Genomic DNA, 453,847 nt, shown 5'->3' with positions numbered 1-453,847 from the left:
CTGGCCGGGCGCCGGGTAGTCATCACCGCCGGCCCAACCCGGGAGCCTATTGACCCGGTTCGTTACATCAGCAACCACAGTTCCGGCAAGATGGGATATGCCATCGCAGAAGCCGCCCATGCCGCTGGTGCGACGGTGACGTTGGTCAGCGGCCCGGTAAGCTTGCCGGAACCATCAGGTGTGGAAGTGGTGCCGGTTCAGACCGCCGAAGACATGTTGCGGGCGAGCAGTGCAGAAGTGGACAAGGGTGCGGATATCTTTATCGCCACCGCCGCCGTGGCGGATTACCGGCCATCCGCTATGGCAGACCAGAAAATGAAGAAGTCTTCAGAGACCCTGTCCCTGGAGTTGGTGCGTAATCCGGATACCCTCGCCACCATTGCCGCCCGGAGCGATGCGCCGTTTACCGTAGGGTTTGCGGCAGAGACCAATGACGTCGCTGCCTACGCCACGGACAAGATGAAACGCAAAAAGCTGGCCATGATAGTGGCCAACGATGTGTCTGCGCCGGGTATCGGGTTCAACAGCGACCAGAATGCTGTCACGGTATTCTGGTCCGGGGGGCAGCGTGCCATCGGCCCCGCCCCGAAGAGTGAGGTCGCCAGGGAGCTGGTTGCCCTGATAGCCGAGCGGATGCCCGCCCAACCCTGAAACTGCCCTGAGGAATAGAAGTATGAGTCATCAGCCCGTGCAGATGCGCATCCTGGATGAGCGTATCGGCCAGGATATCCCCATGCCTACGTACGCCACCGACGGTTCCGCCGGACTGGACCTGAGGGCCTGCCTGGAAGGGCCGGTGACCCTGGCGCCGGGGGAGTCAATGCTCATTCCCACCGGGCTTTCCATCTATATCGAGGATAACACCCTCGCCGCCATGATCCTGCCTCGCAGTGGATTGGGTCACAAACACGGTATCGTGCTGGGCAACCTGGTCGGACTGATCGATTCAGACTACCAGGGTGAACTGATGGTTTCCTGCTGGAACCGCGGCAGTACTGCGTTCACCGTGAATGTCGGTGAGCGTATCGCACAGTTGGTGCTGGTGCCGGTCGTGCAGGCGCAGTTCGATATTGTAGACGAGTTCCATGCCAGCGGACGCGGCGAAGGCGGCTTCGGCTCCACCGGACGACACTGATAAAGTTTCCAATACGCCAAATGTGTCATTAACGAATTCATGTAACCATCTATACTGACAGCCATTCACCCTTTGAAGGTCACGTATTGTTGTAACAGCCGTCGAGACGGAGCCGACTATGAAATTTGGCAAGAAAAAGGAAGCGGCCGGAACTGCTGACTCGTCGCCCGAGGCCACTTCCGATAACAACAAAGCCACCAGAAAAACTGCTCGGGGCAAGGCACCGAAAGAGTCCGGGGGCAGCAAGGTCCGCAAGCTTTCGTCGGTGGCCCTGGGCCAGGCCCTCGCCGTGGTTATCACCGGCCTGGTGGTGGCTGCCGTGATGTACCTGGTTGTGCTGCAACCGGCCGAGCAGCAAGGGCAGCAGTTGGCGGCCGAGCGCGGCGCTGAGCAGGCGGTGGACCGGCTGGAACAACGTATCGGATTCCTGCAGTCGTTGACTGAAGGGCTTGGTACCCAGGCCTCGGTGCGTGAGGCCCTCGGAGAAATCGGTGGGGCCAGGGAGTTGGCTGGCGAACTGCAGTCCATGATGCCTGGTATCGAGCGGGTATTCCTGTTCCCCTATGGCTCTATCCCCCGGCGGGCTGATGAGCAGGCTGGCCTTGGCTTTGCCACACTTGACCTGGCCCGGCGCGCGGAAACCGGTCGTCCGGTCACCCCGGATGCATTCCCGGCCGACGGCGGCTGGCGGGTCCAGATGGCAACCCGGGTTCGTAATCCCTCTACCGAAGTGGCGGAAGGTACCCTGGTGATCCAGTTCGATGCCGGCGTACTGGCAGACGTACTTTCAGGTGTTGAGGGTCAGGCGACCCTGGTCCAGACCGTAGGTGGGCAGTCTCGCAACGTCGTCAGTCGCGGTCAGGGCGCGGGGCCGGAAGTGACTCGATCACTTTCGGTGCCTGACTGGAGCCTCCGGTATCAGTCGCAGCGGGCCGCGGCCACCTCGGTGCCGGTGCTTTTGCTGGGGTTGGTGGTGGCAGGGTTCCTGGTCGCAGCCGTGATCGTGTGGTTGATGCTGTCGTCCGCCCAGTCCGGCTTGCGCAAGGAAACCACCGGCCTGGTCCAGTGGGCCAACAAGGCGTTCTCAGGTGATCGTTCGGCGCCCCCTCAGTTCCGTTGGGAGTTGCCCTCAGTACTGGCGGATGTCCTGCACCGACTGAGCAAGGCGGTGGAGAAGCGAATTGAAGGCACTACCCGCAAGGCTCCGGAACCGAAAGCGGCGCAGCCAGCGGACCCGGATATGGGTGAGCCCCTGTTCCAGGAGCGGGATATGCCGGACATCGACATGCTTGATGGCGATGAGGACGTGCTGGGCTTTGGGGAGAGTCCTGCCGGCGCTACGCCGGAAGTCACGGAAGCACCGGCCCCCCGGGCCGAGCTGTCCCCCTCCATCTTCCGGGCCTATGACATTCGCGGTATTGTCGGTGAAACGCTGACACCGGAGATTGTTCGCCTGATCGGTCAGTCGATTGGCTCGGAAGCACTGGACAGAAGCCAGGATACGCTTTGTATTGGCTACGACGGCCGCCACTCCAGCCCGGAGTTGGCGGATGCGCTGGCCCGCGGAGTGATGGAAGCTGGCTGTAATGTCATCCGGATAGGGGCGGTGCCAACACCGGTGCTGTACTTTGCCACCCATCACCTGGGTACCGGTTCCGGCGTCATGGTGACCGGCAGTCACAACCCGTCCAACTATAACGGCCTGAAAATCATGCTGGGGGGCGAAACCCTGGCGGAAGAGGGCATCCAGAAACTGCTGCAGCGAGTACAGATGGGCGACCTGCACCGGGGGCAGGGTGGTGCATCCGACCAGGATGTGCGGCGGGATTACCTGGATCGTATTACCGGCGACATCGCCGTAGCTGCGCCCCTGAGGGTTGTCGTTGACGCGGGCAACGGTATAGCCGGCGAGCTTGGCCCCCTGCTGCTGGAAGAGCTCGGTTGCGAAGTGATTCCATTGTACTGCGAGGTGGATGGCAGTTTCCCGAACCATCACCCGGATCCCGGCAAGCCGGAGAACCTGCAGGACCTGATAGAGCGCGTACAACAGGAGGGTGCTGACCTGGGCATCGCGTTTGATGGCGACGGGGATCGCCTGGGTGTAGTTACCAACGAAGGCAAGATTATCTGGCCCGATCGCCTGATGATGCTCTTTGCCCGAGACGTGGTCTCCCGCAACCCGGGCGCCGACGTCCTCTTCGACGTCAAGTGCAGCCGCCGTCTCAGTGGCGTGATTTCCTCCTCGGGAGGTCGCCCGGTGATGTGGAAGACCGGCCACTCCCTGATGAAGGCAAAGATGAAGGAAACCGGTGCCCTGCTGGCTGGGGAGATGAGCGGCCACATTTTCTTCGGTGAGCGCTGGTATGGCTTTGATGACGGACTGTATTCCGCGGCCCGGTTGCTGGAGATCCTCGGCATTGAGGACCGCCAGGCCAGTGAGGTCTTTGCCGAGTTCCCGGAGGATATCAGCACACCTGAGCTGAACCTGGAGGTGACGGACGAAGGCAAGTTCCGCATTATTGAACGCCTCAAGGACCTGGCCGACTTCAGCGAAGCGAACATCACCACCATCGACGGTGTACGGGTGGATTACCCCGACGGGTGGGGCCTGTGCCGGGCCTCCAATACGACCCCGGTACTGGTATTGCGATTCGAGGCCGAGAACGAAGCGGCGCTCGAGCGTATCAAGCAGATTTTCCGGGGGCAGCTCAAGGCCCTGGCCCCGGACGTACACATAACCTTCTGAACCCGGTTTTATGACCTGTGCCCGGCACGTGCCGGGCAGAACTCTCGATAAGGCAAGATTAATGGCACTGGATCGTGATACGGCAATGCAGGTGGCAGACGTCCTGAGTAAGGGCCTGCCCTATATCCAGCGATTTACCGGCAAGACGGTAGTGATCAAGTACGGCGGCAACGCCATGGAAAACGAGGAGCTCAAGAGCAGCTTCGCCCGGGATATGGTGCTGATGAAACTGGTGGGTATCAATCCCATCGTGGTGCACGGTGGCGGCCCCCAGATCGGCGATCTGCTGAACCGGCTCAACATCAAGTCCCACTTCGTCAACGGGATGCGGGTTACCGACTCGGAGACCATGGATGTGGTAGAGATGGTTCTTGGTGGCCAGGTGAACAAGGAAATAGTCTCCCTGATCAATGCCCACGGTGGCACCGCCGTTGGTCTGACCGGCAAGGATGGCAACCTGATCCGCGCCCGCAAACTGGAAGTGGTGGGCAAGTCCGACGAGGTCAGCCGTCCTGAAATCATCGACATCGGCCACGTGGGAGAGGTGGCCCAGGTGAACACCAAGGTCATCGACATGCTCACCCACAGCGATGTGATACCGGTCATTGCGCCCATCGGGGTCGGGCCCGACGGCGCCTCCTACAACATCAATGCTGACCTGGTGGCTGGCAAGGTGGCCGAGGCAGTGAAGGCGGAAAAGCTGATCCTGCTAACCAACGTGTCCGGCCTCAAGAGCAAGGACGACCAGGTGCTTACAGGCCTGACCGCAGCCCAGGTCAATGACCTGATCGAGGATGGCACCATCCACGGTGGCATGTTACCCAAGATCCGCTGCGCACTGAGTGCCGTGGAGAACGGGGTAAAGACGGCCCATATCATCGACGGCCGGGTGGCACATGCCACCCTGCTGGAAATCTTTACCGACGAAGGTGTGGGTACGCTGATTTCCCGGAATTGATTCCCCGCTATCGCCTGAAACGGCCCGGGTAGCTGCTGCAGCGTGTGTCCCCGCAGGGAGAGGAAGCCTTGAGAAAACTGTTGTCGCTGATTGTTATCCTGGTCCTCGCAGGCTGGGGTGCGTACAAAGGTGCGGTCTGGTGGTACGCGGACCAGACCATGGCGGAGTTGCGCCGATCCCTGTCAGACCATGGGGCGCTGGAGCGGGGCAGTATCAGCTCAGGGGTGAGTGGTGAGCTTGTCCTGGAGAACACCCGCTTTCAGTCGTTCCGTCTGACCCAGCCCCTGACGATTGAACGGCTGCACCTGCAGGCAGGGTCGCCACTGGCGCTGCTGAAAGGCCTTCACAGCGCCCATGACCTGCCGCGTAGTTGGCGGCTGGAAGCCTCCGGCTGGCGGTTGCCCCTGGACGCCGCCATGCTGCGTAACTGGGTGACGGATACCGATGAGTTGGCGCCACGCCCCCTGTTCATGCCCGTATGTGGCCCGGATGCCAGGCAGCAACTCGGTAGTGGCGACCTGGTTCGTATGGGTATTAATGAACTGGCGGGCGATGCCCAGGTGCGCCAGACGTCCGGTGGGGTCAGGCTGGAGATACACTCCCGGGAGTCCGGGGGCGTCGAGGTTTTCTGGCAGGGGGCACGGGTAAGGCTGGATCCGGATGGTGTCAACCTTACCCCCTCGGCCGAGACCGTCCAGGTAGTGCTGCGAGACGGGGGCATGATGCGCCGCGTTACCGCGTATTGCGCCAGGGAGACGGGCCTGCCTGCAGCTGCCTGGGCGGACCTGGTCATGACATCCTTCCGGGAAGGGCTGGAAAGCCGTGGCCTGCAGGCGTCCCCCCAACTACTGGCCCTCTACCGGCAATGGCTGACGGAAGGCGGTGAGCTGGTGGTATCGCTGGACCCGAAAGCGGCCTGGGCGGGTATTCCGTTGCGGGATGCTAACGACTCCGGGACTGAAGGAGGTGAGGCTGCGCCTGCCCTGGCAGTCTCCTACAACGGGGCTGTGGTGCCCGATGTCTATCTCTCCGCGATAGAACCGGTGACGCCGACAGTACCCGAGCAGGCGCTGGAGCCTGTGGTTGACCCGGAAAAGAGTCCGATGGTCGCAGGCTGGCAGGTTGTTGCCACAGAACATGCGGGTGACTGGCTTGGTTACACCGTCCGGGTTACCCTGAGCAACGGGCGTACCGTTGAAGGCCGGCTTATACGTGTTGACGAGCGACAGGTGGAAGTGGCGCGCCCGGTGGACGGTGGTGAAGTGGCCTACCCCATGGCGAGTCGTGCCATAGATCAGCTGGCCGTCTGGCGCCGGGGCCAGACGGCAGAAGACTGACAATCGCCACTCCGCGCCCTGACTGACCCTGCAGGAGCCTGGCAAGATGACCGATCAGACCCATCGTAATTCGTCCGGACAGAACCCCGGGCCGCCGGATGTACACACCATGCTGCAGCGCCTGGTGGGTATCCCGTCTATCAGCAGCGCATCCGCCGAGTGGGATCACAGTAACGAAGCAGTGGTCAACCAGCTGGCGGAGTGGTTGGGTGCGCTCGGGTTCCGTAACGAGATCCTGCCAGTCCCGGGCATGCCGGGGAAATACAACCTGGTGGCCACACTCGGCTCAGGCCCTGGCGGGCTGGTGCTGTCTGGCCATACCGACACAGTTCCCTTTGATGACAAGCGCTGGAAAAGTGACCCGTTTACCCTGACCGAGCGCGACAACCGCCTGTACGGCCTGGGCACCTGTGACATGAAGGGATTCTTTGCCCTGGCTATCGAGGCCGCCAGGGAGGCGGCCCGGCAACCGCTGAAACAGCCGCTGATCCTGCTGGCCACCGCCGACGAGGAAAGTTCCATGAATGGCGCCCGGGCCCTGGCGGAGGCAGGTTATCCCAGGGCCCGTTACGCGGTGATCGGTGAGCCCACCGAGCTGAGACCCATCCGGATGCACAAGGGCATCATGATGGAGCGGCTGGTGTTTGAAGGCCAGTCAGGGCACTCCTCGGACCCTTCCCTTGGTCGCAATGCGCTGGAAGGCATGAACGAGGCCATGAATGAACTACTGGTCCTGCGAGGGCAGTGGCAGGAACGCCATCGCAATCCCCATTTCCGGGTGCAGTATCCCACCATGAATCTGGGATGTATCCACGGTGGCGATAACCCCAACCGGATCTGTGCCCGTTGCGAATTGCATTTTGATCTGCGTCCCCTGCCGGGCATGGACATGAGCGAGTTGCGCCAGGCCATTCTCACCCGGCTTGGGCCCCTGGCCCGCCGTCGGGAGCTGTCACTGACCTTCGAACCCCTGTTCGACGGTGTACCCCCGTTTGAAACCCCGGCGGAAGCCGAGTTGGTCAAGGTGTGTGAGAGGCTGACCGGTCACCAGGCTGAGGCCGTGGCCTTTGCCACCGAGGCCCCCTGGCTGCAGAAACTGGGCCTGGAAACCCTGGTTCTGGGCCCCGGTTCCATCGACCAGGCCCATCAGCCGGATGAATACCTGGACCTGGCCCAGGTCAACCCCACTATTTCGCTGCTGAAACAACTGATCAGGCACTTCTGTCTATGAGCGTATCCGACTGGCTGCACAGCTTTCGTCACTCCTCTCCCTATATCAACGCCCACCGCGGCAGCACTGTCGTACTGGTATTGGGGGGCGAGGCCCTGGCCAGTGATAACCTGCTGAACATCATCCATGACATCACCTTGCTCAGCAGCCTGGGTATCCGCCTGGTTGTGACCTTTGGCGCCCGCCCCCAGATCCAGCAGCGTCTGGAGCAGGCCGGGCACCAGTCAGAGTTTGTCGGAGGCCTTCGGGTCACGCCGGAACAGGACCTGCCCCTGGTCATGGAAGCTGTGGGCGGTCTGCGCTCCTGGCTGGAGAGCCGGCTGTCCATGGGGCTTGTGAATTCGCCCATGCACGGCGCGAAGATTCGCGTTTGTAGTGGCAATTTTGTCGCCGCCCGACCGGTGGGCGTGCTGGATGGCGTGGACCATGGCTACACCGGCCGGGTGCGCCGGGTGGACACGGCCGGTATCGAGCGGCTGCTGGAGTCGGGTCACATCGTGCTGATGCCGCCCCAGGGATACTCTCCCACCGGGGAAATCTTCAATCTCTCCTATGAGGATGTGGGCAGCCAGGTAGCCTCGGCCCTGAGGGCGGACAAGCTGATCGTGTTCACCGATGACCAGGGAGTGCTGGACGAAGACGGTTCGCTGATACGGGAGCTTACCGTACGCCAGGCCTTGCAGAAGGTAGCCGAACGTGTGGTTTCCGGCCATGATGCGGACCTGCTGCGGGCAGCCTGCGATGCCTGTACTCGCGGTGTGCGCCGGGCTCACATTATCAGCTACCTGCGCGACGGTGCCGTGCTGGAGGAACTGTTCACCCGGGATGGCTCCGGTACCCTGGTCACCGACGATAACTATGAACAGATCCGCCGTGCCCGGGTAGAGGATATCGGCGGTATCCTTGAACTGATCCAGCCGCTGGAGGAGCAGGGCGTGCTGGTGCGTCGTTCCCGTGAGATGCTGGAAACCGAGATCGACCAATACGTGGTGGCCGAGAGGGATGGCATGATCATCGGCTGCGCGGCTCTCTATGCCTATCCGCAAGAGCAGTCCGGCGAACTGTCCTGCTTTGCGGTGGATCCAGCCTACCGCCGGGGTGGCCGGGGCGATGAAATCCTCGCGCTGATCGAGCGCATGGCTCGGGGCGAGGGCCTGGCCCGTCTGTTTGTACTGACCACCCAAACCGAACACTGGTTCCGGGAACGGGGCTTCGAGCCGTCGACGATCCAGTCACTGCCGGGTCCGAAACTGGCGACTTACAATACACGGCGCAATTCCAAGGTGTTCGTCAAAACACTGGGCTGAGGGTTGGCTGCCCGGTGAAGGCGTGGAAGCCTCACTCAGGAGCGAGCATTTGCTCGAAATTTTCCGGGAACTCTCTTGACGAACCGTCGTTAAAGTAGTCACATTAACAATTGGAAACAAAAGGTTCCGGTCCATGCCCCGGGCCAGTCTCCAGCGACCTTGTTTCCTGGCCATCATGGCTATACTGACCTCAGAGCCCCGTCCCGTTCGGAGGGGCTTGCCGGGCATGTGTTCCGGTTTGCTGAGGTAGCGTTGCGGGTGTCCGTTATCACTCGCTTAAAGGGAATCGCCCCGGCTGGCGCCAAGGTGCTGCCGGGCTATACCATCGATCAGGTAGTCAATGGATCCGAAGGAACGACGCTCCAGTCCCCGCCGTCCCATCAAGCTGGCAGCCCAGGTTGACCTGGGGGAGTCCGGGATGTGGCCATGCCAGATTGCCGACTTTTGTGCAGAGGGATTGTTCGTGCGATATTCAGGCGATACCTCCGCCAGAATTCGCGCCTACCTCCAGAAATACCCCGGCGCAGACCTCGGCCTCCATTTCCGCACCGGGGATGGGCGTGAGCGTCACCAGCTGGAGGCCCGGCCGGTGCGCCTGATTGACGGTGCCATGGGGGTCGAGTTTACCCGCTCCAGCCCTAAGGCTGTCGAAGCCATGCTCAGCCAGTGCGGCGCCGATGGAGCCTTCCAGGAACGAGCCTCGCTCAAGCCTCCCAGTGAAAGGGTCCAGTTTGTCCTGCGGCAGTGTGCCCGGAGTGTGTCACAGCACATCGAACCACTGATGACTGAATGCTTCGGGGCCATGGCGGAAAACCTGCGCCAGGCTGCCCTGAAGGCTGCCAACGATCAGCAGGCGAATGAGTACATGGATGCGGCTGCACAGGTGGAAAGCCGACAGCGCTCCATGTGGCTGCTGATGTCGCGGTATCTGGAGTCCCCGCTGAAACCGCAGCGTGAGGGCCAGTCCCCGTCCAGCCTGTCCCTGGTGGACAAGGGGGAGTTTGAAGACTGGCTGGCGATCAAGGTAATGGTGACCAAGGCTGATACCCTGTATCGAGCCGAGCTTCTCCAGTTGCGCATGCGGCTGGATCGCCTTGGTGTTACCAATGCCACCGGCCATCAGAACCCGCTGGGACCCTCCCTGGTCTGCGAAGCCTTTCATACCGGGCTGGAAAGTCTGCGTACCAGCCGGGCGGTGGAAAAAATCTGCCTGAAAACCTTTGAAACCCTGGTCCTGCAGAAAATCGGTCCGCTTTACGAAGAACTCAACCAGATCCTGGTTCGCCACGGCATCCTGCCGGATCTGGACCTTAGCCGGTATCTCAGTGAGCGCAGACCCCGCAGCGAGGCCCCGAAACCGGCACCTCGACCAGAGCCTGTCCCGGAGGCGGTCAGTGGTCAGCCCGAGGATGCGCCCGCGTCGTCGGGGGGAAAGTCTGCGCAGCCGGCCCTGGCACCCCTGACAGGAACTCGCAGCCAGGGTTTCCAGGAACAGATGACGCTGGCCCGTTCGGCGTTTGCCACGGTTCGTAACCTCATTGGAACGCTCAAGGCCGGGCGGGAGGCCGGAGACACGCCGGCCCCGTTCGCCGAAAATGCCCGCCCGCTGTCCCAGGGCGAATTCCAGTCCCAGCTCCATACCCTGCAGAAAGCGGCGAAGCCTCAAGAGCATGCAGCGCCTCTCAAGGAGCGTGTGATCGAACAGGTCAAAAGCTCTGGCGACCATGCCCTGGACGAGGAACAGCAGACCGCCCTGGATGTGGTGGACCGGTTCTTTCGTAGCGTGGTGGAGAGCCCCAGGCTGACGGACCATACCCGCGAGCAGATGCGTCAGCTTGAGGTTCCTGTGCTCAAGGTGGTGCTGCGGGATCCTGACTTCTTTGACGATATCGAAAGTCCGGTCCGGGGAGTGATGAATCGACTGGCACAACTGGGGATGCGTGGTGGCCGTACCAACCCGGCGGTACAGCGCCGGGTAGACGACCTTGTTGGTCGCATCGCGGCCGAATTCGAGCAGGATACCCGGGTCTTTGAGGGGGCCATGGGCGAGCTCGATACGCTGATAGACCGGCAGAACCTGATTTATCGCCGCAATGTGGAACGGGTCACCGCCGCTGCCGAAGGCGCCCAGAAAGTCAGTGATTCCAAGGCAGCTGTCAGCCAGGCACTGGATAAGCGGCTGGGTGGCCGTGAGGTGCCCCGGGCGGTGGTCAGTCTGCTGAATGCCGGTTGGCGGGATCTGTTATCGCTGACCTGGATTCGCCAGGGGCCGGACAGTCAGCTTTGGCAGGACTATCTGTCCGTAGTTGACACGCTGATGGCCTTTGCCGACGACCCGGAGATGAACATCAACCTGTCGGAGTTGCTGCGACTGATCCAGGAAGGCCTGGGCTCTATCTCCAGTAACCACCTGCCGGCGACCCAGGTGCGGGAAGAGCTCAAGCAGTTCCTGGTACGCTCGCCGGATACACCGGTGGAGCGGGTCCCCATGCCCGTTACCGAACCCGGGGAGGACGCGGATCGCAAACAGCAGGACCGCCTGCAGAAGCGTCTTCAACGCTGGATTGCCCGGGCCCAGAAGTTGCGTACCGGTGACTGGCTTAAAGATCAGACCAATGCCGATCAGGTCCAGTACATCCGCCTGGTATGGATTGCCCGGGGTTTCAACCGGTTCGTGTTTGTTAACCACCAGGGCATGCGGGTGGTGGAGCTGGAACTGGCTGACCTGGCAGAGCGCATGCAGAAAGGGCTGATTGTTCCTGACAGTCAGTATGAGCGGCCGCTGGTGGATGAGAGCATCGACCGGATGGTACGCAAGGTCTACGACCAGCTGTCGTGGGCATCCACCCATGACGAGCTGACCGGACTGCTGGAGCGCCGCGAGTTTGAACGGGTGCTGGAGCAGCAGCTGAGCCGCCATGAGGACGAGCGAACCCTGGTACGGCTGGATCTGCGTCAGTTCCGGCTTCTCAACGATACTGCCGGCCTCGCGGCCGGTGACGAGGCCCTTCGGCAAGTGGCTGGCATTCTTCGGGACCAGGTAGTGGACGGTATGCCGCTGGCAAGGCTGGATGGGGACGAATTTGGCTTCCTGCTACCATCGGAAGAAGCCGGCCCCATGGTGTCGGGTATCATCCATGCCATCGAGAATCTTGAGCTAAGCTGGCAGGGGCGCCAATACCGACTGTCGGCCAGCGCCGGCCTGGCGCCCCAGTTGCCGGTGCTGACCACCGCCGGACGCTGGTTGCGGGCTACCGAAGAGGCCTGCAAGCTGGCCAAGACCCGTGGATCCGGAAAATACGAAGTCTACCAGCTCGAACCGGAAAACTTTGAAAAGCAGGAGCAGATTGCGGCCAAGGTAGCCAGCCTGGGAGACCTCGACGAAGAGCGGATGCTGCTGAGATGTCAGAAAATCATCCCGCTGCACAAGGAAACCCGCCTGACCACCCAGTATGAAGTGCTGATCAGCATGTACGATGACCAGGGCGAGCTGATTACCGCTGCAGACTTTGTGCGTATGGCCGAGCGCTACAACCGCATGCAGTTCGTGGATCGCTGGGTGGTGGGTTACATGCTTGACTGGTTACGGACCCGGAGTGGCCGCCAGGGGGGCAGCGGAGGTGAGCGTCAGCCGGGTTACTGCATTAACCTGTCAGGCTATTCCCTCAACGACGAGGGTTTGCTGGAATTTATCTACAGCAAGCTCAGCGAAGCCGATGCGCCCATCGAGCGGTTGTGGTTCGAGATTACCGAGGTCGCTGCCATCCGGGATGTGCATTCGGTGGCGGAGTTCATCGGCGAGATGCAGGAGCTCGGTTGCCGGTTCTGTCTGGGCAACTTTGGCGCAGGCCCTACGTCCTATCAGTATATGCGCAGTCTGCCGGTGGACATGATCAAGCTCGACGGCGCGTTTGTCGGTCAGATTGCCGACAGCGAAACCGACCAGGCCATGGTCCGCTCCATGGTGGAAATGGCCCATTATCTGAACCGGGAGGTCATCGCTACCCACATCGAAAGCCGGGAATCCCTGGACATGCTGCGCAAGCTGGGTGTGGACTATGGTCAGGGTTATGTCATTGAAAAGCCGGGGCTGCTGGAGCGCCTGGGGACTGTCTGACCCTCCTCCAGCCCGGGCTTCCTGTCAGGCGGTCAGCCGGCCGCTCTGGTAGTCCCGCAGGGTTTGTTCGATTTCCTCGCGGCTGTTCATCACGAACGGGCCATACTGCACCACGGGTTCGCCAATGGGGCGGCCGCCGATCAGGAGCAGCTGTGCACCCTGCGGGCCTGCCTCCAGCACCAGCCGGTCTCCTGCCTCCAGTACCGTAGCGGCGGAGCGGGTCAGTTCGTGCCCACAAATGCTGGCGCTGCCTTCGTAAAGGTACACCATGGCATTGAGGTGTGCCGCCACCGGCAAGGCAAGGGTGCCGCCAGCCCCGAGGTGCAGGTCAGCGTAGAGAGGCTCGGTGGAGCCTCCGCTGACAGCTCCCTGCCGCAGTTGGCCGTCCAGGCAAAGTTCGCCGGCGATCAGGCGGACTTCGCCCCCGTCCAGTGCGATGCGGGGGATGTCTTCTGGCTGGATATCCCGGTAGCCGGCCGCTTTCATTTTTTCTGCCGCGGGCAGGTTCAGCCAGAGCTGGAAGCCCCGCATCATGCCCTCTTCCTGTTGCGGCATTTCAGAATGCACGATGCCCCGGCCAGCCGTCATCCACTGGACGCCACCATTGCGCAGATTGCCGCGGTTGCCCAGGTGGTCTTCATGGAGCATATGGCCCTCAATCATATAGGTGACCGTCTCGAACCCCCGGTGAGGATGGGCGGGGAAGCCGGCAATATAATCCTGTGGCTGGTCTGAGCCGAACTCGTCAAGCATCAGGAATGGGTCCATTCGCACCAGTTGGGTCTGCCCGAGGGAGCGGCGGATACGCACGCCGGCACCGTCCGAGGTTTCCAGGGCGGGGATAACGCGTTTGATAGTACGTTCGGTCATGATGGCCTCCGTTCAACAGTCTTGGTTGCCATCATTAGAGAACGATCAGGGGTAGGATAAAACCGGAAAATTCCGGCCCCGGTGTTCAGGAAAACTGAACAAGGCCTCCTGGCAAGTAATGGATGCCAGAAGGCCGGGAACGGGTGATCAGTCAGTGATGATTTACTGGACGTTGCGGGAGTAAAAGATTTCCAGCATTTCCCGCTTGAGGCGCTCCTCGATGGAGGCGGCTTCTTCGGCTCCCAGGTCCCTGGCATTGACGCCGAACACGTAGTTATCCAGGTCGAAGTTCTTGAGCATCATCTTGGTGTGGAAAAGGTTTTCCTGGTACACATTGACGTCGATCATCTGGTACGCGTTCTGGGTATCCTCGGTCAGGTAGTTCTGGATCGAGTTGATGTCATGGTCGATATAGTGCTTGGTGCCATCAACGTCACGGGTAAAGCCCCGTACCCGGTAGTCCACCGTGACCACATCCGAATCAAAGCTGTGGATCAGGTAGTTGAGCACCTTCAGCGGCGAGATCAGGCCGCAGGTGGAAACATCAATATCCGCCCGGAACGTGCTGATGCCCTCATGGGGGTGGCTCTCCGGATAGGTATGAACGGTCACATGGCTCTTGTCCAGGTGTGCCACGATGGTATCGGGCAGGGGACCTGGTGATTCCTCGTTGTCCGGCTCACCGCCGGTCAGCTCGTGTTCGGCGATCAGCATGGTGACCGAGGCGCCGTGGGGCTCGTAGTCCTGGCGGGCGATATTGAGGATATTGGCGCCGATGATCTTCACTACGTCGGTGAGGATCTGGGTCAGGCGCTCGGCGTTGTACATCTCGTCGATGTAATCGATATAGGCTTCACGCTGCTCTTCGGTCTGCGCATAACAGATATCGTAGATGTTGAAGCTCAGGGATTTGGTCAGGTTGTTGAACCCGTGCAGCTGGAGTTTGGATTCCATGTTCAGCCCCTCCGGAAAATGGAGATGTATAGGTACAGACTCGTCCATCGATCACGGATGGTCCGGTCTGCAGAGGCCGCCACCGATAACTGACCATTTTATGTGCGCAGACCGGCGGAGAAGGGTGCGTATTATGCACACCACCTATGCGGTTGAATAGCCTTTCGAACCACATTTTAGCATCGCGTCCGGCCGTGTCAGATCACAGGAATCCGGGGCATTGAGGCGAAGACAGCGGGCCAGGCTGGCCTGTAGTCTCAGTTGGCCCGGAGCTCGTAGCTGTGAGTGATCTCGACCCCCGCCTTTTCCAGCATGATGGAGGCGGAGCAATACTTTTCCGCTGACAGGCTGACCGCCCGTTTCACCATGTTTTCCTTGAGGTTGTTGCCGGTGACCACGAAATGCAGGTGGATCTTGGTGAATACGGCCGGTACCGCATCGGCCCGCTCCGCTTCCAGCTCGGCGTGACAGGCGGTGACGTCCTGGCGACTCTTCTGCAGTATGCTCATTACATCAAAGGAGGAGCATCCTCCGAGGCCCATCAGTAGCATCTCCATGGGGCGTGGTCCCAGGTTCTCGCCGCCATGGTCCGGCGGACCGTCCATCTGGATTTCATGGCCGGTGCCACTGGTTGCCTTGAAGCCGGCATTACCGGTCCAGTCGATGGTTGCTTTCATGGAATCTATCCTTTGGTCTGAATCTGGCCCGAAATGCTAGCACAAAGCCACAAAAACCTGTGAAATGGTTCGCTATTGAGAAGTGCGTTATGGACGAGTTTGTGACTCCGGCTTACCATCATGAGTCGTAGTACTGTTTCGTCTATAAAAGCGACATACCAAATCGGATTTGGGCGGAGTACCCTCCACGGAGGTTCCCCCGTGCACAAAAAAAAACAGTCGCAGGAGAGCGGCTTCATAAACGACAAACGTCCACGGACGGCGACACTTGAGGAGGCACGACACTTACCATGGCTACCATCGTCCGGCCTGTTGAGCAGAAAACCAAGCACCTGGACTATTTCCTGTCCCAGTGCCATCGCCGTCGCTATCCGGCCAAGAGCACCATTATCTACGCTGGTGACAAGAGCGACTCCCTCTTTTTCATCGTTAAAGGCTCTGTAACCGTCATCATAGAAGATGAAGACGGTCGCGAAATGATCATGGCCTACCTGAACTCCGGGGATTTCTTCGGGGAGATGGGGCTGTTCGACAATATGGATTCCCGCAGCGCCTGGGTGAAGGCCAAGACGGAATGCGAGGTGGCGGAAATCAGCTACACCAAGTTCCGGGAAATCGCCCAGCAGGATCCCCGTGTGCTGTACTTTATTGGCGAGCAGATGGCGACCCGGCTGCGTCAGACCACCCGCAAGGTGGGCGACCTGGCTTTCCTGGATGTCACAGGCCGGGTGGCGCGGACCCTGCTTGACCTCTGTAAGGAGCCCGACGCCATGACCCATCCTGACGGTATGCAGATCAAGATTACCCGTCAGGAAATTGGTCGTATTGTTGGCTGCTCCCGTGAGATGGTGGGAAGGGTACTCAAAACCCTGGAAGAGCAGGGCCTGGTTCAGGTCAAGGGCAAGACCATGGTGGTCTACGGCACCCGCTGACCGGGCTGACACATTCCCTGACTGGTTTCCGGTCAGGAATGCGCCAGCTTGCCAGGCGGACCGGACAATACGAGGATGGTATGAAACGCAGCCGGCTGGCATGGCTGGCGGCACTGCTGGGAGCAGTGCTGCTGACCGGATGTTCCCGTTATGATCTCTACGATTGGCTGATCGCTGAGGAGCGTGAAGAGGCTGGTCTGCAACTGGCGGAAGCTACCCTGGGGGAACTCTCCGTAACCTATCTCAGCCGGCGCGGGCCATCTGACGCCAGGGCCCTGGTAATGGTCCATGGGTTCGCAGCCAACAAGGACAACTGGGTGCGCATGGCGGCCCACCTTCCCGATGACTACCACCTGGTGATCCCGGATTTGCCCGGCCACGGCGATAGCAGCGTCGCCGGCCCAGACGCATACACGGTCGAGGCCCAGGCCGCCACTCTCATCCGGCTGCTGGACCGCCTTGGCATTGAGCAGGTGGATATGGCTGGCAACTCAATGGGTGGCGGTATCACGGCCTATTTTGCCAGCCGCTACCCGGATCGTGTGCGGACCATAGCCCTGTTTGATCCTGCCGGCTCTACCCGCTATCCGTCCGAACTGGACGAAGCCCTGGCAGAGGGGCACAACCCGCTGGTGGTTCGTGAACCTGGTGATTTCGACAAGCTGATGGATTTCGTGATGGAGCAGCGACCGTTTGCGCCCTGGCCTATTACTTCGGTCATGGAGGAGCAGGCCATGGCTCGGCAATCCGTCAATGACCAGATTTTCGATGCCATCCTTTCATCCGGGGAGCAGCTGGACCTCTCCGGTATCCTGCCAGCCATTGAAGCGCCCACCCTGATCGTGTGGGGAAAGCGGGACCGGGTACTGGCGCCGGAAAACGCTGAGGTGTTTGCTGCAGGCATCGAGGACAGCACGGTGGTCCTGCTCGAAGGCGTGGGCCATGTGCCCATGCTGGAGGTGCCGGAGAAATCCGCACAGTTGTGGCATCGGTTCCTCCAGCGTCATCCCGAGCCCTGACTCACTTCCCGTGTGGCCATACCAAAGTGGCGTTGCCGTATCAGCGGTGCTTCCGGTAGCAATTGGCAACGGGCTCCAGCAGGGAACCCTTCTGCTGGTGCCATTCTCGCAGTCCCGGAGGCAGCCGCCCGGGCCTTGGCCAGGGCACAGGGTACTGCGATGGCATGAACAGCGGTGCAAACAGGGCCCCGGCAGTCATATCCGCCCGGCTGAAACCTGGGCCTGCCAGGTACCGGCCCTCCTGGTAGACAGCATTGATCTCTTCCAGCAGGCTTTCGATCACGGTCTGCGCCCGGGCGGCAGTTTTCTCGTTGATGTTCATCAGCTCCCGCATGGTTTCATCCACGCGACTGAAGCCCAGCCGCAGCAGGTACTGGTTCCAGAACGCCGTTTTTGCCGTCAACAGTGGCGCCACTACCTTCGGGCGCTGCAGCAGGTGATGGTAGGCAAAGGTACGAACCGCCGGGCCGGCCTCTTCATCCAGCCGTTTCTCCCACGCCAGGGCCGAGGCCCGCTCATCAGGCGCTTCCGGAAGCAGGGCGTTATCCGCAAATGCGCTGTCGAGGTGGTCCAGTATCTCGACCGAACCCTGGATGGCCTTGCCACTGTCCAGGAGTACGGGCACTGACGTGGCCTTTCCTCCGGTCAGCCCACGAATTACCTTGCCGTGCATGCCGGGTAACAGGTACTCCGGTTCATAGCCGATGCCCTTGAAGTCCAGTGCCCAACGGACCTTTTCCGAATAGTGGGAGATGGCAAACTGGTAGAGTTTCAGAGGCATGTCCAGGTTACTCCTTGGTGACGTGGGCCTGACCGTGTCTGATCATAGCAGACTCTCCCCAGCCGAATGCCCCGGCGACCCTGAGGAATGCATCCGGTGGTGGGGCCGAGAGGGCAATAGGTGCCCCGGTTACCGGGTGGTTCAACCAAAGGTCACTGGCGTGCAGATAGAGACGACTCTCGCCAAACGCCTCTGCAAACGCACGGTTATGGGGGCCCTTGCCGTAGCTGCTGTCGCCGATAATGGGGTGGCTGATGTGCTTGAGGTGGCGGCGTAGCTGGTGCCGACGGCCAGTGGCAGGGCGGCAGCGCACCAGGGCGTAGCGGCTGGTGGAATAGCGTTTGTCCGCAGCCCAGTCCGCGGTGGCATGGGCCAGGCGATGGTAAAGGGTCAGTGCCGGTTGTGGTTCGGCGTCAGTATTACGGCGGGAACCCATGTCATCCTTCACCGTCAGGGCATGACGGATAATGCCGCCCAGGGGCGGATGGCCACGAACGATCGCCAGGTATTCCTTGCGCACCCGGTGCTCCTGGAAGGCCATCGCCAGTTCACGGGCGCAGTCCCGGTCCAGGGCAAATACCAGCAATCCGGAAGTGGGGCGGTCCAGGCGGTGTGCCGGCCACACCCATTGTCCCAGCTGGTCCCGCAGGATCATCATGGCAGAGCGGGTTTCCCTGCGATCAATCTCGCTGGGGTGGACCAGCAGGTTGGCGGGTTTGTCCACAACGACCATGTGGTCATCCCGATAGATCAGCGGCAGGGTTTCCTGGGGCATGGGGACAGCGATTCTCAGGGTCATGGCGTGTGTCGCCATGATACCGCTTTCACTGCCTGCGACCTATCAATCCGTTTGCCGGCTGGCGCTGCTTTGGGTATGGTTCTGCTTTCTTTCTGACCACTGATTTCACCCCATCCGAAATAGCGCGATCATCATGAGCAAGACACGAGTACTGACGGGTATTACCACCACGGGCATCCCCCACCTGGGCAACTACGCCGGCGCCATTCGACCAGCTATCCGCGCCAGCGAAGAGGGACAGAGTGAGTCCTTCCTGTTCCTGGCGGACTACCACGCCCTGATCAAATGCCAGGAGCCGGCCCGGGTTCAGGAATCGGTACGCGCTATCGCCGCCACCTGGTTGGCCTGTGGCCTGGATCCGGAAAAAGTAACCTTCTACCGTCAGACCGATGTGCCGGAAATCACCGAACTTAACTGGGTACTAACCACCGTCACCGCGAAGGGACTGATGAACCGGGCCCATGCCTACAAGGCGGCGGTGCAGGAGAACGAGGAGAACGAGGGCGCTGATCCTGATCGCGGCATCACCATGGGGCTGTTCTGCTACCCGATTTTGATGGCGGCGGACATTCTTATGTTCAACGGCGAGAAAATCCCCGTGGGCCGTGACCAGACCCAGCATATCGAGATGGCCCGGGATATTGCTCAGCGCTTTAACTACCTGTTTGGTGAGACCTTTACACTGCCCGAGGCGGTCATTGAAGAGTCTTCCATGGTGTTGCCGGGCCTGGACGGTCGCAAGATGTCCAAGAGCTACAACAACACCATTCCGCTGTTCGAGGGTGAGAAAAAGCTGCGCAAGGCCATCAACAAGATCAAGACCAACCTGCTCGAACCCGGTGAACCCAAGGACCCGGATACCAGTGCGGTTTTCTCCATCTATTCCGCGTTCGCCAGCCAGGAGCAAACGGCCGCCATGCGCCAGGAGTTCGCCAACGGTATTGCCTGGGGTGAAGCCAAGAAACAGCTGTTCGAGCTGATCAATGACGAACTGGCGCCCATGCGGGAGACCTACAACACCCTGATGGACGACCCGGCCCAGCTGGATCGTATCCTGCAGCAGGGTGCAGAAAAGGCTCGCGACTATGCGACACCGCTGATGGCAGATGTGCGCCGCAAGGTGGGTATCGGGCCCATCGCGGGGTGAGATATTTGCCGGTGATTGGCCAGGGGCATGAGGGCACAGGTGTAAGTCCGTAGTCCCGGTGTCACAGAAGTGACTTGGTGGCCGGTCATGATAGGGGGTCTGTTCCAACCCGGGAGGCCCGCCGTGACTGAACTGAAGCAGCTGACCCGCCATCGGGCTGTCGCTGCGGAAAAACAACGGCGCAGCAATCACCAGCGGCGGGCCATTCGTACCTTCCTGCCGGAACTGGTCCAGCTGGAGCGTCTATTGGCGGAAGCCCCGGAGGACATCCAGAGCCAGGTACTGACCCGGATAGAGGTCCGGGACCTGGTGCTGCCGGTTTACCGCATCGATATTGGAAGCCTGGCCGAGGACGCACCGGTTGTTTTGCTGGTGGGCGGCGTACACGGACTGGAACGCATCGGCACGCAGGTCGTTATCGCCTGGCTGGCCAGCCTGCTGGCCCGCTTGCGCTGGGATGATCATCTCAGGGAACTGCTGGGCCGGGTGCGGATTGTCGCGCTGCCGATCCTCAACCCGGGAGGAATGTTCCTGAACCAGCGGGCGAACCCTGCCGGCGTGGACCTGATGCGCAATGCGCCGATCATTGCCCAGGGCGAGAGCACCTTCCTCCTTGGGGGGCAGCGGCTTTCGCCAAGGCTTCCCTGGTACACCGGCGAGCCTGAACAGGGTATGGAGCCGGAAAGTGAAGCCCTGAAATCGGTGATTGACGAGTTGCTCCCCGGCAGGCCATTCAGTCTGGCCCTCGATTGTCACTCCGGCTTCGGATGGCAGGACCAGATCTGGTTCCCCTATGCCTACCGCCGCCGCCCGATGCGCCGCATTGATTCGGTGATGGCCCTGAAGCTGCTCTGGGAGCAGGCCTACCCCAACCACCGCTATGTGTTCGAGCCCCAGTCGGCCCATTACCTGACCCACGGCGATCTCTGGGATTACTTCTACAAGCAGGTGAATCGCCAGGGCACCGGTACCTTCATTCCCCTGACCCTGGAAATGGGCTCCTGGCGCTGGTTGCGGAAACGTCCCCGGCAACTGTTCCAAATGGAGGGCTTCTTCAATCCGCTGGTGCCCCACCGCCATCAGCGGGTGCTTCGTAGCCACCTTTTGTTGATGGACTTCCTCGTTCATGCCGCAGTCAGCCACGGAAACTGGCTGCCAACAGGAGATCAGGCCCGGATGCTGCGGGAGGCAGCGTTGACCCACTGGTACCGGGAAGCCTGAGGCCATGCCCGCAGGAGGCAACACCTTGGACTGGATCCTGTTGCGGGGCCTGACCCGTGAGAAGGCGCATTGGGGTGACTTCCGGGAGCGGTTAGAGACGGCGTTTCCCCGGCATCGGTTCCACGTCATCGACCTGCCCGGCACCGGAGAGCATTTCCGCGAGGTGTCTCCTGCTACTATCGCCGATATTCGCCAGAAGGTGCAGGCGTGCGCTGTACCGATCGAGGGCCCCATCGGCCTGCTGGGGCTTTCCATGGGAGGGATGGTGGCCCTGGATTGGGCCCAGGCCGAACCGAAGCGAGTAGGCCAGCTGGTGCTGATCAATACCAGTACCGGCTTCAGTCCACCGTGGCAGCGTATGAGGCCCGGCGCCCTCGGTAAAGCGCTGGGGTTGATGGCCAGGCGAACTCCGACTGTGCGGGAGCGGGGTATACTCGCGTTGACCTCCAATCGGCCAGTGACACCGGAGGTTCATCATCGCTGGCTCCATATTCAGCAACGCCGGCCAGTGACCTTCCGTAACGCCGTCGCCCAGCTCCGGGCTGCCGTCAGCTACCGTCCCTGCTCTGCGGCGCCAGCGGCCCGAGCCCTCCTGCTTGCCAGTGCCGGCGACCGCATTGTGCATTGGCACTGCAGCCGTACCCTCGCCCGACGCTGGCAATGGCCCTTGATGGTCCACCCGGATGCGGGGCACGACCTGGTGCTGGATGATCCGCAGTGGATCATCCAGCAACTCATGGCGTTCATCGAGCAATGCCCGGGCTAGAGCTATACCTCGACTGTCGGGTCATCCTCCTCACAATCCAGCACCTGCCATTCCTTGTTCACCGTGTACTCCGATGGAGGGAACAGGGAGAGGGGGGACTGGCCTTCCGCTTCCGGATCATGGCTATACACCAGGCATTCGTCCACATAGAGCTCATAGGCCGGGAAACCGTCGTGGGTGCCGGTCAGGCGATAGTAGAGCTTGCCGTTATACTCCTTGAGCTGTAGCCAGAGATCGGCGTTGATGGCCGGCGCGCTGTCTACCAGCGGGTTGGGTGCGTCCACCCGCAGGTATACCTTGGCGGCCAGCGGCCCCTGGGACCAATGGCTCTCGGCGGTCTGGGCGTAGTCGTACGAGGCAACCGCATGCAGGTTGTCGTCGGTACGGCCCAGTGTTGCTGTGTCAGAAGGAGCCGCCCCGTCCTTGAGCCGCTTCCACCACCAGGGCTTGCCGGCCACGTTTTCGGTGTCACCCTGGCTGTAGGCCTTCGTCTCACCAAAGCTGAAACCACCGCCGGGGGCGCCGGGCGCTGCCTCCACCCTGGGCCAGGGGTGGCTTGTACCGAAGGTCAGACGCTGATGCACCTGGACCCGGTGGCTGCCCTGGTCGTAGGAGAAGCTGCGGTTGTCGCCGCCGTAGTCGTCGGTGAGCGGTACCTGAAGCGAAACGGCCTGTGAGGGGATAAAGCACCTCAGTTTGACGTCCACGGTGCGTGTGGTGGTACCCAGGGGCTCTGATTCGATCCCACCGGGGCTATAGCTGGCCAGCATGATGCCGCTCTGGTCGTCCACCTGGCCGTACAGGTAGCGGCCGAGGGACTGGCCCTGCTCGGGGGTGAACTGGCCCCGCTCCACGGCTCGCTGGATCGTTTGCAGGTGATCGCTGAGCTGGGCCGGCGAGCTTTGCCGCACCCGGTCGCTGGTCAGGCTCTGCAGGGCCGGGTTGTTGCTGGAGGTGGTTATCGGTGCTGTCAGTGTCTTGCCGCTGCCGCCGGAACCGCTGGAGGTCGGGGTAACGTTACCAGGCCCTGACGACTGGCCGGACTTTCCGGAAGAGCCGCTACCGGAGGGGATGGGCACACCGGTATAGGCAGAGACCAGCCCGCGTACCACATCACCGGCAATGGCGTCCATGGCGGCGCGGTGCTGGCGGGTGCTGGTGAAGGCTTCCTTGGTGGCGCTTTCGATAAACTGCAGCAGCTCCGCGCCCCGGGTCAGGTCCCGGAAGATGTCCGGGGTGCTCAGCACACTGAGTGCCGAGGACATGGCAGAAGGATCCGGAGCCGCCGGCGGTTCTGGATGTTAACCATGGGAGCCGGGAAGTCCGTGGGCCGGGTGTCACTGCGACTGGCCCGGGATCCCGGAGAGACGCCGGTGATCTCGGGTGCGGTGATCTGGCAGGACTGATCCGGGTCGATAAACCGCTCCACGTCCCGTTTCTCGGTGGCATTGCAGCAGGACAGGAACACCTCGGCAAATACCCCGCGGGTAGGCACGCTGACCACGCGGCGGGAGACCAGGTGGTCGGGCATTTCCACCGGCACCAGCTTGTGGCCCTGGAGAAGCTCGAAGGCCACGTAGTTACCCAGCACGCCCACCGGCCGGTTCACGATGCGGTCCAGCAGCGAATCCCCTTCAAAGCGGAAGCGGTCAAACCGCATGGCCCGCCGGTCGGGATCCTCACTCATCCAGATGGCGCGGATGTAGCGCATGGGCTGGCTCTGGATATGGGCAATCAGTTCCTTGAGCGCGCAGTAATCCTGGTGCTCCCGGCCCCGGTAACGGCTGAAATCGGGCTCAGGTTCTTCAATGGCAATAAAGATCGAGGGGTTAGAGGTGTCCAGCCGGGCGTCAACGGCATCAACCCCCAGACGGAACCTCTGTGGGTGCGGCAGGAAGCGGGAACGGTCAGTGACCACCGATACCTGTACATCATCCAGCTGGTGCGCCTGGAGCTGCTCAAGCAGGTCGCCGAAGGCATCGCCGAAAAGGCCCGGCAGGTCCCGTGACATACCCTCCGCTGCCGCCACCGGGTCGAAGGTAATGGTCAGCCCGCGGATATCATCGTGGCGCACGGGCGAGGACTGGAAATATACCGGCTCGCGGCTGTTGCCAGAGGGGTAGAGTTGCACGGTCTGGCCGCTGTCGGTCTCAATGTAGAGTCGCAGGCCTGGCCGGTATGCCTTGCTCAGCCGGATTTCCCAGCGGGACAAGGTGGCGTAGGGCGTCTCGATGTCATAGACATCCCGGCAATGCAGCAGCCGTGACAGGGACTCGAAGGCCCGGCGATAGTTACCGGGGGCAAGGCGGCGGATCAGGCGCGAATGCCGGTCCAGGAAACGGGTGATGGGCCGTGATGGCGCTGCCACAAACTTGTCGAAGCTGGGGATGGTGTCGAAAAGGGCAGGGTCCACCTGGTAGGGCACCATCACCACCGGCTTTTCTTCCACCAGCTCGGTCTTGATGGCGTAGTGGGAAAGTACCTGGAAGTATTGCACCGTCATGGCATGGTTGCGGTTGTGGTTATGCACCGTGCGGGTCTGGATGCGTTCCGACTCCCGCTGGGTTGAGGTGGTCACTACCGTTGCCCGCTGTGATCGCAAGGCAGAGCTTCGCTGGGAGATACTGTCGGAAATATTCTGGATGGTGGAGGCCTGCAGGTTACGGCGTCCGGAAGCCGAGCTACTGGTAGAGCCCCCGCCGCCACCGATACTGAAGATGCCCAGGTCCAGGCTGGCGCCGCCACCGCCACTGGACGACGATCCACTCTGGTTTTCTTCCAGAACCGAGTCCACCAGCTCTTCAATGGACCGGTCCCGGTCCATGTCGTGGTCCAGCTGTTCGGATGCCGTGCGGGATTCCTGGCGGGTGTCCCGTTCCTGCCGGCTCCAGTCGATAAACGCCAGGTTCACGTGCTCACAGGGTGCCAGTGACAGGGAGTACAGTAGCTCGCCCAGCCCCCTGCCGATGGGGTACCAGCCCTGGCGGTACAGGCTAACTGTGCCCAGGATAAGGTTGCCGCCGGTAATGGCGTAGGTGGAGGCGGTGTCGTCGCCAAAGGGGACCGGCGCGCGGACGTCCTCCCGCTCTATCACGCGACTGGAGGCCATCAGGTGTGGCTCCTGCACCCGTATAAGCTGTCGGAAATAGTACTGCCGGGAGGCAAACTCGGTGCGGGGCCGGAGGCAGCAGTTGCCGTCGTTTTCCTCATGGTTCAGGCCAAAGGAATCCGGCGAGATTTCATAGTCTATGTCATCCGGGTCTTCGATGGTTCCCTCTGTCTCCACCTCGCCACTTTCGGGTAGCCGAAGTCGGTCCAGGATTTCCGGGCGTATCCGGATATCATGGGCAATGCCCAGATCCCGGTGGGTAGCAATGCTGTCCTTATCGATGACATGGCGGATGGGCTCACCGGCACCGTCGATTTCGATGGCAAGCTCACTCACGGACTCCACCGCGAGGCTGCGCAGGTCTACCGCTGCGTAGCCCTGCCGGTTGGTGGTGCCCCGTTTGAGTACCATGGGTTTGCCGCCGTCGGCGGGGGTGGCGGACACGCTAAAGGGTACAGCGGCAACGACTTGAGAGGGCTTGGCCTCGTTATGGACGGTGAGACGAACCTTGCCGACCATGGTCTTGGTGATCAGCTTGTTGTTACGGATCACCTGGCCGGAACGGGGCCAGCCTTCAGCCAGCGGCGTCAGGAAGGTGCCTTCAGCGGGCTCTATCTCAAGGTCCGAGCTCTTGAACTGCGTAGCCTTGACCACCTTGCCGGTTTCGATCGGCTCCGGGTCAGGGCGGGGGGAGAGGCCCAAGGCATCGGCAACATCCGGCAGGGACTCTGCCTCGGCGATGATCTCCTGCAATTCGCCCTTGAGGCTGGCAAGGTGTTTACGAACCTCGGCACTGGATTCCCTGGGGAGAGTCTCTTTACCGGCGGTTTTTTCAAGCTTTGCAATGGTACCCTCAAACTGGTGGATACGATGCTTGAATTGCTTGATCAGTGACTGGGTGTTTTTGGTGTCCATCCGAACGCCCTCCATTTCTTGTATTGAAAAATGTCGTTGAATGCGACACCTGTCCTTTGGAAAGGACGGGACTGCAGCGCAGTCAGACTGGAGGCATACCCGGTGCCAGATTCACAAAACAGGTAGCGAATCAGGCATCCTCGGGCCATCCGTTGCCCGTGGTGTCTCCTGTCGGAGACAATGTCGTAAAACTGGTGGACATGGCGTCTGGGACGGCACTTAGCGCGGCCGGTGCCTTGACGGGTTCCCCGGAACAGGCCAACCTGTGGCAGATTCCTGACCCTGCGCTGGCGGAAGGGAAACCGGCCAGTCACAACGATTCATAACAACAGTCGAGGTGTACTCACCCATGAAGATTTTCGAGACGAAAACGGCCCCCAATCCCCGTCGTGTACGCATGTTCCTGGCTGAAAAGGGCCTGCTGGACAAGGTGGAATTTGTGGAACTGGACCTGCAGAAAGGGGAGAACCTGACCCCGGAATTCCAGGCCATGAATCCCATGAAGAAGGTGCCGGTGATGCAGCTGGATGACGGCAACTGCATTGCCGAAACCATGTCCATCTGCCTCTATTTCGAGGAGCAGTACCCGGACACCACGCCCCTGATGGGGACCACGCCGCTGGAGAAGGCGCAGCTGGACCAGTGGCAGCGGTGGCTGGACTACTACTTCTTCGTGCCTACCGGTATGTGTTTCCAGCACAGCACCGGCTACTTCAAGGACCGGATGAATCCGATTCCGGAGTGGGGCGAGGAGGCGGGCAAGCAGGCTGCCAGCTTTATGGACTTCCTGGACCGGCACCTGGAAGGGCGCAAGTTCATCTATGGTGACAGCATTACTGCCGCCGACATCACCGCCCTGTGCGTGCTGGATTTCGCGAAGGTGGTCAAGATCCGTATCAGCCCGGAGCAGAAGAACCTGCAGGCCTGGTACGACCACATGAAGGAACGTCCCTCTGCAAAGGTCTGATGGCATGACAAAGGATACTGGCCTGGCCTGTGCCCTCGATGCCATCGACCGGGCCAACCGCCAGGACCCGAACATGGAACGTGTGGACGGCCAGACGTTGCCCCGGGAATACGCCTACAGCCTGCACATGACCCGCTGGCTGTTCGCCCTGGAGGCACAGCCGTCCGAACGCATGCAGATCGCCTGCCGGGCCCAGCACATCGAACGCTGGACCCGGCCCCGGGCGGATTTTCCAGAAGGGCGCAAGGGGTATTACCAGTGGCGACAGGACTGTGGCCGCTTCCATGGCGAGCGGGCTGCACAAATCATGGCGCAGTGCGGTTATCCCGAAGCGGAGTGCGAGCGGGTTGCTACCATCCTCACCAAGCGGGAACTGCGTAATGACCCCGATACGCAGCTACTGGAGGACGTAGCCTGCATGGTGTTCCTGGAGCGCTATTTTGCGGACTTCTACGAGGATAACCCGGACTTCGACAAGGAGAAGTGGCTGCGAATCGTACGCCGCACCTGGGAGAAGATGACGCCCCGGGCCCATGAGGCAGCGCTGCAGCTGGCTGGCACCATGCCAGCCCACTTGCAGGCGGTTTTGAAGGAAGCGCTTGAGGGGGGCTGACGGCCCCCTCGGTGCCTTCCGGAACGATCAGTCGAACAGTTCCCTCAGTTTTTCCCCGGGATCAGGTGCCCGCATGAACGATTCACCCACCAGGAAACCGTAGATTTCCCGCCCGGTCATGGCGGTAACATCGTCACGGGTCAGGATGCCGCTTTCGGTGATGGTCAGGCGGTCTGACGGAACGCGCTGGTGCAGGTCGAAGGTGGTGTCCAGTGACACCCCGAAGGTGTGCAGGTTGCGATTGTTGATGCCCACCAGCGGTGTGCCCAGGGTGAGGGCGTCGTCCATCTCCTCACCGTCATGGACTTCCACCAGCACGTCCAGGCCGATGTCGTGGGCAATGCCCTCAAGTTCCTGCATCTGGTCTTTGGTCAGACAGGCAGCGATCAGCAGGATGCAATCGGCGCCGATGGCCCGGCTTTCGTACACCTGGTAGGGCGCCACCATGAAGTCCTTGCGGATCACCGGCAGGCTGCAGGCGGCCCGGGCCGCTTTCAGGTAGTCCTCGTGACCCTGGAAGAAGTCATGGTCGGTGAGAATCGACAGGCATGTGGCGCCACCTTCTTCATAGCTTTCGGCGATGGCTGGCGGATCAAACGGGTCCCGCAGGACGCCCTTGCTGGGGGAGGCCTTCTTGATCTCGGCGATCACGGCGGGCTTACGCTGGCCTATCCGGTCGGCCATCGCCCGGGCAAAACCCCGTGCATCTGGCTGATCGCCCGCCATGGCCCTGAGGTCGGCCAGGGAACTGGTGCGTTTGCGCTCGTCAATTTCTTCCCACTTGCGGTCCACGATCTTGCGGAGGATGGTGGGAGTCCGGTCGTTGTGTCGGTCAGTCATGGCGTCAGGCTGCTCAGTCAAAACAGTGTGAAAAGTCAGCCAGCTCGGACATCTTGCCGCCGGCCAGTCCGCTTCCCATGGCATCCAGTGCCATGTCCACACCCATCTTCGGGGTCGCCGCCAGTCCGGCGACATAGATGGCAGCGCCGGCATTGAGGGCGATCATGTCCCGGGCTTTCTCGGCCATTTCGTCATGGCCCAGGCCAAACGCTGCACGGATAAGCTGGAGCGAGTCGTCGGCGGTATCGACGGTGAGGCCGACCAGGGACTGGCTCTTTACGCCCAGCTCCTCCGGGGTAATGTCATACTCGGTAATTTCGCCATCCTTGAGCTCGGCCACGTGGGTGGATGTGGCAAGGCTGATTTCGTCGAGGCCATCCTTTGAGCAGACCACCATGATGTGTTCGCTGCCCAGTTTCTGGAGCACTTCCGCCATGGGGCGGCACAGGGCGGGGGTGAACACACCCAGCAGTTGACGCTTGACGCCTGCGGGGTTGGTCATGGGTCCAAGGATGTTGAAAATGGTCCGGCATCCCAGTTCCTTGCGGGGGCCGATGGCGTGTTTCATGGCGCCGTGGTGGCTGGGGGCGAACATGAAGCCGACACCGATCTGTTCCACGCAGCGGGCGACTTGTTCCGGGGTCATGTTGAGGTTGATGCCGGCCTTTTCGATGAGGTCGGCACTGCCGCTTTTGGACGATACGGCCCGGTTGCCGTGCTTGGCGACGTAACCGCCAGCGGCGGCCACCACGAAGGCGGATGCCGAGGAGACGTTAAACAGGTTAGCACCATCGCCGCCGGTGCCGACGATGTCGACCAGTGGTTCGGCGTTGATCTGGACGCTGGTGGCCAGTTCACGCATGACTTCGGTGGCGCCTGTGATTTCGTCGATGGTTTCGCTCTTGATGCGCAGGCCCATCAGGAAGGCGCCGATCTGGGCGTCGGTGGCCTCACCGTTCATGACAATGCGCATGACCGCTTTCATTTCTTCCCGGCTCAGGTCCAGGTTGGAGGCGATTCGGTTCAGGGCTTCTTTCATGTCCATGGTCTGGTGGGCCTCGTTTTGGTTTTCTCTTTGAACTTGGGCTGCTTTGAGTTTGCGTACCTGGCCAGCCTACGCGGCTTTCATTCTTTTGGGACTGCCCGCTCAGTGCTATTGATGTGCTTGCTGACTTCGGTGCCGGGCCGGTGGGTGCAGGGGGCATTTTCTCCGCCGCAATTCAGGGGCCATCCATGGCGCCCGCCTTGCTCCGCGCCATCCATGGCGCTGCTGCGAAAATGCCCCCTGCACCCACCGTCCTGTGAGCAACTGTGATAACGCTACTTTTACCATTATTTACGGTCAGGGGGCTCGACCTGCGTACCTTTTTGCGGCTTGCACAGAGGACGGGGTGGGGGATTATTTTTCAGGACCGTCGGCAGCCATGGATGGCTGCCGTCGAGCCTCACATGGACGTGCTCGTGGGCGTGTCCGGAAAAATGATACCGCTCCCCGGCCGGTACCTGAACCATGGCACCTACCCAGACAGCTACAAAACTTCAGTACCGCAAAAAGTTCCGCAAAAGCTCATGCCCTTCCTCAGTCATAATCGACTCAGGGTGGAACTGCACTCCCTCAATGGGCAGCGTTTTGTGTCGAATTCCCATGATCTCCTCAACGGAGCCGTCCTCGTTGCGGGTCCAGGCGGTTACCTCCAGGCAGTCTGGCAGGGTTTCTTTCTCGATGACCAGGCTGTGATACCGCGTTGCCTGTAACGGATTACTCAATCCGCGAAACACACCGATGTCAGAGTGGTAAACCGGCGACACCTTACCGTGCATCACCTGGCCGGCGCGCACAATATTCCCGCCATAGACCTGCCCGATGGCCTGGTGCCCCAGGCAGATGCCCAGAATCGGCAGTTTGCCCGCAAAGTGGCGGATCGCTGCCATGGAAATACCGGCTTCGTTGGGCGTACAGGGGCCAGGTGAAATCACCAGGCGCTCCGGGTTGAGGGCCTCGATTTCCTCCACCGTAATCTCGTCATTGCGGTGAACCTGGACGTCCGCTCCCAACTCTGCCAGATACTGCACCACGTTGTAGGTAAAGGAGTCGTAGTTATCGATCATCAGCAGCATGATTGTCTCCCCCGCCTCAGTGGTCGTAGTCGTTGTAGGTCATGGCAACGGCCCGGAAAATCGCGCGGCCCTTGTTCATGGTTTCTTTCCACTCCAGGCGAGGAACCGAGTCTGCCACGATTCCGGCGCCAGCCTGGATATGCAGGGTCTTGTCCCGGATCACCGCGGTGCGGATGGCGATCGCGGTATCCATGTTGCCATTGAACGACAGGTAACCGACGGCACCGCCGTACACGCCCCGTTTGACCGGCTCCAGCTCATCGATAATCTCCATGGCCCGGATCTTGGGGGCGCCGCTGAGGGTGCCAGCGGGCAGGGTGGCCCGCAGTACGTCCAGGCAGGAGGTGTCCTTCTTCAGGCGCCCGGTGACGTTGGAGACGATGTGCATCACGTGGGAGTAGCGCTCGACAATCATCTTGTCGGTCAGCTTCACTGTGCCCGTTTCGGAGACGCGGCCGGCGTCATTGCGGCCCAGGTCGATGAGCATGAGGTGCTCGGCGATCTCTTTCGGGTCTGCCAGCAGTTCCTTCTCCAGTGCCCTGTCCTCGGCGTCGGTGGCGCCGCGCTTGCGGGTGCCGGCGATGGGCCGGACTGTGACTTCGTCGTCTTCCACCCGGGCCAGGATTTCCGGGGATGAGCCCACGATGTGGAAGTCATCCAGGTCGAGGAAGTACATGTAGGGCGACGGATTGAGCACCCGCAGCGACCGGTACAGGTTCAGGGGTGGCGCCTCGAAGGGGATGGTCATGCGCTGGGAAATCACCGTCTGCATGACGTCGCCGTCCAGTACGTAGCCCTTGATGCGATCTACCGCTTCCTCGAACCGGTCCTGGGTGAAGCCGGAAATGAAGTCGCTCTCGTCCACCGTCTTGCCCCGCAGGTGCTCCGGCGTGCGCGGGGCATTGGCGGTCTGACGGTGCAGGCGGGCTTCCAGTTCGTCGATCCGGGCCAGGGCCTGGTCATAGGCGCCGGGGTCCGCCGGGTTTACGTGGACAATGAGGTGTAGCTTGCCGCGGAGGTTGTCAAACACCACGATTTCATCGGACACCATCAACAGGATATCCGGCGTGCCGATCTTGTCCGGCGGGCAGGTGTTGCGCAGGCGCTTTTCGATATAGCGCACGGTATCGTAACCGAAATAGCCCACCAGGCCCCCGTTGAAGCGGGGCAGGTCGTCCAGGTCCGGGGCGTTGAAGCGTGCCTGGTACTCTTCCACGAAGGTGAGAGGGTCCTCCCGCTCGTCTTCCTCGATCACCTGGCCGTCGCGGGTGACGGAGATTTTATCTCCGTGCACTTTAAGCACCTCCCGGCAGGGCAGTCCGATGATGGAGTAACGACCCCATTTCTCCCCCCCCTGAACCGACTCAAACAGGTAGGAGTAGGGCCCACTGGCCAGCTTGAGATAGGTGCTCAGGGGGGTGTCCAGGTCTGCGAGTACTTCGCGGTAGACAGGAATACGGTTGAATCCGGCGTCGGCCAGCCGGTCGAACTGTTCGGGTGTCATGGTATTGTCCTGAAATCTGATCTGCGGTTGCCGTCCGGCGTGTGCGGGCGGCAGCGTTATTATTGTGGCGCACAGGTCGCTTGCGTCGCCTGGCCTGTCAGCCGGTACGCCATCGCCACCATCGTGTTGCGCGAGTGGTCAGTACACCGCGCGATGCAGTCAGATTCAGTCCCTGCACGGCAGGAATCCCCCGAAAGAAGAGTTGGGTGTTGTCAAACCTCTGAGAGGTTACAAAAGCTCCGCCAGCGAATCAACAACTACCTCGGCGCCGAGTTCATCCACCGGCGGCCCATAGTTGTAGCCATAGCGGACCAGAACGGCAGGAAGGCCAGCGTTGCGGGCGGCTTCGGCGTCGGCGCGGGAGTCCCCGATCATTACCGTCGTGCCCGGGGTGCCGCCAAGGGTGCGCATGGCCAGCAGCAGGGGTTCGGCGTCGGGCTTCTTTACTGGCAGGGTGTCACCGCCGATGATCATCTCGAACCAGTGTTCCAGTCCCATCCGTTCCAGCAGGGGGCGCACGAACCGTTCCGGCTTGTTGGTGATGACTGCCATTCGGCAGTCCATTTCCTGCAGCCTTTGCAGGCAGGTTTCGACGCCGTCGAATACCGTTGAGCAACTGCCGTTGAGGGTATCGTAGGACTGATAGAACTGCTCACTGGCATCCCGGAACAGGGCGTCGTCAACAGGTTCGGCGTTTTCCCAGTCTGCCCGCCCTGTCAGCGCGCGGCGCACCAGTATCTGGGCTCCGTTACCTACCCACTGGCGAACCTTTTCCTGGCCGGCCGGCGGCTTGCCCAGGGCGGTCAGCATGTCGTCAATAGCCGCGGCCAGGTCCGGTGCGCTGTCTACCAGGGTGCCATCCAGGTCGAACAGGGCCACGCCGGGCCAAAGGGAAGTGAAGCGTCGTCTGGGTTCCACGGTAATCGTTATCCCGCTCTCTCGATCTCGGCGCGCATGGCGTCAATGGTGGCCTTGTAATCGTCGGTGTTGAAGATGGCCGAGCCGGCTACGAAGGTGTCGGCGCCGGCCTGGGCAATTTCGCCGATATTATCGGCGTTTACGCCACCGTCGATTTCCAGGCGGATCTCGCGACCACTGTCGTCAATGCGCTTGCGGGCCTCCCGCAGCTTATCGAGGGTGCCGGGAATGAACTTCTGGCCCCCGAAGCCCGGGTTGACGGACATCAGCAGCACCATGTCCACCTTGTCCATCACATAGTCCAGGTAACTCAGGGGCGTGGCCGGGTTGAACACCAGGCCGGCCTTGCAGCCGCCGTCACGAATCAGTTGCAGGGACCGGTCAATGTGGTTGCTGGCTTCCGGGTGGAAGGTGATATAGCTGGCGCCGGCATCGATAAACATGCGGATCAGGTCGTCCACCGGGGAAACCATCAGGTGAACATCGATGGGAGCCGTTACGCCGTGCTTGCGCAGGGCCTCGCAGACCATGGGGCCAATGGTGAGGTTGGGCACGTAGTGATTGTCCATCACATCAAAGTGAACAACGTCGGCACCGGCGGCCAGTACGTTGTCGACTTCTTCTCCAAGGCGGGCGAAGTCAGCGGACAGAATGGACGGTGCAATCAGAGCGGGCTGTTTCATGATGGTCTCGTCAAACGGCTGTATCGGACGTGGAAGAGCTGCCGGTCTCCCTATGGTAAAATTTCCTGACACTCTGGCGTCTGCCCGGCGGGCACTGGGGAGTCCGGTTGAAATCGGGCTTTATTCTAACAGCTCTGAACGGGGAATGTCCGTGGCCTCTGCCGAAATGCATTATCTCAGTACGGCCCGCTGGCTTTCTGTCCTGCTGGTGACCGCCTTGTCTCTGCTTACCCCTGTTTCCGCCCAGGAAGGGGTGCCAGCCGACGGCGCTGTGCAGGGTGGTGGTAGTGATGAAGAAAGCTCCCAGGGGGAGGCTTCCACTGATCCGGCCGAGCGTTTTTTTATTCGTACCACCGGCGACTCAGGCATGCTGGCCCAGCTCTATCCCCACCTTGCGGTCTGGCTCGAACCGGAGGGTGCTCCCCGGGTGCTGGCCCTTGTTGAGCGGGAGGCAACCAGCGCTCCGAAAGGCGCCGTGGTGGTCCTGGCCGATGAGGGACAGACGGCCAATGAGCCTTTGCTGGAAGGTATACGAAGGCGCCTCACCAAGGCAGGCTGGGCCACCATGACCCTGGGCAATGACCAGGTAGGCCCGTCCCTGCAGCTGGCCCGGCAACGCATGGCTGGCGTGGATGCGGCTGCAGCGGGGGACAGTTCCGGCCAGGATGAACCAGTCATGATCGACGTGAATGACCAGGCCGCCGAGGATCTGCTGCAGGCTCACCGCGAAGAGATGAATGCCCGGCTGGCTTCTGCGGTAGCCTGGTTTCTGGAGAGGGACTATTCACAGGTCATACTGGTAGGTACCGGGCGGGGTGCCGTGGTAGTGAATGAATACCTGCCAGCGGCGCCGGAAAAGGTGACCAGGGTCGCCTGGATTGCGCCGGAATTCGAGGGCCTGGCCCCTGGCGAGCTGGCCGCCAGCCTCGGCGGGCTTCCGGTCGAGTTTCTGGACCTGTATCCGTCCCGGTCATCGGGTGGTGCTGAGCGCGGGGCGGCTTTCCGGCGGGCCGGGATAACCGGTTACAAGGCTTTGGGCATTCCCCTGACAGGTGGGCCCAGGGCCCTGCACAGCAGGGCCATTGCCAGCCGCCTGGCCGGGTGGGCTTCCGGAGACTGATTTGTCAGCTGCGCCGAGACCCTGGCCGTGAGCCGGACGAAATTCAGTATCTGTGCGTTATGTTCTGTGACAGATGGAATACCGCTTCAGCGGGTCAGGCGCTCCCGCCGTTTGACCACCTCCCAGGCCTGTTGCAGGCGTAGCAGTTGATCCCGGGCGTGGGCTTTTTCTGCCGCGGAAAGGTTGTCGCCGAGTTTGTCCGGGTGGTAGCGGGATACTTCCTGCCGGTACCGGCGCTTGATGTGCGTGAAACTGGCCCCGGGCTGAACACCCAGGATGTGCCAGGCATCCTGGAGGGTTTCTGGTTTCGGGGCCGGCGCGCTGATCCAGACCTCCTGTCGGTAAAGCCGGAAAACGCGATCCATGGCCGCCAGCGGTAAGCCCAGATGGTAGAACGCGTCTTCGCAGCGGTAGCGGCGTGGTTTTTCCGGTGCGCCGAAAAGCCCGGCGCTGTGGCACAGGCACAGGCCGATCAACAGGCTGGTGCGTTGCGGCCAGGGGCCCTGCAGTCGAAAGCCGGTCAGCTTCAGCGCGGAAAGCTGGGCGCTGTCGCGGCCATGGTGGAAACGCCGGATAGCCTTGCGCCGCTGTCGCGGTGACAGGCCGAGCCCGGTCATCAGGTGTTCTGCAAAGCGAATGTCGTTTTCGGTTACGCGTCCGTCAGCCTTCGCCAGGTAGCCGAGGCAATAGAACAGCGCATTGCGTGCGCCGAGCCCGATGCGATAGCGACTGATCAGCTCGCTGGGACGGTGACGACAGGCGATAAAGTCGGACAGCAGCTCTTCCAGCAGGGCCTGGGTGCGTGGGTGCAGGTGTTGAGAGTCGCGTCCGCTCATGGTGCGTTCATGCCTGCCGGGGCGGTGTCAGCAGTTGATCGAGTTCTGCCAGGCGTTCGGGTGTGCCAATATCCATCCAGTTTCCGCGGTGGTGCAGGCCGTAGACCTCGCCCTCTGCCATGGCTTCGCGGAGAACCGGCGCCAGTTTGCGGGTGCCCGGGGCCAGGCCCTCGAACAGGGAGGTGTGCAGAAGGCTGATGCCTGTGAAGGTCAGGCGATCATTACCGGTGGCCTGCACCTGGCCACCAGCATCCAGGGAAAAGTCGCCTTCCGGATGGTGGCGGGGGTTGTCGGTCAGAACCAGCAGGGCGCGGCCCTGCTCCGGCGGAACCAGCAAACCCAGGTCCAGGTCGTGCCAGATGTCCCCGTTAATGACGGCAAACCAGCCCCCGTCCGGGGCCAGCAAAGGCAGGGCCTGTATGATGCCGCCCGCGGTCTCCAGGGGTTCGCCTTCCGGTGACCATGTTATGGCGACACCGTATTCTTCGCCATCACCGAGAGCCTGCTCCAGTCGTTCGCCGAGCCAGGCGTGGTTGATGACGAGTTCCCGGAAGCCCGCCGCCCTCAGTTTGCGGATATGGTGAACAATCAATGGCTCGCCCCCTGCCATGAGCAGAGGCTTGGGCGTATGCAGTGTCAGGGGACGCATGCGCTCCCCCTTGCCAGCCGCCAGGATCATCGCCTTCACGGGCGCGGGCCTCCGTTCAGGCTATCCGGCGAGGTGCCGAGTTTGTGGTGAACGGCTGGTACCACGTCGTCCGTCAGCCATTGATGGAAGTGGCGCAAGGCCGGCAGTGGCCGGCTGGCCTCTACCAGGTAATTGACGGTACGGGGAATATCAGCGAGGTAACCGCTCTTGCCATCCCGCAGGTAGAGTCGTGCAAAGATGCCTGAAGCCTTCAGGTGCCGCTGCATGCCCATCAGTTCAAACCACTGATGGAAGGTGTCACTGTCGGCCTTGTGGAGGCCGGCTTCCTTGCCAAGGATTCGGAAGTCTTCCAGCCAGGTGTTGCGTCGTGCCGCCGGCCATTCGATGTAGCAATCCTTGAGCAGGGAAACAATGTCGTAGGTGATGGGGCCCTCCACTGCATCCTGAAAGTCGATGACGCCAGGTACCGGGCTGTCCGGACGCACCAGAAGGTTGCGGGAGTGGTAGTCCCGGTGCACCGTCACCCGGGGCTGGGCGAGGGCGCTTTCCTTCAGGAAGGCAAAGGTGGTTTCCAGCATGCAGCGTTCGCCATCGGCCAGCTCCATTTGCAGCAGGCCTTCCAGCAGCCAATCCGGGAACAGGCTCATCTCCCGGTCCAGCAGGGCTTCATCGTAAGGTGGCAGGGTGTAGTCGCCGCCAGGGGGCACCCGCTGTATACGGATCAGCTCCGCCATGGCCTCACTGTACAGTTCGTCCGCAGTGACACCGTTAAGCCGGCCAAGCATCAGCCGGTCGCCAAAGTCTTCCAGCAGCAGGAAGCCCAGCTCAAGGTCGTCCGCGAACACCTCCGGCACCGAGATGCCGTGCTGGCACCAGTGACGGGCGAGGGCAACGAACGGGTGGCAGTTTTCATGTTCCGGGGGGGCATCCATAACGATCGCAGTTATCGCCTTGCCAGTGCCGGACTTGCCGTTGGCGCGGAAATAGCGACGGAAACTGGCATCGCCACTCACCGGCGTCAGGTGGGCGCGTTCGAAGCCCGGGTGCTGGTGGACCCAGGTGGTGAGTTTTTCCAGGCGCGTATCCATGTTTTCAGGGCCTTCTGGTCAGGTTGAACGGTGTCCGGCCGGGCAGGTGTGGACCACCGAGGTACACCCGGGCCCGTGCAAGCCAGAGTATACCTTTGCAATAAGACTATGGAACCATCGCCCCGGCGCGTTAACAAGCCTCTCTGAGGCGTGTAAACTAGCCACCATTTGCCGGGCATGCTGCCTGGCCACGCCGATCATCAACAGGATCCCGATCCGGTGCCACAATATCAAAACGCCAGGGTCACTGGCTCGACACAGCCCTTTGTTGCGGCACGATGCATGCCGTTGACTGCCTTGCTGGCCGGTTTGGGCCTGCTGTCCCTCGCCATGCCGGTGCCAGCCCAGCAGCCCAGTGCCGCTGCAATGGACTGGCGCCCCCGGGCGGAACTGCCCCCGGAAGTTCGTGACCGGTTGCCCCGGTTCTGTGAGGGCGGTTACCTGCAACCGCCGGTTGCCTCGGTGGAAGGCTCGCCGGAGGCCGGTGCGCCGGTAAATGCCAGCGCCCTGTCAGCCCGCTATGAGATGGATACCCGGCTGTTGCTCCAGGGCGATGTACAGCTTAGTCAGTCCGGTATGGCCATGACCGGGCACGAAGCGGTGTATGACCAGGTGACAGGGCAGGTGGATATCGCCGGCCCGATGACCACTCGCAGTTCGGGCATGCTATTGACCGGGCAACAGGCCCGTTACGATGTGAACTCGGGCTTTTTCGCCATTGAGGACGCCACCTTCCTGTTCCACCAATCGGAAATGCGAGGCCAGGCTTCGCAGATTCGTCGGCCGGAAAACCAGATTATCGAAATTGACCAGGGCTATCTGACCACCTGCGCCCCGGATCGTAATGACTGGTCACTGGTGGCTTCGGACATCCGCCTGAACCAGGCTGAGGGCTTTGGGACCGCCAGCAATATCAGGCTGCAGGTCAAGGATGTGCCAGTGTTCTACTGGCCCTGGGCGAGTTTTCCCATCGATGACCGCCGCAAGACTGGCTTCCTGTATCCGACTTTCGGTACCTCCAACGCCGGTAGCGGGCTCTTTCTTTCCACACCGTACTACCTGAACCTGGCGCCCCATTACGACGCTACGCTCACTCCTCAGTACATCCATGGACGGGGCCTGTTCAATGAAGTGGAGGGTCGTTATCTGAGTGAGCTTGGCGAGTCCGTTCTCAGGGTGGGCTTTATCGATGATGATTCCGAGTATGAAAAGGAGTTCCCCGGGGAATCCGGCAAGCGTTGGGGGCTCGATATCGAATCGCGGGCCAGTTTCGGCGGCGGCTGGACCGGCAACGTGGATTATGCAGCGGTATCCGACAACGATTATCTCAGTGACCTGAACCAGACCCTGGATATCGGTAGTGCTACCCACCTGCTCCGTCGTGGAGGTATCCGTTACCAGGACGAGTGGCAGTTTTTCGAGGCTTACCTGTCCGGTTATCAAACCATTGCCGATGATATCGCTGACAGGAGCAAGCCCTATGATCAGTTGCCGGAAATTATCTACGGGGCGGTTGCGCCTGTCGGGCCCTTTGAACTTGGAATTGACAGTCAGTACAGCTGGTTTGACCGGGACAACGCTGACCTGACCGGACTGGACAAGGCCGTCGGGCAACGGACCCGGGCCGTGCCGGAGGTGGCGTTGCCGCTAAGGTCAATCTGGGGCTATATCCGGCCTTCCGTCAGTGTCGACCAGACCTGGTATGAGCTGGATGACTATGAGTTGGGTGACGGGTCCTTCGACCGTACCGTACCCGTTGCTGAGTGGGACAGTGGTATCTACCTGGACCGCGAGACCAGCCTGTTTGGCCGGAACTATAATCAGTCACTGGAGCCGCGCCTCTACCACGCCTGGTCAGACCCTGAAGAGGACCAGAACTACATACCCAACTTTGATGCCGGCCTGCGCTCCTTCCGCTTCGATAACCTGTTCCAGCCGAACCGGTTTGTTGGCGGTGACCGCATCGGAGATGCCAACCAGACCGTGGTTGCGCTGACCAGCCGCTTCAACGATATGGTAACCGGGGTAGAAACTGCCCGTTTCAGTGTCGGACAGGTGTATTACCATGATGACCGGGAGGTGACGCTGTTCGGGCGCGGCGCGGAAACCCGAAGCGAATCCCCCTACGCGGGTGAGGCAGTCCTCCGTCCGCTTGATACCCTGGATATCCGGGTGTCCGGGTTGTGGGACCCGCGGGAGAACCATACCCAGGAAGGCCGCAGTGTACTGGCATACCATTCACCGGACTATCGCTACCTGGTCAGCGCAGGGCATACCTATTCCCGGGGAGACAATCCCGATAACCGTTTTGAGCAAATGGACGTGGGCGCAATTTTCCCGGTGACCGACAACATCAGCCTGATTGGCCGGTGGGTCTATGATTCACAGCTGGATCAGACCGTAGGTACACTGGCAGGCTTTGAATACAACAGCTGTTGCTGGAGCTTTCAGCTGATCAATCAGACATACCTGACTGGCGATACACTCGAAGACGAAGGAGAAATGGACAACCGCATCGTATTCCAGATACAGCTCAAGGGGCTGGGCGGCTCCGGGGGAACCAGCAGTACCCTGTCCGATGTCTTCATTGGTTACAACGAGCGGGAACGCCGGCGTTTCGGCACACAGAACATCAATCCATGAACGAGGTACATATGCAGGCAAACCGTGGCCTGACAGGATTCAAGACATGGCTGGTGGCGGCAATGCTGCTGTTGGCGACCACTGCCCAGGCTGAAAGGCAACTGCTGGACCGGGTCATCGCGATTGTTGATGACGGGGTTATCCTCCAGTCCGAGCTGGATGCCCGGGTCAATACCATTCGCTCCAGGCTTCAGGCCCAGGGCACGGGGCTGCCCCCGCGCCAGGTGCTGGAGGAGCGGGTACTGGACCAGTTGATTACCGAGAACGTCCAGCTGCAGATGGCCGACAACATGGGCATGCGGGTCAGCGACAACGAGCTGAACGAAACGATCAACCGCATCGCCCAGAGCAATAACATGACAGTGCAGGAGTTCGAGGACCAGCTTGCGGCCGAAGGCGTTACCTACCAGGAAGCCCGTGAGCAGATCCGTCGGGAAATGCTGGTCAGCCGGGTTCAGCAACGCCGGGTCGACAGCCGGGTCCGGGTAACAGACCGTGAGGTGGACAACCTGTTGCAGCAGGCCGGTGGCCAGGCTGACACCACCACGGAATACCTGCTGGCTCATATCCTGGTATCGGTGAACAATTTCTCCGATGACCAGGAAGTGGCCCGTGCCCGTGAGAAAGCCGAGCGGCTGCGGGAAGAAATCGCCAATGGCCGTGACTTTCAGTCCGCCGCGGTGGCCGAATCCGACGCCAGTAATGCCCTGGAAGGCGGGGTGATGGGCTGGCGCAGCCGTTCGGACCTGCCCTCCCTGGTGACGGACGTGGTTCCGGACCTGCCAGTAAATCAGCCCTCCGAGGTGCTGCAGAGTGGCAGTGGTTTCCACATCGTGCAGGTGCTGGATCGCCGCGGTGGCGAGGCTCGTAATGTGATCGAGCAGGCCAGGGTCCGCCACATCCTGGTTCGGCCCACTGAGGTGGTATCGGATGCCAGGGCTGAACAGCAGATTAACGAGCTCTACCAGCAACTTCAAAACGGTGCGGATTTTGCGGCGCTGGCCAGGGAGTTCTCCGACGACCCGGGGTCCGGTTCTGACGGGGGCAACCTGGGCTGGGTCAGCCCTGGCCAGATGGTGCCAGCTTTCGAAGAGACGATGCTGAACGCGCCGGTGGGTGAGGTAACCCGCCCGTTCCGCTCCCGGTTCGGCTGGCATATCCTGGAAGTGCAGGAGCGCCGTCGCCAGGACATCAGCGACCAGGTACGCCGGTCCGAGGCACAGCAAGCGCTGTATCGTCGCAAGTACGAGACGGAGCTGCAGAACTGGCTGCGGGAAATCCGCGACGAGGCCTATGTGGAGATCAAGAACTCATGACCGCACCGGTCACCCTGGCACTGACAGCGGGTGAGCCTGGCGGAATCGGCCCTGAGCTTTGCCTGCAGCTGGCCACTGAAACCCGCTCTCAGCAGGTGGTTGTGGTGGCCAGCATGGCGCTGCTGGAAGACCGGAAAGCCCTGCTGGGTCTCGACGTGACCTTGCATGCCTGGCAGCCGGGGGCCCGGGTCCAGACCGCGGCAGGCCAGCTGTCGGTACTGGATGTGGCTGGCATCGCGGATACCACCGCAGGCAGGCTGGATCCGGGTAACAGTCAGTATGTACTGGACACCCTGACCATTGCCGCCCGGGGCTGCCTGGATGGCACCTTTGATGGCATGGTAACGGCCCCGGTTCACAAGGGTGTGATCAACGAGGCCGGTATTGCCTTCAGCGGCCATACCGAGTTCCTGCAGGAACTCTGCGGTGTGGAGAGGGTCGTCATGATGCTGGCCACGGAAGAGCTGCGGGTTGCCCTGGTGACGACGCACCTGCCCCTGAAGGATGTACCGGCGGCGATTACCGCAGGGCGTATCACCCAGGTGGCGCGCATCTTGAACCAGGACCTGAAAACCTTCTTTGGTATTGCCCGGCCGCGCATCCTGGTTGCGGGCCTCAATCCCCATGCCGGGGAGGGTGGTCACCTCGGCCGGGAGGAGATTGAGGTGATCGAACCAACCCTGGACAGCCTGCGCCGTGAAGGTATGGACCTGACCGGGCCGTTACCGGCCGATACCCTGTTCACGCCCCACTGGCTGGATGATGCCGACGCGGTGCTGGCCATGTACCATGACCAGGGCCTGCCGGTACTGAAGTTCCAGGGCTTTGGCCGGGCGGTGAATATCACCCTCGGGCTGCCTATCGTGCGAACATCGGTGGACCATGGCACAGCGCTGGACCTGGCGGGCACCGGCAAGGCCGACGCAGGTAGCCTGCATACGGCGATCCGGGTGGGCGAACAGATGGCCCGTTATCGTCGTGAGCACCAGTCAGCCAGAGGAGCGGGTCAGTGAGTAACAAAGCCGGCCACCAGGCCCGTAAGCGTTTCGGGCAGAATTTCCTTCATGATCCAGGTGTAATCGAGCGCATTGTCCGGTCGATAAACCCGAAGCCGGATGACCAGATGGTAGAAATAGGGCCGGGGCTGGGGGCGTTGACAGAGGAGCTGCTGGCGGTCAATCCACGGCTTCAGGTTGTGGAGCTGGACCGGGACCTTATTCCGGTGCTGCGTACCAAGTTCTTCAACTATCCTGATTTCCGTATCCATGAGGCAGATGCCCTCAAGTTTGATTTCAGCGAACTGGCGCAGGACGGGCCTCTGCGCATTGTGGGCAACCTGCCCTATAACATCTCCACACCGCTGATCTTCCATCTGCTGGAGCAGTCGGGCGTGGTGAAAGACATGCACTTCATGCTGCAGAAGGAAGTGGTGCAGCGCCTTGCCGCTGGTCCGGGTGATAATCACTACGGGCGTCTCGGCATAATGGCCCAGTATTTCTGCAAGGTTCAGCCACTGTTTGAGGTAGGCCCCGGAGCATTCCGGCCGGCACCGAAAGTGGACTCGGCCATTGTGCGCCTGGTTCCCCATGAACAGTTGCCGCATCCGGCCCGGGACCTGGCCACCCTGCAGATGGTGGTGCGTACCGCATTCAACGCCCGGCGCAAGACCCTGCGCAAGTCGCTGGGTAACCTTGTCAGTGTCGAGGAATTGCAGGCGCTTGGCATTAATGATGGGCTGCGACCCGAGAACCTGAGCCTGGCCGAGTTCGTCGCTATTGCTGACTTCCTGGTGGAGAATCGGCCACAGGCCGACACCGTGCATGAGGCAGACCATGACTGACTACGCCATTGGTGACATCCAGGGATGTTATGAACGGCTGCTGGACGTACTGGACAAGGTGGATTTCTCGCCCTCCAGGGACCGGCTCTGGGTGGCAGGGGATATCATCAATCGGGGCCCTTCATCCCTGGAAAGCCTGCGCTACATCCGTAACCTCGGCAGTTCCGCCGTGGTGGTACTCGGCAACCATGACCTGCACCTGCTGGCCGTGGCCCTGGGGGGCCACAACGTAAAGAAGAAGGACACCCTGCACGATATCCTCGACGCGCCTGACCACGACGACCTGCTCGGCTGGCTATTGCAGCAGAATATCTGCGTTCACGACAGCCAGCGAAATTTCATCATGGCCCATGCCGGGCTGCCCCATATCTGGAGCGTCGAACAGGGTGTTGCCCTGGCCCGGGAGCTGGAAGCTGTCCTGCGCGGACCGGATGTCGAGGACTACTTCCGTGAAATGTACGGTAACTATCCAGAGTGCTGGCAGGATGACCTGCAGGGCATGGATCGCTGGCGCATGATCACCAACTATTTTACCCGTATGCGTTTTATTGCCGAGGACGGCACCCTCGAGCTGGCCACCAAGGAGTCGGCCGGCAATTCCCCGGCGGGTTACGCGCCCTGGTTCAGTTATCCGCGCAGTGATGATGTCCGGGTGATCTTCGGCCATTGGGCCGCCCTCGAAGGGGAAACTGGCAGTGATCGCTACATAGGGCTCGACACTGGCTGTGTCTGGGGTGGCAAACTGACGGTCATGAACCTGGATACCGGTGAGAGGATTCACTGTGACTGCTGACGGCCGGTTTCCCGCACCCATGCAGCGGACCTGGCTTGGTGCCGGCGCGCTGCTGGCCATGCTTGCTGTCATGGCGGGGGCTTTTGGCGCCCACGGCCTGCGAGGTATGGTGAGTGAGCGGGGCCTTGAAGTCTTCCAGACGGCTGTCACCTATCAGATGTACCATGCCATTGCATTGGTGCTGGTAGCGCTGCTCTCGGTGACCGGACTGTCCCGTCGCCTGTTGGGTGCGGCGGCCGGTTTCTTCCTGGCGGGCACCCTGCTGTTCAGCGGCAGCCTTTATCTGCTGGTGCTGACCGAGATCCGCTGGGTAGGCCCGGTTACCCCCCTGGGTGGCGTCTGTTTTATGGTGGGCTGGGGCCTGTTGGTGGCAGCCGCAACGCGTCGATCCATCCGCGAGTGAGTCCGTAATGAATATCATGCTAAACGGGGAACCCCGGGATCTTCCCGATCCGTATACCCTGCAAACCCTGATTGAAGAACTCGGCCTGACCGGCAGGAGACTGGCGGTGGAGGTAAACGAAGACATCGTACCCCGCAGTCAGCACAGCGAATGTCGGCTGCATGAGGGCGACCGGGTCGAGATTGTCCACGCTATCGGTGGCGGCTGAGGCCTGAAGCCGCGTCGTGCCCGTTTGAAAGCTGTCTTACCAGACCTCCAAGGATTCCAATGACTGATCAGAACAACCAGATTCAACTGCCGGAAGACAAACCCCTGGAAATTGCCGGCCGGGTTTACCGGTCCCGGCTGCTGGTGGGCACCGGTAAATACCGGGACCTGATGGAAACCGGCCATGCCATCGAAGCCAGTGGCGCAGAAATCGTAACCGTGGCGGTACGCCGCACCAACCTGGGCCAGAACCCGGACGAGCCCAACCTGCTGGATGTGATTTCGCCGGCGAGTTACACCATCCTGCCGAACACTGCCGGCTGCTTTAACGCAAAAGACGCCGTGCGCACCTGCAAGCTGGCCCGGGAGCTGCTCGATGGCCACGACCTGGTGAAGCTGGAAGTCCTGGGCGAGGAGAAAACGCTCTATCCCAACATGACCGAAACCCTGGTGGCCGCTGAGGAACTGATCAACGACGGTTTCCAGGTCATGGTCTATTGTTCGGACGATCCCCTGCTGGCAAAGCGCCTGGAAGAGATGGGCTGCATCGCCATCATGCCCCTGGGGGCACCCATCGGCTCCGGCCTGGGTATCCAGAACCGCTACAATATCCGTCAGATTGTCGAGAACGCCCGTGTGCCGGTGCTGGTGGACGCGGGTGTAGGCACGGCTTCCGACGCCACCATCGCCATGGAACTGGGCTGCGACGGTGTGCTGATGAACACCGCCATCGCCCAGGCCCAGGACCCTATCCGCATGGCCAGGGCCATGAAACTGGCTATCGAGTCCGGCCGCGAAGCCTACCTGGCGGGTCGCATGCCGAAGAAGGCCTACGCCAGTGCGTCATCGCCCATTGATGGCACGTTTTTCTGAGGAAAGGGCCGCCCCGAACCCATTACCCCTTAACAGAGCAGTGCAGTCCTGTCATGACCAATCCGAAGCCCAGTCGCAAGGAAGCCATCCTCCAGGCCCTGGTTGAGATCCTGGAAACGGAGCCGGGTGCCCGTATCACCACCGCCGGCCTCGCCAGGGCGGTGGGCGTTACCGAAGCCGCCCTGTACCGGCATTTTCCCAGCAAGCGCAAGATGTTCGAGGCACTGGTGGACTTTGCCGAGGACACGGTGTTCTCTCGCTGCCAGTTGATCCTCCAGGAGCAGGAGGATGTCCAGGTGCGCCTGAAGCAATTGCTCCGGCTGGTGCTGGTATTCGCTGAACGCAATCCGGGGCTTTGCCGGGTGCTGACCGGCGAGGCCCTCAGTGGCGAAAACGAAGCCCTGCGCAAACGGGCGAGCCAGTTCTTCGAGCGCCTCGAAACCCAGGCCCGCCAGATCCTCAAGGAAGGGGAGATCCGCCAGGGCTTGCGACCCTATCCCAGCGCGCCCCGCGCTGCCGACTGGCTCATGACTTTCCTTGAGGGTCGAATCCAGCGCTTCGTCCGGTCTGGCTTCAGCCGTGCCCCATCGGCTGAATTTGAAGAGCAATGGCCAATGCTGGCAAAAAACCTCTGGCCCGGGGATTGAAGACGGAGTAGCCACCTCACACAAGACTTGTGGTAACGGGTGGACTAGCGTGGCAGGTATACCCATACTCCGGAGACCCTGCCATGTCTGAGCAACACCCCATTTCCCGCTTCCCGATTCCTGATGTTTCAACCCTGCCGGATGACCTGCGCACGCGTATTGAAACCCTCCAGGAAAAGATGGGCTTCATCCCCAATGTGTTCCTTGGCCATGCCCACCGCCCCAATCAGCTGCGGGCTTTCCTGGCCATGCACGATGATCTGATGGAATCCGATGAAGGCCTGAGCCGTGCCGAGCGGGAGATGATCGTCGTGGCCACCAGTAGTGCCAACCAATGCCTGTATTGCCTGGTCTCCCACGGTGCCTTCCTGCGCATCCGCTCGAAGCAACCCTGGCTGTCAGACCAGGTGGCCGCCAATTACCGGGATGCTGAAATCAGCGACCGACAGCGCGCTATGCTGGACTATGCCGTCAAGCTTGCGCAGACGCCCTGGCTGGTGGGGGAGGACGATATCCACACCCTGGAGCAGGCGGGGTTCTCCCAGGATGAAATCTGGGACATTGGCGCCATCACCGGCCTGTTCGCCATGTCCAACCGCCTTGCAGCCCACACTGCCATGCGACCCAATGCCGAGTTCTATGGCATGGCTCGCTGAGGCCATCCGGCAAGTCTGCCGAATCATTGCCCGGACCGGGTGAAGATCATGAGGAGCAAATAATGAAAACAAGAAACCGCACCGGAATCCTTTCAATGGCCACGCTGGCGTCGGCAGTGCTGATGTCCTCTGCCGCTGACGCCCGTGAGCTCAACTATGCACTGGGTGCGCCCCCGGGGACACCGGCCCATGAAGCCCTTGAGTTCTATGCTGACAAGGTGGGGGAGCTCTCCGGCGGCGACCTTACGGTAAAGGTCTTTCCATTGTCCCTGCTGAGTTTTGCTGAGATGTCATCCGGAATCCGGGACGGCATTGCTGATATGGGGCTGATTCTGACTCCATACCACGCCGGTGAGTTTCCCCCCATTAACCTGCTGGCGGAGTCTTCCATGCTGTTGACGCTGGAGGAAGAGTTGGAGGCCGGGAAAGAGGGCGTTGCGTTCGGAGCGGCCCTGTCAGAATTCATGATGTTTCACTGCCCGGAGTGTATCGACCGGTTTGAACAGCAGAACCAGGTCTATCTGGGACATGCGGCAGGCACGGCCTATGGCCTGATGTGTGATGAGCCTGTTATGTCGCTGGAGGATGTCGGTGGCAAGCGCGTCCGGGTTGGAGCGGGTAACTTCGCACGCTGGTCGGAGGCTATGGGCGCTACGCCTGTCACGATGTCTGCCAACGAAATGCGGGAAGCTATCTCTCAGGGCATCGTGGACTGTATTGCCCTCTCCAGTCCTGAAATTCAAAACTATGGATTGGTTGGCCTGGTAACAGACCTGACCATGGCCGTTCCCGGCGGGGTTTTCCCTTTCGCCTCGTTCCAGACCAATCAGGATCTCTGGCGATCGCTTTCTGATAAGGAACGGGAGACCTTGCTACGTGGTGCTGCGGAAGGTAATGCGGCCATCTCGTGGACCTATGTCGAAGCCGCTGAGGAAAGCTTCGAGCTGGTCCGAGAGGAAGGCGCACGCTTTCATGAGGCTGACGAATCGCTGGTGAAAGCAACGAGTGACTTTATCGCCACAGATATGGAAACCCTGGCGAAACAGTATGAAGAACGCTACGGGCTCGACAATGCAGAAGCGATGCTGGACGCGTTTCGTCCGATCCTGTCGGACTGGGCAGCCAGGGTAGCTCAGGTGGATAGTCAGGAGGAACTGGCAAACCTCTACTGGGAGTATATTTTTTCGAAGGTTGATCCCGCCTCCCATGGTCTTTGAAGGCTCCGGGTACCATTTGATCAATTAAGGGCTGATTTATGTTGTTTTCAAGTTCTGAAAGGGCCTCCGACCTGCTGGACCGAGTCCGGCAGTTCATGGCCGAGGAAGTCTGCCCGGTGGAGCATCTCTACCGTGAGCAGGCCAGCGGAGAGAATCGCTATCGTACGCCAGCCATCGTCCAGGAACTGAAGGCCAGGGCGAAGGCTGCCGGTCTGTGGAACCTGTTCCTCCCCGGTGATCATGGTGCCGGACTGAGCAACCTTGAGTATGCACCCCTGGCTGAGGAAATGGGCCGGGTGCTGTGGGCGTCAGAAGTGTTCAACTGCTCGGCACCTGACACCGGCAATATGGAAATCCTCTCCATGTTCGGCACCCCGGAGCAGAAGAAGCAATGGCTGGAACCGCTGCTGGCGGGCGAAATCCGGTCGGCTTTCTCCATGACGGAACCGGCGGTCGCGTCCAGTGATGCCACCAATATCCAGTGCGAGATCCGTCGTGAGGGTGACGAGTACGTCATCAATGGCCGCAAATGGTTTACTTCCGGGGCCATGAACGAGGCCTGCAAGCTGCTGATCGTGATGGGCAAGACGGACCCGGACAACGCCGACCGTCACCGCCAGCAGTCCATGATACTGGTGCCGAAGGACACGCCAGGCGTGCGTATCGTCCGGGATATGACGGTGTTCGGCTATGACGAGGCACCGGTTGGCCATCCGGAAGTCGTGTACGAAAACGTGCGTGTGCCTGCGTCAAATATGCTGCTGGGCGAAGGGCGTGGCTTCGAGATTGCCCAGGGGCGACTGGGCCCTGGCCGGATCCACCATTGCATGCGGCTTATCGGTTGTGCCCAGCGGGCCCTGGAAATGCTGTGCCAGCGGGCAGAGCAGAGGGAAGCGTTTGGACGAAAGCTGTCACAGTTTGATTCGGTGCGTGAGGAGATTGCCGAATCCTTCTGCGAAATCGAACAGGCCCGCCTGCTAACGCTTAAAGCGGCGGACAAGATGGACCGGGAAGGTAACAAGGTAGCGAAGGACCTGATCGCCGCCGCCAAGATCGTGGTACCGGCCATGGCCGCCAGGGTCATCGACCGGGCCATCCAGGTCTATGGCGGGGCCGGCGTCTGCCAGGACACCTTCCTGCCGGAAGCCTGGATGTATGCCCGTTACATTCGCATTGGCGACGGTCCGGACCAGGTACACCGGGCGGCGTTGTCGCGGCAGTTGCTCAAGGCTTATAACGTCTGATCAAGGCACTTTGCCTGATAATTCGTACTTTCAGGCGCCTGTGAGGTTTGGGTCGCCACGAGTTGAGAAGGCTTTCCGGAACCGTCGAAAACAGGGATGTTTTCGTCGAGCGTACATGGACGTATTTACCGCGTGTTCCGGAAAGCCTTATCGACTTGTGGGGGCCTGCAGCCAGACTGGCAGGCCAGATCGTAGTCCTTCACTGGAAATAGCTGACAAGGCTGTCTGGCAGCCTTAATCCGAAAAGTAACCTTCCATATCCTTGCGAATCATGTGCTTCTGGATCTTGCCAGTGCCGGTGCGTGGGAACTCCTCAACCACCACAATGGCCTTGGGCACCTTGAAGCCCGCGAGGTGCTCCCGGCAGTACTCGATCAGCTCGTCCTCGGTCACCTCTTCATCCGGCATCAGGATGACATTGGCGGTGATGGCCTCCCCCCAGCGCTCATGGGGAAGCCCGATGACCGCGGCTTCTGCCACCTTGGGATGGCCGATCAGGCAGCGCTCCACTTCCAGGGATGCCACGTTCTCGCCGCCGGTCTTGATCACATCCTTTTTGCGGTCGGTAAACCAGATCGCGCCATCCTCATCGATAGACGCGATATCACCACTGTGGAACCAGCCGTACTTGAAGGACTCTTCCGTCTTGTCGGGCTGGTTCAGGTACTCGGTCATCACCTGGGGGCCGCGATAGACGATTTCCCCGGGTTCGCCCGGCGGCAGCAGGCGGCCGTGGTCGTCCATGATGGCTACCCGGGTCATCGGGGTGGCAGTCCCCCAGGAGCCGGCCTTGCTCCACTGGTGTTCTGGCCGTATCAGGCAGGTGGCCGGGGTGAATTCGGTCTGACCGGAGCCCAGCACGACATCCGCGTTGGGGAAGGCGTCATGAATGGCCTGGAGCTTTGACTCTGCCATCGGTGCCATGGCGTAAAGTGCCCGGCGTACTGATGAGAAATCCCGCTGGCTCGCTTCCGGGTCGGTGAGTATCTCGTTGTACATCATTGGCAGGCCCACCCACATGTAGACCTTGTGTTCCTCCATCAGCCTTGCGCACTCCCGGGCATCGAAGCCCTTCGCAAGAACCAGCTTGCCGCCCATCATCCAGGTGGGTACGGCCAGGCAGTTCACTGCGGTACAGTGGAACAGCGGCAGCTGGCACAGCATGGAGGCTTCAGGGGGTAACTGGTTGGCGATGATATTGGCCATCGCAGCCATGGTGACGGCCAGGTGGCTGGTTACCACACCCTTGGGGTTGGCGGTGGTACCGGACGTATAAAGGAGCTGTACCGGGTCCCGGTCGCCTACTGCCACCTCAACGGGGGTGCTGTCACCGCTGTCAATGAGCTGTTGCAACGGCAGCCAGGTATGTCCTGCCGCGGAGTGGGTGCTGGCGCCGGTCCAGTAAAGGAACTCCAGGTCCGGCAGTTGTTCCGGAAGGGCTTGCCCGGCCTCGATAAGAGCGTCCTCGACGATGAGGATCCGGGCGCCGCAGTCTTTCAGGCAATAGGCGATCTCATGGGGTTTCAGCCCCAGGTTGACCGGCGCAAACACCAGGTTGGCCTTGGCGCAGGCCATGTAGCTCACCATCAGCTCCAGACAGTTGCGGGCCAGGATGCCCACGGGTTCGCCGGCCCTGAGGCCAAGCCCGAGCAGGCTGTGAGCCAGGCGGTTCGACTGGTCTTCAAACTCGCGGTATGTGAGGGTTCGGCCATCATCTACCATGGCCACATTGTCGGGGTAGAGGTCGGCTGCCCGGGTTAGAATATCGCCGGTGCATACCCGGTCGATCATGTTCATGGTGGGATCAGTCTCGTGCTGTGGTTGCCTGGCCATAATAAGCCTCCGCATGTCGGGGGTGCGTTGTTGTTGTTCCGACAAATTTAGCGGACAGCACGAATTTGAGCAAGCGTTTGGTCTACAATGTGGGTAAGGCCTCCCAACAGCCCCGGTAGCTTGTCTGGTGGCCGGCGATATCGGGTTTGCTATAGAATGCAGCCCGTTTCTAACCGTTTCCCAACCCTGTCGAGAGAGAGCCGGAACCTTGGAATTCAGCGAAGAGATCCGCAAAGAACTGATTGAGAGCGGGAAAATCACCGACCCCAAGAGCCCCGCGGGGTGGTGCTCAATACGGCTGCCCGCCTGTTCCGCCGCAAGGGTTATCTGCAGACAACGGTACGTGATATCGGTCGTGAGACGGGTATCCTCCCGGGCAGTATCTTTCACCATTACCGCAGCAAGGATGAAATCCTGCGCACGGTGATGGAAGAGAGCATCGTTCTCAACCTGGGCCGCCTGAAGCGGGCCCTGGAAAGTCGTCCGGCACTGGAGGACCGACTACGCACCCTGATTTCTGTCGAGTTGTACGCCATGAATGGTGAAACCGGCGAAGCCTGGAGTGTCATGGTAGACGAGTGGCGCAATCTGTCTGAGGAGGGTAAGGCAACCATTCTCCGGCTGCGGGAAGAGTACGAAGGTATCTGGCTGGACGTGCTGCGGGAGGCTCACCAGGCAGGCGTCGTCACCATGGAGCCGGACATTCTTCGTAAGTTGCTGGCGGGTTCCCTGCACTGGACGCCGACCTGGTTCCGCCATGGCGGAGGCCTTTCCCTGGAGGATCTCACCGACCGGGTCTGGCAACTGGCCACGGGTCATCGTCCCTGACGACCCGGAGTCTGTAACCCCGGTTTACTGGCCGCCGGGGTGGGTTCCCATGAACTTGGACAGAATGCCCAGCATGACTTCGTCGGCACCGCCGCCGATGGAAACCAGGCGCAGGTCCCGGTAGAAGCGGGTAATCAGGGTTTCGTTCATGAAGCCCATGCCACCGTAGTACTGCAGACAACTGTCAGTCACTTCCCGTGCAAGTCGTCCCGCTTTCAGCTTGGCCATGGAGGCCAGTCGGGTCATGTCCTCTCCGTTAATGTACCCTTCAGTGCACCGGTAAACCAGCGACCGCAGCAACTCCACTTCCGTCTGCAGTTCCGCCAGGCGGAAATGAATGCTCTGGTTGTGCAGTAGCGGCTTGCCGAAGGCGACGCGCTGGCGGGTATATTCAGCAACGTCTTCAATGCACTTCTCCAGGGAGCGAATGAGGCTGGCGGAACCCCACAGGCGTTCTTCCTGGAACTGCTGCATCTGGTAGATGAACCCCATACCTTCTTCACCGATGCGATAACGCTGGGGCACCCGCACGTCTTCAAAGAAGATCTGGGCAGTGTCGGAGCTGCGCATACCCAGCTTGTCCAGCTTGCGGGCTACGGTGACGCCCGGCGTATCCATGGGCAGAACGATCAGCGACTTGTTCTTGTGCACCGGGCCGTCGCCGGTGTTGGCCAGCAGGCACATGAAGTCGGCCTGGGTGCCGTTGGTGATCCACAGCTTGCCGCCATTGATGATGTAATCGTCACCGTCCTTGCGGGCGGTGGTCTTGATGGAGGCAACGTCAGAGCCGGCTCCCGGTTCGGATACGCCGATACAGGCGACGTAGTCACCGGAGATCGCGGGCGCCAGGAATTCCTTGCGCAGTTCATCGGAGCCTATCTTGGCCAGGGCGGGGGTGGCCATGTTGGTCTGAACCCCGACGGCCATGGGTATGGAGCCGCAGTTGGTTTCACCCATGGCTTCGCAAAAGGCCAGGTCATAACTCCAGTCGAGTCCCATGCCGCCAAAGGCCTCGGGCTTGGTGATGCCGAGGAAGCCCTTGGCACCCATCTTCCGGAAAAGTTCGCGGGCCGGGAAGATGCCTTCTTTCTCCCACTCGTCCACGTAAGGGTTGATTTCCTCTGCAACGAATTTGCTGACGGAGTCGTAGAGGCTCTTGTGCTCGGTGGTGTAACGCATGCTGCTCTCCATTGGTCAAAGGCGGTGTATGGCCTTCTTTTCAGTTATTGTTACTGACACGGCTCGCTTGCGGATCAGGTTTCCGTGTGGGCAGGGAGCGGTGCCAGTTGATCGGTGGACAGGGTTATTCAGACATGAGACCAATCACTCGGTCAAATTATTCTAGTCCCAATCTTGAATTTGACCAAGTGTTAGGTCTAACCTTGGGGTGATGATAACCGAGAGGGTAACGCAATGAGTTTTACCCCCAGCCAAGAACAAGAAAACAGTCGGCTGATGTTGATTGGCCCGCACCGGGTTTTTTACTACGGTCTGCTGGGCAGACCCGGCGTCCGGAACTTCGGGTGTGCGACGCTGTATGTTTCCGACCTGGAACCTTTGCAGGTCAATATTGGCAATGGCTGGAGTACTCGACACCTGGCGTGGGTGCCCCCCTATACCCCCCACCGTGTTCGCACGGCAGACCGGCACCTGGCTGTTGTCATGCTTGAGCCTGAGTACACGGATACGGTGATGGCCGGTGCCTGCATTCAACGGAAGTTGCAGGAGAACGCTTCGGCGGTAAGGGCGAGGATCCTCGAGGGTGTTATGCGCCTGCAGCAGGTAACTACCAGCGCCCGGCTTTCGGATGCGGAGTTTGATGACCTGCTGTTCGGCCAGCCCTTGCCGAGAAGGCTGCTAGACCCGAGGGTAAGCCATGTGGTGGACCGCATCTGTGAAAATACGGCCGACCCCTGCAGTGCCTCGTGCCTTGCCGACAGCGAAGGATTGTCCCTCTCCAGGTTCCTCCACCTTTTCAAGGCGGAAACCGGGGTGTGCCTGCGGAAATACCGCGCCTGGCGCCGTGCGCGGACGTTGCTGTACCACGTGCGTTCTCCGTCTACGCTTACGGATATTGCGCTGGAAACCGGGTACCCCGATTCCACGCATTTCAGTCATTCCATACGGCGCATCTATGGCCTTCCACCCAGGGATATTGTCAGCGGTTCCCGGCGCTTGAGGGTGCGGCTGCAGGTTTCCGGCGCAGGTCAGGCAAAGAACCTGACGGCAGCCAGTTCACGCAAGTTGCCCTCCAGGACGGCTGTTATGGTTCAGGGCTCTGCGTTCGCATGAGCAACACGATGATCAGAGGTGCATCATGACCCAAGAACAAATACAACAGAATGACCCCGGCCTCAGCTCCCACTACATCGGCGGTATCGGTGACTGGCTGCGTTACCATGCCTGGTACCGTCCGGACACTGAAGCCCTTGTCTATAACGATGACCGGGTCACCTACGCGGAGCTGGATCACCGAGTAAACCTCGCAGCTAACGTGCTTGCCAGCAAAGGTGTTACCAAGGGCAGCCGTGTCTGTCTGTTGATGATCAACAGCACCGCCTTCCTCGAAACCTTCTTTGCCTGTGCCAAGCTGGGGGCCATCGCTGTGCCCCTGAACTTCCGGCTCAGTGCGAAGGAGCTGGAGTTCATCATCAACGACGCGGAAGCGTCGGTGGTCGTCTACCATGCCCGTTTCCTGCCATTGCTGGAACCCATTCGCGGCGACACCACCCTGCAGCATGCCATCGTGGTAAACGGTGAGTGCGGCGAGGGCGTCAAGGGTGCCGACGGGGACCCGGATTACCGGGAGTGCCTCGCTGGTGCCGATGCCACCGACCGTAATGTGCTGGTTGGGCAGGACGACCCGCTGATGATGATGTACACGTCGGGCACCACCGGCAAGCCCAAGGGCGCCTTGCTGACCCACGCTAACCCCACCTGGGTGGCGATTAACACCCAGATGAGCCCGCTCGCCTTCAATACTTCGGACAGCACACTGACGGTCGCGCCACTGTTTCACATCGGGGGGCTCGCTATCTACACGCTGCCTATGCTCTATTGCGGCGCCCGCATTGTGCTGCAGCCCCAGTTCGAGCCGGAAAACCTGCTGAAAACCCTTGAGAAAGAACGCATCTCGACGCTGTTCGTGTTGCCGGCCATGTGGTTGATGCTCAGCCAGCGACCGGATTTCGACGACTATGACCTGTCATCCCTCAAGGTGCTTCTGTCCGGTGGGGCACCGTGCCCGATCACGGTGATCGAGTTCTTCCAGAAGCGGGGCTTCCAGTTCCTGGAAGGTTTTGGCATGACCGAAACCTGTGCCTCTGCCTGTGTGCTCAATAACGAAAACGCGGTACGCAAGAACGGGTCGGTGGGCAAGCCGCTGATCCACGTGCAGATGCGTGTTGTGGACGAGAACGATAACGACGTGGCGCCCGGTGAAACCGGCGAGCTGGTGCTGCGTGGCCCCAGCATGTTCCGGGAGTACTGGAATCGTCCCGACGCCACGGCCGAGGAATGGCGTAACGGCTGGTTTCACAGTGGCGACCTGGCCCGACAGGATGACGAAGGCTTCTATTACATCGTCGATCGCAAGAAAGACATGCTGATTTCCGGTGGTGAGAACGTCTATCCCACCCAGGTGGAGCAGGTGCTCTACCGTCACCCGAAAGTGCGGGATGTGGCGGTGATCGGTGTGCCCGACGACAAATGGGGCGAAGTGCCCATGGCGCTGGTGGTGCCGGAAGAGGGCGAAGAGCCCACCCTGGAGGACATCCAGACTTACTGCAGCGAACACCTGGCCCGTTTCAAGGTGCCCAAGCACCTGGCAGTGGTGGAAGAGCTGCCTCGCACCGCCACCGGCAAGGTACTCAAGCGCGAGCTGCGGAAGCAATACCAGTAATTCGCCTGAACTGACATAACCGAGGAAGATTCATGACCACCAGTAGTCCGTTCTACACCGCCGAACACGAGGCCTTCCGGGATTCGGTCCGTGCCTTTGTCCGCAAGGAAATCGAGCCCTTCGTCACCGAATGGGACGAGGCTGGCACCTTTCCCAGGGAGCTCTACAAGAAAGCGGCCGACATTGGCCTGATTCCCCTTGGCTATCCGGAAGAGTACGGCGGTATCGAGGCGGACCTGTTCTACATGATCATTGCCGCCCAGGAACTGGCCATGGCCGGCTGCGGTGGTCTTTCTGCCAGCCTGATGAGCCACGGTATCGGCTCGCCGCCCATCGTCAAGTATGGCTCGGAGGCGCTGAAGCAGCGTGTACTGCCGCCCATCTACGCCGGTGAAGCGATCAGTGCCCTTGCGATCACCGAGCCCGGTGGTGGTTCGGACGTGGCGGCACTGAAAACCACGGCGAAACGGGATGGTGACCATTACATTGTTAACGGCTCAAAGACCTTCATTACTTCCGGCATGCGGGCAGACACCTACACCGTCGCTGTACGCACCGGTGAAGCGGGTCACAAGGGCATTTCCCTGCTGGTGATCGACCGGGACACCCCGGGTTTCACTCGCACCCCGCTGGACCGAAAGATGGGCTGGTGGTGTTCTGACACCGCGACCCTGTACTTCGACGATTGCCGCGTGCCCGCTGGCAACCTGCTGGGGGAGGAAAACCAGGGCTCGAAGATGATCATGAATAACTTCAACTTCGAACGCATCTTCATGGCAGCCGGCTGTATCGGCTTTGCCCGGGCCTGCTACGAGGAGGTGGTTGACTATGCCCGCCAACGCCAGACCTTTGGCAAGTCGCTGATCGAGCACCAGGTGGTTCGCCACAAGCTCGCGGATATGTACATGAAGATCGAGGCCAGCCAGGCCTACCTGGAAAAACTCGCCTGGCGTATCGATCACGGGGACAACCCGGTAGCCGATGTATGCCTGCTCAAGAACCAGAGCACCCTGACCATGGAGTATTGCGCCCGGGAAGCGGTGCAGACCCTGGGTGGTGCCGGGTATCTGCGCGGACCCAAGTCGGAGCGTATCTATCGGGAAGTTCGGGTTAACGCCATCGGTGGCGGTGCCGAGGAAATCATGCGGGACCTGGCGTCCCGGCAGCTGGGCCTGTAAGGGGCCGGCAGTTTCATCAAGTCATTCGAGGTTGAGATGTCAGACAAGGTTATCAAAATCGGTGGTGCCTCCGGGTACTGGGGCGACACAGCACTGGGGCCGAAACAGCTGATCAGCTACGGTGGCGTGGATTACCTGATCCTGGACTACCTGGCGGAAATCACCATGTCGATTCTCGCCAAGGCACGCTCACGTGACCCGGAAGCAGGCTACGCTACGGACTTTATCGAGCGGGTCATGAAACCCTGGGTCAGGGACATTGCCGACAAGCGCATCAAGGTCATCGCCAACGCCGGTGGTGTCAACCTGGAAGCCTGCCGCCGGGCGCTGGAAGCGGTGGCAGAGGAGGCCGGTGTCACCCTGAAGATTGGTACGGTAGAAGGGGACAACCTGCTGGAACGGGCTGATGAGCTCCGGGGCAAGGACCTGCGGGAGATGGAAACCGGTGCGCCCATGCCAGACAAGGTCATGAGCGTGAACGCCTATCTGGGTGCCTTCCCCATTGCTGCGGCCCTGGATGCCGGAGCCGATATCGTGGTGACCGGTCGGTGTGTTGACAGCGCCCTCGCCGTGGGGCCCCTGATCCATGAATTTGGCTGGAAGCCCGAGGATTACGACCGCCTTGCCGCCGGTGGGCTAGTGGGTCACCTGATCGAGTGTGGTGCACAGACCAGTGGTGGCAACTTCACTGACTGGGAAGATACCCAGGCTGGCTGGGAAAACACCGGTTTCCCCATTGCCGAGGTGTCCGCCGATGGCAGCTTTGTGCTGACCAAGCCGCCGGAGACGGGTGGCCTGGTATCGGTATTGACTGCCGGTGAGCAGATGCTGTACGAGATCGGCGATGCCCACAGCTATGTGCTGCCGGATGTGATCTGTGACTTCACCCGGGTCACCATGGAGCAGGTGGGCGAGGACCGGGTTCTGATCAAGGGTGCCCGGGGCCGTGAGCCTACCCCCACCTACAAGGTCAGCGCCACCTATATGGGCGGCTTCACCTGTATCGGTAGTTTCGTGATTGTCGGCCGGGATGCAGCTGCCAAGGCTCGTCGTATGGGCGAGGCAATCCGCAATCGGACCTCCGCCATGCTGGAGGAAGAGGGCCTGCAGGCATTTACCAAGAGCGATCTGCAGGTGATTGGGGCCGAGGCCATGTTCGGCGACCAGGCCAGGCCGGAAGCGCGTCAGGCCCGTGAAGTCGTTCTGCGCCTGGGTGTCCATCACCCACGCAAGGAAGGTGTGGAGCTTTTCTCCAAGGAGTTCGTAGGCGCTGCGTTATCCATGTCGCCAGCGGTAACCGGCGTCACCCCCGGGCGGCCGCGGCCCAGCCCGGTCGTCAGTCTGTTCTCGGGACTGATAGACAAGGACCAGGTGCCGGTAACCGTGAAGGTCGGCGGCGAGCCCGTTGCCCTGAAGGTGGCCAGTCTGCGAGGCCAGGGCCAGCCGCAACCGGCCGCGCCGGTGGCGTCGCCCCGGTTGTCGGAGGGCCGCACAACCGCCTTGCCACTGATGGACCTTGCCGTCGCCCGCAGTGGCGACAAGGGCAACTACGCCAATATTGGCGTGATCGCTCGCGACTCCCGTTATTTCGATGTGATTCGCGCTGCCCTGACCCCTGAGCGTGTCAAGGCCTGTTTCAGCGGGCTGACACGGGGCGAGGTGACAGCGTATCCGTTGCCGGGTATTCACGGCATCAACTTCCTGTTGGCGGAGTCCCTGGATGGTGGGGGTGTCAGCTCCCTCCATCTCGATCCACAGGGGAAAACCTACTCCCAGGTTTTGCTGGAACTGGAGATTCCGGTGCCGGAACAGGATGCCCGCAACTGGGGTTTGATCTGACTTCCCGGGCGACATCGATTGCCGGGGCTGAAAATAACAATGAGGTATGGATCATGAAAATGAAAACACTGGCCCGGACTACCCTGGCAACTGTCCTGTCTGCCGGCCTGCTTATGGCCGGCCAGGCGCAGGCCCGTCAGCTGACCTACGCGATGGGGTTTCCGCCCAATTCGGACTCCGACATTGCCGGGCAGCACTTTGCTGAAACGGTATCGGAACTGACTGACGGTGACTTGACCGTCAAGGTGTTCGCCCTGTCGCTGCTCAATTTTGCAGAGACCCCCGGCGGCGTCCGGGACGGCATGGCGGACATGGGTTACGTGCTGACACCCTATTTCCCGAACCAGTTCCCCCATATGAACCTGGTGGCGGAAGCCTCCATGCTGATCAACCTGATGGATGAGTCCCTTCGCGGGCGCGAGGGTTACGCCTATGTGGGTGCCATGGCGGAGTATGTCCTGCTGAACTGTCCGGAATGCCTGGCGGATATGGAAAAGGAAAACCAGGTCATGACCAGCAACGCTGGCAGCTCGCCGTATGGACTGACCTGTACCAAGCCCGTGACCAACCGTGAACAGCTGGAAGGTGCCCGTCTGCGGGTGGCCGGCTCTCACTGGTCGCGCTGGGCCCAGGCGTTTGGTGCCACACCGGTAACCCTGTCGTCCAACGAGGCGGCTGAAGCGCTGAGTCAGGGCGTAGTGGACTGCGTGGTGATTTCGGCGCCAGAGCTGACCAACCTGGGTCTGTTCGAGCATGTAACCGACATTACCATGTCGATTCCCGGCGGTATCTTTGCGGGTACGGCGACCACCAATATGAACCGGGATACCTGGCAATCGCTGAGTGAGAGTGAGCGCCAGGCCATTCTGAAGGCAGGAAGCCGCCTCGCCGCCGAGATTCCCTATGTCTACCATGATCGTGAGCAGAAAGTACTGGCGCGAATCCGGGACGAGCGGGGCGCCAAGCTGCACGAGGCGGACCCGGAACTGCTGGCCGAGATCCGGGATTTTGTCCGTACCGACCTGGAACGGATGGCTGAGTTCTATCGAACCGAGCGCGGCGTAGAGAACAGTGCCGAAATGCTGGCTCGCTTCCAGGAGATCCTGGAAAAATGGTCTGGCCTGGTGACCGAGGTGGACTCCCACGACGAGCTGGCCCAGCTTTACTGGGACGAGGTCTACTCGAAGATCGATGTGACCACTCACGGGATGTAAGGGCCCTGACCTTCATTCAGTAACCGTAATGCCAGATAGTTGCAAAACTATCTGGCATTTTTGATGGTAATTGAGGCATCATCATTACTTTGATAGCAAGCGCTCGATAAGCTTGCAGTGATGATTGATACCCTGCCGTGTCACAGGTGGGGTCGTAACACCGGAGAAAATCTATGGAACGCATCTACCTGAACGGCGCAGCGGGACTCAAGCTTGCCGCTGATGTTGCCGGCCACCCGGAAGATCAGCCTGTGGTCATGCTTCATGGTGGCGGCCAGACCCGGCACTCCTGGGGCGAGCTGACCCGCACCCTGGCGGGAAACGGCTACCGGGCCATGACCGTGGATATGCGTGGCCATGGTGAAAGCGACTGGTGTCCTGAGGGTGACTACAGCCTCGATCGCTTCGTAGAGGATGTACACGGCATTCTGTCCGACCTGGAGCGCCCTCCGGTACTGATTGGTGCATCCCTGGGGGGCATCAGCTCCCTGCTGGCTGTCGGGGAGGCGACACACCTGCCGATTGATGGGCTGGTGCTGGTTGATATTGTGCCCAGGATGGAACCGGAAGGGGTGCAGCGCATCCGTCAGTTCATGTCGGCGCACATTGGCGGTTTTGATTCGTATGACGAAGTGGTGGAGGCTGTTAATGCCTATATGCCACACCGGAAGGCCAAGCCTCGCTCCAGCGAGGGTCTGCGCAAGAACCTGAGGGTAGGGGAAGACGATCGCCTTTACTGGCACTGGGATCCGGCCTTCATCAGTGGTGACCGCACACCGGGGTCTGTCCGTAACGTGGAGCGGTTGCGGGATGCTGCGAGGCGCATCGATGTTCCCACCCTGCTGGTACGGGGCAAGATGAGTGACGTGGTCAGCGAGGAAGGGGTAAAGGACTTCCTGCAACTGATTCCTGGTGCCCGTGCGGTTGATGTGAGCGGGGCAGGGCACATGGTGTCCGGTGACCAGAATGATGTCTTCAACGATGCCATCCTTGAGTTCCTGGCGGAAGTCCAGGATGCCGGCCGCTGCGGCACCACAGCCTGATTCTCTCCGTTACCTCGTTGACTGACAGGAAGACTATCAGGGAGGGCTTTCGACCCTCCCTGTCCTGAATGGGGTTCAGGAAATACCCTGGGCTGTGGCCGCCTCTTGCTGGCTCTCCAGTGCCCTTTTGAAGGCGTCACGCTGCTGGACCCTCTCCCAGTAGGCGCGGGTGTTGGGGCCAAACTCGTTTTCCATGTTCAGGTTCTCTGCCAGCATCAGTGCGTAGGCTACAGAGATATCTGCTGCGGTGAAGGTGTCACCCAGGATCCACGGCGAGGTTTTCTCCAGTGAGGCTTCCAGGCCCCGCAGCCTTCCGAGGAACCACTTCTTATAGTCTTCCGCGACCTGGGAGACCCGCCGTTCTTCCGGCTCCAGGCGGGTGTAGCGCAGCACCAGGGTCTGGGGGAAGGTCAGGGTGGCCTCACCGAAGTGCAGCCAGTTCAGGTAAGCACCGTAACGGGCATCGTCCACCGGGATGTTCAGCTTGCCCTGTCCGTAGCGCTCCGCCAGGTACTGGGCAATGGCGGATGACTCCGTCATGAAGGTGTCACCGTCAAAGAAGGCCGGGATGGTACCCAGGGGGTTGATGCCCAGGTACTCCTTTTTGAACATCCGGGGCGGGAACGGCAGCATCATCAGTTCGTAGTCCAGGCCCAATTCTTCCAGTGCCCATAACGCCCGGAACGAACGGGCACTCATGCAGTGGTACAGCTTGATCATAGGTTTCTTTCCGTTTGTTGGTTTTTTGTGATTCTAGTATTGACCAATCGCTTGATCAAATTTATGTTGAAGAAAAGGGCAGCTCCGGAATCGCGCCAGCCAGTTCACACAAGACGGGCGCAAAGGATTCTTTCAGCATAGCCCCATAAAAAGCGCTGGTGTTCAACGCCAGTGAGGAATTCACGAACCTGGAATAGCAAGTATGGCAGTCATCGAGTCCAAACTATCCGTTGGCAGCGACACCTTCAGGGAAAACCAGCAGGGCATGCTGTCTCTGCTGGAGCGCATCCGCGAACTGGAAAACCGCACCCGAACCAAGTCCGAAGCCTCCAAGGAGCGGTTCGAGAAACGCGGCCAGCTATTGCCACGAGAGCGTATTGCCCTGGTACTGGACCCTGGCGCTCCCTTCCTGGAACTGTCTACCCTGGCCGGTTATGGCCTTGATACCCCGGACCCGGACCAGAGTGTGCCTGGCGGTGGCGTGGTTGCCGGTATTGGCTACGTTTCCGGTGTAAGGGTGATGATTGCCGCCAACGACTCGGGCATTGATGCCGGCGCCCTCCAGGCCATGGGCCTGGAAAAACAGCTGAGGGTCCAGGAACTGGCCCTCAAAAACAAACTGCCATACGTCCAGCTGGTGGAGAGTGCCGGCGCTAACCTTCTGAAATACAAGGTGGACCAGTTTATCCACGGCGGCACCCTGTTTGCCAACCTGACCCGCCTGTCAGCGGCCGGGCTGCCGGTGGTCACCGTCACCCACGGGTCGTCCACCGCAGGCGGTGCCTACCAGACCGGTCTGTCGGATTACATCATCATGGTTCGTGATCGCTCCAGGGCGTTCCTGGCCGGGCCTCCCCTGCTCAAGGCGGCGACGGGCGAGATCGCCACTGAAGAAGAACTGGGTGGCGCCGAGATGCACACCAGCATCTCCGGGCTGGGAGACTACCTGGCAGAAGATGACCGCGACGCCCTGCGCATGGTACGCGAGATTGTCGCCCAGCTGGACTGGGATGGCGAACTGCCGGAAGACAAGCCACGCGCCTTCCAGGCACCCCGCTATGACCGGGAAGAACTGCTGGGCGTCATGCCTATGGACTACAAGCGTCCGGTGGATATGAAAGAGGTGATTGCCCGTATCGTAGATGACTCTTATTTCCTGGAGTTTGGCGCGAACTATGGCTCATCCACGGTTTGTGGCCATGCCAAGGTGGAGGGCCTGCCGGTGGGCATTATCACCAATAACGGCCCCATTGACCCGGCGGGGGCCACCAAGGCCACCCACTTTATCCAGGCTTGCTGCCAGTCCCAGACCCCGATTCTTTACTTGAACAACACCACCGGCTTCATGGTGGGCAAGGAATACGAGCAGGCTGGCATCATCAAGCACGGCTCCAAGATGATCCAGGCTGTGACCAACGCCACCGTACCCCAGATCACCATATACTGCGGTGCCTCCTTCGGGGCGGGTAACTACGGTATGTGCGGACGAGGCTTCGCGCCCCGGTTCTGTTTCTCCTGGCCCAACGCCAAGACCGCTGTCATGGGCGCCGAACAGGCCGCCAAGACCATGACCAACGTCACCGAAGCGGCCATGAAGCGCAAGACCGGCGAAGTGGATCACGACAAGCTCGCCGCCATGGAAAAGAAAATCGTAGACACCTTCGAGAGCCAGATGGATGTGTTCACTACCAGTGCCAGGCTCCTGGATGATGGTGTCATCGACCCTCGTGAGACCCGCTCGGTACTGTCCTACGTGCTGTCGGTCTGTCGTGACGCAGAGCGGCGTGAGCCCCACAAGATGCAGTTTGGTGTGGCGCGCCCCTGACCCTGATGGAATCCCGGAACCCGGCCGGTATTGCCGGCCGCCCAAAGAATGAGAACGGTGTCTGACTATCATGACCACGACAACAGCAATCAAACCGACCCCCTTTACCAAGGTGCTGGTCGCTAACCGGGGCGAAATCGCGCTCCGAGTTATCCGCTCCGCCCGTGAACTGGGTTACCGGACCGTAGCGGTCTATTCATCCGCAGACAGAAATGCCCGCCACGTTCGGGCTGCTGACCAGGCCGTAGCCATAGGCGGCGACCTGCCAGCGGACTCCTATCTGCGTATTGACCGGATTATCGAGGCGGCAAAGCTCAGCGGCGCCGATGCGATCCATCCCGGATATGGTTTCCTGGCGGAAAACCCGGGCCTGCCGAAAGCCTGTAAGGAGGCGGGTATTATCTTTGTGGGCCCGTCTGCCGAATCCATTGTCTCCATGGGTCACAAGGCGGGTGCCAAGCAACTGATGATGGACGCGGGCGTTCCCTGTGTGCCCGGTTACCAGGGTGAAGACCAGGACGAAGGGCGCCTCATCAGGGAAGCGGACAACGTCGGCTTCCCCATCATGATCAAGGCCACCGCCGGCGGCGGCGGACGGGGTATGCGACTGGTCGAGAAAGCGGAGGACTTTCCTGCCGCCCTGCGTAGCGCGCGGTCCGAGGCGGAAAGTGCCTTCGGCGACCCCGAGGTGATCCTGGAGCGGGCGATTATCAACCCGCGCCATATTGAAATACAGATCATGGCGGACCGCTACGGCAACGCCGTTTACATCGGAGAGCGGGATTGTTCCATCCAGCGCCGTCACCAGAAGGTGGTGGAAGAAGCACCGTCACCGGCGGTGTCGCCGGAGTTGCGGGCACGGATGGGCGAGACCGCCGTTACCGCAGTCAAGGCCATCCATTACGAGGGGGCCGGCACCCTGGAATTCCTGCTGGACCAGGATGGCAATTTCTATTTCATGGAGATGAACACCCGCCTGCAGGTGGAGCACCCGGTAACCGAGTCCATCACCGGACTGGACCTGGTAGAGCTGCAGCTGCGGGTCGCCGCCGGTCAGCCGCTGCCCCTGAGCCAGGACGATATCGTGCTGAAGGGTCACTCCATTGAAGTGCGTCTGTGCGCAGAAAGCCCCAGCGAAGGGTTTATGCCCCAGAGTGGCACCATGGCGCTGTGGCACATGCCTGACACCCTGCGGGTAGAAGATGCGGTGGAGTCCGGTTCCGAGATCCCGCCTTTCTACGATTCCATGATCGCCAAGCTGATCAGCACCGGGGCGGACCGGGAAGAGGCCCGCCGTCGCCTGGTCAGCGGATTGAAGGACGCTACGGCACTGGGCGTGGAAACCAACCAGGCTTTTCTGAGCGCCTGCCTGGAGCACCCCACCTTTATCCAGGGGGAGGCGACCACGGCCTTCGTTGATAACCACCAGGATGAACTGCTGGCAAGGGACCAGGGCGCCGATGACCGGGCCCGGTTACTGGCCGCCGTGCTGCTCTATACCACCGACGCACAGGGTAGCTACGGTGGCTCGATCAGCACCATTACCCATCGCCTGCCGATCATCTTCCGCTTCAGTGTTGGCGGGGAAGCCGCTGACGCGCGGGTGAGCAATCAGGGTAATGGCACCTTCCGGATTCAGCTGGACGACGCCGCCGCTGAATTGACGCTGGATGCCGTGGACGGTGCCCGGGTGCGGTTCACCTGCGAGGGCTTGTCAGAAACCGCCGAGATGATTCGTGCCGGTTCCCGCCTCTACCTGCGCTACCGCGGTCACTCCTACCGTGTGGATGACCATACCCATGAGGCTGCCGTTGCCGGGGATGAAGCCGGTGATGGCGTCATCCGCGCCTCCATGAACGGACGGGTGGTAGCCCTGCATGCCGGTGAGGGCGATACGGTCGAGGCTGGCCAGCCGGTGGTTGTGCTGGAAGCCATGAAGATGGAACACGTCCACGTGGCGGCAGTGGCAGGAACGATTGTGTCGCTCACGGTCAGCGAAGGTGAACAGGTCACCGCTGGCAAGGTGATTGCCGAGGTTATCCCGGCCGAAACAGCTACCCCTGCTGAAAGCAACTGATCAACCAGGAGAGCCATGATGTCTGAACAAGAAGCGGTCTTGCTGGAACAGAAGGGGCCGGCCCTGTGGATCACCATCAACCGGCCCGAAAAACGCAATGCTATCAACAATGACGTGATTGCCCGGATTCGTGAGGGCTATCTGAAAGCAGAATCGGATCCCGAGATCCGGGTGATCGTACTCACAGCCGCTGGTGAAAAGGCGTTCTGTGCTGGCGGTGACCTGCAGCCGGGCCAGGGTTTCGCCTTCGATTATTCAAAACCCAATGCAGAGTACGCGGACCTGTTCCGGCTGGCGGTGAATACCACCACGCCCTGTATCGTACGGGTCAATGGCGTCTGTATGGCGGGCGGCATGGGCCTGCTCTGCATGGGTGATATGGCAGTAGCCCACAGCAACGTGAAATTTGGCCTGCCGGAGGTGAAAGTCGGTCTGTTTCCCATGCAGGTACTTAGCCTGATGCAGCGCCTGGTACCGCGGCGCGTGCTGCGGGAATGGACCCTCACCGGAGAGCCGTTCACTGCCGACGAAGCCCGTCAGCATGGCTTGCTGAACCATGTAGTGGCGCCGGAGGAACTGGATGCCAAGGTGGACTGGCTGATCAGTCGCCTGACGGACAAGTCTCCCACCGCCATTCGCCGAGGCAAGTACGCCATGAAGGCCATTGAGGATATGAGCTTCGAACAGGCCATTGCCTATACCGAAACCCAGCTCGCTACCATGACCCTGACCGAGGATGCAAAGGAGGGTATGGCAGCGTTTAACGAAAAGCGTGCCCCCCGCTGGCCCGGGCGCTGATAGAAGACGATAGTCATTCAGGTTGTTGGATGTTCTCTTGAGCGACTCTTACCCCACCTCTGCGTGGGGTTTTTTATTTTCGTCCTGCGTAGCCAGTCAGCACAAGAACCCCACCCCATAGCGGCCTAGAGTCGAAAGCTACTATCCAAAACGTGCAACAGGGACAATCACAACATGAAAGCGGTTCTATGCAAGCAATACGGTCCGCCCGAAGCGCTGACCCTGGAAGATGTGCCATCCCTTGAGCCGTCCGAAGGTGAGGTGATTATCTCGGTACACTCCTGTGCCGCCAATTTTCCCGACACCCTGATCATCGAGGGCAAGTACCAGTTCAAGAGGCCGTTTCCCTTTGTTCCCGGGGGAGAGGTGGCCGGAACCATCAAATCCGTCGGAGCCGGTGTTGAAGGCTTTGCTCCCGGCGACCGGGTTATCGGTATCCCGGGCTGGGGCGGATTTGCCGAGGAGGCACCTGTGGCAGCCAGCAAGGTCGTGCGACTTCCGGATGGCGTCAGCATGGACGCTGGTGCAGCGCTGGTTATCACCTATGGTACGACCCACTATGCTCTCAAGGACCGGGCCCACCTGCAGCCCGGTGAAACCCTGCTGGTGCTGGGGGCCGCGGGTGGTACCGGCCTGTCGGCCATCGAACTGGGCAAGGTGATGGGTGCCCGTGTCATCGCTGCTGCCTCCACCGACGAAAAGCTGGAAATTTGCCGCAACCACGGCGCCGACGAAACCATTAATTACAGCAGCGAAGATCTTCGGGATCGCATCCGGGAGCTGACAGACGGACGTGGTGTGGATGTGGTCTACGATCCGGTGGGTGGTGAATACAGTGAGCCAGCCTTGCGGGGTATGGCCTGGAACGGTCGCTTCCTGGTGATCGGCTTTACCACCGGGGACATCCCGAAACTACCCCTGAATCTGACCCTGCTCAAGGGCTGCTCACTGGTGGGCGTCTTCTATGGCGCCTTCCAGGACAGGGAGCCCGCACGGTTCCGTGAACTGATGGACGAACTGACCGGCTGGCTTGCCGACGGCCGTATCAACCCTCGGATCACCGCACGCTATCCACTGGAGGATACCGCAAGGGCGCTGATCGACCTGAAGGAGCGCAGGGCTACCGGCAAGCTGATTGTCTATACCGAACGCGGGCGCGATGGAGGCTGAGCCATGGAGCTGAACGGTAAGGTCGTCGTTGTAACCGGTGGGGCCAGTGGTATCGGAGCGGCAATGGCTCGTCGATTTGCGGCGGAAGGTGCCAGGGGCGTGGTGGTTGCCGACCGGGACATCGAAGCAGCAAGCCAGGTTGCGAAGGAGATCGCCGGCTTGGCGGTGCAGGTGGATGTCAGCGTTGCTGCCGATATTGAGCGGGTTGTGGATGTGGCCACAGCTCAGTATGGCCCGGTTGACCTGTTCTGCTCCAATGCGGGCATCGCGGTTCCGGGCGGTATCGAACTGCCGGACGAAGTCTGGAACCAGACCTGGGACGTCAACCTGATGGCCCATGTGCATGCTGCGCGTACGCTGGTACCCCGCATGCTGGAACGGGGCAGCGGATACTTGCTGAACACCGCATCCGCTGCCGGTCTGCTGTCCCAGTTTGACGCACCCTATGCGGTCACCAAGCATGCTGCCGTCAGCTTCGCGGAATGGCTTGCCATCACCTATGGCGCGCGGGGTATCGGTGTCAGCTGCCTGTGCCCGGGCGCTGTCGACACCCCGATGTTTCGCAGCGCTTCCGAGGTACGGCAGGAGCTGATGTCCGGCGGGCATGAACTGACCGCTGACGATGTTGCCCAGACCGTCGTGGATGGTCTCCGAGACGAGCGTTTCCTGATCCTGCCCCACGAGGAAGTGCTGACCTACTACCAGTCCAAGGCAGAGGATATTGACCGCTGGCTGCGGGGTATGCAGAAGCTGCATGCGAGGGCAGATTGATCAACCTTCGTCCCATGACAAAGAGGAGGCATTCATACCAACAGTTACCTGAATAAGCATTCGATAAAACAAAAAGAAAGAAGTAGCGAGTGTCCTGAAAGGTCCCCGGCTGAGTCCGGAACAATAACGATAATGCCCAAACCTTAGGAGCACGTGATGAACAAGCTGTTGAAATCAGTGATCGGCCTGACTGCTATCCCGTTGATCGGTGGGGTGCTTGCCGGACCTGCGGTCTCGGAAACCCGGGAGCTGCGTTATGCGATGGGACACCCGCCTGGGTCGTTCGTGGTGGATGCCGGGCAGGCCTATGCCGATGCGGTCGGAGAATATTCGAACGGAGAGCTGTCAGTGAAGGTGTATGCCATGTCTCTGCTGAACATGGCCGAGACCTCGGCTGGCCTAAGGGATGGTATCGCCGATATTGGGTTTGTGCTTACCCCCTATTTCCCCGCGGAATACCCCCACACCAACCTGCTCTCTGAGTCTTCAATGTTGTTACGGTTGTATGGCGACAAGATCGTTGGAAAAGAGGGACTAGGAGTCTGCGCGGCAGGAGCCACCTTCTGGCATAATACGTAAAAATTCTTCAGCACCGGAGAATCCGATGGGAACCACCTTCCGCCCCTATTCACCTGATCAGGAACTGCTTCTTCCCCCGAGCCTGAACGAGTGGCTGCCCGAAGGGCATCTGGCCTATTTCATCAGTGACGTGGTCGAGGAACTGGATCTGAGTGCCTTCTACGCCCGGTATGAAGGGAGCGGTCGGCGCAACTCGCCTTTCGATCCGCGGATGATGTTGAAGGTGTTGATCTATGCGTACGCGACCGGCGTGTTTTCATCACGAAAGATCGCCCGGAAGTTGGAAGAAGATGTCGCCCTTCGGGTCCTGGCGGCTGGCAATTTCCCCAGACACCGCACTATCTGCGATTTTCGCAAGCAACACCTGGCTGCGTTCAAGGCCGTATTTATTCAGGTGGTCCGGATCGCCCAGGAAGCGGAATTGGTTACTCTCGGTACGCTGGCGATTGATGGCACCAAGGTCCGGGCCAACGCCAGTAAGCACAAGGCCATGAGCTATGACCGCATGCGGGAGGAAGAAGCCCGTCTGTCAAAAGAGGTTGATGAGCTTTGTGGCCAGGCTCGCCGTGTGGATGAATCGGAAGACCAACAGTTTGGCCCGGATCAGCGGGGCGACGAGTTACCCGAAGAGCTTCAGCACCGTCAGGGGCGGCTGGACAAGATCCGGGCAGCGAAGGAGAAACTGGAAGCGGATCAAAAAACGCAAGATGAGGCCAAAGGCCGGCATCCAGACGATGATCGCCGCTCACCCAAGGGTGGCCGGAACTTCAAGAGAGATTATGGAGTTCCGGAGGACAAGGCTCAGAGTAACTTTACCGACCCCCAAAGCCGGATCATGAAAACGAATGATGGGTTCCAGCAATGCTATAACGGCCAACTGGCCGTGGATGGCGAGTTCCAGATCATCGTGGGCAACCGCCAGGGTAACAACCCCAGTGATAACGGCTGTCTGGTGCCGCTGCTGGGCGAGGTAAAAGAAACTCTGGGAAGTTACCCGGGCCAATGTCTGGCTGATGCGGGTTATCGCAAAGAGGAAGACTTGCAGGCATTGGAGACAAAAGGCATAGATGGCTACGTCTCGCTGCGCCGGGAAGGCAAAAAACCGGAGATATAAACGCGAGCCGGTACCCGGCGACGGCCCGCATGGAGGAGAAGCTTACCACGGCGGAGGGGCGAGCAGTCTACGCTCAGCGCAAGCACATGGTTGAGGCGGTGAATGGCTGGATCAAGAATGTCCTGGGCTTCCGGCAGTTCGGCTTGCGGGGCCTTCAGGCGGTGCAGGGTGAATGGGATCTTGTCTGTCTGTCGCTCAATCTCAGGCGCATGAGTTCACTGATGAGGCTGGCATAAGTCGCTGAGGCAGCCTTTGGCTCACGGTAGGTACAGCTGGGGCCCTGCGATGCCCCTTTAACCGGTTAACTGGCTGGATCGAAAGCGATGATGGAGCCGATCCGATATCGCGAACACTCCTTCCGGCCAGACAATGATCCGGTCTGGCGGAAACGAGGGCTCAAAACGTTTCTGCCGCGCAGACTCCTAGCCTACATTGGCGCCATGTCAGAGTTCGTTTTCAACCATTGCCCTGAGTGTAACGAAGAGTTTGCCGAACAGAACCAGGTCTACACCGGACAGACCGGAGGCTCCTCCTATGGCCTGGTGTGTCGGACCCCCGTTAAAAGTCTCGATGACCTCAAGGGCAAGCGTATGCGGGTCGGAGCTGGCAATTGGTCGCGCTGGGTGGAGTCTGTGGGTGGAGTTGGTATAACCATGTCGGCCAATGAAATGAATGAAGCGCTGAGCCAGGGTGTGGTGGATTGCATAGTATTGTCGGCTCCGGAGATTCATAATTTCGGTCTGACAGAAGCCGTTACTGATATCACAATGGCCGTACCCGGTGGTATTTTCACGACGGCCGGAACCAATGTTAACGCCGATGTATGGCGTAGTCTGACCGAGGATCAGCGCCGGGCCATGCTGCATGCCGCAACCGTAGAGGCTGCTCAGATTCCGTTTGTCTATCACCAGCGGGAAGACGAAGTGCTCGATGGACTTCGGGAGCGTGGTGTGGGTTTTCACGACGCGGATGACGAACTGGTAGAGGTAACCCAGACCTTTATCGAACAGGATATGGATACCCTGGCCACACATTACTCTGAAAAGTACGGTGTTGAGCGCAGTGCGGAGATGCTCTCCGACTTCAGGCCAATACTCGATAAGTGGGTTGAGCTGGTCCAGGAAATTGACAGTGTTGATTCACTTGCGGATCTGTACTGGGAGGAAGTGTTTTCCAAGGTGGACGTGAGTAGTCACGGCCTGTAAAAAAACGCCCCCTGTTCCGGCTCGTACAGGAACTGGAACAGGGGATGTTACTTACTGGCCGTAGGTCTCGACATCAACCTTTGAGAGAATCTCCTCCCAGTAAATAGCCGCCAGGTCCTCGGCGTCTTCCAGTTTGGCCTCGTCCATCAGTTTGACCCACTTCTCCACAATGGGACGAAGTGTTTCGATCTTGGCATCGGCATTGGTCATGCCATATTGCTCGGTGTAATTGCTGGCGATCCGCGGGATGTCTTCCCTGACGAAATCGCGGGAAGCCTCAACCAGCGCTTCGGAGGGCTGGTGGATATTGACCCCGCTCTCCCTCGCTTCCTTGAAATCCCGGTCGCCATAGGTCTGGTAGCGCCAGGTCATGTCGGCCATCAGGTGGCTGACTGCCTTGAGCAAATCCTCGCGATGTTCGGCAGAGAGATCCTGCCACGGGGAAAGGCCGACACTGACCGATCCGCCGGAAAAAACACCACCAGGTATGCCCACGGTGATGTCAGTCACCACATCCTTGAGTCCGAAGTTGCCAAGTTCCGGGTTGGACTGAACCGTACAGTCCACCACGCCCTGTTCCAGTGCCTCGTAGACCTCATTACCGGACAGGGAAACGCTGGTTGCCCCAAAGTGGGAAGCCCATCGTGACCACTGGGCCCCGGCAACCCGCAGCCGTTTGCCTTTCAGGTCTTCGGGTGTCTCGATGGGGCTGGTACAGAGCAACTGGTACTCCGGTGTTGCCCCCATGGGCAGGTAGATCTGGCCCTGGTTGATAAAGTCCTGTACGCAGTCCGCGCAGTTCAGCAGCAGAAACTCACCCATGACACCGGCATAGGCCATGCCCTGGCGCCCCTTTGCCCGGGAGTCCAGTGCCAGCAGCATGGTCAGCTCGGCAGCCATGTTGGCGTGGGGGTACTGCCTCGGGAAATAGGGTGTCAGCACGTTACCGATATCGGCGATGCCGTCCCGGACGCCGTCGGACATCTCGGCGAGGTTCAGCAGTGACATGGCGTAGTTCTTGGCGGTTACCTCGCCACCGGTTTCCTCTGCCAGCTTGTTGGCGAAAGTGGTCGCCGCATCATCTGCGGCAGAGTTGGGCGGGAAGCCCAGTGCATAGCTGAGTTCCTTCGCCTGGCCGGTCATGGTGACAGCAAGGCCGCTGGCCAGGGCGATCGGGAGAAGGGCTTTTCGGAATCGGGGGGATACAGGCATGGTTTGCCTCCGTTATTGTCGTTGTTGTACCGCAGGTCAGGTTTTCCCTGGTCAGGATTTCAGGGCTTTACGGCTCCCCAGAACTACGGTGTTCAGTGCAGCGCCGCCATCGATCAGAATGTCGACGCCGTTGATATAGCCGGCCAGGTCCGAACACAGGAAGGCAATCAGGTTTGCCACTTCTTCAGGTTCACCAACACGGCCGGTGGGAACCAGGCGGACGGCCTGGTCAAAGATTTCCTGTGGCATGGCCATGACATTCTCGGTGCCGATGACGCCGGGAAGAATGGCGTTGCAGGTAACGCCCTTGCCCGCAAACTCAAGGGTGACGTTCTGGGTCAGTCCCAGCACGCCGGCCTTGGAAGCGGCGTACCCGGCCTGGTTAAACAGGCCACCGCGGGCCGCTGCCGAGGAGATATTCACAATACGGCCCCATCCTCGCTCGGCCATGCCGGGGGCAATGGCCTGGATCAGGTTGAAGGGGCCGCTGAGGTTTACTCCCAGTTCCCTCTGCCAGGCTTCCGGTGCCATACGGCTGATAGGAGCAATGTTCTTCACGATACCGGCGTTATTGACCAGGATGTCAATGTGGCCGAGTTCTCCCTCAACGGATGCCACGGCCTCCCGCACTGCCTCGTTGCTGGACACGTCGGTCTTGCGATAGGTTGCCCTGCGTCCCAGCAAGCGCACTTCCTCTACCGTGGCGGCGGCCTGGTCATCAATGTCCAGGATGGCAATATTGGCACCCAGTTCGGCCAGCCGGTTTGCAGCGGCCCGTCCCAGTCCCCTTGATCCACCGGTGATCAGGGCGGTCTTTCCTGCCATTGATATCATCACTTGTTCTCCAGGTTGCGAGCGGGTATCGCCCGGTCGGCGGATGTCCAGTCCAGACCGATCTGCGCCGGCAGCGCAGGGTCCATGGCGGCCCGGTCGGCGTTTTTCTTGTAGCTGAACTGGCGGCAGGCCTGGCCAGGTCTCTGCTGGGCGTGTCCGTCGATAACGAAGAATCTGGGGTTGGAGCCTTCAGGTCCGTCCTTGAGCTGGGCACGGTTCGAGGCTGCACAGTGGGTGCAGTAGGTCGGCGCCTGGTGACGGTTGAAGTTGATGTTGTGGGGTTCGGCCATGGTCGGCGAAAGCGGCTCCCCATAGTGGAACATGTCCCGCCACATCTCACCCCGGAACAGTCGCCCGCCACTGCCACAGGGGTCGAGCCGGAATACGAAACGGTCATCTTCTTCCGTTACCGAAAAATCCGCGCAGTGGTAGTTCCAGGTCTTGGCAACTTCTTCAAGCAGCTCCTGGTCGCTCAAGGCACTGTAACGGGGGAATCCGGCGTCAAAGGCCGGTTCGTAAGTCTGGGCCAGCATTTCGTCCAGGTAGTCAGCGCCGCCCTTATCGAGTGCCGTGGCGTAGAAATACTCCAGCCAGACCACACCGAAGTCATGCCATGGCTGCCATTCCTTGCGCTGTCCCCTGAGCAGCGGTTCAATGTCGGTCTCGCCGGCGTCCAGCTTTTCCCGGGCCAGCTGGACCCGGGTTTTCGGCAGGGTCTCAAGCTCCTGGTCCGTGAACAGGCGGCTTCCCTGGCTGCTACGCTTGCGGAAGCGCATGCGGCAATGGCCATCCTCGCCCTTTTCGGTGGTCCAGACGTCCTCGCCAAGGGACTCGTTAAGGGCCCGCTGGCAGGCCTTGCAGCCCTGGCAGAAGGTGCTGATGCCATCGCTCCAGCGTCCGTACCAGTCAGGATGGCGGTCGGGCAGCCCCTGCCGGTCGAGCTTGCCGCCGCTGCCGCAGGGTGCCAGGTCCAGGGTCACCTCGTCGTCGGTTTCCTGTAATGCATTTAAGTGGGCGTCGCCCTGGTATCGATAGATGCTGACCAGGTCAGCGAAAGCACCTTTCTCGTCACCTTCGCGCAACTGGGCATGCCAGGTTTTCATCAGTTGCCGGCCGATGACTTCCAGTAGCCGACGGGCCTCGGCTTCGCCAAAGTCTTGTCTGAGCTTGCCCATTTTCCGGGCCAGGGCATGGGCCGAGAGGGCATCAAGCCCGGCGTGGCCCTGGGCCATCCGGTCAAGCCAGCTCCGGACAGAATCCAGGTCGTCCGCCAATAGCGCGTCCAGCGCATGCTCTTCAAAGGGAAGGGTCAGGTCGTCGATCTGCTGCTGGGTAAATTGTCTGGACATGGTCAGAGCCTCCCCGGAGGTATTCAGACGGTTCAAATGGAGGACAAGTGAAGGTGGAAGGGAATGCCTTCCACCCACTGTGTGGTCAAGGTGTCTCGAGGGCCCCGGACTGACGAATCCAGATGCCGTCCTTTACCTGGAACAGGCTGGCGGTGGCGGCACCGTTGCGGGTGTCCTCGTCGAAGTAGTAGTCCGCGCCGAACAGGTCCGGTGCCTCAAGCTGTTTCAGTTGGGCGACCAGGCTGTCCACGGTCAGATCCTCTCCGGCTGCTGCGGCGGCCCGGTTGAACAGTTCCACCATGGTGTAACCCAGCACCGAGAATCCGTCCGGTTCGGCACCGAACTTTTCTTCGTAGGCGATTGCCCATTCACGCAGTTGCTCAGATTCACTGCTCGCTGCGTAGGGAATTTCGACCCCGGACATGGCGTAGTAGCCCTCGACCGCCTCACCCCCGAGTTTGGGCAGTTCGGTAGTGTAGGAGGCTGCACTACCGAAGAACGCGGGGCTCCAGCCACGGGTCCGGGCTTCGTTCATGATGCCCACGGGCTCCCGCAGGGCGGCCCCGATAACCACCAGGTCACAGTCGGCGGCCATGAGCTTGGCAACACCGGAGGAGAAGTCTGTGGAGCCCCGCTGGAAGGAGGTGGTTTCGACCATTTCCTTGCCGAGTTTCTCGAGACCTGCTTCCGCCCCCTTGAGAACCTCTGTACCGAACTCGTCATCCTGGTAGATGGCGCAGGGGCGCTCGAAGGCTTTCTCTTCCATCATGTGCTGGATGCCGGCTTCCATTTGCCCGTCATAGGTGGCCACTGACGCCCACTGCAGATCGTTGATCGGGGTATAGGTCTGGCGGGCAGCACTGAAGGGAAACAGGCTGGGTACGTTGTTCTTGGTCAGTTCCGGAATGGTCGCCATGGCGGTGGCGGACCCCATCACGCCCATCATGGCGAAGATGCGGTCCCGCTGAATCATGCGCTGGGCAGCGAGCAGGGCGCGCCTGGGCTGATAGCCGTGATCGTCAACGACGAGGCGGATCTCCCGGCCGTTTATGCCCCCCTCGGCATTGATCTCGTCGACACGCATGGTCATGCCGTCGAGGGATTTTTTACTGAGGGCAGCCAGTGGGCCGCTCAGGTCCTGGATGGTGCCAATGGTGATCTGGTCATCGGTGACACCCTGGGTCCTGGCACCGGCCGGCAGGCTGACCAGTGTGGTCAGGCCTACGGTGAGTGCACAGGCGAGCTTGATACCGTTTGTTGTTGTCATGGTTCAGTACTCCTGCCACGTCAGTGGCGGTTGCTCGGTGGAAGACCCGGTGGTCTTGCCGGGTCAGTACATGCTGTTGATCAGGTCTTTGTATTTCTCGCTGATCACCTTTCGTTTCAGTTTCATGGTCGGGGTCAGTTCTTCGTCCTCGGCGGTCAGGGCCTTGTCGATAATGCGGAATTTCTTGACCTGCTCGACCCGGGCAAAACGCTGGTTCACCCTGTCAACTTCTTCTGAAATCAGGGTTACGATCTCCTCGGCCCGGCACAGGCTGCCGTAGCTGGAGAAAGGTATGGCGTTTTCCTGGGCGTAGTGTTCGGCGTTGTCCTGGTCCAGCATGACCAGGCAGGTCAGGTAGGGGCGCGCGTCCCCGATGATCACCGCATCGGTGATGTAAGGGCTGAACTTGAGCTCGTTCTCGATCTCCGTGGGCGTGACGTTCTTGCCCCCGGCGGTGATGATGATGTCTTTCATCCGGTCCGTGATTTTCAGGAAGCCGTCTTCATCCAGTTCGCCCACGTCGCCGGTGTGGAGCCAGCCATCCCTGATGGTTTCGGCGGTCTTTTCCGGCAGGTTAAGGTAACCCTTGAAGACAATGTCTCCCCTGACCAGGATTTCCCCCTCGTCGGAGATGCGGATCTCCACTCCCGGCATGGGTTTGCCGACGGTGCCCGGGCGGGACTGGCCTGGTGTGTTGGCCGTGGCAAAGCCGGAGGTTTCGGTCTGGCCCCAGCCTTCCACCAGGTCGACGCCCAGCGCCAGGTACCATCGAATCAGTTCCGGGGAAATTGGCGCCGCACCGGTTACCAGTACCCGTGCCCGGCCGATGCCGATCATGCGCTTGACGTTGCCCAGGACCAGCCAGTCCAGTAGCCGGAACCACAGGACCTGCCCAAGGCCGGGTTTCCGTTTTTCCAGCCGGCAGGCGGCCATCCGGTGACCGGCGTCGATGGCAATCCGGTAGCAGAAGCGTTGCAGGGCCGTGGCTTCAGCCAGTTGAACGCGGATGGCCGAATAGAACTTCTCCCATACCCGGGGCACGGCCCCGACCATGGTGGGCGATATCTCCCGCACGTTTTCCGGCACCGTCTCGAAGTTTTCCACGAAGTTCAGGCGAACCCCCGCATGCATGGAGGTATAGCAGCCGGCGATGCGTTCGCCCACATGGCACATGGGCAGGAATGCCATGCGTTCATCACCCTCGAACATGGGCACCGCCGTCAGCCAGGCCCGGACATTGGCGAGGATATTGTGATGGCTGATCTCGGCACCCTTGGGCTTGCCGGTGGTGCCGGAGGTGTAGACCAGTATCGCGGTGTCGTCCGGCTGGATATCCCGTTGCCGGCTCCACCATAGCTCACGGATGTCAGGAGACTGCTGCTGTCCCAGGGTCTGCAGGGCTTCCAGGCTCATCACCTGGGGGTCATCAAGGTCATGGAGCCCCTTCATTTCGAAGACAATGACCTTTTCCAGCAGGGGCAGGGCATGGCGCACCTGGAATACCTTGTCCAGCTGCTCTTCGTCTTCCACGAAAATGAAGCGGGAGGCGGAGTCCTGCATCAGGAATTCCACCTGGCTGGCTGCGTCTGTGGGGTAAATGCCGGAACAGATTCCGCCGGCGCCGAGTATGGCGAGGTCAGCGTAAAGCCACTCGCGCACGGTATTGGCCAGTATGGACGCCCGGTCCCCCGGGCCGAGGCCCAGGGCGATCAGTCCGAGGCCGAGGTCCGTGACGAATTTTTCGGCGTCGTGCCAGGTGACTTCCTGCCAGATGCCGAATTCCTTCTGGCGTAGCAGGATATCGGCTCCCCGTTTTGCACAGGCAGCCTGGAACATTTCCGGAACGGTTCGGGTGTTCCCTATCGTCATGGCTTGGGTATCCGGCATGCCGGCTTCACCTCTTGGCTGGCCAGAAGCCTGGACCGCCCGGTCCATCCCCTGGCTGTCGGTTTTCATGCCCATTTGCGTGTCTTCTTCCAGCGGCGGCGTTCAACACCGGTTTCTTCTTTCTGGCCCAGGTAGAACTCCTGTACCCCCTCATCCTGGAACAGCTTTTCGCAGGGGCCCTCCATCACGATCCTCCCGGACTCAAGAACGTAGCCATGGGAGGCCGTTTGCAGGGCAATGCTGGCGTTTTGCTCAACCAGGAGAATCGTCGTACCCCAGTCCCGGTTGATGCGTCGGATGATGGTGAAGATTTCTTCGGTCAGCTTCGGAGAAAGGCCCAGGCTGGGCTCATCCATCAACAGTACCGAGGGACGGGCCATCATGGCGCGCCCTATCGCAAGCATCTGCTGCTGACCGCCGGAGAGCTTGCCGGCCTCCTGTTTTTCCCGGTCCTTGAGTATGGGGAAGTAGCGGTAAACCGCTTCCAGATCCTCCAGGGCCTCGACCCGACTGGTACGGGTATAGGCCCCGAGCCAGAGGTTCTCGCGAACGGACAGCAGTGGGAAGACCTGGCGTCCCTCCGGCACGTGCGCAATACCCATGCGGACGATCAGGTCGGCGCGCTTGCCACCAATGGCTCTTCCCAGGTAGTGGATACTGCCTTTGCGGGGGTCAACGATGCCGGAAATACACTTGAGAATGGTGGTCTTGCCGGCGCCATTGGCACCAAGGATGGTCGCTATGGTGCCCTCCTGGATACTGAGGGAGACGCCCCGAAGGGCCTGCACCGAACCATAGGACGCTTCCAGGTTCTTGATCTCGAGCACGGTATCAGTCATTACGCCACGTCCTCCCGGGTTCCCAGATAGGCTTCCGCAACGGCCGGGTTTTCCTGGATTTCCCGGGCGGTGCCTTCTGCCAGTACACGACCGTTGCTGACCGCAAGGACCCGGTCTGACACCTGGCTGACCAGGCGCATATCGTGCTCGATCATCACCACGGTAATCCCCAGCAGGTTACGGATGTCTTCGATCCAGAAGCTCAGGTCGTCGGTTTCCTCCACGTTGAGCCCGGAAGAGGGCTCATCCAGCAACAGGATGCGAGGCCGGGCGCACAATGCCCGTCCCAGTTCAATAAGCTTCTGGACACCATAGGGCAGGTTGCCCACGACGCTGTCGCGGTAATGCTGCAGATTGAGCAGGTCGATCACCTGTTCCACCGCTTCCCGGTGCTCGATCTCGGCCCGCCGTGTCGCCGGTGTGAACAGCATCTGCTGCCAGAGACGGGTGCGGGAGTGGCAGTGACGTCCCACCAGCAGGTTCTGGAGGACGGTTTCGTGTTCGAACAGTTCGATGTTCTGAAAGGTCCGCGCCAGCCCAAGGTGGGTGAGATCCTGGGGTTTCCTGGCAGACAGGTCGTTACCATCGAACCAGATGCGGCCGGAAGAACTGCGATAGATCAGGCTGATCATGTTGAAAATAGTGGTCTTGCCCGCTCCGTTAGGGCCGATGATGGTATAGATCTCACCTTCCCCGACCCGGAAACTCACATCGTCCACGGCCCGGATGCCGCCAAACTCCATGGACAGGTTCTCAACCGTCAGTAAGGCCATGGTGTCCTCCTAGCTCAGCCGGTCCGATTTGACGTAACTTTTTTCGCGCTTCATCAGGCCCTTGCGATAGAGCGGGAAGAGCTGGAACCAGGTGCGTATCTTCACCCAGCGCCCATAGAGCCCGGCAGGTTCGAGCAGTACGAACAGAATCAGGATAGCCCCGAAGATGGTGGGCTGCAGGCCTGGTTGATAGGCCAGGCTGGAGGGCAGGTACTCCCTCAAAATGGCGATGAACTCCGGCAACATGGTCATGAAAAGTGCGCCGAGAAAGGCACCGTGCAGCGAACCCATGCCTCCGATCACAATGATCATCAGCAGCTCAATGGAAACGAAGACGCCGAACTGCTCCGGAGAGATGAACTGGAGCTTGTGGGCGTACAGGGCGCCGGCCAGGCCGGTTATGGCCGCCGAGATGACGAACGCCAGGGTCTTGTAGCGGGCCAGCCCGATACCCATGCTGCGGGCCGAGATTTCCGAGTCACGAATTGCCACGAAGGCCCTGCCGGTGGGGCTCCTCAGCAGGTTTTTCAGGATCAGCAGGGTCAGGCCGGTCAGACCCAGTGCCAGGTAATAGAAACCGGATTCCGAGTCCAGGGTAACGCCAAGAAGTGTCACTGGCTCGAGAAGCAGGCCCATGGAGCCACCCGTCACACTTTCCCATTGCTGGAGGGTAACCTCGACAATGAAGCCGAAAGCGAGGGTCGCAATGGCCAGGTAGATACCCTTGAGGCGCAGTGCTGGTAGCCCCACGACGAATCCGGCCGCAGCAGACACGGCCATGGCCATGGGCAGCGAGACCACGAAAGGAACGCCGCGGGCTGACAATACGGCTTCGGTGTAGGCGCCCACCGCGAGGAACGCCGCATGCCCCAGCGAAATCTGCCCGGTAAAGCCGGACAAGAGCATCAGCCCCAGCCCCACAATGGCGTAGATGAGGACAAAGCTGGCCTGCGAGAGGTAGTACTCGCCCAGCAGCAGGGGCAGGACAAGCAATACCACTCCCAGGGCCAGGTACCAGCCCATGGTGATCCGGTCCTTGAACAGGCGGATGTCCTGGTTGTATGACGTCTTGAAAAGGAATCGCATCAGTCGGCCCGCCTAGACTTTCTTGGTCAGTTTTTCACCAAACAGACCGTTTGGTCGGATAATCAGAACCGCCAGCAGCACCACGTAGGCTGAGACATCCTTGATGCCGTCCGGCAGGTAACGCCCGGAAAGCGCCTCCACAATGCCGATGATCAGGCCGCCAACGATCGCTCCGGGAATGCTGCCAAACCCTCCGATGACCGCAGCGGGAAAGGCCTTGAGGCCGATCAGTCCCATGTTGGCGTGAACAAAGGTGATGGGCGCCAGCAGAATACCGGCAATGGCGGCGACGGCAGCGCTGATACACCAGATCAGGGTATTGACCCTGGCGACCGGAATGCCCATGTAGTGGGCCGCAAGCTGGTTCTGCGAAATGGCCTGCATGGCCACACCCATGCGGGTATAGCGGAAGAAGGCGAACAGCAGTATACAAAGCACAATCGTCACCAGGATGATCATCAGGTGACCGGCGGACAGCACCAGCTCACCGAAGGCAACGGTCTGGTCTGCATAGGGGGTGGGCAGGCGGTGGGTCAGGGTGCCCCAGCCGGGGATGAGGCTGGCAAGCCCCCGGGCAAAGAACCCGAGGCCAATGGTGATCATCACGATGGAGAAAATAGGCTGTCCGAGAACCGGGCGTATCACGGCCCGCTCGACCGCACCACCAATCAGGGCCATCGCCAGGACGGCGAGCACTACGCTCAGCCAGAAGGGCATGAACTGCAGTCCGCCCATGGTCAGGGCAATGAAGGCGCCGAACATCATCAGCTCGCCCTGGGCAAAGTTCACCACTTCCGTGGCCTTGTAGATTAACACAAAGCCCAGTGCCACGAGGCCGTACACGCAGCCAATGGCGATACCACTGAGTATCAGTTGCAGGAATTCATTGAGCACAGTTTGTCCCCCGTCTTGGCTCTGTTATGCGTTCCCTCCGGGCACTTGGGTGCCGGGGGTTCAGGAACCGGATTCGCTCAGAGCGGGGTTGCCACCGCGCTCAGGGAGCCGGTGGGGACGCCTGTGACTTTAGGGACGATCGGGTCTTGATGGGTTGTTGTCATTATTGTTCTCACGCCAGTCGGTTATGGGTTGTTATTGTTGTGTTGTTATTTTCAGTTCCCGTTGCCTATGAATTCCCTTTCTTCCGAAATCCACAGGGGCGACCGGGCCAGATCGATGAAGCGGGCCTCATCTTCAATCAGTGCCTTGCCAGCCGCCCTGCCTTCGGGCGACGCGCCTTTCTCTGCCATTTCATTCAAGTCCGAAAACCACAATTCTGCAACGCCATCGAACGCCTCCGGTGCACCACGGGCTTCGGCAATCTTGGAGAACTGGGGGGCGGAAAGGGTGTAGCTCTGGACATAGCGCTGGATGCCAAGGGCCTGGGCATGTTTCTGCACCAGGGGTGCATGTTGGTTGGCCCAGTAATCCCGGAATGCTTCCAGGGACATCCCCGGCTTTCTTCGCAGGCAGAAAATCAGCTTTACCATCGACAATCTCCTTCAGCTGTTGGGCCAGAATAGGGAGGTTGATCTGCCTGTGACTTGCGTCAGGTGGCTATGGGTCGTTCAGCTTCCAAATGTTTTTGTTTTGAACACGGGCGGGCCTCTCAGGCAGCCAGTAGGCACAAGTGTGGCTGTCTCCCGGCTGTTAACTTGAAGGCCGGGAATGGTGAGGAACAGTTGCAACGCATCCATGTGGCCTTCCCTTGATCCCCCCATCGACCTGGTAACGGAGTGCCCATGACACTCGCGGAGAGATCCCTTCACAACCGCTGGTACGACAACACAACCCAGGCGCTGTTTGCCGAAGTCTGTGCCGCTCAGCCGGACAAGGTTGCCATCGTTTTCGAGGGCGAGGAGATCACCTATCGAGTCCTGCAGGAACGGGTTAACCAGTTGTCCCAGGGTTTGATCAGCCTTGGCGTAGGCAAGGGGGATGTGGTCTCCGTATTGCCCAGCCCGACGCCGGAGTTTGCGTGCCTGTACTTTGCGACGCTTCAGCTCGGAGCCATCATCAATCCGCTGAACCTGCTGTGGGGCGTCCTTGAATTCCAGGGTGTGTTGCCCCGTAACAATCCCAGGGTGATCGTCACGGTCGATCACTATGCTGACCGGGATTATATCCGCACACTGAAAGAGTCAATTCCTGACTTACAGGTTGAAGGGGCGCGGGTTTCCTCTGAGGCAATTCCTGCACTTACTCACATGGTGTGCCTGAGCCGCCAGCGGCTGCGTCATGACGGTTTCCTGGATTTCAGTGACCTGGAACAGCGTGGTGCGGACTGGGACCAGGCGACATTCGACCGGCTGATCACAGAGGGTCGTCCCACCGATATCCAGTTCATGTGCCAGACCTCGGGTACCACCGGGCTCTCCAAGAGCGCCCTCTGGGACCATCGGCCCCCGTTGGCGACGGCCCATTTCGGTGCCAGGAACCTTTGTTACCAGGAAGGCGATTCCTACATCAATCTCAGCCCCTTCTATCACAACAGCGGTTTGTTCGGACTCAATCTCAGTCTGACCCTGGCTGGTAGCACACTGCATCTGATGGAACAGTTCCGGCCGGAACAGGCGCTGAAAATCATAGACAAGTACAAGGTAACCGCGACCTTCGGCTTCGATTCCCACTGGCAGGGGCTTTTCAGGGCACCGGGGTTTTCCGGGTATGACTTTACGATCTGCAAGGCAGTGCTTGCCGGTGAGCCCCGTAGTTACGACCTGGTCAAGGAGATGTGCCCGGAAGGCGCGACCATCAACAACCTCTATGCCCAGACCGAGAATGGCCCGCTGGTTTCGCTGGCGGAGCATGACTGCATGGATTACCGCATCAAGAAATACACCCATGGCCGGCCTCTGTCCGGGGTGGAAGTAGTGATCAAGGACCTGGAAACCGGTGACCGGGTTGTTCAGGGCCAGCCAGGGGAAATCTGCTACCGGAGCCCCTTCCTGTTCCGGGGCTACCATCGCCAGGAGGAAGAGACCCGGCAGTCCTTTGACGAGGAAGGCTACTTCCACAGTGGTGATTACGGCACCTTCGATAACGGCTATATCACCTTCCTGGGGCGGCTCGGTGGCGTGCTGAAAACCGGTGGGGAAAATGTCTCAACCGTGCGGGTAACCAACCTCTTGCTCGAGGTGTTCCAGGACGCCTTTGACGACGTCAAGACCATTGGTGTTCCGGACGATTACTGGGGCTCGAAGATCGTTGCCTTTGTCAGGCCACGGGCCGGACACGCCCTTGGTTCAACCCGGGACATCCGGGAGGCTTGTAAGGGCGTTATGGCGATTTACGAGATACCACAGGAATTTCTCGAGTGGGAGGGCGCCTGGCCGGTGACGCCTGAGGGCAAGATCGATTTTCGTAAACTGGATGCAGAAGCCAGATCCCGTCTCGGGCTGGACCATTGAGGAGTTTAACCATGGCGTTGCTGACACCGGAACTCAATGCGGCGGTCGGGCGCCAATTACCCCCCGTCAGTGCAGAAGTGACCCGCCGCGAAATCTGCAAATACTCGGCCGCTACCGGCCAGCGCCTGCAGCGGTTTATCGATGGGGATGAGGCGCCCCCCATGTTTCTGTTTGGACTTTTCCTGCCCATATTGCCGCGGGAGCAGTTGGGCCATGATGGCCTGCCACCGGACACGGGGCTGGTGCCGGAACTGCCCCTAAAGCGGGTGATGGCCGGGGGCACACAGCAGACCTGGTTCCGGGGCATCTATCCCGGTGATGTTCTGGTTTCCCGCCAGACACTGGTGGACCTGTTCGAAAAGGAAGGGGCGCAGGGGCCGCTGATCTTTGCGGTGGTTGAGAACCGTGTTGAAACCGAAGCGGGGGAGCCGGTCATGACGGAGCACTCCACCCGCATTGCGAGGTAACCATGAAGCTATCCCGGGTTCATGTCGGCGACCCATTACCGGAGCGGGCGTTCAAGCCGGATGAGGTGCAGTTGTTCATGTACAACGCCGCCATCTGGAACCACCACCGGATCCATTATGACCACCCCTACACCACTGGTGAGGAGGGCCACCCTGGCATCGTGATTGACGGCCCGCTGCAGGGGGATTTCCTGACCCAGCTGGTGCTGGAGTGGGTGGGCACAGATGGCGTCCTGTCGGGCTTTGAATACAGCAACCGGAAGGCGGCCTATATCGGAGAAACGCTGCGCGCCCGTGGGCGCATAACGGAAGTCCGGGAGGCCGACGGGGAGGTCGACGTCGAGCTCGCCATTGTGAACGAGGCCGGAGAAGTCATAACGCCGGGGAAGGCGAGCGTGAGGCTCCACCAGTGAGCCAGCAGGCCGCCCACATCATCCCGACAACAACAAACTGCGTTCATCAAAGGGGGAAACCATGACCGCACAGCTACCACCGGAACTGACATCGGCCTTCAGCCTGGAGGGTAAGGTGGCCCTGGTTACCGGGTCGACCATGGGGATTGGCGAAGCGACCGCCCGTGTGCTTGCCCAGGCAGGTGCCCATGTGATCATCAGTAGCCGCAAGCAGGATGAGTGCGATGCCATTGCTGCCGGCTTTCGTGAGCAGGGGCTGAGTGCTGAAGGGCGTGCCTGCCATATTGGCCGTATGGAGGATATCGAAGCCATGTCTGCCTGGCTGAAAGAGGAACATGGCGGCCTGGATATCCTGGTCAACAACGCAGTGCTCAGCCCCTGGCGAACCATTGAGGACACGGAGGTGGGCCTGTTCACCAAGACCGTCGAGGTGGACCTGAGAGGCTACTGGTTTATGTCGGTGGAAGCGGTAAAGTTGATGCGCCTGAAAGGCGGCGGCAGCATCGTCAACCTGGCCTCCGTCGCTGCCCTGCATCCGGACCGGATGCTGAGCCTTTATTCCACCCTCAAGACTGCCCTGATCGGTATGAGCCGTTCGTTCGCCCTTGAGTTCGGTGGAGAAGGCATCCGGGTCAATACCGTTCTGCCCGGCGTCATCCAGACCAAGCTGGCGGATGCCTTTGACGCCGATACCAAGAAACGCATTGTTGAGAAGACTACCGTCAAGCGTCTGGGTGAGCCTGAGGATATCGGGTACTCGGTGCTTTATCTGTGTAGCAACGCCGGCGCCTATGTCAGCGGCACCAACCTGGTGGTCGATGGCGGGTTTTCGGTTGCGTTGATGTAGGGGAAAGATCGTCGGTTTGACCGAGGCGCGGTAGTTCACGACGTGATGAGATATCAGTCCCCATCAATAACAAGAGAAACAAACATGAGCGTGATCGAACTGAAAGTCGAAGATGGCGTTGCCATCATTACCCTGAACCGTCCGGAGGCAAAGAACGCCATCAACCAGGCGGTTGCCGAGACCATGGACAAGACCCTGGATGAGCTTGAAGCCAGGGACGACGTGCGAGTGCTGATCCTGACCGGTGCCGGCGGCTCCTTCTGCGCCGGTATGGACCTGAAGGCCTTTGTGGCCGGTGAGAAGGTCGTCACTGATGAAAAAGGCTTCGCCGGTTTCGTGCAGGCAAAACTGAGCAAGCCGGTTATCGCTGCTATCGAGGGCTATGCCCTGGCCGGTGGCTGCGAGCTGGCCCTCAGTTGCGACCTGATTGTCGCGGCTAACAATGCCAAGTTCGGCCTGCCGGAAGTGAAGCGTGGCCTGGCAGCGGGTGCTGGTGGTCTGCTGCGACTGCCCCGTCAGCTGCCGTACCGGGTGGCCATGGAGCTCGCCCTGACCGGTGATATGGCGGACGCCCAGCGGATGTATGACCTGGGGCTGATCAACCGGCTGGTCAATGCGGGTGAGGCCATGTCTGGCGCCCTGGAACTGGCCCGCGCCATCGCTGTCAATGCGCCCATGTCACTGAAGGCGACCAAGAATGTGATCGCACAGCAGCAGGACTGGTCCCTGGACGAGATGTTCGATCGCCAGGCTGAGCTGATTGCCCCGGTGATGAAGTCGGAGGATGCCATCGAGGGTTCGCGCGCGTTTGCGGAGAAACGTGCCCCGGTGTGGAAGAATCGCTGAGTCTCAGTGAGTTGTGAAAAGGCCCGCTAAACCGCGGGCCTTTTTCTTGGGCGTGATTTCTAGGGGCTGGTAACGGGGTGTTTCTTCAGCTCCAGCCGGCCCAGCTGGTTGCGGTGGACCTCGTCAGGGCCATCCGCAATCCGCAGGAATCGCGCTACCGCGTAGGCGGCGGCAATGCCGTGGTCATTGATTACCCCGGCACCACCGTGGGACTGCATCACCCAGTCGATGACCTTGCAGGCCATGTTGGGCGCGGCAATCTTGATCATGGCAATTTCAGCCTTTGCGACCTTGTTGCCCACGGTATCCATCATGTACGCCGCTTTCAGGGTCAACAGGCGGGCCTGCTCGATGGCGATGCGGGACTCGGCGATCCGCTCCAGGGTGACGGTCTGGGTGGACACCGGCTGGCCAAAGGTTACCCGCTGCTGGGTGCGCTGGCACATCTGCCCGAGCATCCGCTCTGCCAGGCCGATCAGGCGCATGCAGTGGTGGATGCGCCCCGGCCCCAGGCGGCCCTGGGCGATCTCGAACCCGCGACCTTCACCCAGCAGCATGTTGCCGGCGGGTACCCGCACATTGTTGAATTTCACCTCGGTGACCCGGTCCAGGGTGTCGTAGCCGAATACCGGTAGCGGCCGCACAATCTCCACGCCTTCGGCATCCCGGGGCACGATGATCATGGACTGCTGCTTGTGCCGGTCCGGGTTGTTCGGGTCGGTCTTGCCCATGAAGATGAACAGGGCGCAGCGGGGATCGGTGGCACCGGAGCTGAACCATTTGTGGCCATTGATGACGTACTCGTCGCCATCCCGGGTAATGGACGACTGGATATTGGTGGCATCGCTTGAAGCCACTGCCGGCTCGGTCATGGCAAAGCAGGAGCGGGTCTTGCCCTCCAGCAGCGGTTCCAGCCAGGTTTTCTTCTGCTCATCGGTGCCGTAGCGGGCCAGCACTTCCATATTGCCGGTGTCCGGTGCGCTGCAGTTGAAGACTTCCGGTGCAAAGGCCACCCGGCCCATGATCTCGCACAGGGGAGCGTATTCCAGGTTGGTAAGCCCGGCACCGTGCTCGGACTCCGGCAGGAACAGGTTCCACAGGCCTGACTCCCGGCCAAGGACCTTGAGCTCTTCCAGTTTCGGGGACACCTTGTAGGGCCCAAGCGAGCGGATTTCTTCGATAATGGCGGTTTCGTTGGGATAGATATGCTCGTCCATAAAGGCCTGCAGCTTTTCCTGCAGACCCCGGACCTTGTCGGTGTAATCAAAGTTCATGGGGGTTCCTCGTGATGGTCATGTCACGAGGCTGACACCGGGGCCCTGGCTTGTCTTGTGTCAGGAGGCTATGGACACTAGTCCTGCCAGAGCGGTGGCCACTTTCCGTAGCGTTTGATAAAGGCTTCGATCGATTCGCTGCGGTAACCGCTCTCATAACGGTTTTTCACGCTTCCATGGACGCAGGTCGGAATGGTCTCCGGCGCCGGTATTTCCCTGATCAGCCTGCCCAGCAGTTTGTACTTGCCCTTGTATTCATTGTGCTGGTCTGCCGAGTGCTGAAGGGTTTTCGGGAGAGTGTCATGGAACATCAGCTGGTGCTTTTCTGCTTCCCGCGCCATCCACAGCAGGGGGATGTCTGCCAGTGTGTGGCCTTTCTTGTCTGGGCCATAGCCGCCACCCACATCCGAATGGACGCCGGCAAACCAGACCTGCTCAAGGTCTGCGCCGGACCCGGGTTCCCAGAGTGTGGGTTCGAAATCCTCGCGCTGTTCATCCAGTGACAGGGCATGGCGGGCCGCCCTGATGTTGCTGCCGATTTCACGGTCATAGAACAGGTCCTTGTCCTTGATCATGCCAAAGAACGTGAAGGGCAGCCCGAGGGCGCCGACGGTGTCCCACACGCCGATGAAGCGGACAGGTGTGCGCTCCTCCACCGAGTATTGTCGTTTCCAGTCCATGGAATGCCCGCCATTGGGCTTGTACTTGCGGGTCTTGTAGAGCTTGAAGGCTTCGGGGATCCGGTTGGCGTGGCGCTTTTGCAGGATGCTGCAGTTGTTGATCATGCCCGCCAGGCTACGGGCGGTATAGGCGCCACGGCTGAATCCGAACAGGTAGATCTCGTCGCCGGGCTGGTAGTTATGGACCAGGAACCGGTAGCCATCCATGACATTTTTTTCCAGGCCGTACCCGGTACTGCCGGCCAGCAGTTCATCGTGGTAGGAGCCAATGCCCCAGTCATAGAACACCACCTGTTCCCTGCCGTTGTCGTCCCGTGGGCGAATGGCCCGGGCGAAGTGCAGCACGTTGGTGGGGAAGTCCTCACCGAGGGTCTCCTCCGGCCGGTTCCAGGTGCCGTCGAAACAGATAGCGATGCGTTTCATTATCCAGGTCCCTCTGAATGGTACCCATCGGGGCTGCCGTGTCCCTGGCCACCCTGTGTATCGGGCGGCCAGCCGGCACGTTCAGCTTTCCATCAAGTAAAGTCAGCTGCGTGCCGGTTGGCAAGTGCCGGACAGTCAGAGGGCTTTGGGGTAGTGAGGTCAGACCTCCAGGCAGATCTTGCCGAAGTGCCTGCCTGCTTCTTCGTGTCGGAAGGCCTCTCCAATTTCTTCCAGCGGGAAGGAGCGGTCAAGCACCGGGTGCAGGTCATTGGCCTCAATGGCGCGGACCATGTCCTGCTGTTGGGCCCGGCTGCCGACAATCAGCCCCTCCAGCCGGGCCTGCTTTGCCATCAGCTTTGCCGTTGGCACGTCCCCGGCACGGCCGGTGAGCACGCCGATCAGTGAGATGTGGCCGCCGATACAGACCGCATCAATGGACTGGGGCAGGGTGCCCGGGCCGCCTACTTCGATGACATGCTCCACGCCCTGGCCACCGGTCAGCTCCAGCACGCGCTGGCCCCACTCGGGCGTCGACTTGTAGTTGATAGTGTGGTCGGCTCCCATCCCGGCAAGCCGCTCCAGCTTTTCATCGGACGAGGAGGTTGAAATGACATTCGCCCCCATCATCTTTGCGAACTGCAGCGCAAAGATTGAAACGCCGCCGGTACCGAGCGTGAGCACGGTATCCCCGGCTTTCAGCCCGCCGTTGACCACCAGCGCACGCCAGGCGGTCAGGCCGGCGGTGGTCAGGGTGGCAGCTTCGGCGTGGCTGTAGCCTTTCGGGGCGAGGGTAAAGGCGCTTTCCGGCGCAACGACGAGCTCCCGGGCGTAGCCGTCGACTCCGTCGCCCGGGGTTGTGCTGAAGTTGGCGATGGGTGCAGGACCGGTCAGCCACTGCGGGAAGAAGGTCGAAACGACATGGTCACCCACCTGAAAGTCACTGACCCCGGGGCCGACAGCTTCCACCACACCGGCACCGTCCGACATGGGAATGCGGCCGTCCTCGGTGGGAATGCGACCGGTCACCACCGAGTAATCGTGGTAGTTCAGGGAACTGGCGTATATCCGAACCCGTATTTCGCCGGGGCCAGGGTCACCGGGTTCAGCGCCTGTGGTGACGCCTAGCTTATCCAGTCCGCCGGGTTTGGCCAGGGTAGCGAGTTTCATAGCACCTCCGGTTGAGGGTTGATCAGTTGTCGGGATTTTCAAGGGCGTAGGTCAGCATAGGGTAAGGGCGAGGGAGCAACAAGGCGCGCCGGCTGGAGTCGGGCCAGCCAGCGGCTTTCTATGCGCCTGGTTCGTCAGTGGGCAGGGGCAGCCCGGCGCCAGGCACCAAGGCGAAGGGCGCTGGCCGTTATGGCGCCGAACAGCAACATGCCGGCTGCGATACAGGCGTAGACCGCATCCAGTCCCAACCCGAATCCGTAAGCCGCCAGCGAGGCACCACCAATGGCGACGACAAACCGGACCAGGGCAGCAAAGACCGGCCACTGGATAAAGCCCGCTCCCTGGGAGCCGAAGTAGAGGGCAAGCCCCAGCCCCTGGAACAGGAATACCGGCCCCACGATCTGCAGGAACCTGGCACCGGCGCTGAACGTTTCCGGATCATCGGTAAACAGGCCAACCCAGAGACCCGGTGCGACTGCCAACAACAGGCCGATACTGCCAGTGAGCCCCGCCGCAAGCGCGCCACCGGTCCAGCCCACCTGCTCCGCCCTCGCCACCCGGCCAGCGCCCACATTGGTGCCAACGATGGCGGTCATGGCGGCGCCAATACCGAACACCATCGGAATCAACAGGAACTCCAGCCGGGCGGCAATACCATAGCCGGCGAGGGCAGACGCGCCGAAGCCGCTGACAATCACGTTCACCGCAGCAATGGCCAGTACGGTCAGTACCGGGGAGAGCGAGGCCAGTGCCCCGACCCGAAAGATATCGGCGAACAGCGCCCCCTGCAGGGCAAACCTGGACAGGTGCAGTCGCAACAGCTGGCTGCTGCCCGTCAGCCGGCCCAGGAGCACCGCTGCCATAAGGCCCATGGTCACCACCACGGAAACCGCCGCGCCTGCCACACCAAGCTGCGGTAGCCCGGCCCAGCCCAGGATCAGCGCGCCGGACAGGGGGATCTGGATAAAGGCACCCAGTACCATCACCACGGCAGGAAAGCGCATCTCCCCCATGCCCCGGTAAACCGCGGCGATAATACCCATCAGCCAGAGAGCGACACTGCCACCAAAAGGATATGGCCATAGAGAAGCGCGTCGTCGATCACTGCCGGGGTGACGTCGAGTTTATGGAGGAGAGCCGCGCCGCCAAGCCACCACAGCAGCCAGAACAGACCGCCCGCAGCCACCGCTATCACGATGCCATGCCAGATCAGCGCCTCGGCCTGGTCCTTGCGGCCCCGGCCCAGTGCCCGGGCCACTGAACTGCTCAATGCGCCACCGATGGCGCCGTTGGCGAGCATCTGCATCAGCATCAGTCCCGGGAACATCAGGGCAATGGCCGCCAGCGCAGCGGTGCCGAGGTGACCGATGAACCAGACTTCAGTCATGCTCACTGTGCCCTGCACCAGGAAGGCGATGGCATTGGGGGCGGCCATGGCAAGGATCAGGGGCAGCGCCGGCCGACTGAGCATCTGTTCGGTACGTGTCATGGTGGCTGGCCGGGCGGTTCCCGGCGCGGAAGCCGTCATGAATCCGCCCCGGTCGGCTCGTGGGGTGCGAGCAGGTCGAGCGACTCGTCGATCAGGCTGTGCAACGTCATGACCCGGTCTTCGCCGAGCATGCCGTTGATGCGCTGCTGGGCCCGCTTCCAGTGTGCCCTGGCCTGGTGCCACTTGTCCCGGCCGGCGTCGGTGATGGAAATGCTCCGGCTGCGACGATCCGGGCCGGGGGACTGGGAGAGCCAGCCTGCGTCCAGTAGTGGTTTCAGGTTGCGGGTAAGGGTGGAAGCGTCCATTTTCATGGCCTTTGCGAGATCTCCCGGGCGCACCGGGCCCAACTGGATGACGTGGGCCATCAAGGCATACTGGGTGCCCTTGAGCCCTGCCTGCGCCAGTTCGGCATCGTAGAACTGCGACACCTGCCGCATCAGCTGGCGAATGCGGTAATTGGTGCAGCCCTGTGGCCGGGCCTTGTCGGATACCGGGGATTTGACGGTCATGGGAAGCTCCGGATAGTATTTGTAGCTGCAAGTATTGTATATGCAATTATCGCCGTCAAGATCCGGCTCCCGGGTCAACCATTTATCTGCGTACGAGGCCACCATGACTGACAAAAATACCCCCGTTCACCCCCTCGACCAGGCCGTTGCCCTGACACCGACCGATAGCGGGCGCTGGCAGGGTGCCACCAGCCCGGCCTACGCCAATATGGTCGGGCCCTTCGGCGGCACCACCGGCGCAACGTTGCTCAATGGTGTGCTCTGCCACGAGCAGCTGCTGGGTGAGCCGCTGTCGCTGACCGTCAACTTCGCCGCACCCGTGGCGGATGGCGACTTTGAGGTTGTCGCCCGGCCGGTGCGGACCAACCGCAATAGTCAGCACTGGTGGATAGAAATGCTGCAGGGTGGTGAGACCGTGGCCTTCGCCACTGCTGTGACGGCGCGCCGGCGTGAGACCTGGGCCAGCACCGAGAGCAGCTTCCCGGAGGTGTCGCCTGCCTCGGAGCTGAGCGATGCCTCCAAGGAAGGCCGCCCGAGATGGACCCGGAACTACGACATGCGGTTCGTGGAGGGGGCGCTGATGGGGGAGCCACACCCGCACCCGGACTACCCGTCACGGAGCCGGGTATGGATGAAGGACCAGCCAGCAAGGCCGCTGGATTTTCTGTCCCTGTCGGCGCTGTGCGATGCCTTCTTTCCCCGAATCTACGTCCGGCGGCCAAAGCTGGTGCCTATCGGGACGGTCTCCCTGACCACCTACTTCCATGCTACTGGCGAGCAGTTGGCATCCGTCGGCACTGAGCCGGTGCTGGGTGTTGCCAGCGCCAACCATTTTGGCCAGGGTTTCTTCGACCAGAGTGCGGAAGTATGGAGCCCGGGCGGCGAGCTCCTTGCGACCACCCACCAGGTGGTTTACTTCAAGGAATAAGGACGCCGGGGGTCAAACCACCCGAACCAGTGCGCCTTTTTCCCAGCCAAGCCGCCCGGTCTCCACCACCTGTCGACGCATTCCGGGCACCGGGCGGATCATGAACAGGTCGCCGTTGCGGCCGAGCAGGGCCCTGGGTACGCCACACTCCCGCGCCAGGCCGGCGTGGGCCTCCATGTGTTCGGCTTCGCCGTGTACGGGGATGGCGATAGTTGGCTGAACCCATTGGTACATGGCGCGCAACTCGTCCCGGGCCGGGTGACCGGAGGCGTGTATGGGCAGGTCGGCGTCCTCGGCGGTGATGACCTCGACGCCCCGCTCCTTCAGGCTGGTAATCAGCGCTTCGATGGCGTCCTCGTTGCCGGGGATGGCACGGGCACTGAAAATCACCCGGTCGCCAGGCTCCAGCTCCACATCAGGGTGCGAGCCCATGGCCATGCGACGCAGGGCCGTACGCGGTTCCCCCTGACTGCCGGTGGCCACCGCCAGCACCTCCTCCCGTGGCAGGTAGCCCAGGTGGGCGGGAGGAATAAGGTGATCGTCCGCGTTCCAGACCCCGGCCGCCTTGGCAGCCCCACACATGTTGACCAGCGAACGCCCCAGCAGGCCCATGTAACGGCCAGTGGCCCGGGCCACGTTGGCCAGGGTATGGAGCCGGGCGATGTTACTGCCAAAACAGGCGACGATAACCCGCCCCGGCGCGTCTTCGGTGGCTGCGAGCAGACCCTTCTCCAGCGCCGACTCGGACATGGAATGCCCCGCTACCGTGGCGTTGGTGGAATCACACACCATGGCTGTCACGCCTTCCTCCGCCAGAGCCTTGAACGTACCCGGTGTATAGCCGTGGCCAACCAGTGGTTCTTCGTCCAGCTTCCAGTCGCCACTGTGGAAGATCCGGCCCGCCGGGGCACGGATCATCAGGGCGTTGGGGTCGGGAATGGAGTGGGTCAGCGCCAGCCACTGCACTTCGAAGGGGCCAATGGTGCGGCGTTCATCCACGTCCACCACGTGGATCGGCACCCGGTGCAACAGGTCGAACTCCGCCAGCTTGCGGCGCAGGATCTCGGCGGTGAAGCGGCTGGTGTACACCGGGCATTGCAGCAGCGGCCACAGGTAGGGCACGGCGCCAATATGATCCTCATGGGCATGGGTGATGATCAGCCCGGCCAGCTGCTCGCGGCGATCCGCAATAAAGGCCGGATCGGCCATTTGTACCGGCGGCTCACCGCGTCCGTGCACGGTGCCGTCAGCAATCACCCGACCGGGCCGGGGAAAGGTCACGCCACAATCCACCATCAGCCACTGGCCGTCGTGACCGTAAAGGTTGAGGTTCATACCGATTTCGCCGGTACCGCCGAGGGGCAGGAACCAGAGGTCGTTGTGGTCGGGTGTCATAAAGATCTTGTCGTGTTCGGGAAATAGGACAGAGCGGCAGTGTAACCCGGAATGCAGGGCGGTGTTTGCCAGGACTGTGGCCGGGGTTTAGTCAATACCGGGTCAGGTGGTACGCGGTGCAAACATGATAATAGCCATACCCGCCAACGCGACGGCCGAACCAACCAGGTCCCACATCGTTGGCCGAATACCGTCGACGGCCCAGAGCCAGATAATCGCCATGAAGATATACACGCCACCATACGCCGCATAGACTCTGCCAGCGGCGGTGGGGTGCAGTGACAGTAACCACGCAAATGCGGCAAGACTCAGAGCGCCTGGCACCAGAAGCCAGATGGTCTTGCCCTCACGAAGCCAGAGATAAGGTAAGTAACAACCAACGATCTCTGCCAATGCGGTGACGAGGAACAGGCCGACAGTTTTAAGTTCAGGCAATGAGCTTGACCTCTTGTTAGTGGCATCCAGTTCCTGGATAGCGGGCGCCCGTTCACCACCGGGCTATTTGTTGATGTCCAGTGTCAAAGGTACGTTATCATTGCTTGAAACCCAGTTGTCATACCGGTCGGTCAGCCAGCTTATGGGCCTGATCAAGCCTCAGCCAGCAAAGCCCGGATTTCGTCATAAATCCCCGGCGCCGTAATCAGGTTATCCCGCCCCCAAAGATCCTCCGGATACCCCTCCGGCACCTCACTGAAGTGCCCGGCGCTGGCGCCGGCTTCGCGGGCGATGAGCTTGGCCGCCGCGAAGTCCCAGGGGCTCACGGTTTCGTAGTAGGCGTCGAGCCGGCCGCAGGCAACCCAGCAGATGTCCAGGGCGGCGGAGCCGATGCGGCGCAGGTCGCGGCAGTGGTGGATCATCACGTTCAGCCGGCGTACCAGGGGTTCCAGGTTGTCCTTGGTGTAGGGGAAGCCGGTGGCAAACAGGGACTGGCGCAGGTCGGTGGCACCGCTGTGCTGGATGGGCTGACCGTTGAGGGTGGCGCCTTTGCCTTTTTCCGCGCGGAAGGTCTCCTCCGAGAAGGGCGCATGTACGACGCCCACCTGTACCCGGCCTTTTTCGGCCCAGGCGATGGAGACGGCTACCTGGGGATGGCCGTAGGCGTAGTTCACGGTGCCGTCGATGGGGTCGACGATCCACAGGGGCGTTTCCAGCTCCTCCGCCTGGGACAGGTCCGGCATGGTCTCTTCAGACAGGATGCGGTGGTCCGGCCAGGCCTGGCGGATGGCGCTGGTGATGAACTCGTCTGCCATGACGTCCGCGTGGGTGACCAGCTCGGTCTGGTGTTTGTAGTCGGTGCGAAGGGTGTTCTGGTCCCGCTCCCGGCGGATCAGCTCTCCCGCTTCCCGGGCAATGCGTTCGGCAAAGTCGGCGATGTCAGACATGGGGGCTCCGTGCAATGGATGTTGCCGATACCATTGCAGGAAGCGCCCCGGGAATCAATCTGCCGTGCTGGAAGCGATGGAGACCACCACCATCATGCCGGGGCTGAGCAGGTTGCGGTCGCCTTCCTCCACTGAGATACGCACCGGAATGCGCTGGGTGATCTTGGTGAAGTTGCCGGACGGGTTGGAGCTGGGGATCAGCGCAAACTGGCTGGTGGCAGACCGGCCAATGACTTCGATGCGGCCGGAGAAGTCCCGGTCAGGCCAGGCGTCCACTCGTATCTTCACCTCCTGGCCGGCGGCCAGTTTGCGGACATCCGTTTCCTTGACCCGGGCTTCGATCCAGATGTTGTCGGGCTCGTACATCATCAGTATGGGCTGGCCGGCGGACAGGTACTCGCCGTTTTCCACAAAGGTGCGGGCGACAACGCCGCTGGCGGGGCTGGTTACCGTCATGTCTGCGAGCAGCGATTCCTGTTTGCGGACATCCGCCCGGGCTTCTTCCAGTTCTTCCAGGGTAATGGCGTTCTGGGCTTCCAGCAGTTCCGGGGTCGGCAGGGTCATCGGGCTTCCGGTAAACAGGCCCATCTCGGCGTTGTCCAGTTCCGACTGTCTCAGGGCAACCTGCTGGCGTGCGGTTTCGACCCGTGCCCGGGCAGACATCAGGTCATAGTAGTTGCGGTCCCGTTGCTGTTTCGACAGGGAGCCGGACTGGTAGAGTGGTTCCGCCCGCTGCCAGGTCTGTTCTGCATCTTCGAGCGTTACTTCGGCGACTTTAAGGTCCGCCTCGGCGGTTTTCAGTTGTTGCCTGGCGTTGGCGATACCGCCGGTAAGTTGTTTTTGGGACTGCTGGATCTGCCGTTGTTCAAACGCGAGCCGGGCTTCCATGCGGGCGACCCGCGCCCGGCGCTGGGCCAGCTCGAGCTCTTCCGGCTGGCTGTAAAGGCGGGCCACTGTCTGGCCTTGCTCAAGCGGGTCACCGTTCTCCAGGCTGAACGATTCCAGCCGGCCCGGCAGGCGCGACGACACCGTTACCAGGTCGGTGGTGACGCTGGCGTAGTCTTCCACCACATGGGTGTGGCGATACCATAGCCACTGGCCGACCCAGGCAATGCCGGCGACAACCAGCAGCACCAGTAACAGGAGTCTTCCCATTTTCCAGGGGCCCGGTGCGGGCCCGGCCTGGTTCGGGGTGGAGCCGTCGTTGTTATTGTCATTAGCCATGAAGTAGTCCGAAGTCAGTATCTGTCTTAAGCGTGTTGTGGCGTCCTGGTCCACCGGCTGAGCAGCCAGGCGGGGATGACGACAAACGTGAGTGAGACCATCACCAGCCAGAAACCGTCCTGGTAGGCCATAACGGTGGCCCAGAACTGTTCCGTGGCTCCGAGTTTCTGCAGGGCTGCCGCCTGCTGCCAGGCTTCCGGCACCCCAAGTCCGGCAAGCCACTCCTGCCAGCGGCCGACCGTGGCCATGGCGACCTCATTGCCCGGGGTCAGGGTGGTGCTGATATGCTCGCCGTGCCAGCTTATGCGACGGTCCATCATCAGTACCAGTGCCGCCGTACCGAAGGCGCCACCCATCTGAAGGGTGAAGTTGATGACGCCGGAGCCGTAACCGGTCAGGTGTACGGGCAGGGATCCAATGGCCCTGGACAGGGTCGGGGGCGGGAACGACGCCATGCCCGCACTCATCAGGGTCAGTGCCAGCGCCAGGTAGCCAAAGGAGGTGTAGGCGTCGGCCCGGGAGAACAGGTACACCGCGAAGATGGCAAAGGCCAGCCCCGGCAGGGTCATGTAATGGGCCGGGTAACGGTCGCTCAGCTTGCCGATCACCGGGACCAGCAGTGCCAGCACCAGGGTGGATGGCAGGAACAGCAGGCCGGCCGTCACCGGCCGGTAATGGAGAATGGTCTGGGAGAACAGCGGCAGCAGGTACATGATGGCGTAGAAGGCGCCGCCAAAGACGAAGATGGCCAGGCAGCCGGCGAGGAAGGCCCGGTGCCGGAAAATGCCCAGGTCCAGCAGCGGCTGTTTTACCCGCCGTTCCCACCATACGAACCCAACACCCAGGACCAGTGACAGGGCGAACAGGCCCAGTACAGCGCTGCTGTCCCAGCCCCAGCGCTGACCGTTGGAGAGCGCTGCCAGCAGGGCAAAGATGCAGACAAACAGGCTGATGGCGCCGGTCCAGTCGAAGGGCATGCGTGGCCCGGACTCCTCCCGGGTTGGCAGGAACAGGTAGCCCATGGCCATGGCGGCGATACACATGGGCGGGGTCACGAAGAACACATAGCGCCAGGTGAAGGTTTCCACCAGCCAGCCACCGATGACCGTGGCCAGGGTCAGGGGCAGGCCGAGGCACATACCGTAGATGGCCGTGGCCATGCCTCGTTCATTGGCCGGGAACACCGAGAACATGGCTTCCAGTGCCAGCGGGCGGATAAGGCCTGTCATGGCCCCCTGTATCACCCGGGCCGCCACGATGGCAGCCATGCTGGTGGCCAGTCCGCCGATTATCGAGGCCACGACGAAGGTGCCCAGCAAGCCGATAAAGGTAGCCCGCTGACCGAAGGACCTGACCAGCCAGGGGGCAATCAGCAGGGCAACGGTGGTGGCCGCCAGGAAGCCGGTGGAAATCCATTGAACCTGCACATCGCTCAGTCCAAGGGAGCCCTTGATGTAGGGAGTGGCAACATTGACGATGGTAATGGACATACCCAGCGCCACCAGCCCGAGCAGCATGGTGAGGGTGACGAGCCACTTGTATTTGGGCCCGTAACGCTGGAACATCATCTCCACTTGCGACATGTGACTTCCGGACGTGCATGGGACTGGCGGATCAGGCAGGGGCACGGCCCCAGAAAACAGGTTAGGGACCAGCGGGTCTTATGCCTTCGTCGGTTCCGACGATTTAGCAAGCTGACGATTGGGCTGAACAGGGGCAGGTGTTTGAAAAACCAGGAACTGACACTGCTGTACGTCTTTGACGCCATCATGACGGAAGGGTCCATCACCCGGGCCGCAGAACGGCTGAACATGACCCAGCCGGCGGTATCCAATGCAGTGTCCCGCATGCGCCATGCCTGGAAGGACCCGGTGTTCGTCAAGAAGGGGCGGCAGATTGAGCCCACATCCTACGCGCTCAGCCTTTGGGACCAGGTGCGAGGCCCCATGCATGAGCTGTCACGAGCAGTGACCACCACGGGGTTCGATCCCGCTACCTCCCGCCGCAAGTTCCGTATTGCCCTGGCGGACATGATGCTGGACCTTCTGTGGCCACCGCTGGTGAGCAAGCTTGAACGGGATGCCCCTGGCATCGACCTGCATGCGGTGCCCTACACCCTCGGCGGCGCCCATATGCAGTTGCGTGAAGCCCATGTGGACCTGGCCATCGGAATGCTTACCGAGCATGATCACAGCCTCCGCAGTACCTGGCTGGCGGAGAGCGGCTATGTACTGGCCATGCGGGAAGACCATCCCCTGGCGGGGCGGCCCATCACCCTGGAAGAGTTCCTGGATGCCCGACACCTGCTCATCTCCCTGTCCGGGGACACCCACGGGCCGGTGGACTCGGCGCTGGATCGCATGGGATTGAGTCGGCGGGTGGCAGTGACGGTAAACCACTTTCCCGCCATTCCAGCCCTGTTGCAGACATCCGACCTGATCACAGCCCTGCCGGACGGCATGATGCAGGATGAACAATTGCGCAAGGGACTATGGCTGACCCGTCTGCCCATCGAGGTGGATCCGATCAGCGTGTACCTGATCTGGCACGCTCGCCATGACCGTGAGCCGGGGCTTGTCTGGATGCGCTCGCTGGTAGAATACCTGATCCGTGAGCGGTGGCAGGACCTGGTGAAAGAGATGGAGCCGTAATCCGTCCAGGTGCACTCAATACATCATTGAAATGATGTGTCAGATACCGTTAAACAATTTTTTTGTGTTGACCAACTCCCGGATACTGCACCCATCGAGATCAGCGAAGCCCAACGGGCGTTGATCTCAGAGGTGTTCAAACCAACTGTATTCGAGGAATTATTTATGTTCGGTATCAATGCAAACCTGAAGAAAACCGTTGCCATCGCCACCATTGCTGTCGTCGGTATCATGGGCGCCGCTAACGCCAGTGCTCAGCAAATCGTAGCGGAAGAGATGCTGGAAAAGCAGTTGCAGGAGAGGGCTGCCAAGGCAGAGCAGCAGAAGCAGGCTTCTGAAACTGCCGACACCAAGGCAGACGAAAAAGCAGACAGCAACGCGTCATGATTTGCTGAACGGGCCCTGTAAGCCGAGCTTCAGGGCCCGACCATTTTCGCTGTTGAAGGTCGCCCTTTAAAGGGCCTTCAACCACCCTTCAATCCTGTCCATGGCCGTTACCATCTTGGGACTGGCCGAAGCGACAAACTCATCCCCCAGCTCCTGGTCGGCAAACTCTCCCGCCGCCAGTTCCAGAGCCTTGCTCCCATCGAAGTCCACAAATGCCAGCCGTGCCCCCATATGATCCGGCACAAAGCCGAAATCACTGGCCGGCAGCATGGCCACACCGGTGTCCTCCAGCAGTCGCTTGCAGAAGGCCGCGCTGGTCTTGATGTCTTTCCTGTCGAGGGCTTCCTTGTACGCCGAGAAGTTCGGGAACAGATAGAAAGCACCCTCGGGTTTGCGAACATCTGCCTTCATGTCCGTCAGCCGGCGATGCACGTACTCGCCGATGGCTTTGAGTACTCGGCGGGAGTGCTTCAGGTAGTCGTCGATGTCCTCGCCTCCATCGAAAGCCGTGATGCCGGCATACTGGATAGGCGCGCTGGTGGAGGTGAAGGTTTCGCTGGCAATGATGGCCATGGCGTCCTGCAAAGGGCGCAGCTCGGGCGGGAAGATAAAGGCCCCCAGGCGCCAGCCACCGGCCCCCAGCCACTTGCTCATGCCGGTGCTGATGATGGTGCCTTCCGGATAGTAGCGGGCGATGGACTTGTGCTTGCCGTCGAACTGAACCTCACCGTAGATCTCGTCAGACAGGAGGATGATCCGGTACTTGCGGGCCACGTTGGCAATGGCCAATAGCTGGTCATCGTTATAGGTGCAACCGGTGGGGTTGGACGGATAGTTGAGGATCAGGATGCGCGGACGGGTAGGGTCATCGCGGCAGATAATATCCAGCTCGTCGGCCGTCAACTGCCAGTTATTCTCGGCATGGGTCGGCAGCCAATGCACCGAGCGGCCGATGATCCGCGCCTGGGGCGCGTAGGATACCCAGCTGGGCCGGGGAATCAGCAGGTCACCGTAATAGGCTAGCTGAAGGATGAACAGCAGCTCCTTGGAGCCGGGGCCGATCAGCACGTCCTCCCAGCTGCAGCGCTGGCGCTCCGCCCGGTTGATGTAGCCGGCGATGGCTTCCCGCAGGCCTTTCAGGCCCTTGACCGGCAGGTAGTCTTTCTCGTGGGCATGCTCCTGCAGGGCCTGCACCACCCGCTCCGGTACCGGAAAGGGCGACTGACCAAGACCCAGCTTGATGATATCCCGGCCCTCGGCCCGAAGCTGGTTGCTCAGTTCGTTGATGCGCAGGGTCGCCGAGGGCTGGATGCCCCGGACGTTGAGGTTGATGGCATAGCGGTGTTCGTTCTGGATTTCCATGGGCCTGTTTTCACCGTGGGTTTGAGCATGGATAACACCCGCAGTATAGGCAGAACCCGATGATGTGTGAGGGAAATACCGGTAGGGGATTGCCGAAGCCCGGGCGGCACCCGGGCTATGACAGGCGGGCCAGTTGGTTCAGCCGGTGGCGGTATCAGCAGTTGGCGTTCAGGTCGCGGGTCAGTTCCGCCAGCTCTCGGTTGAACACCCGGTCGTTCTCCCTGTAGTCCACCGGCACGTCCACCAGGTGCACGCCGCCGGCCTTCATGGCCTTCTCTAGGGTGGGTTCCAGCTGTGCGGTTTCGGTGACGCGATGGCCCGTGGCGCCGTAGGACTCCGCATAGCGCACGAAATCCGGGTTGCCATAGTCCAGGCCGAAGTTGGCGAAGCCTTCCTGGGCCTGCTTCCACTTGATCATGCCGTAGGCGCTGTCGTTGATGATCAGGATCACCAGGTTCAGCTTCAGGCGTACGGCGGTTTCCAGCTCCTGGCTGTTCATCATGAAGCCGCCATCGCCACAGATGGCCATCACCCGCTGCTTCGGGTACAGCATCGCCGCCATCATGGCGCTGGGCAGGCCGGCACCCATGGAGGCCAGGGCGTTGTCCAGCAAAACCGTGTTGTTGTCGTACGCCTTGTAGTTGCGGGCGAACCAGAGTTTATACATGCCGTTGTCCAGGGCGATGATGCCATCGTCCGGCATCACCTTGCGCACGTCGTGCACGATGCGCTGGGGAATCACCGGGAAGCCGTCATCTTCGCAGCGATCTTCCAGGTGCGCCTCCAGCGCCGCCTTTACCCGCATGAACTCCGTAAAGTCATGGCTGGCGCAGCGCCCGCAATTGTCCGCCAGCCATTCGACGGAATTGGCGATGTCGCCCACCACCTCGTGCTGGGGGAAATAGACCGGGTCCACATCCGCGCCGCTGAAGTTCACGTGGATGACCTGTTTGCCACCCGGCTGCATGAAGAACGGCGGCTTTTCCACTACGTCGTGGCCCACGTTGATCACCAGGTCGGCATGGTCAATGGCGCAGTGGACAAAGTCACCGCTGGACAATGCGGCATTGCCGATATAACGGGGGTGACGTTCATCGACCACGCCCTTGCCCATCTGGGTGGTAAAAAACGGAATGTCCGTGGTGTTGACCAGGTGGATCAGGGCCTGGGACACCCGTTTACGATTGGCGCCTGCGCCGATCATGATCAGCGGGTGCCGGGCAGAGCGGATCATCTCCGCCGCTTTCTGCAGGCTCTTCTCGCTGGCGGTGGGGCGGCGGGCGTCACTGGGATCGAAGATGTGGGTATCCGGCGCGGCCAGCTCGGCGGCGATGTCTTCCGGCAGTTCCAGGTGGACGGCCCCGGGCCGTTCTTCCGCTGCCAGCCGGAAGGCCTCCCGCAGCTTGGCGGGAATGGTGTTGGCGTTGCTGATCTGGCGGGTGTACTTGGTCAGTGGCCGCATCAGGTCTACCACGTCCAGGATCTGGAACAGCCCCTGCTTGGATGACTTGATGGGCTTCTGGCCGGAAATCATCATCATCGGCATGGCGCCGAGCTGGGCATAGGCGGCAGCCGTAACCAGGTTGGTGGCGCCGGGCCCGAGTGTAGAGAGGCAGACCCCGACCTTGCCAGTCAGGCGGCCGTAAGTGGCGGCCATAAATCCCGCTGCCTGTTCATGGCGATTGAGCACCAGTTGGATGGACGATTCTCGAAGAGCTTCCAGCAGGTCCAGGTTCTCTTCCCCGGGAACCCCGAAAATGTAGCGTACGCCTTCGTTCTCCAGGGCTTTCACAAACAACTGGCCGCCTGTCAGGGCGCCGTCAGTGCGGGATTGATCGGTCATGGGTTCAGCCTCGCCTTGATAACGGGTATTCCGTTTTCGGGGTTGGTGACAAACTGCCTGGGCCGTCGGGTGCCTTACTGGAACCGGTGTGCCTCCAGTTCAATATGCTCCACTTGCTGGCCCAGCATGATGACCCGGCCCAGGTAGCGCTCCTCGCCGGTGGTCGTAAAGTCAAACAGGAACCGGCGCCAGACCCGCAGCCGGCCCTGGCGGTCCCGTTTGAACCACAGGCCCCGGAGATATACGGCGTCGTCCAGCAAAAGGACGTCCATGCGCCGGCAATAATCACGGGCCGCAGCCAGTACGTAGTCTTTTATAGCCTTTGCCCGCCACCAGTACCAGGTGGCAAAACCGGCAGCAAAGAGCCAGGTCAGGGTAGAGAGTGTCACGATGGCAATTCCGGATTATCAGCTGGCTCAAGGCTACACAGAAACCCTGGTCAATACGAGTGTGGACCGGGTGCTGGCCGTGTCGCAGTCAGATGGTTGGATTATCCGGAAAGTGCAAATAGCGCTCAACTCGTATGCTTTGGCGACAGTTTTGCAGTATCCGGATAGGGGATTCCTGAACTTGACTTATGATCAGGGCAGCAATGTCTTAATGAACAGATAAAGGAAAGGTCGCAATGGAGACCCCGGTTACAGACCACTTCAGAACCCTGGTGGAAAGCCACCCCCGGGCCATGATGCTGGCGACGGATGAGCCAAGGATTATCTACGTCAACCGGATGTTCGAGAGTATTACCGGTTACCGGGAAGCTGAGGTTATTGGTGAGAAACCGGCAGTGCTCAGTGCGGGGTTCCATGGCCCGGCGTTCTACCGTGATATGTGGGCCACGCTGGCGGAAGAAGGCCGTTGGGAAGGTGTCATCTGGAATCGCCGCAAGAACGGTGAAACCTACCCCCAATGGCTGATGATCCACCGGGTCCCCCACCCGGAGCAAACGTTCTACGCCGGCATGTTCATGGATATTGGCGCCCTGACCTCTTTCGAGGAACGCCTGACCTCTATGGCCTACTACGATGCACTGACTGAGCTCCCCAACCGCGCGCTTTTCCTGGAACTGCTGGAAATGCGGGTTTCCCGTAGCCGTGACCATGACAACCCGTTTGGCCTGCTGTTCTTTGATCTGGATTACTTCAAGGATATCAATGACCTGTTTGGTCACTCAGTCGGGGACGAGTTGTTATTGGAGGTTTCCCGCTGTATTCGCAGTGTGGTCAGGAGGGAGGATGTCGTTGCCCGGCTTGCGGGCGATGAATTTGCGGCTATTGTCGAACTGGCACCGGATGGCACGCAAGAGTCCCAGCTTGAGCAGTTGGCCGTTCGCCTGGTTAATGCCTTTCGTGCGCCTTTCCTCGCTGGCGGCAATGAGCATTTCATTTCGGTGTCAATTGGGGGCGTTCTCTATCCGGGGGATGGCACCTCGGCGCTGGAGTTACTGCAAAAGGCAGACAAGGCGATGTACCTCGCCAAGCAGGAGGGGCGCGGGCGTTATTGTCACTACCGGGCAGATCTGTTGAATGACCAGGATGAAGGGCAGCGCCTGACCAAGGCACTGGTTACCTCCCTGAAAACCGCTCCCGGGGAGTTCAGCGTCGTGTACCAGCCCCAGTTTGAGTTGGCTACCGGGCGCGTGGACGGGCTCGAGGCACTGATTCGCTGGACGCATCCGGAATTTGGACCGATATCGCCGGCTCGCTTTGTTGCCATGGCAGAATCCAGGGGCATGATCCACCAACTGACCGAGCACCTTGTCCGGTGCATTCTCCGGGACCTCTGGTCAATGGAAAAGCCACCGGAGCCCGGGCTTCGGTTTGCCATCAACGTTTCCGCGAGGCAAATCACCGACGCAAGGCTGGATGGTTTGCTCAACCCGCTTTTCGAGCAGATAAGGCGGCTGGGCTGGCACCCGGAACTGGAGATTACCGAAACCCATCTGATGAACCTGTCGGAAGACGCACTGGAACGCCTCAGAACCTTCCGGGATGAAGGGATAAGGGTCGCCATCGACGATTTCGGTACCGGCTACTCGTCACTGGCCTACCTGCATTCACTTCCGGTCCATACCATCAAGATCGACCGCCACTTTGTGTCATGCCTGGAAGACACCCTGCCAGTCGAGGACCGGGACCGGGTAATAGCTGCCATACTGGCGCTTGCGGAGGTATTCGGCCTGGAGGCCATCGCTGAGGGTATTGAAACGTCCCAGCAACAAAGTGCCCTGCTGGCGCTGGCCTGCAAGCGTGGGCAAGGGTACTTCCTTGCCCGCCCGCAACCCTGGAGTTCCGGGCTTTTGGCGCCAAAAAGCTGTAATAGTGGCAGTCAATTGACGCCCGGGAAGGTTTGCAGGAATTGGCTATTAACTTATTCCTGAAAGGTTTATAAAGCCCCTATTAAAAAGGGGGTTATTTTGGTCGTCGGCAATCTTCAGTATCCGGGTCTCGGACATTATCTGCGTCTCGTCAGTGCCACGCCGCAGGAATGGCTGGCCGAGATGGCTTATTTTGCTGGTGGCCGACAACTCACCCTGTGTGTGCGTCCACAGGGCTTCAATGGTGCCATTTCCTGGCTGGCCAGGCCCGGTGTAAGCATTGGTGTTATTGGAACCGGGGTGGAAACAACCCTGCGTGGAACCAACACGGCTGATCCTGCGGTTATAGGGGTGCTTACCGGGAGTCTTTCCCTGACCAGCGCAAATGGCTATGTCGAGGCGACTGCTGCCAGTGGTTTTTTGCTTCCTCCCCATGCCCGGGTGGAATTTAACGGGAGTCCCGGCCTGACACTGGCTGTCGCAAGGTTGCATGGACGTGGCGGGGCGTCCTGGGGTGACGAGGCCAGGCCGATATCCCAGTCACTGGTTGCTCAAATAATCGGTTACCTGCAGCGTGCGTATTTCTTTCGCAGCTACCACCATGCCGTCGCTGAGACGGACCGTCTGGGGAATGTGCTTTGGCATTGCCTGCATGATCCCCGGGCTGAGCTCCCGGTGACACCCCCCTCGGTCATGCCTGGGTTCGATCAACGTGTAACCCGGATGATCGAACTGATCGCCTCCAGTACGGAGCGAGAGTTTGATATCGGCCGGGTTTCGGCGATGGCGGGCGTGAGCACCCGCAACCTTTACTACCTGATGAAGAAGCACACTGGGATGAGCCCCTACCAGTTCTTTGTTTCCCGTCGGTTGGTGCGGGTTCGAAGAGCGCTGCTTGACTGTCAGTGTGACGTGCCAACCGTATCATGGCATGCGCTCAGTGAAGGTTTTTCACACCTCGGGCGTTTTTCCGCCCTGTACCGGAACCATTTTGGTGAGTACCCCCGCCAGACGCTGGAGTGGCGGAGTGATGCGCAGGCGAGAGCGGCCGCAATCCAGCCTGCCGACTGTTCGGCCACCCCCCGGATGCTTTGCCTGACAACCGGTTAAGCGCCGGATCGTGAAAGACTGTCATTTTCCGACAGACCAGCACGTGTAAAATCAGGGGAGGTTTTCTCGGAGTGCTTGCAGATGCAATGGATACTTGGGCTGGGTCTGGCGGCATTGCTGTTCTACCTCCTGAAACAGTGGGGGGCGCTGGACCCGAAACAGAAAAAGGCCGCTACCTGGAAAATCGTCCTGGGCGTCGCCGGTGCGCTGCTGGTATTCATGGTGCTTACTGGTCGTGTCCATGTACTGACTGCGGCCGTGGCGGCTTTCATTCCTCTAATACGCAAGTTACCGGCATTGCTGAAGTTTATGCCCCATGCCCAGCGTCTTTTCGGAGAGCGCGACGGTGCGGACACCCATCGGGCGGACCAGGGGGCAGGGCAGAAGCGCTCGGCTACCGCCTCCAGCCAGATGTCGGAACAGGAAGCCTGCGAGATCCTCAACGTGTCGCCTGGCTGCAGTCGTGAGGAAATCGTGACGGCCCATCGTCGGTTGATGCAGAAGCTGCACCCGGACCGTGGCGGCAACGACTATCTCGCGGCCAAGGTCAACGAAGCCAAGTTTGTGTTGTTGGGCAAGCGCGGCGCCTGACGTATTAAACCCCCTCCACATTTTCCTGTTCAGTGGCGACCCCTCCGAGGCTTGTCTAGGTTTAGATGACATGCTCGGAATCAGGGATGGTCGCCATGGTGATATTTTCCATAATTTTCATTCTGTTGGGCCTCGCCTTCCTGGTGGGTGGCATCTGGCTGCTGACACTGGGAGGCTCTTTTTACTACCTGGCGGCAGGACTTGTACTGGTAACCGTCGGTGGTCTGTTACCGGTTCGGCGGGTAGCGGCCCAGGCGCTCTACGCCGTCTTTCTGGTTGCCACGCTGCTTTGGGGTTTATGGGAGTCCGGCTATGACTGGTGGCCGCTGGCGACCCGTATTGGCTGGTTTCTGTTGCTGGCCATCCCGCTGCTGATACCGGCGTCGAAACAGCGGCGCGGGGCGGCCATCACCTTCGGTGGCGTGTGGGCCCTGTGTGGCCTGGCGCTTCTTGGCAGTTTGCTCAACAGCCCCCATACCATCGAGGGTCGCCTGGGTGAACAGGTGGTGAATGAACAGCCAGACCTGGGAGAAAGCCCCGAAGCCGACTGGCTGGCCTGGGGGCGAAGCAACCTGGGGCAGCGCTATTCGCCCCTTGGCCAGATTACCCCGGATAACGTGGGCCAGCTCGAAGAAGCCTGGCGCTATCAGACCGGTGATACCAAGCAGCCGGACGACACCGGCGAGACCACCTACGAAGCCACGCCGCTGAAGGTCGGCAACACCCTGTACCTGTGCACCCCCCATAACTGGCTGGTGGCCCTGAATGCGGACACCGGTCAGGAGCGCTGGGTGTACAAGGCCGGAGTGGGTCCCAACAGCCAGCGGCAGCACCAGACCTGCCGTGGTGTTTCCTACCTGCCACCGGAAGGTGGTGTCGAGGGTGCTCCGGAAGTGCAGAATATCGGCCGCCCGGCCGAAGACCAGCCGCCGGTCAGCTGCGATGCACACCTCTACCTGCCCACTGCCGATGCCCGCCTGCTGGCGCTGGACCCGGAAACCGGCGCCCGCTGCGAAGGGTTTGCGCAACAGGGTGAGCTGGACCTGATGCATAACATGCCCTACACCCAGTCCGGCTTTTACTACTCTACGTCACCCCCGGTGGTGGCCAACGGGCTGGTAGTGGTCGCCGGCGCGGTGAACGACAACTATGACATCAACTCCCCTTCCGGTGTTATCCGGGCCTATGACGCCCGCACTGGCGGACTGCGGTGGAACTGGGACCCGGCCAGTCCCGAGCAGACCGATCCCATTGCCGAAGGGGAAGTCTATTCGACAAGCTCCCCCAACAGCTGGTCGGTCGCCAGTGCCGATGAAGCATTGGGGCTGATCTACTTCCCCATGGGTAACCGTACGCCGGATCAGCTGGGGATGTACCGCACCGAGAACGAGGAACGGTTCGCCAGTTCAGTGGTTGCGCTGGAGCTGGATACCGGGCAGGTGGCCTGGGTGCAGCAGTTCGTCCACCACGACCTGTGGGATATGGACACCCCGGCCCAGCCCAGCCTGCTCGACCTGGACACCGACCAGGGCCGGCAACCGGCGCTGGTGATTCCCACCAAGCAGGGGGATGTGTACGTGCTCAACCGGGAGACGGGTAAGCCGATCCTCCCGGTTGAGGAAGTGCCGGCACCAGAGGGCGCCATCAAGGGCGACTACACAGCGTCTACCCAGCCGGTTTCCAGCCTGAACTTCAATCCCGACCCGTTGCGGGAGGCTGACATGTGGGGTGCCACGCCCCTGGATCAGATGGCCTGCCGTATCCGCTTCCAGTCCCTGCAATATGAGGGACGCTACACGCCGCCAAGCGAGCAGGGCACCATTGTCTACCCCGGCAATTTCGGGGTATTCAACTGGGGCAGTATTGCGGTGGACCCGCAGCGCCAGGTGATGTTCGGCATGCCGCTGTACATGGCCTTTGTTTCCCGACTGGTACCCAATGAGGAGGGCAGTGAACCGAGCGGCCCGGTTAACCAGGGCGAGCAGGGCCTTAACAGCAATGCAGGTGCGCCATATTCCGTCGAGCTGAAACCGCTGATGTCGCCACTGGATATTCCCTGCCAGCAACCGCCCTGGGGCTACGTGGCGGGAGCCGATCTGCGCACTGGTGAGGTGATCTGGAAGCGCAGGAACGGCACGGTGGAAGATATGAGTCCGATCCCGGTTCCCCTGCGGCTGGGCGTGCCCGGCATCGGCGGACCTGTGATCACCGCCAGCGGGGTGGTGTTCCTGGCAGCCACAGTAGACGACTACATCCGGGCCTATGACCTCACCACCGGTGAGCAGCTGTGGCAGGCAAGGTTACCGGCTGGCGGGCAGGCAACACCGATGACCTACCTGAACAGCAAGGGTGAGCAGATGGTGGTGCAGGTGGCCGGCGGTCATGGCTCCATCGGCACCACCCTGGGGGACTATGTGGTGGCATGGAAGCTGTCTGATGAGGCGGGCCAGTGAACGATGGCGGCCAACAATGAAGGCCATGGCTAACACCGCTTCTGGCGAGGGCGATGAATCCGGTATGATGCGGGGTTCCATGCCAATCAGAACAATACCCAGGGAGGATATGCACCCATGGCCCAGCCGGATTCCGTTCACCGCCTCTACGGCGTTCCCCATTCGCTGTATACGGGCATCGCCCGCTGCTATCTGAGAACGCAGGGCATCGAGTACGTGGAGCTGCCCACCTCTCACCCGGACTTTGCCGGCCGCATCATGCCCGTGATCCAGCGCAGTATCATCCCGGTGCTGGAAACAACGGGCGGGGAGGTCGTGCAGGATAGCCTGGACATCATCGATCATTTTGAACGCCAGGGCGTACGCTATTCCGCCTACCCTCAGGGCCTGTTGCAAAGCGTGCTGGGCGTCATTATCACGTACTACGGTACCCAGGCCCTGCTGCCCCACGCCATGCACTACCGCTGGACCTACCGGGACCGGCAGGAAGGTTTTCTCAGGGACCAGTTTGCTGCCGGTATTGGGCCGGAGATGGCCGACAAGGTCATGTCGCGGATGAATTCCTACCTGCCGCAGCTGGGTGTTACTGACCACACCATCCCCGAGATCGAGGCGTCTTTCGAGCAGCTGCTGGAGACCCTGAATGCCCACTTTGCGGAGCACCCCTACCTGTTCGGTGGCCGGCCCTCCCTGGCCGATTATGGTTTGATCGGCCCCATGTTTGCCCACCTGGGCCGTGATCCGGTGCCCGAAAACCTGATGAAAACCCGCGCGCCCAAGGTGTTCCGCTGGGTAGAGCGGATGACAGCACCCGGCCTGGATACACCGGAATTCCCGGATTACGGTGATGACTTCCTGCCCAGTGATGCCATCCCGGAAACCCTCGAACCCCTGTTGCGGCAGGTTGCGGATGAAATCTTCCCAATGCTGACCGACAAGCTTGCGTTTTTGGATACCCTGGTTGCGGAGCATCAGCCGGAAGATGGTCAGCCCGTGTCAGCCAAGCCTCATCAGCGCTATGTGGGGGCAGTGGAAACCGCTTTCCGGGGTGTGCCGGTACAGGCGGGCGTGCAGCCCTACCTGCTGTATGTGCTTCGCAAGGCCGACGAGATGCTGGCGGAAAGCCCTGCCGAGGAACAGGCGCGGGTACGGGAAGCCCTGACTGTCAGGGGCCTGGTGGAAGCATTGCCCGGAGACCGTGGTTACACGGTCGACCGTCGCAACCATATCGAGGTGTGGCAGCGCGGCTGACCGGAAAGTCAGTTCAGAGGATATCCACCTTCACGGTGAAGCTCTGGTTATCCTGGCGCTCGCCCCCGACCCGGTAGGTAATGCCGGACTGCTCGCCAGTCCGGCTTTCGCTGGTGCCACCTATCTCGACCCACTCCCCGGGTGCAACCCGGCGCTGGGTAACCACGGCATCCGTTTCGTAGCCTGCCATGCCGGAATCCGGCGTGTTCTCGAAAGCGGTAATGCTGAGCTCGATCTGCTGGTCGGAGATGCGTTGGGGCGTGACGATAAAGCCGCTGCGGATGTCCACCTGCTGGTAAATGGCCGCCGGGTTGCGGCCACCGCGAATGGCCACCGGCAGGGTACGAACCTGGCCGCCACTGATATGGGCGGACTGGCCGTCCTGTACCACGATATGCCGTTGCTGACGACTTTGGGTGGTCGTCGTGCGACTCTGGCCACCGATGGTGACAACATTGCCATGGCCGCTGCTGACACCACCACCCTGCCGCTTGCCCATGCTCACGTCACTGCTGCGTACCGTGATGCGCAACTGGACCGGGGCGACGTCCATGGTTTCGATAAGCTGGCTGATCTCATCGAGCACAGCGGGCTCGCCACGGGTAATCAGTCTGTTGCCCTGGGCAGCAATGGTCAGCTCGCTTTCGGGATACAGGGCACGAAGCTGATCCGCCACCTGTTGCGCCGCCCGATTCTCCAGGATGAAAGTACGATTGCCGGGGGCACCCATGACCAGTGTCGGTACCAGCAAAAGGGTCAGTAAAAGCAGGCGAACGGGGGCAGGGACCATGGAACACTCCGCAGAAAGTTGGCAGTGGCGGTTGCAAACCGGGAAAGCCCAAGAGTATATTGAAAAGCATGAAGTCGATTAACGCACCCTGTCAATTGAACGTTATGACACGCCTCGCAAATGCGGCGGTGGGTGCTGCTGTGTATTTCTGGTGGTTTTTTGGTTATGGCTTTTATTTTAGCCAGAGCCGAGGCCGCCTGTAGCACACGCAAGAAAGATTCAGGAAAAGGCAGCCCGGCACCACCCCCAGGCTGCCACCGGACAAGAAAAAGCCCCGACTGGTAGCCTCCCAGCCGGGGCTTTTTCGTTTCAACAGGCAGAAAACAGAAGGATTGTGAACAATGAACATGCCGCTGGATGTCCGGACCACTCAGGAGGCCCAACCCGTGGACACCGTTTCTGAACCGGAGCCATCACGGTCCGCCGCCACCGCGTTGCCCACGCCCGCGAAGCTGCGGTCAGATATTCCGCTACCGGCCTACCTGTCCACGCAGATTGCCCGGTACCGCCAGCAAATCCGCGATATCCTCAATGGTGACGACGACCGTCTGCTGGTCGTTGTCGGCCCCTGTTCCATCCACGATGAGGTTGCTGCCCTGGAATATGGTGAGAAGCTTGCTGCGCTGGCTGATGAGGTCAGTGACCGCGTGCTGATTGTCATGCGTGCGTACCTGGAAAAGCCCCGCACGACCGTCGGCTGGAAGGGGCTGCTGTACGATCCGGAGCGCACTGGCGAGGGCAACCTGGGAGAAGGGCTGGTTCGTTCCCGCCGGCTGCTGGTCAACCTGGCTCACCTGGGCCTGCCATTGGCCACTGAAGCATTAAGTCCGCTCGCCATGGACTACCTGGATGACCTGGTCAGCTGGACTGCCATCGGCGCCCGTACCACTGAATCCCAGATCCACCGGGAGTTGGTCAGTGGCCTGCCCATGCCCACAGGGTTCAAGAACGGTACAGACGGGTCGGTCGGCGTGGCGGTGAATGCCATGAAATCCGCGGCCCACGGTCATCACCGACTGGGCTTCAACGCCGAAGGCCAGCCGGCCATGATCACCACGGCGGGCAACCCGGACACACACCTGGTGCTGCGGGGCGGACGGGGTATTACCAACTACGATGCGGACAGCATCAACGCCGCGGTCCAGGCCCTTGATGCCGCCGGCGTCAGCAGCGCCGTCATGGTCGATTGCAGCCACGACAACGCCTGCAAACAACCGGAACGCCAGCCGGAAATCGCCCGTGAGGTACTGGCCCAGCGCCAGGCAGGGAACCGTGCCATCCGCGGGCTGATGATTGAGAGCTTCCTTGAGCAGGGGCGCCAGGATGATAGCGAAGAGCTGACCTACGGCCTGTCTATCACCGACCCGTGCCTGGGATGGGCGGAAACGGAAACCCTGCTGCGCTCGTTCTGAGCGCTGCGGGTTAATCCGTATGGTCCTATTCAGTTGACCGGGGAGCCTCACCGGACAGGGTCGAAAACAGCAATCGTCCGGCCAGCAGCAACAGCACTCCGCCCATCAGCCGGTCCAGCCAGTGCCCGAACCGGCCGAAAACCCTGCGAACCTGGGGCAGCGTGAAGAACAGGGCAACCCCGCAAAACCAGAGGCCGGTTATCAACGCCATATAGAGGCCATAGCCCACCTGGACCACCACCGGGGTGGCAGGGCTGATCACCACAGAGAACAGCGAAACAAAGAACAGGGTCGCCTTCGGATTGAGGGCGTTGGTCAGGAATCCAAGACGAAATGCCGCCAGGCCGGTCTGCGCTTTAACGCCGTGTGTCTCTACATGAACTCGCCCCGCCTTTGACCTGAGACACTGGATGGCAATCCAGGTCAGGTACAGTGCGCCAACCACCTTCAGCAACGTAAACAACGTCAGGGATTGCTGGATCAACAGGCCGATACCCAGCAGCGAATAGGTGACGTGTACCAGTATGCCAAGACCTACGCCGGCGGCGCTGAGCAAGGCATTGCGTCGGCTTTGCGTCAGGGCCTGGCGCAACATGACGGCAAAATCCGGCCCCGGGCTGGCGACGGCCAGCAGGTGGACCAGGGCGACGGTGGCGAATTCGGCCCAGAGTGTAGTCAAAGCGCACCCCTGTGTATTTGAAGATCAGCGAGTGAGGCAGCATAGAAAAGAATCAGGGGCTTGGCCAGCGGTGGGGAGGCACCGGGCCAGTGAACCGTCTAACCTTATATCCGTTCATTCTCTGGAAAAGGAGTGCACCTGTGGAACAGCGCAAGGTGGATGTTGCGATTCTCGGCGCCGGTACCGCCGGTATGGGGGCCTACCGGGCCGCCCGTAAACATACGGATAACCTGGTGATGATCGAGGCGTCCCACTATGGGACCACGTGTGCCCGGGTTGGCTGCATGCCCAGCAAGTTGCTGATTGCCGCAGCTGACGCCGCCCATGGTGCCCGGCATGCGGACCTGTTCGGTGTTCGTCCCGGAGAAGTGGTCGTGGATGGCCCGGCGGTGATGCAGCGGGTGCGGGACGAGCGCGACCGGTTCGTCAGTTTCGTTCTTGAGGCAGTGGAGAACTTTCCCGAAGAGCACCGGGTACAGGGCCATGCCCGGTTTCTTTCCCCACATCGGTTACGGGTGGGTGATGACCTGGAGATTGAGGCAGGCCGGGTAGTGATCGCTACCGGCTCACGGCCCAATATCCCGGGTTTCCTGAAAGCAGCCGGCGACCGGCTGGTGGTCAATGATGACCTGTTCGAGTGGGAAGACCTGCCTGAATCGGTAGCGGTGTTTGGTCCTGGTGTTATCGGACTGGAACTGGGGCAGGCGCTCAATCGGCTGGGTGTCCGGGTGCGGATGTTCGGGGTAGGTGGCGCGGTCGGCCCCATCCAGGACGACGAAATCCGTGAGTGCGCCCTGAAAACCTTCAATGATGAGTTCCCCCTCGACCCGGATGCGGATACCCGGAAGATCGAGCGCACGGATGACGGGGTAGCCATCACCTTTGTTGACGCAGACCGGGGCGAGGTGACCGAAACCTTCGACTACGTGCTGGCGGCAACCGGCCGCAAGCCGAATGTTGACGGCCTCGATATCCAGAATACCGACCTGGAGCTGGATGATCGGGGTACCCCCGTATTCGATTCCTACACCATGCGCTGCGGCGACAGCCACATTTTCATCGCGGGTGATGTGAACGCCGCACTGCCGCTGCTTCACGAGGCGGCGGACGAAGGGCGGATTGCAGGTAATAATGCGGGGCAGTATCCGGAGGTCCGGGCCGGCTTACGTCGTGTCCCTTTGTCAGTGGTGTTTACCGATCCCCAGATCGCCACGGTGGGCAAGACCATCCAGCAGGTGAATGAGGACTGCCGGGGGTGTTTCGCGGTGGGCTCGGTTTCCTTCGAGGGGCAGGGTCGAAGCCGTGTGATCGGCAAGAACCGCGGCCTGTTGCGGGTCTACGGTGAGCACGGTAGCGGGCTGTTCATGGGCGCAGAGATGTTCGGGCCGGCTGCGGAGCATATCGGCCACCTGCTGGCCTGGGCCGCCCAGCAGAGGCTGACCGTCTCCCAGATGCTGGCTATGCCTTTTTATCATCCGGTCATCGAGGAAGGGCTGAGAACGGCGCTGCGGGACCTGAGCCACCAGCTCAGCCTCGGCCCGAAGGAAGAAACTCACTGCCTGGATTGTGGGCCGGGTGGCTGACCATTAGCTGCCAGAGGAGTCGGCCGGGGTTTGAGCCTGGTCAACCCACCGGCCGGAAACTGGTGGCACTCTTCAGGTGGCTGGTATTTGCCAGTTGACTGGACCTTGCCACCAGGTTGGCTGAGGCTTGCCGGCGTTTCTGCCGGCGGGCCCAAAATTTTTCGTGGAAAAAGTAGGCCACGGTGTTGATTGCGGGTTCCACCATGGCGATCAGGCTACCGATCAGGATGTCACCGGTCAGCAGGTAAGCCACGGTAAAGGCCACGGTGAAGTGGGTCATGGCAAAGGTCACTGTCTTGACCAGCGAATCATCACCTTCGTTATGGTTGTGGACAAACAGTTTCAGGGCACTCATGGCCAACTCCTGAATACCAGTGGCTATGAATTCATTTAAACGCAAGTGAGAAAGATTTTTAAGTAAATTACATCTCTGGAATCGATAGTCACGGGTTATTAACTGTGGCTGACGGGAGTGGCTTCAAGGTTTCAGGTTGGCGAGGCCTGTAAGGTGGTGTTTATTGCATCGCCAGAATGTCATTTACTAAGGCTATTGCTGGCATTGCCTGCCCTTGCTTTCCCGGGGGCGCCCTCACGTTATATTGGCAGATAGTTGTGAAATCGATCACATTCAAATCAAGGAGTTATTTTATGGGTACCAATTTTATCGGCCTCGACACTGCCAAGACAGAAGAGCTGGCGTCGTCACTCAACGAGTTGCTGGCAAATTACCAGATCTTCTATATGAATGTGCGCGGGTACCACTGGAACATCAAGGGTGAGAACTTCTTCGAACTGCACGCCAAGTTTGAGGAACTCTATGACGACCTGCTGCTGAAAATCGATGAGATTGCCGAGCGGGTGCTGACCCTGGGCCATCGTCCTGCCCATGCCTACAGCACCTATATCGAGCTCTCCAGCGTACCTGAGCGCAAGGATGTTGCCGATGGCAAGGAAGCGGTAGGCCATATCGTAGACAGCTTCGCCAAGCTGATCGGCAAGCAGCGCAACCTGCTGGCACTGGCCGGCGAAGCGGACGATGAGGGTACCGTGGCACTGATGAGTGACTATATTTCCCAGCAGGAAAAGACCGTCTGGATGTATCGTAGTTACCTCGGCCAGTAACCTTTCTTCTGCATTTTTCGCAACACCCCCTCGATGGCGGCCCTCCGGCCGCCTTTTTTGTTTTTGGGGCGCTGACATGATTTCGCCCCGAAACTGTCACATGCCTCCCCTATTGTTCCGTGTCATACGTCGTAATCAACGAGGGTTTTATGACTTCACGGAAAGCACCGCTCGCAGCCGCCATCCTGGCGGCCACACTGGGTATCGCCGGGTGTTCCGGCACTGGTTCGTCCAAGGCTGTTTCCGACAGCGCCAGCCACGGCACCGCGATTGAGCTGAAAGTCCTGGGAAGCTGGCAGTCCGAAGGGGACGTCTTCGACCAGTCTGCCGCCGAGATCGTGGCCCATGACGCCGGGAATCAGCGCCTGTTTGTGGTCAACGCCAACAACAAGACCCTGGATGTACTTGATATTCGCAACCCGGCCGATATCCAGCGGGTTCAGACAATCGACGCGACCCGCGAGGGCGGCGCTGCCAACAGTGTTGCGGTACACGGCGAACTGGTGGCCGTGGCTATCGAGGCGGCCAACAAGCAACGCAACGGCAAGGTTGTGTTCTACAGCGCTTCGTCCCTGGAAAAGCTGGCCGAAGTCCCGGTCGGTGCCCTGCCGGATATGGTGACGTTTACGCCTGACGGAAAGCACGTGCTGGTTGCCAACGAAGGTGAGCCGGATGGTGCCTATAAGGTGGATCCGGAGGGCTCGGTCAGTGTCATTGATGTGTCCCGGGGAGTGGAAAAGGCGACAGTACGAACAGCGGACTTCAGGGCCTGGAGCGGGAAAGAGGCAGAGCTTCGTCAACAGGGCATTCGGATCTTCGGCCCGGGCGCCACTGCGGCACAGGACTTCGAGCCGGAATACATAGCGGTTTCAGAGAATGGCTCAACGGCCTGGGTGGCGCTACAGGAAAACAATGCGGTGGCAGTCCTGGACATCGTCGGGGCTGAAATTACCGAAATCATTCCCCTGGGCTTCAAGGATCATATGGCTGCCGGAAATGAGCTGGACGCCAGTAACAAGGATGGCGGCATCCATCTGCGTAACTGGCCGGTCAAGGGCATGTACCTGCCCGACGCCATTACCAGCTACGGCACCGACGGCCAGACCTGGTACATCACCGCGAACGAGGGTGATTCACGGGACTATGATGCGTTTAGCGAAGAGGCCAGGGTCGCCGACCTGCGCCTGGCCGAGGGTGTCTTCCCGGCCGACATTCAGGAGAAAGCCAACCTGGGCCGCCTGAAAGTGACCACAACCCTGGGTATCAGCAATGGCTGCGACCCCACGGATCCGTCCACGGATGTCGAGGCCGATTGCGAGTATGACGCTCTCTACTCCTACGGGGGCCGCTCGTTCTCCATCTGGTCAGAAGACGGCCAGCAGGTCTACGACAGCGGCAGTGACTTCGAACGAATCACTGCGCAACAGTTGCCGGAGTATTCCAACAGCAGTAACGATGAAAACGCCTTCGATGATCGCTCGGACGACAAGGGCCCGGAGCCTGAAGCGGTTGTGACCGGTGAGATTAATGGCCAGGTCTACGCCTTTATCGGTCTCGAGCGGGTAGGGGGCATCATGGTGTACAACGTGACCGATCCCCGGAGCCCGACCTTCTTGCAGTACCTGAACAACCGGGACTTCTCAGCCTCTGAAGAAGAGCTGAGGGCCGGTCGTGGCGGCGACCTGGGACCGGAAGGGCTGGCCTTCATTGCCGCTGAAGACAGCCCCACTGGAGGACCGGTGCTGGCGGTTGGCAACGAAGTCAGCGGCACCACCACCCTGTACGGTATAGAACTGACACCTGCCAGCAAGTAACCCTTCCGGTTGGCCTGGAGCGGATATACCCTCCGGGCCTTTTTTTGTACTGAACCCTGGCAGGACATTTTATCGGTGACTTCCGGTGCACGCCGATTTTGACTGTATGTGGATTTATTGACACCGGGATGCCTGGTTAAAAATAAATCAGCTCGACTGTTTTTTGATCATATTTAAAGCTGATTCCTCCGTTATTATTTCAGTTGTATTGCAATAATATTGCAGTTTATTTTTTGTGAATTGTGAAGCTACTTTTCTGGTCTTTGAAATATTTCCTTAACAAATCCCTTTTAGGATCGGTGTCAGTTAAAACATGATCCTGAACAAAGGGTAATTTAGTGAAGCAATTCTCCATATCAATGATTGCCGCATCCATGCTGGTTATTGCCCCTGTCCATGCGGATGTGAGTTTGCAGTTGGGAGATGGCGTTAACCTTCATGCGCTCAATGGCGAGGCCTGGTCTGGCCAGGGTGTTCTCGACAGCAGGTCCCCGATCACGCTGGAAAACGGCACTCACCAGATTGTGGTGGATCTCACGGCTGAGCTGGGAAGAAGCCGTGATGACAGCGTCATCGAAAGCTCTGACAGCTTTGTTCTTCTGTTCCAGGCGAGCGACCGGCAACTGGTTCTCTCGGCCCCGGGTGTCGAATCCCGAAGCGAGCTGGAAGATTTCAATAATGAACCAGTGTGGCAATTAAATGACCAGGAAGGAAATAGCGTTTCATTCAGGATGGATGTTCTCAAGAAAACCGGATTTCAACTGGTTCGTGATTATGAGGAGGAGGTCGCAGACTTTAACAGGGATGGTACTTCCGAGGCCGCTTTAATGCCTCACCAGAATAATCGCGAATCTTTTTCAGTGTCCCCCCGATCAATGCCAGCCAGCGATGTGGCCGAAGACCAGGAAGTGGTCGGCCAGATGCTTCGCTACTGGTATTTGAAGGCCGATGACAAAACCAAAAGTGAAATGAAACGCTGGATTAATTCCGGCGAATAAACAAACCGACGTACCACTCAATGGAGTATTAATAAATGAAAAAGCTTCTTCTGGCTGCTGCTGTATCCGTCGCCGCTGGTTCTGCCAACGCCGCTACTGTTTACGAGAATGGTGGCCTCAGCTACAAGGTCAACGGTGATTTCCAGATCCAGTTCCGTCAGGCAACGAGGCTGTAGAAAAACTCGATTTCGAGCCGTCCCCAACGCCTGCTTCCTAAAATTTTTGTAGCGGCCATCAGCTAGCTGATTATCGAGATACCAATGTTCAGCCGTCAGTTTCGGCCCTTTGACGGTCTCAGCACCGGTATTACTGACATTCAGCGGCCACACTCCTAGCCTTCCACACTCAGCATTACGCCGCTAACCGCCCGTAATTCGTCAGCTTTTCAATATTGTGCACCAGGCAGTATAGCTGCCACTGGCCCTGCACCTTTTTCCGGCTCCGCAGACTGAAGCGATTCAGGCGCTTGTTCGTACCGATGTTGCCGAACACCGGTTCCACCACCGACATCCGGTGGCTGTAAATCTCTTTACCCTGCGGGCTGTCTACCCGATGCTTCATCCAATCGGTGTAGTTGGGCAGGCGCTTATTCTCGATGGTGAACGAGACCTGCCTTCCGGACCCTTTGCGATGATTGGCGGACGCCGGGTTCTGCATGCACTGATGCTTCTTCGAGCAGTGTCGACATTGCAACAAACGGCCTTCGAAATGCACCCGCATTTTGCCGTTCTCGGCTTCGCGTGTGGCTTGGTAGCTGATGGCATTGCCTGCCGGGCAGATGCACGTCAGGTTCACCGGATCGAACTGGAATTCACTGGCTGGGATGATTTTCTTCCAGCCAGTGTCCGGCAAGTTCTGATGACGCTTGCCGTACTTGTCTTTCTGGTTCTGGAACTTCGGGTCGCGACTGCGGAATTTGTTGTCCGGCACGTAGCCGTTGATCTGCCGTTCGTGCAGGTACCTCATGTTGGCTTCGTTGGCGAAGCCGGTATCAGCGGTAACGATGGTACCTTGCTGATAAATGTTGTCGGCGATACCCAGTTTCTTGAAGCGGGCTTCTACGCTCTCCAGTACCGGTTGTAAGGTGTGGTGTTCCTGGCCTTCGCCAAAGGCCTGGGCATCGATAATGATCTGGTGTTTCCTGTCCACCGTGGCCACGCCGTTATAGCCCTGGATCGTGCCCTTGCTGGTGGTCATCTTGGCGCTTTCGTTATCGGTGATGTTGCTCTTCACTTCCTTGCTCCGTTTCCCCCGGCCCATCCTTGGGCGGTTCGTCTTTAGGAAGCGGTCGACTTTCTTCGCGGCCTCATCCAGGGACAGGATGGTTTTCGCTCGTCGGATATCCCGGTCCAGTTCGGCCTCGGTTTCCGCCTCGTCCCGCTCGTAATGGGCCTTGAGATGATGACGAACCAGGCGTCGCAGCTTGGTGCGTTTCTCTTCCAGTTCCTTAAAGGTGCCGGACCATTCTTTGGCCGCATTCGACGACATCTTGCAGCCGTCGATGGCGAAGAGCTCGTTGCCCAGCAGGCCTTGGTCGTGGCAGACCAACAATACCTGCTCGAACAGCTCTTCGATCTCATCCGAGTGACTGCTAACGAACTTGGCCAACGTAGTGAAGTGCGGAACGGTGTCGCAGGACAGGGCCTTGAAGATGATGTTGGTCTCGCAGCACCACTGCATCTCGCGGCTGGAGGTGATCCCCTTGGAGTAGGCGAACAGGATGATCTTGAGCAGGATGGCCGGATCGTAGGCCAGCCGGCCGGTGTCTTCGTTGCGGTACTTGGGGTGGAACACCGACAGATCCAGCTTGTGCTCAATCAGGTAGTGCACCGCATGTTCAAAGGTGCCGGGCTGGAGCTGTTCCTGGTAGTTGATCACGACCATGGCGTCCTGGTCGTAGTTGTAATGCTTGAAGCGGGGCATATGACCACTCCTTGTCCGTTTGCCTGATCCTATCAAAACCGAGGGGGATATCGGGGTTTTTCTACAGCCTCAACGGGTCATGAGGATGATAATCGTGCCGAAATCGAGTATGACGACCTGGAGCTGAAAAACTTCATCAGCTACGACCTGGGTAATGATCTGGCCGCGTTTGGTCGCCTGGACTTTGGTTTCAAGGACGCTGCAGAAGACGATGAAAACGGCAGCAACCTGGAAGAAGCCTTTGTAGGCCTTAAGTACGGCGTGGCCTCCGTTTCTTTTGGTAAGCAGAACTTCGCCACCGACGAGTTTGGTATCGAAGAAGCGATCGAAGTTGAGACCATTGACGAAGATCGTTTTGACGACACCGGAACCGACGGCGATGACACCATCCGTGTCGACGTTGAACTGGACAAGGTCTACTTCGCTGCCTCCCATGAAATGGATGCCAGTGACGATGACGACGGCATTGATGGCGAGTTCTATGACCTGTTTGTCGCCACTGACCTGGCAGGCCTGGAGCTTGCTGCCGCCTACCAGGTTTGGAACCCGGTTGACCTGGACGACTCCGTGGGTACCTGGGGTCTGAGTGCTTCCTATGACTTCGGTTTCATGAACCTGGCCGCCGACTACAGCGTGTCTGACTGGAGCGATGTGGGTACCTGGGAAGAGGAAGACATGACCCAGTACAACGTCGCCGCGGTTTTCCCGGTTGCCAGCACCACCGACGTGGCACTGGGTATGGGTAACAAGGACTCTGATGCCTGGGAAGAGGACATCACTGAGTGGTATGCGAACGTAACCTACAAGTTCCCGGCCCAGAAGAACGTCAGCGTATTCGCAGAGATCGCCCAGAGCGATGAGGAATACGACGATGGTGATGACGCCGAGCTGGGCTTCCTGGCCGGTATGCGGGTGAAGTTCTGATTCGGGAGCTTCAACCGGTTTGTGCCTTTTGCATTTGACTTGAGTTGACGACGCTTCGCCGGCCCCCTGGGCCGGCTTTTTTGTTTCAGGCGGGGCGCCAGTAAGCGGTCTCGCGGCCGACGGGGGCTGGCGTTGGCAGGTCCAGGGGCGGCACCTGCTGGTGCAGGAACCAGCGCTCGGCGACCACCCTGCGGGTAAACCAGTGAGATTTCATCAGGCTGGCGGCCAGGGGGACCTTTACCCAGTCAGGCACCAGTACGCCATTATCCTGGTTCATGGAGCGAGTACCAAAGCGACGGGCGATGGCTTCTCCGTAGGGCTGCAGGCTGCGGGCGGTCAGGTCCGGTTCCGAGCGGATGACATTGGCTGCGATGAGGGCAGACTCCACTGCCGGACGAATGCCCTCGCCACTTTGCCCGAAGGCCAGGCCGGCTGCGTCTCCAATCAGAATCAGGCCATCGTCTACCAGTGGGCGTTCGGCATGGTCGTATAGCAGGTAGGCATGCCCCTTGAAGCGTCCGGGCAGGTCAGCCGGAATCCGGCCCTGCTGCTGCATATGCGCAATGAATTTTTCCAGGTGCCTCGACAGGCGGCGCGGGTCTTCCCGTCCCAGGCCCACGTTCAGGTGATTGGCCTTGCGGAAAATCCAGGCATAGCCTCGCAGGTCACGGCAGAACCAGAGCTCTGGACGGTCGCCCCGGGCCCGGCAGTCGGCGGCCTGCGAGGGGGTCATCTCGAACTCCATTTCCTTGGCGGTTACGACGCTTTCCCGGCTACCGGGGCCGGCGCAAATATACTGGGCAACCGGGCAGAAGTGGCCTCCGGCACCAACCAGCAAAGGAGTTTCCCAGCGGTGGTTGATCACCCAGTTGCCATTGGCCTGGTATATGGATTCTATGGGTGTGTTCAGCGCCTGGTCCGTGCGGGTGCGGCTGAGCAGGTAATGGTCGAACTCGGAGCGACGTACGCCATAGCTGACGGTTTCGCCATGGTCGTTCTCAACGGCCCGGTTGCCGATCATGCCAATGCGGAAGCCACGGATAGGTTCCAGCACATGGTCCCGGCCATAGTCTCCAGGTGTGATCTGAAGTGCATCGAAAACGGCCGGAGTTACCCAGCCGGCACAACTCTTTTCCCGTGGAAAGCGGGCCTTGTCGATCAACAGGATCCGTTTGCCGGTATTCTGCAGGGCCCAGGCCAGTGTCGAACCGGCAGGACCACCCCCGACGATAATCAGGTCGTAGTAGTCCATCTCAACGGGCCCCGTGGCATGGCAGACGCAATGTCAGCATGTGGCTGGCTCCAGCTTTATTGTTATTGGCACATCTGGTGATGTCTTAACTTTCGTTAACGCACACAGTATAGAAAATGATCGGAATTTGTCACCTGATTGTTCAGAACAGGCTCCACGCCACTGCCAGTCCGGCAGTCAGTGATATCGCCATGGGTAGCCCCACCAGAAATCCCAGGCGCACGGTGCCGATAAAGGCAGCCATCATGGATTTCACCAGGTTATTGACGGAGGCGGCGATCACAATGCCCAGCACTGCCGTGGCCCCGGCAATGCTTGCCAGTGACATCCGGGTCAGGGACAGGGTGATGGCGTCTACATCGGTAATGCCGGATGTGGCCGCCAGCACGTAGATACCCAGATCCCCCAGCCACTCACTGAGCCATTCCCCCAGCAACAGGATCACTGTGAGCAATACTCCGAATACCAGTGCGGACTTCAGGTCCAGCGGGTTCTGGCTCAGCTCGGGCTGATTCACTCGGATGTTGTGCCGGTGGCTGGCCCAGATCAGTCCCGCAGCCAGGTAAAGTACGGCCGCCATGGTCAGCACAGGCCCCGTCAGCGCAGGCAAAAGCTCGCGATTGATGATGGCGCCGTAAATCAGGATGCGGGGGAACATGGTACCGCAGGCAATCAGTATGCCCGCTGCGTAGATGGGGCTAAGCTCCCCGTTGCGACGTGACTGACGGGCAAAGTGCAAGGTCAGGGCCGTGGACGAGCTCAGTCCGGCAAACAGGCTGGTAAACAGGATTCCCTTTTCAGTCCCGCCGACCCGGATGGCGAAATAGCCGACGAACGACACCGATGCGATCAGCACCACCATCCACCAGATCTCGTAGGGATTGAGGACGTTACCCGGCCCCATACCCCGATCCGGCAGCAGGGGCAGCATGACAACGCTAATCAGGAGCAGTTTCAGGGCCGCGTCCAGTTCGTGTGCCTGGAGTTTATTCAGGGCCCCGTGTATTTCTTCCTTGTTATCGAGAATCAACGCCGTGATAACCGCTGCCGCCGCCGCCAGGGCCATATCCACCGCTACCACCATGGCGCCGAAGCAGAAGGTGAGCAGCAGGCCGATAATGCCGGTAATGCTGTAGTCGCCGGTTTCCGGGGTGCGGGCCCGGTAAGACACCAGGGTGGCGCCAATAAGACCCAGCAACATGACCGGGAAGGCCCAGGGCGTAAGGGTCTGGCTGAGCAGCGCTGCAATAGCCCCCAGCAGGCCGGTGAGGGCATGGGTACGGATACCGGCGATTCGCTTGCCAGGCTCCCTGGCCCTGGCCTCCCAGCCCCTTTCAAGACCGATCAACGCCCCCAGCAGCAGGGCGACAGCTAGCTGGATCGCGATCTGGTTGTTATCCAGGAAGGTGCTTGCAACATCATCCACAGCGCGTCAGATCCGGTCTGGTAAAATTGCTTATCGGGTATCCGGGCGGGGCATGGTAATCTCGGATAAAACGGTCTGGTGCTAATTGCCCGGGCCACCCGGCCCTGAATCCTGGACAAGCATAACGGATGAGGCCGTGTTCCGTGAAACCAGGCAGCTGCCTGTTGTTCCGTTTTGTTGCTGGCCCGGCCGGCAACCTGTTGTCCGGAGAGTGCTGTGACTGCCATGACCTCCCGCGTAGCCGAAGCGCTGCGCCGTGTCCCTCGCCAGGCCTTCGTTTCATCCGCTGACCTGGAGCCGCAACTTTCCGGGCACAGCATTCCCGGCCGTGCGACGGTCAGGCATGTGCTGGAATCCCTTCCGCCGTTGCCCGCTGATAGCCGGGTTCTCCATGTAGGGGCTGGTTCCGGCTATGTTGCGGCGGTGCTGGCCAGGCTGTTCCGCCAGGTGGTGGCAGTTGACCGGGACCCCGTCATGGTTGAACTGGCCTCCCACAATGTCCATGGACTTTCCCTGGACAATCTGGGCTTCCGTCAGGGCGATGCCGAAGAGGACCTGGCCCTGGAGCAACACAGTTTCGATGTCATCCTTGTGACGACCTTTCTTGGGTCCACCGATGCCCTTGTTCCCCTGCTCGGCGAGGGCGGCTCACTGTTCTGCCTGGAAGCCGTGCCGGAGAGTGCTCCGGGGCTGGTTCACTACCAGCTTCGCTCCGGAGTCCTGCAGCGGCAGGGCCAGCTGTGCCGTGTGGATTTCCGGCGAACTACGGAAGAGGCACTGATTGACCTCGGCCTGTTGCAGGAAGGGGCAGCCGGACTTCAGGTTCCGCCAGGAACCACGCCACTGGGCCAGGCGTTGAAGAACCCGGCGGTGAGTGAGCGGGAAGTCTACCGCAAGCTGGCGGCCACCCGCCGTGGCCTGACCCTGATTGAGCTGGACACACTGTTGCCGGAAGTCGACCCGGGCCTGTTTGCGCGCTTCTCCCGGTCATTCCTTGAGCATCACCGCCTGATTCCGGTGTACAAACGGGACCGGCAGTTGTTTGTGGCCAGTGATAATCCCGACGCCCACCTGGACGCGATTGCGCATCTCACTGATGTCGAGATTTCCCCGCTCCTGGTCACACCAACAGACTTCCGTCGGTTATGGTCCCATCTGTCCATTTCCGAGCGGGGTAACGAGGTATCGGCTGCAGCCCAGGCCCAGGCTGACCGCAGCACGGGGGAGTCCTTCGAGGCTGGCCGGGAAGGTGAGGTTACCCCCTACCTGGTCTCGCTCTACGAAGGCATTCTGCTGGAAGCCGTGAGCCAGCAGGCCAGTGACATACACATCGAACGCTATGGAAGTCGGGTACGGGTAAGGTTACGGATTGACGGCGAACTTCACGACCTGGACCACTACCGGCTGACACCGGCACAGCTGCTGGGCGTGGTCAATGTGATCAAGCTGCGGGCGGAGCTGAATATCGCAGAGCGTCGATTGCCCCAGGGCGGGCGTTCGCGGCTCAGGTTTGGCGACGTCAGCTTTGATCTGCGGGTGCAGACCCAGCCCTCTTTGCATGGCGAACACGTGGTGATCCGGCTGCTCCGTCAGACAGGCCGGGCCATGACCATGCAGGAGCTGGGTATGTCCTCCAAGCTCGCCCGCAAGTACCAGCGGTTGCTGGACAATCCCGCGGGGCTGGTGCTGGTAGTGGGGCCCACCGGTTCGGGCAAGTCCACCACGTTGTATGCCGGGCTGCAGGAGCTGGCGGATGATGGTCGCCGCAAGGTCATCACTGTCGAAGATCCCATTGAGTATTCCATCGACAATATCCAGCAGACCCGGGTGCGGCCGGAAATCGGCTTCAGTTTTGCCGACGCCATGCGCTCGTTTGTGCGCCAGGACCCGGATGTGATCCTGGTGGGGGAGATCCGCGACCAGGAGACCGCGCTGGAGGCAATTCGCGCGTCCCAGACCGGCCATGTCGTGCTCTCCACCCTGCACTGTAATGACAGCGTCGATGCCCTTCAGCGACTCTACGACCTGGGCATTCACCCCAACTCCATTGCCAGTGAATTACTGGCCGTTATTGCCCAGCGCCTGGCCAAGCGGATCTGCCCCGATTGCCGCCGGCCGGCTACCGCGGACCCCACCGTGATGGCGGAGCTGTTCCCGGAAGGCGCGCCGGCGGATTTCCGCTGCTTCGAGGGCGCTGGCTGCCCCCAGTGCAAGGGCCGTGGTACCCGGGGACGCATCGCGGTGGTGGAATTCCTGCAAGTAAACCGGGATATCCGCAATGGTATTTCCCTGCAGCCGCCTGTGGGCGAGATGCGCAGCCTGGCCCTGGACGCCGGGCTTATTACCATGCGTGACAGCGCCCTGGACCATGTTATTCAGGGCAACATTCCATTGTCCGAGCTTCCCCGCATTCTGCCGGAAGACCGGATGAGCCCGGAGAAGCGGGGAGGCCGTCGTTGACATGAGCAACAAGCGCAAACAGAAACTGCCGGTGGAGCTGGAATTCCACGAGGAGCTGGAGCGCCTGCGCCAGCAGGACCAGCACCCGGTGCCGCCGGGTTGGCGGATGTCACCGGTGGCGGTGGAAACCTTCATCCAGGGTAATGAAGCCCTTGGCGTAGCCCGCAAGTTCGTGTGCCCGCCGGGGGTCATCAAGCGCATTGTGGTAGCCCTGTGCACCAACCGGGGCGCGCTGCTGGTGGGGGAGCCCGGCACGGCCAAGTCCTGGTTGTCGGAGCTGATTACGGCCGCTGTCAGTGGCGATTCCTCGCTGATTATCCAGGGCGGTGCGGTGAGCAACATCAATCAGTTGCTGTACACCTGGAATGAGGCCATCGTCCGTGACCGCGGCCCCTGCGTGGAGGCGCTGGTGCCGAGCCCGATGCTGCGGGGCATGCAGCAGGGCCGGTTCGTACGGTTTGAGGAGATCGCCCGCTGCCCGCAGCCCCTGCAGGATTCAGTGCTTGCGCTGCTGTCCGACCGGGTCATTACGATTCCCGAGCTGGAGGGTGAGGGAGGGGTCATCTACGCCAACGAAGGTTTTAATGTCATCGCAACCTCCAACAGTGTCGACGAAGGTGTGAACCGGATGAGCGCTGCCCTCAAGCGGCGTATGAACTTTGAGACCATCCAGCCCATTAACCGCATCGAGGACGAGCTGGACGTGGTGGTTCGGGAAACGGACAAACTCAACCGCAAGGGCGGCGTAGACGTGCGCCTGCCGCCGGAGATCACCGAAATGCTGGTAACGGTCTTCCACGAGCTTCGTACCGGGCAGTCCCTCAGTGGCCGTAGCACCGACAGGCTCGCCGGCGCGGCAATGTCTACGGCGGAAGCGGTCAACGTAGCCCACGCCGTCTGTGTCAATGCCTTCTACTACAGCGACGGCGTAGTTACCCCTGAGAGCCTGATGCACTTCATCCTTGGTTCCGCTCTCAAGGATCACCCGGAAGACCGGCGCCGGCTGCAGCACTATTTTGATACCGAGATAGCCGAACGCCCTGGAAGTCACTGGCGGGCGCTCTATGCCCATCGAGACCTGATCTGATTGTGGTGGGTCGGCACCGGGAGGGAACCCGGGGCGCCGGATCCGGTCAGAGCCGCCTCATTGCGAACAAATCCGACCAGAGGCGCGTATGTCCATTCTGTCCCAGACGGTATCCCTTGGCCCCCTCGGCTTTACCCTTTCCCAGCTGTTGATGGTGTTCGCCCTGATGGTGGCACTGGTGGTGGGCGCGCTGCTGGGCCGGCGCCACCGGGTGGTTGTGAGTGATGCCCTGTTCACCCTGATCCTGGTGGGTTTTGTGGCTGCCCGGGTGGTGTTCGTTCTGCGGTACCGCGAAAGCTACGATAGCCTGCTCGCCATGATCGATATCCGGGACGGTGGCTTTGATATCACCGCGGGTGTGATTGCTGCATTGCTGTGGCTGTGCTGGCGTAGCTGGCGGAGCCAGACCCTGCGAAGGCCGCTGGCGGCTGCGGTGCTGTCCGCTGTCGTGGCCTGGGGTGGCCTGAGTGGGCTGATCCTGCTGATGGATAACCAGGCCAGGCCGGTGCCCGGGCTGGAGCTGGCCTCCATGGAAGCCGGACAGGTCAATCTGCGGGCGTTCCAGGAGGATGCGGGGCGTCCAATGGTGGTGAATCTCTGGGCCACCTGGTGCCCACCCTGTCGCCGGGAAATGCCGGTGCTGGCCGAGGCCCAGACAGAGCGGGATGATATCGACTTTGTCTTCGTGAATGTGGGCGAAGAGCCGGAAACCATCAATGACTTCCTCGGATCGGAAACCCTCGAACTGCAGAACATCCTGCTCGACCGTAACAACCGTCTGGGCTCAATGACCGGCGCCCATGTCCTGCCAACCACCCTGTTCTACAACGCTGACGGTATGCTGGTGGACAGCCACACCGGTGAGTTGTCCCGGGCAACCCTGCGCCAGGGGCTGGAGAAGCTGGGCTCCCGGTAATGGCTCAGGTGGGGGCCGGGGTCAGGGCTGCGATTCCGGGGCCCTTGCTGTCATCAGCGGCATCGGCGCGGCGGGTTTTGCCTCCCGGCCCTTACGCATCTTCCGGAACCAGCGCAGCGCCGGTTTTTCGATGCCGTAATGGATTATCGCTGCCAGGCTGAAGGCCATCAGCAGGGCCAGTCCGACACCGGCCCATCCCGGTAACGCCAGCCCGTAACTCCAGCCGATCACACCATAGCCGACATTCTGGTGCACCAGGTAGACTGCGTAGGACAGGCTGCCCAGCCACAGCAATGGGCGGACGGCCAGCCGGTCCAGGTAGCCATTCACCGCAAGGGCAAATACCCCGTGGCAGCCCAGCACAAAGTAGCTGAACGGTGCCTTGTAGGCCACCAGGCAATGGCCGATGCTCAGGGCCAGTAACAGCCCGTCTGCCAGTGACAGGTGATGATAACGATGCCAGCGGTAGAGCAACATTCCGGTCACGAACAGCGGAGCATACCGGACGAACAGCAGGTCCTTGACCAGGAATTCCATGGCAGCTGGAATCTCCTTCCACCACAGGACTCCGATGTAGCTCACTGCGACCCAGGCCCACAGCAGTGGCCGGATCCGGGACCACTGTCGCAGGGTGTAAAACATCAGGCCGATCCAGACGTAGAAGGTCGCCTCGATGACCAGGCTCCAGTAGGCGCCATCCACATGGGGAAAGCCCAGGTACTCGTGCAGCAGCGTGGTATTGAGCAAGGCACTTCCCAACCCTACCGCCCGATCGTCGGGGCCTAGGGCGGCGACGAACAGCCAGGTAATGACAATGCCGGCCCAGAGGCCGGGTAACAGCCGCATGGAGCGGGCCATGGCGAACCAGCCCGCGGAGCGGGTGCGCTCAAGGGTCATGAAAATGACGAAACCGCTGAGGATAAAGAACAGGTGCACGCCGTAGCGGCCGAACTCCAGCCATGCCCAGGGTGTAAAGCTGTGGCCGTAGAGCTCATGGTAGTAGGGCAGGTAATGGAAGAGCACGACGGCGAGGGCAGCGATGCCGCGCAGTGCGTCCAGGGCCTGTAACCGTTGCTGAGAGTCACCCATGATCGTTATCCTCCCTTTGATTGAAGCAGTATATCGGAGGCTTGGCGGGCGCCGAACGGCCTGGCTATACGATCCGGTTGCCTGCGGCTTACGCTGGCGTAAGGTCCGTAACGGCTGAACAACCACCATGAACCGGGGATGCGCGGATGGTTCCAGATCTTGGAATAATGGAAGGGTTCTATGGGCCCATGTGGCAATGGGCGGACCGGCGGGAACTGATGGCGCTGTTGCAGCCCCATGGCTATAACTTCTACTGGTACGCCCCCAAGGCCGATCGCTATCTGCGCCGGGCCTGGCAGGAGCCTCACCCGCCGGAAGCCGCTGAGGCAATCGACGGGTTTGCCCGCTGGTGTGATAACAAGGGGATCGCCTTCGGTGTCGGGCTTAGCCCCTGGGAGGTTTTCAATCAGTTCGACGGGGTGGCAAGGCGTGCCCTGTCGGACAAACTGTCGTTCCTGGAGTCCGTGGGCGTCAGTCGCCTCGCCATCCTGTTCGACGACATGAAGGCGGATACGCCGGACCTGGCCTTGCGGCAGGGGGAAATTATCGACTGGATCAGCCAGCGCACCGGCTTCCGGCAACTGGCCGTATGCCCTTCCTACTATTCCGATGACTCGGTACTGGACCGGGTGTTCGGCCAGCGTCCGTCTGGTTACCTGGAAGATCTGGGCCGGGCCCTTGATCCAGACGTGGATATCTTCTGGACCGGGGAGGAAGTCTGTTCCCGGGAAATCTCCCCGGGCCACCTGCGCCGGGTGGCCGGCCAGTTGGGGCGCAAGCCGACGCTTTGGGACAACTATCCGGTGAACGACGGCGATCGCATGTCCCGCCACCTTCACCTCAGGGGCTTTACCGGCCGTCCGGCCGCCAATGCCGGCCTGGTCAGCGGCCACGCCATCAACCCGGCCCTGCAGCCGCAGCTGACCGCCATTCCGGCCCTCACCCTTGCTCTGAGCTATCAGCGGGGCGAGGACTATTGTTACGGAGAAGCCTTCCGGGAAGCCGCCCGGACCGTGGTGGGAGAGGCCATGGCGCAGCAACTACTGGCGGATTTACTGGTTCTCCAGGACACCGGATTGCACCGGATTGGCCCCGAACGGCTGACATTCCTGAACGAGGCTTACAGGAGCTATGACCAGCCCGCCGCCCGGGAAATTCTGCGGTGGTTGGCAGGTGAGTACCAGGTAACTGACGAGATGGTTCAGACCCAGTAACCTGCGTGCCGCCACCCCCCGTCAGCTGCAGTCGGGGGTAGGGCGGTTGCGGAATTGTTCCATCATCTGTTGTCGCTCACGGTTCTCGTCCCGGTACCTGGGTGGTAATGGCCACAGTTGGTACCAGTAGTCCCCTTGCACGACGGCAGGCTGGCCTTCTCCTTCCCCCATGAACGGCGTCAGCACCCGAACCTCGAGCCCCGGGGCCCGCTGCTCCAGGATGGCTACCAGCCCCTGACGTTGCTCACTGTGGAAGGTGCCGGTGATCATCAGCACCTGGTGGTCCGGAAAATCCTGCCGAGCCTTCAGGATCTGTGCGGCCATGGTGCTGTCCCGCAATAACTGGGCAAGGTAGGTGTTTTCCAGCCTTTCACGGTTTTCGGCGGAGTGATCGCCATGGCCGCCACCGAGGGTTTCGAAGAAGCGTTCGCGGTAACCGGGAACCTGTGGGAACGGCTCAGATGGCAGTGCCTGGCGGCGGTCCTCGGGCAGAGACTCCACGTAGGCGGCGCCCTCGCGGCCTGTGCACCGGACCAACTCCGACGGAGCGTTGGCCGCAATCACCGGTATCCTGTGCTGACGGGCGTACTCCATCAGCGGCCGGTAAGACCCCCGATAGTTGTCCCAGGCGCTGGCATCCTCGATCAGTTCATCTTCGCCGAGTTTATCTCCCAGGTAACGGTCGATAGCCGCCTGTACGTCGGTGTTGAACGCTTCCATGGCCAGCACCTGCCCTGGGCGGCGTTGATGGAGGCTGGCCTGTAAACGGGCCTGCAGCAGGTGGGCGCCCTGGTGGCCATGGAACTCGCCAATGACGACCACGTCGGCGGTGGCCAGGTCGTCGACAAGGCGACTCAGGGGGACAGGTTGTTGCTGGTGGTCCCTGACGGTGGTGTCGTAGAAGGTGACTGGCGCGCCAGGGTCCTCGGCGGGTGGCATTGCGGTACAACCCTGCAGGAGCAGGCCGAGGAAGGCGGTGGTTATCAGGCCGGTAATCTTCATGGTCGCATCGTGCTCCCGTACAGGTGGTCTTCGCCTTTGTCTCGAGGCAGCAGGCGCTAACTGCGTTATTCTATAGGGCATTGTTCACCAGGCAGAGATTCTATGCTTCCCTTTCGTATTGTCGATCGCGTCAAGTTCCTTGTTGAACGCCAGCTGGTCAAGGGCGCTGGCTTCCAGTTGCTGGTGGTGGCTGCTTTTATCGCCATTATCTCGTTCATCGGGGGTATCCTGGTGGTGCCCCTGGACGGCGACTTCGACCACATCGGCAATGCCATCTGGTGGGCCTTCCTGCGACTTACCGACCCTGGCTACCTGGGCGACGACGTTGGCGCCTGGCAGCGGATTGTTTCCACCCTGCTGACCATCAGCGGCTACGTGGTGTTCATGGGCACCCTGGTGGCTATCCTGACCCGCTGGTTGATTGCCCGCATGGACGAGCTGGAGCGGGGCCTGACACCGGTTACCCTGAAAAACCATATTGTTGTCCTGGGATGGAGCAGCCAGACCCTGCCGCTTCTGTCTGAACTGCTCGGCTCAACCGGTCGCATGCGGAGGTTCCTGGAGAAACACGAGGCGTCGCGGCTCAACCTCGTCGTGCTGGCCGAAGAGGCCAGCGCTGAACAGGTACATGAATTACGAATGGAACCGGGTATCGGGTCAAGGGCGCGGCAGGTCATCCTCCGCTCGGGCCTTGCCATCCAGCCGGACGCCCTGCACCGGGTGGCCTGCCTGGATGCGGCGGCGGTGATTGTGCCCAGCTCGGTCCATGAGGCGGGCAGCCTGGTCACCTCCGATGTGGAGACGGTCAAGGCGTTGTTATCCATTGCCGCCCAGGCCCGGCACTTCCAGTCGCCATTACCCTTTGTGGTGGCAGAGCTGCAGGACGTCCGCAAGCTGCCGGTGATCGAGCGCGCCTATCCGGGGGCAGTGGAGGTGGTAGCCGGTGATGTCACCATCAGCCGGTTGATGGTCCAGAATATCCTCCACCCGGGCCTGTCCGAGGTGTACAACGAGCTACTGGCGGGTGAGGGCGGCAATGAGCTCTATGTTCGCAGCGGCGAACCCGTTGCCGGTATGACCCTTGGCGAACTCTCAGCCCAGCGGCCGGAGGCCATTGTGCTGGGTTTGTTACAGCCGGCCGGCCAAGGCTGGCAGGTACGCCTGGTGGCTCCATCCGACACCCGGATCGAAGCCGTGGACCGGGTCGTGCTGATGGCCCGGTCCTATGACGCTACCGAAGCCGATAGCCACAAGGCAGCGCTGCCTGAGATCCGTCGCAATCCGGCCAGGATGCCCCCGGTGCCGGCAAAGAGTCGCCACAGGGTCCTGGTGCTGGGATGGAACCGCCGTGTACCCAGCCTGGTGGCCGAGATGGCCAGTTATGGACACAGTGACTTTGAAGTGGATGTCGTGTCAGTTGTGCCGGCCAGCGAACGGGAACGGGCGATCAGCCGGTATCCCGGTGTGAATGGCGGCGTCGGTTGCCGTCACCTGGAGGCGGATTACATGGTTGAGGAGGAGCTGCGCCAGGTGGCGCCGGCGGACTATGACGCCATCCTGCTGGTGAGCAGCGACCGGCTGGCGTCTGGGGAAGAGGCGGACGCCCGTGCCATGGTGGGGTACCTGCAGCTCGAAGACCTCCTGTCGGAGGGAAGTCGCCGACCACAGCTGATCATGGAGCTGAGCGACCCGGATAACCGTCAGCTACTTTACGGCCATCAGAGCGAGATGATGATCAGCTCCATGATACTCAGCCATGTATTGGCACAGGTTGCCCTGCGCCGGGAGCTGCGAGTGGTACTGGATGAACTGTTCACCGTTGGTGGCCCGGAGATCCAGTTCCGCGACCCGTCCGATTACCCCCTGCCGGCCAGTGCTGATTTCCTGCTGCTGGAGAAAACCCTGGCGGCGGAAGGGGAGGTGGCCCTGGGTATCTACCGCAAACAGGCCGATGAAAGAGGTCATCGCCTGCAGCTCAACCCGCCCCGGCGGGATTATCTGGAGCTGACGCCGGGAGACCGCCTGGTAGTGCTGGCCGTCAGCGTTGATACACCGGACCCCGGTATCTTGTAAATCAGCGTGTTATGAAAGCACTCCTGCATTCATAAGAAAAATGCCGGAAATAGATAATATAAATTTCAATTATGCTTCGTTAGTGACTAAAGTAGGCCCACTCTTCGGTGATCTGCTCAAATTTTGAGCGGGATGCTGGTTCACTGCAAGACCATCAACCCTCAACTGCAAGGACTGAGACCATGCCTTACGCAAAAGACGTTGACCAGATTGCTTCTATCCTGAAGCAGAATCCGACCTGGAACGCTATCAACCCGAAGCATGCCGCTCGCATGCGCGCCCAGAACAAGTTCAAGACCGGTCTGGATATCGCCAAGTACACCGCCAAGATCATGCGCGAAGACATGGCGAACTACGACAAGGACACTTCTCAGTACACCCAGTCCCTGGGTTGCTGGCATGGCTTCATTGGCCAGCAGAAGATGCTGTCCATCAAGAAGCATTTCGGTAGCACCAAGCGCCGTTACCTGTACCTGTCCGGCTGGATGGTTGCTGCCCTGCGTTCCGAGTTTGGTCCGCTGCCTGACCAGTCCATGCACGAGAAGACTGCCGTATCCGGCCTGATCGAAGAACTGTACACCTTCCTGCGCCAGGCGGATGCCTGGGAACTGAACCACCTGTTCCGCGCCCTGGAAGAAGCCGAAAACGCTGGCGACAACGCCAAGGCTGAAGAGCTGATCAAGCAGATCGACAACCACGAAACCCACGTTGTGCCGATCATTGCCGACATCGATGCCGGTTTCGGTAACGCAGAAGCCACCTACCTGCTGGCCAAGAAGATGATCGAAGCCGGTGCCTGCTGCATCCAGATCGAGAACCAGGTATCTGACGAGAAGCAGTGTGGCCACCAGGACGGTAAGGTAACTGTTCCGCACGCTGACTTCCTGTCCAAGATCAACGCCGTTCGTCTGGCGTTCCTGGAGCTGGGTGTTGATGACGGTGTGATCGTTGCCCGTACCGACTCCCTGGGTGCTGGCCTGACCCAGAAGCTGGCTGTTACCGACGAGCCGGGCGACCTGGGCGACCAGTACAACAGCTTCCTGGACGGCGACTACATCGAGGATGCGTCTGAAATCAACAACGGCGACGTTGTGATCAAGTCCAACGGCAAGCTGATGAAGCCGAAACGCCTGGCTTCCGGCCTGTTCCAGTTCCGTCCGGGCACTGGCGAAGACCGTGTTGTCCTCGACTGTATCACCAGCCTGCAGAACGGCGCTGACCTGCTGTGGATCGAGACCGAGAAGCCCCACGTTGGCCAGATCGCCAGCATGGTTAACCGCATCCGTGAAGTTGTGCCCGATGCCAAGCTGGTCTACAACAACAGCCCGTCCTTCAACTGGACCCTGAACTTCCGTCAGCAGGTATTCGACGCGTGGAAGGAAGAAGGCAAGGACGTATCTGCCTACGACCGCGCCAACCTGATGAGCGAAGAGTACGACAGCACCGAGCTGGCTCAGCTGGCCGACGAGTGGTGTCAGAACTTCCAGCGCGACGCATCTCGCGAAGCGGGCATCTTCCACCACCTGATTACCCTGCCGACTTACCACACTGCGGCCCTGTCTACCGACAACCTGGCCAAGGGCTACTTCGGTGACGAAGGCATGCTGGCCTACGTTGCTGGCGTACAGCGTAAGGAAATCCGTCAGGGTATCGCGACTGTGAAGCACCAGGACATGGCCGGTTCCAATATCGGCGATGACCACAAGGAGTTCTTCGCAGGTGAAGCGGCTCTGAAGGCCGGTGGTAAAGACAACACCATGAACCAGTTCTGATCGAACCGTTCGTTGTCTGGTCCGGGCTCCCGCGGGAGCCTGGCACCACCTGACAAAAAGGCCGGCAGGAGATGATCCTGCCGGCCTTTTTGCGTATTGTGACTCGTCCTGAATAAGGTTTACACCTTTCCACTGAAGATTATGGAGGGTGTTGTGAATACGACGAGGCGGAGGAGTCAGCGAGATTATTCCCTGGCCTTTAAATTGGCGGTGGTAGACCAGGTTGAAAAGGGCGAGATGACTTACAAGCAAGCTCAGGAACGATACGGTATCCAGGGTCGCTCGACGGTGCTAACGTGGTTACGTAAGCATGGCCAGCAGGACTGGAGCCCGGCGGCCTTGCTCTTCGTTCGTAAGGGGGCTGCGATGGCCAAACCGGATCTTCCACTCACACCCGAGCAGCGCATCAAAGAGTTGGAGCAGCAGCTCGATGAAGCCAACCAGAAAGCCCAGTTCTTTGAATCTGTTGTGGATGTTCTGCAAAAAGACTATGGCTGTCGCGTCGTAAAAAAGCGGTCCGGCAAGTCCTCGCGCAAAAGCAGATCCAGGGCCTGAGCGTCACTCGGGCTTGCCGATATCTAGGTTTCTCCCGTCAGGCGTATTACCAGCACTTCAAAGCTGATGCGGTTCGTAAGGCCCATGAGCGGCTGGTGTTGGACTTTGTGCGGGGAGAGCGCCTGCTCCAGCCTCGCCTGGGCACCCGTAAGCTGCATTCACTACTGAAACCGAATGCCGATTTATGCATGGGCCGGGATCGACTATTTGATCTCCTGAGGGCACATCGACAACTGGTTCCCCGCAAACGTGCTTATCATAGGACCACCCACAGCCATCACTACCTTCGCTGCCACCCCAACCTGCTGAAAGCAGGCCCGGGACAGGTCGTACCAAATGCCCCTGAGCAGCTCTGGGTGGCAGATATTACCTATTTGCCGACCCATCAGGGCTCGGCCTATCTGAGCCTGATTACGGATGCCTTCTCCCGGAAAATCGTGGGCCACCATGTCCATGAAACCCTCCATACGGAGGGAGTGATACAAGCCATGCATAAGGCGTTGAAGGGAAGGCAATTCTCTGGAGAGCTGGTTCATCACTCGGATCGGGGAAGCCAGTATTGCTCCGCACCATACCAACAGCTTCATGCCAAACACGGTATTCGTTGTTCAATGACAGATGGCTACGACTGTTATCAAAATGCGTTGGCTGAGCGGGTGAATGGGATACTGAAAACGGAGTTCTTGCTAGCGCGCCCCAAGGACTTGGCTGAGGCTCAAAAGATGGTTGAGCAGTCCGTGCAAATCTATAACACAAGGCGGCCACACCTGGCTCTGAAATACAAAACGCCCGATGCAGTGCACCGGGCGTTCCGATAGAAACAGGTGTAAACCTATTTCAGGACTAGACATTGACGTTTGGGTTACTGTGCGGAGGCCCGCTCGAATTGCTCGATTCGCTCCCGGGTCAGGGGGTGGGATGACAGCGCGCCGCCAATACGCTCGCCCCAGCCATTACTGTCCGTGTCCGCGCTTCCTTTCTCTTTTCTCTGTTGGTGAGAGGCCTCCAGGCGGAGCATCAGGTTGCTGAAATGGCTGGGTTCCAGGCCCTCAGCCAGCATCAGCTCCAGGGCGTAGGCGTCTGCTTCACGCTCCATACCCCTTGAGTAGGACAGGTTCATCAGTAGCGCCGGGGCAACCACGACCATGTCCGACGCGGCGGAGAGGTCGCCGGTCATCATCACGATCATCCAGCCAACCAGAGACGATTGCACCACGCCCCGAAGGCCGTGGTTGGCCACGACATGCCCCATCTCATGGGCCAGCACCGCTGAAAGCTCGTCCGGGTGTTTCGCCAGTTGCACCATGTCGTCGGTAAAGATGATGGTGCCGTCGGGCAGGGCAAAGGCGTTGGCGCCGATACCTTCACCGCTGCGGAACATCACCTGAAAGCTGTGTTCCGGTTCGCTGGCCAGCAGCGGGGTGAAATGGGCCTGGAGTGACCGCTGGCGCTCGGCTGGAAGCCCGGACGGAGACAGCATGAAATCGTCCATCTGCTGCAGCGTTTCCTGAGACATCTGGCTTGCCAGTTCATCTGGCAGGGCCCGGGCGACCAGCGACGACAGCGCAGGAATGCCGTGGGTAAACGTCAGTACCGTGACCAGAGTGGTGGCAAGTGCGGCAGCCAGGATCAGTCCAAGGTGGTTTTCCAGCCGGTGGACCAGCCTTGCACCCAGGCCCTGATGAATCCGCCGGGAGAGAATGTCCACCTGGTCGTTCTCGGTGGTTTCGAACACTCCGTCGTCCGGCAGGTAAAGATAGCGGGGGGTATTGCCCACCCGGGGGCTCAGGGTGACCTCCCGGGATGTGAGCTCACGGCGGTGTTCCGCGGGACCAGTATCTAGCTGCAGCCGACCCTCCGCCAGCGAAAGGCGGGCAGGGCGGCTGCGCGAGTCGGTGCCGGTGTAGAACCGGCCATGTATGGTGAGACCGGGCTCAGATCGCGGCGAAGCCAACGTCGAATGCCTCCCCGAGTTCTTCACCTAGGGCGCTGGTACGGCGGCTCTCGGCGGCCACGAAGTGGTCCAGGTCCCCCTGGATTGCCATGCTGGTGCGATCGGCCCGATACCTGGCCAGGCGCACCTTGGCCCAGGGCAGGTAAAGGCCCAGGGTGATAACGGTGAGGAAACTGTTGCTGACCAAGATCCAGGCCAGGCGGACGGGCTCCAGCTCGGAGGTGAGCTGGTGGTCAGACAGCTCGGCGTGGTTGATCATCAGGTTCGCCAGCCCGGCCTTGAAGTAGCCGAACAGTCCCAGGTAACCCACAGCACCGATGATCGGTCCAATAACCGGGTTTATCATGGACAGGACGATGGCTGCCACAATCACACCGATGGCAATCAACAGCCCGATTCCGAAGAAACGATAGTAGGTGCCGGTGGCTCCATGCCACTGGAAGGGTGTTGTACCGTAGCGACTGCCCTCTACCAGAAACTGATGTCCCTTGCGGGCGATCAGCGGCGTCAGCAGGAACAGGCAGAGCGCGTTGAGTACAGGCCAGATCAGCGTGAGCATCAGCGCGTCCAGGTAACGACCCTCAAAGTCGAAGCGTACGTTGCGATAGGCCGTGTTGATGGCATGGAAACGCAGCGAGCGCACGATAATCCAGGGTGTGCCAATCACCAGCAACACCATGAGCAAAAGGCCGATAACCGGGAAGAAGGCAAAGGCCGCGGAATACAGGATCAGTGCCGCCAGGGCGATCAGCCGGCCCTTGAGGATGGTGGTGGGCCTGGCGAGGAACTGGAAGCTGGCGCCGTCCAGTTCGGTGTTGCCATAGAAATACTGCAGGTTGCGTACCTTGGCCCAGGCAGAGTAGATGCCAAGGGTAACGATGGTCAGCAGGATGTTGACGATCCAGATACCGAAGTATTCCTTGCCATTGCCATTGAACCGAAAGCCGGCGATACGTGGTTCGTCATCTTCGCGGCCGGATCCGGCGGAACCTGTCGGTTTGACGGGGGGTACGGGAGGTGTCGGCGGAGCAGCGGGGGCCGGGGCTCTCATGGCGACCCGGGTCGCTACGATGCCGGCCCGCTGCATGCGGTTGAGATAATTGTCTGCGGCACCCGCATCAAGGCCGGACTTCATGACGACTGGCTGGCCGGAGAAAAGGTGTTCCAGCCTGGCATCTGAAAGGCTGAACAGTGCCCGGATGTTATCTCGGGCCTGGTCCGGCGAAACGCCCTCCGCGACACGTCCTTCGAATACGATCTTGAACTGCTGCTCTGACATGGCATTCCCTTGCTGAGAGTTGTTGGGTGCTGGGAGGGTAAACCCTTATGATGAACGATATATTAACTGACTGTCATAATGCGGCCGTGATGTCAGACACATTTTTCTGACATGATTCCGGGTTAAGCCTCTGTTTTACTGACAAATCGGGAAGGATCAGGGAAGTTGACCACAGATCAGGGCATAGTGTTTGCGGTATTGCTGGCCACCCTCGGGCTGTTCATCTGGAACCGGATCCGGTTGACCTGGTTGCCATGCTGGCACTGCTGGTGGTGGCGATAGCGGGCTTGGTGCCGTCGGCGGAGCTCTTTGCAGGCTTCGGCCATCCGGCGGTGATAACGGTGGCAGCGGTCCTGGTGATCAGTCAGGGGCTGGTGAATGCAGGGGTGGTGGACAGCATTGCCCGGGTACTCGGCCGTGTCGGCGACAGGCCGGCCGTCCAGGTCGCAACGCTGACGGGCGTGGTGGCCCTGTGTTCCGGTTTCATCAATAACGTGGGCGCCCTTGCCCTGCTGATGCCGGTGGCGGTCTGGATGGCACGGCAATCCGGACGGTCGCCCTCCTACCTGCTGATGCCGCTGGCGTTTGGCTCCCTGCTCGGCGGCACCATGACCCTGATCGGTACGCCCCCCAACATCATCATCGCCTCCTACCGGGAAGGTGGTAGCCATTTCGGGCTGCTGGATTTCCTGCCCGTGGGGGCGGCCATTACCCTTGCCGGTGTCGCATTCATTGCCCTGATCGGGTGGCGGCTGACGCCACGGCGAGGAGAGGCGGATGAGGGCGAAAAACTGTTCAGTGTTGGCGATTACCTCACCGAGTTGCGGATTCCCGAAGAGTCGGACTACATCGGTCGCCCGCTCCATGACCTGCTGGCGGACAACCGCGATGACGCTGACCTGGCAGTGGTGGGGCTGATTCGCAACGGCAAGCGCCAGCTGGCTCCCTCCACTTACCAGGTGCTGCAGGCCGGGGACCTGCTGCTGGTGCAGGCGGATACGGACAGTCTGCAGGCGGCGGTGGACAAGGCCGGCCTGGAGCTGGGGGAGGACAATGGCGATAACCGGGAGGACCTGGACCAGGACGATTACCGGATTGCAGAAGCCGTTGTGACCCCCGAATCCTCCCTCATCGGCCAAACGGCCAACCGTCTGCGGTTGCTGGAACGCCAGGGCCTGGTCATCATCGCGGTGGCGCGTCAGGGGCATCGACTGAAGGAAAGGGTGGGGCAGATTACCCTGAGGGCGGGGGATATATTGCTGGTTCAGGGAAAGGACGACACTCTCAATGGAGCCCTGCGGGATATTGGTTGCCTGCCACTGGCGGAACGGGGCCTGCAGTTTGGCACCCAGCGCCGTACCTGGATCGCCGGCAGCATTTTCCTGGGGGCTATCGCGTTGATACTTGCCGGTTGGCTGTCGGCCCCTGTGGCACTGGTTGGCGCGGCGGTTACCATGGTGCTGGCCGATATCCTGGACACCGCGGAGGCTTACCGGGCCATCGACTGGTCCATCATTGTTCTACTGGGGGCCATGATCCCTGTGGGTGGTGCGCTGGATTCTACTGGCGGCGCAGGCCTGATTGCGAATCAGCTGATGGCGGTCGGGCAGGGGCTCTCCCCTGCGGTGCTGCTGGTGGTGCTGGTGGCTGGCACCATGTTGCTGTCCAACGTGGTTAACAACGCGGCGGCTGCCATACTGGTGGCGCCCATCGCCCTGAGTCTCTCGTCGCAGTTGGGTATCGCCTCCGATGCGACCCTGATGGCCGTGGCGGTTGGTGCTTCCTGTGCCTTTCTGACTCCCATCGGACACCAGTCCAATGCCCTGGTGATGGAGCCGGGCGGTTTCCGGTTCGGTGATTACTGGCGCCTCGGGTTGCCGCTGTCGGTGCTGGTTGTCGCTATCTCGGTACCGGTGATCCTGCTGGTCTGGGCATGAGCCCGGCGCAGGACCGGGCGCTGTCAGGGGTGGTCCACCACGCTTACACCTGGCCGAAACAGCCCGCGCAGGATCACGTCCACCAGCGCCGGGGTCTGCTGAGCGAGGTCCCATTGGCTGGGGGCTTTCAGCCAGTCGAAGTAAATCCCCGTGAAATACGTGTGCATGGACATGGCTGCCAGTTCCGGGCTGACCCCCTCCAACAGCAAGTCTTGGACCCCGGGGGTGCTGAAGTACTGTTTGAGAAGCTCAACAGACCTGCCGGCTAAGCGGTCCTGGGCGGCCAGTCCGGTATCGGATTCGGTGCGCAGAAACAGAATGGAAAATACCCGGAAGTTATGTTCACTGGTGGCCAGCTGGCGGAGCGAGTCGATACAGATCGCCCGCAGGGCGGTAATGTCCCGCCGGTTCTCCAGCAGGTCCTCCAGCCGGGCTGTCATGGGGTTGCTGACCCGGCCAAGCATGGCCTCAAACAGGTCCTGTTTATTACGGAAGTGCCAGTAGATGGCACCTCGGGTCACACCGGCGGTGCAGGCAACCTGCTCCAGGGATGTTCGGGCAACGCCTTTTTCAAAAAAGACCTGTTCTGCCGCATCGAGAATGGCTTCCCGGGTTGCTTCGGCTTCCGCCTTGGTTTTTCTGGCCATGGTGGTCCTGGTTATAGAAAAGACTGGCCGCCAGCAGGCGACGTCAGGCAATGGTCAGTTGGCCCATTGTAGCCAGTTATTCGTTGCATACATACAGTCATGAATGTATTTTTATTTTCCTTGCCTTTTCTCACATTCACGGGAGTCCCTCGATGCTGTCTCAAAACCGGTCCAGGCCCGCTGTTACGGGCGCACTGATCGCTATCATCGCCACGTTGCTGGCAGCCTGCAGTAATGGCGATCAGGCACCGCCATCGCAGGGAGGCTCGGCAGGCCAGTCGCCGCCCCAGCAGGTCCGTGTTGAAACAGCCGAGCCTGCACGGGTAGAGGTACACGAGGAATATGCTGGTCGTGCCAGGGGCGCCCGCGAGGTAGAAGTGCGGGCACGCACCCAGGGCATTCTGGAAGGGCGGCTGTACGAAGAGGGTGAGCTGGTAGCGCAGGGCGATGCCCTGTTCCGCATTGACCGGGCCCCGGCAGCGGCGGCGGTTCAGGGTGCCGAGGCCCGTTTGCAGGTGGCCCGTGCCGAGCTGAGCCAGGCCCAGCGAGAGTGGAACCGGATTTCGTCCCTGTTTGACCGGGGCGCCATCAGCGAGCGGGATCGGGATGCAGCGCGGTCAACGCTGGAACTGGCCCGGGCCAATGTGGCGGTGGCCGAGGCAGGGCTGACCCAGGCTCAACTCGACCTGGATTACACCGAGGTCACAGCCCCGGTTTCCGGCGCAACAAGCCTGGAAGACCTGCCCGAGGGTAGCCTCGTCCAGCAGGGCACACTGCTGACCACCATTGTCCAGCACGATCCGATCCACGTTCGGTTTGCCCTCCCCGAAAACGATGCCACCATCCAGCGTCGCGCCCGTGCCGCCATGGCCGCTTCCGACGATGGCGACACTACCCTGTCTGCAGTTCTGATTACCGTCGACGGTGAAGCCTATGAGCATGAAGGTACCGTGGACTTTACCGCCAGCACCCTGGATCCCCGTACCGGCACGGTAATGGCCCGGGCGGTGTTTCCCAACAAGGAATATCGCATTGTGCCGGGGCAGTTCGTCAGGGTGCGGATCCAGCTGCAGACCCTGGAAGATGCCTTTACCGTACCGGAAAGCGCCGTCGGCCAGGGACCCGAGGGTGCCCGGGTTTTCGTGGTCGGTGACGAGAGCATAGTGGCCAGTCGCTACGTAACGCTGGGTCCGGTGGTTGATGGGCGTCAGGTAATCACTGATGGTCTGCAGGCCGGCGACCGGGTGGTTGTCAGCGGCATGGTAGCGCTGCGGGATGGCATGGAGGTTGAAGTGGCCGGAGAAGACGGGGAAGGAGCCGAGTAATGCTGCGCACCTTTATTGACCGGCCCATCTTTGCGTCGGTTATCTCCATTGTCATCCTGCTCGGTGGTGCCATTGCCCTTTTGGGTCTGCCGGTAGAGCAGTACCCCGACGTGGTGCCGCCACAGGTAGTGGTTGATGGCCGTTATCCGGGGGCCAGTGCCGAGGTGATCTCTGACGCTGTGGTAGCCCCCCTGGAACAACAGATTAACGGCGTCGATGACATGATCTACCTGGAGTCCAACGCCACGGACTCGGGCAGTTTCCGTATTACCGTGTCCTTCGAAATCGGGTCCGATCCGGACCAGGCGACCATCAACGTAAACAACCGGGTTCAGCAGGCCACGGCAAGCCTGCCCCAGGCGGTGAGGGACCTGGGGGTCACCGTGGAAGCCCGTTCCACGTCGATCCTGCAGGTTCTGGCGCTGTCATCACCGGACAGCAGCATGGATGTGGTGGAGATCTCCAACTATGCCCTGCTGAACGTGCTGGATGAGCTGGTGCGGGTGCCGGGGGTGGGTAACGCTTCCCTGTTCGGTGCCCAGGACTATTCCATGCGTATCTGGTTGCGGCCAGACAAGCTGGCCCAGTATGACTTGACCCCTGCCGATGTTGCCGCATCGATTCGCTCCCAGAATGCCCAGTTCGCCGCCGGACGTATCGGTGCCGAGCCAGCGCCACAGGGTCAGGCCTTTACCTATAGTGTGTCGGTTCCCGGACGCCTGGAAAGCACCGAGGAATTCGGCAATATCATCCTGCGCAGTGACGAAGACGGTGCCAGTCTGCGTCTGAAGGACGTTGCACGCATTGAGCTGGGCGCACAGAACTACGACTTTGACGCCACCTTTAACGGCGAACCCACCGTTCCCCTGGGTGTCTACCTGCAGCCCGGGGCCAATGCCCTGGATGCGGCCGCCGCAGTACGGGAGGCCATGGACGACATCAGCAGTCGTTTTCCTGAGGGGCTTTCCTACAGCATCCCCTATGACACCACGCGCTTTATCGATATATCCATCCAGGAGGTCATCAGCACCTTTATTGTTGCGGTGCTGCTGGTGGTCGTGGTCACGTTCCTCTTCCTCCAGCACTTCCGTGCCACCCTGATTCCCCTGGTGGCGATACCGGTCTCGTTGATCGGCACCTTTGCCGGCATGCAGGCGCTGGGCTTCTCGATCAACCTGCTGACCCTGTTCGGGCTGATACTGGCCATCGGGGTGGTGGTGGATAACGCCATTATCATCATGGAGAACGCCGAGCGCCTGATGAAGGAAGAGAAAATGTCGGCGTACCATGCCTCGGTGGAAACCGTGAAACAGGTCTCCGGCGCGGTGGTGGCATCAACCCTGGTGTTGGTGGCCGTGTTCGCCCCTGTTGCCTTCCTGGGCGGTCTGAGTGGCGAGCTGTACCGTCAGTTTGCGATCACTATCGCGGTGTCAGTGATCATCTCGGGTGTGGTTGCGCTGACGTTGACCCCGGCCATGTGCGCCATGCTGCTCGGTGGCCAGCCGAAAAAGCAGATGATCCTGTTCCGCTGGTTCGACAAGGGTTTCGAGGTCATTACCAGCGGCTTTGTAAAGGTCGTGGATTTCCTGCTCCGGCATGTGGTGCTGGGGGTATTCCTGTTTGTGGCTATGCTGGCGGGTACGGTATTCCTGTTAAACAGCATGGCGTCGGGCCTGGTGCCCAAGGAAGATCAGGGCTTCGTGCTGGTAGCCCCGTCGCTGCCCGCGGCCTCATCCCTTAGCCGTACCGCCGATATGCGGGACGACCTGGTTGCACAGATGATGGATGTGCCTGAAATCGCCAATGTGGTTGCTTTCGCCGGCTACGACATTATCGCCAGTGCCTTGCGTACCAATGCCGGGGTCTCCTTTGTCACCCTGGAAGACTGGTCGAAGCGTGAAGGGCCGGGCCAGAGCGCGGATGCTGTTGCCGGCAAGATCATGGGTATCGGTGCCGGTATGCCCGATGCGCGGGTTATGGCCTTTACTCCGCCACCTATTCGGGGGCTGTCCACCACTGGTGGCGTAGAGGGCTACGTGCAGGTACGCGGTGGCAGGACAACGGCTGAGCTCAAGTCCATTGCTGACCGGTTTTCCCAGGCAGCCAACCAGCGCCCCGAACTGCAGAACGTGCGGGTTACCCTGGACACCGGCATTCCCAAGTACGAGGCCACCGTCGACCGGGAGAAGGCACAGGCCGCCGGCGTGCCGGTGGACCAGGTTTTCATCACCATGCAAAGTACCTTCGGCTCGCTGTACGTAAATGACTTTACGCTGCTCGGGCGTAACTGGCAGGTGAACCTTCAGTCTGAAGGCGAGTTCCGCAGTCACCCGGAGGATCTGCGTCGGGTTTTTGTACGGTCCCAGTACGGCGAGATGATCCCGGTCAGTTCCCTGGTGGACCTGGAGCGCAGTGCCGGAGCGGATATTCTCAACAGGTTCAACCTTTACCCGTCAGCAAAACTGCTGGCAGATCCAGGCCCCGGTTACACCACCGGCGACGCCCTTCAGGCGCTACAGGAGGTGGGCAACGACGTATTTGACCGTAACACCCAGCTGGGCTGGACCGGTGAGGCTTACCAACTACAGGCTGGCGCCGACACGGGTGTGATTGCCTTCGGGCTCGGGTTGTTGCTGGTGTTCCTGATCCTGTCGGCCCAGTATGAGCGCTGGGGGCTGCCCCTGGCGGTGGCCACGGCCGTGCCTTTTGGTGTCTTCGGGGCGGCGGCTGCTTCCCTGTTGCGGGGCTTTCCCAATGATATCTACTTCCAGGTGGGTTTGCTGGTGCTGATCGGCCTGGCGGCCAAGAATGCGATACTGATTGTGGAGTTCGCGGCCCAGAACCGTCGTGCCGGTATGAGCAGTACCGAGGCTGCCAGTGAGGCGGCCCGCCAGCGTTTCCGTGCCATCATGATGACGGCACTGACGTTTATCGTGGGTTCCATGCCGCTGGCCTTCAGTACCGGGGCCGGCGCGGCAAGCCGGCAGGAGATTGGCACCGTGGTCGTCGGTGGCATGATCGTAGCCAGCACCCTGGCGCTGTTCTTTGTGCCGCTTTTCTTCAAGCTCATTGAAGATCTTGGTGATTGGCGGCAAAGCCGCAAGAGGCCCAGCGGGGACTAGTGTTCCATCCTCGCAGCGTTCACGAAAGCCCGGTCCGCCGGGCTTTCGTGTTTCTGCTTTCCTGGCGTGAAACCTGTAGATCCTCTTTACAGTCAAGATTTTGGTCTATGTGTATGAAATGGCGTTATTAATGGATTTTCGACGCTGCCAAAGGCCGCGCCGTGTCTCACCCTTGCGACATAAACTCCGGGCACACGGATTATTCACTTTCCGTTGATCCGGGGAATATCATTAAAAACAGCCGCTTAAAGAATAATCGAAATTCTGGCACAGGAATCGCAGTTCTCTCCTTTGCGGGCCTGGTGCATGGAGTACCTGTGAGCGCTCAGGTGTCGGAGGCCCTGAATAACCAAGAGCCAATAACGTAAAGGGAAGGGACATCATGAATACCAAGAGAAACTTGCTGGCTATGGCCATTGCGGTAGGACTGGGTGTTTCCGGGGTTGCCTGGGCGGACCAGGGTGGTGACGGAGATCCGAACACCAACGCTGATAATACCTCCACCGCCAACAATGACTATTCCGGAAATACCGATTCCGGCAATGACAACTCCACGGATAACTCGAACAATTCCGATAACTCGGACAGCAGCACTGATGTTGCGGACTCGTTCAAGATTGCAGACAGTGGAAATGATATGTCAGACAATTCGGACAACTCCGATAATTCTGACAATTCAGACAACAGTTCCAGTGTCGCCGATTCCTACAAGATCGCCGATACAGCGAACGACATGTCTGACAACTCGGACAACTCCGATAATTCGGACAACTCCGACAACAGCACTGACGTCGCCGATTCGTTCAAGATCGCGGACAGTGGCAACGACAATTCGGACAACTCCGACAACTCCGACAATTCGGATAACTCGGATAACTCCGACAACTCTGACAACAGCACCGCTGTGTCCGATTCCTTCAAGATTGCCGACAGCGGCAACGACAACTCGGATAATTCGGACAACTCCGATAATTCCGACAACTCTGACAACAGCACCACAGTCAGTGACTCCTTCAAGGTGGCCAACAGTGGCAACAGTGACAGCTCGGACAACTCCGCCAATGCCACTGATTCCTACAACTCCAACAGCAGCACCAACACGCTGACCCTGAGTGTCAGTGCGTTCATGAACACTGCGGAGCTGGATGGAACCGTGTCTGGTGTCACTACCACCTATGGGGATGCGAGCGGTGGCTCCTATACCCATGTCAGCAACAATAATGAAGTCTCCGGTGGCTCTGCGAACTTCACCGGTGTCGGTGCATTTGCCCAGAACGTCGGGACAGGAAGCGTGACTCAGGCCAATGTCAGCGTCATGTCGAACCTGACCACTGGCAACTAGGGAAATGAGGCCGTCTGCTCGCGCAGGCGGCCCGTTTTTCAGGAGAAATGCCATGGGTAGCGTCACCAGAAGGATTCTGCAGGCATCTGTGTTGCTGGGATTACTGTGCGGGCTGTCACCGGCGCTCGCAGAACAGTGGATGAATGTCTCGCCCCTGACGGATGACCAGCTGGCCAGCGCCAGCGGCCGTCAGGGCGTCACCATGCAGTGGCAGATGAACGACACGGAGCAGAACGCATCAGTCGCCGACAATGTGCTTTCCGGAAACGTGGTCACCGGCGACAACTATCTGTCAGACAGTGCCTTCGGGCACATGAACGGTATCGCCACCGTGATCCAGAACACCGGCAACCAGGTGGTCATCCAGGACAGCACCCAGATCAATATACTCATCAATCAGTAACCGGAGGTGGGGCATGGGCAGGTTCGCAGTGCTGGCAACGGGGCTGATGTGCAGCCTGCTCTGGCCCCAGGCCCAGGCTGGCTCGGTCATCGTGCCGGGTATCGGCGGGGACCTGGCCATTCCGGTGGAAAGCTATCGTGAGAAAACCTTCAGCGAAGTGATCCGCCAGCAATACGACTTCAGTTGCGGGTCCGCTGCGGTGGCTTCGTTATTGTCCTATCACTATGGACATGAAGTGACCGAACAGGAGGTGTTCCGCTCCATGTTTGCCCTGGCCGACGAGGAAAAGGTCCGGCGCGAGGGGTTCTCCATGCTGGACATGAAGCGCTACCTGGAGCTGGAGGGGTACCAGGCCGATGGCTTCCGCATGGGCCTGGCTGGTCTGCGGGAGCAGGTGCGGTTGCCAGTCATCGTGTTGATCAACATCCGGGGATTCCGGCATTTCGTGGTGATCAAGGGCATCAGTGACCAGGAAGTGCTGGTTGGGGACCCCGCCCGGGGGCTGAAAGCCTACAGTCATGGTGAATTCGGGGAGTACTGGGACGGCACCGCCTTTGTCATAAGAAGCCATCTGCGTGAAGGGCGGGCGACGTTTCGCAGCGATGGCGACTGGCCGGCACTGGCCCGTGCGCCGGTAGGAAGCGGAATCCGGGAATTGCCCGGAGCTCATACCTTGCCTTACTGGCCCTCTTCAAGGGAGTGGTGACCATGAACAATGTTTGCAGACTGATGGTTGCTGTGATGCTTTTCCCCGGCCCCCTGTTGGCAGCGACACCAGTGAACGAGGTATTGAACCTGGCGGGACCGGTGCTGGCCGATGAGGAACTGGACCGGCTGCGAGGCGGTTTTATGCAGGACGGGCTGGAGATCTCCATCGGCCTGGACCAGATCGTTGCGCTGAATGGCCAGGAACTGATTGTTAACCGACTGACCATTCCGAACCTGAACCAGAAGATGCGTGGGGAGGTGGCCCACCGTATGGAAACCGTGGTGCAGGTCATGCAGCCTGATGAACCGGCGGGCGCCCGGGTCGCCGTGGGGCCCGGTATCGGCGGAAGTGGCTGGACCACCGTCATCCAGAACAGCCTGAATTCCACGGTGATCCAGAACATCCACCGGCTCAATATCGAACTCAATAACCTTGCTGTTCACCAGCAGGTGCCACTGCACCTGGGCGAGCACCTCAATCGCCTGTTGAGCCGTTGATCCTGCCAGCACCCAGTAGTTAACGAATCAACCAGGCAGGACACTAGAGGTTGATCGGTAGCCGCAGGGTAATCTCTGCATTGGGGGCGTTGTCGGTCACTCCGACGCTCACCGCCATACTCAGGCTGGTATCCCGGGTCAGCCGCTGGGATAGACCGAAGGTCAGTGAGCCCACGTGTACCTGCTCAAACCGTGTGTCAAACAGGCTGTTATCCAGCTCATAGTCTGTCTCGCCGATGATCGAGTGGTCATAGCCCAGGCTGAACGAGGTGCGTTCGTTGAAGGCAAAGCCCATACCGAACCCGAACCGGATAACGTCACCCGGGTCGATGGTGCCACCGTTACGTTCACCCTCATCTTCCTCCATGGTCCAGACGTAGCTCAGGTTGCCGAACAGCACCGCCGGATCGGTGGGGTAGATAAATGAGATGCCTGGCTCTATGGACCAGAAGCCGGATCCGGTAGGGCGCTCCCTGAGTTCTACCCCGATGGGGTTGTTGTTGCTGTCGTAGATGATCCTCTGGCCCACGTCATAGGGACCTTCGCCGGTGGGCGCCTTTACCCGCAGGCTGCCGATCAGGTATGGCCAGCCATCCAGGCCATCATTGATCTGGTAGCGTGCCGACACTTCCACATCGCCCAGACCGTCACCGGATGACTCGCGGATGGTGTCGAGGGGCGTGCCCTGAAAAACCTCCCGCTCCCGCAGGTCTTCATTGATGATCAGGTAGGGCACCCGTATGCCAGCCTCGAAACGGCTGGAAAAGCCATACTTCATGGCCAGGGCCCCAGTGAAGATATCCCGTTGCACTTCCGAGATATTGATCAGCCCTACCAGCAAGGCGGGAATGACCGTATAGCCTTCTACGGCCACCACGGTGGAATTGCTGTGGGCATAGGAGACGGAAGGCTCGATGGTGATTCGCCCCGGGGAGGTTACGATCCCCCGGTCGTAGGTGATGGAGGCTACCTCGGTGGCCTGGTTGGAGGCGGCTTCACGGGCTTCGGAGCCCACGGTCGTGTCCGGGGCAGGTTGTTGGCTGAGCGCCGTAACCGGCAAAAGGCCCAGTGCGGTTGTCAGGGGTAGCAGGATCCGGGCTATGCGCATGGTCATTCCTTACCGGCGGGTTTGACGTCCGGGTGTGTTGGCTGAGTGGATGGTGTCTGATAACGGCAGTTGGTACTTGTCGATCAGACGGTAGAAAGAGGCACGGGAGATGCGTAGCAGACGGGCGGCCGCTGAAATGTTATGCCGGGTCAGCGCCAGGCTGCAGTGCAGGGCTTGTCGCTCAGCCCTGGACCGGAACTGGGCCAGGCTCAGGTCGTGGTGATCGTGGACATTGGCAGGAATCCCGTACAGGCCCAGGTCCATGGGCTCTATCTGCGGGCTTTCACCCAGCAGCAGGGCCTGCCGCAACCGGTTCTGCAGTTCCCGCAGGTTGCCGGGCCAGCTATGGGTAATCAGCCGCTGCATGGTGGCCTGGCTGACCGGCTTTGGCGACAGGTGGGGCGGTAGTCGTTGGAGCAAGGCCTCCGTCAGTTGGGGGATGTCCTCCGGGCGCTCGCGCAGCGGGGGCAGCTCCACTGCCATCTCACCCAGCCTGAAAAACACGTCCTGGCGGAAGGTGCCGTGGCGTACAAGCTCGGACAATGGCGTGGAAGCCGTGGCAATGAGCCGGGCGTTAATCCGCACTGGGCGGTTAGAGCCAACACGTTCAACGACCCCCTCCTGGAGGAAACGGAGCAGGTACGACTGTTGAACCAGGGAAAGTTCGTCAATACCCGCCAATAGCAGACTGCCGCCATCCGCAGCCTCCAGACGGCCCGTACGCTGACTCGTGGCATGGGTGAATGCGCCTTTCTCGTGACCGAAAAGCTCACTCTGGGTCAGTGAGACCGGCAGCGCCGCGCAGTTGATGGTGATCAGTGGGCCATGGCGGGCCAGGGACTGTTCATGGACCAGTCGGGCCGCGGCTTCCTTTCCGGTGCCGCTTTCGCCGTAGATCAACACGGGTTCACTGGTGCCCGCAAACCGCCTGAGCCTCGAAATAACATGGCGGATGGCAGCTGACTCCCCGGTGAGTGCAATCTCCTGGTAGTCGTCGCCGGTTGCTGGTGTGGCCTTCTGATGAAGTTCCGCCATGCCCCATAGGTGCCCTGCAACCATGGCCAGCCTTTCCCAGTCGATCGGTAACGTGTGATAGTCCGAGCAGTGCAGTGAGGTGAGGTAGGCCAGCTGACGGTTCAGGCTGGGCGCTTCTGGCAGGATGCCGATCCACAGGGGAATATTCAGCTGTTCAAACCAGCGGTCCAGGTGGGGAACGCCGTCTTTCGGGTAACGAGTCAGGTCCAGTATGCCCACATGTCCCTGATGCCCGTCGGGCAGTCCAAACCGGGGTGGGACCGTATAATCGAACTGATGTACCTGCCAGCCTGAGCTCAGGACACCAGGCACCTGGACAGCTTGGGTGCCATGGGTCAGCCAGGTGAGTTTGCGTTTGGAATCCATTGTGCCACCGTCCAGGTCAGCGTGCCGGGGCCCGGCGCACATTGTGTTTGGTGGATGCCGGACTTAAGCTGATCCGGGATGCCCCCTGTGGTCGCCTGCTTTGTAGCTGCTGGAATCGCGACCGGGGCATCCATCGGGTCCTGGCGGGAAAACAAACAGGTTATGTGCCATAAAATGAGAACTGCCGCATGACCAGTGTGTTAACTAAGTCACAAAAATGGCATCTGCTGCGGCGTGTAAAATATACGGACAGTTCAGCTTGTGTGAAGTCCGTCAGTGTTCCAGACAGGGCACAACCACTTAAATCGTCACTCGACTGTCAGCAGCGACATCATAGAGAGCTTCAAGAGAAGAAATATGGCAGATCGCGAAACAGCCCTGAAAGACGAAATGCTTGGCCTTCTGGAGAATGCCCGGCAACGTACCCTGGCGCTGGTCGATTCCCTGGATGACGACCAGCTACAGGTACCCTGGCACCCGGGAGTAAACCCGCCGCTCTGGGAAATGGGCCACTCCTCGTTCTTTTACGAGGTATTTGTTCTGAACCTGCTGGACGGTACCCCGAGCTATGACCCATCCATGGATGACCTCTGGGACTCGTTCCATATTGACCACCGGGACCGCTGGAACCGGGATTACTTTCCGGGCCGGGAGCAGACCCGGAACTACATGCTCACCATCTATGACAGGATCGCCCAACGCATCCGGGAGCAGCCGCTGGATGAGCGGTCGCGGTACCTCTATCGCTACGCGATCTACCACCAGCATATGCATATAGAATCCATGACCTGGTGCCGCCAGACCGTGGGCTACCCGCCGCCTCCGGGGGTGATGAAGCCCGCCTCCGCTCGCGGCGAGCAACTGGGAGATGCGCGGATTCCGGCTGGCACCTGGCTGATCGGCATGCCCGGGGAGTCAGCCGACTACGCCGGTGAAGACTTCGCGTTTGATGGCGAAAAACCTCGCCATACAGTGGCTCTGGACGCGTTCAGCATTTCCCGTGCACCGGTGAGCAACGCTGAGTTTCTCGCCTTTTTGGAAGATGGCGGTTACCGCCGTCCCGAGCTCTGGTCCTTCGGCGGTCGCAAGTGGCTTCAGAGCGAAACCGACGTAGCACTGGTCTTCGGTGAACGTGAACCGGTCTTGCGGGCGCCAAGACATCCGCTGTACTGGCGCCTGCATGAGGGCCAGTGGCAGGAGCGATTGTTTGACCAGTGGCAGCCACTGGAACCGGATGCCCCGGTGATCCATGTCTCATACTGGGAAGCCGAGGCGTGGTGCAACTGGGCAGGCCGACGTCTGCCGACGGAAACGGAATGGGAAGTGGCCGCCCTGGGGAATCGCCCGGGCGAAGCATTCCGACGCTTCCCCTGGGGTAACGAGCCGCCCACCCCGGAGCGCGTGGACATGGACACCACCATGATGGCCCGGCAGCCCGCCAGTGCTATGCCAGCTGGCGAGAGCCCCTTTGGCTGCCGGCAGATGATCGGCACCTGCTGGGAGTGGACCAGCGACCAGTTCCTGCCTTACGACGGCTTCAAGGTGGACATGTATCCATTCATGTCTACCCTGCAGTTTGGTGACCACAAGGTGACCCGTGGTGGCGGGTGTGCCACCTCGTCGGTATTGATTCGAGGCACCTATCGCCAGGCTTACCTGCCACAGCGCAATGACGTGTACACGGGTTTCCGCACCTGTGCCCTGTAACCGCCCCGCCCCGGGAGAGCGACGATGAACTTGTATGAAACCGACGAGTTACTGGGCCAATACCTGGCCTTTCATTACGGCGACAGCTATTTCGGTGTTGGCAATTATCCTGCCCGCTGCGCCAGCATTTGCCTGGAGCACATGGCCGGGCGAGAAAAAAAACGGGCACTGGACCTCGGGTGCGCGGTAGGGCGCACCAGTTTCGAACTGGCCCGGGCCTTTGACGAGGTCGTGGCGCTGGATCTCTCCAATCGCTTCATCGAGGCCGCCAACACCCTCAAGCGGGACGGTCAGATGGATTACTTCCTGCGGGAGCAGGGGGAACTGGGCACCCAGGCGACCGCCTCCCTGGCCGCTCACCAGCTCGCCAACCGTGCTGAGCGGGTCCGCTTCGAGGTGGCGGATGCGTGCAACCTGGGACCGGAGCAAGAGGGCTATGACCTGGTGTTTGCGGGCAACCTGATCGACCGCCTGCAGGACCCGGGCGCCTTTCTCTCTGGTGTCCACAAGCTGCTGAATGACAAAGGTGTACTGGTAATCAGCTCACCCTATACCCTGCTGGAGGAGTTCACGCCCCGGGGGAAGTGGGTGGGCGGGTTCGAGCGCCACGGCCAGCCGTTCACGGTGCTGGATGGCATGAAGGACATACTGGCTCCCCACTTTGACCTGCTCGGCGAGCCGGTGGATGTGCCATTCGTTATCCGCGAGACGGCTCGCAAGTATCAGCACACCATTGCCGAGCTGACGGCCTGGCAGCGGAAAGCTTAGCGTCTGATCCAGGGATCTTGTGAAACCTTTATGGCCTTGAGACAAGCCGCATCGGGGGCTGGGGCTTCGGTGGAATGTTCCGGGGTGGGGGTGCTTTCTCCGCTGCAATTCACGGTACGTCCTGTACCGACCTTGCACCGCGCCATCCATGGCGCTGCTGCGAAAGCACCCCCACCCCGAAACATCCAGACAACGGAGTTGCCTTCAGGGAAATGCCTGCAGCTTTAGTCGGGCTTTATATTTCGCGGTCTTGCCTCTTGTCTCTGTTGCGGTAACTGTAAGTTCGCACGGGGATGTGGTGGGGGACCTTTTGGAGCAGCGCCATGGATGGCGCGGTGCAAGGTCGGTACAGGACGTACCGTGAATTGCAGCGGAAAAAGGTCCCCCACCGCAGCCCCAGGCAACCAAGCCAAAATGCCCAGTCAAAACCCAGGCAGTCCCAGACCCCCACTCCAGATTGCATGAAACAATCAGGCCTTCGGCATGGGTAACTCAGGCAGCCCGGTTTCCCTGACCAGGCCCTGCATAAGCCGCATGCTGGCGTCCTCATCCCCCATATGGGCATTCAAACGGCTCAGCTCCGCCAACGTCTCCTGGCTGCGACGCAAATGCAGGCTGGTCTCGAAATACTCCCGGGCCTTGCCCCACAACTCATTACGCAAACTCAGGCGACCCAGGGCTAACAACAGCTCCGGATTGTTGGGCCGGTCCTGCAGCCAACGCTCTGCTGCCAGCAATTGCTCATCCGGCTTGGAACCACAGATGCGTCCATAAAGGTGAATCAGCTCGTCGCTCCAGTGATTGCGCAGTACTTTCCGCAGCAGCGTCTCTGCCTGGGCCTCCTGGCCGGCTTTCGCCAGCAATTCGGTATACACCCGGATGGTATGCTCGTCTCGGCGCATGGAGCTCGGCAGCTCGTCCCACAACCGGGTCAAAGTGGAAAGATCCTGGTTACCTTGCCGCCGGCACTCCTCGGCAGCCCGGTGTAGCAGGTTGTGCCAAACCGTCCGTTCCAGCCGGTCCAGTTCTGCTGGATCTCCCAACTGGCGCTTGCGCAGTTCTGGCAACAGTTTGGACAATTCCCGCCAGTCTTCCAGTCTCAGGTAGGTGTTCTTCAGCAACTTGAGAACGAACGGGTGATGGGGGGCCTGTTTTCGCAAACGTACCAGGGTAGCCAGAGCCTGCTCCAGGCGGTTGGCGTTCAGTTGCAGCTGGGCCTGGGTAATGCCCACCGCCAGGTCTGAGCCGGGAGTGCTTTCAAAGGCCTTGCGCAGCAACTCATCCACAGCGTCGTGGTCGCCGGCTTCCGAGGCGGCCTGGGCGGCGGCCAGGTAGTTGATCAGCGGGGTGTCCGCCTGCTCTGCAGAAGATTCGAGCTTCTTGCGGGCGTGGGGCCAGTTACCCTCAGCCAGCGCCAGCAGACCTTCGGTGGTCCGGCGGCGCGCCCGGCGTTTCTGACTGCGGGCGAGCCAGTGAGTAACCGCACCGGTGCCGCGGGTCAGTCGTCGTACCGCAGAGATCAGGAGCATCAGGGCCAGGGTAAGAACCACCAGCAGCACCACGCCTACCCAGAAATTGGTTTCCACCAGGTAGTTGCCCAGACTGATGCGGATGTATCCCAGGTCGTATTGCAGCCCGAGGCTCAGACCGAGGCCGAGCAACAGCGCAACGACGAGGATAATCACCAGTCGCATCATGACTCGTCGCCTCCGTTGCTGTTATCGCCGTCCATCTGCGCTTCGTTGTTGACGTGCCGGCCAGCGATACGCCCCTTGAGCAGGGACAGGGACTGGCTGATATCCGGCAGTTCCGGGTTGATTTCCCGGTCTTTCAGTTCCGCGAGGGTCTCCCGCAGGGCGGTTACCCGGTTATCGGTGCCGTCATACCAGTCCTCGAGGGAGGTGACGGCCTTCTCCATCGCCTGTTGGTAGAGGTCGTCATGCCCCCGCAGTACCGCGAGTTCGGCCTGCTCCAGCATCAGCTGCAGGTTCAGCCGGGCCCAGGCGCTCTGGTCGGGAGACAACAGGGGTTTGACCGGTTCGTCCAGTCGGCGGATGGATACCACCTCTTTCAGGCTGTCCTTCGCTCTTTGCCAGGCCCTGGCTGCCGTGTTTTCTTCAGTGGTCGCGGTGTCATCCTGGCTGGATTGGTCAGCGCTGAAGCCGGGGGCCCGTTCTTCGATCAGGGCCTGGTCGGTTAGCTGGCTGACAGCCTCCCGGGCGGCTTCCAGTCGAAGGTAAAGGCCAGTGCGGTCCACATCGGTCACGCTGCGCAGGGCCATGATCTCTTTCGACAACTGCTCACGAACCGGGTAGACACCCACGTCATCGGTTTCCCGGAGTACCTCGTCGGCGGAATTGAGGGCGGCGAGGGCCCCCCGGATATCCTGCTCTATCAGCAACCGCTGGTTGGCGATGCGCAGCAGGTACTCCGCCTCTGCCAGCAGCCAGTCGGTGCGGGTACGATTGCCCGCATCCAGCAGTTCGCGGGCATTGTGGTCGATCTGCCGCTGCTGTTCCCCCAGTGTTTGCTGCTGCTCGCGCAGGGTGTTTTCTACGGACTGGAGACGCTCACTGCGGTCACTGGAGCCCTGGTCAAGACGCTGGTCCAGCTGGCGGTTCAGCTCGCTGACATGTTCCAGGGACTGTTCAAGTTGCTGCTGGACCTGCCACTGCTGCCAGCTCCATAACGCAAGGGCAATCAGCCCGGCCAGCAGGATCAGGCAGACGATCCAGAGAGGCCAGGTCTTGCCCCCGGGAGGCGTGTTGGTATCGGGTACGGTGGCGGGCAGCTGATTGTTGGATTCTGTCACGGGCATCCTTACTGACGGTCAGGGCGTTCCGGGCGGCGGGTGGTGCCGGCCTGTTGACGAGGATAGCAGTGAATCACCCGTTCCACGATTTCCTCGTCGGTCATGCCGGTGGCACACACCACCCGTTTAAAACCGGCAGTCCGGGCCTGGCGGGCCACCCGGTCGACGGGCACGAGGAGCAGGCTGTCCCGGTAATTATGGCTGCTATTCTCACTCAGTGCGATGAAATTGTTCAATGTTTCCCCGGAAAGGGCAACGATGACGTCGGGCCGGAAGTGGTCCAGGCAGGCCTCAACAACCGTTGCCGGAGGTGTCGGCTGCTGGCGCCGGTAAAGGGGTAGTACAGTGACCCGCGCGCCCCGCTGTTCGAGGGTCTGCCGAAGCAGTTCGCGACCCTGGTCGCCCCGGGCCAGGAGTACCTTGTCGTGTTCCAGGTTCTGTAGAGAAGGTAGTTGCAACAGCGCTTCGCTGGTAAAGCCGGTGGGAGGGTGTTCCGGGGCCAGCCCGGCCCGGGCCATGACCGCTGCGGTGCCGGCCCCGACACCATACCAGTGAACACCCACCGGTAGCTGGGGCCACCAGGTATCGATACGCTCCAGCAACTGGCTGGCCGCGTAGGGGCTTACGGCGATCACGTGCTGGTACAGGTCCAGGTCGAGGATAACCTGGCGGGCCTCGGGTGTTTCCGGCAGTGGCACCCTCTCGATGGCAGGCAGCACCCGGGTGCTGGCGCCTGCAGCTTCAAAGGCGCCTGCCAGCCGGCTGGCCTGAGGTTCCGGCCGACAGATGAGTACGCGGGCGCCGGTAAGGGGCTGGCTTGTGTTACTTCGGGGTGTGGCCATAGATATCGGCGAGAATCCGGTCAGCACCCTGGCTGAGCAAATCTTCGGCGAGCTCCCGGCCCAGTTTTTCCCCGTCCTCGCGACGGCAGCGGCCCTCTGCGCGGAGAATCTGCTCACCGTTGACGGCACCCACCAGGCCGCGTAGCCACAGGGTGTCATTGTCTTCCAGCAGTGCGTAGGCAGCGATGGGTACCTGGCAGCCACCCTCCAGGCGCCGGTTGAGGGCGCGCTCGGCGCTGACCCGGTCCCAGGAATCCTTGTGGTTCAGTGGCGCCAGAAGGTCGATCAGCTCCTTGTCATCCAGGCGGCATTCGATGCCCAGGGCGCCCTGGCCTACAGCCGGCAGTGACAGTGTGTCGGGAAGGGTATAGCGGATGCGATCATGGAACCCCAGACGCTTGAGGCCGGAAGACGCCAGTACGATGGCCTGGTATTCGCCGGCGTCCAGCTTGGCGAGGCGGGTGTTGACGTTGCCACGAAGAGTACGAATGTCCAGGTCCGGCCGATAGGCTCTCAGCTGGGCTTCACGACGCATGCTGGCGGTGCCCACCACGGCTCCGTGGGGAAGCGCTTCAACGCTTTCATAATCGTTGCTGATGAAGGCATCGGTAGGATCTTCCCGTTCGCAGATGGCTACCAGGCCAAGGCCATCCGGGAACCCCATGGGGACGTCTTTCATGGAGTGCACGGCCAGGTCGGCGCGGCCGTCCAGCATGGCTTCTTCCAGTTCCTTGACGAACAGGCCCTTGCCACCAATTTTTGCCAGCGGGACGTCCAGGATCTTGTCACCCTGGGTCTTGATGCCCACCAGCTCCACTTCCACGCTGTCGTGCAGGCGCTCAAGTTCGGCCTTGATGAATTCCGCCTGCCAGAGGGCGAGGGCGCTGTTACGGGTTGCGATACGCAGTGTACGTTTTGCCATGATATCCATGTTCTTGAGCGGTGAGAATTGGTGGCTGAGCGGTTAATCCGAAGCCAATGACAAGCTGCCAACAAGCCTAACGCGCCAGCCTCGAAAAGTCCCGTATTCAGAGCTCCCGCAGCCGCTGACGGACCCGTGCAACATGCCTCCGGCTGACCGGCAGGGTGTCTGTGAGGTCGGTCAGTCGGAGCTGGCATGTGCCGTCATCGAGTCGCTCCAGGGCGCGGACATAGCGGGTGCCCACCAGGGTATTGCGGTGGATGCGCAGCAACTGGTCCGGAAAACGCTGCTCCAGGGCCTTGAGACTGAGGTCCGTCAGGGTTTCGCCCTTATCATGGTGCAGGGTGACGTATTTCTGGTCAGCCTCGCAATACCTCACCTGGGTCATGTCCACCAGCTCTGTGCCCCGGGCGCTGGTCACACTCAGGTGATGGCTCTCGTCCGGTCGGGCCCTGAGGGCCTGCAGCTGTGCCCGGTTGAGGCGCTCCGCCCGCCCCAGGGCATCCGCCAGCGCCTGCTGGCGTACCGGTTTGAGCAGGTACGCCGCCGCCTGCACCTCGAAGGCGCGAATGGCGTATTCGTCGTAAGCGGTGCAGAAAATGATGGCGGGCGGATCCGTCTGGGTGGCAAGGCTCTCGGCCACGTCCAACCCGTCGCCCCCCGGCATGCGAATGTCCAGCAGCACCACATCGGGAGTATGGCCGGCCACCGCCGTAAGCACCTCGGAGCCGGTGGCTGCCTCCGCGACGACCTGGTAGCCCTCGATCCCTTCGATCATGCGTTGCAGCCGTTCCCGGGCCAGGGGCTCGTCGTCGGCAATGAGTACGCGTAGCTGGTTCATCGGCTTGTGCCTGTGGTTTGCCAGGGGAGTCTCAGGGTCACCGTGTAAAGCTCACCCTGATGGCTGTGCTTGAGCACCGCGGTTTCGCCGAACAGGGCCTGGATGCGGGCCTGGATGTTACGGATGGCTACCCGGTTGCCCTGATGATTGCTGGCGCCGCTGTCCGGTTTCGGATTCTGCACCAGCAGGTAAACGTACTGCCCGCTGCGCTGGCTTTCAATAACCACCGTGCCACCCTCGGGGCGGGGCTGGATGCCATGGTAGATGGCATTTTCCACCAGTGGTTGCAGTGTCAGGGGCGGGATCGCCTGGTCATTCAGGGCATCATCGGTGCGCCAGTCCACCCTAAGTCGCTCGCCGAGGCGTAGCTGCTCCAGTGCCAGGTAGCGACGGCACAGGGCCAGTTCTTCCTTCAGCGGGACCAGCCGTTCGCTGGTGTTAAGGGATGCCCTGAACAGTTCGGACAGGTCCAGTACCGCATCTTCCGCCTGCTCCGGGCGGGTGCCGATCAGGCTGGCAATGGTGTTCATGCTGTTGAACAGGAAGTGGGGGTGAATGCGGGCCTGCAGTGCGGTCAGCCGGTAGGTCATTTCGGCCTGTTTCTGCTGGCGCCACTGATGCTGAAGATAGAAATAGCGCAGCACCATCAGGGTGGCGATCACCGCAATGAGCAGGCTTTTCCCCACGGCCTGCCATTGGGCGGCGGTTTCCCCGGGGTAGAGGAAACGGGTTGCCACGCCACTGAATAACAACACGTCAGCGATGACCAGGATCACCATGGCGAGGGTGGCGCGGGTGGTTGTCAGGCCTGTCAGCCAGGGTCGGGCGAGGCAGATCAGGGCGGCGCTGGTGAGAACGGTCCACTGCACCAGCAGTGACACGAGGCCAAAGTAGTTCCAGTCGATCCACTGGCCCCGGGCGTGGGCCATGGCCAGCAGCATCACCATCAGTTCGCTGCTGATTACCAGCATGAATACCGAGCGTACCCGGCAGAGGTCCGGCACAAAAAAGCCGGACACGCCCCCGTTAGAACTGTCCTGGTCCGGATTTTTACTATGGCCGGTGGTCATGCGGGTGAGAGTCCTCTCCGGGGTGTTATAATCCGCTCACATTTTTCGCACCCGGACCATTCTGCCGGGCAGTCAGCAGGAAAGATACACCATGACCGATCCGAACAAGAGTTCCGAAAAGCCCTGGGGCGGCCGATTCAGCGAGCCAACCGACGCATTTGTGGAGAAGTTCACGGCTTCCGTGGCCTTTGATCAGCGCCTTTACCACCACGACATCCGCGGCTCCATCGCCCACGCCACCATGCTGGCCGAGGTGGGGGTGCTGACCGTCGAGGAAAGGGACCAGATCATCGAAGGCCTGGAAGCGGTCCGCGCCGAGATCGAAAGAGGGGAGTTTCCCTGGTCCGTGAGCCTCGAAGACGTCCATATGAATATCGAGGCCCGACTCACTGACCGTATTGGCATCACCGGCAAGAAGCTCCACACAGGCCGAAGCCGAAATGACCAGGTGGCCACGGATATCCGCCTGTACCTGCGTGACGAGATTGATGCCATTGCCGAGGAGCTTACCCGTCTGCGAGCCGGTCTGTTGGACCTGGCGGAACGCGAGGCTGACACGATAATGCCGGGCTTCACCCACCTGCAAACCGCTCAGCCGGTCACTTTCGGTCATCACCTGCTGGCCTGGGCCGAGATGCTGGAGCGGGACGCAGAACGCCTGCAGGACTGCCGCAAACGGGTCAACGTCATGCCCCTGGGCGCCGCTGCGCTGGCTGGCACCACCTATCCCATCGACCGGGCCATGACCGCACAGCTGCTGGGCTTTGACCGGCCCACCGAGAACTCCCTGGACTCGGTCAGTGACCGGGATTTCGCTATCGAGTTCTGCAGTTTCGCGGCGCTGCTGATGACCCACCTGTCCCGCTTCAGCGAAGAGTTGGTGCTTTGGACCTCAGCCCAGTTCGACTTCATCGACCTGCCGGATCGTTTCTGCACCGGCTCCTCCATCATGCCCCAGAAGAAGAATCCGGACGTGCCGGAACTGGTGCGGGGCAAGACCGGCCGGGTCAATGGCCACCTGATCAGCTTGCTGACCCTGATGAAGAGCCAGCCCCTGGCCTATAACAAGGACAACCAGGAAGACAAGGAGCCGCTGTTCGACACCGTCGATACCGTCAAGGGCTGCCTGCGGGCCTACGCTGACATGGTGCCGGCCATCACCTCGAAGGCGGACAATATGCGTGAGGCGGCCCGCCGGGGTTTCTCCACCGCTACCGACCTGGCCGATTACCTAGTGAAAAAGGGCGTCGCTTTCCGGGATGCCCACGAAATCGTAGGCAAGGCCGTGGCACTGGGTGTGGCAGAGAAAAAAGACCTCTCGGAAATGACCCTGGAAGAGCTGCAGCAGTTCTCCGGCACGATTGATGGGGATGTCTTCGATGTGCTGACACTGGAAGGTTCGGTACAGGCCCGTGATCACCTCGGCGGTACGGCCCCGGATCAGGTCAGCGCGGCCGCAGGCAGGGCACGCGCACGTCTGGGTTGATTCCGGGAACAGCCATTGAAGGGGCAGGGACGCCCCGTGGAATCAGGCGATGGCGCCTGCTGACTGTCCGCCGGTGTCGCTGACAAGCTGCTTCAGTGGCCGGGGTGCACTGACATGGCGCCCCTGGATGAAATGCACGCCCAGGGTCTGTACCCGCCGGCGCGCAATATCGTTCTCAACGCTGGTTGCAATGGTGACCTTGCCGGTGGTGTTGGCGATGCGTTGCAGCGCTTCCGCCATCACCAGGTGGGTGGGCTCATCGTGGAGTCCGTCCAACAGCTCGGGAGCCAGCTTGATGTAGTCGACCGGCAGCCGGCCGGCCAGGCGGTAGCTTTCCATACTGGTGCCAGCACCATCCAGGGCTGTTTTGCAGCCCAGTTGTCGAAGCATGCGACAGAGCTGCCGGCACTCTGCCGTGAAGTTGATGGCATGTTGGGCGGGAATCTCGAAGCACAGGCTCGCCGGATCAAGCCCGGTTTTTTCCAGAGCCCGACCGATGAAGGCGGGCAGGGTGCGATCCTGGAGGGAGCCGCGGGACAGGTTGAAGCCGCAGTACCCCAGGGCGCTCGCCAGGTCCGGGTGGCGGTAAAGGTGGCAGAGTGTCTGCTTGATCACCTGCCGGTCCAGCCTGCGGGACAGCTCGAATCGTTCGATCAGGGGCAGGAATTCCCGGGGGGGCATGTCAGCATCGTCCCGGTTAGTGCCCCGCAACCGTGCCAGTATCTCCAGGCCCAGCCCGATGTCAGGATGATTCATGGCCCTTATGGGCTGGTACTCGAGGGGCAATCCTCCCGTGGCAAGGCATTCCCTGATATGAGCCAGCAGGGCCTTGGTGCGGGCGATGTCTTCGCGGTCTGAGGGGCGGGGCGCGGCTGTGACAGGCTTTTTCGGCACGGGCCGGGTGGTGGCTGACGCTGCCAGTGGCGACGTCCTGCCATGGCTGACCTTGCGGACGACGACCCTGGCTGCCATGAAGTACCCGCCGCTGTGGCGGAAAGTGACGGTGAGTGGCCGGCCGCTGTCATGGTAGCTGGCATAGTCCGGGCTCAGTGGATTGTCCTCGGGGGAGGCTATCAACTGTTTAAGGGGGCGGCCGTCGATTTCACTGTTGCTGTAACCCAGCACCAGCGACAGGTTGGGGTCCGTTCCTGTTACCTTGCCGTCCTGGCCGATTGTCAGAACGGTCGTCACACCTTCGCCGGCACCAGGGCGGTGGCGGCAGATGACGAGCTCATTCACGTCAGAGTACTCCTGTAAGATTTTCTCTTATTATTCTCTGGCGCCCAAAGCCGGGTACCTGATTGAGGGTCAACCGTGACCTTTGCGATGCGTAGTCTGGTAGGCTGTCCATGTGCCAAGCCCGTCACATTGTACAGGTTAAACACGGAAAGAAAACGTCTCAGTTCCGGAGTGTAGTCAAAGCGTGCAGGATAAGCCTGTTTTTGTCGATTTTTCTGAAGGTGTCGATCGCAAGGTACTGAAAGCGATCACTTCTCGCTTTTGCGCCCTTAACCGGATTCGGCTGGACCGTGCCCGCTCTGCGCTGACCTGGCACCAGCAAATCGTGCTTGACCTGCTTCCCCTGGTGTTTCACCTCAACCATCCCGCCTTGCCGGGCTACCATGCCGGCGAGTGTGCCCATGGGCTGGACCGGTATGAGCCGTCTGAGAAGGCCGTGCAGGCTGCCCAGCGTATTGCCCGTTCGTTCCGCCCTGGAGCGCGCAAAACCACTGCTGAACTGACCGGGCTGTTCCTGATGGGCAGCCCAGGCTCCCTGGGACATTCTGTGGCGAGTGACCTGGATGTCTGGGTTTGCCATCGCCCGGACCTGCCCCCACAGCGGTTGGAGGCGCTTCGCCAGAAAGCACTGCGGCTTTCCGGGTGGGCGGCAGAGTTCGGCCTGGAGCTTAACCTGTTCGTTTTCAGTGCCGAGGACTTCCGTCAGGGCCGGGGTGCGGCGGAGGTGAGTACCGAAGACTGTGGCAGTGCCCAGCACTACCTGCTGCTGGATGAGTTCTACCGCACTGCCATACACCTTGGTGGACGTTATCCGCTCTGGTGGCTGATCCCGGCGCAGGAGGAGGGGCGCTATGAGGAGCTCACCCGGTTCCTGCTGGATAACCGCTTTGTACGCTCTGATGAATACCTGGATTTCGGGGCCGTGCCCTCGGTTCCGGTAAGTGAGTTTCTGGGTGCCGGTGTCTGGCAGCTTTACAAGGGAATTGAGTCGCCCTGGAAGTCCCTGCTTAAACTGTTGCTGATCGAATGCTACGCCAGGGACCGGGATCAGGGCCTGTTGTCCGCACGGTTCAAGCGGGCGGTTTACGAGGGCAGTGCGGATATCGACGCTACAGACCCCTATGTGATGCTGTACCGCCACCTGGAGCAATGGTTGCTGGCAATGGAAGCGCCGGGCCGGCTGGACCTGGTCCGGCGGGCGTTATACCTGAAAAGCGGGCTTCCGTTGACCCGTGCGGCGGAGATGTCGGGTCACTGGCAGGGCCAGATACTCGACCAGCTGGTCACGGAGTGGGGCTGGGGGCGCGACACCCTCACCGAACTGGATAACCGCCACCAGTGGCGGGTTGAGCAGGTGATGGCCCTGCGCCGCCGCGTTGTGTCCGAGCTTACCCACAGTTACCGGTTACTTTCCCGTATGGCGCGAACCGGTTCTGCGCCCTCGGCCATCAGCGCGGTGGACCTGAACCTGCTCGGGCGGAAGCTGTATGCCGCCTTCCAGCGCAAGGCCGGCAAGGTTGAACTGGTCAACCCGGGCATTGCCCCGTCCCTGGCGGAGGAGAACCTGGCTTTCTGGCATGGCCTATCGCCGGGGCGGGCAGTCGCTGCTGATGGCTGGCGATTGTTCCGCAACCTGGACACCCAGTCAGCGGTGGACGGGCAGCCTGTCATCCGCAAGGCGGGCAGCCTGGTGGAACTGGTCACATGGTGTCACTGCAACCGCCTGCTGACGCCGGCCACAAGGCTCAATATGCGCCAGGAAGTCCCTGATGGGGACAGTGGTGGAACCCGACTGAGTGTCAGCGATCTGCGGAGTATGGCCAGGTTTGTAAGCTCTCACCTTGGTACCCTGACGCCGGCAAGCAGGGACGCCCTGATGGCACCGGCCCGGCCCGAGGTGCACCTGCTTCTGGTCAATGTGGGGGTGGACCCACAGGCCAGTCTGACCGAGCGTGGGCTGCACAAGTTGAGTGGACGCCACGACTCCCTCGGTTTCAGCGGTGGTCGCGACAACCTGGTGGCCACCATCGAACAGGTGTCTCTGAACACCTGGCATGAAGTCAGCCTGCAACGCTATCTGACCGGTGATGCCCTGCTTCAGTGCCTCAAGAACATGCTTGCGCTGGTGGCCAGGTCGCCGGCGCGACCACCGAGGGTCGAGGTCTGGTGTGCCGGGGGCAGCCACGCTGCAGCGATTACCCGTCGCATCCGGGAACTGGTGGACGATGTGACTCGTCAGTTCTTTGCCGGTGGCGCAGGACCGCACCCCCTGCGTTATCTGATCAAGGTGGACCAGCGTTGGTTTGTGCTGCGATTTGACGGGCACGAGCCGGGTTTCACCGGGCTGGCAAACGACCGGGAACTCATGGATTACCTGGCCCGGCCCCAGCAGGTCTACTCGCCGGTTGTTCCAGATCGCTACGCGCTGCAGGAAGATCCCGCCTTCAGGGAGGTCTGCCGGGCTTGCCAGCCAGATGTGGTCCAGATGTTCTGGCAGCAGAGTGGCAAGTGGCTGCGGTTCTGGGTGGCGGATGAAACCGGCTCACTGTATGGCTGGCGCCAGCCTCGTTCCGGTAGCCGCCGGCAAGCACTGGTACCTTTGATGCGGTTCCTTGAAAAGTTGGCTGAGAAGCGCCGGCTCCGGCAAATGGCGGGCAGCGCCCGTGAAGACACGGAGCTGGTTTGTGCCGAAGTGGTGCTGGAAGCCGGCGAGGCCCGCCTTGAACGTACACCGCTGCCACCGGAGTCCCTGTCACTGGAGGCCATGGAACTTCAGGCCACAGGCGTTCAGCAGGGGGATGGCAGCATCAGGTTTGACCTGTACTGCGACGAGGAAGCTTTCACCGTTGAGGAATATGGCGAGTTCCAGATGGCGGCAGTTGCCGATTACATCCGCCAGCGACGCAGAGGTGGTGATTCCTACCCGGTGCATCTGACGGACCTGCACCTGCCCAACGACCTGGACCCGCAGATGTGGCAGCAGGAGCTGCAGACCTGCCAGTACGTCTGGTACCGGCACCGGCTGCAACGGGAGCTGACCGAGGCCCTGGCCCGCGCCTGACTGTACCGGAGGCTCGCTCTGGCGGACGCCGGTCAGGTATACTAGCCGGCTACTTTCATGGTGTGGCCAGGCCTGCTGATGGCTGGGCCCGCCGCCGGATGACGCAGGATATTTGCGATGCCGAGAACTGCAATTTGCCTGGTGGTAATGGCGCTGCTGGCGGGGCTGAGCGCCGGCTGCGGCCAGAAAGGTCCGCTGGAGCGCCCCCCCGCCGAACCGGCTGCCATAGAGTCCCGGGCCGGCGGCGACACCGAAAACCGTTAACAGGACCCTTTCATGGATCAGTTCAGCTATCGTGACGGCCAGCTCTTTGCCGAGCAGGTGGCCGTGGCCGACATTGCCCGGGACTTCGGTACGCCTGCGTATGTCTATTCCCGTGCAGCCTTTGAGAATCACTACCGCGCCTACGACGAGGCGCTTGCCGGTCGCCCACACCTGGTCTGCTACGCGGTCAAGGCCAACAGCAACCTGGCGGTCCTGAACGTGCTGGCGCGGCTGGGCGCCGGCTTCGATATTGTCTCGGTAGGAGAGCTTGAGCGTGTGCTCCGGGCCGGCGGTGATCCGTCCAGGATTGTCTTCTCCGGGGTGGGCAAGCAGCCCCATGAGATGCGCCGTGCGCTGGAAGTTGGCGTTCGCTGTTTTAACGTAGAGTCAGACGCCGAGCTGGATCGTCTCAATGCGGTAGCCGGCGACCTCGGGGTCAAGGCGCCGGTTTCCCTGCGGGTCAACCCGGATGTTGATGCGGGCACCCACCCCTATATTTCCACGGGGCTTAAAGAAAACAAGTTCGGAATTGATATTACCGATGCGCCCAGGGTCTATGCCCGCGCTGCAGCCATGCCGCACCTGGATGTGCAGGGTGTTGACTGCCATATTGGCTCCCAGCTCACGACCGTGGAGCCATTCCTCGATGCCCTTGACCGCGTGCTTGCGCTGGTTGACGCCCTGGCCGAAGACGGCATCACCATTCGCCACCTGGACATGGGCGGTGGCCTGGGTGTCACCTATGACCAGGAGCAGCCGCCATCCCCCGGGGACTATATCCGGGCAATGCTGGGGCGTATCGGCGATCGGGAGCTGGAACTGGTGCTTGAGCCGGGGCGTTCGATTGCCGCCAATGCCGGCATCATGCTGACCCGGGTGGAGTTCCTGAAGTGCACCGAACACCGTAACTTTGCCATTATCGACGGTGCCATGAACGATATGATCCGCCCGGCCCTGTACAGCGCCTGGCAGGCCATTATTCCGGTACAACCCCGCACTGATGTAGCCGAGCAGAGCTGGGACCTGGTCGGTCCGGTCTGTGAAACCGGCGACTTTCTGGGCAAGGATCGTCGTCTCGCGCTGGCACCGGGAGACCTGCTGGCAGTCCGCTCCGCTGGTGCCTATGGTTTTGTCATGAGTTCCAACTACAACAGCCGTAACCGCCCACCGGAGCTTATGGTGGACGGAGACCGGGTCTACGTGGTTCGCGAGCGGGAAACCCTGGAGGACCAGCTTCGCCACGAACATTGCCTGCCCGATGAGTGAGGATGCGATGACGGGAGCAAGACGCAGCCAGGGCCCGCTGTTGTCCTTCACCAAGATGCACGGTCTGGGCAACGATTTCATGGTGGTTGACGCCATCAGCCAGCCATTTCGCTTGCGCCCGGAGATGATCCGCAAGCTGGCGGACCGACACTTTGGTGTAGGGTTCGACCAGTTGTTGGTGGTGGAACCGCCGGGTTTGCCGGACGTGGACTTCCGCTACCGCATCTTCAATGCGGACGGCTCCGAGGTGGAGCAGTGTGGCAATGGGGCTCGTTGTTTCGCGCGCTTTGTGCGGGATCAGCGGCTCACCAACCGTCGGGTTATTCGTGTGCAGACCGCCGGAGGCGTCATTGAGTTGCGGGTAGGCCGTGAGGGCTGGGTTACCGTTAATATGGGCGTTCCGGAACTGAATCCCGCAGCCATCCCCTTCGCCGCAGATGAGCGTCAGGTAGTTTATCCCATAGATGTGGATGGCCAGTCGGTGGAATTGTCCGCCGTCTCCATGGGCAATCCCCATGGCGTGCTGCTGGTGGATGACGTGGACAAGGCCCCGGTGGAAACCCTCGGACCGCTGCTGGAACGTCACCCGCGATTTCCGGCCCGGGCCAATATCGGCTTCCTTCAGATAATCGATCGTGGCCGCGCCCGGCTGAGGGTGTTCGAGCGGGGTTCTGGTGAAACCCTGGCCTGCGGCACCGGTGCCTGTGCCGCTGTGGTGGCCGGCCAGTTGCGGGGATTGCTGGATAATCAGGTGCGCATCACACTGCCGGGGGGTGACCTGGTCATCGAATGGCAGGGGGAGGGGGCCCCTGTTATGATGGAAGGACCGACCGCACGGGTGTTTGATGGCCAGATCCGCCTGCCCGCCGAACCGAACCAGCGCCGGAGAAACCGGCGGCCTTCGGGTCGTCAGCCGGAACGCAGGTCGCCGGGCAACCGGTAGTGCCCCGTCGGCCGATACACAGTCACCGGCCCGCCAGAAGGCCGTCGCAACAACAGGGGAACCTCCAGTGGATGCAACCATGACCGCCGAGCAGGTCGCCGAGTACCTGCGGAATAATCCGGATTTCTTCGTCGGCCGGGATGAGCTGCTGCGCTCACTGACCTTGCCCCACGACAGCGGGCGCGCGATTTCCCTCGTGGAGCGCCAGGTGCACCTGTACCGGGAACAGAGGGATACCCTGCGCCACGAGTTGGTAGAGCTGGTTTCCATTGCCCGCCAGAACGACCGGCTGTTTGAAAAGAGCAAACGTCTGCTGATGCAGGTGATTGAAGCCCGCAACCTGACCGAAATGGCCGCCGCCATCGACGACAGCATCCGGGGTGATTTCGGCCTGGATGCCGCCTCCGTGATGCTGGTGGGTGGCGAGCTTCCTGCCGGCAGTACAACGGGGGCACTGCATGTTGTTTCCGAAGCGGATGCGGAAAAAACCTGGGCGCCCTTCTCGATGGCGACCGGGCCGTGTGCGGTCAGTTCCGTGAGGCAGACCGTAACTTCCTGTTCCCCGGCCGTGACGAGCCGGTGGCGTCGGTGGCGCTGGTACCCCTGCGTACGGACCGTCTGATCGGGGTGTTTGCAGTGGGCAGCTGTCAGCCGGGCTATTTTGACCAGAGCATGGGCTCCCTCTTCCTGTCCTACATCAGTGATACCCTGAGCCGATTGCTGCCGCCCATGCTGCAACGCCACCGCCAGGTAGAGCCGGTGCTCGATGCGGTGGCCGAATCCCGCTGATGGGGTGCGGTCGGGAGCGGCTAACCCCGGGGACCGAGCAATGACCGGCAGTGAATCGCAAACCCAGCTGTTGGAGCCGGTGGAGGCGTTTCTTCATTACCTGGCTGCCGAGCGCCGGCAGTCCCCCCATACCTGCAGCGCCTATCGACGTGACCTGACCCGGTTGATGGACTGGCTGTCGTCTCAGGTGGCGACCCTTACCCGGTGGGACCAGCTGATGGTGGCGGATGTGCGTCGCTATGCGGCCACCCTGAACCGCGAGGGTTTGTCCGGCCGCAGTATTGCGCGTGCCCTGTCCGCTATCAGGCGCTTCTTTGATTACCTGATCCGCGAGCACCGGCTGGGCAGTAATCCTGCGCTGGATGTGAGAGCTCCCCGCAGCGGCCGGCGCCTGCCGGTGGCCGCCGACGCGGACCAGCTCGCTCACCTGTTCGACACCAGTCCGGAAGGCCCGTTGGATGTGCGGGACCTGGCCATGTTCGAGCTGTTCTACTCCTCCGGTTTGCGGTTGTCTGAACTGACCGGGCTGGACCTGCGGGACCTTGACCTGAAGGCAGCGGAAGTCCGGGTGCTGGGTAAGGGCAGTCGTGAGCGACTCTTGCCAGTGGGGCGCAAGGCCCAGGCGGCCCTTCGCGATTGGCTGGGGCAGCGCCCGGCGCTGGCCGCAAATGGCGAGCCTGCATTGTTTGTCAGTCAGCGGGGTTCCCGCCTCAGCACCCGCAGTGTCCAGCAGCGGCTGGATCGCTGGGGCCAGCGCTGTGGTGCTGACCAGCACCTGCATCCGCATCTGTTACGGCATTCCTTCGCCAGTCACCTGCTGGAATCCAGTGGTGACCTGAGAGCCGTACAGGAGCTGTTGGGCCATGCCGACATTGCCACCACCCAGGTCTATACCCACCTGGACTTCCAGCACCTGGCCCAGGTCTATGACCGGGCCCATCCCCGTGCCCGCCGGCGTTCCCGGACCGAACCTGCTGCACAGGGCGACCCGGATGCACCATAATACTCCCCAGCGGTGCCCCGGGTGGTTAGTCGGCCCACGCACCACTCCACCCGTAAGTGACAACAACCGGTAAAGGCGACACAGGACCGAGCATGACATCGAACAAAAGCCAACCCTCCTCCGACGATGGTAGCGAAGCCGAGCTTCGCTACCAGGTGGAGCGGCTGCTGGCCCGGGCCAGCCTGGTGTCCCAGGGGCTGGACAGCCAGCTCGATAAGGTGCTTTCGGAGCTGCGACAGTACCTGCGAGGCCAGGAACGAAGTCCTGATCGCCTGCGGGGGTTCCAGGAGCGGCTTGATAGTGAGCTGGAGCGCCTGGATGACCATGTCGGACGTGAGCGGCGCGACGCTGCAAGGGTTCTGGGAAGGCTGCTGGACACCGCAGGGCGCAGCAGCCTGGCCGGTGCCGGTGATCTCAAGCGCCTGTCCCGGGAGCTGGGCCCGCGGGGGCTACCCAGGGAAGCGTTGCTGCCCTGGATTGAGTCATTCGCCGACGCAGTCGAGCAGGCCCTTCCCGGAAATGGTACCGGCGGTGAACGTAGCCCGGGGCTGCTGGGGCGGTTTTTCCAGCGCGGTGCATCAGAACGCTCGCAGAGCCAGGCCAGTGACTTGGCGCCTCCAGATGGCGAACTGGACCTGGAAACGGCTGATAACCTTCCCCCGGAGGATGATGACCAGTCCCAGCGCCTGAGAATCGCGCGTCGTGTGGGTGAGCTGATGGGGCGGGTGATGCATCAGGTGGAATTGCCACCAGACACCCATCGCCGGGCGGCGCTACTGAAGGCCCGCCTGTCGGACCAGCAGGACTGGGCGTTGTTGCGCCAGAGCCTGGACGAGACGGCGGACCTTGTGATTGCCGTCGTCAGTCATAGCCAGAGGGAATTCCAGGGCTTTCTTCAGCGGCTCGATGAACGACTATCGTCGTTGCACGTGCACGTTACTGACCAGACCGATGCCATGGCCGGCCGGCAGTCAGCGGCAGAGGCAATGGAGCAGACGGTACAGGGTGAACTCAGTGAGCTGGGGCACTCCCTGGTGCAGCACTCAGACCTGGAAGGCTTGCGCGCGTCAGTGTCGCGCCATATCGAACGCATTGCCAGTACGGTACAGGTTTACCGGGTCCGGGAGCAGGAGCGGGATGAGCAACTGGCAGACCAGATGGAAGCCATGCGTGAAAAACTGGTGGCCATGGAGACCCATTGTGAGCAGGTTCGTGAACAGCTGGCGCAGGAGCGCGCGCGGGCACTGACCGATATCCTCACCCAACTGCCCAACCGGGAATCCTGGGATGAGCGGCTTCGCTTTGAGCACGAGCGCTGGCAACGTTACGGCCATCCGGTCGCCCTGGCGGTGCTGGATATTGACAATTTCAAACAGGTTAACGACTCCTTTGGCCACAAGGCCGGTGACCGGGTTATCCAGCTGGTGGCCAGGGCGCTGCGGGAACGCCTCAGAACGACCGACTTTGTCGCCCGATATGGCGGTGAGGAGTTCGTGGTGTTGCTGCCGGAAACCTCCCTGGACCAGGCCATCCGGGTGATCGACAGCTTGCGGCAACATGTGGCGGAGATGCCCTTCCACTTTCAGCGCAGACCGGTGGCGGTGACCTTCTCCGCCGGGGTTTCCTGGTTCCGGGAAGGCAGTGCCCCGGATCGGGTGTTTGACGAGGCCGACAAGGCCTTGTACCAGGCCAAGTCCGATGGTCGCAACCGGGTTGTCGGTGCCAGGGGGCTGACCTGGTGATGAAGCTTCAGGCCCCGCTCGCCGTATTGCTGATACTGGCATTTTCCTTCCCGGCCGGAGCCGATCCCCAGCCGCCGACACTCTGGCCGGTTCTGGGTGCCGATCAGCTGGCCCTGGTTGAGCAAATCGAAACCCTGAATGTGGCGGTCTTCGCCGATCAGACACCGCTGGCGTTTACTACCGCCGAGGGCTGGCTCGCCGGTACCTATGTGGATTACCTGACGCTGATCGCCGCCAAGTTGCGGGTGGGCCTGGAGGTGGAGCCATTACCGTCGGGCCGGGACACGCCTTCCTGGACTGAGGGGCAAGCTGCCATTCGGATCAGCGCCCGACGCCCCGATGCACCCGTCCCGGAGGGCTGGCGACGCAGCCAGCCGCTGATGCAGGTTACCTATGGCGTTTTCTCGGACCCGGGAGATGCAAGCATCCGCAATCTGACGGACCTGGAGCGTCGTCGGGTAGCGCTGGTGGGCAAGGACGCCAACCAGTTTGCGCTGCTGGATGCTGTCAACGACTTTACCCCGGTACCGGTTACGTCGGTCAGCGAGGCGGTGTCCATGGTGTTGTCCGGCCAGGCCGACGCTTTTGTCGGCCCGGTACCGGTGGTGGTGGATTATCTTCAGTCTGCGCTGATCAATGGCGTGGCGCTGGTTGCGCTGCTGGATCAGCATCCGGTGGATGTGGTTCTTGAAGTCAGGGAGGAGCAAGCGCAGCTGCTGCCGGTTCTCGACAAGACCATTGCAGCCATCTCCCACACTGAGCACCGTCAAATTCGCTCCGCCTGGCTGCCAGAGGCCGTGGTAGAGGCGGGCCCGGCCGATGGTCTCACCCTGAGCGCCATTGAGAAGGAGTGGCTACGCCAGCACGGCCCCCTGCGGGTGGCCTATCGGGAGAACTGGCCACCCTTCGAGTTCACTGAGAATGGCAGTGCCCGGGGACTGGTCCCGGACCTGGTGCAGCGTATGGGTGACAACCTGGGGAGCCGGCTGGAGAAGCGGACCGTGTCTGACTGGACCGAGGCGGAACGTATGCTGCTAAACGGGGATATAGACATCCTGCCTGCGCTGCCGCGTACCCCTCGCCGTGAAGAAGACTTCCTTTTTACCCGTACCTACCTGACGCTGCCCATCGTGGTGGTTATCCGGGAAGACGGCCGGTTTATCGGTGATCTCAGGGAACTGCGGGAAGAGCGGGTCGGGGTCGTCAGCCAGCATGCCGCCCACGACTACCTGCTGATTAACCACCCGGACCTGAATATCTACCCGGTCAACACGGTGCAGGATGGCTTGCTGGCCCTCTCCAATGGCGATCTTGAAGTCATGGTTACCCATATTCCCGGGGTCAGTTACACGGTTGCCGAGCTGGGGCTCTCCAACCTTCGCATTACCAGCATTACCCCCTATGAATACGAGTTCCGGATGGCGGTGAACCGTAACCGGGGAGAGTTGGTGCGGATCCTTAACAAGGGGCTGGGCAATATTGGCACCGCCGAAAAGGATGAAATATACAATCGCTGGGTCTACCTGGACCTTGCGCAGGAAGAGGATTACACCGCCATCAAGCGGGTGGTCCTGATTGCCGTCGTAGTGGTGCTGATCTTCCTGTACTGGAACCGGAAACTGTCCCGGGAAGTGGACGAGCGCATCCGGTCGGAACATGCCCTGCGCCGCAGTGAAGACGAGTTACGGGCGGCCAAGCTGGAGGCAGAGCGGCTTGCCCGGGAGGCGGAGAGCGCGAACCGCGCCAAGAGTGAGTTCCTGGCCAACATGTCCCATGAGATCCGGACCCCGATGAATGCGGTCATCGGGTATAGCGACCTGCTCAGCAAAACCGTCAGCGACCCGCAACAGAAGCACTACCTGGATGCGATCCGCGCGAGCAGCCGCAGCCTGCTGATGCTCATCAATGACATCCTGGATCTGTCCCGCATCGAGGCGGGCAAGATGCGACTGGAATTCGGCCCGGTCAGCCTGCGCCGGATGCTGCAGGATGTACGGCATATCTTCGATCTTCGGGCGCGGGAGCATAACGTCAGCCTGGAGGTCAGCGTCGAGTCAGATATGCCTGCCGGCATGGTCTTGGATGAAACCCGCTTGCGGCAGGTGCTGTTCAACCTGGTGGGCAATGCCATCAAGTTCACCCATGAAGGCGGGGTAGCGGTCAGGGCCTCAGTTTCCGAGTCCCGGCAGGATGATGGGCGGGAGTTGTGCACCCTGAGTATTGCGGTGACAGACACGGGTATTGGTATCGCCGAGGACCAGCAGGAGCGGATCTTCGATGCTTTCGAGCAGCAGGAAGGGCAGAGTAGCCGTAAATACGGCGGCACCGGGCTGGGCCTGGCCATCAGCCGCAAGCTGGTGCGCATGATGGGTGGCGAGCTCAGCGTGGAGAGCCGGGAAGACAAGGGATCAACCTTTGTCGTCGTGCTGCCGGATGTAGAGATCGTACCCATGGAAGACGAGCCGGAGGAACAGCCCCAACTTGACCAGACTCCCATGACCGAAACGCTGGACATGCAAGAGCGCAGCTGGCTCAAGGAACAGCTGAAGGAAGATTTCGGTGATGAATGGTCCACGGTGCGTGAAAGCGGCGACCCCGAGCAGATGAGATACTTTGCGGCGCGGGTATTGAGTTGGGGCCAGCGTTACCGGTCCCGTGCGGTTACCCGCTACGCCGAGAAACTCATGGCCGACGTGGACGCGTTTAACCTGGATGCTATCAACGACGCGCTGGAGTCATTCCCGGGGTTGCTCGGTAGTGAGCCGCCTGCTGATCGATAGGCGCCGGTTTGGTTCAGGGTAGGCAGTCGTACTGGGAGTGACGGTCAAAGGCGACTGAAACCATGTCGTAGCCCTGTTGTGACAGGTCACTGATCAGGTCTTTATTGGTCAGCAAGGTGGTGCAGATCCGGTGAACACGGGCAATCTGTTTTTCCCGGGAGTTTTCCCCGTTGCTGCGGAAGTCCACGATAAGGTATTTACGGTCGACTCCGGAGGCCACCGGAATGTCTTCTCGTTCCACACTGTCGAAACCGATGTAGGTGAGTTCATTGTGCGGAAACAGCCGGGTCATCAGCAGGTCGATATTCTCTGCCTGGACTGGTGTGGCGGATAAGCTGATCAGCACACTGGCCAGGGTGAGCAGTGCGGAATGGCGGACCATTCGTAAATCTCCTCAAGGGATTGTGTCGTGTTACATTCTGTTACAGGAAGTATTGCAGAAGCTGGAGCTGGCCGCCGTCATTTTTTTGCGCATTTTTCAAGTTTTTACAAATCCAGGACCAGGATCTCGATTGCCTCTCGGTAATCGATGGCTGAATAGGCTTGCGCCTGGTATATGCGCCAAAAGTGGAGAGTCCGGACATGCGATTTATGGGTACGGGCGCTAGACTACAGCTAGTTACGGAAATTGAAAGGAACAACCATGTTTCAACTGATTTTCCGGGGTGAGTGTCAGCCCGGCACCGACGTACAGACAGCGCGGAATAATGCCCGCACCCTGTTCAAGGCTTCCGTTGAGCAGGTTGACCGGATGTTCAGTGGGCGTCCGGTCGTCATCCGGAACCGGCTGGAGCAGGAGCAGGCCGAAAAATACCGTGCGGTTCTCGCCCGCCATGGCATGGTGGCTTATGTGCAGCCCATGGCGACGGAGCAGCCAGCACCAGCGTCAGCGGAAGCTGCCTCGCCGGCCCGGATGGAACAGCCGTCAGCGAGCTCCGAAGAGCCACCCGCTGCGGGTGCCGGCCAGGCCCCCGCCAGGCAGCCGGGTCCGCGCATTGAGCCTGGTGATCGTCTGCCGGTTGCCGGCGAGAGGGCCGATGAGGTCCTGGCCGGATCCAGCCTGGGCCTGGATCCCGTCGGCACCCGCCTGGCGGAGGAAAGGGAAGCCCCGAGGCCGGTTTTCGAACACCTGGATGAGTGGACCATCGCGCCAGCCGGCTCCGACCTGGGCGTGGAACGGGAATTGCCACCACCGGTTGTTCCGGACGTCAGCCACCTGTCACTGGAAGAATCGCCGGAGGCCGGGAAGCACTGACTTCGCCCCGGACGATTATCAGGGAGTGACCAAGTGATTCATCCTGCCCGTCTGCCTGCGGTTGGCCCGCTTGTGCTGGCCATCACCTTGCTCATGGCCTTGTTCACGGCCATGCCGACCCACTCATCTGCTCACCCGGGGGCGCCCGCTGAGGACGGCAAAGAGCGCCCCGTTGTGGGTCTCGTCCTCAGTGGTGGTGGCGCCAAGGGCCTGGCCCACGTCGGCGTTCTGCGGGTGCTTGAAGAAATCCGGGTTCCGGTGGACCTGGTGGTGGGCACCAGCGCGGGTGCTGCCGTAGGCGCCCTCTATGCGCAGGGCATGCCCGTGGAAGCCATCGAGGATCGCATGCTGGAAATGGACTGGCTATCCAGTTTCCAGGATACACCGGGTCGCAGCTACCAGCCGGTCCGCCGCAAGGAAGACGGCTGGCGGTTCCCCGCCATTCCCGGTCTCGGTGTGGGGTTGGACGGATTTCGTGTGGGCCGGGGACTGATTTCTGGCCAGAACCTGAGCCTTATCCTTAACGACCTGACCCGGGAAGCCGCCCTGGTGAGGGATTTTGACCAGCTCCCCATCCCTTTCCGCGCAGTAGCCACCGACCTGGAAACCGGCGAGGAGGTTGTACTGGCGGATGGCAGCCTGGCCGAAGCGATACGGGCGAGTATGAGCATTCCGGGGGTCTATGCCCCGGTGAACCGGAATGGTCGCCTGTTGGTCGACGGGGGCGTCGCCAACAACCTGCCGGTCAGCGTGGCCCGGGAGCTGGGGGCAGATGTCGTCATTGTAGTGGATATCTCCGACGAGCCGGGCCGGGGTGAGAGCCTGACCCAGGCGTTTTCCGTTGTTAGCCAGCTCACCACCCTGATGACCCGGCGCAGCGTGGAGCAACAGCTCGCCTCCCTGCAGGATAACGACGTGCTGATTACCCCTGACCTGGCCGGGTTGGGCTCTGCTGACTTCTTCCAGGGGGCAGAGTTGATGGAGCTCGGGGCGACGGCGGCCCGGGAGCAGGCATCCGCTCTTAACAGGCTGGCGGCGGACGATGAGCAGTGGCGGCAGGAAATGGCTATGCGCACGTACCGCGGCTTTGAACCGGAAGTGATTTCGGATGTGATTATCCGCCAGGACAGCCGGCTGGCAGATCGTTTCCTGCGCGACCGGATTCGCCAGCAGGAGGGCGAGCCGCTGAACCAGCAACAACTGGAGGAAGACCTCAAGCGCATCTATGGCCTGGGTTACTACGAGAATGTCAGTTACAGCCTGAGCCCCGGGGACCATGGCTCGGTGTTGGAGATCCTGGTGCGGGAGAAGAGTTGGGGGCCGAATTATCTGAGCTTTGGCCTGGGCTATGAGGAAAACTTCGAGAGTGATACGCGCTTTAACGTGGCGGCATCACTGCGCATGACCCAGCTCAACCGCCTCGGTGGGGAGTGGCAAACCGGTGTGCAACTGGGCACCCAACCCTGGGTACGCACCGAGTGGTTCCAGCCCCTGGACTATGGTTACCGGCGGTTTGCGGTCGCGGGAGCGGAATATGAGAAGGACCGCTACAGTATCTTCGACCAGGATGGCGAACGTGTTGCCGAGGTGGATGTATCCAGCCGTCACCTGGACCTGGCTGTCGGTACGGAGCTGGGCGCCAACGCAGAACTGAGGGCCACCGTGGAGCGGGGCTACGCGCGGGTGGATGACCGTATTGGCGACAGCCCGGTCAGCGGTGACCGGATACAGCAGGGCAGCTGGAACCTGCGCATGGTCTATGACTCCCTGGACGACCCCTTCCTGCCGGAAAGTGGCTCGTTCGCTGGTGTCCGGGGGCGTTTCGAGCGGCCAGCCCTGGGGGCTGACAGCGAGTTTGACCGGACCGTTTTGCGGCTGGCGAAGGCGGGCCATCGGGGTGACTGGGTCGCTTCGGGTGAATTCTTTGCCAGTGTGGTGACCCGCGGCGAGGCCGGCATCGAAAACAATGTCCTGCTGGGTGGTTTTCGCCGCCTGTCAGCCTATGGGCAGGGGGAGGTGACCGGCCAGGACGCAGTACTGGGAACGGCCGTGCTATACCACAAGTTCGGTGGCCCCATCGTGCCCTTCTTTGTCGGCGCAGGTATGGAGGCGGGTAACGCCTGGGAAGATATTGGCGGTGCCCGGTGGGAGGACGTACTGACCTCGGGCACCGTTTTCGCCGGGTTCGATACGGTTATCGGCCCGGTCCAGGCGGCGCTGGCCTACAACAATGACGATCGCTGGGGCGTGTACCTGAATGTGGGGTATTCACTACGTCAGCTGTTCGACTGATTGTCCTGACGAATTACAGCAAGGGCGCCATTAGCCGAACCGATCGACAGGCCAGGCGGAACAGCAGTGACCGGTCCTCGTAATCAGCACGCTCCAGGGTGCGGCTGTTGGCCAGGTCAGCTTCAAGCATGGCTTCCACTTCGCTGACAAAGTCGGCTGCCGTTGAGAGGGCCGTGATCTCAAAGTTCAGGCGCATGGAGCGGTTATCCAGGTTGGCGGTGCCCACCGCTGCGTAGCGATCATCCACCAGTAAGGCTTTCTGGTGCATAAAGCCGGCATGGTACTGACAGATGCGGATGCCGCATTCGTTCGCAGTCACCAGGTAGGAATAGGCTGCCAGCCCGATGAGCAGGTGATCAGGTTTCTCCGGAATCAGGATGCGCACATCGACACCTCGCATCGCGGCCAGCTGCAGGGCATTCATGACCTGGAAGTCCGGTACGAAGTAGGGCGAGGCGATCCACAGCCGTTGCCGGGCATTGTTGATGCAGTTCAGGAAAAACAGGGTACACGTTTCCCACCGGTCTGCAGGGCTGCTGGGCAGGATCAGCACCTGCTGGTCGCCCCTTTGAGAGGGACTGGGCTGCCAGTTCAGCTCCGGGTTGTCACCTGTCGCCCAGTGCCAGTCTTCCAGCCAGGCCAGCTGGAGGCCCAGGGCCGCTGGGCCGGTAATCCGGCAGTGCGTGTCCCGCCAGGGTTCGACCCCCATATCGGTGCCCAGATACTCGTCCCCCAGGTTGATACCTCCCACAAAGCCCACCTTGCCGTCACACACCAGGATCTTGCGGTGGTTGCGGAAGTTGATCTGCAAACGACGCCGGCGGACATTGCCATCGCCAAACGATGCCACGCGGGCACCTGCGGCCTTCAGCGCTTTCAGGTAACGACCAGGCAGCCAGACACTGCCGATATCATCGTAGAGGAAGTAGACCCTGACCCCCTGGGCAAGCTTGCGCTTGAGGATATGCAGGATACGATTGCCGACCCGGTCAGAACGGACAATGTAGAATTCCAGCAGGATGTAATCGGTGGCGTTTTCCATGGCCTCGAACAGGGCGTCAAAGGTGGCATCACCGTTTTTCAGCAGGGTACAGTCATTGCCCCCTGTAAACGGTTGCCGGCCCAGGGTGGCGAGTACACTGAGCTCGTCGGGATTCTGGGCGTTGCCGGGGTAAGGCAGGGTTTCCGCCTGCTGTTCATATTGGGTCAGCAGGGGTTCGAGGGTACGATCGTTCAGTCGCCTGGCCTGTACGTAGCCGGCGAAGCGGTTGCGGCCGAACAGCAGGTACAGGGGCACCGCGATCCACGGCAGGCCGATCAGGCTGATAATCCAGGCGATGGCGCCCTGGGCTGTACGGTAACTGAGCAATATGCGGTAGACGCAAAACAGGGCAACCAGGTAGAGCCCGGCAACGGTTACCGCCAGCAGTGAAAAATCGGGCATGTGCTGTACTCTTGCAAACAGACCCTGCAACAATAGCAAACCCGGGCATCTCAAAGTATGGCGGCAGTATCGTGTTTTCCCGCCGGGGTCCGGCCAAACAAAAACAGGAAGAGCGAGGCATTCATGAGCGTCAGGTTACATCGTCGGATTTCTGGTGAAGGCAAACCCCTTTTGCTGCTGCACGGGTTGTTCGGTTCCCTTGAAAACCTGGGTGGCGTCAACCAGCGTCTCCAGGAGGTCCGGCAAATCCACGGCCTGGACCTGCGCAATCATGGCCGCTCTCCCCACACCGACTCCATGGACTATCCCTCCATGGCGGAAGACGTTATCGCCTATATGGACGAGCAGGGACTGGCGAAGGCCAGCCTTCTGGGGCACTCCATGGGAGGCAAGACCGCCATGCAGGTGGCCCTGAGTTACCCGGACCGGGTGGAGAAGGTGATCGTCGCAGATATTGCACCGGTGACCTACCACCCCCGTCACGATGCCATCCTGGAAGGCATGAAGAGCCTTGACCTGTCAGCAATTTCAACTCGTGGCGAGGCAGACAAGGCGCTGCAGGAATACGTGGAAACGCCGGAAGTGCGCATGTTCCTGCTGAAAAACCTGGTGCGGGTACCGGAAGAAGAGAAAGCCGATAACCCGAACGTCTTCCGTTGGCGCCTGAACCTTCCGGTCATCGAGGCCTGTTACCAGAACCTGGCGGACGCGCCGGAAGGTGATGGTCCCTTTGACGGACCGGTTCTGTTTATCAAGGGTGCTGATTCCGCCTATATCCAGCGCAAGCACCGCGAGCGCATCGATACCCTGTTTCCACAGGCGCGCATCGAGGAAATCGAGGGCACGGACCACTGGCTCCATGCCGAGAAGCCAGACGAGTTTGCCCGCCTCTGTCGTGAATTCCTGAAAGGCTGAGCCGCACCAGCACTGGCATACCAGGCAACCGGTACAGGACTCGTTCCATGAAATGGCTGCTGATACTGCTGTTGATCGTTTTCGTGATGCTTGGCGGCTTTCTGCTGAGTCCTTCACCCATCGACAGCCGGGCCTGGCCGGCGCCCTCGGCTCCCGCGATGCAGGGGCCCCTGGCACCGAACGAACGACTGCGTTTGTCAGACCTGTTGGCCAAGGGGCAGTTGGCACAACCGGAAGATACCGCCATGGATGCCTCCGGCAGGATTCATACCGGTACTGCGGATGGCTGGATTGTTCGCCTGGACGGGGAAGGGGATGGGGATCCCAACCGCTGGGTGGAGACCGGTGGCCGACCACTGGGACTGGACTTTGACCGGCAGGGTAACCTGGTTGTGGCCGATGCCGAGCGGGGGCTGTTGTCCATAAGCCCCCGCGGCGAGACCCGCGTACTCACCCGGGAGGCCGAAGGGCTGCCGTTCCGGCTGGCGGACGGGGTGGACGCAGGACCGGATGGTAATATCTATTTCACCGATGCCAGCACCCGCCACCGCCTTGAGGACCACCAGTTGGACCTTCTGGCAATGCGGCCCAATGGACGCCTGCTACGATATAGCCCCCAGACCGGCCAGACTCGGGTACTGCTCAGAAACCTCTACTTTGCCAACGGGGTGGTGGTCTCACCGGAGGGGGACTACCTGCTGGTGGCAGAGACTCCCCGTTACCGCATACTGCGCTATTGGCTCAGCGGTCCGGAGCAGGGCCGGGCGGAAGTGTTTGCCGACAACCTGCCCGGGTTTCCGGACAACCTCGACGTGGATGCTGCCGGCCGCTACTGGGTCGCCATGCCAGCCCTGCGCAGGCCCTCACTGGACTTTCTGCACCACCATCCCTGGCTGAAGAACCTGGTGGCCCGCCTGCCGCCCTGGCTGCGTCCGGGGCCGGGTGAGTATGGCCTGGTGATTGCCCTCAACGGCGAGGGTGAAATTGTCACCAGCCTGCACGATACCCGGGGCGACTACCTTTGGGGGCTGACGTCGGCCCGGGTTCATGGTGACGAGCTGTATTTTGGCAGCTTGTATAGCGATCGCCTGGGCAGGTTGCCGCTGAACGCGATTCCGGGAATGGGACCTGTGCAGTAAACCGTGACCAGGGGCATGGTGCAGCAACGAATTATGATCAGTGAAGGAGTAATGGAATTGAACACCGACCAGAACGACGGGTTCCAGGACTGGGACCTGCCGGATCCGTTCACCCTGGATATTAACGTGCGTCCGGAAGACACGGACCGCCTCGGCCATGCCAATAATGTCGTCTACGTCCGTTGGCTTGAGGACATCAGCTGGGCGCATATCGAGAGTGCGGGTATGACCTGGGCCCTCCACGAGCAGACCGGCAAGGCCATGGCCATTACCCGTACCGAGATTGACTACCTGGCCGCCGCCAATGCCGGTGACCGGCTGGTATTGGCGACCTGGCTCACCGACTTCGATGGCCGTATCCGCTCGGCCCGGCAGTTCCAGTTGGTGCGCCCGGCCGACGGCAAGACTCTGATGCGGGCGATTTCCACCCATGCCTGCGTCAATATGCAATCCCAGCGCCCCACGAGGGTGCCGGCCGAGTTCGCTGAAATTTTCCGGCATATCCGGGTTGAAGGCGGTTATAAGTTGTAGCCGCCGGGGTACAGGGGTCCGGTGGCCGGAAGTATTCATCGCAAGAGGTCAGCCTTGAGCCCGGGGGGCTGCTAAACTGACCAGTCACCATATCCTGTAACCGGTATGGGGTCGTATTCATCGGGGGGAAGGTCATGGAAAAAAACGAGGTATCCACCATGAAACAACTGGTCTACCGGGAGTTCGGGGATCCCGATGTACTTGAAGTGGCCGAAGCTCCCGTGCCTGAGCCAGGCCCTGAAGAGGTGCTGGTTCGGGTACGGGCCGCTGGACTGAACCCCATCGACTGGAAGACCCGCCGCGGCCTGGGCTTTGCTGCCCGCCAGATCGGGGACCGACTGCCCTGGACGCCGGGATATGACATGGCTGGCGAGGTGGTCGCCGTGGGCGACAAGGTGGCCACCCTGGTACCGGGCGACCGGGTTATGGGTATGGTTGGCTTCCCGACGCAGGGTGGTGCCTGTGCCCAGTTCCTGGCGGCGCCCGCGGCTGAGTTGGCCATTGTGCCGGAAGAACTGGATTTGCTGGCAGCGGGTGGCCTGCCGCTGGCGGGCCTGACCGCCTGGCAGGCCCTGTTCGATATGGGCGAGCTGGAACCTGGTCAGAAAGTGTTGATCCACGCAGGTGCCGGCGGTGTCGGGCACCTTGCGGTGCAGTTCGCGCTGGTGCGGGGTGCCCATGTGATCGCCACCGCCTCGGCCGATAACCGGGACTTCCTCGCCGGGCTCGGCGTCCATGAGGTCATCGACTACCACCAGGTGGATTTTGTCGACGAGTGCTATGGACTCGACCTGGTGCTCGACCTGGTCGGGGGTGATACCGGCAAGCGGTCCCTGCATACCCTGAGCGAGCACGGGGTGCTGGTGACCATTCCTACCATTACCGCCGATGAGATCGTCAGTGAAGCGGAGCGTATGGGCCTGAAAGCCCACGGCATGACCGTGCGCCCGGACGTGTTCCAACTGGAAGAGATCCTGGAGCTGATCGAGGATGGTGATGTGAAGGTCCACGTGGACGGAGTATTCGCCCTGCCAGACGCCCCGGCGGCCCACCACCTGCTGGAGGGCGGCCATGTGCGGGGCAAGCTGGTGCTGGATCTTCAGGAGGGCTGAGAGCCCTTTGCCGCTTTGCGGGCGATCCTGTTGACCAGTCGGGAGGCGGCAATAAACCCGAAGCTGGCGGTGACCGGTGAAGCAGCACCGAACCCGGTGGCGCAGTCCAGCCGTACCGGGCCTGCGGTGTCCGGTTTCTGATGGCAGACCTCACCGTCGGCTGCCGGGTAGATCAGCTGTTCCGTGGAGTACACCGCCTCGATACCAAACCGGCGTTTCGGATTGCGTGAGAAACCGTACTCCCTGCGTAACAGGTTACGGATCTTGGCCAGCAATGGGTCCTGGGTAGTCCGGCTCAGGTCCGCCACTTCGATTTTTGTGGGGTCAACCTGGCCGCCTGCCCCGCCGGCTACCACCAGGGGGATCTTCCTGCGCTGGCAGTGGGCAATCAGGGCTGCCTTGGATTTGACGCTGTCGATGGCGTCCACCACGCCGTCCATGTCTTCCGTGATCAACTCTGCGACATTCTTCGTGGTCACAAAACCGAAATGAACCCGGATGTCCGCCTGGGGGTTAATGGCCCGCAGGCGTTCTGCCATCACGTCGGTCTTGGTGCGGCCATAATGTCCTTCCAGCGCATGGAGCTGACGGTTGGTGTTGGACACACAAACGTCGTCCATATCGATCAGGGTTATGGTGCCTATACCACTGCGGGCAAGCGCCTCCGCGGCCCAGGAGCCCACGCCACCAAGGCCCGCGACGGCAATATGGGACTGGCGGAAGGCCAGGCTGGCGCGGCGGCCGTAGAGCCGCTCGATGCCGCCGAAGCGGAAAGCGTAGTCATCACTGCTCATGGAACTGCCACATCTTTAGGAATGGTAAAGCCAGTCATTCTACAGCAAGGTGCGCAGGAGGGGAGGCCGGGGTTGCACGGACCCGGTCGGAACAGATGTCCGACCGGGCATGCGAGCTGTCAGCGGATAAACGGATTCAGCAGGCGACCGAAGGTGCCCGTGAGCTTCAGGGGGGCGCTCAGCACGGACAGGGTAATGCAGTCGTCCCCTTCCAGGGCCACGGGCTTGTGTTCGTCTTCCTGCCCCAGCACAACGAAGTCCCACTGGTTGAATACGCCCTTGTTATCGGCAAAGGCACCCTGCAGCACGATAGTGGTTTCCTCGCCACGGTGGGTATGGGCAGGAGCCTTGCCACCGGCACACAGCTTCTGCAGAACCACCCGGTCCTGCTGTCCCGGAAAGCGGTCACTGATATCCAGCACGCTGACGTCCTTCAGTTGCCGTTTCCACGGTAAACCGTCCAGGTCGTCACCCAGCAGTTTGCTCAGCGGGCTGCGGTGAACCCTGGGCGTTACCGTCTCGGGTGCCGGTTCGCTGTCGATGCGCGCCAGGATGCTGTCGAAGGTGGAGGCTTCGACGGTCACCTGCGACTGCTGCTCCATCATCACGGCGCCCAGGCTGTCCAGGGCATCCACCCGGCTGCGGCAGTGCGCGCATTTGTCCAGGTGAAGCCGGATGCACAGGGCATGGGGCTCACTCAGGTTGCCTGCGCTGTATTCCATCAACATCAGGCTGTCGGGGTGGTGACGGGTCATACGTTCTGGTCCTGCAAAATTACCTTGAGCTTGTTTAGTGCCAGACGAACCCGGCTCTTGACCGTGCCAAGCGGGATCTCCAGCTCATCAGCCACCATCTGGTGGGACTTGTGCTCCATGTAGACCTTGGCAATCACAGTGATCTGTTCTTCCGGCAGGTGCCGGAGGGATTCCCGCACCCGGCGCTCGGACATCAGCCGGTGCAGTGAGGTTACCGGTTCATCTTCATTTTCGCCGGGAATCTGCCACAAATCCTCGGTTTCCACCTGCATCTCTGCGCTGGTGCGCTGCATCTTGCGCAGCATATCGATGCGCTGGTTACGGGCGATGGTGAAAATCCAGGTGGAGGCGGCTGCCTTGCGCCAGTCGTACAGGCAGGAGCGACGCCAGATGGAGACGAACACCTCCTGTACCAGTTCCTCGGCGTGGCTCGACATGCCATTGGCCATGGCGTAGTACTTGATCTGGGGAGCGAAGTGCTCGAACAGCGCGTGATACGCCTGGCGGTCCTGGTTCTTGCCGACCTTTTCGAGCAGCTGGCTCCAGGGATCTTTTCGCCCTTCGGCCCGCGAGGGCTTCTGGTCCAGTGTGGTCACCGGGCGCTCCTTGACAGCGGCATGGGCTGAGATGTTGTTCGTCATGATTGTAGCACTCGTCCTGCGATTGTCAGTCACGAGATTTACGCTACGGCGGTTCGAACAGATCTGTGTTGATGGGATCGGTTCAGATCAATTTCAGTGCGATTGCGGCCTGCTTATGCTTTCAGGTTATTCCTCGAGGTAGGTATAGCCCTCCAGGCCGGCCTCGAGTTCCTGCAACAGCTGATGTTGTTCATCGGCCGGCATGTCACTGCTGGCGAACCGGGCCCGGTAGGCTTTGATCAGGTCCTGGGGATCAAAGTTCACGTAACGCAGGATATCTGCCACGGTGTCGCCTTCCGTGGGCTCGCTGACCCGGTACTGGCCGTTGCTGTCCAGTTGCACGTCCACGGAGTGGGTGTCGCCGAACAGATTGTGCATGTCCCCCAGGATCTCCTGGTAGGCACCGGTCATGAAGAAACCGATGAGTAGCGGCTGGCTGTCGTCATGGTCGGGCAGGGGCAGGGTGGTTTCGATGCCCTGACCGTCCACGTAGCGGTCGATGCGCCCATCCGAGTCGCAGGTGATGTCCTGGATCACGGCACGGCGGGTGATGGCGCGGTCCAGGCCCTGGATGGGCAATACCGGGAAAATCTGGTCAATGCCCCAGATATCCGGCAGTGACTGGAACAGGGAAAAATTCACAAACAGCTTTTCTGCCAGTTTTTCGTTCAGTTCATCGAGGATTTCCCGGTGGGCCCGGTTGGCACCATTGAGCTGCTGCTGTAACTGGCGGCAGCTGGCGGTGTAGATGCGTTCGGCATCGGCACGCTGGCCCAGGGTCAGCACGCCGTGGGCAAACTGGGCATGCACGTCGCCCATGGCATGGAGCAGGTCGTGGTAAATCTCGATACGGGACCGGGGACTGACATCGTCCGTCACGTGGCAATAGTCTCGCCACAGGTCATGGAGGGGCCCGGGGGCGCTGGCTGCGGGCGCTGTGGGTATGCGGGCTTCCGGCTGCTCCCGGTCGATGACATTGGTGACCAGCACCGCGTGGTGGGCGGTCAGGGCGCGCCCCGACTCGCTGATCAGATCCGGGTGGGGAACGCCGGCCCGGTCGCATTCTGTCTGCAGGGTGTGCACCACGTTCCAGGCGTATTCCCGCATGCTGTAGTTCATCGAACAGCTGCTGCGGGAGCGGGTGCCCTCATAGTCCACGCCGAGGCCACCGCCGATATCCACTGTGTCCACCGGCGCGCCCAGCTGGCGCAGTTCGCTGTAGAAACGGGCGCACTCCCGCAGCCCTGTCTGAATATCCCGGATATTGGCGATCTGGGAACCCAGGTGAAAGTGCAGCAGTTGCAGGGAATCCAGGGCATCGGCCGCCCGCAGGCGCTCAACGACGTCCAGTACCTGTCCCGCTGAAAGGCCGAACTTGGATTTCTCACCGCCGGTGTTCTGCCAGTTGCCCTTGCCGATGGTCGCCAGCCGGGCCCGTACGCCGATAAGTGGGCGCACATCCAGCCGCTTTGCCTCGTTCAGTATCAGCTTCAGCTCGGACGGTTTCTCCACCACGATAAATACCCGGAAGCCCAGCTTCTGACCAATCAGTGCGGTGCGGATGTATTCCCGGTCCTTGTAGCCATTGCAGACGATCACCGAGCCCCGCGCTGACGACAGGGCCAGTACAGCCATCAACTCGGGCTTGCTGCCCGCTTCCAGGCCGATCTGGCTGTTAGCGGCCGCCGGCTGGGCTCGCAACAATTCTTCTACCACGCCCCGCTGCTGGTTTACCTTGATCGGGTAAACGGCGGTATAGCGCCCCTGGTAGCCGTGTTCGCTGGCGACATCGTTGAAGGCCAGGCACAGGGTATTGACCCGGTCATGGAGAATGTCGGTAAAGCGGATCAGCACCGGCAGGGCAACACCCCTGGTACTGAGTTGGCCAATCAGCTCAGGCAGGTTGATGCTGTGGTCGTTATGAGCCCGGTGCGGCCGGATCAGCACATCACCGCCGGTGTTCACATCGATATAGCCATCACTCCAGTGGGCGATGTTGTAGATCTGGCTGGCAGTGGTTCTGGTGGTCATACTGGTATCCTGAATCGCAGACGGGGCAATCTTGCCGGGCGCGCCCATTGTAGGCTGCCTGGGCAACCCATGGAAACCGCAAAGCGCCCCTGCCCGGACAACAAATCCTTTGGTTAGTATCCCGTCAGGTGAATTCGCTGACGGGACACGAGCCGCCACCTCGGCCTACAATGGCGCCAACGATTACGGGAGGTTTTTGACAATGAGTTCACTGGACAACAACTGGTTTACCGAAGTCTTCCAGGACCAGGGTACGGCCTTTTCCCTGCAGGTGAAGCGCAAGCTGCACGAGGAACAGACGCAGTACCAGAAGCTGGAAGTCTGGGAGACAGAGACATTTGGCAACCTGATGGTACTGGACGGCTGTGTCATGCTCACCAGCCGGGACAATTTCCTCTACCACGAGATGATGACGCACCCGGCACTGTTCACCCATCGCGATCCGAAAAAGGTGGTGATCATCGGCGGTGGTGATTGCGGCACCCTCAAGGAGGTATTGAAGCACCCCGGGGTGGAGGAAGCCTGGCAGGTGGAAATCGATGAACGGGTGACCCGGGTATCGGAGAAGTATTTCCCGGAACTCTGTGAGTCCAACCAGGACCCCAGGGCCAACTTCTTCTTTGGTGATGGCATCCAGTGGATGCGGGACCAGCCCCCGGGCACGGTGGATGTCATCATCGTCGACAGCACCGATCCGGTGGGGCCGGCGGAAGGCCTGTTTGCGCTGGACTTTTACCGGGACTGCATGATTGCCCTGCGGGAGGGCGGCATCGTGGTGCAGCAGAGCGAATCCCCGCTGCTGCACACTGACAGCATTATTCGCGGTATTCATGACGACATGAAAAAGGCCGGTTTCGACCACGTCCAGACCCTGCCATTTCCGCAACCCGTCTATCCCACCGGCTGGTGGAGCTGCACCATGGGTGGCAAGGACGTACACACCAGCTATTTCCGGGAGGAGGACGCAGCGGACCGGCCGTTTGTCACCCGCTACTACAATGAAGGTGTTCATCGGGGCGCCCTGGCCATGCCCCAGTTCATGCTGGAAACTCTGGATGATCCGGTGCGGCCGGCCGAAGGCTGACACAGCTCGTTCCGGCCTCGCAAAAAAAGAGGGCAGCCCGCGGGCTGCCCTCTTTGCTTTTGTTCCCCGGCAAACCGGGGAACTTTACCAGTGACCTGGTTACTTGCTGGAGACGAACTCCGGATAGGCTTCCATGCCACACTCGGACAGGTCGACGCCTTCGTACTCGTCTTCCTCGCTGACCCGGATGCCGATCACAGCCTTGAGGATGCCCCAGACGATCAGGCTGGCTACGAATACCCAGACGAAGATGGTCAGGGCACCGATCAGCTGGCCGCTGAAGGCAGCACCGTCATTGGTGACCGGTACCAGCATCAGGCCCAGGAAGCCGCAGACACCGTGGGCGGAGATGGCGCCCACCGGATCGTCAATGCGCAGCTTGTCCAGGGTGACGATACTCAGCACCACCAGCACACCACCCAGTGCGCCCCAGATCGTGGCAACCAGTGCGCTCGGTGTGGACGGCTCGGCCGTGATAACCACCAGTCCGGCGATGGCACCGTTCAGAAGCATGGTCAGGTCAGCCTTGCCGAACATGATGCGGGCGGTGATCAGCGCCGCGATTGCACCACCGGCCGCAGCAGCGTTGGTGTTGAGGAACACCATGGCCACAGAGTGCGCGCTGGCAATATCGCCCAGTTTAAGCACTGAACCGCCGTTGAAGCCGAACCAGCCCAGCCACAGGATGAAGGTACCCAGTGCGGCCAGCGGCATGTTGGCGCCCGGGAAGGCGCGGATTTCGCCGTTGGGGCCGTACTTGCCCTTACGGGCGCCCAGCAGGATCACACCGGCGAGGGCTGCAGCAGCACCTGCCATGTGTACGATGCCCGAGCCGGCAAAGTCGCTGAAGCCCAGGTCACCCAGGTTGTACATGCCAAATACATCGGCACCGCCCCAGGTCCAGGCGCCTTCCATGGGGTAGATGAAACCGGTCATGACCACTGCAAAGGCCAGGAAAGCCCACAGTTTCATGCGCTCGGCTACTGCACCGGAGACGATGGACATGGCCGTGGCCACAAACACCACCTGGAAGAAGAAGTCTGAAGCACCGGAGTAGATGGAACCACCCTCGAAGTCGCCCCGCTCGGCGTATTCGCCCAGCACGCCGGCAACATCCACCTCACCCATGCCGCTGAGGAAGATATTACCGCCATACATAATGGCGTAGCCACAGACCAGGTACATGGTGCAGGCCACTGCGAACAGGGCCACGTTCTTGGTGAGAATTTCAGTGGTGTTCTTGGCGCGTACCAGCCCGGATTCCAGCATGGCAAAGCCTGCTGCCATCCACATGACTAATGCACCGCAAACGAGAAAATAGAAGGTATCTATTGCGTACTGTAAATGAAAGACACTGTTTTCCATAAGAAGCCCTCCGCACGAGGCTTAACAGGAGATTGAAATTTTTGCGTTGGCCTGACTGCTTAAGCGCCCGGGATCAGACGGCTTCTTCGCCGGTTTCCCCGGTCCGGATCCGGATGGCCTGTTCCAGTTCGGTTACAAAGATCTTGCCGTCACCGATCTTGCCGGTGTTGGCGGCCTTGGTAATGGATTCAATGACCTGGTCCAGCAGGCCATCGCCAATGGCGACTTCCACCTTCACCTTGGGCAGGAAGTCCACCACGTACTCGGCACCGCGATAGAGTTCGGTGTGCCCCTTCTGGCGACCGAACCCTTTCACCTCGGTCACGGTTACGCCCTGAACGCCAATCTCGGATAGTGCCTCACGGACATCATCCAGCTTGAAAGGCTTGATGATCGCTGTCACAAGTTTCATTGCTGTCTCCTTGGAGTTTGCCGTCCCGGTTTTCTGCCCACGGGGTCGTGGATGGACCGGGTTCGGGATGCTGCCACCTCGCACACCAATTGTGCGGATTGCGTACGGGGGTTGTAGCATCGTGTGTGCCAACGCAAAAATATATTTAAAAATCAGTGCTTTGTTGGACCGGTGAACCAAAATGGGTCCTGACCGTGCGCCATTATAGCGCAGCTCGGTCAGGCACGAACCACATTGGTGCATCTGTCCAGGACCGGCGGCAGGCCAGATACCAGGGCTGATACGGCCGGTCACCTTCCTAGTATGGCAGGGACCACGCTGTGTTACACTCCTCAGCCGTCGAGGCGTTGCCCGTCAGGGCAGGCGCAAGCTTTCGGAACCGTGGAGACTGACGTGGTGAAGATTCCTAATGACCTGCTTGGCCAGGTTCAACAGCAGTTTGGCCAGTTCGTTCCTGATATGGCCCGTGCAGCCCGTGACGATGTGGAAAATCACGCAAAGGCTGCCGTCATGTCGGTCATTTCAAGGCTGGAACTGGTCACCCGCGAGGAGTTCGATGCCCAGCAGGCCGTTCTGCTGCGCACCCGTGAGAAGCTGGAACGGCTTGAGAAGCGGGTTGCCGAACTGGAGGCACAGGCCAGCCAGTCCGATAACTGAAGCTGATCCGGAATGGCCGGGTCTGCGCGGTTTTTACCGCACAGACTCCTGGGTGGCACAGGTAGTACCACCCTCCGGAAATCACTGAATGTCAGGGAAGACCCTATGCTCGCAACCATTCATACCCGCGCGCGGCTGGGCGTCAGCGCGCCAGCTGTTACAGTAGAAGTTCATCTCTCCAGCGGATTGCCTTCGCTTTCCATCGTCGGGCTGGCTGAAACCGCCGTCCGGGAAAGCAAGGACCGGGTACGTAGCGCCCTCATGAATGCCGGCTTCGAATTCCCTGCCCGTCGCATCACCATTAACCTTGCTCCAGCCGATCTCCCCAAGGAGGGCGGCCGCTTTGACCTGGCCATCGCCCTGGGCATCCTGGTGGCGTCAGGGCAGTTGCCACCAGAGGCCCTTGGAGAGCTGGAGTGCATGGGGGAGTTGGCCCTGGATGGCAGTCTCCGGCCAGTGCGCGGCGTGTTGCCGGCGGTCATGGCTGCCCGGGAGGCTGGTCGACGTATCCTGGTGCCCCGGGACAATGCCGATGAGGCGTCGCTGGCGGGTGGCGACGATGTACTGGCGGCGGGCCACCTGCTGGCGGTCTGCGAACACCTTGCCGGCACCACCACACTGAGTCCGGTAACGCCCATGGCGCTGAGCAGCCTCCCGGCCGAAGCTCCTGACCTGGCAGATGTGCGCGGGCAACACGTACCCAAGCGGGCCCTGGAAATCGCTGCAGCCGGCGGTCACAATCTGCTGTTATTTGGCCCTCCGGGCACTGGCAAGAGTATGCTGGCAAGCCGCATTCCGGGGCTTTTGCCGGCACTGGATGATCGCCAGGCGCTGGAAGTGGCCAGTGTGCATTCAGTAGCCGGACTGCCGATCCGCACCGATGGCTGGCGCCAGCCACCTTATCGTGCGCCCCATCATACTGCCTCGGCGATTGCGCTGGTGGGTGGCGGTAGCAGCCCCCGCCCCGGTGAGATTTCACTGGCCCACAATGGCGTATTGTTCCTGGATGAACTACCGGAGTTTGACCGCAAGGTGCTGGAGGTATTGCGGGAACCCATGGAGTCGGGGGAGATCGTTATCTCCCGGGCTGCCAGCCAGGTCACCTATCCTGCCCGGTTCCAGGTGATTGCCGCCATGAATCCTTGCCCCTGCGGCTACCAGGGCCATCCCACCATCGACTGCCAGTGCTCCCCCATGCAGGTGGCAAGGTATCAGGCCCGGTTATCCGGCCCGTTGCTGGACCGGTTCGACCTGCACGTGGAAGTCCCGGTGCAGGGTGGCGAAGTGCTCATGCAAAGTTCCTCTGCGGGCGAAACCAGTGCACAGGTGCGGCAACGGGTCGTGAAGGTGCGGGAGGGTGCCCGTAGACGGGGCGGTGCCAATGCGTCTTTGTCCGGCCGTGCCCTGGAGCAGCACTGCGTCGTGGACGACGACAGTAAGGGGATGCTCGTCGGTGCCATGGAAAAGCTGGGCTTGTCGGCGAGGGCATTGCATCGCATTCTTCGGGTAGCCCGCACGATCGCGGATCTGGCAGGTGCCGAGGATATCCGCTGCGAGCACCTGGTGGAGGCGCTGGGCTACCGCAAGCTGGACCGGAAACCGGCCAGGGTTCCCGGCTTTTCACCGTAGGTCAGCGAACAAACCGGGCGCGGCTTTGTCAGGTCACGAATAGCTCTGCCTCTGTTAGACTGTAGTCCTTAGTCATTTTGAGCATTGATCAGACCGGGGAAATCATGACTGACTCAGACAAGGCACCGAATAATGGTGAAAGCGTTACCACCCGCCGTGGCGTGCGTAGTTTCGTTATTCGCCAGGGGCGGATGACAGAAGGCCAGAAAAAGGCGTATGACCGGCTCTGGCCCGTCTATGGTTTGACCCGCGAGCAAGGGGTGATCGACCCCCGGGAAGTGTTCGGCCGCGAAGCCTGGCTGAACCTGGAGATCGGCTTCGGTATGGGGCACTCCCTTGCAGAGATGGCCGCCGCCGCGCCTGAGCAGGACTTTATCGGGGTAGAAGTTCACTCCCCCGGAGTGGGTGCCTTGCTCAAGGAAATCGAGGAGCGTGAACTGGAGAATGTCCGGATCTATGCCATCGACGCCAACGATGTGATCGACCTGTGCCTGCCGGACGCCTCCATTGACCGGGTGATGGTCTTTTTCCCGGATCCCTGGCCAAAAAAGAAACACCACAAGCGTCGACTGATCCAGCACGAGTTTGTCCAGCGCCTGCGCCACAAGCTCCGGGTGGGAGGTATCCTGCACCTGGCGACGGACTGGGAAAACTACGCCGAGCATATGCTGGAAGTGATGGACGAATCCGAAGGCTTCGTCAATGCCAGGGACGAAGGTGGTTTCTCGCCTCGCCCTGAGGATCGCCCGATTACCAAGTTCGAGAAGCGTGGCGAAAACCTTGGTCACGGGGTCTGGGACCTGGTGTATCGCCGCACCAACTGACAGCAGGGCGTTCAGGCGTCAGGCGCCTTCTATCGCGCAGACTCCCGGGCGCCCGGTGGATGCAACGGGTGGCGCCGGGCGGCGCGGATAACCACCAGCCCGGCAATTCCCACTAGCAATGCCGTGTAGTTTGTCAAAGCCAGTAAGGTGGCAGCCAGGCTGAGACGGTCGCTTGGCGCATCCAGGTTGGCCAGCAACACCGAATACTCCGTCACATGGGCCAGGCCGGCCACCACAAACAGTCCCCGCACCCATTGACCGGTCTTGCGTTCGCGCACGCCCGGGCGATCCACCAGCAAGTGGTTGGTCAGCAGGATAAGCAGGGTGGTATAAAGTGCGGCAAACAGGAAGCCGCTCCACAGGGAGGTCTCAGCCCAGAAAGAGGTGCCCCAGCTTTCCACGATGGCTGCAGCCCCTTCGCCCGTGGTGGCCAGCTGGAAACTCAGCATGCCCTGGGGTGCCGCGCTGGTCTGCAGGGGCTGGTTGAGCCCCAGTTGGGCAACCAGAACGGCGGCAGTGAAGCCACCAACCCATCGGATGCCGGTGGGAATGGGTTTCCTGGCGATGTCGTTCATGACAGAAATTGCTCCAGCACACTGTTCAGGAACTGCCGTCCTTTTGTTGTCGCCTGCAGACGGCCGGGCTCCAGCAGTTCCTGATCCCTCAGGTTTCCAAGTATTGCAGCAATCACCGTCAGCGGTAAACCCGTACGGGCCGTGAACAGCGACTCGTCCACGCCCTGTTGCAACCGCAGTGCATTCATCATGAACTCCAGCGGACGCTCGTCCCGGTCCACCGACTGGGTGCCGGCGGTACGGCTGCCAATCCGGGCCAGGTAGGCGTCGGGCTGCCGGGTCTTCCAGTAGCGACGAATGTCGCCATTTTCCAGCGAAACCTTGCCATGGGCGCCGGCGCCAATGGCAAGGTAGTCGCCGAAGGTCCAGTAGTTCAGGTTATGCCGGGAGGCCATCCCGGGCCGGGCCCAGGCGGAGACTTCGTAGTCCTGGAAGCCGGCGGACAAAAGCCTTTCCCGTCCGGCCTGCCATATGGCCCAGAGCTCGTCATCCTCCGGCAGTGCGGGGGGGCGGCTGTAGAACTCAGTGTTCGGTTCCAGGGTCAACTGGTACCAGGAGAGGTGAGGTGGTTGCCACGCCAGGGCCGCGTCCAGATCTGCCAGGGCCTGCTCCGGGCCCTGGCCTGGCAGGCCGTGCATCAGGTCCAGGTTGAAGTTGCTGAAGCCGGCGTTCATGGCGGCCTCGATTGCGTGGTGCGCTTCGTTGTCGTCATGGATGCGACCAAGCCTTTTCAGGTGTTCCGGCTGGAAACTCTGAATACCGATGGAAAGTCGGTTAATGCCAGCGTCGCGAAAGCCCAGGAAGCGGCTCTGTTCGACCGTGCCAGGGTTGGCCTCCAGGGTGATTTCGGCATCCGGACTGAACGTGAGTTGCTCAGCGAGCTTGCGGAACAGGGTCTGGTAGAAGTCTGGCGACATCAGCGACGGGGTGCCGCCACCGATAAAGACGGTCTCGATTGGCCGCCCGCGCACGAACTCAAGATCATGCTTGAGATCTTCCAGCATGGCCTCAAGGTAGGCCTGCTCAGGCAACTCGCCGCTGAATGCGTGGGAATTGAAGTCGCAGTAGGGGCACTTGCGAACGCACCAGGGCACGTGAATATACAGCCCAAGGGGTGGACATGGAGCGATTGCCCCGGCGTCGCCAGAGAAGGGGGCCATCAATGTCCGCCCAACTGCTCCACCAGCAGGCGCAGGGCACGCCCGCGGTGGCTGACGCGGCCTTTCTGTTCCCGGGTCAGCTCAGCGGCACTGCAGTCGAACTCAGGGGCGAAGAACACCGGGTCGTAGCCGAAACCGCCGCTTCCTGTCGGATGTTCCAGGATCCGCCCCGGCCAGCGGCCATGGCAAATGATGGGCGTGGGGTCTTCGGCATGGCGCAGGTAGACCAGCACACAGTGAAACTGGGCCGTGCGCTCGGCTTCCGGCACCGCTTTCAACGCTGTCAGCAGCGCCTGGACGTTTTCCGCATCACTGGCATCGACACCGGCGTACCGGGCCGATCGCACGCCGGGCTGTCCGCCGAGTGCGTCCACCGCCAGGCCGGAGTCATCCGCCAGGGCTGGCAGACCGGTTTGCTGCGCGGCATGACGGGCCTTGAGCAGGGCATTCTCGACAAAGGTGCAGGCCGGCTCCTCCGCCTCACCGACGCCCAATTCGCCCTGGGCTATCGGTTGCAGGCCAAGGGGGGCCAGCAGTTCGCCAAGCTCCCTCAGCTTACCCTGATTGTTGCTGGCAAGTACCAGCTTACCCGTTCTGGTGTCTCCGGTGGTGTCCTGTGGCATTGGGCGATCAGTCATCGGGTGGTCAGTCATTGAACAGTGCCTGGGAAAAGCGAATCGGCAGGTCGCGGTCGTGGCCACTGGGCCTGGCGGTGACCTGGAAAGTCATCAGTTCGCCCTCGGTGTACTGGTACTCGGCGATAAAGTAGACCGCATCCCCTTCCTGGATCCGTCGAAATGCCAGGAACTTTGCCTGGCGAATATCGTTGAGGACCTGACCTTCCACCTGGCCGGGCACCGTGCTCAGCGAGCCGTCCTCCCCCCGCTCCATGATGGCAATGTTGACAATGCCAATACCACGACTGCGGTTGAGATTGTTGGCCGCGGCGACTTCCGGCATCAGGAAGGTGCTGGGGAATACGTTGTAGTGAACTTCGTAGTCTCCGAAGCGAACGTGTTTCTCTTCAGCCATAGCCGGGCTGGCCAGTCCGGCAAGGGTTACGCAGCAGAGCATCAGCAGGGTCATAGGCTTCATGGTCAGTCTCCCCGGGTGATTCGGTATATGGCTATCTGCCCCAGCATATTCGGCCATAGCCGGCTTAGCCAGCGGTCCTGGTGTTCTCCGTCCACTACCGTACGGTTGCGGATGCGAAAGTTCTTTTCATGGCACAGCGCCTCGAAGTCCCTGAACGTGCACAGGTGGATGTTCGGAGTGTTGTACCACTTGTGGGGTAGGGTTTCCGACTCCGGCATCCGGCCACGGGACATCAGGTACCAGCGCAGGCGCCAGTACGCAAAGTTGGGAAAGGTAACGATCCCTTCCCGGCCCAGCCGCATCATTTCATCCAGCACGATATCCGGCCGCCTGACTGCCTGCAGTGCCTGGGTCATAAGGACAGTGTCGAAGCTGTCATCATCGAAGTTGGACAGGCCCTGGGTGTCAAGGTTCTGCTCAATGACCGCCACGCCCTTGTTCATACACTCGGTGATGTGGTCCGGATTGATTTCCAGGCCAAAGCCGCTGGTCTGCCTTTCCTGCTGCAGGTAATGCAGCAGGGTGCCGTCACCGCAGCCAAGGTCGAGGATATGGCTGCCTGGACTGATCCATTGCTGGATGATTTCGAGGTCGGCCCTCATGCGCCTACCTCCCTGGCCACCCGGGCCATGTAAGTGCTGAATACGGCGTTGTACCTGGGGGTGGGGATCAGGAACGCGTCGTGGCCCCAGGGCGCGTCGATTTCCGCATAGCTGACCTTGCGGCGGGCGGCGATCATGGCATTCACCAGTTCTTCCGAGCGGGCGGGGGTAAAACGCCAGTCGCTGCTGAACGACAGTACCAGGAATTCACAACGGGCCCTCGCCATGACTTTTACCAGGTCATTGTCGGTTTCATAGGCCGGGTCGAAATAGTCCAGGGCCCGGGTCATCAACAGGTAGGTATTGGCGTCAAAGGTTTCCGAGAAACGCTCACCCTGGTAGCGAAGGTAGCTTTCCACCTGGAACTCGGCGTCGTAGCCAAACTGATAGGCCTGCTCCCGCAGTTCCCGGCCAAACTTCTCGCCCATGGAGGCATCGGACAGGTAGGTGATGTGACCCACCATGCGTGCCAGCATCAGACCTCGCCGGGGCAGGGTGTTGTGTTCATAGTAGCGGCCTCCGTGGAAGTCACTGTCGGAGGTGATTGCCCGTCGGGCCACTTCGTTGAACGCGATGTTCTGGGCCGTCAGCCTGGGTGTGGAGGCAATCACCACCGCGTGTTTCAGGCGGTCCGGGTGACTGATACTCCACTGCAGGGCCTGCATGCCCCCCAGGGAGCCGCCCACCACCGCAGCCCAGCAACCGATGCCCAGCCGGTCGGCCAGCACTGCCTGGCTGTTCACCCAGTCCTGCACGGTGACTACCGGGAAGTCCGGACCGTAGAGTTCGCCGGTTTCCGGATTGACCGTATTGGGGCCGGTACTGCCGTGGCAGCCACCCAGGTTGTTAATGCTGACCACAAAGAACCGGTTGGTGTCGATAGGCTTGCCGGGGCCGATACAGGCGTCCCACCAGCCGGGTTTGCGGTCGCCTGGTGAATGATAGCCGGCGGCGTGGTGGTGGCCGCTGAGGGCATGGCAAATCAGCACCGCGTTGGTGTGATCCTGGTTCAGGGTGCCATAGGTTTCCACTACCAGGTCCCAGCTTTTCAGGACCTGGCCACAGGCGAGTTGGAGTGGCTCGTCAAAATGGAGGGTTTGCGGGGTAACCAGGCCCACAGAATCCGAAGGCAGGGAGTCGGGCATCGACGCGGCAGAATCCTTGATTGGTCATCGTTCGTCGTAAATCCAGCCATAACCGAGCTGGCACAGGCCAAGCAGTTTAAATGGGGGCCGCCGGTGCTGCAACCGGCCAGGGGGCATGGACGTCGGCGCAAGGGTTGGCAGCCCGGGTAAGCGATGGAGAACCCTGACTGCCCGTGCCCCTGGTGCCGGAGCCTGAGGCGTTTGTTGCTCAGGCAATGCCGGAGATGTTTACCACTTTCTGCTGGCTGAGGGTTGGTGCCGGCCGGCGGATCTGGCGCTGCATGGCATCGGCCAGCTCCAACTGACGGCGGAGGTCGGCGATGGTGTTGGTCAGCCGCTCCCGCTCTGCCTTGCTGTCCCGGTCACTGCGTACCATGTCGCGGATGCGCCGCACCTGGTGCTCCAGCAGCTGTTTTTGCTCCATGGAGAACTGCATGATGGGCAGCAGCGCTTCGCCGGGCCAGCGCTCCACGTCACGCCGGACCCGTTCGTGGAGCGTGCGTGCCTCGGTCACCATGACCTGGAAGAAACGGCGTGTGAGCCACTTCTGTTCCCTTAGCAGGTTGCCGGGAGCGCGCCGGAAACGGGTGGCCCGTTTGCGAAGCTCCCGTACGGCGATGACGTGGCGACCCGCCCGCAGCGGAATGGGCTCCAGGTGACGGGCACGGGTATCCTCGTTATAGCGGCGATAGATGGCTTCCACCATGCGCTCGGCCAGTCGCCCTTCTGCCAGCAGGTTCTGCAGGTCGCTCTCCAGAAGCTCGAAGAAATGGTCCATGGCCTGGCTCATGCCGGCGGAGGTCCAGCTTTTGCTCATCATCTGACGGACAGTGGCAGCATGGGCGTTGAAGCGGGACTCGCTGACCATACTCAAGAGGATATCGCCCTGGGACTGCATCAGCCGTCGGCTGGAGCGCAGGGTGATCAGTTTACGGTAGTAGAAGTCATAGTCGTTCTGGGCCCGGTCAGCCAGTCGCCGCAGGGCCTCGCGGTCCACGGCCTGGCCGGAGCAGGCCTGGCGCTCATCCTGCAGGCTGAGCAGTCGCGCCTGCATCGCCGCCTGGCTGTTCTGCAGCATACCCAGCAGATCGTTGATGAGGCTCTGGGTAATCAGCTCCTCCTTCTGGCGCAGAATGCGGTCGATGAGGAGTCGTTCCAGTCCTGGTAGCTGGCTGCGTTCCAGCAGGGCGTTATCATTGCGTGCCTTCGCGGTCAGGCCCTGCCTGGCGGAGATGGGAACAACCTCGTCGTCCCGCAGGCCCAGTTGGTTGGCGGTGGTGTGGCGCATCCGGTCGATGCTGTGCTGCACTTCCCTCTCGGGGCGGAGATCATCCCAGAGTGAGTCGATTTTGTTCAGAACGGCAAACCGACCTGCCCGGTGGTCGGCATCGTCAGTATCGATATGCTCCTTCCAGATGGTCATATCGCTGGCGGTGACGCCGGTGTCTGCGCTCAGCAGGAACAGGATCGCGTGGGCGGAGGGCAGCAGGCTGACCGTCAGCTCCGGTTCTGAGCCCAGGGCGTTGAGTCCCGGCGTGTCAAGAATCCGCAGACCCCGCTCGAACAGCGGGTGCCGAATGCTGATGCGGGCGCTGCGCCAGGCCGGGATGAGCACCTGGCCTGGGTGGTCCAGATCGGCTTCGAGCATGGCCTCGCTGAAGCCATAACGACGGGCTTCCTGGGGGCTGACGCTGCGCACCCTGGCCACTTCACCGAGCACCGTGCGCATGGCCTCGGGGTCGTTCTCGTCAAGCTCGTAACGGGTCCAGTGTTCCGGTTGGCGCCGGAGCTCTTGCAGGGACAGTTCGCCTTCGCGGGTTTCGATGGGTAGCAGCTGCAGGTAGTTACTGCCGTTGGCCCGGTCAAAGAAGAGTTCGGTGGGGCACATGGTGGTGCGACCCGCTTCCGAGGGCAGCATGCGCTGGCCATACTCTGCAAAGAACAGGGCGTTGATCAGCTCGGTCTTGCCCCGGGAAAACTCGCCCACGAAAGCGATGGTCAGCTCGTCTTCGATCAGCAGTTCCACACCCCGGCGGATGCGCTCACTCACATCGTCGGAATAAAGGTCGTTATCCTGCAGCCAGAGACGGTAACGGCTGATCTGCCGAATGAGCTCCTTCTTCCACTGATGGTAGGCTTCAACCTGGTTCGCCAGGATGGCTGGTCCGTTCATGGTACTGGCCCTGTTCGCTTCGAGGCTGACATCGCCTGGGGTTCCGTCCCGGAAGTGTTCAGGCGTGCACGGGTTGGCGTTGAGGTAATTAAAGAAAGACTGACCTAGGGTATGTCGATTTTGTTGTCAGGTCTGTTAACCGGGTCACAGGCGCCGTAGCGAACGGCGTGGCCTGTGAGCCGGAGTGTCCAGACGGGGATATGCCGGTGGTGGGGTCAGACCGGCATGCCGACGGCGGCACCGAGGTGGTCCACCATCACCCTCAGCACATTCAGGATGAGGAAGACAAAGATCGGGGACAGGTCCAGGCCGCCCAGCGGGGGAACAATATTGCGCACCGGGCGCATCACGGGTTCGGTGATCTGGGCTACCAGCATGATGGCCGGATGGTTACTCTGGGGAGCCACCCAGCTGATAATGACCACCGCCAGTATGGCCCAGAAATAGATCTCGATGATCAGCCCCAGTACATGTACCCCGGCCCAGGCCAGCAAGGCAATCGGATTGAGGGCGGTCAAAGGATAGCCGCTGGCAACCCACAGCAGCGTAAAGAACAGGGCGCTCACCAGCACCGCCAGCACCAGGGAAGCGCCGTCGACGCCGCCAATACCCGGAACGACCCGGCGCAGGGGACGGAGGGGCGGGTTGGTGGCCTTCACCACGAACTGGGAGATGGGATTGTAAAAGTCAGCCCGAGCCAGTTGCAGCAGGAACCGCAGCAAAACGACAGTAAGGTAGAACATGGCCACAAACTGCAGCACGGTGATAAAGATTTCGGCCAGCATTGGAGCGTTGTCTCCGTTCAGGACAGTGTATGAATTCTCGGGTTCAGCGGTTGGCCTCAGCCAGTTCCTGGGCCATTTCCTGGGAGCGGGCCCTGGCTGCCTTGTAGGCCTTTTCGACCAACGCTCGCATGCCCCCATCCTCGAAAGTCAGGATGGCCTGCTCGGTGGTGCCTCCCGGTGACATGACGTTACGTTTGAGTTGCGCCGGGTCGTGTTCACTGCGTGCGGCCATTTCGGCGGCACCGGCCATGGTCTGAATCGCCAGTTCACGGGCCGTAGCGGCTTCGATGCCAGCCTCGGTAGCCGCAGCTTCCAGCGCTTCCAGCATCAGGAAGAAATAGGCGGGGCCGCTGCCTGATAGCGCGGTGACCGCGTGCAGTTGTTCTTCATCGTCCAGCCACAGGGCCTTGCCGATGCTGTTGAAAATCGATTCGACGGTCTCTTTCTGTTCGTCGGAGACGGCGTTGTTGGCATACAGGCCTGCTGCTCCCTTGCCTACCAGCGACGGGGTATTGGGCATTACCCGCACCAGTGGCAGGCCACCACCGAGCCATTCATCCAGGGTTGTTGAAGTCAGGCCGGCGGCAATGGAAACCATCAGCGGGCGGGTGTTCTGGACGACCGGGGCGATGTCACGGCACACATCCGCCATGATCTGTGGCTTGACTGCCAGGATCACCACATCTGCCTGCTGCGCGCAGTAGCGGTTGTCAGTGGTGACGCTGACGCCAAATTTGCGGCGGATGGTCTGCAGGTGCTCATCGTCCGGGGCACTGGCCCAGATGCTGGCGGCCCGGAAGCCGCTGTCCAGCATGCCACCAATGATGGCGCTGGCCATGTTGCCGGCGCCGATAAAGCCAATCGTCGGTGAAGTACTCACAGTTCACTCCGCATCAGAAAGTTGTGATGGCAAATCATACCAGCTAAATCCTGCGCTTACCCATGCTGTCGGGGAGGTCCGGCAGGCCGGGTTGCCGGCCAGGTTCCTGCCAGGCAGCCGTCAGCGGCTGTAATCCCTCGGGCCGAACAGCGCGGTACCCACCCTGACCAGGGTTGCTCCCTCTGCAATTGCGAGTTCCAGGTCACCGGACATTCCCATGGAGAGGGTGTCCAGCGGGCCGGTTACCTGCGGGTTCTTTTGCAGGTTCTCAAGGGCCCGGGCCAGCCTATGGAAGCTGGCGCGAAGGGCGTCTTCGGACTGGTCGGGGTCAGGTATGGCCATCAGGCCCCTCAGGCTCAGCCTGGGCAGGTCGCTTATGGCTGCCGCCAGGTCGTCCAGTTCCCCGGGGTGACATCCGGACTTGCTGGCTTCCTCGTCTATATTGACCTGCACGCAGATATTAAGGGGCGGCAGGTCTTCGGGGCGCTGATCGTTGAGACGCCGGGCAACCTTTAACCTGTCCACACTGTGCACCCACTGGAAATACTCGGCAATGGGGCGGGTCTTGTTGGACTGGATGGGGCCAATAAAGTGCCACTCCAGTTGCGGCAGATCGGCCAGGGCCTCCATCTTGTCCAGGGCTTCCTGCAGGTAGTTCTCGCCGAAGGCATGTTGTCCGGCGGCGGCTGCCAGGCGCAGATCCTCCGCCGGTCGGGTCTTGCTGACTGCGAGCAAGCGCACACTCCCGTCAGTGCGTCCCGCTGCCTCTGTTGCTTTTTGTATGCGTCGGGTTACGCTCCGGATGTTGTCTGCTATGCTGCTCATAGTATTTTTCTGACTGCCGCTGGCTGTGCTGATAAGGGGCTCACGTTAACCCCGGGGTTGGAAAAACCAAGCGGGCCAGGGCATAAAAGAACCGCCTTCCGAGGAACCCTATGGATATTACCGAACTTCTGGCCTTCTCGGCCAAACAGGGCGCGTCTGACCTGCACCTGTCCGCCGGGCTGCCACCCATGATTCGTGTCGATGGCGATGTGCGCCGGATCAACCTTCCGCCCATGGAGCATAAGGAAGTCCACGGACTGATCTATGACATCATGAACGACAAGCAGCGGAAGGATTACGAGGAGTTCCTGGAAACCGACTTTTCCTTCGAAGTGCCCGGTGTCGCTCGCTTCCGGGTTAACGCCTTCAATCAGAACCGCGGTGCCGGTGCGGTTTTCCGTACCATCCCCTCGAAAGTCCTTACCATGGAAGATCTGGGCATGGGCCAGGTTTTCAAGGATATCGCTTCCGTGCCCCGCGGGCTGGTACTGGTCACCGGGCCCACAGGCTCGGGTAAGTCCACGACGCTGGCGGCCATGCTCGACTACATCAACGACAGCCGCTACGAGCACGTGCTGACCATCGAGGACCCCATCGAATTTGTCCACGAATCCAAGAAGTGCCTGGTGAACCAGCGGGAAGTGCACCGGGACACCCTCGGTTTTAACGAGGCCTTACGCTCGGCCCTGCGGGAAGACCCCGACATCATCCTGGTGGGTGAGCTGCGGGACCTGGAGACCATTCGCCTGGCCCTGACCGCAGCAGAAACCGGTCACCTGGTGTTTGGCACCCTGCATACTACCTCCGCGGCCAAGACCATTGACCGGGTGGTGGATGTGTTCCCGGCGGAAGAGAAATCCATGGTCCGCTCCATGCTCTCCGAGTCCCTGCAGGCCGTGGTTTCCCAGACCCTGATGAAAAAAATGGGCGGCGGCCGGATAGCGGCGCATGAAATCATGATCGGTACCGCAGCAATTCGTAACCTGATCCGCGAAGATAAGGTCGCCCAGATGTACTCCGCCATCCAGACCGGTGGCTCCCTGGGTATGCAGACCCTGGATCAGTGCCTGCAACGGCTCTTGCAGAAGGGTCTGATCAGCCGCGAGGCGGCCCGGGCCAAGGCCAAGATTCCCGACAACTTCTGATCCGGACTATCGGGCGTCGCTCAGCGGCTGGGCGGCGCCGGCAAACCTGACTTAAACGCTGGAAGTACTCCCATGGAATTTGAAAAACTGCTGCGACTGATGGTGGAAAAGGGCGGCTCTGACCTGTTTATTACCGCCGGGGTTCCACCGAGCATGAAAGTCAACGGCAAGGTACTGCCCGTCACCAAGAACGCCCTGACCCCGGAGCAGACCAGGGAGCTTGTCTATGGCGCCATGAACTCCAGGCAACAGGCGGAGTTCGAGGAAAGCCACGAGTGCAACTTTGCCATCAGCGCCCGGGGCATCGGTCGCTTCCGGGTCAGCGCCTTCTTCCAGCGCAACCTGTGTGGCATGGTGCTGCGGCGCATCGAGACCAAGATTCCACAGGTGGATGACCTGGGGCTGCCGGAGATCATCAAGGACCTGGCGATGACCAAACGGGGTCTGATCATCTTCGTGGGGGCTACCGGTACCGGTAAGTCCACCTCGCTGGCGGCCATGCTGGGGCACCGCAACCGCAACAGCCGCGGCCACATCATCTCCATCGAGGACCCCATTGAATTCGTCCACCAGCACCAGGGCTGCATCGTTACCCAGCGGGAAGTGGGCATCGATACCGAGAGTTTCGAAACGGCCCTGAAAAACACCCTGCGGCAGGCTCCGGATGTGATCCTGATCGGTGAGATCCGGACCCGGGAGACTATGCAGTACGCTGTGCAGTTTGCAGAAACCGGTCACCTCTGCCTGGCCACCCTGCACGCCAACAACGCCAACCAGGCGCTGGACCGGATTATCCAGTTCTTCAACCCGGACCAGCACAACCAGACCTGGATGGACCTGTCCCTGAACCTGAAGGCCATCGTCGCCCAGCAGCTGATTCCCACACCGGACGGCAAGGGGCGCCGGGCGGTTATCGAGGTGTTGATCAACACCCCGCTGGTGGCGGATATGATCCGCAAGGGCGAGGTGCACAAGCTCAAGGAGTTGATGACCAAGTCTACCGAGTCAGGTATGCAGACCTTCGACCAGGCCCTGTACAGCCTTTACTCGGAAGGTGCCATCACCTATGAGGATGCCCTGGCCCATGCCGACTCTGCCAACGACTTGCGCCTGATGATCAAGCTGGGCGCGGATGCCAAGGGCTCCGACCAGCTATCGACCACAGTCGACAAGTTGTCTATCCAGAACGACTGATTCAGCGGCACGCAGAATCGCAAAGGGAGAGCTTCGGCTCTCCCTTTTGCGTTGCAGTTCAGCGCGTGACCACGCGACCCCGGTAGATCACGGTGCGGGGCCTGGGTCCCGAATCCGGGGTGTCCGCAGTGGACTCTGGCAATACCGGCTGGCCTCTATACGTCTTGTGAGTGCTTTCCCTGCAATGCCGCACCTGGTCGGCCAGCGCTGGTACGGACTGTTTGAGTGCGGACCAGACCCGGGGCAGGGTCGCTGACCTTGATTGATCCGCGAAGTGTTCCAGCTGAAGGACCAGGTTCTCCTCCGTGAGGTGGAGCTTGACTCCAAACTCAACCTGGATGAGTCGGCGGCATTGATGGACCTGTTTGATGATGGACGGGTTCAGTAGCCAGCTTTGGTCGCTTGCCAGAGATACCATGGGGATGTGCCTCATGTCTGGAATCGAGGGAAGGGGTTTCAGCGCTTGTGAGCTCCGAGATTGACTCGAGCGGGCTTCAAGCCTGCTGTCCTGAAACCAAGCCAGAACCATGCCATGAGAGGGAGGGCGGTTATTCCTGCTATGCAGGTCCACTTAGTGGGTTTTGCCGGCACGCTCCCTGTGCACCTGCACCACTATAGACCTTAGTGGGCCTCGTCCCAGTTGTCGCCCACGCCGGCTTCCACCAGCAGCGGTACCTTCAGGTCGGCTGCGCCGGACATTCGTTCCTCAAGGCCGCGGCAGATAACCTCCAGCGCGGATTCCCTCACCTCGAGGATCAGTTCGTCGTGGACCTGCATTACCATGCGGGCGTCGTCAGCATGCTCTGCCAGCAGCCAGTCTTCCACCGTGACCATGGCCCTCTTGATGATATCCGCTGCCGTGCCCTGCATGGGCGCGTTGATGGCCGTGCGCTCGGCGGCCTGCTGCATCTGCTTGTTACGGGCATTAATCTCCGGCAGGTAAAGGCGACGCCCTGCCAGGGTTTCCACAAAGCCATCGTCATGGGCCTGCTTGCGGATACGGTCCATGTACTCCAGTACGCCGGGGTAGCGGTGGAAGTAGCGGTCAATGTAGTCCTGTGCCGTTTTGCGGTCCACCTCCAGCTGGCGAGACAGGCCAAAGGCTGACATCCCGTAGATCAGGCCGAAGTTGATGGCCTTGGCGCTGCGGCGCTGATCGGAGCTGACGTCATCAACCGTTACCCCGAACACTTCGGCGGCTGTCGCGCGATGGATGTCCTCACCCCGCTCGAAGGCGCCCAGCAGGCCCTTGTCGCCAGAAAGGTGCGCCATGATTCGCAGCTCGATCTGCGAGTAGTCTGCCGCGACCAGCTTGTGGCCTTCCGGCGCCACGAAGGCCTGGCGGATGCGTCGCCCCTGCTCGGTGCGCACGGGAATGTTCTGCAGGTTGGGCTCGGAAGAAGAAAGCCGGCCGGTGGCCGTCACCGCCTGGTGATAGGACGTATGGATTCGCCCGGTGCGGGGGCTGACCAGCTCCGGCAAGGTGTCCGTGTAGGTGGATTTGAGCTTGCTGAGGCTGCGGTGTTCCAGGATCAGCCGGGGTAGCCGGTGCTCATGGGCCAGTTCCTGCAACACTGGCTCGGCAGTGGAGGGCGCCCCCTTGGGTGTTTTCTTGATGACCGGCAGGCCCATCTTGTCATAGAAAATCGCCTGTAGCTGCTTGGTGGAGCCCAGGTTGAAGCTTTCGCCAGCCTCTTCGTGCGCCTCCTGCTCCAGCTCGGCCATGCGTTCGGCCAGTTCCTGGCTGTGCTGGCGCAAGGTGGAGGCGTCAATCAGGGCGCCGCGCTGTTCCATGCGGGACAGCACCGGTACCAGGGGCAGGTCAATGTCCCGGTAGACCGCATCCAGGCGCCCCGTGTCCCGGAGCTGGGGGCGCAGTACCTGGTGCAGCCGCAGGGTAATATCGGCATCCTCGGCGGCGTATTCCGCAGCCTTTTCCAGGTCAACCTGATTGAAGGTGAGCTGCTTTGCGCCCTTGCCGGCAATATCCTCGAAGCTGATGGTCTTCTCGCCCAGGTACTTCAGCGCCAGGCTGTTCATGTCATGGCGGGTGGCGGTGGAATTGAGCACATAGGATTCCAGCATGGTGTCCTCGGCGATGCCCTCCAGGCTGATGCCATGGTTGGCGAGTACGTTCTTGTCGTACTTCAGGTTCTGGCCCACCTTTTTGTGCTTCGGGTCTTCCAGTAAGGGTTTGAGCTTTGCGAGAGTCGTGTCCCGGTCCAGCTGGTCCGGTGCGCCCATATAATCATGGGCCAGGGGCAGGTATGCGGCCTTGCCGGGCTCAATGGCGAAAGATACGCCCACGACCTCCGCTTCGCTGTACCGCAGACTGGTGGTCTCGGTGTCGAAAGCGAAAAGTTCTGCCTTGCCCAGCTGTTCCAGCCAGGCGTCCAGCTGCTCATCCGTCAGGATGGTTTCGTACTCACGCTCCGGAGTGGTCGCCGATTGAGTGTCATCTGCGCTGTCCGGGGCCTCTCCGTCCCCCGAGTATTCCGCAATCCAGGCCTTGAACTCGTATTCCTGGAACAGTTTCAGCAGCTGCTCCCGGTGTTCCGGCTCTGGCGACACCTCCTCGATACCGAAGTGCAGGTCCACGTCGGTGCGGATGGTCGCCAGTTCCCGGCTCAGGGGCAGGTGTTCAATAGCGTCCCGGAGATTATCGCCAATCTTGCCCTTAACCTCGTCGGCGTGGGTCATCAGGTTATCCAGGTCACCGTACTGTTGCAGCCACTTTACAGCGGTTTTCGGGCCGCACTTTGTTACACCGGGTATGTTATCCACGGTGTCTCCCACCAGCGCCAGGTAGTCCACGATCTGTTCCGGTGCAATGCCGAACTTTTCCACTACCCCGTCCCGATCCATCCGGGTTTCCGTCATGGTATTGATCAGCGTGACATGGTCGCTCACCAGTTGTGCCATGTCCTTGTCACCGGTGGAGATCACCACATCCACTCCCTTGGCGGTGGCCTCCGTGGCCAGTGTGCCGATCACGTCGTCCGCTTCGACATCGGGAATGATCAGCAGTGGTAATCCCATGGCCTCCACAATCTCGTGGATGGGTCTGATCTGTATCGCCAGGTCTTCCGGCATTGGTGGCCGGTTCGCCTTGTAGTCTTCATACAGGTCATGGCGGAAAGTCTTGCCCTTGGCGTCAAAAACCACCACTACCTTCGAGCCGGGAAAGTCCTGCTCCAGGCGGCGCAACATGCTGATAACCCCTTTGATGGCCCCGGTAGGGTGGCCCTTGCTGGTGGTCAGCGGAGGCAGGGCATGGAAAGCCCGGAACAGGTAGGAGGAACCATCGACAAGGACAACAGGGGGCGTCTTGGTTTGACTCATGGCAAGGGGAATCCGGAATCTGTTGAAGGTTTGGGTAGCTTGTGTAACGCTTTTCAAAGGGTGCCGTATCAGCGGCCCATCTGAACACAGAGGTTACCATGAAACCAGTCGTCATCTCGCTGTTGGCTCTTTGCCTCGCAGCTCCCGCATCGGTGCTGGCGCAGGATGCGTCCGGCTCGCCCCTGGATGAGAAACCGCAAATGCCGGACGAGCCCGTGGTGATTCCGGAGTATGAACCGCAGACAGATGGTTCCGCGATCGTGATCCGCCCCGGTGACGACGTGGTGTACTACGAGTACCGCGTCAACGGCCAGTTACGCGAGATCAAGGTGGTGCCGGAAGTGGGCCCGGCCTATTACCTGGTGCCTGCTGACGGTGGTGGCTGGATCCGGGAGGATGAGACGTCGCTGTTGATTCCCAGCTGGGTTCTGTTCCGCTGGTAGTGACCACAGACACCCCGGATGCGCCCTGTGCCGCTAGATCAGGTCTACCGTGACCGGCTCTGACCGGCGACTTTCCATGCCATTGATATCCAGGGTGCTGACCGCGAATTCGTAGGCTCCCGGGTTGAAGTGGTCGAGAGCCAGGCTATGGGCATCGGGGCCTTCCAGTTTTAGGGCACGAAAGCCGTCCTCGTGTCGCAATCGATAGTAGATCCTGTAGCCGCTGATTTCACCCGGGTAGAGCTTGCTGCCGTCTTCCCGGGTCAGTGGACTGTCCCAGTGCAGAACCGGGCGTTCTGCCACGGGCCCGGAGCTGTCCGTTTCCGGGGCGGCGAAGCCGCCAGTTTCCTCTGCGGCCGGGCCAGGGCGGTTGTCTGCGGTATCGTTACTGCCTGAATGGCTGCCGCCGCAGCCGGCAAGCACCAGGCTCAGGGTAATGAGCAGGCTCCAGGCGAACGACGTCTGGTGTGAAGACATCATGGCATTCCTCGCATTCATTTTTTTGTCACCGGCCGGATCTGATCGGTCTGGGGTGCCGGCCAGGTTGTCCAGGGATTCGGGAAGTCGGCCCCCGAGGTGCCACTGCATGCATGTAAAGGCGGGATTATGGCGTGCATTGACCGGGTCGCAAGTGACCGTTTGGTAAATTGACCAGGGGGTCACCGAAGTAGCTGGTCGGGGTAACGCCAGTGTCATCCGGGTGGGTGGCTGATTAGTGTGAACACTCTAACTTTACTCCCTATGCTGATGGTGAAATGGACGGGAAACAGCTTCCCGAAACACTCTCAGTCGAATCTGATTTCACTGGACCCAAGGGGGTATCCTTATGAGCAAGCTCAAAACCTGGCAGGAACAGCTTCAGGAAATGGTAGACAAGGGCATTGATGCTGCTGAGAAGGCGCAAAAGCAGTTGGCTGCCAAGCCCTTTGACGTCGCGGAGAAACTGGAAAGTGAAGTGCGTCAGTACCGTGTCAGAAATTTGCGAAAGCGATACAACGGTGCCAGCGGGGCTGTGTTTGACCAGTTGAGAACCTTCAATACGCGGGTTGGCAGTTTCGCTGGTGACTTGGTTGCCCGTTTGGAAAAAGAGACCGCAGATACAGCCAAGGCTGTCAGCAAGACTGCTGACGAGGTAGCCGAGGAAGTGTCCTCCGCTGCCAAATCCACGGCGACCAATGTTTCGGGCAAGGCCCAGAAGGGTGCTAATCGGGTGTCCCGGCGTGCGCAGTCAACAGGGTCGAACGTGTCTAAATCCGCGAAGAGTGCCGGTAAACAGGTCTCCAGGGCTGCGGATGAAACCAGTAAGGCTGCCTCTGCCAGCCAAGCGACCAGCAAGGCCGGCAATGGCGCAGCCAAATCCGGTTCGGGCAGTTCGTCCACCGGCCAGGCGAAGGCGGCCTCGACAGGTTCGTCTTCCAGCTCCGGCAGTGCCGGCAAGAGTGGCGCCAGTGAGAAGAGCACCACCAGCGCCTGACCGACCGGTCAAAGCTACTGATCCCTGAACGCAAAGAGCCACCTCAAGGGGTGGCTCTTTGCGTTTGCGGGTGTTCTGTGAACTGATCAGCGGGTGCTGGTTTCTGCCGTGGCTTCAGCTGGATCCAGTGGCAGGGTGCGTTGGTGTTCCGTGATCACCTCGAGTCGACGAATGTCGTCCAGATAGCGCTCACGCAATTGCTCGATTTCCTGCTCCTGGCTGGCGATTTCAGCCTCGATGTCGCGGATCTGGCTTTCCAGGCGGTCGATTTTCTGTAGCGTTGCGTCCGGGATTTCCCGTCCTGAACGTTCCAGGTCGGCGGCGCGGGACTGCTCACTATCGAGTTGCGACTCAATCACCGAGATATTGCCGCGCTTGAGTTGGTTGAGACCCTCCAGCTCGGTGATCTTGCGATGCAGGGCGCGCACGGCATCATCGGGATGGCTGTAGCGACGCAGCAGGGCACGGTCCTGTTCGCGCTGGGCCTTTGCCTGTTCCTGCTGACGTTTTTCCTCTTCCCGGCGGCGAAGCTCTTCTTCCGTGGGCGCCGGCGCTACGCGGTCTATCACGCGGCCCTGGCTGTTGAGGATTTCATAGCCCCGGGTGGAGGCTTCCTGGGGTACCGTATTGCTGATGACCAGTTGACCGCTGTCATCCTTGTAGCGATACATCCGTGCGTCCGCAAGGTTGGCGAAGAGCAGGCAGCTGGCAGCAATGATGCAGGTTGTCAGTCTAGTGGCAGGCACCGGTAACACCCTTGTCGGTCAGATGGATTGTCTCGGTATGTGTACAGTTCGAAAGCATACCAGATGCGAGACCGGCTGCTTCGTGCTGTGTCACACCCCCGGCCGGATCTGCCATCATCAGACACCGTAACGGTCACGGTACACGGTAATGGCTTCAGCATGGCGCGCGTGCCCGGGCCTGGCTTGCAGGTATTCAAGGACCTGTTCCAGCCGGATAATGCTTATCACCGGTATGCCGTAGCTCTGTTCCACTTCCTGGATGGCGGATAGTTCTCCCTGACCCCGTTCCTGTCGGTCGAGCGCAATCAGCACCCCGGCAGGCGTGGCACCGGCGGCCTCGATGATGGCCATGGATTCGCGGATAGCGGTGCCGGCGGTGATGACATCATCAATAATCAGCACTCGGCCCTGCAAGGGCGCCCCGACAATGTTACCGCCTTCGCCGTGGTCCTTCGCTTCTTTCCGGTTGAAGGCCCAGGGGCGGTTATCACCCTGGCGCGCCAGGGACATGGCGGTTGTTGTGGCCAAGGGAATGCCCTTATAGGCGGGCCCGAAAATCATGTCATAATTCAGCCCGCTACGGGTGAGGGCGGCGGCGTATGCCTCGCTCAGGCGCAGCAGGTCGTTGCCAGTGTTGAAAAGGCCGGCATTGAAAAAGTAGGGGCTGGTGCGTCCCGACTTGAGAGTGAACTCACCGAAACGCAGTACGTCCCGGTGGATGGCAAACTCGATGAAATCGCGCTGATAGTCGTGCATGACAAGGCTTCTGGCGGGGTCTGGTTCTTTCAAAAACTTGTAAAACCGGTATCATACACCCAAACTGAATCAGGGAATACGTATGCGTGTAGTATCAATCAGCGTCAATGGCCTGGAACAGGCGGTTGAAAAAGGCTTCTTTGACTGGATCGCCGACCAGGACGCCGACGTAATCTGTGTTCAGGACCATCGCATGCGGGTCTATGAAATCGAGGACCGCAACCTGATTCCCGAAGGCTACGAAGCCTACTTTATTGATGGCGAGCTCAATGAGCACGGAGGGGTCGGGATTTACACGCGTCACTTTCCGAAAGCCATCATGTACGGCTTTGCCAGTGAACAGGCGGACCGTGAAGGTCGTTTTATCCAGGCAGACTTTGACCGGGTCAGCGTGGCCAGCGTACTGGCTCCCTGTGCGCTGGGCCGTGAGGAAGAGCTGCTGGAAGACGAGAACGACCTGACCGTACTTGATCACAAGGACGAGTTCATGGATGCCTTCGGGCTGCATATGCAGAAAACCCTGCGTAAGCGTCGCCAGTTCATTTTCTGCGCTAACCTGCAGACGGCCCACCACGTCACCGATGCCAGTCCTGTCTATCACCAGTTGGATGTTTCCGGGTTCCTGCCCCACGAGCGGGCGTTCCTCGATCGCCTGTTTGATGAGATGGGTGCCATCGACGCCTTCCGCGAGATCAACAAGCAGAGCAACCAGTTCACCTGGTGGCCGGAGTGGGATGGCGGCGAGCGCAAGAACGTGGGTATCCGCGCCGACTACCAGTTGCTGACTCCCGGTATCCGCAAGACCATCCGGGATGGCTGGATCGACGAAACCACCCGTTTCTCGGACCACGCCCCCCTGATCATGGATTACGATATAGATATCGGTTTCTGAGGGACCGTCGTCTCCTGAAATGAAAAAAGCGCGCCGGGTATCTCCCGCCGCGCTTTTTCTTTGGCCGGCTATTGGCCGGTTGATTATTCCGCCAGTGCTGCTTTCTGGATCTCGAACAACTGCTCGATACCCTGCTTTGCCAGTACCAGCATATTGTCCAGTTCTTCCTGTACAAACGGCGCACCCTCTGCGGTGCCCTGGATTTCAATAAATCCGCCCTGATCAGTCATGATGACGTTCATGTCTGTTTCTGCGGCGGAGTCTTCCGGGTAGTCCAGGTCCACCACCGGGATGCCCTGGTAAACGCCGACAGAGAGTGCCGCCACCATTTGTTTGAGGGGTGACTTCTCCAGCCGGCCCTCCCTGACCAGGAAGTTCAGCGCATCCACCAGGGCAACGCAGCCGCCGGTAATGGCCGCGGTACGAGTGCCACCGTCGGCCTGGATGACATCGCAGTCGATAGTAATCGTATGTTCGCCCAGTGCTTCCAGGTCGACTGCGGCGCGCAGGGAGCGGCCAATGAGTCGCTGGATCTCTACGGTGCGGCCACCCTGCTTGCCCCGGGCTGCCTCCCGCCCCATGCGGCTACCAGTGGAGCGGGGCAGCATGCCGTATTCCGCGGTGATCCATCCCTGTCCCTCACCGCGGAGAAATGGCGGCACCTTGTTTTCCACGGACGCGGTACAGATGACGCGGGTATCGCCGAACTCTACCAGTACGGAGCCCTCTGCGTGCCGGGTGAAATGACGGGTGAGCCTCACGTCTCTGGGCTGTTCGGGCTGTCTGCCACTGGGTCGCATACTTGATCCTTCTGAATCCGGAAAGTGAACAGGGCCGGACAGCATTGGGTGCCGGCCACTGGAGAAAGGAGCGGCAGTATAGCATGGGGGAGCCAACGCCCGGACTGCTGAACGAAGACAGGATTTACGATCCCCTGAACTGGTAGACTGGAGCCGTACTTTACGGAAGAACCCCTGGAGCACCCATGATCAGAAGCATGACAGCGTTTGCCCGCCAGCAGACCCAGGCAGAGTGGGGTGTGCTGACCTGCGAGATACGCACGGTCAATCACCGTTACCTGGAGCCCTCTTTCCGTCTGCCTGAGGCGCTTCGGGAGCTGGAAAACGGTTTCCGTGACCACCTGCGCAAGGCGCTCGGCCGAGGCAAGGTAGATGTGGGTATGCGCCTGCAGTCTTCTGAAGATGCGGATACGGCTCTGCTGGTGAACGACCGCCTGGCGGCGTCCCTGAACGACGCGATCAACCACGTCAATCGTCTGCTGGACAACCCGGCCCACATCAGTGCGTTGGATATACTGCGCTGGCCCGGCATCCTGGACCGCGAAGAGCCCGACCTCAGCCCGGTCAAGGCGGCGGCGGACGAGTTGTTCCAGCGTACAGTGGCGGAGTTGGTGGTGGTCAGGGAGCGCGAAGGCGAGCGCCTGCGGCCGCTGTTTGATGAGCGCCTCTCAGCCATGGCGACGTTGGTGACCCAGGTGCGGGAGCGCCTGCCCGGCTTGATCAGCGCCCAGGAGCAGGCCCTGCGGGACCGTTTCCGGCAGGCCTCAGTGGAGCTGGACCCCGACCGGTTAAGCCAGGAGATGGTGATGCTGGCGCAAAAGTCTGACGTGGCAGAAGAGATGGACCGACTGGAGGCGCATATCGGAGAGGTTCGCGAAACCCTCCAGCGCAATGATGCCATCGGCCGCCGGCTGGACTTCCTGATGCAGGAGCTGAACCGGGAAGCCAATACCCTTAGCAGCAAGTCCATCGACGCCGAGGTCACCCGGGTAGCCGTGGATATGAAGGTGCTTATCGAACAGATGAGAGAGCAGGTCCAGAACCTGGAGTGATTCGCTTCATGGCTTGGTCGGGGGCAGGCCTTCCTGCCCCATGCCGTTGCCAGGCCCTATTTTTCGGAGGGTTTGATCGCCAGCAGGTCGGTTCTCAGGTGGGTCAGTACTTTTTCTGCCGTATTGCCGATTACCATGGCCGCCAGTCCGGTCTTTCCGCTGGTGCCAATCACCACCATATCTGCCTTGACCTGGTTGGCAACGCTTGGAATCACCTTCTGGGCCGGGCCTGAAACGATGTGAACCTGCCCGGGTTGCAGGTGCCAGGTATTACAGAGGTGTTCAATCTGCGGTTTCAACCCGGCCTGCCTTTTACGCAGCCTTGCATCCATATCAACCAGCTCCAGGTCGGCCAGTATTACCGAGGTATGCAGGGCATGAACAAGGTGCAGTTCGGTGCCCATGGCATCGGCCAGCTGTCGGGCCTCTGCGATGATCCGGTGGTTGAGCGCTTTCTTCACCGGCTTGTCTGAACTCAGGTCTACCGCTGCCAGTATTGGTCGAGCCTTGTTCCACTTGTTTTCAGCGACCAGCATGACAGGCGCGGAGCACTCGCGGATGAGGTGCCAGTCCGTTGGCGTATAAAGAAATGTCTCTGACCGGTTTCCGGTCTTGATGACCGCGTCCACCCTTTCCTTGTGGCAGTGCTCGATAATCCATTCATGGATTCGCTTGGCCCAGACGACCTGAGGAGTGATGGGGAGGTCGCTGCAGTCGCAGAGAGCCAGCACCTGCTCCAGCCACCGTTGGCGCTGGTCGGTGGTGGCTTTGCGCGCCGCCTCCTGGTCGGTCTGCTGATCCGAGATGGCGTCGAGGTATTCGTGGACAAAGGCGACTACTTCCAGGCTGGCCCCAGTAGCCCTGGCCAGTTCAATGCCCCGGGTCAGTGCCACCTGGTGCCTGTGCTCCGGGTCCATAACGATGAGCAGTTTTTTCATTCGGTGTTTCCGTTATTTGTCCGATGGTTTGGGGAATGTTAACAGTTGCGCTGCGCCCGGGATGCGGAGATAAGTCAAACCCCGTATAATTTGCCGCCTTCTGGCCGTCACGCCCGGCCAAAAAAGTTATCGGGAGTCAGTGAATCATGAGCCAGACCGGTGAGCAGGGTACCCTGTACGTGATCTCCGCGCCCTCCGGTGCCGGCAAGACCAGCCTGGTGGGGGAGATGATCCGGGCGGACGCGCGCCTGGGTGTTTCCGTATCCCACACGACCCGTCCCATGCGCCCTGGTGAGCAGGACGGTGTGAATTACCACTTTATCTCCCGGGAAGAGTTCGAGGCCATGATTGGCCGTGACGAGTTCCTGGAGCATGCCGATGTTTTCGGCAACTATTATGGCACCTCTCAGGTATGGGTCGAGCAGACCCTGGCCCGGGGGCGTGACGTCATCCTGGAAATCGACTGGCAGGGCGCGACCCAGGTACGAAGGCTGATGCCGCACTGTGTCAGTGTTTTTATCGTGCCCCCCTCAGCCGCGGTTCTGAGGGAGCGTCTGGTGGGCCGCGGAACCGATGCGCCAGAGGTGGTGGAGCGACGCCTGCGGGAAGCCGCCGAGGAGTGCCGCCATGCCCTGGAATTTGACTACCTGGTGGTCAACGATGACTTCGCAGAGGCGCTCAGCCAGCTACTGTCCATTGTTACCTGCCAACGCCTGCGTATGGATCGACAGGAAGTGCGCCACGCCGGGCTGCTGTCATCGCTGATGGACGGGGATGGGGCCTGACCTGTGTACATTATGAGCGCCTGGCGGTAAACTACGCGGTCTGCTGAATGGTCCGGTTTCCCGGGCATTGGAATTCACCTCCTAATCGTTATCTCAGTCGGGGAAGATATGGCACGAGTTACCGTTGAAGATTGCCTGGAAAACGTCGACAACCGTTTCCAGCTGGTTATGCTGGCGACCAAGCGCGCCCGCCAGATTGCCACCAAGGGCTACGAGCCGCTGGTGCCGGAAGAGAACGACAAGCCGACCGTGATCGCGCTGCGGGAAATCGCCGAAGGTAAGGTGACCCGTGACCTGTTGCGTGAGGAAGAGGAAGACTGACACCCCAATGCCATTACAGGCACTGGCTGGTCAAAAAGATCATTGAATTTCGCCCCGATGGATTTATAGTGGAAAAAGAGCGCGAATTTTTGCGCAGGCTTTCCCGGCGGGGTACAGGAAGAACCCGAATGTTCGCATTCGGGTTTTTTTATCCCTGCCTTCCTGAATAACCTGACGGAGGCGCGGTGTCGCAAGAGGCTGCTGTTGCAGAGCGTGAACGGACGGTCGAAGATCTGACCGCGACGCTCGGAGATTATCTGGATTCCGGGCGCATCAACCAGGTGCGCAGGGCCTACTATTATGCCGAGCAGGCCCATGAGGGCCAGATGCGGCGCAGCGGCGAGCGATATATTACCCATCCCCTGGCGGTGGCTACCATCCTTGCGGAAATGAAGCTGGACCATCAGAGCCTGATGGCTGCCATGCTCCACGACGTAATCGAGGATACCGGTATTCCCAAGGATGCCCTGAGCGAGCAGTTTGGTGAGTCCGTGGCGGACCTGGTGGACGGCGTATCCAAGCTGACCCAGATCGAGTTCCGTTCCCGTGCGGAAGCCCAGGCCGAGAATTTCCAGAAAATGACCTTAGCCATGGCCCGGGATATCCGTGTCATCATCGTCAAGCTTGCGGACCGGCTGCACAACATGCGCACACTCGGCCCCATGCCCTATGAGAAGCGCCAGCGCATTGCCAACGAAACACTCGACATCTACGCGCCTATTGCGAACCGTCTGGGTATGCATCGGGTGTGCACAGAACTGGAAGACCTGGGGTTTGCCTCACTCTATCCGATGCGGGCGAAATACATCTCCAAGGCGGTGACAAAGCTCCGTGGCAGCCACCGGGAAATCATTGATGACATTCGCGGAAAGCTACAGGACAAACTCCAGGAGCGCGGGCTCCCGGGGCGGATCGTGGGACGTGAGAAGCACCTGAACTCCATCTATAACAAGATGAAGTTCCGCCACAAGTCGTTCCACGAGATCATGGACGTGTATGCGTTCAGGATCATTACAGACACCGAAGACGACTGCTACCGCATTCTGGGAGCGGTGCACAGCCTCTACAAGCCACTGCCGGGGCGTTTCAAGGACTATATCGCCATGCCCAAGGCCAATGGCTACCAGTCCCTGCACACCACCCTGTTTGGCATGCATGTGAATATCGAGATCCAGATCCGCACCGAGGAGATGGAGCAGATTGCCAACGACGGTATCGCCGCCCACTGGATGTACAAGCACGACCAGTCGCCGGTCAGCTCAGCCAACCAGCAGCGGGTGGATCGCTGGGTGCAGGGCCTGATGGACATGCGCGAGCGGGCGGACGATTCGCTGGAGTTCATCGAGCACGTCAAGACCGACCTGTTCCCGGACGAAATCTATGTCTTTACGCCGAAGGGCAAGATACTGGAGCTGCCCACCGGTGCCACGCCAGTGGACTTCGCGTATGCGATCCACACAGACATCGGCAACGCCTGCGTGGCCTGTCGGATCAATCGTAACCTGGGCTCCCTGAGTCAGCCCCTGCAAAGTGGTCAGACCGTAGAGGTGATCACTGCGCCCAATGCCCGTCCCAACCCCGCCTGGCTGAGCTTCGTGGTAACCGGCAAGGCTCGCAGCAGTATCCGGCACGCGCTCAAGTTGCAGCGTCGCACCGAGTCCGTGCAATTGGGCAAGACCTTGCTGAAAAAGTCCCTTCATGGCTTTGGCCAGAAGCTGTCCGAGCTGGGGCAGGAGCAAGTCAGCGCAGTGGTCAGCCATAACCAGGTGGCCAGCTTTGATGACCTGCTGAGTGAGATCGGCCTGGGCAATCGTATGGCCTACCTGATCGCCCGCCAGTTGGTGGCCGGGGAGGCGGGTGCCGAAACCAGTTCCCTGGACGTGGGTACGTTGTCCGGGGAGGGTGATCGCAAGGGTAGCCCGGTAACCATCCGTGGCACTGAAGGCCTGCTGGTGCGTTTCGCCAACTGCTGCAAGCCGATTCCCGGAGATCCGGTGGTTGGGGTCATGGATTCCGGGCATGGCCTGGTCATCCACAGCGATACCTGCAGCCGCTTGCCGGAAAGCACCGAAGACCGCGCGCACCTGACTCACCTGAAGTGGGCCAAGGACATCACCGACGAATTCTCGGTTGAATTACGGGTAGAGCTGGAACGCCAGCGCGGCGTCATTGCCGAAGTGGCCAATGCGGTCGCCATGGCCGATGGCAACATCGAACGGATCAATGTGGAAGAGCAGAACGCCCGTCTGAGCATTGTCAGCCTGGTGGTCCACGTCAACGGCCGTCGGCACCTGGCCCGGGTCATGCGCCGGGTTCGCAACATCCGCGCGGTTACCCACATCAGCCGCGTCCGATACTGATCCCCTGATATCACTGGTTGCCGCCGGGGCGTATTGACAGCGTCATCGCCCCGGCGGCAGCATATTCTTTTAACCGCAACGCAGGATTCACCTGACATGAGCAACAAGTCCATCATCCAGACTGATGCCGCCCCGGAAGCCATCGGTACCTATTCACAGGCCGTAAAGGCCGGCGATACCGTGTACCTGTCTGGTCAGATTCCGCTGGACCCGGAAACCATGGAAGTGGTCGCCGGCGATTTTGCTGACAAGACCCGTCGCGTATTCGAGAACCTGAAAGCCGTTTGTGAGGCTGCTGGCGGTAGTCTGCAGGACATCGTCAAGCTGAACATCTACATGACTGACCTTGCCAACTTTGCCACTGTCAACGAAGTCATGGCCACCTATTTCCAGGAGCCGTACCCGGCCCGTGCTGCCATCGGCGTCGCCGGCCTGCCCAAGGGCGTACCGGTGGAAATGGACGCTGTCATGGTGATCAGCTGACGCGACCGTTTCTGATCGCTTCGATCATCGGTCGGTAACCGCTGCGGAAATCCGGGTAGGTGAAGCTGAAGCCCGTTGCCAGCAGGCGCTGATTGTCGCAGCGTTTACTGCCGCCGCGACCACCCCGGCGGCCATCGCCCCGGGGTGGTTGACACGGAAGTTGCTGGCGAATCCAGGCCACCACGTCGTCCAGTCTGGCTGGCTCGCAATCGCTGGCCAGGTAACAATTTTCCAGGCTCTTTCCTTCCAGTGCCCGTTGCACCAGGTGCACGCAGGCGGCCATCGCATCCTGCTCATGAATGCGGTTTGTGTATGGGCCCGGTGAATCAGGGTTGAGCTCTCCCGCCATTACTGATTCGAGGAAGCGCCCCCGGCCTGGGCCATAAATTCCGCTGAAGCGAATGATCGTGGCGGGCACGCCACTGTCCAGCGCCAGTTGTTCCCCCTCCAGAACCCGCTGACCGCTGAACCGCCTGGGGGCAACCGGGCTGGTCTCGTCCACCTGCGAGTCATCGTCCTGGCCATACACGCTGGTACTGCTGATAAAGAACAGCCGCTTGAGCTTGCTGGTATCCGTTACCGCCAGCAAGTTGGCAAGGCCGTCCACGTAGGCGGCCCTGTAACCCGCGTCATCATAGGTAGACGGGGTCAGGCAGTAGATCAGGATATCAGGCGCTTCTGGCACAACCTTCGCCAGGGATGGCCTGTCCATCAGGTCTGCTGGCGCCGGGTGAACGCCCTTGGGTATGGCGCTGGCGGTACGGCGAATTCCCCATACCTCGGACGTAGCGGTCAGGGCACTCGCAATAGTGCCTCCAAGTGAACCACAGCCGGCAACCAGGACATGGGGGCGGGACTGGTCTGCAGAGATTGCCATAGTCAATTTCAATCCTTATGCTTGAGCTCATAAAGAGCAATTGGAGCCTGTCATGACCCTGACCGAACTACGTTACATCGTCACACTTGCCAGGGAAAAGCATTTCGGGCGGGCCGCCGAGCGCTGTCATGTCAGCCAGCCGACCCTCAGTGTTGCGGTCAAGAAGCTCGAAGAGGAGCTGGGTGTTCCCCTCTTTGAACGCAGCAAAAGCAGCATCCGTGTTACCGAGACCGGCCAGCGTATTATCGAGCAGGCTCAGCGGGTGCTGGACCAGGTCGGCGTCATCCGTGACATGGCCCAGGACGGCAAGAACCAGCTCAACTCGCCGTTGCGCGTCGGCGCTATCTACACTATCGGTCCGTACCTGTTCCCACACCTGCTGCCCGAGCTGCGCAGGGCCGCGCCGGACATGCCGCTGTACATTGAAGAGAACTATACCGGTAATCTGCGCCAGAAGCTTCGCCAGTCCGAGCTGGACGCCATCATCATTGCGCTGCCGTTCGAAGAGCCGGAGGTCGTGACCTTGCCCCTGTATGACGAGCCGTTCGTTATCCTGCTGCCGGGTGGTCATCCGCTGGCCAGGGAATCGGCACTGACCGCCGAGCAGCTCGCTGGTGAGCAGTTGCTGCTGCTCGGGCCGGGGCACTGTTTCCGCGACCAGGTGCTGGAATCCTGTCCGCCGCTGGTGGAAACCGTTACCGAGCGACAGGCCACGGGCCCGACCCTGGTCACTGAAGGCAGTTCCCTGGAGACCATTCGGCATATGGTCGCCTCGGGCCTGGGTATTACCGTGTTGCCGCTGTCGGCGGCGACGTCCATGCCCTACGATGAGGACATCCTCGCTGTCCGGCCATTCGCGCCCCCGGTACCTTTCCGCACCGTTGCCCTGGCATGGCGGGTAACTTTCCCGCGCCCGAAAGCCATTGATGTGTTGTCATTGGCTGCCAGCCAGTGCCGCGTTATCGAGAAAGCGGAGAAGCAAAAGCCGGCCCTGGCCGCCGGCGGCTGACGGTCGACCGATGGCGTCACTGGAAGACTTGCCCGTCACCACCCTCAAGGGGGTCGGTAATGCGCTCGCCGGCACCCTGGCAAGGCTGGGCATTACTTCCCTGCAGGACCTGCTGTTTCATTTGCCGCACCGCTATGAGGACCGTACCCGTGTAATCCCCATGGGCAGTTTGCGACTGGGGGACACCGGGGTGGTGGAAGGTACGGTCATGCGGGCGGATATGGTCATGGGCCGCAGGCGCAGCCTGCAGGTGACGCTCAGGGACGACAGCGGTTTCCTGGTCATGCGCTTTTTCCATTTTTCCGCAGCCCAGAAGAACCAGCTGACCGAAGGCGTGCGGGTGCGGTGTTATGGCGAGGTGCGCCCTGGCCGGGCCGGGTTCGAGTTCTACCATCCTGAGTACCAGGTTAATCCGCCGGCAATGCCCCCGCCCGGGGAGGCCACGCTGACACCGGTCTATCCCCTGACGGAAGGCATCCAGCAGCCCAGGGTTCGCAGCCTGTGCCGACAGGCCCTGGGCTACCTGAAACGTTACCCCATACCGGATTGGCTGCCACCGTCATTATTGGCCGACTATCAGTTGCCGGATATCACGTCGGCGGTGGCGCTTGTCCACGCACCACCGGCGGATGCCCCCGTCCACCTGCTGATGGAGGGTCGTCACCCGGCGCAGCAACGGCTGGTGATGGAAGAGTTGCTGGCCCATCAGTTGAGTCTGTTGCTGGTCCGTCAACAGATTCAGCAACGGCAGGCGCTGCCATTGCTTCCTGGAGGCGACCTGACGGAGCGTTTTCTTGACCAGCTGCCGTTCAGCCTGACACCGGCACAGGCCCGGGTGGTTGCGGATATCCGCCAGGATCTGAGCCAACCGTTACCCATGCTTCGCCTGGTTCAGGGGGACGTGGGTTCCGGCAAGACCGTGGTTGCTGCGCTGGCGGCCCTGCAGGCCATCGGTGCGGGCGCCCAGGTAGCCCTGATGGCGCCCACCGAGATCCTGGCCGAGCAGCACTACCAGAATTTCCGTCAATGGCTGGAGCCACTGGGGCTGGAAATGGTCTGGTTATCCGGCAAGGTCAAGGGCAAGGCCCGTACGGAAGCCCTGGGTCGACTGGCGGAAGGGAAAGCCAGGCTGATTATCGGTACCCATGCGCTGTTCCAGGGTGATGTATTGTTTGAACGCCTGGGCCTTGTGATTATCGATGAACAGCACCGGTTCGGGGTCCACCAGCGCCTGGCGCTGAGGGACAAGGGAGCAGAGGGGCAACGGGCTCCCCATCAGCTGATCATGACTGCAACCCCCATTCCCCGCACGCTGGCCATGAGTGCCTATGCGGACCTGGACACCTCCGTAATCGATGAATTGCCGCCGGGACGCAAACCCATTGAAACCATAGTGATCCAGGATAGCCGTCGGGACGAAGTGATAGAGCGGGTTCGCAAGGCCTGTCAGTCTGGCCGTCAGGCCTACTGGGTCTGTACCCTGATCGAGGAGTCTGAGGCCCTGCAGTGCCAGGCAGCGGAAGTGACCGCCGAAAGCCTGCAGGAGCGATTGCCGGAGCTGAGGGTGGGGCTGGTGCATGGTCGCCTGAAGGCAGCCGACAAGGCGGCCGTCATGGACCGCTTCAAGGAAGGTGAGCTGGACCTGCTGGTGGCTACGACCGTCATCGAAGTGGGTGTCGACGTGCCCAATGCATCACTGATCATTGTGGAGAATCCTGAGCGTCTGGGGCTGGCACAGTTGCACCAGTTGCGTGGCCGGGTAGGGCGTGGTGAGCAGGCCAGTTTCTGCGTGCTCATGTATCAGGCGCCCCTGTCGCAGAACGGTCGGGCCCGATTACAGGCCCTGCGGGACAGCCAGGACGGGTTTGTGATCGCGGAAAAGGACCTGGAAATACGTGGCCCCGGAGAAGTACTGGGTACCCGCCAGACCGGCATGATGCAGTTTCGGCTGGCAGACTTTGAACGCGACCGTGACTGGATCGAGAGTGTCCGCACTATGGCGCCGTCTGTTATGAAAGATACCCGTGCCACCGAGGCGTTGGTGCGCCGCTGGCTGGGCGAGCGGGTTCGTTATGGTGACGTCTGAATCTACGGCGGTACAGAATCGTTACTGAATTGACCAAACCGGTCTGCTTTCCGGCTCACTTTGAGCCACACTGAAAAGCAGGTCCACAACGATTTTTTACAGGAGAACAAAATGGAGATGTCCGGTGCTGTCCGGAAGCTTCTGAACGAGGCCGCCATCGTGACTGAAGCCGAGGCCTCGGGTGCGCCAGCACCGGGTGTTCGGTTACGAATGGTGTTACTGGGGGACAACCAGGGCCAGCTGCAGGTGATCTGCTGCCATGACGACCTGCTGGACCTGGTGGGTCTGAACAAGCAATTGGGGCGTGAGCTCCGGCTGGTCTCCCGTGCCGATTACACACGTCTGCTGCGTCCGACCGGGTTGGAGGGGCTGCCTGCCTTGCCAGGGCTGACCGGCTGGCCAACCCTGATAGACAGCCGTGTTGCCGGCGCCGGGCGCCTGGTGATCGAACCAGTGGGGCGGGATGCCCGCCTAACCCTTGACCAGGCAGAGTTCCGGACGCTGGCTGGTCAACCGGAAGAGCGTTCGTTCTGTGTTCCCCTGGCAGAGATAGATGCTGTACCACGGACGCCTGAAAGGGACCAGGAACAGGTTTTCTCGGCGATACAGCGTTTTACCGGGCTACGAATCCGCCAGAGGCTGGAAGATACCCTGGAGTTACCTCCCCTGCCAGAAACCGCGCAGCGGATCATCCATTTGCGGGTTAACCCCAATGCCAATATGGGTGACCTGGTGGATATCGTCGAAAGCGACCCGAGCCTTGCGGCCCAGGTGGTCAGCTGGGCCTCATCGTCCTTCTATGCCGCAGCAGGCCAGGTTCGTTCCGTCCACGATGCGGTTTCCCGCATCCTTGGTTTCGACCTGGTGATGAACCTGGCCATGGGGCTGTCCCTGGGACGCGCGCTGAAACAGCCTGACGACCAGCCAAGAGGGTTTGTTGGCTATTGGCAGCAGGCCATATGGCAGGCCCAGGCGGCAGGCATATTGGCGTCGATGATGCCCCGCGGCCAACGCCCGGTTTTCGGGTTAGCCTACCTGGCTGGCCTGCTTCACAACTTCGGTTACCTGGTACTGGCGCAGGTCTTTCCACCGCACTTCCGGCTGGCCTGCCGCAACTGGGAGGTCAATGAGCACATTGACACTTCGGTGGTCGAGCAGCACCTGCTGGGGGTAACCCGGGAGCAACTGGCCGCTGAGCTGATGACTAACTGGGGCATGCCCGATGAGGTGGTCGTGGCGCTGAGATACCAGAAAAGCCTCGACTATCAGGGCCCGCATGACAGCTACCCGCGCCTGTTGTGGCTGGGACGCCAGCTGCTCAATGAACGGGGGTTGGAAATCGGCGCAAGGACTCCGATTCCCGAAGCGCTCTATACCGAGCTGGGCCTAGACCCGGAGAAGGTCGGGCGAGAGTTTGATGACCTGGTGGCGTCGAAGGATGTGGTGACTGCGATGGCCGGGATGATGAGCAATAGCTGAGTCGTTATTCTGCGCACAAAAAAGCCGGCCCGAAGGCCGGCAAGCTCACCCGCTTGTTGCAGATCAGGGTACGCTCGAGTCTTGCGTACCAACTACCTCTTCGCTCCGGACTGCGTTGCTCGGCTGTTTCAGGGGTCTGATTAAACTTTAGTCGACTGTCTGGAGTTTGCCCGGAGGATGCCGAATCAGGAGTGCGTACAGTTTGCTATCGGTTACAAATCGCATCAAAGCGTTTGATTTCGCAATAGCTTTACGTGCAGCGTTGTTACAAAAAATTACAAAATAATGTCAGAGCTTAGTCGAAATTGTGGTGCCGGATAGCGGTAGCGGCACGACGTATCGCGTCAGCATGCTGTTTTTCAAGGGCGAATCGCTCTTCATCCATCTTGCGCACGAAGTGGCTATCGGTCTGTTGCCGGGCCCGGTGGGTCGGCATGTGCTGTATGCTGTCATGGATCTCCAGGAACACCTGGTAAGGGGTTTGCTCGAGCAGGTCCGGCGCGACATGGTCCAGCAGCCCCTTGATACGCAGGCAGGCCTCAGAGTACTCCACCTGGTTTTCCTCGATGGCCATCGCAAGGATGCGGATACTTTCGACCATGTTTTGCCGTCGCTCGGCCTGGAAGGCCCGTTGTCGCGCCTGCTGCCTCCGGTGTTCGCGGAGCTGGCTCGCACGTCTGGTGATAAAGACCAGCAACACGACAATAGCCACCACGCCAAGGGCGATCAGACTCCATTGCAACCATTGGGGCATACACAGGCTCCGGTGAAGAAACGTCAGCAGACAGTGTAACGGATTTGACAGCCCTTGCGGCGGCTACGAAGTGGTCAGGCCTGTGAACTTCATCATCCCGGTAAGCCTTACTGAGTGGTTATGATGACGAGTCAGGGTCAGCGTAGAGCGAGCTGATCCCTCGGCGAAAGGACCATGCCATGCCCACCCTACTTCCGACATCACAGGTCACGCTGCGCCGGTTACCTCCGCCGGCCATGCTGACAGTCACCCTGTTACTGGCAGCGTGGCTCATCAATGGCGCAGGCCCGGTGGGGGTCATGGCGCCGGCTGATCCGGGAGCGGGACAGTACATCCGCGCCGAAGCCCTTTCGGACAGCCAGCAGATTGCCTTTGCACCGGTGGATCGGGCCATCCACCGACTGCGGCTGGACGGCAAGGAAAGGCCGGACCAGTTTGAAGCCTATGAAGATGTATTACAGGCGCTTGCGAAATCCTTGCCGGCCGGCCACGGGCAGCAGGCTATGGAGCGAGCGGGCCAGTTGCTTCGGAGCAGTCTCCCGGATGCCGCGGCCAGTGAGCTGATCGCTGTGTTGCCGGATTTTCTGCGCTACCGGCAGTTGGAACAGACATTACCTGAGCTGACCCCGGACGGGCCCCGTACGGCGGAGGCCGCCTGGGTGCAGCTCCGGTTACAGCATGCCCTTCGTCGCTCGGTACTAGGCGAAGCCGTCGCAGATCAACTCTATGGAACAGCCCACCGGATGACAGAAATCCACCTGGTGCGCCGGTTGATCATGCAACGGGAAGACCTGGATGATGCGCAGAAGCAGCATCTGATCCGTAAGCACATGGAGGCCCTGGTGGTGGATCAGGACAGCGTGGGGAGCGAACCATGAGGGAAAGCCCTGGGTCCCGGGGCCTTAGCTGGCAGGCCCTGGGGGCAGTGGCTACCGGCGTCATGTTGGCGATTCCCTATAACTATGCCGGGTTCTATCCACTGACCTGGGTGGCCTTCGTGCCCTTGCTGGTCGCCGTACATGGCCGCTCGGCCCGTACCCATTACGGGCTGGGGCTGCTCTCTGGCATCTCCATGTACCTGGTCGCTACCCCATGGATGGTGGAATTCCTGCAGGTCCTGAAGGACTACGCTTTCATTCCGGCGTTGGCCGGAGCACTACTTTTCTGGCTGTTGACGGCCCAGTTGCAGGCCTTCCTGATGCTCAGCTGGCGATGGGCCCAGCGGCTATCAGGTCAATACGCGCTCTGGTTTTTCCCGGTCCTTGTCATGGCGTTCTTCGGCTGCTTTCCGGTGCTGTTTCCGCTCCAGTTGGGGGAAAGCCAGAGTGCCTTCCTGCCTGCAATTCAGGGCGCAGCCTTTACCGGAGTCTACGGCCTGGACCTGATGATCGGCATCAGCAACGCGCTGGTGACCGCGGGCGTTCTGCGGGTCATGGGGCGTCATACCGGAATTGAGGGTCGCTATGGCAAGGCTGTTGCCATGGCAGGTGTGGCGGCGCTGGCTGCCTGGCTGGGGTATGGCTGGTGGGCGGTGGATCACTGGGATCGCCAGGTGGGCACCTGGCCAACGCTTGCTGTGGGGCTGGTCCAGTCCAATGAAACCCCAAGCGCCTCCGTACCGGATCCGGAACCGGGTTACGGGCGGGCCTGGCCTCCGGAAATGGCCCTGAGTGGCAAATTGGCAGCAGCCGGTGCGGAGGTGATCCTGTGGCCGGAGACCCGGTACAAGGGGTATTTCGAGGTTGACCATGTGCCCGCAGCCTTCCAGCGTCACGTCGCCCGGCTAGGGGTGCCGCTGGTCTTTCACGACGCCGAGCAGCAGGGCCGGCGCGCCGACTTCCGGGAGTACAATTCGTCCGTTTTCCTGGACGCGCGCGGAGAGCTGGCAGGGCGCTACCGCAAGCACAGACTGGTCGCGTTCGGAGAGACCCTGCCTCTGTCGCGGGAGTTTCCGTGGCTGGTGGGCTGGGCCAGTGATTACCTGGGGGATTTCTTCGCAAACCTGACGCCGGGGTCCGAGCGTGTCAGTTTCCCGGTGGGCGGCGCCAGGCTGGTACCGGCGATCTGTTATGAAAGCGCGTTTCCGGGCCATGTCGCCCGCTCTGTGTCGGCAACCCCGGACAGCCCGCTACTCGTGGTGTTGTCCAATAATGGCTGGTTTGGCGACTCGCGGCAGCCCTGGCAACATGCCGGTGCCACGGTGTTGCGGGCAGTGGAAAATCGCGTTTCCCTTGTGCACGTCATCAACAACGGCCCTTCCACGGTAGTCTCGCCATCGGGCCGACTCCTGGCTGCAACCCCCTTCCGCGAGCGGATCGGAATGGTTGCCGACGTACCCTATACGCCTGCCAGGAAGGCCTTTCGGTCCTGGTTCACGCAGTGGCCGGAGTGGTTCGCGGTAATTTTCCCTGCCTTGGGGCTCGTTGCATTGGTTGCCGTTCGATTCCGTCGCCGTTAGGCCATACCGGACGGATTGCCGTGTTGTGAACCCTGTCCCGTTCGGTCGGGTGTGTCGGCGCGTTGTTGTCCCCGGTCCTGCCGATTTCGCTGGTCGCGTCATAGCCATTGCCAAAGCCCCACCCATACACTTTTCCCTGCCTGAAGCAGTATCCCGTGGGCTGTTTCCCCAGAGGAGCAGCCGCACCAAAGCGCAAATAATACAAGCAGGAGACAAGGTGGTTATGTTCAACAACAACGTAAAACCATTAGGGCTGGCGGTGCTGGCCTCGTGCGTGGCCTTCAACGTGTGGGCCATCGGCGGCGGAGGAGGCTCGAGCGCCGACAAGATGATTGTAGGTGACTCTATTTTCGCCCTGTCTGGCGATATCCATGAATACCTGGAGGGTGACCTTGACGAAAGCATCGATACCTATGCCCGCAGCGGCTGCCAGGTGAACGGCGGGAGCCTGATTTGCAGTAGGCGGTATACCATCCCCAATCAATACGATAATGCGGATAAGGATGGCATCGAAACCGTCATCATGAATGGTGGCGGTAACGACTTCCTCCTCGGTGACGGGGCCGATTGCACCACCCAGTCCTGTGTGGAAGAGGTGCTCGCCGGTATCGAGCAAACCCTTGCGGGCATGTATAACGACATGCGTAACGACGGCATCGACGAGATCATCTTCCTTGGCTATTACAATTTGGGTGACCCGGAGCGTGATCAGATCAATTCGGTCTCAATGGCTTATAAGGCAGAAACCTACCCGCAAATGGGCATCAAGTTTATTGACACACGTCCCGCGTTTGCCGGCAACGAAGCACGTTACATCACCTCTGATGGCATCCATCCCACCGCAGCCGGCTCCCGGGTGTTGGCTGACCTGATCCTGGACACCCTGGACTAGCGCAAGGTGAGGGGCCGGTGTTCTTGCGCTTGTTGATCCCGCCGCGGCGCAGTTGTGCCTTTGCCGGGGCTTTGCTGCTGGCCGGTTATGGCCATGCAGTGGAGCCCCCGCAGTTCACCAACGCCCTGGGTATGACCTTCAACCGGGTGCCTGCTGGCACCTTCTCTATGGGTAGCGCCACCGATGCGCCGGGTCACGAGCCCGACGAACTCCTCCATGAGGTGGTGATCAGCGAGCCCTTCTGGTTGCAGTCAACTCCGGTCACCCGTGGTCAATGGCTTGAACTGGTGGACGGCATGCCCTCCGCGTTTCCGGAATGTGGTGATGAATGCCCCGTGGACGGTCTTCGTTGGACGTGGGTGCAGTGGTACATCAGGGAGCTGAGTGAGTGGGACCCGGACCACGATTACCGGCTACCGACGGAAGCGGAATGGGAGTACGCAGCTCGGGCAGGGACGACCGGCCCCTACCATACCGGTGACTGTCTGGGCCCGGATCAGGCCAACGTTTCCGGTACCTCTGTGTTGTCCGGTTGTGAAGCTTTTCCCCGATCTTCCGGGCCCCGACCGGTTGCCCTTTATAACCCTAACCCCTGGGGTTTTTACGGCATGTCCGGAAACACCTGGGAAATGTGCGCGGACTGGTACGGCCCCTACGGGGAGGGCAGGGTAGTGGACCCGGTGGGCCCTGAAGAAGGAGAGTACAAGGTGCTCAGGGGCGGCAGTTGGCACTTCTCCGCGGTGCACGCCCGGGTGGCCAATCGCTTTATGGCCCGGAACGATATTGCGGGTTTCCGCCTCGTTGCGGTGCCGGAGGCTGAATAACTGGTGCAACCAGCGGGCAGTTCAGATGGTTATCGGACAGCTTCCAGTCTCAGGTGTGGCGGCAGCCAGGCCTCTGCTGCGTCCCGCTCCGACTTTGTAAAGTAGGTGTCCACAAGGCCCTCAATCTGGCGCTGCTTCTCGTCCTCTGCCAGGCCTGCCCTGAGAACGACCTCCCGTTCCTGGTCAAACTGACGGTAGCGGCGCTGCCAATCCTGCGGGTCACTGCCCGCGAGGTCCCTTGCCGCCACCAGTCCCAGGCTTTGTTGCTCCAGGTGGCGGCGGGTCTCATTGGTCAACCCCAACTGTTGCCAACGCTCTCGGTCTGTCCGCAGCTGGCTGGCTATGGCCCCATCGCTGGAATCGACCAGCAGTGTGCCGCGGCGCAGGTCTTCGCGAACCCGTGCAAATGAGTGCCGGCGCGCCTGTTCTGTCAGCGACGGGTCCGAGCGGATGTCTTCCATGGCAATCAGATAGCGCTGGTGGGCGTCTTCACCGGCAAACAGTTGGCTCGCAGCAACGGGATCGATATATTGGCGACGAAGCGCTATGGTGCGTTCCAGACGCTGGTTGGGAGACAGCTCCTGCTGGCTGGACCATTCCGCCTCTGCTTTGGCCAGGTGGCTCCTGTAACGGACGTAGTCGCCGAGTATCTCTGCCGCCTGGGCGCCGGTTTCACCGGCGAGCCCGGCCTGCACATAAAGCTGGAGCTCCTCCAGCATCGCCATATCCACGTTCTCAACGGCCCGGAACGCCTGCTGTAAAGACGCAAGCGCTACCTCGTCCAGCACAAGGTTGCCGTCCTGATCCACGGCAATATTGGCAAGGGCATGCTGAAGGCGGTCCAGCCGGATGTCAGCCGATTCCACAGGGGCTTGCGCTGCTTCGACGGCGTTCTCGGCAGGGAATCGGGCTTCGCCGGGCCGGCTGACAGGCACAGGGGGGTGCCACTGGCTGGGGATTTCCCGGGGCTTTCCGGGAGGTGTCTCTGCTGACGACCAGGTGAGGGTTGGTTCATGGCGATCTGGCCACAGCATCCAGCCGCCAAGGAGCAAGAGCGGAGAGATTGCGGCGATCAGCCACCACCCATCCCGGTTCACTGGTGAATTTCCCTTTGTATGCTCCACACGTTCACCCTGGTTTTGCCATCGGGTTTGCCTGCACCGGTTATCGCGACTGGCATAACCGCCCTCACTTTCCCTGAGTCGTTATCAGGTGATTGAGGTGGACCCAATCAGTTGGACAACCTGATGGTGTCCCTAAGCTATGATCCGGTTGTTTCCTTGGCTCAGGCTGCCAAGGATATGGATTGCCCGTAGTACACCTCATCGGGCGTTTGGTAATCAAGGGTTTGGTGGTACCGGGTCTGATTGTAATGCCGGAAGTACCGGTGGAGCGCCTGCTTCAAGTGTCGGCCATCCTCGAAGGCAGTGAGGTAGACGCACTCGTGTTTGACGCTGCGCCAGAGCCGTTCCACGAAGATGTTGTCATGGTAGCAGCCCTTGCCGTCCATACTGATCCGGATGCCATGCTCTTTGAGAACGCTTGTGAAGGCCTCGCTGGTGAACTGGACACCCTGATCAGTATTGAAGATTTCCGGCGTTCCATGGCGTTGTAGAGCCTCCTCCAGGGCATCGACACAAAAGTCTGTATCCATGGTGTTGGAGACCCGCCAGGACAGCACCTTGCGGCTGTACCAGTCGATGATGGCGACCAGATACATGAAGCCCCGGGCAAGCGGGATATAAGAAATATCTGTTGCCCAAACCTGGTTGGGACGGTCGATCTTCAAGCCCTTGAGCAGGTACGGGTACACCTTGTGCCCGTCGCCCGGGATGCTGGTTCTGGGGCGCGGATAAACCGCCTGAATGCCCATGGTGCGCATCAACCGCTGCACCCGCTTCCGGTTGACCCGGTAGCCCTGGTGCAGCAAGTGGACCCGCATCTTGCGAGAGCCATAATACGGCGTTTTCAGGTGCTGTTGATCAATCAGGTACATCAGATCCAGATCCTCCTGACATTGCTCACGATGGACGTAGTACACCGATGAGCGGCTCAGCTTGAGCAGCTCACACTGGCGCGAAAGACTGACTTGGGGATGACCTCGCTCGATCATCGCCAACCGCTGTTGACGGCTTACTGATCGAGCTTGCGCGACAAAAAATCGCGTTCCACCGTCAGTCGACCGATCTCGCGGTAAAGTTCGTCTGTGCTGGGCTCATCGGATTGCTTGCCGGCCTTCCTCTTGCCTTCGAAGAGGTCGGGAGCGTTCTCCAGCAGCTCGCGCTTCCAGGTACTGACCATGGTGGGGTGAATCTGGAAACGGGCGGCAATTTCGGATGTGGTCTGGTCACCCTTGAGGGCGGCCAGAGCAACTTTGGACTTGAATGATGCGCTGTATTGCTTGCGTTTCTTGCTCATGATTCTCCTCCTTGTGGAGATGATGAATCAGAGCTTAGGCACCTGTCCAAAATTTGGGGTCCACTTCAGATAGTAGGATCCCAGGTGGCGGCTGGCTATGACCTGAGTAACAGTTACGGTACTGAAGCGGACGGTTTCCCGGAAAAGTTCGACGCCCAATATCTCGGCGCGGCGCCAGGTTCGTGCTAGATTGCGGTTTATCGCCACTGGAGGACTGGCACCGTATGCCGAAGATACTGATTTTGAAAACCGGGTCGACCTACCCGGATATCCAGCGGACCGCCGGTGATTTTGACCGGTGGTTCTGCGCCAGGCTTGAATATAAACAGCAGGTGGTTGTGGCTGATGTCACCCGTGAACCGCCCCCGGGCACTCCTTCAGACTGGCAAGGCGTGCTGGTAACCGGTTCCCCCTCAATGGTGACGGACCGAGAGGGTTGGAGTGAACAGACGGCAGAGTGGTTGCGGGAAGCCGTTCGCTTGCAGGTACCGGTTTTAGGTGTGTGTTACGGTCATCAGTTGCTGGCCCAGGCACTTGGCGGGCGTGTCGGGTTCCGCGCCCAGGGACGCGAGTCCGGGACCTTCGAGGTGGCACTGACAGAGGCAGGGCGTCAGGATCCGCTGTTGGGCGGGCTATCTTCACCATTTCCGGCACACCTTACCCATGCCCAGTCAGTATTGGCGCTGCCGCCGGGGGCTGTCTTGCTGGCGAATTCCGAAGGCGAGCCCCACCAGGCATTTCGGGTCGGCGCCAATATCTGGGGTGTCCAGTTCCATCCGGAGTTCAGCGACGCCATCATGACCGCCTACCTGAAAACCCAGGCGCCCCGCCTGGCTGAAGAAGGCCAGGACCCGCAGTACTTGCTCAACGCGGTCCGGGAAACCCCGGAGGCAGCCAGCCTGATCGCCCGGTTCGAAGCCTACGCGTATGCAAGAGACAGGGACGCCCCTGCGCCGGAGGACTCTGCTGGCATTGCGCAAGGTACGTATTGATCCAGTTTTGATTAGCTACGTATATTATCTTCAACAGACATTGCGACGATCTGCATTGTTGTGTTGTTGGACAAGACTTTTTACAGCCGGCGCTTGCCGGCTTTTTTTCGTCTGGAGGTGTTCTTGACCCCATAGTTTGGCCATCTTTTAATACCGAAGTTTGTCCGCTTCCCATTGCGCCTATCAATTGTGTCGTTTTGTTGAGGTGTGCCCATCGACAACAGCTGGGTTGGAAAACAAAATGCGGTCCTGGGCGCTGGGCCGCTCCGACTGGCTGTTCGCCGGTTCACTGAGTAGCGGCCAACTAGCCAGCATTATAAGCCGGGTTTTTCCAACTCTGGATGGACCTAACACGGGGTCAGGGTCATCTCTTCTTAACGGAAGAGAATTAAGTTTGTAGTGGTCAACTAATCCCGGACAGTATTTTAAGATTTTCCTCAGCTGCAACAGGCGAAATGCCGCCGTTAAACGCGTGAGGCCGCTGCCGGTTGTAGTAGTCCATGAGATAGCCACCAACATCTCTTTTTGCCTCAGGCAGATTTCGATAACCCAGGGCCGGTATCCACTCAGATTTCAGACTTCGGAACAGTCGCTCCATCGGTGCGTTGTCCCAGCAGTTGCCGCGTCGGCTCATGCTTTGTGTCATTCGATAGCGCCAGAGTCTCTGACGGAACTTACGACTGGCATACTGACTTCCCTGATCCGAGTGGAACATGACTTTCTCTGGCTGACCACGCTGTTCCCAGGCGTGATCCAGAGCTTTTACAACCAGGTCCGCATCCGGACTGGATGACATTGCCCAGCCAACAACTCGCCGGGCATATAGGTCCAGCACCACAGCCAGATAGCTCCATCGCTGGCCGCTCCAGATGTAGGTGATGTCACCACACCAGACTTGGTTAGGCCGTTCTACTGCAAACTCCCGGTCCAGATGGTTCGGGATATCTGGTCGTTCAACGGTAGCCTGCTTGTAGGCATGAGGGCCTGGTTGCTTACAGATCAGCCCCAACTCGCTCATCAGTCGTCGAACTTTAAAGCGACCAACGACAACGCCTTCCTCGCGGAGCAAGCCTTTGATTGTACGACTGCCGGCAGAGCTGCGGCTCTTGGTAAACAGGCGGTTTACCTGAGCCCTCAGGGCCAGGCGCTCCACATCTACACGGTTCCGCCGTTGGCGGTACTCGTAATAGCTGGAACGACTGATATCAAACGCTTCACAGACCAGTTCAATTGACTCCTGCTCCCCCAACCGGTCTATCAGCGCGTACGATTCATCTCGTCCGACATCAAGAGAGCTGTAGCCTTTTTTAATATTTCTTTCTCTCGCTCCAGGCGATTGCAGCGGGCTTCCAGCTCCTGAATACGTCGCTGCTCCGGGGTTAACGCCTTGCCTTTCGGAGTGACGCCCTTACGCTCGTCCGTCAGTTGTTGAACCCAACGCCGAACAGCGCTTTCACCAATTCCCAGAGACACGCTGGCCTGCGGAATCGTGTAACCTTGATCCAGCACCAGGCTGGCTGCTTCCTGTTTGAACTCAGGAGAAAAAGAACGTCGCTTTCTGGTCATCAGACACCTCGTTTATGGTGGCGATCTTACCACCTACGTTGGTGTCCGGAATCATTGAACCACTACAGTTCGACGTCTCTCCCGAATTTCTGAGAAGATTGATGAGGTAGAGGTTGGTCGAGCGCGATGGAAAGCGTTTCTCTCTCGTCACAAATAAAGCCACCTCCTTAAGCTTTTCCCCACGCTGCTCCTCTGAGAGGAGTGGTAGTAGAGACTCCCCGCTCTCCGATAGTCCTAGCTCCCTGAGCGCATAGTTTAAGCGCCCGACTTCCCGCTGGTTCCCTTTGAACAACTTGCTCTCTTTGGCATAGAGAATTGTCATTTCCATGGCATCTATGCATTTCGCAATGTCTACGTCGTCACGGATCAGGCCAGGAGAAATCACGTTGGTGTGAAACAGGTAGTTGTCCCAAAGGTGACGAAATATCGGTGGGTTCTACCCCGTTTCCACGGACGGTTTTAAAACGGCTGACAACTTCCGATCCTGAACGGCAACTCTACGTCGCATCCTGGGATTGTGGAACCGCTCAATGTAGTCGAATACATCAGCTCGCGCTTCGTTCTGAGTGCGGTAACGCCGGTGGTGGATGCGCTCCCGCTTGAGCATCCCAAAGAACCCCTCGCAGGCGGCATTATCGCCACAATGACCGACCGCACTCATGCTGCTTACCAGGCGGTTGCTGCCGAGATATCGCTGGTAGTCACCGCTGGTGAATTGGCTGCCTCGATCTGAATGCAATATTGTTAATGGCCAATTAAAATGACCCACTACTGGCCATTAATTTTGACCCATCCCCGGGTGGCCGTCCGGCCACAGAACCAGCTACTGTCCCCCGCTTTTATCGATGGCCGGGGGCATGTCAGTGAAGGAGTGGGTTGTGATACACAAGATCAAGGCACTGCACGATAACGGCAAAGGGCTGTCGATCCGCGCCATCAGTCAGGAACTGGGGTTGTCCCGCAATACCGTTCGCAAGTACCTGCGGATGGAGGTGGATGCGATTTCAGAACGGTTTGCAGACCCCTCGCGGAGCAAGCGACTCGATGATCACCGGGATTATCTGGTGCATTTGCTCCAGCAGTTTCCCAAGCTCAGCGCCGTCAAGATTGCCCGCAAGCTGCAAGCGAAGGTTGGTGAGTTACCGGCCTCGGACCGTTCCATTCGCCGCTATGTGCGGGTGCTCAAGGAGGAAGTCGCCTCGGCTCAGATGCGCTACTACGAGCCTATCCTGGATGATGTGCCCGGTGTTCAGTGTCAGGTGGACCCCGGTGAGTTGCGCGGTGTGCTGATTGGTGGCGAAGAGCGTACGCTGCACTTCGTGGTGTTCGTGCTGTCCTACTCGCGGCTGATGTACGTGGGCCTGGCCTTCCGCCCTCTGGACACCCAGACCTTTATCCAGCTCCACGATGAAGCCCTGCGGTACTTTGGTGGCCTGCCGGAGGAATGCGTTTACGATCAGACCAAGCTGGTGGTGATCAACGAGCAGTACCGGGAACTGACCCTCAACCAACGGTTCCATGAGTATGCCACCACAGCCGGGTTCCGGATCCATGCCTGCGAAGGTTATGACCCGGAGAGCAAGGGCAAGGTGGAAGCTGGCGTGAAGTACGTCAAGCAGGATTGCCTCTACGGAGAAGTCTTCCGGGATCAGGCACACGTGCACCAGCACGTGCAGGACTGGGTTGAGAGCGTAGCCAATGTCCGTATTCACGGGACCACCGGCGAACCACCCCGGGAACGCTTCGAACGGGATGAGCGAGAACACCTGGAGGCCTACCTGTCACCAGCTTGCGTGCAGCCGGTGGTCCACGAGACACGTCGAGCCGACAAGACCGGCCTGATCGCCTGGAAGGCCAACAAGTACTCTGTGCCCATGGCCTGGCAACAGGCCCGGGTGGGCGTTCTGGAGTCCGGCAGTCAGCTCCAAATTAGCGACCTGGAAACGGGCGATGTCATTGCCAGTCACGCTCTATGTTCCGACAAGGGAAAGGTGTTCAAGAACACCCATCACTACCGGGATCATGCCCAGCGGGTGGCCACCCTTGAGAGCAAGATCAACGACCTGGTCGGCAATGAAATCGGGCATCGGTTGTGCCAACAGCTCAAGCGTTCCGAGCCCAAGATCTACAAGGATCAGTTGGTGGCTGCCCGAGACCTGCTCAAGCGCCATGCGCCTGTGGATCTGGCGTTGATCACAACGCTGGCAGAACGCCCCGGCATGACCGCCACACGGCTGCAAAGTTACCTGGAAGCAGCCCAGGCAGCTACGCTGCGGGAACGGCAGCCGGAACCGCTGCCAGAACCACAGCAAGCGCTGGACCTGAGTGCTTATCGCCGTATTGGCCACTCCAGTGGCCAGGGGGTGACCCATGAGCCAGCTTGAGCAAACTGTGAGCCGATACCGCAGCCTGCGCCTGAGCGCAGCCGCCGACGAACTAATCAACCTGCTGGCCGAGGCAGAAGCCAACGAGATGTCCTACCTGGGCTTCGCGGACCGGCTCGCTGAACACGAACTGGTTCAGCGCCAGGACAAACGCATCCGCCGGAACCGGAAGATGGCTGCGTTCCCAGCGGAGAAGCGCCTGGAGGGCTTCGATTACCGGCACCAGACCACCATTACCAAACGTCAGGTAAATGCCTTGCTGGACTTCCAGTTCATCGACGAACGGAACAACCTGGTGTTTATCGGCCCGCCCGGTGTAGGCAAGACCCACCTGGCCATCGGCATTGGCTACAAAGCCGTGGAGGCCGGCTACCGGGTGCTGTTCCGCAACGCCCTGGATCTGGTGGAAGAACTGGAACTGGCCGAGATGAAAGGTGAGCTGAAAAAGCGGGTCAGCGCCTTGGCCAAATACGACCTGCTGATCATTGATGAACTGGGTTACCTGCCCATGACCCGGCAGGCCCGGTACAACCTGTTCCAGCTGATCAACAGCCTGTACGAATACCGGTCCATCATCCTGACCACCAACAAGGACTTCACCAGCTGGGGCGAGTTCTTCCACGACGACAACGTGGCGGTGCCGATCATTGACCGCGTCATCCACCATTCACACATCTTTATGCTGGGAGGAGAAAGCTATCGGCTAAAGCAGAAGACAACAAGCTAGACTATGAAAGGTGGGTCAATTTTATTGGCCAAAGGTGGGTCAAAATAAATGGCCATTGACAAATATCACCGGGACTTCCCCCTGGCGCTGCCAAACGGCCATCTCAACCGCTCTGATCACCATATGCCGATCTTGCCGGTGGTGCATGGACCAACCAACGATCAGCTTGCTGAACAGGTCTAGAACCACGCATAGAAAGAGCTTTCCTTCCTGCGTGGGTATCTCCGTAATATCCGTCACCCACTTGGTGTCTGGCTCCAGAGCGGAGAAATTCCGCTCCAGATGATTCCGGATACCCGGTGGCCGATGAGATCGACGTCCCAAGCGTCCGCGCTTCTTCCGTGGCCAGCCCTGAATGCCGTGTTTGGCCATTAACCGCGCAACACGGTTCAGACTGGTTGAAGCACCTTCGGCAACCAGGTCCTCATGCATTCGGGGCGAGCCAATCATGCCACCGCTGTCGTCATGAATCTCTCTGATTCGTGACAGCAAGTGCTGATTCGCCTTTGCCCTGGCGGACTCAGGGCGAGATACCCAAGCGTAATAACCGCTGGCCGACACCTTCAGGCATCGGCACATAAGACGTATGGGGAACTGACTGCGACAACGTTGAATCGCCTGATACCTCAGGACGACTCCTTTGCGAAGAACACTGCCGCTTCGCGCAAAAAATCACGCTCCTTCTTCACTCGGGCCAGTTCTCGCTTGAGGCGGGCAACCTCCTCGTCTCTGGGGGAGCCTGAGCCTTTGAAGGCTTTCTCCGTTTCCTCATCCGCCTCTCTGCGCCAACGGGACAGCAGATTGGGGTTGATACCGATTTCCAGAGCGATCTGCCGACAGCTGACACCGGGTTGACGGGTCAAAGCGATGGCTTCGCGTTTGAACTCTGGGCTATATTTTCTGCGTCTGGACATGAACACTCCTTTGGCACATTGTGCCTCTTTTTAGGAATGTCCGCAGTAACGGGGTAGAACCCCAAGAGGTCGATTGGTTCAGAAGCTAATCCCTTTGGCCTTTTTTTCCAATGTCTCCCTCATGTAGAGATGCAATGAGCGGGCACGCGATGCTGTCCGGCTGCGCGTGGCATTGACTGACCATTTCGCTCAGAGCCTCCTCGATTTTTACCAGCCTTTCGATCTTTTCGCGCACATCCTTCAGCTTGTGCTCGGCGAGCGCACTGGCTTCTTCACAGTGGGTGCCATCTTCTAGCCGTAGGAGGTCGCTTATCTCGTCGAGACTGAAACCCAGCTGCTGCGCAGTTTTCACAAATGTCAGCCGATCAATATCGGCGAAACCGTAGCGTCGAATACCACCTGGAGGTCGTTTGGGTTCTGACAAAAGACCTCGCCGCTGGTAATAGCGGATCGTCTCGACATTTACATTGGCCGCCTTGGCCAAGCCGCCAATAGTCAGTGAATTAGCTTTATCCAACATGATGCTTGACTCCGTACTTGACTACGGAAGTAACCTTATCTTATCGAGTCCATGGGCAACAGGTGTCAACGTCATGTCGAAACTCAAATCTAAATCCGGAGGTGCTTCTCTCGCTGTCGGGGGGATTGCAGGAATTCTCGCCTCGGCGTGCTGTCTCGGGCCATTGGTACTTATCACTCTGGGCGTTTCCGGTGCCTGGATCGGCAACCTGACAGCTTTTGAGCCCTATCGACCGCTGTTCATTGGCGCGGCCATCGTCGCCATGTACTTTGCCTGGCGACGAATTTATCCGCCTGTGGAGCAATGTGAGCCTGGAGAAACCTGTGCCATTCCTCAAGTGCGAAGGGCCTATAAAGTGATCTTTTGGGTAGTCATGTCGCTGATACTGGTCGCTTTAGTTTTCCCCTACGTTTTGCCTCTATTCTACTAAAAGGAGATCTTGCTCATGCGTAAACGGTTGGTTCTTGCCTTGTTCCTCGCATTGCTCAGCCTGCCCGCCTGGACTGCGCCTCAAAGAGTGACTCTCTCGGTGCCTGACATGACCTGTGCCGCGTGTCCGATCACCGTCAAGCTGGTCTTAAGTAAGGTGGAAGGGGTGTCGCAAGTTTCTGTGAGCTACCCTGATCGAGAAGCCGTCGTCACCTTTGACGATGCGCTCACTTCCATAGAGGCGCTCACCAAGGCCACGAGCGACGCTGGTTACCCCTCCACTCCCACGGCCTCAGAGGCGACCCCGGAGGGGCAATGAAGAATCCGAAAAACCTGCTCAGAGTTGGCATAATAGGGACTATTCTGGTTGCACTATGCTGCTTCACACCGATTCTGGTCATTCTGATGGCCACCGTGGGACTGGCCGCCCTGACGGGCTATCTCGACTATGTGCTTCTTCCGGCACTGGCGGTATTCATCGGCCTGACGGTCTATGCGTTCTGGCGGAAAAAACACTATGACGCCAGCCACGAGAGCAATTCCAAAGCTCCAAGGAGTTTCCCCAGTGAAAAATGACAACAAACTGCATATTGCGGTAATCGGAAGTGGTGGTGCCGCCATGGCGGCTGCCCTGAAGGCGACTGAACGCGGTGCCCGCGTCACCCTGATTGAACGTGGGACTGTCGGTGGCACCTGCGTAAATGTTGGCTGCGTGCCATCGAAGATTATGATTCGTGCAGCACATGTCGCGCATCTTCGAAAAGAAAGCCCTTTTGACGCGGGCATCAGTGCTGAGGCTCCTCAGGTAGACCGAGCAAAACTGCTTCAGCAACAGCAGGCACGAGTGGAGGAGCTGCGTGACACCAAGTACGAAAAGATACTTCGAGAACACAAGGACATCACAGTCCTGAACGGTGAGGCTCGGTTTGTCGATACCAATAGCCTGGTAGTCACGCTGGCTGAGGGTGGTAAAAAACCGGTTCATTTTGATCGCGCCTTTATTGGAACCGGAGCCAGACCGGCAGAGCCGCCAATAACGGGGCTGGCAGACACTCCTTACCTGACATCAACCAGTGCCTTGGCGCTGGATACCGTTCCCAAACGGCTGATCGTGATTGGTGCCGGTTTCGTTGCCTTGGAATTGGCTCAGGCATTCGCCAGACTCGGCAGCAAGGTTACCGTTTTAGCCCGGAGCCGTGTGTTGTCCAGCGAAGATCCTACGATCGGAGAGGCCATAGAGGCGGCTTTTCAACGGGAAGGGATTGAGGTGCTTCGCCAGACCACGCCTAGCAACGTGGACTACAGCGACAAAGAGTTCATCGTCGAGACGCCTGCCGGCACCTTGCGAGCCGACCAACTACTGGTGGCGACCGGTCGAACGCCCAATACCGAGGCCCTGAACCTGGCTAGCATTGGCGTGGAAACCTCACGCGACGCAATTCAGGTGGATGAGCATCTGCAAACCACGACCCCCGGAATATACGCTGCCGGAGACTGCACCAACCAACCGCAGTTTGTCTATGTCGCCGCTGCCGGAGGCAGCCGAGCCGCCATCAACATGACGGGAGGCGAGGCCAAACTCGACCTCAGTGCCATGCCCGGGGTCATGTTTACCGATCCCCAAGTTGCCACCGTTGGCCTCACTGAAGCCGAAGCAGTTGCAAGGGGTTATAGCGTGGACACCCGACTGCTCGACTTGGCAAACGTGCCGCGTGCGCTAGTCAATTTTGACACCCAAGGCTTTATTAAAATGGTGGCAGAGCGCACGTCAGGTCGTTTGCTCGGGGTGCAGGTTGTCGCAGCGGAAGGTGGTGAAATTATCCAAACGGCAGTGATGGCGTTACGAGCAGGTTTAACTGTTCAGGAAATCGGCGATGACTTGTTCCCTTATCTGACCATGGTTGAAGGACTCAAGCTCTGTGCGCAAACGTTCACCAAGGATGTAAAGCAGTTGTCCTGCTGTGCCGGTTAATCGCTCCGGCTCTGGTCAATGCTAGCACTGTCCAAAATTTGAACGTTCGCTTTGCGACCGAAGCGGTCGATTTGTGGTGGCACTCTTCGGTCGCAATATGATGGCGTAACCGAAGGGATAACATGCGGATCTATTGGGGGAAGTCCACTGCTCTAAGGCTGTTTTCGCCGCGGACAAGGTAGGTCATAACTTCTACTATAGTTTGGCCAAACCGGACAAACTATAGTCCCATGAACAGGAGGAAATCGGTAGAAAGGGGGAGTGGTGGGCCCAGCTGGACTCGAACCAGCGACCAAGGGATTATGAGTCCCCTGCTCTAACCAACTGAGCTATAGGCCCAAATTTACTGCATGGCAGTTTAACCAACTGAGCACAAAGCTCTTTTTGGAAAGTTGCCTGCCAGAAACGAAGCGGGCGCCATTATACCGTTGAGGAATGGCGCCCGCTACTGTGGGGTTGGATTTATCCGTTGCCCTGGTCGTCGATAAAGCCGCGCAGGTGGTCAGACCGTGACGGGTGACGCAGTTTGCGCAGGGCCTTGGCTTCGATCTGGCGGATCCGCTCCCGGGTGACGTCGAACTGCTTGCCGACTTCTTCCAGGGTGTGGTCCGTGTTCATCTCGATGCCGAAACGCATGCGCAGTACCTTGGACTCCCGGGCTGTGAGACCGGCGAGGACGGAGCGGGTGGCTTCCCGCAGGCCTTCGGCGGTGGCGGAATCCACCGGTGAAAGGGCCTGGATGTCCTCGATGAAATCCCCCAGATGGCTGTCTTCATCATCGCCGATGGGGGTCTCCATGGAGATCGGCTCCTTGGCAATCTTCAGCACCTTGCGGATCTTGTCTTCCGGCATTTCCATGCGTTCGCCCAGCTCTTCCGGCGTCGGCTCGCGGCCCATCTCCTGCAGCATCTGGCGGGAGATACGGTTGAGCTTGTTGATCGTCTCGATCATGTGCACCGGAATCCGGATGGTGCGGGCCTGGTCCGCGATAGAGCGGGTGATGGCCTGACGGATCCACCAGGTGGCGTAGGTGGAGAACTTGTAGCCGCGACGGTACTCAAATTTGTCCACCGCCTTCATCAGGCCGATGTTGCCTTCCTGGATCAGGTCCAGGAACTGCAGGCCGCGGTTGGTGTACTTCTTGGCGATGGAGATAACCAGTCGCAGGTTAGCCTCGACCATTTCTTTCTTGGCGCGACGGGCCTTGGCTTCACCAATGGACACCCGGCGGTTGATTTCCTTGATGTCAGGGATTGCCAGGTCCACTTCGCTCTGTACGTTGGCGATGCGCTTCTGCAGGCGCACGATTTCGTCCAGGCGTTCGTTAATCGCCGAAGCGTAGGGCTTCTTGGAGCGGGCAATCTTGGGCGCCCAGTCCAGGTTGGTTTCGTTACCGGGGAACGACTTGATGAACTCTTTCCGGTCCATGCGGCATTCCCGCACGCAGATTCGCATCACGGCGCGCTCGTTCTCGCGGACCACCTCATTGGTGGAACGTACCACGTTGACCAGCTCATCAAAGGCCTTGTTAGCCAGCTTGAACGGGGCGAACACCTGCCCCAGTTCGTTAAGGGCCTCCTGGGTCTTCTTGTGGGCGCGACCGTGTTTTTCCAGGTTTTCTTCGGCCACGGCGAGCTTTTCACGAAGCAGTTCGAAACGCAGCCGGGTTTCCTCGGGATCCGGGCCGCTCTCCTTTTCTTCTTCGGAGTCGTCATCGTCGTCGTCGCCGGAAGCGGTGTCGTCGTTTGAAGATGTATCCGTGGTTTCTTCGCCCATAAACGGCTCGGCGTCATCCGGATCCAGGAAGCCGGATACGATATCGCTGATACGGCCTTCGTTCTCGATGATGCGGTCGTAGGCCTGGATAACGGTGCCGGCTGTGCCGGGAAAATGGGCAATAGCAGCCATCACATCGCGGATACCTTCCTCGATGCGCTTGGCAATAACGATTTCCCCTTCACGGGTCAACAGCTCAACGGTGCCCATTTCACGCATGTACATGCGTACCGGGTCAGTTGTGCGGCCGGCGTCAGATTCGACGGCGGCCAGTGCAGCCGCGGCTTCGGCAGCGGCGGCCTCGTCGGCCGTGGAGTCGCCTTCAGTCATGAGCAGCGTATCAGCGTCGGGTGTTTCCTCGCTGACCTGGATGCCCATGTCATTAATCATGCGGATTATGTCTTCTACCTGATCCGGATCCGCGATATCCTCAGGCAGGTGGTCGTTGACCTCGGCGTAAGTCAGGTAACCTTGCTCTTTTCCTCGGGCAATGAGGTCTTTCAAACGGGATTTCTGAGAATTGCCTGACATAGACACCCTGTGAACTTGATGGTAAAAAGGAAAAAAGTTAAACAACCATTATAGCGGCCGCACCAGACGACTGCCACCGAATGGTTAGATGGTGATCAGTGGTCGTGGTTTCAAGTGGGCACTGAAAAAATCCTTTGCTTCCAATCTTTTCTCACCAAACCTCCTGATTCTTCGATCCTTCCTGTTTGTTTCATCCGTGTTTTCCCTGATGGGCTGATAGCGAAGCCTTGAGCTGTTGCCGCTCTTCCGGGCCCAGGTCGGCAAAGTTTAGGTCCCGGGCTTTCTCTGCCAGGGCCTTCAGTCGTTGTTTCTGCCGTGCCTCATCGTTGGGGGCCAGCAGTGCCCGGGCGCTGTCGAGGGCTTCCTCTCGTCCGGGCAGGTGTTCAATGCCGTCAAACAACGAGCGGAACCTTGCCTGGTCCGCCGGTGAGCGTGCCAGGGTCTGGTAAACCTGTCTGCGGGTGCGAAGGCCTTGCTGGTCCAGCCATTCGGCGAAGCCGGCGGCCTTGTCCAGTTGCCGGTCCTGGCGACACAGGTCCTTGAGTTCAACGGCCATTTCCGGTGCCTCCAGCATGGCAAGGCAGACCATATGGTTCTTGCTGAGGCGGACCGGCACCCGCTCCTGTGGTGTCGATGGCGCAGGCCCCGGGTTTCGGTTGCCGCCGTTTCGTCCCGCGCTACCGGGCTGCCAGGTCCGTGGTGGCCGACAAAGTCGCAGCATTTCGTGCCACATGGCATCCCGCAGGCTGCCTCGGGGCATACGGCTGAGCAGCGGTTCGACCCGCGAGCGCAGCTCCCCCTGGTTCTCCGGCAGGCTCAGGTCCAGGCCTTCCTGCATCCGGTCAAACAGGTAGCGGGACAGCGGGCGGGCCTGTTGTATGCGTTTCTCGAATGCCTCGGCGCCTTCCTTGCGGATGAGCGTGTCCGGGTCCTCGCCCTCCGGCAGCATCAGGAACTGCAGGTGAATGCCGTCTTCCAGCAGTTCCAGGGCATTTTCCATGGCCCGGTCTGCAGCCCGATGGCCGGCGGTATCGCCGTCAAAACAGAACACCAGGTGCCGGGTCTGCTTGAGCAGGGCTGCCAGGCTGTCCTGGTTGGTGGCGGTGCCCATGGCGGCAACGGCATAGTGAATGCCGAACTGGGCCAGGGCTATGACATCCATGTAGCCTTCTACTACCAGCAGCTTGTCGATGTGCCGCAACGCTTGCCGGGCCTCGAACAGGCCGTAGATTTCCCGGCTCTTGTGGAAGGCATCGGATTCCGGCGAGTTGATGTACTTGGCCTTGTCATCTCCCAGGGTGCGTCCACCGAACGCCACGGTACGGCCGCGGGTGTTGCGGATGGGAAACATGACCCGGTTACGGAACAGGTCCCTGGGCCTGCCGTAGCGGTCAGAAACTGTGCCCGTTTCAATCAGCGGCTTGCGTAGTTCCTCGCTGGCCGCGTTGTAAAGGGCGGTGCCGGCACCCGGGGCAAAGCCGAGCTGGTAAAGCTCGATAATAGCGTCATCCAGACCCCTTGCGGCCAGGTACTCCCTGGCCAGCTGACCCTCGGTGCTCGCCAGCCGGTTGCGATAGAACTCGCGGGCATAGTCCAGGGCATCTGTCAGCGTGCGACTTTGCCGGATCTGCTGGCTGGCAACCTTGTCGTAGGGTACTTCCAGGCCGGCTCGCCGGGCCAGTTCCTCGACTGCGGCGGTAAAGTCGAGCCCCTCGAATTCCCTTACAAAGCTGATAGCATCGCCATGGGCGCCACAGCCGAAACAGTGATAGAACCCCTTGTCAGGTCGGACATTGAACGACGGGGTCTTCTCGTCATGGAAAGGGCAGCGGGCCTTATAGTTGGCGCCGGCTTTCTTGAGGGTAATGCGGGAGCCAATGAGCTCAGCAAGGTCTGTCCTGTCCAGCAGGTTCTCGATGAATTGCTGGGGGATCAGTCCGCTCATGCCTACTCCCTATCCTGTGCTTGGGGCAACACTGCCCGACGCCACAGCGAAAAATGCCGTCGGAACTATGCCCCGACGGCATTGGTATCACGCTCTCCTGCCAGTATGAATCTGACAGGCTTCTCGCGCCATGAACAGGTTCAAAACCCTGCCGTACAGGGTTCCGGACCGTTCTTCTTAGTACAGGCGCTCGAACTTGCGTTGTTCCCGCTGAAGCTTCTTGAGATGACGCTTGACAGCAGCGGCAGCCTTACGCTTGCGAACAGCCGTGGGCTTCTCATAGTGCTCACGACGACGTACTTCAGACAGTACGCCTGCTTTCTCGCAGGAGCGCTTGAAACGACGCAGCGCTACATCAAACGGTTCATTCTCTTTCACTTTAACAGCTGGCATTAAAAATCACCTACCTTGAATTCGGTTTGAAATATTGGACAAATTTCGGCCAGTCCTATTTAAGGCCGGCAATGATAGCGCCAGTGGACCTTGATCGTCAATTGTCTGGTGAAACTATCGACAGTGTTTCTGATAGAATGCCGCCAAATTTAACAGACACCTGACCCGAGGTACCCGCCCCATGCTGATTCTGGGTATTGAAACCTCCTGCGACGAAACCGGCGTAGCCCTGTACGACAGTGAAAGGGGGCTACTGGCGGACGCGCTGTTCAGCCAGACGGACATGCACGCCGATTACGGTGGCGTGGTGCCAGAGTTGGCCTCCCGTGACCATGTCCAAAAGCTGCTGCCCCTCTGCGACGAGGTTCTGGACCGGGCTGTTTGTACGCGTAGTGATATCACGGGAATTGCCTACACGGCAGGCCCCGGCCTGGTCGGCGCGCTGATGGTAGGCGGCTCGGTTGCCCATGCCCTGGGCCTGGCGCTGGATATTCCGGTGCTGGGTGTCCATCACATGGAGGGGCACCTGCTGGCGCCCATGCTTGAGGACAACCCGCCCGGATTTCCGTTCGTGGCGCTGCTGGTGTCCGGCGGGCATACCCAGTTGGTGAAGGTGTCCGGCATCGGTGAGTATGAGTTGCTTGGTGAGTCGGTGGACGATGCCGCCGGTGAGGCGTTCGATAAGGCCGCCAAGATGTTGGGGCTGGACTATCCGGGAGGGCCCAGGGTGGCTGCACTGGCAGAGCAGGGGCGTGAGGGCGTCTATCGTTTCCCGCGCCCGATGACTGATCGGCCGGGCCTGGAGTTCAGTTTCAGTGGCCTGAAGACCTATACCCTCAATACCGTGACCGCGGAGCAGGCAGCCGGTAACTGGACAGAGCAGACCCGCGCCGATATCGCCCTGGCCTTTGAAAGCGCGGTAGTGGATACCCTGGTGATCAAGTGCCGGCGGGCGCTGGAAGCGGCGGATTGCGACCGCCTGGTCATGGCAGGGGGCGTCAGCGCCAACCGGCGCCTGCGGGCGGCCCTGGAAACCATGGCCGGCAAGCAGGGCGCATCGGTGTTCTACGCCCGGCCGGAGTTCTGCACCGATAACGGGGCCATGATCGCCTATGCGGGCTGTCAGCGGTTGCTGGCGGGGCAGAGGGATGGCGACCGGATCGTGGCAAAGCCGCGCTGGCCTATGGACACCTTGCCGGGACTTGCCGACGAGTGTCTCGACGGACTGGCGCCGTAAACGGGACGCTAGAACCGGCTTTCCCGCCCCTGGGCAAGCCGGATCAGGTTGTTGCGGTGACGGATGACGATAACAATGGCCAGCAGGCCAAACAGGGGCAGGGTTTCCGGCTCGAACAGGGCGCTGATTACCGGCCCTGAGCCAATGGCGATCACCGAGGCGAGGGCCGAGATGCGCCAGCGCCAAATGATGACCAGCCAGATCAGTGCCAACAGGGTAGTGGTCAGAGGTGCCAGCACAAGTCCACTGCCCAGGGCGGTAGCAACGCCCTTGCCGCCCTGGAACCGGTACCATACAGGCACCATGTGGCCGGTGACGGCACAAAGGGCCACCATGGCCTGGGCAAAGACGGAAAAGCCGTAATGGCCGGCGAGCCAGACCGGGACAGCGCCCTTCAGGGCGTCCAGCAGCAGGGTAAGGCCAGCAGGGAGCGGCCCGCCGCTGCGATACACATTGGTAGCGCCGGGGTTCCGGGAGCCAAGTGCCCGGGGATCGGTCAGGCCGCCCAGGCGACAGACCGGGATGGCGAAGAGGATCGAGCCGACCGCATAGGCGAATCCACACAGGGCAATAAGCAGTATCGGCTGGCTGATGGAATCCATGGTCGGGGCGCTTCCTGTTTGCGGCCTGTTGAGTCGGGACTTCCGACCTTAGCCCGTTGTTGTCGGTGGTTCAATCAGCAAATAGGCAATGGTGGAGTAACGCCGTGAGTGACAGCGTATTGATCGAGGGCCTGGTCGTAGAAACGGTGATCGGGGTCTATGAATGGGAACGGGAGATCCACCAGGAGCTGCGCGTTGACCTGGAAATGGCCTGGGATAATCGTCTTGCGGCAGCGTCCGATGATGTTCACAAGGCCCTGGATTATGCGGCAGTGAGTGAACATGTGCAGGATTTCTTCAGGGGATGTCAGCCTGCGTTACTGGAAACCGCCGCTGAAAAACTGGCTGCCTCGCTTATGTCAACGTTTGCGGTGCCAGGGCTGAGGCTCACGCTGTGGAAGCCCGGTGCAGTCCCTGCCGCCCGCCAGGTGGGGGTAAAGATCCAGCGGGGCGTCTGGTAATGGCTGGCCCGGTTCAGGTTTTTATCGGTGTCGGCAGTAATGTGGATCGCCACCACCATATTCGGGCCGGGCTGGAGGCGCTGGCGCAGGCGTTTGGTGAGTTGGCCGTGTCACCGATCTACGAAAGCGAGGCAGTGGGCTTTGACGGCTCTCCTTTCTTCAACCTGGTAGTGGGCGTTCGTACCGCGAAGTCGGTAGGGGAACTGAGCCGGTGCCTGAAAGCCATCGAGCTGGCCAACGGCCGCAAGCCTGGAGCACCCCGGTTCAGTCCGCGGACCCTGGACCTGGACGTACTGACCTACGGTGACCTTGACCAGGCCACCGATGGGGTGGAGATTCCGCGTCCGGAAATTCTTTACAACGCGTTCGTGTTGCGCCCGCTGGCGGAACTGGCTGGTGATCAACGCCACCCGGTCAACGGTCGCACCTACCGCGAGCTGTGGCAGGCCTATGACCGTGAACAGAAGCTCTGGCCAGCGGACTTCCGCTGGCCAGGGTAATCGATGCCCAGGCTACTCGCCCCGGAATAATCGCATCAGGCCTGCCGTGGAGCTGTCCAGCTCCTCGTAGCGAATACCTTCACCAAGTTGTTGCAGGATGGGCTTGCCCAGCTGTTTGCCCAGCTCCACACCCCACTGATCGAATGAGTTCAGGTTCCAGACCACCCCCTGGACAAAGGTGCGGTGCTCGTAGAGCGCAACCAGCGCTCCGAGCACCTCCGGTGTGGCCTTCTCGAACACGAGGGTATTGGACGGCTTGTTCCCGGGAATCACCTTGTGGGGTGCCAGCCGGTCCACTTCATCTGCCGACAGTCCCTGGGCTGTCAGTTCGCTGCGGGCTTCAGCCTCTGTCTTGCCCTGCATCAGTGCCTGGGTCTGGGCCAGGCAGTTGGCGAACAGGGTGGCGTGATGGTTGGCGACCGGATTGTGGCTTGTCAGGGGGATAATGAAGTCCGCCGGAGAGAGCACCGTGCCCTGATGCAGCAGTTGATGATAGGCGTGCTGGCCATTGGCCCCGACGCCTCCCCAGATTACTGGCCCGGTGCGGTAGTCCACCGGCTCACCAGTGCGATCGACCCGCTTGCCATTGCTCTCCATGTCCAGCTGCTGGAGATGGGCGGGGAGTTCCTTCAGATATTCGTCGTAGGTGAGGATAGCGTGGGTGTCGGCGTCCCAGAAATTGACGTACCAGACGCCCAGCATGGCCATCACCACAGGCATGTTTTCCTGCAGTGGCGCTTCCCGGAAATGCGTATCCATGGCCCGGGCGCCGTCGAGTATACGGCGGAAGTTGTCCATGCCCAGGGTCAGTGCGATGGGCAGGCCAATGGCGGACCACAGGGAATAGCGACCACCTACCCAGTCCCACATGGGGAACACGGCCTCAGGCGCGATGCCAAAGTGTCGGGCCGCGTCGGCATTGGCGGTAACCGCCACAAAGTGCCGGGCGAGGTCCGCCTCGGTGGCGCCGGCATCCAGCAACCACTGACGTGCGAGCTTGCTGTTCTCCAGCGTTTCCTGGGTGCCGAAGGACTTGGACTGCACCAGGAACAGGGTGCTCTCTGGACGTACCTTTGCCAGGACTTCACTGATATCAGTGCCGTCGATATTGGCGATGTAGTGGCAATGGATGCCTTCACGGCTATAGGGTTTCAGTGCCTCGGTCATCATACGCGGACCAAGGTAGGAGCCGCCGATGCCAATGGAGACCACATCGGTCAGGGGGTCACCCCGGTAGCCGGTACGCTCGCCGCCGTGCACCTGTGCCACGAAAGCCTCCATCTGCTCCAGGGTGGCCTGGACTTCCGGCACAATATTGATCCCGTCCACCCGGATATCCTGGTCAGGGGTTGCTCGCAGGGCAGTATGCAGGGCGGGTCGGTGCTCGGTGTTATTGATGGTATCGCCGTTAAACATGGCCTCTCGGGCTTCCGGGAGCCGACAGGTCTTCGCCAGGGCGGCCAGCAGGTCTGGCGTGGAGCGATCGATGCGATTCTTCGAATAGTCCAGCTGCAGTCCTGCAGCGGTCAGGGAAAAGCGATGGAAACGCTCCGGGTCGTCCCGGAACAGCGTGCGCATGTGCACCTTGTCCAGTCGGGCCTGGTGTTCACGCAGGGCGTGCCATTCCGGTGTCCGGGTCAGGGGGGAACGTACCTGTACCATCTTGCATCCTTTCTTTGGGTTTAGCGTTCGATTGAGAGGTTATCAATCAATCGGGTTGTTCCCAGGAATGCAGCCGCCAGCAGGGTGAGCTGGCGGTCTCCGGGTGAAGCCGGTTTCAGGGTAAGGCTGTTAACGATATTGAAATAGTCGGGGCGGAAACCCTCCGCGGTCAGGGCCTCCCTGGCGGCTGTTTCCAGCCCGGCATAGTCATCGCTGCCGCCAAGCAACGCAGCGCCGGTTTCCGAAAGCAGCCGGTGCAAGGCAGGTGCCTTCTTCCGCTCCGCTGCTGACAGGTAGCCATTGCGGGAGCTCATGGCCAGGCCGTCCTCATCACGGATCGTGGGCAGGCCGATGACGTCCACCGGGATGAACAGGTCACGGACCATCTTGCGGATGACCGCCAGCTGCTGATAGTCCTTTTCACCGAACACGGCGACGTCGGGCTGGACCATATTGAACAGCATGGACACTACCGTGGCGACGCCTTCGAAGTGGCCGGGCCGGCTGGCTCCGCAGTGGCCTTCGCTCACTTCGGGGACGATGACGCGGGTCTGGCGGGCAAGGCCGTCGGGATAGACTTCACTGATCGGCGGCGCAAACAGCAGGGTATTGCCTTCTGCCTCCAGCTTGCGCTGGTCATCAGCCAGGGTACGGGGGTAGGCGTCCAGGTCTTCGCCGGCACCGAACTGCATCGGGTTTACGAAGATGCTGGTAACCACAACATCGGCGGCTTCATGTGCCCTGCGAACCAGCGCAAGGTGGCCCTCGTGCAGATTGCCCATGGTGGGCACCAGGCCCACCCGCTTACCCTGGGTGCGATAGCTGCGGATGATGGCTCGCAGCTCCTTGAGAGTGTGTACGGTACGCATTACTTGAACGTATGCTCCTCGCCGGGGAAGGTGCGGTCACGAACCGCCTGTACGTAGGACTTGATGGCGCCGGGAATGCTGCCGCCTTCTTCAAGGAAGTTCTTTACGAACTTTGCCTTGCGGCCTTCGGGGATTCCCAGCATATCGTGGAGGACCAGTACCTGGCCGTCGGTGTCCTTGCCGGCGCCGATGCCGATCACGGGTGCCTGCACGGCCTGGGTAATACGGGCGGCCAGGGGGGCCGGTACGCACTCCAGAAGGATGACATCTGCGCCGGCAGCGACCAGGTCACTGGCGTGCTCGATCATCAGCTCTGCCTGTTTTTCGTCACGGCCCTGAACCTTGTAACCGCCAAACTTGTTGACGAACTGGGGGGTCAGGCCCAGGTGGGCGCAAACCGGAACACCCCGCTCACTGAGGGCACTGATGGTGTCCTTCATCCAGTCGGTACCTTCAAGCTTGACCATATGGGCCCCGGCCCTCATCAGTTCTGCCGCGTTATCCAGGGCATCGGGGATGGTGCCGTATGTCATGAAGGGCATGTCAGCCATGATCAGTGCGCCACGGTTGCCTGCGGCCACGCAGCGAGTGTGGTAACACATTTCTTCCAGGGTGACTGGAAGGGTGCTGTCGTTACCCTGGAGAACCATGCCAAGGGAGTCGCCAATAAGGATGGCGTCCACGCCTGCTTCGCTGACCACCTGGGCGAATGCAGCGTCATAGGCCGTGAGGACGGCGAAGGCCTCACCTTTTTCCTTATAGTCACGAAGGGTATTGATGGTTACCGCCATAACACTGATGCCTTTGCTGTGATGGATGGACCGGGGCTGTCAGCAGGATTGCGTGCAGCCGCTCCGGACATGCAGGATTGCTGTCAAGGTTAATGCGAGGGAGGTGGTGTGGCAAGGCCGGTAGTGATCGGGGGCTCGAGTCGTTTCAGGTCGTTATCGGTGCATTGTGCAAGCAGTCCCCGGCAGGTGCGACCGTCCGGCAAGGCTGCCTTCGGGTCGATATCCAGCATGGGTCGCAGCACAAAGTCCCGTTCTGCCAGGCGCGGGTGTGGCACCGTCAGCCTTGGCGTGCTGATTGTCTCGCTGCCATATAGCAACAGGTCGAGGTCCAGCGTACGAGGCCCCCAGCGACGGAGCCTGACCCTGCCATGAGCCTGTTCCAGTTGCTGCAGGTGGTCGAGTAGGGTCTCTGGTGACAGCGCGGTTTCCAGTAGTACCACGGCGTTGATGAAATCGGGCTGGTCCTGCGGGCCCACCGGTCGGCTGCGATAGAATGCAGATTGGCCTAACAGGGTGGTGTCCGGCAGCGTCGCCAGACCAGTGACGGCCCGGGCCAGTTGCTCTAATGGGTCCTCCAGATTGCTGCCCAGGCCGATCCAGGCGTGAACCCTTTTGCTCACGAATTACCGCTCTTTGCTGAAGAGGGACTTGCAGGCTTGCGGCGGCGCTTACGCTTGCGGGGGCCCTGCTGGCCCAGTTGGGTGAGCATCTGCTCTCGACCGCGGTCGTCCGTTGCCTGGAAATCCGTCCACCATTGACCCAGGCCCGGTTCAACCTCGCCTGCGGCTTCCCGGACCAGCAGGAAGTCATAGGCGGCACGGAAGCGTGGGTGCTCCATGACGCCATAGGCGCGTTTGCCCTGACGGCGGGGCAGGCGCATCTGCAATTCCCAGATTTCCTTCATGGGGCCGGAGAATCGCTTGGGAATGGATGTCGCCTGGACCTGCCGGCCAATGACCTTGCCAATAGACTGGTGTAATGCCTGTTGTACCGGTTCGCCGTTATCCTGGCGACGCTGCCATTCAGCTTGCAGTGCTGGCCAGAGCAGTGCGGCATACATGAAGTAGGGGGTGACTGACTTGCCCTGGTGGATGCGGGCGTCGGTATTCTGCAGGGCGCGGACGATCAGCTCATCCGGCTGGCCGTCGGCAATGGCCTTCATGGTTTCCGGAAACAGCGGATCCAGCAGGCCATACTGTTTCAGCAGGTACCAGGTGGCCTCCCCATAGCCGGCGGAAAACAGCTTGAGCACTTCCTCGAACAACCGCGCTGGCGGGATATGGGTCAGCAGGGGCGCCAGTTCGTGGATCGGTGCCTCGGTGACCGGCTCAATAGTGAATCCAAGTTTGGCCGCGAAGCGGACCGCCCGAAGCATGCGAACCGGGTCTTCGCGGTATCGGGTTTCCGGATTACCAATCAGTCTTAGCTGGCGGTTCTGAAGGTCTTCCACGCCGCCGGCATAGTCGACGACCGTGAAATCGCGAATGCAGTAGTAGAGGGCGTTGACGGTGAAGTCGCGGCGCAGGGCATCTTCTTCCTGATTTCCGTAGACGTTATCCCGCAGCAGCAAGCCGTGTTCACTGGTCTTGCGGTCGTCGTCTTCCTCGTCATTCTCTTCACTGTTACCGGCGTTACCACGGAAGGTGGTGACTTCGATCACTTCCCGGCCGAAGAGGACATGCACAATGCGGAACCGGCGTCCGATCAGGCGTGAGTTGCGGAACAGCTCGTGCACCTCTTCCGGTGTTGCGTCGGTAGCAATGTCAAAGTCCTTGGGGCGTTCTCCCAGCAGGATATCCCGTACCCCGCCTCCCACCAGGTAGGCTTCGTAACCGGCATTATTGAGCCGGTTGAGGACTTTCTTTGCAGGCTCGCTGATCATCGACCGTGACACGTTGTGCTGGTCACGGGGGATTTCCCGGCGCTGGTAGACCGGCTCAGGGGAAGGCCTGGAAGGAAACAGGGCGCGTACTCTTTTCTGTATGTTTTTCAGCATTGAAATCCATGGACTGCTTTGGCCGCGGCCCGGATCCGGGGCCGGCCGTGATTTGACGTTGCCAGCGATGGCGTCGTGTAAGGTGACGCACGGTACGGGCAGGAGGGAGAGTTTAACGGTTTGTGCAGGATTTGCCCATGCCGGCCTGGGGATCGAAAAACCGGGAGCCAGAAAATCAAAAGGCGGGAACGCTGTTGCGAACCCGCCCGGGAAGAGTAGACGATCTGCATTGTTGTTGTTTTTGCAATTTTTATTGTTGGCAGGCCAGTTGCCTGCTTGAGCCTCACTTTGAGGCAGTCAATTCTGCAAACGGAACGCTTTGAATACAGAGAGCGGTAGTGACTACGCGATGGCCGGTAGCAGTGGCAGTGGACGTCTGGAAGACGCTTCTTATCTACAACTGCGGCCCTCGCAAGCCAAGGCACCACTAAAAAGCTCAGCACCCAAAACACTCAGTTCGCTCACGCCCTGTTCTTGTTTTTGTTACCGGGCGCTTTTCCTGCAGCTTTTTGTTCTTGTTGTGGCGCTGCTTTGTCACATTGTTTTTGTTGTTGTGCGCTTGGAGTATTGCAGTGCCCGTGCCACTTTTTGAAAAACCTTTATTAACAGCAACTTGAATTTTTTTAATGGGATTTGGGAATAAAAACCGCGCCCTTAGTGTTACTCATGTCTCGGTTTTCCATTATGTCGTGTTTCGTGCGGTAACACCGGGTAACACCCCACGTGTTACCGCCACTGTTACCACGCCGGTAACACCGGTAACGGGCGAATGTTACCGGGTGGGTGACGTGTGGAGGCTATCAGGGCCGGGAATCGGGGGGCAGTAAATGGGGAAGGCGGCTGGAGGGGCGTCAGCCCTTCTTGCGGGGAATACCAAGGCGTTGCCGGCGCTCCCACAGCGACTTGCGACTGATGCCGAGTTTCTGGGCCAGTTCGGTTTCGCTCATGCGGTCCTGGTTTTCCAGCACGAAATGCTGGAAGTAGTCTTCCAGTGACAAGTCGCTGCCAGCGTCAGATTCCCGGGAGGGCGGTGGCTTCTGTTCATTGTCCCCCTCCACGAGGCTACTGGGAATGGCGTAGTCCTCGCCGGTTTCCATTTCGAGGTCGAGTTGCGCCGGAGTGATGAGGTCGCCGTCGGCCAGAATCGAGGCTCGCTCGATGGCGTTCTCCAGTTCCCTTACGTTACCCGGCCAGCGATGTCGCTCCAGGGCTTTCATGGCTTCCGGGCTAAGGCTGAGCGCGGGCTTGCCCATGCGCTCTGCCTGTCGGGCAAGGAAGCGGCTGGCCAGTCCCAGGATATCGCCCCTGCGTTCACGCAGGGGCGGAATACGTACCTGCATGACGTTGAGGCGGTAGTAAAGGTCTTCCCGGAATTCGCCGGTGCGGGTCATGGCCTTCAGGTTGCGGTGGGTGGCGGCAATCATGCGCACACTCACCTTGCGACTCTGGGTGGACCCCACTTTGCGTATTTCGCCTTCCTGCAGAACCCTCAGAAGCCGTGCCTGGGCCTCGGGGGGCAGCTCCCCAATTTCATCCAGGAACAGACTGCCGCCATCGGCAGCTTCGATCAGACCGGTTCGACCGGATACCGCTCCGGTAAAGGCGCCCTTTTCGTGCCCAAAGAGTTCGGACTCGATCAGGCTTTCGGGAATCGCCGCGCAGTTCACGGAAATCAGCGGTTTGCTGGCCCTGGGTGAGAGCAGGTGAAGGGCCCGGGCCGCCAGCTCCTTGCCGGTGCCTGACTCGCCCTGGATCAGTACGGTGGTCTCGGTGGGCGCAACCTTGCGTATCAGCGTGAACACCTGTTGCATGGCATCGCACTGACCGAACATGATCTGGGCCGGGTCACTCTCGCTGTCAGCGGCCTCATCGGCTTCCTGGGCCTGGGCGGTACCGCTGCCCGGGTGCTGCGCGAGTATGCTTTCTACGGCGCCGAGCATTTCATCATGGTCAAACGGCTTGGCGATGTACTCTACGGCTCCCTTTTTCATGGAATCCACGGCGGAGCGCAGCGATGCGTAGCTGGTCATGATAAGTACCGGAACGCCCGGAGCCTGGCCAATCAGGCTGGTACCGGCCTCACCGGGCAGCCGCAGGTCGGAGATGATCAGGTCAAAGGAAGACAGGTCATAGTCTCCGGTCGCAGCCTCTGCGGACTCTGCCACCGACACTTCATAGCCGTTGTGTTGCAGCAGCTTGCGCAGGGCTGCACGGATAATCTCTTCATCTTCTACGATCAGTATGCGATGCATGTTTTCTGTCATGACCCTTGATTTTCCCCTTCCGGGCCCTCGTCGCTGTCGGCCTCGTAGGCCGGAAGTTTCACGCGCACCAGCGTACCACGCCCACGGGATTTGTCGGCGGGGCTTTCCACATTGATGGTGCCGTAGTGTTCCTCAACGATGCTGTACACCAGCGAAAGTCCGAGGCCCGTACCCTGGCTTGCGCTCTTGGTGGTGTAGAAGGGCTCGAAGATATGATCGAGCTGATCCGGGGGTATGCCTGTGCCCTCATCGGCGACCTCGATGATAGCGGAGTATTCATCCCGGAATCCACCGACCCGGATATGCCCTCCCTCCGGGGAGGCGTCCCGGGCGTTGGCCAGAAGGTTGACGAAGACCTGGACCAGCCGCTGTTCGTCACCCAGTACCATCAGGTCGCCGGGGCATTCATTCAGGTAATCAAGTCCGCGGCCCTTGTCACTCAGCGAAAGCAGGTTGATGGATTCGTCAACACACCGGCGTATCTGTACCGGCTCATAGCGGTTGGCCTGGGCATGGTTGCCGGTGCGAGCAAAGTTCATCAGCGACTGCAGGATATTGGAAATGCGCCGGGTCTGCTGCTGTATCTGATCGGCAGTTTCCAGGATGTCCGGGTTGTCGGTTTCCAGTTTCAGGTTCTGGGCCAGCGAGGAAATACCGGTCACCGGGTTGCCTACCTCGTGGGCGACGCCTGCTGCCAGCCGACCCACTGAGGCCAGGCGTTCGCTGTGCATCAGCTCGTCTTCCAGCAGGCGGGTCTCGGTCTGGTCTTCCACCAGGATGATGCTGCCGCCCTCCGGGTGATCAGGGCCAGCCAGTGCTGCTTTATGAAGGTTCAGCCAATGGGGGCGGCCCTTGAGGTCCAGGCGGTGTTTGTAACGACGCAGGTCAGGCCCGTGGACAAACTCGTCGAGCAGGTCCCGCCAGTGGGGAGGTAGGGCCAGTAGTCGGGCGCCCACTACTTCATCGGCGGTGATGCCGGTCAGCTCTGCCATGGCCTGGTTCCACATCAGGATCTCGCCATCGTCGCCCACAGAGCAGGCGGGAATGGGCAGGTTCTGTAAAGTCTGGCGGTAGTGCCGGCGTAAGTTGTCCAGTTCACCGGCAAGCCCGGTGAGGCGGTTCTCGTACTCACCCAGAGCCCGCTCTACATACTGGATGTCCTGGGCGGTACGACTGCTGGCCATGGGCTTGAAGCTGAGATGACGCTGCACCAGGTCCTGGGCTACCGAGGGGCCCATCAGGCCGGACAGGTTGATCTCGATCTGATCCCGCAGTCGCCTCAGCTGGTAGGGGCGGTACTCCACGGGGGGCAGGTCCAGTTGTTCCAGGGCACGGACCACTTCCCGCTTGGCAACGTTAAAGCCCAGGGGTTCGGCCAGTTGGCGGACAAAGTCCGACGAGGAGGTTGCAATCAGTTCCCGTCGCTGTGGGCGGGAAAGGGCGCCCAGGGAGCAGGCCTGGGCCGCACTGGCCTCTTCCGGGCTGGTGGGGCTGAGAATGGACACCAGGGTAAAGATTACGATGTTCACGCCCAGGCTGATAAACGTAAAAATGTGCCAGTTGTCGTATTCCGGTGTTATAGGCAGCGCGGATACCCAGGTCAGGGGGGCGGTCGCATGGGACAGGGGTAACACCAGTGTCAGTGCCCACAGGATCATCCCTGCGAGCAGCCCGCTCACGAGCCCCTTGCGGTTGCCCTCCGGCCAGTAGATGACGCCCAGCGCCCCGGGCAATAGCTGCAGCATGCCCGAAAGGGCCAGGATGCCCAGGGTAGACAGGTTCAGGTTGCGGCCCATGGCTTCATTGAAAATCAGGGCGGTGAAAATGATGACGGCAATAAGGATCCGCTTGGTCCAGCGCAGCCACCGGTAGATATCGGACTGGTCCCTCGGCGTTCGCAGGGGCAGGACTATGTGGTTGAGCACCATGCCTGCCAGGGCCAGGGTACTTACGATCATCAGGCCGCTGGCAGCTGACAGCCCCGCGACATACATCAGTACGGTCAACCAGGGGCTCCCCAGTGCCTGCGGGATAGTCACTGCGTAGAAAGCCGGCTGGTCGCCGACGGGCATGGCCATGCCGCCCCACAGGATCAGGGGCACCGGCAAACCCAGCAGTAACAGGTATAGCGGTAGCCCCCAGCTGGCCCGGGACAGTGAGCGTGGGCTAGGGTTCTCGCTGAAAATCATATGGTACATATGGGGCAGCACCAGGGCCCCCGCGAAGGACATCAACATCAGTGCCCGCCAGCTGCCATCGTCAATACTCAGGCTGAGGGCGCTTACACCTGAGCCCGGCATGGCCAGCCAGTCTTCCAGTCCCGCGAAGCCATCAAACACCGAGACCAGGATAGTGGCCCCGAGCAGTAGCATGGCGCCGAGCTTGACCAGTGAGTCAAAGGCTATGGCAACCACCAACCCCTGATGGCTGCCGGAAGTCTGGTCCCGGCGGGCCCCGAAGAGCATGGCAAACAGAACCACGATAATGCTGAAAAGGGTGCTTATGGCGTGGGGCGAAGTATCGGGTGCGAGCAGGCTCGCACTGCCTGCCACGGCCTTGATCTGCATGCTCAGGAGCGCCATCAGCGCAATACCTGTGATCAGGGTCACCAGGGTGCCGGCCCACTGGCTGCGATAGCGGAAGGCGAACAGGTCCGCCAGTGAGGTGAGCTGGTAAGCGCGGCTGATACGCATGATGGGATTGAGCAATACCGGCGCCAGCAGGAAGGCGCCGCTGATGCCCAGATAGTAGGCCAGGAAGCCATAGCCGTATTCGGCGGCCACCCCGACCGCACCGAACACGGCCCAGGTGCCCGCGTAGACGCCAAGGCTGAGAGTATAGACCAACGGGTGTCGGACCCAGCGACCGGGCAGCTGGCCCTTCTCGGTGGCATGGGCAATGCCAAAAAGTATCAGAAGGTAACCCAGGCTGATAACCAGTAGAACCGGCAGGCTAAAACTCATTGGGGTCCCGTCGCCATTCCAGCCAGACGCCGACGGCGATCAGGCTGCTCCAGAGCAGGTAGGGGGAATACCAGGCATTGCCTGGTGAAACCCACCAGTCCAGGATATTGGGTGAAAAGATGTAAACAGCCAGAACCAGAAGAAAAACCAGGCGATAGATATACATCGGGTGTTTATCCGGGCCGTCGATTTCGGGGGTTATACCACGGCGGGGGTACGGCTGTCAGGTCAGACTCCCTCCGGGGAGACTGCAGCCGTGTCACAGGTACTACGTTGGGGGATGTCTGTCATCGACCAGTTTTCGAGGGCCCAGTCGAGCACGGTTTGCGGATCAGCCGTAGCAAGAGCTGTTGGTGGCTGCTGGCCCAGGATATTCAGTGCCCGCCACAGGTTCAGGCCAGGCTGTCTGTCGTCCAGTGCCGGGGCGTGGTTCTGCTTGCTCAGTTTCTGCCCCTGGTTGTTCAGGACAACCGGGATATGGGCCCAGGCGGGCGGTGTCCCACCCAGTGCCAGGCAGATCTGTCGCTGTTGGGCAGTGGTCTCCAGGAGGTCCGAACCCCTCACAACCTCGGTAATTCCCTGATCGATATCATCCACAACCACCGCCAGCTGGTAGGCCACGAAACCCTCCTTGCGGATGATTACCGGATCGTCCACTTCCGCCCGTACCAACTGATGCTGCTCGCCCAGAATTCGGTCCTGCCAGTAAGCATCCTCATCCTGCAAGGCAAAGCGGATGGCAATCGGTCGGCCGTGCGTCCGGGATCCGCCTTCGCGGCAGCGCCCGGGATGACGACCACCATTGGCGGCCAGTTCTTTGCGTGAGCAGGCGCAGTAATAGGCGCGGCCCTGTCCGACGAGTTGCTCGGCATGGTGCCGGTACACCTCCAGCCGGGATGATTGCCAGCGCACATTGCCATCGGGGAACAGCCGGTGAGTATCCAGGCTTAGTCGGATCAGGTCGGCCGCCTGGGGGCTTTCCCTCAACGGGTCCAGGTCTTCGATGCGCACCAACCACTGGCCCTGTCGGGTTTTGGCTTCCAGGTAACTGGCGAGGGCAGTTACGAGTGAGCCAAAGTGCAGGGGGCCAGTCGGGGAAGGGGCAAATCGCCCGCGGTAGGATGGGGAGGTCATGGAAACCTTGTCGCGCGGGGCTTACCCCCGCGCCCGGACCCGTTGCCGGTTAGATGCCGGTCTGGCGCTCGCGGATTTCCGCCAGGGTCTTGCAGTCGATGCACAGGGTAGCGGTTGGTCGTGCTTCCAGTCTGCGGATGCCGATTTCCACGCCACACTGGTCACAGAAGCCGTAATCGTCCTTGTCGATGCGGTCGATGGTCTTGTCGATCTTCTTGATCAGCTTTCGCTCCCGGTCACGGGTACGCAGTTCCAGGGAGAATTCTTCCTCCTGGGACGCGCGATCGCTCGGGTCGGCGTAGTTGGCTGCATCTTCCTGCATGTGATGCATCGTGCGGTCCACTTCCTCCATGAGCTCCTGGCGCCACTGCATGAGCAGTTCGCGGAAGTGTTGCAGCATCTCTGGGCTCATGTATTCTTCACCCTTTTTGGCTTCGTAAGGGGTGAAGTTGGTAAAGCGCTCGCGTGCTTTTTCTGCGGTATTTGCCATGTAACCCGGCCTCTTATTGATACTCCAAAAGGACGCAGCTTTTCCGTGCTGTCCTGCGCCCGCCTGCATCAGGAGCTTCGCGGCTCCCCAGGAATCTGCGGAAAATAGCAGATCTGTTGCGGGGGCGCCAGCCTTGTTGTGTGATCCCTGTTCAGCCTACCAACTGCCCCTGGAGACGTCATGGAATTTCCGGAAACCTGATCGAAGGACGCCTGGTCAAACGCTACAAGCGCTTCCTTGCCGATGTACGGCTGGCCAATGGCGAGATCGTGACCGCCCATTGCCCCAATACCGGCTCGATGCTGGGGTGTCAGCCGGATGATGCCCGGGTGTGGTTGAGCCCGGCCACCAACCCGAAACGCAAGCTGCGTTATACCTGGGAGCTGGTCGAGACCGGGCCGGGGGTGTTGGCCTGCGTGAATACCGGGCGTCCCAATGCCCAGGCGAGGGACGCGATTGAAGCCGGTCGGATACCCTCCCTGGCAAACTATTCCCTGGTGCGGGCAGAGGTCCGTTATGGTTCTGAAAACAGTCGCATCGACCTGCACCTGTCGGGCCATCCCGTGCAGCCGGACGCCTGGGTGGAGGTGAAGAATGTCACTCTGTGCGAGGGGGGCGTTGCCTGCTTCCCGGATGCGGTCACCTTGCGGGGTCAGAAGCACCTGCGCGAACTGATGGAAATGGTGAGTGCCGGTGACCGGGCCGTGCTGCTGTTCTGCGTGAATCACACTGGGGCCCGCGAAGTCAGGCCGGCGGACCATATTGATCCTGCCTATGGTGATCTGTTGCGCAAGGCCGCCGGGGCGGGGGTGGAGTTGATCGCCTGGCAGGCCGACCTTGCGGGGCCGGACGGCCCATCCGGCAGCCTGACCCTGGTGCGGGAGCTGCCGGTGGTTTTGTGACAGGTCGAAGTCGATGTTAGCGGCAGAAGGCTCAGCCTTCCGGGTTCATCCCGAAGTGGGCCCTGATACGGTGGGCCAACTCTCCCGCCGCCAGCGCTTCGTCGGTATGAATGTGGACGGTGTGGGTTTTCTCCACCTCAGAGAGGGGTTCTTCCCACTGCCTCTGCTGTTCCAACAGGGTTTCGTCAGCTTCTGACGCGTCGCCCTTGCGGGCCCGGATCCACTCCCGGCGAGTTGCTTCCGGCGCTTCGCAGTGGATGAGGGCGAATGGCAGGGCCAGGTTTTCTGCCACCGAATCCAGCAGCTCCCGCTCGTTTTCCCGCAGGCAGGCGGCATCCACGATCACGCCAAAGCCAGCCTGCAATAATTGCCTGGAAAGGTCCGCCAGGCGATGGTAGGTCTTGCGGTTGTTCTCTTCACTGTAAAGCTCCTCGCCAATGCTGGAGCCGGAGCTGTCCAGCGGACCAAGGCCAGCCAGGCGCTTGCGTTCCACGTCGGAGCGCAGGCGGATCAGTCCGAGCTCGCTGGCCAGGGCATGGCTGACGGTGGATTTGCCGCTGGCTGACAGCCCGGTGGTCGCCAGCAGGTAGGGGTTGGGGATTCCTGTGTACTGCTCGGCCAGGTTGGCGTAGTCACGATATTTCTGCAGCAGGGCTTCCTTTTCTGCTTCTGACAGCCCGGGGTTGCCCCGCGTGAACAGCGCGATCTTTGCCCTCACCATGGCGCGATAGGCTTTGTACAGCGGAAGCAGCTCAATGCCATCAAAGTCGCCACGCCATTCCAGGTAGGCGTTCAGGGTATGGCTGGCGAGGGCAAATTCACGGCGGGACTCCAGGTCCATCAGCAGGAATGCCAGGTCATTGATTACATCGATCCAGCGGAAAGGTTCGCTGAACTCGATACAGTCAAAGACGGTAACCTTCTCCTGGTAGACCGTGATATTGGCCAGGTGCAGATCGCCGTGGCACTCGCGCACGTAGCCGTCGGCCCTGCGCCGGGCGATGACGTCCTGCTGGCGCTCGAAGGTACTGCGGGTCCAGTCTTCAAGCGCGGTGAGTTGGTCTTCCAGTACCTGGTCGCTACCCAGCAGTGGGCGAATCTGGTCAAAGTTTTCCTGCATCGCGGCAAACACGGCCGCCGGCGTGCCCAGCGGTTTTTCCTCAGGTACGGGCGGCAAGGTGTCGTGGAACCGGGCAACCTGCTCTGCCAGCTCACTCAGCCGCTCCGGGGACAGCTGTCCTCGTTCCTGCAGTCCATTAAACAGCTGGTCCTGCCGGAACTGTCGCATGCGGATAGCGTATTCGAACGGCTCCCCGGCTCCGTTCAGCGCAGGTTGCTCCGGGCTGCCGGTAATGGGAACGACGTCCAGGTAGATTGAAGGCGCCAGGCGCTGGTTGAGGCGCACCTCCTCTTCACAGAAGTGCCGCCGCTTTTCCAGGGTGGAGAAATCCAGGAAGCCGAAATCCATGGGCTTCTTGATCTTGTAGGCGTAGTCACCGGTGAGGACGACCTGAGAGATATGGGTTTCCAGTACCTGGAAGCTGTCGACCGGGTGGTCGTAAAGGGCCGGGTCCTGCAGGTTCTCGATCAGGTTGGTCGCCGGGGCGTCGCTCACGGTGTGCTCCTTGGTCGTTTGAGGGCTGCACTATGATAGCGGGCACATTACACAAATAACATACGGGGCCGATGACGCCTGAGGGTACGGTTTGGTTATAATCCGCGAATGCCAAAGAAATCACCCGCCAAGAGAAAGAAAAGCCAACCCCGCAAGTCCCGCCCCACCTTCCGGCAGCGTTTGTGGTCGTTGGGCTGGCGGCTGGGCCTTGTCATGCTGGTGCTGCTGGCCGGCTGGATGGTCTACCTGGACGCCCTTGTCACCTCCCGTTTCGAGGGGCGGCGTTTCGAGGTGCCCTCACGGGTCTATGCCAGGCCGCTGGAGCTCTATGATGGCGCGGCACTCAGTGCGGATGCCTTAGGTCAGGAGCTGGAACTGGCCGGTTACCGAAGTGGCGACGGGAGCCGCCCGGGCACCTGGCAGCAGAGCGGCAATCGGTTCTTGATCAGTACCCGGGGCTTTGACTTCGCCGACGGCGAGGAGCCCCGTCGTCGTCTCTCCCTTACGGTGTCCGGTGGTCGTGTCAGCGGGTTCAGGGTCCTGGAGGGTGGCAGCTCACCCATTGTTCGCCTGGAGCCGGCGGAGATCGGAGGTATTTACCCGGCCCACCGGGAAGACCGGGTGCTGGTCAGCCTGGAAGATGCGCCCCCGTTATTCGAAGAAGCCCTGCTCACTACAGAAGACAGGGATTTCTATGATCACTTGGGTATTGCACCCCTGTCGATCGCCCGCGCCATGCTTGCCAATATCAAGGCTGGCCGCGTCGTCCAGGGTGGCAGCACCCTGACCCAGCAGTTGGCCAAGAACCTCTACCTGAGCCGGGACCAGACCCTGATCCGCAAGGGCAACGAGGCCTTGATGGCCCTGTTACTGGAGTGGCACTACGACAAGCGGGATATCCTGGAGACCTACCTCAATGAGGTTTACCTGGGACAGGCGGGCAGCCGCAGTATTAATGGCTTCGGCCTCGCCTCGCAGTTCTATTTCCGCAAACGGTTCCAGGACCTGGAGTTGCATGAATCCGCATTGCTGGTTGGCATGGTCAAGGGTCCAAGCTACTACGACCCTCGACGCCATCCGGAGCGTGCGTTAGCCCGTCGGAACCTGGTAATCGACCTGCTGGTGGAAGTCGGAGCGGTGGAGCGGACATCGGCCGAAAGGGCCCGGTCAGCCCCGCTGGACGTGGCGGCCCGTCCTTCCTGGTCAGAGAATCGATATCCTGCCTTTATTGACCTGGTTCGCCGCCACCTGGCCCGTGACTACCGCCAGGAGGACCTTCAGACCGAAGGTCTGCGTATATTCACCACCCTGCACCCTGCCATTCAGGAGCAGGCAGAACGGGTCACTTCCCAGACGCTGGATCAGCTTGACCGGGGTTCGTCGAATACCCGGCTGGAAGCCGCGATGGTGGTTACCTCCCGTGACAGCGGCGAGGTCCTCGCCCTTGTGGGGGGGCGTGATGCCGGGTTTGCAGGCTTCAACCGGGCCCTCGATGCGAGGCGCCCCATCGGATCCCTGGTGAAGCCCTTTGTATACCTGACAGCGCTTTCGCAGCCCGATCGCTATACCCTCATCACCCCGGTGAAGGACGCGGGGCTGGCGCTGGAATTCGAGAACGGCCAGCGCTGGGAGCCCAGCAACTTCGACCACAAACAACGTGGCGACGTGCCACTGCACCAGGCGCTGTCCCGGTCATGGAACCTGCCAACCGTGCGGGTCGGGCTGGACGTCGGTGTGCCGGCGGTAACCGAAACCCTGCAGGCCTTTGGTGTGACCTCGGATATCAACCGTTATCCGTCCATGCTGTTGGGTTCGGTGACCATGGAACCGGTGGCCGTGGCCCAGGCCTATCAGGGCCTGGCAACCTCCGGGTTCAATGCGCCACTGAGAACCATACGTGACGTCACCGACGCAGAAGGTGAAGCACTGAGTCGTTACCAGCTCGAGGTCAACCAGGTCGCGGACCCGGCTGCGGTCCACCTGGTGCAGTACGCCATGCAGGAAGTCATGCGTGAGGGTACAGGGCGCTCGGCGTACCGGACCATTCCGGAAAGCCTGGGGCTGGCGGGCAAAACCGGTACCACCGACGATGGCCGTGACAGCTGGTTTGCCGGCTTCAGTGGCGACCTGCTGGCGGTGGCGTGGGTGGGGCGCGACGACAACGGGCCGACTTCACTGACCGGCGCCACCGGCGCCCTGCCTATCTGGACCCGTTTTATGGCATCCATTCCCCAGCACAGCTTTTCCCCGGTGGTCCCCGATGGCGTACAGTATCACTGGGTAAACAGCGAAAGGGGTGTGCTCACCGATGAACATTGCGAGAATGCCCGCTTGATACCGTTTATTGTCGGAAGCGAGCCGCAAACCTTCGAAGGTTGTGGCGGCGATTTCTCACGACGCCTGCGTGGCTGGTTTGAAGGGTTGTTCCAATGAGTCAGACATTTCGAAATTTTCTGCTTGTGAGCGTGTTGTCGGCGGGCCTTGCTGGCTGCGCATCGGATATCTATGCACCCCCGGGGGGCGGTGACCGTAGCCCACAACCGGCGCCCCAGCCGCCAACGGTGGAAGATGAGGAGCAGCGTGATTCCCCGCGCCTGTCAGAACAGCCGGAAGAAGATACCCGGGAACGGGCGCCTGGGCCGGGTTACCAGGAGCAGGGGGATGACCTGTCCCCCGCCGCTGTCAGCCTGATCGAACGGGCCGACGCCCTGATGGCCGATGGCCAGCCTGAAGCCGCCCTGAGTCAGCTCGAACGGGCTCAGCGAATCTCGCCACGGTCCGCCCAGGTCTACTTCAAGCTGGCCGAAGCCTACGCCCGTACAAACAACCTGGGGACCGCAGAACAGTTCACCATGAAAGGGCTGTCGTTGGCCGGTTCCAACACTCGACTACAGAAAAGCGGCTGGGAGCTGCTGGCCAGTATCCGGCACGAGCGGGGCAATGTAGCCGGTGCCGAGCAGGCTGAGCGGCGGGCCAGTCAGCTCTAAACGAAAAAGCCCCTGCGGGGCAGGGGCTGTCACATCAGGCCTTACTGATTGGACTTAATCGCTGGGAATGGTTGCCGCGGTGGTGGTTTCACCGGCCTCAATAGTTACCTGCTGAGTACCGACGAAGGTAAGATCATCAGACGCTTCATTGTCGTCAATCTGGCAACTGTAGCTGACCGTGTATTCTCCTGCCGGTAGGAACGCAGCGATGTAGCTGTAGAGCGAGTCCCCGCCGTCCTGGTTGACCGGCACAACAACCAGCGGTTGGGTTTCTGCTTCGTCGCCGGTCAAAGTGACGTTCAGGTCAGTCAGGTTTTCCTCGGTGACTGTTCCCGTATAAACGTAGACGGCCCCCTCATAGTTGCAGCCCAACGTCTCATCCTGATTCAGCGTGGCGTAGTCCACTTCGCCAACCAGCGTGCCTACTTCACTGTTGTCTACCAACCGCAGAACAGGCTTCAGAAGGTATTGATCCTGGCCGGGTGGATAAACCAGCGATTTGCGTACGTCAAAGTCGATGGTGAAACTTACCTCTCCACCTGCCGGCACGACGAACCCGGATGTTTGAAGGCCTCGCTGGTCGCCGGACGGAACTCGGAGATTTTCCACGCCGCCTTCATCGGTCAGAACACTGAACTCAGACTGCTCGCCGAGTTGCAGCCTCATCCAGCTATAATCTCCCGCCGGCACATCTTCAGAAGTGACCAGGGCTTCCACTGCGCCTCCTTGAAGGTCCAGCAGATTGAGGTTTGCGGGTTCTTCCAGTGTTAAGGAAACCCTTTCACCATCAGCAGGTTGAAGAACAAGGCCGGTCACAACGATATTGACCTCGCTGACGCCATCGACGGGTGCATCGGTCAGTCCGACCGACATCGACCCGGTTGAAGCCGTGGAGTCACTGCTACTGTCGCCGCCACCACAGGCTGCAACAGCCGCCGCCAGTGCGGTAACACCAAAAGTCTTGATCAGCGCATACTTCATGAAACCTCCGTCGGGTAAGGACCCGGTTTGTATCCCTTGGTTGGCTATGGCAGTGCGGGCTCCTGGTCCGGAAAATCCGCGCACCTGTTGGTATAACGCTTTGATGGAGGTCAGGGTTCCAGCGGGTTGTATTACAAGATGTTCAAGGTGCGAGTATTCTCCCTGACGGTCGTGGTCAACGCACAGGGTGTTTTTTTCTGTTATAAAGCGCGTTCAAACACGCATCCACAGGTCGTAATCGTGGCGCTGATCCCCTTCCGACGTTCCCGGGCCCGAAAATTTGAAGACTCTGTCCGGCCCTGGCTCGATGGCATGTACCGGTTTGCCTATCGACTGACGGGGCAACGGGAAGACGCGGAGGACCTGGTCCAGGAGGTATTGACAAAACTGTACCCGCAGGCCGAGAAGTTGTATGCGGTTGAACGGCCGGGTGCCTGGCTTAACCAGGTTCTCTACCGCCACTTCATTGACCTGACACGCAAGCACGGTCGTCAGGCCGATCGCCCTGCCTCCGCTCTCATGTCTGAGGACGCCAGCCGTGAATTTCTGGACAGCCTGGTGGACAGTGGTGTCGACCCGGAGGGGCAGCTGGAAATAACGCGGTTGCAACAGGCAGTGGCGACCGCGCTGGACAGCCTGTCGCCGGACCAGCGCACACTGCTGGTGCTGCACGAAGTCGACGGCTGGCGCCAGGAAGATATTGCGGAGGTACTGGGTATCGCGGAGGGTACCGTCAAGTCACGACTGCACCGTTGCCGGGCCAGTCTGAGGAAAAACATGGTGGCCGGACTGGAACCTTTTATGCAGGGCCGACGTGTTGGTAAATGAGGTGATGGAAATGACTAGCTGCCAGCAGAGCCACGAGTTGATTGACCAGTGCGTGACCGGCGCCATTGCTCCGGCCGACGCACTTGCCCTTGAGCGTCACCTGGCCGGCTGCCCCCTGTGTGCTCGTCGTTTACGGTGGCATCAGTGCATTACTGACGAACTCGCAAACCAGGCTCGTGTGCCCGAGCCGTCCGCGGATTTCGAGGCCCGGGTGCTTGCAGCTGCCACCGGGCGTGCTCATCCGAATGCCCGCCGTCGCTGGCTGGCCCCGGTAGCGGGAAGTGCCGTGGCAGCGGCGCTGGTGTTGGGGCTCGTGCTTGGTACGGGCACGTGGACCGGCGCCCCGAGGCAGGCATCTGACGATGAGCGAGCTGTGCCCCCGGTGCCGCGTGAGCAGACCGTCAGGCTGGCCTTTACTTCCGGCTCCGAGCTGGACAATGTCAGCCTTACGCTGGAGTTGCCGGCCCATGTAGAGCTGGCCCGTTTTCCCGGCCATCAGACGTTGACCTGGCAGGTAGACCTGAAGCCCGGGGATAACGTGATTGCGTTGCCACTGCGCATTGCCTACCCGGAGGCAGGCGAAATAGTCGCCCGCCTGGATGACGGTCGTAATACCAGGACATTTCGTGCCGCTATACCCAGCATCGGCAAGTCAGAGGAATCAGAACGGGGGCCTTCATCATGAGCAGGATTCTGCGGACACCGTCCGTCGCTTTCGCGCTGGCGACGATTGGTCTGGTGGCCCCCGGTAGTCTGCTAGCCCAGGGTAATGATGACTTGGATGTCACCATGCGCATGGTGGTTGACGATGCGGAGCTGAAGGACCGGGTCATTCAGGAACTCCAGCTGCCCGAGCCGCCGGCCGGAGCCCTGCCGAAAAATAGTGAAGGGCGTCCGGGTCGGACGGAGGATCTCCGCGAGCAAGGGCGCGAGCTTGGGCGTCAGATCTCCGAAGAGGCCAGGGGGCGGCGCGAGGAGCGATCCCCTGTCGGCCGTGGCAACGCGCCTGAATTTCCGCCCGCCGACTTTCCGGGCAGGGGGCGCACTGATCGCCCCACACCAGGGATGCAGCCTGACGACCGGCCAGGTTCTGGTCGCGAACCGGGCGGGCGCCCCTGACCAGTCCCGGGTCTTTCGCTGGCACGCTTTATGTTCGCTCAAGGCGTCGTTTGCCGCCGGCCTGATACTTGGGCCTGCCTGCCGCCCTGCTATACTCGCCTGACCCTACTCCATCGATTGTCATAACCGAGCCGGGAGATCTGTTTGTCGCGTCTGCTTTTCCTGCTCCTGACCGGCCCGCTGCTGATGGTGGCTTTGCCGTCCCTTGCAGCGCCGGGTGATACCGCTGACACAGATGCCTGGCAGTTGCTGCAGGAAGGTGTCGGCGCGTTTGAGAGGGGAGAGCTGGCACAGGCCCGCCGCCTGCTGGAGCAGGCCCGGGAAAGTGGCCTGGAGTCCAGTGCCCTCTACTACAACCTGGGCGTCCTCTATTACCGGGTCGGTGATTATCGGCGTTCGCGGCAGGCATTCCGTCAACTGCTGGGCACCGAACATGAGGATCTGGCGGGCTACAACCTTGGATTGGTCGCCCTGGCGGAAGGTGACGAGAAGATGGCCCGGGTGTGGTTCGGGCAGGTGTTTGATACCGCAGGGCAGGAGAAACTTCGCCGCCTGGCCGGGCGGCAATTGCAGATCCTGAACCAGACTCAGTCCCCGGCGCCAGCGTATTGGCTGGGTTTGGTCGCCCTGAGCGGCGGTTACGAAAGCAACCTCGCCCTGAGGCCCGACAGTGCGGCATCGGACCTGTCTGATGGCTTCACGGATGTATTGCTGGCCGGCCGTGGTCCTGTGCTGCCTCTCGGAGCGACCGGGGGGAGTTCTGCAGAGGCAGTCCAGCTATCGGCCAGCGTCTTTCGGCGTCACTATCATACTGAACGCGACTTCATTACGGATGCCGCCCAGCTCGGCGTGTCCTGGGTTTCCCGGGGTGTGGCGGAGCGTTATGAGATCGGTGTGGAGCAGCGTTTTTTCCGGGAGGGAGGCGATTCCCGGGAGCTTCATACCGCACTGGTACTCAAATACCAGCAGGATAGCTGTGCAGACGACTATCTGGGCGGCCGGTGTCAGCTTGCCCTGGAAGCCTCATACGTTCGTCCGTTTGATGGGTTCGAGCCGTATGAGGGTATGCGCTACGAAGCAGTGGCAAGCTACCACCATCGCTGGGCCCGGTGGCAGGCCGCCGGGAGCCTGGGGCTGGAGTTCAACCGGCGTGAGGACCTTGCCGGTGACGGGCAGTTCGCCAGCCTGTCACCCCGACGCCAGGAGCTTGGTCTGGAACTGAGCTACCTGGGCTGGGCTGCCTGGATCTTGGGTGGTGGACTGGGCTACCGCTACAGTGATTATCCGGACCCCTATCAGATTACGTCCGACATCGGCTGGGAGTCAGGACGTCGGGTGGATCACCGTTACTCCGTCGAGCTGACAGCGGAGTATTTCCTTACTCAGAGCTGGTCTGTTGTGGCAGCAGCGAGCCATCACAGCAACGACAGCTCACTGCACCAGTATGATTACGATAACGAGGTTTATCGCCTGGGCATTGATTACCTGTTCTAATCGGCCCGATCGGGGAGCTGCCGGACTGTTGCACGCTCCCCGTTCAGGACTCACAAGGTAGCCATGACCTTTCTTGCAGCTGCAATGGTGGCTTCGATGTCCTCATCGCTGAGGGCCGCACTGGTAAAGCCGGCCTCAAAGGCGGACGGTGCCAGGTAAACGCCTTCTTTCAGCATCCCCTGGAAAAAGGCCTTGAAACGCTCAACGTCGCAGTTCATGACCTGGTCAAACCGTGTGACCTCGGGCTCGTCCGTGAAGAACAGGCCGAACATGGCGCCGGCGCTTTGCACCGTCAGAGGGATGCCCGCTTCGTCGGCGGCTTTTTTCAGGCCGTCGCAAAGGGTGCGGGTTTTCGCCGTCAGCCTGTCGTGGAAGCCGGTTTCGGAAATCAGGTTCAGGGTGGTCAGCCCGGCGGTCATCGCCAGCGGGTTGCCGGACAGGGTGCCCGCCTGGTAGACGGGGCCCAGCGGAGAGATGTGTTCCATGATCTCCCGCTTGCCGCCGAAGGCACCAACCGGTAGGCCACCGCCAATCACCTTGCCAAGGGCGGTCAGGTCCGGGGTAATGCCGTAATGGCCCTGGGCGCCGCCGAGTGAAACCCGGAAGCCGGTCATCACTTCATCAAAGATCAGCACTGTACCGTGCTGGTCGCAAACTTCCCGCAGGGACTCCAGGAAGCCTGGTACCGGTGGAATGCAGTTCATGTTACCGGCCACCGGCTCCACGATAATCGCAGCCACCTGGTCTCCGATCTCCTCGAAGGTTTTGCGAACTCCCTCTATGTCGTTGTAGGTCAGGGTAATGGTATGTTCTGCCAGGCTGGCGGGGATGCCGGGTGAGTTGGGTACGCCCAGGGTCAGGGCACCGGAGCCCGCCTTTACCAACAGTGAGTCCACGTGGCCGTGATAGCAGCCTTCAAACTTTACGATCTTGTCCCGACCGGTATAGCCCCGGGCCAGGCGAATGGCGCTCATGGTGGCTTCGGTGCCGCTGTTGACCATGCGGACCAGTTCGATGGAAGGCACCAGTTCGCAGACCTTCATCGCCATCTCGGTTTCGATGGCGGTTGGCGCACCGTAGCCTACGCCCAGTTCGATCTGGGTATGCAGGGCCTGCTTGATGTGCTCGTTGGAGTGCCCGACGATCATGGGTCCCCAGGAGCCCACGTAGTCAATGTAGCGACGGTCATCCTCGTCATACAGGTAGGCACCTTCGGCGTGTTTGAAGAAGATTGGAGAGCCGCCCACGCCCTTGAAGGCGCGTACCGGGGAATTCACACCACCGGGGATGTATTTCTGGGCCTGCTCGAACAGGGTCTCGGAATGGGTCATCTGTAGGCTCCTTGATGGTCGCCGGGGAAAGTTGGTAGTCCGGTCAGGACTCGGCAGTGAGAGTGACCGCAATGCTATCAGAGTTTGAAAAGAGGGTGGTGCTCGGCAAACAGCCGGGTGAATGCCCTGGCCCGTGATTCGATCTGCTCGCTGCTCCCGGCGAACAGGCCGCCGACAACGGCCAGAAGGTCTGCCCCGGACTGGATCAGCGACGCGCCGTTATCCGTGGTTACCCCGCCAATGGCGGTACGTGGCAGGTTCAGGTCTGCCGCCTTGCCCAAAATTACCGCTTCGGCCCGGGGTGCTCCCGGTTTGGTCTCTGAGGTGAAGAACCGGCCGAATGCCAGGTAATCCGCGCCCCTTGTACGGGCCGTCTCTGCCAGGGCGAGATCGCCGTGGCAGGTGACGCCGATAATGGCGTCGGGCCCCAGGATGTGGCGGGCTGTTTCAATGGATCCATCGGTCTGCCCCAAATGAACCCCGTCGGCGCCACATTGCTGAGCCAGGTAAGGGTCATCGTTTATGATCAGCGGAACACCTTCCCTCTGGCAAAGTTCGGTCAGTGCTGTTGCCTGTCGGAGCTTGTCCGCTGTATTGAGGTCCTTTTCCCGGTACTGGATCAGTACGGCACCGCCTCGAATGGCGGCAGCTACACCGGCCACCAGCTGGTGATCCGGCAGCAAGCGGCTGTCAGTGATGGCATAAAGGCCCGGGCGCAGGCCCTTGGCGAAAACAGGTCCTGTCATCCCTGAGCTGCCCAGGTCACACCCCGGTCAGGCACGGGTTGCCCGTGACCAACCGCAAGCGCGTGGTTAATGGCGCCACTGACAAACCGCTGAGCCTGCTCAATGGCATCTTCGAGGGATAGTCCGGCCGCTCGCCCCGCGGCAATGGCTGCGGCCAGGGTGCACCCCGTGCCATGGTACTCGCCGCCTACCCGTTCAATTTGCCAGGATTTTTCCGCCTGGTCCTGGCGGTAGAGTGTGTTGGTGATGAACTCACCGATACCGTGGCCGCCGGTAGCAAGCACGCCCTGGCAGCCCCCGTCCAGCAGGTGCCGCGCGCTGTCTCGCTGGTCTTCAAACCCGCCAAGCTGCGTCAGCTCGATACCGTTGGGGGTAATGACTTCGGCCCGCGCGAAGAGGCGCTGCTGCATGGCGCTGAGGAGTTCATCGTCAGCCAGGTCACCGCCGCCCGCTGCCTTGATGACCGGGTCGACTATCAGCGGGAGCAATGTGTGCTGGTCCAGAAAATCCGCCACTGCATTGACCACCGCAGCATTGCCCAGGGCGCCCGTCTTGACGGCATCGATCCGGCAATCTGCCGCGAGGTACTCCAGTTGCTGCCGAACCAGGTCGGCGTCCACCGCCTCGGCGTTATAAACATTGCGGGTGTCCTGCACCGTCAGGCAACTCAGTACCGGCAGGGGGTGACAGCCAAGGGCGGTGGTGGCCTGTATGTCGGCCTGCACGCCCGCTCCGCCAGACGGGTCCAGTCCGGAAACGATCAGAACCTGGGGGCGTTGATGTAGGTTGATGGCGTAACTCCTCAGAATGGTTTGACCACGGCCAGAATGACCACGATAACCAGGACCAGCACCGGCAATTCGTTGAACCAGCGATAGAATACGTGGCTGCGCCGGTTACGGTCATCCCGGAATACCTTGACCAGGTGGCCGCAATAGAAGTGATAGGCGATCAGTAGCGCCACCAGCAACAGCTTGGCGTGCAGCCAGCCCTGACTGAAATAGCCGGATACATTGTAACTCAGGAGCCAGACACCGAAGATCACCGTGGCGACCATGGAGGGAGTGGTGATACCCCGGTACAGCTTGCGCTCCATGACCTTGAACCTCTCCCGCCCTGGCTGGTCCTCACAGGCGGCATGGTAAACGAAGAGTCTTGGCAGGTAGAAGATGCCGGCAAACCAGCAAACCAGGGAAATAATGTGCAGGGTTTTAACCCAAAGCATGGTCAACTCCGTCGGTATTGGTAGTAGCTCTCGATATCGGACTTGAGCACGATACCGTAAATGCGCTGAATCATCGGTGCGACATGACGCTGCACGTAAAGTGCCTCGGCCTGGGTGGATTCGAACTGGTCCAGCGCTTCTTCCAGGGTCGCCTGGTACTGGATCGGGGCAATGTCCCGGCGGTTTGCTGGCATTTCCATCAGGTCGATTACCTCTGGCAGGGATTTGTCCTCCTCCGCCTGTCGGTTTTTCAGGTGCTCAAGGAAGCGTGCCAGGTCCACAGAGGGTAGCAGGGCAGAGGGCCCGTTACTGCCTTCGACAACCAGCCATTTCGGTTCGCTTTTGAGGAGTTCCCGCGCAGCGTCATAGCTGATTTCCCTGTCGATGCGGGTCACGCTACGATCCATGATGGCGCCCACTGAGACCCGGCGTAACGCCTGGATAATGGGTGAGTTCTGGTAACTGAGGCCCTGATTCTGAAGCATGGTCAGGAAGATTGAGCGCTTCGCGAAGACCTCACTGGTCACCAGTGAGGCGGTTGTAATGACCAGCATCCCCGGCAGGATGATGTTCGGATTGCGGGTCAGCTCCATGAGTGCCATTAGTGCCGCCAGCGGGGCCTGGAGAACCGCTCCCATCATTGCGCCCATGCCGAGCATGGCATAGAAGCCCACGGATGATGCCAGCTCAGGCGCTACCATGGCGCCCACCATTCCCATTGCGGCCCCCAGGGTGGCACCCATGAATATCGTGGGGCCAATAATACTGCTGGGCATGCCGAGGCCGACTGTCAGTGCGGTCACGAGCACCTTGGCGAGGCCGGCGCCAAGCAGGATCCAGAACGGCAGTTCACCATGAATCGCAAGGGAAACGGTGTCATAGCCGATGCCCATGACCTCCGGGATGATCAGGGCGAAGGGCATCATGAGGACGCCCGCCGAAACGACTCGCAGAAAAATGGGCCGATGATTGAAACGATTGGCCCAGGAAAGAATGTGGATAAAGCTGGCGGCTGCAATGGCGATCACTACCGCTAGCGCCAGAATCCAGGGGATTTCCAGAAGTGAGTTCATGGTCAGTGCCGGAACCGAGAACGCCGGTTCGCTGCCGTACACGGCCTGGGTGACAATGGCCGCGCTGACCGCTGACAGGATGATTGGGGTGAAGCCGGCGATGGTGTACTCCATCATCACCACTTCCATGGCGAAAATGACGCCAGAGATGGGGGTGTTGAATGAAGCGGATATTGCTGCAGCGCAGCCGCAGGCTACCAGCGTGCGGATGCTGTTATTGGGAAGGCGCATCCACTGGCCCATCAGGCTGGATACCGCTGCACCGAGATGCACTGCAGGCCCTTCCCGACCCGCTGACTGGCCGGTCAGCAGGGTGCCTACCCCGACTGCGAACTGGACCAGTGCACTGCGAAAGGTGATGTAACCCTGGTGGTAGTTCAGGCGCTCCATGACATGGGCCACCCCTACCTTGCGGTCGCGGGATGCAAGCCAGTGCAGGAGCAAGCCGAGCAGGACCGCCCCGCCCAGTGGCAGGAGTGTGCGGGTAAGCATGGCCAGGTCTTCGTAATTCTCGGCGTCGTTTTCCGGCAACAGGTAGCCAAGGGGAAATTCGATGGCGAACCGGAACAGCAGGATAACGGCGCCGGTAAAGACCCCAGAGAGCAAGCCGAGCAGCGCCAGTTGCGGCAGGGCATCTACTCCGGCCAGTCTCCGGCGGAATCCGGGTATCAGCCTGTCGCTCAGTTTCTGTTTCAGATCGTTCATTACATCGCCGCTGCACACCGCCGTTTCAGCAAGTTAGGACGCATTGTAACCGGCCCTGCCGCCTCTGCAATAAGACACTGGTTTATCATGGTAGACTAAGACGTTAATGATGACGTTCCTTCAGAGCCCTGACCGTGCGGTGGGGTGAAGGCACGCATTGTCATATTCACAGGCCGAGCAGGAGAGATTGGTGATTAAAGCAGGTATTGTCGGCGGAACAGGGTACACCGGGGTTGAGCTTCTGAGGATTCTGGCCACGCATCCGGATGTGGAGGTGTCCTGTATCACCTCGCGATCGGAAGCCGGTATGGCTGTCGCTGATATGTATACCAATCTTCGCGGCTACTACGACCTCAGCTTTACCGAGCCTGACGTGGAGGTGCTTGCAGGCTGTGACCTGGTCTTCTTTGCGACTCCCCACGGTGTTGCCATGCGCATGGCACCTGAATTGCTGGCCAGGGGTGTCCGGATTGTGGACCTGTCAGCAGATTTCCGGATTCGTGACCTGGATGTGTGGGCTCGCTGGTATGGTATGCCCCACGAAACGGCAGAATGGGCAGCGAAGGCCGTATACGGTTTGCCGGAGGTGGCCCGTGAGGCCATCAGGCAGGCCGAGCTGGTTGCCAATCCCGGTTGCTATCCTACAGCGGTACAGTTGGGCTTCCTGCCATTGCTGGAGAATCGACTGGTCCGGACGGGTCACCTGGTTGCGGATGCCAAGTCTGGCGCCAGCGGAGCCGGGCGCCAGGGCAAGGTTGGGATGCTCCATGGTGAGGTAGGCGAGAGCTTCAAGGCCTATGGTGCCTCCGGACACCGGCACCTGCCCGAAATTCGCCAGGGGCTGGAGCAGATGGCCGCTGGCAGGGTAGGGGTCAGCTTTGTACCGCACCTTGTCCCGATGATCCGGGGTATCGAAGCAACGCTCTATGCTGAACTGAATGATCCCGCAGACTTTGATCGCCTGCAGGCGTTGTATGAAGAGCGCTACCGGGATGAGCCTTTCGTCGATGTCATGCCTTTCGGTAGCCATCCGGAGACCCGCAGCGTGCGGGGTGAAAACAGTTGTCGCATGGCGCTGCACCGGCAGGAAGACAGCCCGGTGGTCATTGTTACCTCTGTTATCGACAACCTGGTGAAGGGAGCCGCGGGCCAGGCCGTACAAAATATGAACATCATGTTTGGTCTTGATGAGCGTGCGGGCCTCAGGGTTCCTGCGCTGTTGCCCTGATGGAATTGGCGCCTTGAGCGAAACGCGAAATTCCCGGGATGAGTATGTCATTGTCCCTCGCCGGCGGCACCCGAAGCCCTGGCGGGTGATAGGTGTGTTAATGCTATGCGCCCTTTCGGGTGCCGTTGGTTATGGTGTCGGCTGGTCTCAGGGCGGGCACCGTATCGTGGATGTGGTGCAGACCCGGCCTTCGTTGGCAAGGGAGCTTGCCGAGGTTACCCAGGAGTACGACGAGGTTCGCCGCAGGATGGTGCAGCTTGAGCGGGCCAGTGCGATTGACGAGCAGGCCCTGACGACAGCTCGTAACACCATTGCGGAACTGGAGGGGCGCCAGGCGGCGCTGGAAGCGGACCTCACCTTCTATCGAAAAATCATGGCACCGTCCGAGGTCAGCAAGGGGCTGCAGGTGGATCAACTGAGCCTGCGGCAAGGTAGGGTCGAGGGTCAGTACGCTTTCAAACTGGTATTGACCCAGGTTGGTGACAACAAAAGCTACATTTCGGGCGTCGTGGTAGTGAATATCATAGGGGACCGGAACGGCGAACAGGAAGTGATTCCCCTGCGGGACCTGTCCGGTGACGTGGAGGAGCTGGGCGTGCGTTTCCGCTTCCGGTATTTCCAGGATGTGGAGGGAATGCTGACCTTGCCGGATAATTTTGAACCCTACGAAATCCAGGTGGTTGCCAAGGCTGAAGGAAATAAGGCCTCTGAGGCTGAGCGAACCTTCGACTGGCGGCAAATCACGAGGAATTGAGCATGTTGAGCAGGAAAAAGCAGAAAGGCAGGCGTCCCCAGGGTCGGTTCGATACCCTGATATCGGCAAAGACACGGGTAGAAGGAAATATCCACTTCACCGGTGGGTTGCATGTGGATGGCCGTGTTCAGGGCAGCATCATTGCTGATGAAGAGTCCGGGGCAGCGTTGGTCCGCCTGTCCGAGTGTGGTGAAGTCGAGGGAGATGTCGTCGCTCCCAACATTATCATCAACGGCACCGTAAAAGGTGACGTTTTTGCCCGTGAGCATCTTGAACTGGCGCCCAAGGCCGCCATAACGGGTAACGTATATTACAACCTTGTGGAAATGGCGGCCGGTGCGTCAGTTAATGGCAATATGGTTCACAGCAGGGACCCAGACTCTTTGCCGCGACCTCAGCTGCCGGGTGCGGCGGATAAGCAGAAGCCGGTCGGGCTGCAGGGAGACGACCTGCCGGATGACAGTCCGGGTGAGCCGGGTGCGAACCCGATGGATGAACGGAAGTCAGCCGGTCAGGCTGGTGGAGAATAGTTGATCAAATTGGTCGGGAATACCATAATGGCATCATTCCAGGATGTCAGGAGGCAGAATTGAGCGCAGTTCAGGAACAAATAGCCGTACCCCTGTTTTTCAGCGACAGTGCGGTCGCCAAGGTAAAAGAGCTCGTAGAAGAAGAGGGTAACCCTGACCTCAAACTGCGGGTGTTCGTCACCGGTGGTGGCTGTTCCGGCTTCCAGTACGGTTTTTCGTTCGATGACAGCCAGCAGGAAGACGACACCGCCATCGAGCGGGACGGCGTGACCCTGCTTGTGGATCCTATGAGCTACCAGTACCTGGTTGGCGCAACGATTGACTATCAGGAAGGGCTGCAAGGCTCGCAGTTTGTGGTTCAGAACCCCAATGCCACTTCCACCTGTGGGTGCGGCTCGTCGTTTTCTATCTAGCAACAGTCGGTACCAGCGCACGCCAGTGTGCCGGTACCCGCTCACACTCCTGCCGGTAAATCACGCTGGGTAGATGCCCCCCAGAACCCGCGGGCCACTTGCCCCTGTTACTGCAGGCACGTTGCCGGCGAGGCCCTCCATGGTTTGCCTGGCTAGCCAGGCAAAGGCAGCTGCCTCAACCCATTGCGGATCAATTCCCAACTCCGAGGTGGTGCTGACTGAAACCTTGTCTGGTTCCAGTAGATCCCGCAGACGGTTCATCAATGCCACGTTCTTCGCGCCCCCACCGCAGACATAGACCGCCAACGGCCGGGCTTCGGGTAGCTGGCGGGTAATGGTGAGAGCGGTCAGCTCCAGAAGGGTGCGCTGGACGTCAGCAGGATCCGTATCCGGCCACTGGCGTAGCTTCGCATCCAGCCAGGCGGCGTTGAACAGTTCCTTACCGGTGCTTTTCGGGACTGGTCTGTCGAAGTAGGGCTCCTGAAGGAGTCCCTCCAGAATACGAGCTTGCAGCTGTCCGCTGGCCGCCCAGTCGCCGTTACGGTCAAAAGGTTCGCCCAGGTGGTGCTGGGCCCAGCTGTCCATCAGGCCATTGCCAGGGCCTGTGTCAAATCCTCCCCCCGCTGACTCATTGCCGGCGGGGAGCCAGCTGAGATTGGCGATGCCGCCTATGTTGACCAGTGCCCGGTGCTGGGTATCCGAGCCAAAAACGGCATGGTGAAACGCGGGCACCAGGGGCGCACCCTGGCCTCCGGCCGCCATATCCCGTCTCCGAAGGTCAGCGACCGTCGTGATACCTGTGCGTTCAGCGATGATGTTGGGATCACCCAGTTGCAGGGTAAACGGAGTGGCACCATCGGGCACGTGGCGGATAGTCTGACCGTGACTGCCGATTGCCTTTATTGGACCGGATTCCGGGCTCTTGCGGATCAGCGCATTGGCTGCAGTGGCGAAGAGCTCGCCGAGCTCATGGTCGCTATGACCGAGTTCGTCTGGTGTGCCCCGATTCTGGCTGAGCGCTGTCAGGGTCTGAAGGAGCGTGGTGGGAATGGCTTCGGTGTGTGTGGCAATCAAGGAAGCCCTGCCGGCCTCCGTCAGGTCCACCAGCGCGGCATCGACGCCGTCCATGCTGGTGCCTGACATCAGGCCGATGTACAGGGCCACTGGTTTACTGGTCCCGGTCGGAAACGGCTTCCTGGGCCATGGCAATCTGGCGGAAGCCCTCTCCCAGCGTGTTCAGCTGTGCAACCTGCTGTTGAGTGGCGGTCTTGAACCGGGCCATCTCGCTGTCGGGGATCGGGCTCGCCTCCGGCAGGTCGATGGTCCTGGAGTTGCGGGCGACGCCGTTAACCCGGAATTCGTAGTGCAGGTGCGGGCCTGTCACCATGCCGGATGACCCGACGTAGCCAACCGTCTGTCCCTGCTTGACCCGGGTGCCGCTGGAAATGCCCTTGCCCAGGCCGCTCATGTGGGCGTACAGGGTGCTGATGTTGTCACCATGGGAGAGCACCACGGTGCGGCCATAGCCGCCTTTCCAGCCAGCAAAGGAAACTCGTCCATCGCCGGCAGCCTTGATCGGCGTGCCGGGGGGTGCGGCATAATCTGTACCTTCGTGGGGACGAACCACGTCAAGTACCGGGTGGCGACGCTGCAGGTTGAACGGTGATGACACCCGGGCGTTGATGGGTGTGCGCAGGAAAGCCTTGCGCATGCTGTTGCCGTCCGGAGTGTAGTAATCGCTGTCGCCACTGGAATCGGTGTAGTGAAGGGCGACGACTTCGCGGCCACGGTTGACGAAGCGTGCAGCAACAATTTTGCCGTCATCGATTTTTTCGCCATCCAGGTACAGCTCCTCGTAAACCACCTCGAAGCTGTCGCCTTTACGGATGTCGTAGACGAAATCGATATCCCAGCCGAAGATGCCGGCCAGTTCCATGGTGATGCGATCATCCAGCCCGGCTTCTTTGCCAGCCAGGTAAAGGGAGCCTTCAATCTCTCCGGAGGCGAACGCCAGTCTTGGCTCGGGCTCTGCCATTACCGTTTCACCGACATAGCCTTCTTCAGCAAGGGTGATTAGTAGTGACTCAAGCCGGCTACGGTCCAGGCGCACCTTGACCAGCTCACCCTGTTCGTTGGTGGCAAAGGCCAGCGTTTCGCCAACATAGAGGTGTTGCAGTTTGTCGGCTTCGCCTTCGCCATGGATGACGGCAAGCATCAGGCGGTCATTGAATCCGGCCTGCTTGAACAGGGAAGACAGGGTATCGCCCCTCTCAACCTTCAGTTCGCTCCAGGTCAGAGCCGGTTCGGCCGGTTCGGTGGGAGCGTCTGCTACGGACTCTTCTGGTGCCTCGGCGGTTGGCTTGGTGTCTGTCGCCGTCGGGGCTTCAGCCGGCTGGGAGGGTGCGGATTTTTCCGGGCTTGGTGAGCTGGCCTGTTCGGACCGTGCTGTCAGTTGCAGTGCCGATACGGGCTGTCCAGGCTTTTCCAGGTCCAGGTTGACAGTCATGCGCTTGGCTTCGACATCAGCACTGGGGCTGAAAACCAAAGTGGCGCCCACCACGAGACTGATACCGGCGGCGGCGATGAGATGGAGCTTGGGGAACGTTTTGATCACGTCGAAAACCTGTATTTTTGTCGCTACGTCGGTAGCTTGTATGATCTGATTCAAGTTCTGGCTCAAGTATAGAGCAAGCAGAATCGTATAAAAAGCGCTCGCCGTCACAGCGAAAAACAGCGTAACGGCAGATTTTCCCGATTCGGCTGATATAATCCGCGACTTCTTTTCTGTGTCCGGGCAGCCGGTGACGCGTTAAATGTATCAGGGTTTGCCGTTACGCTCAGCTTACTTTTGTTGAGGTCTGTAACGGCAGCGCCCGTTTTTGCTATGGGGTTCGAGGATTATGGCATCGATAGAGGAAGCGCTGGCGATCATCAAGCGTGGTGTGGATGAGCTGATTCCCGAAGAAGCTTTGGTCGAGAAGCTGAAGCAGGGTCGCCCGCTGCGCATCAAGGCCGGGTTTGATCCCACGGCTCCTGACCTGCACCTTGGTCATACTGTATTGATTAACAAGCTTCGCCAGTTCCAGGACCTGGGGCACGAGGTTATCTTTCTCATCGGTGACTTCACTGGAATGATTGGTGACCCTACGGGCAAGAGCGCAACCCGGCCGCCGCTGACTGAGGAGCAGGTGCGGCAAAATGCCATCACCTATAAAGAGCAGGTGTTCAGGATCCTTGATCCGGAGAAAACCACCGTTGTCTTCAATTCCGAGTGGATGGGCAAGATGACGGCGGCGGACATGATTCGCCTGGCCGGCCAGTATACCGTAGCCCGGATGCTGGAGCGGGATGATTTCGACAAGCGCTACCGCGCCGAGCAGCCCATTGCCATTCACGAGTTCCTTTATCCGCTGGTTCAGGGTTACGACTCCGTCGCACTGAAAGCTGACGTCGAACTCGGTGGTACCGACCAGAAATTCAACCTCCTCATGGGGCGTATTCTGCAGAAGCACTACGGCCAGGAACCCCAGGTCATTTTGACCATGCCGATCCTTGAGGGGCTTGATGGTGTCCAGAAGATGTCCAAGTCCTTGGGCAACTACGTGGGTGTCAGTGATACGCCGGGCGAAATGTACACCAAGCTTCTGTCCATGCCGGATGAGTTGCTGTGGCGGTACTTCGAGTTGTTGAGCTTCCGCCCGCTGACTGAGGTGGCGGAGTATCGCAAGGCCGTTGAGGGCGGGGCGAATCCCCAGGAATTCAAGAAGATCCTCGCGGAGGAAATCATTACTCGTTTCCATGACGCGGAAGCGGCAGCCAGCGCCCATAAGTCTGCGGGTAACCGGGTGGCGCTTGGCGAGATCCCCGAGAACGTTCCGGAAGTTGAAGTGTCGCTCGATGGCCAGGATAGTCTGCCAATCTCGGCGGTGCTTCGGTTGGCCGGGCTGGTGAAGAATGGTGCAGCGGCGAAGGATGTGCTCGGGCGGGGTGCTGTCTATATAGATGGGCAGCAGCTCGAAGATGTCGGTCGGCAGTTCTCCAGGGGCGAGAATGTGGTGATCCAGGCTGGCAAGAAGAAAATTGCACGGGTTTTGGTTACCGATTGAGCGATTCTGAAGAAAAACGAACTTTTTCAAAAAGGTCGTTGACAGAAAACGGTGGGGCTGTAGAATGCGCCCCACTTCGACAGGGAACGCCGGCGACGGCGGAACCGGGAAGGGAAGTAAGCGGTTGTAAGGTTTGGGTTTTTTCGGTGTAAGGCTTCTTCGGAAGCGGCGACAAAAACTTCAAAATAACCGTTGACAAGGTAGCGATCTGATGTAGAATACGCGGCCTTGATTGAGCAGACGCTCAACGCTCTTTAACAAGTTGACCAAGTAATTCGTGTGGGCGCTGGCCGAGACCATCTGGCAACAGATATCGAGGCAGCGACTCGTCGAAATATGAGTTTTGTCTTGAGCAAGATTAGAGATCTTCGGATCTTGTATGATTTAAACTGAAGAGTTTGATCATGGCTCAGATTGAACGCTGGCGGCAGGCTTAACACATGCAAGTCGAGCGGTAACAGGGGGTGCTTGCACCCCGCTGACGAGCGGCGGACGGGTGAGTAATGCATAGGAATCTGCCCAGTAGTGGGGGATAGCCCGGGGAAACCCGGATTAATACCGCATACGCCCTACGGGGGAAAGCAGGGGATCTTCGGACCTTGCGCTATTGGATGAGCCTATGTCGGATTAGCTTGTTGGTGGGGTAATGGCTCACCAAGGCGACGATCCGTAGCTGGTCTGAGAGGATGATCAGCCACATCGGGACTGAGACACGGCCCGAACTCCTACGGGAGGCAGCAGTGGGGAATATTGGACAATGGGGGCAACCCTGATCCAGCCATGCCGCGTGTGTGAAGAAGGCTTTCGGGTTGTAAAGCACTTTCAGTGAGGAGGAAAACCTTATGGCTAATACCCATGAGGCTTGACGTTACTCACAGAAGAAGCACCGGCTAACTCCGTGCCAGCAGCCGCGGTAATACGGAGGGTGCAAGCGTTAATCGGAATTACTGGGCGTAAAGCGCGCGTAGGTGGTTTGATAAGCGAGATGTGAAAGCCCCGGGCTTAACCTGGGAACGGCATTTCGAACTGTCAGGCTAGAGTGTGGTAGAGGGTAGTGGAATTTCCTGTGTAGCGGTGAAATGCGTAGATATAGGAAGGAACACCAGTGGCGAAGGCGGCTACCTGGACCAACACTGACACTGAGGTGCGAAAGCGTGGGGAGCAAACAGGATTAGATACCCTGGTAGTCCACGCCGTAAACGATGTCTACTAGCCGTTGGGACTCTTGAAGTCTTAGTGGCGCAGTTAACGCACTAAGTAGACCGCCTGGGGAGTACGGCCGCAAGGTTAAAACTCAAATGAATTGACGGGGGCCCGCACAAGCGGTGGAGCATGTGGTTTAATTCGACGCAACGCGAAGAACCTTACCTGGCCTTGACATGTTGGGAACTTTCCAGAGATGGATTGGTGCCTTCGGGAACCCAAACACAGGTGCTGCATGGCCGTCGTCAGCTCGTGTCGTGAGATGTTGGGTTAAGTCCCGTAACGAGCGCAACCCTTATCCCTAGTTGCCAGCACATCATGGTGGGAACTCTAGGGAGACTGCCGGTGACAAACCGGAGGAAGGTGGGGATGACGTCAGGTCATCATGGCCCTTACGGCCAGGGCTACACACGTGCTACAATGGCGCGCACAGAGGGCTGCAAACCCGCGAGGGGGAGCCAATCTCACAAAACGCGTCGTAGTCCGGATCGCAGTCTGCAACTCGACTGCGTGAAGTCGGAATCGCTAGTAATCGTGAATCAGAATGTCACGGTGAATACGTTCCCGGGCCTTGTACACACCGCCCGTCACACCATGGGAGTGGATTGCACCAGAAGTGGTTAGTCTAACCTTCGGGAGGACGATCACCACGGTGTGGTTCATGACTGGGGTGAAGTCGTAACAAGGTAGCCGTAGGGGAACCTGCGGCTGGATCACCTCCTTAACGAACGCTGGAGGTTTCGGTCAGAGTCCACACGAATTACTTGGTTAACGTGAAGAGAGCAAAAGGGTCTTTGCAGGCCCGGCTGTGAAGTGCTTCTCCTGGAGAAAGCATGAAGCAGAGATTAGCGCTGTAGATTGTGGCAGCTGACAAGGCGCAGGCTGAGTGAAGGAGGGAGCGTACACACGTACGTGACCGAGTGAACGAAGACTGCAACGCAGCTCAGGTGGCACAAGATGCAGTGATAATTGGGTCTGTAGCTCAGGTGGTTAGAGCGCACCCCTGATAAGGGTGAGGTCGGTGGTTCAAGTCCACCCAGACCCACCAGAATTGACCAGCTCGTCGTTGCGCCCGGACTCGCATACTGAAGTATGCTTCGCCCGAACGCGCCTAGATCTGATCAATTCTCCGAGTACGGCGAGTCAACGAAATTGCCGGCTTGGTGAGTGGTTTCTATTAGGGGCCATAGCTCAGCTGGGAGAGCGCCTGCCTTGCACGCAGGAGGTCGGCGGTTCGATCCCGCCTGGCTCCACCATAAACAGATCGACGAACCTGATTGCCTGACGTTATGTCAGTGTGCAGAAAAAAGTGTTTCAACGCGGTGACGTTGTAAGCCCTTCTTTCTGATCACTGGGTCAGAATTGCTCTTTAACAATTCGGATGAGATTGAAACACGAAATTCTGTTCTTCTAGTTCAGAACAGAGTTTCAGCGATAACGATCAAGCGTTATCCGGTGTGTCGTTGAAGTGGTTGTTTATAGCTTCAGTCGGCTGTCTCTGAACGTCATCATTGGATGATCACGAACCTGGCTTGCCAGGGGAAGGTCAAGCGGTGTTGATGCACAGGTCAGTTGTCTTGGGGTTATATAGTCAAGCAACTAAGCGCATACGGTGGATGCCTTGGCAGTCAGAGGCGATGAAAGACGTGGAAGCCTGCGATAAGGCTCGGGGAGCTGGCAAACAAGCTATGATCCGGGCATCTCTGAATGGGGAAACCCACCGACTTTCGGGTCGGTATCTTACACTGAATCCATAGGTGTAAGAGGCGAACTCGGGGAACTGAAACATCTAAGTACCCGAAGGAAAAGAAATCAACCGAGATTCCCTCAGTAGCGGCGAGCGAACGGGGACCAGCCCTTAAGCTGGACAACTGGTAGGAGAAGGCCCTGGAAAGAGCCGCCATAGTGGGTGATAGCCCCGTATCCGAAACCTGAGTCCAGTGAAATCGAGTAGGACGGGTCACGTGTAATCCTGTCTGAACATGGGGGGACCATCCTCCAAGGCTAAATACTCCTGACTGACCGATAGTGAACCAGTACCGTGAGGGAAAGGCGAAAAGAACCCCTGTGAGGGGAGTGAAATAGACCCTGAAACCGTATGCGTACAAGCAGTCGGAGCGGACTTGTTCCGTGACGGCGTACCTTTTGTATAATGGGTCAGCGACTTATGTTCAGTGGCGAGGTTAACCGTATAGGGGAGCCGTAGGGAAACCGAGTCTGAATAGGGCGACTTAGTCGCTGGGCATAGACCCGAAACCGGGCGATCTATCCATGAGCAGGGTGAAGGTGCCGTAACAGGCACTGGAGGCCCGAACCCACTGTCGTTGAAAAGCCAGGGGATGACTTGTGGATCGGAGTGAAAGGCTAATCAAGCCCGGAGATAGCTGGTTCTCCCCGAAAGCTATTTAGGTAGCGCCTCGGACGAATACCACTGGGGGTAGAGCACTGTTTCGGCTAGGGGGTCATCCCGACTTACCAACCCGATGCAAACTCCGAATACCAGTGAGTACTATCCGGGAGACACACGGCGGGTGCTAACGTCCGTCGTGAAGAGGGAAACAACCCAGACCGCCAGCTAAGGTCCCCAAGTACCAGTTAAGTGGGAAACGATGTGGGAAGGCTCAGACAGCTAGGAGGTTGGCTTAGAAGCAGCCATCCTTTAAAGAAAGCGTAATAGCTCACTAGTCGAGTCGGCCTGCGCGGAAGATGTAACGGGGCTCAAACTGGTCACCGAAGCTGCGGCTGCATACGCAAGTATGCGGGGTAGGGGAGCGTTCTGTAAGCCTGCGAAGGTGGATTGAGAAGTCTGCTGGAGGTATCAGAAGTGCGAATGCTGACATGAGTAACGACAATGGGGGTGAAAAACCCCCACGCCGGAAGACCAAGGGTTCCTGCGCAACGCTAATCGGCGCAGGGTGAGTCGGCCCCTAAGGCGAGACCGAAAGGTGTAGTCGATGGGAAACGGGTTAATATTCCCGTACCTTGGATAGCTGCGATGGAGAGACGGAGAAGGCTAGGTGAGCCGGGCGACGGTTGTCCCGGTTTAAGCGAGTAGGCAGTGGGTTTAGGCAAATCCGGACCCATAATGTCGAGACGTGACGACGACGACCCTTTTACGGGTTGGAAGTCATTGATGCCATGCTTCCAGGAAAATCTTCTAAGCTTCAGGCTATCCGGGACCGTACCCCAAACCGACACAGGTGGTCAGGGTGAGAATCCCAAGGCGCTTGAGAGAACTCGGGTAAAGGAACTAGGCAAAATGGTGCCGTAACTTCGGGAGAAGGCACGCCGGCGTGTACGTGAAGCCCCTGCGGGTGGAGCGGAAGCCGGTCGAAGATACCAGGCCCCTGCGACTGTTTATTAAAAACACAGCACTGTGCTAACACGAAAGTGGACGTATACGGTGTGACGCCTGCCCGGTGCCGGAAGGTTAATTGATGGGGTTAGCGCTTGCGCGAAGCTCTTGATCGAAGCCCCGGTAAACGGCGGCCGTAACTATAACGGTCCTAAGGTAGCGAAATTCCTTGTCGGGTAAGTTCCGACCTGCACGAATGGCGTAACGATGGGGGCGCTGTCTCTACCCGAGACTCAGTGAAATTGAAATCGCCGTGAAGATGCGGTGTATCCGCGGCTAGACGGAAAGACCCCGTGAACCTTTACTATAGCTTCACAGTGAACTTTGAGCATGCTTGTGTAGGATAGCTGGGAGGCTTTGAAACCCGGACGCCAGTTCGGGTGGAGCCAACCTTGAAATACCAGCCTGGCCTGTTTGAGGTTCTAACTTGGTCCCCTGATCGGGGATGAGGACACTGTGTGGTGGGTAGTTTGACTGGGGCGGTCTCCTCCCAAAGCGTAACGGAGGAGCACAAAGGTGGGCTAAGCACGGTCGGACATCGTGCGGTTAGTGTAATGGCACAAGCCCGCTTGACTGCGAGACAGACACGTCGAGCAGGTGCGAAAGCAGGTCATAGTGATCCGGTGGTTCTGTATGGAAGGGCCATCGCTCAACGGATAAAAGGTACTCCGGGGATAACAGGCTGATACCGCCCAAGAGTTCACATCGACGGCGGTGTTTGGCACCTCGATGTCGGCTCATCACATCCTGGGGCTGAAGCCGGTCCCAAGGGTATGGCTGTTCGCCATTTAAAGTGGTACGCGAGCTGGGTTTAGAACGTCGTGAGACAGTTCGGTCCCTATCTGCCGTGGACGTTGGAGATTTGAGGAAAGCTGCTCCTAGTACGAGAGGACCGGAGTGGACGAACCTCTGGTGTTCGGGTTGTCACGCCAGTGGCATTGCCCGGTAGCTATGTTCGGACAGGATAACCGCTGAAAGCATCTAAGCGGGAAGCCCCTTCCAAGATGAGATCTCCCCGAGGCCTCGAGCCTCCTGAAGAGCCGTTCAAGACCAGGACGTTGATAGGCCGGGTGTGTAAGCGCTGCGAGGCGTTGAGCTAACCGGTACTAATTGCTCGTGCGGCTTGACTATATAACACCCAAGACAATTGCTACAGACAACTGCGATAACCTTGATTGTAACGCATTCAATCTCATCCATCCCAGTGATCAACCGTTTTGCCTGACGACCATAGCGGTCTGGAACCACCTGATCCCATCCCGAACTCAGCAGTGAAACAGACCAGCGCCGATGGTAGTGTGGCGTTGCCCATGCGAGAGTAGGTCATCGTCAGGCTCTTAATCCCAAAACCCCGACAGCGTAAGCTGCCGGGGTTTTTTTATGGGTTTGAGAGCCTGCGGTGCTTCAGCGCAAAGCCTTTTTGTCTTTTCCCTCCCTCTGTAGTTTAATCCAGCCCTTGAAACCTTCTTGATCATCAGCCACCAGGCAGACCCATGAATACCAGACCATTACTGAAGTTACTCTCCGACGGTGCCGTACATTCCGGGGAATCCCTTGCTGAAATCCTGGGCGTCAGTCGTACTGCAATCTGGAAGCAGGTCCGCAAATTAATCGATAAAGGCATTCCGGTGGAAACGATTCGTGGCCGTGGCTATCAGTTGGCCGCGCCGATGGATCTGGTGACCCGGGAAGGAATCGAGCAGGGGCTGAACGAGTCTGCCAGACGGCAAATGGCGCTCCGTGTCCATGACCAGATTGACTCCACCAATTCGGATATAACCCGGCGCTGGCAGGAAGGTGAGCGGGGATTGCTGGTCTCGGTTGCTGACAGCCAGCAGCAGGGACGGGGCCGTCGTGGCCGTGTATGGCAAAGTCCTGCCGGCCAGAATCTCTATATGAGCGTCGGCATCTCCATGAATCGTGGCTTCACCGAACTGGATGGTCTCAGCCTTGTGGCTGGCCTGGCGTTACTGGAGGCGCTTGCCGACAAGGGGCTGGCAAACCCAGCACTCAAGTGGCCCAACGACCTGCTGGTTGACGGTAAAAAGCTGGCCGGGATCCTGATTGAGTTGCAAGGGGAGCTTGAGGGGGCTGTCCGGGTTATAGTCGGTATCGGTGTGAACGTACATATGCTGGAGGCTGAGTCGGTGGATCAACCCTGGACAAGCCTGGACTTGAGTGCCCCGGAAGCGGACTGGCGGCGGGATGACCTGGCAGCCAGCGTTCTCAATCGCCTGTTAGGGCATCTATCCGTTTTCGAGGCATCCGGTTTTGGGCCATTCGCAGAGCCGTGGAATCGGTACGACGCTTTCAGAGGGCGTAAGCTGGTTGCCACCAGTGGTAACCTCTCCGGTGTCGGCGAGGGCGTCGACGAGTCTGGCAACTACATGATCAGCACTGACAGCAGCGTTGAGCGCATATACGCCGGTGAGATCAGCCTCCGGGTGGCGGAATGAAACTGTTGCTGGATGCCGGAAACTCGCGCATTAAGTGGCAGCTGCGGGACCGCGCGGACATTGTCTGTTCTGGCGTGGATGTAGCAGAAACCGCAGGGCTTTTCCGCGAGATGGATGACAGACTCTGGACGCAAGTCGATTTTGTCGCCATTTGTACAGTACGCTCCGAGTCTGCAAGGGAAGCACTGGTGCGTGCTATCAAGTTGCACACCCAGGTACCGGTGCGGTTCTTCTGGACTGAACCGCGGTTTGGCGACCTTGTCTGCGCCTATGAAAACCCTTCAGCGATGGGGGCAGACCGGTGGCACGCGATGGTCGCCGCCTGGGAGGTCTTCAAAGGTGCCTGTGTCGTAATCGATGCCGGCAGCGCGATTACTGTGGACTGGATCGACGCCAGCGGGCGGCATGAGGGTGGTTATATTCTGCCAGGAAAAAACCTTATGCTGGATGCCTTGAGTCAGAAAACCGCAAGGGTGCTGTTCCAGCGAGAGCAGACGCTAGCGTCGGTTTCTCCCGGTCAGACAACCGGTGAGTGCGTTCTCCATGGTGTTAACTGGCTCCTTCGTGCATTGGCGATAGAGTTAGGTCGTAAAACCACGGTGCCGGTCATGGTGACCGGCGGCGATGGGCCCTATATAAAGAAGGCCCTTAGCGAATCTGCCGATCCGGCGCTGCCGGTTCGGTTATCTCCCGACCTGGTTCTGGACGGCCTGGCTCAGGTGGCGAATTGCTGATGCGCTGGGTCGCCCTTTTACTGCTGTTGATTAATATTGGGCTGTTTTGGTGGTTGTCGTCCTCCGGGCAGGATAATGTCCGTCCCGTACAGGAAGGAAAGCTACCTCGGGTTGCCGAGATAAAGTTGATTGATGAGTGGGTAAACGGTCAGGCTGAACCGAGGGAGGACGAGGCTTCGTCCCGGTTGATAGTGGATGCGACTGAATATGCTGAGGGGAGCTCTGACGCCCTGATGCCGCCTGGATCCGGGCAGGCCGGGCCGGAGTCTGCTGCTGCCTGTTACGGGATAGGCTGGTTCAACGAACAGGCGGAGGCCCTCGCTTATCGCAACGAGATGCTCGTGCGATTTCCGTCCTTGCGTTTCGGTGGTGTACAAGAGAGAAGCGAGGAGCTTGAGCCTTTTCACTGGGTGATTATTCCGCCCCTGCCTTCTCGGGATGAGGCGATGGCGTTATATCGGGAGCTCGTAAATAAGGGCATTGAAGCGTACGTGGTACCTTCCGGAGAGAACGAAAACGCTATATCTCTGGGACTGTTCCGGTCCAGGGTCTCGGCAGAGCGAATTCTTAGCGAAAGACAGGCCGAAAATATCGATGCAACACTGGTAAAGTTCCCCCGAAATCGTATAAGCTACGCGCTCGTTTTTGAGGGGGTGCCCCAGCCTGAATTGCAGGGCCAGGGCCTTCCCCCCGCCAAAAGTGATGCCGAGCTACAACTGATTGAATTTAGTGATTGTGAAGGTGTTGCAACCGCTAAAAAAAATCCGTAGTATACCGGCCTCGCTGATGAGGCGAATGTGAGCTGGCGTAGCTCAGTTGGTAGAGCAGCTGACTTGTAATCAGCAGGTCGGGGGTTCGATTCCGTCCGCCAGCTCCACTTAAGTTTTATGAAGTGTCTCGGAATCAGGGATACCTCTGGAGGGGTTCCCGAGTGGCCAAAGGGATCAGACTGTAAATCTGACGGCTCAGCCTTCGCAGGTTCGAATCCTGCCCCCTCCACCACTTATTGATGCGGGCATCGTATAGTGGCTATTACCTCAGCCTTCCAAGCTGATGACGCGGGTTCGATTCCCGCTGCCCGCTCCAGATTGGTTCAATGCTCATGTAGCTCAGTTGGTAGAGCACACCCTTGGTAAGGGTGAGGTCGGCGGTTCAAATCCGCCCATGAGCTCCATTTTTATCCGGTCAACGTTACTGTCCAGTTGATTAGGGAGATTGGTCGAATGTCTAAGAAGCAATTTGAGCGTAACAAGCCGCACCTGAACGTGGGCACCATCGGTCACGTTGACCATGGTAAGACCACTCTGACTGCGGCGCTGACCCGCGTATGTCACGAAGTATGGGGTACTGGTGAGTCCCGTGCATTCGACCAGATCGATAACGCACCGGAAGAGCGTGCGCGTGGTATCACTATCGCGACCTCTCACGTTGAGTACGATTCCCCGACTCGCCACTACGCCCACGTAGATTGCCCGGGCCACGCTGACTATGTGAAGAACATGATCACTGGTGCAGCGCAGATGGACGGCGCGATCCTGGTTTGCTCCGCTGCTGACGGCCCCATGCCGCAGACTCGTGAGCACATCCTGCTGTCCCGTCAGGTTGGCGTTCCCTACATTGTCGTGTTCCTGAACAAGGCCGACATGGTAGACGACGAAGAGCTGCTCGAGCTGGTTGAGATGGAAGTTCGCGAACTGCTGAGCCAGTACGACTTCCCGGGTGACGATACTCCGATCATCACTGGCTCCGCGCTGATGGCGCTGGAAGGCAAGGATGACAACGAGATGGGCACTACCGCTGTGAAGAAGCTGGTAGAGGCGCTGGATGACTACATCCCGGAGCCGGAGCGTGCGATTGACCAGCCGTTCCTGATGCCGATCGAGGACGTATTCTCCATCTCTGGTCGTGGTACTGTTGTGACCGGTCGTGTTGAGCGTGGCATCGTGAAGACTGGCGACGAAGTGGAAATCGTTGGTATCCGTGATACCCAGAAGACCACGGTTACCGGTGTTGAGATGTTCCGCAAGCTGCTTGACGAAGGTCGTGCTGGTGAGAACATCGGTGCCCTGCTGCGTGGTACCAAGCGTGACGACGTAGAGCGTGGCCAGGTGTTGTGTGTGCCGGGCTCGATCAAGCCGCACACAAAGTTCGAATGCGAAGTGTACGTGCTGAGCAAGGACGAGGGTGGTCGTCACACTCCGTTCTTCAAGGGCTACCGTCCGCAGTTCTACTTCCGGACCACTGACGTGACTGGCTCCTGTGAGCTGCCGGAAGGCGTTGAAATGGTAATGCCGGGTGACAACGTGAAGATGTCTGTTACCCTGATCGCTCCGATCGCCATGGAAGATGGTCTGCGCTTCGCGATCCGCGAAGGTGGCCGTACCGTTGGTGCCGGCGTGGTATCCAAGATCATCGAGTAACAGCTCGCACGATCTGAAAGCAGAAGGGCTGCCCTTTGGGTGGTCCTTTTGTTGCACCGCAAAAAGGTTTCGGTGCAGGCCAGTAGCTCAATTGGCAGAGCAGCGGTCTCCAAAACCGCAGGTTGGGGGTTCGATTCCCTCCTGGCCTGCCATTTATAACACGTCTGGATACATAAGCTGATTCCTATGGAGTCAAAAGCCCAACAGTCGACCAGCCGCTTTGATGTTGTCAAGTGGCTGGTTGTTTTCGTTCTGATTGCCGTGGGAGTAGTCGGCAATCAGTATTTCAGCGGCGAATCAGTGCTCTATCGAGTGCTTGGTTTGGTGGCGCTGGCTCTGGTTGCTGCAGTTGTGGCGCTCCAGACCGATCGCGGGCGTCGTTTCGCGACCCTGTTGAAAGAGGCCAGGGTAGAGATTCGCAAGGTCGTATGGCCGACTCGCCCGGAGTTGATCCAGACCACGGCAATCGTCGTTGTGTTTGTGCTTGTCGTAGCACTTATCCTTTGGGGTATGGACTCGCTCATCGGCTTCCTCGTACAGGGTTTCATCGGATAGGCAGGGGCAGGCAATGGCTAAGCACTGGTTTGTGGTTCAGGCGTATTCCGGTTTCGAAAAACATGTCATGCGGTCGCTCAAGGAGCGGATCGCCATTAATGGCATGGAGGATAAATTTGGTGACGTGCTTGTGCCCACCGAAGAAGTCGTCGAAATGCGGGATGGCAAGAAACGAAAGAGCGAGCGTAAGTTCTATCCGGGGTACGTGCTTGTCCAGATGGAAATGGATGACGCCTCGTGGCATCTTGTGAAAGATACGCCGCGGGTTCTCGGGTTCATTGGTGGTACCAAGGATAAGCCTGCCCCGATCACCGAGAAGGAAGCTGAAGCAATCCTTCGTCGTGTTGAAAGCGGTGTCGATCAGCCGAAACCCAAGACGCTGTTCGAGCCTGGTGAGATTGTTCGCGTTATTGAAGGTCCCTTCGCCGATTTTAATGGCGTTGTGGAAGAAGTTGATTACGACAAGAGTCGTGTAAAGGTGGCAGTTCTGATCTTTGGTCGCTCCACTCCGGTTGAGCTGGAGTTTGGCCAGGTCGAAAAGGACTGAGTTACCTCTGAAGCGAAGGGCTCGCTCACTGCGGTGTAGCGGGCTTTTTGTGTCTCAAAACCGGGGAGCCGAAAGGCGCTAACACCCACAGGAGAAACCCATGGCTAAGAAAATCGAAGCGTACATCAAGCTTCAGGTTGCTGCCGGTCAGGCCAACCCGAGCCCCCCCGTCGGTCCCGCGCTGGGCCAGCACGGTGTGAACATTATGGAGTTCTGTAAGGCGTTCAACGCTGCCACGCAGGGCATTGAGCCGGGTCTGCCGACTCCGGTGGTGATCACTGTTTACAGTGATCGCTCGTTCACTTTTGTCACCAAGACCCCGCCAGCACCGGTGCTGTTGAAGAAGGCTGCCGGTATCAAGAGTGGTTCTGGCCGTCCGAACACCGAAAAGGTGGGCACGGTTACCCGCGCGCAGCTTGAAGAGATTGTAAAGACTAAAGAGCCTGATCTCACTGCTGCTGATATGGACGCTGCCGTCCGCACCATCGCCGGCACTGCCCGTAGCATGGGCCTGAACGTGGAGGGTCTGTAAAATGGCTAAACTGAGCAAGCGTCAGAAGCTGATTCGCGAAAAAGTGGACCCGGCCCGCGCCTATACGGTAGATGAGGCTGTAGCGCTCCTGGCTGAGCTGGGTAGCTCCGTCAAGTTCCGCGAGTCTATCGATGTATCCGTTAACCTTGGTGTCGATGCACGGAAATCCGACCAGGTAGTCCGTAGCAGCACCGTGCTGCCCCACGGTACCGGTAAGAGCGTGCGGGTTGCTGTGTTCACCCAGGGTGCCAATGCCGACAAGGCGAAAGAAGCCGGTGCTGACATCGTAGGTATGGATGACCTGGCCGAAGAAGTGAAAAAGGGCAACATGGATTTCGACGTGGTCATTGCGACCCCCGATGCCATGCGTGTCGTTGGTCAGCTTGGCCAGATCCTTGGGCCTCGCGGCCTGATGCCTAACCCCAAGGTTGGCACGGTTACCCCGGATGTGGAAACGGCTGTAAAAAATGCCAAGGCAGGTCAGGTTCGTTACCGTACTGACAAGAATGGCATTATCCACGCTCCTCTGGGAAATGTTGAATTTTCTGCACAGAACATCAAGGAAAACCTTGAAGCTCTGCTGGCAGACCTGAAAAAGGCCAAGCCTGCATCGTCCAAGGGCGTTTACCTGAAGAAGGTATCCCTGTCCTCGACAATGGGGCCTGGCCTGACTGTTGATCAGGGTTCTTTGAACCTTTGATCCCTGGTCGGCAGTAACTTTGTAGTCTGGGCGGAAGCCAAGGCTGTCAAAGACCGCAGGCCCCCGAGGGCCGACTCTCGCGAGTCGGGTCACAAGGGTTAAAGCAACGCCTGCGCAGACGGTGTGAAGACGTTCTCTCTGAACCCAAACACCGTTAGGCGCCCATAAAGGAATGTGGTTGGGATTTCGCTGATGCGTGATCCGGACAGCGTTCCCTGGGCAATGATGGGTTTGCCGGAATCTCCGGCGAAATCGAGGAGAAATCCAGTGGCAATTAGACTCGAAGACAAGAAAGCGATCGTCGCTGAAGTCAACGAGACTGCTGGTACTGCTCTGTCTGTTGTTCTGGCTGACTACCGTGGTGTTACCGCAGGTGACATGACGGCGCTTCGTGCCAAGGCTCGTGCCGAGAATGTGCGTCTGAAGGTTGTTCGTAACAACCTTGCCAAGATCGCCATTCGCGGTACCGAGTTCGAGTGCATCGACGAAGCTCTGGTTGGTCCGACCATTCTGGCATTCTCTATGGAAGATCCTGGTGCCGCTGCGCGCCTGCTCAAGGATTTCGCCAAAGAGAAAGAGGCTTTCGAGATCAAGGGTCTGGCCGTCGGCGGTGAGCTGATGGGCGCAGAACAGATCGATCGCCTGGCCAAGCTGCCGACGCTGCACGAAGCGCTGACTCAGCTGGCTATTGTCACACAGGCACCGGTTACCAAGTTGGTACGCACTCTGAACGATGTTCCGGGCAGGGTTACCCGCGTAGTAGCTGCAGTCCGAGACCAGAAGCAAGAAGCTGCTTGATTCTGTTGAAAACCATATTTTATTTTTTGGGAGAAAGTCATGGCTCTGTCTAAAGACGATATTCTGAATGCAATTGCTGAAATGAGCGTTATGGAAGTGGTTGAGCTCGTCGAAGCAATGGAAGAGAAGTTCAACGTATCCGCTGCTGCTGCTGTTGCAGCTGCTCCGGCTGCCGCTGCTGGCGACGCTGCTGCCGCTGAAGAGCAGACCGAGTTTGACGTTGTTCTGACCGGCGCTGGCGAGAAGAAAGTGAACGTCATCAAGGCTGTTCGCGAACTGACTGGCCTGGGCCTGAAGGAAGCGAAGGAAATGGTTGATTCTGCTCCGTCCACCGTTAAGGAAGCTGCTTCCAAGGACGACGCTGAAGAAGCCAAGAAGAAGCTTGAGGAAGCAGGCGCTTCTGTTGAGCTCAAGTAATCGCCGATACTTGATCGGTTCCGTGCATTAGCATGGATAGGCTGGTGGCTTAGCGCCACCGGCCTTTTTCTGTTGTATATATGCTATAGAGACGGATGCAGTTGCTATAGTTAATGACTGCCTCTGTCACCTACAGCCAGAGTCTTGTTCAAGACGGCGCAGTATGCCGAGCAACTCGGCCCCGAAGCAGGTAAATGGTTGCTTCTTGATACCAGGTATCAGGTCTAAAGCTGGGGAATGCAGATGACTTACTCCTACACTGAGAAAAAGCGGATTCGCAAAGACTTCAGTAAATTGCCTTCCGTGATGGATGTTCCCTATTTGCTGGCTATTCAGCTGGATTCTTATCGGGACTTCCTGCAAATGGAAGCCGCCGCTGCCGAGCGCCAGGAAACTGGCCTGCACGCAGCCTTCAAATCCGTATTCCCGATTGTCAGTTATTCTGGCAATGCGGCGCTTGAGTACGTGAGCTACCGTATTGGCGATCCGGTATTCGACGTCAAGGAATGTCAGCTCCGGGGCGTAACCTATGCTGCTCCCCTGCGCGTGAAAGTTCGGCTGATCATCTATGATCGCGAATCGTCCAACAAGGCGATCAAGGACATCAAGGAGCAGGAAGTCTACATGGGCGAAATGCCCCTGATGACTGAAAATGGTACCTTCGTTGTCAACGGTACCGAGCGGGTCATCGTGTCCCAGCTCCATCGTTCACCGGGCGTGTTCTTTGACCATGACAAGGGCAAGACACACTCCTCCGGAAAGCTTCTGTATTCTGCCCGGGTGATTCCTTACCGTGGCTCCTGGCTTGATTTCGAGTTCGATGCCAAGGATTCAGTATTCGTCCGGATCGACCGTCGCCGGAAGCTGCCTGCCAGCATCCTGTTGCGTGGCCTGGGGTACAGCTCCGAGCAAATGCTGGAAAAGTTCTTTGAAACCAGTAAGTTTACTGTTGGAGAAGAAACCTCCAGTCTGGAGCTGGTGCCCAGCCGACTGCGTGGTGATATCGCCACCTTTGACATCAAGGACAATGACGGCAATGTGATCGTGGAAGAGGGCCGTCGTGTCACCGCACGCCACATCCGTCAGCTCGAAAAGTCCGGCATCACTCAGCTGGAAGTGCCTACTGCCTATCTCCATGGCCGAGTCATTGCCCGTGACATGGTAGACACCAAGACCGGCGAGGTGCTGGTCGAGTGCAACACTGAGATCACCGAAGAGGTGATGGAAAAGATTCTGGGTGCAGGGATCACTGAAGTCGAAACTCTGTATACCAACGACCTGGACTGCGGCCCCTTCATGTCCGATACGATTCGTATCGACCCGACCCGCACCCAGCTCGAGGCGCTGGTGGAAATCTATCGGATGATGCGTCCGGGAGAGCCGCCCACCAAGGAATCCGCCGAGAACCTGTTCAATAACCTGTTCTTCTCGGAAGAGCGCTACGATTTGTCCGCGGTTGGGCGGATGAAGCTGAACCGTCGCCTCGGTCGCGAAGAGAGCACCGGTGAAGGTACGTTGACCAACGAAGACATCATCGATGTACTTCGTACCTTGATCGACATCCGTAACGGCAACGGAAACGTGGATGACATCGATAACCTGGGCAATCGCCGTATCCGGTCCGTCGGTGAGATGGCCGAGAACCAGTTCCGTGTGGGCCTGGTACGCGTAGAGCGTGCGGTGCGTGAGCGCTTGAGCCTGGCTGAAAGTGAAGGCCTGATGCCTCAGGACCTGATCAATGCCAAGCCGGTGGCGGCAGCAGTCAAGGAGTTCTTCGGTTCCAGTCAGCTGTCCCAGTTCATGGATCAGAACAACCCGTTGTCCGAGGTGACTCACAAGCGTCGCGTATCTGCGCTTGGGCCTGGTGGCCTGACACGGGAGCGTGCGGGCTTTGAGGTGCGGGATGTTCATCCCACCCACTACGGCCGCGTCTGTCCCATCGAGACACCGGAAGGTCCGAACATCGGTCTGATCAACTCGCTGGCGACCTATGCCCGGACCAACTCTTACGGCTTCCTCGAAAGTCCGTACCGGAAGGTCATCGACGGCAAGGTGACCGATGACATCGTTTATCTGTCGGCCATCGAGGAAAGTAACTACATCATCGCCCAGGCAAGCGCGGCGATGACTGAGGACGGCCGTCTTGCGGATGAACTGGTTACCGTGCGTCACCAGAACGAATTCACCGTAACCCCGCCAGAGAACGTCAACTTCATGGATGTTTCGCCGCGGCAGGTAGTCTCGGTGGCAGCATCGCTGATCCCGTTCCTGGAGCATGACGATGCCAACCGGGCCCTGATGGGCTCCAACATGCAGCGCCAGGCTGTGCCAACACTGCGTGCAGACAAGCCGGTGGTTGGTACTGGCCTTGAGCGGACCGTGGCCCAGGACTCCGGCGTCTGCGTTACCGCGCGTCGCGGTGGTGTTATCGAGGACGTGGATGCAGCCCGTATCGTCGTACGGGTGCACGATGATGAGACCGAAGCCGGTGACGCTGGTGTGGATATCTACAACCTCACCAAGTACACCCGCTCCAACCAGAACACCTGCATCAACCAACGTTCAATCGTAAACCAGGGTGATGTGGTTGCCCGTGGAGATGTCCTGGCCGACGGTCCCTCTGTGGACCTGGGTGAGTTGGCGCTTGGGCAGAACATGCGTATCGCATTCATGCCCTGGAACGGCTACAACTTCGAGGACTCCATCCTGATCTCGGAGAAGGTGGTCCAGGAGGATCGCTTCACCAGCATCCATATCCAGGAGCTTACCTGTGTGGCCCGGGATACCAAGCTGGGCAGCGAGGAAATCACCGCTGACATCCCCAACGTGGGTGAAAGTGCCCTGGCCAAACTGGATGAATCCGGGATTGTTTACATCGGTGCCGAGGTTGGCCCGGGTGACATCCTGGTGGGCAAGGTAACGCCGAAAGGTGAAACCCAGCTCACTCCGGAAGAGAAGCTGCTGAGGGCTATCTTTGGTGAGAAGGCGTCCGATGTAAAAGACACCTCCTCACGGGTATCCGCTGGTACCCGGGGCACCGTTATTGATGTTCAGGTGTTTACCCGTGACGGCATCGAGAAAGACGACCGCGCGCTCTCGATCGAGCAGGACCAGCTGAACCAGTACCGGAAGGACCTGAAGGACGAGTATCGTATCGTCGAAGGTGCGACCTTCGAACGTCTGACTGCCGCCCTGACCGGGCAGGAAGTCATCAGCGGGCCTGGTCTTAAGAAAGGTGCAACCCTCGACGAAGATTACCTGAAGGGGCTGGACCGGGACCAGTGGTTCAAGCTGCGGTTGAAGGATGAGGCTCTCAATGAGCTGCTGGAGAAATCCGAGCAAGGCCTGGAAGATCGCAAGAAAGAGCATGAAGAGCGTTTTGAAGACAAGAAACGCAAGCTCCAGCAGGGTGATGACCTCGCTCCGGGCGTACTGAAAATCGTCAAGGTCTATCTGGCGATCAAACGCCGGGTTCAGCCTGGTGACAAGATGGCCGGTCGTCACGGTAACAAGGGTGTTATTTCTGCTGTTATGCCGGTGGAAGACATGCCCTATGACGCCGAAGGCAATACCGTCGACATCGTCCTCAACCCGCTGGGTGTACCGTCACGGATGAACGTGGGTCAGGTACTGGAAACCCACCTGGGTGCCGCAGCCAAGGGTCTCGGCCGGAAGATCGAGCGCATGCTGGAAGAGCAGCGCAAGGTTGCCGAGATTCGCGAGCTGCTGGACAAGATCTACAACCACAGCGACGAAGTTCCGTCGGTGGATCTGCCCAGCCTGAACGACGAAGAGATTCTCCAGCTGGCCAACAACCTGCGTGGCGGCGTGCCCATGGCGACTGCGGTTTTCGATGGTGCCAAGGAGGCTGAGGTCAAGCACATGCTGGAGCTCGCCGACATGGATACCAGCGGCCAGGTGACGCTGTTCGACGGCCGTACCGGTGATCAGTTTGATCGCCAGGTGACGGTTGGATACATGTACATGCTGAAGCTGAATCACCTGATCGACGACAAGATGCACGCACGGTCCACCGGTTCCTACAGCCTGGTTACCCAGCAACCGCTGGGTGGTAAGGCGCAGTTCGGTGGCCAGCGGTTCGGTGAGATGGAAGTGTGGGCCCTGGAGGCCTATGGTGCGGCCTATACTCTGCAAGAGATGCTCACCGTCAAGTCTGACGATGTGAATGGCCGTACCAAGATGTACAAGAACATTGTGGATGGAGACCACCGGATGGAGCCGGGTATGCCCGAATCCTTCAACGTTCTTGTCAAGGAGATCCGCTCGCTGGGTATCGACATCGAGCTGGAATCCGAGTAAGCCGAATCGTTTTTTGGCAGCGTGAGCGGGCACCGCGGTGCCCGCCCGAGATTAACGCCATCCGGAGCTGTTACTGATGAAAGATTTGCTGAATCTTCTCAAGAGCCAGAACCAGAGCAAGGAATTTGACGCCATCCGAATCGGGCTGGCGTCGCCTGACATGATCCGTTCCTGGTCCTTCGGGGAAGTAAAGAAACCCGAGACGATCAACTACCGGACCTTCAAGCCTGAGCGTGACGGTCTGTTCTGCGCCAAGATTTTTGGTCCGATCAAGGACTACGAGTGCCTGTGCGGCAAGTACAAGCGTCTCAAGCACCGTGGTGTGATCTGTGAAAAGTGTGGTGTCGAAGTGGCACTGGCGAGCGTTCGCCGTGAGCGCATGGGTCACATTGAACTGGCGAGCCCGGTAGCACATATCTGGTTCCTCAAGTCCCTGCCGTCCCGGATCGGCATGATGCTGGACATGACCCTGCGTGATATCGAGCGGGTTCTGTATTTTGAGTCCTTCATTGTGATCGACCCCGGCATGACCACCCTGGAGCGTGGGCAGCTGCTTAACGATGAGCAGTACTATGAGGCCCTGGAGGAGTTCGGGGACGAGTTCGACGCCCGCATGGGCGCCGAAGCCATCAAGATGCTGCTTGAAGACATTGATCTGCAGGCGGAAGTTGACCTGCTGCGGGAAGAGATTCCCCAGACCAACTCCGAGACCAAGATCAAGAAGTTCACCAAGCGACTGAAGATCCTCGAGGCCTTCCTGTACTCCGGCAACCGTCCGGGCGACATGGTCATGACCGTGCTGCCAGTGCTGCCGCCGGACCTGCGTCCGCTGGTTCCGCTGGACGGTGGCCGCTTTGCGACTTCCGACCTGAACGATCTGTATCGTCGCGTCATCAACCGGAATAACCGCCTCAAGCGTCTGCTTGAGCTGAACGCGCCGGACATCATCGTACGCAATGAGAAGCGTATGCTGCAGGAAGCCGTTGACGCCCTGCTGGACAACGGCCGTCGTGGCCGTGCCATCACCGGCACCAACAAGCGCCCGTTGAAGTCCCTGGCCGACATGATCAAGGGCAAGCAGGGCCGTTTCCGTCAGAACCTGCTGGGTAAGCGGGTGGACTATTCCGGTCGTTCAGTGATCGTGGTTGGTCCATACCTGCGCCTGCACCAGTGTGGTCTGCCGAAGAAAATGGCACTGGAACTGTTCAAGCCGTTCATCTTCTCCAAGCTGGAGCATCGTGGCCTGGCGACCACCATCAAGGCGGCCAAGAAAATGGTCGAGCGCGAGGAAGGCGTGGTCTGGGATATCCTCGACGAGGTCATCCGTGAGCATCCGATCCTGCTGAACCGGGCCCCGACCCTGCACCGTCTGGGTATTCAGGCGTTCGAGCCGGTGCTCATCGAAGGCAAGGCCATTCAGCTTCACCCGCTGGTGTGTGCGGCCTACAATGCTGACTTCGACGGCGACCAGATGGCGGTGCACGTGCCGCTGACCCTGGAGGCGCAGCTGGAAGCCCGTGCGTTGATGATGTCCACCAACAACGTACTGTCACCGGCCAACGGCGAGCCGATCATCGTGCCGTCGCAGGATGTTGTTCTGGGCCTGTACTACATGACCCGTGAGCGCAAGAACGCGCTCGGCGAAGGTCGTGTCTTTGCCGATGTGAAGGAAGTTCACCGTGCGTACGGCGCTGGTGCTGTTGACCTGCAGGCCAAGATCAAGGTGCGTGTCAAGGAAGTGACCTACGGCGAGAACGAAGAACTCAAGACTGAGCACGTTATCGTTGATACCGTGGTTGGTCGTGCGCTGTTGTTTGATATCGTTCCGGATGGCCTGTCCTTTGAGGTTGTCAACAAACCGATGACCAAGAAGGCGATCTCCAACCTGATCAACACCTGTTACCGGGTGGCTGGTTTGAAGGATACCGTCATCTTTGCCGATCAGCTGATGTACATGGGCTTCCATTACGCCACTGTGTCCGGCACCTCTATCGGCTTCAACGACTTCGAGATTCCTCCGGAGAAGTACGAGCTGGTTGACGCCGCTACCGATGAAGTGAAGGAAATCGAGTCCCAGTATTCCTCCGGCCTGCTGACCCAGGGCGAGAAGTACAACAAGGTTATCGATATCTGGTCCCGGGCAAACGACAAGGTGTCCAAGGCCATGATGGATCGCCTCTCCCAGGAGCAGGTGGTTGACGCTGAGGGCAAGCCGGTATTCCGTGAGGATGGCGAGCCTGAAATGCAGGAGTCCTTCAACTCCGTGTACATGATGGCTGACTCCGGTGCCCGGGGCTCCCCCGCGCAGATTCGTCAGCTGGCTGGTATGCGGGGTCTGATGGCGAAGCCGGACGGCTCCATCATCGAGACGCCGATTACCGCGAACTTCCGTGAGGGGCTGAACGTACTGCAGTACTTCATCTCGACCCACGGTGCCCGTAAGGGTCTGGCGGATACCGCTCTGAAGACGGCCAACTCCGGTTACCTGACTCGTCGCCTGGTGGACGTATCCCAGGACCTCGTGGTCACAGAAACAGACTGTGGTACCGAAGAAGGCCTGTTGATGACGCCGCACATTGAGGGTGGTGATGTCGTTGTTCCCCTCGGCGATCGCGTACTGGGGCGGGTCACCGCCCGTGATGTGTTCACGCCCACAGACAAGGAGAACGCAGTGGTTCCTGCGGGTACCCTGCTGGACGAGAAGACCATCGAGAGTATCGAGCGTGCGGGTGTGGACGAAGTATGGGTGCGTTCCGCGATTACCTGTGAAGCGCGCCACGGCGTATGTGCCAACTGTTACGGCCGCGACCTTGCCCGTGGTCACCTGGTGAATGTCGGAGAGGCTGTTGGTGTTATCGCCGCTCAGTCGATCGGTGAACCGGGTACCCAGCTGACCATGCGGACCTTCCACATCGGTGGTGCGGCCAGCCGGGCCTCCGCAGTGGACAACATCCAGGTCAAGCATGGCGGTCAGATCCGCCTGCATAATATGAAGTCCATCGAGAAGACCGATGGCAACCTTGTGGTCGTGTCCCGGTCCTCTGCATTGGCGGTCGCTGATGAACAGGGTCGTGAGCGCGAGTGGTACAAGCTGCCCTACGGTGCGGTACTGTCGGTCAAACACGGTGACCAGGTTGATGCCGGTGCCGTGGTGGCGAAATGGGATCCGCACACCCACCCGATCATCGCCGAGGGAGTTGGTAAGGCGAAGTTCGTTGGAATGGATCAGGGCATCACCGTCCGCACCCAGACCGATGAGCTGACAGGGCTCTCCACAATCCAGGTGATCGATCCGAAGGATCGTCCGGCTGCTGGTAAGGATCTGCGTCCGGCGATCGAACTGGTAGACGAAAAGGGCGAAGAAGTGGTTCTGCCCGGTGGGTCACCGGCGCACTACTTCCTGCCGGCCGACGCGCTGGTAACCCTGGCCGACGGCGCCAATGTGGAACTGGGTGACGTTGTTGCCCGTATTCCGCAGGAAAGCTCGAAGACCCGGGATATCACCGGTGGTCTGCCACGGGTCGCCGACCTGTTCGAGGCCCGTCGTCCGAAGGAGCCGTCCATTCTGGCGGAAATCACGGGTACGGTATCCTTCGGCAAGGAAACCAAGGGCAAGAAGCGCCTGGTTATCACGCCGAAGGATGCTGACCCCTACGAGGTGCTGATTCCCAAGTGGCGTCAGTTGAACGTCTTCGAGGGCGAGACTGTGGAGAGGGGTGAGGTCATCTCGGATGGCCCTTCCAATCCACACGACATCCTGCGCCTGCTGGGCGTAGTTGAGTTGGCCAAGTACATCACCAACGAAATCCAGGACGTCTACCGTCTGCAGGGCGTTGTCATCAACGATAAACACATCGAGGTTATCGTCCGTCAGATGTTGCGCAAAGTGGAAATCACCGATCCGGGTGAAACCACGCTGCTGGCTGGTGATCAGGTTGAATACCACCAGTTCCTGGACGAGAACGAAAAGGCCATCGCCGCTGACAAGCAACCTGCCAAGGGTGAGCGTCAGTTGCTGGGTATCACCAAGGCCTCTCTGGCAACCGAGTCGTTTATTTCTGCGGCTTCGTTCCAGGAGACCACCCGCGTACTTACCGAGGGTGCCGTTACCGGCAAGCGCGACTTCCTGCGCGGCCTGAAGGAGAACGTGGTTGTGGGTCGCCTGATCCCGGCGGGTACCGGCCTTGCCTATCACAATGAGCGTCGCCGCAAGCGTGACCTCGAGGAACAGGGGGTCACCGCAGAGGATGTGGTTGAAGCCCTGAGCGCCGAGCTGAACCGGGAGGGTTAACTCCCGGCGGCGTAGCCCCCCCCGGGAACTACGGATCCCGGGGTGGTCAAAAGGCATCAGTCATCTTGACTGACCCGGGGCGCAGGCTTACACTTGCGTCCCTTAATTTTTACCCCCGTTCGCCGGGGGTAAGTTTCATTGGAATGGTTTTTTTGGAGTTTGCTTACATGGCAACGATCAACCAGTTGGTACGTAAGCCTCGTAAACGCAAGGTAGCCAAGAGCGATGTTCCAGCGCTCCAGGCCTGCCCTCAGCGTCGTGGCGTATGCACTCGTGTGTACACCACCACACCGAAGAAGCCGAACTCCGCACTGCGTAAGGTGTGCCGTGTTCGTCTGACTAACGGTTACGAGGTTTCCTCATACATTGGCGGTGAAGGTCACAACCTTCAGGAGCACAGCGTTGTGCTGATCCGCGGCGGTCGTGTAAAAGACCTCCCGGGTGTGCGCTACCACACTGTTCGCGGAACACTGGACACCCAGGGTGTACAGAACCGTAAGCAGGGTCGCTCCAAGTACGGTACAAAACGACCCAAGTCCTGATGTCCCTGATGGGTGTCTTTTATCGTCCCTGTGAACGATAAGAGTAAGGCTGAGTAGCCAGTGGCTATCTCAGGGGTTCCTGAAGACCTTAATTTTTAGAAGGGCTTATCGATGCCTAGAAGAAGAGTTGCAGCAAAACGGGAGATTATCCCGGATCCCAAATTTGGTAGCGCACGTCTTGCCAAGTTCATCAACCACGTGATGGAAAGTGGCAAGAAGTCTGTAGCCGAGCGCATTGTTTATGGCGCGCTCGACATCGTTGCCGAAAAGTCAAAGGAAGAGCCGATCGAAATGTTCGAGAAGGCCCTGGAAAACATCCAGCCGATGGTCGAGGTTAAGTCCCGTCGTGTGGGTGGCGCTACCTACCAGGTGCCGGTGGAAGTGCGGCCTTCCCGTCAGAACGCGCTGGCTATGCGCTGGCTCGTAGAATTTTCCCGGAAGCGTGGTGAGAAGTCCATGGCTCAGCGCCTGGCAGGTGAGATCCTGGACGCCGCTGACAGCAAGGGCGCCGCAGTTAAGAAGCGCGAAGACGTTCACCGCATGGCAGAAGCCAACAAGGCGTTCTCTCACTTCCGTTTCTAAACAGCCGAGGTTTATACAGTGGCACGTAAGACTCCTATCAAACGTTACAGAAACATCGGTATCTGTGCGCACGTTGACGCGGGTAAAACCACGACCACCGAGCGTATTCTTTACTATACCGGTCGTAGCCACAAAATGGGTGAAACCCATGATGGCGCGTCTACCACTGACTGGATGGCCCAGGAGCAGGAGCGGGGTATTACCATTACCTCAGCGGCTGTTACCACCTTCTGGCAGGGTATGGACAAGCAGTACGATGAGCACCGCATCAACATCATCGACACCCCGGGACACGTTGACTTCACCATTGAGGTAGAGCGTTCCCTGCGGGTGCTGGATGGTGCGGTGGTTGTATTCTGTGGCTCCTCCGGTGTTGAGCCTCAGTCAGAGACCGTATGGCGTCAGGCCAACAAGTACGAAGTGCCTCGCATGGTGTTCGTCAACAAGATGGACCGAGCCGGCGCAAACTTCTCCCGCGTTGTTGCTCAGATTCGTGATCGACTGGGCGCCACCTGTGTTCCGATCCAGTTGCCGATCGGCGCAGAGGACGACTTCGAGGGTGTTGTCGACCTGCTTCGTATGAAGGCCATCTACTGGAATGATGCCGACCAGGGCATGACCTATGAGCTCAAGGATATCCCTGAGTCCATGATGGCGGATGCCGAAAAGGCCCGGGAAGAGATGATCGAAGCGGCTGCAGAAGCCAACGAAGAGTACATGGAGAAGTACCTGGAAGGTGAAGAGCTTACCTACGAGGAAATCAAGTCCGGGCTTCGTCAGCGCACTATCGCCAACGAGATCGTCCTGGCGACTTGTGGCTCTGCCTTCAAGAACAAGGGTGTTCAGGCGGTTCTCGATGCCGTTGTCGAATTCCTGCCCGCTCCGGATGAAGTAAAGGCCATTCGTGGTGAGGTGGACGAAGACGGTACCGAGGAAACTCGTCCGGTTGATGATGATGCGCCGTTTGCTGCCCTGGCGTTCAAGATCGCGACTGACCCGTTTGTTGGTACGCTGACCTTCTTCCGTGTGTACTCCGGTAAACTCGAAAGCGGTAATGCTGTCTACAACTCGGTCAAGCAGAAGAAAGAGCGTGTGGGCCGTATGGTTCAGATGCACGCCAATGACCGGGAAGAGATCAAGGAAGTGTTGGCTGGCGATATCGCCGCTGCGATCGGTCTGAAGAACGTGACGACCGGTGACACCCTTTGTGATGAGAATCACAAGATCGTTCTAGAGCGCATGGAGTTCCCTGAGCCGGTTATCTCCGTTGCGGTCGAGCCGAAGTCCAAGGCGGACCAGGAGAAGATGGGTGTTGCTTTGGGCAAACTGGCCCAGGAAGATCCGTCTTTCCGTGTTCGTACTGACGAAGAGTCCGGTCAGACCATTATCTCTGGCATGGGTGAGCTTCACCTGGACATCATCGTTGATCGTATGAAGCGAGAGTTCAAGGTTGAGGCCAATATCGGCAAGCCGCAGGTGGCGTACCGTGAGCGTATCCGCAAGGCGGTTGACGTTGAGGGCAAGTTTGTCCGTCAGTCTGGTGGTCGCGGTCAGTACGGTCACGTCAAGCTGAAACTCGAGCCGCTGCCTCTGGACGAGGAAGATGGCGAGAATTTCATCTTCGTGAACGAAATCGTTGGTGGTGTGGTTCCCAAGGAATACATCCCGGCGGTGCAGCAGGGTATCGAAGAGCAGATGCAGAACGGCTGTATTGCCGGTTATCCGCTGCTCCGTATCAAGGCAACCCTGTATGACGGCTCCTACCACGAAGTCGACTCCAACGAGATGGCGTTCAAGGTAGCTGGCTCCATGGCTATGAAGAAAGGTGCGCTAGAAGCTGATCCGGCGCTGCTTGAGCCTATCATGAAAGTTGAAGTGGTAACGCCTGAGGACTACATGGGCGACGTGGTCGGTGATCTTAACCGTCGTCGCGGTGTAATCCAGGGTATGGATGATGGCCCTGCAGGCAAGATTATCCGTGCCGAGGTTCCGTTGTCGGAGATGTTCGGTTACGCCACTGACCTGCGTTCTGCAACACAGGGTCGGGCGTCATATGCGATGGAGTTTGCCGGCTATTCCGAGGCTCCTTCGAACATTGCCGAAGCGATCATCAAAAAGGGTTGATTCCCAGGACTTTAAGAAACAGGAAGAGGTGTAACCGTGTCCAAGAAGCAATTTGAGCGTAACAAGCCGCACCTGAACGTGGGCACCATCGGTCACGTTGACCATGGTAAGACCACTCTGACTGCGGCGCTGACCCGCGTATGTCACGAAGTATGGGGTACTGGTGAGTCCCGTGCATTCGACCAGATCGATAACGCACCGGAAGAGCGTGCGCGTGGTATCACTATCGCGACCTCTCACGTTGAGTACGATTCCCCGACTCGCCACTACGCCCACGTAGATTGCCCGGGCCACGCTGACTATGTGAAGAACATGATCACTGGTGCAGCGCAGATGGACGGCGCAATCCTGGTTTGCTCCGCTGCTGACGGCCCCATGCCGCAGACTCGTGAGCACATCCTGCTGTCCCGTCAGGTTGGCGTTCCCTACATTGTCGTGTTCCTGAACAAGGCCGACATGGTAGACGACGAAGAGCTGCTCGAGCTGGTTGAGATGGAAGTTCGCGAACTGCTGAGCCAGTACGACTTCCCGGGTGACGATACTCCGATCATCACTGGCTCCGCGCTGATGGCGCTGGAAGGCAAGGATGACAACGAGATGGGCACTACCGCTGTGAAGAAGCTGGTAGAGGCGCTGGATGACTACATCCCGGAGCCGGAGCGTGCGATTGATCAGCCGTTCCTGATGCCGATCGAGGACGTATTCTCCATCTCTGGTCGTGGTACTGTTGTGACCGGTCGTGTTGAGCGTGGCATCGTGAAGACTGGCGACGAAGTGGAAATCGTTGGTATCCGTGATACCCAGAAGACCACGGTTACCGGTGTTGAGATGTTCCGCAAGCTGCTTGACGAAGGTCGTGCTGGTGAGAACATCGGTGCCCTGCTGCGTGGTACCAAGCGTGACGACGTAGAGCGTGGCCAGGTGCTGTGTGTGCCGGGCTCGATCAAGCCGCACACAAAGTTCGAATGCGAAGTGTACGTGCTGAGCAAGGACGAGGGTGGTCGTCACACTCCGTTCTTCAAGGGCTACCGTCCGCAGTTCTACTTCCGGACCACTGACGTGACTGGCTCCTGTGAGCTGCCGGAAGGCGTTGAAATGGTAATGCCGGGTGACAACGTGAAGATGTCTGTTACCCTGATCGCTCCGATCGCCATGGAAGATGGTCTGCGCTTCGCGATCCGCGAAGGTGGCCGTACCGTTGGTGCCGGCGTGGTATCCAAGATCATCGAGTAAGTGATCCGGTGATCCGGAAAAGGGGCTGCAACGCAGCCCCTTTTTCTGTTCCGCAGATACGCATGATCAGCAAGGTTGGGCAGATTTAGAGCTGCTTGACAGTGCTGGGTATTATGCATACAATGCGGCTCCTTTTTTTGAAGGTCGGCTAATAGTAGCTGCTACGAGTGGAGTTTGGTGCATCATGCAAAGCCAAAAGATTCGAATCCGGTTGAAGGCGTTTGATTATCGCCTGATCGACCAGTCCACGCAGGAGATTGTCGATACCGCCAAGCGGACCGGCGCTCAGGTGCGTGGACCTATCCCTCTGCCGACGCGGAAGGAAAAGTACACCGTCCTGATTTCTCCGCACGTCAACAAAGACGCGCGTGATCAGTACGAAATCCGTACTCATAAGCGTTTGCTCGACATCGTTGAGCCGACGGAAAAGACAGTAGATGCTTTGATGAAGCTTGATCTGGCAGCGGGTGTAGACGTTCAGATCAGCCTCGGCTAATACCGCCTGGTATTGGTCAGTGTAACTGTCCTAAGGCCATAGAGGGTGCGAGCCCCGTACACTTAAGAGGTGAAACATGGCAATTGGTGTAGTCGGTCGTAAGGCCGGTATGACCCGTATTTTTACGGAAGACGGGCAAGCAGTGCCCGTAACGGTAATCGAGGTTGAAGCCAACCGCATTACCCAACTGAAAACTCTCGAAAGCGATGGCTATCGCGCGGTCCAGGTGACTGTCGGTAATCGTCGTCCCTCCCGGGTTTCCAAGGCGCAGGCCGGTCACTACGCGAAAGCGGGTGTTGAAGCCGGTCGTGGTCTGTGGGAATTCCGCCTGGCTGACGGTGAAGGTGAAGATCTTCAGGCTGGCGGCGAGCTCACCGTTACTGTATTTGAAGACGGTCAGATCGTTGATGCCACTGCCCAGTCCAAAGGTAAGGGGTTCCAGGGCGGCGTAAAGCGCTGGAATTTCTCCATGCAGGATGCCACCCACGGTAACTCCCTGTCTCACCGTGCTCCGGGTTCCATTGGTCAGAACCAGACTCCGGGCAAGGTATTCAAGGGCAAGAAGATGGCTGGCCAGATGGGTAACAAGCAGGTAACCACTCAGAATCTTGAGGTGGTGCGTGTTGATGCCGAGCGCAATCTGCTGCTGGTCCGTGGTGCTGTTCCCGGTGCGACCGGCGGCAACGTGATCATCAAGCCTGCAGTTAAAGCCTGAGGAGCGGTGCGATGGAATTGACAATTACTGGTAGCGGCAAAGGTGTATCCGTATCCGATGCTGCTTTCGCCAAAGAGTTCAACGAGTCTCTGGTTCACCAGGTCGTTACTGCCTATATGGCAGGCGCTCGCCAGGGTACCAAGGCTCAGAAGACCCGTTCTGAGGTCAGCGGTGGCGGCAAGAAGCCCTGGCGTCAGAAGGGCACCGGTCGTGCACGTGCTGGTACCATCCGCAGCCCGATCTGGCGCTCCGGTGGTGTGACCTTTGCTGCGAAGCCTCGGAGCTTTGAGCAAAAGGTTAACCGCAAGATGTACCGTGCCGCGATGCAGTCCATTTTTTCCGAGCTGGTTCGTCAGGAGCGGCTGGTTGTGGTTGACGATATCAATGTCGACAGCCCCAAGACCAAGGCGTTCAACGAAAAGCTGAAGGGTCTGGGTGTGAGCAATGCCCTGATCCTCGCCGAGAATGTAGAGCAGAACCTTCATCTGGCGTCCCGCAACATTCCGCACGTAGATGTGCGCGACGTTGCAGGCCTTGATCCGGTAAGCCTGGTTGCCTTTGAGAAGGTTGTGGTTACCGTTCCGGCTCTTAAGAAGATCGAGGAGATGCTGGGATGAATCAGGAACGTATCTACAAGGTTCTTCTGGGACCGCACGTATCAGAAAAAGCCTCTCTGGTGGCGGAAAGCAATCAGGTTGTTTTCCGTGTGGCACCCGATGCCACCAAGCCGGAGATCAAGAAAGCCGTTGAGCAGCTGTTCAACGTCACCGTCGAAGGTGTTCAGGTTCTGAACCGTAAGGGTAAGCTCAAGCGCACTATCCGCGGGTTCGGCAAGCGTAATGACATTCGCAAGGCTTATGTGAAGCTGGCGGAAGGTCAGGACATCGATTTTCTGGATGTGGAATAAGGTAAAGGGGTCGTAATATGCCGATCGTCAAAACCAAACCAACATCTGCCGGACGCCGTCACGTTGTAAAGCTTTACAACCCGGACCTGCACAAGGGGCGCCCCTACGAGCCGTTGGTTGAGACACTGAGCAAGTCCGGTGGTCGTAACCATTTCGGACGGATCACCACCCGCCATATCGGTGGTGGCCACAAGAAGCACTATCGTGTAATCGATTTCAAGCGGAACAAGGATGGAGTGCCGGCGGTCATTGAGCGCCTGGAATACGATCCTAACCGCTCTGCGCACATCGCACTGCTGAAGTACGCCGATGGCGAGCGTCGCTACATCATCGCTCCCAAAGGTATGCAGATCGGTGATCCTGTGCGCTCCGGTATCGACGCGCCGATCAAGGTGGGCTCCACGCTGCCGCTCCGGAACATTCCGGTCGGTTCCGTGATCCACTGCGTCGAACTCAAGCCTGGCAAAGGTGCCCAGCTGGCTCGCTCCGCGGGCGCATCCGTACAGCTGGTTGCAAGGGAAGGGGCTTACGCCACTATCCGCCTGCGCTCAGGTGAAATGCGTAAGGTGCTTGTAGATTGCCGTGCAACGCTGGGTGAAGTATCCAACAGCGAGCACAGCCTCAAGCAGCTTGGTAAAGCGGGTGCATCACGTTGGCGCGGCAAACGGCCAACAGTACGTGGTGTTGCTATGAACCCAGTTGACCACCCGCATGGTGGTGGTGAAGGGCGTACCTCTGGCGGGCGTCACCCGGTTACTCCGTGGGGTGTTCCGACCAAAGGGCATAAGACTCGTAAGAACAAGCGTACTGACAAGATGATAGTACGTCGTCGTTCGGCCAAGTAAACGACTACATAGAGGTAATTGCTGTGCCACGTTCTTTGAAGAAAGGTCCTTTTATAGACCTGCATCTGTTGAAGAAGGTCGAGACAGCTCTGGAAGCGAATGACAAGCGGCCGATCAAAACCTGGTCCCGTCGTTCCACGATCTTTCCGGAGTTCGTCGGTTTGACCATTGCAGTCCACAACGGCAAGCAACACGTGCCCGTGTACGTGACCGAAGATATGGTCGGTCACAAGCTGGGCGAGTTCGCGGCAACGCGGACTTATCGTGGTCATGCAGCCGACAAGAAAGCTAAACGCTGATTGTGAGGGGAAAAGAAATGGAAGTAGCAGCCAAGTACAAGGGCGCTCGCCTCTCTGCTCAGAAAGCACGTCTTGTCGCTGACCAGGTACGTGGCAAGGCGGTTGAGGACGCCCTGAACATTTTGACTTTCAGCCCGAAGAAGGCATCGGTGATCATCAAGAAAGCTCTTGAGTCCGCCATTGCCAACGCTGAGCACAACGAAGGTCTTGATGTGGATGATTTGCGGGTTTCCACCATCATGGTGGATGAGGGTCCGACGCTCAAGCGGATCAAAGCTCGAGCCAAGGGGCGCGCTGACCGCATTATGAAGCGCACCTGTCATATCACCGTCAAGGTCGCCGACAAGTAGGAGATGCTCAGATGGGTCAGAAAGTAAATCCAACCGGCATCCGGCTTGGTGTTGTCAAAGAGCACAACTCCATCTGGTATGCGGAGAAGAAGGACTACGCGAATAAACTGCTGAATGATATTCAGGTTCGCGGATTCCTGGAAAAGCGTCTTGAAAAGGCGTCAGTCAGCAAGATCGTGATCGAGCGCCCTGCTCAGAATGCCCGAATCACGATCCATACCGCCCGTCCCGGTATTGTTATCGGCAAGAAGGGTGAAGATGTTGACCGTCTTCGTCGCGAAGTCAGCGAGAAGATGGGCGTGCCGGTGCACATCAACATCGAAGAAGTCCGCAAGCCGGACCTGGATGCCAAGCTGGTAGCGCAAAACGTTGCCGGTCAGCTCGAGCGTCGTGTGATGTTCCGTCGTGCCATGAAGCGCGCGGTTCAGAACGCAATGCGCCAGGGCGCCAAGGGCATCAAGATCCAGGTTGGCGGACGTCTCGGGGGTGCCGAAATCGCCCGTTCCGAGTGGTACCGTGAAGGTCGCGTTCCGCTGCACACCCTGCGTGCAGACATTGATTACGCCACCTATGAAGCGAAGACCACCTACGGCATCATCGGCGTAAAGGTATGGATCTTCAAAGGTGAGATTCTTGGTGGTATGGACGAAGTCCGTGCTGACAAGAATGCCTCTCGCAAGAAAGGTTCCAAGTAAAGGGGCACTCGTATGCTGCAGCCAAAACGCACCAAATTCCGAAAGGTAATGAAAGGCCGTAACACCGGTCTCGCCCAGCGCGCCAACAAGGTGAGCTTCGGTGAATACGGATTGAAGGCGACGACTCGTGGACGTATAACAGCACGCCAGATTGAGGCGGCCCGTCGTACCATGACTCGTCGGATCAAGCGAGGTGGGAAAATTTGGATCCGGATCTTCCCGGACAAGCCGATTTCCAGTAAGCCGCTTGAAGTACGTATGGGTAAAGGTAAGGGTTCTGTCGAGTACTGGGTAGCAGAGATTCAGCCAGGTCGTATGTTGTACGAGATGGAAGGGGTCTCCGAAGAAGTGGCACGTGACGCGTTCACTCTTGCCGCTGCCAAGCTGCCCGTTCAGACCACCTTTGTAACGAGGACGGTGATGTGATGAAAGCAACAGAGCTGCGTGAGAAGTCAGTCGACGAGCTGAACAAAGAGCTGATCGACCTCCTGAAGGAGCAGTTCAACCTGCGTATGCGTAAGGCGACAGGTCAGCTGAATCAGAGTCACCTTCTCGGCAAGGTGAAGCGCGACATTGCTCGTGTGAAAACGGTAATGAATGAAAAGGCAGGACAGTAACATGACTGAAGCTACCAAAACTGCCAGAACCCTTAGCGGCAAGGTCGTGAGCAACAAGATGGAGAAGTCCATCGTTGTTCTGGTGGAGCGTCAGGTGAAGCATCCGCTTTACGGCAAGTATATAAAGCGCTCCACCAAGATCCAGGCTCATGATGAACAGAATGAGTGCAACATCGGTGATCTGGTAACCATCCAGGAGACCCGCCCCATCTCGAAAAACAAGAGTTGGGCTCTGGTTGAAGTCACCGAACGCGCTTCCAAGGTGTAATTCGCCCGGAGAACAACCATGATTCAGACTCAAACCATGCTTGAAGTCGCTGACAACAGCGGCGCGCGTCAAGTGCAGTGCATCAAGGTCCTGGGCGGCTCACACCGGCGTTATGCACGGGTGGGGGATATCATCAAGGTAACCGTCAAGGAAGCCATTCCCCGCGGTAAGGTGAAGAAGGGCCAGGTCCTCAATGCTGTTGTTGTTCGCACTCGCAAGGGTGTCCGTCGTCCGGACGGGTCACTGATCCGCTTTGATGGCAACGCAGCAGTACTTCTTAACAACCAGGACGCGCCGATCGGTACCCGTATCTTCGGACCGGTGACCCGCGAACTGCGAAATGAGAAGTTCATGAAAATTATCTCACTGGCACCCGAAGTACTGTAAGGACTAGAGGCCGGTTATGAAAAAGATCAAACGAGATGACGAAGTCATCGTGACCACGGGTAAAGACAAGGGCAAGCGCGGCAAGGTCCTGAAAGTTCAGGACGACGGTCGGCTGGTAGTGTCTGGCATCAATATGATGAAGAAACACACCAAGCCGAATCCGATGCTCGGCACCCCGGGTGGCATCGTCGAAAAAGAAGCGCCTATCCAGGCTTCCAACGTGGCTATTTTTAATCCGCAGACCGGCAAGGCCGATCGCGTAGGCTTCCAGATCAAGGAAGACGGCGCCAAGGTGCGGATCTTCAAGTCCACGAACGAAGCTGTCGATAACCAGTAAGGGGTGGTGGTTACGATGCTTAACATGAAAGAGCAGTACAGTCAGGAAGTGGTACCTGCCCTGCAGAAAGAGTTCAGCTACAAGAACGTCATGCAGGTGCCGCGTATCGAGAAAATCACCCTGAACATGGGTGTCGGCGAAGCGGTCGGTGACAAGAAACTGATCGAGAACGCCGTTGCAGATCTGGAGCGTCTGGCAGGCCAGAAGGTTGTTGTGACGAAGGCCCGCAAGTCTGTGGCCGGCTTCAAGATACGTGAAGGTTGGCCCATCGGTTGTAAGGTAACGCTGCGCGGTGAGCGTATGTGGGACTTCTTCGATCGCCTGGTTCATATTGCCATTCCCCGCGTGCGGGACTTCCGGGGCCTCAACCCCAAGTCCTTCGACGGTCGTGGCAATTACAGCATGGGTGTACGTGAGCAGATCATCTTTCCCGAGATCGAATATGATCGGGTGGACAAGATCCGTGGTCTGGATATCACCATCACCACGACTGCTGAAACCGACGATGAAGGCCGCGAACTGTTGAAAGCCTTTGGCTTTCCGTTCAAGAAATAAGGAACGAGTGACATGGCAAAGGTTTCCATGAAGAACCGTGAGCTCAAGCGCGAACAGACAGTGCAGAAATATGCTGCCAAGCGTGCGGAGCTCAAGGCAATTATCAAGAACCCGAATACCAGCGACGACGAGCGCTGGGAGGCTCAGATGAAGCTTCAACAGCTTCCTCGTGATGCGAGCCCCTCACGCCTTCGCAATCGTTGCCAGGTGACAGGTCGCCCCCACGGCGTCCTGCGCAAGTTCGAGCTTTCACGGATCAAACTCCGTGAATACGGCATGCGTGGTGATGTTCCGGGCCTGACCAAGTCAAGCTGGTAAGTGTCACCGCGACTCGTCGCGGTGATCGTTGGTAAGCGGTGCGGCAAGCCGCTGCACAACTAAAAAGATCAGGAGCCTCATACCAATGAGCATGCAAGACACGCTTGCGGATATGTTTACCCGTATCCGTAACGCACAGATGGCACAGAAGGCCGACGTGGCCATGCCGTCTTCCAAGATGAAGATCTCGGTAGCCCAGGTCCTGAAGGATGAAGGCTACGTAGAGGATTTTTCCGTCTCAGCTGATGCCAAGCCGGAGCTGACCATTGCCCTCAAGTATTTCGGTGGCAAGCCGGTTATTGAGGAAATCAAGCGGGTCAGTCGCCCCAGTCTGCGCCAGTACAAAGGCTCAGGCGAGCTGCCCAAAGTGGCAGGTGGCCTCGGTGTCGCTATCGTGTCAACGTCCAAGGGCGTTATGACAGACCGCGCTGCGCGCGCTGCCGGCGTCGGTGGCGAAGTCATCTGCACCGTATTCTAGGAGAAAGACATGTCCAGGGTTGCCAATAATCCTGTCGTGCTGCCTTCCGGTGTTGAGGTTAAGCTGAACGGACAGGACATTAACGTAAAGGGCTCCAAGGGAGCGCTTGATTTCACCATTCACCAGGCGGTGGAAGTCACCCAGGACGAAAACGTCCTGCGGTTCGCTCCCCGTGATGGTGCCAAACAGTCCCGCGCTCTTGCTGGCACAACCCGCGCACTCGTTAACAACATGGTTAACGGTGTGTCTTCAGGGTTCGAGCGCAGGCTCAACCTGACCGGTGTTGGTTATCGTGCGCAGGCACAGGGCAAGAAGGTCAACCTGACACTGGGTTTCTCCCATCCGGTTGAGTATGAGCTGCCCGAGGGGATCACCGCTGAAACTCCGTCCAACACGGAGATTGTTATTCGCGGGATCGACAAGCAACAGGTTGGCCAGGTCGCTGCTGAAATCCGCGCGTTCCGTCCGCCCGAGCCGTACAAGGGCAAGGGTGTTCGTTACTCGGATGAGCAGGTCAGACGCAAAGAAGCCAAGAAGAAATAAGGCGGGACTATGAGCGCGAATACTGAAAGATTGCGTCGCGCACGTAAGGTGCGCATGAAGATCCGTAAGCTGGGCACTGACCGCCTCTGTGTACATCGTACACCGCGGCACATGTACGCCCAGATCACCACCGCTGATGGCAGCAAGGTTATTGCTTCTGCCTCGACGCTGGACAAGGACCTGCGTCAGGGTGCTACGGGGAATGTGGAAGCAGCCAAGAAGGTTGGTCAGCTGATTGCTGAGCGTGCCAAGGCTGCTGGTGTCGAAAAGGTCGCTTTTGACCGGTCCGGCTACCGTTACCATGGCCGCGTTCAGGCCCTGGCCGACGCCGCCCGTGAAGCTGGCTTGCAATTCTAAGAGGTGGAGAAGATGAGCGTTAACGAACAGAAGGCGCCTGAGCTCCAGGAAAAGCTGGTTCAGGTCAACCGCGTAGCCAAGGTGGTCAAGGGCGGCCGTATCTTTGCCTTCACTGCACTGACTGTAGTGGGTGATGGTAAGGGCCGTGTCGGATTCGGTCGTGGCAAGGCCCGGGAAGTCCCGGTTGCCATCCAGAAGGCCATGGAAGCTGCGCGCAAGAACATGGTGGACGTTGCACTTGACGGCACCACCCTGCAGTATCCGGTCAAAGCACAGCATGGCGGCTCCAAGGTCTACATGCAGCCGGCATCCGACGGTACCGGTATCATCGCCGGTGGAGCGATGCGTGCGGTACTCGAAGTAGCCGGTGTGCAGAACGTACTGTCCAAGTGTTACGGGTCAACCAACCCGGTCAACGTGGTACGTTCTACCATCAAGGGTCTCCAGGCAATGAACGCGCCTGAAGATGTTGCAGCCAAGCGCGGCAAGACCGTGGAAGATATTCTGGGTTGAAGTCATGGCGAACAAGACAATCAAGGTTACACTGACCCGCAGCCCCATTAGCTGCCAGCCCAAGCACAAGCTGTGCGTGAGGGGCCTGGGTCTTCGTAAAATCGGTCATACCGTGGAAGTGGAAGATACACCGTCCATCCGCGGCATGATCAACCGGGTGAGCTACCTGGTACGGGTGGAGGAGAACTAAGATGCGTCTGAACGAACTTAGTCCGGAACCGGGTTCGCGCCCGTCCGCCAAGCGCGTTGGTCGTGGCATCGGTAGTGGCCTGGGCAAGACCGGCGGTCGTGGTCATAAGGGCCTGAAGTCCCGCTCCGGTGGCTCAGTTGCGCCTGGCTTCGAAGGCGGCCAGCAGCCGCTGGCTCGTCGTCTGCCGAAGTTCGGCTTCACGTCACGTCAGCAGCGTTACGTAGCGGAAATCCGCTTGAACGAGCTGGCAAAGGTTGAAGGCGACGTCGCTGACCTGGCAGCCCTGAAGAAAGCCGATGTGATCCGTGAGGAAATCCGCGCTGCGCGTGTGATCCTTTCCGGTGAGCTGACCCGTCCGGTAACCGTGAAGGGTCTCAAGGTGACCAAGGGTGCTCGTGAGGCAATTACTGCCGCGGGTGGCAAAGTCGAAGAATAAGGCGAGTCGAGGACTGCATGGCCAAGACATCATCAATGCCTGCGGGCGCGGGAAAGGGACTGGCAGAGCTGCGTTCGCGGCTGTGGTTTGTCGTCCTGGCACTGCTGATCTATCGGATTGGCGCGCATATTCCCGTACCCGGAATCAATCCGGATCGCCTGGCGGCACTGTTCGACCAGAATCAGGGAACTATCCTGAGCCTGTTCAACATGTTCTCCGGTGGTGCGCTTGAGCGGATGAGTATCTTCGCCCTCGGCATCATGCCCTACATCTCGGCGTCCATCATCATGCAGTTGATGACGGCGGTGAGCCCCAAGCTTGAGCAGCTCAAGAAAGAGGGTGAGTCCGGGCGCCGCAAAATCAGCCAGTACACCCGGTATGGTACCGTTGTGCTGGCCCTGGTGCAGGGTATGGGTATCTCCATGGGGCTGGCGTCCCAGGGCGTTACCTTCAACGACAGCTTCAGTTTCCACTTTGTTGCCGTGGTCTCCTTCGTGAGCGGTGCGGTATTCATGATGTGGCTGGGTGAGCAGATCACAGAGCGTGGTATCGGTAACGGTATTTCGCTGCTGATCTTCGCTGGTATCGTCGCCGGGCTTCCCGGTGCGATCGGGCAGACCCTTGAGCAGGCCCGCAGTGGGGAAATGAGCCTGTTGGTGGTTCTGGGAATCGGCATCCTTGCGGTTGCCGTGGTTGGCTTCGTCGTCTTTATGGAACGTGGTCAGCGCCGGCTTACTATAAACTACGCCAAGCGTCAGCAGGGCCGCAGGGTGTTCGCCCAGCAGTCCAGTCACCTGCCGCTCAAGGTGAATATGGCCGGTGTTATTCCGCCCATCTTCGCTTCCTCCATCCTGCTGTTCCCTGCCTCTCTCGGGCAGTGGTTCGGACAGGGTGAAGGGATGGAGTGGTTGAGCTCGGTCTCCCAGGCGCTGGCCCCCAGTCAGCCTCTGTACATCATCCTGTTCGCAGCGGCAGTGGTATTCTTCTGCTTCTTCTATACAGCACTGATGTACAACCCGAAGGAAGTCGCTGACAACCTGAAGCGGTCGGGTGCCTTTATTCCGGGCATTCGCCCAGGTGAGCAGACCGCCAAGTATATCGATGGGGTTCTGACTCGACTGACCCTGTTCGGTGCAATGTATATCGCAGCGGTATCCCTGTTTCCCCAGTTCCTGATGGTGGCAGGGAATGTTCCGTTCTATCTGGGCGGTACGTCGCTGCTGATTGTGGTAGTCGTGGTAATGGATTTTATGGCCCAGGTGCAGTCACACCTGATGTCCCATCAGTATGAATCTCTGATGAAGAAGTCCAACCTCAAGGGCTATGGCCGGGGCTGATTCGTCAGCCCCACTGAAATCTGGAGTCGACAATGAAAGTACGCGCTTCGGTAAAGAAAATTTGCCGTAACTGCAAAGTAATTCGTCGCAATGGCTCGGTCCGGGTCATTTGCACGGAGCCTCGTCACAAGCAGCGCCAGGGCTGATTCGGTCTGAATCGCACTGGCCCTGGTTAGGGCTTGACTGATAGCGCTTGACTCCTTAGGGGGTCAAGCGCTATTATTTCGCGCCCTTTTTGTGGCGGAAAATTCACACAGCAAAGCTTTGAACGCGGAGTAATCTGGATGGCACGTATAGCCGGTGTCAATATACCCGACAACAAACATGCTGTTATCTCGCTGACCTATATCTTTGGTGTTGGCAAGACAGCAGCCCAGAAGCTTTGCGATGCAGCAGGTATCCAGCAGGATATCAAGATCAAGGACCTGTCCGACGATCAGCTCGAGACCCTTCGTACCGAAGTGGGCAAGCTGAGCGTGGAAGGCGATCTGCGTCGTGAAGTTCAGATGAACATCAAGCGTTTGAAGGATCTCGGTTGCTACCGTGGTCTGCGCCATCGTCACGGCCTTCCGGTTCGTGGCCAGCGCACCAAGACCAACTCGCGCACCCGTAAAGGTCCTCGCAAACCGATCCGAAAGTAAACAGGTAGGCAAACATGGCAAAGCCAGGTACACGTACCCGTAAAAAGGTGAAAAAGACGGTTGTTGATGGCGTCGCGCATATTCACGCGTCCTTCAACAACACTATCGTGACCATTTCTGACCGTCAGGGCAACGTCCTGTCCTGGGCCACCTCTGGTGGTTCCGGTTTCCGTGGGTCACGCAAGAGCACACCTTTTGCTGCGCAGGTAGCAGCTGAAAGAGCCGGTAATGCGGCTGCTGAATACGGCCTTAAAAACCTGGACGTAGAGGTTAAGGGTCCCGGGCCGGCGTGAATCTGCAGTTCGTGCGCTTAACGCGTGCGGCTACAAGATCACAAACATAACTGATGTGACGCCGATTCCCCATAACGGCTGTCGTCCGCCCAAGAAGCGCCGCGTTTAAAGGAGACAGTGAGATATGGCACGTTACATAGGTCCAAAGTGTAAGCTGTCTCGCCGTGAGGGGACAGATCTTTTCCTGAAAAGCGGTGTTCGTGCACTGGATTCCAAGTGCAACATCGAAACACCCCCGGGCATGCACGGCGCTCGTCGTGGCCGGCTGTCCGAATATGGCGTACAGCTCCGTGAAAAACAGAAAGTTCGTCGTATCTACGGCGTACTGGAGAAGCAGTTCCGCAACTACTACAAGGAAGCTGCCCGGATCAAGGGCGCTACCGGTGAGAACCTGCTTCAGCTGCTGGAAACCCGTCTCGACAACGTGGTCTACCGCATGGGCTTCGGCTCGACCCGCGCTGAAGCGCGTCAGCTGGTATCCCACAAGGCGGTTCTGGTGAACGACAAGCCGGTGAACATTCCGTCCTACCAGGTCCGTCCTGGCGACGTGGTGAGCATCCGTGAGAAGGCGAAGAACCAGCTGCGCGTAAAAGGTGCACTGGAGCTGGCCGCGAGTCGTGCCCCGGTTGAATGGGTCGAGGTTGACGCCAACAAGATGACCGGCACCTTCAAGTCGGTACCAGAGCGTACCGAGTTGTCGTCGGACATCAACGAGAACCTCATCGTCGAGCTTTACTCCAAGTAAAGTCCATTAGCAACGAGAGCAGATAGGGGCGTCTATGCAGCGTTCAGTACATGAGTTATTGACACCTCGTACCATTGACGTGAAGGAGCTGAGCACCACTCGCGCCAAGGTGACCCTGGAGCCGCTCGAGCGTGGCTTTGGTCATACTCTGGGCAGTGCCCTGCGCCGGATCCTTTTGTCCTCAATGCCTGGCTGCGCCATTACCGAGGCGCAGATCGACGGTGTTCTGCACGAGTACAGTGCAATTGAGGGTGTCCAGGAGGACGTCATCGAGATTCTGCTGAATCTCAAGGGCGTTGCCGTGAAAATGGGCGGGCGTGACGAAGCTGAGGTTTCCCTCAGCAAGAAAGGCCCGGGTGTCGTGACCGCCGGCGATATCGCGCTGGATCACGACGTTGAAGTGACCAACCCGGACCATGTTATCTGTCACCTGAGCGAAAAGGGTGAAGTGAACATGCGTCTGAAGGTGGTTCGCGGTCGTGGTTACGAGCCTGCCGATCAGCGGGGGCTCGACGAAGACGAGACCCGTGCGATCGGACGCCTGCAACTGGACGCCACCTTCAGCCCGGTGCGTCGTGTCGCCTACGCGGTCGAAAGTGCCCGTGTTGAGCAGCGCACCGATCTGGACAAGCTGGTTATTGACCTGGAGACCAACGGTACCATTGATCCGGAAGAAGCGATTCGCCGGGCCGCTACGGTACTCCAGCAGCAACTTGCCGTGTTTGTCGATTTCGATCATGAAAAAGAGCCGGAGAACGTCGAGGAAGAGGAAGAAATTGATCCGATTCTGCTGCGTCCGGTCGATGATCTGGAACTGACGGTCCGTTCAGCAAACTGCCTCAAAGCAGAGAATATTTACTACATCGGCGATCTTATCCAGCGTACTGAAGTTGAGCTGTTGAAGACGCCTAATCTGGGTAAAAAGTCGCTTACCGAAATCAAGGACGTTCTGGCCTCACGTGGCCTGTCCCTGGGTATGCGCCTTGACAACTGGCCGCCGGCAAGCCTTCGTGGTGATGACCGGGTTCTGGGCGGTTGATCGCCGTATTGGTAGTTTAAGGTAAGGAATCAGAGCAATGCGTCATCGTAAGAGTGGTCGTAAGTTCAGCAGGACCAGTGCGCATCGCAAGGCCATGTTCCGTAACATGACTGCGTCACTGGTTGAGCACGAGCTGATCAAGACAACGCTCCCGAAAGCCAAAGAGCTTCGCCGGGTAGCCGAGCCGTTGATCACACTGTCAAAAAATGATTCGGTAGCTAATCGTCGCCTGGCGTTCTCCCGCCTGCGTGACGATGCAGCCGTCGCCAAGTTGTTTGACGAACTGGGCCCGCGTTACAGCGAGCGTCCGGGTGGCTACCTTCGCATCCTCAAGTGCGGTTTCCGTGCCGGTGACAATGCCCCCATGGCATTTGTCGAGCTGGTCGGTCGTCCGCTGGATGTGGAAGCTGAAGAGATGGACGACGAAGAATAAGTTCTTCGTGGTTTAAGGAAGAAGCCGGGGGCCGAGAGGTTCCCGGCTTTTTTCGTTCAGGGTGAGTGCTTCAGGGAGGAGGCCGCTGTCTCTGCAGGGTTCTCCATGAACTCGAGCACCGCACGCTGGTATTCGGGCAACAGGAAAGTCCCTGCATGGGGCAGGTCAGTTCGCAGGAAACGCTTGGGCTGTTCAGCCGCCTCATACAGCGCCAGGCCATGGTGGATCGGGATGATGCCGTCCCGGACACTGTGAATCACCATCACCGGAACCGGACTGATGTCGCCGATGCGGTCGACTCCCTCGTAGTCATCAGGGATGGTCCAGCTGAGAGGGGCCTGCAGGGGCCAGGTCAGCCAGAATCCGGCCAGTTTCTCCCGGGCGATGGCGCGGAAGCCAGAGAAAGCGCTATCCACGATCACACCACTCAGTTCAGGCCTTTCCTGTCGTGGAACCCATTCGCTGGCGAGGGTGATCGCCAATGCGCCCCCGAGGCTTTGGCCCAGTAGGTAAAGAGGCCGTTTACCATCGGTTCGTTCGCCAAGCCAACGCAGGCCGGCTTCTGCATCGTGTAGGGCCCCCTCCAGGTCGGTAGCGCCCGTCGACCTTCCGTACCCCCGGTAGTCGGGGAGAAAGACGTTGTAGCCGGTCTCAGGCAGCCAGGCGACGTTTAGCACATGGCTGCTGATGTTTTGGGCATTACCGTGGAGAAAATAGACATCTCCCCTGGGCTCTCCCTGGGCCGGTAACCACCAGCCATGGAGGGTTTCGCCGTCCGGTGTTTCCAGCCATACATCTTCATAAGCCAGTTCGAGCCGGTCCGGGGTGATGTATACCTGCTGGTCCGGGTAGAAGAACAAACCGCTACATCCGGCCTGGAATGCAGCAAAGGCTGCCACCAGCGGCATCAGAAGAAAGCGTGGAATCCGAGCTTCCATGAGGTTTCGTACCTGTCGTAGTGATGGGTTCGGCTGAGTTGGGCTCTCACGCTGTAATCCCGCGCTATATGCCACGCGCCCTGCATATACAGTTCATCTTCCCGGTGGTGCTCGCCGACAACCCACGACTTGCTGCGCAGGCCGGTCATCACGCTGAGTCTGTGGTCCTGGCGTAGCAGGGCGAGGTCAGCGCCGGGGGCGATGTCGTATCCGCGTGACAGGTGCTTGCTAATCTCAAGGTCTCCGGTCAGTAATGCCAGCGCCTGGATCCGGTTAGTGATCCGCCAGGAGCCGCCGGCACCGCCATCCACATAGGGCGTGAAGGCCCGGTCACCATTCTCGAGTTCAGCACGACGGCCACCAAAGCCGACCTGCCAGGACAGCGGTTTGAAGAACCCGTCCCGGGGTGTCAGCGAGCGTATCTCCACGCCTACGAGGTTCTCCAGCTGAAGCTCCTGTTTATCGTGGTAGAGCCGTGCATCCAGCCTCAGGAATTGCAGCTGGGCGCCTGGCCGATAGCCTGCGGGAGGGTCAAGCAGGTCATGGTAGGCCGCCCGTAGCGATAACTCGCTATAGCGCCGTTCTCCCGTACTGCCGGTGTTGATCCCCAGACGCATCGTGTCGTGGCCCTGATCGTCGCGTACCTCTGGCCTTGCAGGCGAGCCCAGGGAAGGTTGGTCCTGGAGACGGCTTCGGGCCACGAGCAGGTCATGGGAGAGAGGTGCTGAGAAGTCGCGCGGCCACTCTTCAGCCTGTGTCTGGTGGCGTACATAGTCGTAGGTGGCATCGAGGACCCGGGCCTGTGCCGGGGGCGCGAGGGATTGCACCTCGTCGTCGTCCACTGCCACATAGCCGTTGGCGATGGCTGCGGCCAACCGGCGTTCGTCTGGACTCAGCTCGCCGAGGGAATGGCTGACGCGGGTAGCAGCGGAAGGGCGGTAGTGGATCTCCTCGACCAGGCCCCGGTCCACCACCCAGCGGATGGTATCCGAGGGGATTGCGTGGGTGCTGACCTCGTCCAGCAGTTGCGTACCCGGCCGGGCCACATCAATCAGCGCCAGTAGCCGGTAGGCGCAGTTTTCATCGAAGAAGTAATAATCGAAGTTGCGGTCCTGGATCTCCCAGGTGTGCGCCAGCATCTGATCCACTTCGGCAGCGGTGAGGTTGAGGCGATATTCCCAGAGGTCACGGTTCTCTATGTCGGAATAGACCTTGATCATCTCATAGTAGGGCTGGACCGCCGTAATCCCCGGGTAACCGCCGAAGATACCGCGATAGGCAAACAGGATTTCACTGTCATGTTCGGCCGCGTCTGCCGCATAGGAAATGGTGTTGGCGAGTAGCAGGTTGGTTTCGCCGTCTTCTCGGGGTGGATCCAGTCGCAGGAAGGTGTGCCCGAACATGGAGGAGGGGCTGTTAAGGTACGAGGCGGCAAAAACCAGGGTTACCGCCTCGGTGTTAAGCTCAGCTTTCCAGTCGTTGTAATCGGAACAGGTCACCTCCGGTTCCCGCAGTGACAGGCGAGAGCGGATCCATGCGTCCCGCGCCGGAAATTCACAACGGGCGTGATCGTTGTCGTTACCGCTAGCGGGCCGGGTAATGGCCTCGATAGTGGCCCGCAATTCGGCTTCCGGGTTGGCCTTGCCGTTCGGGCTGAGGAAGAAGTCGTCATCATCTGCCTGACTGGTATAACCGGATCCCAGTGTGTCCGGGTGATAGTGCCCCAGTGTTAACCAGGCCTCGGAGCTGGCAAGTCGGGTGATGGTGCCGGGCTGTTCCGCCTGGGCGGTGGTGCAAAGCGATAGCCCGATTATCAGGGCTGGCAAGGTGCGGATTGGCATGCAGCAGGGAATCTTGTGGGTGAACGGCTGGCGTGGTGCCCTCGAAAGGGGGTGGGCAGCCTGCCTGAATTGCAGGCTGCCGCTGGGCGCTGACGTATCAGGCGACGTATTTGCTCAGGCGCTGATTCTGCTCAAGCAGTGCCACGATGGCATCCACCGCCTGGTCTGAGGTGGTGTCAGAGGTCGGGAAGATAACGGCAAAGTTGTCCTGCAGTAGCTGGCTGAACTCGCCGCGGTCGGCTTCATCAACGCCCAGCAGAACGGCCAGGGTTTCCAGGTTTTCACCGGAGCCGCGGGACATGTCACGGGCAACCTTGTCGATGTTGCTGTCCATATACATGGCCATGGACTGGACCGACTGGTTGGTCTGGCAGCCCAGGGTGCCAGTGGTCATGCCGAAAGTCTGGTTGCCGAAGGTGGCGTTGGTAGTCGCCGCCAGTACGTGGGGGGCGATGCCTGACTGGCCCTTCCAGATCATGGCGCCAACACCACAGCCTGGTTGTGCGAAGGCCATGCTGGATGCGCCGAGAAGGATGGCACCTGCGATCAGTTTTTTCATGTTCTGCTCCTTGATTATCATTTTGCGTCGCTAATGCGAAGCGGGGCCGGTCCGGTCGCCCACTCCTACGGCATCAACCCCGGTGACTCTCCGGGGCCCAACCGTTCCAGACAAGTATAGCCAAGTCAGGATAAAGGCCAACCTTGTTCATTGATATGTAGTAAAAATTCTCGATTGGTCCTCGTTCCCGGGTAGCCGTTCTAACCCCCGAGGTAGGCCGCCTGGACATCAGGGTTGGCCAGCAGGTTGGCGCCGGTGTCCTGCAGGCGGATGCGACCGGTTTCCAGAACGTAGCCCCGGTCCGCCAGCTGCAGCGCCTGGTGCGCGTTCTGTTCCACCAGGAACACCGTAATGCCCTCGTCGCGAAGCTGGGCGATGATCTCGAAAATCTGTTTGATCACCAGCGGGGCCAGCCCCAGGGACGGTTCATCCAGGATCATCAGCCGTGGCTTGCTCATCAGCGCCCGGCCAATCGCCAGCATTTGCTGCTCGCCGCCGGACATGGTGCCCGCCCGCTGGTGTTCCCGTTCCTTTAGCCGGGGAAACAGGTCGTACACATGGCGAATTCCCTGTTCGTTCTGCGTCCGGTTATTGAAGAACCCCCCCATGTACAGATTTTCCTCCACCGTAAGGCCTGGAAACACCCGACGCCCTTCAGGGACGATGGCGATGCCCGAGCGCATGATTTCCGACGTGGGCAGACGGGTGATATCCCGGTCCTCCAGCAGCACGCGACCAGCGCTGGCCTGGGGCGTGCCGCAGACCGTCATCAGCAAGGTGGTTTTACCCGCCCCGTTGGCGCCGATCAGGGATACGATCTCGCCCTGATTGACCTCCACAGAGACCCCGTGGAGTGCCTCGATCTTGCCGTAATGGGTATGAACATCTTCCAGTAACAGCATGGGTCAGGCTTCCCCCAGATAGGCTTTGATAACTTCGTCGTTGTTGCGGACTTCCTCCGGCGTACCGGTGGCCAGGGGGCGACCCTGGCTGATCACGTTGATGCGGTCGGAGATGTCCATGACCAGGCTCATATCATGTTCGATCAGCACGACCGATACGTTGTAATCTTCCTTGAGGCTGATGATGAGCTGGTTCAGCTCCCGGGTTTCTGCCGGGTTCAGTCCGGCAGCGGGTTCATCCAGCATCAGCAGCCGCGGTTCGGTGACCATGCAGCGGGCGATTTCCAGTCGCCGCTGCTGGCCGTAGGCGAGGTTGCCTGCATCCCGGTTGGCAAGTTCCTGCAGGCCCACCCGTTCCAGCCAGTAGGACGCCCGGTCCAGGGCCTTCTGCTCACGGGCCCGGTAGTTGGGCGTGGCCACCAGGCCGGACAGCAGGTTGGTATTGAGGTGACGGTGTTGCGCTACCATCAGGTTTTCCACCACGGTCATGCGATTGAATAACCTCACGTGCTGGAAGGTGCGCACCAGGCCCAGGCGGGAAATCCGGTAATCCGGCTTGCCCTGAATCTCCTTGCCATCGAGCAGGATCTTGCCACCGGTGGGGCGGTAAAAACCGCTCATACAGTTAAAGACTGTGGTCTTGCCGGCGCCATTGGGTCCGATGATGGAGACGATTTCGTGCTCCCGGACATCCAGCGACACCTGGTCCACGGCCAGCAGGCCACCAAACCGCATTGACAGGTTCTGTACTTCCAACACGTGCTATCCCCCCGCCTTCAGTTTGATGTGGCGACGTCTCATGGGCAGCAGGCCCTGAGGCCGCCAGACCATCATCAGTACCATGGCGGCACCAAAGATGAGCATGCGGTACTCGGAGAATTCCCGCGCCAGTTCCGGCAGAATGGTGACCGCAATGGCCGCCAGGATGACACCGAGCTGGGAGCCCATCCCCCCGAGCACCACAATGGCCAGGATGATCGCCGATTCCAGGAAGACGAAAGACTCGGGGCTGATAAAGCCCTGCTTGGAGGCGAACACGGTACCGGCAAAGCCGGCAAAGAACGCGCCGATAGTAAAGGCGGAGAGCTTGACGCCGGTTCGGCTCAGGCCAAGGGAGCGGGCGGCAATTTCATCTTCCCGCAATGCTTCCCAGGAGCGCCCCACCGGCATGCGCATGAGGCGGCGAATGACAAAGGCAGTGAATATTGCCAGCACCAGGGCTATCAGGTACAGGAAGATCACCTTGTGTTCACTGGAATAGGCGATGCCAAAGGTTTCGTGGAAGGAGGTGTTGCCCTCTTCCTTGACCCGCCGCCCGAACTCCATGCCGAACAGGGTAGGGTCCGGAATACCGCCAATACCATTGGGGCCGCCGGTAACGCTGGTCCAGTTGTTGAGGAGGATACGGATAATCTCGCCGAAGCCCAGGGTCACAATGGCCAGGTAGTCACCCCGCAACCTCAACACCGGAAAGCCCAGTACCAGCCCGAACAGGGCGGCCAGCAAGGCACCGATGGGCAGGGCCATCCAGAAGGAGGCGCCCCAGTAGTTGGAGAGCAGGGCGAAGGTATAGGCGCCCACCGCGTAGAAGGCGACATAGCCCAGGTCCAGCAGCCCCGCCAGGCCCACAACCACGTTCAGGCCCAGGGCAAGCATGATGTAAATCAGTACCAGCGTGGCCAGGTCCACCGCACCCCGGGACACGAAGAACGGCCAGATCAGGGCAACGGCTATCAACAGCACCAGGCCAATGTTTTCGAGCCGGAGGCGCTTTTCGTCCGGAAGAGGCTCCCGGTCGGCCAGCCTGTCTAGAATGGTGACGGCGCCCAGGCCGACCATGACCTTGTCACGGAATAGCTGGAACAGGAAGACGATCACCGCGGCTAATGCCACCGCAATCCAGGTGAACGCACTGGCGCCGACGACGGTGATTTCGGTGCCGACCGCAGTCAGTTTCAGGCCCATGATCGGCCAGGCGATGATCAGGGTGATCAGGGCGCAGAAAAGCGCATGTCGGAAGTTCTGTGCCACCATCAGATTTTCTCCACTTCCGGTTTGCCCAGAAGCCCGGTGGGCTTGAACAGCAGAATAAGGATCAGCAGGCTGAAGGAAATCACATCCTTGTACTCACCGCTGAGGTAGCCGGAGGTCATGGCTTCGGCAATCCCCAGAATCAGGCCACCGAGCATGGCGCCGGGAATACTGCCTATGCCCCCGAGCACCGCTGCTGTGAACGCCTTGAGTCCGGCGATAAAGCCGAACAGCGGATCCACCGAACCGTAATACATGCCCAGTAACAGCCCTGCCACTGCGGCAAGGGCGGCACCGATCACGAAAGTGGCGGAGATGATCCGGTTGGTGTCGATGCCAAGCAGGTTGGCCATGCCCAGGTCCTGGGAGACGGCCCGGCATGCCCGCCCGATACGTGAGCGTGAAATAAACACTGACAGAGCCGACATACAGATAAAGGTGGTGACAAAGATCGTGATCTGGATCCAGGAGATGGAGAGCTGGAAGCTCTCGTCACCGCCTAACTGAAAACCACCGTCTATCAGGGCCGGGAAACCGATATTGCGGGAGCCCTGGGAGAGGTGTACGTAGTTTTGCAGGAAAATGGACATACCGATGGCGGAAATCAGGGGGATCAGCCGGTGTCGGCCGCGAACCGGCCGGTAGGCCACCCGTTCCACCGCCCAGCCCATGGAACTGGAAACGATCACTGCGCAGATCAGCGCCACCAGTAACACCAGGGGCAGCCAGGCAATGCCCAGTGTTGCCAGTCCAGTAATGGCGATCAGCGCCGTATAGGCACCAATCATGTAAATCTCGCCGTGGGCGAAGTTGATCATGCCAATGATGCCGTACACCATGGTGTAACCAATGGCGATCAGGGCATAGGTGCTACCGATGGTCAGTCCGTTGATCAGCTGCTGACAGAAATAGAGCAGGTCTTGCATGGAAGGTATTCTCCGTCAACCTGACCGTTATGAGCTCCCCGGCAGCCTGCCTGGCTGCCGGGGAGAGGTCGAGTCGGATTGGGTTCAGTTGACGGGGGTCTTGCTGCCGTCGGCGTGCCACTCGTAGACCACAAACTCGAAGGACTCCATATCACCCTTCTCGTCGTAGCTGACGGTACCGATGGGGGTTTCAAAGCTGCCTTCGCGCAGAGCCTCGGCCACCTCGAACGGGTCGGTGGAGCCGGCCTGTTCGATGCCGTCGGCAATGAGCTGCACGGCGGTGTAGGAGGTCAGCACGAACGGGCCAGAGGGATCCTCATCCTTGTCCTTGAATGCCTGGACCAGCTCCTGGTTCTCTTCCTTCTCGTCAAAGCTCGGTGGCAGGGTCACCAGCAGCCCTTCGGCTGCATCGCCGGCAATGGTGTTGATGTCATTGTTGCCAACCCCTTCCGGGCCCATGAACACGGCATCCAGGTCGGCCTGGCGGGCCTGGCGGAGAATCAGGCCAAGCTCCGGGTGGTAGCCGCCATAGTAGACGTAGTCAACGTCTGCCTGCTTGAGCTTGGTGACCAGTGACGAGAAGTCCTTGTCACCGGCGGTAATGCCTTCGAACATCACCACGTTAACACCGGATTCTTCCAGTGTGTCCCGGACCGCCGTGGCGATACCTTCGCCGTACTGCTGCTTGTCATGGATGACCGCGACCCGCTGTGGGTCAAGGCTGATCAGGTGGTTCGCGGCAACGGGGCCCTGCATGCTGTCCAGGCCGATGGTGCGGAACACCAGTTCATAGCCCCGCTCGGTGATGCCGGGGCTGGTGGAGGCCGGGGTAATCATCAGGATACCTTCGTCTTCGTAGATGTCTGACGCAGGCTGGGTAGAGCTGGAACACAGGTGGCCAACGACAAAGCTGACGCCTTCATTGACCAGCCGATTGGCCACGGTAACGGCCTGCTTCGGGTCACAAACATCATCGACTTCGACGGCTTCAAGCCTCTCTCCATTAACACCGCCGCTGGCGTTGATCCGCTCGATGGCCATGCGGGCGCCGGAAAACTGCATGTCACCATACTGTGCCACGGGGCCGGTCATGGGGCCGGCGATCCCGATACGGATCTCGGCGAGGGCGGATGCGGGTAGGGCAATCGCGGCGGAAACACCGGTCGCCAGTGCGAGTTTCGTGAATTTCTTGATCATTGGAAGCTCCTGCCTTTTCTGATTTTTCTTTATTACCAACGAACTTACTAACCCGAAATAAAGTAAGCGAACATCATCCAGAGATATAAGCCAGGTCCGGATGACCAAAAAACGATTTCAATAGCTTTGGCAATTTCTGCAAGCGCCGAAGCTGCCGGTAAACAATGCTCCGAAGTTGTTCTTTACTGTTGATGATCTTTTTACCGACGTGGTGGTATTTGATGTAGCCCCAAACAGACTCATCAGGGTTCAGCTCCGGCGAGTACGGCGGCAGGAAGAACAGCCTGAGCTTGCCGTCGAGGCTCTCGACATACTCGCGAACGCGACGAGCATGGTGAACCGGGTGGTTATCGAGGATCAGGAAAACCGGCTTGTCAGCGTCTTGCACCAGAGCCTTGAGGAAACCGAGAAACGCATCGGTGTTCATGGTGCCCTGAATCGTTTTGAAGCGAAGCTCACCGCGAGGTGAGATGGCCGAGATCAGATTGATGCTGAAGCGACTGCCGGTATTGCGGATGATCGGAGTTTCACCCTTGGGCGCCCAGGTCGTGCCACTGTGATAATCAGACCGGATACTGGCTTCATCACCGAAGTAGATGGTGGCACCGACTTTTTTGGCTTCCTTGCGGATTTCCGGGTAGGTCTCTTCTTTCCACTGCTTCACGGCCTCTGGTTTTTGCTGGTAAGCCCTATGCAGTGGTTTCTGGGGCGTCAGCCCCAGGTTTCGAAGCAGACGACCAACCGAGACATCGCTTAACCGGACGTTGAACTTTTGCCGGATGAGCTCACGCACACGACCCCGGGTCCACAGGGCAAAATCAAACTTCAGCTGGTCCGGCGTAAAGGTTGTTATCCAGGTATACAGCTCCCGGATCTGAGCGCCGCTCAGCTTTTTGGGGCGACCAGAAATTTGCTTGGCCTTAAGTGCGTCAAAGCCACCCTCTCGGTAGGCAGCCAGCCATTCGTAAATTCGTGCCCGGCTCATGCCAAGCGCTTTGATGACGACTTCCGGGCTCTCGCCATCCATGACTCGTTGAACGGCGCGAACGCGAATGGCTTCTAATGTTTTGTGATCAAGTTTACGACCGTCATCGTGGCGCATGTGTGTAGATATCCGATAAGCTTGGCAAACGACCGCTACATTATAAATGATGTTCGCTTACTTTTGTACCCATTAGTAACAAACACCACAGGTCGCGACCTGTCAAGCGGGGGAGGCCGGGCGGCGCTTGTGAGTGGTTATATGTGGACCCGTATCACAGGGTTTTGGCCGCCTGTAGCCGGCCAGGACAGTACCCGATTATGTGATATTCATAACCAGTTTTCGAGTCATTTCGGCCCGCGTCGCCTGGTTCACAAGGAACCTGGGGTTTGTCGGTTCCCGGCACCACCCTGGCAATCAAGCAAGGCCTGGGCCAGGTTGCGCGCGGATGGAGGGTCAGGAGGGGGCCTGGGGGGTGTCCTGATCCGGATCGATCTCCTCCGGGTAGATCAGGTCCCTGAACGCCTGGTGTTCCTGCAGGCGGGCGAAACTGGGATCGACCGAGGCGTCATCCCGGTACGCGTCGGAAATCTCGATGGCCTTGCCCAGGTTGGTGACGGCATCGTCCCAGCGGCCAATTTCCGCGTAGGCGCAGGCGAGCTGGTAATGGGCGTGGCCGTTCTCGGGAGCCAGCTTGAGCGCCCGCTGACAGAGACTGATTGCCCACAGGGGCTCCTGCATTTCCAGTACGGCGTCGGCCTTGAAACTGAGGGCTTCGACGTCGTCCGGGCGAAGATCGAGGATACGGTCGTAGGCGGCGATCTTGTTTTGCTGGGAGGTTTCCTGGCTGGCCTTCAGCCATAATGAGTGCACCTCGTTGGTGCGCTCGATCTCGGCCTGGTTCTGGTGGATGATGTCAGACTTCTGCTGGAGCTGCTCCTCAATGGACTTCAGGCGGGTTTCATATTCCACGACCAGCTCGTTCACCCGCTTTTCGGCGAGGCTGGTGAGCTGGTTACGCATATCACGAATGGAGTTCCAGCCAATCACCACAAGGATGGAGGTCGCGCCGGCAATAAGATAGAAGAAGTAGGTGACGGTATCGGTGGCGTAGGACATGGTCTTGTCCGCCACAGACAGCTCCTTGTCCACCACCTTTTCGATCAGTTCCGCCCGTGTATTCTGCATTTCGGTTCGCAGGGCCTTGGTTTCTTCCAGCAGGTAGAGCTCCACGAACGGGGTATACATCGATTCGTCCAGTTCGGGAATCCGCTTTTCAACATCTTCTGCCGTGGGGCCGGTGTCCTGTTGGCCTGCAGGTTGCGCTGCCAGTTTCAGCGGTGCCAGTACCAGGGCAAACAGACTGGCGCAGAACAGTGCGTTGCGGGAAGTGCGTGAAAGGTTCGGCAGGGACAGTAACTGAAACATCGTGATTCCTGTGGTCAGCGGACAACCGGGCCCCGGGCCCCGGCCGTTTTGACGAGACCATAGCATAACCAGCCCGCAGGTGTCCGGTCTCGCCTGCCTCAGTTCGGGTCTATGGCGATAAGGGGCAACCCCGACTTGCATTCAGGGGCGCAAAGACCTCTAATAGTTAGTGGTATAAACAAATGGTAGCTGTGAGACATGTCCAATCTAAATGAGCGTCATAGCGGGCAAGCCGCCCACACGGATAGCAAGAGCTACGAGCAGGTTCTGGTGGCGCTGCGGCGGGTCATTCGGGCCACCGATCTCCATTCGAAGCGCCTGAGCAAACATGCCGGCCTGACCGGCCCGCAACTATTGATCATGCGCACGATTCGCGACCTGGGCGAGGTGACCATCGGTACTATTGCCGACCACGTCAGTCTGAGCCAGGCGACAGTCACCACCATTCTTGATCGCCTTGAGCATCGTGACCTGGTTTACCGGGTACGTAGCACCCGGGACAAGCGCAAGGTACATGCTCATCTGACGGACGACGGTGCTGCGTTGCTGGCACGGGCGCCACTGCCACTGCAGGACAACTTTATCCGCAAGTTCCAGAACCTGGACCAGTGGGAGCAGAGCATGATCGTGGCATCACTGCAGCGGGTGGCCAATATGATGGACGCCGACGATATCGATGCCTCACCGGTGCTTGATGTGGGTTCGGTGCTGCGGGAAGACGGCTGGAAAGAAAAGGGCTGAGCCCCCCGGCGCACAGTGCCCCACCCGTGCAGGTTCAGTCGTTCAGGCGGCCTGCCGTGCGGCAATGTCGCGGATTTTCCCTACCATGGCCCTCAGGCCATTACCCCGGGTCGGGGAAATATGCCGGAACAGGTCCAGCTGTTCGAACAGTTCGTCTACATCCGTGGTGAGCAGATCTCTCGGCGCCTTTCCGTTCAGGGCCACCAGGATAATCGCAGCCAGCCCTCGTACGATCATGGCGTCCGAATCAATCAGCAGGTAGAGCCGGCCGCTGTCTTGATCGAAGTGATCAATCAGCCATACCTGGCTCTGGCAGCCATGTACGTAGTTTTTCTCGACCCGTTCATCGTCCGGAAAGGCCGGCAGTTGCTTGCCCAGATCGATGATATAGGCATAGCGCTCTTCCCAGTCGTCCAGTAACTCGAAGGCATCGAGTACATCATCCAGGGTGGTTTCACTGCCCAGGGGGTTGTCGAGGAATTGCTGTTTGCTGGCGGTCATAGGTCTGCCGTGCTGGTTCGCGATTCAGGTGGCTGGTAGTAGCTCCAGGTCAGTCAGGCGCAAGGATAGCGTGTCTGTCAGAGCATGCCCAGTTCAAGCTTGGCTTCGTCCGTGAGCATTTCGCTGCTCCAGGGCGGGTCGAAGGTCAGTTCCACCGTCACCTTGTCCACGTTGGGCACATGCTCAACCTTGCGTTTTACATCATCGGTGATGACTGGCCCCATGCCGCAACCGGCCGCGGTAAGGGTCATCAGAATGTGTATGTGGTTGCCGTCAGCGCTGTCGTTTTCAATGTTGCAATCGTAGATCAGCCCCAGGTCCACTACGTTGACGGGAATTTCCGGGTCGTAGCAGTTTCGCAGTGCTTCCCACACCTGGTTCTCGTTGACCGTGCCGTCTGCGGGGGTCTCGAAGCTGCTCTCCAGGGGCTGCTTACCCAGGGCGTCGGCATCATGCCCTTCAATGCGCGCCAGATTGCCATTGACGGCCACTGTGAAACTGCCACCAAGCGACTGTGTGATGGTGACAAAGGTGTCCGACGGAATCATGATTTCGGTGCCGGAGGGGACCAGGCGGGCTTCCACCTCGCGCTTGGTCAGGACCACTTCCCGTTCTTGCATGCTGAATCAGCCTTTTCTAAAGCTCTCTTTTTGCCACGGAATCCACGGCCCTTCGACAGGCTCAGGGCGAACGGAAAAAAGGCAAAGACTTTCCTGGCCACTAAATCCACGAAAGAACACGAAATCAAAGACAAACAAGTTTGAAGCTTTCATCTGTCATTTCCCGTGGCCAAGAATCCTTTCATTTTTTCGTTCGGTGCTTCGATGGTTTCCCGTTCGCCCTGAGCCTGTCGAAGGGCCGTGGACGCCGTGGCCAATAAATCGTCAAGCCACTGTAAAACTCTCACCACAACCACACTCGGCGGTGGCATTGGGGTTACGGAACTCGAACATGGAGTTCACGCCCTGGGTCACGAAGTCGATTTCGGTGCCGTTGACCATGGGCAGGTGCTCTTTTTTCACATAGATGTTCACGCCATCCACGGTATACACCTCGTCATCCGCCGAGACTTCGTCCACCCATTGAGTTTCATACTTGAAGCCGGAGCAGCCGCTCTTCTTGATGCACAGGCGGATGCCCCTCGCTTCCGGCTTCTTTTCCAGTTGCTTGCGGACGTGTCTGACCGCACTGGGGGTCATGGTGACGCCCACAGTGGGAGTGAAGGTTTCGGCTGTCATTGTTCCACCTCCATCAGGCAAACAGGCGCTGGATCTTCTGCAGACCGGTAAATAACTGGTCCACCTCCTCCAGCGTATTGTAGAACGCAAAGGACGCCCGGGCCGTGCCCGGTACGCCATAGAAATCCATCAGCGGCATGGCGCAGTGATGGCCGGTGCGGATGGCGATGCCCTGCTGGTCCAGCAGGGTACCTATATCACTGGGGTGCAGGCCATCGATTTTAAAGGACAGTACCGGCACCTTTCGTTTGGCAGTGCCAATCAGGCTCATACCGGGCACCGTTTCCAGCAGTTCATTGGCCCGGGTAAGCAGGGCATTTTCTGCAGCCTCCATGGCCTGCCGGTCAAAACCATTGAGATAATCGATGGCCGCCCCAAGTCCCACCGCCTCGGCAATCGCCGGGGTACCTGCCTCGAATTTGTAGGGCAGGGTATTCCACGTGGTGCGCTCGAACGACACCCGCTCGATCATCTCTCCGCCGCCCTGATAGGGCGGCATTTCCTCGAGCAACTGCTCCTTGCCGTATAGCACGCCGATACCGGTGGGGCCAAACACCTTGTGGGATGAGAAGGCGTAGAAATCACAACCCAGGGCCTGTACGTCCGGCTGGAAGTGCGGCACCGCCTGGGCACCATCCAGCACGGTGATCACGCCCAGGGCCTTTGCCTGCTCGATTAACGGTGCTACCGGGTTAATGGTGCCCAGCACGTTGGACACATGGGTAATGGCCAGCACCCGGGTGCGGTCACCCAGCAGGCTGTTGAAGGAGTCCAGGTCCAGCTCGCCGTCCGGAGTGACCTGTACGGGAACGACCTTCGCACCCGTACGCTCGGCCACCATCTGCCAGGGCACGATATTGGCGTGGTGCTCCATGTAGCTCACCAGGATCTCGTCGCCGGCTTTCAGGCGCGGCGCCAGGCCGTTGGCCACCAGGTTAATGGCCTCGGTAGTGCCCCTGGTCCAGATGATCTGGCGGGTGCTTTCGGCATTCAGGAAGCCCCGGACGGTCTCCCTGGCACCTTCGAAGGCGGTTGTGGCGCGATCGCCAAGGGTATGGGCACCCCGGTGAACGTTGGAGTGCATCTCCCGGTAATACCGGTCCATGGCATCCAGTACCGCCTGGGGCTTCTGGGCCGAGGCGCCATTGTCCAGGTACACCAGCGGCTTGCCGTTCACCTGCTGGGACAGTATCGGAAAGTCCTGGCGAACAGCGGCTACGTCAAAGCCGGAGGTTGGTGCGGTCTTGGCCACGGAAAGATCGGACATACCGGATCAGGCCTCCTCAAAGGTATCGTCAAAAAACCGGTTAAGGCGCTCATTGGCGCTGTCGCGAACCTGCTCCACCGGAATCTGGGTGACCAGTTCGTTGATGAACGCCATAGTCAGCAGAACGTTGGCTTCCCGCCGGGAAATACCCCGGGATACCAGGTAGAACAGGGACGTTTCGTCCAGCTGACCGATGGTGGCGCCGTGGGCGCATTTCACGTCATCGGCGTAGATCTCCAGCTCCGGCTTGGTGTCTATCTCCGCGCCGGTGGAGAGCAGCAGGTTCTTGTTGTTCATATCCGCATTGGACTTCTGGGCGTCCTGGTGGATATGAATGCGGCCATTGAACACGGCGTGGGACTCGGCCGCAGCGATGTTGCGGTAGGTCTCTTCGCTGTTGCAGTTGGCCGCTACATGGTCAATGCAGGTGTGGTTGTCGTAATGCTGCTTGTCCTGGGTAACCACCACGCCATTGAGCTTGCACTCAGCGCCTTCGCCTTCAAGTCGTAGTTGCAGGTCGTGGCGACGCAGGGGGCCGCCGAAACCGACGCAATGGCTCTCGAAGCGGGAGCTGCGCTGCTGGCGGACACCGGTGGCACCGATGTGCTGCACGTTCTGGTCCTCGGCGGTCAGGCGGATGCTGGTGATCTGCGCGCCATCGGCCACCATGAACTCGGTGACGGTATCCACCATCACGGGCTGATCGCCACTGGAAACGTACTCTTCCACCAGGGTCAGCTGGCTGTGCCTGCCGGCATCCACGTAGATACGCGGAAAGGCCGAACCGCTGGCGGTAGCGGTCACTTCGTGGATCACAAACAGTGGCTCAGAGAGCACCGCATCCGGCTTCAGGGTAATCAGCAGGCCATCCTCGAAACGGGCCGTGTTGAGCCTTGCCATCTGGGTGGCGTTGGTGTCGAGGGTATTGTCCAGCCGCCCGGCCAAGGCAGACGCTTCGTCATCGGACAGGTCCGCAAACCGCTGAACCGTCAGCCCGTCAACCTGGGGCAGGCGGCTGGCCTGCGGATCGATCACCCCATTACGAAAGACTACCCGGTAGCCGTCTTCGGCCGCCGATGTGGTCGCACTGCCGGCCGGCAGGTTCGTTGCCAGTTTATCGGACAGCTTCAGGTGCTTGCTGGAGTATTTCCAGTTCTCCGTCTTGCGGGTTGGCAGCGGCATGTCCACCAGGGCCGTACCGCGCTGCTCGCGCAGACTCAGCAGCGGACCGGGCAGGGCGTTGCCTGACGGTTGAAGAAAGGCGCTGGAAAGCGTTGGTGCTGGTTTCATTCCACGACCTCCCGATCAGTTGGCAGCTGCTGCTTCGTCTTCTTTGATGCCCAGCCAGCCATAGCCGCGCTCCTCCAGTTCCAGTGCCAACTCACGGCCACCGGACTTGATGATACGACCACCGGCCAGTACGTGGACGTAGTCGGGCACAATATGGTTCAACAGGCGCTGGTAGTGGGTCACCATCAGAATGGCCCGGTCTTTGGCTCGCAGCGCATTCACGCCGTCGGACACAACCTTCAGGGCGTCGATATCCAGGCCGGAATCCGTCTCATCGAGAATCGCCAGCTTTGGCTGCAGCAGCAGTGCCTGCATGATCTCGTTGCGCTTCTTCTCGCCACCGGAGAAGCCCTCGTTAACCCCGCGCTTGAGGAACGCCGGATCCAGGTCCACCTGTTTGGACACTTCCTTCGCCAGCTTCATGAACTCGGCTGCGTTCATCTCCGGCTCGCCCCGGTGAGTCCGCATGGCGTTAACAGCGGTCCGCAGAAACTGCAGGTTGCTGACCCCGGGAATCTCCACCGGGTACTGGAACGCCAGGAAAATACCTTCGCGGGCACGCTCCTCGGTTTCCAGGTCCAGCAGGTTCTCACCGTTCAAGGTCACTTCCCCTTCAGTCACCTCAAATGCCTCGTTACCCGCCAGCACCTGGGACAGGGTACTCTTGCCGGACCCGTTCGGCCCCATAATGGCGTGTACCTCACCGGCCTTGATCTCCAGGTTAATGCCCTTGAGGATCTCTTTCCCCTCGACGGAAGCGTGCAGGTTCTTGATGCTCAGCATTTGTCGGATTCTCTCTAGTCAAAACGTTCGAAATTCAATGAGTCTGTCCCGGTTCACCAAGTATTGAGCAGGCCATACGCAGGTCCGGGGACAGGGGGCGGGTAGGGTTTTCCGGGACCTTCAAAAACATGGACGTTTTTGAAGAGCCTCCACGGACGGATTCACGGCGTGTCCCGGAAAACCCTACCCGCCCGCTGGCCTTCCACCAAGGCCAGCGGACAATAATTCAAAAAGGTCAGCCAACAGACCCCTCAAGGCTGACCTCAAGCAACTTGCCAGCCTCAACCGCAAACTCCATCGGCAGTTCCTTGAACACTTCCTTGCAGAAGCCGTTCACAATCATGGAAACCGCCTGTTCCGGATCAATCCCCCGCTGCCGGCACAGGAACATCTGCTCATCACTCACCTTCGAGGTGGTCGCCTCATGCTCCACAATGGCCGACTTGTTCCGGCTCTCGATATACGGGAACGTATGAGCGCCGCAGCGATCACCGATCAGCAGTGAGTCACACTGGGTAAAGTTACGGGCATTTTCCGCGCCGGGCTGGAACTTCACCAGGCCCCGGTAAGCATTGGAGCTGCGACCAGCAGAAATACCCTTGGAAATAATCGTACTGGTCGTATTCTTGCCCAGGTGAATCATCTTGGTGCCAGTGTCGGCCTGCTGATAGTTGTGGGTCAGCGCCACCGAATAGAACTCACCGACACTGTTGTCACCCTTCAGGATGCAGCTCGGATACTTCCAGGTGACCGCAGAACCGGTTTCCACCTGGGTCCAGGAAATCTTCGAGTTCCGGCCCTGACAGGCGCCACGCTTGGTCACAAAGTTATAGATACCGCCCTTGCCGTGTTCGTCACCGGGGTACCAGTTCTGCACAGTGGAGTACTTGATCTGGGCATCGTCCAGCGCGACCAGCTCAACCACCGCAGCGTGGAGCTGGTTCTCGTCCCGCATGGGTGCGGTACAGCCCTCAAGGTAACTGACATAACTGCCGGCGTCGGCAACGATCAACGTGCGCTCGAACTGACCGGTATTGGCTGCGTTGATTCGGAAATAGGTGGACAGCTCCAGAGGACAGCGAACGCCCTTCGGAATATAGACAAAGGAACCGTCGGAAAAGACTGCGGAGTTCAGGGCAGCAAAGAAATTATCCCCCGCCGGGACCACCGAACCGAGATATTTCTCCACCAGCTCCGGGTACTTCTGTACGGCCTCGGAAATCGGGCAGAAGATGACGCCCGCTTCCGCCAGCTGCTCCTTGAAGGTCGTGCCAATGGAGACAGAATCGAAAACTGCATCCACGGCAACGCCCGCCAGTTTCTCCCGCTCGTGCAGGGGAATGCCCAGCTTCTCGTAGGTGCGCAGCAACTCCGGATCCACGTCATCGAGGGACTGGGGCATGTCCTCTTTCTTCTTGGGCGCGGAGTAGTAGGAGATAGCGTTGTAGTCCACCCGCGGGTAGTCAACGTGCGCCCAGGTGGGGTCATCCATCTCCAGCCAGCGACGGTAGGCCTTCAGGCGCCATTCGAGCATGAACTCCGGCTCCTGTTTAATCTCTGACAGGCGGCGGATGACATCTTCGTTCAGGCCGGGTTCGAACGTATCGGTTTCGATTTCGGTCACAAAGCCGTGTTCGTATTCCCGTTTGATCAGCTCTTTCACCTCTTTGTCGGTGGTCGCCATGATCGTCGCTCCGTAATTCTCTCATCGTGGGCCGCGAGGCCCTTATGTGTTGCCTGCAACCGGGAGCCCGGGGTTCAGCCGGCTACCGGGAGGCATGTGCGTCTGTGCTGGTTGTTGCAGTGGTCGCTCATCCAGTGAGTACGCCCTGCAATCGCTTGTTGGATGACTGGCCGCCGGTAATGGTTGGCAGCGTCAGGATGAGGCTGTCCTGCTATTTCTGATGACCGATTGTACAATATCAGAGTATTTTAGTCAGGTATTATTTCGTGACTGGCTGAATTATACCCCAAACCCCTGTCCGGGCACTAAGACAGGGGTTATCAGGGTAATAGGGGGAAGTGCACTTGCCGCGTGGCGAAAACCCATTCGCTCAGCAGGCTTCTCGTGGATTCTACGGACGATCAACCCGGGTCAGATAGGCGTGACCGAGGTTCTCCGGAAGGGCGGCGGATACCGGAATCCGGACACGGTAGCCACTGCCGGGCGCCCGTTCGAGGGGCTGGCCCTCAGTGGTTTCCATCCTGTCGGTGGTCAGTCGCACGTTCCCTGCGGGGGTGATCAGCTCAAGCTGGTCTCCCGGGCGGAACTGGTTTTTTACCTCCACCGTCAGCCACTGGCCCTCACGTGCGCTGATGGTGCCGACCACCTGCTGGGTGCCCAGATAGGACGAGCCCTGTTCGTAGGTCTGGTATTCCTGGGGAACATGCCGACGCAGGAAACCTTCTGTGTAACCCCGGTTCGAGAGCGCTTCCAGCTCATCCATCATCGCCATGTCAAAGGGCTTGCCGGCAACCGCCTCGTCAATGGCCCTGCGGTAGACGCCGGTTGTGCGCGCCACGTAGTAGGTACTCTTGGTGCGGCCCTCTATTTTCAGGGAGTGAACCCCCATTTTCACCAGCTCGGCGACATGCTGTACGGCCCGGAGGTCCTTCGAGTTCATGATATAGGTGCCGTGCTCGTCCTCGTAGGCGGGGATAAATCCACCGGGACGGTTGGGCTCTTCCAGCAGGATTTCCTTTGGCTCAACCTGCTCCACGCTATCGGCGGAGGTGGCGATCAGGTCTCCCGTCTGGTCGTGATCATGCTGTACCGGCTTGTAGTTCCAGCGGCAGGCGTTGGTGCAGGCGCCCTGGTTGGCGTCCCGGTGGTTCATATAGCCGGATAACAGGCAGCGGCCAGAGTAGGCCATGCACAGGGCGCCGTGGACGAAAACTTCCAGCTCCATGGTTGGCACCTGCTCGCGAATCTCGCGGATTTCGTCCAGTGCCAGCTCACGGGACAGGATGACCCGGCTGATTCCCTGCCGTCGCCAGAACTCCACAGTCGCCCAGTTTACCGCGTTGGCCTGCACCGACAGGTGAATGGGCTGGTCCGGCCAGCGCTCCCGCACCAGCATGATCAGCCCCGGGTCGGACATGATCAGCGCGTCCGGCTGCAGCTCGATTACCGGCTCCAGGTCCCGCAGGTAAGAACGTACCTTGTTGTTATGGGGCGAAATATTGGATACCAGGTAGAACTGCTTCCCCTGGCGGTGGGTTTCTTCAATGCCCTGGGCCAGGGCTGTTACATCCTTGAAACTGTTGTTGCGCACCCTGAGTGAATAGCGCGGCTGGCCGGCGTAGACGGCGTCGGCGCCATAGGCAAGGGCAACGTGGAGATGGTCAAGGGTGCCTGCGGGGGCAAGGAGCTCTGGCTGATGCATGGACTGAAACTTCCGGGATTCTGCAGTTGGGCGTGCAGTTTGCCGCAGAGGCGGGGACGATGCATTGACGCGACTCAATGTTCATCCTCACAATTTTGAGCTAACATCTGTACGCTCAAAAATGTCAGTTACTCAACAGAGACAGAGGGGTTTCCAGCTCATGAAATCGGATGCTTTGGGGACGTTGGTGGTCGCCATGGTTCAGTTTCTTCAGTCGTCAGGCTTTTCCCGGGGGGAGCTTGCCCGCTATGCGGGATTGTCGGCGGATGAGCTGGAGGAGCCCGAGTCCCGGCTGTCACCCTCACAGATGCAACGTTTGTGGCAACTGATCCAGACGCGGATTTTGCCGTCGATTACGTTCAGCCGGCAGGTACGTCCGCTGATTGCGCGGCACCTGGCCAGGGGCAAGGTAAAGGTGGAAGAGGTGGCAGCGGAGCTGAATATGAGCCGGCACACGCTCTACAAGAAGCTCAAGGAAGAGAACCTGACGTTTGCAGGCCTGCTGGAGGATGTGCGGCGGGAGCAGGCGCTCAACTATATGAATGACCGTGACCGGACCTTGTCGGAGGTAGCGGAGTTGCTCGGCTTTTCGGAACTGAGTGCATTCAGTCGGGCATTCAAGCGCTGGATGGGGAAGTCGCCGGCTGAGTTTCGGGCGGCCTGCTGAGTTTTGATTATTGCCCATTGGCGGTGGAATGAATGTGGCCCCGGGGCGGGGCGCCCAACCCGGTGAGACTTTTCTGGACACGCCCGCGAGTACATCCCTGTAGGGCTCGACGAAAACCATCCCTGGTTTTCGACGGTCCAGAAAAGTCTCCCCAGGTCGACCGCCCTTCATCGAAAGTGCTACCCGAAATAATGTCGCTCGGTCTGACTCCCCTTGACCTGTAACGAGGTGTTTCCATTAGCACTCAGAACGCCAAAAGGGTGATAAAAGCTGGGTTTCGGGGGCTAGAGATTGGGTTGTAGCGATATCTGTGAAGATCGCGAGCGTCGGGTTGGGGATGTTTTTCCGGACCGTCGGCAGCCAGGGATGGCTGCCGTCGAGCCCTACATGGACGTACTTGCGGGGCGTGTCCGGAAAAATGTCACCGGCCTGGCGCTCCTGGCACCAAACCAGCAGGGCTGGGGAACGAGGCCCCAGCCAGGGTCAGCCCTGATATTTCTTGAATACCAGAGAGGCGTTGGTGCCGCCGAAGCCAAAGCTGTTACTCATTACCAGCGGAATCTCGGTGTTCTGGACCTCGCGGACGATGGGGTAACCCTCCGCGCCTTCATCCAGTTCCTCGATGTTGGCAGACGGGGTGATGAAGTTGTTCTGCTGCATCAGCAGGCTGTAGATCGCCTCGTGAACACCAGCTGCACCCAGTGCGTGACCGGTCAGGGGCTTGGTGGAGCCCAGGGGCGGGATCTTGTCACCGAATACGTTCTTCACCGCCTTGAGTTCCGTGATGTCACCGGCCGGGGTGGAGGTACCGTGGGTGTTGATGTAGGAAATCTCGCCATCCACGTTCTTCAGGGCCTGCTGCATGCAGCGCACCGCGCCTTCACCGCTGGGCGCGACCATGTCAGCACCGTCGGAGGTGGCACCGAAGCCCACCAGTTCGGCGATGATGTTGGCGCCGCGGGCCTTGGCGTGCTCCAGTTCTTCCAGGACCACCACGCCGCCGCCGCCGGAGATCACGAAACCGTCACGGTTGGCGTCGTAGGTACGGGAAGCCTTTTCCGGAGTGTCGTTGTACTTGGTAGACAGCGCGCCCATGGCGTCGAACAGCAGGCTCAGGCTCCAGTGGACGTCGTCACCGCCGCCGGCGAACATGATGTCCTGGCGACCCATGGCGATCAGGTCCGCGGAGTGGCCGATGCAGTGGGCGCTGGTGGCACAGGCTGACGTGATGCTGTAGTTGACACCAGTGATGCCGAAAGCGGTGGACAGGGACGCGTTGATGGCGCTGCCCATGGTGCGGGGTACCCGGTACGGGCCCACACGACGAATACCTTTCTCACGATGGGTATCAATGGAGTCCATCAATTCCAGGGTGGACGCACCGCCAGTCCCCATGATGATGCCCGTGTTGTTGTCACGGATCTGCTCATCAGTCAGGCCAGACTGCTCGATGGCTTCTTTCATGGCCAGGTAGGCATAGGCGGAAGCCGGACACATGAAGCGCAGCAGTTTGCGGTCGATCAGCGACTTGTAGTCGATATCGATATTGCCGCAGATGTGGCTGCGCAGGCCATTGTCCGCGGCTTCCTGGCTGAAATGGATGCCGGATTTGACGTCCCGCAGTGATTGGGTGACTTCTTCTTTGCTGTTACCGAGGCTGGAAATAATGCCCATTCCGGTAATGACAACTCGACGCATGGTCCGGGCTCCTAAAAATCGTCTGTTGAGGTGAACAGGCCAACCCGCAGGTCCTTGGCTGTGTAAATCTCACGGCCGTCGACTTCCATGCGGGCATCGGCAATTGCCATGGTCAGTTTGCGATTGACCATTCGCTTGATATCCAGATGATACCGGACCAGCTTGTTCTCTGGCAGCACCTGGCCAAAGAATTTGACCTCTCCTGCTCCCAGGGCCCGTCCCTTGCCCTGGCCACCGGACCAGGCAAGGAAGAAACCAACCAGTTGCCACATGGCATCGAGGCCCAGGCACCCGGGCATCACCGGGTCACCTTGAAAGTGGACCTTGAAGAACCACAGGTCGGGATTGATGTCGAGCTCGGCAATCAGGCTGCCCTTGCCGTAGGCGCCATCACTGTCGTTAATGTGGGTAATGCGGTCCACCATCAGCATTTCGTCGATGGGCAGGCGCATGTCACCTTCGAACAGGCGGCCATGGCCACATTCGATCAGGTCGGCTTTATCAAAATGGTCTGGCTTCATGGGTGCAGGTGTTTCCGTTTCTGACTGTAACCCACACTTTACCGGTTACACAGGAAAAATCTATTGACCGATGGTTGTAGTTTTTTGACTGCTGGTTGCTGGAGTGTCCTCCAGGGCCCGTGGTTGGGGGCTCTGGAGGTAAATGACGCAGGCTAAAAGGAATCTTAGTCGAGGGCAGTTGGCGTGCGTTCAGCCGGGTTTTCCATCAGCCCTGGGACGTGCCAGCACACCGGTGTAGCGGGCAAGGAAGATTGCGTAGGCCAGTGCCCACAGCAGTCCGCTGGCGGTGATACCCAGGTGCCAGGGCAGCCCCTGAAACGCAGTGATGACCCGTACCAGAGCTGCCAGGTGGATAGCGACGAAGGCCAGCACCATGCCCTGTGGCAACACCAGCGGCCGGCCGGTATGGCCCAGGGAAACCCGTGCGATAACGCCGAGGATCAGGCAGGCAATGGCACCGGTACCCGCGGCGTGGGTCCAGGCGGACGCGGGCCAGCCTGCTGCAAGGTGCCCTGCCAGCAGGACCAGGGCAACCGGCACCCAGAGGATGGACAGGTGCAGAATCCACAGCAGTGGTTCCTGCCTGGCCAGCCAGCCTTTCCAGTGATACAGGCGCGTGAGCATCAGGATGGCGGCAATAATGGCGAGTCCCGCAGTGACCATGGACCAGCCGGTTACCATGGACGCCAGCAGCAACACCATGGCAAACACAGTGGCTATGTCCAGGGCAGGAATAACGCGGATGCGATCTGCTGCCAGCCCGCGCTGGCGGAGCCAGCCGGTGGTGAACGCCGGGGTGATGCGGCCGCCGATAATGCTGATCAGGGCCAGGCCCATGATCAGTGCGCCCCAGGCGTAAACCGGGTCCAGGCGGGTTACAAACGCCACCTGCATCAGCCACAGCAGGCCCAGAACCACCAGGATCATCAGCTGCCGTTTCTGGCGGGCATGCCAGATGCGCCAGCCGGCGTCCAGCATCACCAGGGGCAGGAAGGCCAGGTTAACCCCCTGCACCAGCCAGTAAGGCATGTCACCTCCAACCGTCAGCAATACCCGGGCGGCCGCCCAGACACCCCAGAGCAATAGAAGCCGAATCCCGTGGGTACGCTCGGTGCCGGTCCAGACACACACCGCGGTCAGCAGGAAGCCGGCAATTGCGGCGGACAGGAAACCGAACAGCATTTCATGCTGGTGCCAAAGCACGCCCGGCATGGCCAGGGGCAGCTGGATGGTGCCAGTTACCTGTAGCACCCACAGCGGGATGCCCACCAGCGACAGCAGTGTGAGGGACAGAAAGAAGATGCGGAAAGGGTAGGCAAAGAGCTGGGCCACGCTGGCGCTGCTGCGCTCGCTGTGGGGTGTGGATATGGCCTGCATGGCGGACCTCCGCTTTAACATGTATCGTGCGTATATATTATCGCGGAGCCATTGCGGTGACTATACCCGCTTGGAGGTAATCGTTGCCGGTATCACGTACAATGCGGCCAACACACTGGATCGGAAAGGAAAACATGGCGTACGTAATACTCAAACACCTTCATATGACCACCGCCTACCTCACGGTTGTGCTGTTTTCCCTGCGTCTGTTGCTGGACCTGGTGGGCAAGCCGGGATGGCGGGCAACGCCACTGCGCTGGATCCCCCATGCCAACGACACGGTTCTGCTGGTGGCGGGCATCAGCCTGTTGTTTGTCACACCGTGGATGCCGTTCGTCAATGACTGGCTGACCTGGAAGGTGTTCCTGCTGATTGGTTATATCGTCGCTGGTGTGTTCGCCATCAAGTCTAAATTCAGTGTGCCGGTGCGGGTAGTGGCTGCTGTCGTGGCTTATCTGCAGATTGGACTGATTTTCCATCTGGCCATGTCCAAGGCCGTGCCTTTCTGATTTCTGGGCCAGGCGCTTCCCTTCTCCGGGGAAGCGCCTGACTTGTCATCGGCGGCTGTGCTGGCTTAACTGGTCGGACAGATCGTTAAGCTGGCTCTGGATGGCGGTCAACTGGCGCGCCATCTCGTCCCGTTCGTCGTGGGCCTTCTGTGCTTCCTTTCTGTTCTGTTCCTCGCTCATCACCTCCAGGATCGCCCCGATCATCATATTCAGGAACACGAAGGCGGTAAGGAATATGAACGTCAGATAGTAAAGCCAGCTGAGCGGGTATTGCTCCATGGTGGCGTACATCACGTCGGTCCAGTCCTCGAAGGTTGCCACCCGGAAGAGGGTCAGCATGGCAATGGCCACGTCGCCCCACAGGGTTTCATCCACCTTTGCAAAGAACATGGACCCCATGGCGGCGTAGATGTAGAAGATGATGAACATCAGCAGGGCGATATAACCCATGCGAGGGATGGCCTTGAGCAGGGAGTTGATCAGGAAGCGCAACTCCGGCACCACCGATACCAGGCGTAGCACGCGGAAGACCCGCAGCAGCCGACCCAGCAGCACCGCCTCGGCATTGTTCAGGGGGATCAGGCTGCCAACCACCACCAGGGTGTCGAACAGGTTCCAGCCGTCCAGCAGGAAACGCTTCTTGTTGGGACAGGCAGCGAACCGGAACAGGATCTCGATCAGGAAGAACACTGTAATGGCATTGTCCATTACCGTCAGGCTGCTCTCTACCAGGGGGGGCAGGTCGTAGGTCTGGCGCCAATGGTGAGGGCGGACAGGATGATGATGGCGATCACCGCGCCCTGGAAGATCTTGCTGGATTCAATACGGCGCAACTGGTGCAACCCGGACATGGGGCTCAGCTCGGCGGACATAACAACGGCTCCAGGTGGACAGGACGCGGCGATTCTAATGCCAGTGCCGGATGGGGTATAGGCCTGCCGGATTAAATCAGCGCATTGCGTCGCGGCGTTTTCCGCCTGAAACGAAAAAGCCCCCGGGAATCGGGGGCTTTCGGAGCATGGGGGTTAATCCCGAGGCGGTGGCGGGTTAGTGCCGGTCTGCTGGTGTGTCCGGTTAAGTGGGTAGAAAAGGTGTGGGGCGGACAGCTCGGGAAGATCCGTCTGTTCCTTGTGGGCTGCCCACTCCTCGCGTTCGGCTGTGCGAATGGCGTAGTGCATCCAGATCAGGGCAGCGGCCACGATCACGAACATCAGCATGAAGCAGCTTTGCCAGATGCCGGTCAGGTCATTCAGGACGCCAAAGGTGAGTGGCAGGATAAAACCGCCAAGGCCACCAATCATGCCCACGACGCCGCCAACGGCGCCGACGTGAAGCGGGTAGTAGACCGGGATATGCTTGTACACGGCTGCCTTGCCCAGTGACATGAAGAAGCCCAGGGTGAAGATCAGCACGATGAACATGGGCAGGGTCATGTCCAGTGTGAAGCGGATATCGCCGTCGATACCGTGAATGATGTACTCGGTGGGTGGATAGCTGAGCAGGAACGTGCAGACCACTGACGCGATGAACGTCCAGTACATTACCCGCCGTGCGCCAAAGCGGTCAGACATCCAGCCACCAAGAATCCGGAAGAGGGATGCCGGGATGGTATAGAGGGCAGCGATCATGCCGGCTGTCCGGATTTCCAGGCCGTAGACGCCAATCAGGTAGTGCGGCAGCCACAGGGCTAGTGCCACAAACGCACCGAAAACAAAGAAATAATAGAGCGCAAAGCGCCACACCCTCAGTTCTTTCAGGGGCTCCATCTGTTCCATGAAGGACTTTGCCTTCTCGCCACCACGCTCCTGCGCCATGGGGTCCTCCCTGGCCACAAGGAGAAATACCACGCCCATGACGGCGAGCACGGTAGCGTATATCTGGGCGGTCTGCTCCCAGCCGAACGCCACCAGCAGGAAGGGAGCACCGAAGTTGGTTACCGCAGACCCCACGTTACCCGCGCCGAAAATGCCCAGCGCCGTACCCTGACGCCCGGGCTCGAACCAGGCGGCGGTATAGGCCACCCCGACAATAAAGGAGCCGCCTGCCAGGCCAACGCCCAGAGCGCCTACCAGCAGCATGGGGTAGGTGGTTGCGAAGGTCAGCAGATAAACGCACAGGGCCGTGGTAATCATCAGGATGCCGAACACCCAGCGCCCGCCATAACGGTCGGTCCAGATGCCCAGGAAGAGCCGGCTGATGGAGCCGGTCAGGATTGGTGTGGCCATCAGCAGGCCAAGCTGGGTATCCGACAGGGCCAGGTCTTCGGCAATACGGATGCCGATGATGGAGAAGATGGTCCATACCGCGAAGCACAGGGTGAACGAAAAGGTCGATAACCCCAGCGCCCGGTACTGCTGGGACCTTGTGGGACTGGTCGTCATGGCTGTTCTCCATTCCTGCATATCAGACCTTTTAACCTTATCAAAGACAGGGTTTTCGCTGGCGGGGCATTGGAGGTACCCCCTTCAGGATGAGTAGGGGTATGGAAATGCCCTCCCGTTCAGCTGAGGGGGGTAGATGCCCGGTTTCTCTGGTGGGGTACGCGGGTAAGTCGTTGATGTAAGTCAAGTAACGAGGTGACCCGGGTGTGGGGTAATGCTGATCGATATCAATAGGCCGCCTGAGGGGCGGTTGATGCGCTTATCAGGAGAACCCCATGAAAATCATGCTCGCCTACGATGGATCCAGGAATGCCAGGCTGGCCCTTGCCCAGACCATCACCATGTTCCGGGAGCTAAGGCCTCACCTCATCCTGGTGGCCGTTGCGGAAAATCCCCGGGACATTACCTCAGGCAACGAAGACCTGTTCCAGCAGGAAGTGGACGAACTCAAACAGCATCTTAGAGAAGCACTCGCGGTCTGTGAGAAGGAAGAAGTGACCTGCGAAAGCCTGATGCTCGAGGGTGATCCCCGCAAGATGCTGCTTTACGCCACCGAAAAGAAGTTCCAGCCGGATATGCTCGTTATTGCCCGCCACAGCCATGAGCCCGACGGCGGCTTTATCGCACGCTCCCTGACTTATTTCGTCGACGAACTGGATTACATGACCTTCGGCAGTGTGAGTTCCTTCCTCGCACGCCGCGTCCAGTGCCCGTTGCTGATTCTCCCCAGCCGCTGAGTGCGGTCGCTTTTACGAGTTGATAGCCCAAGGAGGCTGCCATGAAAGTCGCTGACGTGTTCCGCGTCCGCAATCCCGAGGTGAGGGCACTGCACCTGACCTGGATTGCATTCTTTATCACCTTCTATGTCTGGTTCAATATGGCGCCGCTGGCGTCGAGCATGCTCAAGAGCGTGGACTGGCTGACCGCGGATGACCTGCGGCTGTTCGCCATCTGTAACGTGGCCCTGACCATCCCGGCGCGTATCGTGGTGGGTATGGCGCTGGACCGCTTTGGTCCTCGCCGGGTGTTCTCGGTGCTGATGGTACTGATGTCCATCCCCGCACTGGCGTTTGCTTTCGGTAATACCATGACACAGCTGCTGGTCAGCCGCCTGGTGCTGAGCTCCATTGGTGCAAGCTTCGTGGTGGGGATCCACATGACCGCCATGTGGTTCAAACCCAAGGACATCGGCTTTGCCGAAGGGTTCTATGCCGGCTGGGGCAACTTCGGCTCGGCAGCGGCCGCCATCAGCCTGCCCACCATTGCATTGCACATGTACGGTGGTGAAGACGGCTGGCGGTGGGCCATAGCCCAGAGTGCCATTGTCATGGCCGGTTACGGTGTCTACTACTGGTTCGCCATCACTGACGGCCCCGAGGGCACGGTGCACCGCAAACCCCGCAAGGCCGTTGCGCTGGAGGTCAGCAGCTGGGGCGACATGGTCAAGCTGATCCTGTGGACCATCCCGCTGGTAGGGGTGCTGGGCATCCTGGTCTGGCGTATCCAGAACATGGGTTACCTGAGCACTACCTGGGCCATCGTGTGCTATGCGGTGATTGTTGCCATCGTCTGCTACCAGGTCATACAGATACTCAGGGTCAACATACCGATTCTGAAACAGGGCGTACCGGAGGATGACAAATACCCGTTCAACAGCGTTGCGGCGCTCAACAGCACCTATTTCGCCAACTTCGGCGCGGAGCTGGCCGTGGTTTCCATGCTGCCCATGTTCTTCGAGGAAACCTGGAGCCTCAGCGCCACCGCAGCTGGCCTGATTGCCGCTTCGTTTGCGTTCGTGAACCTGGTGGCCCGCCCGATGGGTGGCCTGGTCTCTGATCGCATGGGTAACCGCCGTTTTGTGATGCTCAGCTACATGTTCGGTATCTCCGTAGGCTTTGCGCTGATGGGACTGCTGAACTCCAACTGGCCGCTGATTATTGCCGTGGCGATCACCGTGTTTACCTCATTCTTTGTGCAGGGCGCGGAAGGGGCCACCTTTGGCATCATTCCTTCGATCAAACGCCGTCTGACCGGTCAGATTTCTGGCATGGCCGGTGCCTATGGCAACGTAGGTGCGGTGGTATACCTCACCATCTTCACCTTCGTTACCCCGACCCAGTTCTTCTACATCATCGCTGGCGGCGCGTTTGTCAGCTGGCTGCTTTGCATCATGTGGCTGAAAGAGCCTGAAAGCGGTTTCTCCGACGAGTACCATGTGTCCTCGGTGGACCTGCAGATTGAGGAGGAAGAGCGCCGTCGTCAGGTCAGTGCGACCACCTGACCCGTTGCCGGGGTGAGCAACCCGCCCGGAGTAATCCGGGCGGGTTTTTTTGTCGTTCTGATAAGCTGGCAGGGGGCAACGGTATTCTTATGGGAGGTGTGACCTTGGCCTGGTTTGAGCGTTGGGCAGGTGTCCTGGGTGGTGCGGCGGCCGTGCTGGTACTGGCGGGACTGTGGCTTTTCTTCCAGGAACGGGAGGATTATGAACAGAGGGATCTCCGGGGACGCACCCAGCTGATCGTCGCTGCAGAGGAAGGAGACCTTGAACGGGTTGAATACCTGCTGGAGCAGAATGTCCGGGTCGATGCAGGCGATGACTGCCAATGGACCGCCATGATGCGGGCTGCGGCAGGCGGGCACAGTGACATCCTGGTCAGACTTCTGGACCAGGGGGCTGACATCAATCATCGGGAAAAGTCCGGCTATACCGCCCTGATGGGTGCAGCCGTGAATAACCGCCTGGAGACAGCGCAGATCCTGGTAGAACGGGGGGCTGACCTCGACATCCAGGAAACGGAAAGCGGACAGACGGCCCTGATGTGGGGCGTACGCAACAGGAATCCTGACATGGTCAGGCTGCTGTTATCGGCGGGTGCGGATACCAGCCTCACCAACAGGCAGGGGCAGTCGGTAAGGGATTTGGCCTTGCAGGCCAGCGCCGGGGAGCCTTCAGCAAGACTTGAGGAAATCCGTGAAGTGCTGGGCTGTCAGCCATAAAAAAGCCGGCCCCCGCGGGGCCGGCCAATGGTGCGGATCAGACTATGGTGTCACGGATTCTTGATGTAGGCATTCTTGCGCAGATAGAACCACCAGTTCACCACCAGGCAGAGCGCGTAGAAGACAGCAAACCCGTACATGGCGACTTCCGGTGTGCCGGCCTGGATTTCCTGACCCATGACGCGCGGTGCGATAAAGGCGCCGTAGGCGGCGATGGCGGAGGTCCAGCCCAGCACCGGGCCCTTCTGCTGCTGATCGAAGATTACACCAATGCTGCGGAAGGTGGAGCCGTTACCAATGCCGCTGGCGGCAAACATCACGATGAACAGGATCAGGAACAGCGCAAAGTAGCTGTTGGGGTCGGTGGAGTTGTAGGCCAGCATCATCACATAACCAGTTGCAACGGAAGCCACAACCATTACCACGGAGATGATCTGGGTGACGATGGAGCCGCCCATCTTGTCTGAAATCCAGCCGCCCACCGGACGAATCAGCGCTCCTACAAACGGTCCCATCCAGGCCCAGGTCAGGGCGCTGGGTGCATCCGGGTTGACTACCCGGCTGACGGTGCCATCAGCGGCAACTTCCATCATATTGCCGAAAATGACGCTGATGGACAGCGGCAAGGCGGCAGAGAACCCGATAAAGGAGCCGAAGGTGAGGATGTAAAGCACGGTCATGGACCAGGTGTGCTTGTTGCCGAAGATGGCGAACTGGTTCTTGATGTTGGGTTTGATGTCACCCGGAATCAGGCGCAGCAATACCACGGTCAGGATGATCGTCAGCGGCAGGGCCACCCACATATTCAGGACACCAAGCGCCCAGACACCGGCAAGGGAGGTCAGTATGCCGACACCATAGAGCCCCAGAATCTTGCCGAAGGCTGACAGCGGGTTACCCGGATTGGGCGTGACCACTTTCAGGTTGTTCATGCCAAACCAGCCGGCAAAGGCAAGGGGAATCAGGAAGATCAACCAGATGAAGCCGGCGTTCTGAATCCAGGTGTCTGTGCCCGCCTCGATACGACCGATCAGTGTGCCGCTGGGGTTTTGCAGCTGCATCGGATCACCAGCCAGTGCACCGAAGATGCCCACTGTCATGACCAGCGGGATCAGGATCTGCATGGTGGTAACACCGAAATTGCCCAGACCGGCATTCATGCCCAGGCCGTAGCCCTGTTTGCTCTTGGGGTAGAAGGCGCTGATATTGCTCATGGAGCACGCAAAGTTGCCGCCACCGATACCGGAGAGCAGGGCCAGGGCCTGGAACACGATGAACGGGGTATCGGGGTTCATCAGTGCGATGCCGGTGCCCAGGGCCGGAATCATCAGCAATGCAGTGGTCAGGAAGACCGTGTTGCGGCCGCCGGCAATCTTTATCATGAACGACGCCGGTATGCGCAGGGTCGCACCGGCGAGGCCGGCAATGGCCGTCAGGGTGAACAGCTGTTCCACCGTGAACGGAAAGCCCAGGTTCTTCATCTGCGTGGTGATCATCCCCCACATCAGCCAGATGGCGAAGCCCATCAGCAGGCTGGGGATGGAAATCCACAGGTTGCGGGAGGCAATGCGCTTGCCTTTCTGCTCCCAGAATTCTTCGTTTTCGACATCCCAGTGTTCGATGTCTGCGTTGGTCTTGGCCATAGATTCGACTCCCTCGGTTAACGTGCCTGGTGGCGCTAACGCCGGATTTCAGGCTTCTCCCGTGCATTGTGCAAAGGTCGTCGGGGGATGATTCTTGATATTGCTCAAGGACAAAGTTCGCTGACCGGGACTGTTTTTTGAGGCCTCAATGGGGTGCTTTTCTTTTTGTTTAATTGATTTAAAAACAGTAGGTTAGTCCGGTGGTATTACCAACTGGGTAATGCGCTGGCCAGAGAGGGAAATAGAGGTAGCCAATCATTTCCGACCCCTGGTTCCGTGCAGCCAGAGCATTATCAGCTGACCGGCCACGATCAGGTAGGCAAGGCTCCAAAGGCCAGCGGAAGACCAGAGCAGGGCAGGCTCGGCAAACGGCGTCGAGCCCGCGAGGTAGCGGGTAATGGCTGCAGCCGAGGTAAGCAGGCCGACTGCCAGTGCCTGCCATGTGGGGGGGAAGCGGCGGTAGGCCCGTTGCCACGCCAGGCGCAGCATGACGCCAGTAGACAGGGTGCCCAGGGCCCCTACCGTGATCAGGTGCAACGCGGGTGCTGCCGGCTTTCCTGCCAGCAGGTGCCAGGCGGTTATGGCACTGCCGGCCGCGAGCCAGCCGTAGCCAGTGGCCAGCATTAGCAGGTCGGGACGTTCCGGGCAGTGCCAGATCTTCCAGCGCACGATGCGTACCAGGATCAGCCCGGCGACCATCAGCAGTGGCAGGCCGGTGAGCCAGTCCGGCACAACCGCAAGGCTGAGAACGATGGTTGCTCCCAGGAGAATGATCAGTGCAGCTTCCACCCTGGGCTGGACACGGGCTGTTAGCGGAATCCCCTTTTTTTCCAGGGTGCCGGCGACGGCGGGTGCGATCAGCCGGCCACCGATAAACGTCATCAGCAGTAGCAGGCCCAGGATCGCGGTTTGCATCAATTGGTAGGGATCGGGTGCGAATGGCCCGCCCCGGTAGTTCAGCGTACTGGCGAGCCAGAATGCAGGCGCAAGCAGGCAGATCGTCAGGATCAACGGCGCCGCCGTTTTATTGCGCCACTTCTTCGCGGCACTGAACCGGGGTACCACGTACCAGGCCAGAACAAGGGCAAAGGCAGGACTGAGTACCTCGGCGTACCAGCTATCAGGTGCCAGTAACCAGCTCAGCCTGGCGGCCAGCCACAGTGCCAGAAGGGCCAGGACCCGGGCGCGAGGTTGCGGGCCGAGGGTGTAGCCCGCTACCAGCACCAGTGCAAAACCGAAGATCAGCTCATGTCCGTGCCCCGCGGCCAGTAGTCCCGGAGGCCATCCGCGCCCGGAGGCCACCGCACTGACAGACAGGGGCACGGCCAGGGCCGCATACAGGGCGGCTGCGGGGAAGAATAGCCAGAACGCCTGAACAGTGGTCTTGACCGAAGTCATTGCGGATCCTTGACGGATTTATGGATCAAACCTAAAAGAATAAATGAAATGTATCATAATTTTTGTCAGACACTGGCTGGTAACTGCCGGCTTGTGGATGCAGGAGGTCGTATCATGAACATCAGCAACCTTATGCGCTTGCCGTTTGCCAATGGCGAGGGGTGGCGTGAACTCAAGCGGCTGAACTTCTCTATACCCTTCCTGGCCTGGGTCGTGGTTGTGCCCATGTCTTTCCTGCCGCCGGTAATGCTGTATTACGCAGGCACCCAGTATGGCGATGCGTTCATGTCCGGCTTTGGCGATAAGGAGTGGCGGCTGATTACCACCATTTTGTTCCTTGCTGAGCTGCTGACCTTCTTCGTGATGGGTTGGCTGATCCAGGCTGTACTGGAGGCCCAGAAGCTGAGCATCAGTTACCAGGACGCCTACCTGCTGGCGGCCGTTGCCCCGCTGCCGCTCTGGCTGTCGTCACTGGCGCTCTGGGTGCCGGTGCTGGCGGTGAGCGTGGTGGCAGTTTTTGTCGGCTTGTTCCTGTCCTGCGCCCTGATCTATCAGGGTATCCGGTTTTTGTGCGGCCGGGGCGACAACGACATCGAAACCATGTCCGCCACGTATACCGTAATGGCTGCCTCGGTGTTGGCCTGGGGCGTGCTGATGGCGATGGTCTGGGCGTTCTGAGACTGATGGGGGTGCTGAGCGGCAGTGACCCTAGGCCACGTGAGGCAGCACACCGAAATAAATCGCGCTGAAGTGACAGGCACTGCCTCCGACGACGAACAGGTGCCAGATGGCATGCATGTAAGGAGTCCGGTCCAGCAGGTAGAAAACCACCCCGACGGTGTAGACCAGGCCGCCGGCAATGGTGAGATGAAGCGCGGTTTCACTGAGGCTGTTCACCAGGTCTGCTGAGGCGAACACGATCAGCCAGCCCATCAGAAGGTAGATCCCCACACGAACCAGCCGGAACCGGTGCCTGAAGACCACTTTCAGAATGACGCCCGTAAGGGCCAGGGACCATATGATGGAGAAGAATGTCCATCCGACAGTACCCCTCATATTGACCAGCAGGAAGGGTGTATAGGTGCCGGCAATAAGCAGGAAGATGGCGCAGTGGTCCAGTGTCTTGAAGGCGGACTTCAGCTTCGGGTTCTTGCTGCCGTGGTAAAATGCGGACGAGAGGTAAAGCAGGACAAGGGTGGCGCCGAAGATACTGAAGCTGGTGACCTTCCACGCATCCCCCATCTGACCTGCCGCCATCACCAGGACAATGGTTCCAATCACGCTGAGAATGGCTGCCAGGCCATGGGTGACACTATTGAGCCATTCTTCAACACGGTGATGGATGGAGTCCGCACGGGCTTCGATAATCGTCATGGAGGCATCCCGGGGCCGAATTCGGGTTGTTTTATTGAACGTATCACAACTAGGCCAGCATACCGCTGTGCGTCCCGACTGTCAGGGGGCACTGTGTTCAGTCTGGTTGCGGATGACTGCGGTAGCCCGAAACCGGAATCATTGAAACATCAGGGAGTTACCTTCTGCCTGGTGCCCAGGACCGGTTTCGTTGCTGGCTGATTAAAAAATGGTCAATTTCTACGGCGTGATCCAGGTCCGGATTCGTGGTCGGGTCACTTACCGGTTTTGCGTTCTTGAGACGGGAGAAGGTGGCCGGCACCACGCCAAGCCAGGCCGCAAGCTGGTTATCGGGCACCCGTTGGACCAGTTCCGGGTATTCCTCCAGCAGCAGCTGGTAACGCTCCTTCGCTGGCATGGTTTGTTTGCGAAATTCCCGCATGCTGGTCAGTTCCGCCAGTTCTTCAGTGAGTGACAGGGCAAACCCCGCCCAGGCGCCTTCGCCCCGGGCGGTGACGGCAGAGCGAAAGGCCGGGAAGCTGGCCGTCCACAGGGTGCAGTTGGTGACCGTGGTCAGGCACAGGGTATTGCGGCGGGTACGCGTGCGACCGAAAACGGGCCATATCAGGTCACCTTCGGAGAAGAAGTGATGTACCGCGATGCGGCCGGACGGTGCCTCCCGGTAGAGTCGCATCACACCGTACTGGATCAGGTAGACCTGGCTCCAGGGTGCGTCGTGGACTTCCAGGGTGGTCTCCGGCTCCAGCTTGCGCTGCTGGAACAGGCCGGCCAGGTCCCCCAGAAAGCGGTTATCCGGGGATTCGCCGTGTTCGTGGTCCAGGCGCATACCAAACACCCGGCTCAAACTGTTGACCAGGGCAAGGGACGCCGGCGGCGCTGATTGGCGCAGGATCTCCGGGTGCAGGGAGTCCAGCAGGCAGGGTGACGACGCCGGGGCATCGTATCCGGTATCTTCGTAGCCTTCGCTCATGATGGGCACCAGACTCTGAGTGAATACTTTGCCATTATTCCACTATTCGCAATGCATGTTAAGGCGGGTGGCCTGATCGTCACGGAGTGGGGCCCTCCCGGCAGCAACGGGTCTCGCGAATCAGTGACTGGTGCCTTCCTCGTAGTGGATCTTGTTCCAGACATTGTACTTGCCGGAAGGCTTGTTCATGGGGATGCGCTTTTCTTCTTCCAGGGTGTCCGCATCATAGACGATGACTGCGCCGTCCTGGTCCCACACGCTGAGCAGCAGTTTTTCGCCGTACCGGTCAAATTCCACGTGGGCAGCGACTTTACCAGGCGCCGGCTGCAGGGTTTTGACGATCTCCAGGGCCTGCTTGTCGATGACGTGGACTTTGTCTTTGTTGGGGCCGAAGAACACGTCCACCCAGGCATAGCGGGAGTTTTCGTGGCTGCGCATGAAAAAGCCCGGCCCGGCGGTTTCCAGGGTCTTAATGACTTGCCAGTTGTCCATGTCGATGATGGATACGGCCGCCGCGCGGAAGTGGGGTGTTGCCATCACCCGCCGGCCTTCATATTCCCAGGTAATACCTGAGCCCAGATGGGGCATGCCGGGCAGGGGCAGGTCTGCCACGGTTTCACCGGTGTCCAGGTTGATCACCATGCCGTGCTTGCCATCCCGGGCGGCGCCGATCAGGTGGTCATAGCCCGGGTCAAAGAAAAAGTCGTCCAGCCAGGTGTCGGTCTGTATCCGTCGGACGCTGGCCATGCCGTTTACCACGGTGATCTCCCAGGCTTCGGGAATATCCTTCAGGGCTGCAATAAAGCTGTCGCGGGGCGGGGCGGTGTAGACGGCGCTCACCCGGGAAGTTTCGTCGCCGCTCGCCACGGGGAGAACCTCCAAAAGTTCGAGGTTGTCCGCATCAAACAACACCAGGGTGTGGGGCAGGTAGTTGGCTGCCATGACATAGTTGCCGTCGGCGGATACGGCGATGTTCCGCATGTTGATACCTGCCCGGACCTCGGCAGTGACCTTCAGGTTGTACAGATCGTATTTGGTGATCCAGCCATCCCGGGAACCGAAGTAGACAAAACGTCCGTCGGGGCTGTATTTAGGGCCGCCATGCAGTGCATACCGGCTGGCAAACCGGTGGATGGGCTCCATGGAATCGCCATCCAGCAGGGTGACGTGGTGGTCGCCGATTTCCACCACCAGGAACAGATTCATCATATCTGCGTCATAGGCGGGCTCGTCGGGCAGCGTCCCCGTCGGGTGGGGCAACAGATGGCTGTCGGTTATGTCTGTCTTTTCCCACGTCGGGTTAGTTGCCGGCGGCTGGTAGATATACTCGGCCAGGGCAGTGACGGAGGCTTCATCAAGTACATTCCCGAAGGCTGGCATCTGGGTGGCGGGCCGGCCATGCTGTATGGCTTCCTCGGCCTGGGGCTTCTTCAGGCGGGAGAGGTTCTCCGGTAACAGGGCCGGACCCATGCCGCCGAGTCGGTCCGCACCATGGCAGCTGGCGCAATGTTGCTGGTACAGGGTTTCGGCATCGGTTGCCGCGTGCAGAGTTGCGGGTAGCAGCAGGCTGGTCGCCAGCGCCAGCAGGGTTTTCTTGCCAGGACTCACGCCGGTCTGCCTCCTGCGGAAAGGGCCGGTTGCGGCGCGGGAGCATGGGTCCAGCCGCTACGGGCCGGCTGGGCCAGTGACGCTGCCAGTTTCACCACCTCACCAACGATGATAAGGGTGGGGGGCTGGAATCCTTCCCGGTTGATGGTCGTTTCAAGCCCTGAAAGGGTCGTTACCGCCATGTGCTGCTGCGGCGTGGTACCGCGCTCAACCAGCGCCACCGGACAAGTACCCGGCAAACCGTGGGCGGTCAGCTCCCGCACAATGGTGGGGGCGTTGTGCAGGCCCATGTAGAACACCCGGGTCTGGCCCGGGGCGGCCAGCACCTGCCAGTTCAGCTCCAGGGCCTGGTCAGACTTGCGGTGTCCGGTGACAAAGGTGACGCTCTGGGCATAGTCCCGGTGGGTCAGGGGAATGCCACAGTAAGACGCGCAACCGGCGGCGGAGGTAATGCCCGGAACCACCTGGAAGTCGATGTCGTTCTCCACCAGGAATTCGGCTTCTTCACCGCCCCGCCCGAAAATGTAGGGGTCGCCGCCCTTGAGGCGAACCACCCGGCGTTGGCGGACCGCCAGCTGTACCAGCAATTCGTTGGTTTCCTCCTGGGGGACGTAGTGGCAGCCGCTGGCCTTGCCCACATGAATCAACTCGGCCTTCGGGTTGACCAGTTCCATGATCTCGGGGGACACCAGCCGGTCGTAGACGACCGCATCTGCCTGCTGGATCAGCATCAGGGCCCGCAGGGTCAGCAGGCCCGGGTCACCGGGGCCTGCGCCGACAATGGCCACTTCCCCGACCCGCAAGGGCTGCTCCGCCAGCTGGAATTCCACCAGGCATTTCTTGTGTGGACGCTTGTTCATGGCGCGGTTCCTTACAGGTTATGGACCGGAATTTCGATGGCCTGGGCGGCCACGCGGCGGGGCAGATCATCGACCACACCGATTTCCTCGTTGGTGAGGTAGCAGCCGGGGTCTTCTTCCCAGAAATCCCCCGTTACGTTGTAGGCCCGCACCCGGGTGTTGCCGTTGCAGATGGCCAGGAACTTGCACTCAGCGCAGCGCCCCTTGACTGGGCGAGGGTGTTGGCGGAAGCCCTGCATCAGAGGATCCTGTGTCTCTGACCAGATTTGCGAGAAGGGCGTTTGCCGGACATTGCCCAGGTCGTGGTCCCACCAGAAGGTGTCCGGGTGCACCACGCCCAGGTTGTCGATATTGGAAATATTGACGCCTGAGGCATTGCCCCCCCAATTGGTGAGCCGCTGGGTGAGGGCATCCACCTGGTCCGGGTAGTGCTCCTTCGCCCATTCGATCAGGAAAGGGGCATCGGCGTCGTTGTTGCCGGTGACGTATTCCCGCTCAATGCCACGTCTGAGTTCGTCGTGGCAGTGATTGAACAGCAGGGTCATGGCGTCGCGGGTCATGTCGTACCAGGCGTCGCGCTTGCGGTTGCGGCCGCCGCGGCCGGAGTAGTTCAGGTGAGACAGGTAGAACTTGTCGATATCGTGCTCGTCGAGCATCTCCAGCATGGCCGGCAGCTCGGGGTAGTTGTCCTGGGTCAGGGTAAAGCGCAGCCCCACCTTGATGCCGGCCTGCTTGCACAGGGCCACCGCGTGCATGGACTCGCGGAAGGCGCCTTTTTTCTGGCGGAAGGTGTCGTGGGTCTGCTCCAGGCCATCAATGCTGATGCCCACATAGTCGTAGCCAACGGCGGCGATCCTGTCGATGTTCTCCTCGGTGATCAGGGTGCCATTGGTCGACAGGCCCACGTAGAAGCCCATCTGCTTGGCGCGATGGGAAATATCGAAGATATCCGGGCGCATCAGCGGTTCACCGCCGGACAGGATCAGTACCGGCACGCCGTAGGCCTTGAGATCGTCCATAACCGTATAGACTTCTTCCGTGCTCAGCTCCCCCTTGAAGTCAATGTCGGCAGAGATGGAGTAACAATGTTTGCAGGTCAGGTTGCAGCGCCGGATCAGGTTCCAGATCACCACCGGGGCGCGGGGCTTGGGCACCGGGCGCACCGGGGCGGGGTTCATCAGGCTCTTGATGTAACGGGTCATGCGGAACATGGTTTCTCTCTCTCATCAGGAGTGGCTTTCCTGCCTCTCCGGGCTGGCCCTTGCCGGCTCTGTGCCCGTTCACTATCGCCCCGGGGGCGTCGTGACTCCATACCTTTGATGGAGTACTTCAGGAGGTGGCCTTCTCTTTTCGCAGTCTTAATCCGGTCTTTTTCAGGATCGCGGAACTGTACAGAATGGTGTCTCCCGCCGAGGTCGCACCCAGCAGTTTGCGGATTTGTCCCGCCTTGGCTTCCACTTCGTCCCGACTGGTACCGTGCACCATGGCAAAGAGGTTGTAATTCCAGTAGGGCAAATGTCGCGGGCGCCGGTAACAGTGGCTGACAAAGGGTAATTCGCCCACTCGCTGGCCCATTTCCGCAATGGCATCGTCGCGCACGTCCCAAACGGTCATGCCGTTAAACCGGTAGCCCAGCTTGTAATGGTCCGGCACTGCGGCTACACGACGGATGGCACCGGTCTCCTGCATGCGCTGAAAACGGCTGAGCACATCCTCATGGTCCATGCCCAGTTGCTGGCCCAGGGCGCCCCAGGGATCGCTGACCAGGGGCAGGCCGGCCTGGGTGGCCAGCACCAGTTTCCGGTCCTGTTCATCCAGCGTGGAGCCGTTGTCAGACGGGGAAGTACAGGTGGACATGGAACTCTTCCTCTTTGGGCATGTTGTAGACCGGGTAGCCGGTGACCGCTTCGATATCGGCAATGACACGGTCGATGTCTTCGGGGGTTTCGGTGGCCAGTACAAACCACATGTTCAGGTCGTGTTCCCGGCGGTAGTTGTGGGCGACTTCATCCAGCTGATTCACTTGCCCGGTTACCCGGGCAAAGTCAGGTTCGGGGATTCGCATCGCGGCCAGGGTCAGCCCACCGCCCATTTCGCCGGCATGGAACATGGGGCCGAAGCGGGTCAGCACCTTTCGCTCAAGGAGGTCACGCAGGGTGTGCAGCAGATCGGTTTCGCTGATGCCCAGCTCCTTCGCTACGGCAGCAAACGGATAACGCACCAGCGGCAGGCCGCACTGCAGGCGGTTAATCACCGCCCGCTCAAGCCCGGTGAAAGTGCCCGGTGTGTCGGTCTCCGGTCGCTCAGTGACGGCCGACATAGCATGCTCCCCGTTGCCGGTAAGCCTTGGTACTGAACAGAACCGCGTGAGGGGTGTGCTGGAGGCCCTGGTCACCGATCAGGTTGTCCAGCTGGGCCAGCACCCGCGGTCGGTCGGTGCCGTGAATCATGCAGAACAGGTTGTAGGGCCAGTCCGGTAGTCGGCGGGGGCGCTGGTAGCACAGGGTAACGAACGGCATTCTGGCCATGGCCTGGCCGATAGCGTGAACCTGGTCGTCGGGGATGTCCCAGACCACCATGGCGTTGGCGGTGTACCCCAGGGTGCGGTGTTTCACCACAAGCCCCAGTCGCTTGATCAGGCCCTGTGCCTGCCATTGCCGGACCGCAGCCATGACTTCGTCTTCCGTCAGCCCTGAGCGGTCGGCCAGGGTCTGGTAAGGCTTTGGTGTCAGCGGGAGCCCCTTTTCCAGCTCCCGCCGCAGGCGCAGTAGTCCCCAGGCGCTGACAGGGCTACCGCCGGCTGCCTCGGGGGCGACGGCCAGGTATTCCGGTGAAGGTGACAGGATCACGGCAGCGCCTCCCAGTCGATCTCGAAGCCCAGGTCGATGTGGTAGCCCTCCACCATGGGGAGGCGCAGCATGGGAAGCCTGAGCTGTTGTTCCAGTTCGCCCAGTCGCTCTTCCAGGACGGTTTCGTCCGGTGCGGTCATGACAAACCAGAGATTGTAGGTGTGCTCCCGGGCGTAATTGTGGTTCACCCCCGGGGCACGGTTGATCCGGGCGGCCACCAGGTCCAGTTGTTGTTCCGGTGCCGCCACGGCAGCTAGCAGGCTTGCACCTGCCCGGCTGTGTTCAAAAACGGGTCCGACCCGGCTGACGACCTGGTGGTCCTGGAGTGACTGCAGCCGCCCGATCACCTCCTCTTCAGTAATGCCCAACTGCCGGGATACATCCAGGAAGGGCCGGTCACAGACGGGCAGGTCCCGCTGGTAGAGGTCGATCAGTTGTCTGTCAGTGGCATCCAGTTGCATGGGTTGTCTCCTCCGGGTCGGAACCGGTCAGTACACGTCGTGCTGGGTGTTGTAGACGTTAAACTTGCCAGTCGGTGTCACCAGCCGCTCATCGGTGATGACCTTCTTCAGCTCACGGGTCTTGTCGTCGACCACCACCAGGGCAGATTTCTTGTCCTGGGTGTTCCACACCGAGAACCAGACTTCATCACCCTTCACGTTGTACTCCGGCTGGACGACCCGCTTCGGGCCTTCACCCAGGTCCGCCCATTCGGCGATGGGCAGCACTTCGTAGCCGGCTTCGAGGTCGTTGATATCAAACACCGCAACGCTCTGGCTGATGGCTTCAGCCGGGTTCAGCGCGGTGTCGACCCAGAGGTTGCTGGATTCCGGGTGGGTTTTGATAAACAGCGAGCCACCGCCCTGACCGTCCAGGGTCCGTACCACTTTCCAGGCCTTGTCGGGGTGACCTTCCGGGTCCGTGCCGATCATCTGGATGGTGGGATCACCCAGGTGGCTGGTTGCCCAGACAGGGCCATGCTCCGGGTCCACGAAGTTGGCGCCACGACCGGGGTGGGGGATCTTGCCGACGTCGACGATGGCTTCCAGGTTACGGTCCTGGGAATCCACCACCGCAATCTGGTCCGAGTTGTTGGCGGCTGTCATGAAGTAACGCATGCTGGCGTCCCAGCCACCGTCGTGGAGGAAGCGGGCGGCATCGATGTTGGTGATGGAGAGGTTGTCCAGGTCCTCATAGTTCACCAGCATGATCTTGCCGGTTTCCTTCACGTTGACGATGAACTCAGGATGCTTGTGGGAGGCCACGATGGCGGCTACCCGTGGCTCGGGATGGTATTCCTGGGTGCCCACGGTCATGCCCCGGGTGCCGACAATCTTCTTCGGCTCCAGGGTCTGGCCGTCCATGATCACGAACTGGGGAGGCCAGTAGGTGCCGGCGATGGCCAGTTTGTCTTCCCAGCCCTTGTACTTGGAGGTTTCCACCGAGCGGGCCTCCATGCCAACCTTGATCTTGGCGACGGTGTCGGGCTCTTCCATCCACAGGTCGATCATGTTGACCAGGGCATCCCGGCCGATAACGAACACATAGCGACCGGATGCCGACATACGGGAGATATGCACGGCGTAGCCGGTGTCGATGATATGGGCGATTTCGTGGGTGTCGCCGTCAATCAGGGCCACCTGGCCTGCGTCCCGCAGGGTCACGCTGAACAGGTTTTCCAGGTTCAGGTCGTTCATCTGTTTGGTGGGGCGCTCCTCCGGCGGTATGACCACTTCCCAGGTGGCCTTCATCTCTTCCAGGCCGTACTCCGGGGGCTGGGGCGGTTCGTGCATGACGTACTTGGCCATCAGCTCCACTTCTTCCTCAGTGAAGTCACCGGAGGTCAGCCAGTTCGGCATGCCGGCGGGTGAGCCGTAACTGATAAAGGCCTTGAGGTAGTCGATACCTCGTTCCTGGGTGATGTCCGGCGTCAGTGGCTTGCCGGTCGCACCCTTGCGCAGAACGCCATGGCAGCCGGCGCAGCGTTCAAAGTAGATCTGCTTGGCCTGTTCGAACTCGGCGTCGGTCAGGTCGGGAGCACCCGGAGTGCGAACCACCTTGGCCGATCCCGGATCAATCGGGCTGGGTGTGCCCTCATAAGCCGTGGCGGCCGGGTCGTCAGGGTGTTTGGTGGCCTCATCGGCTGCCATGGCGCCAAACGACGCTACGGCAACCGCAAGTGCCAGTGGCTTGATAAACGGGTTGGTTACTCTCATCAGGTTCTCTCCTTGGATTAAAGAGTCCCTCTAGGTTTCGCCTGTTTGGCTGTATAAACATTGATCAATGTCAGGAGTTGAATGTTTGTGTGCGCACTACCCACAGGTGGGTATACCCAAGAGTGCTGGTATAGGGCCCGGCTTTTAACCATGATCAAGGATGTGTTTTTACCTGGTTGTCACGATGCCATTGACGACCGGAAAGGAGTGGGACTTGGACAAATCATCAGGCAGAACCTGGCTGGGGTGGATGGCGGTTGCTGCAATCACGGGGCTTTTTGTCGCACCGGCCTACGGGGAAGGTAACGGTAACGTTATCGATGAAGCTGAGCTGGCCAACATGGTTATCCAGGACTGTGGCTCCTGCCACGGGCTGAAGTTGAAGGGTGGCCTTGGTCCGCCATTATTGCCTGAAAACGTTGATCGCCTGCCGGAGGAGGCCATAGCTGCGATTATCCGGGAAGGCGTCCCGGGTACCGCCATGCCGCCCTGGAAAGCGCTGCTGACCACCGAGGAGATTCGCTGGGTCAGTGAACAGCTCAAATCCGGCAGCCTGATAACACCCGAATGATCCCTCTGAAGGAAGGATTCGCCATGAGTTTCAACATAATTGCCACGCCCTTCCGACTTTCCCTTGTTTTGGTGGTGTTGTTTTCACTGGCCGGCTGTCAGTCGCTGTCCGGCAAGTCGGAACAGGCCGGGCTGATGGGCACGGGCGATCTGGGACTGATTATCGAGCGGGCCTCAGGCTCGGTACTGGTGGTCAACACCACCCGCCATGATGTGCTGGGCCGGGTAGAGGGTCTGGGGGATTTGTCCCACGCTTCGGTGGTCTACTCCCGGGATGCCCGCTACGGCTATGTATTCGGTCGGGATGGCGGACTGACCAAGGTCGATCTGCTGACCGGTGCTATAGCGGACCGGGTGATCCAGTCTGGCAACAGCATTGGTGGTGCCATATCCCAGGACGGCCGCTACGTGGCGGTATCCAACTACGAGCCCGGTGGCGTGAAGGTGTTCGACAGTGAGACCCTGGAGCTGGTGGCGGATATCCCGGCTACCTGGACCAACGAACAGGGTGAGACTGCCCGGTCCAAGACCGTCGGCCTGGTGGATGCACCGGGTAACCAGTTTGTGTTCAGCCTGTTTGACGCGGGCGAAATCTGGACCCTGGGCATTGTTGACGGTGAACCTGAGGTCAGCCGCTATCCGGCTGGAAAGGCGCCCTATGACGCCCTGATCACTCCGGATGGTCGCTATTACATTGCCGGTCTGTTTGGTGAGGATGGCCTCTCCATGCTGGATTTGTGGGAGCCGGAAGCCGGCGTAACCGAGATCCTGCCGGGCTACGGCAAGGGTGAGCAGCAGCTCCCGGTTTACAAGATGCCCCACCTGGAAGGCTGGGCCATTGCCGACGGTCGCGCCTTCGTGCCGGCGGTAGGCCACCACCAGGTGCTGGTGGCTGATATGAACGACTGGTCGCTGGTGGACCGGATCCCTGTGCAGGGCCAGCCGGTCTTCGTGATGGCCAGCCCGGACAACCGCCAGATCTGGGTGAGCTTTGCCCACCCGAAGAACGATGTGGTACAGGTGATTGACTCCAGCACCCGTGAAATTGTCCGCACCCTGGAGCCCGGCAAGGCAGTGCTGCACATGGAGTTCACGCCACGGGGCGAGGAAGTGTGGGTGTCCGCCCGGGACAGCAACCGGGTGACCGTATACAACACCCGCACCCTTGAGCCGGTAGCGGAGCTGAACGCGGAAAAACCCAGTGGTATTTTCTTCACCAGCCGTGCCCATACGCTTGGGTTGTAAGGTGGTACAAACCGCCCCGGCAGTGGTAATGGCGACTGCCTTCAGCGTTCTGGCTGCACCTGTCCATTCCGAAACAGGGGTGGTGGTTATCAGTATCGAGTCTGACGGGCGTGTTTCCGAAGTGTCCCGTCGCCGCCTTGAAGGCTATCTGCAAGCACAAGGCTGTAGGGCGCAGGTCCGGTTTAACGGGGATGATCCGGCGACGGCGCTGGTATTCCGATCGGGTGTGGCGGCCAGTGGGGCCCCCGTGCTGGTGGCGGTCAGCCGCGACGGTGGCCTGCCGGTGCCGGCCTGGATCACTCGCCGGACAGCAGGCGTTAAGGCTATTGGCGAACTGCTGGGCCGGGACCTGTCCACGGTGGCTGGTGGAGACCCGGTGGGGGCTGAACTGCCGCTGGCTGCACTGCGACAGGCGGGTGTTGTACCTGAAACCGGGCAGCTCTACGAGGCTGGCGACTACAGCTCGGCTTTGGGGCTGTTGCTTCATAACAACACCCACGCGTCCGTTTCGGAGCTGGGTTTTGTTCGGCCGTTGCTGGAAAAGAATGACCTGGTCATAACCTGGGCCGGCGAGCCGCTTACCGCCGCCGGCTGGTATCGCGAAACTGGCTGGACAAGCGATGCAGGGACCTGCGAGCAGGCCCTGTCCCGATGGCAGCGCGGAGACGACCGACAGGCCTTTGCGGCCTTTCCCGAATGGGTGAATGGCTTTGCCTGGCCCGACAGTCTGAACTCAGAGGACAGTAACCAATGACGTTTTACCAACCGGTCGGTAACGAGATCGAACTCTTCCAGGCAGCCGCCGACAACAGCCTGCCGGTACTGATCAAGGGGCCTACCGGCTGCGGCAAGACCCGCTTTGTGCGCTACATGGCGGAGCAGCTGGGGCGCCCGGTGTATACGGTTGCCTGCCATGATGACCTGACCGCGGCCGACCTGGTGGGACGCCACCTGATTGGTCCGGAAGGCACCTACTGGCAGGACGGACCACTGACACGGGCCGTACGTGAGGGTGGCATCTGCTACCTTGATGAGGTGGTGGAAGCCCGCAAGGACACCACCGTGGTGTTGCACCCGCTGGCGGATGACCGCCGGGAGCTGCCTATCGAGCGCACGGGAGAAGTGCTGACGGCCGCGCCGGGCTTTATGCTGGTGGTGTCATACAATCCCGGGTATCAAAGCCTGCTCAAGGGTATGAAACCCAGTACCCGGCAGCGTTTCGTGTCCCTGAGCTTTGATTATCCGGAGGCGGAAGCGGAGCAGTCGATCGTCATGGAAGAATCCGGTTGTGACCGGGAGCTTGCCGGTCACCTGGTGAACCTGGCCCAATCGGTGCGAAACCTGAAGGACCATGATCTGGAAGAGGCGGCGTCAACCCGTTTGCTGATTCATACGGCCCGGCTGGTGAAGGCTGGTGTACCGGTGACGGAGGCGTGCCGCGCCGGGATGATTGAGCCCTTGTCCGACGATGAAGCAACCGTCAGCGCACTTATGGAGGTGGTGTATGCCGTATTCGGGAGGCCAGGCGAAGGTCAGTAATGGCGCTGTGGTGCCGGTCATCTGGTATCTGCTGAACCTGCTGGCGCTGCCGGTTATCGGGTTTGCGGTGCTGGTTTGGCTGTACCTGCGTTCGGCGGATATGCCGGCGCTGCGCCGGGCCCATGTGCGGGCCGCCTTCTATATGTCGATTCTTGGGGCGCTCCTGATTTTCAGTGGTGTGGCCGGGTTCTGGCTGGCTTTCGGTCATACCGGGAATTTCTGGACCGGGGCGATTGTGTGGGCCATCGTGCTGCATACCAGCTTTGTTTTGTGGGGGATGATTGCCCTGGCCCAGGCTATCGGGGAGAAGCCGCCTTATTTTCCCAAGCGGCTTGTTTGAGCCCGTGACTGCACTGGTTTCGGCCTCAAAGCACCCACCGAACCCCCGCCAAGGCAGCGATCACAAGCACAGCCCAGCCCTGGGCTGCCAGCCGCCACCCCCTCGGGGCATGCTTCATTTCCATAAAGTGGTCCACCAACAGGATGGCCTTGATGAGGACCAGGGTGAAGACCATCCAGACCAGGACGGTTGCATCAGCGCCCAGTTGCAGGGCGATAACCGGGGCCATGGTGCAGGCCAGCAGGACCAGGTATACCGTTGCCATTAACCGAGCTCCTTATGCCAGCACGTAGAGCATGGGAAAGAGCACCAGCCACACCAGGTCCACCATGTGCCAGTAGGAGGCGCCGGATTCCATACCGTTCATGTCGTCACCGTTGTAGTCGCCGTTCCTCACCTTGACCGCCAGCACCACCAGGATGATTTGGCCCAGCACCACGTGCATGAAGTGGAAGAAGGTGAGGAAGAAATAGAACATGAAGAAGGTGTCCGTCCCCAGGTTATAGCCGCTGCCGTAAAGCTCCACGTACTCCCAGAGTTTGCCGAAGGTGTAGATGGATGAGGCGGCGATGGCGCCCCACAGCAGCAGGGCCACACGGGTTTGCCGGTGGCGCAGGCGGTGGACGGATACCGCCACCAGGTAACTGGCGGTGATCAGGCCGAAGGTGTTGATCAGCCCGGTCCAGGGGTGCAGGGCTTCGCGGCCGGTGGCGAAGGTGTCCGGGTCCAGGCTGCGGGCAACGCCGAAGCCGATGAAGAGGATGCCGAACACCGCCAGTTCCGCGAAGATAAAGAACCATACGGCCAGGTCCCCTGGCAGGTGTCGGCTTCGTTCGTTGGTGGTGATTTCCATAGAGCTTATCGGGTCAGGTTCATGTAGAGCTTGGGCAATTGCAGCGGCAGCTGGACCGGGTCCTTGATGACCACGAAGTTGTTGCTACCGAAGACGTAGGGCAGGTACTCGCTGGCGTCGTCGTCGATGGTGACGCAGAACGGGGTCAGGCCGGCCTTGTGGGCTTCCTGCACCGCCATGCGGGTATCTTCCACGCCGTAGCGGCCCTCGTACAGGTCCAGGTCGTTGGGTTTGCCGTCGGTGAGCAGCAGCAGGATTTTCTGGTGCTCATGGCGGCCCTGCAGCAACCGGGTGGCCTGGCGTATGGCAGCACCCATGCGGGTGTAGTAACCCGGCTCCAGGGCCTGGATACGGCCTCGGCTGACATCGTTATAGGGCTCGTCAAACGCCTTGATGTGATGGAAGCGGATATGGTCCCGGCGCCGGAGGAGAACGCGAACAGGGCAAAGGGATCGCGGCTGGCCTGGAGGGCTTCGCTGAGCAGTTGCAGCCCGTCCCGGGTGATGTCGATCACACGCTGGTTGTTGTTGATGTAGGTGTCGGTGGACATGGAAATATCGGCCAGGATCAGGCACGCCAGGTCGCGCTGGTTCTGTTTGCAGCGTCGGAACAGCTTCTGGTCGATTTCTCCAATGCCCCGGCGGTGCTGGACTTCCCGCTCCATGCAGGCGTCCAAGTCGAGTTCTTCACCTTCAATCTGGCGGCGCTCCCACTGGCGCAGGGGCTTGAGGGCACTGAACTGGCGCCTAAGTCGCATGGCGGACCGGCTCAGGTGGTCCGGCAGGGGGGAGGGAACAGAGTCCTTGCTCAGCATGGGCTGCAGGCAGCAGAACTTTTCCCGGTAGCCCTGGCTGCGCCAGTCCCACTCCGGCAGGTGAATGCCGGGGCCCAGGTGCAGGTCGTCATTTTCTTCCGAGGGCAGGTCCAGGTCGAACTTGATGGCAGAGGACGACTCGCGGCGGTCGCTGGAGACAGAGATCATGTCCATGTCGTCGGCCACCGCGTCGGCGTCTTCCTCTTCGGTATCGTCACCGGCCCGGTCCACCGGGATGAATTCGCTCCAGGAGAACAGGCTTTCGAGGCGGAACAGCATCAGGCCCTGATCCTTGTCGAAGGCATCCACACGCTCCGCACGCCGGCGTTTGCGTTTCTTTTCCAGCCCGCCGGGCTTCGAGCTCATGTTGTCGTCACCGATCACCTGGGCGGTCAGCTTGCCTGGCGTCATGGTGGGGTATAGCCAGATAATAACCGGCCAGGGGTCGGAGTCTGCCTCCGGCAGGGTATCCACACTGCCGGGATGAATCAGCGCCTGGCGAATGGCCTTTTCCCGGCGGCTTTCGGCGTCGGGCAGGGTGGTCGGATCCGGGCGCCACTGGAGGCTGTTGCGAACCAGTCGCTGATAGACCGGTTCCAGTCCGGGCCACCGGCCAAGCAGGGTCTGTACCATTGCCTGGTTGCCGGTCAGCCAGTCTTCTTCCGTGCATTCGCCCTGCGCCGCCAAGGCGGCAAGCCAGAGGTAAAGATCCCGGTTGAGGTGTTTCGAGGGGAACAGGGCCAACCGGTCCGGCAGGCGCAGGCTCTGCTCATCACGCCAGGCCAGTTCGAATTTCTTGTGGGTGCCCGCCAGCTTCTGCAGGAAACGGCGGCGGGTGCGGAAGTGACGCGGCTCGGCCACCACCAGGCTGAGAGCCGGGTCGCCCCCCAGGGCACGGAACAGCACGCCCAGGGTCCGGGCCTCATCCTTGAGCTGAATCGCGTGCTCCGGAAATTCTCCCATGGCATGGCGGGTAATGTACTCATGCCATTTGAAACCTACCCACTCTTCCATATCAACTCCCCGTGTTCAGGTGTGTTGGCGGTGTGGTGTCGATCTGACGCATTGGTATCAGTACCGTCTGTTTGCCCGGGGTGCCGGGTTCCCATGTCAACAGGGAACCGTCCGGGTTGTCTTTCTGTACCTCCCGGCAGGCGCTGACGCACTGCAGGCACTGGGTACAGGAGAACTTGGCCCGCTTGTGGCTGCGGGTGGGCAGCCGCATGGGGCAGGCCTCGTCACAGGCTTTGGTGCAGTCCCGGCAGGCGGCGGCCCGTTTGGTGTCAAAGGTGACAACCGGTCCCCGGCCGTTGGCCATCCAGGCGATGCTCTGCACCAGACCGACGGCACAGCCGTATTTGCAGAACAGGTGCCGGGCAAACAGGAAATCAAAGGTGAACACCGCCGTCGCAACCGCCAGGAAAATGGACGGGTAGCGGTTCAGTTCGCCGGTCACCAGGTCTGTATACAGCGGGATGGGCGGCAGCAGGTACGACAGCAGGGCAAGGGCCCAGGAGAAGCCGATCAGCGCGCATATCAGGGCCAGCCCCGCCCAGTGCAGGGCCTTGCCTGTGTTGCCCTTTTTCAGGGCCTCCCAGAGTGTTGGCCGGCCAGTGACGCGGGTCATCAGGTCATTGATGGTTTCGACCACGGAAAAGTGCGGGCACAACCAGCCACAGTAAATACGCCCCCACTTGAAGGCAATCCACAGTACCAGTGGCACCAGCACGATGATGGGCAGCACAAACCAGAACAGGATTTGCCCAGCGACTTCCGCCGGCGAACTCTGGCTCACCCAGGCCGGGTCAAGGTTGAAGGACAGCGGAAACCCGAACAGGACGAAGCGGGTCTCGGTCAGGTCATAGCGGAAAATATTGAGTACAGGCGCAAGCAGGAACAGCAGAAAGAAGGCACCTCGGGAAATCAGGCGCTTCTGCTGGAGGGTGTCCTTGCGGTTAATGGTTTGCGCATGCACGAAAATGGTCCGGATATTATGGAGAAGGCCGGGGCCCGGAGGCCCCGGCGGTTATTGCCGGTCAGGCATCCGCGGTGGCGGGACCACGGACTTCCTCAGCCGGGCTTGCCTCGCCCTTGATGAAGAAGCTGCCGAGGTACACCACCAGGCCGGCCATGAAGAAGGCACCGGCTACGAACCGCATCCAGTAGAAGATGGCGATCTGGTCCTGGCCTGCCATGAAGGACAGGGCCTCGCCGCTTTCCGGGATGCGCTGCAGCCACACCTGGAGTACCCCTGCGGCGGTCAGGAACAGGGTGATGAACACCATGGAGATGGTCATCAGCCAGAAGCCCCACATTTCCACGACCTGTGCCGTATTGCCGTTGCCGTAGGGTCGGCCGCGCATGATCGGCATGGCGTAGGAAATAATGGTCAGCACGATCATCACGTAGGCACCGTAGAAGGCCATATGACCGTGGGCGGCGGTAATCTGGCTACCATGGGTGTACCAGTTTACCGGAGCCAGGGTGTGCAGGAAGCCCCACACGCCAGCACCCAGGAACGCCATCACCGTGGTGCCCATGGCCCAGAGCAAGGCCGCCTTGTTGGGGTGGTTGCGGCGACGGCGGTTGATCATGTTGAAGGCGAATACCACCATCATAAAGAATGGCAGCGGTTCCAGTGCGGAGAACACGGAGCCCAGCCACAACCAGTACTCGGGCGGTCCGATCCAGAAGAAGTGGTGGCCGGTACCGATAATGCCGGTAATCAGTGCCATGGCGATGATGACGTACAGCCACTTCTCGATTACCTCACGGTCGACGCCGGTGAGCTTGATCAGCACATAGGCCAGGATGGCACCCATGATCAGTTCCCACACACCCTCAACCCACAGGTGTACCACGAACCACCAGAAGTATTTGTCGGTGGCGAGGTTGCTCGGGTTGTAGAAGGAGAATAGCCACAATCCGCCAAGGCCCAGCAGGCCGGTGATCAGGACAATGTTGACCACGGTCTTGCGGCCCTTGAGGGCGGTCATGCCGATGTTGTAGATGAAGGCCACCACGACAACGGCGATACCGATCTTGGTAATGGTGGGTTGCTCAAGGAACTCCCGTCCCATGGTCGGCAGCAGCTTGTTCATGGTGATATCCGCCAGGGTGGCGTAGTCCACGAACAGGTAGCCAAGTATGGTCAGGGTGCCAGCCGCGGCGAATACCCAGAACAGAATCCATGCCAGCAGCGGGCTGTGCAGTTCGGTCTGGGCTTCTTCCGGCACCAGGTAGTAGGTCGCGCCCATAAAGCCGAACAGCAACCAGACAATCAGCAGGTTGGTATGCACCATGCGAGCCACGTTGAAGGGGATTTCCGGGAACAGGAAGTCACCCACAACGTACTGGAGCCCCAGGATCAGGCCGAACACGATCTGGCCGGCAAACAGGATCAGGGCAAAGATGAAGTAGGGCATTGCTACCCTTTGGGATTCGTATTTCATGTCGGAGCCCTCAGCCTTCAATATTGGGTGGCCAGTCGTTGTCGTCGATTTTGGAGGTCCACTCCAGGAACGCTGCCAGGTCTTCAATCTCCTCATCGGTCAGATTGAAGTTCGGCATTTGCCGCCGCCCGGGAACGTTTGTAGGCATGGCGTTCATCCAGGCCTTCATGTAGGACTTGAAGACCTCTGTATCGCCACCGCCACGACGATCGAACACGTTCGCCAGTTCGGGGGCAAAGTAGGCCCCTTCACCCATGATGGAGTGACAACCCACGCAGTTGTTCTCTTCCCACAGGTGCTTGCCGCGAACCACGTCTTCGGTCAGTTGTTCGCGATTGTCCCGTTCGGGCATTGCCCTTAACTGGGTGTCTAAAGTCAGGGCCAGGAACAACAGGACGAAGAACACACTTCCCCCCAGATAGATGTTCCTGGCCATGCTTTTGGTAAAGCGTTCGGCCATAGCGCTCTCTCCATGGTTATTTTTCAAATGCCTGACTGCAGCACTAGGTTATTCCTGTAAAGAAATGCCTGACTTGACGGTTATCAAGCATGCCCGGAAGCTCCACTAATGAATCAGCTGACTACCCCATAAGGGGTAGCTGTCACCGGGTTGAAAGTGTTGGATTGGTCCTGGAGAACCGTGTTTACTGTCGTTAGAAGCGTCCCGATTTAATTCTCATTTCTCAAGGGGCGGGGTTGACCCATGTGATATCGTGGCAACATTGTCGCGAAAGGTAGCAGTGTTATGAGCTTAAGGGCCGCCAACCAGCCCGACTTCGAACTCTTCCCCTGGAACAGTCAGTTCGAGACCGGCATCGAGCAGATCGACGAACAACACCGCAAGCTGGTGGCTATCCTTAACCGGCTGGCATGGCACCTGTCTGCTGAGGAAGACGAACTGCAGGCAAGCGATGTGCTGGATGAACTGCTGGACTATACCCATTACCACTTCCGGTCCGAGGAAGGCATCTGGCAGCAGTACTTTGCTGGCAGCAGCATCGAGGCCAATCACCACAAGGCCCACGAGCACTTCTTCGAGCAGGTGCGCCATTACCAGAAACGCCGTGAGGCGGGGAACGAGAATACCCTCGCCGAGATGTTCGACTTCCTTACCCGCTGGCTCGCGTTCCACATCCTGGAATCGGATCGTCGTATGGCGCTGATGACGTTTTCCATTCGCACCGGTCACTCCCTGGAAGAAGCCGCCGACGATGCCGATCGCACCCTGGGGGGAACCACCTCGGTCATGGTGCAGGCAATACTGGAAATCTATGGCAAGCTCTCCAGCAGCACGCTGCAATTGATGAAGGAGCGGGCCGCCCGCCGGGCCCTGGAAGAGGAAGTGCGGCAGTTGCGGGCGGAAAAAGGCAAGCCGGCAGGCGAGTAGAAGGTACCTTCCCGGTCATCCTGTCGGTTCAGACATCGTGACAGTACAATGGCCACCCGCTGACCCGGAGACGCCATGACCGCCGCCCTGACCCTGCTGCTGAAACTTCTGCCCCTGTACATTACCGTCGCCCTGGGGTGGATCGCCGGTCGTTACCTGCAGGCCAGCAGTCGTCATATCGCGGGTATCATGCTGTACATCGTCACGCCGTCCGTGGTGTTCTCGGGAGTGATGGCGGCGCCCCTGTCGGCGGAAGTCATCCTGCTGCCACTGCTCACCTTTGCCCTGTGTTCGCTGATCGGTGTTGCCCATCTCTGGGTGGCCCGGAGGGTGCTGACCGATGGCAGCGCCAGCATCATCCCCCTGTCTGTGGGCACCGGCAATACCGGCTACTTCGGTATTCCCGTGGCATTACTGCTGTTCGGCGAGCAGGGTCTGGCCATCTATATCGTGTGCATGCTGGGCACCACCCTGTTCGAGAACTCCGTTGGCTTCTACCTGGCGGCCCGGGGCCGGTACAGCATCCGGGATGCGCTGGTGCGAGTGTCGAGGTTACCGTCGGTCTATGCCTTTGTGCTGGCGGTACTGCTGAACCTGTCCGGCATCGGCATTCCCGAGGTGCTGACACCGCTGTTTGATAACCTGCGGGGCGCCTACAGCATCCTTGGCATGATGATCATCGGTATGGGCATCCTTAGTTTTCGGGGGCTGGCTGGGAATATCCGCTTTACCGGCCTGTCCTTTGCCGGCAAGTTCGTGGTCTGGCCGCTGGTGGCGCTTGGCCTCTGGTGGCTCGATGCGGCGGTGCTGGGTATCTATGACACCGATGTGCACCAGGCCATCTTCCTGCTCTCCATTACCCCCATTGCCGCCAACACCGTGGTCATCGCCACACTGCTGGATACGGCCCCCCGCCAGGCGGCGGGCACAGCGTTGCTCAGCACTCTGTTCGCGCTCGTTTACATTCCGGTCATGGTGGCTATTGTCCTGTCGTGAAGGCGTACTATAGTGAGCGAATCGTTGGAAGCCTGTTCAAGGAGAACTGCCATGAAGTGCATTGCCGTGGCCCTGACTGGCCTGACCCTGGCGCTGTCCGTGCCGGTGGCCAGTGCGGAAGCTCCCGCCACCCCGAACCTCAAGGAATGGAATATACCCTGGGATAACACCCGCCCCCGTGACCCCTGGGTGGGGCCCGGCGAGAACACCATCTGGTTTGTGGGGCAGGCCGGCGACTACGTGGCCACCCTGAACCCGGAAACCGGCGACCTGAAACGGTACCGGCTGGACCCGGGCACCGGCCCCCACAACGTGATCGCCGACAAACGCGGGGCCTTCTACGCCGGCAACCAGGCGGAGCACATCGGGCTGCTGGATCCGGAAAGTGGCGAGATACGCAAGTTCAAGCTGGAAGGAGAGGGGCCGAAGGATGTGCACACCATGGCCTTTGACGCCAACGGCGATATCTTCTTTACCGAGCAGGGCGGTAACCGTATCGGCTGGCTGGACGTGGACCAGTACGACTATCGCATGTTCAACGTGGAAACCGAATGGGCCCGGCCCTACGGGTTGGTGGTCAGCAAGGGCAGCCGCCCCTGGGTGGCCCTGTTTGGCACCAACAAGCTGGCCACCGTGGATGCCCGGGGAGAAATCCACGAAGTGGCGCTGCCCCGGGAAGGCGCCCGGCCCAGGCGCCTGGATATCACCGATGATGACCAGGTGTGGTACGTGGACTATGCCGAGGGTTATCTGGGCCGCTTCGATATCGACAGTGGCGAGATTCAGGAATGGCCCGTGCCCGGCGGGACCGATGCCTACCCCTACGCCATGGCCCTGGACGATCAGGGCCGGCCCTGGTTCGTGGAAACCGGCCCCAGCCCCAACCGGCTGATCGGCTTTGATCCGCAATCTGAGAGCTTCTCGGAACCCGCAACCATCCCCAGCGGCGGCGGGACCGTCCGCCATATGGTGTTTGACCCGGAAACCCGAAGCCTGTGGTTCGGTACCGACACCAATACGGTGGTCCGGGCTACCTTGCGATAACGGCGGTAATCTTCCAGGATTGTGAGCGTTTGCTCTGGCCTGTGGCTCGCAGTATGGCTATGATTTGATAAACTGCGCTGAGGCGTCGTAAAACAACAACAAATGAGAAACACCCATGCGAACCAGACTTAACCTGCTGACCGCGATGGCGGTTGTGATGTCCTTCCTGGCCGTCCGCGAAGCCTACGCCGATCCCACCGGCCTCTGGCACACCGAAGACAAGAGCGCCAAGGTGCAGGTAGAAACCTGCGGCGACAACCTGTGCGGCAGCATCGTCTCACTGGAAGAACCCCTGGACGACAAGGGCAATCCCAAGACCGACGCAGAAAACCCTCAGCCCGAACTCCGGGACCGCCCCATTGAAGGGCTGAAAATCGTCTGGGGTCTTGAGGACAGCGGCGACGGTGAAACCTGGAAAGATGGCAAGGTCTATGACCCGGAAAGCGGCAAGACCTATAACGCGAAAATCACTCTGGAAGACGAGAACACGCTCAAGCTGAGAGGCTATGTGGGCGCGCCTTTGTTCGGGCGAACTTCCACATGGACCAGGGCTGAATAGTTAGCGGGCAAGCGCTCGATTTTTCCATCCGGCCTGCTATGCTGTCAGTCATCCACTGATCTACAACAAGACCCGGAAATCGGGCGGAACCCTGACCATGACCCCATTACCCGATGGCCTCATTGTCGTTGCCAAGCGCGACTGTCCCACCTGCCAGCTGGTAGAGCCGCTGCTGCCGGATATCGAGCGGCAGGCGGGCCCTCTGACCGTGTATTCGCAGGACGATCCAGCCTTCGCGGCGGGAGTCAGGGGTGCACAGTATGACTCCACCCTGGAACACTCCTTTCGCCTGCAAACCGAATTTGTCCCCACCCTGATCCGCGTCGAGAACGGTGAAGAAGTCGAGCGCACCTATGGCTGGCACCGGGATGACTGGCGGCGCCTCACCGGTATCGAAGGGCTGGGTGAAGACCTGCCCATGATGCGTCCCGGCTGTGGCTCGAAGACCCTGGAACCGGGCATCGCCGAAAAACTGGAGCTGCAGTTTGGTGACACTCATCTCCACGCCCGGGAGATTGAAACAGACGCCGATGACCTGATCGAGGCCTGCTACGAACGGGGCTGGAGCGATGGCCTGCCGGTGGTGCCGCCAACACCGGAGCGCGTGCTGCGAATGCTCAGGGGCACCGACCGGGACCCGGCCGAGGAAATCGGCCTGGTACCGCCGGACCTGGCACCCTGTACCGTGGAGAAGGTTGCCATCAATGCAGTAATGGCCGGCTGCAAACCGGAATACATGCCGGTAGTGCTGGCTGCCCTGGAGGCTGCCCTGACCGAAGAGTTCGGCCTCCACGGCCTGCTGTGCACCACCATGTTCGCCGGCCCAATGATCATTGTTAATGGCCCGGTGGCGAAATCCATTGGCATGAACTCCGGAGGCAATGCCCTGGGGCAGGGTAACCGCGCCAACGCCACCATTGGCCGTGCCCTGCAACTGATCGTCCGCAACGTGGGCGGTGGCCGTCCGGGCGAGATTGACCGGGCCACCCTGGGCACACCGGGCAAGTACACCTTCTGCTTCGCCGAGGCAGAGGACAGCGAGTGGCTGCCGCTGGCGGAAGAGCGGGGCGTTCCATCCGGTAACTCGGCCGTTACGCTGTTTGCGGGGGAGGGCGTGCAGGGCATCGTGGACCAGAAGTCTCGCACTCCGGAATCGCTGGCGAAGTCCTTTGCCCTGGCCCTGCGGGTGGTGGACCACCCGAAAATGGCCATGGCCGGCGATGCGGTTCTGGTGGTGTCACCGGAACACAGTCGCGTATTCATTGAGGCGGGTTGGACCAAGGCCCGATTACTCGAGGAGCTGGAGAATCTGCTCCAGTTCCCCGGAGAAGAAATGGTGGCCGGCGCGGGCGGAATTACCGAAGGTCTCCCCGAGCAGTACCGGGACAAGACCATACCCAAGTTCCGCCCCGGCGGCTTGCTGATTGTCCGGGCTGGCGGCACCGCCGGCCTGTTTTCTGCTGTCATTGCCGGCTGGGCCGCCTCAGGCCCGGTCGGTTCCAGTCCTGTAACCAGAGAGGTGAAGGTATGACCCAAACCAGTGTGATGCTCGACCCCACGGGCGAGTTGTCACCAGCGGTACGGGCCCGGCTGGCCCGGCCCGAAAGCCTGGCAGGCAAGACCGTCGGGCTGCTGGACATCTCAAAGCCCCGGGGCGATGTGTTCCTCGACCGGATCGAGGAACGCCTGGCGGAAATGGATGTTACCGTCAAACGCTACCGTAAACCCACATTCACCCGGGTTGCACCCACCGAGCTGAAACAACAGATTGCCGGTGAAGTGGACCTGGTGGTTGAAGGGCTGGCCGACTGAGGTTCCTGCACGTCGTGTTGTACACATGACATCGCAGACCTGGAAGGTCGCAATATTCCGGGCGTAGGCGTTGCCTCCACCGAGTTCATCCAGGCCGCAGCGGCCCAGTCGAAAACCCTGGGTTTCGAGCCGGCCATGGTGTTCGTTGGCCATCCGATCCAGGACCGCACGGACGACGAGATGCGGGCACTGGCGGACAAGGCGCTGGAGGACATCGTCCGGCTACTGACTCACACAGAATAGACGTCCCTGCTCCGCCAGGGATGTGGCGGAGTCCATGACAACCCTTCAGAAAGCCCTCCGAGGAGCGTCCCCATCCATGGGCCACCGGCAGATCGAACCGCTGATGGCCCGGTTTTCCGCCCCCGCGGCTGTCCCCCTGTTGCAGCACCCGGACCGGAAACGAGGCCGCTGTGATCTTTGCCACCGCCGGCCATGTAGACCATGGCAAGACCACGCTGATCCATGCGCTTACGGGGCAGGATACGGATCGGCTGGCGGAGGAAAAACGCCGGGGCCTGACCATTGACCTGGGCTTTGCCTGGAGCCGCACGGAATCGGGGCACTGGCTCGGATTCGTGGATGTCCCCGGCCACGAGAAATTCATCCGCAACATGGTGGCCGGTGTGGCGGCGGTGGACGCCGTCATGCTGGTGATCGCCGCCGATGACGGTCCCATGCCCCAGACCCGGGAACACCTGGCGATTCTCGATTTGCTGGGTGTCGAGACTGGCCTGGTGGCCCTGACCCGGGCAGACCGGGTGGGTGCCTCCAGGCTGGCAGAGGTTACGGAAGAGATCCGGGAATTGCTGGCGGATACCGGACTGGCAACCGCCCCGGTGTTTCCGGTGTCCGGCCTGACGGGAGAGGGCCTTCCGCCACTGAAGGCATGGCTGGCAGAGCAGGCGATCGTCGACCACCAGAAAGCCAGCAGCCTGGCAGCAGGCACGCGGTTTGTGGTCGACCGCAGTTTCTCGGTACCCGGGCGGGGCTGTGTGGTTACCGGCACCCTGATCGCCGGGACCTTGTCCAGGGAAGACGCCCTGAGGGTTGCACCGACAGGCCATCCGATCAGGGTCAGGGGGCTCGAGGCGCACGGCGAGACGGTGGAAAACCTGGGCGCCGGCCAGCGATGCGCCATCAACCTGGCCGGAAACGTCAGCGCTGATAACATACACCGGGGCGACTGGCTGGTTACCCCCTGGCTGCACCGGCCCACGGATCGCCTGGATGTGGGGCTGGCCCTGCTCCCGGAGACCCGGCTCCATAGGGGTACCTTCCAGGCACACCTTGGCGCGGCGGTGAGAAGTGCCCGGGTGGTGGTACTGGACGAAGGGCAGGGCGACCGCCCGATGCTGGCGCAGCTGATGCTGGAGCAACCGGTGCAGGCCTGTGTGGGTGACCGGCTGATCCTGCGGGACCCAGCCCTCAATCGCACCATCGGCGGCGGTGAGGTGGTGGACCCGTTCGGGGAGGGCCGTGGACGGTCCGCTGAAAAACGGGTGCAACTGCTTCGAATACTGCTGGAAAGCCGGGCTTTCGCGACCGTTCACTCGGAAACCGATGGCCCGAGGGCACGACTTCAGGCCTCGCTGGAAGCGTACCCGGAAGGCGTAGACGTTGACCGGTTAGCGGCCGCGGAAAACCTGCCGCAGGAACGATTGGAAACGGTTCTCGCTGACCTTGAGCCTGTCATTGTCCAGACCGCCACCGGCCCCGTTGGCTTTGCCCCTGGGCGCTGGGCTGCGCTGCAGACCCGGGTGCTGGAACAGCTCGACCAGTGGCACCAAACCACCCAGACCAGATTGGTCCCACAGAGCCGGAACTGACCCGGCTGCCCGGAATACGACTGCAACAGGAGTTGCGCCATGAGCTGTTACATCCGCTACTGGCGACCGGAGCAATCGCCCGTAATGGCTTTCGGTTTCATCGACCAGGCCACCAGCCAGAACTGACTGAGGCGGACCAGCGCCTGCTTGGCCAGGTTATGGCTGAACTGGAGGGTACCGGCCTGAAACCACCCATTGTCGGAGAAATGGCAGAGGCGCTGGGCCTTGAGCGGGAGAGCATGCTGACCTTCCTGGAGCGCATGCACCGGCTTGGCTTCCTGGTCGCCGTTGCACCGAACCGCTTCTATCGGCCGGAAACAGTGACCGAACTGGCCGCCATTGCCGTTGAACTTGCGGAGAGCTCACCCACCGGCGCCTTCGACGCCCGTGCTTATCGCGACCGCTCCGGCATCGGCCGACGCCTGACCGTCAGCGTACTGGAATACCTGGATCGCGCGGGCGTCACCGCCTTCATTAATGAGGAGCGTCGCCTGCAACCGGCCTACCGCCGAAGGGTCGCGGTAACGCTCTCAACGCCAAGCGAAAAAGGTTACACTGCCAGACCCTGATCAAAGGAAGGGGATCGCTTCCCGGTGGAGCGCCCGGACTTCAAATCCGGTGAGGTGCGCAACGCGTGCCTGGTGGGTTCGACTCCCATACCCTTCCGCCATTTCCCGCAACGTCCGCTCCAATACTTCCGGCCAAACGGTACTGCGCTGCGCTCTTTTCCGGCGGCTTGCCCAAGGTGCTCTGCGATCAATGGGGGCAGGACATTCACTGGCAGAGTCACCTTTGATGCGGGTGCTGGAGCCATTCTGGCTCCGGCACCCAGGGATGGCCTTGCGGCCCGATGCTCACCTTAGCTCTGGGGCCTGACCAGGTACTTCTCTCCGGTTGCCATTTTGCCGTAAGCAGAGATGGCATCCAGTTGTAACGCACCGGCCAGGGAGACTTCGTGGGTGTAGTGGCTGGCGAACGTGGTTTTGATCTCGGCGGCTACGCGCTTGCGCATGGCGATGTTGGTGTCCTTGCCCAGTTTTCCCAGCGCATTGAACAACAAAAAGCCGTTCACACCCCAGGCAAAACCAAAGCTGCGGTTCAGGGTGATGGGGCCGCGATCAAGGCCGCCATAGATATAAACCTGCTTGTAGACGTCTGACCCATACACGCTGTACTGAGTCATGTTGCGAGAGACGGCGGCTTCCATGCAGGTGAGGATATCGCTGGCCAGGCGACCGCCACCGATAGGGTCGAAGGCGATGGTCGCGCCGGTGTCGATCAGTGCCTGGGTCAGGTCGGCCATAAAGCTGTCGCTACTGGAGTTGACCACGTATTTGGCACCCTGGTCACGCAGCAGTGCTTCCTGTTCTGGCTTGCGGACGATATTGACCAGGTCCACGCCGTCGGCGATGCAGATGCGGTTGAGCATTTGTCCGAGGTTAGAGGCGGCGGCAGCGTGAACAATCGCCTTGTGTCCCTCTGCTCGCATGGTTTCTACCATGGCCAAGGCCGTCAGCGGATTCACGAAGCTTGAAGCGCCTTCCACTGCGGAGGTACCCGACTCCAGTTCGAGACAGCTTTGCACATTGGCGCAGACATATTTTTTGTAACTACCACCGCCAATGAACGCGACGGTTTTGCCCATCAGGCTTTGCGCAGCGGCGGATGAGCCCGCGGCGACGACGGTACCGGCGCCCTCGTTGCCCACGGGTATGGCCTTGCCAACCCGCTTTTTAACGGCACCCATAAACCTGGCCGGGACATCGGCACTGATGACCGGGCGATCGGCGCTACCGGATTGGCTGGCCGTCTTCATATCCGCCACGCTGAACATCACTCCCAGGTCAGACGGGTTGATAGGAGCGGCTTCAATGCGGATGACGACCTGGTTTTCGCCCGGCTGCGGGATCTCGATGTCGCGCAGGGCAAGTTCCAGTTTGTTGTCTTCGCTGATGGTCGACGTAAGTTCGATATTGGTATCTGACACTTTTTTCTCCTGCAAAAGTTGCGTGGTCTGGTGCTTCGCTACCCGGTATTACCCGATAAAATGAGGGACAAGCGCGTCCGCGCCTGCGGGATCCGGATCGCTGGGCTGTCTGATCGTTGTGATCAATGGGGTTAGAGTAGCTGACTTATTCGATCAATACCCCCAAGAACTGCAGACCACTATCCGGGCAGATAGTAAAACGGCTAACAAGGTGCGCAAATCAAGCCAATCCAACCTTCAACCCGATCAACGCCAGTAACCCGGCCACAACCCGGTTCTGCATCTTTTGCATACCTTTGTGGGAAGCGGTAAACGCTGCAATCTCTTTACCGATCAGCGAATAAACCAGGTCAAATCCCAGACCAATAACGGCGAGGATCAGTCCTAGTGTGGCGAACTGGGAGGCCACGTCCTGTGCCGGTTCGACAAACTGCGGCAGCAGGACCGAGCAGAAAATCAGCGACTTCGGGTTCAGCAGGTTGGTCAGGGCACCCTGGCTGAATGAGCGCAGATATCGGCTGCGGGAGGATTCCGATGCGGCCTCCACAGCTTGCATGGTGGGGGTGTCCAGTGTCAGGAACCGCCACGCCAGGTAGAGCAGGTAGGTTGCGCCGGCCAATCTGATGGCGTGGTAGGCCCAGGGGGTGGTTTGCAGCAGCGCCGCCAGGCCGATTGCAGCGAGCAGTACGTGGAGGGACCTGGCCAGGGCCAGTCCGGTGCTGACCGCCACGGCCTGCCTGGCTCCGCCATTCATGCTGGTACTGAGAACCAGGAGCATGTCGGGGCCGGGTGTCAGGTAGATGGCTACCAGCGTAAAGCAAAACAGGGCCAGGTCACCCATGTGTGCACCCTTATCTCGGAGTGGGGGTGACCAGAATCATATAGCAGATGCTGTGGCGAAAGTTTGCTTAATACGCCAGGAATCAGGCTAATATTGGCCAGAATCACTAAGCTCATCCACGTAAAAGAAGAAAGATGCCAATAATGAAATTTGATCGCTACGACCGCAAAATTCTGGAATCACTCCAGGCAGAAGGGCGTCTGGCCAATATCGACCTGGCAGCCGATATTGGCCTCTCCCCATCCCCCTGCTCAAGGCGTGTGCGCCTGCTTGAAAAGTCCGGCGTTATCAGTGGCTACAGTGCTATCCTGGATCGGGAAAAGGTTGGCCTGAACCTGACGGTGTTCGTTGATATCAAAGTGGAGAAACACGGCGAGAAAGAAGCCGAGGCGTTTCGGGAAGCCGTGAGTCTGTTGCCGGAAGTGGTGATGGCGCACCTGGTATCTGGCCAGTCCGATTTCCACCTGCAGGTCGTGGTACCGGATCTGCGCGCGTATGAGAACTTCCTGACGGGCACCTTGCTGAAATTACCCGGGGTGCGGGATATTCGCAGCAACTTCGCGATTCAGACGGTGAAACCCCAGTCACCATTGCCTTTGCGGCACCTGCCCTGATGTTTGCGACCCGTGGGGCATAAGATAGCCAAGCCAGACACCGGGCCTGTCAGGATGGTCCGCAGCTCAGCGTACGGGTTGCGTAGGCAAGTCCAGCTGTGCCAGTTGCACCGTGAAGTCTGTTTCCTGTTCGGGCGGCAGGCAGCGCAGGTCCAGCAGCAGGGCAGAGTCTTCGATGCGGCCGATAACCGGCTTGGGGAGCTGGCGGAAGCTCGCTTCAAGGCGGTTGAGCACGCCACTGCTACGCCCCCGTGAACGTACCGCGAGGCCAACAGAGGGAAGGCGGTCCACTGGCAACGAACCCGAACCGATCTGGGACCGCAAAGGAACGATCTCCACGTCTACCTCAAGGGCCGCCAGTGCGGATTGAAGGGCTGGCAATACACGCTCGGCGGCTTCACGAATCTCGGTCTCTGGCCGGGTCAGTTGCTGAAGGGTGGTCAGGCGCTGTGCCAACCGGTCCGGATCACGATACAGGCGCAGTACAGCTTCCAGGCTGGCCAGGGTCAGCTTGCCGACGCGCAACGCCCGCTTGAGAGGGTTCCGCCTGATCCGGGCGATCAGGTCGCGGCGGCCGACCAGCATGCCCACCTGTGGGCCGCCGAGCAGCTTGTCACCGGAGAAAGTCACAAGGTCAGCACCGGCTTCGATACTCTCGCGGGGAGTGGGCTCATGGGGCAGTCCCCAATGTTCGAGGTTGGTCAGGGTTCCCGAGCCCAGGTCCACCGTGAAGGGCAATTCATGCTCATGGGCCAGGCTGGCGAGTTCGTGCTCCGGAACAGCGTGCGTGAAGCCCTCAATGGCATAGTTGCTCGTGTGTACTTTCATCAACATGCCGGTACGCGGGCTGATGGCGCCGGCAAAGTCCTTGAGGTGGGTGCGGTTGGTGGTACCGACCTCGACCAGTTTGGCACCGGCGCGCTTCATGATGTCCGGCACCCGGAACGCGCCACCGATTTCCACCAGTTCGCCCCGTGACACTACCACTTTTCTCTTGTGGGCCAGGGTGTTGAGGAGCAGGAACACCGCCGCGGCATTGTTGTTGACGACGGTCGCTGCCTCGGCTCCGGTAAGATCGCAGAGCAGTTGTTCGACCACGTCGTCACGGTCACCCCGTCCACCCTCCTCGATATTGTATTCCAGGGCACAGGGATTGCGGGCCGCCTCAACGAGTGCGGTGATGGCTTCTTCAGGCAGCGAGGCGCGGCCCAGGTTGGTATGCAGGACGGTGCCTGTCAGGTTGAACACCGGGCGCAGGCGGGGCAGGGCCTGGGTCTGGGCTGCTTCGCTAATGCCGTCGATCAGGCTCGATTCCTCGGGAATCGGTGCGCCGTTCCTTCCGGCTTCGCGAACCGCGGCCAACTGGTCGCGAATCAGTCCGGTAATGACGGCGCGACCATGGGCATCAATCAGGGGCTCAATGCGGTCGTGGGCAAGCAGCTGGCTGACCGAGGGCAGCTTCGAAAGTGCATTCATCAGGGGCTTCCTTATCAGGCCAGGCCTTGTTCAGGGCAACAACACCGTAGACCCCGTCGTCTGCCCACTCGCCAGCGCCTCATGGGCCCTGGCGGCATCGGCCAGGGGGAAACGCTGGTTGATATCTGCCGTGATATCGCCGCTGGCCAGCATTTCGAACAGTTCGCCGCACATGGCTTCGAAGCGGGGGCGGGTGTCGGCGTAGCCTGCCAGGCTGGGGCGGGTGACGAACAGGGAGCCTTTCTGGTTGAGGATGCCGATGTTGACGCCGCTTACCGGGCCAGTGGTGTTGCCGAAGCTGACCATCAGGCCGCGCTTCTGAAGGCAATCGAGGGAGGTTTCCCAGGTGTCCTTGCCGACGGAATCATAGACTACCGGCACCATGTCGCCCCCGGTCAGTTCCCGCACCCGCTCGACGATGTTCTCTTCCTTGTAGTTGATGGTCGCCCAGGCGCCATGGTCCAGGGCCAGTTTCGCCTTCTCGGGCCCACTGACGGTGCCGATAAGCTTTGCCCCCAGGGCCCTGGCCCACTGACAGGCGATCAGGCCGACGCCGCCCGCAGCGGCATGAAACAGGATGGTCTCGCCAGCCTTGACCGGCCAGGTCTGGCGCAGCAGGTACTGAACGGTGAGGCCCTTGAGCATGGTGGCAGCAGCGGTTTCGAAATCCACCGCGTCCGGCAACTGGATGGCCTTGTCGGCAGGCAGGACATGTTGCTCCGCATAGGAACCCAGTGGTGCCTGGGCGTAGGCGACCCGGTCACCCACGGCAAAACCGGTGACGCCTTCGCCGACCGCATCGACGACGCCGGCGCCTTCGGTGCCCAGGCCGGAGGGCAGGCCGGGCACCGGGTAGACGCCGGAGCGGAAATAGATCTCGATATAGTTCAGGCCAATGGCCCGGTTACTGACCCGGATTTCCCCCGGGCCGGGCTCCCTGGTGTCCATGTCGAGGAATTCCAGCACTTCCGGCCCGCCGGTGCGGGAAAATCGAATGGCTTTGGTCATAACCGGGCTCCTTCATTGTAGTTTCGATGTTTCGAGACGGTTTCAGTGATAGCGTCGATTCATCATACGCCATATCAAGGAGGTTGGCCTTCAGCCCCCGGAGGGGAGGTGACTCACTGGTGCGCATGCTCAGCCAGTCGGGCCTCGCTGATATCACTGCGGGCGTGGCGGATCACACTGATGCCGGAGGTCACCGCCAGGCTACCGATAATGGCAGCAACAACAAGGTCAGGCCAGGCGGTACCGGTTCCCAGCACGCCCAGGGCCGCTACCATGACGGCCACGTTGCCGATGGCATCGTTGCGGCTGCACAGCCATACCGAGCGCATGTCGGAGTCGCCGCTGCGGTAGCGGAATAATATCCAGGCCACGGCTACGTTGGCCGCGAGCGCAAGGAAGCCCACCGCGCCCATGGTGATGGCTTCCGGGGTGGCCCCGCTTTGCGCGACCCAGATTGCCCGGCCCAGTACCGCCAGGCCGAACAGGGTCATGGTGGCACCCTTGAACATCGCCGCCCGGCCTCGCCAGACCATGCCCATGGACAGGACCGACAGCGACAGCAGGTAATTCGCGCTGTCGCCAAAGAAGTCGATGGCGTCAGCCATCAGCGAAACGGAGCCAGACTGGAGGCTGGCGGCGCCTTCTACCAGGAACATGGTGAGGTTTACCCAGAGGGCAATCCAGAGCGCCCGGCGAAATCCCGGGCTGGGGGTCTTGGGTTCCGGTGCGGAGCAACTGCAGGCCATTTCAATCCTCCCTTGATGGTTTGATGCCATTCAAAGGCCTGTAGGTACTACAGGGTCAAGCCTGGCGGCCAAAAAGGTCTCAGTGGCCATGGCTGCCAGGAATGTGATTGTTGTGGCCAGGGGGCGAGTCCTTGTCCAGGTCCTGGGTAAGGCCTCCGAGAATGCCGCATTCAGCCACGGTGCGGCCCTGGGAGCAGGCCTGCTGCAGGTCACTGAGGGTTTTCTCCAGCGCCCGAAGCTCCTGTAGCCTGGCCCGGACGTGGCCCAGGTGCCGGGCCAGCAGGGCGTCCACTTCGCTGCAGTCGGCGTCGGGCTGGTCCGCCAGGCGAACCAGCTCGCGGATTTCCTCCTGGGCCATGTCCAGGTTGCGGCAGCGGCGGATAAACAGCAGCCGGTCCAGATGCGACTGGCGGTAATTGCGATAGCCGTTGGCCTGGCGATCCGGCGCAGGCAGCAAGCCAATCTTCTCGTAATAACGGATGGTTTCCACCGGGATACCGGACTGTTCCGTCATTTCGCCGATTTTCATGCCTGCCATCCTCTTTGATCAGCCGTTTACCAGGAAGTGTACCCAGATACTGGCACCGTAGCCCAGGGCGATGGCCGGGGTCCATTTCAGGTGGCTCAGGAAGGTGTAATGGCCCCGGGCCTGCCCCATCAAAGCGACCCCGGCGGCAGAACCGACGGAGAGCAGGCTGCCGCCGACACCCGCAGTCAGGGTGACCAGTAGCCATTGCAGTTCCGGCATGTCAGGGTTCATGGTCAGTACGGCAAACATCACCGGAATATTATCGACCAGTGAGGAGATAACGCCGATCATCACGTTCGCTGTGGTGGGGCCAAGGTCCACGTAGAGGGTGTTGGACATCAGGCCCAGATAGCCGATAAACCCTAACCCGCCAACGGCCAGGATGACCCCGTAGAAGAAGAACAGGGTGTCCCACTCCGAGCGGGCAATATGGGCAAACACATCGAAACTGTGCTCACTGGAACTGTCACCGGGTGGGGTTTCCGAGGATTCCTGCCACTGATATTCCTCGTGGCGCTTGAGGAAGTAACCGAAGATCTTCAGGTAGGCAAGGCCCGTCATCATGCCGAAGACCGGCGGAATATGCAGGAACTGGTGAAAACTGATGGCGGTGGCAATAGTCGCCAGGAAAAGCCCACAGATTACCAGCCCCCCGGGGCGCAATACCCTGTTGTGGCTCTCCGGGGCCATGGGTTGTCCCTTGGGCAGGGCCAGGTGCATGAGCAGGGCAGGTACCAGGAAGTTTACCAGGCTGGGCAGGAACAGCTGGAAGAAGTCCTGGAACGGCAGAATGCCTTTCTGCCAGACCATCAGTGTGGTGATGTCGCCGAAGGGGCTGAATGCACCACCGGCATTGGCGCCGACCACGATGTTGATGCACGCCAGGGAGACAAACGCCGGGCTGTCCCGGCCAACGGCCATGACCACTGCGCACATGATCAGCGCGGTGGTCAGGTTGTCCGCCACTGGCGAAATCAGGAAGGCCAGGCTACCGGTAATCCAGAACAGCCGGCGATAGCCAAAGCCCTTGCCCAACAGCCATATGCGCAGCTGGTCAAAGACACCCCGTTCCAGCATGGCATTAATGTAGGTCATTGCCACCAGCAGGAAGAAAAAGAGCTCGGCGTACTCCAGGAAGTTGTGGCGGATGGCTTCCTCCACCTCACCGGTCACGCCCGCGTTGCTATAGACAACGGCCAGCAGGATCCAGATCAGGCCAGCGGCCATCAGCATGGGCTTGGACTTGGCGAGGTGAATTTTCTCTTCCAGCATGACCAGGATGTAGCCGATCACGAAGATGGCGATGGCAAGGTAGCCCGCCGGGTGATGGATAAGGTTAAGTGCGCGGGTGGTTTCGGCCGCCCACGCGGAACCGGATACCGACAACAAGCCAACTGCCGGCAACAACAGGTGTTTTTTCATTCGTTTACTCCGGGGATTGCCCCGATCAATGTTGATGCGAAACGGGAATCAGACGCTGAGGGCGAAGTCGGGAGGTGGCGCCCTTGGGAGCCCGGGGTAGACGGAGCGACGGGAGGCCGGTCGAGTTGCTCCGCTATTGATCGTCGCTTCGGTGATCCGGATCTCCGGAGGGCGGCTTGGGACCGGAGGAGGTCCCATGATATCGCCGGAAATACCGTCGGCAGACAGGCTGTTGGCAATCAGGCATTCATCTGCGCTGCTGGCCTGGCCGGGACCGCCGGTGTCGTTGGTCAGCCTGTCCGGTACGCCCCACAGCACCATGCCCGACAACACAAGGAATGCAGCCAGTTGACGCAGGGTGGTCGGGGCGGTTTTCGTTGCGGGCACGGGCAATACCTGATGCTGTGGACATCCGGGCGGGCACAGGGGGCGCCGACAGCCCGGTTCTGGTGGACGCTATATCTATCACACCGCGTCGGACCCGCATAGGGCTATTTAGCGATGGCGACGGTATTCCCGTAGGACCGTCAGTGATGGAACCCGGGCGCCCTTGCGTGACGCGGGACCGGTGCGCCGGGCAGGGCCGCAATGGCCTCGAGGCCGCCAAGGCGGCTGCGGTCGAAGGCCAGTGATCCGCCATGGCTGTCGATTACCCGGCGGACCGCCGGCAGACCGCGGCCGGGGGCCTGGTCCGGTTTCGCCCGGAAGTCTTCCTCGCCGAGGTGTGATGCCAGTTCAGGGTCTAAACCGGGGCCATCATCGGCTACGCCAAACACCAGCATGTTGCCCTTGATCGCCAGGAAGATGTTCACCTGGGAGGCCGCCCATTTACCCGCGTTATCCAGCAATTCGCCGAAGACTTCGGTCAGCTCCGCCTCACGGATGGACCAGGGAACGTCTTCGGTCACATCGGTAATCAGCTCAAAGTTCACGTCTGGATACCGATGACCCAGTATCGCGATAAGCTTGCGGCATTTGCGGGCCGGGAAGGACTCGTTCTTGCGGGGTGTGGGCTTTGCAGGTTCCGCGGGCTGCGCACGCGTGCCATGGGGAGGCCCGGGCCTGTCCACGGGCTGGTTACCGGTGGCGCTTCCCTGTTCTGGTTGGGTGGTTTTTCGAGGGTCTGGTTTGGGCTCGGGCTCGGGAATTGCCTCCTCGGCCTCGGCAAGGGCTTGTTCCAGGTCTGCGTCCAGTTCCCGCAGGGAAACTTCCAGGTCCCGCTCGTCCGGCTGTGTTCGCGGAGCTGGCTCAGGTGCCGGTTCCGCAGTTCGTGGCTGGTGTCCCTCTGGCGGTAATACCGGACGGGGCGTTCGTGCTGGCTCCGGGTTCCGCCTGGCTGCCGGCTCGGGGCTGGGTGGTGGAGCAGGTTCAGGCGGTTGTGATGGCGCAACCGTGAGGTCCGGGGCCGGAGCAGAGACTCCCGGTTGCGGTTTCGGTCGTTCGTCGTGGCTTGACGTGGCCCCCGCCGGATCTTTCAGGGCCGATTGCAGGATCCGGTTCAGCAGCTGCACCAGCGGGTGCATTTCCCGGGGCGCATCCGTCAGCTGGCTGCGATGGCCTTTCTGAAAATCCATCACGTCCTGCTGCAGGTTTCGCAGGTGAGTGCGGAACAGGCTCAGGGACAGCAGGGCGGTGACCGAGAGCAAAACCAGCATCCCCAGACCCAGGGCGATCCAGCCCAGCAGGCCATCCTGTACGTTGCAGATCCACGGCGCAAAGCCTCGCTCGGTGCAATTGAGCAGCAACGGGCGGTCCAGCCAAGGCCCGATTTTACTATCCACCACCCAGGCCACCAGGGTAAAGGTCACCGCAAAGGGTGCCACCATGAGAAACAGGCTGGCGCGTATGGAGCGGCTCATAACAGGTACATCTCCCTTACACTTCGGACTTCCCTGGATTCGGACGAAGGGGTATCTGACCCCAGTGGAATATTGTGAACCACCGGAGCCCGGGAGGACATTACGGGTGAGACAGGGTCAGGAAACGGAAGCTGACGGCCCTGCTCAGGAACGGGCCTGGCGGGCCAGCTGGACCAGGTCCTCGGTGATCTGGTCGGTGGGCAGGTCCGAGCGCAACAGCAGCCGGGCGTTACCCTGGCCATCAAACACATAGATGGCCGCACTGTGGGAGACGTTGTAATTACCCCTCTCATCGGGCTCATCGTAACCGAAGGTGGTGCGGTACCGCTTGGCCAGTTTTCGCAGGGTGGGTTCGTCTGCTGTCAGGCCCACGGTGCGATCGTAGAAGAAATTCACATACTCTCCAAGCCGCTCCGGCGTGTCCCGTTTCGGGTCGACGCTGACAAACAGGGGGGTAACATCGTCCTGAAGGTCTGCAGGCATCGCCTTGATCGCCCGGGTCAGTTTGGACAGGGTGGCGGGGCAGACGTCCGGGCAATTGGTAAAGCCGAAGAACATCAGGCGCACCTGGCCCTGGTATTCCTCGGCAGTGACCGTTTCGCCGTCGCTGCGGGTCAGCGTGAACTCAAGGTCCGGCAGCATCCCGTCGATTTCCTTGGCGTTCCACTGTTGTTCTTCATCCAGGCAGCCTGTCAGCACCAGCGCCAGGCCTGCGATCACCAGGGATCGGGCGAAAAGGGTTATGAATTTCATGGTGTTACTTCCTCTGCAACGTGCCGTCGGGGTCTGGGACGGTCGTCCCGCATGGCCCGGCCGATCAGGATCAGGATACCGACCACACTCATCATGGCTGGCGGAATCCAGGTCAGAATGCCGCCGATAAGCTGGTCGTCTATGGGCGACATGGGCCAGGCACGGCCGCACACTTCGTACACGTCGTAGACCATGCCCCGGTTAAAGACGATCCAGGCCCCCAGCACCATCTGTGGTACTGCCACCAGTACCAGCAGCAGGATTCGCTTGCCGTAACCCAGGGACGGGGTGTCGTGGGGAGAGCGCGGGTCAAAGATCAGCCACCAGAACAGCAGGCCATCCAGCAGCATGCTCCAGTTCATCACCCAGTACAGGTCACGGCTGAGCATGGCGTCGAAGTGGATGGGCGGCCATAGCCAGAAATACACCAGCCCCGCAAACAGGAACGCAGCAATGAACGGCTGTTGCAGTGCGTTGTAACCCCAGCGGATGGGCAGCACCCAGGCGCCCATGGCCGGTGCCAGCTGCCGGTGCCAGAAGCGCAGTATCGGCAAGGGGTTGGACAGGGCAATCAGTACCGGCCCCAGGTGGTGCAGAATCAGATGCTGACCCCGGTGGATAAAGAACATGTACTGGGCGTAGTAGTCGAACCGGGTCTGCATCACCGCATAGCACAGCAGCAGGCCCAGGAAGAATGCGAAGATGCGCACCGGTCCGGGTTTTTCTTCACCGGGCAGGGCCCGAAGCGCCACGATATAGCCGCTGGCCACCAAAAGGTAGGCCAGTATTGTCAGTGGCGAGAAATCGTAGGGTAGCAGCAGGTTCCAGTTCATGGGTGGAGCTCGGGTGATTGGCCTGTTGTTATTGGAGTGCCTCAGGCATCCGAGAATAGCAACATAGTCTGAGCAGCGGAACCCCGGCTTCAGAACAGGGTAAGTTGCTGTTCGTTCTCGCTGGATTTCGCTACTGGTCGCCGGTGCTGGTGTTGCCGCCGACGACTGCCATGGCGGGCCAGCACACGTTCGGTCTCTTCGGCGTTTACCCTGTGCCGGATAAATTCCCCCATGGCCTGGCGTGCCTCCCGGGCGGCCTGCTCATGGTCACAGACCGGGTCGATGTACTGGTCGCCACCGAAGCGTTGCTTCTGGCTGAAGGTCATCTGCCAGGGAGCGTGGATGAATTCGTTGGGTACCCCTTCCAGTTCCGGCAGCCAGCGGCGGATAAAGGTACCTTCCGGGTCCAGTTTGCGGCTCTGGAGCACCGGGTTGTAGATGCGCAGGGCGTTGATGCCGGTGAGGCCGGACTGCATCTGGGCCTGGGGGTAGTGAATGCCCGGTTCAAAGTCGGTAAACAATCGTGCCAGGTGCAGGGCCGGCTCGCGCCAGTGCAGCCAGAGCTGGTAGCTGGCAATGGCCATGAGCATGGCCCGCATGCGGAAATTGATCCAGCCGGTATGGTGCAGCGCCCGCATACAGGCATCCACCAGCGGCCAGCCGGTCTGGCCCTGCTGCCAGCGCTGCAGGCGTTCCGAATCGTCCGGGCCAGTCTTGAGCTGCTCCATATCCCGGTGCAGGGCGCGGAACTCAAGCTCCGGCTCGTCTTCCAGTTTCTGGATAAAGTGGCAGTGCCAGTGCAGGCGGGAACGGAAGCTGGCCAGGCTGCGCTGCTTGCGGGGCAGGCTGCTTTGGTGATTCCCCGTCGCCCGTGCCTGCTGATACACATGCCGCAGGCTGACCGTGCCGTAAGCCAGGTGAGGGCTCAGGCGGGAGCAGGCCCTGGGGGCCGTGTTGGGGCTGGAGATCTTGTATTGGTAACCGGCAACCCGCCGGTCGAGGAACGACGCCAGCAATTTCTCGCCATGGCCGCTACCGCCGGCCTGGCGGTCCGGGCTGGGCATGCCGTGGGAGATATCCGGCATCGACAGGGTGGCGATATCCGGCCAGTCGCGGAACTGGTCTGCCGGCATGGGCAGGTGCTCCGGCGGCGCGAGCACCGGAGCGGTCATCAGGGACTGCCATCGGCTGTCCCACTCATCCCGGTCCGGCAGCGGGCGCACGACGCCGGATTGCTGCCATTCCCGGTATTCGGTGCCGTGGCTGCGACACCAGCCCAGCACCGCCCGATCCCGGTCAAACGTCCACTGCCCGCCGGTCTCCTGGTGGCAGAAGATGCGCCCGATGCCATAGTGGGCGTGCAGGGTGCCCAGCACATCGAGAGCGTCGCCGTGGATGACCAGCAGGCGGCTACCCACCTTGCGAAGCTGGCGGTCCAGGTCTTCCAGGGATTCGCGGATAAACCCCCAGTGACGTTCGCTGGTGTCCGGCAGTTGCCAGTACCCGGGTTCCACCACATAAAGGGGGATGACCGGCCGGCCGTGCGCAGCGGCTTCTACCAGTGGGGCATGGTCGTGGGTGCGCAGGTCACGCTTGAACCAGACAACCGTTGTCATTGGGTGGAGGCTCCGGGGTTTTGCCGGTTACGTCGACAGCGTTCGCTGCAGTAGCGTACCTGTGGCCAGTCGCGGGCCCATTTCCGGCGCCAGCTGAACGGGCGCAGGCAAACGGGACAGGTCTTGCTGGGTAAGCGGCTTTTTTTGTGCATCGTGGCAGTTTGGGTTTTACTGAGAGACAACAAAACCTTACGTTCGGTTCCCGGAAACGGGTCTGTGAAGAATCCTGCAAGGAGATTCCCCGATGGCGCGATTCAGTGACTGTCTGCCACCGCCTTCCGTTATGGTGTTTGACTGGCACGGCACCCTGGTGGATACCCACGACGCCATGTTCAGCGCCATGGAGGACATGCTGCCGCAGCTGGAAGACCTGGGCCTGGTAGGGCGGCTGCTGCCGGAGGATCAGTGCCGTACGCCGGATGATGCCCGGCTGGTGCGCTATATCCGTATCTTCCGTCGCCTGCATCCGCGCATCCTGGCGGAACGCCGTGTCAGCCGCACGGATATTTTCAACGCCATCTTCGGAGATGACCGGGAAGCCAAGCTCATTGCCCACAGGGCCTATAACGATTGCTATCGCAAGTATTTCGGCCAGGTGAAACCGTTCCAGCCCGGCGCCTATGAATACCTTTCGGCACTCAAGGCCATGGGAATCCGGCTGGCGGTGTCCACCAACCGCAACCGGGAGTTCCTGGACAAGGAGCTGCGCATGGTGGATGAAGGCCGCTGGGCAAACCTGTTCGATGCCACCGTCTGCGCCGACGACGTAACGGAATACAAGCCGGATCCGCAGGTGATTCTCAAGGCCCTGGAGAAACTGGGTCTGCCAGCGGACGAGCGAGCCTGGTACGTGGGCGACAGCTATGTGGACATGCTCACGGCCAACAAGGCGGGTGTCTCCGGTGTGTTTTATAACGGCGCCGCCTGGGATCCCGGGCGTATCGACAGCTGGTTCAGCCACCGGGATGCGCCGGCGGCGATCCTGGACAGCTTCGAGGACCTGATGGACCTGCTGGCCCTGCTGGAACGTAGCCATCCCGAGGCCTTGACGGTCACCCCGGCGGAAGCGCGGCCACGCCCGTTCCCGCCCCCTGAGCGTCCGCAGCCCCGCATCGAGCCGGACTGGCACCCGGCGGTGGTCAAGCTGATCCGGCCCGCGGTCGTCCTGTTCGACTGGCACGCCACCCTGGTGGACACCCTGGACGCCATGTACCACGCGGTGGACGATATGCTGCCTGAGTTCAGTGAACTGGGCCTGATGGACCGGATGCTGGCGCCGGAGGACAGCAAGACACCGGACGATGCGCGCCTCGTGGCCTATGTGCGTGAGTTCGCCCGGCTACACCCGAAAGTGCGAGCGGACCGCAAAATCTCACGCACTGACATCTTCGAGGTGCTGTTTGGCGAAGACCAGGAGGCCAAGCAGATAGCCCACAAGGCGTTCAACCGCCATTACCGGGAACACTACGGCACGGTCAAGGCCTTCGAGCCCCGGGTGCGGGATGTGCTGGAGGGGCTTCGGCGCCTGGGTATCCAGGTAGGCGTCATCACCAACCGGGACCGGGAGTTTTTCGAGCACGAACTGGCGGCGGTGGAGGGTACTGGCTGGACAGAGCTGTTTGACGTGGATGTGTGCGGTGACGACACCCCCTTGCGCAAGCCTCACCCGGACCAGTTACTGCTGGCCATCCAGAAACTGGATTATCCGCCGGACCCCAGCGTCTGGTACGTGGGGGACAGTACCACGGATGTGATCGCCGCCAAGCGGGCCGGGCTTACCTCGGTGTTTTTCAATGGCGCCCAGTGGGACCAGCCCTGGCTCAACAAGATCTTTCCGGGTACCCACAAGCACCCGGACAAGCCGGATGTGGTGGTCAATGATTTCTCGGAATTCTGGGCGCTGGTGCTGGCCTGCGAAGAAGGGCCTCCCTGAGAGGGGGAGACCTCAAAGCTCGTCCAGGTGGTCCAGCAGCCAGTTGGCCCGCTCCAGGGTGGCCTGGCGGTGGTCCGGGTCTTGCCGCTGCCAGTTGCGGTACATCATGACCATGCGTGGATTGCGGCTGAAATCGTCTTTGTGGCGGTCCAGGAAGTGCCAGTACAGGGCGTTGAACGGGCAGGCGTCGTCTTCCGTGGTGTGGTTGACGTTGTACCGGCACTGACTGCAGTAATCGGACATGCGGTTAATATACTTGCCGCTGGCGGCGTAGGGCTTGGAACCCAGGTAACCGCCGTCCGCGTGCATCACCATGCCCAGGGTGTTCGGTAGCTCGACCCAGTCGTAGGCGTCGGCATAGACCGCCAGGTACCAGTCGCAGATCTCCTCCGGTTTGATGCCGGCCAGCAGGGCAAAGTTGCCGGTGACCATGAGCCGTTGTATGTGGTGGGCATAGCCGTTGCGCCGGGTACTGTCGATGGTCCGGTGCAGGCAGTGCATGCCGGTGTCGCCACTCCAGTAGAACCAGGGCAGGGGGCGATCATTGCCCAGGCGGTTCTCTTTGGCATAAGTGGGCATTTTCAGCCAGTAGATACCTCTCACGAACTCCCGCCAGCCGATAATCTGGCGGATAAAACCCTCCACCGCGTTGAGTGGTGCCTGACCCGCATACCAGGCCCGTTCGGCGGCTTCACACACCTCCATGGGGTCCAGCAGGCCACAGTTCAGGTAGGGGGACAGGATGGCGTGGAACAGCCAGTCCTCCTGGTCCGCCATGGCATCCTGGTAGTCGCCGAAACAGGGCAGGGCGAAGTCGATAAAGTGATCCAGGGCCTGCCGGGCCTGTTCGGCGGTAACGGCAAAGTGAAAGTCGTCGGTGGTGCCAAAGTGGTCACTGAAGTGGCGATCTACCAATGACATTACGTCCCGGGTGATGTCGTCCGGCTCCACCCGGAACGGTGCCGGGGCCGGTGGCTGGCCCTTCCACTTGCGCCGGTTGTCGGCGTCGTAGTTCCAGTGGCCCCCTTCCGGCTCGTCGCCTGGCGTCATCAGCAGGCCGCTCTTGCGGCGCATCTCCCGGTAGAAGAATTCCATGCGCAACTGTTTGCGACCCTCGGCCCAGCGGGCGAACTCGTCCTTGCTGGCAAGAAAGCGACGATCCGGGCGGATTTCCACGGGAACCCCAAGGGTTTCGTGCCATTGGCGGATCTGGTTATCCAGTCGCCATTCGCCGCATTCAGTGGTCACAAGTTTATCCGGGCTGAGCGACAATACCTGCTCCTGTACAACCGATAGCAGGTCCTCGTGGGGTGAGTCAGGGCCATACTCGTGGTAGATGACCTGCCAGCCTTTCGCCTGCAGTTCTCGGGCGAAGTGGCGCATGGCGCTGAACACCAGCACCAGCTTCTTCTTGTGGTGGTTGGTATAACTGGCCTCGTCGTGCACTTCCGCCATGACAACACGGTCGTGGGCAGGATCGGCCCCGTCCAGGGCAGAGAGGTGGTGACTGAGCTGGTCGCCAAGAATCAGGATCAGGTTTGCCATGGTCTATTCCTTAAGGGATACCCGAAGTACGCCATCAGCCCAAGGGTGGTTCAGCTCCCATCCCCTTATAATGAACCTGACGTCGGTCAAGATGTCCCCACGCTGGTTATCCTAGACTGGCCGACCACCATGCACCCGTCAGATCGAGTATTGCCATGCCCGCTTCCCCGGCCACTGCCGAATCCACACTGCCTGAATTTATCTGGGATGAAGCCCTGATCCGTCGCTACGACCTGAGCGGCCCCCGGTACACGTCCTACCCGACAGCGGTGGAGTTTACGCCGGACTTCCGGGTGGACGATATGGTGAAGGCAGCCGGTCGCAGCAAGGCGGCGGGTGGTCCGGTGTCGCTGTACACCCACCTGCCGTTCTGTGCACACCTCTGTTACTACTGCGCCTGCAACAAGGTCATCACCAAGAAGCGTGACAAGGCCATGCCCTATGTGGAGCGGGTGCTGAAGGAAGCGGCTATCCAGTCAAAGCTGTTCGGCGCTGACCGCCCGGTCCAGCAACTGCACTGGGGCGGTGGCACCCCGACCTTCCTGCCGAAGGATGTGATGGAGCACCTGATGGCGGGCTACGGCGAACTGTTCAACCTGCAGTCCGGCGATGACCGGGACTACAGTGTGGAGATCGACCCCCGGGAAGTGGATGAAGACACCCTGCCGACCCTGTGGAAGCTGGGCTTCAACCGCATCAGCCTGGGCGTGCAGGATGTGAATCCGGTGGTGCAGAAAGCGGTCAACCGCATCCAGCCCCGGGAGATGACCGAGGGCGTGCTTAACGAGGCCCGCCGCATCGGCTTCCGTTCCATCAACCTGGACCTGATTTACGGGCTGCCGTACCAGACCCCGGAAAGCTTCGCCGAAACCCTGGAGTCGGTGATCGAGATGTCGCCGGATCGTCTCTCGGTATTCAGCTATGCCCACCTGCCGGACCGGTTCTATCCCCAGACCCGTATCCAGGGGGATACGCTGCCCAGCCCGCAGCAGAAGCTGACCATTCTTCACAACACCATCAACCGCCTGCTGGAGGCCGGTTACGAATACATTGGCATGGACCACTTTGCCAAGCCGGACGACTCCCTCGCAGTCGCCCAGCGGGAAGGCCGGCTGCACCGGAACTTCCAGGGCTACACGACCCATGCGGACTGCGACCTGGTCTCTCTCGGTGTGTCAGCGATTGGTCAGACCGATGATGCCTACTTCCAGAACAACCACGACCTGCCGGCCTGGGAACAGGCCATCGACGCGGGTCAGTTGGCCACCATTCGCGGTGTCGGCCTGACCCGGGACGACCAGATCCGCCGCTGGGTAATCGGCCAGCTGATCTGCCAGTTCCGCCTGGACCGTGAACAGTTCCAGGCCGCCTGGGGTGCAGACTTTGACAGCTACTTTACGGACGAACTGCGTCGCCTGAAGCCGATGATCCAGGATGAATTGATTGGCGATGATGGCCGTGTGCTGCAGGTTCAGCCTGCCGGCCGGCTGCTGATCCGGGCCATCTGCCAGATTTTCGATCTTTATCGGAAGGAAGGGGCTTCTCAGCGGTTCTCTCGGATTATCTGACTTCGGCTTCAGGGTTGGGTTCAATTGCCTGTGGGTTATGGAGTTTGGGTTCGTAGCCTGCGGGTTATGGAGGTCGGCTTCGTAGCCTGTGGGTTTTGGGGGCGGTGTAAGGCTGGGGGAGGTCTTTCGCCGCCGCGTTGGAGGGGCGTCCTGCCACCCCAACGCTGCCGCGACATCCATGTCGCTGCTCTGAAAGACCTCCCCCATCCTCACACCCGTGACCTTTTGGATATCTCAACGGTTACTGTCAGCTCCGATTCTGGTTAACCAGGCGAAGGTACCGAATACCCTTATTTCCATTAGTCCTTGCCGGCGGCCAGCAGGCAGTCTGACGGCGATGGGGCAAGGGCGCTTTTGGAGCTGCGACAGGATGTCGCTTTAGCAAGGTCGGCGAATTGGCCACACGGGACACTCGGGACGGGCCGTGAATTGCGGCGTAAAAAGCGCCCTTGCGCCAGCGCCAGCCCCGCCTTCAGACTGCAAACTCCTAAAGCTGGCACTAAGCGCCAATCCCTGTCGAACGCTAATATTACGCCCACTAAAGACTGGACTCTGTGCCGGTTTTCTCGTATGGTCTGCCGCTCCCTCATTCTGACCCCGGATTTCTGCCCGAAAACCGGCGATTTGTCAGATTTTCGCATCCAAAAGCTTGAACACTGCACGGCACAATGCTGCGCCGGCCAGTTCAGTATTCGATTTTGAGGAGTGCAAATATCATGACGTCTAAAGAACTGTGTGAGCTGCTGCCACACCTGAGCTTCCCTTAGCCTCACTGAAACCGGGCTGGAAAAGCCCACCCTGCCCGTTAACACCCTACGCGGGAAACCCCAGACCCCTGTGCCTGGCGGCCGCCAATGATTGGCCCGGCCCCGGAGGGATACCTGTGTTTCAGAAAAAGAGGCCCTGACTTGAACGAGAACGGATTTACCCAGTTTTCTACACTTACCGTGTTGTTATTGCTTGCTGCCTTCTATGGCGGCACGTACCTCCTTACCCTGCTGATCCGCAAGGACAAAGAGGACACCTCCGGCTTTATGGTGGCCGGCCACCATGTTGGCTTCGGCATGGGGGCAGCCAGTATGACCGCCACCTGGATCTGGGCTGCGTCTTTCTACGCTGCGGCCACGTCCGGCTACACCTATGGCGTTTCCGGCCCTATCCATTACGGGCTCTGGGGCGCGTTGATGATCCTTTTCATCTATCCCTTTGGTCGCCGTTTCCGCAAACTGGCACCGAATGGGCATACCCTGGGTGAACTGATCCATGCCCGCCATGGCGCATCCAGCCAGATGATCCTGGCCGTTTCCAATATCCTCGGCAGTGTGATCAGCCTCATGGTCAACTTCACGGCGGCAGGCGCCCTGGTATCCGTGTTGTCACCGCTGTCCTTTGAAACCGGAGTGATCGTGGCCGGGGTCGGGGTGCTGGCCTACACGCTCACCTCGGGTTTCCGGGCTTCCGTATTTACCGACTTTGCCCAGCTGGTGGCACTGATGGCCATCGCCATTATCATTATCCCGGCGGTGCTGTTCTCCGCAGGTGGCCCCTCGGTCATGGTGGAGGGGCTCAGCCGGCTGACTGACGAGCAGGCCAACCTGTTTTCCGTGGAAGCCATCCTGCACCAGGGTGCTCCCTTCTTTGTGGCCGTGTTGGCCTATGCCATTGGTAACCAGACCATTTCCCAGCGACTGTTCGCAGTACGCGAGAAACACATCAAGTCCACCTTCGTGACAGCAACCATCGGCTACGGCGCCATTGTGATCGGCCTGGGCATGATCGGCCTGATGGCGCTGTCAGTCGGTATGGAACCCATTGACGGAAAAATGAATAACCTGATCCCGCAGATGGTTTCCACGTACCTGTCACCGGTCTTCGTCGCCCTGTTCTTTGTCCTTGTGATCGGCTCGCTGTCCTCCACGGCGGACTCGGACCTGTCGGCCCTCTCCACCATCATGATGGCGGACGTGTATGGCAAGAACATCGCAGGTGATAACCCCAGCCCTCGCGTCATGATGCTGGTGGGCCGTATCACCATGATCGTGGCCACGGTTGCCGGGCTGATCTTCGCCAGCTTCTCGCTGGATATCCTGGTCATGCTGGTGTTCGTCGGCGCATTGTGGGGCGCCATTGTGTTTCCGGTCATCGTCAGTTGTTACTGGGACCGGGTGACCAATGCGGCGTTTACCTGGTCCGTGGTGGCAGCCATGGCGCTGTTCTGCATTGCGCGCTTTGAGTTGCTGGAAATGACCGGCCTGACCGTGCTGTTTTTCGAGAGTCTTGCGTCGGTCGGCGGTGCGGTAGTGATTGGCCTGATGGTGTTCGGCTTCTTTGGCCGTGCCGCGGGGCTGGTTGCCGGGGTGATTACCCTGGCAGCGATGCTGGTGTTTGCCACTGGTTTCCTGCGGGACTATATGGTGCTGGTGGCTTCACTGACCGCCTATGGCGCCAGCGCGGTGGTGTGCACTGCCATGACCCTGTTCAGCAAGGAGCGTTTTGACTTTGACCTGATCGCCCAGCGTGTCGGTGACTACGACAACGTCGAGGACGAATCCTACATGGTACCGGAGGCAGCAAAATGAACAGCGAACTTGTCTATGGAGCCTACATCCTCATCTGGCCGGCCCTGACCCTGGGCGTGCTTGGCGTTATCTGCTGGGCCGTCGCCCGGGATGTGCGCAAGGCGAAAAGCTCGGATGAGGACCTGCTGTAACCCGGCGGGACTTCCTGTGACCCGTCCTAATATACGTTGACGGTTTTTGTTGAAGCCAGCGGCCTAGGGTTGCTGGCTTTTTCATGCACCTCTTGGGGCGTTTTCATGCCGAGACTGAGGTGTGGCCTGTAGGTATTATAGGCAGCAATGGACTCCTTGATCAGTACACCCAACTCGGCAAAGGTTCGACATCGGTTGATAAGAAACTCTTGCTTGAGGATGCCGTTGATCCGTTCAGCAAGAGCGTTCTGGTAGCAATCATACCCATCGGTCATCGATGGCCGAATCTGATGTTTCCGTAGCACGCTTTGGTACAGAGAAGAGCAATATTGGAGGCCTCGATCCGAATGATGTATGAGGGGCTGATCGGTCATACGGTGACGGACTGCCTGGTTCAACGCGGCCACGGTATCGGAAGCTTTCATTTCATGGCTGAGGTTATGGCCCACGATCTTGCGTGAGAAGGCATCCGTAATCAGGGATAGATAATGCACCCCCTCACCTGTTTCAACGTAGGTGATATCGCTCACGAAGACCTGCTCCGGGCGATGCAGCTCACATCCTGCCAGCAGGTTAGGATGCTTCCTCATCCAATGGCGGCTGTTGGTTGTTTTCGTATAGTTTTTCTTCGGGCGGACCAGTAACTGGTGCTGACGAAGGTAATCAAACAAACCATCTCGGCCAAGCTTGATGCCAAGGGCTTGAAATTCTTCGTGCAGCAGATAATACAGCTTGCGTGTTCCTAATCGTGGCAATCGTTTTCGAATCTGCTGCACAAGAACTTTAACCGGCTCCAGTTGAATCTGACGCATTCTCCGCCGCTGAAGACGTTGATAAATCCCCTGGCGTGATACTCCAAAGAGCGAACAGCTTTTGCTCAGGCTCACTTTGCCTTTTGCTTGCAGCGTGCGCGCTCCTTGGATAAATACTTTTTTCGCAGGCCGGCTCCGTAATCCCGATCCATGATATCGACCATTTCATTGAGCAGGAGGTTGCGAAGACGCTCATCTTCCAGCTCTTTTTCCAGTCGCTTTATCTTCTGCTCGGGCGTTTCCTGGGATCGGTTCATGGGCGAGCTCCTGGGCAAGGACCAGTCCAATTTACCATGCTTCCGAAGCCACGTGAGAACCGTACTGCGACCCTGGATACCGTAGGTCTTTTGCGCCTGTTTGTAGGTGAGCTCGCCTTTTTCGACCTGATCAACAACCGCTAATTTAAAGCCGAGGTTGTAATCACGCTGCGTGCGCTTCTTGCGGGTGGGAGTGATGTTGTCCATCTGTGCATCTCCAGATGACAACGTATTTCAGGACGGGACACTGAAAGGCAAAAAGCCCGGTCGTGATGGCCGGGCTTTTTGCTATCCGGGGTAGGTTGCCCCGCTACGCCTCAGGATGCGACCTTGAACTCGTTGGCCAGGTCCTGCAGCGCGCGGGCCAGGCGGGCCTGCTCGGTGGTTACCTGGGTGATCTCCTGTGACCCGGTGAGGGTCAGGATGGCGGACTCGCTGACACTTTCCATATTGCCCGCCAGTTCGCGGGTGACCGACACCTGCTGCTCCGACGCCGTAGCAATCTGGGTCGCCATGTCAGAGATGCTGTTCACGTCCATCAGGATGTCGGCAAAGGTCTGCTCCATCTGCTCTGCCTGGGAGCTGGTCTGATTCGCCAGCTTGTGGCTGGCAATGATGGAACGGCTGGCGCTGTCGGTAATGTTCTTGAAGCCGTTGATGATTTCCTCGATCTGCGTCGTGGACTCGTGGGTCTGTTGTGCCAGCGTACGAACCTCATCGGCAACCACTGCAAAGCCGCGACCATGTTCTCCGGCCCGGGCAGCCTCGATGGCGGCGTTGAGGGCCAGCAGGTTGGTCTGGTCGGCCACCTTGCGGATGACGTCGACGACGTCGCTGATGGTGCTGCTGCGGTTCTCCAGTTCCTCGATTACCTGGTTCACCTCCTGCACCGAGCCGGCCAGGTCGCGTATCTGGCGGACGCTGGAATGCAGGACCTGCTCACCGGTGCGGCTCTTTTCCATGGCGCTGCTGGACGCATCCGCCACCTGCTGGGTGTTGCGGGAGATTTCCTCGGACGTCGCAGACATCTCCTCGGTGGCCGCGGCCACCTGCTCGATCTGTTGCTGCTGGTCTTTCACCTGGGAGGTGTTCTGGTTGGCGGTGGAGCTGGTCTCCTCGGTGGCGGTGGCCAGTTGCACGCTGGCCTTGTCGATTTGGGCCAGGGCCTCTCCGAACCGGTTAAACAGCCCATTGATCGCCTTGGCGATGGTGCCGGTTTCGTCGTTACTGGAGACTGGAATCTCCCGGGTCAGGTCCTTTTCATCCATGGCGTACTGCACACCGGTCAGCAGTTGGTTTACCTGCCGGTGGATGGCATGGATGATGATGGTCATCAGGACGATCACGAACACAATGGCTGCGCCCGCGATCACCGAGGCGCTGATCAGGTCATTTCTGGCCCCGGCAACTGCCGTTGCTGCCATGACCTCAACCTGGGTCAGCATTTCCTGGCGGATAGTGTTCAGTGCGTCGATGGCACGGGTGGATGTTTCGAACCACTCGTTGGCATCCAGTGCGTACATGCCAGATGCACTGCTGAGCAGGCTCTCCCGTTGGGCATGAAGTGCCTGCACTTCAGTGCCAGCTACGAATCCGCCCAGTTTTCGCCGCAAGGGGTCATCAGAGGCAAGCATGTCAATGGCAGTTCGGTACCAGGCATTCTGCTCTCCGTTCAGTGCTGCGACCCGCCCCACCGCGGGGAGGTCGAAATCACCGGAGCGGATCAGCGCGGCGCCTGCAGCCCGCGCCCTGCCTGCCATCTCGGAGGTTTGTGCCAGGGCGTAATAGGCGTTGATCTCACGGGTAAGCTCTGCATCGGTGGCACGACGGACCAGCAGGGGAACCCGGTCGACAATTTCGGTAACCAGCCCTGTGTAGCGGCTTGCGGCCTCGCTGCCATTCAGGCTACGGCGATCGACATCCTTCCGGAGTGAGGTGAGGCGATTAAGCTCTGTCTCCAAGCGGTCAATACTCTCTGTCACGGCTCCATCAAAACTGGTGTCAGACAACAATGCCTGCAATTCCGAACGATAGTCGCTCAGGGCGGCGTTGGTCTGCTGGCGCTGGCTTTCCAGTACTCGCCAAGCTTGCTGCTCGGCGTCGGAGCGTGGTTCCGTAGCTAATGCCACCGCCGAGCGGCCACGTTCTTTCTGTAAGGTCTCCACAAGTGGATCACCCATTTCCGCCAGGTTCACCATGGCCTGCAACTGGCTCATATTCCTGTACTCGGCGGCATTTTCGGTAATGCTGCCAATGGCGAACAACATGATGACAAGAAGCGCCGGCACCACCAGTGTGATCAGCTTGCCGCGCATGGAAAGGTTGTTGATGAAGTTCATGGGTCTGCCCCTTCATTAAGTCGTGCCGCCATTGTCGTTGAGGGGGCCAGTTGCCGATATCGGCACCATGGGGTACGCGAGGGGGTAGTTACTGAATGAAAGTGCCTGTAACTCTATGTTAATCGGTTGATTTAAAAGCGTGTAATTGTGGATAGGTGATATCCCGTAGGATACTACCATATGGGTAGTCAACGGCCCTGCGGTTGCTACGCTGACAACGGTCAAGGCAGCTCGGGCACTTTAGCGTTAGCGTCTCCCGGAGTTTTTCAGCCATCGGAGAATGCCATGGAACTTGTCTGCCCTGCCGGCAGCCTGCCCGCCCTGAAAACCGCCGTCGACAACGGCGCAGACGCTGTCTACCTGGGGTTCCGGGACAGCACCAACGCCCGTCAGTTTGCCGGCCTCAACTTCAACGACAAGCGGGCCGCTGAGGGCGTTGCCTATGCCCATGGCAAGGGCGCCCGGGTGTTCTGCGCGATCAATACCTACCCCCAGCCCCAGGGCTGGCAGCAGTGGACCGCTGCGGTGGACCGGGCTGCCAGCCTGGGGGTGGATGCGGTGATCCTGGCAGACATGGGGTTGCTGGACTACGCCGCCAACCGCTATCCCGAGCTGCCCCGCCACCTGTCCGTTCAGGGCTCGGCCACCAGCTACGAAGCGCTGCGGTTCTATAAGGACAACTTCGGTATCCGTCGTGCCGTGCTGCCCAGGGTCCTGTCGCTGGACCAGGTGAAGGGCCTGGCGAAACACAGCCCGGTTGAGCTGGAGGTGTTTGCCTTCGGTAGCCTGTGCATCATGGCCGAGGGCCGCTGTTACCTGTCCTCCTATCTCACCGACGAATCCCCCAACAGCAAGGGGGCCTGTTCGCCGGCCAAGGCGGTGCGCTGGGAAGAGACCGCCGATGGCGGGCTGGAATCCCGCCTCAATGAGGTGCTGATCGATCGTTACGCCCGGGGTGAGCCTGCCGGCTATCCGACGCTGTGTAAGGGCCGGTTTGAGGTGGAGGGTGATGTGTACCACGCCATCGAGGAACCAGTGAGCCTGAATACCCTGGACCTGCTGCCAGAGCTCAAGGCCCTGGGTATCAGCGCGGTGAAGATTGAAGGCCGGCAGCGCAGTCCCGCCTATATCGCCGATGTGGCCCGCACCTGGCGCCAGGCCCTGGACAGGCTGGAAACAGGGCCGGAATTCGCGGTCGACCCGGCGTGGCAGTCGACCCTGGCCGGTTTGTCCGAAGGTGGTCTCACCACCCTTGGTGCATACCATCGCAAGTGGAAGTAAGGTGCTGAGATCATGATGAAGTTATCTCTGGGCCCCATCCTGTGGTTCTGGTCCAAGCAAAGTGTTTTTGATTTCTACGCCAGTGCGGCCGAGTGGCCGGTGGATACCATCTACCTGGGCGAGGTGGTGTGCTCCCGCCGGCGCGAGCTTAAACCGGATGACTGGCTGGACCTGGCCCGGGACCTGAAAGCCTGCGGCAAGGATGTGGTTCTCTCCACCCTGACACTGATCGAATCCGAGGCGGACCTGCGCCGCCTGCGCCGGTTCTGCGAACAGGACGAGTTCCTGGTGGAAGCCAATGACCAGAGTGCCCTGCAGGTGGCTATCCGGAATAACATTCCGTTCATCACCGGCCCGTCCATGAACATCTACAACACCGCCACCCTGAAGATCCTGGCCAGGCAGGGGCTGCGGGGCTGGAACCTGCCGGTGGAACTGGGCAAGGAGACCCTGGAGCAGCTGATCAGGGAGCTGAAAGCTGAAGGTCTGGACCTGCCCGCCGAGGTGTTCTCCTGGGGCTTCCTGCCGCTGGCCTGGTCGTCCCGCTGCTTTACCGCCCGCCATTACAACCTGCCCAAGGACAATTGCGAGTTCCGTTGCCTGGAGCATCCGGATGGCATGGAGCTACGCACCCGGGAGAGCCAGGAGTTGTTCCGTATTAACGGTATCTCCACACTCTCCGGTTCCCGCTATGACCTGATGCGGGAATTACCGGATATGGAGCGCATGGGCGTCAGTACCGTACGCCTGAGCCCGGAGCACCAGGGCATGGACGAGGTGGTCAAACGCTTTGACCAGGTACGCCGGGGTGAAGTGCCGGCTGCCGACCCGCTGCAACTGGTTGAAGCGCCGCCGTGTAACGGCTACTGGTATGGCAAACCGGGGATGGAACTGGTGGGCGCATGACCAATAGCGAAAGGCCGGGGCATTGAACCCGGCCTTTCGCGTCAGGACCCGTTATTCCGGGCCCAGCCCAGATCCTCAAGAATGGCATAGAGCGCTGGCAAGGCCACCAGGATCAGCACGGTAGACACCAGCAGGCCGAACACCACCGAGATCACCAGCGGAATCACCGCCATGGCCTGGGTGCTGGTTTCCGCCAGCAGCGGTAGCATGCCAGCCACCGTAGTGCTGGTGGTGATCAGAATGGCCCGGAAGCGGGCGCGGCTGGCAGCACCGGCGGCTTCCTGCGCGCTCATGCCCTGTTCCCGGTAGCTCTTGATGAACTGCACCAGCAGGATGGCGTTGTTCACCACAATCCCGGCCAGTGACGCGGCACCAATCAGTGACGGCATGGACAGGTTGTAGCCCATCAGCAGGTGCCCCCAGACGGCACCCATAAAGGCCACCGGGATGGCCAGCATCACGATGATCGGCTCCAGGTAACTACGGAACTGGAACGACAGGATCAGGAAGATTCCCAGCAGGCCGATCAGCAATCCCCGGGCGATGGACTGGCCGGTTTCCCGGGAGCGGGCGGTCTGGCCTTCTACCTGCAAGGTAATCTCCGGCCATTGTTCCTGAAGTTTCGGGAATACCTGGCTCTGCAAATCCGCCACGATGGCATCGGCGTTGGTTGTCCGGCTGTTAACATCGGCAGACACGGTGACCGTGCGCAGGCCGTCAATCCGGGTCACCTGCGCCCACTGACGTTCCTCGGTTATATCGGCCACCTCCCGCAGGGGCACCATATGGCCCTTGCTGGTGGTGATCACGGTGTCTTCCAGGAACTGGCGGGTGTTGCGCTCGGCGCTGGTCTGGCGCACCAGGATTTCGATGTGTTGATCACCAATCTGCACCGTATCCACGATATCCCCGAGCAGCCCGGTTCGAATCTGGCTGGCCACGTCGGATGCCGTCAATCCGAGCGACAGGGCGCGGTCGTTCAACGACAGGGTGCGTTGGGGCTTGCCGGGGCGAAGATCATCCAGCACGTTGAAGGTGCCGTTATAACGGGCAACTTCGTCGCTCAGATACCGGGCCGCGGCCTTCAGCTCATCCAGGTCAGTACCTTGCAGGCGCACTTCAATGGGGATGCCCGCGGGCCGAAACCGGGTTCCTGGATATTGAGGGCGATCAGGCTGGGGATATCTCCGATCTCTTCATACCAGCGGTCGGTGAGGGTGGCCAGGTCCACGGTGCGCAGCTCCGCCGTCAGCAAATCGGCCATCACCGTGGCCACGTGGGCGCCTTTTTCACCGGCGTCGGCGTGCTGGTTGAAGCGGGTCTGGATGTTTTGCACCAGCGCTTGCTTGTCGGGCTGGTCTGGCGTGTATTCCTCGTTGAGCCGGAGCATGGCCGAGGTGATGCGTTCGGTAATGGCCCGGGTCTGGTGCAGGGGCGTGCCCTGGGGCATCAGCACCCGGGCTTCCAGTACGTCGCCGTCGATTTCCGGCATGGCTTCCATACGCACATGGCCGCCGGCCATCAGACCGACCGAGCCCAGCAGTATCAGCAGCATGGCGGCCAGTACGCCGTAGCGGAACCGGATAGCGCCGTCGGCCAGTTGCCCCACTTTCTCCCGGACGCTTTCAAAGCCGGTGTCGAAGGCGGAACGAAAGCGGGAAGGGGCCTTCTCGCGCCTCTTGCCCAGGCCGCTTTTAAGATGGTGAGGCAGTATCCAGAAGGCTTCGATCAGCGAGGCGGCCAGCGCGGCAATCAACACCACCGGCAGTACCTCCAGCACCGCTCCCAGCTCTCCGGCCAGAAACGCCAGCGGGATGAAGACGGAAACCGTGGTCAGGAAGGAGGACAGCACCCCTGGCAGAATCTCCCGGGTTCCTTTGGCAGCCGCCTCCAGCGGGCTGTTGCCGTCGGCGTGCCACTGGGCAATATTGTCGGTGATGACCACCGAATCGTCCATCACAATACCGATGGCCATAAGCAGGGCCACCAGGGTGATCATGTTCAGGGACAGGCCGGTGAGGGCCATCACCACAAAGGCACCGGCAAATGCAGCCGGCAGCCCGAATAGCGCCCAGAAGGCGAGGCGGGGGCGGAAGAACAGGGCCATCACCAGGCCTACCAGCAGCAGGCCGGTGATGCCGTTGCCCACCAGCATTTGCAGACGGTCCTTCACAATCGAGGTCATGTTCTGGGTGATTTCCAGCTCGACATTGCCGCCACGGCGGCCCTTTTCCTCGTCGATAAAGGCTTCCAGGGAATCCATCACCCGCAGGGCATCGTCATGGCGGTTTTTGTGGATCTCCAGAACGATAGCGCGCTGGCCGTTGAAATCCACCCGTTCCTCTTCCCGTTCGTGGGCCTCGGTGATGGTGGCAATGTCGCCCAGCGTCAGCACAGCGCCGGCTGCTCCACCGATCACAGGCAGTTCGGCCAGGGCCTGCAGGGAACGGCGTTCATCCACAAACCGCAGCTGGATGTCCTGGCTGTCGGTCTCGATGGTGCCCAGAGGCATGTCCAGGTTCTGGCTGTTGATGGCCCGGGCGATGTCGCGCACGCCCAGGCCATACTGGCGCAACAGTTCCCGGGACACTTCGATGTGCCACTGGCGCTGGGACAGGCCCACGGGAATCACATCGGCCACCCCGTCCATGGCGAACAGGCGGTCTTCCAGCTGGCTGGTGTAGGCTTCCAGGTGAGAGAAACTCATGGGCCCGTACACCGCGATGGCCGCGACCAGGCTGGTGCGATAAAGCTCCCGGATGACCGGGTCTTCGGCTTCTTCGGGCAGGTCGGTCAGGGCTTCGATTTCCGTGCGGATATCGTCCAGGAACCGGCCCATATCGCCCCGGGGTTCCATGCTGGCAATGGTCTGGGCCTGGTTGTCCCGGGCGGTACAGGAAACCTCCTTCATGTAATCCACCCGCTGTAGCGCTTCGCCCAGCCGCTGGCAAATGGCTTCCTCTACATCCGCGGCGGTGGCGCCCCGGTATTCCATGGTGATGCTGACTTCCGGCGGCAGGTAGTCGGGAAAGGTTTCCCGGGTCAGATTGGGGGCAGCGAACAGGCCCACGGCCAGAATCAGGATCAGCAGCAGGTTACCGGCGGTCGGGTGCCCCGCGAACCAGCGGATCATGGCTGATCTCCCGGGGCCAGCAGGGTGCCGTCGATGGCCGGAACCAGGTCATCCAGAACCAGCCGGTCTCCCGGTGCCAGCCCGTCATCGATAATGACATCTTCACCTTGTTGCCAGGCGACAGACACTGGCTGGCGCTGCAGGCGGTTGTCCTCGTCAGCAAGGTACACCACACCCTGATGCACGGCGCTGGCCGGGATGACGATGACAGGCTCCGGAGTCTGCGCGGTAATGCTGGCCTGTACGAACATGTTGCGGACCAGGGGTGGGCGCGCCGGCGGGTTGGCGTTGCGGTAGGGTTCGTCTACAGAAATAACGGCCTGAACTGTGCGGGTGGCCTGGTCCAGGCTGCTGGTGACCCGGGTGAGTTTACCCGGCCAGTGGACATCGGGCACGTTGGTGGGGGTTACCCGAATATCCAGGTCATCCAGGGGCAATCGATCATGAAAGTCGGTGAAGTGGTTGGTGGAACCCGTTTCCGGCAGGCTGCCCCCGGACAACTGCGACAGCACCCGGCGCAGTTCTGCCACTTCCAGCTGCACGGTGGCTTCGGCGCGGGTGATATCGTCGGCAATAAACAGTGTCTGCCCGGGGCTGACATGCTGGCCGGTGTCGATGTCGGCCTGGTGTACCCGCAGATCCCAGGGCGCTTCGAAACGGGTGTCGTCCAGGTCTTCCCGGGCACTGGCCAGGGCAGATTCCGCTCGGGCCTTGCGGGCCTGCAGGGTGTCACGCCGGACCGGAACCAGGTTCAGCTGGTTGCGCAGGGTCTGGACCGCCTGCTCCTGTTGCAGGGTGGCTCGTTGCTGCTCGTCGTACCGGGTTTGCGACAGGGCACCCCGCGCCACCAGGGTTTCAGCCCGGTCCAGCTCGCGCCGGGCCAGTGTTAACCGGCGCTCCTCCAGCTTCAGTAACTCGCCGGTATTGCGCTCTTCCTGGTCCAGCTGTCGCAGCTCCGCTTCAATGCCGGCCAGGTCCGCCCTGGCGGAGGCTTCGGCCAGTTCGTAACGGGTCGGGTCGATCTCAAGCAGTCGCGTGCCCTCTGGGATCAGATTGCCGCTTTCCAGCTCCGGGTGTTTCCAGATAACCCGGCCACCCACGTTGGCCACCGCATTCCAGCTTCGGGCCGGCAGCACCTGACCATAACCGCGGGCTTCGGTACGGAACTCACGGGGAGTGATTTCCATAATCCGCACCGGCGTTGCACTTGCCTGTGCCTCGACTCTTTCCGGTGGCTGTTTCAGCTTTACCATGATCACCACAAAGACAATGCCGGCAATCAGGGTCAGCGCCAGGGTCAGTTTATTTTTCCGGGTCATTGGTCATCTCCTGGAAGCTGGCGCTGTAAAGTTTGAAGATTCGGGGGGCAGTCTGCTCAAGGCTGGCAATTTCGCCGCTGACCATGCCCTGAACCACCAACCCCTGAATGGCCCCGAGGTACAACACCGCCGCCGCCTCGGTATCGATACCGGCGGCTATGCGCCCCTGATCGATGCCGAGCTGCAGTAACCCGACCACCTTTTTGCGGTAGCGGGCAAGGGTCTGACGGACGATGGTTTTGGCCGGGCCATTGCCGGGTTTTTGCAGTTCACCCAGCATCAGGCGGGGAATACCGGGGTGCCGGGCGATAAAGCGCACATGGGCGAAAAACATGGCCTCGAGGGCCTGGTCAGCGTGCTCGTGCCGGTCCGCCTCCCGGAACACCTGGCTGGTCAGCTGCTCCGAGACCCAGCCTGCCACGGATTCCCACAACCGGTTCTTGTTCGGGAAATGTTTAAACAGCGCTCCCTGCGAAAGCCCCACTTCCTCGGCAATCCGGGCGGTGGTCAGGGTGGCCGGGTCCTGCTCGGCACACAACTGCACAACCGCCTCAATGGTGGCGGACTGGCGCAGTTCGGTGCTTTGGTAGGTGCGTTTATCGGGCGCTTTTGCGATTGCCATTGGAGCTTCCCTGAAAGAAAGTAATCAATTGCTTTATTCTGGTAGGTGATTGCCGGTTACGCAAGAAGCAAGGTGAACAAGCCGTGGTTCGGGGTGTAGGTAAAAGCCGTGTAGAGGTCCCGCGGTTTGATTTACCTCAAGCATTACGATCGGCGGTAAGCGTAGTTTGCTATTTGTTGATGGCGACGCAGAGGAAATTGCCATGTCGCGTATTCCGTTGTTTTTCTGGGGGCTGGTTGCAGTCGTCAGTGCTGTCTGGTTCGCAGCCGATAGCCTTTGGGTGAGCCCGTTTGCTTACTTTCCTTTCCGGTCGGTGTTTGTGCAGTATTCCGGCATCCTGGCGGTGGTCATGATGGCGGTGGCCCTGGTGCTGGCGCTGCGGCTCCGGGTTCTGGAGCGTTGGGTTGGTGGCCTGGACAAGGTGTACCGGCTGCACAAATGGCTGGGCATTGGCTCGCTGGTGCTGGCCATGCTGCATTGGTGGTGGGCGAAGGGCACCAAGTGGATGGTGGGCTGGGGCTGGCTGGAGAAGCCGGCCGGCAAAGGGGCCGGGCAGCAACTCACCGGCCTTGAAGCCTGGTTCCGCGGCCAGCGGGGGCTGGCAGAAACTTTGGGAGAATGGGCCTTCTATGCGGCTGCCGTGCTGATTGTGCTGGCGCTGGTGAAGGCCTTTCCCTACCACCTGTTCCGTAAAACCCACAAATTGCTGGCGGTAGTTTTCCTGCCCCTGGCCTGGCACAGCTTCATCCTGATGGAGTTTGATTACTGGGTAGCGCCCATTGGCTGGCTGACTCAGGTCGCTGTTGTGGCTGGCAGTGTTGCAGCCGTTTTGCTGCTGGTTGGCTGGCCGGGCAAGGTTCGGAAGGTACCGGGGGAGGTGGTTTCGGTCACCCGATATCCGGACCTGAAAGTTTTCGAATTTCTGGTGAAGGTAACGCAGGGTTGGTCTGGCCATAGCCCCGGGCAGTTTGCCTTTATCACGTCGGATGCTGCGGAAGGCCCGCACCCTTACACCATTGCATCAGACTGGAACCCGGAAACCCGGTGCCTGAAGTTTGTGGTCAAGGAACTGGGGGATCACACCCGCCGGGCCAGCCGCCGGATCTGCGAGGGTATGCCAGTTACGTTGGAGGGGCCCTATGGCGGCTTTGATTTTGAAGATGATTGCCGCACCCAGGTCTGGATAGGGGCGGGCATCGGCATTACTCCGTTTATTGCCCGAATGGGTCGTCTGGCGGGCCAACCGGACAACCGCACCGTCTACCTGTTCCATCCTACGGCGGATGTCAGCGAGGAGGCTTTGGCAAAGTTGCGGGCGGATGCGGAAGCGGCGGGCGTTAACCTGGTCATTCGATGCAGTCGTATCGAGGGTCGGCTGACACCTGAGGATATCCGGAACGCGGTTCCGGGGTGGCAGCAGGCCAGCTTCTGGTTCTGTGGACCCGTGGGCCTTGGGGAAAAACTGTTCCGACAGTTCCGCCAATGGGGTGTGCCGGGCAGGCGCTTGCATCGGGAATTCTTCGATATGCGCTGAGCGCCCGCCGTACTGGTATTACGGGTTGTCGGTTACGCCTGCCGGGTAACGCTGACTACCTTCAGGTGCAGGGGTTTGCGGCCTTTCACCGGCCACTCGATGCTGTCACCGATGCTCAGGCCGATCATGGCGGCGCCGGCCGGGGCCAGGATGGAAATTTTGTCGGCACTGCCATCCACCTGGTGGGGGTAAACCAGCTGAAGGCGTCGCTCCTTGCCGCTGTCCTGGTCTTCAAAGACGACCACGGAATTCATGACCACAACGGACGCCGGAATCTCTGCCAGGGGCTTGAGGTCAGCGCGGCTGAGCTCATCTTCCAGCCCCTCGGCAACGCCGGTGGGGTCGTCGGTCTTCTCCAGCAAGGCGGAAAGACGGTTGTAGTCTTCTTCGGCAACAATAATAGCGGGTAAATCGGACATGCTTGTCTCCGGTAAGGTAATCGTGAATTTTGTTTGGTAGCTGGACCGGGCGCGTGCGCGAGCCCAGCGTCAGGAAAGTAACGCTGTAGGGAGGCCGGGCTTGTCAGGGATGACAATCCGGGAATGAGTCAGGGCAGTTTCAGGTCGCAAGGCAATTCTGGAATCAAAGGGATTTGACATGAATCTAACCCGGGGTCAGGAAAAGCGCAAACAGATTCACCCTCACGTCCGTGGAAGTACTGTGTCCGGGCCACCCGGATGCCGCTGGGAAGCCCGGGTTTTGAAGGTCGGGCCTCAGACCCCCTCGCGGAACAGCATCTCCTTGATACGCCCGATGGCCTTCATGGGATTCAGGCCGCCCCACGCCAGGCGATAGTCATTGGCCGCAACCGTGGCGCATACCCGTGCGGTTTTTCGTCGCAGAGATGGAGATCTTGACAAAAGTCATAGGTGCGCCAGGTATTGAGGTGTAGCTTGAAGCGATACAAAAATTATAAGACATAAACAAAAAGAATAAGGCGCGCTGATGTTTAACCATATTCTTCGTCCGGGGACTGCAATGATGCGCAGCCTCAGTTTCAGGAAAAAATTCGCTGTCATCGCTGTCGTGTTTCTGGTTCCGATGCTGATAATCAGTACTTTGCTCCTGAAAGAGTCCGCTGATTCCAGGCAGTTTACCACTGCCCAGCGAGCCGGCCTGCAGGACCTCATACTGGTCCGGGATGTGCTCGAGAAAGTCCAGGAGCATCGGGGCATGTCGGCCGCCTATCTCAATGGTGCCAGCCAGTTCGCAACCCCCCTGCAAGCGTTACAGACCGGGATCAGCCAGAGCTTGTCGCGGCTTGAAATGCTCAGATTCCCTCAAGAACAGCTGGTGAGCGGTCTCGAGAATGACTGGCACAGCCTGACAAAGGGCCTGGAGGAGATGACGCCCGCGGAGAGCTTCCGTAGACACGTGGATCTCGTGGAGGGCCTTTTTTCTCTTATTGACCGGATTGGTGAACAGTCAAACCTGATTCTCGACCCCTCTCCGGATACCTATTACCTGATCACCCTGGTCACCTCGTCCTATCCGGGAGTGGTGGAAATGATGGGGCAGGCCAGAGGTGTTGGCGTAGGCGTGGCCGCCCGGGGAAAACATACGGATAACAGTCAGACCAGGCTTATTGCTCTGAGCAGTCAGATTCAGCGGGACGGCAGAGACATCCAGCACAATCTGCAACGGGCAGAGAGTTTCAGGGATGCCGAGAGTAATGAGCTTGGTGTTTTCTCCCGGGAGGCAGATCTCGCAATCAAAAGCTACATCGGATTACTGGAGGAGCGCCTAATTCAGCCGGGCAGCCGGATGGCGTCACCGGACGAGATTGTGACGTTGGCAACGGAAGCGATTACGACCGTCTACGACCAGTTTGACGAACTGGTGCCCCTGGTTGACAGGGCACTTGGTGAGCGGGAAGCCAATGCTACCGGGGTTTTCAACCTGACCCTGACGGTCCTTGTGGTGGTTCTGTTATCGGTGGCCTACCTGTTCACAACCTTCTATCTGAGTGTACGAAGCGGTATTTCTGCGTTGATGGCGACTACGAGTGCTCTGGCCCGGGGGGATCTCACGCATCGGGTGAGTTCTTCGGGCAAGGATGAGTTGGCGGAGGCCGGCGCCTCGCTTAATGATATGGCGGATGAGTTCCAGAGCATTATCAGGCAGGTTTCCCAGTCGGCGGAGCAAACAGCCCAAGCCTCTGAGGAACTATCTGCGGTGACGGAAGAAAGTGCCGAAGGGGTCGGGCGGCAAAAGCGGGAAACCGAACAGGTGGCCTCGGCCATGACAGAGTTGTCTGCCACGGTCAGGGAAGTGGCTGAAAATACGGGGAAGGCTGCGGAAGCGGCCGGCAAGGCCAACCAGCAGGCAACAGAAGGACAGCAGCTGATTAATCGCCTCACTGACCAGATCAGCGATCTCGCAGAAGCCTTACGCAAAGCGACCGATTCTGTGAACTCGCTGAACGGATACAGCCAGGAAATCGGCTCTGTGGTGGATGTCATCAATGATATTGCGGAGCAGACCAATCTGCTTGCATTGAACGCTGCGATCGAGGCGGCGAGGGCCGGCGACAATGGCCGGGGGTTTGCGGTGGTGGCCGATGAGGTGCGGTCTCTGGCTAAACGTACCCAGACCTCGACCGCACAAATTCATCAGAGCATACAACGGCTGCAGTCGGGCTCGGGGGAGGCAGTCTCCAGCATGGAGCATAGCCTGAGCGAGAGCGATGCGTCTGTCGACATGGTCCGCCGGACCCGACAGGCGTTTGTTGAAATCCTCGCAAGCGTTGACCTGATCTCCGAGATGGGTACGCAGATCGCGAGCGCAACAGAACAGCAGTCGTCGGTCTCCTCGGAAATGAATGCCAATATTGAGCAAATCGCTGAAGTTGCTGAGCAGACAGCGACGTCGACGGGCCAGGTTGCACAGGCCAGCGAGAATCTATCGGAACTGGCTCAGAACCTGTCTGAGCAGATTGCCCGTTTCCAGACAGAATAGGGGCCTTGGATGAGACCGCTCGCAGCGCCAGGTTACCGATCACTGGCTACGCGCGCGCCCAACTGGCTTAGCAGCTGGTGGCCGTGGCTGCTTGGCTATGTCTTCCTGTCAACGCTGGGGCATCTTGTCCTGGATGCTACCTACGGGTTTGCCCTGTACCTGGCTAATGGGGGCGTTCTTCTGGCCGGGGCTATTACCCTGTTTGATCACAGCAGGAGAGGGTTTCACGCGTTTCTGGTTCTGGCAGCTCTTTGCGATTTCGTTGTAAAGGTCTATCTGGTCAGAGAACCCTTCGCAACTGCAGGTGTGGCCAGCGTCACGCTGGTGTTACAGGCATGGGCAGGATGCTGGCTGATCCACCTCAATGCGCCTGCGTCGAAGTTGCCCAATACGCTGGCAAGGGTAACCGGTTTTCTCCTTTATGGAGCGGCCATACCTACTCTGCTTTCAGCAGGTTTGATGCTGGCGCTGTTCAGGACAGGGCTCGATGGCGCACCCTATTCCATGGACGGCTGGCTGTTCTGGATCTGGTGGTGGGTCAGGCGAATCACCTCACTGGTCCTGGTTGCACCGTTACTTTTGCTACTGCTTGATCGTGTGACCCATAAGGCAGTGTCTGACCGATACCTGGATATCCGGTTTCTGGTATCGCTAATTCTGGGGGCAGCACTTTCGATTGTCGTATTCACCCACGGCACCATCGGAAGCGGTTCATTCCCGGCGCAAAGTTATCTGCTGATCCCTGTCATGTTATTTATGGCTATCTGGCTGCCTCTCGAGAAAAGTCTCGCGGTGGTGCTGGCTGTCACCCTGGTGGCCTACTGGGCCGACTCGGCCGGGGTGCCGCTGGCAGCCGGCCAAGGCATAGGCAGTATGCTGACGCTGTCGCTGTTCCTGGTAATCAATGCAGTCATTGTATGGATGCTGGGGGCGCTGATTCACGAAAGACAAAGCGCCTATCAGAAGCTTGAGCGGCAGAACGCAATCAGCCGCATGAAAAGTCAGCTCAACGAGTTTCTGATCAAGGAGGGCAGCACCCAGCCGCAGGTTTTCCGGGAGGCCTGTCGGATACTGGTTACAGAAGGGATGTTCTCCCGGGTCTGTATTGATGAGAGTTGTCTCGATGGAGTGGTGTCTGCAGGCCGGCAGACCTGTATGTACAGTGATAGCGAGGGGAAGGTGCGCGAGGTTGCAGATGTCAGTTCTGACTGTTTCATCAGTCCTGCCGTATCACTGGACGCCCCTGCTTTCTTTTCCTGCCTCGACAATTCCGGCAAGGGAGCCAGGGGCGACCAGGTCACTCATGCCGGAGTTTTTCCGCTCATGAAGCAGGGGCAGGCGTTTGCAACCCTGAGCGTGTTTTCGGCGGACCATCAGATCTTTGAACCCGACTTGTCCCGTTCGATTCAGGAGATGATCGACGATATCGGTTTTGCCCTTGCCATGTACGATACCCAGGCGCGCCTGAAGCAAACCGCTGAGGTGTTTCTGCACAGCAAAGAGGCCATCATGATTACTGACAGGCATGGGGGCATCGTGGATGTGAATGCGGCTTTCACAAAGCTGACGGGGTACTCGAAAGATGAGGTGCTTGGGCAAAACGCCAGGGTTCTGATCTCCGTCAAGGAGGACCGGGCGTTTTATAAAGACCTGTTTGATATGCTGGCCGTGAAAGGTTTCTGGTCCGGCGAGTTATGGAAACGCACCAGGGAAGGCAAGGCGCTGCCGTTCCGGGGTACCGTTTCAGCAGTATTTGACGGTGAGGGAAAGGTTCAGCATCTTATCTCGGTCATGGAGGATGCGTCAGAGCAACTGAGTTATGAGCAACGGATTGAAAAACTGGCTAATTTCGACCCTTTAACCCGTTTGCCCAGCCGGCATTATTTACGCACACAGTTCGAGCGATGCGTGGGCGAAAATGGTACAGGTCAGGCGTGGTCACTGGTGTTTGCTGATCTGGATGGATTCAAGCATGTGAATGATGCCCTTGGGCACCATATTGGCGACCGCTTACTGCAGCATGTGGCAATGCGCATGCAGAGCTGTATCCGGGCTGGAGATCTGCTCTGCCGGTTTGGAGGCGATGAGTTCGTCCTTCTTATAAAAGGTGACCGGAAACCGGTGAAAGAGCTGGCGGCCCGCCTCAGAAAAAAGGTGGCCGAGCCTTTCCAGATCGAGTCCTATGACATCCAGATTGATATCAGTCTGGGTATCGCTGTTGCGGGTAACGACGGGGATGAACTGGATACCCTGGTCCAGGCAGCCGATACTGCCATGTACCATGCCAAAGCCACCGGGGGCTCCAGGCACTGCTTTTATTCCCCGGCGATGAAAGAGGATGCCAGGACAAGGCTGACCCTTCGCAGGGAGCTTCAGATAGCGATTGACCAGGAACAGCTTTTTGTTCTCTTCCAGCCAAAAGTTGATTGTAGTAGTGGTCAGCCTGAGGTCAGTGGGTTTGAAGCTCTGGTTCGCTGGCAACATCCGGAGAAGGGTCTGATTTCTCCCGGCATCTTTATACCGACGGCGGAAGAAAACGGCCAGATCTCGGACATTGACCGGTGGGTAATGGAACAGGTTCTTGAGCAACTTGGGGAGTGGGTTCAACGGTATCAGGACCGGGTCATGCCAGTGTCGGTTAACGTATCCGCGAGTCTTTTCTCCCGCGCGCATTTTGCTGAAACCCTGTTGGAAATGCTCGAAAACGCCGCTGTTCCGGCGCACTTGATAGAGCTTGAGGTGACTGAGCATGTTGCCATGGCGGGTTTTCATCGAACGTTGGAGACCATGCAAAAGCTCAAATCCATGGGGGTCAGCCTTGCGATTGATGACTTCGGAACCGGGCACTCCAACCTAGCCTACCTCCGGGAGTTCCCGGTAAACAGATTAAAAATCGATATTGCGTTCGTAAAGGGCATTGAGCTGTGAGGTGGACCCAATCAGTTGGACAACCTGATGGTGTCCCTAAGCTATGATCCGGTTGTTTCCCTGGCTCAGGCTGCCAGAGATATGGCTTGCCCGTAGTACACCTCATCGGGCGTTTGGTAATCAAGGGTTTGGTGGTACCGGGTCTGATTGTAATGCCGGAAGTACCGGTGGAGCGCCTGCTTCAAGTGTCGGCCATCCTCGAAGGCAGTTAGGTAGACGCACTCGTGCTTGACGCTGCGCCAGAGCCGTTCCACAAAGATGTTGTCATGGTAGCAGCCTTTGCCGTCCATGCTGATCCGGATGCCATGCTCTTTGAGAGCGCCTGTGAAGGCTTCACTGGTGAACTGGGCACCCTGATCAGTATTGAAAATTTCCGGCGTTCCGTGGCGCTGTAGAGCCTCCTCCAGGGCATCGACACAGAAGTCTGTGTCCATGGTGTTGGAGGTCCGCCAGGACAACACCTTGCGGCTGTACCAGTCGATGATGGCAACCTGATACATGAAGCCCCGGGCCAGCGGGATATATGAAATATCTGTTGCCCACACCTGGTTGGGGCGGTCGATTTTCAGCCCTGTGAGCAGGTACGGGTACACCTTGTGCCCATCGCCCGGAATGCTGGTTCTGGGGCGCGGATACACCGCCTGAATGCCCATGGTGCGCATCAGCCGCTGCACCCGCTTCCGGTTGACCCGATAGCCCTGGTGCTGCAAGTGAACCCGCATCTTGCGAGAGCCATAGTACGGCGTTTCCAGGTGCTGTTGATCAATCAGATACATCAGATGCAAATCCTCCGGACACTGCTCACGAGGGACGTAGTACACCGATGAGCGGCTCAGCTTGAGCAGCTCACACTGGCGCGAAAGACTGACTTGGGGATGACCACGCTCGATCATCGCCAACCGCTGTTGACGGCTTACTGATCGAGCTTGCGCGACAAAAAATCGCGTTCCACCGTCAGTCGGCCAATCTCTCGGTAAAGTTCGTCTGTGCTGGGCTCATCGGATTGCTTGCCGGCCTTCTTCTTGCCTTCGAAGAGGCCCGGGGCATTCTCCAGCAGTTCGCGCTTCCAGGTGCTGACCATGGTGGGGTGGATCTGGAAACGGGCAGCAATTTCGGATGTGGTCTGGTCGCCCTTGAGGGCAGCCAGGGCGACTTTGGACTTGAATGATGCGCTGTATTGCTTGCGTTTCTTGCTCATGATTCTCCTCCTTCTTGAGATGATGAATCAGAGCTTAGGCACCTGTCCAAAATTTGGGGTCCACTTCACTGGACGCCAAAAAACAGGGGCTGGTTCAGGCCATAACCGATATGGCGAAATCGCTGTCAATGGATGTGATTGCCGAGGGAGTTGAAACGGACGCTGAACGGGAATTTCTTCAGTCTGTTGGATGCACCTGCTACCAGGGCTACCTGTTTTACCGGCCAATGGCGGCGGCGGATATTGATCTTTTGCTCAAGCGTGACGGTGGCCAGGCTGGCGTAATGCACGAGAAATGAGTGCTTGCCCATCTTCAACGCGATCCAGCCTCAGACCCCCTCGCGGAACAGCATCTCCTTGATACGCCCGATGGCCTTCATGGGGTTCAGCCCCTTGGGGCAATAGGCAGTGCAGTTGCCGATACCACGACAGCGAAACACGCTGAACGGGTCTTGCAGTTTTTCCAGCCGCTCGGCGGTGGCTGTATCGCGGGAATCTTGCAGGAAACGATGGGCCTGAAGTAGTCCGGACGGACCGATGTATTTCTCCGGGTTCCACCACCAGGAAGGGCAGGCCGATGAACAGCAGGCGCACAGGATGCATTCGTACAGGCCGTCCAGTTTTGCACGGTCTTCCGGGCTTTGCAGGCGTTCAATACCGGGGGCCGGTTTGTTATTGATTAGCCACGGCTGTATACGCTTGTATTGTTCAAAAAACAGGGACTGGTCCACGACCAGGTCGCGGATGACGGGCATGCCGGGCAGGGGACGGATTTCCAGTAAATCCTTATTGCCCAGCGCCTCTTCCACCGGTGTGATGCACCCAAGCGCATTGCGGCCATTGATATTGAGGCCATCGGAACCGCATACCCCTTCACGGCACGAGCGCCGGAACACCAGGGTGGTGTCCCGGGTTTTCAGATGCTCCAGAACATCGAGCACCATCCGGTTACGAAAACTGCCGTCCACCTCGACGTCCTGGCTCCAGGGCTGATCGTCGTGCTCCGGGTGGTAGCGGAAGAGCCTCACGGTAAACGGATTCATGGTGATCTCCTGGTCCCGAGTCAGGTACTGACTATCTGAGTCTAGCCAGTTTCTTTGATTCGGGAGCCAGACAAAATGACGCAGGTCATTGCACCGTCAGAATAATAGGGTGAAGGTATATCAATATGCCCTTGAGGAGGTGCCCCGATGACAGTCAACGAAGGTCTTCGCCTGATGGCCGGCGTGTTTGTATTGATATCCATCCTGCTGGCCCATTACGTCAGCCCCTGGTGGCTGCTGTTTACTGGCTTCATTGCCCTTAACCTGATTCAGTCTGCCTTTACCAAATGGTGCCCGGCCATGGCAATTCTCAAAAAGCTGGGACTAAAGGAAGAGAAGCCGGTCAGCTGAATAAAGGGCAATTACCATGTGGCCGATACTCGCCTGGATGCAGAAACACCTGATCTGGAGCATCCCCCTGGCCATGATCGCCGGGCTGGTATCCGGCCAGTTGGCAGACCCTGCACCGCTACGACTGGCCATTCTGCCGCTGACCTTCCTGATGGTTTACCCGATGATGGTGACCATGAACCTGCGCCAGTTGGTCAAGCGGGGCAGTGGAAAGCTGCTGTGGGTGACCCAGCTGATCAACTTTGTATTGGTGCCCGCGATTGGCTATGGTGCCGGCCTGCTGTTTTTCCCGGATGAGCCCTTTGCGCGGCTGGCAATATTGCTTACGTCCCTGCTGCCCACGTCGGGCATGACCATCTCCTGGACCGGGTTTGCCAAGGGCAACATGCCTGCAGCCGTGCAGATGACCGTGGTCGGCCTGATTGCCGGTTCCCTGCTTGCGCCGCTTTACCTGAAGGGCTTGCTGGGAGCTGTGATTGAGATCCCTGTCACCAGGGTGTTTGTGCAGATTGCGTTGATTGTGTTCCTGCCCCTGGTTTTGGGACATTTCACCCAGCGCTACCTGATCTCGAAACATGGTGAACAGGTGTTTCAGAAAGACCTGAAACCAAAGTTCCCTCCGTTTTCGACCCTGGGTGTTCTGGGGGTAGTGTTTGTCTCCATGGCCCTGAAGTCACAGGACATTATGGAGCAGCCGGAGGCGTTACTGGCTTACCTGGTGCCACTGGTACTGATCTACCTGCTCAACTTCACCATCAGTACCCTGGTTGGCAGACTGATGTTTCCCCGCGGTGATGCCATTGCCCTGGTTTACGGAACGGTGATGAGGAATCTCTCCATTGCCCTGGCGATTGCCATGGGGGTATTTGGAGCCGAGGGTGCCGATGCCGCCCTGCTCATTGCCCTGGCCTATATCGTGCAGGTCCAGGCTGCAGCCTGGTACGTCAGACTCACCGACCGGTTGTTCGGACCCGCTCCCGGCTAGGGTGCCGGGCCGGTTGATCGCGTGATTTGCACGCAGCCTGGTTGCTCCGTTATCCGTTTTCACTTTTTGTCGATCATAGGAATAGAACCTTGTCTGTCAGACTGACCGAATTCAGTCACGGAGCCGGCTGTGGCTGCAAGATTGCCCCGGATGTTCTCGACCGTATCCTCCATACCGGGACGCCAGAGTTCAGCGATCCGCGATTACTGGTTGGTAACAACAGCCGTGACGATGCCGCCGTGGCGGATATCGGCAACGGCATGGGCATTATCAGCACCACGGATTTCTTCATGCCCGTAGTTGATAACCCCTACGATTTCGGTCGCATCGCCGGCGCCAACGCCATCAGTGATGTCTACGCCATGGGCGGTCAACCGCTGATGGCCATCGCCATCCTGGGCTGGCCGGTGGATCGCCTGGCGCCCGAGATTGCCGGCGAGGTGCTGGACGGAGGCCGCGCCGTCTGTGCCGCCGCCGGTATCACGCTGGCTGGCGGACACAGCATCGACTCACCGGAGCCGATCTTCGGGCTGGCAGTGACGGGTCAGGTAGCGACTGACCGCATTATCCGTAACGACACCGCCAGGGCCGGCGACCTGCTGAGCGTGCGGGTGAGTGAGAAGCCGCTGGCAGCAGGCCTGGCGTTGGCGATCTGGTTTTTCTTTGTACTGATCTTTGACCTGGTATTGCTGGGCGTACTGGTGGCCAGTGAAGGCAAGCTGAACCCGGATCTTCTGCCCTGGTTGCTGTTGCTCAATCCCACGGATATTTACCGTCTGCTCAATATCGTGGCCTTCGAGGGTGGTGCGCAGCTGACGGGCGTGCTCAGCCTGGGCTCGGACCTGCCCATGGGGCCGGGCGGGCTGTGGGTTGCCCTTGCGGTCTGGTTTGTTATTCCCCTGGCCGGTGCCTGGGCCCTGTTCCGTAATCGTCGTATCTGAACCTGGAGTCTGTTGATGAATCTTTCGTTTGTAGTGCGCACCGGTTTAATCATGGCCTTCGTGGTCGCCCTGGCCGCTTGTTCCGGGTCGGAGGAAACGGCCCAGGCAAAGCCTGAGCCGGTTCATTTCGAGTCCGGCGATGAGTGCCACGTTTGTGGCATGGTGATCACCCGTTTCCCGGGGCCCAAGGGTGAGTCGATTTCCGGCAAGGAGCAGCAGGTTCGCAAGTTCTGCTCCACCAAGGATATGTTCTCCTGGGTATTACAGCCGGAGAACGTGAACCGTGACCATGTGCTGTATGTGCACGATATGGCCGGGACCGAGTGGGACAAGCCGGATGATGCGGCGTTGATTGATGCCCGTGAGGCGTTCTATGTGGTCGGGTCTGAGCGTACCGGTGCCATGGGGCCCACTCTGGCGTCCTTTGCTGAGGAGTCAGCGGCTGAGGCGTTTGCCTCGGAATTCGGGGGTGAGGTTGTGGCCTTTGCGGATGTGACGATGGAGCATCTGAGTTCCGGAGGTGGGATGTCTTCCGGGATGGGTGGTTCTCATTCCATGTAGTGTTTGTTTTGATGGTTGATTCGCAGGCCTGTTTTCTCAGGCCTGTTTTCTCAGGCCTGCGGGTTTGGGTGGAGGCTCATTGCCCCTGGGGGCTTTCGCCGCCGCGTTGGAGGGGCGTCCTGCCACCCCAACGCTTCCGGGGCATCCATGCCCCTGCTCTGAAAGCCCCCAGGGACACTGAGCCCGGACTTGATTGCTGGCCGCCTCACGAAATTGCAGGTTTGCCACTGAAGTGAACTCCTGAATCCCGCCCCGACGCGCCGTTCGCCAGAGTCCTCAGGATTCCGGATTCCTGCCTTCCGTTTCATAGCTCACGCCATGCTCCCGCAAGTACTCCCGGATCATCTGCCGCACCACCTGTGACGGGGTCAGGTCCTGTGAGGCGCAGAGTTGCTCGAACGCCTTCTTCTTGTTCGGGTCGATCAGCAGGGTCAGCCGCGCCGTCTTCTTTTCCACCACTCGTCTCCTGTCTGTTCTATTAACATTTAATGTTAATGTTTTTGGCCGATTCCGGCAATGCGGATTCCGGCCGAATCATTTGCGAACCATAATAACCACATGTTAATGTGATTAACATAGTTTGCTTTCGAATTACCGGGTGTCCGGCTCGCTTATGCCGGGTGCCTGCTTCCGACAGAGGGGTTGCCATGGCGCGTCAACGGTTTCCGGTCAGTCTTCCCGGTATTGCCACCGGGCTTCGTGGGGCCCTGCGGGAGGGCTACGGGGCTGCAGAGTTGCGACAGGATGTGATGGCCGGGATGACGGTGGGGACGGTCGCCGTGCCCCTGTCGATGGCACTGGCCATCGCCACCGGGGTGCCGCCCCAGCATGGTTTGTATACCGCCATTGTTGCCGGTGCCATCATTGCACTGACCGGGGGCGCCCGGTTTAACGTGTCCGGTCCGACGGCTGCCTTTGTCGTTATCCTCTTTCCCATTGTCCAGCAATTCGGTCTGGGCGGTTTGCTGATTGCCACCATGATGGCGGGGCTGCTTCTGGTGGCGTTGGGCATGGCGCGTATGGGGCGATTGATCCAGTTCGTGCCCTATCCCGTGGTGCTTGGCTTTACCGCCGGCATTGCCGTGGTGATTGCCATGCTGCAGGTGCCGGATTTCCTTGGTCTGACGACCGGGCCCATGGGGGAGCATTTCACCGAGAACATCGGGATTATCCTGTCGTCCTTTCCGACACTGGAACCGTTTGAGTTCGGTATCGGTGTGTTCACCCTGGCCCTTATGCTGCTTTGGCCCAAACTGGGTATACCGGTGCCAGCGCCCCTGGTAGGCCTTGTTGCCGGCGGATTGGCAGCATGGGGTGTTAACACCATGTTCGGAAGCGACGGTGCCCAGGCCGTGGAGACCATTGCTTCCCGCTTTACCTGGGAGGCCGGTGGCGAATCCGGCCAGGGCATTCCTCCGGTGTTGCCCACGTTTATGGCGCCGTGGCAGTTGCCCGGGCCGGATGGGCAGCCGCTTGTGCTGAATTTTGACCTGTTCCGGTCGCTGATGGGCCCGGCGTTTGCGATTGCCATGCTCGGCGCTATTGAGTCGCTGCTGTGTGCCGTGGTGGCGGACGGGCTGACCCGCACCCGTCATGACCCGGATGCCGAACTGATTGGCCAGGGGCTGGGCAATATTGCCGCGCCCCTGTTTGGTGGTATCACCGCGACCGCGGCGCTGGCCCGTACCGCGACGAGCATTCGCAGCGGGGCGCGGTCGCCGGTGGCCGCACTGGTGCACGCCGTTATAGTACTGCTATCGGTGGTAGTGCTGGCGAGAGTGCTTGGCCTGGTGCCCATGGCGGCATTGGCGGCGTTGCTGTTCATTGTCGCCTGGAATATGAGTGAGGCGAGGCACTTCGTCCATACCCTGCGGTCGGCGCCTGCAGAAGATGTGGTTATCCTGGTGACCTGCTTCGGCCTGACCGTGCTGTTTGACATGGTTCTGGCGGTGGCCGTAGGCGTCGGGCTGGCGGCGGCCCTGTTCATCCGGCGGATGGCCTTGCTCACCCATACGGAGCCCGCCCTGGCTGATCACCATCCCTCATTGAACGGATTGCCGGCATCGGTGGTGGTCTATGACATCAACGGACCCCTGTTTTTCGGGGTCGCGGAGACCGCACTGCGTTCACTGCACGTTGTAGATAAACACGTTCGCACGGTGATCCTGGATATGCACGATGTGCCCAGCATGGATGGCACTGCCCTTGTGGCCATGCGTTCATTGATGGAAGAGATGCAGCGGGAGGGCGTCAGCCTGATTCTCGCCGGACTGCCAGCAAGGATTGTCGTGAAGTTGAGACGAGCCGGGGTGCGCAAGCAGGCCGGGGTGCTGACCTATGTCCGCACGCTGGATGATGCCCGGGCCGTGGCGTTGCGCTGGGAAGACGGGGCGACCTGAATATCAGCCGCCGGTCATGTTCATGAAGCGCAGGATCTGGACATCACCGTTGAGGTCGAAGTGGTGCTTCTCGGGCTTCAGGTCCATGGCATCGATGATGGTTTGCTGGAGCTTGTCGTCGCTGACCGGGTTACCGCGCAGGACGCGGCGCAGGTCGACGGAGTGCTCGTTACCCAGGCACAACAGCAACCGTCCCTCTACGGTAACGCGAACCCGGTTGCAGGTGGCGCAAAAGTTGTGGGAGTGGGGTGAAATAAAACCAACCCGCGTCTTGCTGCCAGGCATGCGGTAATAGCGTGCCGGGCCACCGGAGTCTTCCGTGGCTGGCACCAGGTCATGGTGCCGGCGAATTATGTCCCGGACTTCATCACTGCTGCAGAAGGCCTCGCCCCGGTCGTGCTCGGTGATCTGGCCAAGGGGCATTTCCTCGATAAAGGTAATATCGACACCCTTGCGACGTGCGAAGTCGACCAGCGCCGGTACCTCTTCATCGTTACGGCCCTTGAGTACGACCGTGTTGAGCTTGATGCCCCGGAAGCCTGCCTCACGAGCGGCGTCGATGCCATCCAGTACCTGTGAAAGACGCCCCGTACGGGTTATGCGGCGGAACTTGTCCTCGTCCAGGGAATCCAGGCTGATATTGAGGCGGTGCAATCCGGCGTGGCGCAGATCCTCTGCCATGGTTGGCAAATGGCTGCCATTGGTCGTCATGGCAAAGTCCCGCAGGCCGTAACGGCCGATTTCCCTCACCAGTTCGAGAATATCCTTGCGGACCAGTGGCTCCCCACCGGTAAGGCGGATCTTCTCAGTGCCCAGCTCCGTGAAGGTACGGGCGACCCGTGCGATCTCTTCCAGGGTCAGCACCTGCTGGCGTGGCAGGAAGGTCATGTCCTCTGCCATGCAGTACACACAGCGGAAATCACACCGGTCAGTGACAGACAGACGCACGTAATTGACGGTGCGGCCAAAGCGGTCAGTCAACCTGGATTCGGGCATGTCTGCTTTCCTGTCCTGTGGTAACTCGAGGTGTATCAACAAGCTTAGACCAAGTATGGCAAACCTGGGACGCGAATCCGATACCCCCGCAGGAGTATTACCTTGCCCGAAGTATCCGTCCGTCGTTAGCGCAGCTCCCCTGGGCGACTGGTCAGTTATCGCTCTGGATAAGAGCCAGATCCGCAATAAGATGCATAACACTTGCATCTTAACAATGCTTGCGCTTTAATACATGTATTGCATGTGAATGTTATAAGAGGGGGCAGCATGGCAGACAGTCAATTTATGGAGCGTCTTCTGAAGTTCGCGAACGGGGCATTGTTGGCCAGTGTAATGGCGGTGATTGCTACCGTTGTGCTTGCATACCCACTGGCCGGGAGCCTGCCAATGCCGGCTCAGGTCGGCGCCCATATTGGTACGCTGATTTTTGCGACCACGCTGAAGCTTTCCTATGTCACGCGGCTGGTATCCCTTTATTCCCTGGGCAGACCTGTCCATTGAATTAGGGTAAAGTGGTTGTTTTTGCGACTGAATGTCGCAGGCGGACCCCGCTCGTGGCAGGCATCATTGCGGAACCTGGCCTTGGTGATGCTGTCTTTTCAGGGGTAACAGTCTGATGCCTGTTGAGCAGGGGGCGGAGATAACCAATATGGGCAAAACCGGTTACCGGTTGCTTGCGTATATTAGTCTGGGGCTGGGCGTCGCAGGCATTGTCTTGCCACTGCTGCCGACAACGCCCTTTGTGTTACTGGCCGCCTGGAGCGCGAGTCGTGGGTCGCCGGCATTCGAAAGCTGGCTCCATGGCCATCGCCGGTTTGGGCCGCTGATACGCGACTGGCGTGAAAGACAGGCCGTGCCACTTTCTGCAAAGTGGCTGGCAGCATCCCTGCTGGCAACCAGTTGGGGGTTCATATGGTGGTGGCAGGCACAACCACTGGTGCTGGCTATTACTGGTGTATTTTTTCGGGCCTGGTGATCTTTCTGTTCACCAGGCCGACAGCATGACGTGTCAGGGGGTTGTCCCCTGAAAAACGAGGGTTCAGGAGTCCCAGATGCACATTACCCGTTACACCGATTACTCGTTGCGAGTGCTGATCTACCTGTCCATGCGGCGGGATCGGCTCTCCACGATCCAGGAGATTGCCGACAGCTATCAGATTTCCAAGAACCACCTGATGAAGGTGGTACATCAGCTCAACAAGAAAGGCTACATCGAAACCGTGCGAGGCAAGAGCGGTGGTATGAGGCTGCATCGTGAGCCCAGCACCATCAATATTGGCGTACTGGTAAGGGAAACCGAGCAGGACCTGGACCTGGTGGAGTGTTTTTCATCGGAAGGACACTGCGTCATTTCCCCGGTTTGCGGGCTCAAGGGAGCCTTTGCCCACGCCCTGAAGGCGTTCCTGGAAGCCCTGGACGAGTACACGCTTGAGGATGTCTTGCCCGACCGACATCGGCCCCAGTTGTTACGATTGCTTCAGATCGCCTGAACACGGATCCTGAACCAGAAAGGCCCGGCCAGTTTCCCTGACCGGGCCTTTTTATTCCCGTTCGGGTCTACTCGGACACGGCCTTGTACAGTGACCGCTTGGGCTTGGCCATAACGCGGCGCACCATGGGCTCAAAGAATTCCAGCGGCAGGGTTTCACCATCCGGGTTAAATGCCGGGGAGTCGTACTTGCTGACAAACTCCAGGGTGCGTTCGTAGTAAGGGTGGTCCCGGTACTGCTCGCGCAGGTTGCGGTCCATGCCCAGGTGATGGAAGAAGTAGTAGCCCTGGAAGATGGCGTGGTGCTTCACCATCCAGTGATTTTCCTCGGACACAAAGGGTTCGACGATTGCGGCTGCGATATCAGCGTGGTTGAAGGTGCCCAGGGTGTCACCAATGTCGTGGAGCAGGGCGCAAACCACGTACTCCTCGTCCTTGCTATCCCGGTGGGCCAGGGTGGCCGTTTGCAAGCAGTGGGTAAGGCGGTCCACCTTGAAGCCACCGAAGTCACCGCCCAGTAGTTTCAGGTGTTCCAGGATGCGGTCAGGATGGCCCTTGGCAAATTCCCGGAAGCAGCCGCCGATAATCTCCCAGTCTTCCTGGGTGCCTTCTTTCATGTCAGAGAAGTTGGCGCGTTCAGGTGCGCCTACCGTCATGTCGTTCATAGGGGGATCCTCATCAGCAGACGTTATTGTGGTTGTTTGAAATCACTATAGCTAACCAGTCGCGCCCGCGACAAGGGAAAAACGCCCCGTCCCGCGTCCGGAACGGGGCATGGCGTCAGAATTGATCGACCTTCTCCTCCCTGGGCCAGTAGCGGACATCGCGACAGGCTTCGATAAACTTGCCGGTGTCGTCCGGGCCGTTGAAGGGGATGCAGCCGTCATCCAGCATCGCCGTGATGCCGATGCTGTCGAACAACTTGCGTGCGGCCGGGGTGTAGCCAATGAACTTGCAGTGGGCAAAGGCATCGTCGACGAAGTCCCGGGCGGTGGCGTCCCTGGCCAGGTCGTCTACGCCATCGTCGGATGGAAGCAGGGCAACGGCGTCGAAGATGACCGACGGGCCGCCGTCCACCTTCTCATCCGCAGCCAGCGGGTTGCCGTCACTGTCTTTTACACCGCCGATGGTGGGGGCCACCACCGCCAGCCGCGCGCCTTCCCCCTCCAGGGTTTCCCTGAGCTTTTTGAAGATGGCGGCGTCGACGCCCTCGCTCACCAGAACACCCACCTTGCGACCCTTGAACGATTTGGGACCGTTCAGGAGGATGCTGAGTGCCGGCGACTCCGGCAGGTCGGTGCGGGGTGTCATGGCCGCTTCTGCCGCATCTGGCATGTCCTTCAGGCCCAGGCCTTCTGCTACATCACTGGCCAGGTCCTTGTCCATATTCAGCAGGTGGGACACCATCCGCTCTCGGATATCCAGCCGTTCACATTTGCTCAGCTCGAACACGAAGGCGCTCTTGATGTGTCGCTTCTCAATCTCTGTCTGGCTGATATAGAACTGGCGGGCCTGGCTGTAGTGGTCTGCGAAGGTTTCCGAGCGGACCCGTTCCTTGACGCCTTCCACTGGTGTCGGGTGTGACTGGAACCCGGTTTCCGGGCACTCCCTTGGACCGGCGGCCTCCGGGGCCCAGCTGTTGGGCTCGTAGTTGACCCGCCCGGTGGGGTTTTTCATGGTCATATGCCCGTCCTGAAGCAGGTGGTGGACGGGGCACCGTGGGGCGTTGACCGGAATGTTGGTGAAGTTCGGGCTACCAAGTCGCTTGAGCTGAGTGTCCAGGTAGGAGAAATTGCGTCCTTGCAGCAGGGGATCGTTGGAATGATCAATGCCACGCACAATGTTCTGGGTGCAGAAGGCGACCTGCTCGGTTTCGGCGAAAAAGTTGTCCACTACCCGATTAAGTACCATCTTGCCGATGGGACGTACGGGCACCTGTTCTTCCGGGATGATCTTGGTGGCATCGAGAATATCGAACTCGAACTGGTCGGCAAAGTCGTCATCAAAGACCTGAACGCCCAGTTCCCATTCAGGGTAGTCACCGTTCTGGATGGACTCCCACAGGTCCCGCCGATGGAAGTCCGGGTCCGCGCCGTTGATCTTCAGGGCCTCGTTCCAGACCACGGACTGAAGTCCTTGCAGGGGCTTCCAGTGGAACTTGACGAACTTCGACTCCCCCTGGCTGTTCACAAACCGGAAGCTGTGCACGCCGAAGCCCTCCATAAACCGCAGCGAGCGGGGAATGGCCCGGTCCGACATGGCCCACATCAGCATATGGACACTCTCGGGAGTGAGGGTCACAAAATCCCAGAAGTTATCGTGGGCGGTCTGGGCCTGGGGGAAGCCTCGGTCCGGCTCCTGCTTGGCTGCGTGGACCAGGTCCGGGAATTTCATGGCGTCCTGGATGAAGAACACCGGAATGTTGTTGCCCACCAGGTCCCAGTTGCCTTCCTTGGTGTAGAACTTGGTGGCAAAGCCACGGACGTCCCGGGGCAGGTCGGCCGAACCCTTGTTTCCAGCCACCGTGGAGAAGCGCACGAACACCTCGGTTTGCTCTCCGGCCCGCTGGAAGATATCGGCGCAAGTAATATCTGACAGATCGCCATAGTTCTCGAAATAGCCCTTGGCGCCCATGCCCCGGGCATGTACTACCCGCTCCGGTATGCGTTCGTGGTCAAACTTGAAGAGTTTCTCCCGGAGAATATGGTCCTCCAGCAGAGTGGGACCGCGAGTGCCGCCTTTCAGGGAATTCTGGTTATCGGCAATGGGGGCCCCCTGTGGCGTTGTCATGACCGGGGTGCCCTGTCCTGCCGACTGGTGAGTCTCTCCACCCTTGCCCCGGTTTGTGAAAGTGAATCGCTCTGCCATGGTTTGCTCCTTGTGGTGTCCATTCGCAAGTGCTGGTTACCGGGTCAGCGTCGGACAACGCGGGCGCCGTGGCAAATGGCTTCATTAACGCAGTGTGAGGAACGTTCAGATGGTTACGGAAGGAAAAAGTGATCCACGACGGCCGCTCATAACATGAGTTAATAACGGCGAATTCGGGCAGCGTTTAACTGTATTGAGTTGCGATAGAAGTGATGAGGAAACTGGTTATCCTGAGGCAAAACAGCCTCCGTACACTTGGGCCGACCTTAATTAATCTTCATGTAAAATTATGGTTATTCGACTTCGAAGGACACGTCCCGTCGTACGTCAGGACGTTACCGGTGCCGCATCAGGCAGCGGTGGTTGCAAGAGTATAAACAAGGGGGATGACTGGATTGGTTGAACGTTCCTGGCGCTGCTTTCTGTTCGCGGTGACGGCCACCCAAAAAATATCAAATAAATAAATGATTCTGGAATAATATCCGATAAGGGGCGGTCTCGCATTAACATATATTGTGCCGCATTTGGCGGCATAAAATTATCGTTGATAATTGTTTTTAATACGCTAACGTTGGTCCTATGGGCATCACTGGTGGGATGCTGTTTTTAATCTGCTTTCATTGGTTATCCACTAACCCGCTGTATGAAATAGGGTTTCATTTTGTCCGGAGGGGCGCCTGGTATGTCGCCCGCGTGGAATCACTGTGTGCCTGAAAAAAAGATCGAGGTCGTTATGGGTTGGAGAATTCCTGAAGCCCTGAAGGAAAGAAGTGGACAGGCCGATGCCGGTAAATCCGTTGACCCTTTCAGTATCTGTAATATGTGTTCTATTTCAGTCAGTGTCTTCAAATCGGAAAACCTGTACGCGGAAGGGGACGCAGCCGGTCATGTCTTTGTGGTAAAGAGCGGCTTGTGTTTTTCATTCCGCTATGATGAAGACGGTCGCAGGCAGATTATTGACCTGGCCTTTCCGGGGGACTTTGCAGGGCTGGAAGCTCTCACCCAGCGTCGCTTCGTCAGTAGTGTTTCGGCACTGACCCAGGCGGAACTGGTTGCCTATCCCGTCGATGATTTTACCCGTCAGTGCTATGCCGAGCCGGCACTCTCCCGGGCACTGGTTGAATGCATTGCCAAAGAGCACGCGATTCTCACCAAGAGGTTGATGGGGGTAGCCCATAGTCCGGCGAGCCAGCGCATCGCGCATTTTCTGCTCGAAGTACGAAGCCGGGCCCTGGCATCCAGCAAGCTGCATCCGGTCAGTGAGAGTGCCAGGAACCGAGCGCTGATCACCGCCAATGGAGACTTTAACCTGAAGCTGCCCCAGGCGATCATTGCTGATACCCTTGGGCTCAGTATCGTCCATGTCAGCCGCACCCTGAGCAAGCTCAAGGAAGACGGGCTCATTGAGGATTCGTCGGCGGGATTGCGTTATCGCAACCTGGACGGGCTGAAAGAGCTGGCGCTCTGGGAGGGAGTCTCACCCTGGCTTGAGGCGGGTTAATGATTTGCGGGGGCAATTGTTCCGAAGGTACAGATTCCCGGACCCCGGAAGTTGGGGCCCGGGAACAAATGGATATCAGAATTCGAAGGTTGCCCCACCCAGAATGCCAGGCTCACCGTCATAGACGTCCAGCTCGGCGAACAGCTTGAAGTCAGGCTCGATAGCGTAGCGGGCAGTGCCCGTGAAGCCCACATAGTCCAGGTCGCCACTCACCACCCTGCCGCCAATGCCAAGTTCCAGATCGTTGTTGAGCTGGTGACGCAGGCCGGCACGGAGGCCAAGGCCGGTGTCATCCACCTCACCACCCCGGTCCCAGTCATACTCCTGGTATTCCATGGTCAGGCCGCCCCAGATATCGGTGCGGGCATCCAGTCCATGGCGATAGCCGGCGCCAGCGTGCAGGGCTGTCAGGTCGACGTCATCGGTCAGGTATTTGAAACCGCCGAAGGCAAAGATGTTTTCGTTCAGAGCTACGGAGCCCCGGGTATCCAGCCCGATGAAATCCTGGGATTCGAAGTCCGGGTAGAAGGCAAGGCCACCTTCCAGGTAGTTGTAGCTCAGGTTCTCTGCCATGGAAGCGGCAGGGAAAAGGGCAACGGCGGCTGCCAGCCCGCGAAGTCCGTTTTTCATAAGACACACCCTTACGGTTTGTTGTGCGTTGGTAGTCTGCGGGAAGTTCCCGGTTTCCTTAAGGAAACTGACGCCAAGGTTAACAGAGCTGGAAATGGCCGATATCGAACATTTGGTAATGAATCAGCGTCGGCAGTCCTTTGTGGCCAGTGCCGGATATTGCTGTGGAGCACTTCCGGCGGCCATCCGATATGGTAATGTGGGCATCTCTGCAATCGCGTTGTAAGGAACCCGAACCAATGACAACAAAATACATCCTTGACGAAACCCGCATGCCGAAAGCCTGGTACAACATCCAGGCAGACTTCCCCGAGCCTATGGCCCCGGTACTCCACCCGGCTACCAAAGAGCCTGTTGGCCCTGCAGACCTGGAACCACTGTTTGCCAGGGCGCTGATCGAGCAGGAAGTAAGCACCGAGCGGGAAATCGAGATTCCCGAGCCGGTACGTGAGGTTTACCGACTGTGGCGTCCGGCGCCCCTGTACCGGGCCCACGGCCTGGAAAAGGCGCTGGGTACGACGGCGAAGATCTTCTACAAGTACGAGGGCGTCAGCCCGGCAGGTAGCCACAAGCCCAACACGGCGATCCCCCAGGCGTTCTATAACAAGCAGGAAGGGATCAACCGGCTGACCACCGAAACCGGTGCCGGCCAGTGGGGCACCTCACTGGCCTTTGCCGGCTCCCTGTTTGATATGGACGTCAACGTTTTTCAGGTGCGGGTTTCCTACGACCAGAAGCCCTACCGCAGGGCGGTGATGGAAACCTATGGCGCCAAATGCGTTGCGTCGCCTTCCAACCTGACTGAATTCGGGCGCAAGGTCCTGGCGGAAAATCCGGACCATACCGGCAGCCTGGGCATTGCGATTTCAGAAGCCGTTGAGCTGGCGGTCCAGGACCCGAACACCAAGTATGCCCTGGGCTCGGTGTTGAACCATGTACTGGTTCACCAGTCTATTATCGGCCTGGAGGCCATGGAACAGATGGAAATGGCAGACGCCTGGCCGGACGTCATCGTAGGTTGTACCGGTGGCGGCTCGAACTTCGCTGGTATCGCCTTCCCCTTCATGGGCCATGCCCTGCGTGGCGGGGAAAGCCCACGTATTGTGGCGGTGGAACCGTCCGCCTGTCCGACCCTGACCCGGGGCAAGTTCGCCTATGATTACGGCGACACCGCCCATATGACTCCGCTGACCAAGATGCATACGCTCGGCTCCCAGTTTACGCCTCCGGGCTTCCATGCCGGCGGCCTGCGGTATCACGGCATGGCACCGATGGTTTCCCATGCCAAGGAGTTGGGGCTGTTCGAGGCCACGGCCTACACCCAGCGCGAGTGTTTTGAGGCGGGTGTGATGTTCGCCCGGGCGGAGGGCATTGTGCCGGCACCGGAAGCCAACCACGCCGTAAAGGGCGCCATTGAGGAAGCCCTGCGTTGCAAGCGGGAAGGCACCTCAGAGGTGATCCTGTTCAACCTTTGTGGTCACGGCCACTTTGATATGGCGGCCTATACCGCTTACTTCGCCGGTGAGCTGGGTGACTACGAATATGACGATGCCGAGCTGGGTATGGCCCTGTCGGGGCTGCCGTCAGTGTAAGGTCGCCAGCGAGGCTCGCTGTTATTGAGGAAAACAAGAACCCGCCAGCTGAACTGTCCAATGATTGTGAGCAGTTCGGTTGGCGGGTTTTTATGTTTCACGGGACTTGTTCAGAACGTATAGGACAGTCTTGCCTCAGCTTATCGTAAGTGGCTGGTCCAGGAGACTTTGGAAGAAGCGCAGCGCCCGTTCAATGCTTGTCTGGGCCTGGGTGGCGTCCGGTATCATGGCGGTTACTGCCAGTCGGGTCTGGATGACGAGGCAACTTGCAAACGATGATTTCGAAAATACTTCTCATTTCTAACAGGGTGCCGGTATGAGTTTCCTGGTGGGCGTAACCCTGTTACTGGTGCTGCAGCTGATCGGCGAGGTGACCGTAAGGTTGCTGGCCTGGCCTGTACCCGGGCCCGTGTTGGGCATGATCCTGCTGTTCGTTTTCCTGCTGGCTCGTAAAGGCGTTTCGGAATCCCTGGCTACGGCCAGTTCCGGGCTGCTGGCCCATCTATCCCTTCTGTTCGTGCCGGCCGGGGTGGGCGTGATGGTGCATGGTGACCGGCTGATGGCAGAATGGCTGCCGGTTGTGGCTGTGCTGCTGGTCACCACGGTGCTGACCATGCTGGTAACAGCAGCCGTGATGATGCTGGCCACCCGCTGGCTGGTGCCAGGTTACCGGACGGAGGAAAAGGACCATGAATGAGCCGGACCTGGCGGATATCTGGGTTTACCTGGCTGCCTCGCCATTGCTTGGGCTCACCATGACCCTGCTGGCTTACCTTGCAGCTTTCCGGATTTATCAGCGAGCTGGTGGTTCGCCCCTGCTGAACCCGGTACTCGTTGCCATGGCATTGATTATCCTGGTTCTGCTGGTCAGTGGCATCCCGTACCAGGATTACTTCGAAGGTGCCCAGTTCGTCCATTTCCTGCTGGGGCCGGCGACGGTGGCGCTGGCGGTCCCACTCTACGAGCAGCTCTCCCGCCTCCGCCAGCTCTGGTTGCCGGTCAGCCTGGCCATTGTCTCCGGTGTTGTCTTCGCGGCGGTCAGTTCCATCCTGCTGGCAAGGGTATTGGGCGCTACCAGCCAGACCCAGCTGTCGCTGGCGCCAAAATCGGCTACCGCACCTGTGGCTATGGGTATCTCTGATGCCATCGGCGGACTGCCGTCCCTGACGGCCGTCCTGGTGGTGGTTACCGGGATTGTGGGCGCTGTGTTGGGGACGCGCCTGTTTCAATGGTTCGGCATTCGGGACGACAGCGTGAAGGGTATTGCCATGGGCGTGGCGGCCCATGGCATTGGTACAGCCCGGGCATTCCAGGTGAGCAAGCAGATGGGCGCGTTCTCGGGACTGGCCATGGCTCTGTCCGCTTTCGCCACTGCCATGCTGGTTCCCTGGATCGTAGACTGGATAGAGGGCGTCTTGTAACAGGCCGGGCGCGGGTCAGACCCGGGTTCGGGCCGCCTCGAAGCGGGTTTCACCGGTGTCAGCATTGAGCTGCCGGATTTCCCTGGGGGCGCCCTCACTGTCCAGCCTTACCTCGCCAATACCCGACCGGTTCCAGAGCCTTTCTCCGTGGCTGCGCCCCGAAGGCAGCCGGGGGTAGATTCGCATTCGACGGCGCTTGGTAAACCAGTTCAGCGGTGACCGGGCGGCATACAGCCAGCGGTTCAGCCGGTCGAGCCAGTCCAGCAGGCGGTCGGGGAATTCATTGCGTATCCCGGAGCTGGTGATTTGCCAGATGCGGGGCGTCTCAGGATGGTGGCGCAGGCGGATATCATAGGCAAAGGAATAGTGCACGTCCCCGGAAAGGATAACGAAATTGTCGGGGGTGCCGCTGTGGCGAAAGATATTGAGCAGGACATTGGCCGCTCCCCGGTGGGCCATCCAGTTCTCGGCGTCGACCGTCAGGGGTCTGCCAAACCAGGTGAACACCTTCTGGATAACCTCGATCAGCTTGACCCCGAACATCGGCGCGGGTGAGACCACAATCACGGAATGCTGGTCCAGCAATTCGTGCTGGAAATCCGTGAGAGCTTCCCAGTCCATCAACCCGGATGGGCGGGAGCGAGTGATTTCACTGCGCCAGCGACGGGTCCGGGTGTCCAGTACCACTATCTTCGGAACGGTGGACAGGGTGTAGTGCCAGTTATTGAACGCCAGTAACTCTGTAATCAGCTGGTCCTGGGGCTGACGATTGAGTACGCCATCTCCACGGCGCTCAACGTCCAGCACCGGATGCAGCTTGCGGATCAGCGGCTCTACCCGCTCCGGGGCGTTGCCCCACCCCTGGCAGACCAGGTAGGCCATCAGGGCATTGCCGATGATCCGCCGGGAAAAGGGGTGTTCGTAGGCTGTACTCTCCCACAGGGCGGAGAGGTTCCAGTCGTCGGTAATATCGTGGTCGTCGAAGATCATGTACACAGGTACGCTTGCCAGCGCCCTGGCCGCCGATTCCAGGCCGTCACGGAAGTGCCGGATGTGCTCTGCTTCCTGCTGGTAACGGTGCTGCAGGGAATCATCGAGCTGCGGACCATCGTCTGTGACCCAGCGCCATGGAACAGGGGACCAGACCAGCAGGTACATGGCGATGACTTCCGCAAAGGAGATCAGGTGGTTGCCCGCGCTGGCGGTGGTAAAGACCGGCTTGCGAACCCCGCCGAAGAACTTTTCCACGAGGGCTTCGCTGGAGTGGGACTGGGGAAGTAGCTCATCCCGCCGGTAAAAGCTCTTTTGATGGGAAAAGAGCTGCTCGCTGTGGTTTACGTCAGCACCTTCAATTTCCTCCTGGAACAGGCCCAACGTGCGGATGACGCACTGAATCGCATGCAGCATCGGGCCGGCCACGTCATCCGCATACACCTGGTCACCGGACAGCATCAGCAGGGCGGGGTAGCCGCTGGCGTCTTGGGCGCTGGCAAGTTCCCGGTCAACCCGGCACAGTCCGTCCGCTGCGGGGTGGTGCGGGCGCCGGCAGGAGCCATGCAGCAAACGGTCGATGGTCGTCTTGAGGACAAAGCGGGGCGCCGGCTGGCCAGGCTGGCACAGGTGGGGCGCCCACTGGCGGGTGAACTGCCAGGGTGTATCTGTGCCGTTCCTGTCTCGCACACCAAGGTCATAGTGCAGGAAGCAGGCTTCAGGTAATGGCTCGCTCAGGATGATCTCGAGAAGCCATAGGGTCGCGTGGGCGCCAATGGGAATCTCGGTGATTTCCTTCGCCATGACAGCACGATCTGTCAGGCAGTGTTGTTTTGCGTCGGTGACCCGCAGCCTGAAGGTCAGGTCCGGCTTTGCGGCGAGCCACAGACACAATCGTCGGGGTTCTGCCCGGCGCAGGATGGGGCCGGCGTAGACCGGAACCTGTTCGTGCAGGTCGAAACCTCGAGCTTGTTCCGCCAAGATGTGTGGTTTCCTTTATTTGGTCAGGATGATCGACTGTTGAGTGTCCCTGCGGCGAGCGCGGACTGCAAGGGCAAAGACAGTGACAGTCGTTCAGGGAGATCAGTCGACAATTTGTCGTGAAGACTGTGAAAAGCTGTCAAAAATAAACCTCAGCGTTTTACTCAGGAAATAAACAGGCTAATCTTTCCTGATGGGCAATGACTAACATTACAAGAATGCCCTGAGTGGGGAGGCGCGGATGGCTGAAGACAGTTTTGGTGAGGCTCTGCTGAGTAATCTGCAGGAGTTTCTGGACTCCTCGCCGGATTGTTTGCTGGTCAGCGACTTCAATACCCATCGTTACCTGTACGTTAACGAAACCACCTGCACGATGACCGGTTATAGTCGCCATGAGCTGCTGGAGATGGAAGCGTCTGCGCTGACCCTTCAGGATCGTGACCTTGTCTCCGAGATTTATCAGAAAGCCCGTGATGCAGGCGACGAAGGTTTTACCGATGAGCCCCGGCTTATGGAAAGCAAGGACCGTTCGCGAAGGGGCTGGTGGGAGCCGCATTTCCGCTACACCGTCGTTCAGGGCAGGGAAGTCGTGGTTATTGTGTCCCGGGAAGTCACTCCCCAGGTTCTTGCTGAAAGAGCGGCACTGCGCGCCAAGAGAATCTATGCCGCCTTGAGTGCTACCAACGAAGCGATCATTCGCAGTTCTTCTCCTGATGAACTTTTCCAGGCGGTATGTGACGCCGCGATCGAAAGCGGTGGTATGACCACGGCGGTCGTCCTGATGCCGGAACCCGGCTCTGATCAGCTAATACCGAGGGCCATGGCCGGGTTTGGTAGAGACGTCACACAAAATGTGGTCATCTCTACCGACCCCGGAAGACCTGAAGGGCAGGGGTTAAACGGCAGAGCGTTTCGCAGTGGTCAACCGCAGGTGACGGATGATTTTCTGAAGGATGAGCGCACCCGTTTCTGGCACAGCACGGTGCGAACAAAAACCCGCATGAAGTCAGCGGCTGCTGTTCCGATTCTGAGGAATGGCCGATCTATCGGGACCTTGCACCTGTGTTCCCGTGAACGCAACGCCTTTGACGAAGAAATCATCGGGTTGCTGGTACGAATGGCGGACAACGTATCTTATGCCCTGCAAACGTTCGAGAAGGAAGAGGAACGCCGCCAGGCTGAAGAGCGAGCCCACTACCTGGCAACCCACTGTAGCCTCACAGGCCTCCCCAACCGCAATCTGCTGGCGGATCTCCTTGAGCAGGCCATTGCGTCAGTGGACCGCACAGGACACAAACCGGCGATCATGTTTATCGACCTGGACCACTTCAAGGAAGTGAATGACACCTGGGGACATGACACCGGTGACCGGGTGCTGGAACTGGTGGCCAGCCGGTTACGGAGTGTGTTGCGGGATCACGATGTACTGGCCCGGTTGGGCGGGGACGAATTTGTGGTGCTGGTTCAGAACATTGACCGGCCAGCCCATGCTGTACGTGTCGCGGAAAAGCTGCTGGAAGCGTCAAGTGCGCCGATAAAGGTGGATGGTCACGCGTTCGAGATCACGTTCAGTATCGGCATCAGCCTGTACCCGGATCATGGCTGTCGGCAACAGGATCTGATGAAAGCGGCGGATCTGGCCATGTATGTTGCCAAGGACAAGGGCAAGAATACCTGGGCCATTTCCGGGGATGGCGCCCAGAGCAGGATAAGCTGCGTGGATGAGCCGGCCTGAAACCAGGCCGGCTCAGGGTTTCGGGATCAGTCGTCGTCCCGCTCGACCTTGAACGGACTGAGGCTGCTATTGCGGAACTCCACTTCCAGTTCGCGGCCATTGCTGTCCTCGCCCTCGATTTCAACCCGACCGCCGGAGCGTACTTCCAGCTCTTCGATGTATTGCATACCTTCGCTGCTGGCGGCATCCAGGTAGCTCCGGATATCATCGGCGGAGAGTCCTGAGGCTTGGCCCTGACGTTTACGACGCTTCTCTCGTTCGATAGTGCCGTCAGTGGATAACTCCAGTTCGACGTACCACTCGTTATCAACCCAGCCTTCGACTTCAAACGGGTCATCCCGGTCATCATCGAATTCGAGGTTGGTGAACTGGGTAATGCCATAATCACTGCCAGCGTTCAGGACGGTCTCGGCGTCGTCAAGGGAGCCCTTGGCAAAGGCCAGCGGAGAGGCTGCCAGGGTGCCGGCCAGCGTGAGTGCTATCATCTTTTTCATAGTAAGCTCCTTGTTCGTACACAGGGTGTTTTCATCGGAGGGGCGGGGTGATTTCCGCCAACCTGGGTGCAGATTAAGGGAGGCGGTCTTGCAGGAGCATGATGGTGCCGTTCATGTTGCGTTCATCCGGGCTTTGTCAGAATCATGGTTATGACCCGCTACAGTTTTTATATCATTCGCTCCTTTATCCGGGCATCAGCACGGCTTGTTTTAGCCGCCTTCGTGCTGGCTGTTGTTGCCAGTCCTGTCGCCATTGCAGACGACGATGAAGACTGGCAACGCCTCCATCGGGAGGTTGAGGCTGGCAGGATCAAGCCCCTCGGGGAGATCCTGGAGAGCCTTTCCAGGGACTGGATCGGGGACGTGATCGACGTGGAGATCGAGGATGACGACGGTGCCATCATCTATGAGATCGAACTATTGGGTCCTGATGGACAGGTGGCCGAGTTCGAGATCGACGCCCGTACCGGGGAAGTATTGGAAGTCGAAGGGCGTAACCTCAGGACTATGGAGCGTCGATGAAAATCCTGCTGGTAGAAGATGACAAAGCATTGGCGGAAGGGCTTGCTACCTCGTTACGGGATGCGGGCCTGTTGGTGGAGGTCGCAGCGGATGGCCGTACGGCGGATTTCCAGGTCAGTACCGAGCGCTATGATGCCGTGGTGTTGGACCTGGGGCTGCCGGATGGCAATGGAACCCAGTGGCTTTCGGGCTGGCGGGAGCAGGGTATCGACTTGCCGGTACTTATCCTGACAGCACGGGAGCGCTGGTCTGACAAGGCCGCGGGATTTTCCGCAGGTGCCGACGACTATGTCACCAAGCCCTTTGAAACAGCCGAGATACTGTTCCGGTTGCGTGCCCTTGTTCGTCGGGCCCATGGTCATGCCCACCCGGTCATCCGTGTTGGCGACATTGCCCTGGATACCCATGCCGCCCAGGTTACCCGGTCAGGTATGCCGGTCGCCCTGACCGCCCAGGAGTTCCGGCTTCTGTCGCACCTGATCCATGCCGCGCCACGGGTGGTGAGCCGTACGGAGTTGTCGGAGCATGTCTATGATGGCGACCAGGAGCCGGATTCCAATGTTATCGATGTCCAGGTGAGCCGGCTTCGTCGCAAGCTTGGTAGCAGTACGATTGAAACCATTCGGGGGCAGGGCTACCGCATGGCAGGGGGAGAACCTGCCTGATGCTTCCCGGTGTGAGGCAGTGGCGGGTTGCGACCCGAATGGTGGTATCGGCATTGGTTCTGATGCTCCTGGTGCTGCCCATCGCGGGGGGTGTTCTGGCCTGGAACTTTCGCGAGGCAGTGAATACGTCCTTCAATGACCGGCTTGAATCCCTGTTGGATATTGTCATTGCCGGAACCGTCTATGTTCCCGCATCGGATCGCCTGGCGATGGAGCGGGAGCTTGGTGATGCCCGTTTTACCCGGGTCTATTCCGGCTGGTACTGGCAGGTAAGGGACCAGGATGACCGGGTTACTACCTCCCGCTCCCTTTGGGACCTGCGTCTGCCGGTGCCGCAGGCGGGCGGGCTGTCCTTTCAGGAAACGTCCGGACCGCAGGGGCAGGCGCTAAGAGTCGTCTCCCGGCAGGTACGGCTGGCCAACGCACCCTCTACCGTGCAGGTGTCGGTGGCCGCTGACCTGTCCGGGGTTAACCAGGAGGTCGATCGTTTTGAAGCGCTGCTTGCCGGGTCCCTGGCGACTCTCGGTGTATTGCTGCTGGCAATGGTATGGATGCAGGTCCACTGGGGCCTGAGGCCGCTGCGACGGCTGGAACAGAGCCTGGGGCGGGTAGAGGCAGGCCAGCAACAATTACTGGACACGGACCTGCCAGAAGAGCTCGCGCGGCTGGCACAGGCAATTAACCTGGTTCTTGAGCGGGATCAGCGACTGATCGAGCGGGGGCGGGCAACGGCAGGTAACCTGGCCCATGCCCTGAAAACCCCGGTTTCCGTGTTGCAGACACTGAGCGAGCGCTTGCCCCAGGATCAGCAAGGCGCATTCCAGGCCGAACTGCAACGCCTGAATGAAGCTGTTCGCCACCACCTGGCCAGGGCTTCTGCCGCCGGGCCTGCGGGTCTCGGTGGCGCGGTCAATGTGGAAGAGGCCCTGGAGCCGGTCCTGGCGGCACTCAGGACCCTGGCCTCTCGCCGCGGACTGGCGTTCGAGTCCGTACTGAGCGAGGCCAGGCCGGTAAGAGTCGAGCGGCAGGATCTGCAGGAACTCGCCGGCAACCTGCTGGAAAATGCGATCAACTGGGCCGAAAGCCGGGTGCGACTGAGCGTGGAAGACGCCGGCACCACAGGGTGTCAGTTACAGGTAGAGGATGATGGCCCGGGCATGTCAGAAGAGCAATGCAACCAGGCCCTGGCCCGGGGGGTGCGCCTCGACGAAACCCGCCCGGGTTCGGGCCTCGGCCTGGCAATTGTCGGGGACCTAGTGGCCCTGTATGGGGGCAGTCTGACCCTGGGCCGCTCGCCCCTCGGTGGATTGCGGGTGACGGTTTCCATTCCCGGAGAATGAGGGCCCCTGGCTGGTTGAAGCCGTGTCAGTGATCTTCCGCTTCCCAGGGTGGGCAGTGGTACTCGTCCACTATCGTGCCCTCGTCCACGCTTTCAAGGTGCACCTCAAAGCCCCATAGCCGGTGAACATGCCGAAGTACTTCCTCGGCATCCTCGCCGCCCAGCGGCACCCGGTCTACCGGGATGTGCCGCAGGGTCAGTGACCGGTCACCGCGTACATCCACATTCCACACCTGGATATTGGGCTCCCGGTAACTGAGGTTGTACTGACGGGCCAGCTTCTCCCGCAGTGGCCGGTATCCGGGATCATCGTGAATGGCGGTGACCCGGTAGACCTCTTCCTGGTCATCGTTCTGGATGGCGAAGAACTTCATATCGCGCATGACCTTCGGCGACAGGAACTGCTGGATAAAGCTCTCATCCTTGAAGTTGCGCATGGCGAAGTGAACCGTTTCCAGCCAGTCACCCCCGGCAATATCCGGGAACCACTCCCGGTCCTCTTCGGTAGGGTTCTCACACATCCGACGTAGGTCCGAGAAGATATTGAAACCCAGGGTGTAGGGGTTGATGCCGGAGTACCAGGGGCTGTTGAACGGGGGCTGATAGACCACGGCCGTATGGCTCTGCAGGAACTCCAGCATGAAACCGTCGGTGACCAGGCCCTTCTCATACATGCGATGCAGCAGGGTGTAGTGCCAGAACGAAGCCCAGCCCTCGTTCATCACCTGGGTCTGGCGCTGGGGATAGAAGTACTGTCCCAGCTTGCGCACGATGCGGATGATTTCCCGTTGCCAGGTTTCCAGTAGCGGGGCGTTCTTCTCGATGAAGTAGAGGATGTTTTCCTGGGGCTCGGAGGGGTAGCGCTGCTTGCGCCGGGCCTTGTCCTCTTCTGTTTCGTCAGGCCTTGGGATGGTGCGCCACAGATCATTGAGCTGGCGTTGCAGGTATTCCTCCCGGTCCTTCTGGCGGCGCCGTTCCTCGGCTGCAGAAATCGGAGCAGGGCGTTTGTAGCGGTCCACTCCATAGTTCATCAGCGCATGGCAGGAGTCGAGGATCTCCTCCACCGCCTCCACGCCGTGGCGTTCCTCACACTCGGCCACGTAGTTTCTGGCGAACACCAGGTAGTCGATAATGGCGCTGGCATCCGTCCAGGTGCGGAACAGGTAATTGCCCTTGAAGAAGGAGTTGTGGCCGTAGCAGGCGTGGGCGATGACCAGGGCCTGCATGGGCAGGGTGTTTTCCTCCATCAGGTAAGCAATGCAGGGGTTGGAGTTGATCACGATTTCGTAGGCCAGCCCCATTTGCCCCCGCTGGTAGCCCTTGGATGTGTTCAGGAACTGCTTGCCAAAGGACCAGTGGTGGTAGCCCACGGGCATACCCACGGAGCTGTAGGCGTCCATCATCTGCTCGGCGCTGATCACCTCGATCTGGTTGGGGTAGGTGTCCAGGCCGAACTCTTCGGCGCACCTGGCGATTTCGTCGTCGTACTGCTGGATCAGCTCAAAGGTCCATTCGGAGCCGGTGGAAATGGGCTCCCGCCTGGCTGGTGCTGAATCCGGCAGGTTGGGGCGGTCGATAATGTCAGTCATGCGGCTTTCCTCTCGAACAGCTGGCGGAACACCGGGTAGATTTCGCCCGGGTCGGCGATCTGCTGCATGGCAAAGCTTTGCGGGAAACGCTCCATGATCTTCTCGTACTCGTACCACAGCATCTGGTGATCCTGGGGGGTGATCTCCACATAGGCGTAGTACTGCACCAGGGGGATAATCCGGTCGGCCAGGATCTTGCCGCAGATGGGAGAATCATCGTTCCAGTTATCACCGTCTGATGCCTGGGCGGCGTAGATGTTCCACTCATCCGGGGAATAGCGGGATTCGATGATCTTGTGCATCAGCTTCAGCGCACTGGAGACGATGGTGCCCCCGGTTTCCCGGCTGTAGAAGAACTCTTCCTCGTCCACCTCCTTGGCGCTGGTATGGTGGCGGATGAAAACCACGTCGATCTTCTTGTAGTTCTTCTTCAGGAACAGGTACAGCAGGATAAAGAAGCGCTTGGCAATGTCCTTGTGAGTCTGGGTCATGGACCCGGAGACATCCATCAGACAGAACATGACGGCGCTGGTGGCGGGTTTCGGCTTCTTGATGTGCTGCCGGTAGCGGAGATCGATTTCGTCGATGAAGGGGATCCGGCGCACATTGGCCTTGAGCCTGGCGATTTCGGCTTCCAGTGCCTCGATCTGGTCCACGTGGCTGAAGGCCGGGTCCAGGTCATCCGGGGCCGTCTTCAGGGCCGCCAGCTGTTCTTCCAGTTCCCGTATCTTCTTGCGTCGGGCACCACCCAGGCCCAGGCGCCGGGCGTGGGCGCCGCGAAGGGAACGCACCACATCCAGCTTGGCGGGTACACCCTGGGTAGTGAAGCCGGACCGGTGATACGTGAAGGCCTCGGTGTCCTTGAGTTTCTTGCGGGCCAGGTTGGGCAGTTCCAGGTCATCGAACAGGAAGTCGAGGAACTCGTCCTGGGTGATCTGGAAGGCGAATTCGTCCATGCCTTCGCCGTCAGGGCTGGCCTGCCCTGAGCCGGAACCACCGCCGCCGCCACCTTCCGGCTTGGGGATTTCATCACCGGCAACAAACTCCTGGTTCCCCGGGTGGACCACCTCGCGCTTGCCGCCCTGGCCGTGGTGGAAGGTCGGTTCATGGATATCCCGGGAGGGAATGCTCACGCTTTCCCCCCGCTCGATATCAGTGATAGAGCGCTTGTGTACCGCATCTGCCACGGCTTTCTTGATGTGCTGGCGATAGCGGCGCAGGAACCGTTCCCGGTTCACCGCGCTCTTGTTCTTGCCGTTAAGACGGCGATCAACGATGTGGGTCATGCCCATAGTGCAACTCCTCCAGGCCAGAAAACGGTTAATGCGACTTTCTGACTCTGAGGTACCACTCTGCCAGCAGCCGGACCTGTTTCTCGGTGTAGCCACGGTCCACCATCCGCTCCACAAACTGCTTGTGCTTCTTCTGGTCTTCCTGGCTGGCCTTCGGATTGAAGGAAATCACCGGCAGCAGGTCTTCGGTGTTGGAGAACATCTTCTTCTCGATCACGCTGCGCAGTTTTTCGTAGCTGAGCCAGGAGGGATTTTCCCCCTGGTTGTTGGCCCGGGCCCGCAGCACGAAGTTGACCACCTCGTTGCGGAAGTCCTTCGGGTTGCTGATGCCGGCAGGCTTTTCGATCTTTTCCAGTTCGTCGTTGATGGCCGACCTGTCCAGGATTTCGCCCGTTTCGGGATCCCGGAACTCCTGGTCCTGGATCCACAGGTCGGCATAGGTCACGTAGCGGTCGAACAGGTTCTGGCCATATTCGCTGTAGCTTTCCAGGTAGGCGGTCTGGATTTCCTTGCCGATAAACTGCACATAGTGGGGCGCCAGGAACTCCTTGATAAAGCGCAGATAACGCTCCTGGACTTCCGCCGGGAACTGCTCCTGCTCGATCTGTTTTTCCAGCACATAGAGCAGGTGTACCGGGTTGGCCGCTACCTCGGTGGTGTCGAAGTTGAACACCTTCGACAGGATCTTGAATGCAAAGCGCGTGGACAGCCCGTCCATACCCTCGTTGACGCCGGCAGAATCCCGGTACTCCTGGATCGACTTGGCCTTGGGGTCGGTATCCTTGATGTTCTGTCCGTCATAAACCTTCATTTTCGAGAAGATGCTGGAATTTTCCGGTTCCTTGATGCGGGACAGCACCGAGAACTGGGCCAGCATATCCAGGGTGTCCGGGGCGCAGGGGGCGCCGGACAGTGAGCTGTGCTTGAGCAGCTTCCGGTAGATTTCGATTTCCTCGGTGACCCGCACGCAGTAGGGCACCTTGACGATGTAGACCCGGTCGAGGAAGGCCTCGTTGTGCTTGTTGTTGCGGAAGGTCTGCCACTCGGACTCGTTGGAGTGGGCCAGGATGATGCCGTCAAAGGGCACCGAGCCCATGCCTTCAGTGGTGTTGTAGTTGCCTTCCTGGGTGGCGGTCAACAACGGGTGCAGCACCTTGATGGGCGCCTTGAACATCTCGACGAATTCCATCAGCCCCTGGTTGGCCTTGCACAGGCCGCCGCTGAAGCTATAGGCGTCCGGATCGTCCTGGGAGAAGTCCTCCAGCATGCGGATATTGACCTTGCCCACCAGGGCCGAGATGTCCTGGTTGTTGTCGTCACCGGGTTCGGTCTTGGATACGGCCACCTGGTCCAGTACCGACGGATATTTCTTCACCACCCGGAACTGGCTGATATCGCCACCGTATTCGTGCAGGCGCTTGACGGCCCAGGGAGACATGATCGGCTTGAGGTAGCGCTGGGGAATGCCGTATTCCTCTTCCAGGATCTGGCCGTCTTCGAGTGGATCAAAC

418 protein-coding genes, 9 tRNA genes, 3 rRNA genes and 9 pseudogenes (2 of these 439 only partly in view) are annotated in these 453,847 nt (G+C 60.0%); 241 read left to right on the top strand and 198 right to left on the bottom strand.

What is annotated here, in order from left to right; translation table 11 throughout:
• The 8 genes from coaBC to LJ360_RS17440 form a co-directional block, all read left to right on the top strand.
• On the top strand, positions 1–651 hold the 3' portion of the coding sequence (gene coaBC, locus LJ360_RS17475) for a bifunctional phosphopantothenoylcysteine decarboxylase/phosphopantothenate--cysteine ligase CoaBC (RefSeq protein WP_264994561.1). Its footprint begins 564 nt before the window's first position; the window shows 651 of its 1,215 coding nt (coding positions 565–1,215); the start codon falls outside the window, past its left edge; the stop codon is at positions 649–651.
• A 22-nt stretch (positions 652–673) separates the two neighbouring features.
• Entirely contained in the window at positions 674–1,135 is a 462-nt protein-coding gene (gene dut / locus LJ360_RS17470) for a dUTP diphosphatase (RefSeq protein WP_091853204.1), read from the top strand.
• A 118-nt stretch (positions 1,136–1,253) separates the two neighbouring features.
• Positions 1,254–3,881, top strand: coding sequence for a phosphomannomutase/phosphoglucomutase (locus LJ360_RS19935; RefSeq protein WP_320108775.1), 2,628 nt, complete (start codon positions 1,254–1,256; stop codon positions 3,879–3,881).
• Positions 3,882–3,942: 61 nt separating this feature from the next.
• Complete coding sequence (argB, locus tag LJ360_RS17460; RefSeq protein WP_091853200.1) at positions 3,943–4,839, top strand: acetylglutamate kinase; 897 nt, start codon at positions 3,943–3,945, stop codon at positions 4,837–4,839.
• A gap of 68 nt (positions 4,840–4,907) precedes the next feature.
• Positions 4,908–6,176 (top strand): hypothetical protein, encoded by a 1,269-nt coding sequence (locus LJ360_RS17455; protein ID WP_091853198.1) that lies wholly within the window; start codon positions 4,908–4,910, stop codon positions 6,174–6,176.
• A gap of 109 nt (positions 6,177–6,285) precedes the next feature.
• Positions 6,286–7,407, top strand: a complete 1,122-nt coding sequence (argE, locus tag LJ360_RS17450) for an acetylornithine deacetylase (protein WP_091853283.1) — start codon at positions 6,286–6,288, stop codon at positions 7,405–7,407.
• Positions 7,404–8,714, top strand: a complete 1,311-nt coding sequence (gene argA, locus LJ360_RS17445) for an amino-acid N-acetyltransferase (protein WP_091853196.1) — start codon at positions 7,404–7,406, stop codon at positions 8,712–8,714. Before argE ends, argA begins: the two co-directional genes overlap by 4 nt.
• Positions 8,715–9,054: 340 nt before the next feature.
• The gene (locus tag LJ360_RS17440; RefSeq protein ID WP_264994560.1) at positions 9,055–12,831 is read left to right on the top strand and encodes a DUF1631 family protein; all 3,777 of its coding nucleotides are present in this window, start codon (positions 9,055–9,057) and stop codon (positions 12,829–12,831) included.
• Between the two features lie 24 nt (positions 12,832–12,855).
• Here the strand turns inward: LJ360_RS17440 and LJ360_RS17435 are convergent, their stop codons facing one another.
• The 3 genes from LJ360_RS17435 to LJ360_RS17425 form a co-directional block, all read right to left on the bottom strand.
• Entirely contained in the window at positions 12,856–13,701 is an 846-nt protein-coding gene (locus LJ360_RS17435; protein ID WP_264994559.1) for a pirin family protein, read from the bottom strand.
• Positions 13,702–13,863: 162 nt separating this feature from the next.
• Positions 13,864–14,655: an adenosylmethionine decarboxylase gene (gene speD / locus LJ360_RS17430; protein WP_091853190.1), complete on the bottom strand. Its 792-nt coding sequence runs from the start codon at positions 14,653–14,655 to the stop codon at positions 13,864–13,866.
• 257 nt (positions 14,656–14,912) lie between these two features.
• Positions 14,913–15,332, bottom strand: coding sequence for an OsmC family protein (locus LJ360_RS17425; RefSeq protein ID WP_264994558.1), 420 nt, complete (start codon positions 15,330–15,332; stop codon positions 14,913–14,915).
• Positions 15,333–15,622: 290 nt separating this feature from the next.
• On the opposite strand from LJ360_RS17425, the gene crp reads away from it, so the two are divergent.
• Positions 15,623–16,264, top strand: coding sequence for a cAMP-activated global transcriptional regulator CRP (gene crp, locus LJ360_RS17420; protein WP_091853186.1), 642 nt, complete (start codon positions 15,623–15,625; stop codon positions 16,262–16,264).
• A gap of 80 nt (positions 16,265–16,344) precedes the next feature.
• Positions 16,345–17,283, top strand: a complete 939-nt coding sequence (locus LJ360_RS17415; protein WP_264994557.1) for an alpha/beta fold hydrolase — start codon at positions 16,345–16,347, stop codon at positions 17,281–17,283.
• Between the two features lie 40 nt (positions 17,284–17,323).
• Here the strand turns inward: LJ360_RS17415 and LJ360_RS17410 are convergent, their stop codons facing one another.
• A complete protein-coding gene (locus LJ360_RS17410; protein ID WP_264994556.1) occupies positions 17,324–18,064 on the bottom strand; it encodes a glutathione S-transferase family protein in 741 nt (246 codons plus the stop codon).
• Between the two features lie 7 nt (positions 18,065–18,071).
• Positions 18,072–18,878 carry a pseudouridine synthase gene (locus LJ360_RS17405; protein WP_264994555.1) on the bottom strand — a complete coding sequence of 269 codons (807 nt, stop codon included), beginning with the start codon at positions 18,876–18,878 and terminating at the stop codon, positions 18,072–18,074.
• 118 nt (positions 18,879–18,996) lie between these two features.
• Between LJ360_RS17405 and LJ360_RS17400 the strand changes: the two are divergent.
• The 3 genes and pseudogenes from LJ360_RS17400 to LJ360_RS17390 form a co-directional block, all read left to right on the top strand.
• A pseudogene (locus LJ360_RS17400) lies at positions 18,997–19,992 on the top strand (tryptophan--tRNA ligase); the annotation flags it as partial.
• A gap of 141 nt (positions 19,993–20,133) precedes the next feature.
• Complete coding sequence (locus tag LJ360_RS17395) at positions 20,134–21,231, top strand: M14 family zinc carboxypeptidase (RefSeq protein WP_264994554.1); 1,098 nt, start codon at positions 20,134–20,136, stop codon at positions 21,229–21,231.
• A 25-nt stretch (positions 21,232–21,256) separates the two neighbouring features.
• On the top strand, positions 21,257–21,997 hold the full coding sequence (locus LJ360_RS17390) for an alpha/beta fold hydrolase (RefSeq protein WP_264994553.1): 741 nt from the start codon (positions 21,257–21,259) through the stop codon (positions 21,995–21,997).
• Between the two features lie 2 nt (positions 21,998–21,999).
• Here the strand turns inward: LJ360_RS17390 and LJ360_RS17385 are convergent, their stop codons facing one another.
• Together LJ360_RS17385 and LJ360_RS17380 are read right to left on the bottom strand one after the other, a co-directional pair.
• A complete protein-coding gene (locus LJ360_RS17385; protein ID WP_264994552.1) occupies positions 22,000–23,262 on the bottom strand; it encodes a DUF3238 domain-containing protein in 1,263 nt (420 codons plus the stop codon).
• Positions 23,238–26,021: a hypothetical protein gene (locus tag LJ360_RS17380; protein ID WP_264994551.1), complete on the bottom strand. Its 2,784-nt coding sequence runs from the start codon at positions 26,019–26,021 to the stop codon at positions 23,238–23,240. The genes LJ360_RS17385 and LJ360_RS17380 overlap by 25 nt, the downstream gene beginning before the upstream one ends.
• Before the next feature lie 349 nt (positions 26,022–26,370).
• On the opposite strand from LJ360_RS17380, the gene LJ360_RS17375 reads away from it, so the two are divergent.
• On the top strand, positions 26,371–26,988 hold the full coding sequence (locus LJ360_RS17375; protein ID WP_091853172.1) for a glutathione S-transferase family protein: 618 nt from the start codon (positions 26,371–26,373) through the stop codon (positions 26,986–26,988).
• 4 nt (positions 26,989–26,992) lie between these two features.
• Positions 26,993–27,601, top strand: coding sequence for a DUF4202 domain-containing protein (locus tag LJ360_RS17370; protein ID WP_264994550.1), 609 nt, complete (start codon positions 26,993–26,995; stop codon positions 27,599–27,601).
• A 27-nt stretch (positions 27,602–27,628) separates the two neighbouring features.
• Here LJ360_RS17370 and trpC read toward each other — a convergent pair whose 3' ends face one another.
• The 6 genes from trpC to rpe all read right to left on the bottom strand — a co-directional run bounded on the left by trpC (position 27,629) and on the right by rpe (position 33,664).
• A complete protein-coding gene (gene trpC, locus LJ360_RS17365; RefSeq protein WP_264994549.1) occupies positions 27,629–28,441 on the bottom strand; it encodes an indole-3-glycerol phosphate synthase TrpC in 813 nt (270 codons plus the stop codon).
• A 13-nt stretch (positions 28,442–28,454) separates the two neighbouring features.
• Entirely contained in the window at positions 28,455–29,486 is a 1,032-nt protein-coding gene (gene trpD, locus LJ360_RS17360) for an anthranilate phosphoribosyltransferase (protein WP_264994548.1), read from the bottom strand.
• A gap of 494 nt (positions 29,487–29,980) precedes the next feature.
• A complete protein-coding gene (locus LJ360_RS17355) occupies positions 29,981–30,559 on the bottom strand; it encodes an aminodeoxychorismate/anthranilate synthase component II (protein ID WP_264994547.1) in 579 nt (192 codons plus the stop codon).
• A 16-nt stretch (positions 30,560–30,575) separates the two neighbouring features.
• Entirely contained in the window at positions 30,576–32,063 is a 1,488-nt protein-coding gene (trpE, locus tag LJ360_RS17350) for an anthranilate synthase component I (RefSeq protein ID WP_091853164.1), read from the bottom strand.
• Positions 32,064–32,291: 228 nt separating this feature from the next.
• Positions 32,292–32,981 carry a phosphoglycolate phosphatase gene (locus LJ360_RS17345; protein WP_091853162.1) on the bottom strand — a complete coding sequence of 230 codons (690 nt, stop codon included), beginning with the start codon at positions 32,979–32,981 and terminating at the stop codon, positions 32,292–32,294.
• Positions 32,982–32,989: 8 nt separating this feature from the next.
• Complete coding sequence (rpe, locus tag LJ360_RS17340) at positions 32,990–33,664, bottom strand: ribulose-phosphate 3-epimerase (protein WP_264994545.1); 675 nt, start codon at positions 33,662–33,664, stop codon at positions 32,990–32,992.
• A gap of 151 nt (positions 33,665–33,815) precedes the next feature.
• On the opposite strand from rpe, the gene LJ360_RS17335 reads away from it, so the two are divergent.
• Positions 33,816–34,784 carry an alpha/beta hydrolase family protein gene (locus LJ360_RS17335; RefSeq protein WP_264994543.1) on the top strand — a complete coding sequence of 323 codons (969 nt, stop codon included), beginning with the start codon at positions 33,816–33,818 and terminating at the stop codon, positions 34,782–34,784.
• 86 nt (positions 34,785–34,870) lie between these two features.
• On the opposite strand, the gene LJ360_RS17330 is transcribed toward LJ360_RS17335, so the two are convergent.
• From LJ360_RS17330 to LJ360_RS17320, 3 genes are read right to left on the bottom strand one after another with little or no spacing between them, the layout of a single operon-like run.
• Positions 34,871–35,620: a DnaJ domain-containing protein gene (locus tag LJ360_RS17330; RefSeq protein WP_091853156.1), complete on the bottom strand. Its 750-nt coding sequence runs from the start codon at positions 35,618–35,620 to the stop codon at positions 34,871–34,873.
• Positions 35,621–35,627: 7 nt separating this feature from the next.
• The gene (gene murU / locus LJ360_RS17325) at positions 35,628–36,308 is read right to left on the bottom strand and encodes an N-acetylmuramate alpha-1-phosphate uridylyltransferase MurU (RefSeq protein WP_091853147.1); all 681 of its coding nucleotides are present in this window, start codon (positions 36,306–36,308) and stop codon (positions 35,628–35,630) included.
• Positions 36,305–37,357: an aminoglycoside phosphotransferase family protein gene (locus LJ360_RS17320; RefSeq protein WP_264994541.1), complete on the bottom strand. Its 1,053-nt coding sequence runs from the start codon at positions 37,355–37,357 to the stop codon at positions 36,305–36,307. The genes murU and LJ360_RS17320 overlap by 4 nt, the downstream gene beginning before the upstream one ends.
• A 282-nt stretch (positions 37,358–37,639) precedes the next feature.
• Here LJ360_RS17320 and LJ360_RS17315 point away from each other — a divergent pair, with 282 nt between their 5' ends.
• The 12 genes from LJ360_RS17315 to LJ360_RS17260 all read left to right on the top strand — a co-directional run bounded on the left by LJ360_RS17315 (position 37,640) and on the right by LJ360_RS17260 (position 49,196).
• Positions 37,640–40,000, top strand: coding sequence for an LPS-assembly protein LptD (locus LJ360_RS17315; protein WP_413774378.1), 2,361 nt, complete (start codon positions 37,640–37,642; stop codon positions 39,998–40,000).
• Complete coding sequence (locus LJ360_RS17310; RefSeq protein ID WP_413774377.1) at positions 39,997–41,316, top strand: peptidylprolyl isomerase; 1,320 nt, start codon at positions 39,997–39,999, stop codon at positions 41,314–41,316. The genes LJ360_RS17315 and LJ360_RS17310 overlap by 4 nt, the downstream gene beginning before the upstream one ends.
• On the top strand, positions 41,313–42,329 hold the full coding sequence (pdxA, locus tag LJ360_RS17305) for a 4-hydroxythreonine-4-phosphate dehydrogenase PdxA (protein ID WP_264994540.1): 1,017 nt from the start codon (positions 41,313–41,315) through the stop codon (positions 42,327–42,329). The genes LJ360_RS17310 and pdxA overlap by 4 nt, the downstream gene beginning before the upstream one ends.
• Complete coding sequence (gene rsmA / locus LJ360_RS17300; RefSeq protein WP_091853141.1) at positions 42,326–43,156, top strand: 16S rRNA (adenine(1518)-N(6)/adenine(1519)-N(6))-dimethyltransferase RsmA; 831 nt, start codon at positions 42,326–42,328, stop codon at positions 43,154–43,156. Before pdxA ends, rsmA begins: the two co-directional genes overlap by 4 nt.
• Positions 43,149–43,949 (top strand): symmetrical bis(5'-nucleosyl)-tetraphosphatase, encoded by an 801-nt coding sequence (locus LJ360_RS17295; protein WP_264994539.1) that lies wholly within the window; start codon positions 43,149–43,151, stop codon positions 43,947–43,949. Before rsmA ends, LJ360_RS17295 begins: the two co-directional genes overlap by 8 nt.
• A 19-nt stretch (positions 43,950–43,968) precedes the next feature.
• A complete protein-coding gene (locus LJ360_RS17290) occupies positions 43,969–44,352 on the top strand; it encodes a DUF423 domain-containing protein (RefSeq protein ID WP_264996058.1) in 384 nt (127 codons plus the stop codon).
• Positions 44,353–44,359: 7 nt separating this feature from the next.
• The gene (thiS, locus tag LJ360_RS17285) at positions 44,360–44,560 is read left to right on the top strand and encodes a sulfur carrier protein ThiS (RefSeq protein ID WP_091853137.1); all 201 of its coding nucleotides are present in this window, start codon (positions 44,360–44,362) and stop codon (positions 44,558–44,560) included.
• 59 nt (positions 44,561–44,619) lie between these two features.
• Positions 44,620–45,432, top strand: a complete 813-nt coding sequence (locus LJ360_RS17280; RefSeq protein ID WP_264994538.1) for a thiazole synthase — start codon at positions 44,620–44,622, stop codon at positions 45,430–45,432.
• Positions 45,433–45,485: 53 nt separating this feature from the next.
• Positions 45,486–46,079 (top strand): nucleoid occlusion factor SlmA, encoded by a 594-nt coding sequence (slmA, locus tag LJ360_RS17275; protein ID WP_091853133.1) that lies wholly within the window; start codon positions 45,486–45,488, stop codon positions 46,077–46,079.
• Between the two features lie 83 nt (positions 46,080–46,162).
• On the top strand, positions 46,163–46,735 hold the full coding sequence (locus LJ360_RS17270) for a peroxidase-related enzyme (protein WP_091853131.1): 573 nt from the start codon (positions 46,163–46,165) through the stop codon (positions 46,733–46,735).
• Positions 46,736–46,797: 62 nt separating this feature from the next.
• Positions 46,798–47,952 (top strand): C4-dicarboxylate TRAP transporter substrate-binding protein, encoded by a 1,155-nt coding sequence (locus LJ360_RS17265; RefSeq protein WP_091853129.1) that lies wholly within the window; start codon positions 46,798–46,800, stop codon positions 47,950–47,952.
• A 38-nt stretch (positions 47,953–47,990) separates the two neighbouring features.
• Entirely contained in the window at positions 47,991–49,196 is a 1,206-nt protein-coding gene (locus LJ360_RS17260) for an acyl-CoA dehydrogenase family protein (protein WP_264994537.1), read from the top strand.
• Between the two features lie 234 nt (positions 49,197–49,430).
• Here the strand turns inward: LJ360_RS17260 and LJ360_RS17255 are convergent, their stop codons facing one another.
• Positions 49,431–51,029, bottom strand: coding sequence for a class I adenylate-forming enzyme family protein (locus tag LJ360_RS17255; RefSeq protein ID WP_264994535.1), 1,599 nt, complete (start codon positions 51,027–51,029; stop codon positions 49,431–49,433).
• Positions 51,030–51,311: 282 nt separating this feature from the next.
• Here LJ360_RS17255 and LJ360_RS17250 point away from each other — a divergent pair, with 282 nt between their 5' ends.
• The gene (locus LJ360_RS17250) at positions 51,312–51,857 is read left to right on the top strand and encodes a TetR/AcrR family transcriptional regulator (protein WP_320108774.1); all 546 of its coding nucleotides are present in this window, start codon (positions 51,312–51,314) and stop codon (positions 51,855–51,857) included.
• Between the two features lie 24 nt (positions 51,858–51,881).
• On the opposite strand, the gene LJ360_RS17245 is transcribed toward LJ360_RS17250, so the two are convergent.
• Positions 51,882–53,036 carry an acyl-CoA dehydrogenase family protein gene (locus LJ360_RS17245; RefSeq protein WP_264994534.1) on the bottom strand — a complete coding sequence of 385 codons (1,155 nt, stop codon included), beginning with the start codon at positions 53,034–53,036 and terminating at the stop codon, positions 51,882–51,884.
• 276 nt (positions 53,037–53,312) lie between these two features.
• Here LJ360_RS17245 and LJ360_RS17240 point away from each other — a divergent pair, with 276 nt between their 5' ends.
• The 6 genes from LJ360_RS17240 (at position 53,313) to LJ360_RS17215 (ending at position 61,032) form a co-directional block, all read left to right on the top strand.
• Positions 53,313–54,149, top strand: a complete 837-nt coding sequence (locus LJ360_RS17240) for a helix-turn-helix transcriptional regulator (protein WP_264994533.1) — start codon at positions 53,313–53,315, stop codon at positions 54,147–54,149.
• 25 nt (positions 54,150–54,174) lie between these two features.
• Complete coding sequence (gene menE / locus LJ360_RS17235) at positions 54,175–55,758, top strand: o-succinylbenzoate--CoA ligase (RefSeq protein WP_264994532.1); 1,584 nt, start codon at positions 54,175–54,177, stop codon at positions 55,756–55,758.
• A 32-nt stretch (positions 55,759–55,790) separates the two neighbouring features.
• Positions 55,791–56,936 carry an acyl-CoA dehydrogenase family protein gene (locus tag LJ360_RS17230; RefSeq protein WP_091855270.1) on the top strand — a complete coding sequence of 382 codons (1,146 nt, stop codon included), beginning with the start codon at positions 55,791–55,793 and terminating at the stop codon, positions 56,934–56,936.
• A gap of 36 nt (positions 56,937–56,972) precedes the next feature.
• Positions 56,973–58,775, top strand: a complete 1,803-nt coding sequence (locus LJ360_RS17225; protein ID WP_264994531.1) for an acyclic terpene utilization AtuA family protein — start codon at positions 56,973–56,975, stop codon at positions 58,773–58,775.
• 53 nt (positions 58,776–58,828) lie between these two features.
• Complete coding sequence (locus tag LJ360_RS17220; RefSeq protein WP_264994530.1) at positions 58,829–59,989, top strand: C4-dicarboxylate TRAP transporter substrate-binding protein; 1,161 nt, start codon at positions 58,829–58,831, stop codon at positions 59,987–59,989.
• Between the two features lie 173 nt (positions 59,990–60,162).
• Positions 60,163–61,032 carry an alpha/beta fold hydrolase gene (locus LJ360_RS17215; protein WP_264994529.1) on the top strand — a complete coding sequence of 290 codons (870 nt, stop codon included), beginning with the start codon at positions 60,163–60,165 and terminating at the stop codon, positions 61,030–61,032.
• A 75-nt stretch (positions 61,033–61,107) separates the two neighbouring features.
• On the opposite strand, the gene LJ360_RS17210 is transcribed toward LJ360_RS17215, so the two are convergent.
• Positions 61,108–61,752: a glutathione S-transferase family protein gene (locus LJ360_RS17210; RefSeq protein WP_264994528.1), complete on the bottom strand. Its 645-nt coding sequence runs from the start codon at positions 61,750–61,752 to the stop codon at positions 61,108–61,110.
• A gap of 202 nt (positions 61,753–61,954) precedes the next feature.
• Between LJ360_RS17210 and LJ360_RS17205 the strand changes: the two genes are divergently transcribed.
• The 8 genes and pseudogenes from LJ360_RS17205 to dctP all read left to right on the top strand — a co-directional run bounded on the left by LJ360_RS17205 (position 61,955) and on the right by dctP (position 71,291).
• Complete coding sequence (locus tag LJ360_RS17205; protein ID WP_264994527.1) at positions 61,955–63,577, top strand: acyl-CoA carboxylase subunit beta; 1,623 nt, start codon at positions 61,955–61,957, stop codon at positions 63,575–63,577.
• A 70-nt stretch (positions 63,578–63,647) separates the two neighbouring features.
• Complete coding sequence (locus tag LJ360_RS17200; protein ID WP_264994526.1) at positions 63,648–65,654, top strand: acetyl/propionyl/methylcrotonyl-CoA carboxylase subunit alpha; 2,007 nt, start codon at positions 63,648–63,650, stop codon at positions 65,652–65,654.
• An 18-nt stretch (positions 65,655–65,672) separates the two neighbouring features.
• Positions 65,673–66,452: an enoyl-CoA hydratase/isomerase family protein gene (locus LJ360_RS17195; protein WP_264994525.1), complete on the top strand. Its 780-nt coding sequence runs from the start codon at positions 65,673–65,675 to the stop codon at positions 66,450–66,452.
• Between the two features lie 174 nt (positions 66,453–66,626).
• A complete protein-coding gene (locus LJ360_RS17190) occupies positions 66,627–67,622 on the top strand; it encodes an NADPH:quinone oxidoreductase family protein (protein ID WP_091854829.1) in 996 nt (331 codons plus the stop codon).
• Between the two features lie 3 nt (positions 67,623–67,625).
• Positions 67,626–68,393: an SDR family oxidoreductase gene (locus LJ360_RS17185; RefSeq protein WP_264994524.1), complete on the top strand. Its 768-nt coding sequence runs from the start codon at positions 67,626–67,628 to the stop codon at positions 68,391–68,393.
• A gap of 156 nt (positions 68,394–68,549) precedes the next feature.
• Positions 68,550–68,972 (top strand): hypothetical protein, encoded by a 423-nt coding sequence (locus tag LJ360_RS17180; protein WP_264994523.1) that lies wholly within the window; start codon positions 68,550–68,552, stop codon positions 68,970–68,972.
• A gap of 25 nt (positions 68,973–68,997) precedes the next feature.
• Positions 68,998–70,322 (top strand): annotated as a pseudogene (locus LJ360_RS17175) (IS1182 family transposase).
• A gap of 204 nt (positions 70,323–70,526) precedes the next feature.
• Entirely contained in the window at positions 70,527–71,291 is a 765-nt protein-coding gene (gene dctP / locus LJ360_RS17170) for a TRAP transporter substrate-binding protein DctP (RefSeq protein ID WP_264994522.1), read from the top strand.
• 51 nt (positions 71,292–71,342) lie between these two features.
• Here the strand turns inward: dctP and LJ360_RS17165 are convergent, their stop codons facing one another.
• The 10 genes from LJ360_RS17165 to LJ360_RS17120 form a co-directional block, all read right to left on the bottom strand.
• Complete coding sequence (locus LJ360_RS17165) at positions 71,343–72,503, bottom strand: C4-dicarboxylate TRAP transporter substrate-binding protein (protein ID WP_264994521.1); 1,161 nt, start codon at positions 72,501–72,503, stop codon at positions 71,343–71,345.
• Between the two features lie 51 nt (positions 72,504–72,554).
• Positions 72,555–73,328 (bottom strand): SDR family NAD(P)-dependent oxidoreductase, encoded by a 774-nt coding sequence (locus LJ360_RS17160; protein ID WP_264994520.1) that lies wholly within the window; start codon positions 73,326–73,328, stop codon positions 72,555–72,557.
• Between the two features lie 8 nt (positions 73,329–73,336).
• Positions 73,337–74,686, bottom strand: coding sequence for a hypothetical protein (locus tag LJ360_RS17155; protein ID WP_264994519.1), 1,350 nt, complete (start codon positions 74,684–74,686; stop codon positions 73,337–73,339).
• 85 nt (positions 74,687–74,771) lie between these two features.
• On the bottom strand, positions 74,772–75,953 hold the full coding sequence (locus LJ360_RS17150) for an ABC transporter substrate-binding protein (protein WP_264994518.1): 1,182 nt from the start codon (positions 75,951–75,953) through the stop codon (positions 74,772–74,774).
• A gap of 63 nt (positions 75,954–76,016) precedes the next feature.
• Entirely contained in the window at positions 76,017–77,915 is a 1,899-nt protein-coding gene (locus LJ360_RS17145) for an AMP-dependent synthetase/ligase (RefSeq protein WP_264994516.1), read from the bottom strand.
• Positions 77,906–78,667: an ABC transporter ATP-binding protein gene (locus tag LJ360_RS17140; RefSeq protein ID WP_218144842.1), complete on the bottom strand. Its 762-nt coding sequence runs from the start codon at positions 78,665–78,667 to the stop codon at positions 77,906–77,908. Before LJ360_RS17140 ends, LJ360_RS17145 begins: the two co-directional genes overlap by 10 nt.
• Positions 78,668–78,678: 11 nt before the next feature.
• A complete protein-coding gene (locus LJ360_RS17135) occupies positions 78,679–79,452 on the bottom strand; it encodes an ABC transporter ATP-binding protein (protein ID WP_091854846.1) in 774 nt (257 codons plus the stop codon).
• 9 nt (positions 79,453–79,461) lie between these two features.
• A complete protein-coding gene (locus tag LJ360_RS17130; RefSeq protein ID WP_091854848.1) occupies positions 79,462–80,538 on the bottom strand; it encodes a branched-chain amino acid ABC transporter permease in 1,077 nt (358 codons plus the stop codon).
• A gap of 12 nt (positions 80,539–80,550) precedes the next feature.
• On the bottom strand, positions 80,551–81,432 hold the full coding sequence (locus LJ360_RS17125; protein ID WP_091854850.1) for a branched-chain amino acid ABC transporter permease: 882 nt from the start codon (positions 81,430–81,432) through the stop codon (positions 80,551–80,553).
• A gap of 215 nt (positions 81,433–81,647) precedes the next feature.
• Positions 81,648–82,025, bottom strand: a complete 378-nt coding sequence (locus tag LJ360_RS17120; protein ID WP_091854852.1) for an EthD domain-containing protein — start codon at positions 82,023–82,025, stop codon at positions 81,648–81,650.
• Between the two features lie 252 nt (positions 82,026–82,277).
• Between LJ360_RS17120 and LJ360_RS17115 the strand changes: the two genes are divergently transcribed.
• From LJ360_RS17115 to LJ360_RS17095, 5 genes are all read left to right on the top strand, one after another.
• Entirely contained in the window at positions 82,278–83,945 is a 1,668-nt protein-coding gene (locus LJ360_RS17115) for a class I adenylate-forming enzyme family protein (RefSeq protein ID WP_091854854.1), read from the top strand.
• Between the two features lie 11 nt (positions 83,946–83,956).
• Complete coding sequence (locus LJ360_RS17110; protein ID WP_091854856.1) at positions 83,957–84,412, top strand: MaoC family dehydratase N-terminal domain-containing protein; 456 nt, start codon at positions 83,957–83,959, stop codon at positions 84,410–84,412.
• Positions 84,413–84,414: 2 nt separating this feature from the next.
• Complete coding sequence (locus LJ360_RS17105; protein WP_091854857.1) at positions 84,415–84,825, top strand: hypothetical protein; 411 nt, start codon at positions 84,415–84,417, stop codon at positions 84,823–84,825.
• 61 nt (positions 84,826–84,886) lie between these two features.
• Complete coding sequence (locus tag LJ360_RS17100) at positions 84,887–85,672, top strand: glucose 1-dehydrogenase (protein WP_264994513.1); 786 nt, start codon at positions 84,887–84,889, stop codon at positions 85,670–85,672.
• An 84-nt stretch (positions 85,673–85,756) separates the two neighbouring features.
• The gene (locus LJ360_RS17095) at positions 85,757–86,518 is read left to right on the top strand and encodes a crotonase/enoyl-CoA hydratase family protein (protein ID WP_248230180.1); all 762 of its coding nucleotides are present in this window, start codon (positions 85,757–85,759) and stop codon (positions 86,516–86,518) included.
• 59 nt (positions 86,519–86,577) lie between these two features.
• Here the strand turns inward: LJ360_RS17095 and LJ360_RS17090 are convergent, their stop codons facing one another.
• From LJ360_RS17090 to LJ360_RS17065, 6 genes are all read right to left on the bottom strand, one after another.
• Complete coding sequence (locus tag LJ360_RS17090; protein ID WP_091854592.1) at positions 86,578–87,792, bottom strand: acyl-CoA dehydrogenase family protein; 1,215 nt, start codon at positions 87,790–87,792, stop codon at positions 86,578–86,580.
• A gap of 77 nt (positions 87,793–87,869) precedes the next feature.
• Positions 87,870–88,895: a DUF2235 domain-containing protein gene (locus LJ360_RS17085; protein ID WP_091854594.1), complete on the bottom strand. Its 1,026-nt coding sequence runs from the start codon at positions 88,893–88,895 to the stop codon at positions 87,870–87,872.
• 159 nt (positions 88,896–89,054) lie between these two features.
• Positions 89,055–90,062, bottom strand: coding sequence for a zinc-dependent alcohol dehydrogenase family protein (locus tag LJ360_RS17080; protein WP_091854596.1), 1,008 nt, complete (start codon positions 90,060–90,062; stop codon positions 89,055–89,057).
• Between the two features lie 134 nt (positions 90,063–90,196).
• Positions 90,197–91,105: an MATE family efflux transporter gene (locus LJ360_RS17075; RefSeq protein ID WP_264994512.1), complete on the bottom strand. Its 909-nt coding sequence runs from the start codon at positions 91,103–91,105 to the stop codon at positions 90,197–90,199.
• Positions 91,105–91,590 carry an MATE family efflux transporter gene (locus tag LJ360_RS17070; RefSeq protein WP_264994510.1) on the bottom strand — a complete coding sequence of 162 codons (486 nt, stop codon included), beginning with the start codon at positions 91,588–91,590 and terminating at the stop codon, positions 91,105–91,107. Before LJ360_RS17070 ends, LJ360_RS17075 begins: the two co-directional genes overlap by 1 nt.
• The gene (locus LJ360_RS17065) at positions 91,587–92,060 is read right to left on the bottom strand and encodes a MarR family winged helix-turn-helix transcriptional regulator (RefSeq protein WP_264994508.1); all 474 of its coding nucleotides are present in this window, start codon (positions 92,058–92,060) and stop codon (positions 91,587–91,589) included. Before LJ360_RS17065 ends, LJ360_RS17070 begins: the two co-directional genes overlap by 4 nt.
• Positions 92,061–92,163: 103 nt before the next feature.
• On the opposite strand from LJ360_RS17065, the gene LJ360_RS17060 reads away from it, so the two are divergent.
• Complete coding sequence (locus LJ360_RS17060; RefSeq protein ID WP_264994507.1) at positions 92,164–92,988, top strand: acyl-CoA thioesterase; 825 nt, start codon at positions 92,164–92,166, stop codon at positions 92,986–92,988.
• Between the two features lie 12 nt (positions 92,989–93,000).
• On the opposite strand, the gene LJ360_RS17055 is transcribed toward LJ360_RS17060, so the two are convergent.
• The 5 genes from LJ360_RS17055 to LJ360_RS17035 form a co-directional block, all read right to left on the bottom strand.
• Entirely contained in the window at positions 93,001–94,383 is a 1,383-nt protein-coding gene (locus LJ360_RS17055) for a ribonuclease J (protein ID WP_264994506.1), read from the bottom strand.
• A 102-nt stretch (positions 94,384–94,485) separates the two neighbouring features.
• The gene (locus tag LJ360_RS17050) at positions 94,486–94,818 is read right to left on the bottom strand and encodes a YnfA family protein (protein WP_091854604.1); all 333 of its coding nucleotides are present in this window, start codon (positions 94,816–94,818) and stop codon (positions 94,486–94,488) included.
• A gap of 152 nt (positions 94,819–94,970) precedes the next feature.
• Positions 94,971–95,765 (bottom strand): inositol monophosphatase family protein, encoded by a 795-nt coding sequence (locus LJ360_RS17045; RefSeq protein WP_264994505.1) that lies wholly within the window; start codon positions 95,763–95,765, stop codon positions 94,971–94,973.
• Positions 95,766–95,819: 54 nt separating this feature from the next.
• Entirely contained in the window at positions 95,820–96,989 is a 1,170-nt protein-coding gene (locus tag LJ360_RS17040; protein WP_218144831.1) for an HlyD family secretion protein, read from the bottom strand.
• Between the two features lie 26 nt (positions 96,990–97,015).
• Positions 97,016–98,572, bottom strand: a complete 1,557-nt coding sequence (locus LJ360_RS17035; RefSeq protein ID WP_091854608.1) for a DHA2 family efflux MFS transporter permease subunit — start codon at positions 98,570–98,572, stop codon at positions 97,016–97,018.
• A 141-nt stretch (positions 98,573–98,713) separates the two neighbouring features.
• Here LJ360_RS17035 and LJ360_RS17030 point away from each other — a divergent pair, with 141 nt between their 5' ends.
• Complete coding sequence (locus tag LJ360_RS17030; protein WP_264994504.1) at positions 98,714–99,640, top strand: LysR family transcriptional regulator; 927 nt, start codon at positions 98,714–98,716, stop codon at positions 99,638–99,640.
• 36 nt (positions 99,641–99,676) lie between these two features.
• Complete coding sequence (locus LJ360_RS17025; RefSeq protein WP_091854612.1) at positions 99,677–100,027, top strand: hypothetical protein; 351 nt, start codon at positions 99,677–99,679, stop codon at positions 100,025–100,027.
• Between the two features lie 66 nt (positions 100,028–100,093).
• On the opposite strand, the gene LJ360_RS17020 is transcribed toward LJ360_RS17025, so the two are convergent.
• From LJ360_RS17020 to LJ360_RS17010, 3 genes are all read right to left on the bottom strand, one after another.
• Positions 100,094–101,389, bottom strand: coding sequence for a pyridoxal phosphate-dependent aminotransferase (locus LJ360_RS17020; protein WP_091854614.1), 1,296 nt, complete (start codon positions 101,387–101,389; stop codon positions 100,094–100,096).
• A 154-nt stretch (positions 101,390–101,543) separates the two neighbouring features.
• A complete protein-coding gene (locus LJ360_RS17015) occupies positions 101,544–103,232 on the bottom strand; it encodes an acetolactate synthase large subunit (protein ID WP_091854616.1) in 1,689 nt (562 codons plus the stop codon).
• A 74-nt stretch (positions 103,233–103,306) separates the two neighbouring features.
• Entirely contained in the window at positions 103,307–103,621 is a 315-nt protein-coding gene (locus LJ360_RS17010; RefSeq protein WP_264994503.1) for a DUF3301 domain-containing protein, read from the bottom strand.
• Position 103,622: 1 nt separating this feature from the next.
• Between LJ360_RS17010 and LJ360_RS17005 the strand changes: the two genes are divergently transcribed.
• The 6 genes from LJ360_RS17005 to LJ360_RS16980 all read left to right on the top strand — a co-directional run bounded on the left by LJ360_RS17005 (position 103,623) and on the right by LJ360_RS16980 (position 110,951).
• Positions 103,623–103,844 carry a hypothetical protein gene (locus LJ360_RS17005; protein WP_264994502.1) on the top strand — a complete coding sequence of 74 codons (222 nt, stop codon included), beginning with the start codon at positions 103,623–103,625 and terminating at the stop codon, positions 103,842–103,844.
• A gap of 13 nt (positions 103,845–103,857) precedes the next feature.
• Positions 103,858–105,609 carry a putative bifunctional diguanylate cyclase/phosphodiesterase gene (locus LJ360_RS17000; protein WP_264994500.1) on the top strand — a complete coding sequence of 584 codons (1,752 nt, stop codon included), beginning with the start codon at positions 103,858–103,860 and terminating at the stop codon, positions 105,607–105,609.
• Positions 105,610–105,645: 36 nt separating this feature from the next.
• Positions 105,646–106,656 (top strand): AraC family transcriptional regulator, encoded by a 1,011-nt coding sequence (locus LJ360_RS16995; RefSeq protein ID WP_264994499.1) that lies wholly within the window; start codon positions 105,646–105,648, stop codon positions 106,654–106,656.
• An 81-nt stretch (positions 106,657–106,737) separates the two neighbouring features.
• Positions 106,738–107,247 carry a DnaJ domain-containing protein gene (locus LJ360_RS16990; protein ID WP_264994498.1) on the top strand — a complete coding sequence of 170 codons (510 nt, stop codon included), beginning with the start codon at positions 106,738–106,740 and terminating at the stop codon, positions 107,245–107,247.
• A gap of 95 nt (positions 107,248–107,342) precedes the next feature.
• Positions 107,343–109,700, top strand: a complete 2,358-nt coding sequence (locus LJ360_RS16985) for a glucose/quinate/shikimate family membrane-bound PQQ-dependent dehydrogenase (RefSeq protein WP_264994497.1) — start codon at positions 107,343–107,345, stop codon at positions 109,698–109,700.
• A gap of 117 nt (positions 109,701–109,817) precedes the next feature.
• The gene (locus LJ360_RS16980; RefSeq protein ID WP_264994496.1) at positions 109,818–110,951 is read left to right on the top strand and encodes a glutathione S-transferase family protein; all 1,134 of its coding nucleotides are present in this window, start codon (positions 109,818–109,820) and stop codon (positions 110,949–110,951) included.
• 13 nt (positions 110,952–110,964) lie between these two features.
• Here LJ360_RS16980 and LJ360_RS16975 read toward each other — a convergent pair whose 3' ends face one another.
• Positions 110,965–111,741, bottom strand: a complete 777-nt coding sequence (locus LJ360_RS16975; protein WP_264994495.1) for a secretin N-terminal domain-containing protein — start codon at positions 111,739–111,741, stop codon at positions 110,965–110,967.
• A gap of 341 nt (positions 111,742–112,082) precedes the next feature.
• On the opposite strand from LJ360_RS16975, the gene LJ360_RS16970 reads away from it, so the two are divergent.
• Entirely contained in the window at positions 112,083–113,153 is a 1,071-nt protein-coding gene (locus LJ360_RS16970; RefSeq protein WP_264994494.1) for a 3-deoxy-7-phosphoheptulonate synthase, read from the top strand.
• Positions 113,154–113,178: 25 nt separating this feature from the next.
• Here the strand turns inward: LJ360_RS16970 and LJ360_RS16965 are convergent, their stop codons facing one another.
• The gene (locus tag LJ360_RS16965; protein WP_091854638.1) at positions 113,179–113,832 is read right to left on the bottom strand and encodes a LysE family translocator; all 654 of its coding nucleotides are present in this window, start codon (positions 113,830–113,832) and stop codon (positions 113,179–113,181) included.
• A gap of 140 nt (positions 113,833–113,972) precedes the next feature.
• Here LJ360_RS16965 and LJ360_RS16960 point away from each other — a divergent pair, with 140 nt between their 5' ends.
• Positions 113,973–115,415 (top strand): dihydrolipoyl dehydrogenase, encoded by a 1,443-nt coding sequence (locus tag LJ360_RS16960; RefSeq protein WP_264994493.1) that lies wholly within the window; start codon positions 113,973–113,975, stop codon positions 115,413–115,415.
• 40 nt (positions 115,416–115,455) lie between these two features.
• Here the strand turns inward: LJ360_RS16960 and LJ360_RS16955 are convergent, their stop codons facing one another.
• Complete coding sequence (locus LJ360_RS16955) at positions 115,456–115,770, bottom strand: DUF2061 domain-containing protein (RefSeq protein ID WP_091854642.1); 315 nt, start codon at positions 115,768–115,770, stop codon at positions 115,456–115,458.
• 293 nt (positions 115,771–116,063) lie between these two features.
• On the opposite strand from LJ360_RS16955, the gene LJ360_RS16950 reads away from it, so the two are divergent.
• The 4 genes from LJ360_RS16950 (at position 116,064) to LJ360_RS16935 (ending at position 119,525) form a co-directional block, all read left to right on the top strand.
• On the top strand, positions 116,064–116,537 hold the full coding sequence (locus LJ360_RS16950; protein ID WP_091854644.1) for a Dps family protein: 474 nt from the start codon (positions 116,064–116,066) through the stop codon (positions 116,535–116,537).
• Between the two features lie 149 nt (positions 116,538–116,686).
• Positions 116,687–118,351, top strand: a complete 1,665-nt coding sequence (locus LJ360_RS16945; protein WP_264994492.1) for a choice-of-anchor I family protein — start codon at positions 116,687–116,689, stop codon at positions 118,349–118,351.
• Between the two features lie 338 nt (positions 118,352–118,689).
• Positions 118,690–119,349, top strand: a complete 660-nt coding sequence (locus LJ360_RS16940) for a DUF2057 domain-containing protein (RefSeq protein WP_143066611.1) — start codon at positions 118,690–118,692, stop codon at positions 119,347–119,349.
• A 35-nt stretch (positions 119,350–119,384) separates the two neighbouring features.
• Positions 119,385–119,525, top strand: a complete 141-nt coding sequence (locus LJ360_RS16935) for a hypothetical protein (RefSeq protein ID WP_264994491.1) — start codon at positions 119,385–119,387, stop codon at positions 119,523–119,525.
• 175 nt (positions 119,526–119,700) lie between these two features.
• Here LJ360_RS16935 and LJ360_RS16930 read toward each other — a convergent pair whose 3' ends face one another.
• Entirely contained in the window at positions 119,701–121,272 is a 1,572-nt protein-coding gene (locus tag LJ360_RS16930; protein WP_264994490.1) for a transposase, read from the bottom strand.
• 102 nt (positions 121,273–121,374) lie between these two features.
• Between LJ360_RS16930 and LJ360_RS16925 the strand changes: the two genes are divergently transcribed.
• Entirely contained in the window at positions 121,375–122,196 is an 822-nt protein-coding gene (locus tag LJ360_RS16925; RefSeq protein ID WP_264996057.1) for a porin, read from the top strand.
• Positions 122,197–122,281: 85 nt separating this feature from the next.
• Here the strand turns inward: LJ360_RS16925 and LJ360_RS16920 are convergent, their stop codons facing one another.
• On the bottom strand, positions 122,282–123,448 hold the full coding sequence (locus LJ360_RS16920) for an NAD(P)/FAD-dependent oxidoreductase (RefSeq protein ID WP_264994489.1): 1,167 nt from the start codon (positions 123,446–123,448) through the stop codon (positions 122,282–122,284).
• 142 nt (positions 123,449–123,590) lie between these two features.
• On the bottom strand, positions 123,591–124,874 hold the full coding sequence (locus LJ360_RS16915; RefSeq protein WP_091852796.1) for an MgtC/SapB family protein: 1,284 nt from the start codon (positions 124,872–124,874) through the stop codon (positions 123,591–123,593).
• Positions 124,875–125,099: 225 nt separating this feature from the next.
• Here LJ360_RS16915 and LJ360_RS16910 point away from each other — a divergent pair, with 225 nt between their 5' ends.
• The 3 genes from LJ360_RS16910 (at position 125,100) to LJ360_RS16900 (ending at position 129,337) form a co-directional block, all read left to right on the top strand.
• Positions 125,100–127,334 carry an ATPase, T2SS/T4P/T4SS family gene (locus LJ360_RS16910; RefSeq protein ID WP_264996056.1) on the top strand — a complete coding sequence of 745 codons (2,235 nt, stop codon included), beginning with the start codon at positions 125,100–125,102 and terminating at the stop codon, positions 127,332–127,334.
• A 1-nt stretch (position 127,335) separates the two neighbouring features.
• Positions 127,336–128,421 carry an ATP-binding protein gene (locus tag LJ360_RS16905; protein WP_264994488.1) on the top strand — a complete coding sequence of 362 codons (1,086 nt, stop codon included), beginning with the start codon at positions 127,336–127,338 and terminating at the stop codon, positions 128,419–128,421.
• An 88-nt stretch (positions 128,422–128,509) separates the two neighbouring features.
• Positions 128,510–129,337, top strand: a complete 828-nt coding sequence (locus tag LJ360_RS16900; protein ID WP_264994487.1) for a TlpA disulfide reductase family protein — start codon at positions 128,510–128,512, stop codon at positions 129,335–129,337.
• A gap of 21 nt (positions 129,338–129,358) precedes the next feature.
• On the opposite strand, the gene LJ360_RS16895 is transcribed toward LJ360_RS16900, so the two are convergent.
• Positions 129,359–130,426 carry an acyltransferase family protein gene (locus LJ360_RS16895; RefSeq protein ID WP_264994486.1) on the bottom strand — a complete coding sequence of 356 codons (1,068 nt, stop codon included), beginning with the start codon at positions 130,424–130,426 and terminating at the stop codon, positions 129,359–129,361.
• 146 nt (positions 130,427–130,572) lie between these two features.
• Between LJ360_RS16895 and LJ360_RS16890 the strand changes: the two genes are divergently transcribed.
• Positions 130,573–131,640, top strand: coding sequence for a beta-N-acetylglucosaminidase domain-containing protein (locus LJ360_RS16890; RefSeq protein WP_091852787.1), 1,068 nt, complete (start codon positions 130,573–130,575; stop codon positions 131,638–131,640).
• Between the two features lie 21 nt (positions 131,641–131,661).
• On the opposite strand, the gene LJ360_RS16885 is transcribed toward LJ360_RS16890, so the two are convergent.
• Entirely contained in the window at positions 131,662–132,642 is a 981-nt protein-coding gene (locus LJ360_RS16885; protein ID WP_091852784.1) for a ChaN family lipoprotein, read from the bottom strand.
• A 102-nt stretch (positions 132,643–132,744) separates the two neighbouring features.
• Here LJ360_RS16885 and LJ360_RS16880 point away from each other — a divergent pair, with 102 nt between their 5' ends.
• From LJ360_RS16880 to LJ360_RS16870, 3 genes are all read left to right on the top strand, one after another.
• The gene (locus tag LJ360_RS16880) at positions 132,745–134,715 is read left to right on the top strand and encodes a CASTOR/POLLUX-related putative ion channel (protein ID WP_091852781.1); all 1,971 of its coding nucleotides are present in this window, start codon (positions 132,745–132,747) and stop codon (positions 134,713–134,715) included.
• 182 nt (positions 134,716–134,897) lie between these two features.
• Positions 134,898–136,487, top strand: coding sequence for an isocitrate lyase (locus tag LJ360_RS16875; protein ID WP_091852778.1), 1,590 nt, complete (start codon positions 134,898–134,900; stop codon positions 136,485–136,487).
• Between the two features lie 141 nt (positions 136,488–136,628).
• A protein-coding gene (locus tag LJ360_RS16870; protein ID WP_413774376.1) for an IS3 family transposase occupies positions 136,629–137,860 on the top strand; the annotation gives its coding sequence in 2 pieces (ribosomal slippage) (positions 136,629–136,983 and positions 136,983–137,860; 1,233 coding nt in all).
• Between the two features lie 44 nt (positions 137,861–137,904).
• Here the strand turns inward: LJ360_RS16870 and LJ360_RS16865 are convergent.
• Both LJ360_RS16865 and LJ360_RS16860 read right to left on the bottom strand, forming a co-directional pair.
• On the bottom strand, positions 137,905–138,996 hold the full coding sequence (locus LJ360_RS16865; RefSeq protein ID WP_091852775.1) for a M48 family metallopeptidase: 1,092 nt from the start codon (positions 138,994–138,996) through the stop codon (positions 137,905–137,907).
• Entirely contained in the window at positions 138,977–140,275 is a 1,299-nt protein-coding gene (locus LJ360_RS16860) for a YjgN family protein (protein ID WP_091852772.1), read from the bottom strand. The genes LJ360_RS16865 and LJ360_RS16860 overlap by 20 nt, the downstream gene beginning before the upstream one ends.
• Positions 140,276–140,440: 165 nt before the next feature.
• On the opposite strand from LJ360_RS16860, the pseudogene LJ360_RS16855 reads away from it, so the two are divergent.
• Positions 140,441–142,212 (top strand): annotated as a pseudogene (locus LJ360_RS16855) (SLC13 family permease).
• A gap of 23 nt (positions 142,213–142,235) precedes the next feature.
• On the opposite strand, the gene LJ360_RS16850 reads toward LJ360_RS16855, so the two are convergent.
• Positions 142,236–142,859 carry a TetR family transcriptional regulator gene (locus tag LJ360_RS16850; protein ID WP_091852767.1) on the bottom strand — a complete coding sequence of 208 codons (624 nt, stop codon included), beginning with the start codon at positions 142,857–142,859 and terminating at the stop codon, positions 142,236–142,238.
• Positions 142,860–143,011: 152 nt separating this feature from the next.
• On the opposite strand from LJ360_RS16850, the gene LJ360_RS16845 reads away from it, so the two are divergent.
• The 6 genes from LJ360_RS16845 to LJ360_RS16820 all read left to right on the top strand — a co-directional run bounded on the left by LJ360_RS16845 (position 143,012) and on the right by LJ360_RS16820 (position 150,257).
• Entirely contained in the window at positions 143,012–144,184 is a 1,173-nt protein-coding gene (locus LJ360_RS16845; RefSeq protein WP_091852763.1) for an efflux RND transporter periplasmic adaptor subunit, read from the top strand.
• Positions 144,184–147,306, top strand: coding sequence for an efflux RND transporter permease subunit (locus LJ360_RS16840; RefSeq protein ID WP_091852760.1), 3,123 nt, complete (start codon positions 144,184–144,186; stop codon positions 147,304–147,306). The genes LJ360_RS16845 and LJ360_RS16840 overlap by 1 nt, the downstream gene beginning before the upstream one ends.
• Positions 147,307–147,688: 382 nt before the next feature.
• On the top strand, positions 147,689–148,648 hold the full coding sequence (locus LJ360_RS16835; protein ID WP_091852757.1) for a hypothetical protein: 960 nt from the start codon (positions 147,689–147,691) through the stop codon (positions 148,646–148,648).
• A gap of 52 nt (positions 148,649–148,700) precedes the next feature.
• Positions 148,701–149,051 carry a hypothetical protein gene (locus LJ360_RS16830; protein WP_245742615.1) on the top strand — a complete coding sequence of 117 codons (351 nt, stop codon included), beginning with the start codon at positions 148,701–148,703 and terminating at the stop codon, positions 149,049–149,051.
• A gap of 13 nt (positions 149,052–149,064) precedes the next feature.
• Complete coding sequence (locus LJ360_RS16825; protein ID WP_091852754.1) at positions 149,065–149,757, top strand: C39 family peptidase; 693 nt, start codon at positions 149,065–149,067, stop codon at positions 149,755–149,757.
• Positions 149,758–149,759: 2 nt separating this feature from the next.
• Positions 149,760–150,257 carry a hypothetical protein gene (locus LJ360_RS16820; RefSeq protein WP_091852751.1) on the top strand — a complete coding sequence of 166 codons (498 nt, stop codon included), beginning with the start codon at positions 149,760–149,762 and terminating at the stop codon, positions 150,255–150,257.
• Between the two features lie 43 nt (positions 150,258–150,300).
• On the opposite strand, the gene LJ360_RS16815 is transcribed toward LJ360_RS16820, so the two are convergent.
• Positions 150,301–151,365 (bottom strand): transporter, encoded by a 1,065-nt coding sequence (locus tag LJ360_RS16815; protein ID WP_245742614.1) that lies wholly within the window; start codon positions 151,363–151,365, stop codon positions 150,301–150,303.
• 9 nt (positions 151,366–151,374) lie between these two features.
• Positions 151,375–152,766, bottom strand: coding sequence for a sigma 54-interacting transcriptional regulator (locus LJ360_RS16810; RefSeq protein WP_091852843.1), 1,392 nt, complete (start codon positions 152,764–152,766; stop codon positions 151,375–151,377).
• Positions 152,767–153,123: 357 nt separating this feature from the next.
• Here LJ360_RS16810 and senA point away from each other — a divergent pair, with 357 nt between their 5' ends.
• Entirely contained in the window at positions 153,124–154,473 is a 1,350-nt protein-coding gene (gene senA / locus LJ360_RS16805; protein ID WP_091852748.1) for a selenoneine synthase SenA, read from the top strand.
• 24 nt (positions 154,474–154,497) lie between these two features.
• Positions 154,498–155,241: a putative 4-mercaptohistidine N1-methyltransferase gene (locus tag LJ360_RS16800; RefSeq protein ID WP_091852745.1), complete on the top strand. Its 744-nt coding sequence runs from the start codon at positions 154,498–154,500 to the stop codon at positions 155,239–155,241.
• Positions 155,242–155,711: 470 nt separating this feature from the next.
• Here the strand turns inward: LJ360_RS16800 and LJ360_RS16795 are convergent, their stop codons facing one another.
• From LJ360_RS16795 to LJ360_RS16770, 6 genes are all read right to left on the bottom strand, one after another.
• Positions 155,712–156,938, bottom strand: coding sequence for a heme biosynthesis HemY N-terminal domain-containing protein (locus LJ360_RS16795; protein ID WP_264994484.1), 1,227 nt, complete (start codon positions 156,936–156,938; stop codon positions 155,712–155,714).
• Positions 156,935–158,059: a uroporphyrinogen-III C-methyltransferase gene (locus tag LJ360_RS16790; protein ID WP_091852739.1), complete on the bottom strand. Its 1,125-nt coding sequence runs from the start codon at positions 158,057–158,059 to the stop codon at positions 156,935–156,937. Before LJ360_RS16790 ends, LJ360_RS16795 begins: the two co-directional genes overlap by 4 nt.
• 2 nt (positions 158,060–158,061) lie before the next feature.
• Positions 158,062–158,895, bottom strand: coding sequence for a uroporphyrinogen-III synthase (locus LJ360_RS16785; RefSeq protein WP_091852736.1), 834 nt, complete (start codon positions 158,893–158,895; stop codon positions 158,062–158,064).
• A complete protein-coding gene (hemC, locus tag LJ360_RS16780; RefSeq protein ID WP_091852840.1) occupies positions 158,876–159,817 on the bottom strand; it encodes a hydroxymethylbilane synthase in 942 nt (313 codons plus the stop codon). Before hemC ends, LJ360_RS16785 begins: the two co-directional genes overlap by 20 nt.
• A gap of 106 nt (positions 159,818–159,923) precedes the next feature.
• The gene (locus LJ360_RS16775) at positions 159,924–160,658 is read right to left on the bottom strand and encodes a LytR/AlgR family response regulator transcription factor (protein ID WP_091852734.1); all 735 of its coding nucleotides are present in this window, start codon (positions 160,656–160,658) and stop codon (positions 159,924–159,926) included.
• On the bottom strand, positions 160,655–161,728 hold the full coding sequence (locus LJ360_RS16770) for a sensor histidine kinase (RefSeq protein ID WP_091852731.1): 1,074 nt from the start codon (positions 161,726–161,728) through the stop codon (positions 160,655–160,657). Before LJ360_RS16770 ends, LJ360_RS16775 begins: the two co-directional genes overlap by 4 nt.
• Before the next feature lie 91 nt (positions 161,729–161,819).
• Here LJ360_RS16770 and argH point away from each other — a divergent pair, with 91 nt between their 5' ends.
• Complete coding sequence (argH, locus tag LJ360_RS16765; protein ID WP_091852728.1) at positions 161,820–163,214, top strand: argininosuccinate lyase; 1,395 nt, start codon at positions 161,820–161,822, stop codon at positions 163,212–163,214.
• 42 nt (positions 163,215–163,256) lie between these two features.
• Here argH and LJ360_RS16760 read toward each other — a convergent pair whose 3' ends face one another.
• The gene (locus LJ360_RS16760) at positions 163,257–164,453 is read right to left on the bottom strand and encodes an EAL domain-containing protein (protein ID WP_264994483.1); all 1,197 of its coding nucleotides are present in this window, start codon (positions 164,451–164,453) and stop codon (positions 163,257–163,259) included.
• Positions 164,454–164,637: 184 nt separating this feature from the next.
• On the opposite strand from LJ360_RS16760, the gene LJ360_RS16755 reads away from it, so the two are divergent.
• The 8 genes and pseudogenes from LJ360_RS16755 (at position 164,638) to LJ360_RS16720 (ending at position 176,301) form a co-directional block, all read left to right on the top strand.
• The gene (locus tag LJ360_RS16755) at positions 164,638–167,514 is read left to right on the top strand and encodes a class I adenylate cyclase (RefSeq protein WP_091852719.1); all 2,877 of its coding nucleotides are present in this window, start codon (positions 164,638–164,640) and stop codon (positions 167,512–167,514) included.
• 117 nt (positions 167,515–167,631) lie between these two features.
• Positions 167,632–167,778 (top strand): LPS translocon maturation chaperone LptM, encoded by a 147-nt coding sequence (lptM, locus tag LJ360_RS16750; protein WP_091852716.1) that lies wholly within the window; start codon positions 167,632–167,634, stop codon positions 167,776–167,778.
• A 12-nt stretch (positions 167,779–167,790) separates the two neighbouring features.
• Positions 167,791–169,044 (top strand): diaminopimelate decarboxylase, encoded by a 1,254-nt coding sequence (gene lysA / locus LJ360_RS16745; RefSeq protein WP_091852713.1) that lies wholly within the window; start codon positions 167,791–167,793, stop codon positions 169,042–169,044.
• A gap of 7 nt (positions 169,045–169,051) precedes the next feature.
• Positions 169,052–169,987: a diaminopimelate epimerase gene (gene dapF / locus LJ360_RS16740; protein ID WP_091852837.1), complete on the top strand. Its 936-nt coding sequence runs from the start codon at positions 169,052–169,054 to the stop codon at positions 169,985–169,987.
• A gap of 79 nt (positions 169,988–170,066) precedes the next feature.
• Positions 170,067–170,776 (top strand): annotated as a pseudogene (locus LJ360_RS16735) (DUF484 family protein).
• Positions 170,777–170,816: 40 nt separating this feature from the next.
• On the top strand, positions 170,817–171,779 hold the full coding sequence (xerC, locus tag LJ360_RS16730) for a tyrosine recombinase XerC (RefSeq protein WP_091852710.1): 963 nt from the start codon (positions 170,817–170,819) through the stop codon (positions 171,777–171,779).
• Between the two features lie 92 nt (positions 171,780–171,871).
• Complete coding sequence (locus LJ360_RS16725; RefSeq protein WP_091852707.1) at positions 171,872–173,521, top strand: GGDEF domain-containing protein; 1,650 nt, start codon at positions 171,872–171,874, stop codon at positions 173,519–173,521.
• Positions 173,521–176,301: an ATP-binding protein gene (locus LJ360_RS16720; protein ID WP_091852704.1), complete on the top strand. Its 2,781-nt coding sequence runs from the start codon at positions 173,521–173,523 to the stop codon at positions 176,299–176,301. The genes LJ360_RS16725 and LJ360_RS16720 overlap by 1 nt, the downstream gene beginning before the upstream one ends.
• A 13-nt stretch (positions 176,302–176,314) precedes the next feature.
• Here the strand turns inward: LJ360_RS16720 and LJ360_RS16715 are convergent, their stop codons facing one another.
• Positions 176,315–176,683 carry a hypothetical protein gene (locus LJ360_RS16715; protein ID WP_091852701.1) on the bottom strand — a complete coding sequence of 123 codons (369 nt, stop codon included), beginning with the start codon at positions 176,681–176,683 and terminating at the stop codon, positions 176,315–176,317.
• A gap of 261 nt (positions 176,684–176,944) precedes the next feature.
• Between LJ360_RS16715 and LJ360_RS16710 the strand changes: the two genes are divergently transcribed.
• Positions 176,945–177,556, top strand: coding sequence for a hypothetical protein (locus tag LJ360_RS16710; RefSeq protein WP_091852698.1), 612 nt, complete (start codon positions 176,945–176,947; stop codon positions 177,554–177,556).
• A 33-nt stretch (positions 177,557–177,589) separates the two neighbouring features.
• Positions 177,590–179,848 carry a patatin-like phospholipase family protein gene (locus LJ360_RS16705; RefSeq protein ID WP_320108773.1) on the top strand — a complete coding sequence of 753 codons (2,259 nt, stop codon included), beginning with the start codon at positions 177,590–177,592 and terminating at the stop codon, positions 179,846–179,848.
• Positions 179,849–179,861: 13 nt separating this feature from the next.
• On the opposite strand, the gene cls is transcribed toward LJ360_RS16705, so the two are convergent.
• Positions 179,862–181,292 (bottom strand): cardiolipin synthase, encoded by a 1,431-nt coding sequence (gene cls, locus LJ360_RS16700; protein WP_091852695.1) that lies wholly within the window; start codon positions 181,290–181,292, stop codon positions 179,862–179,864.
• Between the two features lie 123 nt (positions 181,293–181,415).
• On the opposite strand from cls, the gene LJ360_RS16695 reads away from it, so the two are divergent.
• From LJ360_RS16695 to LJ360_RS16680, 4 genes are all read left to right on the top strand, one after another.
• Complete coding sequence (locus LJ360_RS16695; RefSeq protein WP_091852692.1) at positions 181,416–182,207, top strand: alpha/beta fold hydrolase; 792 nt, start codon at positions 181,416–181,418, stop codon at positions 182,205–182,207.
• A gap of 47 nt (positions 182,208–182,254) precedes the next feature.
• Complete coding sequence (locus LJ360_RS16690) at positions 182,255–183,346, top strand: SMP-30/gluconolactonase/LRE family protein (protein ID WP_091852689.1); 1,092 nt, start codon at positions 182,255–182,257, stop codon at positions 183,344–183,346.
• A gap of 51 nt (positions 183,347–183,397) precedes the next feature.
• Positions 183,398–183,877: an acyl-CoA thioesterase gene (locus tag LJ360_RS16685; protein ID WP_091852686.1), complete on the top strand. Its 480-nt coding sequence runs from the start codon at positions 183,398–183,400 to the stop codon at positions 183,875–183,877.
• Positions 183,878–184,011: 134 nt separating this feature from the next.
• Complete coding sequence (locus tag LJ360_RS16680; protein ID WP_091852683.1) at positions 184,012–184,989, top strand: NADP-dependent oxidoreductase; 978 nt, start codon at positions 184,012–184,014, stop codon at positions 184,987–184,989.
• Here LJ360_RS16680 and tcdA read toward each other — a convergent pair.
• The 4 genes from tcdA to speA form a co-directional block, all read right to left on the bottom strand.
• Positions 184,977–185,783 carry a tRNA cyclic N6-threonylcarbamoyladenosine(37) synthase TcdA gene (tcdA, locus tag LJ360_RS16675; protein ID WP_091852680.1) on the bottom strand — a complete coding sequence of 269 codons (807 nt, stop codon included), beginning with the start codon at positions 185,781–185,783 and terminating at the stop codon, positions 184,977–184,979. The genes LJ360_RS16680 and tcdA overlap by 13 nt on opposite strands.
• Positions 185,784–185,902: 119 nt before the next feature.
• Positions 185,903–186,538, bottom strand: a complete 636-nt coding sequence (locus tag LJ360_RS16670) for a ChrR family anti-sigma-E factor (protein ID WP_091852677.1) — start codon at positions 186,536–186,538, stop codon at positions 185,903–185,905.
• Positions 186,535–187,134: a sigma-70 family RNA polymerase sigma factor gene (locus LJ360_RS16665; RefSeq protein ID WP_091852827.1), complete on the bottom strand. Its 600-nt coding sequence runs from the start codon at positions 187,132–187,134 to the stop codon at positions 186,535–186,537. The genes LJ360_RS16670 and LJ360_RS16665 overlap by 4 nt, the downstream gene beginning before the upstream one ends.
• A gap of 171 nt (positions 187,135–187,305) precedes the next feature.
• Positions 187,306–189,210 (bottom strand): biosynthetic arginine decarboxylase, encoded by a 1,905-nt coding sequence (gene speA / locus LJ360_RS16660; protein ID WP_091852823.1) that lies wholly within the window; start codon positions 189,208–189,210, stop codon positions 187,306–187,308.
• Positions 189,211–189,412: 202 nt separating this feature from the next.
• On the opposite strand from speA, the gene speE reads away from it, so the two are divergent.
• A complete protein-coding gene (gene speE / locus LJ360_RS16655; protein WP_091852674.1) occupies positions 189,413–190,294 on the top strand; it encodes a polyamine aminopropyltransferase in 882 nt (293 codons plus the stop codon).
• A 99-nt stretch (positions 190,295–190,393) separates the two neighbouring features.
• Here speE and LJ360_RS16650 read toward each other — a convergent pair whose 3' ends face one another.
• Together LJ360_RS16650 and glnK are read right to left on the bottom strand one after the other, a co-directional pair.
• Positions 190,394–191,659, bottom strand: a complete 1,266-nt coding sequence (locus tag LJ360_RS16650; RefSeq protein WP_091852671.1) for an ammonium transporter — start codon at positions 191,657–191,659, stop codon at positions 190,394–190,396.
• Positions 191,660–191,732: 73 nt separating this feature from the next.
• Positions 191,733–192,071 (bottom strand): P-II family nitrogen regulator, encoded by a 339-nt coding sequence (glnK, locus tag LJ360_RS16645; protein ID WP_091852668.1) that lies wholly within the window; start codon positions 192,069–192,071, stop codon positions 191,733–191,735.
• A 396-nt stretch (positions 192,072–192,467) separates the two neighbouring features.
• On the opposite strand from glnK, the gene LJ360_RS16640 reads away from it, so the two are divergent.
• The 3 genes from LJ360_RS16640 (at position 192,468) to trmB (ending at position 195,181) form a co-directional block, all read left to right on the top strand.
• On the top strand, positions 192,468–192,728 hold the full coding sequence (locus LJ360_RS16640) for an accessory factor UbiK family protein (protein ID WP_091852820.1): 261 nt from the start codon (positions 192,468–192,470) through the stop codon (positions 192,726–192,728).
• Between the two features lie 105 nt (positions 192,729–192,833).
• Complete coding sequence (locus LJ360_RS16635; protein WP_091852665.1) at positions 192,834–194,357, top strand: YifB family Mg chelatase-like AAA ATPase; 1,524 nt, start codon at positions 192,834–192,836, stop codon at positions 194,355–194,357.
• 104 nt (positions 194,358–194,461) lie between these two features.
• Positions 194,462–195,181 carry a tRNA (guanosine(46)-N7)-methyltransferase TrmB gene (trmB, locus tag LJ360_RS16630; protein WP_091852662.1) on the top strand — a complete coding sequence of 240 codons (720 nt, stop codon included), beginning with the start codon at positions 194,462–194,464 and terminating at the stop codon, positions 195,179–195,181.
• Between the two features lie 29 nt (positions 195,182–195,210).
• Here the strand turns inward: trmB and LJ360_RS16625 are convergent, their stop codons facing one another.
• From LJ360_RS16625 to LJ360_RS16580, 10 genes are all read right to left on the bottom strand, one after another.
• The gene (locus LJ360_RS16625) at positions 195,211–195,756 is read right to left on the bottom strand and encodes a hypothetical protein (protein WP_091852659.1); all 546 of its coding nucleotides are present in this window, start codon (positions 195,754–195,756) and stop codon (positions 195,211–195,213) included.
• Positions 195,753–196,916, bottom strand: a complete 1,164-nt coding sequence (hemW, locus tag LJ360_RS16620) for a radical SAM family heme chaperone HemW (RefSeq protein WP_091852656.1) — start codon at positions 196,914–196,916, stop codon at positions 195,753–195,755. The genes LJ360_RS16625 and hemW overlap by 4 nt, the downstream gene beginning before the upstream one ends.
• Entirely contained in the window at positions 196,916–197,539 is a 624-nt protein-coding gene (rdgB, locus tag LJ360_RS16615) for an RdgB/HAM1 family non-canonical purine NTP pyrophosphatase (protein ID WP_091852818.1), read from the bottom strand. The genes hemW and rdgB overlap by 1 nt, the downstream gene beginning before the upstream one ends.
• Before the next feature lie 22 nt (positions 197,540–197,561).
• Positions 197,562–198,011, bottom strand: a complete 450-nt coding sequence (locus LJ360_RS16610; protein ID WP_091852653.1) for a DUF4426 domain-containing protein — start codon at positions 198,009–198,011, stop codon at positions 197,562–197,564.
• Positions 198,012–198,013: 2 nt separating this feature from the next.
• Positions 198,014–198,613 carry a methionine biosynthesis protein MetW gene (gene metW, locus LJ360_RS16605; RefSeq protein ID WP_091852650.1) on the bottom strand — a complete coding sequence of 200 codons (600 nt, stop codon included), beginning with the start codon at positions 198,611–198,613 and terminating at the stop codon, positions 198,014–198,016.
• Positions 198,610–199,758: a homoserine O-succinyltransferase MetX gene (metX, locus tag LJ360_RS16600; RefSeq protein WP_091852647.1), complete on the bottom strand. Its 1,149-nt coding sequence runs from the start codon at positions 199,756–199,758 to the stop codon at positions 198,610–198,612. Before metX ends, metW begins: the two co-directional genes overlap by 4 nt.
• Before the next feature lie 208 nt (positions 199,759–199,966).
• On the bottom strand, positions 199,967–201,931 hold the full coding sequence (locus LJ360_RS16595) for a dynamin family protein (protein ID WP_091852644.1): 1,965 nt from the start codon (positions 201,929–201,931) through the stop codon (positions 199,967–199,969).
• A gap of 215 nt (positions 201,932–202,146) precedes the next feature.
• Positions 202,147–202,716: a YggT family protein gene (locus LJ360_RS16590; RefSeq protein WP_091852641.1), complete on the bottom strand. Its 570-nt coding sequence runs from the start codon at positions 202,714–202,716 to the stop codon at positions 202,147–202,149.
• Positions 202,717–202,759: 43 nt separating this feature from the next.
• On the bottom strand, positions 202,760–203,596 hold the full coding sequence (gene proC / locus LJ360_RS16585; protein WP_091852638.1) for a pyrroline-5-carboxylate reductase: 837 nt from the start codon (positions 203,594–203,596) through the stop codon (positions 202,760–202,762).
• Between the two features lie 120 nt (positions 203,597–203,716).
• Positions 203,717–204,421 (bottom strand): YggS family pyridoxal phosphate-dependent enzyme, encoded by a 705-nt coding sequence (locus LJ360_RS16580; protein ID WP_091852636.1) that lies wholly within the window; start codon positions 204,419–204,421, stop codon positions 203,717–203,719.
• Between the two features lie 110 nt (positions 204,422–204,531).
• On the opposite strand from LJ360_RS16580, the gene LJ360_RS16575 reads away from it, so the two are divergent.
• Together LJ360_RS16575 and LJ360_RS16570 are read left to right on the top strand one after the other, a co-directional pair.
• A complete protein-coding gene (locus LJ360_RS16575) occupies positions 204,532–205,566 on the top strand; it encodes a type IV pilus twitching motility protein PilT (protein WP_091852634.1) in 1,035 nt (344 codons plus the stop codon).
• A 72-nt stretch (positions 205,567–205,638) separates the two neighbouring features.
• Positions 205,639–206,760 (top strand): PilT/PilU family type 4a pilus ATPase, encoded by a 1,122-nt coding sequence (locus LJ360_RS16570; RefSeq protein WP_091852631.1) that lies wholly within the window; start codon positions 205,639–205,641, stop codon positions 206,758–206,760.
• 58 nt (positions 206,761–206,818) lie between these two features.
• On the opposite strand, the gene LJ360_RS16565 is transcribed toward LJ360_RS16570, so the two are convergent.
• Together LJ360_RS16565 and polA are read right to left on the bottom strand one after the other, a co-directional pair.
• Positions 206,819–207,178, bottom strand: coding sequence for a hypothetical protein (locus LJ360_RS16565; RefSeq protein WP_091852814.1), 360 nt, complete (start codon positions 207,176–207,178; stop codon positions 206,819–206,821).
• A 203-nt stretch (positions 207,179–207,381) separates the two neighbouring features.
• Positions 207,382–210,102, bottom strand: coding sequence for a DNA polymerase I (gene polA, locus LJ360_RS16560; protein ID WP_091852628.1), 2,721 nt, complete (start codon positions 210,100–210,102; stop codon positions 207,382–207,384).
• Between the two features lie 98 nt (positions 210,103–210,200).
• On the opposite strand from polA, the gene LJ360_RS16555 reads away from it, so the two are divergent.
• On the top strand, positions 210,201–210,545 hold the full coding sequence (locus LJ360_RS16555; RefSeq protein ID WP_091852625.1) for a DUF2782 domain-containing protein: 345 nt from the start codon (positions 210,201–210,203) through the stop codon (positions 210,543–210,545).
• A 33-nt stretch (positions 210,546–210,578) separates the two neighbouring features.
• Here the strand turns inward: LJ360_RS16555 and LJ360_RS16550 are convergent, their stop codons facing one another.
• The gene (locus LJ360_RS16550) at positions 210,579–211,025 is read right to left on the bottom strand and encodes a fibronectin type III domain-containing protein (RefSeq protein WP_264994481.1); all 447 of its coding nucleotides are present in this window, start codon (positions 211,023–211,025) and stop codon (positions 210,579–210,581) included.
• Between the two features lie 346 nt (positions 211,026–211,371).
• Between LJ360_RS16550 and LJ360_RS16545 the strand changes: the two genes are divergently transcribed.
• The gene (locus tag LJ360_RS16545; RefSeq protein ID WP_245742611.1) at positions 211,372–212,019 is read left to right on the top strand and encodes a hypothetical protein; all 648 of its coding nucleotides are present in this window, start codon (positions 211,372–211,374) and stop codon (positions 212,017–212,019) included.
• Between the two features lie 86 nt (positions 212,020–212,105).
• Here LJ360_RS16545 and LJ360_RS16540 read toward each other — a convergent pair whose 3' ends face one another.
• Both LJ360_RS16540 and pyrE read right to left on the bottom strand, forming a co-directional pair.
• Complete coding sequence (locus LJ360_RS16540; RefSeq protein WP_245742609.1) at positions 212,106–212,765, bottom strand: DUF4124 domain-containing protein; 660 nt, start codon at positions 212,763–212,765, stop codon at positions 212,106–212,108.
• Between the two features lie 117 nt (positions 212,766–212,882).
• Positions 212,883–213,521: an orotate phosphoribosyltransferase gene (gene pyrE, locus LJ360_RS16535; RefSeq protein ID WP_091852619.1), complete on the bottom strand. Its 639-nt coding sequence runs from the start codon at positions 213,519–213,521 to the stop codon at positions 212,883–212,885.
• An 82-nt stretch (positions 213,522–213,603) separates the two neighbouring features.
• Here pyrE and LJ360_RS16530 point away from each other — a divergent pair, with 82 nt between their 5' ends.
• Positions 213,604–214,413, top strand: a complete 810-nt coding sequence (locus LJ360_RS16530) for an exodeoxyribonuclease III (RefSeq protein ID WP_091852617.1) — start codon at positions 213,604–213,606, stop codon at positions 214,411–214,413.
• A gap of 83 nt (positions 214,414–214,496) precedes the next feature.
• Here the strand turns inward: LJ360_RS16530 and rph are convergent, their stop codons facing one another.
• A complete protein-coding gene (gene rph / locus LJ360_RS16525) occupies positions 214,497–215,213 on the bottom strand; it encodes a ribonuclease PH (protein WP_091852614.1) in 717 nt (238 codons plus the stop codon).
• 185 nt (positions 215,214–215,398) lie between these two features.
• On the opposite strand from rph, the gene LJ360_RS16520 reads away from it, so the two are divergent.
• Positions 215,399–216,265 (top strand): YicC/YloC family endoribonuclease, encoded by an 867-nt coding sequence (locus LJ360_RS16520; RefSeq protein ID WP_091852611.1) that lies wholly within the window; start codon positions 215,399–215,401, stop codon positions 216,263–216,265.
• A 56-nt stretch (positions 216,266–216,321) separates the two neighbouring features.
• Here the strand turns inward: LJ360_RS16520 and LJ360_RS16515 are convergent, their stop codons facing one another.
• Positions 216,322–217,203: a universal stress protein gene (locus LJ360_RS16515; protein ID WP_091852608.1), complete on the bottom strand. Its 882-nt coding sequence runs from the start codon at positions 217,201–217,203 to the stop codon at positions 216,322–216,324.
• A gap of 146 nt (positions 217,204–217,349) precedes the next feature.
• On the opposite strand from LJ360_RS16515, the gene gmk reads away from it, so the two are divergent.
• The 4 genes from gmk to LJ360_RS16495 all read left to right on the top strand — a co-directional run bounded on the left by gmk (position 217,350) and on the right by LJ360_RS16495 (position 221,152).
• Complete coding sequence (gene gmk / locus LJ360_RS16510; protein ID WP_091852605.1) at positions 217,350–217,988, top strand: guanylate kinase; 639 nt, start codon at positions 217,350–217,352, stop codon at positions 217,986–217,988.
• A gap of 108 nt (positions 217,989–218,096) precedes the next feature.
• Positions 218,097–218,309, top strand: coding sequence for a DNA-directed RNA polymerase subunit omega (gene rpoZ / locus LJ360_RS16505; protein ID WP_091852602.1), 213 nt, complete (start codon positions 218,097–218,099; stop codon positions 218,307–218,309).
• Between the two features lie 185 nt (positions 218,310–218,494).
• Entirely contained in the window at positions 218,495–220,669 is a 2,175-nt protein-coding gene (locus LJ360_RS16500; protein ID WP_413774375.1) for a RelA/SpoT family protein, read from the top strand.
• Between the two features lie 96 nt (positions 220,670–220,765).
• Complete coding sequence (locus LJ360_RS16495; RefSeq protein WP_091852598.1) at positions 220,766–221,152, top strand: RidA family protein; 387 nt, start codon at positions 220,766–220,768, stop codon at positions 221,150–221,152.
• On the opposite strand, the gene LJ360_RS16490 is transcribed toward LJ360_RS16495, so the two are convergent.
• On the bottom strand, positions 221,145–222,029 hold the full coding sequence (locus LJ360_RS16490) for an NAD-dependent epimerase/dehydratase family protein (protein WP_091852595.1): 885 nt from the start codon (positions 222,027–222,029) through the stop codon (positions 221,145–221,147). The two genes, LJ360_RS16495 and LJ360_RS16490, sit on opposite strands and share 8 nt — an antisense overlap.
• 52 nt (positions 222,030–222,081) lie before the next feature.
• Between LJ360_RS16490 and LJ360_RS16485 the strand changes: the two genes are divergently transcribed.
• From LJ360_RS16485 to LJ360_RS16475, 3 genes are all read left to right on the top strand, one after another.
• Complete coding sequence (locus LJ360_RS16485; protein ID WP_091852592.1) at positions 222,082–223,038, top strand: hydrogen peroxide-inducible genes activator; 957 nt, start codon at positions 222,082–222,084, stop codon at positions 223,036–223,038.
• Positions 223,039–223,048: 10 nt separating this feature from the next.
• Positions 223,049–225,124 (top strand): ATP-dependent DNA helicase RecG, encoded by a 2,076-nt coding sequence (recG, locus tag LJ360_RS16480; protein ID WP_091852589.1) that lies wholly within the window; start codon positions 223,049–223,051, stop codon positions 225,122–225,124.
• 111 nt (positions 225,125–225,235) lie between these two features.
• Positions 225,236–226,603, top strand: a complete 1,368-nt coding sequence (locus tag LJ360_RS16475) for an aminoacyl-tRNA deacylase and HDOD domain-containing protein (RefSeq protein WP_091852586.1) — start codon at positions 225,236–225,238, stop codon at positions 226,601–226,603.
• Between the two features lie 295 nt (positions 226,604–226,898).
• Here the strand turns inward: LJ360_RS16475 and LJ360_RS16470 are convergent, their stop codons facing one another.
• Complete coding sequence (locus LJ360_RS16470) at positions 226,899–227,357, bottom strand: DUF2489 domain-containing protein (RefSeq protein ID WP_091852583.1); 459 nt, start codon at positions 227,355–227,357, stop codon at positions 226,899–226,901.
• Between the two features lie 179 nt (positions 227,358–227,536).
• On the opposite strand from LJ360_RS16470, the gene LJ360_RS16465 reads away from it, so the two are divergent.
• From LJ360_RS16465 to LJ360_RS16450, 4 genes are all read left to right on the top strand, one after another.
• The gene (locus tag LJ360_RS16465; protein WP_091852580.1) at positions 227,537–228,235 is read left to right on the top strand and encodes a lipase secretion chaperone; all 699 of its coding nucleotides are present in this window, start codon (positions 227,537–227,539) and stop codon (positions 228,233–228,235) included.
• Entirely contained in the window at positions 228,232–229,815 is a 1,584-nt protein-coding gene (lnt, locus tag LJ360_RS16460; RefSeq protein WP_091852577.1) for an apolipoprotein N-acyltransferase, read from the top strand. Before LJ360_RS16465 ends, lnt begins: the two co-directional genes overlap by 4 nt.
• Before the next feature lie 223 nt (positions 229,816–230,038).
• Complete coding sequence (locus LJ360_RS16455) at positions 230,039–230,707, top strand: SGNH/GDSL hydrolase family protein (protein WP_091852574.1); 669 nt, start codon at positions 230,039–230,041, stop codon at positions 230,705–230,707.
• 29 nt (positions 230,708–230,736) lie between these two features.
• Complete coding sequence (locus LJ360_RS16450; protein ID WP_143066608.1) at positions 230,737–231,531, top strand: formylglycine-generating enzyme family protein; 795 nt, start codon at positions 230,737–230,739, stop codon at positions 231,529–231,531.
• 29 nt (positions 231,532–231,560) lie between these two features.
• Here LJ360_RS16450 and LJ360_RS16445 read toward each other — a convergent pair whose 3' ends face one another.
• The gene (locus tag LJ360_RS16445) at positions 231,561–232,655 is read right to left on the bottom strand and encodes a lipase secretion chaperone (protein ID WP_143066607.1); all 1,095 of its coding nucleotides are present in this window, start codon (positions 232,653–232,655) and stop codon (positions 231,561–231,563) included.
• Between the two features lie 161 nt (positions 232,656–232,816).
• Positions 232,817–233,949 (bottom strand): IS3 family transposase gene (locus LJ360_RS16440; protein ID WP_264994480.1). Its coding sequence is split into 2 segments (ribosomal slippage): positions 232,817–233,679 and positions 233,679–233,949, totalling 1,134 coding nucleotides; the frame shifts between segments, so codons are not numbered across the junction.
• Positions 233,950–234,173: 224 nt separating this feature from the next.
• Between LJ360_RS16440 and LJ360_RS16435 the strand changes: the two genes are divergently transcribed.
• The gene (locus tag LJ360_RS16435) at positions 234,174–234,941 is read left to right on the top strand and encodes a glutamine amidotransferase (protein ID WP_091852565.1); all 768 of its coding nucleotides are present in this window, start codon (positions 234,174–234,176) and stop codon (positions 234,939–234,941) included.
• A gap of 207 nt (positions 234,942–235,148) precedes the next feature.
• A pseudogene (locus tag LJ360_RS20070) lies at positions 235,149–235,260 on the top strand (IS66 family transposase); the annotation flags it as partial.
• An 84-nt stretch (positions 235,261–235,344) separates the two neighbouring features.
• Here the strand turns inward: LJ360_RS20070 and LJ360_RS16430 are convergent.
• From LJ360_RS16430 to LJ360_RS16420, 3 genes and pseudogenes are all read right to left on the bottom strand, one after another.
• Positions 235,345–236,507 (bottom strand): IS3 family transposase gene (locus LJ360_RS16430; protein WP_264993899.1). Its coding sequence is split into 2 segments (ribosomal slippage): positions 235,345–236,252 and positions 236,252–236,507, totalling 1,164 coding nucleotides; the frame shifts between segments, so codons are not numbered across the junction.
• Positions 236,476–236,835, bottom strand: a complete 360-nt coding sequence (locus tag LJ360_RS16425) for a hypothetical protein (RefSeq protein WP_264994479.1) — start codon at positions 236,833–236,835, stop codon at positions 236,476–236,478. Before LJ360_RS16425 ends, LJ360_RS16430 begins: the two co-directional genes overlap by 32 nt.
• Positions 236,836–236,943: 108 nt before the next feature.
• Positions 236,944–237,249 (bottom strand): annotated as a pseudogene (locus LJ360_RS16420) (IS3 family transposase); the annotation flags it as partial.
• Positions 237,250–237,385: 136 nt separating this feature from the next.
• Between LJ360_RS16420 and istA the strand changes: the two are divergent.
• Positions 237,386–238,891 carry an IS21 family transposase gene (gene istA, locus LJ360_RS16415; RefSeq protein ID WP_264994478.1) on the top strand — a complete coding sequence of 502 codons (1,506 nt, stop codon included), beginning with the start codon at positions 237,386–237,388 and terminating at the stop codon, positions 238,889–238,891.
• Positions 238,878–239,618, top strand: coding sequence for an IS21-like element helper ATPase IstB (istB, locus tag LJ360_RS16410; protein WP_041336312.1), 741 nt, complete (start codon positions 238,878–238,880; stop codon positions 239,616–239,618). Before istA ends, istB begins: the two co-directional genes overlap by 14 nt.
• A gap of 63 nt (positions 239,619–239,681) precedes the next feature.
• Here the strand turns inward: istB and LJ360_RS16405 are convergent.
• Positions 239,682–240,532: pseudogene (locus LJ360_RS16405) on the bottom strand (IS3 family transposase); the annotation flags it as partial.
• An 85-nt stretch (positions 240,533–240,617) separates the two neighbouring features.
• Positions 240,618–241,052, bottom strand: coding sequence for an Hg(II)-responsive transcriptional regulator (gene merR, locus LJ360_RS16400; RefSeq protein ID WP_091852855.1), 435 nt, complete (start codon positions 241,050–241,052; stop codon positions 240,618–240,620).
• 73 nt (positions 241,053–241,125) lie between these two features.
• Here merR and merT point away from each other — a divergent pair, with 73 nt between their 5' ends.
• The 4 genes from merT to merA are packed head-to-tail and all read left to right on the top strand — an operon-like array spanning position 241,126 to position 243,453.
• Positions 241,126–241,482 carry a mercuric ion transporter MerT gene (gene merT, locus LJ360_RS16395; RefSeq protein WP_264994477.1) on the top strand — a complete coding sequence of 119 codons (357 nt, stop codon included), beginning with the start codon at positions 241,126–241,128 and terminating at the stop codon, positions 241,480–241,482.
• A gap of 15 nt (positions 241,483–241,497) precedes the next feature.
• The gene (merP, locus tag LJ360_RS16390) at positions 241,498–241,800 is read left to right on the top strand and encodes a mercury resistance system periplasmic binding protein MerP (RefSeq protein WP_264994476.1); all 303 of its coding nucleotides are present in this window, start codon (positions 241,498–241,500) and stop codon (positions 241,798–241,800) included.
• Positions 241,797–242,057 (top strand): mercury resistance system transport protein MerF, encoded by a 261-nt coding sequence (merF, locus tag LJ360_RS16385; RefSeq protein WP_264994475.1) that lies wholly within the window; start codon positions 241,797–241,799, stop codon positions 242,055–242,057. The genes merP and merF overlap by 4 nt, the downstream gene beginning before the upstream one ends.
• Positions 242,047–243,453: a mercury(II) reductase gene (merA, locus tag LJ360_RS16380; protein WP_264994474.1), complete on the top strand. Its 1,407-nt coding sequence runs from the start codon at positions 242,047–242,049 to the stop codon at positions 243,451–243,453. Before merF ends, merA begins: the two co-directional genes overlap by 11 nt.
• A 262-nt stretch (positions 243,454–243,715) precedes the next feature.
• On the opposite strand, the gene LJ360_RS16375 is transcribed toward merA, so the two are convergent.
• The 4 genes from LJ360_RS16375 to rpsU all read right to left on the bottom strand — a co-directional run bounded on the left by LJ360_RS16375 (position 243,716) and on the right by rpsU (position 248,098).
• Positions 243,716–243,792: transfer RNA gene (locus LJ360_RS16375), tRNA-Ile, on the bottom strand.
• Between the two features lie 123 nt (positions 243,793–243,915).
• Entirely contained in the window at positions 243,916–245,760 is a 1,845-nt protein-coding gene (gene rpoD / locus LJ360_RS16370; RefSeq protein WP_091854356.1) for an RNA polymerase sigma factor RpoD, read from the bottom strand.
• 190 nt (positions 245,761–245,950) lie between these two features.
• A complete protein-coding gene (gene dnaG, locus LJ360_RS16365; protein ID WP_091854354.1) occupies positions 245,951–247,705 on the bottom strand; it encodes a DNA primase in 1,755 nt (584 codons plus the stop codon).
• A 177-nt stretch (positions 247,706–247,882) separates the two neighbouring features.
• Complete coding sequence (rpsU, locus tag LJ360_RS16360) at positions 247,883–248,098, bottom strand: 30S ribosomal protein S21 (RefSeq protein WP_007153483.1); 216 nt, start codon at positions 248,096–248,098, stop codon at positions 247,883–247,885.
• A 181-nt stretch (positions 248,099–248,279) separates the two neighbouring features.
• Between rpsU and tsaD the strand changes: the two genes are divergently transcribed.
• The gene (gene tsaD, locus LJ360_RS16355; protein WP_264994473.1) at positions 248,280–249,335 is read left to right on the top strand and encodes a tRNA (adenosine(37)-N6)-threonylcarbamoyltransferase complex transferase subunit TsaD; all 1,056 of its coding nucleotides are present in this window, start codon (positions 248,280–248,282) and stop codon (positions 249,333–249,335) included.
• A gap of 8 nt (positions 249,336–249,343) precedes the next feature.
• Here tsaD and plsY read toward each other — a convergent pair whose 3' ends face one another.
• On the bottom strand, positions 249,344–249,937 hold the full coding sequence (plsY, locus tag LJ360_RS16350) for a glycerol-3-phosphate 1-O-acyltransferase PlsY (RefSeq protein WP_091854351.1): 594 nt from the start codon (positions 249,935–249,937) through the stop codon (positions 249,344–249,346).
• Positions 249,938–250,041: 104 nt separating this feature from the next.
• Between plsY and folB the strand changes: the two genes are divergently transcribed.
• Together folB and folK (LJ360_RS16340) are read left to right on the top strand one after the other, a co-directional pair.
• The gene (gene folB / locus LJ360_RS16345; protein ID WP_091854349.1) at positions 250,042–250,398 is read left to right on the top strand and encodes a dihydroneopterin aldolase; all 357 of its coding nucleotides are present in this window, start codon (positions 250,042–250,044) and stop codon (positions 250,396–250,398) included.
• On the top strand, positions 250,398–250,898 hold the full coding sequence (folK, locus tag LJ360_RS16340; RefSeq protein WP_091854347.1) for a 2-amino-4-hydroxy-6-hydroxymethyldihydropteridine diphosphokinase: 501 nt from the start codon (positions 250,398–250,400) through the stop codon (positions 250,896–250,898). The genes folB and folK (LJ360_RS16340) overlap by 1 nt, the downstream gene beginning before the upstream one ends.
• Positions 250,899–250,910: 12 nt before the next feature.
• Here the strand turns inward: folK (LJ360_RS16340) and pgi are convergent, their stop codons facing one another.
• The 10 genes from pgi to dksA form a co-directional block, all read right to left on the bottom strand.
• Positions 250,911–252,560 carry a glucose-6-phosphate isomerase gene (gene pgi, locus LJ360_RS16335; protein ID WP_091854345.1) on the bottom strand — a complete coding sequence of 550 codons (1,650 nt, stop codon included), beginning with the start codon at positions 252,558–252,560 and terminating at the stop codon, positions 250,911–250,913.
• A gap of 20 nt (positions 252,561–252,580) precedes the next feature.
• Positions 252,581–253,429 carry a pantoate--beta-alanine ligase gene (panC, locus tag LJ360_RS16330; protein WP_091854344.1) on the bottom strand — a complete coding sequence of 283 codons (849 nt, stop codon included), beginning with the start codon at positions 253,427–253,429 and terminating at the stop codon, positions 252,581–252,583.
• Positions 253,429–254,220: a 3-methyl-2-oxobutanoate hydroxymethyltransferase gene (gene panB / locus LJ360_RS16325; protein WP_091854342.1), complete on the bottom strand. Its 792-nt coding sequence runs from the start codon at positions 254,218–254,220 to the stop codon at positions 253,429–253,431. Before panB ends, panC begins: the two co-directional genes overlap by 1 nt.
• A gap of 89 nt (positions 254,221–254,309) precedes the next feature.
• Positions 254,310–254,840 carry a 2-amino-4-hydroxy-6-hydroxymethyldihydropteridine diphosphokinase gene (gene folK / locus LJ360_RS16320; protein ID WP_091854340.1) on the bottom strand — a complete coding sequence of 177 codons (531 nt, stop codon included), beginning with the start codon at positions 254,838–254,840 and terminating at the stop codon, positions 254,310–254,312.
• Positions 254,837–256,216 (bottom strand): polynucleotide adenylyltransferase PcnB, encoded by a 1,380-nt coding sequence (pcnB, locus tag LJ360_RS16315; protein ID WP_091854338.1) that lies wholly within the window; start codon positions 256,214–256,216, stop codon positions 254,837–254,839. The genes folK (LJ360_RS16320) and pcnB overlap by 4 nt, the downstream gene beginning before the upstream one ends.
• 851 nt (positions 256,217–257,067) lie before the next feature.
• Positions 257,068–258,468, bottom strand: a complete 1,401-nt coding sequence (locus LJ360_RS16310) for a sigma-54-dependent transcriptional regulator (protein ID WP_091854360.1) — start codon at positions 258,466–258,468, stop codon at positions 257,068–257,070.
• Between the two features lie 8 nt (positions 258,469–258,476).
• Positions 258,477–261,443, bottom strand: a complete 2,967-nt coding sequence (locus tag LJ360_RS16305; RefSeq protein WP_091854336.1) for a sensor histidine kinase — start codon at positions 261,441–261,443, stop codon at positions 258,477–258,479.
• Positions 261,433–261,609, bottom strand: coding sequence for a hypothetical protein (locus tag LJ360_RS16300; protein WP_177186087.1), 177 nt, complete (start codon positions 261,607–261,609; stop codon positions 261,433–261,435). Before LJ360_RS16300 ends, LJ360_RS16305 begins: the two co-directional genes overlap by 11 nt.
• Before the next feature lie 62 nt (positions 261,610–261,671).
• Entirely contained in the window at positions 261,672–262,577 is a 906-nt protein-coding gene (gene gluQRS, locus LJ360_RS16295; RefSeq protein WP_091854334.1) for a tRNA glutamyl-Q(34) synthetase GluQRS, read from the bottom strand.
• A gap of 49 nt (positions 262,578–262,626) precedes the next feature.
• Positions 262,627–263,067, bottom strand: a complete 441-nt coding sequence (gene dksA, locus LJ360_RS16290) for an RNA polymerase-binding protein DksA (RefSeq protein WP_091854333.1) — start codon at positions 263,065–263,067, stop codon at positions 262,627–262,629.
• A 140-nt stretch (positions 263,068–263,207) separates the two neighbouring features.
• Between dksA and sfsA the strand changes: the two genes are divergently transcribed.
• Positions 263,208–263,969 carry a DNA/RNA nuclease SfsA gene (sfsA, locus tag LJ360_RS16285; protein ID WP_264994472.1) on the top strand — a complete coding sequence of 254 codons (762 nt, stop codon included), beginning with the start codon at positions 263,208–263,210 and terminating at the stop codon, positions 263,967–263,969.
• 31 nt (positions 263,970–264,000) lie between these two features.
• Here the strand turns inward: sfsA and LJ360_RS16280 are convergent, their stop codons facing one another.
• A complete protein-coding gene (locus LJ360_RS16280) occupies positions 264,001–265,584 on the bottom strand; it encodes an AAA family ATPase (protein ID WP_091854329.1) in 1,584 nt (527 codons plus the stop codon).
• Positions 265,585–265,692: 108 nt separating this feature from the next.
• Here LJ360_RS16280 and mrcB point away from each other — a divergent pair, with 108 nt between their 5' ends.
• Both mrcB and LJ360_RS16270 read left to right on the top strand, forming a co-directional pair.
• A complete protein-coding gene (mrcB, locus tag LJ360_RS16275) occupies positions 265,693–268,017 on the top strand; it encodes a penicillin-binding protein 1B (protein ID WP_091854328.1) in 2,325 nt (774 codons plus the stop codon).
• Positions 268,014–268,571 carry a tetratricopeptide repeat protein gene (locus LJ360_RS16270; protein WP_091854326.1) on the top strand — a complete coding sequence of 186 codons (558 nt, stop codon included), beginning with the start codon at positions 268,014–268,016 and terminating at the stop codon, positions 268,569–268,571. The genes mrcB and LJ360_RS16270 overlap by 4 nt, the downstream gene beginning before the upstream one ends.
• A 54-nt stretch (positions 268,572–268,625) precedes the next feature.
• Here LJ360_RS16270 and LJ360_RS16265 read toward each other — a convergent pair whose 3' ends face one another.
• Positions 268,626–269,552: a DUF4382 domain-containing protein gene (locus LJ360_RS16265; RefSeq protein WP_091854324.1), complete on the bottom strand. Its 927-nt coding sequence runs from the start codon at positions 269,550–269,552 to the stop codon at positions 268,626–268,628.
• A gap of 240 nt (positions 269,553–269,792) precedes the next feature.
• Between LJ360_RS16265 and LJ360_RS16260 the strand changes: the two genes are divergently transcribed.
• The 4 genes from LJ360_RS16260 to LJ360_RS16245 all read left to right on the top strand — a co-directional run bounded on the left by LJ360_RS16260 (position 269,793) and on the right by LJ360_RS16245 (position 272,993).
• On the top strand, positions 269,793–270,380 hold the full coding sequence (locus LJ360_RS16260) for an RNA polymerase sigma factor (protein WP_245742695.1): 588 nt from the start codon (positions 269,793–269,795) through the stop codon (positions 270,378–270,380).
• Positions 270,381–270,390: 10 nt separating this feature from the next.
• Positions 270,391–271,065: an anti-sigma factor family protein gene (locus LJ360_RS16255; protein WP_177186086.1), complete on the top strand. Its 675-nt coding sequence runs from the start codon at positions 270,391–270,393 to the stop codon at positions 271,063–271,065.
• Positions 271,066–271,118: 53 nt separating this feature from the next.
• Positions 271,119–271,499: a hypothetical protein gene (locus LJ360_RS16250; protein WP_143066630.1), complete on the top strand. Its 381-nt coding sequence runs from the start codon at positions 271,119–271,121 to the stop codon at positions 271,497–271,499.
• A 144-nt stretch (positions 271,500–271,643) separates the two neighbouring features.
• Positions 271,644–272,993, top strand: a complete 1,350-nt coding sequence (locus tag LJ360_RS16245; RefSeq protein WP_091854318.1) for a tetratricopeptide repeat protein — start codon at positions 271,644–271,646, stop codon at positions 272,991–272,993.
• 50 nt (positions 272,994–273,043) lie between these two features.
• On the opposite strand, the gene hemL is transcribed toward LJ360_RS16245, so the two are convergent.
• The 5 genes from hemL to LJ360_RS16220 form a co-directional block, all read right to left on the bottom strand.
• Complete coding sequence (hemL, locus tag LJ360_RS16240; protein ID WP_091854316.1) at positions 273,044–274,324, bottom strand: glutamate-1-semialdehyde 2,1-aminomutase; 1,281 nt, start codon at positions 274,322–274,324, stop codon at positions 273,044–273,046.
• Between the two features lie 77 nt (positions 274,325–274,401).
• Positions 274,402–275,070, bottom strand: coding sequence for a thiamine phosphate synthase (gene thiE, locus LJ360_RS16235; RefSeq protein WP_091854313.1), 669 nt, complete (start codon positions 275,068–275,070; stop codon positions 274,402–274,404).
• Positions 275,067–275,795, bottom strand: a complete 729-nt coding sequence (gene thiD / locus LJ360_RS16230) for a bifunctional hydroxymethylpyrimidine kinase/phosphomethylpyrimidine kinase (RefSeq protein ID WP_245742694.1) — start codon at positions 275,793–275,795, stop codon at positions 275,067–275,069. The genes thiE and thiD overlap by 4 nt, the downstream gene beginning before the upstream one ends.
• Positions 275,796–275,872: 77 nt before the next feature.
• Positions 275,873–276,301 (bottom strand): protoporphyrinogen oxidase HemJ, encoded by a 429-nt coding sequence (gene hemJ / locus LJ360_RS16225; protein ID WP_245742692.1) that lies wholly within the window; start codon positions 276,299–276,301, stop codon positions 275,873–275,875.
• Positions 276,298–278,073, bottom strand: a complete 1,776-nt coding sequence (locus LJ360_RS16220) for a chloride channel protein (protein ID WP_091854308.1) — start codon at positions 278,071–278,073, stop codon at positions 276,298–276,300. Before LJ360_RS16220 ends, hemJ begins: the two co-directional genes overlap by 4 nt.
• A 190-nt stretch (positions 278,074–278,263) precedes the next feature.
• Here LJ360_RS16220 and argC point away from each other — a divergent pair, with 190 nt between their 5' ends.
• The 4 genes from argC to erpA are packed head-to-tail and all read left to right on the top strand — an operon-like array spanning position 278,264 to position 280,998.
• On the top strand, positions 278,264–279,301 hold the full coding sequence (argC, locus tag LJ360_RS16215) for an N-acetyl-gamma-glutamyl-phosphate reductase (protein WP_091854307.1): 1,038 nt from the start codon (positions 278,264–278,266) through the stop codon (positions 279,299–279,301).
• A gap of 13 nt (positions 279,302–279,314) precedes the next feature.
• Positions 279,315–280,055, top strand: a complete 741-nt coding sequence (locus LJ360_RS16210; RefSeq protein WP_091854306.1) for a DUF6776 family protein — start codon at positions 279,315–279,317, stop codon at positions 280,053–280,055.
• Between the two features lie 2 nt (positions 280,056–280,057).
• Positions 280,058–280,585 (top strand): bactofilin family protein, encoded by a 528-nt coding sequence (locus LJ360_RS16205; protein WP_091854304.1) that lies wholly within the window; start codon positions 280,058–280,060, stop codon positions 280,583–280,585.
• Between the two features lie 59 nt (positions 280,586–280,644).
• Positions 280,645–280,998, top strand: a complete 354-nt coding sequence (gene erpA / locus LJ360_RS16200; protein ID WP_091854302.1) for an iron-sulfur cluster insertion protein ErpA — start codon at positions 280,645–280,647, stop codon at positions 280,996–280,998.
• Between the two features lie 60 nt (positions 280,999–281,058).
• Here erpA and LJ360_RS16195 read toward each other — a convergent pair whose 3' ends face one another.
• Together LJ360_RS16195 and LJ360_RS16190 are read right to left on the bottom strand one after the other, a co-directional pair.
• Positions 281,059–282,162 carry an anhydro-N-acetylmuramic acid kinase gene (locus tag LJ360_RS16195; protein ID WP_091854300.1) on the bottom strand — a complete coding sequence of 368 codons (1,104 nt, stop codon included), beginning with the start codon at positions 282,160–282,162 and terminating at the stop codon, positions 281,059–281,061.
• 4 nt (positions 282,163–282,166) lie between these two features.
• Complete coding sequence (locus LJ360_RS16190; RefSeq protein WP_091854298.1) at positions 282,167–283,612, bottom strand: OapA family protein; 1,446 nt, start codon at positions 283,610–283,612, stop codon at positions 282,167–282,169.
• 286 nt (positions 283,613–283,898) lie between these two features.
• On the opposite strand from LJ360_RS16190, the gene tyrS reads away from it, so the two are divergent.
• The 55 genes and pseudogenes from tyrS to rplQ all read left to right on the top strand — a co-directional run bounded on the left by tyrS (position 283,899) and on the right by rplQ (position 325,707).
• Positions 283,899–285,104, top strand: coding sequence for a tyrosine--tRNA ligase (tyrS, locus tag LJ360_RS16185; protein ID WP_091854296.1), 1,206 nt, complete (start codon positions 283,899–283,901; stop codon positions 285,102–285,104).
• A gap of 386 nt (positions 285,105–285,490) precedes the next feature.
• A 16S ribosomal RNA gene (locus tag LJ360_RS16180) occupies positions 285,491–287,031 on the top strand.
• A 247-nt stretch (positions 287,032–287,278) separates the two neighbouring features.
• Positions 287,279–287,355 (top strand) — tRNA-Ile (locus LJ360_RS16175).
• A 132-nt stretch (positions 287,356–287,487) separates the two neighbouring features.
• Positions 287,488–287,563 (top strand) — tRNA-Ala (locus LJ360_RS16170).
• A gap of 333 nt (positions 287,564–287,896) precedes the next feature.
• A 23S ribosomal RNA gene (locus tag LJ360_RS16165) occupies positions 287,897–290,793 on the top strand.
• An 89-nt stretch (positions 290,794–290,882) separates the two neighbouring features.
• Positions 290,883–290,997 (top strand): 5S ribosomal RNA (gene rrf / locus LJ360_RS16160).
• Together the 16S, 23S and 5S rRNA genes with 2 tRNA genes alongside form the textbook arrangement of a ribosomal RNA operon.
• A 158-nt stretch (positions 290,998–291,155) precedes the next feature.
• Positions 291,156–292,118, top strand: coding sequence for a biotin--[acetyl-CoA-carboxylase] ligase (locus tag LJ360_RS16155; RefSeq protein ID WP_091855288.1), 963 nt, complete (start codon positions 291,156–291,158; stop codon positions 292,116–292,118).
• Positions 292,115–292,852 (top strand): type III pantothenate kinase, encoded by a 738-nt coding sequence (locus tag LJ360_RS16150; RefSeq protein WP_091855287.1) that lies wholly within the window; start codon positions 292,115–292,117, stop codon positions 292,850–292,852. Before LJ360_RS16155 ends, LJ360_RS16150 begins: the two co-directional genes overlap by 4 nt.
• The gene (locus tag LJ360_RS16145; RefSeq protein ID WP_091855286.1) at positions 292,852–293,622 is read left to right on the top strand and encodes an SPOR domain-containing protein; all 771 of its coding nucleotides are present in this window, start codon (positions 292,852–292,854) and stop codon (positions 293,620–293,622) included. The genes LJ360_RS16150 and LJ360_RS16145 overlap by 1 nt, the downstream gene beginning before the upstream one ends.
• A gap of 31 nt (positions 293,623–293,653) precedes the next feature.
• Positions 293,654–293,729, top strand: a tRNA-Thr gene (locus LJ360_RS16140).
• 40 nt (positions 293,730–293,769) lie between these two features.
• Positions 293,770–293,854: transfer RNA gene (locus LJ360_RS16135), tRNA-Tyr, on the top strand.
• Positions 293,855–293,863: 9 nt separating this feature from the next.
• Positions 293,864–293,938, top strand: a tRNA-Gly gene (locus LJ360_RS16130).
• Between the two features lie 12 nt (positions 293,939–293,950).
• Positions 293,951–294,026: transfer RNA gene (locus LJ360_RS16125), tRNA-Thr, on the top strand.
• Between the two features lie 49 nt (positions 294,027–294,075).
• A complete protein-coding gene (tuf, locus tag LJ360_RS16120; RefSeq protein WP_264994469.1) occupies positions 294,076–295,272 on the top strand; it encodes an elongation factor Tu in 1,197 nt (398 codons plus the stop codon).
• A gap of 76 nt (positions 295,273–295,348) precedes the next feature.
• Positions 295,349–295,424 (top strand) — tRNA-Trp (locus LJ360_RS16115).
• 34 nt (positions 295,425–295,458) lie between these two features.
• A complete protein-coding gene (secE, locus tag LJ360_RS16110; protein ID WP_091855123.1) occupies positions 295,459–295,827 on the top strand; it encodes a preprotein translocase subunit SecE in 369 nt (122 codons plus the stop codon).
• A 13-nt stretch (positions 295,828–295,840) separates the two neighbouring features.
• A complete protein-coding gene (gene nusG / locus LJ360_RS16105) occupies positions 295,841–296,374 on the top strand; it encodes a transcription termination/antitermination protein NusG (RefSeq protein ID WP_091855121.1) in 534 nt (177 codons plus the stop codon).
• 100 nt (positions 296,375–296,474) lie between these two features.
• Entirely contained in the window at positions 296,475–296,906 is a 432-nt protein-coding gene (gene rplK, locus LJ360_RS16100) for a 50S ribosomal protein L11 (protein WP_091855119.1), read from the top strand.
• Between the two features lies 1 nt (position 296,907).
• On the top strand, positions 296,908–297,606 hold the full coding sequence (rplA, locus tag LJ360_RS16095; RefSeq protein ID WP_091855117.1) for a 50S ribosomal protein L1: 699 nt from the start codon (positions 296,908–296,910) through the stop codon (positions 297,604–297,606).
• A 267-nt stretch (positions 297,607–297,873) separates the two neighbouring features.
• Positions 297,874–298,404: a 50S ribosomal protein L10 gene (gene rplJ / locus LJ360_RS16090; protein WP_091855115.1), complete on the top strand. Its 531-nt coding sequence runs from the start codon at positions 297,874–297,876 to the stop codon at positions 298,402–298,404.
• A gap of 39 nt (positions 298,405–298,443) precedes the next feature.
• Positions 298,444–298,821 carry a 50S ribosomal protein L7/L12 gene (gene rplL / locus LJ360_RS16085; RefSeq protein ID WP_091855113.1) on the top strand — a complete coding sequence of 126 codons (378 nt, stop codon included), beginning with the start codon at positions 298,444–298,446 and terminating at the stop codon, positions 298,819–298,821.
• 243 nt (positions 298,822–299,064) lie between these two features.
• Positions 299,065–303,141, top strand: a complete 4,077-nt coding sequence (gene rpoB, locus LJ360_RS16080) for a DNA-directed RNA polymerase subunit beta (protein ID WP_091855126.1) — start codon at positions 299,065–299,067, stop codon at positions 303,139–303,141.
• A gap of 76 nt (positions 303,142–303,217) precedes the next feature.
• On the top strand, positions 303,218–307,432 hold the full coding sequence (rpoC, locus tag LJ360_RS16075; RefSeq protein WP_091855111.1) for a DNA-directed RNA polymerase subunit beta': 4,215 nt from the start codon (positions 303,218–303,220) through the stop codon (positions 307,430–307,432).
• Between the two features lie 167 nt (positions 307,433–307,599).
• Complete coding sequence (rpsL, locus tag LJ360_RS16070) at positions 307,600–307,974, top strand: 30S ribosomal protein S12 (protein WP_091855124.1); 375 nt, start codon at positions 307,600–307,602, stop codon at positions 307,972–307,974.
• A gap of 111 nt (positions 307,975–308,085) precedes the next feature.
• On the top strand, positions 308,086–308,556 hold the full coding sequence (rpsG, locus tag LJ360_RS16065; RefSeq protein ID WP_091855109.1) for a 30S ribosomal protein S7: 471 nt from the start codon (positions 308,086–308,088) through the stop codon (positions 308,554–308,556).
• An 18-nt stretch (positions 308,557–308,574) separates the two neighbouring features.
• Positions 308,575–310,680: an elongation factor G gene (fusA, locus tag LJ360_RS16060; RefSeq protein ID WP_091855107.1), complete on the top strand. Its 2,106-nt coding sequence runs from the start codon at positions 308,575–308,577 to the stop codon at positions 310,678–310,680.
• A 36-nt stretch (positions 310,681–310,716) separates the two neighbouring features.
• Positions 310,717–311,913: an elongation factor Tu gene (tuf, locus tag LJ360_RS16055; RefSeq protein WP_264994469.1), complete on the top strand. Its 1,197-nt coding sequence runs from the start codon at positions 310,717–310,719 to the stop codon at positions 311,911–311,913.
• Between the two features lie 184 nt (positions 311,914–312,097).
• On the top strand, positions 312,098–312,409 hold the full coding sequence (gene rpsJ / locus LJ360_RS16050) for a 30S ribosomal protein S10 (protein ID WP_004580743.1): 312 nt from the start codon (positions 312,098–312,100) through the stop codon (positions 312,407–312,409).
• A 76-nt stretch (positions 312,410–312,485) separates the two neighbouring features.
• Entirely contained in the window at positions 312,486–313,124 is a 639-nt protein-coding gene (gene rplC, locus LJ360_RS16045; RefSeq protein ID WP_091854867.1) for a 50S ribosomal protein L3, read from the top strand.
• Between the two features lie 11 nt (positions 313,125–313,135).
• The gene (gene rplD / locus LJ360_RS16040) at positions 313,136–313,741 is read left to right on the top strand and encodes a 50S ribosomal protein L4 (RefSeq protein ID WP_091854869.1); all 606 of its coding nucleotides are present in this window, start codon (positions 313,136–313,138) and stop codon (positions 313,739–313,741) included.
• On the top strand, positions 313,738–314,031 hold the full coding sequence (gene rplW / locus LJ360_RS16035) for a 50S ribosomal protein L23 (protein WP_091854871.1): 294 nt from the start codon (positions 313,738–313,740) through the stop codon (positions 314,029–314,031). The genes rplD and rplW overlap by 4 nt, the downstream gene beginning before the upstream one ends.
• Positions 314,032–314,048: 17 nt before the next feature.
• Entirely contained in the window at positions 314,049–314,876 is an 828-nt protein-coding gene (gene rplB, locus LJ360_RS16030) for a 50S ribosomal protein L2 (RefSeq protein WP_091854873.1), read from the top strand.
• Positions 314,877–314,899: 23 nt separating this feature from the next.
• Complete coding sequence (gene rpsS / locus LJ360_RS16025) at positions 314,900–315,175, top strand: 30S ribosomal protein S19 (RefSeq protein WP_091854875.1); 276 nt, start codon at positions 314,900–314,902, stop codon at positions 315,173–315,175.
• Positions 315,176–315,192: 17 nt separating this feature from the next.
• Complete coding sequence (gene rplV, locus LJ360_RS16020; RefSeq protein WP_091854877.1) at positions 315,193–315,525, top strand: 50S ribosomal protein L22; 333 nt, start codon at positions 315,193–315,195, stop codon at positions 315,523–315,525.
• A gap of 11 nt (positions 315,526–315,536) precedes the next feature.
• On the top strand, positions 315,537–316,220 hold the full coding sequence (rpsC, locus tag LJ360_RS16015) for a 30S ribosomal protein S3 (protein WP_091854878.1): 684 nt from the start codon (positions 315,537–315,539) through the stop codon (positions 316,218–316,220).
• A gap of 12 nt (positions 316,221–316,232) precedes the next feature.
• Positions 316,233–316,646, top strand: a complete 414-nt coding sequence (rplP, locus tag LJ360_RS16010; protein ID WP_091854879.1) for a 50S ribosomal protein L16 — start codon at positions 316,233–316,235, stop codon at positions 316,644–316,646.
• Positions 316,646–316,837, top strand: a complete 192-nt coding sequence (rpmC, locus tag LJ360_RS16005) for a 50S ribosomal protein L29 (protein WP_091854880.1) — start codon at positions 316,646–316,648, stop codon at positions 316,835–316,837. The genes rplP and rpmC overlap by 1 nt, the downstream gene beginning before the upstream one ends.
• 1 nt (position 316,838) lies before the next feature.
• A complete protein-coding gene (rpsQ, locus tag LJ360_RS16000) occupies positions 316,839–317,105 on the top strand; it encodes a 30S ribosomal protein S17 (protein WP_091854881.1) in 267 nt (88 codons plus the stop codon).
• An 18-nt stretch (positions 317,106–317,123) separates the two neighbouring features.
• Positions 317,124–317,492, top strand: a complete 369-nt coding sequence (gene rplN / locus LJ360_RS15995; RefSeq protein WP_091854882.1) for a 50S ribosomal protein L14 — start codon at positions 317,124–317,126, stop codon at positions 317,490–317,492.
• Positions 317,493–317,508: 16 nt separating this feature from the next.
• Positions 317,509–317,829 carry a 50S ribosomal protein L24 gene (rplX, locus tag LJ360_RS15990; RefSeq protein WP_091854883.1) on the top strand — a complete coding sequence of 107 codons (321 nt, stop codon included), beginning with the start codon at positions 317,509–317,511 and terminating at the stop codon, positions 317,827–317,829.
• A 15-nt stretch (positions 317,830–317,844) separates the two neighbouring features.
• On the top strand, positions 317,845–318,384 hold the full coding sequence (gene rplE / locus LJ360_RS15985) for a 50S ribosomal protein L5 (RefSeq protein WP_091854885.1): 540 nt from the start codon (positions 317,845–317,847) through the stop codon (positions 318,382–318,384).
• A gap of 12 nt (positions 318,385–318,396) precedes the next feature.
• Complete coding sequence (gene rpsN / locus LJ360_RS15980) at positions 318,397–318,702, top strand: 30S ribosomal protein S14 (RefSeq protein ID WP_091854887.1); 306 nt, start codon at positions 318,397–318,399, stop codon at positions 318,700–318,702.
• 85 nt (positions 318,703–318,787) lie between these two features.
• The gene (rpsH, locus tag LJ360_RS15975; protein WP_091854889.1) at positions 318,788–319,180 is read left to right on the top strand and encodes a 30S ribosomal protein S8; all 393 of its coding nucleotides are present in this window, start codon (positions 318,788–318,790) and stop codon (positions 319,178–319,180) included.
• 9 nt (positions 319,181–319,189) lie between these two features.
• A complete protein-coding gene (rplF, locus tag LJ360_RS15970; protein ID WP_091854891.1) occupies positions 319,190–319,723 on the top strand; it encodes a 50S ribosomal protein L6 in 534 nt (177 codons plus the stop codon).
• A 9-nt stretch (positions 319,724–319,732) separates the two neighbouring features.
• Positions 319,733–320,080 (top strand): 50S ribosomal protein L18, encoded by a 348-nt coding sequence (rplR, locus tag LJ360_RS15965; protein WP_091854893.1) that lies wholly within the window; start codon positions 319,733–319,735, stop codon positions 320,078–320,080.
• Between the two features lie 12 nt (positions 320,081–320,092).
• Positions 320,093–320,593, top strand: a complete 501-nt coding sequence (gene rpsE, locus LJ360_RS15960; protein WP_091854894.1) for a 30S ribosomal protein S5 — start codon at positions 320,093–320,095, stop codon at positions 320,591–320,593.
• 4 nt (positions 320,594–320,597) lie between these two features.
• On the top strand, positions 320,598–320,783 hold the full coding sequence (gene rpmD, locus LJ360_RS15955) for a 50S ribosomal protein L30 (RefSeq protein WP_091854895.1): 186 nt from the start codon (positions 320,598–320,600) through the stop codon (positions 320,781–320,783).
• 1 nt (position 320,784) lies between these two features.
• A complete protein-coding gene (gene rplO / locus LJ360_RS15950; protein WP_091854897.1) occupies positions 320,785–321,219 on the top strand; it encodes a 50S ribosomal protein L15 in 435 nt (144 codons plus the stop codon).
• A 17-nt stretch (positions 321,220–321,236) separates the two neighbouring features.
• On the top strand, positions 321,237–322,556 hold the full coding sequence (gene secY / locus LJ360_RS15945) for a preprotein translocase subunit SecY (protein ID WP_091854898.1): 1,320 nt from the start codon (positions 321,237–321,239) through the stop codon (positions 322,554–322,556).
• A gap of 32 nt (positions 322,557–322,588) precedes the next feature.
• Complete coding sequence (gene rpmJ, locus LJ360_RS15940) at positions 322,589–322,702, top strand: 50S ribosomal protein L36 (RefSeq protein WP_004580765.1); 114 nt, start codon at positions 322,589–322,591, stop codon at positions 322,700–322,702.
• A 138-nt stretch (positions 322,703–322,840) separates the two neighbouring features.
• Positions 322,841–323,197 (top strand): 30S ribosomal protein S13, encoded by a 357-nt coding sequence (gene rpsM / locus LJ360_RS15935; RefSeq protein WP_091854901.1) that lies wholly within the window; start codon positions 322,841–322,843, stop codon positions 323,195–323,197.
• 14 nt (positions 323,198–323,211) lie between these two features.
• Positions 323,212–323,599, top strand: a pseudogene (rpsK, locus tag LJ360_RS15930) (30S ribosomal protein S11).
• A 15-nt stretch (positions 323,600–323,614) separates the two neighbouring features.
• Positions 323,615–324,235, top strand: coding sequence for a 30S ribosomal protein S4 (gene rpsD, locus LJ360_RS15925; RefSeq protein ID WP_091854903.1), 621 nt, complete (start codon positions 323,615–323,617; stop codon positions 324,233–324,235).
• A 34-nt stretch (positions 324,236–324,269) separates the two neighbouring features.
• Positions 324,270–325,274, top strand: a complete 1,005-nt coding sequence (locus LJ360_RS15920) for a DNA-directed RNA polymerase subunit alpha (protein WP_091854920.1) — start codon at positions 324,270–324,272, stop codon at positions 325,272–325,274.
• A gap of 37 nt (positions 325,275–325,311) precedes the next feature.
• Positions 325,312–325,707, top strand: coding sequence for a 50S ribosomal protein L17 (gene rplQ, locus LJ360_RS15915; RefSeq protein ID WP_091854922.1), 396 nt, complete (start codon positions 325,312–325,314; stop codon positions 325,705–325,707).
• Between the two features lie 56 nt (positions 325,708–325,763).
• On the opposite strand, the gene LJ360_RS15910 is transcribed toward rplQ, so the two are convergent.
• The 10 genes from LJ360_RS15910 to LJ360_RS15865 form a co-directional block, all read right to left on the bottom strand.
• Complete coding sequence (locus LJ360_RS15910) at positions 325,764–326,645, bottom strand: alpha/beta hydrolase (protein WP_091854924.1); 882 nt, start codon at positions 326,643–326,645, stop codon at positions 325,764–325,766.
• Positions 326,615–328,486: a DUF4105 domain-containing protein gene (locus LJ360_RS15905; RefSeq protein ID WP_091854926.1), complete on the bottom strand. Its 1,872-nt coding sequence runs from the start codon at positions 328,484–328,486 to the stop codon at positions 326,615–326,617. Before LJ360_RS15905 ends, LJ360_RS15910 begins: the two co-directional genes overlap by 31 nt.
• A gap of 97 nt (positions 328,487–328,583) precedes the next feature.
• On the bottom strand, positions 328,584–329,045 hold the full coding sequence (locus LJ360_RS15900; RefSeq protein WP_091854928.1) for a DUF3015 domain-containing protein: 462 nt from the start codon (positions 329,043–329,045) through the stop codon (positions 328,584–328,586).
• 200 nt (positions 329,046–329,245) lie between these two features.
• Positions 329,246–329,947, bottom strand: a complete 702-nt coding sequence (locus LJ360_RS15895) for an ABC transporter ATP-binding protein (protein ID WP_091854930.1) — start codon at positions 329,945–329,947, stop codon at positions 329,246–329,248.
• Between the two features lie 3 nt (positions 329,948–329,950).
• On the bottom strand, positions 329,951–330,682 hold the full coding sequence (gene livG / locus LJ360_RS15890; RefSeq protein WP_245742716.1) for a high-affinity branched-chain amino acid ABC transporter ATP-binding protein LivG: 732 nt from the start codon (positions 330,680–330,682) through the stop codon (positions 329,951–329,953).
• A 27-nt stretch (positions 330,683–330,709) separates the two neighbouring features.
• Entirely contained in the window at positions 330,710–331,981 is a 1,272-nt protein-coding gene (locus LJ360_RS15885) for a high-affinity branched-chain amino acid ABC transporter permease LivM (RefSeq protein WP_091854933.1), read from the bottom strand.
• Positions 331,981–332,904, bottom strand: coding sequence for a high-affinity branched-chain amino acid ABC transporter permease LivH (gene livH, locus LJ360_RS15880; protein WP_091854935.1), 924 nt, complete (start codon positions 332,902–332,904; stop codon positions 331,981–331,983). The genes LJ360_RS15885 and livH overlap by 1 nt, the downstream gene beginning before the upstream one ends.
• An 84-nt stretch (positions 332,905–332,988) precedes the next feature.
• Positions 332,989–334,101, bottom strand: coding sequence for a branched-chain amino acid ABC transporter substrate-binding protein (locus tag LJ360_RS15875; RefSeq protein ID WP_091854937.1), 1,113 nt, complete (start codon positions 334,099–334,101; stop codon positions 332,989–332,991).
• A 73-nt stretch (positions 334,102–334,174) separates the two neighbouring features.
• On the bottom strand, positions 334,175–335,203 hold the full coding sequence (locus LJ360_RS15870) for an IS630 family transposase (protein ID WP_264994463.1): 1,029 nt from the start codon (positions 335,201–335,203) through the stop codon (positions 334,175–334,177).
• 336 nt (positions 335,204–335,539) lie between these two features.
• A complete protein-coding gene (locus tag LJ360_RS15865) occupies positions 335,540–336,511 on the bottom strand; it encodes a TPR end-of-group domain-containing protein (protein ID WP_143066582.1) in 972 nt (323 codons plus the stop codon).
• Between the two features lie 198 nt (positions 336,512–336,709).
• On the opposite strand from LJ360_RS15865, the gene LJ360_RS15860 reads away from it, so the two are divergent.
• Positions 336,710–337,252 (top strand): MarR family winged helix-turn-helix transcriptional regulator, encoded by a 543-nt coding sequence (locus LJ360_RS15860; RefSeq protein ID WP_091850183.1) that lies wholly within the window; start codon positions 336,710–336,712, stop codon positions 337,250–337,252.
• 42 nt (positions 337,253–337,294) lie between these two features.
• Here the strand turns inward: LJ360_RS15860 and LJ360_RS15855 are convergent, their stop codons facing one another.
• The 9 genes from LJ360_RS15855 to yegQ form a co-directional block, all read right to left on the bottom strand.
• The gene (locus LJ360_RS15855) at positions 337,295–337,753 is read right to left on the bottom strand and encodes a SufE family protein (RefSeq protein WP_091850181.1); all 459 of its coding nucleotides are present in this window, start codon (positions 337,751–337,753) and stop codon (positions 337,295–337,297) included.
• Between the two features lie 77 nt (positions 337,754–337,830).
• Positions 337,831–338,373 (bottom strand): putative Fe-S cluster assembly protein SufT, encoded by a 543-nt coding sequence (gene sufT, locus LJ360_RS15850; protein ID WP_091850179.1) that lies wholly within the window; start codon positions 338,371–338,373, stop codon positions 337,831–337,833.
• Positions 338,374–338,379: 6 nt separating this feature from the next.
• Entirely contained in the window at positions 338,380–338,526 is a 147-nt protein-coding gene (locus LJ360_RS15845) for a hypothetical protein (RefSeq protein ID WP_177186025.1), read from the bottom strand.
• 111 nt (positions 338,527–338,637) lie between these two features.
• Complete coding sequence (locus LJ360_RS15840) at positions 338,638–338,991, bottom strand: HesB/IscA family protein (RefSeq protein WP_091850177.1); 354 nt, start codon at positions 338,989–338,991, stop codon at positions 338,638–338,640.
• A gap of 13 nt (positions 338,992–339,004) precedes the next feature.
• Positions 339,005–340,258: an aminotransferase class V-fold PLP-dependent enzyme gene (locus LJ360_RS15835; RefSeq protein WP_091850175.1), complete on the bottom strand. Its 1,254-nt coding sequence runs from the start codon at positions 340,256–340,258 to the stop codon at positions 339,005–339,007.
• A gap of 6 nt (positions 340,259–340,264) precedes the next feature.
• Complete coding sequence (gene sufD, locus LJ360_RS15830; protein ID WP_091850173.1) at positions 340,265–341,548, bottom strand: Fe-S cluster assembly protein SufD; 1,284 nt, start codon at positions 341,546–341,548, stop codon at positions 340,265–340,267.
• A gap of 15 nt (positions 341,549–341,563) precedes the next feature.
• On the bottom strand, positions 341,564–342,331 hold the full coding sequence (gene sufC / locus LJ360_RS15825) for a Fe-S cluster assembly ATPase SufC (protein ID WP_091850171.1): 768 nt from the start codon (positions 342,329–342,331) through the stop codon (positions 341,564–341,566).
• Between the two features lie 235 nt (positions 342,332–342,566).
• Positions 342,567–344,015 (bottom strand): Fe-S cluster assembly protein SufB, encoded by a 1,449-nt coding sequence (sufB, locus tag LJ360_RS15820; protein WP_264994459.1) that lies wholly within the window; start codon positions 344,013–344,015, stop codon positions 342,567–342,569.
• Positions 344,016–344,406: 391 nt separating this feature from the next.
• Positions 344,407–345,717 (bottom strand): tRNA 5-hydroxyuridine modification protein YegQ, encoded by a 1,311-nt coding sequence (gene yegQ / locus LJ360_RS15815; protein ID WP_091850167.1) that lies wholly within the window; start codon positions 345,715–345,717, stop codon positions 344,407–344,409.
• A gap of 160 nt (positions 345,718–345,877) precedes the next feature.
• On the opposite strand from yegQ, the gene LJ360_RS15810 reads away from it, so the two are divergent.
• Positions 345,878–346,384 carry a helix-turn-helix domain-containing protein gene (locus LJ360_RS15810; protein WP_413774374.1) on the top strand — a complete coding sequence of 169 codons (507 nt, stop codon included), beginning with the start codon at positions 345,878–345,880 and terminating at the stop codon, positions 346,382–346,384.
• A 483-nt stretch (positions 346,385–346,867) separates the two neighbouring features.
• Here LJ360_RS15810 and fabB read toward each other — a convergent pair whose 3' ends face one another.
• The 3 genes from fabB to LJ360_RS15795 all read right to left on the bottom strand — a co-directional run bounded on the left by fabB (position 346,868) and on the right by LJ360_RS15795 (position 349,980).
• Positions 346,868–348,082: a beta-ketoacyl-ACP synthase I gene (gene fabB, locus LJ360_RS15805; RefSeq protein WP_091850166.1), complete on the bottom strand. Its 1,215-nt coding sequence runs from the start codon at positions 348,080–348,082 to the stop codon at positions 346,868–346,870.
• An 11-nt stretch (positions 348,083–348,093) separates the two neighbouring features.
• Positions 348,094–348,603: a bifunctional 3-hydroxydecanoyl-ACP dehydratase/trans-2-decenoyl-ACP isomerase gene (fabA, locus tag LJ360_RS15800; protein ID WP_091850164.1), complete on the bottom strand. Its 510-nt coding sequence runs from the start codon at positions 348,601–348,603 to the stop codon at positions 348,094–348,096.
• A 189-nt stretch (positions 348,604–348,792) separates the two neighbouring features.
• Positions 348,793–349,980: an NnrS family protein gene (locus tag LJ360_RS15795; RefSeq protein ID WP_091850162.1), complete on the bottom strand. Its 1,188-nt coding sequence runs from the start codon at positions 349,978–349,980 to the stop codon at positions 348,793–348,795.
• A gap of 134 nt (positions 349,981–350,114) precedes the next feature.
• On the opposite strand from LJ360_RS15795, the gene LJ360_RS15790 reads away from it, so the two are divergent.
• Positions 350,115–350,489, top strand: a complete 375-nt coding sequence (locus LJ360_RS15790; RefSeq protein ID WP_264994456.1) for a SirB2 family protein — start codon at positions 350,115–350,117, stop codon at positions 350,487–350,489.
• A gap of 45 nt (positions 350,490–350,534) precedes the next feature.
• Here the strand turns inward: LJ360_RS15790 and LJ360_RS15785 are convergent, their stop codons facing one another.
• From LJ360_RS15785 to LJ360_RS15775, 3 genes are all read right to left on the bottom strand, one after another.
• Entirely contained in the window at positions 350,535–351,197 is a 663-nt protein-coding gene (locus LJ360_RS15785) for an ion transporter (RefSeq protein WP_264994455.1), read from the bottom strand.
• 17 nt (positions 351,198–351,214) lie between these two features.
• The gene (locus tag LJ360_RS15780; RefSeq protein ID WP_264994453.1) at positions 351,215–351,361 is read right to left on the bottom strand and encodes a hypothetical protein; all 147 of its coding nucleotides are present in this window, start codon (positions 351,359–351,361) and stop codon (positions 351,215–351,217) included.
• 153 nt (positions 351,362–351,514) lie between these two features.
• Positions 351,515–352,870 (bottom strand): MFS transporter, encoded by a 1,356-nt coding sequence (locus LJ360_RS15775; RefSeq protein WP_091850156.1) that lies wholly within the window; start codon positions 352,868–352,870, stop codon positions 351,515–351,517.
• A gap of 275 nt (positions 352,871–353,145) precedes the next feature.
• Here LJ360_RS15775 and LJ360_RS15770 point away from each other — a divergent pair, with 275 nt between their 5' ends.
• The 3 genes from LJ360_RS15770 to LJ360_RS15760 all read left to right on the top strand — a co-directional run bounded on the left by LJ360_RS15770 (position 353,146) and on the right by LJ360_RS15760 (position 355,867).
• Entirely contained in the window at positions 353,146–353,607 is a 462-nt protein-coding gene (locus LJ360_RS15770; protein ID WP_091850154.1) for a universal stress protein, read from the top strand.
• Between the two features lie 41 nt (positions 353,608–353,648).
• Positions 353,649–355,151 (top strand): MFS transporter, encoded by a 1,503-nt coding sequence (locus LJ360_RS15765; RefSeq protein ID WP_091850152.1) that lies wholly within the window; start codon positions 353,649–353,651, stop codon positions 355,149–355,151.
• A 98-nt stretch (positions 355,152–355,249) separates the two neighbouring features.
• Positions 355,250–355,867 carry an ankyrin repeat domain-containing protein gene (locus LJ360_RS15760; protein WP_245742530.1) on the top strand — a complete coding sequence of 206 codons (618 nt, stop codon included), beginning with the start codon at positions 355,250–355,252 and terminating at the stop codon, positions 355,865–355,867.
• 50 nt (positions 355,868–355,917) lie between these two features.
• Here the strand turns inward: LJ360_RS15760 and LJ360_RS15755 are convergent, their stop codons facing one another.
• Positions 355,918–357,510, bottom strand: a complete 1,593-nt coding sequence (locus LJ360_RS15755) for an antiporter (protein WP_091850150.1) — start codon at positions 357,508–357,510, stop codon at positions 355,918–355,920.
• A gap of 255 nt (positions 357,511–357,765) precedes the next feature.
• Complete coding sequence (locus LJ360_RS15750) at positions 357,766–358,908, bottom strand: NnrS family protein (RefSeq protein WP_091850148.1); 1,143 nt, start codon at positions 358,906–358,908, stop codon at positions 357,766–357,768.
• Positions 358,909–359,022: 114 nt separating this feature from the next.
• Between LJ360_RS15750 and LJ360_RS15745 the strand changes: the two genes are divergently transcribed.
• Positions 359,023–359,586, top strand: coding sequence for a Yip1 family protein (locus LJ360_RS15745; RefSeq protein WP_091850146.1), 564 nt, complete (start codon positions 359,023–359,025; stop codon positions 359,584–359,586).
• A gap of 30 nt (positions 359,587–359,616) precedes the next feature.
• On the opposite strand, the gene trhA is transcribed toward LJ360_RS15745, so the two are convergent.
• From trhA to LJ360_RS15695, 10 genes are all read right to left on the bottom strand, one after another.
• Positions 359,617–360,282, bottom strand: coding sequence for a PAQR family membrane homeostasis protein TrhA (gene trhA, locus LJ360_RS15740; protein ID WP_091850144.1), 666 nt, complete (start codon positions 360,280–360,282; stop codon positions 359,617–359,619).
• 157 nt (positions 360,283–360,439) lie between these two features.
• Complete coding sequence (locus LJ360_RS15735; RefSeq protein ID WP_264994452.1) at positions 360,440–361,252, bottom strand: Crp/Fnr family transcriptional regulator; 813 nt, start codon at positions 361,250–361,252, stop codon at positions 360,440–360,442.
• Positions 361,253–361,372: 120 nt separating this feature from the next.
• Entirely contained in the window at positions 361,373–362,836 is a 1,464-nt protein-coding gene (locus tag LJ360_RS15730) for a cytochrome D1 domain-containing protein (RefSeq protein WP_413774436.1), read from the bottom strand.
• Between the two features lie 20 nt (positions 362,837–362,856).
• Positions 362,857–363,720, bottom strand: coding sequence for a uroporphyrinogen-III C-methyltransferase (cobA, locus tag LJ360_RS15725; RefSeq protein ID WP_091850138.1), 864 nt, complete (start codon positions 363,718–363,720; stop codon positions 362,857–362,859).
• An 11-nt stretch (positions 363,721–363,731) separates the two neighbouring features.
• On the bottom strand, positions 363,732–364,931 hold the full coding sequence (gene nirJ / locus LJ360_RS15720) for a heme d1 biosynthesis radical SAM protein NirJ (RefSeq protein WP_091850136.1): 1,200 nt from the start codon (positions 364,929–364,931) through the stop codon (positions 363,732–363,734).
• Between the two features lie 118 nt (positions 364,932–365,049).
• Complete coding sequence (locus LJ360_RS15715; RefSeq protein ID WP_091850134.1) at positions 365,050–365,577, bottom strand: Lrp/AsnC family transcriptional regulator; 528 nt, start codon at positions 365,575–365,577, stop codon at positions 365,050–365,052.
• Entirely contained in the window at positions 365,552–366,040 is a 489-nt protein-coding gene (locus LJ360_RS15710) for an Lrp/AsnC family transcriptional regulator (RefSeq protein ID WP_091850132.1), read from the bottom strand. The genes LJ360_RS15715 and LJ360_RS15710 overlap by 26 nt, the downstream gene beginning before the upstream one ends.
• Positions 366,024–366,542, bottom strand: a complete 519-nt coding sequence (locus LJ360_RS15705; RefSeq protein WP_091850203.1) for an Lrp/AsnC family transcriptional regulator — start codon at positions 366,540–366,542, stop codon at positions 366,024–366,026. Before LJ360_RS15705 ends, LJ360_RS15710 begins: the two co-directional genes overlap by 17 nt.
• A 23-nt stretch (positions 366,543–366,565) precedes the next feature.
• Positions 366,566–367,030 carry an AsnC family transcriptional regulator gene (locus LJ360_RS15700; RefSeq protein WP_091850130.1) on the bottom strand — a complete coding sequence of 155 codons (465 nt, stop codon included), beginning with the start codon at positions 367,028–367,030 and terminating at the stop codon, positions 366,566–366,568.
• A gap of 27 nt (positions 367,031–367,057) precedes the next feature.
• Positions 367,058–368,785 (bottom strand): nitrite reductase, encoded by a 1,728-nt coding sequence (locus tag LJ360_RS15695; RefSeq protein WP_091850128.1) that lies wholly within the window; start codon positions 368,783–368,785, stop codon positions 367,058–367,060.
• A gap of 214 nt (positions 368,786–368,999) precedes the next feature.
• Here LJ360_RS15695 and LJ360_RS15690 point away from each other — a divergent pair, with 214 nt between their 5' ends.
• The 5 genes from LJ360_RS15690 to LJ360_RS15670 all read left to right on the top strand — a co-directional run bounded on the left by LJ360_RS15690 (position 369,000) and on the right by LJ360_RS15670 (position 372,479).
• Complete coding sequence (locus LJ360_RS15690) at positions 369,000–369,356, top strand: c-type cytochrome (protein ID WP_245742521.1); 357 nt, start codon at positions 369,000–369,002, stop codon at positions 369,354–369,356.
• A 68-nt stretch (positions 369,357–369,424) separates the two neighbouring features.
• The gene (locus LJ360_RS15685) at positions 369,425–370,600 is read left to right on the top strand and encodes a cytochrome D1 domain-containing protein (RefSeq protein ID WP_413774435.1); all 1,176 of its coding nucleotides are present in this window, start codon (positions 369,425–369,427) and stop codon (positions 370,598–370,600) included.
• A gap of 28 nt (positions 370,601–370,628) precedes the next feature.
• Positions 370,629–371,354 carry a hypothetical protein gene (locus tag LJ360_RS15680; RefSeq protein WP_091850124.1) on the top strand — a complete coding sequence of 242 codons (726 nt, stop codon included), beginning with the start codon at positions 370,629–370,631 and terminating at the stop codon, positions 371,352–371,354.
• Positions 371,351–372,139, top strand: a complete 789-nt coding sequence (locus LJ360_RS15675; RefSeq protein ID WP_091850122.1) for a CbbQ/NirQ/NorQ/GpvN family protein — start codon at positions 371,351–371,353, stop codon at positions 372,137–372,139. The genes LJ360_RS15680 and LJ360_RS15675 overlap by 4 nt, the downstream gene beginning before the upstream one ends.
• Positions 372,105–372,479, top strand: coding sequence for a hypothetical protein (locus tag LJ360_RS15670; RefSeq protein ID WP_091850120.1), 375 nt, complete (start codon positions 372,105–372,107; stop codon positions 372,477–372,479). Before LJ360_RS15675 ends, LJ360_RS15670 begins: the two co-directional genes overlap by 35 nt.
• A gap of 25 nt (positions 372,480–372,504) precedes the next feature.
• Here LJ360_RS15670 and LJ360_RS15665 read toward each other — a convergent pair whose 3' ends face one another.
• The 6 genes and pseudogenes from LJ360_RS15665 to LJ360_RS15640 form a co-directional block, all read right to left on the bottom strand.
• Positions 372,505–372,744 carry a cytochrome C oxidase subunit IV family protein gene (locus LJ360_RS15665; protein ID WP_091850118.1) on the bottom strand — a complete coding sequence of 80 codons (240 nt, stop codon included), beginning with the start codon at positions 372,742–372,744 and terminating at the stop codon, positions 372,505–372,507.
• A 12-nt stretch (positions 372,745–372,756) separates the two neighbouring features.
• Positions 372,757–373,332, bottom strand: a complete 576-nt coding sequence (locus tag LJ360_RS15660) for a cytochrome c oxidase subunit 3 (RefSeq protein WP_091850116.1) — start codon at positions 373,330–373,332, stop codon at positions 372,757–372,759.
• 5 nt (positions 373,333–373,337) lie between these two features.
• Positions 373,338–375,160, bottom strand: a pseudogene (locus tag LJ360_RS15655) (nitric oxide reductase activation protein NorD).
• Between the two features lies 1 nt (position 375,161).
• Positions 375,162–376,121, bottom strand: a complete 960-nt coding sequence (locus tag LJ360_RS15650) for a 4Fe-4S binding protein (protein WP_091850112.1) — start codon at positions 376,119–376,121, stop codon at positions 375,162–375,164.
• Between the two features lie 61 nt (positions 376,122–376,182).
• A complete protein-coding gene (locus tag LJ360_RS15645) occupies positions 376,183–377,598 on the bottom strand; it encodes a cbb3-type cytochrome c oxidase subunit I (protein WP_091850110.1) in 1,416 nt (471 codons plus the stop codon).
• 10 nt (positions 377,599–377,608) lie between these two features.
• Entirely contained in the window at positions 377,609–378,058 is a 450-nt protein-coding gene (locus LJ360_RS15640; protein WP_091850108.1) for a c-type cytochrome, read from the bottom strand.
• A 285-nt stretch (positions 378,059–378,343) separates the two neighbouring features.
• On the opposite strand from LJ360_RS15640, the gene LJ360_RS15635 reads away from it, so the two are divergent.
• From LJ360_RS15635 to LJ360_RS15595, 9 genes are all read left to right on the top strand, one after another.
• Positions 378,344–378,985: a bacteriohemerythrin gene (locus LJ360_RS15635; protein WP_091850106.1), complete on the top strand. Its 642-nt coding sequence runs from the start codon at positions 378,344–378,346 to the stop codon at positions 378,983–378,985.
• A 75-nt stretch (positions 378,986–379,060) separates the two neighbouring features.
• Positions 379,061–379,981: an AEC family transporter gene (locus tag LJ360_RS15630; RefSeq protein WP_091850104.1), complete on the top strand. Its 921-nt coding sequence runs from the start codon at positions 379,061–379,063 to the stop codon at positions 379,979–379,981.
• 51 nt (positions 379,982–380,032) lie between these two features.
• Positions 380,033–381,025, top strand: coding sequence for a lyase (locus tag LJ360_RS15625; RefSeq protein ID WP_091850102.1), 993 nt, complete (start codon positions 380,033–380,035; stop codon positions 381,023–381,025).
• A gap of 115 nt (positions 381,026–381,140) precedes the next feature.
• Positions 381,141–381,584, top strand: a complete 444-nt coding sequence (locus LJ360_RS15620) for a DUF2147 domain-containing protein (RefSeq protein WP_091850100.1) — start codon at positions 381,141–381,143, stop codon at positions 381,582–381,584.
• Between the two features lie 97 nt (positions 381,585–381,681).
• On the top strand, positions 381,682–383,115 hold the full coding sequence (locus tag LJ360_RS15615; protein WP_091850098.1) for a thioredoxin family protein: 1,434 nt from the start codon (positions 381,682–381,684) through the stop codon (positions 383,113–383,115).
• Positions 383,112–383,639 carry a UGSC family (seleno)protein gene (locus tag LJ360_RS19930; RefSeq protein ID WP_281247017.1) on the top strand — a complete coding sequence of 176 codons (528 nt, stop codon included), beginning with the start codon at positions 383,112–383,114 and terminating at the stop codon, positions 383,637–383,639. The genes LJ360_RS15615 and LJ360_RS19930 overlap by 4 nt, the downstream gene beginning before the upstream one ends.
• A gap of 170 nt (positions 383,640–383,809) precedes the next feature.
• Positions 383,810–385,225: a selenocysteine-specific translation elongation factor gene (gene selB, locus LJ360_RS15605; protein ID WP_264994448.1), complete on the top strand. Its 1,416-nt coding sequence runs from the start codon at positions 383,810–383,812 to the stop codon at positions 385,223–385,225.
• On the top strand, positions 385,177–385,794 hold the full coding sequence (locus tag LJ360_RS15600; RefSeq protein ID WP_264994445.1) for a SelB C-terminal domain-containing protein: 618 nt from the start codon (positions 385,177–385,179) through the stop codon (positions 385,792–385,794). The genes selB and LJ360_RS15600 overlap by 49 nt, the downstream gene beginning before the upstream one ends.
• A gap of 5 nt (positions 385,795–385,799) precedes the next feature.
• Positions 385,800–385,895: transfer RNA gene (locus LJ360_RS15595), tRNA-Sec, on the top strand.
• 189 nt (positions 385,896–386,084) lie between these two features.
• Here LJ360_RS15595 and LJ360_RS15590 read toward each other — a convergent pair.
• Together LJ360_RS15590 and LJ360_RS15585 are read right to left on the bottom strand one after the other, a co-directional pair.
• A complete protein-coding gene (locus LJ360_RS15590; protein WP_091850091.1) occupies positions 386,085–387,212 on the bottom strand; it encodes a zinc-binding dehydrogenase in 1,128 nt (375 codons plus the stop codon).
• 220 nt (positions 387,213–387,432) lie between these two features.
• The gene (locus LJ360_RS15585) at positions 387,433–388,053 is read right to left on the bottom strand and encodes a LysE family translocator (protein WP_091850089.1); all 621 of its coding nucleotides are present in this window, start codon (positions 388,051–388,053) and stop codon (positions 387,433–387,435) included.
• Positions 388,054–388,187: 134 nt separating this feature from the next.
• Here LJ360_RS15585 and LJ360_RS15580 point away from each other — a divergent pair, with 134 nt between their 5' ends.
• Positions 388,188–388,667, top strand: a complete 480-nt coding sequence (locus LJ360_RS15580; RefSeq protein WP_091850087.1) for an Lrp/AsnC family transcriptional regulator — start codon at positions 388,188–388,190, stop codon at positions 388,665–388,667.
• Between the two features lie 66 nt (positions 388,668–388,733).
• On the opposite strand, the gene selA is transcribed toward LJ360_RS15580, so the two are convergent.
• The 11 genes from selA to LJ360_RS15525 form a co-directional block, all read right to left on the bottom strand.
• On the bottom strand, positions 388,734–390,158 hold the full coding sequence (gene selA / locus LJ360_RS15575; RefSeq protein ID WP_413774434.1) for an L-seryl-tRNA(Sec) selenium transferase: 1,425 nt from the start codon (positions 390,156–390,158) through the stop codon (positions 388,734–388,736).
• A 15-nt stretch (positions 390,159–390,173) separates the two neighbouring features.
• The gene (locus LJ360_RS15570) at positions 390,174–391,151 is read right to left on the bottom strand and encodes an NADPH:quinone reductase (protein ID WP_091850083.1); all 978 of its coding nucleotides are present in this window, start codon (positions 391,149–391,151) and stop codon (positions 390,174–390,176) included.
• A 113-nt stretch (positions 391,152–391,264) separates the two neighbouring features.
• Positions 391,265–391,897 carry a cation transporter gene (locus tag LJ360_RS15565; RefSeq protein WP_091850081.1) on the bottom strand — a complete coding sequence of 211 codons (633 nt, stop codon included), beginning with the start codon at positions 391,895–391,897 and terminating at the stop codon, positions 391,265–391,267.
• Positions 391,898–391,976: 79 nt separating this feature from the next.
• Positions 391,977–392,426, bottom strand: coding sequence for a Cd(II)/Pb(II)-responsive transcriptional regulator (gene cadR, locus LJ360_RS15560; protein ID WP_091850079.1), 450 nt, complete (start codon positions 392,424–392,426; stop codon positions 391,977–391,979).
• A gap of 18 nt (positions 392,427–392,444) precedes the next feature.
• Complete coding sequence (nhaD, locus tag LJ360_RS15555) at positions 392,445–393,848, bottom strand: sodium:proton antiporter NhaD (protein WP_091850077.1); 1,404 nt, start codon at positions 393,846–393,848, stop codon at positions 392,445–392,447.
• Between the two features lie 48 nt (positions 393,849–393,896).
• Positions 393,897–394,235, bottom strand: a complete 339-nt coding sequence (locus LJ360_RS15550; protein ID WP_091850075.1) for a hypothetical protein — start codon at positions 394,233–394,235, stop codon at positions 393,897–393,899.
• A 140-nt stretch (positions 394,236–394,375) separates the two neighbouring features.
• On the bottom strand, positions 394,376–395,707 hold the full coding sequence (locus tag LJ360_RS15545; RefSeq protein ID WP_091850073.1) for an ATP-binding protein: 1,332 nt from the start codon (positions 395,705–395,707) through the stop codon (positions 394,376–394,378).
• Between the two features lie 144 nt (positions 395,708–395,851).
• Entirely contained in the window at positions 395,852–396,460 is a 609-nt protein-coding gene (locus LJ360_RS15540; RefSeq protein ID WP_091850072.1) for an SCO family protein, read from the bottom strand.
• On the bottom strand, positions 396,457–397,293 hold the full coding sequence (locus LJ360_RS15535) for a cytochrome c oxidase assembly protein (protein ID WP_091850070.1): 837 nt from the start codon (positions 397,291–397,293) through the stop codon (positions 396,457–396,459). The genes LJ360_RS15540 and LJ360_RS15535 overlap by 4 nt, the downstream gene beginning before the upstream one ends.
• Before the next feature lie 89 nt (positions 397,294–397,382).
• Positions 397,383–398,909 (bottom strand): FAD-binding domain-containing protein, encoded by a 1,527-nt coding sequence (locus tag LJ360_RS15530; protein WP_091850068.1) that lies wholly within the window; start codon positions 398,907–398,909, stop codon positions 397,383–397,385.
• Positions 398,906–399,061: a DUF2256 domain-containing protein gene (locus LJ360_RS15525; protein WP_091850066.1), complete on the bottom strand. Its 156-nt coding sequence runs from the start codon at positions 399,059–399,061 to the stop codon at positions 398,906–398,908. Before LJ360_RS15525 ends, LJ360_RS15530 begins: the two co-directional genes overlap by 4 nt.
• A gap of 92 nt (positions 399,062–399,153) precedes the next feature.
• On the opposite strand from LJ360_RS15525, the gene LJ360_RS15520 reads away from it, so the two are divergent.
• On the top strand, positions 399,154–400,842 hold the full coding sequence (locus LJ360_RS15520) for an HAD family hydrolase (RefSeq protein ID WP_091850064.1): 1,689 nt from the start codon (positions 399,154–399,156) through the stop codon (positions 400,840–400,842).
• A 12-nt stretch (positions 400,843–400,854) separates the two neighbouring features.
• Here the strand turns inward: LJ360_RS15520 and LJ360_RS15515 are convergent, their stop codons facing one another.
• On the bottom strand, positions 400,855–402,387 hold the full coding sequence (locus LJ360_RS15515; RefSeq protein WP_091850062.1) for a cryptochrome/photolyase family protein: 1,533 nt from the start codon (positions 402,385–402,387) through the stop codon (positions 400,855–400,857).
• Between the two features lie 155 nt (positions 402,388–402,542).
• Here LJ360_RS15515 and hemN point away from each other — a divergent pair, with 155 nt between their 5' ends.
• The 3 genes from hemN (at position 402,543) to LJ360_RS15500 (ending at position 406,665) form a co-directional block, all read left to right on the top strand.
• Positions 402,543–403,955: an oxygen-independent coproporphyrinogen III oxidase gene (gene hemN / locus LJ360_RS15510; protein ID WP_091850060.1), complete on the top strand. Its 1,413-nt coding sequence runs from the start codon at positions 402,543–402,545 to the stop codon at positions 403,953–403,955.
• A 908-nt stretch (positions 403,956–404,863) separates the two neighbouring features.
• Positions 404,864–406,534: a sodium:solute symporter family protein gene (locus tag LJ360_RS15505; protein ID WP_091850058.1), complete on the top strand. Its 1,671-nt coding sequence runs from the start codon at positions 404,864–404,866 to the stop codon at positions 406,532–406,534.
• Positions 406,531–406,665, top strand: a complete 135-nt coding sequence (locus LJ360_RS15500; RefSeq protein WP_218144789.1) for a putative transporter small subunit — start codon at positions 406,531–406,533, stop codon at positions 406,663–406,665. Before LJ360_RS15505 ends, LJ360_RS15500 begins: the two co-directional genes overlap by 4 nt.
• Before the next feature lie 26 nt (positions 406,666–406,691).
• Here LJ360_RS15500 and LJ360_RS15495 read toward each other — a convergent pair.
• Both LJ360_RS15495 and LJ360_RS15490 read right to left on the bottom strand, forming a co-directional pair.
• Positions 406,692–407,941 (bottom strand): IS3 family transposase gene (locus tag LJ360_RS15495; protein WP_413774373.1). Its coding sequence is split into 2 segments (ribosomal slippage): positions 406,692–407,579 and positions 407,582–407,941, totalling 1,248 coding nucleotides; the frame shifts between segments, so codons are not numbered across the junction.
• 110 nt (positions 407,942–408,051) lie between these two features.
• Positions 408,052–410,073 (bottom strand): methyl-accepting chemotaxis protein, encoded by a 2,022-nt coding sequence (locus tag LJ360_RS15490; RefSeq protein ID WP_091850056.1) that lies wholly within the window; start codon positions 410,071–410,073, stop codon positions 408,052–408,054.
• Positions 410,074–410,358: 285 nt separating this feature from the next.
• Here LJ360_RS15490 and ubiU point away from each other — a divergent pair, with 285 nt between their 5' ends.
• Together ubiU and LJ360_RS15480 are read left to right on the top strand one after the other, a co-directional pair.
• Positions 410,359–411,354, top strand: a complete 996-nt coding sequence (gene ubiU / locus LJ360_RS15485) for a ubiquinone anaerobic biosynthesis protein UbiU (RefSeq protein WP_091850055.1) — start codon at positions 410,359–410,361, stop codon at positions 411,352–411,354.
• 12 nt (positions 411,355–411,366) lie between these two features.
• Positions 411,367–412,260, top strand: a complete 894-nt coding sequence (locus LJ360_RS15480) for a U32 family peptidase (protein ID WP_091850053.1) — start codon at positions 411,367–411,369, stop codon at positions 412,258–412,260.
• Positions 412,261–412,301: 41 nt separating this feature from the next.
• Here LJ360_RS15480 and LJ360_RS15475 read toward each other — a convergent pair whose 3' ends face one another.
• Genes LJ360_RS15475 through LJ360_RS15460 form a run of 4 tightly spaced genes read right to left on the bottom strand, consistent with a single transcriptional unit; the run spans position 412,302 to position 417,334 of the window.
• Positions 412,302–413,378 (bottom strand): efflux RND transporter permease subunit, encoded by a 1,077-nt coding sequence (locus LJ360_RS15475; protein WP_264994438.1) that lies wholly within the window; start codon positions 413,376–413,378, stop codon positions 412,302–412,304.
• Entirely contained in the window at positions 413,345–415,393 is a 2,049-nt protein-coding gene (locus LJ360_RS15470; protein WP_264994437.1) for an efflux RND transporter permease subunit, read from the bottom strand. The genes LJ360_RS15475 and LJ360_RS15470 overlap by 34 nt, the downstream gene beginning before the upstream one ends.
• On the bottom strand, positions 415,390–416,712 hold the full coding sequence (locus LJ360_RS15465; RefSeq protein ID WP_091850049.1) for an efflux RND transporter periplasmic adaptor subunit: 1,323 nt from the start codon (positions 416,710–416,712) through the stop codon (positions 415,390–415,392). Before LJ360_RS15465 ends, LJ360_RS15470 begins: the two co-directional genes overlap by 4 nt.
• Entirely contained in the window at positions 416,696–417,334 is a 639-nt protein-coding gene (locus tag LJ360_RS15460; RefSeq protein ID WP_091850047.1) for a TetR/AcrR family transcriptional regulator, read from the bottom strand. Before LJ360_RS15460 ends, LJ360_RS15465 begins: the two co-directional genes overlap by 17 nt.
• Positions 417,335–417,536: 202 nt before the next feature.
• On the opposite strand from LJ360_RS15460, the gene LJ360_RS15455 reads away from it, so the two are divergent.
• A complete protein-coding gene (locus tag LJ360_RS15455) occupies positions 417,537–418,868 on the top strand; it encodes a ferric reductase-like transmembrane domain-containing protein (RefSeq protein ID WP_091850045.1) in 1,332 nt (443 codons plus the stop codon).
• Between the two features lie 32 nt (positions 418,869–418,900).
• Here LJ360_RS15455 and rnk read toward each other — a convergent pair whose 3' ends face one another.
• Positions 418,901–419,287, bottom strand: a complete 387-nt coding sequence (gene rnk, locus LJ360_RS15450) for a nucleoside diphosphate kinase regulator (protein ID WP_091850043.1) — start codon at positions 419,285–419,287, stop codon at positions 418,901–418,903.
• A 294-nt stretch (positions 419,288–419,581) separates the two neighbouring features.
• Positions 419,582–419,728 (bottom strand): hypothetical protein, encoded by a 147-nt coding sequence (locus tag LJ360_RS15445; RefSeq protein WP_177186022.1) that lies wholly within the window; start codon positions 419,726–419,728, stop codon positions 419,582–419,584.
• A 118-nt stretch (positions 419,729–419,846) separates the two neighbouring features.
• On the opposite strand from LJ360_RS15445, the gene LJ360_RS15440 reads away from it, so the two are divergent.
• Together LJ360_RS15440 and LJ360_RS15435 are read left to right on the top strand one after the other, a co-directional pair.
• Complete coding sequence (locus LJ360_RS15440) at positions 419,847–421,826, top strand: methyl-accepting chemotaxis protein (RefSeq protein ID WP_177186021.1); 1,980 nt, start codon at positions 419,847–419,849, stop codon at positions 421,824–421,826.
• Between the two features lie 9 nt (positions 421,827–421,835).
• Entirely contained in the window at positions 421,836–424,754 is a 2,919-nt protein-coding gene (locus LJ360_RS15435) for an EAL domain-containing protein (RefSeq protein ID WP_264994435.1), read from the top strand.
• 65 nt (positions 424,755–424,819) lie between these two features.
• Here the strand turns inward: LJ360_RS15435 and LJ360_RS15430 are convergent.
• Positions 424,820–425,952, bottom strand: a protein-coding gene (locus LJ360_RS15430) for an IS3 family transposase (protein WP_413774372.1) whose coding sequence is annotated in 2 segments (ribosomal slippage) — positions 424,820–425,697 and positions 425,697–425,952 — 1,134 coding nt in all. Because the reading frame shifts where the segments join, the coding sequence is not laid out codon by codon here.
• A 110-nt stretch (positions 425,953–426,062) separates the two neighbouring features.
• Here LJ360_RS15430 and LJ360_RS15425 point away from each other — a divergent pair.
• Complete coding sequence (locus LJ360_RS15425; RefSeq protein ID WP_264994433.1) at positions 426,063–426,251, top strand: EAL domain-containing protein; 189 nt, start codon at positions 426,063–426,065, stop codon at positions 426,249–426,251.
• 30 nt (positions 426,252–426,281) lie between these two features.
• Here LJ360_RS15425 and LJ360_RS15420 read toward each other — a convergent pair whose 3' ends face one another.
• The gene (locus LJ360_RS15420) at positions 426,282–426,995 is read right to left on the bottom strand and encodes a succinate dehydrogenase iron-sulfur subunit (protein WP_091850037.1); all 714 of its coding nucleotides are present in this window, start codon (positions 426,993–426,995) and stop codon (positions 426,282–426,284) included.
• 147 nt (positions 426,996–427,142) lie between these two features.
• Here LJ360_RS15420 and LJ360_RS15415 point away from each other — a divergent pair, with 147 nt between their 5' ends.
• The 4 genes from LJ360_RS15415 (at position 427,143) to LJ360_RS15400 (ending at position 429,833) form a co-directional block, all read left to right on the top strand.
• A complete protein-coding gene (locus LJ360_RS15415) occupies positions 427,143–427,346 on the top strand; it encodes a DUF2892 domain-containing protein (protein ID WP_091850035.1) in 204 nt (67 codons plus the stop codon).
• A gap of 16 nt (positions 427,347–427,362) precedes the next feature.
• Positions 427,363–428,331 carry an arsenic resistance protein gene (locus LJ360_RS15410; protein ID WP_091850033.1) on the top strand — a complete coding sequence of 323 codons (969 nt, stop codon included), beginning with the start codon at positions 427,363–427,365 and terminating at the stop codon, positions 428,329–428,331.
• Between the two features lie 89 nt (positions 428,332–428,420).
• Positions 428,421–429,272, top strand: coding sequence for a selenide, water dikinase SelD (gene selD, locus LJ360_RS15405; protein WP_091850031.1), 852 nt, complete (start codon positions 428,421–428,423; stop codon positions 429,270–429,272).
• 15 nt (positions 429,273–429,287) lie between these two features.
• On the top strand, positions 429,288–429,833 hold the full coding sequence (locus LJ360_RS15400; RefSeq protein ID WP_091850029.1) for a nitrous oxide reductase accessory protein NosL: 546 nt from the start codon (positions 429,288–429,290) through the stop codon (positions 429,831–429,833).
• A gap of 276 nt (positions 429,834–430,109) precedes the next feature.
• Here LJ360_RS15400 and LJ360_RS15395 read toward each other — a convergent pair whose 3' ends face one another.
• Positions 430,110–430,289 carry a ribbon-helix-helix protein, CopG family gene (locus LJ360_RS15395; RefSeq protein WP_091850027.1) on the bottom strand — a complete coding sequence of 60 codons (180 nt, stop codon included), beginning with the start codon at positions 430,287–430,289 and terminating at the stop codon, positions 430,110–430,112.
• A gap of 191 nt (positions 430,290–430,480) precedes the next feature.
• On the opposite strand from LJ360_RS15395, the gene dauA reads away from it, so the two are divergent.
• Positions 430,481–432,232 carry a C4-dicarboxylic acid transporter DauA gene (gene dauA, locus LJ360_RS15390; protein WP_091850025.1) on the top strand — a complete coding sequence of 584 codons (1,752 nt, stop codon included), beginning with the start codon at positions 430,481–430,483 and terminating at the stop codon, positions 432,230–432,232.
• Between the two features lie 3 nt (positions 432,233–432,235).
• On the opposite strand, the gene moaA is transcribed toward dauA, so the two are convergent.
• On the bottom strand, positions 432,236–433,228 hold the full coding sequence (gene moaA / locus LJ360_RS15385; protein WP_091850023.1) for a GTP 3',8-cyclase MoaA: 993 nt from the start codon (positions 433,226–433,228) through the stop codon (positions 432,236–432,238).
• A 267-nt stretch (positions 433,229–433,495) separates the two neighbouring features.
• Between moaA and LJ360_RS15380 the strand changes: the two genes are divergently transcribed.
• The 3 genes from LJ360_RS15380 (at position 433,496) to LJ360_RS15370 (ending at position 434,718) form a co-directional block, all read left to right on the top strand.
• Positions 433,496–433,729, top strand: coding sequence for a hypothetical protein (locus LJ360_RS15380; protein WP_245742519.1), 234 nt, complete (start codon positions 433,496–433,498; stop codon positions 433,727–433,729).
• Between the two features lie 115 nt (positions 433,730–433,844).
• Positions 433,845–434,204 carry a YbaN family protein gene (locus tag LJ360_RS15375; RefSeq protein ID WP_264994432.1) on the top strand — a complete coding sequence of 120 codons (360 nt, stop codon included), beginning with the start codon at positions 433,845–433,847 and terminating at the stop codon, positions 434,202–434,204.
• 76 nt (positions 434,205–434,280) lie between these two features.
• Positions 434,281–434,718 (top strand): RrF2 family transcriptional regulator, encoded by a 438-nt coding sequence (locus tag LJ360_RS15370; RefSeq protein WP_091850021.1) that lies wholly within the window; start codon positions 434,281–434,283, stop codon positions 434,716–434,718.
• Between the two features lie 67 nt (positions 434,719–434,785).
• On the opposite strand, the gene LJ360_RS15365 is transcribed toward LJ360_RS15370, so the two are convergent.
• Entirely contained in the window at positions 434,786–435,382 is a 597-nt protein-coding gene (locus LJ360_RS15365) for an HD domain-containing protein (RefSeq protein WP_091850019.1), read from the bottom strand.
• Between the two features lie 115 nt (positions 435,383–435,497).
• Positions 435,498–437,585 carry a catalase gene (locus LJ360_RS15360; RefSeq protein ID WP_091850017.1) on the bottom strand — a complete coding sequence of 696 codons (2,088 nt, stop codon included), beginning with the start codon at positions 437,583–437,585 and terminating at the stop codon, positions 435,498–435,500.
• Positions 437,586–438,291: 706 nt separating this feature from the next.
• Between LJ360_RS15360 and LJ360_RS15355 the strand changes: the two genes are divergently transcribed.
• Entirely contained in the window at positions 438,292–439,086 is a 795-nt protein-coding gene (locus LJ360_RS15355) for a Crp/Fnr family transcriptional regulator (protein ID WP_177186020.1), read from the top strand.
• Between the two features lie 75 nt (positions 439,087–439,161).
• Here the strand turns inward: LJ360_RS15355 and LJ360_RS15350 are convergent, their stop codons facing one another.
• The gene (locus LJ360_RS15350) at positions 439,162–439,716 is read right to left on the bottom strand and encodes a hypothetical protein (RefSeq protein WP_091850013.1); all 555 of its coding nucleotides are present in this window, start codon (positions 439,714–439,716) and stop codon (positions 439,162–439,164) included.
• Between the two features lie 239 nt (positions 439,717–439,955).
• On the opposite strand from LJ360_RS15350, the gene LJ360_RS15345 reads away from it, so the two are divergent.
• From LJ360_RS15345 to LJ360_RS15335, 3 genes are all read left to right on the top strand, one after another.
• Entirely contained in the window at positions 439,956–441,308 is a 1,353-nt protein-coding gene (locus tag LJ360_RS15345) for a TrpB-like pyridoxal phosphate-dependent enzyme (protein ID WP_091850011.1), read from the top strand.
• A 316-nt stretch (positions 441,309–441,624) separates the two neighbouring features.
• Positions 441,625–442,005 carry a CidA/LrgA family protein gene (locus tag LJ360_RS15340; RefSeq protein WP_091850009.1) on the top strand — a complete coding sequence of 127 codons (381 nt, stop codon included), beginning with the start codon at positions 441,625–441,627 and terminating at the stop codon, positions 442,003–442,005.
• Positions 441,998–442,729 carry an LrgB family protein gene (locus LJ360_RS15335; RefSeq protein WP_091850007.1) on the top strand — a complete coding sequence of 244 codons (732 nt, stop codon included), beginning with the start codon at positions 441,998–442,000 and terminating at the stop codon, positions 442,727–442,729. Before LJ360_RS15340 ends, LJ360_RS15335 begins: the two co-directional genes overlap by 8 nt.
• Before the next feature lie 15 nt (positions 442,730–442,744).
• Here the strand turns inward: LJ360_RS15335 and LJ360_RS15330 are convergent, their stop codons facing one another.
• Positions 442,745–444,700 (bottom strand): alkaline phosphatase D family protein, encoded by a 1,956-nt coding sequence (locus LJ360_RS15330; RefSeq protein WP_264994429.1) that lies wholly within the window; start codon positions 444,698–444,700, stop codon positions 442,745–442,747.
• Positions 444,701–444,941: 241 nt separating this feature from the next.
• On the opposite strand from LJ360_RS15330, the gene LJ360_RS15325 reads away from it, so the two are divergent.
• Complete coding sequence (locus LJ360_RS15325) at positions 444,942–446,435, top strand: diguanylate cyclase domain-containing protein (protein ID WP_091850003.1); 1,494 nt, start codon at positions 444,942–444,944, stop codon at positions 446,433–446,435.
• A 26-nt stretch (positions 446,436–446,461) separates the two neighbouring features.
• On the opposite strand, the gene LJ360_RS15320 is transcribed toward LJ360_RS15325, so the two are convergent.
• A complete protein-coding gene (locus LJ360_RS15320; protein WP_091850001.1) occupies positions 446,462–446,929 on the bottom strand; it encodes a hypothetical protein in 468 nt (155 codons plus the stop codon).
• 150 nt (positions 446,930–447,079) lie between these two features.
• Between LJ360_RS15320 and LJ360_RS15315 the strand changes: the two genes are divergently transcribed.
• Genes LJ360_RS15315 through LJ360_RS15305 form a run of 3 tightly spaced genes read left to right on the top strand, consistent with a single transcriptional unit; the run spans position 447,080 to position 449,456 of the window.
• Positions 447,080–447,451, top strand: coding sequence for a PepSY domain-containing protein (locus tag LJ360_RS15315; protein WP_091850195.1), 372 nt, complete (start codon positions 447,080–447,082; stop codon positions 447,449–447,451).
• Positions 447,448–448,116, top strand: coding sequence for a response regulator transcription factor (locus LJ360_RS15310; RefSeq protein WP_091849999.1), 669 nt, complete (start codon positions 447,448–447,450; stop codon positions 448,114–448,116). Before LJ360_RS15315 ends, LJ360_RS15310 begins: the two co-directional genes overlap by 4 nt.
• A complete protein-coding gene (locus LJ360_RS15305; RefSeq protein WP_091849997.1) occupies positions 448,116–449,456 on the top strand; it encodes a sensor histidine kinase in 1,341 nt (446 codons plus the stop codon). The genes LJ360_RS15310 and LJ360_RS15305 overlap by 1 nt, the downstream gene beginning before the upstream one ends.
• 25 nt (positions 449,457–449,481) lie before the next feature.
• On the opposite strand, the gene LJ360_RS15300 is transcribed toward LJ360_RS15305, so the two are convergent.
• The 3 genes in view from LJ360_RS15300 to LJ360_RS15290 are tightly spaced (at most 34 nt apart) and all read right to left on the bottom strand, a layout consistent with a single transcriptional unit that may run on beyond the window.
• Positions 449,482–451,044, bottom strand: coding sequence for a SpoVR family protein (locus tag LJ360_RS15300; protein ID WP_091849995.1), 1,563 nt, complete (start codon positions 451,042–451,044; stop codon positions 449,482–449,484).
• Positions 451,041–452,330 (bottom strand): YeaH/YhbH family protein, encoded by a 1,290-nt coding sequence (locus tag LJ360_RS15295; protein WP_245742527.1) that lies wholly within the window; start codon positions 452,328–452,330, stop codon positions 451,041–451,043. Before LJ360_RS15295 ends, LJ360_RS15300 begins: the two co-directional genes overlap by 4 nt.
• 34 nt (positions 452,331–452,364) lie before the next feature.
• Positions 452,365–453,847, bottom strand: the 3' portion of a protein-coding gene (locus tag LJ360_RS15290) for a PrkA family serine protein kinase (RefSeq protein WP_091849991.1). Its footprint extends 440 nt past the window's final position; 1,483 of the gene's 1,923 nt are visible here — the last part of the coding sequence; the start codon falls outside the window, past its right edge — the gene reads right to left on this strand; it ends in the stop codon at positions 452,365–452,367.

It is taken from the genome of Marinobacter sp. AN1 (genome assembly GCF_026013985.1).
GTDB lineage: Bacteria > Pseudomonadota > Gammaproteobacteria > Pseudomonadales > Oleiphilaceae > Marinobacter > Marinobacter segnicrescens.
Note: the sequence above shows the minus strand (reverse complement) of the source record. Positions and strands in the feature narration are given on the sequence as shown.

What these genes read in the sequence shown, in the direction of transcription:
- dut (WP_091853204.1), top strand. Translation starts at nt 674, where the DNA reads ATGAGTCATCAGCCCGTGCAGATGCGCATCCTGGATGAGCGTATCGGC.
- LJ360_RS19935 (WP_320108775.1), top strand. Translation starts at nt 1,254, where the DNA reads ATGAAATTTGGCAAGAAAAAGGAAGCGGCCGGAACTGCTGACTCGTCG.
- argB (WP_091853200.1), top strand. Translation starts at nt 3,943, where the DNA reads ATGGCACTGGATCGTGATACGGCAATGCAGGTGGCAGACGTCCTGAGT.
- argE (WP_091853283.1), top strand. Translation starts at nt 6,286, where the DNA reads ATGCTGCAGCGCCTGGTGGGTATCCCGTCTATCAGCAGCGCATCCGCC.
- argA (WP_091853196.1), top strand. Translation starts at nt 7,404, where the DNA reads ATGAGCGTATCCGACTGGCTGCACAGCTTTCGTCACTCCTCTCCCTAT.
- LJ360_RS17440 (WP_264994560.1), top strand. Translation starts at nt 9,055, where the DNA reads ATGGATCCGAAGGAACGACGCTCCAGTCCCCGCCGTCCCATCAAGCTG.
- LJ360_RS17435 (WP_264994559.1), bottom strand. Translation starts at nt 13,701, where the DNA reads ATGACCGAACGTACTATCAAACGCGTTATCCCCGCCCTGGAAACCTCG.
- speD (WP_091853190.1), bottom strand. Translation starts at nt 14,655, where the DNA reads ATGGAATCCAAACTCCAGCTGCACGGGTTCAACAACCTGACCAAATCC.
- LJ360_RS17425 (WP_264994558.1), bottom strand. Translation starts at nt 15,332, where the DNA reads ATGAAAGCAACCATCGACTGGACCGGTAATGCCGGCTTCAAGGCAACC.
- crp (WP_091853186.1), top strand. Translation starts at nt 15,623, where the DNA reads ATGGCTACCATCGTCCGGCCTGTTGAGCAGAAAACCAAGCACCTGGAC.
- LJ360_RS17415 (WP_264994557.1), top strand. Translation starts at nt 16,345, where the DNA reads ATGAAACGCAGCCGGCTGGCATGGCTGGCGGCACTGCTGGGAGCAGTG.
- LJ360_RS17410 (WP_264994556.1), bottom strand. Translation starts at nt 18,064, where the DNA reads ATGCCTCTGAAACTCTACCAGTTTGCCATCTCCCACTATTCGGAAAAG.
- LJ360_RS17405 (WP_264994555.1), bottom strand. Translation starts at nt 18,878, where the DNA reads ATGGCGACACACGCCATGACCCTGAGAATCGCTGTCCCCATGCCCCAG.
- LJ360_RS17385 (WP_264994552.1), bottom strand. Translation starts at nt 23,262, where the DNA reads ATGTCCTCGGCACTCAGTGTGCTGAGCACCCCGGACATCTTCCGGGAC.
- LJ360_RS17380 (WP_264994551.1), bottom strand. Translation starts at nt 26,021, where the DNA reads ATGGACACCAAAAACACCCAGTCACTGATCAAGCAATTCAAGCATCGT.
- LJ360_RS17375 (WP_091853172.1), top strand. Translation starts at nt 26,371, where the DNA reads ATGAAGATTTTCGAGACGAAAACGGCCCCCAATCCCCGTCGTGTACGC.
- LJ360_RS17370 (WP_264994550.1), top strand. Translation starts at nt 26,993, where the DNA reads ATGACAAAGGATACTGGCCTGGCCTGTGCCCTCGATGCCATCGACCGG.
- trpC (WP_264994549.1), bottom strand. Translation starts at nt 28,441, where the DNA reads ATGACTGACCGACACAACGACCGGACTCCCACCATCCTCCGCAAGATC.
- trpD (WP_264994548.1), bottom strand. Translation starts at nt 29,486, where the DNA reads ATGGACATGAAAGAAGCCCTGAACCGAATCGCCTCCAACCTGGACCTG.
- LJ360_RS17355 (WP_264994547.1), bottom strand. Translation starts at nt 30,559, where the DNA reads ATGCTGCTGATGATCGATAACTACGACTCCTTTACCTACAACGTGGTG.
- trpE (WP_091853164.1), bottom strand. Translation starts at nt 32,063, where the DNA reads ATGACACCCGAACAGTTCGACCGGCTGGCCGACGCCGGATTCAACCGT.
- rpe (WP_264994545.1), bottom strand. Translation starts at nt 33,664, where the DNA reads ATGAAACAGCCCGCTCTGATTGCACCGTCCATTCTGTCCGCTGACTTC.
- LJ360_RS17330 (WP_091853156.1), bottom strand. Translation starts at nt 35,620, where the DNA reads ATGAGCGGACGCGACTCTCAACACCTGCACCCACGCACCCAGGCCCTG.
- LJ360_RS17320 (WP_264994541.1), bottom strand. Translation starts at nt 37,357, where the DNA reads ATGGATACGCGCCTGGAAAAACTCACCACCTGGGTCCACCAGCACCCG.
- LJ360_RS17315 (WP_413774378.1), top strand. Translation starts at nt 37,640, where the DNA reads ATGCCGTTGACTGCCTTGCTGGCCGGTTTGGGCCTGCTGTCCCTCGCC.
- LJ360_RS17310 (WP_413774377.1), top strand. Translation starts at nt 39,997, where the DNA reads ATGAACGAGGTACATATGCAGGCAAACCGTGGCCTGACAGGATTCAAG.
- pdxA (WP_264994540.1), top strand. Translation starts at nt 41,313, where the DNA reads ATGACCGCACCGGTCACCCTGGCACTGACAGCGGGTGAGCCTGGCGGA.
- LJ360_RS17295 (WP_264994539.1), top strand. Translation starts at nt 43,149, where the DNA reads ATGACTGACTACGCCATTGGTGACATCCAGGGATGTTATGAACGGCTG.
- LJ360_RS17290 (WP_264996058.1), top strand. Translation starts at nt 43,969, where the DNA reads ATGCAGCGGACCTGGCTTGGTGCCGGCGCGCTGCTGGCCATGCTTGCT.
- thiS (WP_091853137.1), top strand. Translation starts at nt 44,360, where the DNA reads ATGAATATCATGCTAAACGGGGAACCCCGGGATCTTCCCGATCCGTAT.
- LJ360_RS17280 (WP_264994538.1), top strand. Translation starts at nt 44,620, where the DNA reads ATGACTGATCAGAACAACCAGATTCAACTGCCGGAAGACAAACCCCTG.
- slmA (WP_091853133.1), top strand. Translation starts at nt 45,486, where the DNA reads ATGACCAATCCGAAGCCCAGTCGCAAGGAAGCCATCCTCCAGGCCCTG.
- LJ360_RS17270 (WP_091853131.1), top strand. Translation starts at nt 46,163, where the DNA reads ATGTCTGAGCAACACCCCATTTCCCGCTTCCCGATTCCTGATGTTTCA.
- LJ360_RS17265 (WP_091853129.1), top strand. Translation starts at nt 46,798, where the DNA reads ATGAAAACAAGAAACCGCACCGGAATCCTTTCAATGGCCACGCTGGCG.
- LJ360_RS17260 (WP_264994537.1), top strand. Translation starts at nt 47,991, where the DNA reads ATGTTGTTTTCAAGTTCTGAAAGGGCCTCCGACCTGCTGGACCGAGTC.
- LJ360_RS17255 (WP_264994535.1), bottom strand. Translation starts at nt 51,029, where the DNA reads ATGGCCAGGCAACCACAGCACGAGACTGATCCCACCATGAACATGATC.
- LJ360_RS17245 (WP_264994534.1), bottom strand. Translation starts at nt 53,036, where the DNA reads ATGCGTTACACCACCGAGCACAAGAGCCTCTACGACTCCGTCAGCAAA.
- LJ360_RS17240 (WP_264994533.1), top strand. Translation starts at nt 53,313, where the DNA reads ATGTTGATTGGCCCGCACCGGGTTTTTTACTACGGTCTGCTGGGCAGA.
- menE (WP_264994532.1), top strand. Translation starts at nt 54,175, where the DNA reads ATGACCCAAGAACAAATACAACAGAATGACCCCGGCCTCAGCTCCCAC.
- LJ360_RS17230 (WP_091855270.1), top strand. Translation starts at nt 55,791, where the DNA reads ATGACCACCAGTAGTCCGTTCTACACCGCCGAACACGAGGCCTTCCGG.
- LJ360_RS17225 (WP_264994531.1), top strand. Translation starts at nt 56,973, where the DNA reads ATGTCAGACAAGGTTATCAAAATCGGTGGTGCCTCCGGGTACTGGGGC.
- LJ360_RS17220 (WP_264994530.1), top strand. Translation starts at nt 58,829, where the DNA reads ATGAAAATGAAAACACTGGCCCGGACTACCCTGGCAACTGTCCTGTCT.
- LJ360_RS17215 (WP_264994529.1), top strand. Translation starts at nt 60,163, where the DNA reads ATGGAACGCATCTACCTGAACGGCGCAGCGGGACTCAAGCTTGCCGCT.
- LJ360_RS17210 (WP_264994528.1), bottom strand. Translation starts at nt 61,752, where the DNA reads ATGATCAAGCTGTACCACTGCATGAGTGCCCGTTCGTTCCGGGCGTTA.
- LJ360_RS17205 (WP_264994527.1), top strand. Translation starts at nt 61,955, where the DNA reads ATGGCAGTCATCGAGTCCAAACTATCCGTTGGCAGCGACACCTTCAGG.
- LJ360_RS17200 (WP_264994526.1), top strand. Translation starts at nt 63,648, where the DNA reads ATGACCACGACAACAGCAATCAAACCGACCCCCTTTACCAAGGTGCTG.
- LJ360_RS17195 (WP_264994525.1), top strand. Translation starts at nt 65,673, where the DNA reads ATGTCTGAACAAGAAGCGGTCTTGCTGGAACAGAAGGGGCCGGCCCTG.
- LJ360_RS17190 (WP_091854829.1), top strand. Translation starts at nt 66,627, where the DNA reads ATGAAAGCGGTTCTATGCAAGCAATACGGTCCGCCCGAAGCGCTGACC.
- LJ360_RS17185 (WP_264994524.1), top strand. Translation starts at nt 67,626, where the DNA reads ATGGAGCTGAACGGTAAGGTCGTCGTTGTAACCGGTGGGGCCAGTGGT.
- LJ360_RS17180 (WP_264994523.1), top strand. Translation starts at nt 68,550, where the DNA reads ATGAACAAGCTGTTGAAATCAGTGATCGGCCTGACTGCTATCCCGTTG.
- dctP (WP_264994522.1), top strand. Translation starts at nt 70,527, where the DNA reads ATGTCAGAGTTCGTTTTCAACCATTGCCCTGAGTGTAACGAAGAGTTT.
- LJ360_RS17165 (WP_264994521.1), bottom strand. Translation starts at nt 72,503, where the DNA reads ATGCCTGTATCCCCCCGATTCCGAAAAGCCCTTCTCCCGATCGCCCTG.
- LJ360_RS17160 (WP_264994520.1), bottom strand. Translation starts at nt 73,328, where the DNA reads ATGGCAGGAAAGACCGCCCTGATCACCGGTGGATCAAGGGGACTGGGA.
- LJ360_RS17155 (WP_264994519.1), bottom strand. Translation starts at nt 74,686, where the DNA reads ATGTCCAGACAATTTACCCAGCAGCAGATCGACGACCTGACCCTTCCC.
- LJ360_RS17150 (WP_264994518.1), bottom strand. Translation starts at nt 75,953, where the DNA reads ATGACAACAACAAACGGTATCAAGCTCGCCTGTGCACTCACCGTAGGC.
- LJ360_RS17145 (WP_264994516.1), bottom strand. Translation starts at nt 77,915, where the DNA reads ATGGGCATGAAAACCGACAGCCAGGGGATGGACCGGGCGGTCCAGGCT.
- LJ360_RS17135 (WP_091854846.1), bottom strand. Translation starts at nt 79,452, where the DNA reads ATGGCCTTACTGACGGTTGAGAACCTGTCCATGGAGTTTGGCGGCATC.
- LJ360_RS17130 (WP_091854848.1), bottom strand. Translation starts at nt 80,538, where the DNA reads ATGCGATTCCTTTTCAAGACGTCATACAACCAGGACATCCGCCTGTTC.
- LJ360_RS17120 (WP_091854852.1), bottom strand. Translation starts at nt 82,025, where the DNA reads ATGGTAAAGCTGATTTTCTGCCTGCGAAGAAAGCCGGGGATGTCCCTG.
- LJ360_RS17115 (WP_091854854.1), top strand. Translation starts at nt 82,278, where the DNA reads ATGACACTCGCGGAGAGATCCCTTCACAACCGCTGGTACGACAACACA.
- LJ360_RS17110 (WP_091854856.1), top strand. Translation starts at nt 83,957, where the DNA reads ATGGCGTTGCTGACACCGGAACTCAATGCGGCGGTCGGGCGCCAATTA.
- LJ360_RS17105 (WP_091854857.1), top strand. Translation starts at nt 84,415, where the DNA reads ATGAAGCTATCCCGGGTTCATGTCGGCGACCCATTACCGGAGCGGGCG.
- LJ360_RS17100 (WP_264994513.1), top strand. Translation starts at nt 84,887, where the DNA reads ATGACCGCACAGCTACCACCGGAACTGACATCGGCCTTCAGCCTGGAG.
- LJ360_RS17095 (WP_248230180.1), top strand. Translation starts at nt 85,757, where the DNA reads ATGAGCGTGATCGAACTGAAAGTCGAAGATGGCGTTGCCATCATTACC.
- LJ360_RS17090 (WP_091854592.1), bottom strand. Translation starts at nt 87,792, where the DNA reads ATGAACTTTGATTACACCGACAAGGTCCGGGGTCTGCAGGAAAAGCTG.
- LJ360_RS17085 (WP_091854594.1), bottom strand. Translation starts at nt 88,895, where the DNA reads ATGAAACGCATCGCTATCTGTTTCGACGGCACCTGGAACCGGCCGGAG.
- LJ360_RS17080 (WP_091854596.1), bottom strand. Translation starts at nt 90,062, where the DNA reads ATGAAACTCGCTACCCTGGCCAAACCCGGCGGACTGGATAAGCTAGGC.
- LJ360_RS17075 (WP_264994512.1), bottom strand. Translation starts at nt 91,105, where the DNA reads ATGGGTATTATCGCCGCGGTTTACCGGGGCATGGGGGAGATGCGCTTT.
- LJ360_RS17070 (WP_264994510.1), bottom strand. Translation starts at nt 91,590, where the DNA reads ATGACGGCTTCCGCGCCGGGAACCGCCCGGCCAGCCACCATGACACGT.
- LJ360_RS17065 (WP_264994508.1), bottom strand. Translation starts at nt 92,060, where the DNA reads ATGACCGTCAAATCCCCGGTATCCGACAAGGCCCGGCCACAGGGCTGC.
- LJ360_RS17060 (WP_264994507.1), top strand. Translation starts at nt 92,164, where the DNA reads ATGACTGACAAAAATACCCCCGTTCACCCCCTCGACCAGGCCGTTGCC.
- LJ360_RS17055 (WP_264994506.1), bottom strand. Translation starts at nt 94,383, where the DNA reads ATGACACCCGACCACAACGACCTCTGGTTCCTGCCCCTCGGCGGTACC.
- LJ360_RS17045 (WP_264994505.1), bottom strand. Translation starts at nt 95,765, where the DNA reads ATGTCTGACATCGCCGACTTTGCCGAACGCATTGCCCGGGAAGCGGGA.
- LJ360_RS17040 (WP_218144831.1), bottom strand. Translation starts at nt 96,989, where the DNA reads ATGGCTAATGACAATAACAACGACGGCTCCACCCCGAACCAGGCCGGG.
- LJ360_RS17035 (WP_091854608.1), bottom strand. Translation starts at nt 98,572, where the DNA reads ATGTCGCAAGTGGAGATGATGTTCCAGCGTTACGGGCCCAAATACAAG.
- LJ360_RS17020 (WP_091854614.1), bottom strand. Translation starts at nt 101,389, where the DNA reads ATGGAAATCCAGAACGAACACCGCTATGCCATCAACCTCAACGTCCGG.
- LJ360_RS17015 (WP_091854616.1), bottom strand. Translation starts at nt 103,232, where the DNA reads ATGACCGATCAATCCCGCACTGACGGCGCCCTGACAGGCGGCCAGTTG.
- LJ360_RS17005 (WP_264994502.1), top strand. Translation starts at nt 103,623, where the DNA reads ATGGCAATTCCGGATTATCAGCTGGCTCAAGGCTACACAGAAACCCTG.
- LJ360_RS17000 (WP_264994500.1), top strand. Translation starts at nt 103,858, where the DNA reads ATGGAGACCCCGGTTACAGACCACTTCAGAACCCTGGTGGAAAGCCAC.
- LJ360_RS16990 (WP_264994498.1), top strand. Translation starts at nt 106,738, where the DNA reads ATGCAATGGATACTTGGGCTGGGTCTGGCGGCATTGCTGTTCTACCTC.
- LJ360_RS16985 (WP_264994497.1), top strand. Translation starts at nt 107,343, where the DNA reads ATGGTGATATTTTCCATAATTTTCATTCTGTTGGGCCTCGCCTTCCTG.
- LJ360_RS16980 (WP_264994496.1), top strand. Translation starts at nt 109,818, where the DNA reads ATGGCCCAGCCGGATTCCGTTCACCGCCTCTACGGCGTTCCCCATTCG.
- LJ360_RS16975 (WP_264994495.1), bottom strand. Translation starts at nt 111,741, where the DNA reads ATGGTCCCTGCCCCCGTTCGCCTGCTTTTACTGACCCTTTTGCTGGTA.
- LJ360_RS16970 (WP_264994494.1), top strand. Translation starts at nt 112,083, where the DNA reads ATGAACATGCCGCTGGATGTCCGGACCACTCAGGAGGCCCAACCCGTG.
- LJ360_RS16955 (WP_091854642.1), bottom strand. Translation starts at nt 115,770, where the DNA reads ATGAGTGCCCTGAAACTGTTTGTCCACAACCATAACGAAGGTGATGAT.
- LJ360_RS16950 (WP_091854644.1), top strand. Translation starts at nt 116,064, where the DNA reads ATGGGTACCAATTTTATCGGCCTCGACACTGCCAAGACAGAAGAGCTG.
- LJ360_RS16945 (WP_264994492.1), top strand. Translation starts at nt 116,687, where the DNA reads ATGACTTCACGGAAAGCACCGCTCGCAGCCGCCATCCTGGCGGCCACA.
- LJ360_RS16935 (WP_264994491.1), top strand. Translation starts at nt 119,385, where the DNA reads ATGAAAAAGCTTCTTCTGGCTGCTGCTGTATCCGTCGCCGCTGGTTCT.
- LJ360_RS16930 (WP_264994490.1), bottom strand. Translation starts at nt 121,272, where the DNA reads ATGCCCCGCTTCAAGCATTACAACTACGACCAGGACGCCATGGTCGTG.
- LJ360_RS16920 (WP_264994489.1), bottom strand. Translation starts at nt 123,448, where the DNA reads ATGGACTACTACGACCTGATTATCGTCGGGGGTGGTCCTGCCGGTTCG.
- LJ360_RS16910 (WP_264996056.1), top strand. Translation starts at nt 125,100, where the DNA reads ATGACCTCCCGCGTAGCCGAAGCGCTGCGCCGTGTCCCTCGCCAGGCC.
- LJ360_RS16905 (WP_264994488.1), top strand. Translation starts at nt 127,336, where the DNA reads ATGAGCAACAAGCGCAAACAGAAACTGCCGGTGGAGCTGGAATTCCAC.
- LJ360_RS16900 (WP_264994487.1), top strand. Translation starts at nt 128,510, where the DNA reads ATGTCCATTCTGTCCCAGACGGTATCCCTTGGCCCCCTCGGCTTTACC.
- LJ360_RS16895 (WP_264994486.1), bottom strand. Translation starts at nt 130,426, where the DNA reads ATGGGTGACTCTCAGCAACGGTTACAGGCCCTGGACGCACTGCGCGGC.
- LJ360_RS16890 (WP_091852787.1), top strand. Translation starts at nt 130,573, where the DNA reads ATGGTTCCAGATCTTGGAATAATGGAAGGGTTCTATGGGCCCATGTGG.
- LJ360_RS16885 (WP_091852784.1), bottom strand. Translation starts at nt 132,642, where the DNA reads ATGAAGATTACCGGCCTGATAACCACCGCCTTCCTCGGCCTGCTCCTG.
- LJ360_RS16880 (WP_091852781.1), top strand. Translation starts at nt 132,745, where the DNA reads ATGCTTCCCTTTCGTATTGTCGATCGCGTCAAGTTCCTTGTTGAACGC.
- LJ360_RS16875 (WP_091852778.1), top strand. Translation starts at nt 134,898, where the DNA reads ATGCCTTACGCAAAAGACGTTGACCAGATTGCTTCTATCCTGAAGCAG.
- LJ360_RS16860 (WP_091852772.1), bottom strand. Translation starts at nt 140,275, where the DNA reads ATGTCAGAGCAGCAGTTCAAGATCGTATTCGAAGGACGTGTCGCGGAG.
- LJ360_RS16850 (WP_091852767.1), bottom strand. Translation starts at nt 142,859, where the DNA reads ATGGCCAGAAAAACCAAGGCGGAAGCCGAAGCAACCCGGGAAGCCATT.
- LJ360_RS16845 (WP_091852763.1), top strand. Translation starts at nt 143,012, where the DNA reads ATGCTGTCTCAAAACCGGTCCAGGCCCGCTGTTACGGGCGCACTGATC.
- LJ360_RS16840 (WP_091852760.1), top strand. Translation starts at nt 144,184, where the DNA reads ATGCTGCGCACCTTTATTGACCGGCCCATCTTTGCGTCGGTTATCTCC.
- LJ360_RS16835 (WP_091852757.1), top strand. Translation starts at nt 147,689, where the DNA reads ATGAATACCAAGAGAAACTTGCTGGCTATGGCCATTGCGGTAGGACTG.
- LJ360_RS16830 (WP_245742615.1), top strand. Translation starts at nt 148,701, where the DNA reads ATGGGTAGCGTCACCAGAAGGATTCTGCAGGCATCTGTGTTGCTGGGA.
- LJ360_RS16825 (WP_091852754.1), top strand. Translation starts at nt 149,065, where the DNA reads ATGGGCAGGTTCGCAGTGCTGGCAACGGGGCTGATGTGCAGCCTGCTC.
- LJ360_RS16820 (WP_091852751.1), top strand. Translation starts at nt 149,760, where the DNA reads ATGAACAATGTTTGCAGACTGATGGTTGCTGTGATGCTTTTCCCCGGC.
- LJ360_RS16815 (WP_245742614.1), bottom strand. Translation starts at nt 151,365, where the DNA reads ATGCGCATAGCCCGGATCCTGCTACCCCTGACAACCGCACTGGGCCTT.
- LJ360_RS16810 (WP_091852843.1), bottom strand. Translation starts at nt 152,766, where the DNA reads ATGGATTCCAAACGCAAACTCACCTGGCTGACCCATGGCACCCAAGCT.
- senA (WP_091852748.1), top strand. Translation starts at nt 153,124, where the DNA reads ATGGCAGATCGCGAAACAGCCCTGAAAGACGAAATGCTTGGCCTTCTG.
- LJ360_RS16800 (WP_091852745.1), top strand. Translation starts at nt 154,498, where the DNA reads ATGAACTTGTATGAAACCGACGAGTTACTGGGCCAATACCTGGCCTTT.
- LJ360_RS16795 (WP_264994484.1), bottom strand. Translation starts at nt 156,938, where the DNA reads ATGATGCGACTGGTGATTATCCTCGTCGTTGCGCTGTTGCTCGGCCTC.
- LJ360_RS16790 (WP_091852739.1), bottom strand. Translation starts at nt 158,059, where the DNA reads ATGCCCGTGACAGAATCCAACAATCAGCTGCCCGCCACCGTACCCGAT.
- LJ360_RS16785 (WP_091852736.1), bottom strand. Translation starts at nt 158,895, where the DNA reads ATGGCCACACCCCGAAGTAACACAAGCCAGCCCCTTACCGGCGCCCGC.
- hemC (WP_091852840.1), bottom strand. Translation starts at nt 159,817, where the DNA reads ATGGCAAAACGTACACTGCGTATCGCAACCCGTAACAGCGCCCTCGCC.
- LJ360_RS16775 (WP_091852734.1), bottom strand. Translation starts at nt 160,658, where the DNA reads ATGAACCAGCTACGCGTACTCATTGCCGACGACGAGCCCCTGGCCCGG.
- LJ360_RS16770 (WP_091852731.1), bottom strand. Translation starts at nt 161,728, where the DNA reads ATGACCACCGGCCATAGTAAAAATCCGGACCAGGACAGTTCTAACGGG.
- argH (WP_091852728.1), top strand. Translation starts at nt 161,820, where the DNA reads ATGACCGATCCGAACAAGAGTTCCGAAAAGCCCTGGGGCGGCCGATTC.
- lptM (WP_091852716.1), top strand. Translation starts at nt 167,632, where the DNA reads ATGCCGAGAACTGCAATTTGCCTGGTGGTAATGGCGCTGCTGGCGGGG.
- lysA (WP_091852713.1), top strand. Translation starts at nt 167,791, where the DNA reads ATGGATCAGTTCAGCTATCGTGACGGCCAGCTCTTTGCCGAGCAGGTG.
- dapF (WP_091852837.1), top strand. Translation starts at nt 169,052, where the DNA reads ATGACGGGAGCAAGACGCAGCCAGGGCCCGCTGTTGTCCTTCACCAAG.
- xerC (WP_091852710.1), top strand. Translation starts at nt 170,817, where the DNA reads ATGACCGGCAGTGAATCGCAAACCCAGCTGTTGGAGCCGGTGGAGGCG.
- LJ360_RS16725 (WP_091852707.1), top strand. Translation starts at nt 171,872, where the DNA reads ATGACATCGAACAAAAGCCAACCCTCCTCCGACGATGGTAGCGAAGCC.
- LJ360_RS16720 (WP_091852704.1), top strand. Translation starts at nt 173,521, where the DNA reads ATGAAGCTTCAGGCCCCGCTCGCCGTATTGCTGATACTGGCATTTTCC.
- LJ360_RS16715 (WP_091852701.1), bottom strand. Translation starts at nt 176,683, where the DNA reads ATGGTCCGCCATTCCGCACTGCTCACCCTGGCCAGTGTGCTGATCAGC.
- LJ360_RS16710 (WP_091852698.1), top strand. Translation starts at nt 176,945, where the DNA reads ATGTTTCAACTGATTTTCCGGGGTGAGTGTCAGCCCGGCACCGACGTA.
- cls (WP_091852695.1), bottom strand. Translation starts at nt 181,292, where the DNA reads ATGCCCGATTTTTCACTGCTGGCGGTAACCGTTGCCGGGCTCTACCTG.
- LJ360_RS16695 (WP_091852692.1), top strand. Translation starts at nt 181,416, where the DNA reads ATGAGCGTCAGGTTACATCGTCGGATTTCTGGTGAAGGCAAACCCCTT.
- LJ360_RS16690 (WP_091852689.1), top strand. Translation starts at nt 182,255, where the DNA reads ATGAAATGGCTGCTGATACTGCTGTTGATCGTTTTCGTGATGCTTGGC.
- LJ360_RS16685 (WP_091852686.1), top strand. Translation starts at nt 183,398, where the DNA reads ATGGAATTGAACACCGACCAGAACGACGGGTTCCAGGACTGGGACCTG.
- LJ360_RS16680 (WP_091852683.1), top strand. Translation starts at nt 184,012, where the DNA reads ATGGAAAAAAACGAGGTATCCACCATGAAACAACTGGTCTACCGGGAG.
- tcdA (WP_091852680.1), bottom strand. Translation starts at nt 185,783, where the DNA reads ATGAGCAGTGATGACTACGCTTTCCGCTTCGGCGGCATCGAGCGGCTC.
- LJ360_RS16670 (WP_091852677.1), bottom strand. Translation starts at nt 186,538, where the DNA reads ATGACCCGTCACCACCCCGACAGCCTGATGTTGATGGAATACAGCGCA.
- speA (WP_091852823.1), bottom strand. Translation starts at nt 189,210, where the DNA reads ATGACCACCAGAACCACTGCCAGCCAGATCTACAACATCGCCCACTGG.
- speE (WP_091852674.1), top strand. Translation starts at nt 189,413, where the DNA reads ATGAGTTCACTGGACAACAACTGGTTTACCGAAGTCTTCCAGGACCAG.
- LJ360_RS16650 (WP_091852671.1), bottom strand. Translation starts at nt 191,659, where the DNA reads ATGGAAAACAGTGTCTTTCATTTACAGTACGCAATAGATACCTTCTAT.
- glnK (WP_091852668.1), bottom strand. Translation starts at nt 192,071, where the DNA reads ATGAAACTTGTGACAGCGATCATCAAGCCTTTCAAGCTGGATGATGTC.
- LJ360_RS16635 (WP_091852665.1), top strand. Translation starts at nt 192,834, where the DNA reads ATGCTCGCAACCATTCATACCCGCGCGCGGCTGGGCGTCAGCGCGCCA.
- trmB (WP_091852662.1), top strand. Translation starts at nt 194,462, where the DNA reads ATGACTGACTCAGACAAGGCACCGAATAATGGTGAAAGCGTTACCACC.
- LJ360_RS16625 (WP_091852659.1), bottom strand. Translation starts at nt 195,756, where the DNA reads ATGAACGACATCGCCAGGAAACCCATTCCCACCGGCATCCGATGGGTT.
- hemW (WP_091852656.1), bottom strand. Translation starts at nt 196,916, where the DNA reads ATGGCCCCCTTCTCTGGCGACGCCGGGGCAATCGCTCCATGTCCACCC.
- rdgB (WP_091852818.1), bottom strand. Translation starts at nt 197,539, where the DNA reads ATGCCACAGGACACCACCGGAGACACCAGAACGGGTAAGCTGGTACTT.
- LJ360_RS16610 (WP_091852653.1), bottom strand. Translation starts at nt 198,011, where the DNA reads ATGAAGCCTATGACCCTGCTGATGCTCTGCTGCGTAACCCTTGCCGGA.
- metW (WP_091852650.1), bottom strand. Translation starts at nt 198,613, where the DNA reads ATGAGGGCCGACCTCGAAATCATCCAGCAATGGATCAGTCCAGGCAGC.
- metX (WP_091852647.1), bottom strand. Translation starts at nt 199,758, where the DNA reads ATGCCCGACTCCCTGCCTTCGGATTCTGTGGGCCTGGTTACCCCGCAA.
- LJ360_RS16595 (WP_091852644.1), bottom strand. Translation starts at nt 201,931, where the DNA reads ATGAACGGACCAGCCATCCTGGCGAACCAGGTTGAAGCCTACCATCAG.
- LJ360_RS16590 (WP_091852641.1), bottom strand. Translation starts at nt 202,716, where the DNA reads ATGCTGGCCGAAATCTTTATCACCGTGCTGCAGTTTGTGGCCATGTTC.
- LJ360_RS16580 (WP_091852636.1), bottom strand. Translation starts at nt 204,421, where the DNA reads ATGAGCAGCATAGCAGACAACATCCGGAGCGTAACCCGACGCATACAA.
- LJ360_RS16575 (WP_091852634.1), top strand. Translation starts at nt 204,532, where the DNA reads ATGGATATTACCGAACTTCTGGCCTTCTCGGCCAAACAGGGCGCGTCT.
- LJ360_RS16570 (WP_091852631.1), top strand. Translation starts at nt 205,639, where the DNA reads ATGGAATTTGAAAAACTGCTGCGACTGATGGTGGAAAAGGGCGGCTCT.
- LJ360_RS16565 (WP_091852814.1), bottom strand. Translation starts at nt 207,178, where the DNA reads ATGGTATCTCTGGCAAGCGACCAAAGCTGGCTACTGAACCCGTCCATC.
- polA (WP_091852628.1), bottom strand. Translation starts at nt 210,102, where the DNA reads ATGAGTCAAACCAAGACGCCCCCTGTTGTCCTTGTCGATGGTTCCTCC.
- LJ360_RS16555 (WP_091852625.1), top strand. Translation starts at nt 210,201, where the DNA reads ATGAAACCAGTCGTCATCTCGCTGTTGGCTCTTTGCCTCGCAGCTCCC.
- LJ360_RS16550 (WP_264994481.1), bottom strand. Translation starts at nt 211,025, where the DNA reads ATGATGTCTTCACACCAGACGTCGTTCGCCTGGAGCCTGCTCATTACC.
- LJ360_RS16545 (WP_245742611.1), top strand. Translation starts at nt 211,372, where the DNA reads ATGAGCAAGCTCAAAACCTGGCAGGAACAGCTTCAGGAAATGGTAGAC.
- pyrE (WP_091852619.1), bottom strand. Translation starts at nt 213,521, where the DNA reads ATGCACGACTATCAGCGCGATTTCATCGAGTTTGCCATCCACCGGGAC.
- LJ360_RS16530 (WP_091852617.1), top strand. Translation starts at nt 213,604, where the DNA reads ATGCGTGTAGTATCAATCAGCGTCAATGGCCTGGAACAGGCGGTTGAA.
- rph (WP_091852614.1), bottom strand. Translation starts at nt 215,213, where the DNA reads ATGCGACCCAGTGGCAGACAGCCCGAACAGCCCAGAGACGTGAGGCTC.
- LJ360_RS16520 (WP_091852611.1), top strand. Translation starts at nt 215,399, where the DNA reads ATGATCAGAAGCATGACAGCGTTTGCCCGCCAGCAGACCCAGGCAGAG.
- LJ360_RS16515 (WP_091852608.1), bottom strand. Translation starts at nt 217,203, where the DNA reads ATGAAAAAACTGCTCATCGTTATGGACCCGGAGCACAGGCACCAGGTG.
- gmk (WP_091852605.1), top strand. Translation starts at nt 217,350, where the DNA reads ATGAGCCAGACCGGTGAGCAGGGTACCCTGTACGTGATCTCCGCGCCC.
- rpoZ (WP_091852602.1), top strand. Translation starts at nt 218,097, where the DNA reads ATGGCACGAGTTACCGTTGAAGATTGCCTGGAAAACGTCGACAACCGT.
- LJ360_RS16495 (WP_091852598.1), top strand. Translation starts at nt 220,766, where the DNA reads ATGAGCAACAAGTCCATCATCCAGACTGATGCCGCCCCGGAAGCCATC.
- LJ360_RS16490 (WP_091852595.1), bottom strand. Translation starts at nt 222,029, where the DNA reads ATGGCAATCTCTGCAGACCAGTCCCGCCCCCATGTCCTGGTTGCCGGC.
- LJ360_RS16485 (WP_091852592.1), top strand. Translation starts at nt 222,082, where the DNA reads ATGACCCTGACCGAACTACGTTACATCGTCACACTTGCCAGGGAAAAG.
- recG (WP_091852589.1), top strand. Translation starts at nt 223,049, where the DNA reads ATGGCGTCACTGGAAGACTTGCCCGTCACCACCCTCAAGGGGGTCGGT.
- LJ360_RS16475 (WP_091852586.1), top strand. Translation starts at nt 225,236, where the DNA reads ATGGAGATGTCCGGTGCTGTCCGGAAGCTTCTGAACGAGGCCGCCATC.
- LJ360_RS16470 (WP_091852583.1), bottom strand. Translation starts at nt 227,357, where the DNA reads ATGCCCCAATGGTTGCAATGGAGTCTGATCGCCCTTGGCGTGGTGGCT.
- LJ360_RS16465 (WP_091852580.1), top strand. Translation starts at nt 227,537, where the DNA reads ATGCCCACCCTACTTCCGACATCACAGGTCACGCTGCGCCGGTTACCT.
- lnt (WP_091852577.1), top strand. Translation starts at nt 228,232, where the DNA reads ATGAGGGAAAGCCCTGGGTCCCGGGGCCTTAGCTGGCAGGCCCTGGGG.
- LJ360_RS16455 (WP_091852574.1), top strand. Translation starts at nt 230,039, where the DNA reads ATGTTCAACAACAACGTAAAACCATTAGGGCTGGCGGTGCTGGCCTCG.
- LJ360_RS16435 (WP_091852565.1), top strand. Translation starts at nt 234,174, where the DNA reads ATGCCGAAGATACTGATTTTGAAAACCGGGTCGACCTACCCGGATATC.
- LJ360_RS16425 (WP_264994479.1), bottom strand. Translation starts at nt 236,835, where the DNA reads ATGGAAATGACAATTCTCTATGCCAAAGAGAGCAAGTTGTTCAAAGGG.
- istB (WP_041336312.1), top strand. Translation starts at nt 238,878, where the DNA reads ATGAGCCAGCTTGAGCAAACTGTGAGCCGATACCGCAGCCTGCGCCTG.
- merR (WP_091852855.1), bottom strand. Translation starts at nt 241,052, where the DNA reads ATGTTGGATAAAGCTAATTCACTGACTATTGGCGGCTTGGCCAAGGCG.
- merT (WP_264994477.1), top strand. Translation starts at nt 241,126, where the DNA reads ATGTCGAAACTCAAATCTAAATCCGGAGGTGCTTCTCTCGCTGTCGGG.
- merP (WP_264994476.1), top strand. Translation starts at nt 241,498, where the DNA reads ATGCGTAAACGGTTGGTTCTTGCCTTGTTCCTCGCATTGCTCAGCCTG.
- merF (WP_264994475.1), top strand. Translation starts at nt 241,797, where the DNA reads ATGAAGAATCCGAAAAACCTGCTCAGAGTTGGCATAATAGGGACTATT.
- rpoD (WP_091854356.1), bottom strand. Translation starts at nt 245,760, where the DNA reads ATGTCAGGCAATTCTCAGAAATCCCGTTTGAAAGACCTCATTGCCCGA.
- dnaG (WP_091854354.1), bottom strand. Translation starts at nt 247,705, where the DNA reads ATGAGCGGACTGATCCCCCAGCAATTCATCGAGAACCTGCTGGACAGG.
- rpsU (WP_007153483.1), bottom strand. Translation starts at nt 248,098, where the DNA reads ATGCCAGCTGTTAAAGTGAAAGAGAATGAACCGTTTGATGTAGCGCTG.
- tsaD (WP_264994473.1), top strand. Translation starts at nt 248,280, where the DNA reads ATGCTGATTCTGGGTATTGAAACCTCCTGCGACGAAACCGGCGTAGCC.
- plsY (WP_091854351.1), bottom strand. Translation starts at nt 249,937, where the DNA reads ATGGATTCCATCAGCCAGCCGATACTGCTTATTGCCCTGTGTGGATTC.
- folK (WP_091854347.1), top strand. Translation starts at nt 250,398, where the DNA reads ATGGCTGGCCCGGTTCAGGTTTTTATCGGTGTCGGCAGTAATGTGGAT.
- pgi (WP_091854345.1), bottom strand. Translation starts at nt 252,560, where the DNA reads ATGGTACAGGTACGTTCCCCCCTGACCCGGACACCGGAATGGCACGCC.
- panC (WP_091854344.1), bottom strand. Translation starts at nt 253,429, where the DNA reads ATGCGTACCGTACACACTCTCAAGGAGCTGCGAGCCATCATCCGCAGC.
- panB (WP_091854342.1), bottom strand. Translation starts at nt 254,220, where the DNA reads ATGGCGGTAACCATCAATACCCTTCGTGACTATAAGGAAAAAGGTGAG.
- pcnB (WP_091854338.1), bottom strand. Translation starts at nt 256,216, where the DNA reads ATGCTGAAAAACATACAGAAAAGAGTACGCGCCCTGTTTCCTTCCAGG.
- LJ360_RS16310 (WP_091854360.1), bottom strand. Translation starts at nt 258,468, where the DNA reads ATGCATCGCATACTGATCGTAGAAGATGAAGAGATTATCCGTGCAGCC.
- LJ360_RS16305 (WP_091854336.1), bottom strand. Translation starts at nt 261,443, where the DNA reads ATGAGTTTTAGCCTGCCGGTTCTACTGGTTATCAGCCTGGGTTACCTT.
- LJ360_RS16300 (WP_177186087.1), bottom strand. Translation starts at nt 261,609, where the DNA reads ATGTATATCTATCGCCTGGTTTTTCTTCTGGTTCTGGCTGTTTACATC.
- gluQRS (WP_091854334.1), bottom strand. Translation starts at nt 262,577, where the DNA reads ATGACCTCCCCATCCTACCGCGGGCGATTTGCCCCTTCCCCGACTGGC.
- dksA (WP_091854333.1), bottom strand. Translation starts at nt 263,067, where the DNA reads ATGGCAAATACCGCAGAAAAAGCACGCGAGCGCTTTACCAACTTCACC.
- mrcB (WP_091854328.1), top strand. Translation starts at nt 265,693, where the DNA reads ATGCCAAAGAAATCACCCGCCAAGAGAAAGAAAAGCCAACCCCGCAAG.
- LJ360_RS16270 (WP_091854326.1), top strand. Translation starts at nt 268,014, where the DNA reads ATGAGTCAGACATTTCGAAATTTTCTGCTTGTGAGCGTGTTGTCGGCG.
- LJ360_RS16265 (WP_091854324.1), bottom strand. Translation starts at nt 269,552, where the DNA reads ATGAAGTATGCGCTGATCAAGACTTTTGGTGTTACCGCACTGGCGGCG.
- LJ360_RS16255 (WP_177186086.1), top strand. Translation starts at nt 270,391, where the DNA reads ATGACTAGCTGCCAGCAGAGCCACGAGTTGATTGACCAGTGCGTGACC.
- hemL (WP_091854316.1), bottom strand. Translation starts at nt 274,324, where the DNA reads ATGACCCATTCCGAGACCCTGTTCGAGCAGGCCCAGAAATACATCCCC.
- thiE (WP_091854313.1), bottom strand. Translation starts at nt 275,070, where the DNA reads ATGACAGGACCTGTTTTCGCCAAGGGCCTGCGCCCGGGCCTTTATGCC.
- LJ360_RS16220 (WP_091854308.1), bottom strand. Translation starts at nt 278,073, where the DNA reads ATGAACGATCTGAAACAGAAACTGAGCGACAGGCTGATACCCGGATTC.
- LJ360_RS16205 (WP_091854304.1), top strand. Translation starts at nt 280,058, where the DNA reads ATGTTGAGCAGGAAAAAGCAGAAAGGCAGGCGTCCCCAGGGTCGGTTC.
- tyrS (WP_091854296.1), top strand. Translation starts at nt 283,899, where the DNA reads ATGGCATCGATAGAGGAAGCGCTGGCGATCATCAAGCGTGGTGTGGAT.
- LJ360_RS16155 (WP_091855288.1), top strand. Translation starts at nt 291,156, where the DNA reads ATGAATACCAGACCATTACTGAAGTTACTCTCCGACGGTGCCGTACAT.
- LJ360_RS16150 (WP_091855287.1), top strand. Translation starts at nt 292,115, where the DNA reads ATGAAACTGTTGCTGGATGCCGGAAACTCGCGCATTAAGTGGCAGCTG.
- LJ360_RS16145 (WP_091855286.1), top strand. Translation starts at nt 292,852, where the DNA reads ATGCGCTGGGTCGCCCTTTTACTGCTGTTGATTAATATTGGGCTGTTT.
- tuf (WP_264994469.1), top strand. Translation starts at nt 294,076, where the DNA reads ATGTCTAAGAAGCAATTTGAGCGTAACAAGCCGCACCTGAACGTGGGC.
- secE (WP_091855123.1), top strand. Translation starts at nt 295,459, where the DNA reads ATGGAGTCAAAAGCCCAACAGTCGACCAGCCGCTTTGATGTTGTCAAG.
- nusG (WP_091855121.1), top strand. Translation starts at nt 295,841, where the DNA reads ATGGCTAAGCACTGGTTTGTGGTTCAGGCGTATTCCGGTTTCGAAAAA.
- rplK (WP_091855119.1), top strand. Translation starts at nt 296,475, where the DNA reads ATGGCTAAGAAAATCGAAGCGTACATCAAGCTTCAGGTTGCTGCCGGT.
- rplA (WP_091855117.1), top strand. Translation starts at nt 296,908, where the DNA reads ATGGCTAAACTGAGCAAGCGTCAGAAGCTGATTCGCGAAAAAGTGGAC.
- rplL (WP_091855113.1), top strand. Translation starts at nt 298,444, where the DNA reads ATGGCTCTGTCTAAAGACGATATTCTGAATGCAATTGCTGAAATGAGC.
- rpoB (WP_091855126.1), top strand. Translation starts at nt 299,065, where the DNA reads ATGACTTACTCCTACACTGAGAAAAAGCGGATTCGCAAAGACTTCAGT.
- rpoC (WP_091855111.1), top strand. Translation starts at nt 303,218, where the DNA reads ATGAAAGATTTGCTGAATCTTCTCAAGAGCCAGAACCAGAGCAAGGAA.
- rpsL (WP_091855124.1), top strand. Translation starts at nt 307,600, where the DNA reads ATGGCAACGATCAACCAGTTGGTACGTAAGCCTCGTAAACGCAAGGTA.
- rpsG (WP_091855109.1), top strand. Translation starts at nt 308,086, where the DNA reads ATGCCTAGAAGAAGAGTTGCAGCAAAACGGGAGATTATCCCGGATCCC.
- rpsJ (WP_004580743.1), top strand. Translation starts at nt 312,098, where the DNA reads ATGCAAAGCCAAAAGATTCGAATCCGGTTGAAGGCGTTTGATTATCGC.
- rplC (WP_091854867.1), top strand. Translation starts at nt 312,486, where the DNA reads ATGGCAATTGGTGTAGTCGGTCGTAAGGCCGGTATGACCCGTATTTTT.
- rplD (WP_091854869.1), top strand. Translation starts at nt 313,136, where the DNA reads ATGGAATTGACAATTACTGGTAGCGGCAAAGGTGTATCCGTATCCGAT.
- rplW (WP_091854871.1), top strand. Translation starts at nt 313,738, where the DNA reads ATGAATCAGGAACGTATCTACAAGGTTCTTCTGGGACCGCACGTATCA.
- rplB (WP_091854873.1), top strand. Translation starts at nt 314,049, where the DNA reads ATGCCGATCGTCAAAACCAAACCAACATCTGCCGGACGCCGTCACGTT.
- rplV (WP_091854877.1), top strand. Translation starts at nt 315,193, where the DNA reads ATGGAAGTAGCAGCCAAGTACAAGGGCGCTCGCCTCTCTGCTCAGAAA.
- rpsC (WP_091854878.1), top strand. Translation starts at nt 315,537, where the DNA reads ATGGGTCAGAAAGTAAATCCAACCGGCATCCGGCTTGGTGTTGTCAAA.
- rplP (WP_091854879.1), top strand. Translation starts at nt 316,233, where the DNA reads ATGCTGCAGCCAAAACGCACCAAATTCCGAAAGGTAATGAAAGGCCGT.
- rpmC (WP_091854880.1), top strand. Translation starts at nt 316,646, where the DNA reads ATGAAAGCAACAGAGCTGCGTGAGAAGTCAGTCGACGAGCTGAACAAA.
- rpsQ (WP_091854881.1), top strand. Translation starts at nt 316,839, where the DNA reads ATGACTGAAGCTACCAAAACTGCCAGAACCCTTAGCGGCAAGGTCGTG.
- rplN (WP_091854882.1), top strand. Translation starts at nt 317,124, where the DNA reads ATGATTCAGACTCAAACCATGCTTGAAGTCGCTGACAACAGCGGCGCG.
- rplX (WP_091854883.1), top strand. Translation starts at nt 317,509, where the DNA reads ATGAAAAAGATCAAACGAGATGACGAAGTCATCGTGACCACGGGTAAA.
- rplE (WP_091854885.1), top strand. Translation starts at nt 317,845, where the DNA reads ATGCTTAACATGAAAGAGCAGTACAGTCAGGAAGTGGTACCTGCCCTG.
- rpsN (WP_091854887.1), top strand. Translation starts at nt 318,397, where the DNA reads ATGGCAAAGGTTTCCATGAAGAACCGTGAGCTCAAGCGCGAACAGACA.
- rpsH (WP_091854889.1), top strand. Translation starts at nt 318,788, where the DNA reads ATGAGCATGCAAGACACGCTTGCGGATATGTTTACCCGTATCCGTAAC.
- rplF (WP_091854891.1), top strand. Translation starts at nt 319,190, where the DNA reads ATGTCCAGGGTTGCCAATAATCCTGTCGTGCTGCCTTCCGGTGTTGAG.
- rplR (WP_091854893.1), top strand. Translation starts at nt 319,733, where the DNA reads ATGAGCGCGAATACTGAAAGATTGCGTCGCGCACGTAAGGTGCGCATG.
- rpsE (WP_091854894.1), top strand. Translation starts at nt 320,093, where the DNA reads ATGAGCGTTAACGAACAGAAGGCGCCTGAGCTCCAGGAAAAGCTGGTT.
- rpmD (WP_091854895.1), top strand. Translation starts at nt 320,598, where the DNA reads ATGGCGAACAAGACAATCAAGGTTACACTGACCCGCAGCCCCATTAGC.
- rplO (WP_091854897.1), top strand. Translation starts at nt 320,785, where the DNA reads ATGCGTCTGAACGAACTTAGTCCGGAACCGGGTTCGCGCCCGTCCGCC.
- secY (WP_091854898.1), top strand. Translation starts at nt 321,237, where the DNA reads ATGGCCAAGACATCATCAATGCCTGCGGGCGCGGGAAAGGGACTGGCA.
- rpmJ (WP_004580765.1), top strand. Translation starts at nt 322,589, where the DNA reads ATGAAAGTACGCGCTTCGGTAAAGAAAATTTGCCGTAACTGCAAAGTA.
- rpsM (WP_091854901.1), top strand. Translation starts at nt 322,841, where the DNA reads ATGGCACGTATAGCCGGTGTCAATATACCCGACAACAAACATGCTGTT.
- rpsD (WP_091854903.1), top strand. Translation starts at nt 323,615, where the DNA reads ATGGCACGTTACATAGGTCCAAAGTGTAAGCTGTCTCGCCGTGAGGGG.
- LJ360_RS15920 (WP_091854920.1), top strand. Translation starts at nt 324,270, where the DNA reads ATGCAGCGTTCAGTACATGAGTTATTGACACCTCGTACCATTGACGTG.
- rplQ (WP_091854922.1), top strand. Translation starts at nt 325,312, where the DNA reads ATGCGTCATCGTAAGAGTGGTCGTAAGTTCAGCAGGACCAGTGCGCAT.
- LJ360_RS15910 (WP_091854924.1), bottom strand. Translation starts at nt 326,645, where the DNA reads ATGGAAGCTCGGATTCCACGCTTTCTTCTGATGCCGCTGGTGGCAGCC.
- LJ360_RS15905 (WP_091854926.1), bottom strand. Translation starts at nt 328,486, where the DNA reads ATGCCAATCCGCACCTTGCCAGCCCTGATAATCGGGCTATCGCTTTGC.
- LJ360_RS15900 (WP_091854928.1), bottom strand. Translation starts at nt 329,045, where the DNA reads ATGAAAAAACTGATCGCAGGTGCCATCCTTCTCGGCGCATCCAGCATG.
- LJ360_RS15895 (WP_091854930.1), bottom strand. Translation starts at nt 329,947, where the DNA reads ATGCTGTTACTGGAAGATGTTCATACCCATTACGGCAAGATCGAGGCA.
- livG (WP_245742716.1), bottom strand. Translation starts at nt 330,682, where the DNA reads ATGCGGTTTGGTGGCCTGCTGGCCGTGGACCAGGTGTCGCTGGATGTC.
- LJ360_RS15885 (WP_091854933.1), bottom strand. Translation starts at nt 331,981, where the DNA reads ATGGTGGCACAGAACTTCCGACATGCGCTTTTCTGCGCCCTGATCACC.
- livH (WP_091854935.1), bottom strand. Translation starts at nt 332,904, where the DNA reads ATGCAAGACCTGCTCTATTTCTGTCAGCAGCTGATCAACGGACTGACC.
- LJ360_RS15875 (WP_091854937.1), bottom strand. Translation starts at nt 334,101, where the DNA reads ATGATCAAGAAATTCACGAAACTCGCACTGGCGACCGGTGTTTCCGCC.
- LJ360_RS15870 (WP_264994463.1), bottom strand. Translation starts at nt 335,203, where the DNA reads ATGCGCCACGATGACGGTCGTAAACTTGATCACAAAACATTAGAAGCC.
- LJ360_RS15865 (WP_143066582.1), bottom strand. Translation starts at nt 336,511, where the DNA reads ATGTTTCAGTTACTGTCCCTGCCGAACCTTTCACGCACTTCCCGCAAC.
- LJ360_RS15860 (WP_091850183.1), top strand. Translation starts at nt 336,710, where the DNA reads ATGTCCAATCTAAATGAGCGTCATAGCGGGCAAGCCGCCCACACGGAT.
- LJ360_RS15855 (WP_091850181.1), bottom strand. Translation starts at nt 337,753, where the DNA reads ATGACCGCCAGCAAACAGCAATTCCTCGACAACCCCCTGGGCAGTGAA.
- sufT (WP_091850179.1), bottom strand. Translation starts at nt 338,373, where the DNA reads ATGCAAGAACGGGAAGTGGTCCTGACCAAGCGCGAGGTGGAAGCCCGC.
- LJ360_RS15845 (WP_177186025.1), bottom strand. Translation starts at nt 338,526, where the DNA reads ATGAAAGCTTCAAACTTGTTTGTCTTTGATTTCGTGTTCTTTCGTGGA.
- LJ360_RS15840 (WP_091850177.1), bottom strand. Translation starts at nt 338,991, where the DNA reads ATGACAGCCGAAACCTTCACTCCCACTGTGGGCGTCACCATGACCCCC.
- LJ360_RS15835 (WP_091850175.1), bottom strand. Translation starts at nt 340,258, where the DNA reads ATGTCCGATCTTTCCGTGGCCAAGACCGCACCAACCTCCGGCTTTGAC.
- sufD (WP_091850173.1), bottom strand. Translation starts at nt 341,548, where the DNA reads ATGAAACCAGCACCAACGCTTTCCAGCGCCTTTCTTCAACCGTCAGGC.
- sufC (WP_091850171.1), bottom strand. Translation starts at nt 342,331, where the DNA reads ATGCTGAGCATCAAGAACCTGCACGCTTCCGTCGAGGGGAAAGAGATC.
- sufB (WP_264994459.1), bottom strand. Translation starts at nt 344,015, where the DNA reads ATGGCGACCACCGACAAAGAGGTGAAAGAGCTGATCAAACGGGAATAC.
- yegQ (WP_091850167.1), bottom strand. Translation starts at nt 345,717, where the DNA reads ATGCATCAGCCAGAGCTCCTTGCCCCCGCAGGCACCCTTGACCATCTC.
- LJ360_RS15810 (WP_413774374.1), top strand. Translation starts at nt 345,878, where the DNA reads ATGAAATCGGATGCTTTGGGGACGTTGGTGGTCGCCATGGTTCAGTTT.
- fabB (WP_091850166.1), bottom strand. Translation starts at nt 348,082, where the DNA reads ATGCGTCGAGTTGTCATTACCGGAATGGGCATTATTTCCAGCCTCGGT.
- fabA (WP_091850164.1), bottom strand. Translation starts at nt 348,603, where the DNA reads ATGAAGCCAGACCATTTTGATAAAGCCGACCTGATCGAATGTGGCCAT.
- LJ360_RS15795 (WP_091850162.1), bottom strand. Translation starts at nt 349,980, where the DNA reads ATGCAGGCCATATCCACACCCCACAGCGAGCGCAGCAGCGCCAGCGTG.
- LJ360_RS15790 (WP_264994456.1), top strand. Translation starts at nt 350,115, where the DNA reads ATGGCGTACGTAATACTCAAACACCTTCATATGACCACCGCCTACCTC.
- LJ360_RS15785 (WP_264994455.1), bottom strand. Translation starts at nt 351,197, where the DNA reads ATGGACAATGCCATTACAGTGTTCTTCCTGATCGAGATCCTGTTCCGG.
- LJ360_RS15780 (WP_264994453.1), bottom strand. Translation starts at nt 351,361, where the DNA reads ATGTCCGCCGAGCTGAGCCCCATGTCCGGGTTGCACCAGTTGCGCCGT.
- LJ360_RS15775 (WP_091850156.1), bottom strand. Translation starts at nt 352,870, where the DNA reads ATGACGACCAGTCCCACAAGGTCCCAGCAGTACCGGGCGCTGGGGTTA.
- LJ360_RS15770 (WP_091850154.1), top strand. Translation starts at nt 353,146, where the DNA reads ATGAAAATCATGCTCGCCTACGATGGATCCAGGAATGCCAGGCTGGCC.
- LJ360_RS15765 (WP_091850152.1), top strand. Translation starts at nt 353,649, where the DNA reads ATGAAAGTCGCTGACGTGTTCCGCGTCCGCAATCCCGAGGTGAGGGCA.
- LJ360_RS15755 (WP_091850150.1), bottom strand. Translation starts at nt 357,510, where the DNA reads ATGGCCAAGACCAACGCAGACATCGAACACTGGGATGTCGAAAACGAA.
- LJ360_RS15750 (WP_091850148.1), bottom strand. Translation starts at nt 358,908, where the DNA reads ATGACTTCGGTCAAGACCACTGTTCAGGCGTTCTGGCTATTCTTCCCC.
- LJ360_RS15745 (WP_091850146.1), top strand. Translation starts at nt 359,023, where the DNA reads ATGAACATCAGCAACCTTATGCGCTTGCCGTTTGCCAATGGCGAGGGG.
- trhA (WP_091850144.1), bottom strand. Translation starts at nt 360,282, where the DNA reads ATGACGATTATCGAAGCCCGTGCGGACTCCATCCATCACCGTGTTGAA.
- LJ360_RS15735 (WP_264994452.1), bottom strand. Translation starts at nt 361,252, where the DNA reads ATGAGCGAAGGCTACGAAGATACCGGATACGATGCCCCGGCGTCGTCA.
- cobA (WP_091850138.1), bottom strand. Translation starts at nt 363,720, where the DNA reads ATGAACAAGCGTCCACACAAGAAATGCCTGGTGGAATTCCAGCTGGCG.
- nirJ (WP_091850136.1), bottom strand. Translation starts at nt 364,931, where the DNA reads ATGTTCCGCATGACCCGTTACATCAAGAGCCTGATGAACCCCGCCCCG.
- LJ360_RS15715 (WP_091850134.1), bottom strand. Translation starts at nt 365,577, where the DNA reads ATGTCCACCTGTACTTCCCCGTCTGACAACGGCTCCACGCTGGATGAA.
- LJ360_RS15710 (WP_091850132.1), bottom strand. Translation starts at nt 366,040, where the DNA reads ATGTCGGCCGTCACTGAGCGACCGGAGACCGACACACCGGGCACTTTC.
- LJ360_RS15700 (WP_091850130.1), bottom strand. Translation starts at nt 367,030, where the DNA reads ATGCAACTGGATGCCACTGACAGACAACTGATCGACCTCTACCAGCGG.
- LJ360_RS15695 (WP_091850128.1), bottom strand. Translation starts at nt 368,785, where the DNA reads ATGAGAGTAACCAACCCGTTTATCAAGCCACTGGCACTTGCGGTTGCC.
- LJ360_RS15680 (WP_091850124.1), top strand. Translation starts at nt 370,629, where the DNA reads ATGGCGACTGCCTTCAGCGTTCTGGCTGCACCTGTCCATTCCGAAACA.
- LJ360_RS15675 (WP_091850122.1), top strand. Translation starts at nt 371,351, where the DNA reads ATGACGTTTTACCAACCGGTCGGTAACGAGATCGAACTCTTCCAGGCA.
- LJ360_RS15670 (WP_091850120.1), top strand. Translation starts at nt 372,105, where the DNA reads ATGCCGTATTCGGGAGGCCAGGCGAAGGTCAGTAATGGCGCTGTGGTG.
- LJ360_RS15665 (WP_091850118.1), bottom strand. Translation starts at nt 372,744, where the DNA reads ATGGCAACGGTATACCTGGTCCTGCTGGCCTGCACCATGGCCCCGGTT.
- LJ360_RS15660 (WP_091850116.1), bottom strand. Translation starts at nt 373,332, where the DNA reads ATGGAAATCACCACCAACGAACGAAGCCGACACCTGCCAGGGGACCTG.
- LJ360_RS15645 (WP_091850110.1), bottom strand. Translation starts at nt 377,598, where the DNA reads ATGAAATACGAATCCCAAAGGGTAGCAATGCCCTACTTCATCTTTGCC.
- LJ360_RS15640 (WP_091850108.1), bottom strand. Translation starts at nt 378,058, where the DNA reads ATGGCCGAACGCTTTACCAAAAGCATGGCCAGGAACATCTATCTGGGG.
- LJ360_RS15635 (WP_091850106.1), top strand. Translation starts at nt 378,344, where the DNA reads ATGAGCTTAAGGGCCGCCAACCAGCCCGACTTCGAACTCTTCCCCTGG.
- LJ360_RS15630 (WP_091850104.1), top strand. Translation starts at nt 379,061, where the DNA reads ATGACCGCCGCCCTGACCCTGCTGCTGAAACTTCTGCCCCTGTACATT.
- LJ360_RS15625 (WP_091850102.1), top strand. Translation starts at nt 380,033, where the DNA reads ATGAAGTGCATTGCCGTGGCCCTGACTGGCCTGACCCTGGCGCTGTCC.
- LJ360_RS15620 (WP_091850100.1), top strand. Translation starts at nt 381,141, where the DNA reads ATGCGAACCAGACTTAACCTGCTGACCGCGATGGCGGTTGTGATGTCC.
- LJ360_RS15615 (WP_091850098.1), top strand. Translation starts at nt 381,682, where the DNA reads ATGACCCCATTACCCGATGGCCTCATTGTCGTTGCCAAGCGCGACTGT.
- LJ360_RS15585 (WP_091850089.1), bottom strand. Translation starts at nt 388,053, where the DNA reads ATGGGTGACCTGGCCCTGTTTTGCTTTACGCTGGTAGCCATCTACCTG.
- LJ360_RS15580 (WP_091850087.1), top strand. Translation starts at nt 388,188, where the DNA reads ATGCCAATAATGAAATTTGATCGCTACGACCGCAAAATTCTGGAATCA.
- LJ360_RS15570 (WP_091850083.1), bottom strand. Translation starts at nt 391,151, where the DNA reads ATGACCAAAGCCATTCGATTTTCCCGCACCGGCGGGCCGGAAGTGCTG.
- LJ360_RS15565 (WP_091850081.1), bottom strand. Translation starts at nt 391,897, where the DNA reads ATGGCCTGCAGTTGCTCCGCACCGGAACCCAAGACCCCCAGCCCGGGA.
- cadR (WP_091850079.1), bottom strand. Translation starts at nt 392,426, where the DNA reads ATGAAAATCGGCGAAATGACGGAACAGTCCGGTATCCCGGTGGAAACC.
- nhaD (WP_091850077.1), bottom strand. Translation starts at nt 393,848, where the DNA reads ATGAAAAAACACCTGTTGTTGCCGGCAGTTGGCTTGTTGTCGGTATCC.
- LJ360_RS15545 (WP_091850073.1), bottom strand. Translation starts at nt 395,707, where the DNA reads ATGAGCCGCTCCATACGCGCCAGCCTGTTTCTCATGGTGGCACCCTTT.
- LJ360_RS15540 (WP_091850072.1), bottom strand. Translation starts at nt 396,460, where the DNA reads ATGAAATTCATAACCCTTTTCGCCCGATCCCTGGTGATCGCAGGCCTG.
- LJ360_RS15535 (WP_091850070.1), bottom strand. Translation starts at nt 397,293, where the DNA reads ATGAACTGGAACCTGCTGCTACCCTACGATTTCTCGCCACTGACAATA.
- LJ360_RS15530 (WP_091850068.1), bottom strand. Translation starts at nt 398,909, where the DNA reads ATGACAACGGTTGTCTGGTTCAAGCGTGACCTGCGCACCCACGACCAT.
- LJ360_RS15525 (WP_091850066.1), bottom strand. Translation starts at nt 399,061, where the DNA reads ATGCACAAAAAAAGCCGCTTACCCAGCAAGACCTGTCCCGTTTGCCTG.
- LJ360_RS15520 (WP_091850064.1), top strand. Translation starts at nt 399,154, where the DNA reads ATGGCGCGATTCAGTGACTGTCTGCCACCGCCTTCCGTTATGGTGTTT.
- LJ360_RS15515 (WP_091850062.1), bottom strand. Translation starts at nt 402,387, where the DNA reads ATGGCAAACCTGATCCTGATTCTTGGCGACCAGCTCAGTCACCACCTC.
- hemN (WP_091850060.1), top strand. Translation starts at nt 402,543, where the DNA reads ATGCCCGCTTCCCCGGCCACTGCCGAATCCACACTGCCTGAATTTATC.
- LJ360_RS15500 (WP_218144789.1), top strand. Translation starts at nt 406,531, where the DNA reads ATGAACAGCGAACTTGTCTATGGAGCCTACATCCTCATCTGGCCGGCC.
- LJ360_RS15490 (WP_091850056.1), bottom strand. Translation starts at nt 410,073, where the DNA reads ATGAACTTCATCAACAACCTTTCCATGCGCGGCAAGCTGATCACACTG.
- ubiU (WP_091850055.1), top strand. Translation starts at nt 410,359, where the DNA reads ATGGAACTTGTCTGCCCTGCCGGCAGCCTGCCCGCCCTGAAAACCGCC.
- LJ360_RS15480 (WP_091850053.1), top strand. Translation starts at nt 411,367, where the DNA reads ATGATGAAGTTATCTCTGGGCCCCATCCTGTGGTTCTGGTCCAAGCAA.
- LJ360_RS15470 (WP_264994437.1), bottom strand. Translation starts at nt 415,393, where the DNA reads ATGATCCGCTGGTTCGCGGGGCACCCGACCGCCGGTAACCTGCTGCTG.
- LJ360_RS15465 (WP_091850049.1), bottom strand. Translation starts at nt 416,712, where the DNA reads ATGACCCGGAAAAATAAACTGACCCTGGCGCTGACCCTGATTGCCGGC.
- LJ360_RS15460 (WP_091850047.1), bottom strand. Translation starts at nt 417,334, where the DNA reads ATGGCAATCGCAAAAGCGCCCGATAAACGCACCTACCAAAGCACCGAA.
- LJ360_RS15455 (WP_091850045.1), top strand. Translation starts at nt 417,537, where the DNA reads ATGTCGCGTATTCCGTTGTTTTTCTGGGGGCTGGTTGCAGTCGTCAGT.
- rnk (WP_091850043.1), bottom strand. Translation starts at nt 419,287, where the DNA reads ATGTCCGATTTACCCGCTATTATTGTTGCCGAAGAAGACTACAACCGT.
- LJ360_RS15440 (WP_177186021.1), top strand. Translation starts at nt 419,847, where the DNA reads ATGATGCGCAGCCTCAGTTTCAGGAAAAAATTCGCTGTCATCGCTGTC.
- LJ360_RS15435 (WP_264994435.1), top strand. Translation starts at nt 421,836, where the DNA reads ATGAGACCGCTCGCAGCGCCAGGTTACCGATCACTGGCTACGCGCGCG.
- LJ360_RS15425 (WP_264994433.1), top strand. Translation starts at nt 426,063, where the DNA reads ATGGCGAAATCGCTGTCAATGGATGTGATTGCCGAGGGAGTTGAAACG.
- LJ360_RS15420 (WP_091850037.1), bottom strand. Translation starts at nt 426,995, where the DNA reads ATGAATCCGTTTACCGTGAGGCTCTTCCGCTACCACCCGGAGCACGAC.
- LJ360_RS15415 (WP_091850035.1), top strand. Translation starts at nt 427,143, where the DNA reads ATGACAGTCAACGAAGGTCTTCGCCTGATGGCCGGCGTGTTTGTATTG.
- LJ360_RS15410 (WP_091850033.1), top strand. Translation starts at nt 427,363, where the DNA reads ATGTGGCCGATACTCGCCTGGATGCAGAAACACCTGATCTGGAGCATC.
- LJ360_RS15400 (WP_091850029.1), top strand. Translation starts at nt 429,288, where the DNA reads ATGAATCTTTCGTTTGTAGTGCGCACCGGTTTAATCATGGCCTTCGTG.
- dauA (WP_091850025.1), top strand. Translation starts at nt 430,481, where the DNA reads ATGGCGCGTCAACGGTTTCCGGTCAGTCTTCCCGGTATTGCCACCGGG.
- moaA (WP_091850023.1), bottom strand. Translation starts at nt 433,228, where the DNA reads ATGCCCGAATCCAGGTTGACTGACCGCTTTGGCCGCACCGTCAATTAC.
- LJ360_RS15380 (WP_245742519.1), top strand. Translation starts at nt 433,496, where the DNA reads ATGGCAGACAGTCAATTTATGGAGCGTCTTCTGAAGTTCGCGAACGGG.
- LJ360_RS15375 (WP_264994432.1), top strand. Translation starts at nt 433,845, where the DNA reads ATGCCTGTTGAGCAGGGGGCGGAGATAACCAATATGGGCAAAACCGGT.
- LJ360_RS15370 (WP_091850021.1), top strand. Translation starts at nt 434,281, where the DNA reads ATGCACATTACCCGTTACACCGATTACTCGTTGCGAGTGCTGATCTAC.
- LJ360_RS15365 (WP_091850019.1), bottom strand. Translation starts at nt 435,382, where the DNA reads ATGAACGACATGACGGTAGGCGCACCTGAACGCGCCAACTTCTCTGAC.
- LJ360_RS15360 (WP_091850017.1), bottom strand. Translation starts at nt 437,585, where the DNA reads ATGGCAGAGCGATTCACTTTCACAAACCGGGGCAAGGGTGGAGAGACT.
- LJ360_RS15350 (WP_091850013.1), bottom strand. Translation starts at nt 439,716, where the DNA reads ATGAAAAACGGACTTCGCGGGCTGGCAGCCGCCGTTGCCCTTTTCCCT.
- LJ360_RS15345 (WP_091850011.1), top strand. Translation starts at nt 439,956, where the DNA reads ATGACAACAAAATACATCCTTGACGAAACCCGCATGCCGAAAGCCTGG.
- LJ360_RS15340 (WP_091850009.1), top strand. Translation starts at nt 441,625, where the DNA reads ATGAGTTTCCTGGTGGGCGTAACCCTGTTACTGGTGCTGCAGCTGATC.
- LJ360_RS15335 (WP_091850007.1), top strand. Translation starts at nt 441,998, where the DNA reads ATGAATGAGCCGGACCTGGCGGATATCTGGGTTTACCTGGCTGCCTCG.
- LJ360_RS15325 (WP_091850003.1), top strand. Translation starts at nt 444,942, where the DNA reads ATGGCTGAAGACAGTTTTGGTGAGGCTCTGCTGAGTAATCTGCAGGAG.
- LJ360_RS15320 (WP_091850001.1), bottom strand. Translation starts at nt 446,929, where the DNA reads ATGAAAAAGATGATAGCACTCACGCTGGCCGGCACCCTGGCAGCCTCT.
- LJ360_RS15315 (WP_091850195.1), top strand. Translation starts at nt 447,080, where the DNA reads ATGACCCGCTACAGTTTTTATATCATTCGCTCCTTTATCCGGGCATCA.
- LJ360_RS15310 (WP_091849999.1), top strand. Translation starts at nt 447,448, where the DNA reads ATGAAAATCCTGCTGGTAGAAGATGACAAAGCATTGGCGGAAGGGCTT.
- LJ360_RS15305 (WP_091849997.1), top strand. Translation starts at nt 448,116, where the DNA reads ATGCTTCCCGGTGTGAGGCAGTGGCGGGTTGCGACCCGAATGGTGGTA.
- LJ360_RS15300 (WP_091849995.1), bottom strand. Translation starts at nt 451,044, where the DNA reads ATGACTGACATTATCGACCGCCCCAACCTGCCGGATTCAGCACCAGCC.
- LJ360_RS15295 (WP_245742527.1), bottom strand. Translation starts at nt 452,330, where the DNA reads ATGACCCACATCGTTGATCGCCGTCTTAACGGCAAGAACAAGAGCGCG.